The sequence below is a fragment of the Herbaspirillum sp. 1130 genome, assembly GCF_017833835.1.
Classification (GTDB): domain Bacteria; phylum Pseudomonadota; class Gammaproteobacteria; order Burkholderiales; family Burkholderiaceae_D; genus Herbaspirillum; species Herbaspirillum huttiense.
Genome location: NZ_JAFICQ010000005.1, coordinates 1 through 459647, shown reverse-complemented (window position 1 = coordinate 459647; position 459647 = coordinate 1). Strand labels below are relative to the sequence as shown.

Genomic DNA, 459647 nt, shown 5'->3' with positions numbered 1-459647 from the left:
AAGGTGACGTGCGCAACATCGACCAGATCAATCTGGACGGTGTCGACACGATCATTCACCTGTCGTCGGTCGCCAACGATCCCTGCGGTGATCTCGATCCCAAGCTGACCTGGGAGGTCAGCGCACTGGCCACCATGCAACTGGCCGACAAGGCCGTGCGCAAGGGTGTCAAACAATTCATTTACGCTTCTTCCGGCAGCGTCTACGGCGTCAAGGAAGAGCTGCAGGTCACCGAAGACCTCGAACTGAAGCCGATCTCCGAATACAACAAGACCAAGATGGTCTCCGAGCCGGTGCTGCTGAGCTACAAGGACCGCATGATCGTCCAGATCGTGCGTCCGGCCACCGTGTGCGGCTACTCGCCGCGCATGCGCCTGGACGTGTCGGTGAACCTGCTGACGATGCAGGCGCTGGCCAAGGGCAAGATCACCGTGTTCGGCGGCACCCAGGTGCGTCCGAACATCCATATCGATGACATCACCGATGTCTACCTGCACCTGATCGATCATCCGGAAATCACCGGCGTCTACAACGCCGGCTTCGAGAACATCTCCATCCTGGACATCGCGCGCATGGTGGCCAAGCACATCCCGGTGGACATCGTGGTGACCGAATCGAACGATCCGCGCTCTTACCGCGTGAATTCGGACAAGCTGCTGGCCACCGGTTTCAAGCCGTCCAAGTCGGTCGAGACCGCCATCACCGAGATCATCGAGAAGTACCGCAGCGGCGTGCTCAAGGATGAGGACCGCTATTACAACCTGAAGTGGATGGAGCAGACCGTACTGTCTCCCAAGGCGGCATGAGCCCGGCACCGGTTTCGCTGACGGCGTTCCAGGATTACGCCACCCGCCTGCAGGCGGTACTGGCAGGTTCGGACTGGAATGGCGTGGGCCGCCTGGCGCAGGCCATGCAGGAATGCTGGCTCAAGGGCCGCCAGGTCTTTCTGTGCGGCAATGGCGGCAGCGCCGGCAATGCCATCCACCTGGCCAATGATTTCCTGTACGGCATCGCCAAACGCACGGGCGGCGGCATGCGGGTCTCGGCGCTGTCGGCCAATGCCGCCGTGCTGACCTGCCTGGCCAACGACATCGGCTACGACCACATCTACTCCGAGCAGCTGGCCGTGCAGGCGCAACCGGGCGATCTGCTGATCGTGCTGTCGGGCAGCGGCAATTCGGGCAACATCCTGCGTGCGCTGGAACAGGCCAGGAAGATGGACGTGCTTTCCTGCGCCATCCTCGGCTACAGCGGCGGCAAGGCCAAGGACCTGTGCGACATCCCGGTCCACTTTGCGGTGGATGACATGCAGATCGCCGAGGACATGCAGGTGATCGTGGGGCATATGGTCATGCAGTGGCTGTACGAAAACAAACCCGCAGTGGAATGAACATGTCGGCAAAATATCTCATCATCGGCAGCAACTCGTTTTCCGGTGCCAGCTTCGTGGATTACCTGCTGCGCAACGGCAACGACGTCATCGGCGTGAGCCGTTCACAGGAGCCGCATCGCGCGTTCCTGCCTTATCGCTGGTCCGAGCATCAGGCCGCATTCACGTTCTACCCGTATGACCTCAACAAGGACCTGGCCGCGCTGACCGAATTGATTCAGCGCGAGAAGCCCGCCATCGTGGTCAACTTCGCCGCGCAAAGCATGGTCGCCGAAAGCTGGAAGAATCCGGAACACTGGTTCGAGACCAACGTCATGGCGACCATCCGCCTGCACGAAGTGCTGCGCCAGTGCGACTTCCTGGACAAGTACGTGCACATCACCACACCCGAGGTGTATGGCAGTACCGATGGCTTCATCAAGGAAGACACGCCGTTCAACCCGAGCACGCCCTATGCGGTGTCCCGCGCGGCGGCCGACATGAGCCTGAAGACCTACTTCGATGCCTACGGTTTCCCGGTAGTGTTCACCCGGGCCGCCAACGTCTACGGTCCGGGCCAGCAGTTGTATCGCATCATTCCGCGCACCATCCTCTCGGTGCTGACCGGGAAGAAACTGCAGCTGCATGGCGGTGGACTCTCGCGCCGCTCCTTCATCCACATGCGCGATGTATCGAGCGCCACCCACGCCATCGCCACGCGCGGTATCAATGGCCAGACCTACCACATCTCCACCGACGAGATCGTCAGCGTGCGCGAACTGGTCGAGCGCATCTGCGCCAAGCTGGACGTGGATTTTGCGGCGAACGTCGAGATCGTCGGCGAGCGCCTGGGCAAGGATGCCGCCTACATGTTGGATAGCAGCAAGCTGCGCCAGAGCCTGGACTGGAACGTGAAAGTCTCGCTCGACGAAGGACTGGATGAATGCGTCAGCTGGGTCCGGCAGAACCTGGACGCCATGCAGGCCATGGAATGGAACTACGTCCACAAGCCCTGAGCCGCACTGATGTGCAGCCTCGGCGAATGCCGCATCGTTTTGCTGCCCGTTTGAAAGAACGGGCATTGCTTTTGGATAGATCGTTATGGCCCAAGACATTACCGCGCTGAAGAAAACAGCCAGCCAGCTGCGTGGCCGCATCATCGAGAATGCGCACCGCACCCAGACACCGCACCTGGGCTCCTGCCTTTCCTGCGTGGACATCCTCACGGCGGCTTATTTCGGTACGCTGCGCATTGATCCTTCCAGGCCGGCCGACCCGCTGCGGGACCGTTTCATCCTCAGCAAGGGGCACGGCGCTGCCGCACTGTTTCAGGTGCTGGCCTTGCGCGGCTTCTACCCGATCTCGATGCTGGACGACTATGGCAAGGACGGTGGCATCTTCGCCGAACACCCCCCGACGCCTGATCACTTGCCCGGTATCGAGGCCGCTACCGGCTCGCTCGGCCATGGTCTGCCGATCGGCCTGGGCATGGCCCTGGCCGGTCGCATCCAGCAACAGCGCTATGACGTCACGGTGCTGCTGGGTGACGGCGAATGCAATGAAGGTTCGGTCTGGGAAGCCGCCATGATGGCCGCGGCCCAGCGTACCGGCAACCTGATGGTGCTGGTCGACTTCAACAAGTGGCAGGCCACCGGCCGCAGCGAGGAAGTGCTGGCTTTGAATCCGCTGGTGGACAAGTGGCGCGCCTTCGGCTGGGATGCGATGGAGATCGATGGGCACGACATGGCGACCCTGGTCGAGATCATGGGACGCCCGCGCGCACCCGAAGGAAAACCCATTGCCGTGGTGGCACACACCGTCAAGGGCAAAGGCGTCTCCTTCATGGAAGACGACAACAACTGGCACTACCGGATTCCCAATGCCGACGAAGTGGCCGCTGCCTATCAGGAACTGGGAGCTCAGGCATGAGAAACGCATTTGCAGATGAGATCACCAAACTGGGTAGCAGTGATCCGCGCGTGGTGCTGCTCTCGGGCGACATCGGCAACAAGCTGTTCGACAAGTTCAAGGCCGCCAACGGCACGCGCTTCCTCAACTGCGGCATCGCCGAAGCCAACATGATGGGCGTGGCCGCCGGCATGGCACTGTCCGGCTTGCGGCCCGTGATCTACACCATCACGCCGTTCACCACCACCCGCTGCTTCGAGCAGATCCGCGTAGATGCCTGCTATCACAACGTCCCGGTGATCATCGTGGGGACCGGCTCCGGACTGTCCTATGCCGAACTGGGGCCGACCCATCATTCCTGCGAAGACCTGGCGATCATGCGGGTACTGCCCAACATGACAGTGCTCGCGCCGGCCGACGAAGTCGAGCTGCGCCAGTGCCTGCGTGCTGCGCTCAAGCTTGATGGCCCGGTCTACATCCGCATCGGAAAGAAAGGCGAGCAGATCGTTCCCAAGCAGGACGAGCACTTCGAGATCGGCCGCACCATCAATGTGCGCAGCGGCAGCGATGTCTGCCTGATCGGTGCCGGTACCTTGCTGCCCACCGTGATGGCGGCAGCCGATTTGCTGCAGGCACGCGGGATCTCGGCGCGCGTGGAGAGCTTCCACACCATCAAGCCGCTCGATGAAGCCAGCCTGGAGCAGGCGTTCGCGGGATACGCGGTGGTGGGCGTGGTGGAAGAACACAGCCGCATCGGCGGCCTGGGCGGTGCCATTGCAGAATGGCTGGCGCGGCAGGAGCCCATGAAGGGGCGTCTGCTTGGCTTCGGCGTGGACGACAGCTTCATGCACGAGATCGGCTCGCAGGAGTATGCACGCGCCAAGTACGGACTGACCGCCGACAACATCGCCGCCAAGGTGGAGGCTGCGTTCCGGAAGACGGCAGGCTGAGATGCGCATCGGACTGGATTTCGACAACACCATCGTCACCTACGACTCGCTGTTCCACAAGGTGGCAACCGAGCAGGGACTGGTCCCGGCGAGCTTGCCGGTCTCCAAGCTCGCCGTGCGCGACTACCTGCGCGAGGCAGGCCAGGATGCCGTCTTCACCGAACTGCAGGGCGATGTCTACGGCGCCCGCATGGGCGAGGCCGAAGCCTTTGCGGGCGTGTTCGACTTCATCCGTCAGGCTTCTGCGCGGGGTGCCGAACTGCTGATCATCAGCCACAAGACCCGCTATCCCTTCAAAGGTCCGCAACACGATCTGCATGCGGCGGCCACCGGCTGGATTGACGGCACGCTGCGCGCAGCCACCGGGAACGACGCCGTGCAGGCCGTGTATTTCGAGCCGACCAGGGAGGCCAAGATCGCGCGCATCGCCGACTGCGGCTGCGATTACTTCATCGACGATCTGCCCGAGATCCTGCGCATGCCGGGATTCCCGCCGCAGACGGTGCGCCTGCTGTTCGATCCCGAGGGCAATCATGCTGCCACATCGGAATTCACGCGACTCAGTGGATGGCCGGGGATCCGGGCCTTCTTCGAGGAACGATGGTGAACACCGGGCTGCAAGCCACCATCACGGCCTTGCTGACACAGTCGGGACTGGATGCTGGCGACCTGCGCCTCACTGCGCTCGACGGCGGCGGCAACAACCGCGTCTATGCCGTCGACACGGCGGGTGGCCGCTATCTGGCCAAGGCCTATTTCAGCGATGCTGCCGATACCCGCGACCGCCTGGGAGCGGAGTACCGTTTCCTGCGCTACGCCGGCAAGCTCGGCTTGCGCTGCGTTCCGCGCGCGCTGGCCTGCGACCTCCAACAGCGGGTCGGCCTTTACGAATACGTCCATGGCGAGAAGATCGTCGCAGCACGACTGACATCGGCCCATGTCATGGACGCCGCACAATTTCTGCACGCCCTCAATGCGGCGCGGCACGACGGTCACGATCTGCCGCCGGCCTCCGAAGCCTGTTTCGATCTGACGCAACACCTGACCAGCGTCGACCGGCGCATCGCGCGCCTGCAGGCCCTCGTCCCCGGCGATGCAGTGGACGCACAAGCGCAGGCACTGATCAGCGAGATGGCGGCAGTCTGGCAGCGCCACCGTGCACGGCTGGTTGCCGAGGGTCTGCCAGTGCTGTTGGAGGCGGACCGTTGCATATCGCCTTCCGACTTCGGCTTTCACAACGTCCTGCTGCGACCTGATGGCCAGTTGTGCTTCATCGATTTTGAATACGCCGGGTGGGATGATCCGGCCAAGATGATCGGTGACTTCTTTTGCCAGCCCGCCGTCCCGGTACCCTTTGGCGACTTCGAGGATTTTGCCGGCCAGGCACTGGCCTGGTCCGAGCGGGCCAGCTCCCTGCGTGAGCGCTCCCTGCAACTGCTGCCGGTGATGCAGGCCAAATGGTGCTGCATCATGCTCAACGAATTCCTGCCCGAGGCCGCGCGGCGACGGCAGTTTGCCGATGCCTCGATTTCAGTGGAGCAGCGCAAGCGCACCCAGCTCGACAAGGCGCGACAATTTTTCCAATCCAGACTGGTATAAGACATGGCCTACATCGACTTCCTCAGCTCCGTTCACAAAAGCACCCAGCGCGATTATCTGGCGCGCGTGAACGACCCTGAATTCCCCAAGCCCAAGGCGGCCGAGCTGGCCAAGCAATGGGGATTCGACTACTGGGACGGCGATCGCCGCATCTGCTACGGCGGCTATCGCTACATGCCGGGCCGCTGGGCACCGGTGGCGCAGGCGATGATCGACCACTATGGCCTGAAGGCGGGCGACAAGGTGCTCGACGTGGGATGCGGCAAGGGATTTCTGCTGTACGAGATGTCGCTGCTGGTCCCCGGCCTGGAAATCCATGGCATCGACATTTCTCCGTATGCGCTGGAGCATGCCAAGGAAGAGATCCGCGATCGCCTGCTGTTGGGCAATGCCACCAGCCTGCCCTTCCCTGACCAATATTTCGATTTCGTCTTTTCCATCACCACGCTGCACAACCTGCACAACTACGATCTGGACAAGGCCTTGCGGGAAATGGAGCGGGTCGGCAAGCAGAAGTATGTTTGCGTAGAGTCATATCGCAACGAAACCGAAAAGGCTAACCTGCTGTACTGGCAGGTCACCTGCGAAGCCTTCTGTACCCCCGAAGAATGGGACTGGTGGTTCCGCCAGACCGGCTATACCGGCGACCATTCCCTCATCTATTTCGAGTGAACACCATGAGCATTCCCAAGACCATGCGTGCGGCCATCCTGGCCGAACTGCAACAGCCGCTGATCATCGATGAGGTCGAACTGCCGCCGCAGCTCGACGTCGGACAAGTGCTGGTGAAGATCGGTGTCAGCGGCGTATGCGGCTCGCAGCTCGGTGAAATCGACGGTGCCAAGGGCGAGGACAAGTACCTGCCGCACCTGCTCGGCCACGAGGCCTCGGGCATCGTGGAGGAAGTCGGTCCCGGCGTGCGTTTCGTCAAGCCGGGCGACCGTGTGGTATTGCACTGGCGCAAGAGCCAGGGTATCGAATCGCTTCCGCCCAAGTACACCTGGCGCGGCAAGCCGCTCAACGCCGGCCTGATCGCGACCTTCAACGAATATGCCATCGTGTCGGAGAATCGCGTCACCCGTATCGATCCGTCCAGCGACATGGACGTCGCTGCGCTGTTCGGGTGTGCGGTCACCACGGGCTTCGGTGTGGCAGAGAACAATGCGGACATCCGTTTGGGTGAATCGGTGGTGGTCTTCGGTGCCGGCGGCGTCGGCCTGAACATCATCCAGGCAGCCTCGCTGCGCTCGGCCTATCCCATCATTGCGGTCGATCTGCACGAAGGCCGGCTGGCGCTGGCCAAACAGGTCGGTGCGACGCACCTGATCAATGCCAGCCAGGTCGATGCACGCACAGCGCTGCTGGAGCTGACGGGCAAGCAGGGCATCGACGTCTTCATCGACAACACCGGACAGCCGTCCATCATCGAGATGGGCTATGAGCTGACCAAGGCGCAGGGACGCGTGGTTCTGGTGGGGGTGCCGCGTGCCGGCCGCAACATCAGCATCTACTCGCTGCCGCTGCACTTCGAGAAGACCATCAGTGGCTCGCATGGCGGCGAGGCCGTGCCGCATGTCGACATTCCCCGCTATACCAGGCTGCTTGATGCCGGCCTCATCCAGCTCAAGCCGCTCATCACCGAGCACTTCAAGCTGGACGACATCAACGTCGCCATCCAGCGCATGCGCAGCGGTGCCATGTCGGGCCGCTGCCTGATCCGCATGCACGACTGACCCAGCGCGAGCACGCCATGACTGCACTGAACCTGAAGCACAAGATTTTCGACACGCCCGGCTACTCCAGCGATGTCCGGCTCACGCCTGAGGAGCTGGAGGTGTTTCGCGCGGCCATCACCGAGCAGTGGCTCGACGTGATCGGTAGGGCGCATCCGGAGCTGGTGGCGCAATTCAGGGAAGTGGGCATCGCGCGTTATCACGAGCTGTCCCATCTGCTAAAGCACGAATCACTCTGGCCCAAGCAGCATCGCTGCCTGCCGCTGCACAGTTGCCAGCAGATTCGCGGACTGCCGTTCCTTCAGACCATCCGTGCGGAGATGGGCGAGTTTGCCATCTCCGATGTCTTCTATGGGGATACCCACGAGGCCGGACGCGAAGAGATCTACTGGAGACTGGTACGCCCGAATGCGCCACGCGACATCGGCGGCATGCACGCCGACAAGTGGTTTCACGATGTCATGGGCATGGACGATCGCGCCTTCGCGGCACAGGCGGAGACCGTCAAGATCTGGATTCCGATCTATTCACAGCCAGGGCGCAACGGGCTCATGATCGTGCCCGATTCGCATCGCCGCCAGTATCGCTACCACGGCGAACCCGGTGCCGGAGGCATGAAGCCCATCATCGATGAAGATCCTGCGACACTGGGTGCGCAGCTGATGCTCACGGAGCCCGGCAACATGCTCATCTTCAACGAAGGCATTCTGCATGGGGGGGCGGTCAATCTGGGAGACCAGACCCGCGTGAGCGTGGAGATCACGCTGGTCTTCCCGCAACGGATGACGAAAAACTGACCGCCGTCCGCCAGCGCTGATCAGCGACCGGCGTCGAACATGTCGATGAAAGCGCCGATGGTCCCGTTGACCTTCTCTTCCGAGACATGCCATGCGGCGCCATCATCGGCCGCATAGAAGTTGCTGGCATTGGAGCCGCCCCAGCGGAAGACCTCGAAGGAGGGCCAGTAAAGCACATTGTTCAGGCCGGATTGGTGCACCACCTGATGCGCCACCAGGCGCATGGTGCTCTTGGACAGGCAGTCGGCCACGACGCAGGATTCAAATTCAAACGACGCAATCAGCGGCACCGGCGAGACCGTGATCACCACTTTGGCGTGCGGAGCCAGCTTGCGCACGAAGTTGATCAGGTACAGGACGTTGTCCACGTTCTCCTGCACGGTGGTCGTCCGGTATTCGTACTTCTCGCCCAGCACGCGGGAGTTCAGCGCGGTCGGGCGCGGCAGCACGAAAGCGCCGGTGGTCTTGTCGAAGAAAGCCGGTGCCACCCCGAGCGTAAGGATGAAGACATCCGAGTTGCGAATCTTCTCCAGCGTGCTGTCGGCACTCCAGCCCGGCGGCAGCAGTTCCTGGATACGCTCACTCACCGCCACATCGGTCTTGCCGGTGCTGAGCCAATCGACAAAGGCGCGATTGGCGAAGGTGGTGTTGATGTACTCCGAGATTTCCATGTGGGTGCTGTTGTAGCCGCTCTTGTTCAGGGCGGCGGAAATGTTGCGCGCAAAGCAGGAACCCATGGTGAAGAAGCGCGTGGCACGGCTGATGAATTTCTCTTCGTTGCGCAGATCGAAGGCGATGTGTTTCTTGATCAGCGCAGGCAGGTCGCCGACGAAATCCTCGGTGAGCGGATAGCGTCCGATTTTCTTGCGTTTCGGGCTCGCTGCCTCGGCTTGCTGGGCCAGCGCAGCCTTGCCAAGCTTGATGGTTTCGCGATTGGTATCGGTATCGTAGACGGCCGGGTCCAGCGCGATGGCTTTTTCCAGTGCGGCAATCGAGTCCGCCAGGTTGTTGGCTACATTGTTGATGTGCGAGAGACTTTCGCTGAGATGGTAGTAGTCCGCAGCACTATTGGACATGGCGACCAGCCTGCGATACAGGTCGGCGGCCTTTTCCTGTGGGCCGACATAGCTGCAGCGCTGTGCGGCAAAGCGCACCAGCGCGCAGTTGGCCTCGGTGCCGTTGTCGAACAGAGCGGGAAAATCCTCCAGGATGGACACTGCCGCATCCCGTGCGGCGGCCAGCTGTTTGTGCGACCCGTCATCAATCAGCTGCGCATGGATGAAACGCGCGTTGAGATCACTCTTTTCCTCGGCCAGCCTGGCGAAGCAGGCAATGGCATCGCTGCGGCGGTTTTCCCGAATGAATTGAGCGCCGGCGGCGAGCAGGTCCTCACGCTTGCCGTGCTCGATCAGGTGGGTCACGATGGGGTCAAGGTTGGAGGCTGATGAGTTCATGATGGCTTCGCTGAAGTGGGGTTGCTCACGTACTGCTTGCACGCGGGCCTGAATGCACCGGGCCTGCCTATCGCCGCAGGCCCGCTGTCGTCGTCACGCAGCGAGCATGCAGAACCGGAGGCTCGCCGCACGTGTGGTTCTGGTGCGACTGATTTTACACAGGTTCAGTTGCGCTCTGGACGGCTGTAAATGCAGGAAAAAGGGGGGTTATTCCCGCGTTGAACTGCCGTAACAGGCTGTTCAGCCCCCACGCTGGCGGCGCAGCGCTGCGCCAAATCAAGAGCTAGCCCCCCTTTCCGCCGGTTATTCCCTGCTTTGGCGTGATATTGGCCCATTATCATCTGTCACATCCGGAAAAGGCGGCTCCGCCGCACAGAACGCGCCAGAGAAATCATCCAAGGAACCCCATGCCTACCGTCGTCCTCCCGGCCCGAAAGCACCGCAGTGACCAGGTGCCATTGACCGACCATGCGTTGTTTGAAAACGCCAACTGCCGGGCGACGCACGCTGCGTCCGATTTCCCATGCGCGCACTTCTGCTAGCTGCCGGCCTGGGAACCAGGCTGCGTCCCCTGACCGATCTGCTGCCGAAATGTCTGGTTCCGATCAACGGCCGGCCGCTGCTGGACTACTGGATCGAGAACCTGCTCGGACAGGGCGTGGACGACATCCTGATCAATACCCACTATCAGGCCCGTCTGGTGGAGCGCTACATCGCCGCCAGCTGTTGGCGCGACCGGGTCACGCTGGTCAGCGAGCCTGTCTTGCTGGGCACGGCGGGCACTGCACTGGCCAACCGCGCGTTCTTCGGCAACAAGCCCTTCCTGCTGGCACATGCCGACAATCTGACCCGTTTCGACTGCCGCGATTTCCTCGCTGTGCACCGCGACCGCCCGGTGCACACCGCCTTGACCATGATGCTGTTCGAGACACCCGATCCCCGTTCTTGCGGCATCGTCGAGCTGGATGCCAACGGCGTGGTGCAGGCCTTCCACGAAAAGGTCCCGGAGCCACCTGGCAGGCTGGCCAACGCGGCGGTCTACCTGCTCGAACCGGAGGTACTGGATTTTCTGGACAGCCTGGGTCGTCCCGACATCGACTTCAGCACCGAAGTCATTCCGCACTATCTGGGCAGGATCGCCACCTTCACCAACCATGCCTACCATCGCGATATTGGCACCGTGCAGAGCTGGACCCAGGCCCAGCAGGACTTTCACATGCCCCCGGCCCAGCCCGGAAATGCGCACGCCTGGGCAGAGCTGACGCAATCCCTCGCACCGGAACTGCATCAGCTGCTGCACCGGCTGGCCGGGCAGTGAGTTGCCATGACGGTGGCAAAACGCCTATTTGGCGGGCATTTGCACGGCCGTTTCACGGATGGCCGCGCTAGCCACCGGGTTATCCTGTGCAAGATGCATTGTCCACGATTGCCAATGTGGCAATAAAACTCACAATAGGGAAACCTGTGCGGGGGTGCGGCCGGTACGGCTGATTTCGCCGCACATTTTTTAGTCGTGTTGGAAGGCCATGAACCAGGATCAGCGCAAATACCGATTCCAGAACCCCGAGGTGATCTATTCGGAAATGGAGATCGTGACCGCTTCGCGGGAGGACATCGAGCATCTGCAGGCGCTGTCGTCCCGCAATCCGCGCAAGCGGGTGCGCCTGTGTGCGCACGACAGCCCCGACGATGCCTTGCACGAGATGCTCATCATTCATGAGCGCGGAGCGTACGTGCGTCCGCACAAGCATCCTGGCAAATCGGAATCGATGCACGTGATTGCCGGCCGGGTCGATCTGGTGATGATGGACGACGAAGGGCAAGTGACCCGCGTCATCGAAATGGGCGACTATGCATCCGGCTTGCCCTTCTACGAGCGCATGGACAAGCCGATCTTTCACACCTTGATCATCCGCTCGCCGGTCCTGGTCTTCCATGAAGTGACCAACGGCCCCTTCCTTCCCGCCGCCACGGCGTTTCCCGCCTGGGCAGCCGATGGCAGCGATGCCGCGCTGGCCGACGCCTACATCCGGGAACTGGAACTCCGAATCAAGCCCTTTACGAGAACCCAATGAAGCAAATCATCCATCGCCGCACGACCTGCCGCGCTTGCGGCAGCCATGATCTGGACCTGGTATTCGCACTCAAGCCCACCCCCATCGGCGACGACTATGTCACCGCAGAGCGCCTCGGCGAAGCACAGCCGAGCTATCCTATCGATCTGTTCATGTGCGGTCAGTGCGGTCTGGCGCAGATCACCGACATCATTGACCCGGACGTTCTGTACGGCAACTACATCTACGTCACCCAAAGCTCCCCCGGTCTGCATGCCCACTTCCACGCCTACGCTCGGAACGTCGTACAGCGCTGCCAGCTTGCGCCCGGCTCGCGCGTCATGGACCTGGGCTCCAATGACGGAACTCTGCTGCGTTCGTTCAAGACACTCGGCATGGATGTGCTGGGCGTGGAGTTCGCCGCGCACATCGCCGAGCAGGCAACCGCCAGCGGCATTCCCACCATCGGCAAGTTCTTCGACCGCGGTCTGGCCAAGGACATCCTGGCGCAGCACGGCCCTGCCCGGGTGATCACGGCCAACAATGTGTTCGCCAATATCGATGATCTCGGTTCGTGGGTCGACGGCATCAACACCTTGCTGGCCGACGATGGCGTATTCGTCTTCGAGAGCTATTACCTGGCCGACCTCATCGACAACATGGTGTTCGATTTCATTTATCACGAACACCTTTCTTCGTTCTCGGTGCGCCCGATCCAGGCGCTGTTTGCCCGCGTGGGGCTGGAGCTGACGGCCATCGAGCGGGTCGCCACCAAAGGCGGATCGCTGCGCTATTTCGTCCAGCGCCCCCAAGGTCCGGTCCAGCCGGATGGCTCGGTGCAGCAACTGCTGGAAGAAGAAGATCGCAAGGGGATCTACCGCAAGGACACCTACGATGCCTATGCCGCCAGGATCGATGCCCTGAAACGGCAAACCCTGGACTTCCTGCGCCAGGCCAAGGCCGAGAACAAGACGGTGGCCGGCTTCGGTGCGTCCATCACCTGCACCACGCTCATCTATCACTTCGAACTGGGGCAGTACCTCGATTACCTCGTGGACGACAACCAGGCCAAGCAGGGCCGCTACAGCCCGGGCTGGCACCTGCCGGTGCTGCCGTCGTCGGCGATCTACGAGCGCAAGCCGGATTACGTGCTGGTCCTGGCCTGGCGGTTTGGCGAACCCTTCATCCAGAAACACCAGGCCTACCTTGAGCAAGGTGGCCATTTCATTCAGCCCGTGCCGGGTTTCAAGATCGTCTGAGATGAGTGAACGTCATTTCCTGGTCGTCGGCGGCAGCAAGGGCAGCGGCCTGGCATTGGTGGAGCACCTGCTGGCAGCAGGGCAGCGCGTCTCGGTGCTCGCACGCAGTGCCAGCCCGCTGCCATCGTCCCCGCTGCTCAATTGGCAACAGCTGGATGTGACCGACGGGGGGGCGTTGCGTGTCGCGCTCGATGCGTGTGCCAGGTCTCAGGGAAAGATCGACAGTGCCGTCTTTATGCAGCGCAACCGCGCGGCCGGCGACGCCTTCGACACCGATCTGGCCGTCGCCCTGACCGCCACCCGCAATGCGATCGACCATCTGCTGGCACAAGGCCATTTCAGCCTGGACGAATCCGGCAACAGCATCGTGATGGTCAGTTCCATCGCAGACCACTACGTCGCCCCGGAACAGGATCTTGGCTATCACGTCAGCAAGGCCGGCCTGGTGCAGCTGGCGCGCTATTACGCTCTGCAGCTTGGTCCGCATGGCATCCGGGTCAATGTGGTGTCGCCCTGCGTGGTCATCAAGGAAGCCGCGCGGGAGTATTACCGCCAGAACAGCTGGATCACGGATCGCTTCGAACGCTTCATTCCCCTGCGGCGCGCCGGCTCCTCCCGCGACATCATCAATGCCATCCTGTTTCTCACAGGAGAACAGAGCAGCTATATCACCGGACAAAACATCGTGGTCGACGGCGGCCTGAGCTTGCGCAGCCATGAATCGATCATCAGGGATTTTCCCAGGCAGTGAAGTGACCGCGTGCGGCAGAAAAAAGCGACCGGCACGGACCGGATCAGGCAAGGTATCGGAGGATCAATTGGATAGTTCGTCTACAACTGACATCGCAGAAATCAACAAAGCCAAGAGCCTGGCGGGCGAAGGCGCACGCATCGTCTTCGTCGCCGGCAACTTCAACACGGTACACCCGGGCCACCTGCGCTTGCTCAAGTTCGCCTCGGAATGCGGCGACTTCCTGGTCGTCGGCGTGGCAGGCGACCATGTCCCCGGTGCGCTGCTGCCGGCCCAGTTGCGCTTCGACGGCATTACTGCCATCAGTTTCGTGGACCATGCCTTCGTGATGACTTCTGCACCGGAGGACATCATCCGCGCGCTCAAGCCCAGCATCGTGGTCAAGGGCGACGAGCATGAGTCCAAGTTCAATCCCGAGCAGGCGGCCGTGGATGAATATGGCGGCAAGCTCATGTTCAGCTCGGGGGAGATGCGCTTCTCATCGATCGACCTGCTCAAGCGCGACATCCTCGAACCCAACCTGTCGTCCATCGTGCTGCCCAACGATTACCCGGAGCGTCACGCCTTCACGATGCACGACCTGCGCAGCACGGTGGAGAAATTCAAGGGATTGCGGGTCGCTGTACTGGGCGACCTGATCGTCGACGAATATGTCAGCTGCGAAGCCCTGGGCATGTCGCAGGAAGATCCGACCCTGGTGGTCACCCCCATCATGCAGGAGCGCTTCATCGGCGGGGCGGGCATCGTGGCGTCGCATGCCTGCAAGCTCGGCGCGCAGGTCAATTACTTCTCGGTCGCAGGCAAGGATGCCGCTGCCGACTTCGCCCGTGAGAAGCTGAGCGAATACCATGTCACGGCCACGCTCTTCGAAGACGACAGCCGCCCGACCACGCTCAAGCAGCGCTTCCGCGCCGCTGGCAAGACCTTGCTGCGCGTGAGCCATCTGCGCCAGCACGACATCGAACCCCGGCTGGCCCAGCGCTACGCCGAGGCCGTCATCGCCACGCTGGACAACTGCGATCTGGTGATCTTCTCCGACTTCAACTACGGCTGCCTGCCGCAGGCCGTGGTCGATCAACTGGTGGAAGCCTGCGTCGAGCGCGGCATCCCCTTCGTCGCTGACAGCCAGTCCTCCTCGCAGATGGGCGATGTATCGCGCTTCCGCGGGGCCATGCTGCTCACGCCGACCGAACGCGAAGCACGCCTGGCCGTGCGGGACTACAGCTCGGGTCTGGTGGTGCTGGCCGAAAAGCTGCGCCAGCGCTCGCAGTCGGAGAACATCATCCTGACCCTGGGGGCCGAAGGCATCCTGGCTCATGCGCAGTCCGAGGGTGAGCTGGATTGGCTTACCGACCGCCTGCCTGCCTTCAACAGTTCGCCCAAGGATACGGCAGGTGCCGGCGACAGCTTCCTCACCTGCACCTCCATGGCCATGACGGTCGGGGTAGACATCTGGCAAAGCATGTATCTGGGATCGATTGCGGCCGCCTGCCAGGTCAGCCGCGTGGGCAACATCCCCTTGTCCGCCAGTGATCTGATGCAGGAGCTGGCCGACCAGCATTAACGCGCGCCTGACTGCAGGAGCCGGCATGCGTGCCGGCCTGCGCCGGTGCACAGAAGAGACAGAGTGATGCCCGCGAGACCCCTGCGCAGCTGCTGCACGAGCAGCATGCAGGGCAATACCGGGCAGACTGAGCAATCAAGGGTAGCTCGTGCCGCAAGGTCCGAGCATCAGGCCGAAGGGTCTGGCGGCCGAGAGCACCCGATCCGAACTTTCCGAGGAAATACACCATGACTGAGAAAATGTACGAGTACTACGCCAAGCAGGACGTACAGCCGACCTATGCCGATTTCAGCAGCGATGCCGAGCTTTCCCGCTATGCACAGTTGCGCAAGAACGTGTTCTTCCGTCTCTCGCTGCCCCTGGCCCTGTTTCAGGGCAAGGAAGTGCTTGAGTTCGGGCCGGATACCGGCGAGAACTCCATCGTCTTCGCCCAATGGGGCGCGCGCGTGACGCTGGTGGAACCCAATGCGGAGGCGCACCCCTATATCCGCCAGTATTTTTCCCGATTTTCCCTGGAATCGAATCTGACCGAGATCGTCACCAAGTCAGTTCTTGATTTCGAGCCGGCCCGCCAATACGACTTCGTGGATGCAGAAGGCTTCATCTATACCGTGCAGCCGACCAGCGCCTGGGTCAGCAAGCTGCATGAATGCCTGAAGCCGGATGGCATCGCCTTGGTGACCTATGTCGAGAAGTACGGCAGCTTCATGGAATTGCTGTTGAAGGCGATCTACCAGACTGCCCTGCGCCACGGCCAGGGTGAGGGCGGCATCGAGACTGCCCGGCATCTGTTCCTGCCGAAGTGGAACAGCATTGCGCATACGCGCAAGATCGAGTCCTGGTTCATGGACGTGATCCAGAATCCCTTCGTGCGCATGAAATATTTCATCGATCCGGCGCAATTGCTGCGTGAGATGCACGCCGGTCATTTCCGCCTGTATTCGGCCTGGCCGAACTACAAGGATGTGCTGGCAATGAACTGGATCAAGGGCGAGTATCGCGCGGGCGACGACAACGAGGCGGCCATTGCCTATATCGAGCAGAGCCGGCTGAGCCACGTCCTCAGTACGCAATGCCTGTTGCCGGCGCCCTCACCGACCATCTCCAATCAGTTGGCCGAACTGGTCGGGATCGTGGATGGCCTCATCGACAATGCCTCGGAAACCAACTGCCTGCGCGCCGTCGCCATTCTGGATGAATTGATTGCCTTCCTTGCCGCGGGCAACATCATCGCGTCGCCAGAAGATGCGGCCAAGGCCCGGACCATCCTCACGATGATCAAGACGGCCATGACGCTGATGGGACAGGGCAAGATCGACGAGCTGACCACTTTCTGCCGTGAAGACAGCGTATTCATCGCCACCTGGGGCATGCCCAATCATCACGGGGTGTTCCAGAAGATGTAAGCCTGTACTGGCCGCGCGCGATGCGCGGCCAGGCACCATTGCGGCGGCACTTACATATTGTTCAGAATGGTGTCTGCCGCGAGAATCATCGGCTTGTAGATCTGCTGGAAATTGGAGGTCTGCTTGGCCGCCTCCGTGATACCGCCAAACTTGGCATAAAACAGGTTCTTGACGGACTGATGGAAGTAGGGCTCGCTCTTGAGCTTGGCGCGCAAGGAGTAGTCGCTGAGGAATTTGACGATCAGCAGCGCCATTTCAAATGCCGATCTGCCCGTGTGGACGTAGACGGTATCGCTGGAGAGCTGGTTGGCGACCTTGCGGAACACGGCAATGTAATCGTCCACGAAGCAGATCTCGCCGGGATGGGCCACCGCCATGTCAAGCGCCAGTGCCCAGTCCTGTCCCCGGAATTCCCCCAAGCCGTCGGCGGCCACCAGCTTGCTGAGCGTCAGGTCGAACATGAACCCGTTGCTGCCGTGGCGCGGCAAGGCATCGGTTTTGTAGATGCCGCAGAAGACATAGTGATCAAAACCGATCAATGCCTCGAAATCGCAATTGGGCTTGTATCGTCGGGCCTGCCAGCCAGGATGGCTGAGGTTGGACAACTGGCCGTTTTCCAGAATCTGGTATTTTCCGAAGGCCATTTTTGCGTTCGTGCGCAACATTTCCTGGAACAGCAGGGCGAGCTTTTCGGGATAAAACAGATCGTCGGAGGCCAGCATGGTCATGTAGGGCGTGTCGATCAGCGGGCACATCTTCTGATACCCCCCGAGCACACCCACGCTCGGACCGTCCCCCCCCAAGACCCGCACCCGCGCGTCGCCCGAATATCTGGCAAGGATTTCTGCCGTATTGTCGGTCGAACCATCGTTGTAGACGATCAGCTTGGTCACTGGCGATCCGGGCGCGAAAATGACGCTGGAAAGCAGGCTTTCCAGATAGATACCGTGGTTCTTGGTCGGAATGAGGAGAGTCAGCATGGGTCGGATCGCAAGCCTGTAATGAAATTGATCGGTTTTGACGGGCAGCTGGAACGATATCAGACGCGCTCATGCAGCACCAGCAGCTTGCATATGAAGCTGCGCTGCTCTCGCAGCAGCACAGGTCCGGCATATTTGATATTGCGCAAAGCAGCAAAAGCATAAAACGCGCATGATGTTTCCCAACGGAATTCGTTGCAACTATTGCAATTTGCGTTGGAAATCGGGTCGCAGAAGATTGACTGCTGGCGTGAGGAAGGCGGAAAAGAAGTGGCGCGGCTGGCGGGGATCGAACCCACGACCCTTGGCTTCGGAGGCCAATACTCTATCCACTGAGCTACAGCCGCGCTGAATCGGGGCGAACCCCGGAAAGGCCTGAAGGATACCGTCTTTCCGGCTGGACGTCCATGGCGCTGGCGGTTTTTCCGTGTCAAACGGAAAGCATTGTGACTATAATCAAGAGTTCGGCGAGAGAGCGCAATGAAAGCCCTGCCTGATCCCAGTTCCACGCAATGCCAGGCGATAAGGCAATACAAAGGGAACCGACGTTTTCCGCCCCAATTTCGAGGAAACATTACGGAGGGACGCCCATGAGCTCAGCTCAGCAGGAACACGAGTCGGCAATCAAGACTCCCAAGCAATTGATCGCAGCCGTCGTCGCAGGTTTTTTGGTCCCCATCGTGTGCATCGTGCTGCTCGTGCAGTACGTCACCAATGGCCAGAAAACCGGTGCCGGCTCCGACAGCCAGACGCCCGAGATGATCGCGGCACGCATCAAACCCGTCTCCGACGATGGCTTCACCTTCCGTGATGCCAACGGCCCCAAGCAACTGCTCTCCGGTGAAGAAGTCTACAAGACCACCTGCGCCGCCTGCCACAGCGCCGGCGTGGCCGGTGCTCCCAAGGTCGGTGACGCCGCCTCCTGGCAGGCCCGCATCGCCGCAGGCTATGACACCCTGGTCTCGCACGCCATCAATGGCCTGCGCGCCATGCCCGCCAAGGGCGGCAACCCTGATCTGGATGACGTCGAAATCCAGCGCACCGTGGTCTACATGGCCAACCAGTCCGGCGCCAAGTTCAAGGAACCCGAAGTGAAGGCCCCGGCCGCCGCCGAAGGTGCCGCACCGGCTGCCGACGCACCCGCCAAGTAATCCTCGCAGTGGCCAGCGACCCGCTCGCTGGCCTCGCCTAAAAAAAATCCCCGAAGCGAAATTCGGGGATTTTTCAATTTCATTCACGTACAAGCGGAGCCAAAAGCCCCTGCGCCCTATTCCAGCCCCTCCGGATGCGCCCTCATGCCGGGCGCATCGGAGAAAGCTTCATATCGCCTCAATACCGCTGGGGTGGAGGCGGCGGCGGGTAGTTGCCCGGTGCATAACCCGCCGGTGCCTGCTGCTGTGCCGGTGCTGCAGCCTGCTGCTCGGCCACGAAGATTTCCACGCGGCGGTTCTTGGCGCGGTTGGCATCGCTGGTGTTGGGGACCAGCGGCTCATGCGAACCACGGCCGGAGATGTTGAAGCGGTTGGCGGCCACGCCGCGCGTCGTCAGGTAATCGCGGGTGCGCGCCGCGCGCTGCTGCGACAGCGGGTCGTTGATGGCATCGCTGCCAGTGTTGTCGGTGTGGCCGACGATGGTCACGGTGGTGGCCGGGTTCTCCACCAGGGTGGCGGCGAAACGATCCAGCACCGGGCGCATCTCCGGCTTGATGTCGGCACGGCCGGTATCGAAGGAGATGTCGCTGGGGATTTCCAGTTTCAGGCGGTTGTCGGCAGTCTGCGTGACCTGCACGCCGGTGCCCTGGGTAGCCTGTTCCATGGCGCGTTTCTGGTTTTCCATGCGGTTGGACCAGATGTTGCCGGCCACCGCACCAATGGCGCCGCCGATGGCCGCACCACCCAGCGCACGTCCGCCACCGCCACCGCCGGTAGCTGCACCGATGATGCCGCCCAGGCCGGCACCGATACCCGCACCGGTGGCCGTGCCACGCTGGGTCGGGCTCATGTCGGCACAGCCGGAGAGCGCCAGCACGCCGGCGATCGCTGCGATTGAAATTTTCTTCATGTCATGTCCTTTCTTGCCTTGTCAGTCTTGTTGTCCAGGCCATGGGCCGGTGTCCTTCAGAGCGCATCGGGGCGGATATGTTCCTGCCGCGCTTGCCAAAACGCTATCCATGAATGACAAAGGCACCCGGAAAACCGGATGCCTTTGCAGGAACATCATGGATCACCCCGAAGCCTTCAATCCGGCTCCGGTGGCCCTTGCAATGCAGCCGTATCGGACGTATCCGATGGGTCCCGGCTGCCGCCGCGCTGGCTGAAGTAATACGCCAGCCCGCCCACGGCTGCAATCACGCCGCCCATCATCAGCGGCTTGCGCAGCCAGCGGCGTGACAGCAGCGAGGCACCGGTCATCAGCAGCGGCGTCACCGTCTGCAGATTCAGGTTGCCCAGTCCGCCGCTGAGCGACTTCAGGGATTTGATCGATTGCACCGTCCTGCCGCCGCCGAACAGCGAGGCGGCAAAATGGCCCACGCGGCTCAAGGCACCCTTGGCCAGCGACTCGGCGCTGAGATTCTCGCGCACGACTTCACGCGCTTCCATCACGCCCAGCCGGTACAGCGCGCCTTGCGCCAGCACCTTGCGCTTGCGTTCCTCATGGGTCATGCCCTGGTCCTGATCGCTCATGCAGTCCTCATTGAACTAGGAAAATTGCCGCAGACTTCACGTGCAGACAGTCTCATCACAACAGCGCATCGCGGTCCTTGCGCAGCTCGGACATGGTCTGCGGCAGCGACAGCTTGCCCTGCATCAGCACCGACCTGGCGTAATACACCAGACCCACGGTTGCCACGCTGAACACGAAACCCAGCAGGGCCAGGATCTTCCAGCCCCAGGTATCCCAGGCCAGCATGACCACCAGCACCGACCAGAAGGCGATGGCGAACCACAACGCGACCGCGGCCAGCACGAAGATGACGGCGAAACGGACCAGATTGGCCCCGATCTCCGACATCTCCAGCGAAGCCAGTTCGATGCGGCTGATGATGAGGCCCAGCAGGTTCTTGGCCAGGCCCAGCAGGCCCGCCGTCAAGCCGGGGTTGGCGGCATGCGCGGCAGGTGCGGCCGGGCCTTCCTTGTGGGGCGTCGCCATCGGGGCGGCGCTTACTTGCTGCGGCCGATGACCAGGCCGACCAGCAGGCCCAGGCCTGCCGAGATGGCCACGGCACGCCACGGATTCTCGTGGACGTAGTCGTCGGTCTTGGCGGCGACTTCCTTGCCCTTCTCGATGGCGGCGGCTTGAGCGGTCTGGGCGGCTTCGGCAGCGGCTTCCAGCAGGGTCAGGCCACGCGCGCGCAGCTCGTCGGCCTTCTCGCCGGTGGCGGCGGCGGCCTCGGCGAACAATGCCTGGGCGTCCTTGACCAGCGTCTTCATGTCATTGCGAACGGTCTTCAGTGCGGGGGATTGAGGCATGTAAATTCTCCTTTTTTGCCGGTGATGGAAAAGACTAGCAAGTCGCCGCACCCTGAACGCCGCACCTGAAGAGGTGCTGCATTGCGACGACCGTTTGATTCTACAGAGTCCGCAACGAGGCGGGTAGCGCATTGCAGCCATGCTGCAGAGGCGATGCAATTGGCTTGCGCCAGCGCAAAGAGGGTTCGATGACGCTGGCGGGCTTAGGTTCCGGCCAATCGCGCCGGATCAGAAACGTGTTTCGCGCGCTGCCCGCAGGAAACTGTCCAGGATCGGCGTGCAGTCCAGCAGTTCCGGACCGCCCGCGCGGTGGAATTCCGGGTGCCACTGCAAGCCCATCACGAACGGTGCCTTGCGGTAGCGGATGGCTTCCACGATCTGGTCCGGCCCCGAGACCGCCTCCACCGACAGGTCGCGCCCGAGGTTGTGCACGGCCTGGTGGTGGATGGAGTTGACGATGGCGTTCTCGGTCTTGACCATGCCGGCCAGCGACGATCCCTGCGGGAAATGCAGCGCGTGATAATTGCTGTCGTACTGCTCGTTGACGTGCGGGATGGCGGTCGGCACATCGGTAGCAATGTCCTGGTAGAGCGTGCCGCCGAAAGCCACGTTGATCAGCTGGCAGCCACGGCAGATGCCCAGCACGGGCTTGCCGGCCTCGATGAATTCATGCAGCAGTTCCAGCTCGTACATGTCGCGCACGCGGTCGCCGCTCCATTCGGGCCGGGTGGCTGCTTGCGCGTAGCTCTGCGGCGAGACATCGGCCCCGCCCTGCAGCACCAGGCCATCCAGATGCTTGGCATAGTCGCGCAGGCGAATATTGCTCGGGTGGACCAGGCCATTGGTATTGACGGTGGGGATCATGAAGACCAGCACGTCACGCGACATCACCCATTGCGCGATCGACTCTTCCAGATATTGCAGGGTCTTGCTGCGCAAGCCCTTGGCACCGCTCTCGGGATGGAAGATGCGGGCCGACACGCCGATCTTGAGCGTACGCTGCATGACGCGACGCCCGGCCTTGTCCGACAGCTGGCGCAGGCGCGCCGTCAGGAAGCGCCAGGTCTGCGCCCAGGGTGCATCGCCCGCGTGATGCGGAGGCGGCGGCAGCGAGGTATAGATGCGCTGCTGCGCCTGGTCCGCCGTCTGGCCGTGGGCGGCCTCAGTGGCGGGCTGCGCGCCCGGCTGGGCCGGCGGCGTTACGGCTTCAACGGCCGGCACTGCCGGCGAGGCGGCCGGTGCTGCTACCACGGTGGTAGCAGGTGCAGCGGCGGGCTGGGCAGGATTCTGTGATGCGGCCGGCGTACCGGACGCGTCGGCAGACACTGGCTTGGCCGGGACCGCGCCCGGGGAGCGGTCTGGCGGCAGATTGGCTTCGGAATCTTGGATGTCGGACATGGCTGCAATAAGTAATCAGATGAAATGAACTGCGGCGAGTACCAGCGGCGGCATGCAAGCCGTCAATGGCGCGACGGGCCCGGGGAGTGGCTGAGTATATTCGCATTGCCCGGCTTTGGACACCTGCGGACGGCGCCGCCTGCAAGCAGTTTCATCCAAGCCGGCCAGCGCCCTTTCATGGCACACTCCTCTCCCTTGCAAGGGCAGACAGCGCCAAGGCCATGCATGTTCCGGCCATTTGCACCGGAGGCCATCGTCCCCCCTGCCCACCACCCACATTGCCCGCGCCGACACATGTCCAAGGTCCTGATCCTGTACGCCCATCCCGCTGCCGAGCTCTCGCGCACCAATCGCCTGATGCTGGAAGCCGCCGCCCGCCTGCCCGACGTGACCGTGCATGATCTCTACGAGCACTATCCCGACTTCCACATCGACGTCGAACACGAACAGCAACTGCTGAGCCAGGCCGAGCTGGTCGTGATGCAGCATCCCATCCACTGGTACAGCATGCCGGCCCTGCAGAAGGAATGGCTGGACCGCGTGCTGACGCGCGGCTGGGCCTTCGGCCACGATGGCCATGCGCTGGAAGGCAAGCGTTTCTGGCTGGTGGCCTCGACCGGCGGGGAGACGGCGTCCTACCAGAGCAGCGGCCGCCACGGCCATCCCTTTGCCGATTTCCTGCCGCCGTATCAACAGACCGCGCGCCTGTGCGGCATGCAGTGGGTGGAACCGCTGATCCTGCATGGCGCGCACCACGTACCGCCGGTCGAGTTTCAGCGCCATGTGGAACGCTACCTGGAAGGCTTGCAGGCATGAGCCACGCATCGAATTTCTCACCAATCCTCGCGCATCACTGCGCCCTCCCCTTTCAACTGACCAACTGACCGGACCCCGCCATGGATGAACAACTGCTGATCGCCCTCGTCTACCTGCTGGCGGCAGTGGCCGCCGTGCCCATCGCCAAGCGCCTGGGGCTGGGTGCCGTGCTGGGCTACCTGCTGGCCGGCATCGTCATCGGCCCGTGGGGACTCGGCCTCATCACCGAGGTCAAGCACATCCTCGAATTCTCCGAATTCGGCGTGGTGCTGCTGCTGTTCCTGATCGGTCTCGAACTCGATCCCAAGCGACTGTGGGCGCTGCGCCGTTCCATCTTCGGCTGGGGCAGCGTGCAGGTGGCGGCGGTGTCACTGGCGCTCTTCGCTGCAGCGCTGGCAGCGGGCGTGCCGTGGCGCATCGGGCTCATCGGTGCGCTGGGCATGTCGCTCTCCTCCACCGCCATCGCCCTGGCCACGCTGGGCGAGCGCAAGCTCACGGCCACACCGGCCGGTGCGGCCGGCTTTTCCATCCTGCTGTTCCAGGACATCGCCGCCATCCCCATGATGGCCGCGGTCCCCCTGCTGGGGGTGGCGGCCAGCCAGGGCAGCGGACAGGGATGGCTGCATGCGGGACAAGTGGCGCTGGTAATCGCCCTGCTGATCTTCGGCGGACGGGTGCTGATCCGCCCCATCCTGCGCATCATCGCCAAGACCGACATGCGCGAGATCTTCACCGCCTTCGCCCTGCTGCTGGTCATCTCGACCTGCCTGCTGATGCAATCGGTGGGCATGTCGATGGCGCTGGGCACCTTCCTGGCCGGCGTGCTGCTGGCCGATTCCGAATACCGCCATGCGCTGGAAAGCGACCTGGAGCCCTTCAAGGGCTTGCTGCTGGGCCTGTTCTTCATTGCCGTGGGCATGTCGGTGGACTTCGGCGTATTCCTCGCCCAGCCGTGGCGCATCCTCGGCATGGTGGCGGGCTTCCTGACCATCAAGACCGGCGTGATGTGGTTCCTCGGCCGCTGCTTCGGCATTCCGCGCGGGCAGCAATTGTTCTTCGCCTTCCTGCTCTCGCAGGGCGGGGAATTCGCCTTCATCGTCTTCGGTGCCGCCGTCACCGCCAAGGTGTTGACGCCCGAGATCTCGTCCATGCTGGTCGTCGTGGTGGCGCTGTCGATGCTGATCACGCCCCTGCTCTTGCTGGTACATGACCGCCTGCTGGTGCGCTGGCTGGAAGGCGGCAAGCGCCGCCCGGAAGACAAGATCGGCCCCCAGGACAACCAGGTCATCATCGCCGGCTTCGGCCGCTTCGGCCAGATCGTGGGCCGTCTGCTGGCGGCCAATGACATCGGCGCCACGGTGCTGGATCACGATCCGGACCAGATCGATTTCCTGCGCAAGTTCGGCTTCAAGGTGTTTTATGGCGACGCCACCCGCATCGACCTGCTGCGTACTGCCGGTGCCGACAAGGCCAAGGTCCTGGTGATCGCCATCGACGATGCGCAAGCCGCGCTGGACATGGTGGAAAAAGTGCGTGAGGAATTCCCGCACCTGCAGATCGCCGCCCGGGCGCGCAACGTCACGCACTACTACGACCTGATGGATCGTGGCGTCACGGTGCTGGAGCGCGAGACCTTCGAAAGCGCCCTGCACATGGGCCGCCAGGTGCTGCAGCAGCTGGACTTCGGCGCCTATCGCGCGCGTGAAGCCGCGATGAAATTCCGCTCTCACAATCTCAAAACCCTGGCAGCGCTCTACCCGCACTACAAGGACCAGGCACAGATGGTGTCCATGGCAGTGCAGGCCCGTGAAGAATTGCAGGCCATGTTCGCCGGCGACCGCGAAGCCATGCAGCGCGATCACTCGCATGACCAGTGGCGCGAGAAACCTGCGCCCGCCAAACCGTCAGCGGAAGAATAAAAAAACGGCCGGACACGCTTGCGCACATCCGGCCAAATCCCTCACTGCTTACTACTCACTGCTTACCACTTACTACTCACTGCTTGCTACTCACCGGTACTACTCACTGCAAAACCTCAAGACTTGAAGACGTCAGTACCGCAAATCATTTAAATCATCCAAATCATTTAAACGATTTAGTTCAATTCAAGGCCAGCGGCACGAAGATCTTTTCGTCACCGCGTTCCACCAGCAGTGCGACGTTCTTGCCTGCCTCGCTGGCCAGCTTGCGCAGTTGCGCCACACTGGAAACGGGCGTGCCGTTGAGCGCCAGGATCACGTCGCCGCTCTGGATGCCCGCCACTGCGGCCGGACCGCTGGCGTCTTCCACCAGCAAGCCTTTCTGGCCACCGATCTGGGCCTGCTCATCCTTGTCCAGCGGACGCACCGCCAGCCCCAGACGTCCCTGATCATCGGACTTGCCGGGCTTGGCCTCATTCTTGGCCTGCTTCATCTCGCCCACGGTCACGTTCATGGTCACGACCTTGCCACCGCGCATGACCTGGATGGGCTTGCTGGACCCCGGCGCGGTATCGGCCACCAGCGTAGGCAAGTCGACCGAATGATCGATGGCGTGGCCATCGAAGCTCAGGATCACGTCACCCGCCTGCAAGCCGGCCTTGTCCGCCGGGCTGCCCTTTTCCACCGAACTGACCAGCGCGCCCTCAGCCTTCTTCAAGCCAAAGGATTCGGACAAGGCCTGGTTCAGGTCCTGCACCGAGACGCCCAGGCGGCCACGCGTCACCTTGCCGTGCGTGACCAGTTGCTGCTCGACCTTCATCGCCACATCGATGGGGATGGAGAACGACAGGCCCTGGAAGCCGCCGGTCTGGCTGTAGATCTGCGAGTTGATGCCGATCACCTGGCCATTCAGGTCGAACAGCGGGCCACCGGAATTACCCGGATTGACGGCCACGTCGGTCTGGATGAAGGGCACGTAGTTGTCATCCGGCAGGCTGCGCGACTTGGCGCTGATGATGCCGGCGGTCGCCGTGTTGTCGAAGCCGTAGGGCGAGCCGATGGCCAGCACCGGCTGGCCGACCTTCACGCGGGAAGGATCGCCGATCTGCACCGTGGGCAGGTTCTTGGCATCGATGCGGATGACGGCGATGTCACTCTGCTTGTCGATGCCCAGCACCTTGGCCTTGAACTCGCGGCGGTCGGTCAGCTTGACCACCACTTCCTGGGCGCCATCGACCACGTGGGCATTGGTCAGGATCAGGCCATCGGGCGAGATGATGAAACCGGAGCCGAGGCCGTGCATGATGCGCGGCTGCTGCGGCATCTGCAGTTGCGGACCGAAGCGCTTGAAGAATTCGGAGAAGGGATCGTTGGGATCGAGGCCATTGTCGTCGTCATCGGCGACCTTGCGGGCCTTGCCGGTGACGCTGATGTTGACCACCGCCGGGCCGTAACGCTGGACGATGCCCGAGAAATCGGTCGCCGCCGCGACCACCGGTCCGGCCGGGGCAGCGGGCGCGGTATTGGACGCCACCAGCGGGGCGTTGAGCGCGGCCGCGTGCGCCGACGGCAGGTCGGCACCACGAAAATAGACGTAGCTGCCGCCAACCACCGCGGCAATCATCACAGCCAACGTGTTACGAACAAAAACGATGCGACGGCTCATCTTCTTCTCCTTGATCGAACGGGATATCGAGGGTCGGGGCTGTTGGGCCTCAACCGTTGGAGTGAAGATTAAGCAGTGAAAATTAAGACAAACTTAAGGCTGAAAAATTGAGCATTAATCTGCGCTTAATGCTCCGAAAACGCCATCCGGCAAGCGATTCAGGCCGGCAACAGCGTGAAGACCACGCGCGCCTGCAAGCCGCGCCCGGTATTGCGCAACTCCACCGGCACCCGGTGCAGGTCGGCGATCTGGCGCACGATGGCCAGTCCCAGGCCGCTGCCGAAGGCACCGCGTGAAGAGCCCTGTTCCTGCGCACGCTGGGCCCGGTAGAAGCGATCGAAGACGCGCGGCAATTCGCTCTCGGCGATGCCGGGGCCACTGTCCTGGATCACCACCGCACACCTTCCCGCAGCGGGAAATTCGAAGCCAACATCGACCACGCCGCCCGCCGGGGTATAGCGCAGGGCGTTGTCCACCAGATTGTTGAAGAGGATGCGCAAGGCATCGGCATTGCCCTGCACGCGCACCGGACGGCCATCATCGCCCTGGTCCGACAGCCCGAGATCGATGCCGCCATGATCGGCCACCGAGGACAAGTCGCCCACGACACTGCCCAGCAGCGCACGCAGGTCGACCTCCGCAAAGCCCATCGCATCGGGCTCCTGGCGCGCCAGCGTGAGCAGCTGGTGCACCAGATGGGTGGCGCGCTCCAGCCCGTTCTTGAGATCGGCAAAGGCGGCGCGCCGCTCCTGTTCGTCGGTGGCGCGCTCAGCCAGTTGAGCCTGCAGGCGCAAGGCCGTCAGCGGTGTGCGCAGTTCATGCGCCGCATCGGCGACGAAGGCACGCTGCGTTTCCGTGGCGTGTTTGAGCCGTGCCAGCAGGTCATTCAAGGCATGCGTGAGCGGCTGGATTTCCTGCGGCATGCCCACATCCGACAGCGGCTGCAACGAGTTCATGTCGCGTGCCGCCACTTCGGCGGCGGCCTTGCGCACCGGGGCCAGCCCCCGGCTGACCGCCACCCACGACAGCACACCGATCAGCGGGAACAGCAACAGCAAGGGCACCACCGTCTTGACCGCCATCTGCGCGGCGATCTCGTCGCGCGCGCTCTGGGGCTGCGCCACCTGCACCACGGTACTGCCGATCTGGGCGCTGTAGACGCGCCACATGCCATTGGGTCCGCGCACATTGGCAAAGCCCAGTTCAGCCTGGCGCGGCATGGCCCCGCGTGCATGGGAGTGATAGATGACCGAGCCACGGCTGTCCCAGATCTGCATCATGATCTCGTCCTCCAGCTCGGGGAACTGCTGCCCCGGCGAGATCGGCGAGAAGGCCTGGCGCGGCAGCGAAGCGGCGATCTGGCGCATCTGGTAATCGAAGATCTGGTTGGCCTCGCCACGCGCCTGGAAGTACAGCGCCGCGCCGGCCAGCACGATGATGGAGAACAGCCCCAGTCCCAGCCACAGCAGCAGCTTGTTGCGGATCGATTTCATGCCGGTACCAGGTAACCCACGCCGCGCACGTTCTTGATGAAGTCGCTGCCGACCTTCTTGCGCAGCGCGTGGATGTGCACTTCGACGGCATTGCTCTCGATGCTGTCATCCCAGCCGTAGAGTTTTTCTTCCAGCTGGGCGCGCGAGAGCACCACGCCCGGGCGATCCATGAAGGCGTGCAGCAGCGCGAATTCGCGCGCCGACAAATTGACCGGCTTGCCGCCCACGGTCACTTCATGCGTGGCCGGATTCAAGACCACTTCGCGCACCTGCACCAGGCTTTCGGCGCGTCCGGCCTGGCGGCGCGAGAGGGCGCGCATGCGGGCCGACAGTTCTTCCAGGTCGAAGGGCTTGATGAGGTAATCGTCGGCACCGGCATCGAGCCCGGCCACGCGATCGGCCACGGCATCGCGTGCAGTGGTGATGAGCACGGGAATGGCGCTGCCGCGTTCACGCAGGGTGCGCAGCACGGCCAGGCCATCCTTCTGCGGCAGGCCCAGGTCCAGCAGCAGCATGGCGTAGTCCTCGGTGCGCAGGGCCACGTCGGCCGACTTGCCATCCTGCACCCAGTCGATGGTGAAGCCATCCTGGCGCAAACCCTTGCGCACGGCCTCGCCCACCATGGGATCGTCTTCCACCAGCAATACGCGCATGTTGACTACTCCTGATCGGACTCAGAGGATCTTCGCCAGCAGGAACACCACCACCGAAATGAGGATGGTCGAGGCGAAGGGCAGCGAAAAGATGCGGCCGAACAAACGGAAACGCAAGTCTCCCGGCAAGCGGCCGATGCCCAGTTTTTCCAGCCAGGGCAACAAGGTCGAGAACACGATGACCGAGAGGAAGATGACAACGATCCAGCGAATCATGCGCGGCTCCTCACAGGCGATGGGTGCGGTCGTGGCGCAGCATGCGGGCTGGCCATTCGACGTTCTTGCCAATGGCCAGCACCTTGAAGAGCTCGCCCATCTCGGCCGGGGAAATCAGTTTCTGCATGCCGTTGGCCAACGGCAGATAGCGCAGGCTGTCCTCGGGCGAGGTGCGCAGCAGCAGCTCGCCGATGCCGGCATTGAGCAGGAAGGCGCCCTGACTGGTGTAGGCCAGTACCTCCGCGCCCTCTTCTACTGCGGCCACCGCCATCGCCGTGAAATCCACGTGCGCGGTGATGTCCTGCAAACCCGGCCAGTAGAAAGGATCGGTGTGGGCATGATGGCGGTAGTGGCACATCAGCGTGCCCTGGTCGCGGTCGGGCAGGTAGTATTCCGCGGCGGGGAATCCGTAATCCGGAAGGATCGCCAAGGCACCGGGACCGCTGGCCAGCATGCGGCCCAGGGTGCGCATGAAGCCGATGGCCACCGGCGACAGTTCGGTCAGGTAACCGGCCGGCAAGGGTTCGGCCTCGGGAATCTGCGCCACCGGCAGGTCGCTCACGGTGCGGTCCGCAAACTGCAGACGGCCCGTGGCATCGACCGTGACGCCGCGTTCCTGCCAGCCCTCTTCGGCCTTGATGGCCAGGCGCACCGGCATGGCATCGAGCACTTCGTTGCCGACCACCACGCCCGAGAAAGTTTCCGGCAGGGCATCGAGCCATTCCACCAGCGGCGCGAAAGCGGCCAGGGTTTCCTGCTGGCGGGCGCGCAGCTGGGCCGAGATTTCCACGATGAAATATTTCTGGGGCAGCGCTTCGCGCGCCTGCAGTTCGGTGAGGATGTCGCGCGCCAGCTTGCCGGTGCCGGCACCGAATTCCAGCAGCACATTGGCCACCTGCGGGCTGGCCGCGATCACTTCGGCGGCCAGGTGGGCCAGGGTCGCGCCGTACAGCGGCGAGATTTCCGGGGCGGTTGTAAAATCGCCCTCCTTGCCCAGTTTGGAAGAACCCCCGCTGTAATAGCCGACCTGCGGCGCATACAGGGCCAGTTCCATGTAACGTTCGAAGGAGATCCAGCCGCCGGATGCGGCGATCTCGCCGGCGATCAGGTGCTGGAGGGAATGCGAGGCGGACTGTGCGTCAGCGCCGGGTTCGGGTAGTTGCAGTTGCATGGGCCGTATTGTATCGACGAATGGAAACCGGGAACATGACATCACCCTCTTCTGCAGGTATAGCACTGGTTACGGGCGCCGCACGCCGCATCGGCCGTCACATCGCGCTGGCCCTGGCCCGCGCGGGCTGGGACGTGGCGGTCCACTACAACCGTTCGCGCGAGGAAGCCGACACGCTGGTGCGCGAGATCGAAGCCCTGGGCCGCCGCGCCCTGGCGGTGCAGGGCGAACTGGGCGACGAAGCCCAGGTCCGTTCCCTGCTGCCCCAGGCCGCGCCGCTGGGACGCATCACCTGCGTGGTCAACAACGCCTCGCTGTTCGATTACGATGACGCCGCCAGCTTCGGCAATGACCGCCTGCTGCGCCACATGAGCGCCAACGTCGGCGCGCCCGTGCTGCTGGCGCAGGCCCTGTTCGAGGCCACGCCGGAGGGCCAGCAGGCCGTCGTCATCAACCTGCTGGACCAGAAACTGTACAATCCCAACCCTGACTTCCTGTCCTACACCCTTTCCAAGGCCGCCCTGCACAGCGCTACCACGCTGCTGGCACAGGCACTGGCGCCCAAGGTGCGGGTGGTCGGCGTGGCACCCGGGCTGACCATGGTCTCGGGCGACCAGACCGAGGAGCAGTTCGACAAGGCGCACACGGTCACCCCGCTGGGCCGTGGCAGCACGCCCGAGGACATTGCCGCCGCGGTCTGCTACGTCGCTTCGGCGCGGGCCGTCACGGGTACTACCCTGCTGGTCGATGGCGGCCAGCATTTGCTTCCCCTTTCGCGCGACGTCATGTTCGTGGCGAAATAACCTTAATTTTTTCTGATCATGCTCTTTCTCTCCCATCCTTCCCTGCAAGATTGCCGCCGCCTGTTCCTGCGCAACTACGAGGTGTTCATCAACATCGGCGTGCACGAGTTCGAAAAGAAGGGTGAGCAGCGCATCCTGATCAACGTCGACCTCTACGTCCCGCTGGCCGAGACCACGCCGACGGCCGACCACCTGGACGAAGTGGTGGACTACGACTTCATCCGCTCCACCATCGCCGAGCGCATGGCGCGCGGTCACATCCACCTGCAGGAAACCCTGTGCGACGACGTCATGACCGCCATGCTGGCCCACCCCAAGGTGCGCGCGGTGCGGGTGTCCACCGAGAAGCCGGATGTGTATCCGGATTGTGATTCGGTGGGGGTGGAGACTTTCAGGATCAAGGCTTGAATCTGATCCGGCAATAAAAAAATGCCGTCCAGTCTGCACTGAACGGCATTCATTCCAGCCAGGCGATCCCGCCTGCCCTTCTTACATTCCCATATACCTGCCCGCCCGGTGATTCAAGGCAATCACCAGATTGGCCGTCACCGCCCCGAGGATGGAGGCCAGCAACACGCGCGGGGTCACCACGAACAGCGAGCACAGCACGATCACCACATCCACGCCCATCTGCAGCTTGCCGGCGCGCAGGCCGTAGCGGTCTTGCAGGAACAGCGTCACCACGTTGATGCCCCCCAGGCTGGCACCATGGCGGAACAGCATCACGAAGCCCACCCCCATCAACAGTCCACCCAGCACCGCGCTGTAGAACAGGTCCAGCTTGGCATAACCGATGAAATGCGGATGCATCAGCGAGAAGCCCGACACCAGCGCCACCGCACAGAAGGTCTTGCCGGTGAAGCGCAGGCCCATGCGTCGAAACGCGAAATAGTAGAACGGGATGTTGATGGTGAAGAACACCACGCCAAACGGCAGGCCCGTCAGGTAATGCGTCAGGAAGGCCAGGCCGGCGGTGCTGCCGGTCAACAGGCCCACCTGGCTGTACATGTTCACCGCCAGCGAGACGAAGAGCGTACCGGCCACCAGGGCCAGCACGTCTTCATAGCTCTTGTGGCGCAGGTCGGCCGCCGACACGGCGGCCTTGCTTGCCACTTCAGCCACGCAGCACCTCGGCCATGGTCTCGGCCACGCGTGCAACGTTGCTGTCGTTCAGGCCCGCCACGCAGATGCGGCCGGTGCCCACGGCATAGACGCCGAACTCGTCACGCAGGCGATCGACCTGAGCCGAGGTCAGGCCGGTGTAGCCGAACATGCCGTTCTGGCGCAGCAGGAAGGAGAAGTCCTGGTCCGGCACCGCGCTCTTCAATTGCGATGCCAGCTTGACGCGCATGTCGCGCACGCGCACCCGCATCTCCTCGACTTCGGCACGCCATTGCGTGGCCAGCTTGTCGTCGTTCAGCACATGCGCCACCAGCAGCGCGCCGTTGCGGGCGGGGCTGGAGTAGTTGCGGCGCACGGTCAGCTTCAGCTGGCCCAGCACGTTGGCGGCCTGGCCTGCCTGCGGGCAGAACACCGACAAGGCACCGATGCGCTCGCTGTAGAGCGAGAAGATCTTGGAGAAGGAGTTCGACAGGAAGAAGGGAATCTGGCGACGCACCGCTTCGCGCACCGGCCAGATGTCGTCGTCCAGGCTTTCAGCAAAGCCCTGGTAGGCCAGGTCGAAGAAGGGCAGCAGGCCGCGCTGCTCGACCACCGCAATGATCTGCTCCCACTGCGCACGGGTCGGGTCGACGCCGGTCGGGTTGTGGCAGCACGGGTGCAGCAGCACCACGGCGCCCTTGGGCAGGCTTTGCAGCTTGTCCAGCATGCCGTTGAAATTGAGGCCCTTGGTCTGGGCATCGTAGTAGGGATAACGCTCGGTCTTGAAGCCCGCGCCTTCGAAGATGCCGACGTGGTTGTCCCAGGTCGGGTCCGGCAGCCAGATGGTGGGCTGCGGGAAGAAGCGCGCGATCAGGTCGGCACCGACCTTCAGTGCGCCCGAACCGCCCAGGGTCTGGACGATGGCCAGGTGCTCGGCCGACGGCAGGTCGGCACCGAACAGCAGCTTGGCCACAGCCTGGCGGTAGGCGGCATGGCCTTCCATGGGCAGGTAGACGTAGGGCGCGCCGGTCTCGGCCACCGCTGCGGAGGCAGTGCGCACGGAGGGCAGCACCGGCACCACGCCACGGCCATCGGTGTAGATGCCGATGCTCAGGTTGACCTTGTTGCTGCGCTCGTCGCGCTGGAATTGTTCCATCAGGCTCAGGATGGGATCGCCGGCATACGGCGGGAGATGCGAAAACATGAGGACCTCGTCAATGTGGGAAAACGCCGATGCCGGCACAGTCCAGCTTGTCCGGCAAGACCGCCATGGTAGCGCGGCACGGGAAAAAATTCCCGTCCCGCGTGCCACCTGTGCATTTTTTCACAGGTATTTTTTCAGCCGGAAGTGGTAGATGCTCACGCACAACAGGCTGATCGCGGCGCAAACCATCAGGTAATAGCTGGGCGACACCGGATTGCCGGTCTTGCCCACCAGCCAGGTCACCATGAAGGGCGTGAAGCCGCCGAAGAGGGTTGCTCCCAGGCTATAGCTGATCCCCATGCCGCGCACCCGTGTGGCCGGCGGGAAGATCGACGACAGCACCACCCCCAGCGAACCGAAATAGACCGCCTTGAGGATGCCGGCCCAGATCATGATGGCCATCATCACCCACACGGTCGGCATGGCAATCACCCAGACGAAGGAGCCATAGATGGTGGCCAGCGTCAGCACGGTGGACACCACCATGATGCGGGCACGGCCCACGCGGTCAGCCAGCATGCCCATGAAAGGCGCGCCGATCATGAGGATGGCACCGGTCACGGCGGCCGCCGCAAACGCGGTCGACTGCGGCAGGTGCAGCTGCTTGATGGCATAGGTCGGCATGTACAGCAGCATCAGGTAAGTGGCGGCGGTAGAGACCGAGAGAATGCCCATGGCCACCAGCACCCGCGTGACCTGCAGGCCCCAGCTGGCATCGTCCTCGCCGGCCACTTGCGCCTTCTTGGCCATCGGTACTTCATCGATGTGGCGGCGGATGTACAGACCCACCGGCGCGATCAGCAAGCCGAAGGCGAACGGCAGGCGCCAGCCCCAGGCTGAGATCTGCTCGGGCGTGAGCCACTGGTTCAGCAGGAAGCCGGCCAGTGCCGCCATCAGGGCCGCTGCGCCCTGGCTGGAGAATTGCCAGCTGGCCATGAAAGCGCGGCGCTTGGAGCCGGTCTCGGTCAGCAAGGCCGTGGCCGAACCGAATTCGCCGCCAGCCGACAACGCCAGCAGGATACGCGCCACCAGGATGCCGATGGGCGCGGCCACGCCGATAGTCTCGTACGTGGGGATCACGGTACAGATCAGGGTGCCGGCCACCGTCATCGACAGCGAGACCAGCAGCGCCGGCTTGCGGCCGACCTTGTCGCCATACCAGCCCAGCAGGATCGCCCCCAGCGGACGGAACAGATACGACAGCCCGAAGGTAGCAAACGTTACCAATAGCGAGACCGTCTCGTCGCCTGTCGGGAAAAACAGTTTGGAGATGGTCACCGCAAAGAAACCATAGGCCACGAAATCGAACCACTCCAGCGCATTGCCGATGGAGGAGGCGACGATCAATCGCCGCGTGCGCGCGGCCGACATCGGCGCGGGGGCCGCTTCTGCTGCTGAAGAAATTTCCGGTGTTGCCGAGGGTGACGCTGCGTTCATGGTCGTGTTCCCGTTGGAAGATGGACTGCGCTGGCTTGCGTTCTTGAAAATGAAAAAGGCCTCAACTCAGGCAGCTGCAGACTGCGCCCGCTGCTGGCGCACCTGCTGCCCCTGCTGGCCGATATCCCACAACAGGCCCGCCATCAGCTGCAGGCCTTCGCGCGCTACCGGGGCGAGCAGATGTTCGTCCGGCGCATGCTGCGAGCAGGAAGGATAGGAGTGCGGCATCCAGAGCGTCGGCAAACCCAGCGCTTCCGAGAAGCAGTGATTGGGGATGGTGCCACCCAGGTTGGGCAGGATGGTCACGGGCTTGCCGCTGGTCTCCTGCAGGGAACCGGTGGCCAGGCGCACCCAGGCGTCATCGGGATCGAGGCGAGTGGCGGGCGCGGCGGCCTGGATCTCGATCTGCACATCGGCATAGCCGTGTTCATCGAGATGGCGGCGCAGACTCTGCTGCACGTCTTCCCACACCGTGCCGACCACGAAGCGCAGCTGGAACACCGCCTGCGCCCGCGCCGGAATCGCCCCCACCGGACGCTGCGCATTGCCGGCCTCGAAAGCGATCAGCTCCAGCGTATTCCAGGCGAACAGACGCTCGCCAGCGCTCAGGCCGGGCTCGCCCCAATGCGCATCGAGTACCGGATCACCGTCGTCGCTGCCCACCGCAAAGTCGCGCACCAGCGCCCGCACCCGCTCGCTCACGTTGCGCGGACGCATACCCGGCACGCGAATCACGCCGCGTCCATCCACCAGCGAGGCCGCCGCATTGGCCAACACCGTGGCCGGATTGCGCAGTACGCCGCCCCAGTTGCCGGCATGGTGTGCACCGTTGCCGGTGTCGAGCACCAGCTTGAACTGCAGCGCGCCACGCGAGCCGAGGAAGAGCGTCGGGCTGGAAGCCGCCAGGCGCGGGCCATCCGAGGCCAGGAACAGGTCCGCCTCCAGGTAATCGGCGTGATCGCGGCAGGCCTCGTAGAGACCGGGCGAGCCCACTTCCTCGCCCATTTCGAAAATCATTTTCAGGTTGCAGCCCAGCTGGCCGCCAGCCGCCTCGATGGCGGCCGCCAGCGCGCCCAGGTTGATGCTGTGCTGGCCCTTGTTGTCGGCGGTACCGCGCCCGTACCAGCGATCGCCATCGGGGCTCAGCTGCCAGGGCGAACGGTCCTGCTGCCAGCGGCCTTCCTGGCCGTTGACCACATCGCCGTGGCCATACATGAGTACCGTCACCGCGTCAGCCGATTCGATGCGGCGCGCCAGCAGCAGTGGCGGTGCGCCTTCCACCGGATTGGCAATCTGCTGCGTCTCGAAGCCCAGTGCGGCTAGCGCCGGTGCGATCTCTTCGCGCAGGTAGGCGGCCAGTTCATCGGCACGTGCGGCGTTCTGGCTTTCGGTCGGCAGCGCGATGCGGCGTTGCAGGTCACGCTGGAAACGGCCCGAATCGAAATACTCGGCGGCCAGGCGAAGGGCGGTGCTGCGGGACATGGAGGACTCCGGGTGAACTGTTATTGGAGACGATTCTAGGAGCCCATATGGTTTCCAACAATGTCAATTTTTAAAACGCTGCTTTCGCAAATTAGCAAAATGATTTATCGTGTTTTTCAGCGCATTCCAGCCCAAGAAACGTGCATGAATTGCGCTTCAACGCGGTGATTTCGTGCATCTTCATCCGCGCGCACCAGGATGGCCTTGCGCAGCTTTGCAAGGTTTCTCTTCATTGATTGCCGAATTCAGAAAGCCATTTCTGCCATGCAAAGTACCGCGCTCCGCTATTTCTACCAGGTCGGCCGCACCGGCTCCCTGACGGCTGCCGCCGAACGGCTGCACGTGGCCGTCTCGGCGGTGAGCCGCCAGATTGCCAAGATGGAAGAGGAAACCGGCGTGCCGCTGTTCGAGCGCCGCGCGCGCGGCATGGTGCTCACGCCCGCCGGCGAAGTGCTGATGGCTTTCGCGCGGCGCAACCTGCTGGAGGTGGAACAGGTAATGGCAGAGGTGAAGGGACTGCACGCGGTCGGCCAGAGCGTGGTCACGCTGGCCTGTTCGGAGGGTTTTGCCTGGGACCTGCTGCCCAATGTGATGGCGCACTTCCGCGAGCAATATCCGGGCATGCAGTTCAAGCTCAACGTGGTCGGCGCGGCCAAGGCCTCGCAGATGGTCATCGATGGCGAGGCCGACATCTCGGTCACCTACAGCCTGGGCCCGGTGGAAGGGCTCAATATCGCCTACCGCGAATCGGGACCCATCTTCGCATTGATGCGGCGCGACCACCCGCTGGCCGCGCGCAAGCTGCTGTCCTTGAACGATCTTTCACCTTACCCGCTGGCCCTGCCCGAACAGGGCTCCACGGTGCGTCAGCTGTTCGACATCGCCTGCGGCATGCGCGGCCTGCTGTTCGCACCGGTCTTCACCAGCCATTCGCTGGGCGCGGTCTACCGCTTCACCGCCCGCTCGCCGGATACGGTGGCGCTGGGCGGCTTCCTCACCGTGCAGGAACGCGCCGAGGAAGATGCCATGGCCCTGGTGCCGATGGCCGAGAGCGAACTGCACCAGCGCACCCTGCAGGTCCAGACCATGGCCGGGCGCAAGCTGCCGCCGGCGGTGGCGGCCTTCATCGATTTCCTGGTGGCGGCGATCCGCCAGATCCGCACACGGCACGAACTGGGCGCGCTGCAAGCCGACAAATGAGGCATCCATGCGACGCTTGCCCCACGGCAAGCCACGCAGAAATGGCAGGATCCGGCGCTGCATGAGAAAATGCCGGTCCTCCGCCCGCACGCAGCCTTCCGCCCCTGTCCCCTCCGGATATGGAGGAGCGGCAACATTGCTCGTCCGGCAGCAACAGCCTACCGATTGAAGGAATACCCCATGAACGACATTGCCGCTGCAGTGCAACTGTCCGACCTCGCCGACCTCGATGCCTCCGCCGCACAGGCGCAGGAAGAACGCGGCCAGCCTGAAGTGACCGCGCGCGGTTCGCGCCGCTTCGAGCTGCTGGAAAAGAACATCCGCCGCCTGACCGGCCGCGCCATCGCCGACTTCGACATGATCCGCGACGGCGACGTCATCATGGCCTGCATGTCCGGCGGCGCCGACAGCTACACCATGCTGGACACGCTGCGCTACCTGCAGACGGTGGCCCCGGTGAAGTTCGAGATCATCGCCGTGAACCTGGACCAGAAGCAGCCCGGCTTCCCCGAGCACATCCTGCCGCAATACTTCGAGCGCATCGGCGTGCCCTATCGCATCGTCGAAGAAGACACCTACAGCATCGTCAAGGAAAAGATCGCCCCGGGCAAAACCACCTGCTCGCTGTGCTCGCGCCTGCGCCGCGGCATCCTGTATCGGGTGGCCAAGGAACTGGGTGCGACCAAGATCGCGCTGGGCCATCACCGCGATGACATCCTGCACACCTTCATGCTCAACATGTTCTACGGCGGCAAGATCAAGACCATGCCGCCCAAGCTGATCGCCGACGATGGCGAGAACGTGGTGATCCGCCCGCTGGCCTACGTGCGCGAGCCGGACATCAAGAAGTACGCGGCCGCCATGGAATTCCCCATAATCCCCTGCAACCTGTGCGGCTCGCAGCCCAACCTGCAGCGCCAGGCCATGCGCGAGATGCTCAACCAGTGGGAAAAGACCAATCCCTTGTGGATCAAGAGCATGTTCACGGCCATGGCCAACATCACGCCGTCCCACATGCTGGACCGCAGCCTGTTCGACTTCACGCATTTCACCGCCGGGGCCGGCAAGGAAGCGCAGGGCGATACCCTGTTCGACCGCGACGACAAACTGGACCAGGGCCAGTCCGTCATCAATCTGGTCTGAGCACACGAGACGCTGCGGCTCATTGTGGCGTCTCGCAAAACCTTAGTCCGGCGAGACACTGCGTTCCACCTCATCCGTAGGAAATGCCCTTGTGGCGCGGCTTTCGCGCCCATTGCCGATTCCCGCAGGCCGATGCAAAAGTAAATTTTTGTTGTCATGTGGCTATAGTCGGGGATTGGGCATCAAATACCCTCCTCTTCCACGCTTGAAGGCGAAAACACGCATGTTCTAATCTGTCCCATCGCAATGGCGTGCCGCGAGGCCGCTTTGCCAGGGAAAGAAAAAACATAACCATGCAGTCGTGGTTTCGCAGGGAAACGTGGTTTCGGCCAATGTCACGGCCGGCCTGCGTGGTATCGCCATCCGCGTGATTGAACGGCTTGCCGCCGTCATGCCTCTGCACCCCGAACGACTCTCTGCCATACCGTGTATGAGGCTGCCTGATGGCTAACTTTTGGCGCGACAAGCGCGTTTTCATCACCGGTCACACCGGCTTCAAGGGAAGCTGGCTGACCCTGTGGCTGCACCTGATGGGGGCCAAGGTGAGCGGCTACGCGTTGCCGGCACCGACCAATCCCAGCCTGTTCCATCTGGCGCGCTTGCAGAACTGCGTGCAGACCACCATCGGCGACGTGCGCGATCCGCAGCACCTGGCCGAGACGCTGGCTGCCGTGCAACCCGATGTGGTGTTCCACCTGGCGGCCCAGCCGCTGGTGCGCGACTCCTATGCCACGCCGGTCGATACCTACGCCACCAATGTCATGGGCACCGTGCACCTGCTGGAAGCCGTGCGCCATACGCCCAGCGTGCGTTCGGTGGTGGTGGTCACCAGCGACAAGTGCTACGAGAACCGCGAGTGGCTGTGGGGCTATCGCGAAGACGATCCCATGGGCGGCCACGATCCCTACAGCAGCAGCAAGGGCGCCGCTGAACTGGTGACTTCCGCCTATCGCCGCTCCTTCTTTGCCAGCAATCCCGACAACACCGTCGGCATCGCCAGCGTGCGCGCCGGCAACGTGATCGGTGGCGGCGACTTCGCGGCTGATCGCCTGATTCCCGATTTCGTGCGCGCCCTGGAAAAGGAAGAGCCGGTCGTGATCCGCAATCCGCACGCGGTACGCCCGTGGCAGTTCGTGCTGGAGCCGCTGTCGGGCTACCTGCAGATTGCCCAGCTGCTCTACGAGCAGGGCGGTGCGTTTGCCGAAGGATGGAATTTCGGGCCGGCCGATACCGACCTGCAGACCGTGAGCCAGCTGTGCGCCACCTTCAATCATTCGCTGCAGAAGAATGACGCGGGCCAGGTGGAAGTGCGCCTGGAGACCCAGGCCAACGGACCGCACGAAGCCGCCCTGCTGCGCCTGGATATTTCCAAGGTACGCCAGCGCCTGGACTGGATTCCGAAGATGGAGCTCTACACCGCGCTGGAACTGACGGCGCAGTGGTACGCGGGTTACCTCAACAACGAGGACCTGCGCACGCTCTCGGAAAACCAGATTGCCTTCTATCAAAGCCTGAACTAAGTCCTCAAAGGACTAGCCCCCGCCGGATCTGCTCCGGCGAGGGCTTTGTTCAATATCCCATCTTTCTGATTTCAGCCATGGTCTGCGTACGCAGGATCAGGCGTTCGAATTCGTCCGACCATTCCCGCGTGAGATTCTTCAGCAGCAGGCTCTTGCCGGCACGCGTGACGCGTCGGCGCACATCCTCGTTGTGCAGCACCGTCTGCAGGTTCGAGCACAGCAGATCGATGTTGCCGACCGGATGCATCAGGGCGTTGACGCCATGCTTGAGACCGATGTGGCGATAGGTCTCCAGATCGGAGAGGCAGACCGGCACATCCAGTTCGAAGGATTCCCAGATGGTCAGCGGCTGTGATTCGCTGGAGCTGGCCAGCACGTAGGCATCGGCCGAGGCCAGGTAGCGCAGGGCTTCCTCGTTGGGCTGCTCGCCCAGGAAGCGATAGCGTTCCGGCAGCGCTTCGGAGAGCTTGCGCGCGCCCTCGCCCAGCTGCAGGTACTTGCCGATGAAGACCACCTCGATGCCCGCACGCTGGTCGCTGCTCATGGCATTGACGGCCATGATGGTGTCTTCCATGCGCTTGCGCGGCTCGATGGTGCCGATGCAGACGATGCGCTTCTTGTCCTTGGGCTTGGGTTGCAGGTCTTGCTGGCGGTAGATGGCGTCGTTCCAGAACGGCAGCACGTGCACCATGGCCGGGCTGTCGAACAGGAAGCTGCCATAGACCAGGCGCTGGAATTCGGTCTGGAAGACGATGTGCGAGGCGCTCTTGAAACCCTGCGCCATGTTGGGATAGCGCAGCAGCAGGTCGCGTCCGATCTCGGCTTCGTGGATCCACCAGATCACCGGACAGCGTGGCGCCATCTCCCCCACCAGCGCCCCCGAGAGGATGCAGTTGGACACGATCACATCGGGATCGCCCGCCAGGTCCTTGACGATGGGGATGCCCATTGCCTCGAACTGCTTGCGCACTTCACCCTGGCCATCGATACGCGGCAGGACCGACACCTCATGGTTCTGCACCAGGCGCTCGGCCAGACGCAGCATCGCGGTGCTGGCACCGGTGGTGTAGAACTCATCGTTCAACAGAAGAATCTTCATGCACTTTCCAGGAAGGGTCGGCCTTGGCCGGACCGGTTGTCATTATTGGTTCTATTGGTTCTATTGGTTCTGTCAGTTCATCAGTCGGCTGCCCGCTCGCATCGCTACGGCCTCCTGCAGAGGTGGGCAGTCGCAACGCGCAGGCGAGACTGCGCAGCTTGACATGGTAAGCGGCAGCCGTGCGCATAAAGACCGGAGTAAACCGCCAAAGGCCCCTCAACTTCCTCTTTTGCGACGATGCGCAGCGATGGGGATACGGACGCGCAGGGGGCGCGTGCTAGACTTTTGGCTTTTCTTCGCTCCTCTTCGCTGCCACTCATGAACATCGTCATCCTCGCCGCCGGCATGGGCAAACGCATGCAATCCGCGCTGCCCAAGGTCTTGCATCCGCTCGCCGGCAAACCCCTGCTGGGCCATGTCATCGATACCGCACGCCAGCTGGCACCGACGCAACTGTGCGTGATCTACGGCCACGGCGGCGATGCCGTGCCCAAGGCTTTCGCCGGCCAGGGCCTGTCGTTTGCCCTGCAGGAACCGCAGCTGGGCACCGGCCACGCCGTCATGCAGGCCGTGCCGCATCTCGATGATGGCGCGCCCACGCTGGTGCTGTATGGCGATGTGCCGCTGACCACGGCCGCCTCGCTGCAGCGTCTGCTGGACGCGGCCGGCCAGGACAAGCTGGGCGTGCTGACCGTGACCCTGGACAACCCCACCGGCTATGGCCGCATCGTGCGCGAAGACGGCCAGATCAAGCGCATCGTCGAGCAGAAGGATGCCAGCGAGGCCGAACGCGCCATCCGCGAAGTCAACACCGGCATCATCGTCGCGCCCACGGCGCGCCTGCGCCAGTGGCTTGCGAAGCTCTCCAACAACAACGCGCAGGGCGAGTACTACCTGACCGACGTGATCGCGGCCGCCGTGGCCGATGGTGTGGAAGTCGTCTCGGCCCAGCCCGATGACGTGGCCGAAACCCTGGGCGTGAACAGCAAGGTGCAACTGGCCGAGCTGGAGCGCGTGCACCAGCGCAACATCGCTCATGGCCTGCTGGAGCAGGGCGTCACGCTGGCTGACCCGGCGCGCATCGATGTACGCGGCTCGCTGGAATGCGGGCGCGATGTGAGCATCGACGTCAATTGCGTATTCGAAGGCCAGGTCAGCATCGGCGAAGGCAGCAGCATCGGAGCTCACTGCGTGATCCGCAATGCGCGCATCGGTGCCGGCGTGGCCATCAAGCCCTTCACCCACATCGAGGACGCCGTGGTCGGCGCGGGCGGCCAGATCGGTCCTTACGCACGCCTGCGGCCCGGCACCGAACTGGCGCAGGATGTGCACATCGGCAACTTCGTCGAGGTCAAGAACAGCAACGTGGGCGTAGGCAGCAAGGCCAATCACCTGGCCTACGTGGGCGATGCGGATGTGGGCAGCGGCGTCAACGTCGGGGCCGGCGTGATCACCTGCAACTACGACGGTGCCAACAAATTCCGCACCATCATCGAAGACGGCGCCTTCATCGGCAGCGACACCCAGCTGGTCGCCCCGGTGCGCGTGGGCAAGGGGGCCACCATCGGTGCCGGTACCACGCTGACCAAGGATGCCCCGGCCGATCAGCTGACCTTGTCGCGCGCCAAGCAGCTGTCGCTGGCGGGATGGCAGCGGCCGGTCAAGATCAAGAAGTAAGCGTCTCGGGCCGCGCGCCCTGTGGACAACTCCAACTCCGGGGTGGTTTCAGGGCGATATGAAGGAAAAAGCCCGTCAACACGCTACTTCCTGACTTATCCACAGGCCAATCCGGCCGAAACCTGAAGGTTTCGGCCGTTTTTCATGGTGCGTCGGCAGCCGCGCCGAGCGGGATGGCCGTCTCGAACTTGCTGCGGTGGATGGAGAAATAGCTGCGCACATTGCGCACGTTGCGCTGGGAAGCGAACAGCCGGTGCGCCAGTGCGTGGTAAGCCGGCATGTCGCGCACCAGCACCACCAGCACGAAATCCGGCCCCGGCGAGACCCGATAGCACTGCTGCACCGCCGCCTCCCCCGCCACCAGGGCCTCGAAGGCCTGCTGCTCTTCCTCGCCCTGGCGATCCAGCGTGATCTCGACCAACGCCGTGAGCATGGAGGCCAGTTGGGCCGGATCCAGCAAGGCGACTTGGCGCGCGATCACGCCCGCCTCCACCAGCCGCTTGACGCGGCGCAGGCAGGTCGGCGGCGAGGCATGCACCTGCGCGGCCAGTTCCTGGTTGGTCTGGCTGGCATCACTCTGCAGGGCTTGCAGGATGCGGCGGTCGAGATCGTCCAGATCGAGGGGGGTTTTCATGGATACCTGCGTCAGCTTGTGAAATTGCCGGAGATTGCGTGAGGTTGAGCGAGATTAAATGACATATAAATCCAAATTTCACCTCTGAATTTAATATTATTTCATCACCCAATAGCGAAGCAATATTAGTTCATTTCACCGATATTTTAGAAATCTTATTTCACGATGCCTCGCCTAAGATGCATGCACATCTTTTCCAGCGAGGTAATCCATGTGCGGCATCGTCGGCGCGGTAGCGCAACAAAACGTCACTCCCATCCTGCTCGAAGGCCTGAAGCGCCTCGAATACCGTGGTTATGACTCCTGCGGCGTGGCGCTGCATGTGGATGGCAAGCTGCAGCGTTCGCGCAGCACCTCGCGTGTGGCCGAGCTGCAGCAGCAGGTGGCGCAGAGCGGCCTGTCCGGTTTCACCGGCATCGCGCACACCCGCTGGGCGACGCACGGCGCGCCTGCCACCCACAATGCGCACCCGCACTTCTCGCGCGACCGCATCGCACTGGTCCACAACGGCATCATCGAGAACCATGACGAACTGCGCGCCGAGTTGCAGGCTGCCGGTTACGTCTTCGAGAGCCAGACCGATACCGAAGTGATCGCCCACCTGGTCGACCACATGTATGACGGCGATCTCTTCCACACCGTGCAGCAGGCCGTGCGCCGCCTGACCGGTGCCTACGCCATTGCCGTCTTCTGCGCCGACGAACCGCATCGCGTGGTGGCTGCGCGCCAGGGTTCGCCACTGATCGTGGGCGTGGGCGAAGGACAGAATTTCGTGGCGTCGGATGCGATGGCGCTGGCCGGTACCACTGACCAGATCATCTATCTGGAAGAAGGCGACGTGGTCGACCTGCAATTGCAGAAGGTGTGGATCGTCGACGCGGCCGGCCGCCCGGCCGAGCGAGAAGTGCGTACTGTGCAGGCTTACACCAGCGCGGTGGAACTGGGTCCGTACCAGCATTACATGCAGAAGGAAATTTTCGAGCAGCCGCGCGCCATTGCCGACACGCTCGAAGGTGTGGTCGGCATCATGCCCGAGCTGTTTGGCGACAAGGCCTACAAGGTCTTCAAGGAAGTGGATTCAATTCTGATCCTCGCTTGCGGCACCAGCTATTACGCCGGTCTGACTGCGAAGTACTGGCTGGAGTCGATTGCGAAGATCCCGGTCAACGTCGAGATCGCCAGCGAATATCGTTATCGCGACAGCGTGCCCAATCCGAAGTCGCTGGTGGTCACGATTTCGCAGAGTGGCGAGACGGCTGACACGCTGGCCGCGTTGAAGCATGCGCGTGGTTTGGGCATGCAGCACACGCTGACCATCTGCAACGTGGCCACCAGTGCGATGGTGCGCGAATGCGAACTGGCCTACATCACGCGTGCCGGTGTGGAAGTGGGCGTGGCCTCGACCAAGGCCTTCACGACGCAGCTGGCGGCGCTGTTCCTGCTGACGCTGGCGCTGGCGCAGTCGCGCGGGCTGCTGACCGAAGAACAGGAAGCCGAACACCTGAAGGCGATGCGCCACCTGCCGGCTGCGCTGCAGAGCGTGCTGGCGCTGGAACCGTCCATCGTGGCGTGGGCCGAGGCCTTTGCGCGTCGCGAGAATGCGCTGTTCCTGGGGCGTGGGCTGCATTATCCGATTGCGCTGGAAGGTGCGCTCAAGCTCAAGGAGATCACCTACATCCACGCTGAGGCTTATGCGGCAGGTGAACTGAAGCATGGTCCGCTGGCGCTGGTGACGGACCAGATGCCGGTGGTGACCATTGCACCCAATGATGCGCTGGTGGAAAAACTGAAGTCCAACATGCAGGAAGTGCGTGCGCGTGGCGGGCAGCTGTATGTGTTTGCGGATGGCGATTCGCGTATCACTTCGGCGGAAGGGCTGCATGTGATTCGCATGCCGGAACACTATGGGGTGCTGTCGCCGATTCTGCATGTGGTGCCGTTGCAGTTGCTGTCGTATCACACGGCGTTGGCAAGGGGGACGGATGTGGATAAGCCGCGGAATTTGGCTAAGTCGGTGACGGTGGAGTGAGGATGGTTGGCTGTCCGGGCGGTGTGTCGAGGAAAGTTAATTCGCTCCCTAGGGAGCGAACCAATTCACTCCCTGGTGCAATAGTAATCAAGCGCAAACTCCCGCCCAGCAAGGAATACAGGCGATGTCAATTCTTTTGGCATTCGCCTGTTTTTTTGTTTTGACAGACTCATTTTATCGCCCTTTTTTGGCACGTTCTCCTGCTCCGAGGCACTTAAGAACCCCATCTGAAGCGGCCCGTCATCAACTGCACAATCGAGGGATTCGCCGCCTTTAGGTGCCTCAAGTCTGTTTGGTATCCACACAATTGATGGAGCGCGAGGGCCACACCGGCCGACCTTGAGTATCCACCTTCACAATGGATGACCAGGGTCCTCACTGACCCTGGAAGCTCGCAAACAAATCGCTTTATCTCTTCCGCATGCTTCACTGAAAATATCTCTTGGCCCAAACGCGAAGCTTTCATCGACACTCTTTTTGCGAGAAAGTCGACGTCAGCAAAACTCATTCTGAGCAGTAAATCGAAACCATCGACGTCCGCGATTGGCCGTCCAGGAGCTGTAATCGAGATTAGTGCCACGCCGGGAATCCGGGGGAGTTTTTCAGCTACTGCGCGAGAGGTGACCAGGATTTGCCGGCCGCCATCAGCTGGCGGCTTGTAGAGCTTGGCCACTATTTCCTTTACTGGCGCCGGCATCAAAACCTCCTTTTATTGGCAAGATTCTTGCCAATTGATTTTAGGAGCTTATCCCGCCAAGTCAAACATCAATCCATCATTTTTCGTGTTGCCTGAGCGGCTGCGACTACGTCATCCCAATCGAGGTACTGCGCGAGACTCGTCGACCCAATCTCGTTTAAAAGCGACATAAACTCGCCCAAGGCAAGGTCTCCCTCTTTGATTTTTACCTGCCAAGTTACAGCAGACACTCCTCTATGTAGCGACGCCATTCTTTGAGCAATTTCATCACAATTCATTGATGGATAATTTCGAATCTCTTCAGCCAAAATTGAGGCACAAAGAGACTTCCAGCTCGTTTTTTTACCAATAGCAAACTTCACCCAACGCGGCGGAACCTCATGATTAATGGCCAGGAGAATTCGCAAAAACAACTCCAAATCCACTCGCTCTTTCGCTATCAATTCCGATAGTGCCTGCCCATCAATCTCTAAGCCTTCTTCGCAATCTTGTTTTAGTAAAGCAGGTATGTCTCCTGTCTTAAGCCCCTTTCGGGCCAACAAAACGCGTACGACACGACTGGCCAAATTTGCCCAAGGCTTATTCATATTGCCCTTGCATTCGAAAATTTTTGGACTATCGTATACGGCAAGAATATGCCGAACGACGACGATGAGAATACTCAGAAAATGGGAATGCTAACGCCAACCAATAGAGGCAACGAATTATGCGATTGTATTGAGGCTTACTGCGCGACACCAGCCTTCTGCATCCGCGAATTCAATTTAAGCAACGCAAAAGCTTTATCGAACTAAGAAAGGCGAAGGAAAGCGGGAAAGGAGAGACTGAGAATTACAGAGGTTGAGCAAGGACGAACAAAAATAGCCACAAATTGCTTGCGGCGAAAATAAAGCTCAGCTAATATGACGACCCGTACCTACATACATCGGACATACAATTCCCCGATTATATCAGTACGTTTACGTTTGGGAGTGAACGAATTATAGGTTCGTTTACAAACATCTGCAACTACTACTGCAATGGTAGATAGTTTTTTGTAGCAATACTGTGATTTTAACGGTATATCAATTATCAAAGAGGCAATAAAATGAATTAGACAATTGGGTCGGCACGTCACAAAAAAAATGGGCTCGAGGTGGTGAGACACCTCGAGCCGCGGTCGGCACGCCACTTAAGGCTATGCGCACGTACGCGCGGATAGTCTCATGGGGCAAGCTTAAAGTCAATGTTGCTTCGCAGCATTGCTTGAGACGCTCAGGCGTCTGAAAGGGACATCATGTCCGGGACTACCCGCGACGGGGGCGGCGCCATGCCGCCCTCGGAGAATCATTGCCGCTCCAAGCGGCCGCTCGAATGCAACCAGCCATTCGCTCCTACCCAGTCGTTACCTCTTGACAATGGTCCGCCGCTTGCGAGTTGGCCGGCCGACTGCGCCCGCCTGCGTAGCAAAGTTGTTTCTCCCTCCAGCCCGACACTGAAAAGCTCGGGCGAGATAGTTGCACGGAGGAATTGTGAGCAATAGTCGAGAAATGCAAGCTCTTGGAAGTTTGGGCCAATTGGTCGTAAGCGGCGCCAGAAATGCGACCTCAGTAGGCGCCTATGCAATCGAGCAGGTGCCGGGCTTGAAAACGTTCGCTGCACTTAGAACGATTGATGAGCTGAGTCAGTGGCTCGGCAAAGAACCGGAATGTGCAAAGGCACGTTATAGGGACGAAACACCGGAGGCGAAACGACTTGCGTTGAACAGTCTGCTCACGGACATCTACATCCCGACCAATCACATTGCCGAATTCGTACAGACTCTGGGTGGCGCGATGTTTAGTGCATTAAATCTCAGGGACTTCTCAAATCCCAGATATGCCAGCTTCTTCTATCAGCAGGAGGAGTTGCTAATGGGGAAAAATCAAATCAAACCAATGCCGGAGGCACCTTTCGCTAGCCAAGTGTTCAGCGTGATTGGAAGCTCCGGTAGTGGGAAGAGCCTGTTGTGCGACCGCCTTCATCACCTGCTCGGTAGCGCTCAACGACTGCGGTGCTCTCCACCACTTCCTGATTTCCTCGCAATCATCCCGGTGCTTAAGCTGGAATGGAAGAACTCGCGCCTTGAATTTCTCCGACACATTCGTTACGTTCTGCGGGCTGAGATTGCGACTGCAAACGCCAGTGATAGGCTCTTGAGAGAAATTGAGAGCGATATTAATGGCGCCAATACCGTGAAGTCATGGTTCATCCAGTTCAACATTGGGGTCATCCTTATCGACGGCTGCAACAACGCATCACTTACTCCTGGCACGCCGGAAGTCTTGGACACCATTGCGGAGGTCAGCAAATGGACGGGCATCCCTGTGGTGATATTTGGTACTCCTCTCTTCATGCACCGACTGGCGAATGGAAGCATGCCAGGTCCCTATCTGACTTCGGGGCCAAAACTGGATTTGGATGATTTCTCGCCTCCATTGAAAAGTGGGGAGCTGGACATTAATGGGAGCTGGTATAGCACCGTTAGTGAAATCTGGAGAATGAGCGCCATGTCGCAGACCGAGATGCATAAATCTTTCCCTTTGTGGGCATACGAACATAGCCCCGTGCTTCAACACATGGTCTACGGCGTCTGGGATTTCATGAGGCATTCCATTGCATTCACCCAAAGCGGAGAAACGTTTGAATTCGGTGAAGAATCGGAGAAGACAGCGCAGAATGCCGAGCCTCATCGAGAACTTCTCCGACATCCCGAGAGTTTGGAAGCATCAAACCTCAAAGCGGAGCGCGTGAAAAAAATGATGGGGCACACTAGCAAGCTGAGCAAGCGTTTGCGCCAAATCGCTTATCAAGTTGGCACCACGGGCCACGTCCAGAGCGAAGATGACTTCCGAAGGTATCCAGACTACATGCCATCCGCAATTGTCTGCAATCCTGCCTATGAGTCTTGGGTAGGGACGGGGCTGACCAGCGGTATTCGACCTTCGCCACGCTCTGTTGGAATCATCCGTTCTCCAAAGCCCAAAACATCAGCAAGCGGATAGGCTGAGCCTACTCCGGAGCGCTGTGACGCCTAGATGCGCTGGCGTCCTCTTCCATCCTGGAGAGGAAGTCCGGTGCATTGGGACATACGCAAATTTGTGAGGAGTGCGCGATGACACCAGACGAGGACATTATTTACGCAGCGCCCCTTGTTAAGGGGCAGGTTCTGCATGACCATGCTTGCCATGTACGAACGCTGGCCAAGACCAATTCATTACGCCAGAAGTCCATTCTTATCCTGGAGAAGCTTCCTGGGTTGGATGGCATGCCTAGTGGGTTGAACACTTATCACAACAATCTGGGGTATTTGTATAAGTCCCTCGACGCGCTGGTATCTGAACATACTGAAGAGAATGCATTTCGCTGCGGCATATCTTCAGCCAGGTATGACGTTCTGCGAGCCAGGCTTGTTGGCAGGCCTGTGGGGCCGGTGCGTCCTAGCTTCCTCCCTGCTCTCTTTACGGTCAGCGAGAGGATTTATCGTCAGTGCCCTGAATGCTGCGATGAGCATATGGCAACACGCGGATTTGCACACATCGAGCTGCATAACGGCCTACCGTTCGTCTCTATGTGTCCAATCCATGGCGTCGAATTACGCTCGACTGCAGAACAGGCGCTGCTCTTTGACCAAGTGTGCCGAGACCCAGCGAGTGCATATCAACGCCTGAGAGAATTTGAGTATTCGGTTTTGATGCGTCAATGCCTTCAAATCCAGGCTGAGCAATCGCCGTTCAACCGGCGTGCAATAGTTAAAGCCCTGACTTTGAGCAGATGGATTGGCGCGAATGGGCGGCTCAACCTGGCCGAACTTCTGCATGCGTTCGTAGGTTTCTACAGTTGCTCGTTCAGCGATGTCCGCCTAGACATCCTATGCACTAGCCCTAAATACGTTGAGAACGCACTCCGGTCGCTGCTTCGGGAAGACCGTGCACTACATCCGGTGTGGTGCGTACTGTTCAAATGGTTTGCTGAAAGCTGCGCATGTAGCCTCCGAGTCACTAGGCCTGAAGTCCGAGCACCAGAACCTGTGGAGCCGTCCGAAGAGCAGATTCGTACTGCTCTGTTAGAACATAGCTCACTCACATCAGCAGCTACAGCACTTGGCGTAAGCGCCTCTTACCTCAATTGCATGTGCCGACGGTTTGGGGTTGCACGCGTCTGGCGACCCAAGAAACTCGACCAAGCAATTCTGCAGTCAATTCATCAGGCTTTCGACGAGGGTGCGCATCCGAAGGATGTGATGAGGATGTTGATTTGCTCGCAGATTTGACCCTCTCCATTTGACCCACCTTCCACCGCCTACCAAAGGCGGCCACACGGTCATACGACCCTTCATATCCCAGTTCTTTTAGATCCAGGAACATCTGTTTCAGGGTTCTTCGTTGCTTTCGAGATTTAACGGACTCAGCGCTCAGCCAAGCGGAGAGCCTGGGAGCAAACTCATCAAGAGAGCTCGGTGAATGCCTTGCTGGGTATGCTGGTTCGATCGCGTCCGACCGGATATAACGGCGAACCGTATTGCGGGAGATGTCCAGGCGGCGGGCGATTTCCCGGATTGAGATATGGTCTCTAATGTACCAGCGTCGAATAATTCCAAGTAGGGCCACGTTTATCACTCCGTTCTCCCGCTCGCTGTCATGAGCAGGATTGTGGTCTAAACATGGGTCAACTTAGGATGCAAATTTCCTGAGAAAGTGGGTCAGATTTAAATGCAATTCAACACCAAAGTCTTATGCCGTTTTCCGTAAGCACCTCTATGGTTTGACAGGTATTGGCATTCGCGACGCAAATTCATGTACGATTAAGCTTTGATTGGCCCAAGGTGACTTCCAGAAGGCTTTCAAAGGCAATCTCACTTCCCCCTCCTCCAGGGCGAAACCGAAACCCTTCAACAAATTGTCTACTAGGCCCCCATGGCCAGCCACAGCTCAATTTCCCACATATGGAAGGTCATTCACGAGTCCGCTTCCGAGTCTCCACTGCGAACACCCCGACAGTTCTGTTAAGCAATAGTTACGTCAGTGGTTTGTAAGCTCATCAATATACTTGGTTTTTTATTACCGCGTGCTCATCACCCCGATGAAAAAACTAAGCCGCCTGTGGCTATCGGCCATGAAAAAAGCCGGGAAAGTACAGCGCAAACAATTTCTCGATTTTCTTTCGCCCACTTCACCCCGCAGCAAAACCTCATCCATACGCAAGCCCAAGACCGCTCCCCGTGGAGCCAGCGCATCCACATCCGAAGTCACCGTCACCTCCGCAGTCCATCACGTCCCCGCCACCACCCATTCACTGCAGTATCGCCTCTGCCTGCCCAAGCCCACTCCTTCAGAGCTGCCCTTGATCGTGATGCTCCACGGCTGCCAGCAAAACGCTGCCGACTTTGCGCAAGGGACCAGGATGAATACGCACGCAGCAAAGCACGGCTTTGCCGTCCTGTATCCGGAGCAATCCCTGCGCGCCCATCCTCACCGATGCTGGCGATGGTACGCACCGGACGCCCAGAAGGGAGAAGGTGACGTCGCAGTGGTGGCCTCCCTGATCCAGGAGATCCTGAAAACACATCCCATCGACCCGCAACGCATCTACGTCTGCGGGATCTCGGCCGGCGCAGCGCTGGCACATCTCCTGGCATTGACGCACCCCGAACTCATCGCTGCTGTCGCGCTGCACGCCGCCCCGGTTTCCGGTGTCTGCAGCAACGCTGCCAGCGCGTACTCGGTGATGCAGCACGGATCGCTGCGCGCTTCAGCCGCCGCCAAACGGGCGCTCTCGCGCTTTCCCCGAACGGGCGCACTCCCTGCGATCCTCATCGGCGGGACTGACGACAAGATCGTTCGGCCCGTCAATCAGCGCCAGCTACTGGAACAATTTCTTTTACTCAATCACACGCAGAGCTTGACCGAGCAGCCTCCACGGGAAACACCCTACGGGCGCACCTCCAAAAAACACCCTCGGCGCAGGATAGTTGCAACCCGCGACTATCTTCGTGGCCGCAAGCTCATCATCCGATCCGTGCTGATCGAGGGACTGGGGCACGCCTGGAGCGGAGGGGACACCACCCTCTCCTACAATGCAGCGGGGCCGGACGCCAGTCGGCTGGTTGTCGACTTTTTCTCCCGGCATCGCCTGGAACCGGGGATGAAGTAGAACACCTTGGTCACCCCGCACTATCGAAAAGAGAGGAGCGCGAAGCAGATCAGCCATGCATCAAAACACGACTGCGTTTTGATGAGCGCTAGTTCCTTCTCTCGGGTTCTGCAGCATGAATGAACACGTTGTAAGTATCGGCAGGACGTGTCCCCGCGGCCAGATCAAGCGCATGGCCAATCGCCCCGCGATGGTAAGTGCCGTGATTGATGAGGTGAAAGATGACTTCTTCGCGGCTGAGTCTTCCGCGCTTCCCATCCACGAACGTGAAAGAAATATCTTCCTTCAACTGGCTGGCACTAAGACTCTTCGCATAGGTCAGCAACCACTGGTTCGCCGCCATCAGCCTGGCCTCCAGCTCAGCCAGTTCAGGCAGGTGCTCGGTATTGGTGGAGTCATGCGGATCGGCCACGCCACGCAATCTGGCTTGGAACAATTCCTCAACACGCACCATGTGGTTCAACTGTTGCCGCGCGAAATCGAACGCGGGCTGTTGTTTCTCTTGCGTGAGTTGCGCAACCGCATCAAGAATGCGGCGGTCCGACCAATGCTTGTATTCCAGGATTTTAATCAGGTCCATTTCCAATTTTCTCCTTGGCCCTGAACGATACCTCAATGGTGCGTATTGCGCCGGGAACGCCGATGGCGCCAAGGCCTTCCAATGTTGGAAGGAGGCTATGCGCCATCAGCAACGGAGCTTTGATATACGGAGATGCATGCATCATTCCTGCATGCTTGCCAGCAGTCACGCCTAAAGTACAACCCCACCCTCATCATTCCACCTCCGCACAATCCGCTGAAAGAACATGCTGTTGGGCAGCTGCAAAATCGTCTTCGCTTCCTGCTCCGGCCCTTCCTCCAGCAAGGTGGTATAGACCAGATTGATATCCAGCACGCGCCCCTTGACGCCGGGCTTGTCGCCGCCCTCCAGCACCTCGATCAGATCCCCCACGCGGAACGGGCTGGTGGTGAAGATCAGGATGGCGCAAAACAGATTGGACAACACGCTCCACACCGCAAAGAACGCCACCGCACCCACAGCGGCAAACCCGGTGAACGCAGACCACAGCACCGCTCCGGACACGCCCATGCGCTCCAGCGCCCACAGCATGGCACCGCCATAGATGAAAAATCCCAGTACCCGCTGCGTGAGCATGACGGCCGTGGCCGGCAGTCCATAAGTCCGCGCGATCCTGGCCATCACGCTTCGGGCCACCCGCATGATGGCCAGCGCCAGCAGGAAGATCAGGACCACCTCCGTCGCCGGCACGAGCACGTCGAACCAGTCGGCCATCCATTGCGGCAGGTTATCGTGGATGGACTGCAATACTCTGTTCATTCATTTCCTCTTGAAAATCACTTTGACGATGCGTTCCCGATCATGCACCGACACCCCACCTGCAGAAAAAGTGCCCTGAACATCCATCGTGATCCGGCAACAACGAAACAGCGCACAGAGTAAACCAGTTTCAACGGAAAATCTGACTTCGTCACATCAGCGGACAAAGTCCCTGATAAAAACAGGAGAGCCCCTGGCAGGCCCTCCTTCACGTCAGTGCGTCTCCTACTGATGAAGAGTTGACGCCCTCATGCTGCCCCCCTCCTCTTCCGCCAAAATCCAGACCGGCGCACCACGCCCTCTTCATCCCCCGCATGCGCCAGCCGGTACAGCAGCGGCAGCACCAGCAAGGTCAGCGCCGTCGAGGACAGGATGCCGCCGATGACCACGGTAGCCAGCGGACGCTGCACTTCGGCACCGGTCCCGGTCGCCAGCGCCATCGGCACGAAGCCCAGCGAAGCCACCAGCGCCGTCATCAGCACCGGACGCAAGCGGGTCATGGCCCCCTCGTGAATGGCCACATCCAGCGCTCGCCCCTCCTCGCGCAGACTGCGGATGAAAGAGATCATCACCAGCCCGTTGAGCACCGCCACCCCGGACAGCGCAATGAAGCCCACCGCCGCCGAGATCGACATCGGGATGTCGCGCAAGGCCAGCGCGAGAATGCCGCCGGTCAGCGCAAACGGAATGCCGGTAAACACCAGCAAGCCATCCTTGACGTTGCCAAACATGGCAAACAACAGCACGAACACCATCAGCAAGGCCACGGGAATGACGATCTGCAGACGCTGCGTGGCCGATTGCAGGTTCTCGAACTGGCCGCCCCAGGTGGTCCAGTAACCGGTCGGAATCCTGACCTCGGACTGCAACTGGCGCTCGGCATCAGCCACGAAACCACCCAGGTCCCGTCCGCGCACGTTGGCACTGACTACGATGCGGCGCTTGCCATCTTCGCGGCTGATCTGGTTGGGACCCGGCGCGATGTTGAGCGTGGCGACCTCACCCAGCGGAACGTAACTGGTACGCTGCGCGCCCTCCTGCGGCGGCAAGGCCACCGGCAGGCGACGGATCGCCTCCAGATCGGTGCGGGCCTGATCAGGCAGGCGCACCACGATGGCAAAGCGACGGTCGCCCTGGAACAGCGTCCCGGCTTCCTTGCCGCCGATGGCGGTGGCGATGGTGTCCTGGATGTCCGAGACATTGAGTCCATAGCGCGCCGTCTTCTGGCGGTCGATGTCCACCGTCAGCATCGGCAGGCCGGTGGTCTGTTCGATCTTGACTTCGGTGGCACCGGGGATCTTCTCCAGTACTGCCGATATCCTGGTCGCGGTCTCGTTGAGCACCTTCATGTCATCACCAAAGACCTTCACCGCAACATCACTGCGCACGCCCGAGATCAGCTCGTTGAAGCGCAGCTGGATGGGTTGCGAGAACTCGTAGCTGTTGCCCGGGATCTTTTCCACTTCGGACTGGATCGCGGCCAGCAACTCTTCGTGTGTCTTTCTCGGCTGGGGCCACTGGTCCTGCGGCTTGAGCATGATGTAGCCATCCGAGATGTTCGGCGGCATCGGATCGGAGGCCACTTCGGCCGTGCCGGTGCGGGCGAACACGCGTTCTATCTCGGGGAATGTCTGCTTCAGCGTGCGCTCGATCTGCTTTTGCATCTCGAGCGACTGGCTCAGGCTGGTACCGGGAATGCGCAGCGCCTGTACCGCCATGTCACCTTCGTTCAAACTTGGTACAAACTCCGTCCCCAGGCGCGTAGCGACTGCACCGCACACCACGATCAGGGCCCCGGCAAAGGTCAGCACCACGGCCTTGTTGTCTATGATGCGCTTGAGCATCGGCTCATACAGGCGCTTGGCCCAGGCCATCATGACGTTCTCCTTTTCCGCGACGCGCTCGCCGATGAAGAGGGCGATGGCGGCGGGAATGAAGGTGACCGACAGGATCATCGCGCCGACCAGCGCCGCCACGACGGTAAAGGCCATCGGCGTGAACATCTTGCCCTCGACGCCGGTGAGCGCAAACATCGGCAGATACACGATCATGATGATCAGCTGGCCGAACAGCAGCGGGCGGCGCGCCTCCTTGGCCGCAGCGAAGACCTCATGGAAGCGCTCGCTGCGGGTGAGCGTGCGGCCATGATGCTGCTGCGCATGGGCCAGCCTGCGCACGCAGTTTTCCACGATCACCACCGCGCCATCGATGATGATGCCGAAGTCCAGCGCACCCAGACTGAGCAGGTTGGCACTCACCTTGTTGGAGACCATCCCGGTGAAGGTGAACAGCATGGCCAGCGGAATCACGGTGGCCGTGATGATGGCCGCGCGGATGTTGCCGAGGAAGACGAACAACACCGCCACTACCAGCAAGGCTCCTTCGACCAGGTTCTTCTTGACGGTGGCGATGGCCTTGTCGACCAGTACGGTGCGGTCATACACGGTCACTGCCTCCACGCCCTGAGGCAGGGTGCGATTGATCTCGCGCATCTTCTTGTCCACCGCCTGCGAGACCTTGCGGCTGTTCTCGCCAATCAGCATGAACACGGTGCCCAGGACCACTTCGCGGCCATTCTCGGTGGCGGCACCGGTGCGCAGTTCCTGACCAATCCCCACCTCGGCCACATCGCGCACGCGGATCGGCACGCCCTTCACGTTGGCCAGGACGATGTTGCCGATGTCTTCCGTGGAACCCACCTGCCCCGGTGCACGGATCAGGTATTGCTCGCCGCGCCGCTCGATGTAGCCGGCACCGACGTTGTTGTTGTTCTTCTCCAGCGCCTTGACGACCGTGTCCATGGTCATGCCGTAGGAGGCCAGTTTCTCCGGTGAGGGTGCCACCAGATACTCCCGGGCGAAACCGCCGATGGTGTTGATCTCGGTGACGCCCGGCACCAGGCGCAGTTGCGGCTTGATGACCCAGTCCTGGATCTCGCGCAGGTCGGTGGCGCTATAGGGCGTGCCATCGGCCTTGCGCGCATCCTCCCTGGCCTCTACCGTCCACAGGTAGATCTCGCCCAGGCCGGTGGAGATCGGCCCCATGCCGGGATCGATGCCGGGGGGCAGCTGGCTTCTGGCCTGCTGGATGCGTTCATTGACCAGTTGCCGCGCAAAGTAGATGTCGGTGCCGTCCTTGAAAATCACCGTCACCTGCGACAGGCCATAGCGCGAGAGCGAGCGCACCTGTTCCAGATGCGGCAGTCCCGACATGACGGTCTCGATCGGATAACTGATGCGCTGTTCGGTCTCCAGCGGTGAATAGCCGGGCGCGGCGGTATTGATCTGCACCTGCACGTTGGTAATGTCGGGGACGGCGTCGATGGGCAGCTTCTGGTAGCTGTAGATCCCGTACGCGCCCATGCCGAGCACCGCCAGCAGGACCAGCCATCGATGCTCGATGGCAAAGCGAATGATGCGTTCAAACATGATTGTCGTCTTTCCTGAAGTCGCTGGTCAGTGGCTGTGCTCGGCAGAACCCTTGCCCAGTTCAGCCTTGATGGCGAAGCTGCCGGTGGCGGCATAGCCGGTACCGGCATCGAGGCCCGAGATAATCTCGACGGACTTGCCATCGGAACGTCCCAGGCGTACTTCCCTGACCACGAAGCCATCCGCATCACGGACGAACACCACGTTCTTGCCCTCGACCGTCTGGATGGCATCGGCTGCAACGGCCACCGGGACCTGTGTCTCGCCGGCGATCACCTCGACATTGACGAACAGGCCCGGACGCCAGAGGTCACCGGTATTGGGCAACACCACATGGGCCTTGGCCGTACGGCTCTGTTCGCCGATCAGGGAGCCGACGTAGGAGATCTTGCCTTCGGCACTGGCATCGAAGGCGGTGGCACGCACCACCACCTTCTCACCGACCCGGACCGCCTGCATGTCCTTGGGCGAGACGATGATCTCGGCCCAGACACTGGAGAGATCGGAGATCAGGAAGGCATTGGCATCCTCGCGCACGGCCTCGCCCAGGCCGAGGTGCTTCTCGACCACGATGCCGTCGAAGGGCGCGCGGATTTCATAGCGGTTGAGGTTGCCGGACGATGTGCCCGTGGCTCCGATGGCACGCAGCTTCTGTTGCGCATTGCGCACCGCCACCTCGGCCTCGCGCAGCGCGGCTTGCGCTTGCAGATAATCCTGTTCGGCCGAAATCTTCTGTTCCCACAGGTGCTTCTCGCGCTGATACGCGCTGCGGGCCAGCGACAGGCGCTGTTCTGCATTGAGCAGGTCGGAGCGCTGCTCGGAGACGGCACTGCTGCTGATGACGGCCAGTACCTGGCCTTTCTTGACCTTCTGGCCCAGATTGGCCGAGACCGATTCGACGATGCCGGCGACCTGCGGGACTACGTGCGCTGTGCGATCTTCATTGAAACGGATCTCGCCCGGCAGCTGCACGGTGGACCTGATCTGCAGGGGACCGGCCGTGTCGACCCGGATGCCGGCGGCGGCAATCTGCTCCTTGCTCAGGGCGATCTTTCCTTCTTCCTTGTGCTCATCGTCCTTGTGCTCGTCGTCCTTGTGCTCATCATGCGCACTCTTGTCCTTGTGTCCGCCCTCTTCACGATGCTCGCCATCTTCCTGGTGGGCGTCCGGCTTGGCGTTGCTACCCTGAGCGGAGTTGCCCTTCATCAGGATGATTCCCGACACGAGCGCTGCAATGGCGATGATCGCCGCGATGGTGAATGTCTGCTTCTTTGTCATGGTTGTTCTCACTCTGCTGGAAGGGTCTCGACGCCGGCCAGGCGATCAAGATCGGCGGCGGCCTGGAAGGCGGTGGACAGGGCTTTCCAGTACTGCGCCTTGGCCTGGAAATAGGTGCGCTGGGCGTCAAGGACGTCCAGATAAGCGAACTTGCCTGCTTCAAATCCGGTACGGGCGGCCTGGTAGGCCGATTGCGCGGCCGGGACGATGTCGTTGCGCAAGGCCGTGGCCTCTTCCCTGGCATTGCGCAGGCGCTCGAAGCCCTGTGCGGCCTCGCCCTGCATTTGCACCTCGGCCACCGCCAAGGTATCGCGTGCGATATCGACGCGCTTCAAGGCTTCCAGCTCATTGCCCTGGTTGCTGTCGAAGACCGGGATGGGCACGGAGAAACCCACCACCCACATGTTGCGGGCACTGGATTCATCGCGCTTGTTGCCCAGGGTCAGGCTCACATCGGGAGTGCGCTTGCTGGTCTCGATCCGGGCCAGTGCACGGCGGCGCTCGACTTCAAGCCGGGCCAGGCTCACGGCCGGGCCATTGGCGACCTGTTCGGTCAGCTGTGCAATCGCCGGCAAAGGCGGCAGGGACTCGACGCCGCCTTCACTCAACTGAACGCGGTCATTGCCACCACCCCACAGCATCGCGAGGGTTCTTCGTGCGAGGAGCAGCTCGCTGTTGGCTTGACTGAGTTCCAGTTGCGCGCCGGACTGCGCCACCTGCGCCTTGGTCTGTTCGACGGGAGAAATCTTGCCTGCCGTAACGCGCCGACCCGTCATCTCGGCCGCGGTCTTCGCCAATCCGAGCAGTTCGCTGGCAAGACGCTGCCGCTCGGTGGCGACCATCACGTCGACATACGCGGCCACCACGGCGGCGCGCAGTTCGCTGCGTTTGGCGGCGTATTCCAGCACGGCCATGTCGCGGGCGCGCTGCGCGGCGTCGATGCGGGCACCGCGCTTGCCGCCGAGTTCGATGGCTTGATTGATCTGGTAGGTGGTGGTGCGGCTGGATTTGCGGACATCCTCGATCAGTGCCGAGAATTCCGGATTGGGCCGGGCACCCGCTTGCAGGATCGTGGCCTCGACGGCCTCAATCTCTTTGCGGGCGGCGGCCAGCGTCTTGTTGTGGTCAAAGGCCAGGCTGATCGCGGTTTGCAGCGAGAGCGGGCCAGCTTCCCGGTCCAGGGCGGATGCCGTGGCGGGCAGAATGGATTGCGGGTTGGATTGCGCGGGTGATTGCGCATGGCTGGAACCGGCCGCAAGCAGCGCCAGCCCCAGCGTGAAGCTGTGACGAAACATCGAATTCTCCGGTGATGAAAAGGGGAATTCGGCGAGAGCAGATGATGGGTGTGGATTGTCCTCGCCGACTCAGGCGGCGAGCAGCCAGTTGGGCTTGTCGGGCCCGTCGGCGATGTGGGAGGCAGGATGGGAACCGTGCTTGAAATGGGCGGATACACGCGTGGCCAGCGGCGCGATGAGGAGCCTGCTGCCGGCCTGTACCGACTTCATGGCGCAGAAGTGGCAGAGGGAACAATCCAGGTCGAGCTCCCCTGCTTTGGATTCCTTGGAGTCCTTGGAGTCCAAGGATTTCGCCTGCGCGTGCGTCTCGGCGGCGGGGTGGTCGTGATGTCCCAGGTGCGCGGACGTACTCTCCTTTTCCGCCTGGCAATACGATGCCACTGCCGCCCAGGAGAGCTGCATCGGCAACAGGAAGGCAAGCAGGAGAATCAGTGCACGCATGGTGGAAATGAGAGATGGCGACCAGCCAGTCTGGCAAGAAGCGGGGGCGATTATGCACCGTCGTACAGCGACGCGTCAAAGGCCTTTCGCTGTGCGGGCCTGCATCGGCTGGCCCAGACGCGTGGTTTCCGGGAATGAATACTAAGGAGCGGGTGGAGACAGAAAGATTGCCGAGTCATTACAGCGCTGTAATGACTTCGGCCAGGCTGGCCTTGCATCAGCAAGGCTGATCGGCTGAATCTGCAGGACCGATTTGCACGACCGTGAGTCGACTCTCTAGTATCCGTGCATGGCCTCCTGCGAGGAGGAATGCGGCATCTTCACAAGCACTCCATGAAAGACACACGATGAATACGCAAGCCATCCGCTATCACCAGTATGGCCCGCCCGATGTCATGGCCCTGGAAGCCATTGCGCAGTTCCCGCTGGAACCCGGCCAGGTCCGCGTCAGCCTGCGGGCAGCGGGCGTGGCTCCGCTGGATGCCAAGCTGCGCGCGGGCCTGCTGCAAGCTCAGCTGGCGTTGACGCTGCCCAAGGTACCGGGCCGCGACGGTGCGGGCGTGATCGTCGAATCGCGGGCAGAGGGTCTCCCTGTCGGTGAGCCCGTGTGCGTGATGGCCGACATGTTCGGCCAGGGCAGCTACGCCGACAGCATCGTTGTGCCGGCCGCGCGCGTGGTCAGGCAGCCGTCCACGCTCTCGACCAGGCAGGCAGCCGCCTTGTTGCAGCCCGGTGCCAGTGCCTGGATCCCCATCGTCAAGACGGCGCAGGTGCGCAGCGGGATGAAGGTACTGGTGCACGCCGGGTCGGGTGCAGTGGGGAGTCTGATGATCCAGCTGGCGCTGCATCTGGGGGCCGAGGTCTGGGCGACCTGCAGCAGCGCCAACCGGGATGATGTCCTGGCACTGGGCGCGGCCGGGGTCATCGCCTATGACAAGGAAGACTTCTCGGCCCTGCGGGGATTCGACGTCGTGTTCGACTTGGTGGGCGGCAACACCCACGACCGCTCCTATCCGGTGCTCAAGCCGGGCGGCCAGCTGGTCTGGCTGGTCGCATCAGCGATCCGGGAGCGCGGCGAGGAATTCAAGGTGCGCGTGGTCCGCGCGATGATTGATGATGCCCCGGAGTGCCTGCGCGCGGTGGCGAAGCTGGCAGAGGAACGCGTATGGGTGCCGACGGTCGGCCAGTGCTTCCCGCTGGCCGAAGCTGCCCGCGCGCATGCCTTGCTGGAGTCAGGCAAGGCAGCGCGCGGCCGGATCGTGCTGGATATCCCCTGATTCAAACATGGGGGCGGAATGTTTGAATTTCCGCCAGGGTCGCCCTCCGCTCAACGCGCAGCTTGACCGGTCTGTTCCGCAAAGGGCAGCGCGCCATCGCCGTGGCGCACATGGAAGACATTCAGGGTCATCGCCACCAGGGAGTAGTAACCCAACAAACCCACGAGATTGACCAGCACCTCGATGCCGAAACGCTGTTCGGCTTCCCGGTACAAGGGGTCGGAAATGCGTTTGGTCTCGTAGAGTTCCTCCACCAGTTCCCAGATCATCTGTTCATCACGCGCAGCGAAGTCAGGGCGCTCGCCGCGACGGATCCGTTCGACGTTGGCCGCGTCCAGTCCCGCTTCGATCCCGATCGGATAGTGGATCTGCCATTCGGCCTGGGCTTGCCACCTGGCGGCGGTGCACAGGATGGCCAGTTCCGACAGGGACAAGGGCAGCTGCGTGTGATAGCGGCAGAATGCGCCCAGCTTCTGCGCATGCTGGGCCAGTTCGGGACTGTGGATCCAGGACAGGAAGGGGCCGGCGAGGTTGCCGCGCGGGCCCTTCAGGATATCGTCCAGGACTTCCTTTTGGGCCGGCGTGGCGGTGGAGACGTCGACGGCGGGGAGACGGGGCTGGCTCGTGTCTTGCTGCATGGGCTTCCTTGGCAAAGGCGGGAGTGACGGAAGCGAGCATGATAACGCCCGATCCGGCTGCGGGGCACCAGCCTGGTGTGCAGCTCATCTTGCCCGCCGCCTCTCCACGCCCGACTATGTTCTGCGAGGGCGCAATGGCCTACTGGCTGGACAGCACACCCAGGACGATGAATCCCGCCAAGGTGATCAGCTGCAGAACGAACAGGATCGACACCGGCTTGTTCTGCCAGGGCTTCTGGATGCAGGCGTAGATCGCCAACAGACAGCCGCCGGCAAATGCAGCGTACAGGACGAAGTTGAACAGTGCCCCGATCAGGTAGACGCCGGCCATCGGGCCCATCCCGGAAGCACCGAACCTGGCCGTGGATATCGTCAAGACCGCCAACCCCACTGGCCCCCAGAACAGCAGCCCCGAGAGGAACAGCACCAGACTGCCCCATGGGTTGCGCACGGCAGCGGCCGGGGATGGAGAATTTTCCGGGGACGGGATTTCCGGGGTTGGAGTTTGGGGTGAGCGGGATTCTGGCGATGAGTTTTCTTGTGGTTGCATGGCGCGCGGAATCTCAGGTAGACACGGAAACTGCCGGGTACTGACGCCAGCAGCGCAGCACCGAACAGTGCTGCTGTAGAGTCCTTTCCGATTCCGGAAGTTCTCGCTTGGCGAGAATTTTCTTTCATATTGCTGCAGCTTTTCGCGAGCCAGCCAGCCGTGGAAGCATCATCCGCGATATCCCGTTAGCGATCAGCATGCTTGTTCAGGAAGGCAGCCAGGTCCGCATTGAAGCGGATCGGTTCCTCGATGAATGGTGCGTGTCCGGAATCAGGATAGACAATGCTTTCAATCGCGGGATTGAGCTGACGCGCCCGGGCAATCGCCGGTTCTGTCCTGACCAGCGCATCTTTGCCGCCGTAGAGGAACAGCAGCGGAATCCTGGCACGGCTGAGGCCCTGCTCAGCAAACACGCTCATGGACTGCACTGCCTTCTGCATCGGCCATGACGCCATGGCGGCATTGGCCAGCAGCCGGGAGAACGTGGCCTCATCGGGCTTCCTGTTGAAGCACAGTGCGAGGAAGGCACGCTCGCCGTCCAGATGTGTCTTCAGGTCCGGCGAGATCATGTCCTTGTACACCTGCGGATGTGAGGTGATCTGCTCGGCGTTCAGCTCCACCACACCGTCGACGTAGACGGCACCGCGAATGCTTGCATCGCCGTAGGCAGCCAGATAATTCGAGATGACCACGCCTCCCAGCGACCATCCGACCAGGACCGCCCCCTTTGCATGGGCCGCCTGAATCACCGCTGCCAGATCTGCGGCCCAGATGCGTCCATCCCGGTATGCATTCTCGGTTGCTGGCTTGTCCGATTTACCGTGTCCGCGCAGATCGTAAGAAATCAGACGGTACTTCGCCAGTGCGCCATCGGCGAACTGTGCTTCCCAGTTCAGGTGGCTGCCCAGCAGACCGTGGATGAACAGCACGGGCGGCCCGTCGGGATTGCCCGCCTCCTGAATGGTCAGGACGACGCCATCAGGGGCTACGGCAGAATATTCTTTCAAGCCGGAGTGCGCCCAACCCGGACCGGCAAAGGGCAGGGACAGGATCAGCAAGAAAATGAATCGGCAAGACTGCTGGACAAGCATGGGGAACTCCTCATTGAGCAAGTGGTTTAGACTTGCAGTCTCAACCCTGACATCAATGTGAGGGTCAAGCCATTTTTTGGAGTCAAGGCGATGAAGACCAAACAGCGCCACAGCCAGCTTTCGATTGGCGAGCTGGCCAACAGCACCGGAGCCAGCATTCGAGCCATTCGGCACTATGACGAACAGGGCCTGCTGGCTTCCACCAGATCGGACAATGGCTACCGGATGTTTTCAACACTGGCGGTCACCCAGGTGAAACAGCTCCGCCGCTTTCTCGACGCAGGATTCAATCTGGCCGAGATCAAGGGTTTTCCCGAATGCATGCTGATCGTCGATGGCGCACTGGCCTGCCCGGAAACCAAAGGCGTACAACGGACAAGGCTGCTGGCCATCGACAAGCAAATCACGGAATTGCAGAAGCGCCGCTTGCAGTTGCGCTCGATGCTGGAGGACAGCGCTGGCCAATGAACGGCCGGCATCGCCGGCTGATCACTTCGTTGCAGAATGTCACTAACGCAAGCAGTCAATCGTTCGAGGCGTCGTCAACAGGCATCTCGGCCTGAATTGCAATCCATTCCCCGCAGTTATGAATGCAGAAAAAAAAGGAAATAGTCTGCATCCCACCCCATCACTAGACTCCATGGCAGACGCTGGTGCCCTCTGATCTGATGCGCCCCGGCCGTCCCGACAACAACAATGCAAGGAGACCCATGGTCAACAGAAGACAATTCCTGGCCGGCAGCCTGCTCGCCTGTACTGCAGCGCGCTCGGCCATCGCCCAGTTCATTCCCAACTCAGCCGGCGACCAGCCGCCCCGGCTCAAGGCGCCAGCGCTGGCCTGCGACAGCCATCACCACATCTATGACGCGCGCTTCCCGGTCTCGCCGCACTGGCGCGGCGGCCGCCCCGACGGCGCCACCGTGGCCGACTACCGGCGCCTGATGGCCAAGCTCGGCATCGCCCGCAACGTGGTGGTCCAGCCCTCCACCTATGGCAGCGACAACCGCTGCCTGCTCGATGCACTCACCCAGTTCGGCGCGCAGGCACGCGGCATCGTGGTCATCGACGATGACGTGGAACTGGCGCAATTGAAGGAGATGGATCAGTTGGGAGTACGCGGCGTGCGGGTCAACTTCCTCTCGCCGCAAAGCTGGGGCATCACTACCGTGGACCGCTTGCTGCGCACGGCAAAGCGCATTGCGCCGCTGGGCTGGCATGTGCAGGTGCTGATGTCGGGCGCGCAGATCGCCGAGCATGAAACCGTGCTGGCCGGCCTGCCCACCCCGGTGGTGATCGACCATCTGGGCCGCATCCCGCAGCCGCAAGGACTGGATCATCCCGGCGCACAAGCCATCCTGCGCCTGCTGGCCAAGGGCAATACCTGGATCAAGCTCTCCGAGCCCTATGCCGATACGTTGCAGGGGCCGCCCGATTATCCCGATACCAGCCTGCTGGCGCGCGCCTATCTGCAGGCGGCACCGCAGCGCACGCTGTGGGGCAGCGACTGGCCGCATCCCACTGAAAAGATCAAACCGGATGACGCCGTGCTGTTCGACCTGCTGGCCGCCTGGGCCCCTGATCCGGCGCTGCGCCATCAGATCCTGGTGAGCAATCCGGCAAGCCTGTTCGGTTTTTCCTGAAACCGCGACACGCAATGCAAAAGAGCCGCCTGCGCAAGCAAGGCGGCTCTTTTGTCATCACGCTTGTGCTCAGCGCACGGCTTCCTTCAAACCACCGGTAGCGGCCACGCGCGACTTGCGCGACAGCACCAGCAGGATGGCCACGCTCACCACCGACAAGCCCACCAGCGGCAACAAGGCCATGGCGTAGCTGCCGGTCGCATCCTTGATCCAGCCGTAGGCGTTGACCATCAGGCCACCGCCGATCAGGTTGGAGACGGCATTGATCCCCGCCAGTCCGGCCGCGGCCGAACCCGTGGCCAGCCAGGTCGAGGCCATGGCCCAGAACGGTCCCTTGAACGAATATGCGCCAATCAACACCATGGTCAGCAGCAGCACCACCGGGGCCAGCGTATTGGCCAGCGATGCCAGCGCAAGGCCGCCACCGATGAGGATCAGCGGAATGGCGGTATGCCAGCGGCGTTCACCGGTCCGGTCGGAATGACGGCCCCACCACACCATCAGCACCGAGGCCACCAGGTAGGGAATCGAATTGACCAGGCCGGTCTGCATCACCGTCAGCCCGAAGGACTTGAGCAACTGCGGCTGCCACACGTTCAACACCGAACCGGCCGCCGAAGCGCAGGCACACACCAGGGCCATGCCCCACACATGCGGCTGGCTGAACAGCTTCCACAAGGGAATGTGCTGCTTGGCGGTACGGCTGGCCGCTTCCTTGTTCATGGTGGCAACCAGCCACTGGCGCTGCGCATCATTGAGCCAGCGCGCCTGGTCCGGACGATCCGTCAGGAAGAACAGGCAGACCACGCCCAGCAACACGGTCGGCAACCCTTCCAGCAGGAACAGCCAGTGCCAGCCGCGCAATCCGCCGATGCCATCCATCTGCAGCAGCAGCGCCGAGACCGGCGAGGCCACGAAGCTGGCCGCCGGGATCGCCACCATGAACAGCGCCACGATGCGGGCGCGATATGCCGATGGCACCCAATAGGTCAGGTACAGCACCACCCCAGGGAAGAATCCGGCCTCCGCAGCGCCCAGGATGAAGCGCACGAAATACAGCGAAACCGGCCCCTGCACGAAGGCAGTACAGGCCGAGATCAGGCCCCAGGTGACCATGATGCGGGCCAGCCATTTGCGTGCGCCGAACTTCTGCAGTGCCAGGTTGCTGGGCACTTCGAAAATGAAATACGCAATGAAGAACAGGCTGCTGGCAAAGCCGAACATCTTGGGCGAGAGCCCGATGTCGTGGTTCATCTGCAAGGCCGCCATGCCGATGTTGCCGCGGTCGATGAAGGCAAACAGGTAGCACAGCATCAGGAAGGGCAGCAAGCGCCAGGTCACCTTGCGCACGGTCTCTTGTTCGAGCCGCTTGTCGTCTTGGATGGTCTCCATGTCTCTCTCTCGGAAGTCGGGTGCCGCCTGTGTCGGCGGCTGGCCCGTCAGTCATTATGAATCAGCCGGTAACGGTCTGTTCGTTCAATACCGCCAGGACATTGCTGGCCGCCCCGGTGCCCATGGCGATGTAGGCATCGGCCGTCACGCCGCCGATATGCGGGCTCAGGATGGCGTTGCTGACGTCCTGCAGCGGATGCGGTGCGGTGAAGGGTTCCTTCTCGAAACTGTCCAGGCCGGCTGCGCGCAGCTTGCCCGAAGCCAGTGCCGCGATCAGTGCCGGTTCATCGATCAGTCCGCCACGCGCCGTGTTGACCAGGATGGTGCCGTCCTTCATGCGGGCCAGCGATTGCGCATTGATCATGTGCTTGTTGTCGGCCGTCAGCGGGCAGTGCAGCGAGACCACGTCGGATTGCGCAAACAGCGTATCGAGATCGACCAGCCGCACGCCTTGCGGAGCGTCTTTCGCATACGGGTCATAGGCCAGCACCGGCATCTCCAGCGCGACCGCCACAGCAGCCACGCGACGCGCGATGGCACCGATGCCGACCAGGCCCAGCGTGCGTCCGCGCAGCTCCAGGCTCTTGTGGGTGGACTTGTCCCAGTGGCCTTCGCGCATGCGCTGGTCCAGTCCGACCACGTTCTTGGCGCAGGCCATGATGAGCGCCCAGGTATGCTCGGCCACCGCCGGCGCATTGGCACCGGCCGCTGCCTTGACGGCAATGCCGCGCGCCTTGGCCGCTTCGGTATCGATGGAATCGATGCCGGTGCCGTGCTTGGAAATCACGCGCAGGCCAGGGGCCGCATCCATCACGCGCGCGCTCACGCCGCCATAGCGCACGATGATGGCCACCGGCAGATGTTGCTGCACCAGCCTGACCATGTCTTCCTCGGTCGGCTTGGCACCGGCATAGACCAGCTGAAAGTCGCGCAGGATCTCAACCGCTTGCGGTGCCAGGTCGACACCGGTGACGATCACCACTTCCTTCTTGAAAGCGATCACAGCGATTCTCCTTCGGCCAGCACGCCGCCCTTGCGCAATGCGCCTTCCAGCCAGGCCGGGCGCAGCGGGCCGCCACCACGGATTTCGGTGAGGCGCTTGGTTTCATCGGCCACCTTCTTGGCGGCAGCCGCCAGCAGCGATGCGGCTTTCTCACGCTCGACCACCACCACGCCATCGGCGTCGCCCACGATCAGGTCACCCGGCTGCACGGCGGTGCCGCCCACCGAGACCGGCCAGTTCACGCGGCCGGCGATGTTCTTGGTCGGGCCGTTCGGATTGGCGCCCACGGCATAGACCGGAAAGCCGATGGCACGGATCGCTTCGGTATCGCGCACCGAGCCATAGATGATGATGCCGGCCAGGCCGCTGGCCTTGCATTGCGACACCATGATCTCGCCCATCAGCGCGCAGGTCTCATCACCCTTGCCATCGATGACCAGCACGTCGCCCGGCTTGGCGATGGCCATGGCGGCGTGGATCATCAGGTTGTCACCGGGACGCACTTCCACCGTCACGGCCGGTCCGGCCACGCGCATGGAGGGCGACAGCGGTGCCACGCGGCTGCACAGGGTGCCGCGACGGCCGGCCACATCGGCCAGGATGGAGGCCGGGAATTCTGCGGCCTGCGCCACGATGGCAGCGTCGACGCGTTCGATGTCGCGGATGAAATCAGGTTGGGTGCTCATGGGGATCCTTTGATGAAAGAATTGAAGATGCAGTCAGGGGACCACGCTCAAGCGTGGGAATACATGGGCAGGCCGGCCACCGGCACGTCGGCGCGCAGGATGGATCCGGTCTGGGATTCGGTGATGAAGAGGCTCTTGCCATCCACTCCGCCAAAGGCCAGGTTGGTGGTCGAGATGCCGGCCGTGGAGCGGATGCGCAGCAAGGGTTCGGCAAACTTCGACAGACGCCAGATGGAACCGAAGCCGGTGTGGGCGATGTAGAGGCAGCTCTCGGCATCCAGCGCCAGGCCATCAGGACCGGCCATGCCGCCGTGCAGGTTGGCGAACACGCCGACCTTGCCGACCACGCCGTTGTGATGCAGCGGGATGCGCCAGATCTGCTGTGCCCGCGTGACCGCCACCAGCAGGTGGTTCAGGGCCGGGTCATAGACGATGCCGTTGGGACTGGGAATGGTGTTGATGAGGCAGGTCAGCTGGCCATCAGGTGCCAGGCGATACACGCGCCCGGTGGCATCCTGCAGGCCGGTCTGGCCCTGGTCGGTGAAATAGATCTCGCCCTTGGGACCGAACACCAGATCATTGACGCCCTTGAAGCCTTCCGAGCCGACCGTTTCCAGCAGCGGCGTGACGGTGCCGGTATCGGGATCGAGCTGCACCAGGCCGCGCTTGTAATCGGTGATGACGATGCGGCCGCTCTTGTCGATCTTCAGGCCATTGGGCCAGCCGTCGTATTCGGTGACCAGTTCCCATTGGCCGTCCATGCTGATGCGGAAGATGCGGCCATAGGGAATGTCGGTGACGTAGAGCCGGCCCTGGCGGTCGAAGGACGGGCCTTCGAGGAAGGAATCGATGGGCAGGCCGCCCCGGTTGGCATCGCCCCAGGCATTCTTGCGGGGGGTACGAAAATGATCGGGCAAGCGCGTGAAGACGCTGGCTTCGACCGTGGGAGGCGGGGCAAAGAAGCTCATGCTGTTTCCTTGGAAGTGGAAGGGGCACGGGACGGATCACCCAGTGCCAGCGTGATGACGGCACCCAGCAGCAAGGCACCGGCCACGAAGATCAGCGGATAGGTAAAGCCCTGGGTGCTTTCGCGGATGAAGCCGATCACCGACGGGCCGACGAAGCCGCCCAGATTGCCGATGGAGACGATCAGCGCCAGGCCGCCGGCGGCCGCGCGGCCGGTCAGGAAGCCCGAAGGAATGGCCCAGAAGGTCGCCTGGAATGACAGGATCGACGCCACCGCTATGGTGATGGCCAGCATCTTCAGCAGCGGCGTATGCAGGAAGGCCGAAATGGCCAGCGACAGCGCCGCCAGCACGATGGCCCCGGCCACGAAGAACAGGCGGTGCGCACTGCGATTGGCCAGGCGCGCCCACAGCGTCATGGCCACCGCGCCGACCAGGTAGGGAATGGCCGCCACCAGGCCGACCTGATGCGAGGGCAGTCCGAACTCGCGGATGATCTGCGGCAGCCACAGGCCGATGCTGAGCGAACCGATGATGCCGCAGAAATTCGTACCAGCCAGCGCAAAGACACGCCAGTTGGTGAAGGCATCCTTGAGCTTGTTGCCATGGCGGGCGGCCAGCACGTTCTGCTCGGTGGACAATTCGTTTTCCAGCCACTGCTTTTCAGAAGGCGTGAGCCAGGCCGCCTTGGACGGACGATCCGGCAGCAGGAACAGGCACAGCACACCCAGCAGCACGGCCGGCAGTGCCTCCAGCAGCAACAGCACCTGCCAGCCCTTGAAGCCCCACATGCCGTGCAATTCCATGAGCGCACCCGACAGCGGCGAACCGATGATGTTGGCCACCGGGATGCCGATCAGGAAAAAGGCCGTGGCCTTGCCGCGCCAGGCACCGGGGAACCACTGCGTGAAATACAGGTAGATGCCCGGCGTGAAGCCGGCCTCGGCCATGCCCAGCAGGAAGCGCGCCAGTGCAAAGCTCTTGGGGCCGACCACGAAGGCGGTGGCCATCGAGATCACGCCCCAGGAAATCATGATGCGCGAAATCCACATGCGCGCGCCGAAGCGATGCAGCGCCAGGTTGCTGGGAATCTCGAAGAAGAAGTAGCCGATGAAGAACAGACCCGCGCCCAGACCGAACTGCGAGGGCGTCAGGCCCAGGTCCTTGTTCATGGTCAGCGCGGCGAAGCCGACGTTGATGCGGTCCAGATAGCTGACCACGTAACACAGCAGGATGAAGGGGATGAGGCGGCGCATCACCTTCTTCATGGTGGCTTCTTCGCTGACGGCGGCGGTCGCGCCCGCTACGGCGGTGGGTTGCGCCATGGGTTGGGTAGAAGCCTGCGACATGGTGTTCTCCGTCAGAATTGGTAAAGGCGGGCGGGGTTGTCGACCAATACCGTGCGCAGCATCGCGTCGGCCCCCAGCCATGTCGTCATCACATCGAGCAGGCGCGCATCATCGGGCTTGTGCTGCTCGGTCGGATGCGGCCAGTCGCTGCCCCATACGACCTGCGACGGTGCGGTCTGCACCAGGGTGCGGGCCAGCGGCGCGACATCCTCGTAATCGGGCGCACCACGCTTGCTGTAGAGGTAGGCACCGGAAAGCTTGACGCTGGCGCGCTGCTCGCGCATGAGTCCCGTCACGAAGTCAAACACCGGATGGCCCGGACCGGCCTGCAGGGGGATGCGCGCAAAGTGATCGAAGACCAGCGGCACCGGCAGCGCCGACAGCAGCGCGCGATTGGCCAGCAGCACGTCATTGGGCATGTTGACCTGGAGATGCCAGCCCAGCGCTGCCACGCGGCGCGCCAGAGGCTCCATCATCTCCACGGTGGTGACCGATCCCAGCGCCAGGTTGAAGCGCAATCCGCGCACGCCGGCCTGATGCAGGCGCTGCAGCTCGGCATCGCTGACCTGGTCATTGACCACCGCCACGCCGCGGGCAGTCGCACCCAGTTGCGCCAGCGCATCGAGGGTGCAGCTGTTGTCCACGCCATAGGCCGAAGGTGTCACCACCACGTTGCGCGTCGTGCCCAGCCGCTGCTGCAGGCGGCGATACATGGGGACGGTGGCCGGAGCGTGCAGCAGCTTGGCACCCGATGCCCATGCGAAACGCGGGTCGTAGATGTGCATGTGGCAATCACAGGCATCGGCGGGCAGACGGCTGGCGGCGTGTTGCGTGCCGGCAGAGTGCGCATAGGGCTCGGTTTGCGCACGCGCCAGCGGCAGCCGGGCGATGGCACCGAGGCCGAGCGCGAGCCGTGTACTGTGCCGCAGGAAAGCGCGCCGGGAAGGCAGGTCTTGCATCGTGCTGGTCTCCGTGTTGTCGTCGCCGCAAAGGGCGAGGGTTCTTGTTTGGAGGGCAGTCTACGTGCGGGGATATTTAATGTATATTTGCTTTTATTTTGTTATCCATAACTTTCAGGAATGAATCATGGACTTCCGCGATCTCAAGTATTTCGCCGTCATCGCCGAGGAAGGGCACGTGGGACGGGCGGCCGAGCGGCTCTTCAAGACGCAGCCGGCGCTGACCAAGTGCATTGATCGCCTGGAAGAACAACTGGGCGCACCGCTGTTCGAACGCGTGGGTCGCGGCATCCGCCTGACACCGGTGGGCGAGGCCCTGCTGCACCGCGCACGCCGCATCAGCCTGATGATGGACGAGACCGCACGTGAGATCGGCGACTACGCGCACGGGCGCGAAGGCAACATCCGCCTGGGCTGCATCCCGACCCTGGCCGAACACATCCTGCCGGGCATCTGCCAGCAGTTGCTGGCCGAGGCGGAGAAGGTCACGATCGATCTGAAGGTGTCGATGAACGATGCCCTGCTGGAGGGCCTGAAGGCGGGGGAACTGGATGTGGTGCTGGGGCCGATGATCCAGGATGACGAGCTGTTTCACACCGAAGAAATCATGCGCGACGAGATGGTCGTCATGGCCAGCCCCAATCACCCCATCTTTGACCGCAAGATCCGGCTGCGCCATCTGCTGGAGTATCAATGGGTGCTGCCGGCGCAATCGGTACTGAGCCGGCAGTGGCTGGACAACGTCTTCGACCGTCATCACCTGTCGCGTCCGACGGTGCAGATCACCCCGACGGTGCTGAACATGATCATGCCGCTCATCGAGCGCAGCAATTTGCTGGGCTTTGCTTCCAAGCTGAACCTGCTGGCCGGACGCAATCACCTGCGCGAAGTGGTATTGAAGGAAACCACCATGCTGCGCCGGATGGGATTGAGCTACCGGCGCGATACCTATCTTTCGCCGGCGGCACTGAGGCTGATCAAGATCATTCGCGGGACCACGCTGGACTGATGGGCAAGAGGCCCGCTGGTCCGCCCTGCGGCGCATGCACACTCCTTTCGTCTTGGCGATGACAGCAGGACGAACCAGCGCAGCGATTTATCGTGATCCGCTGACCCGGCAATGCGCCTCAGCGAATCGCCTGCTCCGGCATGGCCGAGGAGTGATGGTGGGCGATGAGCCACTTGCCGTCCTGCCACTCATAGACATAGGTGTAGCGCGCCTGCACCTTCTTGCCATCGGCGAACTTGAAGGTATAGGTGCCGACGTCCTGGGCCACGTTGCAGCCGATCTTGACGATGCGGCTGTCGATCGTGCCTTGCGGACCGCTCTTGAGGAACTTCACGAAATAGTCGCGAATCTCGGCCGGGTTGGTGCGCGGCTGGTTGGAGACGGTCGGCAGCAGCACGCCGTCGGCAGCATAGTTGGCCACGACCTGGTCCGGATCACCCGTGCGCAGGGAGGCGTTCCAGCGATCGAACAAGGCTTCGATCTGCTTCGGGGTGGCGGCTGCGCAGGTGGCGCTGGCAGGCTGTGCGGCCGCTGCGGTCTGAGCCGCAGCCGGCAGGGCGATGGCGATGCCAAAACCGGCCAGGGTCAACAGGGGGATGGCGATACGATAGTTCATCAGGTTTCCTCTCAGGGGGACTGGTTCAGATGCCGTCTCCGGCACCGCGCCACGAAGACGGCGCAACACCATTCTGGAGAGGCGAGATGAACCTCAACCCGCGATTTCCATGAAGGCTCGCTGAGCGGAAGATGAACGCAAGATGAACGGCGGCCGCTGGCCGGCCCTTCACGCAGGCTGGTCGTCGAGGCGATAACCGAGTCCGCGCACGGTCTTGAGCAGGGGCAGATCGTGGCCCTCGTCGATCTTGCTGCGCAGGCGGCGAATGTAGACGTCGACGATGTTGGTCAGCGGATCCTCGTTGGCCCCCCAGACGTTGGAGAGGATGCGCTCGCGGCTGTAGAGCCGGCCCGGTGCGCTCATCAGCAATTCCAGGAAGGCCAGTTCCTTGGCCGTGAGCGTGATGGGCTTGCCGGCGCGCGTGACCTGCATGCGCTCGCGATCGAGCACCAGATCGGCCACTTCCAGCACGGTCGCCACGGTGCGCTGTTCGCGTCCGCGACGCAGCAGTGCCTCGATGCGGGCCAGCAATTCCTCGAAGGCGAAGGGCTTGGTGAGATAGTCATCCGCGCCCAGGCGCAGGCCGGCGACGCGATCGTCGACATCGCTGAGTGCCGTCAGCATCAGGATGGGGACGTGATTGCATTCGGCGCGCAGCGTCTGGCACAGTTCCAGCCCGGTCATGCCGGGCAGCATCACGTCCAGCAACAGCAGCGCATGCTCGCCTTCGCGGGCCAGCTGCAGGCCATCCGGCCCGGTGCGCGCATGCTGTACGCGGTAGCCTTCGGCACGCAGTCCACGCGAGAGGAAATCGGCCACGCGGGCGTCGTCTTCGATGATGAGGATGTTCATGGTGATGCAGGATCAGTGGTATCGGCTGCCGGATATCGGTGCGGGATGGCGCGGCAAGTCGATGGTGACGCAGGTCCCCTCTCCGGGTGTGCTCTGCAAACGGATCTCCCCATGGTGCGCATGCAGGATGGCGCGCGCGATCGACAGCCCGATGCCGGTCCCGTCGGCCCGATGCGCCCGCGCACGGCGGCCGCGCACGAAGCGCTCGAAGACCTGCGGCAATTCGTCGGCATCGATGCCGATGCCCTGGTCGGTGATCAAGATCTGCACCCGATCCGGCTGCTGCAGGCATTGCACGCTCACCACGGCCCCGCGCGGAGAATAGCGGATGGCATTGTCCAGCACGATGACGATGGCCTGGCGCAGGCGCTCCGCATCCGCCATCAGCCAGCAGGCATCGGCCTCCGGGAAAGGCAGGCGCTGCACGCTCACCTGATTGTCCGCGCCCAATGCTTCGGCAACGTCGGCCGCATCGGTGAGCAGTTCGTGCAGCTGGATGGGCTGCGGCTGCATCACGATCTGGTCGGCTTCGGCCTTGGCGATGAGCAGCAGGTCATTGATGCGGCCGGTGAGCTGCTTGCTGTCCTCGACGATGCGCTGCAGGGCCTGGCGATATTCCTGCGCCGGCTTGTCCGCGCCGCGCAGGGCGATCTCGGCTTCGCCACGGATGGCGGTGGTGGGGGTGCGCAATTCGTGGCCGAGATCGGCGAACAGCTGGCGTCGCCGCAGGTCGATGTGCTGCAGGGTTTCATGCGCATGGCGCAGTTCGCCGGTGCGCGCCTCCACGGCCTCTTCCAGCCGGCGCCGGGCGGCATCGGCATCGGCGCGGTGCTGCTGCAGTTCGGCGGCCATGGCATTGAAGCCCTCGGCGACGCGATCGAATTCATCGCCGGAACCGACCGGTACACGATGATCGAGCTGGCCCGCGCGCAAGGCGCGCACGCCATCCAGCAAGCGTTCCAGCGGCCGTTGCAGGCGGCGTCCCAGGTGCAGCGCCAGCAGTGCCGCTCCCAGCAAGGTCATGATGACCATGAAGATGGCCTGGGTCCGAACCCGGTCCAGGCCGCGTTCGGTGGCCAGGCGCGCAATCGGCACCGCCTTGCGCTGGCGCTCGACGGCTCCGTTGAGCAGCTCGCGCAGGTCGCGTCCGCGCGCCATGTCGAAGACTTGATTGATCTCGCGCCAGACGCCCGAGAATTCGGCATCGCCCCGCAAGGGGGCCAGGGCCAGCAGGCGGGTCTGCACGGCGGCGATGTTGTCGCTCAGCAGGTCAGCCACCGACGCCAGCTGTTCGACATCGGCGGGGATCGGCACCTGGTCGCGCGCGGCGATCTCGGTCCACAGCGTGATGTCGCGCCGTGCCAGTTGCTGCAGGCGCGCGGCACTCTCCTGCATGCTGGCCAGCAGGCGGTCGCGTACCTCGGGCGAGGCATCGGCATCCATCAGCTGCTGCGAAGCCCACACGCGCAAGCGCTGCTTGTTGGCGGACAGTTCCAGCAGCTCGGACTGGATGTCGCTGGCCAGCCGGCTGTGCTGCGCATAGTCATTGACGCGGTTGGCACCCCAATAGACGAAACCGGCCTGCACGCAGACCAGCACGACCAGCAAACCAAAGGCGAGAGAAAGCCTGAGACGAAACATGAGCGATGCACGAGGAGGGGCAGGGAACGTGGAGTGTACACGGAACAGATCACCGCAAGATCAAGGCTGCCCGCAGCCGGCACGCCAGCCCCGACACGGGTATGCTGATAGCCCCGCTACCACCTGACCGATGCCCGCGCCCCCCGGTCCCGCAAGATGACCCGCTCTCCCCTGCTCCGCCTGGCCCCGCTGGCGCTGTTCCGGCAAACCCTCCCCTCGGATCTCGACCACCTGGTCGCCCTGCGCATCACCGCCATGCGTCCCAGCCTGGAGCAGATCGGGCGCTTCGATCCGCAACGGGCGCGCGAACGCTTCACCAGCGGCTTCGTGCCGGAAGTGACCTTCCACATCATGCAGGCGGGCCAGGCCGCAGGCTTCTTTGTGCTGGAGCGACAGACCGACAGGCTGCGGCTGCGTCATCTGTATCTGCATCCGGACTTCCAGCATGGCGGCCTCGGTGCGCAAGTCCTCAGGCGCATCCTGGCCGATGCCCGCCGCCATGGCTGCAGCGTGCAACTGGCCGCACTGCGCGACAGCCCTGCCAATGCCTTCTATCAGCGCCACGGCTTCGTGCAGGCCGGCGAGGGAGAATGGGACATCCTTTACGAGCATCCCCGGCCTGCAGACGCCACCGCAGCGCATGCACCTGAAGCTGGCGTCATACGCTGGCTGGAGCACGCCGACCTTCCCGCACTCGATACGATCCTGCGCCAGCATGTCCGCGATCTGCACGATGGCAGCGTGGTCGAGGCCGAGATCGCCGCCATCCGGCAAAGCATGAACGGCGAGCGGGATGCTGATGGACGCTACCGCAGCTACTTGGTGGCGCGTGATGCGCAGGGCGTCGCGCTGGGCTGCATGGCGCTGTCGGGTCCGGATGCGCGCATCAGCAGCCATCTCGCACTGGATACGCCTGGGCAAGGGAGCGCGCTCGAATTGCTCAATGTCTTCGTGCATCGCGACGCCATGCGCGGACGGGGAATCGGCCGTGCGCTTTTGCAAGCCGCCTGCGATGAGGCCCGTGCGGCCGGGGCCACCACATTGGTGGTCAACAGCGGGCCGCGCTATCGCGCCAGCTGGGGTTTTTACGACCATCTCTTCGATGCCAGCCACGGAATGATGATGGATTACTACGGCGCAGGCCGGCATGCCAAGGTGTGGAGCATGGCGCTCTGAACAGCGCACGCATGGCCACTCCGATGGGGTGGTCGTCACAGCTGCAGGCGAACACACACCTCTATCCATTAGCCAGGCTAATAAGGTAATTAAGCATTGATTAGCTAGTCAGTCCTGCGGTCCCCTGACAGACTTTGTTCTGTCCCGGAGAGGTTCCCCCCTGACCGCCCGGGGCACATCACGGCGCATGGTCCGTATCCACCAGGACGACAGCCGCCGAGCCTCTGCCCGGCGGCTGGTGGGTTGCGCGCCGATATGAACTTCCTTTCCCCCTTGGCGTCCCGGGGGGCCATTGACCGGAAATGCAATGAACGAACCGACCCAATCCGCAGAAAACCCGCTCCGTCCGGAGCCGTCCACCGTGAGCCGCCGCGGCATGCTCAAGGCAGCTGGCGCCGGCCTTGCCGCCCTGGGAACCACCTTCATGACCACTGCCAACGCCCAATCCAGGCAAACTACTGCGCTGCCGTTCAGCGCTGACGGCACCCTGTGGGACAAAACCTTCGCGCGCAGCGACAAGGTCGAGCACCGCAAGGTCAGCTTCCGCAACCGCTACGGGATCGTGCTCGCAGGCGATCTCTATGAACCGAAAAACATCAGCGGGCGCATCGCCGCCATCGTGGTGAGCGGGCCATTCGGCGCCGTCAAGGAGCAATCCTCCGGACTGTACGCCCAGACCATGGCCGAACGCGGCTTCGTCACGCTGGCCTTCGATCCCTCTTTCACCGGCGAGAGCGGCGGCGAGCCGCGCAATGTCGCCTCGCCCGACATCAATACCGAAGACTTCAGCGCCGCCGTCGACTTCATCGGCCTGCTGCCCCATGTCGATCGCCAGCGTATCGGCATGATCGGCGTCTGCGGCTGGGGTGGCATGGCCCTCAATGCGGCCGCTGTAGACAAGCGCGTCAAGGCGGTGGTTGCCAGCACCATGTACGACATGACACGCGTGCTCTCGCGCGGCTACAACGACAGCGTCACGCTGGCCCAGCGCACGGAGCTGCTGGAGCAGCTCGGCCAGCAACGCTGGAAGGATGCCGAGCGCGGCACGCCGGAACATGGTCCGGTCATGAACCAGCTCAAGGGCGGCGAGCCGCCATTCCTGGTGCAGTATCACGACTACTACCGCACCCCGCGCGGCTTCCATCCGCGCTCGGTGAATTCGAATGCCTCGTGGACCAGGACCATGCCGCTGTCCTTCATGAACATGCCCATCCTCAGCTACATCAAGGAAATCTCTCCGCGCCCGCTGTTGCTGATCCATGGCGAGAAGGCACACTCGCGCTACTTCAGCGAAACCGCCTTCGCCGCCGCCGCCGAGCCCAAGGAACTGGTGATCATCCCGGGGGCCGTGCATGTGGACCTGTACGACCGTGTCGACCTGATTCCCTTCGACAAGCTGACCAGCTTCTTCCGCACGCACCTGGCCTAGCCGCTGCAGGCGATCAGGGGTGCCACATCAGTGCCCTGATCGCTTTCTCCCTCCTTCTTCGGGCCACGCAGAGTGCGCTGGCCCGATCCACGTTGCCTGTGCGGTGAGACTCATGCGCCCGATCGATGAACGCAAGTGGATTGATCTGTAGCGCAGATGAATGCCAACGCGCCAAAGACCCGTCACCTTCCCTCCTGCGGCCAATTCCTTGCACCAGCAAGGTGAATCCTGCTGCCTTGCTGTTCTTTTTTGCATTGGCACATTTCCTGCTAGCCGAGAAGTGTTGCAGCAGCGCCGCGCCGCCTCATCCGGCGGTCGCCGCACTGCAACAAATCCTTTACCATGCGCACCTGCGGCGGCTGTCGGCGATTGAAGGCAGCTGCACACTGATGACTGGGTCAGCTTACCCGCCGGCCTGGCCATTGACGTGACGCGTTCGTTATCCACGATTGATGATTGGTATTGCCATGACGACTTCCACTGCGGATTCCTCGCCCTCCTCGCCGATTGCCTCCGCGCCTGCTGCGCGCGCAACGCCTCCTGCCACCCCGGCCGTGCGCCACAGCTGGATCGACAACCTGCAGGGCCAGCTCTTCGGGGTGGTGATGATCGCCTTCGGCATGTCCATGCTGCACAGCCTGGGCCTGATCATCGGCCAGATCGCCGGCGTGGCCTTCCTGGTGACCTATGCCACCGGGATCAGCTTCGGCATGGCCTTTACCCTCATCAACCTGCCCTTCTACCTGCTGGCCGCCCTGCGCATGGGGCGGCCTTCACCTGGCGCACGCTGGCGGCCGTCACCGCCGTGTCGGTCCTGACCAACGTGGCTGGCAACTACATCAGCTACAGCCACCTCGATCCCGCCGTAGGTGCCGTGCTGGCCGGCCTGTGCGTGGGCATTGGCCTGATCGGCCTGTTCCGCCACCAGGCCAGCTGCGGCGGCATGAGCATCCTGGCTACCTATGTGCAAGAGCGCACCGGCTTCAAGGCCGGCTGGCTGCTCATGGGTTTCGACCTGGCGCTGTTTGCGACGGCGGCGCTGTTCCTGCCGATGGATCGCGTGTGCTATTCGCTGGTCGGCGCCATCACGATGAACCTGTTCGTGGCGTGGAATCATCGCTACGAGTGGTATATCGCCCGCTAGCGCTGGCAGGGGAAGCGCCGGGCGGGGCGATTCCATTACAATCCGGGACATCCATGCATCGCACGAATCTTGCTCGCGATGCGGCCAGCCATTGTGATTCTTAGCCCTGCCCGCCATGAGCCAAGTCCTGAACTACCTGATCACCGCCCGCCGCTGCGAAGCGGAAGAACTGCAACGCCTGGCACACACCTGCCAGCTGGTACTGACCGTGGGCAAGCTCATCCATTGCCTGCAGCAGGAACGCGGCCTCTCCAACATCTATCTCGGTTCGCGCGGCGAGCGGGATGCGCAGGCCTGGCGGGAGCGCGTGGCCGCCAGCCAGGCGGCCCAGTGCGAGTTCGACACCTGGCTCGGCTCCACCGTCCCCGACAACGCCCTCTCCAACGGCGCTCGCCTCTACACCCGCATCGCCTTCGCCCTGCATGCGCTGGACGGGCTGCCCAAGCTGCGCGCCGATGTGGCCGCACTGGCCTGCACCCCGGCGGCCAGCTACGAGCGTTTCAAGACCGTAGTGGGTGCCTTGCTGGCGCTGGTATTCGAAGCCGCTGACGTGGCGGTGGATCCGCAGATTTCGCGGTTGCTGGTGGCGCTGTTCAACCTGATGCAAGGCAAGGAATTTGCCGGCCGCGAACGGGCCGCCGGAGCTGCCGCCTTCGTCACGGGCAAGATCACGCGCGAACAGGAACAGACCATCGAGACCCAGATCGAGATGCAGGAACAGGCCCTGCGCCGTTTCGAATCCTTCGCCGAAGGCTTCCGCAATGAATGGAGCGCCATGCAGGCCACGCTGCCACTGGCCGATCTGGAACGCCTGCGCCGCAAGCTGCTCACCGCCCACGGCCGGCCGCTGGATCCCGAGCTGGCCGATGCCTGGTATCAGTGCTGCTCCACCCGCATGGATGGCCTGCATCGGGTCGAGATCCATCTCGCGCAATACGTGCAGTCGCAATGCCAGGACAAGATCCGCGAATTGCAGAAGGACCTGGACCATCAGGGCCAGTTCTTCACGCAGGCCGATGACCGTGATCCGCTGGCCTCGCTGACGGCCTTCGCCTCCGGCCTGGATGGCCAGCCGTTGCCGGACGGCTCGCTGAGCGCGGGCGTGGGCCCGCACCTGACCCAATCCATCGTCGACATCCTGCGCACCCAGTCCGAACGCCTGCAGAACCTGACCCAGGAACTGGCCACCGTGCGCGAGAGCCTGGAAGAACGCAAGCTCATCGAACGCGCCAAGGGCGTGCTGATGATGAAGCAGGGTCTCAACGAAGAGGCCGCCTATCGCCTGCTGCGCAAGCATGCGATGAACCAGAACCGGCGCATTGCCGAAGTGGCGCAGGCGATCCTGTCGCTGACCGAGATCCTGCCGGACGCCTGATCCGGCGTCCCTGCCCTCGCTCTTTCAAGCAGCCAGCAGCCGGCTTTCGATGTGACGCTGCCCGGCCAGCGGCCTCCCATGGGCGCGCTGCAGGGCATCGGCCACACCCAGCAGCCTCTGGTCGCTGAAGGCCGGACCGAATACCGTGATGCCCCAGGGCAGGCCGTTCTTCATGAAATTCATGGGCGTGGCCACTGCGGCGTAATCCAGCATGTTCATGAAGTTGGTGTACCAGCCCAGGTCCGAATTGCGCTGCACCGGCTGCTCGCGCAATTCTTCCAGCGTCACCGGGCGCGGATAGGCCGGCGTCACCACGCAATCGACGGTGGCCAGGATGCGGTCGCATTCGGCCTTCAGTTGCTGCAGGCGATATTGCGCGCGGAAGGTATCGACGGCACTGAACTGCGGCGCCTTGCGCAGCACGTCGCGAATCACCGGCAGGATTTCCTGAGGCTGTTCCTGCAGCAGTGCCTCGATGGTGCTGTAGCGTTCTGCTACCCACGGCCCTTCGTAGAGCAGACGCGCTGCCTCCAGGAAGGGAGTGAAATCGATGGTCACGGGCACGCCGCCGATGGCCTCCATCTGCTCCAGCGCCTCCACGAACAGGACCGGACTCTCGCTGCAGCCGAGGAATTCCAGCTGGCGCGGCACCCCCACGCGCAAGCCTTTGCGCGGTGGCTGGAAGGCCGCTGCATCGTTCTGCGGCAGGTTGGCGCGGCTGTATTCATCGCGCTCATCGGGCTGCATGGCCTGCGTGCAAAGCGCCAGCAGGTGGCTGGCCTCGGCCGCCGTGGCAGTGAAGAAGGTCACGCAATCCAGCGTGCGGCAGGCGGGGACCACGCCGGCGGTGGAGAGCAAACCCTTGGTCGCCTTCAACCCGACCAGATTGTTCAGGGCGGCGGGAACGCGGCCACTGCCGGCGGTATCGGTGCCCAGTGCAAAACTGCTCAAGCCCAATGCCACCGCCAGCGACGAGCCGGAGGATGAACCGCCGGAAGGATAATCCGGATGCACGCTGTTGCGGCAAGCGCCATAGGGCGAACGCGTGCCGTTGAGGCCGGTGGCGAACTGATCCAGATTGCATTTGCCCACGGGGATCGCGCCCAGTGCGATGAGCTGCGCCACCAGCGTGGCGCTCTCGCGCGGCACGTAGCTGAAGGCCGGACAGGCGGCCGTAGTGGGGATGCCGGCCAGGTCGATGTTGTCCTTGATCGAGAACGGCACGCCATACAGGGGCAGGCTGTGCGGGGATTGCCCTTCCAGTGCCTGCAGGTAGGGCTCGGTTTCCTCCTCGCTCAACAGGTGGATGTAGAGCCGGTATTGCGGGTTGAGCGCGATGGCACTCTCACGCAGGCGGCCGATCACGGCGCGCGGCGACAGGCTGCCATCACGATAGGCCGCCGTGAGCGCATCGATGCGCAGGTCAAAGGAATGGATCATGCGGCCTCCTCTTCAGTGTTTTCCATGACCAGCACGCACTGTCCCGCGCGCACCGGACTACCCGGCTGCACCCGCACTTCGGCGACGATGCCCGCTTCAGGCGCGGTGATGTTGATTTCCATCTTCATCGACTCCAGGATCATCAGCAGCTCACCCTGCGCCACACGCTGGCCGGGGCTGACCTTGACCTGCCACAGGTTGCCGGCAATCGGTGCATCCACTGACAATTGGCCCGCCTGCAGCGGCTGGTGATCTTGCACGATGGCGCTGCTCTCCTCGCTCTCGTAGTTGGCCTGGCCGCAGGCGATCCAGCGCTGGCGTTCGGCATCGAAGGCGGCCTGCTGGTGCTGGCGGAAGGCGGCAATCCCCTCGGCTTCGCGCTGCAGGAAATCCTGATAGTCCGCCAGGTTCAGCTGGGTTTCTTCGATGCCGACCTCGAAGCGGCCCAGCGGAAAATCGCGGCGGATGGTCTGCAATTCTTCGGCCGTGACCGGATAGAAACGAATCTGGTCAAAGAAGCGCAGCAACCACGGCTTGCCCCGGAAGGCGGCGACCTCGCGATAGCGGTTCCACATCTGCAGCGTGCGGCCCACGAACTGGTAGCCGCCCGGCCCTTCCATGCCATAGATACACATGTAGGCGCCGCCGATGCCCACCGAATTCTCGGCAGTCCAGGTGCGCGCCGGGTTGTACTTGGTGGTGACCAGGCGATGGCGCGGGTCCAGCGGAGTCGCCACCGGTGCGCCCAGGTAGACGTCGCCCAATCCCATGACCAGGTAGCTGGCATCGAAGACCGTCTCGCGTACCGCGCCGATGTCCTTGAGGTCGTTGATGCGGCGGATGAATTCCAGATTGCTCGGGCACCAGGGTGCATCCTTGCGCACCGTGGTCATGTATTTCTCGATGGCGAGCTGGCAGGCCGGATCGTCCCAGGACAAAGGCAGATGCACGATACGCGACGAAACCGTCAGGTTTTGGCTGGCACAGACGGCGTCCCACAATCCGGCGATGGTTTCCAGCAGCCTTGGCAAGGGCAGCGCTTCGGGCTGGTAATGCACTTGCAGCGAACGGATGCCGGGGGTCAGGTCGATCACGCCAGGCAAGGCCTGTTCTTCCAGCGCCGCGATCAGGGCGTGCACGCGGAAGCGCAGTACCAGGTCCAGTTGCGGGCTACCCACTTCCAGCAACAGGTTGGCATCGCCCGACAGGCGCGCCACCAGGCGTTGTTCGTCCTGGCCCAGGTCCAGCACGATAGGCGAAGCCAGCGGTGCCGGCGACCAGTCCACCGCTGGCGCCTGCAGGCTGGCGATGCCGGCATGCGCTGCCAGAGCGATGCGGCGTGCCGTGCTCACGTCCACCGGAATGAAGCGGACCTTGTCGCCCGCCTTGAGCTGGCCGATCTGCCAGAGATCGGCCTCGATCACCGTGACCGGGCAGACAAAGCCGCCCAGGCTGGGGCCATCCGGCCCGAGGATCACCGGCATGTCGCCGGTGAAATCGACGGCACCCACGGCATAGGGATTGTCATGGATGTTGGAGGGATGCAGCCCGGCTTCGCCGCCGCTGTCGCGCACCCATTCCGGTTTGGGACCGATCAGGCGCACGCCGGTGCGGCTGGAATTGAAATGGACTTCCCAGTCGGTGGCGAAGAAGGTCTCCATGTAGGCCGGCGTGAAATACTCCGGCGCACCATGCGGACCATAGATCACGCGGACCGGCCGCACCTGCTCCAGCGCAGGATACAGATCGGCCGGCAAGACCTGGCCGGCCGCGGGCATCTCATCGCTGGCCAGCGGCAGCAGATGCAGGATGTCGCCACTGGCCAGCGCGCGGCCCGCGTGGCCACCGAACTGGCCCAGCGTGAAGGTGCTGCGGCTGCCGAGATAGGCCGGAACCTGCACGCCACCGCGCACGGCCAAGTAGCTGCGCGCACCGGCCCCGCTGATGGTACCGAGCTTCAAGGTACTGCCGGCCGCAATGTGCAGCACGGTGGCCATTGGCTGGGCCACGCCATCGAGCAGCACCGGGATCACGGCACCGGTCACCACCACGCTGGCGGCGGTATTGAAGCGCAATACCGGACCCATCATCGTCACTTCCAATCCGGCCGCATCCTCGGCATTGCCCAGCAGACGATTGCCCAGCCGCAAGGCGCGCTCATCCATCGGGCCGGAGGGCGGCACACCGACCGCCCAGTATCCGATGCGGCCGGGATGATCCTGCACCGTGGTCTGGGTGCCGGGCGACAGCACCTCCACGGTATCGGCGCGATAAACCAGATGTTCCAGGCAGCGCGTCCATGGCTGGCCGCTGGCGAACGGGACATCGTCGAGGATCTGGCGCAGGTAGTGCTGGTTGGTCTCCACGCCGTATAGCGCGGTCTCGCGCAGCGCGGAATTGAGCGCCACACGGGCTGCCTCGCGGGTGGGCTGCCAGCTGATGAGCTTGGCGATCATGGGATCGAAATACGGCGGGATCTCGCATCCGGCCTCGACCCAGGTATCGATGCGCAACGCCTGTCCATCGGCGTCCGGAAAACCGACGGCGGTCAGCAGGCCCGGGCAAGGCTGGAACTGGCGGCCCGGGTCTTCCGCATACAGGCGCGCCTGGATCGCATGGCCACGCGGCTGCAGACCGGCCGCCAATTGCGCCAGCGGCGGCAGGTCGCCAGCGGCCAGCTCGATCATCCAGCGCACCAGGTCCACGCCCCAGACCTGTTCGGTCACGCCATGTTCCACCTGCAGGCGCGTATTGACTTCGAGGAAGTAGAACTGCCCGGCCAGGCTGTCATAGACGAACTCCACCGTGCCGGCACTGCGGTAGTTCACCGCCTTGGCCAGCTTGATGGCCGCCGCGCACAAGGCGTCGGCCATGCCCTCGGGCAGGTTGGGGGCGGGAGTTTCCTCCAGCACCTTTTGATTGCGTCGCTGTACCGAGCAGTCACGCACACCCAATGCGATCACCTCGCCTTGGCCATCCCCGAAGACCTGCACTTCCAGATGGCGGGCGCGCTCGATATATTTCTCGATGAAGACGCCGGCGTCGCTGAAATTGTTCTGGCCCAGGCGACGCACCGAATCGAAGGCATCGCCCAGTTCGGCATCGCTGCGGCAGACGCGCATGCCGATGCCGCCACCGCCGGCCGTGCTCTTCAGCATCACCGGATAGCCGACGCGGGATGCAGCGGCCAGCGCATCATCGATGCTCTCCAGCAGGTCGGTGCCTTCCAGCATCGGCACGCCCTGTTCGCGTGCCAGTGCGCGCGCGGTGTGCTTGAGTCCGAAGATGCGCAACTGCGGCGGCGTCGGGCCGACGAAGGCAATGCCGGCCGCTTCGCAGGCTTCGGCGAAGGCGGCATTTTCGGAGAGGAAGCCATAGCCCGGGTGGATGGCTTGCGCGCCGCTGTCGCGGGCGGCGGCCAGGATCTTGTCCACGGCAAGATAGGTCTGGGCGGCCGGTCCTTCTCCCAGCGAGATGGTGCGGTCGGCCTGCAAGACGTGCAGGCTGCCGAGGTCAGCTTCGGAATAGACGCACACGCCGGTCACGTCCAGCGTGCGCAAGGTGCGCAGGATGCGGCAGGCAATGGCGCCGCGATTGGCGATGAGCAAGTGGTCAAACATGGAATGGGCCTGGAAATCCGGGTCGTCCCGTGATTCGAAAAACCGGCTCGCGGTCGTCCGCGAGCGGTGCACTACTGCGGTCGTTCAAGCGGTGCGGATCAGTCCCACACCAGCACTTCGGCCGCCGTGGGGTTCCAGCCGTTGCAGGGATTGTTGAGCTGCGGGCAGTTGGAGATCAGCACGATGAGATCCTGCTCGGCGCGCAGCTCCACGTACTTGCCGGCGGCCGAAATGCCATCCTCGAAAGTGAGACCGCCCTCGGGGGTGACCGGCACGTTCATGAAGAAGTTGATGTTGGCGCCGATGTCGCGCTTGTTGAGGCGGCCATCGTGCAGACAGGCACAGAGGAAATTGTCGCGGCAGCTGTGCATGTAGCGTTTGTCCAGCGCATAGCGCACGGTATTGCTCTCCTGCGCGCAGGCCCCGCCCAGCGTGTCATGGCGGCCGCAGGTATCGGCCACGATGGTGGCCAGTGCGCGGCCCAGGTTGGAATACAGCACGCTGCCCGCACCCAGGTAGGCGCGATTCTGGCGGCGCAGGGTGCGCTGGGGATCGTAGCGTTCACGCGGATTGGCGGCGCTGTAGAACAGCGTATCGATGGCCTGGTTGCCTTCCAGGTCCAGCAGGCGCACGGTCTGCCCGGCGCCGAGGTTGAAGAGATAGGGTTCGCCGGCCGGGATCACGTGACGGAACACGGCTTGTTCGGGGGCGCGCTGGCTTTCGATGATGTGCATGTGAGTCTCCCTGGTTCAGAGATGGAAGCGTTCAGTGTTGTGGAAGGCGCGCTCGTTCTCGGGGCGAGAATGGCGGCAGGCATGGGTGCTGTCGTCGCTGTGCGTCTGCAGCCATGCCAGCCGGACCGGGCGCGGTGCGTAGTGCGGATGCGGGTCCATCGGATGCTGCAGGGCCGTCAGGATGATGAGCGTGTCCATCGGCGCGGCCAGTTCGATGAAGTCACCCGCCTTGGAATTGCCGGGCACGAAGTGGAAAACGCCCTCGGCATCCACGTTCACGCGCGAGAACAGGTTCACCACCATCAGCAGGTCCTGCAGGTCGAGGTTCCACTTGCCCATTTCCACCAGCAGGTTGTCGGCGCCGTTGCGATGGAATCCGTTGCGCAATTCCTGGTAGCGGCCCTGGCCGTATTTCTCGCGCACCTCTTCGGCATTGAGCACGCCGCCGAAGCTGTCATGCCAGCCGCAGGTGTCTTCGGTGATGGCCGCCAGCACGCGGCCCATGTCGGAGTACAGGCAGTGACCGGCCTGCAGGCGCGCGGTGTGCTGGCCCTTGAGGGTGTCGGGCAGGTTCAGGCGTTCGCTGGGCTGCTGGGCGTTCAGCATCATCATGCTGACGTTGGCACCGCCTTCGATGTCGGTGATGCGCAGCGATTGCCCGCGCTTGAGGATGAAGGACGTATGGCCGCCGCCGGGCAGCAGTTCTTCGTAGAGTCTGGCCTGCAGGGCCAGGGGATCCTTGCTCATGTCAGCTTTCCTTTGCAGTGAGGAGGGAGGCCAGCTTGTCCGCCTGTTCGCGGGCACGGGCCTCGTTGAGGGCGATGTCGTAAGTGATGTGGGCCCCGTAGGCCTGCGGGTATTGCGGATCGGCGCGCACCTTGTCGAACACCAGCAGCCGTGTGCCCAGAGTGAAGCCTTCGGAGAGGTCATGGGTGACCATGAAGACGGTCAGGCCGCTGTCCTTCCACAGGTCCAGCAGCAGCGCATGCATCTCCTTGCGGATGCCCGGATCGAGGGCACCGAAGGGTTCATCCAGCAACAGCACGCGCGGACGCACGATGAGCGCCTGGGCAATCGCCAGCCGTTGCTGCATGCCGCCCGACAGGCTGCTGGGATACAGGTCCAGCGCGTGGCCCAGACCGACACGATGCAGCAGCTGCGCCGCCTCTTCGCGGGCGCGCCGCTTGGCACCGCCGAACAGGCGCCCCAGCAACGGCGACTGGGGCAGTTCCAGACCAATGGCCACGTTGTCCAGCACGTTCAGATGGGGGAACACGGAATAGCGCTGGAACACCACGCCGCGCGTGGCATCAGGTTCGGCCGGGAAGGGCTGGCCCTGCAGCAGCAGCTGGCCCTTGCTCGGACGCTCCTGCCCCAGCAGCAAGCGCAGGAAAGTGGACTTGCCACAGCCGGAAGCACCGACCAGGGTACAGAACTGGCCTTCTTCCACGCGCAGGTTGAGGCGCTCCAGCACCACGTTCTGGCCGTATTGCTGCCACACGTTGCGGATCTCGATGTAGCTCATGCGCGGCCTCCTTCAGCCCAGGGGAAGAAGCGGCGGTGGATGGCACGCAGAGACCAGTCCATCAGCCACGCCAGCAGCGTGATCCAGACCACGTAGGGCAGGATCACGTCCATGGCCAGATAGCGGCGCACGAGGAAGATGCGATAGCCCAAACCAGCCGTTGCCGAAATCGCTTCCGCAGAAATGAGAAACAGCCACGCCGCCCCCAGCGACAGGCGCAGCGAGACCAGCAGGCGTGCCAGCATCTGCGGCAGGGCCACGCGCAGCACAACGGTCCAGCTGTTGGCGCCGAGTGTCTGCGCCTTGATCAGCAGTTCGGCAGGGATGGCGCGGCCGGTGTGTTCGAGATCACGCGCCAGCAAGGGCGTGACGCCGATGACGATCAACATCACCTTGGACAATTCATCCAGCCCCATGACGATGAAGAGAATCGGCAGGATCGCCAGCGGCGGCACCATCGAGATCACGGTCAGCAGCGGCGAGAATCCTGCGCGCAGCACCGGGAAGATGCCGTTGGCGATGCCCAGCACCAGCCCGGCCACGGCCGCGATGCCCAGGCCCAGCAGCACGCGCTGCAGGCTGGCCAGGGTGTCGCTCCAGAACAGGTAGTCGCCGGTGCGCGGGTCTTCCATGAAGGCCATGTGACGGACCGCATCGACCATCTGCGCGAGGCTGGGCAGGAGCTTGTCATTGGGATTGTCGGCCAGGCGCGTGGCCGAGCCGAAGGCGTACAGCAGCGCCAGGATGAGGAAGGGCAGGAGCGTCAGCAGCCACTGCCCTGAGCGGCCGGGATGGCGATTCAGGAAACGCATGGCGCGCCTCCCTGTGGCAAGGACCGAGGCAGGGACGGACGCAGCACGCGGGCTGCGGGATGGAACCTGGGGTGGCGAACAGCGATCACGGGAAACTCCGGTCGGGGTTGAACAAAAGCAGGAGCAGCGCGGCACCTGTGGTGCAACTCTCTCCCGGGCTTTTGTCCCGCCGTGTAACCTCGACCGAGGTCGCCGGCTCTCGGACCAGTCATCTGCCTGCGGCAGACCGGAACCCTAGCCAGCTATTTGAACGTCTTGTGCAGCCGTCGGATGATCAGGTCATTGTCAGATCATCGGTGCGGGCTGCTCTGCATGTCATTGGATTTCAGCAAATTCCATACCATCAGCGCGCACGGCGCAGCCAGCGCACCGCATGCGCAAGCACTTCAATGAGCAGCAATGAAGTGCGCATGCGGCCACAGAGCGGCAGGGCCTGTGCGGCCTCGCTGGAAAAGGCGAAGGGAAAAACGGAAGTGTCGTGAGATCGGGTCATGGGCATGGTCTGCTCCTGCGAACATGGCCTGGCCGTCCAGGGATGGTTGCCGCCGCCACGCGTGATGCATGCGCTTCATTTGCTTCGGCCCAAGTCGTCTTGGCTCGCCCTCGGCGAGAACGACAATCTTGCATGCAAGATCCAGACCAGCCCTGCATGCCCTTGCGCTCCCGGCGCAAACCCGCACCTGTACTGGTTCGCAGCCAATCACGTGAAACTTCGCGGATCGCCGGAGCGCAAGCATGGTGCAAACCGGCACCGATTTGGCGCGCGCACGATGCGCCAGCATCGCTCACGGGTGACGCAGCGAATGGCGCGTTGAACCGTTCGCTATTAATAGCGAAAACCGGCATCCCGCATCATCGACATCGCATCCGGGCATTGGCATGAACCTTGCTGAAAAGCGAGCGGGAGCCGGCGAGTCCGGTCTTGAGTCAGCACAATTTGCAATGGACAGCTAGGGTTCCGGTTCGCTGGTGCGGATGTCTGGTCCGAGAGCAGTCGACCTCGCAAGGGGTTACACGGCGGGAGAAAAGCCCGGGAGATGACGCGTTCGCAACGACCGCGCCGCTCCCGGGCTTTTTTCCAATAAACCCTTCGAGGACCCTACGCCGTGTACAACATTTCCCGAATCCTTGGTGGCGCTGCCATCGCCCTGGCCGCCTTCACGGGCGCGCTTTCATCGGCCCACGCCGCCCCCCGCACCGACTTCAAGGTCTGTACCTCCATCTATGCCGGCTGGATGCCCTGGGGCGAAGCTCAGGCACAAGGCATCCTGGCCAAGTGGGGCAAGAAGTACGGCATCACCATCAGTGCCGTGCAGTTGAACGACTACGTGGAGTCGATCAACCAGTACACCGCCGGCAAGTTCGACGGCTGCACCATGACCAACATGGATGCGCTCACCATTCCCGCCGCCGGTGGCGTGGACTCCACTGCCCTGATCGTGGGCGACTATTCCAACGGCAACGATGGCATCGTGCTCAAGGGGAAGAACAAGAAGCTGGCCGACATCAAGGGCCAGTCGGTGCAGCTGGTGGAATTCTCGGTCTCGCACTACCTGCTGGCGCGCGCGCTGGAAACGGCCGGCCTGCGCGAGCGTGACGTCAAGGTGGTCAACACCAGCGATGCCGACATCACTGCCGCCTTCGCCACCCCGGCCGTCACCAGCACGGTGACCTGGAACCCGATGCTGTCCTCGATTGCGGCCTCGCCCGATGTGTCGCTGGTCTACACCTCCAAGCAGCTGCCCGGCGAAATCATGGACCTGATGGTGGTCAACACAAAAACCCTGCAGGAAAACCCCGCCTTCGGCAAGGCCCTCACCGGTGCCTGGTACGAGATGATGGCCATCATGACCGCCAAGGATGAGCGCGCCACGCGCGCGCTGACCGCCATGGGCAAGGCTTCCGGCACCGACCTGGCGGGCTTCCAGTCGCAGCTGGCGGCCACCGCCATGTTCTACCAGCCCAAGGCAGCGCTGGAATTCGCCACCAAGAAGGAGCTGCCGGCCATCATGGGCCGCATCGCCAAGTTCAGCTTTGACCACGGCATCCTCGGTCCCAACGTCAAGAGCGCCGATGGCATCGGCGTCGCCTTCGACGGCAACGTGGTGATCGGCGACAAGAAGAACGTCAAGCTGCGCTTCGACCCGGCCTACATGAAGATGGCGGCCGACGGAAAACTTTAAGTTTTTCGCGCACACGCGCGCACAACGTCACCACCACAACAGCATTACCCACTGTCTTGCGCGGGTCCGGCAACGGACCCGCCGGGGCCTGCTCGTCCCTTGCTTTCACACTGATCCACGCTGCTTCCAGACCAAACCACGGAGAGAACCTTGACTACCTACGCCACTTCCCTGTCGCGCCTTTGCGGCCTCGGCACCTGCGCCGCTGCCCTCACCACCCTGCTGGCCTGCGCTCCGGCGCTGGCCGATGATGCCGCGCCGGCTGCGGCCCCGGCCGGTCCGTGGACCATCACCAAACACATCGACCTGGCCTCGCGCTATGTGCTGCGCGGCGTCACCACCACCTACGGCAACGGCCAGCCGCTGGGCAATGCCGGTGCCGACGCGCCCGAATCGGACCAGGCTGCGCTGCAATGGGGCATCGACTTCGTCCACAGCAGTGGCTGGAGCTTCGGCTACTGGGCCTCGACCATCAATTATTCGTACAAGCAGCTGGGCAATTCCTATAGCGATCGCAGCATCACCGAATTCCAGAAACCGCGTTCGGTGGAAAACGATTTCTACTTCGCCTACGCCGGCAACATCAGCGGCGACCTCGGCTATACCCTGGGCATGACCGGCTACTACTACGCCAACGGCAGCCATGCCAATGCGCTGGAAACCAAGGCCGGCCTGACCTGGGGCGCGCTGTCCTTCAATGCGCAGACGCTGCTCAACGACGTGGTCTGGGGCAACAAGGGCGATACCTACTGGACCCTGGTCTACACCAAGCCGCTGCCCTACGACATCACCTTCACCGGCACGCTGGGCGCCTACACCTACAGCCGCGAGGGCAAGTATCTCGGCACCCGCGACACCGCTACCGGTACCTCCTGCGGGGCGGGCCAGGCCTTCGTGGTCAATGGCTGCTTCGCCGGCAACGGCCCCAGCAGCGGCGGCCTGCGCCACCTGACGCTGGGCCTGTCGGCGCCCTTCCCCGACTCTTCCATCACCTGGTCGCTGCAGGCCATCCTCGGTGGCTACAACCGCTTTGACGTCAAGCAGGGCAACCAGCTGGTGGGCATGCTGAGCTGGGGCTTCTGAACCGGGTAGCAATCACAGTCCAGGCAGCGCGGTGACCGTCCGTATCTGGCAGCTTTGATGCGGCGGTCCCCCTGCCTGGACGGCAGGCGCGACATAATACGGTTTCCATCCGTATCCGGCAGCGCTTGCCCGCATATCGCAATGAGCCCACTCTTTCACCGCTATGAACCGCGCCACGGCCACGGCCTGGCGCACGATCCCATCCCGTCCATCCTGGGTCCGCGCCCGATCGGCTGGATCTCCACCCGCAATGCCGAGGGCCGTCCCAACCTGGCGCCCTACAGCTTCTTCAACATCTTCAACTACCGGCCACCCATCGTCGCCTTCGCCAGCGTCGGCAAGAAGGACAGCGTGCGCAATGCCGAGGCCACCGGCGAATTCGTCTACAACCTGGCCACGCGGGCGCTGGCCGGGCAGGTCAACCAGAGCAGCCTGGAACAAAGCGAAGTCAATGAATTCGAGCTGGCCGGACTGACGCCGGTAACGGGCTTGGTGGTGGCCGCACCGCGCGTGGGCGAGAGCCCGGTGGCGATGGAATGCAAGGTGACGCAGATCCAGCCGCTGACCACGCTGGAGGGCCGCACGCTGGACACCTGGATGGTCTACGGAGAAGTGGTGGCGGTGCACATCGACCAGTCGCTGCTGGTCGATGGCGTCTACGATACGGCAGCGGCGCAGCACATCCTGCGCGGCGGCGGACCGGCGGATTACTTCGAGGTGCTGCCGCAGGGCCGGTTCCAGATGCGGCGGCCCAAGTAAGCGCTGCGCGCCGGGTCAGCGCTGCGGACGATAGCGCGTGATGATTTCCTGCAGGAGTTCCTTGAGCATCTCCACCTTCTGCGGATTCATCGAGGCCAGCACCTCGCGCTCGTGCTGCTCGGCCAGTTCGATCAGGCCCGAGACCAGCCGGCGGCCATTGCGCGTGACCCGCACCAGCGTGAAGCGACGATCATCCTGGCTGGTGGTGCGCTCGACATGGCCCTGCGCTTCCAGCCGCAACAGCAGCCGCGTGACCGTGGGCTGCTTGCTCACCGCCGCATCGGCCAGGGCCGAGATGCTCATGCCGCCGTTGCTGGCCAGAATCGACAGCACGCGCCATTCCAGCACCGACAGGCCGTGTGCTTCCACCACCGCATGAAACTGGGTCGACAACAGCTGCCAGGCTTGCCCCAGCAGAGCCGGCAGGTAGTTGTCGACGAATGCCTTTGACTTTGCCATTCCCCTCGCTGCCTCTTCTTCTGAAAGCAGCAAGGATACCCCGTCCCCGGGCGCAATGGGGAGACCCATGGCTTCCCCGGACGGGGCTTTCTTGACCCCGCTCAATAGCGCCCCGACAGCAGCGCGCCAAAACCCGGCACGGCGGTACTCAACTCCAGCCGCTTGAGCATCATGTAGGTGGTGGCCACCGAGGAAGACAGCACCGGCAGGCCGACGCGATCCTCAATGGCCTGCACCGAGGCCAGCGAAGGCATCTGCACGCAGGCCGAGGCCACGACGGCATCCACGCCCCGGGTGTCGAGACGCTTGGTGATCTCGATGGGTGCACGCGGATCCTGGCGGCCGACTTCCAGATTGTCCGGAATTTCCAGCGAGATGCTGTCGACCACTTCGATGCCTTCGTTCTCGATGTAATCGATCACCAGTTGCGTGAGCGGCTTCATGTAGGGCGTGAGGATGGACACCTTCTTGGCACCGATGGCATGCAGGCCGTCGACCAGCGCACCGGCGCTGGTCACCACCGGAGCCGGGCCGCCATTGTCCACGGTGCGCTGGTGCAGGCGCTGCTCGGAGACGCGGTGATAGCCACGCCCCATGCTCATGATGGCCACCAGGCAGGCATAGCCGAGCACATCCACCCGCGCATCCGACAATTCCAGCGCGCAGCGGTCGCTGTCGCCATCCATGGCGGCCAGCTCTTCCTTGGTGACCTGCTTCATGCGCATGCGGCTGGAGTGGAAAGTGAAACGCTCCGGCAGAATCAGTTCACGCGCACGCAGGATGGCCGGGATCTCGGTCTCCATGGTGGTATTGGACGAGGGCACGATCTGCCCGATGCGATAGCTGCGGGCACTGTCGGCGGCTTGGCTGACTTTCGTGGTCATGGGCGATCCTTTTGAATTTCCGCCACGGCCTCGACCGGCACTTCATCCATGACAGCGTCGCCATCGGAGAAATGCGCAGCCTGCAAGGGCTGGCGATTGACGTAGAGATTGAAGACATCGAAGCGGTTGTAGTGGCCGGTGATGTCATGCATCTGGCGCGGCTGGATGCAGCGCGACAGATCGATGTCGGCATAGACGATGCCTTCCTCATCGATCAGCGGGCTGCCGATCACCCGCCCATCCGGACCCAGCACGCCGGAGAAGGCGCTGTTGCGGCGTGACAGCAGCGCGCGGGCCTGCGGGTGGCTGGCTTCCATGGCCTGGATGATCTCTTCCGAGACGGTCGAGCAGGACACGATGGTGAACACCTTGCCCTCGAAACAGTGGGCCGCTGCACGCACCTTGATGGCCTCGGCCATGTCGTAGTCGGCCGGGGCTACCGGCAGCGCAATGTAGCTGGCCACGTGCACCAGCTCGCCCTGCGCCAGCAGCGAGAAGCGCGCCAGCGTATTGGTGTTTTCCCCACAGGCCAGCGCACCGAGCGGACCGATGCTGGTCTGGTGCACGCGCAGGCCCGACGCATCGCCCGGGGCCCAGGTCAGCTTCTCGGCCCAGGTCGGCACCAGCTTGCGATGGCGGCCGATGATGCGGCCATCATCGGCGATGGTGACCACAGTGTTGTAGATCGTGCCGATGCCGTAGCGGCTGCGTTCGTTCACGCCCACCACCACGTTGATCTGGTGGCGCGCGGCCGCCTGCGCGATCTTGCTGATCTCGGGACCGGGGATCTCGATGGCCGAACGCACCAGGCGTTCGAACCAGCTGCTGCCCTCGATCGGGTTCATGATCCAGCTCCAGTAGGGATAGCCGGCCACGAACACTTCCGGGAAAGCCACCAGCTTTGCACCATGGCCGGCGGCTTCGGCGATCAGTGCCACCACCTTGTCCACCGTGGCATCGGTATCGAGGAAGACCGGGGCCGCCTGGACCGCTGCGGCCTTGAAACGTTGAAGTTCGAGCATGTCAGTTCCTTGGTGAGAGAACGGCGGCCCGCACGGCAGACCGCACTTGAATCTGAAGGCTTAGGCCTTGCCCGGCGGCAGCTCGCCCACAGCGACGATGGGGTTGCGCAGGCTGCCGATCTTCTCGACAGTGGCCACCACCACGTCACCCGGCCACATCCATTCCTGCGGCGAACGGCCGGCACCGACACCGGCGGGGGTGCCGGTGGCGATGATGTCGCCTGGTTCCAGGGTGATGCCGGCGCTGATGTCGGCGATCAGGGTGTCGACCTTGAAGAGCATGTGGCGGGTGTTGGAACTTTGTTTGGTCACGCCGTTGACGGTCAGGCTCAGGTCCAGGTTGTGCGGGTCGGGAATCTCGTCGGCGGTGACGATCATGGGGCCGAAGGGTGCGTAGGTGTCCTGGCCCTTGGAATAGATCCACTGGCCTGCGCGGCGGTTGTCGCGGGCGCTGATGTCGTTCATGACGCTGTAGCCGAACACGTAGTCCAGCGCATCGGTCTTGCTCACGCCCTTGGCCTGCTTGCCGATGATGACGGCCAGTTCCACTTCCCAGTCCATCTGGCGGGTGATGGCCTGGTTGTGCTCGATGGCGTCACCCTGGCCGATCACGGTGGTGGGCGGCTTGGAGAAGATCACCGGCTGCTTGGGCAGCTCCTTGGAGGTATCCAGGGTACGGCTGGATTCTTCCACGTGTTCCACGTAGTTCAGGCCGATGCCGAAGATGTTCTTGCGCGGACGCGGAATCGGTGCCAGCAGGCGGACATTGACCAGCGGACGGGCCACGCCCACCGGCCACTGGCCGCGATGGCGCTCCAGCAGCGCGGTGGTGCTGGTGATGGCACACGGGCCGAGGTCGATGAAGTCCAGCATGTTGTCGGGCAGTGCCTCGCCGGCGTACAGGCCCAGCTGTTGCAGGTCGACGACCAGGTCATCGACGATGGCGCCCAGGCGGGCGGCGGCGCTCACATTGGCGCGGTAGGTAACCAGTTTCATGGCATCTCACTCCTGTTGGATGTTGGTAGGGCGTTCAGAAAATCCCTGCAGCCTCATGCAGCTGCGGGGGTAATGACGGGTTGGTGGCCGTGGTGCTCGGCATAGGCTTCTTCGCGATACAGGCCCAGCTTCTCCATGACCGGCAAATCGCTGAAGCAGAACAGGCAGGCATCCTCGCTGGCGCTGCCATTGACGTGCTCATGCCAGGCCCAGGACGGAACGCAGAAGATGTCGCGCTCCTTCCAGTCGAAGCGCTGGCCATCGATGATGGAATGGCCATGGCCCTTGGCCACCTGGTAGATGAAGCTGCCGGTATGGCGATGCGCGCGGCCCGCGAAACCCGGACGCAGCAACTGCATGCTGGCACCGATGGTGGCCATCACGTGGCCGCCGCTGACCGGGTTGGTGTAATGCATCAGCAGGCCATCAAAGGGGCTGCCCTCGGTGGCGCGGGCGTAGCGTTGCAGGGCTTCATAGGTCGGTCCCCACTGGTACTTGAAGAGCGGCGAGTAGGGCCTGTTCCAGCCCACATCCTGCGGACGCAGGCCCGGTGCGCCCCACAGCGCCACCGCATCGTCGACCGGATGGGTCACGGCCTGGTGCAGGTCGGGATGGACGGCGTAGAAGCCGGCCTCCAGCGCATTGACCAGCGGAATGTCCAGGCCGTCCTGCCAGATGCAGGGCAGGCCATCGGCTTCCACGCCGTGTTCGTGCCAGGTGCCATTGGGGGTGAGCACGAAGTCATTGGCTTCCAGCGTCATCTTGTGGCCGTCGACGATGGTGTAGGCACCGCGTCCCTCCATGATGAAGCGCAGGGCCGAGGAGGAATGCGCGTGCGCACTGGCGACCTCGCCCGGATGCATCACCTGCAGGCCGGAATAGAGCCAGCCGACGGCCGCCGAGACCTCGCGGCGGCCCGGATTGTCGAGATAGATCACGCGCCGGCCCGCCTTCTCCGGCGAGACCAGCGCCACCGAACGCAGCACGTGTTCGCGCAACTCGGCATAGCGCCACAGCACCGGCACCGATTGCGATTTCGGCTGCCAGGGCTCGATCTTGTTGGCCACCGTCCAGAGTGCGCCGGTCTTCAACTGTTCCAGCTGGCGGTAGTAGGCCAGCAGTTCCGGCGTGTCCGAGACATCGGCACGGCCGGCCACGCTTTCGCGGTACTGATCGTAGGTGTCATTGCTCACGATGCTTCCCTTTCATTGACGGATGGACGGCTCAACGGCGGGTGCCGGACAGGCTGCGTTCCAGCTGGTCGCGGCCCCACTGGTAAGCGGGCGGCCAGCTCACCTCGCGCCAGCCCTGGCGGGCGCTCTCGTGCAGCAGCCAGGCCGGGTCGGCCAGCAGCGGCCGCGACAGCGCGCACAGGTCGGCGCGGCCGGAGGCGATGATGCCGTTGACCTGGTCGGCCTCGGTGATGGCCCCCACGGCGATGGTCGGCACCCCGGCCTCATTGCGGATGCGGTCGGCAAACGGTGCCTGGAACATGCGGCCATAGACCGGCTTCTGCGCCGGGGTCACTTCGCCGGAAGAGACGTCGATCACGTCGGCCCCGTGCGCATGCAGCTGGCGGGCGATTTCCACCGCCTCATCCACGGTCGTGCCGCCCTCGGCCCAGTCGGTGGCCGAGATGCGGACCGACAGCGGCAGGTGCGCGGGCCATGCGGCACGCACCGCCTTGACCACCTCCAGCACGTAGCGCAGGCGGTTTTCCAGCGTGCCGCCGTACTGATCCTGACGCTGGTTGGTCAGTGGCGAGAGGAAGCTGGAGAGCAGGCAGCCATGCCCGGCCTGCAATTCCAGCCAGTCGAAACCGGCCTCCACGGCACGTCGCGTGGCGGCCACGAAGTCCTCGCGGATGCGCGCCAGTTCATCGTGGCTGGCCTCGGCCGGGACCTGCGAAACACCTTCCAGATAGGGCAGCGCACTGGCCGAAACCAGCGGCCAGTTGCCCGCCGCCAGCGGGCGATCCGGCTGCTCCCAGCCGAGCTGGGTGGAACCGCGCCGGCCCGCGTGATTGAGTTGCAGGCCGATGCGTGCCTTGCTGTTGGCATGGACCATGTTGACCACGCGCTTCCAGCCCTGCTTCTGTTCCTCATTCCACAGGCCGGGGCAGCCCGGCGTCATGCGGCCTTCGGGACTGACGGCCGTGGCCTCGGTGAGCAGCAGGCCGATGCCGCCCAGCGCACGCGCACCCAGATGCACCAGATGGAAGTCGCCCGCTACGCCCTCGCGCGCCGCATACAGCAAGGTCGGCGAGGCGACCACGCGATTGGCCAGCGTCAGCTCGCGCACCTTGAACGGCGTCAGCAGCGGCGGCGTGGGGCGCGCGCCATCGGCGGGCAGCCCGGCCCGCTTGGCCAGCCAGCGTTCGTAGCCTTCCAGCCATTGCGGATCACGCAGGCGCAGGTTCTCGTGCGAGATGCGCTGCGAGCGGGTCAGCAGGGAATAGGCAAACTGTTCCGGTTCCAGGTCTTCATAGCGGGCGATGTTCTCGAACCATTCGGTGGAGTTGCGCGCCGCATTCTGGATCTTCAGGACTTCCACCCCGCGTACCGCTTCATATCGCTGCAAACCGGCGCGCAGACTGCCTTCCTGTTTGAGCATGCGCGACAGTTCGATGGCGTCCTCCAGCGCCAGCTTGGTGCCGGAGCCGATGGAGAAGTGCGCCGTGTGGGCCGCATCGCCCATGAGCACCACCGGCACCTCGGCACCGGCCTCGCCATGCGGACGGGTCCACTGCACCCACTTGTCGCAGATCACGCGCGGGAAGCGGATCCAGATGGCCGAGCCGCGCAGGTGGGTGGCATTGGAGATGAGCTTCTCGCCATCGAGCCACGGGGCGAACAGTTTTTCGCAGAAGGCCACACCGTCTTCCTGCGACATCTTGTCGATGCCGGCCGCCTGCCAGGCGGCATCGGTGGTCTCGACGATGAAGGTGGACAGGCCATTCTCGAAACGATAGGCATGCGCCTGGAACCAGCCGTATTCGGTGGGCACGAAGATGAAGGTGAAGGCATCGAAGACCTTGCGCGTGCCCAGCCAGACGAAGCGGCAATTGCGCTGGTCGATGTCGGGACGGAAGGTATCGGCATAGCGGGTGCGCACGGCGCTGTTGATGCCGTCGCTGGCGATGAGCAGGTCGGCCTGGTACTGGCGCGCGATCTCCTGGTCATCCTGCACCTGGGTTTCAAAGACCAGTTCTACACCGAGTTCTTCGCAGCGCGCCTGCAGGATGTTGAGCAGGCGCTTGCGGCCGATGCCGATGAAACCGTGGCCGCCGCTGCTGATGACGCTGCCCTTGAAATGCACGTCGATGTCATCCCAGCGGCTGAACTCGCCGGTGATGGTGGCGGCCGATACCGGATCGGCCTCGCGCAGGTTGTCCAGCGTGGCATCCGAGAACACCACGCCCCAGCCGAAGGTGTCATAGGGACGATTGCGCTCGACCACCACTACGCGATGAGACGGGTCCTGCAGTTTCATCAGCAGACCGAAATACAAGCCGGCGGGACCGCCGCCGATACAGACGATGTTCATGTCGCACTCCTTTGTTGTTGGTGAGCCCCCGTCTCCAGGGCGTTGCGCAGCAGGGCGGGCACATCGATGGAGCGATGCGTCTCCAGCGAGGTACACACCAGCACCTGCCGCACCTTCATGCGCAGTTCTCCGCCGGCGGCGATGCAGGACAGATTGAGCGTGAGCGACTTGCCACCCAGGCGCTCCACCTCCAGCACCAGCGTGACCTCATCGCCCATGCGCGAGACCGCCTCGAACTGCGCATGCAGTTCCACCGTCGGCAGGCCGTAGCGCAACTGGCCGATGTAGCCGGCAAAGCCGACCCCGGGCAGCAGGTGGTCGATCCAGGCTTCGAGCAGATCGTTGAACAGCACGAAGTACTGCGGATAGAAGACGATGCCGGCCGGATCACATTCGGAAAAGCGGATGCGGTGGGCACGTTCGAATCGCGGAAATGTCATGCCGTCCTCCTCATTGCAGCGCGTGCTGTTGCAGGCTGGCGCGCAGCTTGTGGCCGTGCTCGTCGGCCAGCGCCGCATCGCGCAGTTCACGCAGGACGGCGGGGGCCAGCACGCGGGCATGGCGGTCCACCACCTGCATCAGGGTCTCGTAGTTGCGCAGGCCGCGCACATGGGTATCGCTGTAGCCCTTGACCAGCCGCTGACATTGCGCCACTTCCAGGGCCAGCGCCGGATTGACCGCCGCCAGTGCGGTCACGCGCTGCCACCAGCGTTCGATGCGCTCGGTCTCCTGGGCATAACGCAAGGTGACGCGGCGGAAACGACGCCAGCGCGACAGCCCGTACAGCAGCAGGAAGCCGGGCAGCGAACTGGTCTTGATGACGCGGCCTTCCTGCGTATAGCGGCGTACCAGGCGATGCGCCCAGTGCGGGCGCGCCAGCCAGCGGCCCAGGCCGGCCGGCAGGGTCTCGCAGATTTCTTCCAGGCGCGGGTGCATGAATTCATTGATGTCCACCAGCTGCTCCTCCTTGGCGCGCACGTCGCTGCGCACCCGGTTGAAACGGCTGCTGCGTGTCTTGATATCGGCCACGCGGATGGTGTCTTCATACGACATCCACAGGGCCAGATAGCGCGCCGATTCGGCCAGCAGTTCCGTGTCCTGGCCGCCGGGGGCCGTGGCCAGGGCAGCGAGCCGCTGCAGGTAGAGCGCGGCGTAGTCGGGGTCCTGATAGTCGATCAGGCGGCGCACGCCTTCCACCGCGATGGCGGCCACCGGATCGGGATAGGCCTGGGCTTGCTGTACCAGGCGCACGACCTGCTGGTCGGCGATGGCGGCCAGTTGCACCGGCTTGAACTGCGCTTCCTCGGCCGTTGCGCCAGGTGCGGCCGCCTCGGCCTGCCGCGCCTGGTCGTGGCCGACGGCAAAGGCTTTCAGGCTGGGCTTGACGCCGACCCCGCCACGCTCGATGGTGGCTTCGAACTGGGCCCGGCTGAACGGCAGTACACCGGTGCCGCACAGGCTGCCGAAGAGCACGGCGCTGATGACGCTGCCCACCCGCTCGGCAGACTCGGCCATGTCAAAGCTGACGAAGCGCTTGGCGGCCTTGCGGGCATGTTCGATCAATGCGTCGCTGTCGACCCGGCCATCGCCCATGGCGGTGCGCTCACCGATGGAATACACGCGATGGGTGGAACTGAGCAAGGTGGTACGGTCCGGCGTGACCAGGCCGCGTTGCACGGCGCGGCCCGCTTCCATCAGTTCGGAGGCGAGCACCACGTCCACGTCACCCGGCATGGGCATCAGCGCCAGCACCGGCGTGCGTGCGCCAGGCTGGCCGGCGCCGGGGAACAGTTCCACGTAGTAGATGGTGGCCCCGGTGCGTTGGGCTACGCCGGGCACGGAGGTGGTCTGGGCAAAATAGCCGTTGGATTCGCCCAGGTCGACGATCCAGTCGGCCAGCACGCCACCGCCCTCGCCGCCCATGGCGAGGATGGCGATCTTGATCGGTTTAGGGGACATGGTGCAGCTCCATCTTCAAGGTCAGGTTCTTGTTCATTGCAGTCATGGCGCGTCCCGGCTCAGAAGGCGTAACGCGCACGGCGCCTGGCGTCGCGTGCCTGCAGCCAGCCGATCACCACGGTGCGCACGCGCTGGCGCAGCTTGTCCATGCGGCTGGGGTTGGTGATGATCTCGGCGCGGAAGAACGAGGGGCACAGCACCGCCGCATGCGAGACCTCGCCGCACAGGCCGCAGCCCACGCAGCTGTCCACCACGGTGGCGACCGGATCACGCCGCAGCGGATCGGGGTTGCTCTTGATGGAGAGCGACGGGCAGCCCGACAGGCGGATGCAGGAGTGGTCCCCGGTGCAGGTCTCGGGATCGACGCCGAAGCGCTCGCGCACCACGCGCTGGCCGGCAGCGACGGCCTTGCGCACCTTGGGTTTTTCGCGGCGCTGCAGGTTGAGCATGCATTCGCTCTGCGCCACCAGCACCTTGGGCCCTTTCTCGGTGGTGGTCAGGGCTTCGCGCAGGGTGCTGGTCATGCGCTTCAAGTCATAGGTGCGCTTGATGGTGCGCACCCATTTCACACCCACGCCCTTGACCGCGGTCTCGATCTCATGACCGGTGCTGCGGGTGGCGTTGACGGCGCGCGAGGACGGAATGTCCTGGCCGCCGGTGGCCGAGGTGTAGTTGTTGTCGATGATGATGGTGAGGTTGTCGCTCTGGTTGAAGACCGCATTGGCCACGCCGCTGGTCAAACCGTTGTGCCAGAAACCGCCATCGCCCATCACCGAGATGGCGCGCTTGCCGGCCGGCGCATTGAGCGCCGCCGCCCCGGCCCCGCCCAGGCCATAGCCCATGGTGGTGTTGCCCAGGTTGAAGGGCGGCAGGATGGAGAACAGGTGGCAGCCGATGTCGGCGCTGATGTGGTGCTCGCCCAGCTCACGTTCCACCAGCTTCATGGCGGTGAAGATGGGCCGCTCCGGACAGCCGGTGCAGAAGCCCGGCGGCCGTGCATGCACCGACTGGTCCAGCGTGGGCAGTTTCGCTTCCTTGATGGTGACCTCGGCGCTCCTGGCCGGGGCATTGCCGTTGGCGATGGGGATCACGCGCGGCGTGCTGGCTGCCGCCGCGGGAGCGGGTTGCGCCTCGATGATCTGGTAGCGCTCCAGGAATTTGCGCACCCCGGCCAGTACGGTGGCGGTGTTGTATTCACCGGCCATCGGCAACAGGTCCTTGCCATGCAGCTGCGTGGGCAGGCCGAGCTGGCGCAGGATGTTGGCCACGTTCTGCTCGACGAAGTTGGGCTGGCCTTCTTCCAGCACCAGGATGGCGCGCTTGCCCTGGCAGAAGCGGTCAAACTCGGCATCCACCAGCGGATAGGCGACGTTCATCACGTACAGAGGAATCTTCGACTCGCCGAATACATCGGACAGGCCCAGTTGTTCCAGCGCACGGATCAGCGTGTTGTAGGTACCGCCCTGCAGGGCGATGCCGACATCGGCCGCGTCTTCGGCAAAGAATTCGTTGAGCTGGCGGGCGCGGATGAATTCGATGGCGGCGGGCCAGCGCTGCTCGACCTTTTCCTTTTCATGCAGGAAGCTGGCGGGCGGCAGCACGATGCGGCTGAGGTCGCGCGCCGGATTTTCCAGCGCATCCTTGACGGTGAAGGACGGACGCCGGTTGGCCGAACTGACGAACTGCCCGTGCACGTGGCAGGAGCGGATGCGCATCTGCAACATCACCGGCGTGCTGCTGGCTTCGGACAGGTCGAAGCCATCCTTGACCGCCTGCACGATGCAGGGCAGGTTGGGACGCGGATCGAGCAGCCACATCTGCGACTTCATGGCGAAGGCATGGCTGCGTTCCTGCATGATGGAGGAGCCCTCGCCATAGTCTTCGCCGACGATGATGAGCGCACCGCCCAGCACCCCGCCCGAGGCCAGGTTGGCCAGCGCGTCGGAAGCGACGTTGGTGCCGACGGTGGCCTTGAAGGTCACCGCGCCGCGCAGCGGATAGTTCACCGAGGCTGCCAGGGTGGCGGCAGCGGTCGCTTCGCTGGCGCTGTTCTCGAAGCGGATGCCGTGTTCCGACAGGATGTCCTGGGCATCGGCCAGCACGTCCATCAGGTGCGAGATCGGTGCGCCCTGGTAACCGGCCACATAGGCCACGCCCGACTCCAGCAAGGCCTTGGTGACGGCCAGGATGCCCTCGCCGCTGAATACTTCCCCTGCGCCCAGGCGCAGTTTCTTGACTTCTTCTACGAATGATCGCTCGGCCATCGTGGTCCCCGTGTGCAATGAATTTCCTTGTGTTGCACTTTCGTTCCCGGGGAGGCTGGCGTCAATACATGATTAATCATGCATCAGGACTTTTGGCAGAGGCTGGATAAGGCGCGCATTCCGGGGATAGAAACAGGATTGGACCAAGGATGGAAACGGGCGGCAAGACAACTTTTCCGCCGATGGCCGGGGGAGCCAGAAAGCCTTAAACCGTGGGGAAAAATCACCAATAATAATGATTTACGGATTTTTCGTTACTCGCCGACAACATCCGCTGTACGCCATCGATGACGCCATGTTGCAGCGCATATTGCCACCACGGGCCCGGCAATGAGATAAAGACATCACAAGAACTAAAACATGATTTTTCATACATCTTGGCACGAAACTTGTTAGGCAAAGGAAGTCATTTCCGCCCTCTTGTTTCCGCCCTGATGATGACAAGAGACACCACCGCCGGACTAGCCTGCAGAGGTAGCAGCCATGATGAACGTACTCCACTCCGATCCCTCCACCGGGCGCATGCCCATGCCGGCGTCGGTCGAACGCCTGCTCAATGGTTCCAACAAGCTCCTGTTCGCCTCGTCCGACCTGGACGAAGTGCGCTCCATGGTCGGCCGCGTGATGAAACCGCACCGGCTGGACCTCACCGGCCAGGGCGAGCGCCTGGATGCGCGCATGCATTACACCTCGCTGGGCGACCTGTCGGTGAGCCGCCTGCGCTATGGCTCGGCGGTACAGATCGAGCCGGGCTCGCTGGACAGCTTCTTTCTGGTGCAGATGCCTCTTTATGGGATGGCGCGTATCGAAAGCGGTGCACAGCACATCGATTCCTCGGCCGAGCTGGCCTCGGTGCTGAGCCCGCAGGAAGCCACCCGCATGACCTGGATGGCCGGTACCGATCAGCTGATGCTGCGCCTGTCGCGCTCGCTGGTGGAACGCACCCTGGTCGGTTATCTCGGCCATCCGCTCAACGAGCCGCTGCGTTTCGAGCTGGGCTTTCGCTGGCGCGAGTGTGCGCCGTGGCAATGCATGCTGTCCTACCTGATCGACTGCACCCTGCAGCATCCCGACCTGGCCATGCACAAGATCGTGGTGTCGCAGATCGAACAGCTGGCGGCCTCCATCCTGGTCACCTCGCATCGTCACAATCATTGCGAGGACGCCCCGGCACGCCGCAGTACCATCCTGCCGCGCCATGTGCGGCGCGCCCAGGATTTCCTGGAAGCCCATGCACACGAGCCGGTCACGGCCGAGCAACTGGCCCAGGCCGCCGGCGTGAGCGTGCGCAGCCTCTATGCGGGCTTCAAGGATTTCCTCGGCGTGAGCCCGATGCAATACCTGCGCGACCTGCGCATGGAACGCGCCCGCGCCGAGCTCATGAGCGGCGACAGCAACCACGTGGCCGGTGTGGCGCTGCGCTGGGGCTTCGCCCACATGGGCCGCTTCAGCAACGAATACAAGCAACGCTACGGCGAATCGCCGAGCAAGACCTTGCGGGCACGCTGACCCCTGGCGATTGACGAAAAAAAATGCGCCGGGATCACCGGCGCACAAAACCCTCCAGACCAGAGAGTAGAGAAAGACCGCGTCAGCGTGGCGCCAGCCGCTGCGCCACCATGTAGCCGGAACCCGCGCCCAGTCCCGGTCCGGGATGGGTGCTGGCACCGATGTGGAAGACATTGGCGACGGTCGTCTGCTGTCCGCGCGCCCCGTGGCTGCCTGCAAACGGACGCAGCCAGAAGAACTGGTCGGGCGAACACACGCCCGAGTACGGATCGCCACCCACCAGGTTGCAGTTCAACGCCTCCAGATCCGCCGGCGAATAAGCGCGGCGGCCCACGACCCGTTGACCCAACCCCGGCATGACCTGTTCCAGTCGCGCCTGCACCCGGTCCGCGAAGGCCTCGCGCACTTCGCTGGTCCAGCGGCCATCTGCCGCAACGGCGATCTCGCCGGCGCTGTCGCCCTTGAGGCGGGACGGCAATTCCTGCATCTGTATCCACAGGATCCAGCCCCCCGCCGGTGCGCGCGAGGGATCGACGGCCACCGGCTGGCCGATGGCCAAGGTAGGGCGCGCCGGCAGCCAGCCATTGTTGGCCTCGGTCACGTTGGCGCACACCTGCTCCATGCTCTCCGTGAGGTGCACCAGCGGCACCTGCAACAGCTCCGGCGTAGTCCAGGCCGGTGGTGCATTCAGGGCGAAGTGGATCTGCATGCCGCCACGGCCGAACTGATAGCTCCCGGCCCGCTCCTGCACCGCCTGCGGTGCCTGCGCCAGCAGACGGCCATAAAGCTGCGGCGGCGTGACGTTGCAGACCACCGCCTGCCCGGCCTGCAACTGCGTACCGTCGGCCAGCACGACACCGGTGGCGCGCTGCTTGCGGCCTTCGCCGCGCGTCATGATGCGGGCAGCGTCAGCGTTCGTGCGGACCTCGCCGCCATGCTGCATGATGAGATGCGACAGGGCCGCCACCAGTTGCCCGCCCCCACCCTTGACCACCGGCATGCCACCGCTGACGACGGCGGCGAAGGTCAGCTTGCCGATCAGGGCCGAGGTGGCATCGTCCGGACCGAGACCGGAATGCAGCACCCAAGGGGCGATCAGGGCGCGCGCCAGATCCGACTTGAGCGTGCGCTGCGCCCAGCGGCGGAAGCTTTCCATGGCATCCGCGCCAAAACCGAGCAGGCCATCCAGTCCGCGCGCCCGCCATTCGGAAAACAGCAGCCGCAGCAGCTTCCAGCCATACGGATCGCTGCCCAGCAGACCGAAGGTCAGCGCCGCATCCTGACCGAACAGGCGCTGCGCCATGGCCAGCAAGGCCGCGCCATCGCCCGGTGCCAGCGCGTCGATGCGGGCCGCGGCATCGGCCAGGTCCTGACGCAGGGCCAGGCCGCGGCCATCGGGCGTGACCAGTCCGGTGGTGTAGGCCGGCTGCAGGAATTCCAGTCCGGCCGTCTTGAGGTCCTCCGCCAATTCGGCATAGGCGGGGCTGCCCATGAAGAGCGGATACCAGGACGACAATACCTCGTGGGTATAACCCGGAAACAGCGTCTCGGTGCGGATGCAGCCACCGGCGCGGTCATTGCGTTCCAGCACCAGCACGCGCTTGCCGCGCCGCGCCAGCAGCGCGGCGCCGACCAGTGAATTGATGCCGCTGCCGACGAAGATGACATCGGCCGCATCCGGCCCGGCAAAGGAATGTGCGCTGGCCATGTGCTTACTCCACCAGTGCCAGCACGCGCAGCGGACTGCCGGAACCGCCCTCGATCTTGAGCGGTGCGGAGAAGAGCATCGCGCCCTGCGGCGGCAACTGATCCAGATTGCGCAGGCATTGCAGGCCGTAGCGATTGGCACCGTGCATGAGCGTGTGGCAAGGATAGGGTACCGGCCACGCGTAGGACTGGCCCGCATCGGTATTGATGGTTTCCACGCCGAAGCCGTGTACCTTGCGCTGGTGGATCAGCCATTCAACGGCGGCCTGCGTGGGACCGGGCGTATGCGCACCGTCCTCGCGCAGATTGAGGAAGGCGGCCGCATCGTCGACCCGCAGCGACCAGTCGGTACGCAGCAGGACCCAGGCACCGGCCGGGATGGCACCATGCTGCGCTTCCCATTGTTCGAGGAAAGGCACGTCGAGCAGCCAGTCTTCATTGGCGGCCACTTCGGCGCTGGCATCGATCACCACGGCCGGCGCAATGAAATTGCCGGGCGCGATGGTATCGACGCTGTTGCCGGGATGGTCGCGTCCGCTGATCCAGTGCACCGGCGCATCGAAGTGGGTGCCGGTGTGCTCGCCACAGGAGAAGTTGTTCCAGTACCAGGCCGGACCGGATTCATCGTAGTGCGAGATGCGCTCGATCTTGAAGCCCTGCACCTGGCCGAACTGCGGCGGCAGTTGCAGCGCGGGGAAGGACGGGGACAGCGTTTGCGTCAGGTCGACCACGCGCAGGCGGCCATCGGCCAGACCGGCGGCCAGGGCGGGCAGCAGCGCAGTGGAGGTGTGGGGGGATGCCATGGAGGGCTCCTTCAGTGATGCGAACAGGATGAAATCAGGAGGCCATCAGGCCGCCGCCTGCAGGGCGGTGAAGCGCCCGGCATGGAACACCAGCGGTGCGGCGGGCTGGTGGCCGGTGCGCACGATGCGCCCGACCATCAGCAGGTGATCGCCCACGGTACGGCTATGGTCGTTCTCGCACACCAGCACGGTGAGCGCACCGGCGATCACCGGCAGGTCTTCCGGTGCCTGGGCCACGGCCACGCCCTCGAACTTGTCGGCGATGGCCGGGGTGGCGAAGCGGCGCGCCAGCTCTTCCTGTCCGTCAGCCAGCACGTTGATGGCGAAGTGCGCACAATCGCGGAAGGCCTCCAGGTTGGGCGAGTGGTTCACCAGGCTCCACAGCACCAGCGGCGGATCCAGCGACAGCGAGGCAAAGGAATTGATGGTCAGCCCGACGTCGCGTCCGTCGCGGGTGCGCATGGTGACGATGGCCACGCCGGTCGGATAGGCCCCCATCAGGTTGCGCAGGGTGCGCGGTGCCAGGTCGGTCTGGCCCCACGGGGCCGGTTGCGCCTGCAGATCAGGCGTGGCTTCGGCCAAGGCCAGGGTTGCAATGGACGACATGATGGCTCCTTATGCAGCGACGGCAACGGCCTTGGCCTGATGGCCGGCCACCAGTTCCTCGCAGGCCTGGGCATCGGCCCACCAGGGGAAATAGCGCGGCGGGTGGTTGAAGCCTTCGGCGATTTCCTTGGCCAGCGAGGGCATCTGTCCGGCTGCACCCAGCAGGCCGAGGATGTGCGGTGGCGGCGGGGTCAGCAGGGAGTTGGTCCACTGCACCACCCACTTGGCGTAATCCCAGAACTGTTCAAAGGTCTGCTCCATCCAGTCACGGGTATAGGGCTTGTCGCCATGGGCCAGGATGGCATCGAGATAGACCTTGGCTGCCTTGGTGGCATTGTTGGCCCCTTGCCCGGTGATCGGGTCATTGGTGGCCACGGCGTCACCCAGGCCAAAGACCAGGCGGCCGGACGGCAGCGTCAGTACCGGCTTGCGCACGGTAGGCGCGAACGAACCGGCAAGGATGCCCTTGTCATCGGTCAGTTCGGCGTGCTCGGCGCGCTCGGCCTCCCAAGGCAGGAACTTGCGCAGGAAGTCCTTGGATGTGGCCAGATGCTCCTGCGGAGTCCGCACCTCGCGCCAGCAGTCCAGCGGACCACCGGGGATGCCCTCGAAGACCATGATGTCGCACGGGCCGGACAGGGTCAGGGCCGGGAACACGAAGTACTCGCCGACCCCGGGGATCAGGTTGAAGGCCACGCTGGAATAGTCCGGCTGACGCTTGAGGCCATGGACATAGGTCAGGGCCAGGGAACGCTGCGGCTTGTCGAAGGGAGAACGGGCGGCATCGCGCTCGAAGAGCTTGACCACTTCGCCCTTGCCGGCGGCCAGGATCACCAGGTCATGTTGCTCGGAGAGGACCTCCAGTTCGGCCACGCCGGCATCCTGGATCAGGACCTTGCCGCCGCGCACCTCCACCTGCTCCAGCCAGGACGACATCTTCAGGCGCTGGTCCACGGCCTGCGCCGGACGGTCCAGGCGGGCGCTCCAGTCGATGGCCTTGGCCCCGGGCACCTCCGGATGCGGCACGGCAAAGCTGATGCCCTGCACCGGCGGACATTGCTGTTCCCAGTCATTCAAGCCGAGATCGCGTTCGATCTGCAGCGACGGATCGAACATGCACTGGCTGGACATGACCTTGCCGTTGCGCAGGTCATCGGGTGTGCGATTGGTCACCACGGTGACCTCATAACCCTGCTCCAGCAAACCGAATGCCAGCGGAAGACCGGCCTGACCACCACCTACGATCGCGATGCTACGCATGATGTTTCTCCTCTCGTTGTCAATCGATCCGGATCAGCTGAATGATGCGAACCGATCGTTGAAAATTGTTTAAATGTTTTAAATCGTATAAATCATTGATGGCTTCACTGCGCCAGGCGCGGAATGGCCGGCACGGCCTGCTCCGGCCCCATGGCGGAATAGCCGCCATCGACGGCGTAATCGGCCCCGGTGACAAAGGAAGCGTGGCCGGACAGCAGGAAGGCCACCACATCAGCCACTTCTTCCGGGTTGCCCACGCGCTTCAACAGATGGAAATCGGCCGCCACGCGGTCGGTCTTGGCGCGGTCGCCGCCGGTCAGTTCATCCATCACGCGCGACCAGGTCCAGCCGGGCGAGACCGAGTTCACGCGGATGGCGTCACCCGCAAAATCCATGGCCATGTTGCGCGTGACCTGCACCAGCGCTGCCTTGGAGACCGGATAGAGCCAGCGCCCGGTCTGCGCCACCTTGGACGAGATGCTGGTGAAGTTGACGATGGCACCGCCGCCCGCCTTGACCAGATAAGGCCGCACCGCATGGGCAGCCATGACGGCGCTGACCAGATTCACATCCAGGGTCTTGAGCCAGTCCTGGCGTGAGGAAGCGGCACCGTCATCGAGATAGGAGGCGGCCAGGTTGACCAGGAAATCGAGCCGGCCGAAGTGCGCCGCCACTTCTTCCACGGCCTTGGCCACCTGCGCGTCATCGGTGATGTCCACGCGCCAGAAGCGACAGGCGCTGCGGTCTTCGCCGGCCACGCGCTGGCCGCCGTCGGCGTCGATGTCGAACAGCGCCACCTTGACGCCATAACTGCGCAGGCGGCGGACCACGCCTGCACCGATCAGGGTGGCACCGCCGGTGACGACCGCCACTTTGCCTTCGAGATCTTTCATTGCGCTAACCCTCTGTTGTCGGTTGTGGTGATGCAGGGAGAAGAGCATCGCTTGCTCGCTGCGCCTGCAATGCATGATGGACGCAGCAAGCCGCAAGGCCCTATCCGCAGCGCGCACGGGCTATCCATCGTTTGCGGCAATTTGAAAAACCGGGTCCGGCAGGCGGCGCGCGTTGCCGCGCGGCATGGCCGGGTTCGCCGATCGCGCAAGTTCCTGCACTCAGGGGATAGCGATGACCGGATCTGGATCATCGGTTTGCGAGCACTGCCGCGATCATTGATCCGCCTCAATTCATCTACACGCCAGGCCACTCCGCCACCCGCGCCGGTGTTTCACACCGCAGCACGCTGGGGCCGCGGCAAGTGCTGAAGCGAGCGCGTCGTCTGCACCTGACCTGCCACCACCATTTCACACACAGAGGGAAACCATGAAGAACGCACCACGCACACTGCTGGCACGCGCCCTGGGACTGGGCTGCAGCCTGGGCCTGGCCCTGGCCTGTCTGCCGGCCCATGCCATCGACGGCAGCGGCCTGCCGTCCTATCCGGACGGGCTGGAAAACTTCGGTTCGGGCGCACTGCCGCCACCGGGGGTCTACGGCATGGTCTATACCGGCTTTGCACAATACGACCATATCCGCGGCAACAACGGCCAGGACATCGGCCCGCCGGACTTCCGCGTGCAGGTCGGCGTGCTGGCACCGCGCGTGGTGTGGGTCACGCAACAGAGCATCCTCGGCGGCCAGCTGGCCTTCCACGCACTGGCACCGCTGCTGGATGTGGATGTGCGTGCAGGCGGCCGCAATTTCCACAGCCGCGGCCTGGGTGACATCACCGTCGGCCCGGCCCTGGCGTATCACGCCTCGCCGGCCCTGCATTACGCCGTCGGCTTCGACATCACCATGCCCAGCGGCCAGTACAGCAGCGACAATCCCTCCAGCCTTGGCAAGAACATCTGGGTCTACCAGCCGCTGGTGGCCCTGAGCTACATCCAGCGCGAAGGCGTCAATGCCGACGTCAAGCTGATGTATGACTTCAACGGCCGCAACGGTGCCACGCAAACCCGCTCGGGCCAGGCCATCCACGCCGACTATGCGCTGGGCTGGGGCTTCGGCAACGGCCTGGTGGCCGGGGTAGGCGGCTATGTCTATCAGCAGGTGACCAATGACAGCGGCCCCAATGCCGCAGCCGGCAAGTCGCAGGCACTGGCCATCGGCCCCAACCTCAAATACGACAACGGCAAAGGCCTGGTGGTCACCGCCAAGTTCCAGCAGGAATATGACATTCGCAATCGCCCCGAGGGCAAGCAGTTCTACGTGAAGGCCATCCTGCCGTTCTGACGCGGCTCGCGGACTGGCTCTCCCGCCATCGGCCAGTCCGGCCGGTGGCGGGCCTCTTCCCTGCCGGCCATCGCCGGCGACCTCATTTGCAGGAGTTCCGCTCATGGACACCCAGCCTGGCACCACGCGTCCTCTGCCCCTGGCATTGCGCATCGGCCTCACCTTCGGCACGCTGGTACTGCTGTGCATCCTGTCCGGCGTGATCGGGCTATGGCAGTTGCAGCTCGTCACCGGCAAGCTCGATGCCGTGGTCAACGACGGCAATCTCAAGCTGGCGCTGGCACAGGACCTGTCGCGGCAGGTCCATATCGGAGTGGAATCCTTCCAGAGCGTCATCATCATCAGCGACAAGGCGGCGGCCGAGGCGGCCATGCAGCGCGGGGACGCGGCGCATGAGCGTTTCATCAAGCAGCGCAAGGCACTGCTGGCACTGGTGTCCGATGAGCAGATGCGGCAACTGACGCAAACCGTCTTCACCGTGAACGACCAGAAGGCCGAACCAGCCTTTGGATACTTCGTGCAACTAAGTATGGCCGGACAGCGCGAGGAAGCCGGCCGCTGGCTGGCCACGCAACTCAATCCGGCGCTGGCGCAATTGCAGGCGGCGATCCAGGCACTCATCGATGTCCAGACCGAACGCAATCATCAGCTGCAACTGCAGAGCCAGCGGGACAGCCAGCGCGCGCGCTGGCTGATGGGAGCGTGCTTCGTGGCTTGCCTGGTCTTTGCAGGCGGGGCGGGTTACGCACTCATTGCCGGCATGCGCAAGAGCCTGGGCGGCGAACCGCATGACGCGCTGCATGTTGCGCACGAGATCGCCGGCGGCAACCTGGTGGTGACGGTACCGGTGGCCGGACGTGACCAGGCCAGCATGATGGCGGCCATGCGCGAGATGCGCGACAAGCTCATCGCCGTGGTCGGCCTGGTCAATCACAATGCGCAGGCGGTGGCCTCGGCCAGCCAGCAGATCGCGCAGGGACATCACGATCTCTCCGAGCGCACCGAAATCCAGGCGAGCTCCTTGCAGCAGACCACGGCCTCGATGGGTGAACTGAGCAGCAAGGTGCGCTACACCGCCGACCAGTCGGCGCTGGCCTGTCGCCTGTCCGATGAAGCATCGGCCGCGACCCGCAGCGGGCGCGAAGTGGTGGAGCGCGTCATCGCGCAGATGCAGGAAATCGATACCAGCTCGGGCCGGATCGTGGACATCATTTCGGTCATCGAGGGCCTGGCCTTCCAGACCAACATCCTCGCCCTGAATGCGGCGGTGGAAGCGGCGCGTGCGGGAGAGCAGGGGCGCGGCTTTGCGGTGGTGGCGACCGAAGTGCGCACGCTGGCCCAGCGTTCGGCAGCGGCCTCGCGCGAGATCAAGCAACTGATTCTGGCGTCGGTGGACAGCAGCGCCGCGGCCAGCAAACTGTCGCGCGAGGCCGGGGCGGCCATGCAGCAGGTGGTGGATAGTATTGCCCGCGTCAACAGCGTGATGCGTGACATCTCTTCGGCCAACCAGGAACAGAGCACCGGCATCGGCGAAGTGAACCAGGCGCTGATCCAGCTCGACGACCTCACGCAAAAGAATGCGGCGCTGGTGGAAGAGGCGACGGCGGCCTCGATTTTCCTCAATGACAAGGCGGGGGAACTAGCGCGTTCGGTGCGGACTTTCCAGCTACCCGTGATTGCCTGAGCATCTCCGCCTGGTTGACCGTTCCGCTTGCGCAAGCGGCGGCATCTAGGGGAAAACCTGCATTGTCTCCCTGCTACCGCGTCCACTAGAATGGCTGCTCGCTGGCCGCGATGCGGCCAGCGCTGCATGCGAAGGTGTTGCGCCTTGCCCGTCCTCCGATCCGGGTATCTGTCGGCCAGCCGTCGTCAATGAGAACAAGGCCGCCAGACCACCAGGGAGACGATGTGATGAGCGATACACGCGACGGAAAATCTTTCATGTTGTTTCTGGGAGGACTGTCAGGCCTGGGGCCCATGGCCATCGATATGGGCTTGCCGGGACTTCCCGCCATCGAATCCGAGATCAGCCATGCGGCTGGACAAGGCGCCCTGGTACTGAGCGTATTCCTTGCCGGTTTTTCGGTCGCGCCCATCGTATGCGGCCCCCTGGCAGACCGCTTCGGCCGGCGCGCGCTGCTCATCGGGGGCATGAGCCTGTTCGCAATTGCTGCGGCCCTGTTTGCGCTCAGTTCCAGCTGGACGCTTCTGTTGGCGGCACGATTGCTGCAAGGTTTCGCCGCTGGTGCCTGCGCCGCGTTGCCCGTAGCCATCCTGCGGGACCTCTACACCGGACCTGCAGCCAGAAGCCGCATGGCCCAGGTGGTTTCCGTACAGGGCATCGCGCCCATCGCGGCACCGGTGCTCGGCGGAATGATTCTGCTGCTGACGCACTGGCGCGCCATCTATGTCGTGCAAGCCATCCTCGGCCTGCTGTTGCTGCTGTATGCAATCTTCCTGTTTCGCGAATCCCTGCCCGCAGACATGCGCCGTCCGCTGCATCCGGCCGCGCTGGCCGAAACCTATGCGATGGTGCTCAAGGATGCGGGTCTGCGCCGCCATGCACTGATCTACGGCTTCGCCTTCGCCTGCATGTTCACCTACATCGCTGCCGCAGCCAATGCCTATGTGGGCCAGTTCGGCATGTCCGAAACCTTGTTTGCAGTGGTGTTTGCCGCCAGTTCCATGGGTATCGTGGCAGGTGCACAGCTCAACGCGCGCCTGACGCGGCGAGGCCTCTCCGGACCGCGGCTGATCCGCAGCGGCCTGGGCCTGATGCTGGCCAGCGTGCTGGCCATCAACCTGCTCAACGTGACTGGAGGCCTGCACGTTGCGGCTCTGGCGGTGCTGGCAGGGCTGGTGGTCTTCAGCTTCGGACTGCTCGCATCGGCGGCCAACCATGAGGCCCTGCTCAATCTCGGGCATGTGGCCGGGGCTGCGTCGGGCGTCATGCGCTGCCTGCAGATGCTGCTGGGATCTCTGGCCAGCGCCGCCAGCGTGGTCCTTCCCGCCGGGATCACCGCGACATCGAGCATGGCGCTGCTGATGCTGGCGATGGCTATCCTGGCCTGCCTGGCTGGATGGCGATATGAACGAAAATGAAGAAGCGTGGCCCGAAGAGGCCACGCCACAAGAGGCAAGGATCACGCGGCAAACGGGAGGATGAAGATCCTGGCGCGTTTACCACATGAACGCGGGGCAGGCTGCGGTGAGAAGTTCACATCCGCCTGCATGCACCAGAATATCCTGCTCGAACTTCGCGCATCCCACGCCCGGCAAGGCGGCGATGGTCTCGATACTCAGCGCCATCTGCTCCTCAACCACATCCTGGCTGCCTTCGATGAGCCATGGTCCTTCCCAGCCCAGGCCGTAACCATGTCCCGCCAGGGGATGGGGTGCCTGCATGCCGGCGCGCAGCAGGCTATCGCGTACCGTGCGCCAGATGTCGTGGGCGACGGCCCCTGGGCGGACGGCATCGATACCGTCGGCGACAGCCTGCGCGGCGGCCTCAATGAGGTGCCGCTGCGCGGCAGAGGGACTGCGGCCGCAGACCACCGTGCGCGAGAGATCGAAGCGATAACCGCCGATGGCCGACCCATACAGGTCGCAGTGGAACAGGTCGCCCTGCTGCAGTATCCGGGTGGTCCAGCTGGGGGCCTGTCCGAAGGCATAGAACTCGGTATGCGGACCTGAGGCGGTCGCTGCATCGATGACCGTCCCGCCACCGGCCGTGATGATCTGACTGGCCATCGAGACCGCATAAGCTTCAGTACATCCCGGCTGCGTGGCCGTGCGCATCATGGCCGCCATGGCATGGCTGCCCAATTGCGCTGACTGGCGCAGCAGATCCATTTCCATCGGGCTCTTGATCCTGCGCATCTGTTCGACCAGCTTGTCACACGGCACGAACTCCGCCTCGGGACAGGCCTGCAGCAGCCTCCGATACGAGGCCAGCGCCATCGCATCGCCAGCCACCAGACCAATGCGGGCCCGCCCCAGGCCAAGCTCGTGCAGCACCGCTGCGGCGGTGTCGGCGACCATGCTGGTAGTGCGCACGTCCTGCACCGGAATCTGCTGGCGGCGATAGCGCGACGCATCCACCACCAGCACCGGCTCGCCGTGAGCGGGAAGCACCAGCGCGCTGCAGGAAAGACCCGACCAGACGCCTTGCAGATCGGGGACCAGGGGCGTGGCACTGCAGACATTGGCGAGGTAGATCAGATCCTGGGCGCAATCGACCGAGCCGCCGCCGCGCGACCAGATCAGCAGCGCGTCCAGATCCAGCGTGCGGCAGCGCTCCTGCAGCCGGTGCCAGCGGTCCTGAAACACCGCAGGCGTGGTGCAATTGCCCAGCATTACCGTGCCAGCCCGTCAACTCGCGCAAGACTGCTGCCCACGGCATGATCGATGCAGTAGAGCCAGTGGCCCTCCGGCTGTTGGCGCAGGACTTCCGCCGAGGAGCCGCTGGCGAGGATGTGGCCGGCTTCGTCAGTGATATGCCAGTCTGCCCGCAGCAATGCCAGCTCGCCGCACTGCAGGCAGAAGTGATTGATGGCCGTCATCCTGCCGGGGAGCTCCATCAGTGCCGAGAGCATCTGGCGTATCTCTGCATTCCCCTTCAGCACGGCACCCTCGGGGCTGCCCTGCACGAGCGCCTGCGCTTCGTAGAGCGACATCAGATCATCCATGCTGCGCGCATTGAAACCGTCGGCAAACGCCTGGTTCATCCGTTGCGGTTCTGTTACCTTCGTCACTTCCTTATCCTTTCTCTGCACAAGAGGCGCTGAGTAAATCAGATGTTCACTGGAGTTCCCAAATGGAAAGTACGCCCCCCTGCGCGCCGGACCTCCCGGTGGCATTGCATGCCCTCCAGTGTCCGGTGGAACACTGGCTGTCCTTCCTCGGCCATCGTTGGACTGCGGTGATTCTCTGGCATCTGCGGGAAGACAAACTGCGTCATGCCGAGCTGCTGAGCCGCTTGCCGGGGATCACCGCCAAGGTACTCGGTGAGCGCATGAGCGCACTGGGGGACGCGGGACTGCTCGTGAAATATGAAGGCGGGCACTTTCCGCGCACCACCCACTATGCGTTGACGGAGAAGGCGGAAGCACTGCTGCAGATCCTCGATCAGATCGATCTCTGGTCCAAGTCCCATGGCGCAGCCCAGCCAGCCTGCCTGCTGCCTCAGCGACCCGGGACAGCCTTGCCCGAGAGCTGATGGAAGCGCCGGATCGACCAGGGCCCCGCCAGCGCGCCCACGCCAACCAGAGTCCAGGCCAGCGTCCAGCCGCTGGCCGGCAGCGCAAAGGTACGTTGACCCCAGTCCAGCACCATGCCAAACAACCACGGGCTGATGGCACCGGCACCGAAACCCATCAAGGAACGCACCGCAAACGCGGTGCCCAGGCGCGAGGCCGGGACAACGTCGCACAAGGCGGTGGAATACACCGATGAGTCGGCGATGGCCAGCAAGTTGTAGAGCGCGGCAAAGACCAGCAGCATCCACACCGGTGCGGACGCCATCCAGCCGAACAGGAAAGAACAGCAGAGACTGGCGCAGGTGGCCAGCATCATCACCCGTACCCGACCATAACGGTCCGAGGCCGATCCTCCCAGCAGACTGCCTGCCACACTGACAACGTGTGACAGTGCTGCTATGAACAGTCCGTGCTCAGGATTCAATCCTGCATGGCCGACGACGAAGGCCAGATAGGCCGGCAGCCAGGCCCACAAGGCCATGAGTTCCCAGCAATGCGCGGCATAGGCGGCGCTGCTGAAGAGGGCTGGCTTGTCGTGCAAGGTCTCGCGCAAGGTCGTGCGCAGGGCATGTTCGCGCTGCGCCGGCGCCACGGCATCTGGCTTGAGCCTGGTCAGCGCCACCATCGTCAGCAGCGCGCCAAGAGTTACCAGGCCCGCCACCAGCGCGCTTGTCTCCGGCCACGACCAGCGCGATGCCAGCAAGGCCACCAGCAACAGCGACAAACCATATCCCAGCGAGGCGGCACCAATGAACATGCCCATGCTGCGCCCGCGTATGTGCGGCTGAGCATTGCCGGCCACCAATTGCAGTGCCGGACTGTAGCTGCCGCCCGCGCACAAGCCCACCAGGCCATATAGCAAGGCCGTAAGCGCCGGGCCGTTGCTGAACCAGGCGAAGACCAGCATGGCGGCTGCCGTCAGCACGGCGCTGGCCAGCACGACGCGGCGCGGGCCGACCCGGTCGGCAATGAATCCCGTGCCGCACAGCGACACCATGTAGCCGAGGGTCCAGGCACTCTGAACCGCGCCCGCCTGCGCCGCGCTCAGGTTCCATTCGGCCATCATGCGCACCATGCTGCCAGCCCACAAGGTCGCTGCGCTGGCCTGCAGCATCCGGCCGGCACACAGCAGCAGCAAGCCGGCGCGCGCCGAGGTCGCCGTCGGTACAGTCATCGTGCCGCCAGCGGCAGCTGCATCAATACCGTATCGACCAGGCAGTTGAACTTGCGGCCCACCTGCCTGAGCGTACCGACGTGCTGGAACCCAACCTTGCGATGCAGGGCGATGGAGGAAAGGTTGCCACTGTCGCCAATGACGGCCACCATCTGCGAATAGCCTTGTGCACGGCACTGTTCCACCAGCGCCTGCATCAACCGCAGGCCCAGCCCCTTGCCATGGTGGCGATTGCTGACGTAAACCGAACTCTCCACCGTCCCGTTATAGGCCGAACGCGTCCGATAAGGAGAGGCATAGGCATACCCGACCACCTCCCCTGCCTCGATGGCGACCAGCCAGGGCAGGCCGGCGCGGCGCAGGCGATCAAGGCGTCGATGCATATCGGCCAGGGACGGCGGCACCTCCTCGAAGGTACACAGGGCCGTGAGGACGTAGACGGCATAGATGTCGAGCATGGCCGGAACATGTTCCGAGCGGGCCTCGGCCAGGGTGACGGCAGCGCTGGGGGGTAGAGTCGGGATATCCATGTCGGGAATGCTGACATGGCCATGGCAAATGACCTAGGTTATCCTCCTTATTCATTGCATAAGCGATTCTTATATGAAGATTTCCTCGATCGATCAGCTGGGCACCTTCATCAAGGTGCTGGACAACGGCAGTTTCTCGGCCGCCGCTGCCCTGCTGGACGTAAGCCAGCCGGCGGTCAGCCAGCAGGTACGCGAGCTGGAGCGCCGCATGGGAGTGAAGCTGGTGGAGCGAGTGGGCCGCAGCGTTGCCCCTACCGCCGCAGGTACCAGCCTGCTGGGTTTTGCCCGGCAGATCGTGGAGACCGCCGCACAGGCCAGCGAAGCCGTCAGCGATCACGCGAACGGCGTACTGGGCAGCGTGCGCCTGGGTACCGGCGGCACCGCCTGCCTGCATTGGCTGCCGCCCGTGCTCAGCGCACTCAAGCAGCAGCATCCGGCCTTGCAGGTGGTCGTCAGCACCGGCAATACCGACGAATTCGTACGGCGTGTCGAGCACAACCAGCTGGACCTGGCGCTGGTGACGCTGCCGGTGAGCAGCCGCGCCCTGCAGGTCACACCAGCCCTGAAGGATCCTTTCGTGGTGATCGGCCCGGCCAAGGGCGCGCGCCTGCCCAGGAAAACCACGGCCATTCATCTGGCGGCCTTGCCGGTGATCCACTTCGAACCCGGTGCCAACATCCGGCAGTTGATCGACGGCTGGCTACTGGCCGGCGGGGTCAGGCTGCAACCCAGCATGGAGCTGGGCAGCGTCGAAGCCATCAAGGAGATGGTGGCCAATGGCCTGGGATACGCGATCATCCCGGCCATGGCCTTGCGCAAGGCCGATCATCGCCGCTTGCAGGTACGCGCCATGGAACCGGCGCTTACGCGTGAGCTGGGCTTGATCGTGCGCCACGACAAGCCCGTTACGCGCGCGCTGCAGGCCATGATCCAGGCGCTGGCCAGGCACACCCCGCCCGGTGCACGGCCGGTCCGGACTGGCGGAAAACGCTGACAGACGGTATGCGCAAGAAAAAAGGCCCAACAGCGTAGACAATCTGCAACGTCCCTTGATGCCACGGCTGCGCTGTCTATACTTCGCAGCACACTTCAAGGAGATGCGCATGAGCAATGTCACACTCAACCTCGGATTGGCCGCGACCGGACGCAACCAGCAGGCCTCGGCCACCGAAGACGATCCGGGCAACAGCGTGGCCGATCGGGTGGCGGCCATCATGAAGAAGATCGGCAAGCTGCAAAAGGAAGCGGCAGCCTTGCAGGGACCGCCGGAGGAAGTGGCCAAGATGCGCAAGGCCATCGAAGCCGAGATCCGTGCACTGGAGCTGAAGATGGAACAGATGATGGAACAGCAGGCACGCGATCAGCAGGAGGCCCAATCGGCGACCAAGTCGTCCGCCAACAGCCCGGGCGACCAGGACGGCGAGGCCGGAGCACAGGACAAAGACACCCCGCGCAAGCGACGGGGGCACTTCATTGACGAGGTGGTCTGAGCGCAAGATCGCGATGACGTCGCCGGCTCCCGGCGCCGCGCGTCAGACATTTCCCACATCAAAAGCACAGGATGACTGATCCCCCTGCGGCGTCATCGCGCGCATCATGGCTCGGCCGTGAGCAAGGCAAGGCCTTGCTCACGCTCCGGATTTCCCTCAAGGAAACGCGCCATGAAAAAAATAAGCATCTCCGCCAATCGCCGCCGTTTCCTGCGCGGCGCGCTGACCGCCGCGCCCGCTGCCGCGCTGGCTGTCACCACCGGCAGCCTGAGCGCCACCGCCCAGGAACAAGCCGGCAACGTCCCCTACAAACCCGTCTTCTTCAACCAGGATGAATTCGCGCTCCTGAGCGCCCTGGCCGATACCCTCATCCCCGCCGACGAGACCGGGCCCGGTGCGCTGGAAGCGGGCGTGCCCGCCTTCATCGATGCGCAGATGAATACCCCCTACGGGCAGGGCCAGCTGTGGTACATGCAAGGCCCCTTCACCCCGGACGCTCCGCCCGAATTCGGCTACCAGCTGCCCTATCCGCCACGCGAACTGTACAAGAAGGGACTGGCCGAATTCGACGCGGCCATCCGCCAGCAGTATGGCCACGGCTATGTGGAACTGAACACCCAGCAACGCGAAAAGATGATGGGCGAGTTCGAGAAGGGCGACCAGGGCAGCCTCAAGATGGCCACCATCCCGCCTGCAGCGCTGTTCAACCTGTTGCTGCAGAACGTGCACGAAGGCTATTTCTGCGACCCCACCGATGGCGGCAACAAGGGCATGGGTTCGTGGAAGATGATCGGCTTCCCCGGTGCCCGCGCCGACTATTACGACTGGGTCGACCAGTACGGCCGCACCTATCCCCTGCCTCCGATCTCGCGCGGCTGATCACTGCCCTCTTCGCATCGTTTGACCCCGAAAGCCCAAGCATATGGCCAACAAGAACATGAAAGCAGTCGACGTCGTCATCGTCGGCTTCGGCTGGACCGGTGCCATCATGGCCAAGGAAATGACCGAGGCCGGACAAAGCGTGGTGGCGCTGGAACGCGGCGTCTATCGCGATACCTACCCGGATGGCGCCTATCCCAAGACCATCAATGAGCTGGAATACCAGCAGCGCTTCAAGTTATTCCAGAATCTGAACAAATCCTCGTTCACCTTCCGCCGCAAGAGCGGCGACAGCGCCATCCCCTATCGCCAGATCGCCATGTTCAAGCCGGGCGAAGGCGTGGGCGGTGCCGGCCTGCACTGGTCGGGTTGCCACTGGCGCATCCTGCCGGAAGAGTTGCGCATGCGCAGCCATTACGAGGAACGCTACGGCAAGGGTTTCATTCCCAAGGACATGACCCTGCAGGACTGGGGCGTGACCTACGAGGAACTGGAGCCGTATTTCGATTTCGCCGAAAAGATGATGGGCACCTCCGGCACCGCCTACCGCGTCGGCGGCAAGGTGGTCGACGACAGCGGCAATCCCTTCGAAGCCAACCGCTCGGACAACTTCCCGCTGCCCGCACAGAAGGAGCAATACCAGGCCGCGCTGTTCCGCAAGGCCGCGCAGCAGGCGGGCTTCCATCCCTTCACCCTGCCCTCGGCCAATGCCTCGGCGCCCTACGTGAACCAGTACGGCTGCCAGATGGGGCCCTGCACCTTCTGCGGCTACTGCTCCGGCTATGCCTGCTACAACTATTCCAAGGCCTCGCCCAACGTCAACATCATGCCGGCCCTGCGCAAGAGTGCGCTGTTCGAATTGCGCAGCAGCTGCAACGTGCTGCGCATCGAACTCGACAGCACCCGCAAGAAGGCCACCGGCGTGACCTACGTGGATGCCAATGGCGATACCGTGTTCCAGCCGGCCAACATCGTCATCGCCAGTACCTTCGCGTACAACAATGCGCGGCTGTTCCTGCTCTCGGGCATCGGCAAACCCTATGACCCGGTGAGCAACACCGGTGCGGTCGGCCGCAACATCGCCTTCCAGATGATGTCGACCATCAATGCCTTCTTCGATCCGGGCAAGAACATCAACGGCTTCATCGGTGCCGGTGGCAATGGCGTGGCGGTGGATGATTTCAATGGCGACCACATGGACCACGGCCCGCTGGGCTTCGTCGGTGGCTCGCCGATCTGGTGCAACCCGGCCGGGGCCAAGCCGATCTCGGGCATCGCCGTGCCCAGCGGTACGCCCAAGTGGGGCCGCGACTGGAAGCGTGCGGTCAAGGCCAGCTATCTGAACACCATGTCCTTCGACGTGCATGGCGCCAACATGGTCTATCGCGACGTGTATGTGGATCTCGATCCCAACTACAAGGATGCCTTCGGCCAGCCGCTGCTGCGCTTCACCTTCGACTGGAAGGACAACGACATCCGCATGAGCCGCTACGTCACCGACCAGGCCGTCAAGATCGCGCACGAACTGAAGGCGCGCGAGATCAAGGTCACGGTCAAGGACTTCGGTGCCGCGCCCGACCTGCGCAGCTACCAGACCACGCACTGGGCCGGTGGCGTGGCCATGGGCACGGATCCGTCCACCAGCGTGGTGAACCGCTACCTGCAGAGCTGGGATGTGCACAACGTCTTTGCGGTGGGCTCGGGCGTGTTTGCCCAGGGCATCGGCTACAACCCGACCGGGGCGGCGGTGGCGCTGACCTACTGGTCGGCGCGCGCCATCCGTGAGCAGTACCTGAAGGACCCGCGACCGCTGGTCAGCGCGTGAAGACGGGAGCGATGATGAAACGACTGATCCTGATCTCCGCCCTGGCGCTCGGTACGGCGGCGCTGGCCGCCAGTGCCGCCTACAACCTGGCGCACGCCGATGCATCGCTGAGCGTTCCTGCCCCACCCAAGCCACCCGTGGGGGCGCGCCTGCTCAACCGGGAAACGGCCCCCCTGCGTCCGCTGGCCACGCCGCCGGCCGATGCGGCACTGGCCGAGCGCGTCGCCAAAAAAGACAGCCCCAGTGCCGATGACCAGCTACTCTTGCGCGGTGCTTATCTTGCACGCGCCGGGGATTGCGTGGCCTGCCACACCAGCAAGGGAGGTGCGCCCTTCGCAGGCGGACTGGCGCTGGCCTCGCCGATCGGTGCGATCTACTCCACCAACATCACGCCGGACAAGGAACACGGCATCGGCGACTGGAGCTATGAGGACTTCGCGCGCCTGATGCGCACCGGCGTCACCAAGGCGGGTTATACGGTCTATCCGGCCATGCCCTATCCGTCCTATTCGCGCCTGAGCGATGAGGACATGCAGGCGCTGTATGCGTATTTCACCAAGGCCGTGCCGCCCTCGGCGCAGGCCAATCGTGCCAATGACATCCCCTGGCCCTTGTCGATGCGCTGGCCGCTGGCGATCTGGCGCAAGTTGTTCGCGCCCACGCCCGCGCCCTATGCGGCCCCGGCCGGGACGGATGCGCAACTGGCACGCGGAGCCTATCTGGTGGAAGGACTGGGCCACTGCGGCAGCTGCCACACGCCGCGCTCGACCACGATGCAGGAGAAGTCGCTGCGGGATGACAGCAGCCGCCTGTATCTCTCCGGCGGGCAGGTGGTCGATGGCTGGAGCGTACCGTCACTGCGCAATGAACATGGCGGCGGCATCGCGGGCTGGAGCCAGGCCGACCTGGTGGAATTCCTGCGTACCGGCCGCAACCAGTACACCGCTTCCTTCGGTGCCATGAATGACGTGATCGAGCATTCCATGCAATACATGACCGAGGCCGATCTCAATGCGATGTCGCGTTACCTGTTGAGCCTGGCACCACGCAACGGGGCCGAGCCTTATCGCTATGACGAGGCCACGGCCACGGCGGCTTACGAAGGACGTCCGCAGACGCCGGGCGCAGCGCTCTACCTGGATCGCTGCGCGGCCTGCCATCGCAGCAACGGCACCGGCTATGGCAAGGCGTTCCCGGCGCTGGCCGGCAATCCGGTGCTGCAAACCGGGGATGCCACCTCGGCCATCCGCATCATCCTGCAAGGAGGACGCCAGCCCTCCACCGATTCCGCCACGGCGGGGCTGGTGATGGCACCCTATGCGCAACTGCTCAACGATCAGCAGGTAGCCGAAGTCACCTCCTACATCCAGACCGCCTGGGGCAACCGCGGCGCGACCGTGAGTGCGGCCGATGTGGCCAAGATACGCAAGACGGCCAAGCCCGTAGAAGACCGGGCACCCTGAGCTGCCGCCACTGGTACTGTCCACCAGAGTGTCCTGCCGGATCCGCCACCTTCAGGCGGACTGGCAGCGCCTGAGCTCGTCCCGCAGGTCGGCTGCGAATGTCTCCGCCAGTGCCAGCCGCTTGCCGGGATAAGGGAAGATGATGGCGCAACGCGTATCGAGCTCTTCCACCACCGGCCGGATCACGACGCCCGCGCTGACGAACGGTTCCGCCGTGATGCGCGATACCAGCGTGATCCCGGCCCCTTCCGCCACCAGCGCACAGGCCACCAGCGAATTGGGCGTCTCCATGGCCACCTGCACCGATACCCGCAGCTTGGACAGCGCATCATCGATCTGGTAGCGCATGTAGCTGTGCTGCGACAGCAGAATCATCCGCTCTCCATCCAGCTCCTTGAGCGAGATCCGCTTGCGGCGCGCCAGCCGATGCCCGACCGGCAGCACCAGTGCGCGCTCCAGCGGTTCCAGCGGTTCGATTGAAATCGAAGGCTGTGATAGCGGCAACTCGACAATCCCTATATCGAATTGCTTGGTCGCAACCATCTCGGCAATCTGGCGTGACGGCAAGGTCTGCACGAAGACCGACACCTGCGGACGGGCCGCCGCGAAGCGTGCCACCGTACGCGGCACCAGGCTCTGCGAGAGCGCCGGCAATGTCGCAATGCGCAATGCACCGGCCCGCTGGTGCCCGATATCGTGCGCCACCTGGGCAATGCGGTCGAGGTTGCCATAGATCGGTTCGAGCTCTGCATAAAGGGCCTGGGCCTCGGGTGTGGCGACCAGTTTGCGGCCGCGCCGCTCGAACAGGTCGTAGCCGATCCTGATCTCCAGATGCGCGATGGCCCTGCTCACCGCCGGCTGGGTCACGCTCATCATCTGGGCGGCCCCCACTACGGTGCCGGTGCGCATGACCGAATAGAAGGCTTCGATCTGGCGCAAATTCACGCTGTTTCTCATATAACCAACTCGCTGTAATGGTTCGGCAAATATGCTTCAAGGAGGTGCAGTATCGCATCTTTGCAGTGCCTTTTCCCTCGTAAATTCGCTGATTTGCACCGCAACAAGACACATAACAAACAGGCATAAGCAACCCTCGAAATTTTAATATTTGAGGCGCGGAGGACTGCCTACACTAGGGGCTCCTGCTGTCCATTCAACTGCAGTCCCTACCCGGAGGAATACCTGATGCGAAGCGTTCTTGGCGTAACGATGGCGGCCGCCTTGCTGGCCACGGCAACTTCCCATGCGGCGGAAACGGTCTATGTCGGTGGCTACGGCGGTTCGACCGAACAGGCCTTCAAGGAAAAGATCATTCCGCCGTTCGAAGCGAAGACCGGCAGCAAGGTGGTCTACGTATCCGGCAACTCCACCGACCTGCTGGCCAAGCTGCAAGCGCAGAAGGGCCGCCAGGAAATGTCGCTGGCCATGATCGACGATGGTCCGATGTACCAGGCCGTCGGCCAGGGCCTGTGCGCCAGGATCGAAGAAGGCAGCGGCTCGCGCGAGGCCTATCCCAACGCCCGCATGATCGGGGACAAGTCGATCGGCATCGGCTTCATCGCCACCGGCCTGGCTTACAACAAGGAAGTCTTTGCCAGGAACGGCTGGAAGGCCCCCGACTCCTGGCAGGACCTGACCAACCCCAAGTACAAGCAGAAGGTGGTGATTCCGCCCATCACCAACGGCTATGGCCTGCTGACGCTGGTCATGATGGCGCGCCTCAACGGCGGCAGCGAAGAAAAGATCGCACCGGGTTTCGACGCCATGATCAAGAAGGTGGCGCCCAATGTGCTGGCCTGGGAGCCCTCTCCGGGCAAGATGGCCGAGATGCTGCAGACCGGTGAGGCGGCCCTTGCCGTCTGGGGCAATGGCCGCGTGCAGGCGGTCATCGACCAGGGCGCACCGGTGGAATTCGTCTATCCCAAGGAAGGGGCGGTGGCACTGATGTCGGCCGCCTGTGTCGTCGAAGGTGCACCGCAGCCCAAGCTGGCGCAGCAGTTCCTGCAGTACGTGCTGTCGGCCGAGGTGCAGGCCATCCTCGCCACGGCCCAGGGCTGGGGACCGGTCAACAAGAACACCAGGCTCGCACCGGAGGTCATGAAGCGCGTGGTCTACGGACCCGAGAAGGTGGGCCAGATGATCGCCCCCAACTACGGCGTCATCAATGCCCAGCGCGCCGAGTGGACCAATCGCTGGAACCGCGCCGTCGAGCGCTGAGCGCTCCTTCTTGCCAGATCAGACCAGGGGATTCCCTCCATGAGCTTTCTTCAATTGAATGGCCTGTCCAAGCACTACGGCGATGTGGTGGCCGTGGAACAGTGCGAGCTGTCGGTGGCCAAGGGCGAATTCATCAGCCTGCTGGGCCCCTCGGGCTGCGGCAAGACCACCACGCTGCAGATGATCGCCGGCTTCGTGCAGCCCAGCAGCGGACGCATCCTGCTCGATGGCCGCGACATCACCGACATCAAGCCCAGCCGGCGCGGCCTCGGTATCGTCTTCCAGAACTACGCCTTGTTCCCGCACATGACGGTGGCGCAGAACGTCTCCTTCGGCATGGAGATGCAGGGCCTGGCCAGCGGCGAGCGCAACCGGCGGGTGGCGGAAACGCTGGAGCTGGTGCACCTGGCTGCGCTGGCGCAACGCTATCCCAAAGAGCTCTCCGGTGGCCAGCGCCAACGGGTTGCGCTGGCACGCGCCCTGGCCATCCAGCCACCGGTACTGCTGCTGGATGAACCGATGGGCGCGCTCGATGCCAAGCTGCGCGAAGAAATGCAGATCGAACTGCGTGCCCTGCAGCACCGTGTGGGTGTGACCACCATCATGGTCACGCATGACCAGGCCGAGGCCATGACCCTGTCCGATCGCGTGGTGCTGATGAACAAGGGCTGCATCGAACAGATCGGCCGCCCCTACGACATGTACGAACAACCCAACGGACGGTTTTCCTCGACCTTCCTGGGAAAGGCCAACGTGTTTGCCGGCACCCGCATGCAGGGCCGCGACTGCGTCGAACTCCAGGGTTATCGCCTGCCCGCCTCCGATCCGGCCACCCACGGCGAGGTCGAATACATCGTGCGTCCCGAAAAGCTGGAATTCACCACGCCGGAAACCGCCATGCTGGCCGGGCGCGTGGAGGCACGCGTATTCCTCGGCAATCACTGGCTCTATCAGGTGCAGACCCCGCTGGGCCTGGTGCAGATCAGCCAGTCCAACAAGGGGGCCCCCAGCTCGGCCGAAGGCGATACGGTCAGCCTGCGCTGGGCCGCGGAACACGCGCACGTGGTCCCCCGTGCGGGAGCCGCGCGATGACCGCCCGCAGCAGTGCCCTGCCCTACTGGATGGGCACACCGGCGGCCCTGCTCACGCTGGCCTTCGTGGTGCTGCCGCTGGTGGTGACCTTGTCGCTGAGCTTCTTTCCGTTCGTGGCCGGTGGCGGCACGGGCGATCAACTCACGCTCACTCACTATCTCGACATCGCCACCGATGACTACTTCCAGAGCATCTTCCTGCGCACCTTCGGGCTGGCGCTGGTGGTCACCCTGATCTGCATTGCCATCGGCGTACCGGAAGCCTATGTGCTGTCGCGCCTGTCGGAAAGATGGCGGGCGGTGTCCATCGTGATCGTGCTGGGCCCGCTGCTGATCTCGGTGGTGGTCCGTACCCTGGGCTGGGCCATCCTGCTGGGCAACGAAGGCGTGATCAACAAGGCCTTGATGGCGATGGGTCTCATCGAGACACCGCTCAAGATGCTGTTCACCTTTACCGGCGTGGTGATCGCCCTGGTGCATGTGCTGGTACCGATGATGGTACTGGCCGTCTGGGCCTCGCTGCAGAAGCTCGATCCGGCCACCGAACAGGCTGCCGAATCGCTGGGCGCGGGACTGGGAACCATCATGCTGCGCATCGTCTTCCCGCAGGTGATCCCGGGCGTGCTTTCGGGCGGACTGATCGTGTTCTCGCTCGCGGCCAGCGCCTTCGCCACGCCGGCCATCATCGGCGGACGACGACTGAAAGTGGTACCGACCACCATCTATGACGAATTCCTCGGCAATCTGAACTGGCCACTGGGGGCGGCGCTGTCGGTGGTGCTGCTGGTGATCGTGCTGGCTGTCTCGCTGGGCGTGAACCGCCTGGTGGAGCGCCGCTACAGGCAGGTGTTCCAATGAAGACGCGCGCTCCGCTTCCGCTGTTGCTGTTCCACTTCGCCTTTGCGGCCTTCATGCTGGCTCCGCTGGTGATGGTGGTCTGCGTTTCCTTCACCGACAAGGGCTATATTTCGCTGCCCTTCGATGGCGCCTCGCTGCGCTGGTACGGTGCCATCCTGCGCGAAGACAGTTTCATGACGGCCTTCTATCGCAGCCTGTCGCTGGGCGTCACGACAGCCACGCTGGCCACCTTGCTGGCGGTGCCGGCCGGCATGGCCATCGCCTGGTATCGCTTTCCCGGACGCGATGCCTTGCTGGGGCTGCTGCTGTCGCCGCTGATGGTGCCCAACATCGTGCTGGGCATCGCACTGCTGCGCTTGCTGACCTTGCTGGGCTCGCCCGGTACCGCCTGGGGCCTCACGGTGGCGCACACGGTCATCGTGCTGCCCTACGTACTGCGCCTGGTGGTAGCCGCAGCCACCGGCTTCGACCGCACCATCGCGCAGGCCGCGCAATCGCTGGGTGCATCGGCCTGGACGGTGTTCCGCCGGGTCGAGCTGCCGCTCATCATCCCGGGCGTGGCGGGGGGCTGGATCATTGCCTTCATCAACAGTTTCGACGAACTGACCATGTCCATCTTCGTCGCTTCCGCCGGTACCGAGACTTTGCCGGTGAAGATGTACAACCACATCGCCAACACCATCGATCCGCTGCTGGCCTCGGTCTCCACGGTGCTCATCGTGCTGACCCTGGTGCTGATGGCGCTGCTGGAACGCTTCTACGGGCTGGACCGGATTCTCTCTGGAAAGACATCATGATTTCAACGGATATCGATACGCTGGTCATCGGCGGCGGCGTGGTGGGCATGTCCATCGCCTACGGCCTCTCCAAAGCCGGCGAACGAGTGCTGGTGCTGGACGAGGGCGACGATGCCTTTCGTGCCGCACGCGGCAATTTCGGCCTGGTCTGGGTGCAGGGCAAGGGCGAAGAACGGCCCGACTATGCGCGCTGGAGCATGGCCTCGGTGCTGCGCTGGTCCTCCTTTGCGCAAGAACTGACGGCGGCCAACGGCATCGACCTGGAGCTGCAGCAGATCGGCGGCCTGCAATTCTTCCTGGACGAGGACGAACTGCGGGCCTACGTACGGAAGCTGGAAAACCTGCGCGCCGCCGTCGGTGACTACCCCTTCGAGGTCCTCGATCCGGTCGCGCTGAAACAGCTCTCGCCGCACATCGGCCCGGAAGTGGTCGGTGCGGTCTACGGTCCGCGTGACGGCCACGTCAGCCCGCTGCGCCTGCTGCGCTCGCTGGTACAGCGCTTTCACACGCTGGGCGGCATCCTGCGCAATGGCGTGCGCTGCGAGCAGATCGTCCATCGTGCCGACCGCTTCCACGTGCAGGCGGGCGGCAAGGAATACGTCGCCGGCAAGCTGGTGCTGGCGGCCGGGCTGGGCAACCGCACGCTGGGCCCGATGGTCGGCTTGCATGCCCCGGTCGCGCCCAATCGCGGACAGGTGCTGGTGACCGAACGCATGCAGCCCTTCCTGCGCCATCCGTCGGGGCACGTGCGGCAGACCGGCGAGGGCGTGGTGCAGATCGGCGATTCAAAGGAGGACGTCGGATTTGATGACCGCACTTCGATCGATCAGCTGGCCAACATCGCCCATCGCGCGCGTAAATATTTTCCGCTGCTCGACGGGGCCAACGTGGTCCGTACCTGGGGAGCGCTGCGGGTGATGACGCCGGACGGCTTCCCGATCTACGAAGAATCACGTCAATGCCCGGGAGCCTTCCTGGTGACCTGCCACAGCGGCATCACGCTGGCCGCCATGCACGCCGGTCCCCTGGCGGACTGGATCCGGGGTGCGGCCGAGCCAGCCGCCATTTCCACCTTCAAAGCGGAGCGATTCCATGTTCAAGTCCATGCTGACGGCCAGTGAAGACCAGCGCGCCGACATTGCCATCCTGGTCGATGGCAAGACCATCCGGGCACGCGCAGGTGAAAGCCTGGCCACTGCCCTGCTCAATGCGGGCGTCGTCCCCTTGCGGCATACGCCGGTCTCGGGCAGTCCGCGCGCCCCCTTCTGCCTGATGGGGGTGTGCTTCGATTGCCTGGTCGAGGTCGATGGCCGCCAGAACGTGCAATCCTGCATGGTGCAGGTGCATGCAGGGATGCAGGTCCGCCTGCCCGACGGCGCGCGTCACGTGGGAGAACCGGCATGATGGCCCCCACTCACGATCTGATCATCATCGGTGCCGGGCCGGCCGGCATGTCCGCCGCGCTGCATGCGGCCGCGCTCGGTCTGAAGACGCTGCTGCTGGATGAGCAGAGCCACCCGGGCGGCCAGATCTATCGCAATGTCACGCAAGTGCCGCCCAGGGTAGCAGCAGTACTGGGACCGGACTACCGCCATGGACGCAGTCTCGCCGAGCGCCTGCAGCAATGCGGCGTGGACTATCGTCGCGGTGCCCTGGTCTGGGAGATCACCGAGGATCTGGTGGTCACGTTCCAGCAGGATGAGCGTTCCTCACGCGTGCGGGCGCGCCAGATCATTGCCGCTACCGGCGCCATGGAACGGCCTTCGCCGGTGCCGGGCTGGACCTTGCCGGGCGTGCTCAACGCCGGTGCCGCGCAGATCGCGATGAAGACCTCGGCCTCGGTGCCGCAGGGGCCGGTGGTACTGGCCGGTGCGGGCCCGCTGCTGTTGCTGGTGGCTTGCCAGTTGTTGGAGGCGGGGGCCGAAGTCGCGGCCGTGGTGCAGACAGCGCCCCGCGAAAACCTGCGCCGCGCCCTGCGTCATCTGCCCGCAGCGCTGGGCGCGCCGCACTATCTGATCAAGGGTCTGAAGATGCTGTGGCGTTTGCGCCGGGCTGGCGTACCGCTTTATCAAGGTGCCAGCGAGCTGCGCATCGAGGGCGAGCATCAGGTACAGCAGGTGCAGTTCAATATCGGACCACAGCGCCACACGCTGGCGGCCAAGGTCGTTCTGCTGCATCACGGGGTGGTACCCAATACGCAGCTCAGCCGCCAGCTGCGCCTCGATCACCAGTGGGATGCCATCAATCTCTGCTGGACGCCGGTAGTGGACGCAGGCGGCCAGACCTCCCTGCCCGGATTGCGCATTGCCGGCGACGGTGCCGCTATTGCGGGCGCCCGTGCGGCAGAACCGGCGGGCGTCATTGCGGCCGCCCATGCCGCACTGGCCGTGGGCAAAATCGATGCGCCCACGTGCGCCGCCAGCGTGCGGGAAGCGCAGGCGGAACGTGACCGGCATCTGCGGATCCGTCCCTTCCTGGACGCACTCTATCGTCCGCCGCAATGGCTCGCGCAGCCGCCGGACGAGGCCATCGTATGCCGCTGCGAAGAGGTCACGGCCGGCCAGATCCGCGAGATGGCGCGCCTGGGATGCCAAGGGCCGAACCAGACCAAGTTCTTCAGCCGCTGCGGCATGGGTCCTTGCCAGGGACGCATGTGCGGCCTGACCGTCACGCAGATGCTGGCGCAGGCGTTGCACAAGTCGCCCGAGGAAGTCGGCGCCTATCACATCCGCACGCCCCTCAAACCCATTGCGCTGGCTTCGCTGGCGGCACTGGCCGATACCGAACCGCTGGCCCCGGAATGATCCGGGGCAGCCCCATGGCAGTGACATGATCCATCGTTGACAGGAGAATCGCTTGAGCACCACCGACCACAGCATCGAGAGAAAACACACCAATGCGCGCATGAGCAAGATCGTCCAATATGGCGGCCTGGTCTACCTGTGCGGCCAGACCGCCAATGGCGGACCGCATGCCGAGGCCGACATCGCGACCCAGACCGGCGAAGTCCTGGCCCGGATCGATGCCCTGCTCCAGGAAGCCGGCACCGGCCGGGAGCGCATCCTCTCGACCACCATCTACCTGCGCGACATCGCCGACTTTGCCGCCATGAATGCGGTGTGGGATGCCTGGGTGCCTGCCGGAACCGCGCCGGCCCGTACTACGCTCGAAGCCAGACTGGGCGCATCCAATCTGCTGGTCGAGATGACCGTGATCGCTGCCCGATAAGCAGAAAAAAAAGAAGGGCAGGCAGCCACTGCGGCTGCCTGCCCTTCCGTATTTTTTGCTCAATACTTCACATTGGCAGAGAGGTAGACCGCCCGCCCATCCCCCGGTGCATGCCGGGTCTGGTCGTTGATCCAGACATATTCATAGTAGCGATTGGCCAGGTTCTTGAGCTGCAGTTCCAGGCTCAGCTTGTCGTTGACCTGATAGGTCGCGCTGGCATTGAAGAGCGTATAGCCACCGTACTTGCCGCCGGTATTGGCCGTGGTCAGGTAGTAGCTGCCCTGGCCGTTGACCGAGGCCGACAGCTTCAGGTCCGCCGTGGCCTGGTAATCGATGCCACCGGAATACACCTGGCGCGGCACGTGGTCGATTTCCTTGCCGAGGGTGTTGGGTGCGGTCGGGTCCGGCGTGATGATTTCCGAACGCTGGCGCGAATACGCCAGCCACAGCGTGGTGCGCTTGCTGGCGCGCAGATTGATTTGCAGGTCGACACCCTTGCGCTGCGTGCGTCCCACGTTTTCCGAATCGCCCGTGGGATCGTTCAGGCGTCGCTTGACCTCATCCGAGGCACGCTGCTCCCATACCGCCACGCGGCCATCGAGCCAGTCCACCGGCGTGAACTTGACGCCGGTTTCCCAGCCGTCATTGATGGAAGGACGCAGGTCATTGTTGTTGGACTTGTAGGCCGCCGCGCCCGCGCCGACCTGGAAGGTGCGGCCCCAGTTGGCATACAGGCTGGCCTCGCGGATCGGTGCATAGACCACGCTCAGCTTGGGCTGGCGGATGTAGCCGTAATCCTGGATGCCATAGCTCACCCCGCGCGAGGGATCGTTGAAACGTCCTCCCACATGGTCGACCCGGTAGCCGGGGATGATGCGCAGCGACTCCACCGGCTTGATCACGGCCTGTACATAGGCACCCACCGTATCGAAGACGAAATGATGGTCGCGCGTCTGCGATACGCGTACCTGGTTGACCGTGTTGTAGCGCGGGCTCTGGTCTTCCTGGCGCTCCATGCTGAAGCCGCCTTCCAGTGCCAGGTCGCTCATGCCTTCGAGCGCCTTCCAGCGGGGGCGATAGGTGGCATTGGTCAACAGCCCGTAGTGGGTCTCGTCGATGACGCGCTCCTGCTGCGAGGTCGTGGAGGAATAGCGCAGCCAGCGCTGGTCACGCACACGATTGAGATAGAGCCTGGCACCGACCGAGAGCTGGTCATCGATGTCGCCATCGAAGTGCAGGCTGACCTGGTCCATCTGGCGGTTGCCGCCATCGGACTGGGCATAGGCATAGGACGAAGTCGGGTTGCTGCGCGCATCCTGGGCCGTCAGGTAGCCCGGTTCCTGGGCATAGGCATTGGCATGACGGATGCTCAGGCCGGTGCGATAGCGGCCATCATCGCTGGTGTAGAACCACTTGCCGGAGAAGGCGATGTTCTCGGCCTGCGCATGGTCGCGATAGCCATCCGATTTTTCGTAGCCGACGAAATAATTCTGGGACCAGTTGCCGTTTTCCACGCCCTTGACCACCTGCACCTGGCGCGTGTTGAAGCTGCCGTAGGTCAGGCGCGCCTCGTCGTAGTTGCCGCCCTGGCGGGTGACGATGTTGACGTTGCCGGCGATGTTGTGCAGGCCGTAGCGCGCATCGTTGGTGCCGCGTACAACCTCGATGCGGGCGATATCGAGCGGGAACAGCGTGCCCAGGAAGGGCATGCCGCCCGCATTGTCATTGCTGGGGATGCCGTCGATGAGCAGCTTGACCGCATTGACCTCGCCCTCGCCATTGAAGCCACGGAAGGACAGCTTGCCCGATTCATTGCCCTGGCGGAACTGGGTCAGCATCACGCCGGGCGACTGCGCGAACAGTTCCCAGTTGTATTGCACCTGCTGTTGCTGGATGCGGTCGGCCCCGATCAGGTCCACCGAGGTCAGCACGTTGTTGAGTTGCAGCGGACCACTGCGGCGTGCGCTCACTTCCACGGTACCGAGCGTCAGTGAAGAATCCTCAGCGGCGCTGGCCGATTGCGCCAGCGCCCAAGGTGCGGCGCCCAGGGCCAGCAGGCCGGACAGGGCGGTGAGTTTGAACACGGGTCGTGCGCGATGCTGCGGCCCGGGCCGGCGGGCGGAGTGAGTCGTCATTGGTCTTGTATTGGTCTTGGTATAGGCAGAGCATGCGGCCTCCCCCGGCAGCTGCGCTGCCGTCCCCTGGATGCCGCATGGGAAATCAGGAGCGGCAAGCATAATCTGGTATGACCACTTGTTGAATGTGGCAATTTGTCGCAGGGGCTTGCTACCATGCGAGATCTCTTCCTGCTGATTCTGCGCGCATGAAAAAACCGGACCTCCGTACCCTCGACCTGAACCTGCTCAAGGCACTGGCCGCCCTGCTCGATGAACGCAACGTCACGCGTGCGGCGGCGCGGCTGGGGGTGAGCCAGCCAGCCATGAGCGGCATCCTCACGCGGCTGCGCGAAAGTTTCGATGATCCCCTGTTTGCGCGCAGCCAGCGCGGCATCGTGCCCACGCCACGGGCGCTGGAACTGGCGCAACCGGTGCAGCGCGTACTGCGCGACATCGATGGCCTGCTGCATCCGCCGGTCTTCGATCCGGCCACGGCCCATCTGGATTTCACCATCGCCGCCACCGACTATGCCTTGCGCGCGGTCGCCCTGCCCTTCCTGACGGCGCTCAAGCAGCATGCCCCGTTCATCCGCGTGGCGCTGGCGTCGATGGAAGATGCACCGCTGCAGGAGCGGCTGGAGCGCGGCGAGATCGACCTGGCACTGACCACGCCGCAGGATACGCCGCCGGGCCTGCATGCGCGGCGGCTGTTCGACGAGCATTACGTCTGCGCGATGCGTGAGGATCATCCGGTGGTGCGGGGACAGCGGCTCTCGCTCAAGCAGTTCTGCGCGCTGGATCATGCGCTGGTGTCGTATGCGGGCGATCCCTTCCATGGCGTCACCGATGAAGCATTGGCGCAGCGCGGCCTGCAGCGGCGCGTGAGCCTGTCAGTGAAGCGCTTCCTGGTGTTGCCGGAAATCTTGCGCAGCACCGACCTGGTGGCCGTGGTGCCGTCCCGGCTGGTGGCCGGGGTGGAGGGCCTGAAGCTGTTGCCGCCGCCCCTGGAGATCACCGGCTTCACCAAGACGGCGGCGTGGCACGAGCGCACGCACCGCGATCCGGCGCAGCGCTGGCTACGGCAACTGCTGTTTGCCACGGCCGGGCTGGTGCCGCTGCGTTGATCCTTAGCGCGGCGTGGCGGCCTCAGCCGCTGCCCGCGCCAGGCCGGTGATCCATTCCTGATGGGCGTTGAGCATGGGATTGGGCAAGGTGGCTGCCAGCTCGCGCGCGGGCTGGCCGTTCTGGGTCTCCTGCGTGAGGATGCGCACGCGGCCGCCCTCCAGGTCTTCGAACAGCCAGGCGTGGTGGACATCCAGACGCTGCGCGGCATCGCCTTCGACCCAGCCGTGCCAGGCGATGCGAGCGGCCTGGCCAGGCTGGGGCGGCAGGTATTCGGTCACTTTCGCTTCGACCGCAAAGCCGAAGGTCGTAAAGCGGAAACGAGCGCCCGCCGACAGCAGCGGACCGCTGCCATCATGGAAGCGGATCTCGCTGGCATTGCCGTAATAGCCGGGCCAGGCGCGCGTGTCGTTGAGCAACGGCCACACCTGGGCCGCCGAGAGACCGGCGATGATCACTTCATTGGAAACATAGTTGTCGGTGGTACCGGCCAGATAGCCGGCCGGCCAGATGATGGCGGCTTGAGTGGTGATGGCAGACATGATTTTCCTTGGCGGATTGTTGGACAGGTCTGCATGATGCGGACCGTCCAGTTATTACGCCAATCCTGAAAACCGATGATGGATATCGGGAAAACTGATATCTGGATCAGGGCGCAGGCCTGAGCGCTGCGGCCGCTTTTTGCGCCAGTCCCCAGCCACCGTAGAAGGCCACATGTGCCATCGCCTCGCCCAGCTGCTCACTGCGCAAGCCATGATGCGTGGCCAGGGCCAGATAGCCCGGGAACCGCTCAGTCTGGCCCAGTGCCGCCAGCGCGGCCAGCGTCACCAGCACACGTTCGCGCGCGGCCAGGCCGGGACGGCACCAGATCATCCGCTGCAGGACCGATCCGGTGAAGTGCGCCAGCGCCGGTGATGATGCTGCCATCTCATCGATCCCGAAGACCGCTTCCTGAAGGGTCGGCGGAACGACATCGTCCAAGGCCAGCAATTGCGGTGCCGCGGCCGCCTGCAAGTCGACCTGCAAGCCACGCTGGTGCAGCACGTCGCGCGCCGCGCCGATGGCGGCAAAGGCATTGGCCAGGCTGGCGTACGGGCCCAGGTGGCTCAGCACTTCGCTCAACGCATCGGCCGACACGCCGCTGTCGAGCGCCTTGTTGAAATAATGCGGGTAGGCCAGCGTGGCATTGCGTGCCACCAGCACGGCCACCGTGACCAGCGCCCGCTCGCGCGGGGCCAGGCCGGGCCGGTTCCAGAGTTCATCCACGACGTGCTTGCGGGTGCGATCGACCAGCGCCGGGGCAACGCTGGAAAGCATGTCGAACAGGGCATCGGTTGCGGAGGCTTGTGTCATGGCGGATTCCTTGATGGTGAGGGCGCTGGTCCGGGGATCAGGCGCGGCCGCGTGCGAATTGCGCCGCCACCTCGGCCACGCGCTTGCCCAGATAGGCGGCCGTCGCCAGGTCACTGGCACCGGGCGTGATCTCGGCGGGGGCATCGTCCGATTGCGCCATGGCACCCAGCCAGCCACCGATGCGATTGAGTTCATCACCGCTCTTGCCGGGGAACAGATCGACCCCGGTCCAGAGCATGCCGTGCTGGGCCGCGAACAGCGCCAGGGTCACCAGGGAATTGAGCTTGTCGCCATGCAGCGCGCCGGAATTGGTGAAGCCGGCCGCGACCTTGTTGCGCCAGGCCTGCGGGATCCACGACTGGCGGGTGGAGTCTTCCATGAACTGCTTGAAGCGCGCCGAGATGGTGCCGTTATAGGTCGGCGAGCCGAAGATGATGGCGTCGCTGGCGGCAATGGCAGCCCAGTCCACGCTGCCGGCGGCGAGCGGCACCAGGGTGGCGTGAGCCCCTGCGACTTCCTCCACGCCGCGCGCCACGGACTGGGCGAGTTTTTCGGTATGGCCGTAGCCGCTGTCGAAGACGATGCTGATGTTCATGTTTTCTCCTGTGGATAAATCAAACTGTTCGGGACCGGGGAATGACGTAACAGGCTCATTCTGCGCAAATGGATTACATGACGGTAGCGGTGCAATCCTTTAGGATTCATCAAGATGAACTTATCAATCCATTTTTCGGGGAGCAACGGCCATGGATACGTCGCAACGGGTACGCGCCATCATTTCCTTCGTGCAGGCCGCCGATAGCGGCAGCTTCGCCGGCGCCGGGCGGATACTCGGCATCTCCTCAGCTGCGGTGAGCCTGAATGTGGCCGGGCTGGAGACTGCGCTGGGCGTGCGTCTGATGAACCGCACGACGCGCAGCCTGAACCTGACCGAGGAAGGCAGTGCCTTCCTGCGTCAGGCACGCATTGCGCTCGATGCACTGGAACAGGCAACCGATGACGTGGTGGCGGCGCGCGCGACACCGACCGGACGCGTGCGCATCTCCACCAGTGCGGCCTTCGGCCGCGAACAGTTGCTGCCGCTGCTGCCCGGCCTGAGCCAGCGCTATCCGGCCTTGTCGGTGGAAGTGGATTTCGATGACCGCCTCAGCGAGCTGGTGCAGGACGGCTATGACCTGGCGATCCGGGGCGGACGCATCGCCGATTCGTCGCTGGTCTCGCGCAGCATCTGCAAACTGAACCTGGCGCTGGTCGCCAGCCCCGCCTATCTGGAGGCCCGCGGCACACCGCGCCGCCCGCAGGATCTGCACAAGCACAGCCTGATCACGCGCAAGTTTCTGGGCGGCAAGGTGTCACCCTGGAATTTCCAGGGCAGCGACGGCAGCATCATGACCTGGAATACCGAACACGCACTGCTGACCTTGTCCTCGCCCGAAGCGCTGGTCCAGGCGGCCCTGGCCGGCATGGGTATCGCCGAAGTCGGGGTGCATCACGCGTGGCGCTATCTGCAACGCGGGCGATTGAAGGTGCTGCTCTTGCGCAGCCATCATCCGGGCAACTACGAGATGTGCCTGCAATACCCGCACCGGGCGCTGATCGCGCCACGTGTGCGGGTGGCGGTGGATTACCTGCTGGAAGGCTTCGCCGCCAGCGAGGAACTGCACGTGCCGCTGGCCGCCTTGCGCAAGTACGCGGCCTGATTGCGGCAGCGATTCATTCCTGCTCGATCAGGGCCATATACGGTCCTGGCTGACGCAGGACCGCGATGTCGCCGGTGATGTGGCCCAGCTTGACCAATCCCTTCGAGTAAGCGAAGTCCTTGTAGAACAGGGCGATATTGCCCCAGGGCGCATAGAAGGCGATATCCCCGCTGCGCGGCGTATAGCCCTCGGGCTCGCCGCGCGTGGCCAGCTTGCGTGGCAGCTGGGCGATCTTCTCGGTCTGGTTGTAGTCCGACAGCTCCAGCGTCAGCGGCAACAGGGCGGCGAAGTCGCGGGCGGCCGGGCCGGGTTCGAGACGCGCGGTCAGGACGGTGTCGGCGATGGTGATGCGCAGGGTCATGGGCAGGCTCTTGGCAGGGGTACGGGTCTGCGCCGCTGCCGTCATCGGGCAGAGGCTCATCGCGCCGGCCATCAGCACGGCAACTACGGTCAGGCGCGGCAGGAAAGAGGAAGACATGGGCAATCCGAAGGCAATCGATCTTGCCTGATTGTCGCTGCATCATCGGTCCGTGATTAGTCCCGCCGGCCTGAATGCGGTCATCAGTCCAGCTTATGAATCAGGCGCCCTGTCATCACCCCGGCTGACGTGGCCGGTTTTCGTAGCGCAGGGCATTGACCACCAGCGAGAACGCCGGCGAAGGCTGGCGGCGGCTGGGATAGTAGAGATGATAGCCCTCGAAGACCGGACACCAGTCCTCCAGCACCCGCACCAGCTGGCCGCTCTCCAGATGCGATTGCAGCTCGTCTTCCGGCAGCACCACCACGCCCAGCCCGGCCAGGGCCGCATCGATCTGCGGCGGCACGGTGTTGAAGATGAGCGAACCGTCGACACGCACGTTGATCTTTTCGCCGTCCTTTTCAAAATCCCATACGTAAAGCCCGCCCGAGGACGGCATGCGCTGGTTGATGCAATCCTGGGCCATCAGGTCGTTCGGATGCAGCGGCACCGGATAGCGCGTGAAGTACTCGGGCGAGGCCGCCACCACCATGCGCAGCGGCGGGCCGATGGGCACCGCGATCATGTCGCGGTCGATGGTCTTGCCCCAGCGCACGCCGGCATCGAAGCGGTCGGCCACGATGTCGCGCAGGGCGTAGCTCATGTCGAATTCCAGCTTGATGTCGGGATATTGCTGCAACAGCGGGGCCAGCTTGGGCAGCAGCACGCGCTGGATCATGCCGTCGCCGCAGGTGATGCGCACGGTGCCACCAGGTTTTTCGCGCAGTGCGGTGAGGGCATCGAGCTCGGCCTCGATCTCGTCGAAGCGGTTGCCGATGGACTGGATCAGGCGCTCGCCAGCGGGCGTGAGCGAGATGCTGCGCGTGGTGCGGGTCAGCAGGCGGATCTGCAGGCGCTCTTCGAGGCCGCGGATGGCTTGCGACAGCGCCGATTGCGTCACGCCAAGCGTGGCGGCGGCACGCGTGAAACTGCCCTCGCGCGCCACGGTCACGAAACCCAGCAAGTCATTGAGATTGCGTTTGATCATGCAGCCACCCTTCCTGTGGTGAGCAATAAAGCCGGATCAGCCGGAGGCCGCGCCTGTGAAACTCGGGGTCGGTGCCGAAGGGGGACGGGATTCATTGATTAGTTTTTCTAATAGGGTAATTAAGGATTGATTACCTAGTCAATACGGCGCACGCGCGCGACACTGATTGCCTTCACATTCTCCACGGCAAGCGCTGCGACCCGTGCATGCTGATCTTCGGCGTGCTGCGGCGGGCACAGTCTTGCCCGACATCATCATGAGCAGTTCCTCTTGCACCACCTCTTCACTGCAGGCCGCCGACACCCCGGTACAGGCGCACTGGGGCGGCGTCTTCGCGATGACGCTCACGGCCTTTGCCCTGGTCGCTTCCGAATTCATGCCGGTAAGCCTGTTGACGCCCATCGCACAGGATCTGGGCGTGAGCGAAGGCCTGGCCGGGCAAGCGATCTCGCTCTCTGGCGCCTTCGCCGTGCTCACCAGCCTGAGCATTGCGCGCCTGGCCGGGCAGCTGCCACGCAAGACGCTGCTGTTGTGGCTGACGGCGCTGATGATGATCTCCGGCCCGGTCATTGCGCTGGCCCCCAACTATCCGGTCTACATGGCGGGGCGCGTACTGATCGGCATCGCCATCGGCGGCTTCTGGTCGATGTCGGCCGCCACCGCCATCCGCCTGGTGCCGCCGCAGGACGTGGCGCGTGCACTGGCCGTCTTCAATGGCGGCAATGCCTTGGCTACCGTCGTGGCCGCCCCGCTGGGCAGTTATTTGGGCGCACTCATCGGCTGGCGTGGCGCCTTCCTGTGCCTGGCACCGGTGGCCTTGCTGGCGCTGCTGTGGCAGGCGCTCAGCCTGCCGGCCATGCGTCCGGCCGCGCGCCACACCGCGCCCACGCATCCACTGGCCCTGCTGGCGACACCGCTGGTGGCACTGGGCATGGCGGGCGTGAGCCTGCTCTTCATGGGGCAGTTCACCCTCTTCACCTATCTGCGCCCCTTCCTCGAAAGCGAAACGCGGGTGCAGGTGCAAACCCTGTCGCTGATCCTGCTGGCCATCGGCGTGACCGGATTCATCGGTACTACGCTCATCGGACGGCTGCTGCGCCGTTCGTTCTACGGCACGCTGGTCTTCATCCCGCTGCTGATGGCCGTCATCGCCCTGGCGCTGGTGGCCTGCGGCCATCACGTCCTGCCGGTCAGCTTGCTGCTGGCGCTGTGGGGTCTGGTCGCTACGGCCGCACCGGTGGGCTGGTGGTCGTGGGTGGCGCGCACCCTGCCGCACGATGCCGAAGCCGGCGGCGGGCTGATGGTGGCGCTGGTGCAATTGGCCATCGGCCTGGGATCCACCCTGGGCGGACTGCTGTTTGACCACGGCGGCCATCACATCACTTTCTTTGCCAGCGCAGGCGTGCTGCTGGCCGCAGCCTTGCTGGCGGCGCTCACGGCCCGCCAGGATCGCCGGCCTTCTTCCAACGAAAGGACATCTCCATGAAGATCATTCGCAACGGCAGCACCCCATCGGCCAAGGGACCGGCCTCCTTCTTCACCGGCAATGTGCGCATCGACAGTTTCTTCCAGGGTGAAGAACCGGCGCGCGCGGGCGGTGCCATCGTCACCTTCGAACCCGGTGCGCGCACCGTGTGGCACACCCATCCGCTGGGCCAGACCCTGATCGTGACGCAAGGCGTCGGCTGGACCCAATGCGAAGGCGGCCCGCGCACCGAGATCCGCGCCGGCGACGTCGTCTGGTGTCCGTGCCAACGCCGTCACTGGCACGGTGCCACCGACACCACTGCCATGACGCACGTGGCCATCACCGAACTGCTTGATGGCAAGAACGTGGAGTGGATGGAGCCGGTCACCGATGCGCAGTATCTCGGTGGTGAAGTCGTCAGGGACTGAGGCTCCCCCACTTCGCTCAGTAATCAAAAAATCGGGCGGACACCTTGTGGGTGCCCGCCCGATTTCATTCACCGTGCCATCAGGTCAGCCGTTGGCCCTCAGGCCGCCATGCTGGCGTTGTCGATCACGAAGCGATACTTGATGTCGCCCTTGAGCATGCGCTCGTAGGCGGTGTTGATTTCTTCGGCGCGGATCAGCTCGATGTCGGCCACGATGTTGTGCTTGGCGCAGAAGTCCAGCATCTCCTGGGTTTCGGGGATGCCGCCGATCAACGAACCGGCCAGCGAACGGCGCTTCATGATGAGGCTGAAGACATTCGGCGACGGGTGCGGCGTGGCCGGTGCCCCGACCAGGGTCATGGTGCCTTCACGCTTCAACAGCGCGAGGAAAGCATCGAGGTCGTGCGGTGCCGCCACGGTGTTGAGGATGAAGTCGAAGCTCTTGGCATGCGCGGCCATCTCTTCGGCATTGCGCGAGACCACCACTTCATCGGCCCCCAGGGCCTTGGCATCGGCACGCTTGGAATCCGAGGTGGTGAAGGCCACCACGTGCGCACCCATGGCGTGCGCGATCTTGATGCCCATGTGGCCGAGACCGCCGATGCCGACCACACCGACCTTCTTGCCGGGACCGGCACCCCAGTGGCGCAGCGGCGAATAGGTGGTGATGCCGGCACACAGCAGCGGGGCCACGGCGGCCAGGTCGGTTTCCGGATGGCGGACCGTCAGCACGTAGCGCTCGTGCACCACGATCTGCTGCGAGTAGCCACCCATGGTCCAGCCGGGCGCGTCATCGGTCTTGCCGTTGTAGGTGCCGACCATGTTGTCGCAATAGTTTTCCAAGCCTTCTTCGCAATCCGGGCAGGTCTGGCAGCTGTCGACGATACAGCCCACGCCGACCAGGTCACCGACCTTGAATTTGCTGACGTGGTTGCCGACAGCGGCGACACGGCCCACGATCTCGTGACCGGGGACACAGGGGTATTGGGTGCCGGCCCATTCGGAACGGACCTGGTGCAGGTCGGAGTGGCAGATGCCGCAATAGGCGATGTCGATCTGCACATCGTGCGGGCCGGTGGCACGGCGGGTGATTTCCAGATGTTCGAGTGGCTTGTCGGCGGCGTGTGCGCCATAAGCGTGGACTGGCATGGGGATCTCCTCAGTAAACGAGCCAATAAGCTGGCGTTGAGAAAGAACAGGTCAGGGGTGGGCAACCTGTCTTGAAAATGGATGATTGTGGCGTCTTGCAGCGCGCGAAGACAGACCTATTTCGCGATGATTCTTGCCTGAAATTCCGGGACCATCGCAGCGACAAGCGAGTCATTCCCGCGACATCCGCTACCGCGCGCCTCGGCAGAACGGCATGCGGACACACTGCGTGCGAGCTTGCAGATTCTGCCTCATCATTGGTACCGGGATTAGCGGGACCGGGCTTAATTGGTCTATAAGCCCGGCTAATTAGTTCCTGTGCCGATGTCATGGCAGACTGGACCTCCGATCGAACGTAAACTGATGCCGCAATGAACGATACTTCCGACCTCAAGGTCTTGCGCGCCCTGCGCGAATGGCGGCGCAATGGGCGCAGCGCGCTGCTGGCCACCGTGGTTTCGACCTGGGGCTCGTCGCCGCGTCCGGTCGGCTCGCAACTGGCCATCCGTGACGATGGCCGGCTCATCGGTTCGGTCTCCGGCGGCTGCATCGAGGACGACCTGCTGTTCCAGTACCTGCGCCAGCGCCCCGCCACATGGGGCCAGGCAGGATCACCGCAACAGGTGCGCTACGGCATCGATGCCGATGAAGCGCATCGCTTCGGCCTGCCCTGCGGCGGTACGCTGGCGCTGCTGCTCGAATTCGATCCTGCGCTGAACATGCTGGACGAACTGGTGAGTACGCTGGAACGTGGCCAGCTGGTCTGTCGCCGCGTCGATTGCCATGATGGCAGCAGCCGCATCGAGGTCAGCGAGTCACCGGCCGAACTGCTGTTCGATGGCAATACGCTGCGCCATACCATGGGGCCAGATTACCGGATGCTGTTGATAGGTGCCGGCATGCTGGCCGAATACCTGGCGACGATGGCGCTCTTCAACGGCTTTGCGGTGACCATCTGCGATCCGCGTTCGGAATACCTGGGCAGCTGGTCGGTGGAGGGCGTGCGCATCGTCACCGACATGCCCGATGATGCGGTGCTGGATTTCCGTCCCGATCAGCGCAGCTGCGTCATCGCCCTCACCCATGATCCCAAGCTGGATGACCTGGCACTGCTGGAAGCGGTGGCCAGTCCGGCGTTCTATGTCGGCGCCATCGGTTCGCGCCGCAACAGTGCTGCGCGCAAGGACCGCTTGATCACCCACTTCGAGCAGACCGAAGAAAGCCTGGCGCGCCTGCGCGGGCCCATCGGGCTCTATATCGGCAGCAAGACGCCTTCCGAGATCGCGGTGAGCGTGATGGCCGAGGTGCTGGCCGTCAAGAATGGCGTGGCCTTGACGCCGGTGCATTCGGTGGCGGCGATGAAGACGGCCGGTACTGCGTTCTAAGTTTTCATCCTTCGCGCCAGCTTTTCCTCTTTCCTCCCGTCACGAAAAAAGGACCGCTGCCTGCAAAGGTCAGCGGTCCGAACGGGACTTCATGAAAAAACGATTCAGCGCATCTGCAAGACGATGGGATTGCTGCTGGCCGGATTGGTACGGTCGCGCAGAGTCTTGACGTCGTCCACCTTGACCGCACCGCCATGATTGCCCCAGCTGCTGCGAATGAAGCTGAGCACGTCGGCAATCTCGGCATCGCTCAACTGGCTGCGGAAGGGCGGCATGCGATACGAATCGGGCACGCCATCAGCGACCACGCGCACCGAGCCATTCAAAGTCACGTTGATGGCCGATGCATCCTCCTTGGCCAGCGAGGAGACGGCACCGGCCAGCGGCGGAATCCACGGCGCACGCCCGCGACCATCGACCGCATGGCAGGCCGCGCACTTGGCCATGTAGGTGCGTGCAGCGGGGCTGTCCAGGCGTTGTGCGGCCAGGGCGGTGGTGGTGCCGTTATCGTATTTCCACGGTTCCCCATCGCGCTTGGGATCGCCCGGCAGCGACTTCAGGTAACGGGCGATGGCCTGCAGGTCGGAGTCGCTCATGAATTGCGTGGAGTTGTTGAAGGCATCGGCCATGGAACCGAACACCACCGCGTGCTGGTTGCGGCCGGTCTTGAGGAATTGCACGACCTCGGCTTCACTCCAGCGGCCGATGCCGGTGTTGACGTCGCCACGCAGGCTGGGGGCATACCAGCCATCGAGCAGCGCACCGGACAGGTACAGCGGATGGCCGCCATCGAGCCCCTTCTCGTTCATCGCCACGCCGCGCGGCGTGTGGCAGCTGCCGCAGTGGCCCGCGCCCTGCACCAGATAGGCACCGCGATTCCAGAGGGCATCCTGTTTCGGATCGGGCTGGTAGGGATGCGGGCTGGTAAAGGCCAGGTTCCAGAACGCCAGCGGCCAGCGCATATTGAGCGGCCACGGGATGTCGCTCTCCTGGTTGGCCTGCACCACCGGTTTCACGCCATGCATGAAGTAGGCATAGAGCGCACTCACATCCTCATCCGACATCTTGGCGTAGGACGGATAGGGCATGGCCGGATAGAGCCGGTGCCCATCGCGTGCCACACCGTGTCGCAGCGCGCGGTCGAATTCGGCCAGGCTGTAGTCACCGATGCCGCTGCCGCGGTCGGGCGTGATGTTGGTGGCGTAGATGGCACCGAGCGGAGTGGCCATCTCCAGGCCACCGGCGAAGGGCTTGCTCTTGGGCGTGCTGTGGCAGGCCACGCAATCGGCCTGCCGCGCCACATACTCGCCGCGCTGGATCAGCGCGGCGGAGGGCGGCGGCGGCGCAGCTGCGCTGTCGAAAGGCGAGGCCGGAGTGCGCAGGGCGACCCACGCTGCGGCGATCAGCAGCGCGGCGAGGATCAGCAGGAAGACGCGCAGCTTGCCGTTTTTTTGATCAGTCATGGATGCGTCAGTCTGCCATCAGGCCTTGAAGGTGTAATGCGACAGCGGCATGCTGCGAATGCGCTGGCCGGTCAGGTGCGAAACCGCATTGGCCACCGCCGGCGGCACGGCCGGCAGGGGCGGCTCGCCGATGCCGCCCATCTTGGCACCGCTCTCGATGATCTTCACATGCACGCGCGCCATGCGCTGCGGCGGCAGGATGGGATAGAGATCGTAATTGCGTGCCACCCGTGCGCCCTCCTTGTAGACCACTTCTTCCAGCAGCACCTGCGACAAGCCCAGCGTGACGGCTCCGTTGACCTGGGCCTCGACAATGGCCGGGTTGACGATGCGGCCCGGATCGATGGCTTCCCAGATGTCATGCACGCGCACCTGGCCGTTCTCGATGGAGACTTCGGCAATGGCTGCGGTCTCGGTACCGAAGGCTTTGGCCATGGCCACACCGCGCGCACGGCGCGTGCCGTCGGGGGCGGTGAAAGGACCGCGCTTCCATCCACCGGAGAGATCCACGGCCGCCTTGAGCAGCGTGGTCAGGCGATCATTTCCCTGCAGCAGGCGCAGGCGCACATCGAGCGGATCCTGGCCGCCCTTGTCGGCGATCTCGTCGAGGAAGGCTTCGTAGAAAAAGTCATTCATCGAATTGCCGACCGAGCGCCAGTAGCCGACGATGGGCGGATTCTTCACGAAACGCTGGCCGATGCGCTTGTGGGCAAACTGATAGGACTTGCCGGCCAGCCCTTCCAGCGCAGTGGGGTCGATCTTGTTGCGCTTGTTGGCAATCGATTCGGTCGGCCCTTCGGTGGCGCTGATGGCTTCGATGGCGATGGGGAAACCCTTGTCATCAAGACCGGCACGGAACTGCACCACCGCCATCGGACGCATGGTATCGCGGGCGAATTCTTCCTCGCGGCTCCAGATCACCTTGACCGGGCGGCCCACGGCCTTGGCCAGCTGGATCGCCTGCGGGAAGGGCATGGCAGTCTCGTACAGGAAGTGCCGGCCGAAGAAGCCGCCCAGCAAGGGCGAATGGATGGTGATCTTTTCCGGGGACAATCCGGTCTGCTTGGCGATGGCGGCCTGGAACATTTCCGGGGCCTGGTTGGGCAGCCACATCTCCAGCGTGCCATCGGCATTGAAGCGGGCCGTGGCCGAAGGCGGTTCCAGCTGGGCATGATTGAGGTACTGGCTGCGGTAGCTGGCTTGCACCACGGTCTTGGCACCGGCCAGGGCCTTGGTCACATCGCCTTCGGTCTCGGCTTCATCGACGGCCGCAGTGGACTTGGCCAACTGCTCGGCAAACCCTTCGGTGGAAAAGTCGGCCGGCACATAGCGGCGATCCGGTGCCGGGCCGGGGTCGCTCCAGTCCACCTGCAGCGCTTCCACCGCACGCTTGGCATTCCACCAGCGTTCGGCCACCACGGCGACAGCGCCCGGCAGGCGATGCACCGAATGCACGCCGGTCATCTTGCGTACCTCGGCTTCATTGCGGATGCTGCCGACCTCCAGGCCCAGGCGCGGTGCGTGTTGGACGGCGGCCTGCAGCATGTTCTCGACTTGCGTGTCGATGCCGTATTGCGCGCGGCCCGTGGATTTGTCCAGCACGTCGAGCCGGGCCAGCGGCTTGCCGATCCAGCGGAATTGTTTGTCGTCCTTGAGCTTGATGGTCTCCAGCGGCGGATTGGGCAGGTCCAGCGCCTTGGGTGCGAGTTCGCCGTAACTGATCGAGCGGCCGCTGGCCGCATGCACCACACGGCCGGGCTCGGTGGTGAGGCTGTCCAGCGGCACCTGCCATTGATTGGCGGCCGCCTGCAGCAGCAGGTGGCGCGCCAGTGCGCCCACACGCCGCATGGTCGGATAGCTGGTACGCACCGACATGCTGCCGCCGGTGATGCGGATGCCGATGTCCATCACTTTGTACTGGTCATTGGCGGGCGCGTTGTGGACCACGAAACGTGCGGGGTCGGCATCGAGTTCTTCGCCGACGATCTGCGCCATGGCCGTGAAGATGCCCTGCCCGCCTTCGACGAAGGGACTTTGCAGGTGGATGCTGTTGTCGGGTCGGATTTCCAGGAAGGCCGGCACGCGCGTGCCGGGCGCTGCCGGCGCGGCATTGGCCTGGGCGCGGGCATTGCCGGCCGGCAAGGTGAAGCCGACCACCAGCGAACCGGCGGCGGTGCCGGCCGAGGCCAGCAGGAAGCGGCGGCGCGAGACGTTGACCGGCTCACCATCCGGCAGCAATTCGTTCAGGGGAAGATCGTGCGGCTGGTTCATGCTTGCTCCTTGCCGGCCTTGGCCTTCTGGGTCTTGCTCCACTGGATGGCGGCGACGGCCCCCACGCCGACCACAGCGGCAGCGGCCACGGCGGCCTTGTTGACGCCATCGGCGCCGGCCGGTGCAGCGGGCGTGGTGGCCGCAGCACCGGCTGCAGGTGCGCCCGTGCCGCCGGAGAGCTCATGCATGGCGGCCTTGATGGCGTTGTAGGTGCCGCAACGGCAGAGGTTGACCATGGCGCCGACGATCTGTTCGTCGCTGGGCTGGGCCACCTGTTTCAGCAAGGCGGTCGCAGCCATCACCTGGCCGGACTGGCAATAGCCGCATTGCGGCACCTGGTGCCGGACCCAGGCATCGACCACTTTCTGGCCGACCGGATCGGCGGTGACCGCCTCGATGGTGGTGACCTTGCGTCCGGCCATGGCGCCGACGGGCATGACGCAGGAGCGCAGCACCTCGCCATCGACCATCACGGAACAGGCCCCGCACTGGGCCAGGCCGCAGCCGTATTTGGTGCCGGTCATGCCGAGTTCATCGCGGATCACCCACAGCAGGGGGGTCTCGGCATCGGAGGTGATCTGGTAGGTCTTGTCGTTGATCTGGAGTTCCATGGTTCCTGCCATCGGGGTTGAGAACGCAAGCCAGCGCGGACGGGCGCTCTGGAGGGGAAGTGAAGGACGCAGCAAGGCGACACTAAACAGGATCCCCGCATGATGGCGCATCACGCGGGGACTGATTAGCTGAGCCGGGCTTAATGGGGATATTAGACGACCTAATGAATTCTCGTCGGGAGATGAAGGAAAATGTCGAAAACACGCAAGCGCTCAGGTTGAGCGCAACGGCGTGCAGGTCGTCCGGGCTAGCTGGCGTCGGTCAGCTTGCGTGGCCTTCCGCCTTTCCGGCCATTTTCGCGTACGGCCAGAATCTTGGCCTCGCTGCTGCGGCTGCCGTTGCGGGCTGCGGCAACAGTGGTTGCCAACTTCATCAGAGAAGGGCTGGACGCAACCAGTCCTTCAATGGAGACATGCAGGTCCCGTTCCTCAAGACACAGGGCACTGCCGGCGTAGCCGATCTCGATTCGCCGCAATTCAGCTACGCTCAACGCAGCGAACTCCGGATAGTTGTCGATGGGAAGCAGGATGCCGGTTTTGTCGGCGAAACAGATAGCCAGAGATTCGAGACCGGGCATATACGTTACCTCGACGGCCTGCAAACTGGAACGCCGTCGCTGCTGGCCCAAAGAAATGGCCTGCTCCAGAACTTCGTCGGTGACGGGAGGATTGTCACGCTTCTTTGCTTTGATCGTCATAGTTCGATCTCCAAGGGACGTGCTTGTCCCGCAAGTTGCAATTCGGTCCGGTCGCGCAATGGCACGTAGCGTGCCCAGAGGATCGCGACGGCATTTCTTCGCCATAGGCTGGGACTCACCACCTCTTCACTATCCTTGTCCCAGTGTTGATGATCAAGGCAAACCGACTGTCGGCTCAGCCACCAGCGCTGGCGAGCCAGCCTCAGATTCACCGGCTGCTCAATCACTTGTCTCAGCTCTTCCAGCAGCGATGCCGCCGGAGCAATCCATAGTGGATTCACGTCCCACAAAGCAACGCCGTTGTGCCAGAAGCTGAAGCGAAACCGGGCATCCCAGCGCCCATTACCCACGTGCACGTGCGGCGGACAGTGCTCGTTGCGAGTAAAGACCGAAACGCGCAAGCCCTTGTGCGAACAGATCTTCATAAACCTAACCGTTAGGTTATTTGAACGAAAGCCCAACGGCAAGTCCCGCGTTTGAGCGAGACGACCCACCAGCGGATGCTGGGTGCAAATACAACAGATATGCAGATGGGGAGATGGAAACGGCGCTGTGCTCAACAGCGTCGTTTCCCGGGGAGGCTAAGGAGAGAGGGAAGAGATGTCAGCGGCAAGGGCGAAGGTAACGCCGCTTTCTAAAAAAATTTCAATACGTTCTCACGGTGCAGTTTAGTCCCGCACCCCCAGGCGATACACGGTAGTCTGCCGATACACCTGCCCCGGCCGCAGGATCACCGCTTCGCGCAGCGGCGTGTTGACCTGGTCCGGATAGGACTGCGCCTCCAGGCAGAAGCCATCATGGATGGCATACGGCTGCTCGCCCCGCCCCTGTACGCCGGAAAGGAAATTGCCGCTGTAGAACTGCAGCCCGGTCTCGGTGGTGGAGACGCGCAATTCACGCCCCGACCCCGGCTCGTAGACGCTGGCCACTTCGCGCAGGGTCTGCGCCACACGGCTCTGGCCCGGCTGCGGTTCGTGTTCGCTGCGCAGGCAATAGCAATGGTCGAAGCCACCGGCCAGCTTCAGTTGCGGATCCGGCCAGTCCAGGCGCGGACCGATGGGGGCCGGCTGGCGGAAATCAAACGCACTGCCGGCCACATCGGCGCGGCCTTCCGGAATCAGCCTGGCATCGACCTGCAGGTAGCCATCGGCCTCGATGGCGATGATGTGGTCGCGGATGTCGGAGGTGCCGCCATTGAGGTTGAAATACGCATGCGAGGTCAGGTTGATGGGCGTGGCCGCATCGCTGGTGGCGGTGTAATCGATGCGCAACTGGCCCTCGTCATCCAGGCGGTACAACACCGACGCCATCACCGTGCCCGGAAAACCCGCCTGCCCGGCCGGCGAGACCAGCATCAGGCGCAGGCCTTCCGGATCGGGCTGCACCTGCCAGCGCTGGGCATGGAAACCTTCGCGGCCGCCGTGCAGGTGGTTCTCGCCTTCATTGCAATCGACCTGGTGCGCCACGCCGTCGAGTTCGAAACGGCCGCCCGCGATGCGGTTGCCCCAGCGCCCGACGATGGCGCCGAAATACGCCGGGTTGTGCGCGTATTGCTCGACCCGCTCAAAGCCCAGCAGGACATCGGCCTCGCGGCCATAGCGATCAGGTGCCCACCAGTTGACCATGGTGGCCCCCAGGTCGCTGATGGTCACGCGCATGCCGGTGTGGTTGCGCAAGGTGTAGAGACGGATGCCGTCCGCAGAAGTGGTGTGGGAGAGGGTGAAGTGCGTCATTTTGTGGTGGTAAGAAGGGAGGGCCCCGTGGTTTTCTTCTTGGGCCGGACGGCAGGGGCGGACGGTGCAGCCGAGCGCTCCAGTCCGGCGGCGAATTGTTCCTGGTACTCCCTGGGCGTGCAGCCCAGTTCGCGTTTGAAGACGGCGTGCAGGTATTGCACGGTGGTGAAGCCGCAGCTGACGGCGATCTCGGCCGCATGGCTGCCGGCCTGCTCCAGCATGCGCTTGGCGGCTTCCAGCTTGAAGCGGAGGATCTCGTCATGCACGCTGCGGCCGAGCTCGCGGCGGAAATACCATTCCAGCGACGAGCGTGAAATGCCCACGTAATCGGCCACCTGGTCAGTCTTGATGCCCTGGCAGGCGTACTGGCGGATGAAGTGCAGCGCCTGCATCACGTGCGGATGGTTGCGCACCTCATGGCGGCTGGAGGCCAGCACATTGATGCCGACCGGCGGCACCATGATGCGCGTGTCCGGAAAGCGCGCCCCGTGCAGCATCTGGTGCAGCAGGTGCGCAGCGGTGCGGCCCATCTCCACGCTGCCCTGGATCACCGAACTCAAGGGGATGCGCGTCAACACGCGAGCCAGCGGATCATTGTCGATGCCGATCAGCGCCACCTGCTCCGGCACCGCGATGCCGGCGAACAGGCAGGCCTGCAGCAACTGCCGCGCCCGCGCGTCGGTGACGGCGATGATGCCCACCGGCTTGGGCAGGCTGCGCACCCAAGCGATCTGCTGCTCCACGGCGGCGTCCCAGGATTGCGCACTGGTGCCCACGCCGCGATAGATGTGGCCGGTGATGCCATCAGCACCGGTGAGGTCGGTGAAGATGCGCTCGCGCTCCTGCGCCCAGCGGTTGCAGGGCGACTCGGGCAGGCTGAACAGGGCGAAATGCTGCAGGCCGGCTTCGATCAGGTGGTCGTAGGCCAGCTTGACCATCTTGTAGTTGTCGGTGGCCACATAGGGCCGGTTGGCCGGATATTGCGAGGGGTCGGCATAGGAGCCGCCGATGGCCACCACCGGCAGCTGCACGCCTTCCAGCGCGGCGGTCGTCACCGGGTCGTCGAAGTCGGCAATGATGCCGTGCCCGGCCCAGCGCTCGATACCCTGCGGGCGGCAGCGGAAATCCTCCTCCAAGTACAAGTCCCAGGAGGCACGGGTGCTGCTGATGTATTCGCCGATGCCGGAAATGATTTCCCGATCGAAGATCTTGTTGCCATTGAAGAGCAACGCAATCCGGTGCACCGTGGGGGTTTTTGCCACGCTGTGTCTCCTGGTTGCCGGCGTCGTCAGGCGCGCCGTTCTTTTATTCGTCGAATTGTAGCGAGCCATCGTCGAAATGACGGATATGTGCTCCTGCAACAAAAAGAATCACTAAGCCGTTTGGTGAATTTCGTAATTGTAGAGGGGATTGGCCCGGGGCTAGTATCCCCCTCGCACCATCATGCGGCGTAGACCATTCCTGACAAGCTCGGCCCCACGCGCCATTGGAAGCGATTGCCCCAAAACGGGCCGCCGGTTCCACCCGGTCACGCCGCTTCAAAAATCATAATCAATTCAAATTCAATTCAAATCGGAGACTGGACTATGAAGGCAATGCTGAAGAAGACCGTATTGGCGCTGATGACCGTGACCACCCTGTCCATGGTGGCCGGCAGCGCCATGGCCGACGCCAAGAATCCCAAGATCGGTTTTTCCATCGATGACCTGCGTGTGGAGCGCTGGGCGCGCGACCGCGACTTCTTCACCGCCGCCGCTGAAAAGCTGGGCGCCAAGGTCTATGTGCAATCGGCCGATGCCAGCGAGCAACGCCAGATCTCCCAGATCGAGAACCTGATCTCGCGCGGCGTGGACGTGATCGTGATCGTCCCCTTCAACGCCACGGTCCTGACCAACACCATCAAGGAAGCCAAGAAGGCCGGCATCAAGGTGCTGTCCTATGACCGCCTGATCCTGAATGCCGACGTCGACGCCTACATCTCCTTCGACAACGAGAAGGTCGGTGAAATGCAGGCCGAGGGCATCCTGAAGGTCAAGAACAAGGGCAACTTCTTCCTGCTGGGCGGCTCGCCCACCGACAACAACGCCAAGATGTTCCGTGAAGGCCAGATGAAGGCCCTGAAACCCTACATCGACAAGGGCGACATCAAGATCGTCGGCCAGCAATGGGTCAAGGAATGGAATCCGACCGAAGCCCTGTCCATCGTCGAGAATGCGCTGACGGCCAACAACAACAAGATCGACGCCATCGTGGCCTCCAACGACGGCACCGCCGGTGGCGCGATCCAGGCCCTGGCAGCGCAGAAGCTGGCCGGCAAGGTGCCGGTCTCGGGCCAGGATGCCGACCTGGCCGCCGTCAAGCGCGTGGTGGCCGGTACCCAGACCATGACCGTCTACAAGCCCCTGAAGCAGATCGCCACCGAAGCGGCCAACCTGTCCGTGCAACTGGCCCGCAACGAGAAGCCGACCTACAACGCCCAGTATGACAACGGCTTCAAGAAGGTCGACAGCCTGCTGCTGAAGCCCATCCTGCTGACCAAGGAAAACGTCAAGGTCCTGGTCGATGACGGCTTCTACACCCAGGCCCAGATCGACGGCCGTTGATTCCTGAGTGACGAACGCCGGCTGCCGCAACGGTCGCCGGCGTCGCTCTCTGCGCCCCCGGCAAGACCGCCGGGCGCAGGCTCCAGAGGCTTCTTGGAAAGAACAGGCATGTCCGAGTATCTGTTAGAAATGAAAGGCATCGTCAAGAGCTTTGGCGGTGTGCGTGCCCTGGACGGCATCGACATCAAGATCCGCCCCGGCGAATGCGTGGGCCTGTGCGGTGAAAACGGCGCGGGCAAATCCACGCTGATGAAGATCCTCTCCGGCGTCTATCCCCATGGCACCTGGGATGGCGAAATCCTGTGGGACGGCAAGCCGCTGCAGGCCCATTCGGTGCGTGACACCGAAGCCGCCGGCATCGTCATCATCCACCAGGAACTGATGCTGGTGCCCGAGCTGTCGGTGGCCGAGAACATCTTCATGGGCCACGAGATCACCCTGCCCGGTGGCCGCATGAACTACCCCGCCATGTATCGCCGCGCCGAAGAACTGATGCGCGAGCTGAACATGCCCGACATCAACGTGGCCCTGCCGGTCTCGCAATATGGCGGCGGCCACCAGCAACTGGTGGAAATCGCCAAGGCGCTCAACAAGGATGCGCGCCTGCTGATCCTGGACGAACCCTCGTCGTCGCTGACCGCCTCGGAAATCGCGGTGCTGTTGAAGATCATCAAGGACCTCAAGGCCCGCGGCGTGGCCTGCGTCTACATCTCGCACAAGCTCGACGAAGTGGCCGAGATCTGCGACACCATCTCGGTGATCCGCGATGGCAAGCACATCGCCACCACGCCCATGCAGGACATGGATGTGGACAAGATCATCACCCAGATGGTCGGCCGCGAAATCACCGCCATGTACCCGGAGCGCAATCACGCCATCGGCGAAGTGGTGCTCGAAGCCCGCCACATCACCTGCTACGACATCGACAATCCGCGCCGCAAGCGCGTCGATGACGTCTCCTTTTCGGTGCGCCGGGGCGAGATCCTGGGCATTGCCGGACTGGTAGGTGCAGGACGCACCGAACTGGTCTCGGCCATCTTCGGCGCCTATCGCGGACGTTACGAGGGGCAGGTGCTGCTCGAAGGCAAGCTGGCCGATACCGGCTCGCCCCTGAAGTCCATCCGCCAGGGCCTGTGCATGGTGCCGGAAGACCGCAAGCACCATGGCATCGTGCCCGATCTCGACGTCGGCCAGAACATCACGCTGACCGTGCTCAACCGCTTCTCGCGCGGCACCCGCATCGACAGCAGCGCCGAACTGAAGACCATCCAGGGCGAGATCAGCCGCCTGCGCGTCAAGACCGCCTCGCCCTTCCTGCCCATCACCGGACTCTCGGGTGGCAACCAGCAGAAGGCGGTGCTCTCCAAGATGCTGCTGGCCCAGCCCAAAGTATTAATTTTGGACGAACCCACGCGCGGCGTGGATGTCGGTGCCAAGGCCGAGATCTATCGACTCATTTCGGAGCTGGCCAAGCTGGGCCTGGCCATCATCATGGTGTCCTCGGAACTGGCCGAAGTGCTGGGCGTGTCGGATCGCGTGCTGGTCATCGGCGAAGGCAAACTGCGCGGCGACTTCGTCAACGACAACCTCAGCCAGGAAACCGTGCTGGCCGCTGCCATCAACCAGCCCGTTCCGCAAGCGTCGCCACGCGCGGTGGCGGTCTGACACAACATCACAAGGTGAATTCAGTATGACTACAAGCAATCTGAGCAGCGCCGCCGGCGGTGCCATGGGTGGAGCAGGCGGCATGGCCAACCTGAAGCTGGTGTTTCGCCGCTACAAGATCATCGCGCTGTTGATCGCCATCGCCATCATCTGGGGCTTCTTCAGCTTCATGACCGATGGCGGCTTCCTCACGCCCCGCAACCTGTCGAACCTGCTGCGCCAGATGTCGGTGACCGGCATCCTCGCCTGCGGCATGGTGCTGGTCATCATCGCCGGCGAAATCGATCTCTCGGTGGGGTCGCTGCTGGGCCTGCTGGGCGGCATCGCCGCGCTGCTGGACGTGAGCCATCACCTGCCGCTGGCACTGAACCTGGTCCTGGCGCTGGGCTTCGGCCTGGGGCTGGGCCTCTTGAACGGCTATCTGACCGCCTACCTGGGCATCCCCTCCTTCATCGTCGGCCTGGGCGGCATGCTGGCCTTCCGCGGCATCCTGCTGGGCATTACCGGCGGCCTCACCATTGCGCCGGTGTCGGACAACATGGTCTATCTCGGCCAGGGCTACCTGCCGCCGCAGATCGGCGTGGCGCTGGGCATCGCCTTGTTCGTGCTGGCGGTGGCGCTCACGTGGATGAGCCGCGTCAACCGCAGCCGTCACGGCCTGCCGCTGGCGGCCCTCTGGCGCGATGGCTTGAAGGTGCTGGTGATCGGTGCGGTACTGCTGGCCTTCGTGCGCACGCTCAACAGCTATGACGGCATTCCCGTGCCGGTGCTGCTGTTGCTGGGGCTGCTGGGCCTGTTCAGCTACGTGAGCACGCAGACCGTGTTCGGCCGCCGCATCTATTCGGTGGGCAGCAACATGGAAGCCACCCGTCTGTCGGGCGTGAACGTGCAGGCCGTCAAGCTGTGGGTATTCGGCATCATGGGCCTGATGTGCGCACTGGCCGGTCTGGTCAACACCGCCCGCCTGGCCGCAGGCTCGCCGTCGGCGGGCAACATGGGCGAACTCGATGCGATCGCGGCCTGCTTCATCGGCGGCACTTCCATGCGCGGCGGCTCGGGCACCATCTATGGCGCGCTCATCGGTGCACTGGTGATGGCCAGCCTCGACAACGGCATGTCCATGCTGGACGTGGGTACCTACTGGCAGATGATCGTCAAGGGCAGCATCCTGGTGCTGGCCGTGTGGGTCGACGTGAGCACCCGTTCGGGCCGCTGAGCGCAACACTGAACAAATTGTTTATATCATTTCCGGGCCGCATCTGCGGCCCATCCTATCCTCTGGAGCATCAAGCATGACCGCAGCTACCCCCACCGTCTTCGAACACGCCCTCTATCGCAGCCTCGCCGGCAAGCGGGTCGTCATCACCGGCGGCGGCAGCGGCATCGGTGCGGCGCTGGTGGAAGCCTTCGTCGGGCAAGGGGCGCAGGTGTGCTTCCTCGATATCGCCACCGAACCGTCGGAGGCCCTGGTGGCCTCGCTCAAGGATGCCGCCGTGGCTCCGCGCTTCTTCCCCTGCAACCTGATGAACCTGGAAGCCCTGCGCGCCACCTTCACCGAGATTGAGACCGTCATGGGCGGCGTCGACATCCTCATCAACAACGCCGCCAATGATGACCGCCACAAGAGCGAAGACGTCACCCCCGCCTACTGGGATGAACGCCTGGCCGTGAACCTGCGCCACCAGTTCTTCTGCGCCCAGGCCGTGCTGCCCGGCATGCGGGAACGCAAGGGCGGCGTGATCCTGAATTTCGGTTCGATCTCATGGCACCTGGGCCTGCCCGACCTGACGCTGTACATGACCGCCAAGGCCGGCATCGAAGGCATGACCCACGGCATGGCGCGCGACTTCGGCCGCGATGGCGTGCGCGTCAATGCCATCATCCCGGGGGCCATCCGCACCCCGCGCCAGACACTGCTCTGGCACACCCCCGAAGAAGAGGCGAAAATCCTGGCTGCGCAATGCCTGCCGGTCCGTGTCGATCCGCATGATGTCGCGGCGCTCGCGCTGTTCCTGTCCTCCGACAGCGGTGCCAAGTGCACCGGCCGCGAGTACTACGTCGATGCCGGCTGGCTGGGCGCGTAACTTATCCACACGCCTTTCGGCCCAGAGGAATCCATGAACAAGCCACACGCCACACCCCGTCGCTTCCGCTCCCAGGATTGGTTCGACAATCCCGATCACATCGACATGACGGCGCTCTACCTGGAGCGCTTCATGAACTACGGCATCACCGCCGAAGAACTGCGCTCGGGCCGCCCCATCATCGGCATCGCCCAGAGCGGCAGCGACATCAGCCCCTGCAACCGCATCCACCTGGAGCTGGCCAAGCGGGTGCGCGATGGCATCCGCGATGCGGGCGGCATTCCCATGGAATTCCCGCTGCATCCGGTCTTCGAGAACTGCCGCCGTCCCACCGCCGCCATCGACCGCAACCTGGCCTATCTGGGCCTGGTGGAAATCCTGCATGGCTACCCCATCGATGCCGTGGTGCTCACCACCGGCTGCGACAAGACCACGCCCTCGCAGATCATGGCGGCGGCCACCGTCGATATCCCGGCCATCGTGCTCTCCGGCGGCCCCATGCTGGACGGCTGGATGGATGGCGAACTGGTGGGCTCGGGATCGGCCATCTGGAAGGGCCGCAAGCTGCTCTCGGCAGGCAGCATCGACAACGAGAAATTCCTGGAGATCGCCGCTGCATCGGCCCCCTCCTCCGGCCACTGCAACACCATGGGCACCGCCTCCACCATGAACGCCATGGCCGAGGCGCTGGGCATGTCGCTCACCGGCTGCTCGGCCATCCCCGCCCCCTATCGCGAACGCGGCCAGATGGCCTACGAAACCGGCCGCCGCATCGTCGGCATGGCCTATGAAGACCTGCGTCCCTCAGCGATCCTGACGCGCGAGGCCTTCCTCGATGCCATCGTGGTCAATGCCGCCATCGGCGGCTCCACCAATGCCCAGCCGCACATCATGGCCATGGCGCGCCATGCGGGCGTGGAGCTGCATTCGGAAGACTGGATGAAGTATGGTTACGACGTGCCGCTGCTGCTGAACATGCAGCCCGCCGGCAAGTACCTGGGTGAACGATTCCACCGCGCCGGCGGCGTGCCGGCCATCATGTGGGAACTGCAGCAGGCCGGCAAGCTGCGCGCAGAACGCATCACCGCCACCGGCAAGACCATGGCCGAGAATCTGCAGGGCCGCGCATCGAACGACCGGGAAATGATTTACGCATTTTCCGCCCCGCTGCGCGAACGCGCCGGTTTCCTGGTATTGAAGGGCAACCTGTTCGACTTCGCCATCATGAAGACCAGCGTCATTTCGGAGACCTTCCGCGAGCGTTATCTGAGCACGCCCGGCCAGGAAAACATCTTCGAATGCCGCGCCGTGGTCTTCGACGGCTCGGACGACTACCACGCCCGCATCAACGACCCCGCACTGCAGATCGACGAAAACACCCTGCTGGCCATTCGCGGCGCCGGTCCGGTCGGCTGGCCCGGTTCAGCCGAAGTGGTCAACATGCAGCCGCCCGATGCGCTCATCAAGCGCGGCGTCTCGACCCTGCCCACGCTGGGCGACGGCCGCCAGTCCGGCACTTCCGACAGTCCCTCCATCCTCAACGCCTCGCCCGAGAGCGCGGTTGGTGGCGGCCTGGCCTATCTGCGCGATGGCGACCGCGTGCGCATCGATCTCAACACCGGCGAGTGCAACATGCTCATCAGCGAGGAAGAGCTGGCGCGCCGCAAGAGCGAAGGCATTCCGCCGGTGCCGCCCAGCCAGACACCCTGGCAGGAAATCTATCGCAGCACGGTCGGCCAACTGGAGACCGGTGCCTGCATGGAGCTGGCCCTGAAGTATCAGGGCGTGGCGCAGACCCTGCCACGGCACAATCACTGACATGCTGACCCTGCATCGTGAATTGCGCATGCCACCGGCCCCGGTGAGAAGGATCAAGGGGCCGATGCGCATCGACGCGCACCAGCACTTCTGGCGCTACCGTTCCGAGGATTATCCCTGGATCGGTACCGGCATGGACCTGCTGGCGCAAGACCGCCTGCCCTATCAGTTCCAGCCCCTGCTGGACGCCCAGGGCCTGCATGCGTCGATCACGGTGCAAGCCCGTCCGGGCCACGAGGAAACCGGTTTCCTGCTGGAGATGGCGCGGCGCGATGCACGCATCGCCGGCGTGATCGCCTGGGATGACATCGCCTCGCCGCAACTGGCCGAGCGCATGGAGCAATGGGGCCGCGCCAAGATGCTGGGGCTGCGTCATCCGATGCAGGACGAGGATGATGCCGCGCAAGCGCTGGTACAACCGCAGTTCAATCACGGCGTGCGCTGGCTGCAGGAGCGCGACTACGTGCTGGAAGTGCTCACCCATGAACGCCACCTGCCGCAGCTGCGCCAGCTCTGCGCCTTGCATGACCAGCACTGGGTGGTCCTGAATCACCTCGGCAAGCCGGCCCTGAAGGAATTCCGCAAGGGCCGCGCCGCCTATGAGCGCTGGCGCCAGCAGTTGCGCGAACTGGCCGCCATGCCACACGTGGCCTGCAAGATCTCGGGCCTCTTGACCGAAGCCGACTGGCTGCGCGGACTCTGCACGCGCGACTTCGATCACATCGTGCAGTGTCTCGATACGGCGCTGGAACTGTTCGGTCCGCAGCGCCTCATGTTCGGCTCCGACTGGCCCGTCTGCCTGCTGGCCGCCTCCTATGCAAGAGTGGTGGCGGTGGTGCGGGAATGGGCCGCGCGCCGTCTTTCTCCAGCGGACCAGGACGCCCTGTGGGGCGAATCCTCGGCCCGGATTTATGGCCTGATGCCATAAGGTTTTCCCCGGCTGCCTTTTCATTGCCAAGCGGTTTTCACGGTGCGATATTGCGCCAGGGAACGCTTTGTCATGACAAGGTACGGGGAGACAAAAAATCAAACGCCTCAAACGCAACATGACCCTGCTGGTCGGCTCGCTGACACTGATGGCAGGGGTCATCACCAGTGTGGTGCTCTACCAGAGCTACAAGCAGGTAGAACACATTTCGGTCAATCACACCCTCAACGTGGCGCGTATCGCACAGCGTTCGATCTCGCGCAACATGGAGCTGCTCTCGCTGGCGCTGGACAGCCTGGCGTGGCGCTATCGCCATACGCAACTGCATCGCATGCCGGCGCAGCAGCAGCTTGATTTCCTGCTCGGCGAAAAGATCGAGGCCGGCTACATCGCCGCCCAGGGCATCATCGACGCCGATGGTGAACGCGTGGTCGGCTCACCCGTGCTGGACGAGATCATGCCGGGCAATTTTTCCGGACGCGATTTCTTCGATGTGCCGCGACAGGACGCGCGCGGCACGCTCTTCATTTCGTCCCTGCAAGCGGTACGGCTGGAACGGCGCGCCCAGGTGATCGTGCTGTCCAAGCGGCTGGTCCATGTCGACGGCAGTTTTGGCGGGGTGGTCTTCATGGTGCTCTACCTGGATTATTTCCGGCAGCTGTTCGAGGCCATGTCATTGGAAAAGAATGCGGTCATGTCGCTCTACTCGGTGGAGGGCGTGGCCTACATGCGCCTGCCTTATGACGAGGCCTTCATCGGCTCCCGGGTGGAAAACGCACCGCAGCTGCAAAGCCTGCTGGCGGCCAGCGCACCGGCCGAAGGCAGCTATTTCACGCGCTCCCGGCAGGATGGGGTGCAGCGCCTCTACACCTACGTGCGCGTGCCACAGACGCGCTGGGTGGTCTTCATCGGCCACACCAAGGCGGCGCTGTTCCGTGAATGGATGCGCATGTTCTATGCCGTGGTCTTCCTGATGGCGCTCTTCAGCACGGCGGCCTTCTACCTCATCAGCCGCGTGCGCGAGGAATTGTTCCGCCGCAGCAAGCTGGACCAGCAACTGGAAGAGCAGGCCCGCACCGACAAGCTGACGACGCTGCTGAACCGCCGCGCCCTGGACGAAGTCCTGCAGGAGGCCTGGCACAAATGCCAGCGCAATGACGCGGCGCGCTTTGCGGTGCTGTTTGCGGATGTGGATTTTTTCAAGCTCTACAACGATACCTACGGCCACAAGGCGGGCGACTATGCCCTGGTCGCCGTGGCCCGTTGCATCAAGGGCGCGGTTTCCCGCCATTGCGACCGTGCCGGTCGCTACGGAGGTGAAGAATTCGTGGTGCTGCTCGATGAGGCCGATGCAGAGGGCGCCATGCATGTGGGCAAGCTGATATTGGCAGCGCTGCAGGCCCAGAAGATCCCGCATGAACGCAGCCCGTTCGGCCGCCTCACCATCAGCATCGGCGTGGCCTGCCTGGAGCGCGGCGTGCATCGCAGTGTCGACGAAATCATCAAGGCCGCCGACGAGGCGCTCTATCAGGCCAAGCGCGAGGGACGCAACCGGGTGCGGCTGTTCCAGCCCCCGGCCGAGATGGTGCCGGCCGCGTGGCAGCTCAGTTCAGCGAACAGTTGAGCCACTTGGCGATGCGCACCCCATCCAGCCGCGAGCCATCGGCAGTGCCGCTGCCCAGCATGGTGACGATCACCGGACGGCGGTCATGCACCAGCAGGCGCAGCACCATGTTGTGGCCGGACTCGTTGATGAAGCCGGTCTTCTGCACGGTGGCATTGACCTGGCCGTAGCGGATCAGGCGATTGGAATTGATGTACTGCAGCTGGCCACGGCCGATGTTGATGATCTTCTGCTTGTCCAGCGAATCATTGCGGATGAGCTGGTAGCGGTTGGCCGCCTTGACCAGTTCGGCCAGCTCGCGCGGGGTCGAAACATTCTCGGGCGACAGGCCGGTACCGTTCTCGAAATGGGTATGCGGCATGCCCAGTGCCTGGGCGCGTGCATTCATGGCGGCGATGAAGGCCGGACGGCCGCCCGGATAGTCACGGCTCATGGCGGCGGCAGCGCGGTTCTCGGAAGACATCAGGGCGATGTGCAGCATGTCGGCACGCGACAGGCTGGCCCCGACGTTCAGGCGCGAATGCGTAAATTTGAGGTTGTCCAGGTCATCCTCGGTCACTTCCAGGCGATTGGCCATGGGCAGCGACTTCTGGTCCAGCCAGACGATGGCCGTCATCAGCTTGGTCACCGAGGCGATGGGAGCGACCGTATCGGCGTTGCGCTCGAAGAGCGGCGTATTGGTCTCTTCATCGAGCACGTACACCCCGCGCGAGAAGATGTGGCGGCGCGAGGCTTCGGTGAAACCGCAGCGCGGCAGCAGCTCGGGCTTGGTGTTGGTGGTGATGGCGGGTGTCGGGCTGGCCGGACTCGCCACGGCGGCGGCGGTGGCCGCGGTCGCTCCGGCTGCCGCAGCGGCCGCAGCCGCACGGCCACGACGGCGGCCACGCGCCGGGGGGCGCGCCTTGGCAGGCAGGGCGGCCTTCTTGCGTACGCTGCGATTGCGGCCCTTGGCACCGCTGCTGGCGGCCCGGTGCTTGCCGGCCGTGGAACCGGCGGCCTGGGCCTCGCTGAACTTGCCCGAGAGCGCCGTCAGCGCCAGCAGCAAGACGCTGCACATCAGGAGACGGACCACCATGCCGGCCCGGCGCAGGCCAGGCAGGATCAGCAGGGAAAAGCGTAAATCATTACCGGAACGGGACTGCTGCGTGCGAAACATCGTCGAAAACCTTGTCGGTGCGATCATCCAAGACCGGCCATGATACGGAAACTTGGCTTTCAATGCAGCAACCTTCACTGCCGTACAGCCGCAAGTGAATAAGATGACAAGGCGACAAGTCCCGGGGAGGCCGCCGCCGCGCGACATAATTTGCTTCCCTGGCTGCAACCGGGCGGCGCATAATCTGTCCATTCCCGGCCGGGGCAGGCTGCTTCCGGCGCACTCCGTCTGACTGAATCAACGATTTTCTTCATGTCCAATCTCATCGTACACGGTGGCCGCCCGCTGCGCGGCGACATCACCCCTTCCGCCAACAAGAATGCCGTCCTCCCCATCCTCTGCGCCACCCTGCTGACCGACCAGCCTCTGCGGCTGATCGGCATCCCCGAGATCACCGATGTCAAGAAGATCCTGGAGATCTTCCGCGTGCTGGGCAGCGAGGTGAAGGTGGACTATGCCAGCGGCGTGCTGGAACTGCATCACCGCGATACGCACTTCGATCCCAAAGTGCACCACCTGCCGGAGGAGATGCGTTCCTCCATCATGCTGGTACCGCCGCTGCTGGCGCGCTTCGGCGTGGCGCGGCTGGAGAACGACGTCAAGGGCTGCACGCTCGGCGTGCGCGAGATCGATCCGCACGTTGAAGTCTTCCAGCGCTTCGGGGCCCGGGTGGAGAGCAGTCCTGATTCGCTCATCATCCGCACCGGCGGCCGCATGCAGGCCAATCATCACTGGCTGGACTATGCCTCGGTCACCACGACCGAAAACTTCGTGCTGTGCGCCGCTGCCGCCGAGGGCGAGTCGGTACTCACCAATGCCGCCTCGGAACCGCACGTGCAGGAATTCTGCCGCTTCATGGTGATGATGGGCGTGCAGATCGACGGCCTCGGCACCTCGCGCGTGACGGTGCGCGGCGGCCAGCAGCTGGGCGGCGGTGAATTCCGCTTCGACGAGGATTTCCACGAGATCGCCACCTTCCTCGCCATGGGCGCCATCACCGGGGGCCAGGTGCGCGTGCGCAACAGCGCACCGGAACAGTTCCCGCTGATCGACCGCACCTTCGCCAAATTCGGCGTCGAAGTGGTGCATGAGAACGGCTGGTCGCACACGCGCCAGAACGGGCCGCTGAAGGTGGTCAAACCCTTCACCAGCAACATCCTCACCAAGGTGGAAGCCGCCCCCTGGCCCTATCTGCCGGTGGACCTGCTGCCGATCTTCATCGCCCTGGGTGTCAAGGCCGAGGGCAACACCATGTTCTGGAACAAGATCTACGACGGTGCCATGGGCTGGAGCAGCGAATTGTCCAAGTTCGGTGCCCACGTGTTCCTGGGCGATCCGCATCGCCTGATCACCTTCGGCGGCCTGCCGCTGTCGCCGGCCTCGGTGGAAAGCCCCTACATCATCCGCGTGGCCATCGCGCTGTTCATGGTCGCCGCCAGCATCGAGGGCCGCTCCGAGATCCGCAATGCGCTGCCGATCCGGCGCGCCCATCCCAAATTCGTCGAGAACCTGCGTTCGCTGGGAGCAGTCGTCGATTGGGTCGAGGAAGACTGATCTCCACGGTTCGACCTTGCAGGGGAAGTGCCCGGCGCAAGCTTCCCCTGCCACTCTCCGATTTCCATCCCGCGATGTTCCCTGCGCACCCTCCGGTTCCTCCCTCCTGTCCCCTGCGATTGCAGCTGTCCTCCCGGGTGCTGTGCATTGTCCTCAGGGCCAGTTTTCTTCTTCCTTTCACAGTTTGTGTTGGCTGCCGCCAGTCCTGCGTCGGCACACTTTTGAAATTGCCCAAAACACCTGCTTGTTGATCAAATAAATCGAATTATTTCGACAGCCCTGCGCCGACCCGGCACGGATAATTTCTGCCGTCAATCTACGCCGTGGCGGAAGTACTGGTCATGCATGGCGGATGCGGTCGAGCCACCCGAACACAAGACAAGGCCGACCGGCCCCCGGCAGGAATCGCTTCAGCTCCCTCCACCGAGACAGGCTTCGCCCCACTGATCCGAACGCAGACGCTTGCGCCGGCCAGTCCTGTCTCCTCCGCAATGATCGCCATGCCTGCCGGGTCGGCAGTGCCGTGGCCTCTGTCGTCCTGCGGCTGGCGTAGTCGTGATCAACATGCATGCCGGATGACGCGATCGGGTATGCCTTCAACGATAAAGCAGCCACCATGAGCATTACCGTACTGAATCTGACCGAAGCCAGCGCCCTGCTGCGTACCATCAACAAGCGCGACATCAAGGATGTGCGCGCCATCGATCTCGACCTGGCCCTGGTGCTGGAGAGCGGCCACAAGATCATCATCAGCCGCGGTGCCGTGGCGGCGGTGAATTCACCGCAACTGATGCTGGAGTTCGCCGACGGCGATGTCGCCCTGGGTGACGTGTTCGAGAAGCTCAACCACATCGAGGTCCCGGCCGATGCTGCCGTGACCGTCACCTCCAAGGAGATCACGCGCTATGGCATCAAGCGTGTGGTCAAACCCAAGGTCGCCAGGAACAAGCAGGATCAGGAAGCGGACAAGGACAAGACCGACGAGGAAACCGCGGCCTCCCCCGACACCGACGAGGCGCGCCCCGCCGAAGCGCTGAGCGGCAACGACGGATCCGGCGGCAGTCGCAGCGGCGACTCGGGCGGTAGCGACATCACTGCGCGCAAGTTCACCAGTGGCAAAGGGAGTAGCTCTTCGCTGGCGATACAGGATGTGGCCGATGCCCCGGCCGATATCGGCAGCAGCAAGGGCGGGATCTCCTGGCCGGTAATTGCCGGCGGCCTGGGCCTGCTGGCGGCGGCAGGGGGTGGCGGCGGAGGCGGCGGTGGCGGCGGTGCTGCCGCGTCCGGTGCTGGTAGCGGCAGTGGCGCTGGCATTGCCGCAACCCTGTCCGGTGCTGCAGCCCTCGGTCCGCTCAACAATGCCACCATCACCGCCTATGACGCTGAAGGCCGGGTGATCGGCAAGGCAGTCCCGGTCATCAATGGCCGTTACACGCTGGTGCTGGACCAGTCCGGCTACAAGGGCCTGATCCTGCTGGCCATCCGCGACAACACCCCCGGCGTGGCCGACAACTATGCCGATGAAGCCAGCGTGCGCATGACCGACCTTGGCAACACCGTGCTGCGCGCCGTGGCGCTGGCCGATGGCAGCAACCAGGTCATCAACGTCACGGCATTGACCGAACTGGCCGCGCTCAAGGCGGGCCTGGGTACCGGCCAGACCAACCTGGCCGCCGCACAGGTCGGCGCGACCACGGTGACCGGCGCGAATGCTGCCGTCAGCAACCTGTTCAAGGTCGACATCCTCTCCGGTGACGTGGCCCCGGTGACCACCACCGATGCGCAAGGCACGGCCGTGATCAATCCGGCCTTCCTGCAGTCTGCCAGCGTGACCGCGCGCAACTACGGCATCGCGCTCAAAGCCATTGCCAACCTGGTCCAGACCAACAAGGAACGCTATGCCGACAACGGCGAAGCCATCCGCAAGCTGGCCGATGCCCTGCAGTTCACGGATGGCTTGCAGAGCCGGCTCAAATGGAAAGACGGCACAACCCAATCCGACCTCTTCGGCGAAAGCCTCAATGCGCGCGCCAACGATCCTGCCCGCAGCCAGAGCGAGCGCGACCAGGCGCGCTCGCTCTACGACCAGCTGCAAAAGCTGCCCAACGGCAGCAGCATCAACGACTTCCTGCTGGACAACCACATCGCGCTGTCCGACCCCGCCATCCTCATCAAGAGCACCACGCCCGGCGGTCCGCCGTGGCAGGCACCGGCCAGCAGCGGCACGGTGATCCTGAACCAGGAAGCCCTCGGCAACGGTGGCCTGGCGGTCCGTGCGCCACCGCAGTCCAAGGTGGAAGTGACCTTCATCGGCCATGACGCACAGGGCAAGGAGGTCCGCGTGAAGCTGCCGGTGAGCACCGCCGACAGCAGCGGCATTGCCGTACTGCGGCCCAACGAGGCCGCCATCGAGCTGCTCAAGCAGGTGACGCGCGAACAGCCCGTGACGGCCCAGGTGGCCGTCAGCGATGGCGACAACAGCCGCAGCGCGAACAACCTCTGGCAGGGCAACGCCGATGTGCGCATCGACATCAAGACGCCACCCGGCCTGACCGATTTCGCCAGCAACAAGATCATGCTGGCCAACGATTCCTTCTACACCGGTGGCGAGGGCAACGATCCGCTGCGCACCACGCCGCAAGGCAATGACGACCTGCTCACCAGCGACGCTTCCGTGCGGGTGGAACTGGGCAATGCGATCAAGTCAAGCGAACGCCTGCAGTTCGCCGTGGCCACGGCCAAGGGTGCGGACGGCCAGCCGATCTACGGCAACTGGATCGATCCGGTCGGGCTGGCGGTAGACCGCATCGACAGCGGCGGCCAGGTGCACTACCTGGCCCGCAATCTGGTCAGCACGGACGGGCAGGTCTGGGTCAAGGCGCGCGTGGTGCAGATCGGTGCGCAGTTCACCAACGGCTTTGGCGGCTCGCGGGAACTGGATACCCCGCTGCAGTTCACGCTGGACAAGACCGCGCCGGTCAAGGTGCAACTGGTCATGGCCGAGAACCGCGATGATGGCGTGAGCAACAGCGACGGCATTTCCAGCCAGAGCCAGGTGACCCTCAATCCGGTGGCCGCCTTCGAGACCGGCGCTGAAGTCCACCTGCGCCTGGCCACCGCTGTCGGCACCAGCAACACCACGCTGCAGGTGCTGCGCGCCGATAGTACGCGCGTACCCGTTGACCCTGGCACGTGGATACAGTGGAAAGCCGGCGACAGGCTGCAGCTGATCGGCGAATCCCGCACCTTCAATGGCAAGGCGCGGCTGGAGGTACGCCAGATCGATCAGGCGGGCAACTACACCGACAGCATCCAGACCTTCATTGCCGATCGCAGCCAGGTCATCGAGCAGATGGTGCCGCTGGCCAACCGCGAGAAGGCGGTGATCGAGGCCAAAGCCGCCGTCGTGGCGGCGGTGCAGGCAGCAGACCTGGCCACCGGTGCCGACAAGGCCGCCAAGCAAACCGCCCTGGCGACCGCGCGCACTGCACTGCAGACCGCACAAGCCGCGCGTGAACAGGCGCTGGAAGAGGCCAGGATCGCCCTCACCAAGAGCGATGGCAGCACACGCCTGGCCACCAGTGTGCGCGCACGGCCCCGCTCAGCTTCCCGGCCGTGCTGACCCGGAATGAGGATGCCATCCCGACGCTGCCCGCCGGTTTCACTGCGGCCTCCCTGCTCGCTGCGCTGCGCGGCATTTCCGCCGAATGGGGTGGCAAGGGCGTCACCGGCGACGGCAACACCAGCATCGGCAGCCTCAAGAGCTACCAGATGTTCGACAAGCTGGGGGCCAGTACTACCTTCAGCCTGCTGCAGCAGGGCAGCAGCCTCGATACGCTGGGGGCGTGGCTGCGCCTGGGCCTGAAGCCTGCCGCCACGGCCGGGCTCAACAACGTGGCGCTGGAGATGCTGGGCGGCTTCAAGCGCAACAGCGTGGACCAGTACAAGGTCAACCCCGATATGGAAACCGGCCTCAGCGATGTCGGCCTGGCCAACATCGGCTTGCTGTACCAGTTGAGTGTGGCCAATACCAGCAGCCGGCCGGTGATCCGCGTCCGGTTCGACAGTTCCAACAACGTAGCGGGCAACGTGATCGAGCTGTATGAAGGTGGCCGGCTGGTGGGCAGCAAGACATTGGTCGCCAGCGATCTCGGGGGAGGACCGAAGGAAGTGGACGTCGCCGTCTTCCAGAGCCTGTCGGCCGGCAAGCATGATCTGGAGGTCCGCTATACCGACACAGGCGGCAACTCCGTCAACAGCAACCTGAGCGTGAACGTGGCAGCCGGTGGTGCGCCGGTGACCCTGTCGGACCTGGGCGTGCGCGGCAACAAGCAGTCTGCCTCTGAAGCACAGTCGCTGGGCCAGTCCGGCGCCTCCTATGCCGTCATCAGCGATGCGGACACCAGCTTTGCCTCCGGGCACGGCAACCAGGGCCCGGTGTTCGTCGGCACGGTCGGTGGCGGCAGCGCATCGGACCGCTATCTGGTCACCATCCAGATGGGCGGCAAGGTCGTGGCCTTCGAGGATGTGGGCGCAGGCAGCTTCGCCATCGGCATCCCGGCCGGCGTGCTGCCACCGGGCTACTACCAGGACCTGAGCATCAGCGCCACCGTACTCACGCCCGGCGCGCGTCTGGGCCAGACCACCAGCATGCAGGGCCTCAAGCTGGGCTGGTACTGGGCCGCGCAGGCGGGCACCTCGATCGTCGGCGGCAATGGCAATGACGAGCTGGTCTTGGGTGCTGCTGCCGATCCCGAGATCGTCGGGGGCATCCGTGTGCAAACCGGTGCAGGTGACGACAGGATCACCGTGGGCAGCTTCGGCAAGACGAGTGGCCTGAAGGCTACCGTTACCGACTTCACGGTCGGTATGGACCGGGTGAAGGTCTTTGGCCAGATCCTGAACCAGGACTTCGTGAAGAACTACGTCACGGCCTCCGATCTCAACGGCAGCACTCAGTTGCAGATCGACCTGGATGGCGCGGGCGCGGGCAAGCTGTATTACCACCTGACCCTGCAGGGAGTGCAGTACAACCCGTCCATGATCGGTAGCATCTTCGGCGTGTAAGCGGCAGGTCTCACCAGCCAAAGCACAAGGGCGGCCAACTGGCCGCCCTTGTGCGTTACTGCGTTTGCCTTTGCTGCGTTGATGGCTGCGTTCAGAACAGCAGGATCAGCAGCAGGATGATGGGAATCGGAATCCCCAAGAGCCAGAGCAGAATGGCACCCATGTCAGTCTCCTATGAAGGTTGGTGTTCAGGTTCGGCGAAACGTGGCGCGGGAGGGCGCTGTTCAACGCAACTCAGGTTCGCCGACGCGGCGGTCATGAAGTTCATGACGCAACACCGGTTCGCCGTAGAGTTCGTTGCGATCACGCAGGCGGCCGCCGTAGGTGGCCAGCAGACTGGCGACGAAGGCACCGCACAGCAGAGCCAGGAACATCCACAGCGAGGCATAGGCAGCAGCCTTGCGGGCGGCATCAGCGGCTTCCTTGGCCTTGGTGGCAGCCTGGTCCAGATTGCGCTGGTAGGCGGCAAAGGTATCGGCCACGCGCTTCTCGGCATCGGCTTGCGACAGGCCGGTATGGCGTGCCACCAGTTGGCCCAGGTAGCGCTTGTCGTTGTCGGCCAGTTGCTGGTTGGCCAGCGAATAACCGAAGACGCGGACCACTTCCATGCGTTGGGCCGAGGTCAGTTCACGGCCATCGGCGGGAGTCGGTGCAGCCAGCGGCGCGGCGGGAGCGGCGGTGGCGGCATCGCTGCCGGCGGCTGGAGTCACCGGTGCGGCAGGGGCTGCGCTGGTGTTGGCGGTGCCATTGGCGGTGCCGCTACGGAACATGGAATCGATGAAATAACCCGAGGCACGATCAGCCAGGTTGCCAGCTTGTTGCGCGCTCTCCGGGCCCATGGCCGCAGCGGTCGCGGCAGCGCCGGTACCGAGTACGCCACCGGCGGCACCCAGGGTCTTGGCCCCGCCCGAGATCACGCTGCCCACGGCCGAGCCCAGCAGGGCAGCGGTGGCCAGCGAAGCCACGGCCCAGGCCAGCAGGCCATGTGCGGTATCGCGGAAATAGACTTCACGGGTATGCAGGCCAGCCCACTTCACGCGCAGGCGGCCGGCCAGGAAGCCACCGATGGCCGAGGCGGCGATCTGGGTGAACAGCAGCCAGCCGGCCGTGGAATAGCCGATGGCCTTGGCCGAGACGCCCTCGCCGGACCACGGCGAGATCGACGAGAAGCCGAGGCCAAAGCCCAGCATCACCAGGATGAAGGACAAGGCCGCCGCCGCAAAAGCGCCGGCCAGAATGGCACCCCACGAGACGCCGGAGCCGTTGTTGTTGACGGCCTCGACGCTGGCCGGTGGAAGGGGATGGATGGTTGAGGTGGTCATGAGTCTCCTCGCGATTCTTGATGGATTGATCTCTGCGACTGGCGCAGGGCTGGGGGGCATTGCCACGGAGAGACTGTAGGCGCGCGCTGGCGCGCGCGCCATCGGCGGAGTTCGGCAGGTGGCGTAGGAGAGCAGGGAAGCGGGGAGTCGGCGTACAGGAAAACGTGCAGAATTCCGTACAAAATTCCGTGCCGAATTCACTACAGGAATCAGTACGGAAAAACGCACGGAAAAACGTACAGAAAGAGCGGCAGAACAATGCTCAGTACGCTGTACAGAAAACTGCACAGCAGCGCTGCACCGAGTCTTATAGAATGAGCGCCTCACACACCGGCATCCTGCCCTGCCGCCCCAACCTGCTACGGATTCCCATGGCCAACACGCACAGCACTCCGATCACGCATTTCCTGTTCGACCTCGACGGTACTCTCATGGACAGCGACGCCCTGCACCACGCTGCCTTCAACACCATCCTGTCGCGCTGGGGCCGCTCGGTGGATGTGGACTACTACAAGACCCACATCATGGGGGCGTCCAACGCCATGATCTTCGATCACCTGTTTCCCGGCATGCCGGCCTCGGAATACCAGCCGCTGGCCGAAGAAAAGGAACAGCTGTTCCGCTCGCAGCTGGACCAGCAGGTCGCGCCCACGCCCGGCATCGAACGCCTGCTCGACCATATCGCCCGCATCGGCGGACGCACGGCAGTGGTGACCAATGCACCGCGCGCCAATGCCGAGCTGATGTTGAAGGCCACCGGCCTGGCCGGCCGCTTCGATACGCTGGTGATTGGCGATGAGCTGGAACGCGCCAAACCCGATCCCCTGCCCTACCTGACCGCCCTGCAACTGCTGGGCGGCACACCGGACCAGGCGGTAGCCTTCGAGGATTCGAGTTCGGGCGTGAAAGCCGCCAGCAGCGCCCAGGTCTGGACCTTCGGCATGCTGGGTGGACTGGATGAAGCGCGCCTGCGGGCTGCCGGTGCCCACGCCGTGATCCGCGATTTCAACGGTCAGGCGCTGTGGGACAAGATCGGCGGATAAGTCCGCGCCTTCATTGCGAGCGGGCCGCCTCGAAGTGATGGTCCGGCAGGAACCACAGCAGGGCCAGCAGCACGTAGATGGCGGTCGCGCCCAGCGGGGTGGCCAGTGACAGCGGAATGGCCACCGCATAGAGCAGGATGGAGAGCGCATTCTTGCGCCCGTGTCCCAGCATGGCCGCCAGCGAAGGATGCGCCGCTTCACTGTGGCGCAGCGCGCGTTTCAACAGCAGGAAAGAGACCGAACACATCAGCAGCACCACGCCATAGCAGGCCACGGGTGCGCTTTGCCGATGATGGTTGGCCACCCACGAGGTGACGAAGGGCAGCAGCGACAGCCAGAACAGCAGGTGCAGGTTGGCCCACAGCACGCGCCGGTCGACCTGCGTGGCCAGCTGCAGCAGGTGATGATGGTTGACCCAGTAGATGCCGATGTAGACGAAGCTCAGCACATAGCTCAGCAGCGGCGGCATGAGAGGTGCGAGGTCGGCCAGACCGGCGCCCTGCGGTGTCTGCAAGCCCAGCACCATGATGGTGATGGCAATGGCGATGACGCCATCGCTGAAGGCTTCCAGCCGCGACTTGTTCACGACGCGGCCGCCTTGGCCGGCAGCGGCTGGCGAAATTCCCACACCACCATCGCCACCAGGATCAGCACCGGCACGATCAGCCCGGCAAAGCCGACGGCGTAATAGGCGAAGGCGGCGGCGATGGCACCCGCGCCGAACGACAGCACCGGCCACACGAACTTGATGCAGCGCTCGGTGGTGCCGGCATCGGCCGCGCCGCGCAGCATGTCCACCACGTCGATCACCACTTGCGTGACGTTGCCCGTCATCAGCGAGGTCGGTGCCAGATGCGCCAGCAGCAGGCGGCTGATGGCGCTGTGCACGCCCATCGATGCCGTGCCCAGCAGCCCGGACGCCATCACCCAGCCCGCCGTGGGCGACTGCACCGGCGCGGCGGCGATGCCGCAGAGCATGAATCCGGTCAGCAACAGCAACTGCAGCAGCAGTGACCAGCCCAGGGCGCGGCCATCGCGGCGCTGGATGGCGGCGATGAACAGGCGTGCCACGGCCACGCCGAGGATGAAGGCCGGGAAGGCCAGGAATTTCAGCAGGATGGACATCTGCGAGGTATCCGCCAGGGCCGCGCCGATGAGGATGAAGTTGCCCGTCACATGGGCCGTGAACAGGCCGAACAGCGCGATGAAGCCCAGCGTATCGACATAGGCGGCGAGGAAGGCCAGTCCCGAGGACTGGAGGCGGTTGCGTTGTGCGGCATTCATGAGGTGTCTCGCTTCCGGAGGGCGGGGGGCAGGCCGCACACCTTAGCACCGCTGCTGCCGTCCGCCCATTATCCCTGTGGATAAGACAAGTCCGGCGAAGCCGCGCCAAACCCTTGCCGATCCGGCAACGATATGCCTTTGATGGATGCAACAAAGGCATTTTCTACAAAAAACAGCACATTTGTACAATCCAAGCCGGGCCTGAATGCTGATGATGCGAAGGACTGCACGGCAAGGCCTGCGATGCCCGAAGAGGGGCGTTGCGAAGGCGTGCCGGTGCAAGGATTTTCGCAACCCGGCAAGACGGATTCATTATGGAAAGTACCGTATACGTCGTCGATGACGATGGCATGGTCAGGACCGCCCTGTTGAGACTGCTGGCCTCGGCCGGCCTGAAGGCGCGCGGCTTTGCCTCAGCCGACGAGTTTCTGCGCGAGTCGCTGCCGGGCACGCCGTGCTGCCTGCTGCTGGACATGAAGATGCCCGGCTCGGATGGCTTCGAGGTGGTACGGCAGCTGGAACAGCGCGGCGATGCCATTCCGGTGATCTTCATTTCCGGCTACGGCACCATTCCCGTGACGGTGCAGGCGATGAAGGCCGGTGCGCATGAATTCCTTACCAAGCCGATCGAAGACGAGCGCCTGCTGGGCGCAGTGCAGGAGGCACTGGCCATTGCCGGGCGGGATCTGCATCAGCGTGTGGAGCAGGCCGCCAGCACTTCGCGGCTGGAAAAGCTGACCCCGCGTGAGCGGGAAGTGCTGGAACTGGCCATCGGCGGATTGCTCAACAAGCAGATCGCCACCGAGCTGGGCATCAGCGAAATCACCGTCAAGGTCCACAAGCGCCGCGTGATGGACAAGATGCAGACCAAGACCCTGGCCGATCTGGTGCGGGCGGCGGAGCGCTTGCAGATTCATTCTGCGCGGCAGCGGTGAGGCTGCCGGCCAGCTGACGGTATCCGCACGAGACGGACCATCAATGACCACCGCAAGAGCGCCCATCGTAGTCGAAGGCCTTCGAAACTGATCCGCTTTTGCGGTATTCCTGAACACATCCCTTCTTCCCATCAGTAAGCTGTGCGGCTCTGACAGCAGCCCGGGCGGCCTCCATCGCTACCCGCACAACCACGATGGGCAATCTCAAGAACATCATTGGCACCGGCGGTGAATACCTGTGCGGTATTGAACTCATGCGTCCGGTCATTCCATCAAGCGTGCGCGCGCCATGAAGACCCCTTTCTTCGTGGGCATCGTCGATCGCAGCACCGCACGCCGGGAGCGGATCCATGTAAAGGGGATAGATGCACGCCAATCGAAGGGGATCGCACGTCTTGCGCCACACCATGACCTTGCCGAAGACGCCGTCAAGATTGCCCTCTACAACGAAGTTTGCCGCTTCTGGTCGCTGCGCAACAATCCGCCACTGACACAGCTCATTTGAGGAGCAGCCCATGCCACGTTCCCGTCGTCAAGAAATCGCACACCAATTTGCCGAGGGCCTGGTTGCGCAAATGTTGCAGCGATCCGGTAGTGAATTCTTTCACGTGACGCCTTCCCGCCCGGGCGAACACATCGACCTTCTGGTGAGCCAGGGTGACGGCCTGTGCGGCATCGAAGTGCGGTATGCAGAGCGCAGCGAGGGTGTCGAGCAACTCTGGAACGAATGGAAAGACGCCGTTCGCGCATCCGGCAGGAAACGCCGCTCTGCGCTGGCAAGAACGATGAAGGCGATACGACGGGGGACGACGGCAAATCAAGTGGATCCTGATCTCCATCTGGTCGTGGTCACCGGCACGGGAGACAAAATATATACGGACCAGAGCATTGCGCCCTTGTTGACGCCGGATGACCGCACCCATATTTCCGTGCTGGGCGAGTAAGCCAGGCATGGCCTATCCCTGTCCCCTCACCCACCCCATCGGCCCCACCCCCATCACCTGCTTGAACACCCGGCTGAAGTGACTTTGGTCCGAGAACCCGCACTCCAGCGCAATGACCGACATGCTCTTGCCCTCCTCGCGCAGCAGCTGGCAAGCCAGGGCGATGCGCTGGCGCTGCAGCCAGGCGTGCGGCGGCAGGCCAAAGCTGAGCTTGAAGGCGCGCGAGAAATGCGCGCGCGACAAACCGCACTGCGCCGCCAGCTCGGCCAGCGTGAGGCGCTGTCCCAAATGCGCCAGCATGTAGTCCCGTACCCGCACCTGCTGCCATCCGGCCAGGCGGCCGCTGTTGCGCGCCAGCGGCTGGCCGCCATAGTGCCGGGCCAGATGCGTGTGCAGGGCCAGCGTCACGCTGTCCATGAACACCGTATCGCCATCATTGGCCGCCTCGCCCAGCATCGGCAACATCGCCTGCACCAGGTGCCAGATCACCGGGTCGCGCACCGCCTGGCGCTGCTGCAGCCCGCTGATGCGGCGTCCGCCCTCCTCGCTCCATTGCTCGATGGTGGCGCGCGGCAACTGCAGGCGTACGTTGTCGTAGTCCGACAGGTGCTGGCAGCGCCACTGCTCGCGCAGGTCGGTGATGGCCATTTCGCCGCTGCGGTGGCCGCCCGCATGCATCAGCTGCTGGCCGCGCCACAGCTTGTGATGGCGAAAATCCTGCAATTGCACGATCACCGAAAAAGCATCCTCGCCGGGAATGTCGATCACCGGCACCGCCCCGGACGAGACGCCCGTGACCTGCGACTGCGTGGTGCGCGTCAGGCTAAGGCCGTCCTGCAGGCGGAGAAGCTTGATGAAACGCCGGGGCAAGGGCTGGATCACGTGGAAAATCGATAAAAGTGAAAGAAAGAAAAACCACCCGCTCCAGTGGCGGCCAACAAGCCGACGCATCCGAAGCTGAGTGAAGGAAAACGCAAAAAAGGCAGAGCCGTCAAGCTCTGCCTTCCGCACCCTGCATCAAGAGGGAGCGCTCACATCGAGGTCCGCCCCGACTCAAACAGGAACCAGGCCCGCTGCTCGGCCTCGTCGATCCAGTTTTCCAGCAGGCTGGCGGTGGCGACGTCGCCGTGCTCATCGCACAGCTCGTGGGTCGCCATCATGAATCCGACCAGGCGCAAGTTGTCCTCGCGCAGTTCGGCCAGCATGTCGGAGGGTGTGACGAAGTCGGCATCGTTGTCGGCCAGCCGCTGCAGCTTGCCGACCTGCCCGGTGGACCGCAGCGTGGTCGCACCGATCTTGCGCACCCGCTCGGCCACCGCATCGGTGATGGCAAGGATCTGCTGGGACTGGTCGTCCAGCAGCAGGTGATAGTCGCGGAAATGCGGCCCCGACATGTGCCAGTGGAAATTCTTGGTCTTCAGGTACAGCGCGAAGATGTCCGCCAGCAACATGGTCAAGGCCCCGCCGATCTCCCGGCTGGCCTGTGCGGACAGCACGCCAGGCGTAGCCAGCGGTGCCAGGCGACGCTGTTCAAGCTGCTGGCGTTGGTTTGCGTCCAGGCTCATGGTGCTTACCCCTTCAGGAAGGCCAGCAGGTCTTCGTTGATCTGGTCCTTGTGGGTGGCGCACAGGGCGTGCGGTGCGCCGCCATAGATCTTCAGCTGCGCACCCGGCACCATCCCGGCCACCAGCTTGCCGGTGGTCTGGAAGGGGACGACCTGGTCGTCATCACCGTGGATCACCAGGGTCGGGAAATTGAATTTCTTGATGTCTTCACGGAAGTCGGTGCCGGAGAAGGCGCTCACGCAATCCAGCGTTCCCTTCAGCGAGGCCAGCATGGCGATGTTGAAGGTCTGCGAGAGCACGCCGGCGCTGACCGCATCGGCCTTGCCCGGACGGTTGGTGCCGAAGAAGACGGCGGCGAAGTCGCTGATGAATTGCGCGCGATCCTTGAGCAGGCCTTCCTTGATGCCGGCAAAGACCTCGGCCGGCACGCCCTGCGGGAAGTCCGGCGCCTGGCCGAAGATCGGCGTCACCGCACCCAGCAGCGCCGCCTTGGCCACGCGCTTGCTGCCGTGGCGGCCGATGTAGCGGGCCACGTCGCCGCCACCCATGGAGAAGCCGACCAGGGTCGCGCCCTGCAGGTCCAGCTTGTCCATCAGCTCGGCCAGGTCATCGGCGAAGGTGTCGTAGTCGTAACCGCTCCAGGGTTGGCTGGAACGGCCGAAACCACGGCGGTCATAGGCGATGACGCGGTAGCCGCGCTCGGCCAGGAAGTTCATCTGGTATTCCCACATGTCGCCGTCCAGCGGCCAGCCGTGGCCGAAGACGACCGGTTGGCCGCTGCCCCAGTCCTTGTAATAGATTTCAGTGCCGTCGCGGGTAGTGATGGTGCTCATGGTGTGACTCCTTGTGAGATGGTGTGGAGAGGCCGTGCAGGGAACAGCAACCGCCCTGCGCATGGCAGAGCGGCCTGACAACGTTGAATCTGCCAATGAAGCCTGAAGAGAGACCGCCGTGAATCGACTTGATTCCTACGGCTGAGCTGCAGCCTGGCCCAGCCGCCACTGGCCCGGACCGCACAGCGCGATGGCCGTGAAAATCACCAGCAGCAGCCAGCCGAACTGCCCTTCCGCGATGCTCCAGCCGGGATGCACCGCCAGCATGGCCACCAGCAGCACGCCGATGATGGGCAGGCAGGCCAGGCGGGTGAACAGGCCCAGCGCGATCAACACCGGACATAGCGCTTCGGCCAAAATGGCGGACCAGAGCGATACCGTCGGGCCGAGGCCGAAGGGATCCTCGATGACGGTCAGCTCATGCGCGTAATGCATGAGCTTGGGCAAGCCATGCACGTAGAACAGCATGAAGCTGCCGGCCACGCGCAGGAACAGCAAACCCAGATCCAGGGGCGGGACCGGCCAACCGGTCCGGCGAGCGGAATGATGCGCTTGCATGATCGGCCCCGCTCAGAACGCGAAGCAACTGCAACCCAACGCGCCCCAGAAACCGGCGAAGTGGGAAACCGGAACGCTGGACTTGCGCGCCACGTCATGGGAGTGACCATGCACGCCGCACGAACCCGCGCAGGCATGCGGCAGCGCGGTCTTCTTCTGGCGCGCGGCATCGCTGCTGGCGACGGCGCGATAGTGTCCCGGCACCTTGGCCACCGGCGACCACTCGGGCAGCACCGGGATCTCGCCCGGGCCGTGCGCGGAGAACGGACCGGTGCCATAGACCACCTTGCCATCCACCACGGTCATGACCGATTCGATGGACTTGATGTCGTCTTCATGCACGCTGAAGAAATCCGCCGACAGCACGGCGAGGTCGGCCAGCTGGCCGGCCTGGATGCGACCCTTCTTGGCCTGCTCGCTGGAGAACCAGGCGCTGCCTGCTGTCCACAGTTCCAGTGCAGTTTCGCGAGGTAACCTGCCAGTTGACCGGTACAGTTGCGTGCCGCCAACAGTACGGCCGGAGACCAACCAGTACAGTGCAGTCCAGGGGTTGTAGCTGGCCACGCGGGTGGCGTCGGTGCCGGCCCCGACCGGCACGCCCATCTCCAGCATCTTGGCCACGGGTGGCGTGTGCTCGGCGGCATCGCTGCCGTAGCGATCGATGAAGTATTCGCCCTGGAAGGCCATGCGATGCTGGATGGCAATGCCGCCGCCCAGCGCCTTGACGCGCTCGATGTTGCGCTCGGTGATGGTCTCGGCGTGGTCGAACATCCAGTGCAGGCCGTCGAAGGGGATATCGCGGTTGACCTTCTCGAACACGTCCAGCATGCGCGAGATCGATTCGTCATAGGTGGCATGCAGGCGGAACGGCCAGCGGTTGGACACGAGGTGGCGCACCACCCGTTCCAGCTCCTCTTCCATGCCGTCGGCCAGGTCGGGACGCGGCTCGAGGAAATCCTCGAAGTCGGCCGCCGAGAACACCAGCATTTCACCGGCGCCGTTATGGCGCAGGAAGTCGTCCCCGTCACCGGGCTTGACCATACCGGTCCACTTCTGGAAATCGGCCAGTTCACTTCCCTTGCTCTGGGTGAACAGATTGTAGGCAATGCGGATGGTCAGTTGGCCGTCGGCCGCGAGCTTGTTGATGATCTGGTAGTCGTCCGGGTAGTTCTGGAAACCGCCGCCGGCATCGATGGCGCTGGTCACGCCCAGGCGGTTCAGCTCGCGCATGAACTGGCGGGTCGAATTGACCTGGTATTCCTGCGGCAGGGCCGGTCCCTTGGCCAGGGTGGCATACAGGATCATGGCATTGGGACGGGCGATCAGCATGCCGGTCGGATTGCCCGAGGCATCGCGCACGATCTCGCCGCCCGGCGGGTTGGGCGTGTCCTTGGTATAGCCCACTGCTTGCAGCGCGGCGCGATTGAGCAGCGCGCGGTCATACAGGTGCAGCACGAAGACCGGGGTATCGGGTGCGGCCGCGTTCAACTCTTCCAGCGTGGGCATGCGCTTCTCGGCGAACTGGAATTCGGTCCAGCCACCGACCACGCGCACCCATTGCGGATGCGGCGTGCGGGCCGCCTGGTCCTTCAACATGCGCAGTGCATCGGCCAGCGACGGCACGCCTTCCCAGCGCAGTTCCAGGTTGTAGTTCAGGCCGCCACGGATGAGGTGCAGGTGCGAGTCGTTCAGGCCGGGGATGACGGTGCGGCCGCCCAGGTCGATGACCTGGGTGCTGGCCTGCTTGAGACGCATCACGTCGGCGGCGCTGCCGACTTCGATGAATTTTCCGCCGCCGATGGCAACGGCGTCGGCGATGGGGTTTTGCTTGTCGACGGTGTGGATCTTGCCGTTCAACAAAATCAGGTCAGGGGTGACGCTGGCTGCGGTGGTCATGGAGGCTCCGGGCATGGGCTGCAACGATGAAGAGGGCGGATTGCGCAGGGTGTGGCGTCGCGGGCGGCGAATCGTCCATCTCATGCGCTTGTGTTGGTGCTTTTGTTGGTGATGGCAGTGTGCAAAAACGCACTGCCAGCGTCTAGCTATACGAACAGATAATGGCAGCGCCCTGCCCGCTTGCCTATGATCGCCTCCGGCAGCCTCACTCCCCTGCCACGCCGCTGCGCACCGCCTCTCCCCGGCCAAGGCAGCGGCTGCCGTCTCCCTGTTCACTCCACCTACGGAACCATCATGACCACCAACACCAAACTCGACGTCCTGACCCCGACCAACTGCCAGCTCATCATCATCGACCACCAGCCGCAGATGGCCTTCGGCGTGCAGTCGATGGACCGCCAGGCACTGAAGAACAACGTCGTCGCCCTGGCCAAGTCGGCCAAGGTCTTCAACATCCCTACCGTCATCACCACCGTGGAAACCCAGGGCTTCTCCGGCTACACCTATCCGGAACTGCTGTCGGTCTTCCCCGAGCACGACATCCTGGAACGTACCTCCATGAACTCCTGGGATGACCAGAAGGTGCGCGACGCCCTCAAGGCCAACGGCAAGAAGAAAGTGGTCGTGGCCGGCCTGTGGACCGAAGTCTGCAACAACAGCTTCGCCCTGTGTGCCATGGCCGAAGGCGACTACGAGATCTACATGGTGGCCGACGCCTCCGGCGGCACCTCCAAGGAGGCCCACGACTACGCCATGCAGCGCATGATCCAGGCCGGCGTCATCCCCGTGACCTGGCAGCAGGTGATGCTGGAATGGCAGCGCGACTGGGCCCGCAAGGAAACCTACAGCGCCGTCATGGACATCGTGCGCGAACACTCGGGTGCCTACGGCATGGGCGTGGACTACGCCTACACCATGGTGCACAAGGCCGAGCAGCGCCCGCACGGCAACCAGAAGATCCTGGCACCGGTGCCGGCCAAGTAAGCCAGTCCGGTCACCGACGCCGCCGCGCTCCTGCCCTGCATCGGCGGGGCGCGGCGGCGTCCCATCTTCACGAGGAGCCGGGCCATGTCCGCTTATCTGATTTCCTTGGGGGCCGGCATCCTGATCGGTGTCTTCTACGCGCTCTTCAAGGTGCGCTCACCGGCACCACCGGGCATTGCCCTCATCGGCCTCTTGGGCATGGTGCTGGCCGAGCGCCTGGTCAACGGCCTGGCCCCCCTGCTGGGCCACTGATCCCGGAGTACGCATGAAACCTTACCTGATCTCCCTCCTGATGGGCCTGCTGGCCGGCCTGATCTACGCGGCCCTGCACGTGCAGTCACCGGCACCGCCCATCATCGCCCTGCTCGGCTTGCTGGGCATGCTCATCGGCGAACAGCTGGTGCCCATCGTGCGCCGCAAGCTGGCCGGCGAGCCGCTGAGCGCAGCGTGGTTCCACCGCGAATGCATGCCCAAGATCACCGGCACACCGCCGCCGGACGCCAAGTGAGCCACCGGGCAGACGATGATGAGCGAAGGGGAGACAACGCCACCATCACACCGCCCCATCGCGGTGATCGATGACGATCTCGGGGTCCGCGCGGCCCTGTGCAACCTGCTGGATTCCGCCGGGCATCGCCATTGCAGTTTCGATGGCGGCGAGGATTTCCTCACCAGCACCTGCCTGCCGGTAGCCGCCTGCGCCATCGTGGACCTGAACCTGCCGGGAATGAGCGGCTTCGAACTGGCCGAGCAGCTGCGCAGCCTGCGGCCGGACCTGCCGGTGCTGTTCATCTCGGCGCAGGTCACGCCGCTGCAGCGCCAGCGCGCCACGGCCATGGGCATGGCGCTGCTGGTCAAACCGGTCGACGCCGATACCCTGCTGGTGCTGCTGACGTCCACCCTGCTCTACGGCCCGCCCTGAACCGCGCGCGTCGGCAATGCGGCACAATGCGGCCTTGACCTCATCATCCTTGCCTGGAGATCCCCTTGCCGTCCGACCCGCGCCCTGCCGACGACGATGCCCTGCTGCACGCCCTGCGCGAATTGTCGGCGCTGCTCGACCCGGTTCTGCTCAAGCCGGCGCTCACCCGCGCGCTCTGCCAACTGGCCGGTGCACGGCGCTGCCTGCTGGTGCGGCATGAGGCCGGCCTGACCCTGATCGAGGCCGAGGCCCGGCGCGATGGCATGGATGTCTGCAACAGCCAGGATCACTGCATCGCCGGGCCGGACGATCTGCACACGGCCGCGCTCACCCTGCGCCTGAGCCATCGTGGCCAGGCGCGTGGCGAACTGCTGCTGTATTACGACGCGCCACCCGCTGCGGCCCTGACGCGCCGCGCCCATCACCTCGCCGCCCACGCCGCCGTGGCCCTGGCCAATGCCGCCGACCATGCGCAGGCCTTGCTGGAAAAGGAACAACTGCTGTGCGCCGAGCGCGAACTGCGCACCAGCCAGGAACTGCTCAAGCAGGGCGAACGCTTCAACCACGCCGGCAGCATGCGCTACCTGGTACGCGAAGACCTGATGTTCTGCTCCGATGAACTGTGCCGCATCTACGGCCTGCCGGCGGGCCGCAACTGCATCACCTATGACGAGTTCGCGTCCATCATGCATCCCGATGACCGGCAGGAAGTGATCGAGACCGTCAATGCGGCCGTCGCCATGGGCGGCACCATCCGCGTGGAGCACCGCATCTGCCGCCAGGACACGGGCGAGGTGCGCTATCTCTCCGGCATCGGCAAGCCGGTATGGGTGGATGGCACCTTCACCGAATACGTGGGGACGGCCACCGACATCACCGTGCGGCGGCAGGCGGAATACGCCATCCGCGCGGCTCAGGTGGACATGGAGCGCGTCTCGCGCGCCAACACCGTGGGCCAGCTGACCGCGTCCATCGCCCATGAAATCAACCAGCCGCTGATGTCCATCGTCTCCAACGCCGGGGCCAGCCTGCGCTGGCTGAACCGGCCCGTACCCGAACTGGAACATGCGCGCGCCGGCCTGCGCGACATCATCAGCGAAGGCCAGCGCGCCGGCGGCATCATCAGCAGCCTGCAGAACCTGACCCGCAATCGCGCGCCGCAATTCGAGCGCCTCGACCTGGCTGCGCTGATCCGCCATACGCTGACCCTGTCACGCAGCGAGCTGGATCAACGCGAAGTGCATCTTTCGCTGTCCCTGCCGCCTGCCGAGGTCCATGTACTGGGGGATACGGTGCAGTTGCAGCAGGTGCTGCTGAACCTGGTGGTCAATGCCATCGATGCCATGGCAGCCGTGCCGGAAAATGCACGCACGCTCAACATTGGCGTGAGCTGCTGCAATGAACAGCGCGTGAAGGTAGAGATACAGGATAGCGGCGAGGGCATCGCGGCCGACGCCATGCCACACATCTTCGATGCCTTCTATACCACCAAGGAAAACGGCATGGGCATGGGGCTGGCGATCTGCCGTTCCATCATCGAAACCCATCGCGGCCGCCTGCGCGTGGAGGCGGCGCAGCCGCAAGGGACGGTGTTCAGCTTCGACCTGCCGCGCGTGCCGTGAGCCGCGGGACCCTCAGCCCAACCGGCGGCGCCATGCGCCCGGGCTGCTGCCCACGATCTGCGAGAACACGCGGCTGAAATGGCTCTGGTCGTAGAAGTCGCAGGCCACCGCGATCTCGGCCAGCGACAGGCTGGTGTGGCGCAGATATTCGCGCGCCATGTCGACCCGCTGCAGCAGCAGCCACTGGTGCGGCGTGTGGCCGGTACTGGCCTTGAAGGCGCGCAGGAAGTAGCTGGCCGACATGTTGCATTCGCGCGCGATCTCGGGAATGGAAACCTGCTCGCGGTTTTTCTGCAGCAGCATCTGCTTGGCCCGCTCCTCGTGCAGGCGCGACAGCCGCACATGGCGCGGCGCAGGCAGGCTGGCCCCGCCATAGCGTTGCAGCAGATGGGTGCCCATGGCCAGGCCGAGCTGGTCGACGAACAGGTAATTGTCGGCATCGGGCTGGGCCAGTGCCGGGGCCAGTGCAGCGGCCAGATGGGCCAGCACCGGATCATCGTGGCCGGTGACGGTGGCCAGCCCGCTGGCCTTGCGGCCGCGCAGATCCTCGTTGACCGTGGCAAACCATGACAGCGGCAACTCCACCAGCAGGAAGTCGAAGGGCGTCTGCAAGTCGGCCCGGTAGTCTTCGGAAAAATCGCGGATGTAGACGGCACCGCGTCCGAACTCGAACTGCGCGCCCTGGCGGCCACGGAAAATGCTGCGGCGGTGCTGCGACGCCATCGAGATGCCGACCAGGAAACCGCGATCGGAGGCCGGCGTGTAGACCTGCGACACCTCACTGCCCTCGACCCGCTTGCGATAGAAGCTGAACTGACTGCCCTGCAGCTCCTGGCTCTGCTTCAGCGCAGTGGACGAGCAGCCGAGAGAGTCGCTGCGTGCGGGAGCGGTGGCAAGCGGGACCTGGGCAGTCATGGGCGACCTCGTGGAAAACTGGAATGCAGGAGGGCATGCGACAACCCTGTTCCGGGATTCTACAGGGCCGCGCATTCCCGTGTGAGGAATCAACAGCTCGCTTGCCCGCGATTACTGTTGCTTGCGGGCAGCCTCCTGCAGCATGGCCTCGCCCAGTTGCACATGGCCGCGCTCGGCCAGCGTTCTGCCTGCGCCTTCGATATCCCGCACGTCCTTGTTCTGGCTGAGCTTGCGCTTGCCTTCCAGGCGCGTGATCTCGATTTCGATGCCGACGATGGCCTTGAGCAAGGTATCGGTGTAGTCGGCAGGCGCATCGGACATCTTCCACGGCTTGGCCTCGCCGGCCTCGTGAGTACGGGTCAGGCGCGCCACCACGCCGCGCAGGTAGCGCTCGTCATCGCGGATGGTCACGCGGCCATGGGCATGCGCCACGCTGTAATTCCAGGTCGGCACCTGGCGATGCGCCTCATGCTTGCTGGGATACCAGCTCGGCGAGATGTAGGCATCACCCGCCGAAAACACCACCAGCACCTGATCGCCATCGGCCAGCTCGCGCCACAGCGGATTGGCGCGCGCCACGTGAAGATGCAGCGTGCCCAAGGCCCCTTGGGCAGGGTCGAGATGGCAAGGAAGATGGTTGGCATCCAGCCCGCTGGCCGTGTGCGAGACCAGCACGCCGAAAGGATGGGCGGTGATGAGCTGGTGCAGGCTGGCGGTGTCCTGATCGGCGAAATGGGCGGGGATGTACATGAGCGTCCTGGCGGAGGGATGGAATGCCTCATTGTAAGGCAGGGTCCGCCAGGATGGCCGCTGTCCAGCCCGCTCAGCGCGCTTCTGCGGTCTGCGGGCTGACCGGCATGGCCGAGCTGGGCAGGCCGAAGACACGGTCAAAGCCGAGGTTGAACAGATAGGTGTAGATCATGAAGAACACGATCAGCCCGAAGTCCAGTACCAGCGCTTCCCACAGGCTGATGCCCAGCCACCAGGCGAACAGCGGCACCAGCATCACCACCAGCCCGCCTTCAAAACCGAGGGCGTGCGCAGCACGGCGCGCAAAGTTGCGGCCACGGCGCGGCTGGCGCGCCTCCCAGCGTTCGAACAAACCGTTGAAGATGAAATTCCATACGAAGGCAATGGTCGACGAGGCCACGGCGGCCGCCGATGCATGGCCACTGTCATGGCCCGCGAAGACGCTCAGCCCGACCGTGGTGAAAATGATGGCCAGCCCCTCGAAGAGGCAGGCATAGACCAGCTTGCGTTTGAATCCCTGCATGATGTGCTCCTGAAGACGGCAGCGCGCCAGTCCTCTGGCCGCGCGATGGAAAGCATTCTATGATGAAGTTTTTGATGAATGAAGTCGGCTTCTTTCAGTTTTTCTGACAGGTCGGCACTGCCATACACACAAGGAACAGACGATGGCTTTCTCCAGTGACAACGTCAGGGTCTTCCTGGCCGTGCTCGACAGTGGTTCATTCTCGGCGGCGGCGCGCCAGCTGGGACGCGTACCTTCCTCGGTCAGCATGACCATCAGCCAGCTGGAAGCGGAGCTCGACCTGGTGCTGTTCGACCGTACCGCGCGCGATGCCCGACCGACCGAACTGGCGCGCGCGCTGGAACCGGATGCACGCCTGCTGGCCAGCACCCTGCGCCAGCTCGACGCCCACGCGCTGGCCATGCATCAGGGACTGGAGCGCAAGCTGACGCTGGCGGTGGCCCCGGAACTGCTGTCGGTGCCCTGGGCCAAGCCGCTGGCGGTGCTGGCGGAAGAATTTCCCTCACTGGAGGTGGAAGTGCTGTCCTCGCCGCAGGCCGACGCGATGCGCATGCTTTATGACAATACGGCACAGCTGGCGCTGGTCTTCGAGCGCCATGCCGGCAATGACCGCGAAGCCTTCCAGGAATTCAGCAGCGAGATGATGGTGGCGGTGATCGCACCCGAGCATCCGGCGCGGCTGCGCAAGAAACGCAAGCTGCGTTATGAGGACCTGTACGACATCCGCCAGATCGCCGTGGCCAGCCGCGATGCCAGCATCTCGGACCCGCGCTTCTTCCTCGCACGCCACCTCTGGCGCACCGACAATCACCTGGCCACGCTGTCGCTGGTGCGCGAGGGACTGGGCTGGGCCTATCTTCCGCACAGCCTGGTGCAGACACAGATCGAGGCCGGTACGCTGGTGGTCATCGATTTCGACAACATCAGCAACCAGCAGCGCATGTGGGTGGATGTGGTGTGGAACAAGGACCAGCCGCTGGGCCTGGGAGCGCAGCGTTTCATTGCCCTGATGCGCGAAATGGCACCGAGCCGGCGCAAGCGCGCGCAGAAATGAATGGGAGCCATCAGAAACCGTTAGAACTGAGCGGCCCCGTCAGGGCCGACACAAAGGTGCTGCGCAGACAAAATCATCTTCACGCTGCACAGCGTCTTCGATACGCGGCGGGGCCGCTACTCAGTCCGAACGGTTGGTTTTTGCACGATGAACACCGATTGAAAACCAATTAAAAACCGATTGAAAATCGATTGAACACTGATCAATTTTTCTAAGTTTTTCAGAAGAGCCACCTTAGAGAAAAAATTCAGAAAACTTAGTTTTCAAGGAATGATTTTGGTCTTTCCCTTGGCCACCAGCAACTGCACCAGTAGCTGGTCACGCTCGGCGGCAATGCCGGCAGAAGTCTTGCCGCTCATCTGCTCTTCTACCCCCGCGCGAATCTGTGCCTTGAGCGCGTCGGTGATGGAAGGCGCTCCCAGATCGGCCCACCAGCTTTCGATGGGCGGCCCCAGGTGATCCAGCATGTGGCCGATGCCGCCCTCTCCGCCCGACATGTGCAGATTGAGATAAGGCCCCATCAAAGCCCAGCGCAGGCCGGGCCCGTAGGCGATGGCCGTATCGATGTCTTCGGTACTGGCCACGCCCTGTTCGACCAGGTGGAAGGCCTCGCGCCACAGGGCGGCCTGCAGGCGGTTGGCGATGTGGCCCTTGACCTCCTTGCGCACGTGGATGGCCTTCTTGCCGATGGCGGTGTAGAAGTCCAGCGCAGCCTGCACCGCCTCCGGTGCGGTCTGCGCACCGCCGATCACTTCCACCAGCGGGATCAGGTGCGGCGGGTTGAAGGGATGGCCCAGCACCACCCGGCCGGGATGGCGGCAGGCGGCCTGCACCTTGCTCATCAGCAGGCCCGAGGAACTGGAGGCCAGGACCACATGCGCCGGCAACGCGGCATCCATGCGCCGGAACAGATCGATCTTGAGGTCTTCGCGCTCGGGGCCGTTTTCCTGCACGAAGTCCGCGCCCTCGAGCGCCTCTTCCAGCGAGGCCGAGAAACGCAGGCGCTCAGGGGAGGCACCGGGCGCCAGCCCCAGCAACTCCAGGCTGGGCCAGTGACGCGCCACGGCGGCACGCAACTTCACTTCCGCCTCCGGCATCGGGTCGGTGGCCGAGACCTCCAGCCCCCGCGCCAGGAAATAGGCCGCCCAACTGGCCCCGATCACGCCGGTGCCCACCACCGCTACCCGGCGCACCTCCTGTTGACCGGCCCGAGCGCCGCTTGCTGATGCTTGCATCTGTGTCTCCTTTGTTGATGGGCTTCAATGAAGCCGGGTTCGTTATGAATATTCTTGATAAATCTCGATTTTATTCGAGGTTTTAGCACGAGATTTGCATGGGCATTCGGCTACGATTGGCATCAAAGCACATACACAAATTCCCGGATATGAATCGGGATCAACTCCGGGTCACGCCATGTTTCTCTATCTTCCTTTCCTGCTGGCCTTTCTCACCGTGTTGGGGATTGCACTCGGCTGGAAATCAATAAGCAACAAGCTATGGTTGGCAAGCACCATCGTCACCCTGTGGTGGTTCAGCCAAACCGCCCAGGGCCCCCTGGGTTTCCTCTTGTAATGGCACCGTCTCATGGACCGTTCCGTTGTCTTCACCCCACGCGAACCCGTGCTGCCGGGCGGGATTTTCCTCAATTGCCTGTGCCTGCTGGCCATCAGTGGCTACCTGGGCCTGCTGCTGTACCTCCAGTCGATGGCGCTGTTGCCTGGCACCCCGCTACGCCAGCTGCAGTACACCGGCATCATCCTCACCGGCATCGGCTTCCTGCGCAATCTGCGCTTCGGGATCAAGAGTGCGCATTATGGGGTAGCGCTGGTGGGCGCACTGCTGACCGGGCTGGTGGCCTTGCGCCAGATCTCGCTGGAAGCCCTGGCCGGGCAGACGCCCACGGGACCGCTGTTGCAAGGCATGCATTTCCATACCTGGATGGCCCTGTTTTCACTGACCGCAATCCTGACCATTGCAGCCCTGCTGGGTGTCAAGAGTGCCGAATACCCGGCGACGCTGCTGCTGCTGCAAAGCGCGGAAAAGGAAAATGAACCACGCCGCATCCCTTGGGGCAGGATAGGCGCAGGCACCATCTTCGTGCTGCTGGCCGGTGCGCATCTGGTGGCCAGCATGGGCGACTGCGGCCGGCTGGTCTGTGACGAGGGGCTGATCGATCTCCTGCAATTGCATTCGCCACCCCCGCTCAAGCCCTGAAAAAAAACGGCGCACGCCTGCCGTCAGCAGGGGTGCGCCGGTCAATGACGGCTCAAGACTATCGTGGCCCGCACGCCAACCACGCGTGCCGGGCCAGCGGACTACACGGACATCAGAAGCGGTGCTGCATGCCCAGGGTCATGCCGAACTGGCTGTTGGAGAAGCCGACGTCATCCCGCGACAGGCCCACCAGCTGGTTGTTCTTGGCCTTGGCATAGGCCGTGCTCAGGTACAGGTCGGTGCGCTTGGACATCGCGTACTTCAGACGCAGCGAGTACATGATGGGATCAGCATCGTTGGCCACGTTCTTGATGTTCTGGTAGTAGATCGCACCGATCACGCTCATGGCCGGCGTGAACTTGTAGGTCACGCCGCCCCAGATGAAGTCGCTGCGTTGGTCGGCAGCGCCGCTGGCCAGGGTCTTCTTGTAGTAGCGGTAGCCGAGGTTGAACTTCCAGGCATCCGACAGCTGGTAGCCGGCGGCCAGGTGGGCGCTGGTGGCGCGGTCATACGGGGCGTTGGTGGTGCTCACGCTGTTGTTGCGGTCATAGGTCGCGGCCACGCTGAACGGACCCGAACCCCAGCCCAGGCCGACACCGTACTTGGCACCGTTGCTGGTCTCGCCGGCCACTTCGCCGAAGCCGTACATGGCACCGACCTTCACGCCCGCGAACTCGCCCTGGTACTTGACCAGATTGGACACGCCGGTCGGCATGCCGTCCTTGCGGCCACCGGTGGCACCGGCCGAGGTCACCCAGGAATAGTTGGCCGAGTAGCCCATCGGGTCGAACGGCAGGATGAAGTCATAGGTGGTGGAGAAGGAACGGCCCACCACCACGCGGCCGAAGCCGCCTTCCAGGCCGACGTTGGACTGGCGGTTGAAGAGCTGGTTGGAATCGCCGTCGAAGGCGCCGTTATCCAGCTTGAAGCCGTTTTCCAGCTGGAAGATGGCTTTCAGGCCACCGCCCAGGTCTTCGGTACCACGGAAGCCGATGCGCGAGGTGTTCATGGTGCCCGAACTGAGGCGCACCAGGCTGTTGCCGGCAGCATTGGCATTGGTGACATATTCCACGCCCGAATCGATCAGGCCGTAGACGGTGACGGAAGTTTGCGCCTGCACGGAAGTCGTGGCGAACGCGGCGAATGCGGCCAGCATGCTGGCGGCGAGGTGATTCCTTTGCACTGAGGTCTCCTTGGTTGAAAGCGTTGGATGGCGTCGGCACGGCCGTGCCGTGCGACGTCTTCTGTTCATGCACCCGGGGGCTCCTGATGGCTTTTCCGGGTGAGCGAGGGGATGGCGGATAGCCTTGCTCGCTGGTTTTCATCGATACGATGAACCGTCAAAAAACTAAGTTTTTCCGAACGAGAAACTTAGATATCCCGTTCGGCTGCCTTAGTTTTTCAGAATGCCCACAAGGCCTGTTCCGGCAGCGACAGCCAGTATTCGCCCTGGTCCAGGCGCTGCGGTGCGTAGGCGCGCAGGCCGACCGAACCGGCCGGTCCGCCCTCGACCTTGAACAGGCATTCCCAGCGGTCGCCCAGGTACATGCAGGTCGAGAGCGGCAGGCGAATCGCATTGCCGGTCTGCTCACCCGCGATGCGCACCTGCTCGACCCGGATGATGCCGGTGAGCTGCTCGCCGGGCTTGGCATCCTCGCGTCCGCGCAGGGTCGCCACCGCCGTGCCGCCATCCAGCTTGACGGTCACGCGGTCGCCCTCGCGGCTGACCACCTCGGCGGCCAGCTTGTTGTTGCTGCCCATGAATTCGGCGGTGAACAGGGTATTGGGGGTCTGGTACATGCTCTGCGGCGTGCCCTGCTGTTCGATGCGGCCATTGTTGAGCAGCAGGATGCGGTCGGAGATGGCCATGGCCTCGCCCTGGTCGTGGGTCACCATCAGCGCCGACAGGCCCAGGCGCACGATCAGTTCGCGCAGGAAGGCGCGTGCTTCCTCGCGCAGCTTGGCGTCGAGGTTGGAGAGCGGCTCGTCCAGCAGGATCACCTGCGGGTTGTAGACCAGCGCACGGGCGATGGCCACGCGCTGCTGCTGGCCGCCGGAGAGCTGGTGCGGATAGCGTTCGCCCAGGTGGCCCAGGCCCAGCTGCGACAGCACTTCCTTGACGCGCTTGGCGATCTCGGCCGAGGGCGTCTTGCGCAGCTTGAGGCCATAGGCGACGTTGTCGGCCACGGTCTTGTGCGGCCACAGCGCATAGGACTGGAACACCAGGCCCAGGTTGCGTTCTTCGGCCGGCATCTCGAAGTTGCGTGCGCCATCAAACACGCGGCGGGTACCGATGTCGATGGTGCCGGCCTTGGGCGATTCCAGCCCGGCCACGGCGCGCAGCAGCGTGGTCTTGCCGCTGCCGGAGGGACCCAGCAGCGCCACCACTTCACCGCGCTGCAGTTGCATGGAAACACCCTTCAGGATGGGGTTGGCGGAGGCGCCGGTGCCATAGTCCAGGTGCAGGTCGTTGACGGAAAGTTCGGTCATGATGATTCCTCAGAATGCTCTTGCTGTATCGGGAGGCCGGCACCCCGGGTACCGGCCGTGCTTTCGGTGCAGGTCAGTCGTGCAGCTTGACGCCGAAGCGCAGCGCAATGCCCAGGCCCACGGCCACCAGCGTGATGTTGATGAAGGACAGCGCTGCCACCAGTTCCACCGCGCCGGCGGCCCACATGGAGACGATCATCGAGCCGATCACCTCGGTACCGGGCGAGAGCAGGTAGACACCGGTGGAGTACTCGCGCTCGAAGATCAGGAACACCATCAGCCAGGCGCCCACCAGGCCGTAGCGCACCAGCGGAATGGTGACGTCACGCGTGACGCGGGAGCGCGAGGCACCGACCGCGCGGGCGGCTTCTTCCAGTTCCGGGCCGACTTGCAGCAGGGCGGTGTTGATCAGGCGCAGGCCGTAGGCCATCCACACCACCGAGTACGCCAGCCAGACCGAGAAGATGGTCGAACGCAGGCCGCGCAGGGCGGGAATGAAGCTGTCCACCAGCCACAGGGCGATGGGGTTGTCGATGCCCTTGAGGGCCGAGTCCAGCAGCGAGGGCACGAACAGGAACACCCACAGGAAGGACAGGCCGGCCAGCAGGCCCGGCACCGCACGCGGCACCAGCACGCTGTAGTCGAGGAAGCGGGTTACGCCGTCCTGCTTGCGGTGCATGGCCAGGGCGATGGCGGTGTAGCAGGCCACGGCCAGGGCACCGCCGATCACGCCGATCAGCACCGTGTTGATGATGCCGCGCACCAGTGAGGGTTGATCCCACACGTTGAGCAGGTTCTCGAAGGTCAGCACGTCCAGCAGGTTGACGCCATCGCCCCAGTGCGAAACGAAGGTGCGCAGGCCGATGCCCGAGAGCGGGATGATGACCGTGAACAGCAGCCAGCCGGCGATCAGAGTGAACGCCACCCAGCGCCACTTGCCCAGCGGCAGCGCCTTCTGGCGCGCGCCCTTGCCCTTGATGGCAACGAACTTGTTGGCCGAACGCAGCAGCCAGCGCTGCAGCATCACCAGCGGCATGGTCACTGCCACCAGGCACACGGCCACCGCTGCCATCAGGTGATACGACGGCGTGCCCAGCTTGTTGGTGAGCTTGTAGAGATAGGTCGGCAGCACCAGGTGGCCTTCCGGATCGCCCAGCACCAGCACCAGGCCGAACACTTCAAAGCCGAGGAAGAAGACCAGCACGCCGGAGTAGGCCAGTGCCGGGGTAATCATCGGCAGCGAGACGTTGAGCGCGACCTGCAGCGGCGAGGCACCGGCCACGCGGGCTGCTTCTTCCACATCCGAACCCAGGCTGCGCAGGGCGGCCGAGGCATACAGGTAGACGTGCGGCACGTGGGTCAGGCCGGCGATGATGACGATGCTGGTGAAGGAATAGATGTTCCAGGGATCGCCCTCGAAACCGAACACCGACAGCAGGTTCTTGACCCACACCGTGTAGAAGCCGACCGGTCCCATCGAGACCACGTAGCCGAAGCCGATCACCATGGGCGAGACGAAGATCGGCACCATCAGGGCGGGAGCGATGAAGCTGCGGCCCGGCAGGTCGGTACGCACCATCAGGAAGGCCAGCATGCCGCCCAGCGGCACGGCGATCAGGGCCAGGCCGGTGGCCAGCGTGAGGCCATTGACGAAGGCCTGGCGGAAGTCCGGGTCATCGAAGATGAAGCGGTAGGAATCGAAGGTCAGCGTCTTGACCGGCGCGAAGAACGGGGCCGACAGGAAGCTTTGATAGAAGATCAGCAGCAGCGGCACGAAGATGGCCAGGGCTGCCAGCAGCACGACCAGGCCGCGCGGCCAGTTCAGCCGGAAACGGCGGGTCGGCAGGGCTGGCTCGCTGCGCGGTAGCGTTGTGGTGGTTTGCATGGTGCGCCTCATGAGTGGGCAGATGGATCAGGACAGGCAGGGAAGCGGCCAGGGCCGCGCTCCGGAACAACGATGTTGCAAGGTGCTGACTTGCACCCCGTTCGGACTGGGCAGACCCGCAGGGAAAAATCGAAGGCGTGACGCCCTTGGCACTGCGGACTCCCCGGTCCGTAACAGGAATGATTTAAAAAATTTACTTCTTGGTGGCTTCCTTCCACTGCTTCAGGAAGTCCAGGCGCTTCTTCTGATCCAGGTATTCCAGCAGTTCGGTGGAGACCGGCATGGGCTTGAGCGACGTCCCCAGCTGCTTGGTCAGTTCGGCCGAGGTGGTGGCACCGGTGACGTCGCCACGGATGGCGAACAGCTGCGCATCATTGGCGATGATGGTCTGGCCGCGCTTGGAGAGGATGTAGTCCACCCACAGCTTGGCGGCATTGAGGTTCTTGCCGGCCTTGTTGATGAAGATCACGCGCGAGAGCACCAGGTTGTAATCCTTGGTGAAGGCCACGCCGATGGACGGGTCCTTCTTGGCGCGCACCAGGGCGTAGGGGCCGAGGATGTTGTAGCCGATCAGGTTTTCACCCGAGGAGATGCGCTCGAGCATGGTGCCGGTCGAGGATTGCACGCGCGCAGCCACGCCGCCCATGGCCTTGGCGAAGTCCCAGAAATGCGGGTTGTGCTTCAGGTCATAGGTCATCAGGCTGAAACCGACGCCGGACTTCTCGATGTCGTAGGTGGTGACCTTGTTCTTGAATTTTTCCTGCTTGCTGACCAGCAGCTTGGTGAACTCGTCGTGGGTGGTCGGCACTTCGGCCTCGGTCACCAGGCGCTTGTTGTAGACGATGGCAGCCGGCTCGAAGGTGGTGCCGTAGGCAGTGTCCTTCCAGTTGGCCCAGGCCGGCACGGCGGCGGCTTCCGGTGACTTGTAGGCCACGGCATAGCCTTCGGAGGCCAGCTTGACCTGCAGGTCCATGGAAGAGGACCACATCACGTCAGCCGTGGCGCCACCGGCGGCCGCTTCGGAGATGAAGCGGTTGTAGGCTTCGGTGGAGTTCATGTCGTTGTACTCGACCTTCACGCCCGGATAGAGCGCACCGAAATCCTTGATCAGCGCTTCGGCCGCCTTGGAATCGGTGGTGCTGTAGATCACGACCTTGCCTTCCTTCTTGGCGCCGTCGATGACCTTGGCGTAATCGGCGGGATAGCCGGCGGGGGTGTCGGCATGGGCCACACCGCTGAAAGTGACGGGCAAAGCGAGGGCCAGGCCGAGCGCAATGCTCAGGCGACGTTTGTGCAACATGGATTCTCCTTGATGATGAAACGGACCTTGCGCCGGCCCGGCTGCAGAGCACGCCTGACGGCGTGTGCAACCTGGCTGATCAGCGCACCAGGCCCAACTCCTGGGACTGCCTGCGATAACGCGCAACGGTCTGCGCGATGTAATCCGAGAGCGGCTTGCCGGTCATGGCAAAGGGTTGCAAGCCACCGATACTGCGCTGGCGATCGAATTCGGGATCGGCCAGTACCCGGTCGAAATACCGGACCCAGCGCCGGTAGTCCGCCTCCGGCGCATGCGGGCTCATGTAGAAGCCGCGAATGATCGGCCACACCACCTCGTAACCCTGTTCGCGTGCGGTCGGTATTGCCTGCAGCGGGCCCGGCAGCCGTTGCTCGGACAGCACCGCCAGGATGCGCACCTTGCCGTCGGCCATGAAGTAGGCCGCTTCCGAGGTGTCGCCCGAAATCACCTGCACGTGCCCGGCCTGCAAGGCGGCAAACGAATCACCGCCGCCTTCCAGCGCCACGAAGCGGAACTGCCTCGGCGTAAAACCGGCTTGCTGTGCCAGCAGCGCCATCTTCAGCCAGTCCTGGCTGCCCACGGTCCCGGACAAACCCACGGTCACCGCCGACGGATCCTTGCGGATCGCTTCCAGCAACTGCTTCAGGTTGCGCCACGGCGCATCGCTACGTACCGCGATCATGCCGTGATCGATGCCGATCCCGGCCACCCAGCGCACGTCGCCTACATCGGCGGGGCCATACTTGCCTTGCGCCAGGCTCAGCAGCGAGCCCCCCGAAAACGCCACCAGCGTCTCCGGCCCACCGCGCCGCTGCGAGACCACCGAACTCCAGGCCACCGCCCCGATGCCGCCGGGCAAATACGCCACCTTGAAGTCCTGCTTGCCGCCCTCTTCCTGCATGGCCCGGCGCAACAGCTTGCACGAGGCGTCCATGCCGCCGCCCGGCTTGGCCGGGACGATGCACTCGGCCGCCAGCGCGCACGGCATCGCACAGGCCAGCAGACAGGCGGCCAGCAAGCGAACACAGTGGTGCCAACGATGCGAGCGGTCCGCCTTCATGGCGGTCAGCAGCAGAAACGGGAGGCGGGAAGAACGGTACGGACGGGTCCGGACCCAAGGGTGGTCATGATGTGTCTCCGGCTTGGATTTTTTGATATGGGCGCATCGTACAAGAAAAGCCTTTCAGCCGGCTTTCAGCGAAGCTGTCAGTGTGGGATCGATGCTACGCAGTTTCCACAATGGCCGGATGAGGACGTTTCAAAGGCGGCGGCCCATCTGTTAGCATCCGCGCTGGAGACAAGCCGTACCGCAACGTACAAGTAAAAGTAAAAGGGCCGCCGCATGCGCATCCTGCTGGTCGAAGACCATATCGAACTTTCCCGCTGGCTGTCCAAGGCCCTGCGCGACGCCCACCTGACGGTGGAGTGCGCGCACAACGGTGCCGACGCCGACAGCCTGCTGCTCACGCAAGACTATGCGCTGGTGATCCTCGACCTGACCCTGCCGCGCATGGACGGACTGGAAGTCCTCAAACGCATGCGTGCGCGCGGCAGCCGCACGCCGGTGCTGATCCTGACCGCACGCGGCGGCCTGGCTGACCGCGTCAGCGGCCTCAACCTGGGGGCCGATGACTATCTGGCCAAACCCTTCGAACTGGAAGAACTGGAAGCGCGCGTGAAGGCCCTGCTGCGCCGCTCGCAGAGCCAGGAAGCGGTGACCGTGGCCTGTGGTGCGCTGTGCTTCGATACAGTATCGCGCACCTTCACCTATCACGGCGAACTGCTGGCGCTGACCCCGCGCGAACACGCGGTGCTGGAAGTGCTGATCATGCGCCAGGGCCATACGGTCCCCAAGGACAAATTGTTCCAGCAGGTCTTTTCGCTGGATGACAATGCCAGCGTGGACGCCATCGAGATCTACATCCACCGCCTGCGCAAGAAGCTGGAACACGAGGGTGCCGGCCGCGTCGGCATCACCACCCTGCGCGGCCTGGGCTACCTGCTGCAGGCCGCGTAATGGCGCAGGCCACCCGCCGACTGGGCAACCTGCGCAGCCAGCTGGTGCGCTGGCTGCTGATTCCGCTGACGCTGCTGGTGGCGCTGGACGCGGTCTCGGTCTACTACAACGCGCTCGAAGTGGCCGACCTGGCCTATGACCGTTCGCTGCTGGCCTCCACCCGTGCGCTGGCCGAGCGGGTCTCCATCGTCAATGGCCATGTCACGGCCGACGTGCCCTACGTGGCGCTGGACAGCTTCGAGACCGATACCCTGGGCCGCATCTACTACAAGGTCACGGGCCTGAAAGGGGAACTGGTGTCCGGCTACGAAGACTTGCCGCCGGTCCCTGCCAACGTCAAACGCTCGGAAGTCTATCCGGCCCTGGTGCGCTTCTACCAGGCCGACTATCACAACCAGCCCATCCGCATCGCCGCGCTGCTGCAGCCGGTGTATGACGACAGCATGCGCGGCATCGCCCTGATCCAGGTCGGCGAAACCATGGAGGGCCGCAACGGCATGACGCGCAAGATCCTGTTCGACACGCTGTGGCGCCAGGGCACGCTGGTGACCGTGGCGGCGCTGCTGGTGTGGTTTGCGGTGCGCTTCGTGCTGCGCCCGGTGATGCAGCTCAAGGGCGAGGTGGAGTCGCGTGCGCCGACCGACCTGTCCGGTTTTGATCCGGCACTGGTGCACAAGGAAATGCGCCCGCTGGTGCAGGCCATGAATGGCTACATGGGCCGGTTGCAGGCCCTCATCAGTGCGCAGCGGCGCTTCATCGCCGATGCCTCGCACCAGTTGCGTACGCCGCTGACGGTATTGAAGACCCAATCCGAACTGACCCTGCGCGAACTGCGCCGCACGCGGCTCGACCCGGCCGAGCTGCGCGAGCTGGTGGAGGGCATGGCCCGCACCACCGATTCCGCCGTACATCTGGCCAATCGCCTGCTGACCCTGGCGCGCGCCGAACATGGCGCGGCCGAGGGCGGCACCATGCGCGTCTCGCTCACCGATGCCGCACGGCAGGTCGCGCTGGAGTTGTCGCAGCAGGCGGTGGCGCGGCGTATCGGGCTGGCCTTCGAGGAAGAGGGCGACGTCGGCATCGAAGCCAATGCCCTGCTGCTGCATGAACTGATGGTGAACCTGCTGGACAATGCGATCCGCTATACGCCCGTCGGCGGCCAGGTCACCTTGCGCGTGCGCGCCATGCGCCGTCCGGGGCAGCCGACTGCGGCCCTGCTGGAGGTGGAAGACAACGGCCCCGGCATCGCCGAGGCCGAGCGCGCAAAAGTGTTCGAACCCTTCTATCGCGCCGGGGCCACCCAGCACGTCAACCCGGGGGGTACCGGGCTGGGGCTGGCCATCGTGCGCGAGATCGCCGCCATGCACAGGGCCAGCGTCACGCTGGATGCCCCGGCGCAAGGCAGCGGGCTGGTGGTGCGCATCGCCTTTCCGGGCGTGGTCGAGCTGCGCGCCTGATCACCAGAGTTAGTTCAGAATTGTTCCCAATCCCCGTCACCGGCCGGCGGCGCCTTGCTGCTGGCCTTGGCAATGGCGGCGTTGGCGGCCGTCTTGGCCGGCAGGGCGGGGACCACGACGGCTGGCGCGGGCGGTGCGGCGGCGGGCTTCTGTGCCGCTGGCTTGGGAGCAGCTGGCTTGCTGGCCACCGGCTTGGCGTAGGCGGTCGCAGCCCCGATCGCCGCATGCTGGCTATCCAGCCGGAAGATGCTGACCGTCTCTGACAGCCGGTGCGATTGCTCCTGCAGGGATTGCGCAGCGGCCGCCGCTTCCTCGACCAGCGCGGCATTCTGCTGCGTGACTTCATCCATCTGCGCGATGGCGCGGTTGATCTGCTCGATGCCGACGCTCTGCTCGTTGCTGGCGGCCGAGATCTCGCCGACCACGTCGGTGACGCGCCTGACGCTGGCCACCACTTCGCTCATGGTGCTGCCGGCCTGCTCCACCAGGCGGCTGCCGTTGTCCACCCGCGTCACCGAATCATCGATGAGGGCCTTGATCTCCTTGGCGGCCGATGCGCTGCGCTGGGCCAGGGTGCGCACTTCGGAAGCCACCACCGCGAAGCCGCGTCCCTGCTCGCCGGCACGGGCGGCTTCCACCGCCGCGTTCAGGGCCAGGATGTTGGTCTGGAAGGCGATGCCGTCAATGACGCTGATGATGTCGACGATCTTGCGGGAGGCATCATTGATCTCTCCCATGGTCTGCACCACCTGCCCCACCACGCTGCCGCCCTGCACCGCCACTTCGGAAGCGGTAGCGGCCAGGGTGTTGGCCTGGCGGGCGTTGTCGGCATTCTGCTTGACGGTGGAAGTCAGCTCTTCCATGGCCGAGGCGGTCTCTTCCAGCGAGCCGGCCTGCTCTTCGGTGCGCGAGGACAGGTCCAGGTTGCCGCTGGCGATTTCCTTCGACGCGGTGGTGATGGCATCGGTCCCCTGGCGGACCTGGGTGACGATGCGGTGCAGGTTCTCGTTCATGGACTTCAGTGAGGCCAGCAGGGTGCCGGTCTCATCCTTGGTGGTGGCCTCGATGCGCACCGTCAGGTCGCCCTGCGCCACCGCACCGGCGATGCTGACGGCCTGGTTGAGCGGACCCGTGATGGAGCGCGTGACCAGCCAGGCGGCAGCGACGCAGATCAGGATGGCCGCGCCCGAGAGCAGCAACATCAGGCTGGTGGCGGAACTGGCGGTCTGTTTGCCCTGGACCACGCTCTCGTCCATCATGGTCTTCTGGTAGGCCACGAAGTCATCGAGCGCCTTGAGGTACTTGTCCTGGACGGGTACGACTTCCTTGAAGAGCAATTCGGTGCCCTCTTCCTTCTTGTTCTGCTTGATCAGTTCCCGCAGCTTGTCACGCGAGGGCGTGTAGGCATTGCGGGCATCCATGACCATCTTGAGCATGTCCTTGTCGCGCGGGCTGGTAAGCAGTTTCTCGATCTGCGCCAGCGCCTTGCCGGTCTTGGCGCTGAAGGACTGCCCTTGTTCCGTGTACTTCGCCGATTCCTCGGGCGTACGGCCGAGCAAGGCATCGCGCAGGCTGCGCACGGCGCCATTGACGTTGTCACTGATGTCACTGGCCAGGGCGATCTTCTGGTAACGGTCCTCGACGATCTCGGCGGTGGACTTCTCGACCCGGTCCAGGCTCTTGAGCGCGATCCCCGTGATCACGCACATCACCCCGATGAGCACGGCGAAGCAGACGGCCAGCCGGACGCTGATCCTGATATCTTTGATGTTCATACTTACCCCCCTTGTTGGCTGTGAAGACATGCATGTCTTTCTGTCAGCAAATTGTTTGCGGAATGCAACGCCGCACTGGATCGCCTGACGCATGAAAAAAGCGCCGGTCAGCAGATGCTGAACGGCGCTTTTGGCCAATACTTGAGAAAACAGGGTGAGGTCCGGAAGGCGGACCTGGCCCCTGAGCCTGCGATAGTTAGTTCAGAATTGTTCCCAATCCCCGTCATCGGCCGCCATGGCCTTGCCGCCGGCCTTGGCGCTGGCTGGCGCGGCCGGTTTCGCCGGCAGGGCCTTGGGTGCCGGCACGGGTGCTGCCACAGCGGCTTTGGCGGGTGCGGCGGGCGCGGCGGCCACCGGCTTGCTGCTGGCCTTGGGCGGCACCGGCTTGCGCGCGGGCTGCGCACGCGGCGTCTCATGGCTGCTGAGCTTGAAGATGCTCACCGTTTCCACCAGGCGGCCCGACTGTTCCTGCAAGGACTGGGCGGCGGCGGCGGCCTGTTCCACCAGGGCGGCATTTTGCTGGGTCACTTCGTCCATCTGCACGATGGCGTGATTGATCTGCTCGATGCCGTCGCTCTGTTCGTTGCTCGCCGCCGAGATCTCGGCCACCACGTCGGTAACGCGGCGCACGCTGGCCACCACTTCGCTCATGGTGGCACCGGCCTGTTCCACCAGGCGGCTGCCGTTATCCACGCGGCTGACCGAATCATCGATGAGGGCCTTGATCTCCTTGGCCGCGGACGCACTGCGCTGGGCCAGGGTACGAACTTCGGAAGCCACCACCGCAAAACCGCGTCCCTGCTCACCGGCACGGGCCGCTTCCACGGCGGCGTTCAGGGCCAGGATGTTGGTCTGGAAGGCGATGCCATCGATGACGCTGATGATGTCGACAATCTTGCGCGAGGCTTCGTTGATCTCGCCCATGGTCTGCACCACCTGCCCCACCACGCTGCCGCCCTGCACTGCCACTTCGGAGGCGGTGGCGGCCAGGCTGTTGGCCTGGCGGGCGTTGTCGGCATTTTGCTTGACGGTGGAGGTCAGTTCTTCCATCGCCGAGGCGGTCTCTTCCAGCGCGCCGGCCTGTTCTTCGGTGCGGGAAGACAGGTCCAGGTTGCCGCTGGCGATTTCGGAGGAAGCGGTATTGATGGTGTCGCTGCCGGTCCGTACCTCGCTGACGATGCGGTGCAGGTTCTGGTTCATGGCCTTGAGCGAAGCCAGCAGCTTGCCGGTTTCGTCCCGGGTGGTCTCGCCGATCTGTATCGTCAGGTCGCCTTGCGCCACGGCGCTGGCCACGTCCACGGCTTCATTGAGCGGCCGCGTGATGGAACGCGTGACCCACCAGGCCGCCAGCACGCACAGCAGAATGGCCACGGCCGACAGTTCCAGCATCAGGGCGATGGCCGAATCGCTGGTCTGCTGGCCTTCAGCCACGCTTTCATCCATCAGCGTTCTCTGGAAGGCGACGAAGTCGTTGAGGACGTCGAAGTAGCGGTCCTGCTTGGGAATGACTTCATTGAAGAGCACTTCGGTGGCCTCTTCCTTCTTCTGCTGAAGGATCAGCTCACGCAGTTTGTCGCGCGACGTGCTGTAGGCGGCACGCGCGTCCTGGATGGCCTTGAACAATTCCTTGCCGCGCGGCGTGCTGATCAGTTTTTCGATCTGGTTCATGGACTCGGTGGTCTTGGCGCTGTTGGCCGCACCGCGGTCGAGATAGCGCTTGGCCTCCTCGGGATTGCGTCCCAGCATGGCATTGCGCAGGTTGCGCGCGGCCGAATTGACGTTTTCGCGGATCTCCATCACCAGCGCGATCTTCACGTAGCGGTCCTCGACGACAATGCGCGAAGCCTTGCTGATGCTGTGCAGGCTCTGCATTCCTACGCCCGCGATCAGGCACATGACCGCGACCAGGATGCCGAAGCAGGCCGCCAGTCGTGCGCTGATCCTGATGTTCTTGATGTTCATTCGTGTTCCTCGATGGAGTGTGAGAGTGCTGGTGAGCGCAGTCTGGCTGCGCGCGCGTCATCCAGCCATCAGGGATATCCTGATGCGCGCAGACAACACGCAACATGCGATTGCCGCAAGGCAATCCGATTGGCCGCGCCTCAAAAAGAAAAAAGCTGCCGTTCAATCTTCTTGAACGTCAGCTTTTTGTCAGACTTGAGCCTGCGGGGTCAAATTCTCATGGCTCGGCTCGCATTTCCGTCACACGAACGTCCCGATGGCCGAGATCACCGCCTCCCGCACCGACCCGCTCACCACGAAGCCATGCGCGGCCTGCACGTCGTCGTGGAACCAGCGATCGCCCTCCAGGCAAGCCGGAATCTGGCGGCGGATCTCGTCATAGGCCACCTGCGTACCCTGCCCCAGCTTGAAGTCCTTGAGCAAGTCCTCGGTCATGGTCAGCGCCTGCGCCGCCAGCAGCATTTCCACGCCGACGATGTATTGCGTGTTCTGCACCACCGTCATCGCCTTGCGGGCGCACCAGGTCGAGTTGGAAATGTGGTCCTCGCTGTTGCCCTTGGAAGGGATGCTGTCGACGCTGCCCGGCATGCACAGGGTGCGATTTTCCATCACCAGCGAACTCATGGAACACTGCACCACAGGATAGCCGGTGTTGACGCCGCGCACGCCGCTCATCAGGTTGCGCGGCAGCCCCCACGACAGGGTCGGATCGATCAGGCGCGCGATGCGGCGTTCGCAGATGCTGCCCAGATCGGTGATGGCCATGGCCAGCAAGTCCATCGCCTGCGCCAGATACTGGCCGTGGAAGTTGCCGCCGGAAATGATTTCGAAACCTTCGCCGTCTTCCTTGTTGAAGATCAGCGGATTGTCGGTAGCGGAGTTGGTCTCTTTCTCGATGATGGTATCGATGTAGTCGAGTGCATCGAATACCGGACCATACACTTGCGGCGCGCAGCGCAGCGAATACACATCCTGAATGCGCGCGGTGTAAGGGATATCGGTGCGGCGCAATTCATCGGGCAATTGCACGGCGCGCGCTTCATGCGTGGTACGGGTGGAGCCCTTGAGCAGCGTGCGGATGACTTCTGCCGTCTTGATCTGGCCCGCATGCGGACGCGCCTGCTGGATACGCGGATCGAAGGCCGACATCTCGGCCCGCATCGCTTCCAGCGTCAGCCCCAACGACAGGCAGGCATCGGTCAGCAGATGGCGCGCATCGTGCGCGGCGAGGATGGCGACGGCCAGCGAAGCGGTGCAGCCATTGATGAGGGCCGAGGCATCCTTGGCCTTAAGATCAAATTTGACCGAACCTATTCCGGCCTGCTCGATGGCCTGCGTAGCACGCATGCGCTGGCCCTGATACATCACTTCGGCTTCATCAAACCCGGCAATGGCCGCCGCCAGGTAAGCCAGTGGCGCCAGATCGCCGGAAGCGCCGACCGATCCCTTCTGCGGCATGATCGGATGGATGCCGGCATTGATGAAGGCCAGCAGGCGATCCACCACTTCCACGCGCGGCGCGGAATAATTCGATGCAAACGCATTGGCCCGCAGCAGCATGGTGGCGCGGCTGACTTCTTCCGAGAACGGCTCGCCGATACCCGCGCTGTGCGCACGAATCAGCTGGGTCTGGAACAGCTCGATATGCTCGACCTTGATGCGGGTGTCCTTGAGCAAACCGACGCCGGTGTTGAAGCTGTACATCATGGGCGCTTCATCGTGCATCCAGGTGGATTCGATGTAGTCGCGGCTTTGCTTGAGCGCCGTTCGCGAAGACTCGGCCAGCGCCACTTTCAGGTGAGGGGCGCGGGCCACGCTGACGACTTGTGCAGCGGTGAGGTTGAATCCGTCGATGGTGATGGTGGACATGGAGACTCCGTAATCCTTCATTGGAAAGCCTGAGCGTGCTCAGGGCTGGAATTGTTCGACCAGATGGCGGAAGACCTGCGCAGCGATGCAGGCGTCCTCGGTGCTCATGGTCTCGTCGGGGTGATGGCTGATGCCGCCGTTGCCACAGCGCACGAACAGCATGGCCACCTCGCCCAGCGGTGCCATGGCCATGGCATCGTGGCCGGCCCCGGAAGGCAGGTGGCGCACCGGCCAGCCGGCCGTCTCGATGGCCCGCGCCAAGGCCGCCTGCAGGCGCGGCGCGCAGGGCACGCTGGCCGCCTCATGGGTCTGGCGCAAATCGATCCCGACCTGGCGCCGCGCGGCGATGCGCTCGATCTCGGCGCGCACGTCGGCCACCGCCGCCAGACGGTCTGCATCCTCCTCGGCCCGAATGTCGATGGAAAAACTGGCCAGCCCCGGCACCACATTGGCCGCGCCCTGCACCACTTCCAGGATGCCCATGGTGCCCACCAGCCCCGGCTTGATGCCGCAGCGCCGTTCGATGTAAAGCCCGATCTCGGCTGCTGCCATCGCCGCATCGCGGCGCAGGTGCATCGGGACGGTCCCGGCATGCCCGGCCAGGCCGCGCACCTCGGCCATGAAGCGGCTGGCCCCGGAAATCGCGGTGACCACGCCCACCGGCAAGCCCTCGTTGAGCAACAGCGGGCCCTGTTCGATGTGCACCTCGACAAACGCCGCCACGGAAGCGGGCGACCACGCATCCCCTGCAATCCCCGCCGGATCCAGTCCGGCAGCCTGGATCGCCTGGCGCATGCGGATGCCCTCGCCATCCACGTTTTCCAGCACGGCCTGGTCGAAGGTGCCGGCCACGGTGCGGCTGCCCAGCAAGGTGGCCTTGAAGCGCACGCCCTCTTCCTCGGCAAAGCCGATCACCTCGATGGGAAACGCAAAACGCCTGCCCGCACGATGCCATTGGGCAATGCAGGCCAGCGGCAGCACGATGCCCAGGTTGCCGTCGTACTTGCCGGCATTGCGCACGGTATCGAAGTGCGAACCGGTCACCAGCGCCGGGCGATGCTCATGTCCGGGCGCCGCCTCGTAGCGGCCGATCACGTTGCCGGCGTTGTCGCGCCGCACGCGCAGGCCGGATTGCTCCATCCAGCGCGTCAACTCGGCGGCGGCAGCCTGGTGCGTGGGGGTGAGATAGGTCCGGGTCAGCATGCCGGGGGCTTCACTGTGCTGCGCCAGCAGCTCGGCCCACTGCATCGCTTGCTGGCCGGCCTGCTGGCTGGACAAGTCCATGGCGTTCATCGCGTCTCCTCTGCTCGACCGGCTCCGGGATGGAGCGGGACTCGAAAATTTTCGTGTTTTTTATTGTATTCAAAAATTGTATGCAATATAGTGATCTCGCGCCACCGCGACAAAAAAGATCACCTGCGTTGGCAACATTTCAATAAAACAAGTCAAGGAGACAACGGTGAGCAAAGTATTCAAGTCCCTGTTCGGGCAGGTGGTGCTGGCGCTGGTGGCCGGCATCGTCATCGGCCTGCTGTGGCCGGATTTTGGTCAAAGCCTCAAACCGCTGGGCGACGGCTTCATCAAGCTGATCAAGATGATCATTCCGGTCATCGTCTTCTGCGTGGTGGTGCAAGGCATCTGCGGTGCCAGCGACCTGAAGAAGGTCGGCAGCGTGGGCGTCAAGGCCATCATCTATTTCGAAGTCGTGACCACCATCGCCCTGCTGCTGGGCCTGGTGCTGGCGCTGGTGGTCCACCCCGGCGCGGGCATGAACATCGATCCCAGCAACCTGGATGCCAGCAGCCTGTCGGGCTACATGGCCAATGCCGGCAAGGTCAAGGAAACCGGCTTTGCCGACTTCATCATGAAGCTGATCCCGGCCACCGCCGTGAGCGCCTTCACCTCCGGCGACGTGCTGCAGGTGCTGCTGATCTCGGTAACCTTCGGCTGCGCGCTGCTGCTGATCGGTGACAAGGGCGCACCGGTGGTGGCGCTGGTGTCCTCGCTGTCGGATGCCTTCTTCAAGTGCATGTCCTTCTTCATCCGCCTGGCACCGCTGGGCGTGCTGGGGGCGATTGCCTTCACGGTCGGCAAGTACGGCATCGGCTCGCTCAAGCAGCTGGCACTGCTGGTGCTGCTGTTCTACGGCGCGGTGATCTTCTTCGTGCTGGTGGTGCTGGGCGGCATCCTGCGCGCCAGCGGGCTGTCCATCTTCAAGCTGATCCGCTACCTGCGCGAAGAGCTGGTGGTGGTGCTGGCCACCACCTCCTCGGACAGCGTGTTGCCGCAGATCATGAGGAAGCTGGAACACATGGGCATCAAGAAATCCACCGTCGGCCTGGTGATCCCGACCGGCTATTCCTTCAACCTGGATGCCTTCTCGATCTACCTGACCATGGCCGCGCTGTTCATCGCCCAGGCCACCAACACGCACCTGTCCTGGGGTGACCTGGCGGCGATCCTGGCCATTGCCCTGGTGACCTCCAAGGGCGCACATGGCGTGCCCGGCTCGGCCATCGTGATCCTGGCGGCCACGCTGACCACCATCCCGGCCATTCCGGTCGTGGGCCTGGTGCTGGTGCTGTCCATCGACTGGTTCATCGGCATCGCCCGTGCGCTGGGCAATCTGCTGGGCAATTGCGTGGCCACCGTGGTCATCGCCAGCTGGGAAAAGGATATCGACAAGCAACGCGCCCGCGCCGTACTCAATGGCGAACACGTGACGCCGCTGGCCGAGGAACTGCCCGTCATCGACCTGCCGGGCGTGGCCGGCAACCCGGCCCGGGCCTGAGCCCGCCGATGGACGCAGGGGAAGCGGAATTGGCTGGCCATCGTTGCACTGGTTACAATGGAGCGCCGCCGCAGGGCGGCCTTCCCAGCCACTCGTCCCCCCAGCCATGACCGCTTCCGCCCCTGCCCCCGCACCCGACAGCTCCGACGCCATCGCCAGCGACATCGCGGCCAATATCGCCGCGCAGCGCCTGCCGCCCGGTGCCAAGCTGCCCGAAGAAGCCTTGGCGCGGGTGTACCAGGTCAGCCGCACCAAGATCCGCGCGGCGCTGGTGATGCTGGCCAAGGACAAGCTGGTGGACCTGATCCCCGACAAGGGGGCCTTCGTCAGCAAACCCACGGTGGAGGAGACGCGCAACCTGTTCTTCGTGCGCCGGGCGCTGGAAGCGGCCATGGTGCGCCAGTTCGTGGCCTGCGCCACCGAAGCGGATTACGCCCGGCTGGAAGCGCACCTGGAACAGGAACGCCAGGCCGTCAAGGATGACAACATGCAGGTGCGCTCTTCGCTGCTGAGCGACTTCCACATCCTGCTGGCGCGCATCGTCGGCAACGACGTGCTGACCGACATCCTGGAAAAGCTGGCCGGCCGCAGCGCCCTCATCACCATGCTCTACCAGTCCACGCGCGATGCCGCCTGCTCCAGCGAGGAACACGGTGCCTTCATCGCGGCGGCGCGGGCAGGCGATGTCGAGAAGGCCGTCGAACTGATGGAGCACCACCTGCTGCATGTGGAACAGGCACTGGCCTTTGAACCCAAGTCCGGCCCGCGCAAAGATCTGCTGCGCGAACTGTTGTCATGAATTCGTCAGCAAGCGGTGAGCGCAGTTGAAAAACTTAGTAAATATTCATTTCCATTCATATCAGTCCGCCTGCTGCAAGGGATAGCGGGCGGTCTTCCCGTACTCCGACTAAGTTTTCTTCACATCGGCCCGGAACCGCCCAAGTCTCGGGCAAGCCCGCATCAGACGGTGAAATCCAGCTGTATTCCACGGTTACCGCCACGGCAGCGGGGTCCACACTCATGCACCGGTCCGGATGCCGTCCGTCACGATTGAACAGGGCCTGGTTCACCAAAATAATGATTTCAGGGATTCCACATGCTCAACTCCATCAAAGCCCGCATCCTGTTCTATACGATTGCCCTGCTGGTCGCCAGCCTGGCGGTGGTCGGGACGGTGTCCTTCTTCATCATCCAGACGGATAACGACCGCGCCATCGAGCGCAACGCCCAGGCCGTGGCCACCGGTTTCGGTTCCACCATCAATGAATGGGTGGCGGCCCGCACCGCCATGACGGTAGCCGCCGCCGAAGGCGTGCAGGGGGCCGATCCGGTGTTCGTCATCAAGCTGCTGCAGAAGAGCGGCGGCTTCTACGTCACCACCCTCGGCCGCGAAGACAAGACCGCCTTCACCTCGGCTGCCGAAGGCCTGCCGGCCGGCTATGATCCGACCGCCCGTCCCTGGTACAAGCAGGCGGTGGCCGCCGGCAAGCCGGTGCTGACCAAGCCCTACACCGATGTCGCCACCAAGAAGCCGATGGTCTCCTTCACCGCACCGGTGATGCAGAACGGCCAGCGCGTGGGCGTGGTGGCGGCCGCCATGTTCCTCGATGGCGTCTCCGAAGTGGTGCGCGCCATCCACCCGACCCCGGCCAGCTACGCCTTCCTGGTGGACCGTGACGGCCTGATGCTGGCGCACCCGGATGGCCAGTGGGTCAACAAGCCGGCCAAGGAGTGGAATGCCGAGCTGACCCCGGAACGCCTGCAGAGCCTGGCGGCCGATGACAAGGTCAGCGCGCTGCCACTGGATGGCGCGGCCAAGCTCATCAAGGGCATCCCCATCAAAGGCACCGAATGGACCCTGATGCTGGCCATGGACAAGGCCGACGTCACCGCCGGCATGCGCAATGCCACGCGCTCGGCGCTGATCGCGCTGGTGCTGGTGGCACTGGTGGCAGCGGGCATCATGAGCGTGATCACCACGGCGGTGTTCCAGCGCCTTTCGCGCGTGCGCCGGGCCATGGACAGCCTGTCTTCCGGCAACGGCGACCTGACCCTGCGCCTGGACGAAGACGGCAAGGATGAACTGACGCAGATCTCGCGCTCCTTCAACCAGTTCGTCAACCAGATCACCGGCATCCTGCAGGACGTGCGCCGCAGCAGCGATACCGTCAAGATTTCTTCCACCGAGATCGCCAGCGGCAACCAGGACCTGTCGGCCCGTACCGAGCAGCAGGCCGGTGCGCTGGAAGAAACCGCCTCGGCCATGGAACAGCTGACCTCGACCGTGCAGCAGAACTCGGAAAGCGCGCGCCGCGCCAACGAACTGGCCGGCAATGCTTCCCGGATCGCTGCACAGGGCGGTGAAGTGGTCGGCAACGTGGTCTCGACCATGGAAGCCATCAATGCCTCCTCGCGCCAGATCGCCGACATCATCACGGTGATCGACGGCATCGCCTTCCAGACCAACATCCTGGCCCTGAACGCCGCCGTCGAAGCGGCCCGCGCCGGTGAGCAGGGACGCGGCTTCGCGGTGGTGGCTTCCGAAGTGCGTTCGCTGGCCCAGCGCAGCGCCCAGGCCGCCAAGGAGATCAAGCAGCTCATCGACAACTCGGTGGCCAAGGTGGCCGATGGCGGCGTGCTGGTGGCCCAGGCCGGGCAGACCATGGAACAGATCGTGGCCAGCATCCGTGACGTCAGCGTGATCGTCAGCGAAATCGCCCATGCCAGCAGCGAACAGAATGGCGGCATCCAGGAAGTGAACCTGGCCATCACGCATATCGACGAAGGCACGCAACAGAATGCAGCGCTGGTCGAACAGGCGGCAGCCGCCGCCAAGTCCTTGCAGGATGAGGCGCACCGGCTGTCGGTGCTGGTCGGCGGCTTCAAGATGTAGCGCCACCTTCGTCATTCTGACGTGCCCGCCTCGTCAGAATGACGAAAGTGCTGACACCCCCACGGCCGGCCCCGCGCGCAAGCGGGTCCGGCCGTTTGCGTTAAAATGGCCGACGCAGTCAGCCTCTTCCGTCCTCCCGCAGGCCGGGTCTGCCAGCCGCGCCGCCCCAGGGCCATCGACATGCAACATGATGAGCCCGCCGGATCTCCCGGGCGGCAACATGATGACCCGTCCCGACCATGATGAATCCTCTCTCTACCGCTCCCGCCCTGCTCTCGGCCCGTCTCAAGAATGAAACGGCCACGCTGCATGAGCAGATGCATGCCCTGATGGAACAGGCGCAACCCTTCGCCAGCCGCGCGCAGTACGTGCGCTTCGTGGCGGCGCAGTATCACTTCCAGCGCGATGTCGAACATCTCTTCGACGATCCGGCCATCCAGGCCGCCGTGCCTGACCTGCAGGTGCGCGGCCGCGAGGCCGCTGCGCTGGCCGACCTGGCCGACCTGGAGGCCGCGCCCGGTGAGGCCGTCATCGCCACCGGCAACGTGGCCATGCCTGAAGCGCTGGGCTGGCTCTACGTCTCCGAAGGCTCGACGCTGGGTGCGGCCTTCCTGCTCAAGGAGCTCAAGGACAAGCTGGGCCTGAGCGAAAGCTTTGGCGCGCGCAACCTGGCGGCCTACCCGGAAGGACGGGCGGTGGTCTGGCGCCGCTTCGTCAGTTTCCTCGATGCGCCCGGCCTCTCGGCGCAGGAACAGGATGCGGTGGTGGCCGGTGCCGCTGCGGCCTTCGAACGTTTTGGCGTGCTGTTGAAACGGCACTTCGCGCTGGACTGAGGCCATGGCGGACAGTCCGTCCCAACCGCCCCTGCCGCTGCCCTCCGGCCAGCTGGCCCCGCGCCGCACGCGCTGGCTGTGGCTGCTGCTGGCCTATGCCAGCCTCGGTATCGGCATCGTGGCCATCTTCATACCCGGCATTCCCACCACCGAATTCGTGCTGCTCTCCGCCTGGGCCGCCGGCAAGCGTTCACCGCGCCTGCAGCGCTGGCTGGAACAGCATCGCCTGTTCGGCCCGATGATCCACAACTGGCGCCACGGCCGCGTGGTGGCGCGGCGCGCCAAGATCAGCGCTTCCCTCATGATGAGCCTGTGCCTGGTCATCATGCTCTTCACCGTCAAGCGCCACTGGGTGATCGTGCTGGCCACGCTGGGCATGGCCCTGGGTGCGGCCTGGATGTGGTCGCGCCCGGAACGCGCGGAAGACGCCGAGCCCGGCGAGCGCTCATGAAAAAAGCCTGTCCCGCGCAAACGGGACAGGCTCTTCGTTGATGCACGTGCAAATCGGCGTCAGGTGATCGACGACGACACCTTCCACAGATCCACATCGCCATCGGTGGCGTGCATGTCGATGCTGGCCAGTTCCTCCTGCGTGAAGTCCAGCTTCTTGACCGCATCCAGCGAATCGTCGAGCTGCTCGACGGTGCGCGCACCGATCAGTGCAGACGTGACGCGCGCATCGCGCAGCACCCAGGCGATGGCCATCTGCGCCAGGGTCTGGCCGCGCTTGGCGGCGATGTCGTTCAGGGCACGGATGCGCGCCAGGTTGTCCTCCGACAGCATGCGCTGCGGCAGCGACGGCGCACGCGTCACGCGGGCGCCTTCCGGCACGCCGCCCAGGTACTTGTTCGTCAGCAGGCCTTGCGCCAGCGGCGAGAAACCGATGCAGCCCACGCCCAGTTCTTCCAGCGCCGGCAGCAGGCCGCTTTCAATCGTGCGGTTGAGCATGGAATAGTTGGGCTGGTGGATCAGCAGCGGTACGCCCTCGCTCTTGAGGATGGCCGCTGCCTTGCGGGTCAGCTCGGGCGAATAGGACGAGATGCCCACGTAGAGCGCCTTGCCCTGGCGATGCAGCTGGGCCAGCGCGCCCATGGTCTCTTCCAGCGGGGTGTCGGCATCGACGCGGTGCGAATAGAAGATGTCGACGTAGTCCAGGCCCATGCGCTTCAAGCTCTGTTCGCAGCTGGCGATGAGGTGCTTGCGCGCACCGCTGGGACCGCCGTAAGGACCGGGCCACATCTGCCAGCCGGCCTTGCTGGAGATGACCAGCTCATCACGGTAGGGCAGGAAATCCTTGGCCATCCAGCGGCCGAAGTTTTCCTCGGCGGAACCGGCCGGGGGACCGTAGTTGTTGGCCAGATCGAAGTGGGTGACGCCACGGTCGAAGGCGCGGCGCAACACGGCGCGGCCGGTTTCGAAGTTGTCGACGCCACCGAAGTTCTGCCACAGGCCCAGCGACACGGCAGGCAGCAGCAGGCCGCTGCGGCCGGTGCGGCGGTAGGGCATGCGGCCATCGTAGCGGGAGGATTCGGCGATATAGCTCATGGGTCTCCTTGGAGAAATGTTCTGCGGGAAGAATCGAGGGGGAACTGCCTGAACTGCCACTTCCTGGGTGGTGTGCTGAAGTCTACGCTTCTCTCACTTATTCATTAAATGCAAAATTTTGATGCGATTGATCTGTCTGACAGATGAATCGCCAGGCCCGTTCCCGACGGATCTTCAGCGTGCCGGCAGGATGATGGTGGCGATCAGGCCGCCTTCCGGATGGTTGCGCAAGAGCAGTTCGCCGCCATGGGCCTGCACGATGTTGCGCGAGATGCCCAGACCCAGGCCCATGCCGCCGCTGTTCTGCGCGCGTCCGTGTTCCAGCCGCACGTAGGGCTGGAACAGCGTACCCATGGCATCTTCCGGCACGCCGGGGCCGTGGTCGCGGATCTCGATTTCCACCAGGTCGCCACCGACACCGGCCGAGGGCCGGATGCTGATCTCGACCTTCTGGCCGTAATACAGGGCATTGTCGAACAGGTTGCCGATGGCGCGCTTCAGGGCCAGCGGCTTGGCCATGACGTTGATGCCGGAGGGCGTGAAGGCGATCTCGTGGCCGGCCAGGCGGGCATCGCGGATCATGCGCAGCACCAGCGCATCGAGGCGCACCTCGGTGCGGTTCTCGTGGATGTCGCTGTCCTTCACCGATTGCAGCGCGCCCTTGACCATCATGTCCAGCTCATCGAGATCATCATGGAAATCGGTGCGCATGGCGTCGTCATCCATCAGTTCGGTGCGCAGCTTGAGGCGTGTGATGGGCGTGCGCAGGTCATGCGAGATGGAGACGAACAGGCGCTCGCGGTCTTCCAGATAGCGCTTGATGCGCTCGCGCATGCCGGAGAAGGCGCGCGCGGTCTTGACGTATTCGCGGCTGCCGGTCTCGGGCAGGCTGGGTACGGTCTCGCCCTTGCCGAAGGCTTCGGCGGCATCGGCCAGCGCGGCCAGCGGACGGGTGGTCCAGCGCACCACGAGGATGGTCAGCAGCAGGATCGCGGCCAGTGACAGACCCTGCAGCACCAGGCGGTCCAGCCACAGCGGATTGTCACTGTCGAGGAAATACGGGTTGGGCATGAGCGCGGCCAGGTAAATCCAGCGGCCGCTTTCCACCTGCATCTGGATCACCAGCACCGGCGCCGAGTTGGGCTTGGTCAGCAGGATGTGCTGCACCCAGTTGTCGGGCAGATCGTTGACGGTGAGGCCATCGCTGGCCACCGGCAGGCCATCCGGCCAGGCGAAGGCCAGCCGCGCTTCCGGCAGGAAGGGCAGGTCTTCGCGCAGGGTCTGGGCGGCGACATCGATGGCCAGCTTGGCCAGGCGGCTGTCGCCGATCGATTTGACCGGTACCGCGCTGCTGTTGGCATTGATGAAGAAGCGCGTGCCACCCATCTCGCGCAGCTGCTGGATCATCAGCGGACGGTAGTTGGGCGGCAGTGTCATGAAGTAGCGGATCGCCGACGCGGCGCTGTGGGCCAGGTGCTGGGCGGCGGTGCGGGTCTCGGCCTCGGACTTGCTGCGCAGTTGCACGGCCCAGATCAGGCCACCGGCCACCTGCGTGACCAGCACGCCGAAGATCATCACCACCGACAGGCGGCCCAGCAGCGAATCCGGCAGCATCCAGTCCAGCAGCGCAGCCAGGCGACGGCGCAGGCTGGGGGGACGCGCGGCGGCAGCGGGGACAGCCAGCGCTGCCGTCTCCGCCGCCAGGCTCTCAGGCGGCTGCGGCACTGACGTCGGCCGAGAAGACATAGCCGGCACCGCGCACGGTCTTGATCAGGTGCGGCTGGCGGCCGCCATCGTTCAAGCGCAGGCGCAGCTTGCTGATCTGCACGTCCAGCGAGCGGTCCAGCGGGCCGGCATCGCGTCCGCGGGTTTCTTCACAGAGCACATTGCGATCGAGCACGTCGCCCGGATGTTCGACAAAATACTTCAGCAATTGATAATCCATGCCGGTCAGCGGCACCACTTCGCCGGCGCTGTCGGTGAGGGTGCGTTCTACCGTATCGAGCGAGAAGCCGGCGAAGCGGTAGTAGCGCGGGGCGGCACTGTTGTCGATGCCGATGCGGCGGTGGATGGCCTTGATGCGCGCCAGCAGTTCGCGCGGGCTGTAGGGCTTGGCGATGTAGTCGTCCGCACCCAGTTCCAGTCCGACCACGCGGTCGGTCTCGTCGGAACTCGCGGTAAGCATGATGACCGGCACGTTGGATTTGCGGCGCACCGCCTTGCACAGGGCAAAACCGTCGGTGTCCGGCAGCATCACGTCCAGGATCACCAGCGAGAGCTCATCGGCAAAGCGCTGGAACTCGGTCAGGAAGGCTGCGCCATCATGGGCCAGGCGTACTTCGTACTGGTTCTTTTCCAGATAGGCCTTCAACAGGGTGCGGGTCTTCTGGTCATCGTCGACGATCAATATCTTGCGCGTCATGTTGCTGCTCCATCTCCGAAATTCTTAATCGTTACGATTGCGGGCGAGTGTACGCGCAATCGCTGCCAGCCGTTTCTGGGTCTGTTCTTCGCTCAGGTTGCGGTCGAGGAAGAAGCGCTGCACCTCGGCCACGATGGCATCCTTGGTCGTATCGTCGGTGGCCATGCGGTGCACCAGGCTGGGCGCCTGCCAGGCCGGCCCCTTGCTGAAGGCACGCCAGGAGTCGCGCGCACAGCGGTCCATGTGCGGATCGGCCGCGCGCAGCACGGGAATCGAACCCTTGATCCTATTGTATTCGGACTGCACGGCCGGCGACATGGTCAGCCGCGCCAGCGTTTCCTGCATCGGCTGGTGCGCATAGTTGCCGGCGAACATGGCCAGGGTGTCGGTACTGTAGAGGTGGAAGTCGCCCGTGCCCGGCGCCGGTGCACAGCCGAACTGCTGGTCCACTTCCATGCCCCAGGCATTGAGCTCGCCCTTGGCCCAGTCCCCCATGATGAGCATGGCGGCCTCGCCGCTGACCATGCTGCGCGCCACTTCCGTCCAGGGCCGCTCGCGCACCGGCTGCGGCATGGCGGAGGCCAGGCTGCGCAGGCGCTTGAGGATATGCAGCATGCGCGCATCGAGATAGGCGGCCGGGCTCATCTCCACGAACAGGCGGCGGTAATAGGCGGGGCCGCTCTCGGCCAGCGCGATGTTCTCGAACAGCGTGGCCAGTTGCCAGGCCTCGGCACTCTGCGCCAGGGGCACGATGCCGGTGCCCTGCAGCTTCCTGACGATCTGGTCGAAGTCGTCCCAGGTCTTGGGGGGCGTCAGGTTGTAGCGCTTGAAGATGGCCGTGTTGTAGAACAGCGAGTTGATGCGGTGGATGCCCAGCGGCGCGGCCACCACGTGGCCGTGGTTGTTGAGCAGGGACCAGACGGTGGGGAACATCTGCTTTTCCCAGTTGCCCTGCACGGCCACGTTGTCCAGCTCGAGCAAGAGGCCGAGGTCGGCCCACTCGCCGAAGACCACGCCATTCAACTGCGTCACTTCCGGGGCACGATTGGCCAGCACCATGCTCTTCAATACCTTGGCGGCGCCCATGCCGGCCCCGCCGGGGATGGCCACGTCGCGCCACTGGATATCCTGTTTGGCCAGTTGATTGACCACCACGTTGATGGCCTGGCGCTCGCTGGCCGAGGTCCACCAGTGCAGCACCTGCAGGGCATTGCCAGTAGCCGGGGACGGCCCCGCTGCAGGCACCTGCGCCTGGGCGGGCAAGACAGCCAGCCCCAGCGCCAGCGCGAGCAGGCACAGCACGGCCAGCCCGAAGCGGGCCGGGCCGACGCGTGCATTCGCGGGCCGTTTCGTTTTTATCATGGGGGGTGCTGTCTCCAAACCGGAAGAGACTATAGCCGGGTGACTGCCATTGTGCAATTTGTGCAGCAGTGAGCCGCCACCGCACGCATCTTGAAAACGATGAACTCGGTTTAGCTCTTGTTAATAAATGTAAGACTGGTTCTGCTTATCTTATCCACAGGCGCGATCAGATGCTGCGCCACCTTGCCCCCTTGCCGCCTCGGTGAACCCGCCCGCGCCATGCTGCAGGGCCTGTAAGGATATGTAATGCGCAAGGTGCGGCGAATCGACTTAATTTCTTTTTGAATCAAACACTTGCGGCACTCTCCGGCCAGCCGCTGCCCAGGCTCGCATCACATGCGGGCCGCTGCTACTGTCACGGCGTTTCGTGGCGCAGGGCTGCTGCGATCCCCACAAAAACCAAGGAGACCCAAGATGCAGACCGAACAAAAGGCTGGTCGTTTTTCCCTCATCCCTTCCCTCCCGGCATTGCCGCGCCGTCGCCTGCTGGCCGCCTGTGCCTTGGCCGTCGGCCTGACAGGGCTGGCCGCCGCGCCTGGCCAGGCAGGCACGCTGACCATCGAAAGCTGGCGCGTGGATGACCTGCCGCTGTGGCAGGAGGTGCTGATCCCGGCCTTCCAGCGCAGCAATCCGGGCATTGCCGTGAAGTTCTCGCCGACCGCCCCGACCGAATACGATTCCAGCCTGGCCGCCCGCATGGCCGGTGGCACCGCCGGTGATCTGGTGGCCTGCCGCCCCTTCGACGTCTCGCTCTCGCTCTACAACAAGGGCCATCTGGAAAAGCTGGACGGCAAGCCCGGCATGGAATTCTTCGCGCCTGCCGCCAAGGCCGCCTGGCAGACCGATGACGGCAAGGACACCTTCTGCATGCCGATGGCCTCGGTGATCCACGGCTTCTTCTACAACACCAAGATCTTCAAGGAACTGAACCTGGAGCCGCCCAAGACGGAGGCAGAATTCTTCAAGCTGCTCGATACCGTCAAGGCCAACGGCAAGTACGCGCCCCTGGCGATGGGCACTTCCGAACAGTGGGAATCGCACCAGGTGCTCTTCACCAGCATCGGCCCCAATTACTGGAAGGGTGAAGAAGGCCGCAAGGCGCTCATCGCCGGCAAGGCCAAGTTCACCGATCCGCAATTCGTGGCCGCCTGGGAATACGAAGCCAAGCTCGGCAAGTACCTGCCCAAGGGCGCGTCGGCCCAGACCTACAGCGACAGCCAGAACATGTTCGCCCTCGGCAAGGGCGCGGTCTATCCGGCCGGTTCCTGGGACATCGCTTACTTCAACGGCAAGATGGACTTTGCCGCCTTCCCGCCGCCGGTCCCCAAGAACGGCGATGCCTGCTATATCTCGGACCACAACGACATCGGCATGGGCATCAACAAGAAGTCCAAGAACAAGGATGACGCCTACAAGTTCCTGGCCTGGCTGGGATCGCAGGAGTTTGCCGATCTCTACACCAACAAGGTCACCGGTTTCTTCTCGCTGTCGAACCACCTGATCTCGGTGAAGGACCCGATTGCCAAGCAGATGATGGGCTGGCGCAAGAACTGCGCCTCCACCATCCGCGTCAATTCGCAGATCCTCAACCGTGGCACGCCCAGCATGGAAAACGAGATGTGGAACGTCAATGCCCAGGTGCTCAACGGCAAGATGAGTCCGCAGGATGCGGCGGCCAAGATCCAGGCCGGCTTTGCCAAATGGTACAAGCCGCAACAATGACCTGACGGTCCGGCCAAGCAAGGCACCAACCCGGAGCGAAGGACCCGCCAAGAGGTCCGCTCCCTCCCCTTCAGGAAGAGAGACATCCGTGAAAACCATCCGCGCCTGGCAACTGGCGGTGCTGCTTGCACCCGCCGTGCTGATCTACGCGCTCTTCAGCGCCCTGCCCCTGCTCGATACCCTGCGCCTCGGTTTCTACACCGCCAATGATGCCGGCGTGCGCAGCTTCGCGGGCCTCGACAACTACCGCACCATCCTGTTCGATCCCGACTGGTCGGCCGCCTTCTGGAATGCGATGTGGAACAACGTCAAGTTCTTCTGCATCCACATGGCCCTGCAGAATCCCATCGGCCTGTTGCTGGCCTCGCTGTTCAGCCTCAAGGGACTGCGCGGTGCGCGCACCTACCGCACGCTGATCTTCCTGCCCACGCTGCTGTCGGTGGTGATCATCGGCTTCATCTGGCAACTGATCCTCTCGCCGCTGTGGGGCGTGGGCGAGAAACTGCTGGGCCTGGTCGGCCTGGCCGACTGGTTCGCGCCCTGGCTGGGGCAGGAATCCACGGCACTGCTGACGCTGTCGCTGATCTCGGTGTGGCAGTACGTGGGCATTCCCATGATGCTGATCTACGCCGCCCTGCTGGCGGTGCCGGAAGAAGTGCTGGAAGCGGCGCACGCCGAGGGGGCCAGCGGGCTGCGCATCTTCTGGCAGATCAAGCTGCCGCTGATCTACCCGACCCTGGGGCTGGTGACCATCCTCACCTTCGTGGCCAACTTCAATGCCTTCGACCTGATCTATTCGGTCAAGGGCGCGCTGGCCGGCCCCAACTACGCCTCCGACCTGCTGGGCACCTACTTCTATCGCACCTTCTTCGGCTACCAGGCGCAGATCGGCAGCCCGACCATGGGCGCGGCGGTGGCGACGCTGATGTTCCTGGTGATCCTGGCGGGCGTGGGGGCCTATTTCGTGATGGTGCAGCGTCGACTGACGCGCTATGCCCTGTGACGGCAAGGAGAACGGCATGCAGCTTTCCTCCTCCGTCGGCACTTCTTCCACTTCTGCAACTATCCCGACCACCATGCGCAAACCCTCGCTGATCCAACGCAGCTTCGGCCCCGCCGGCCATCTCTGGGTGCATGCGGTGCTGTGCCTGTATGCGGTGATCGCGCTGTTTCCGATTGCGCTCATCCTCATCAATTCGGTCAAGACCCGCAATGCCATCTTCGAAGGCCCGATGGCCCTGCCCACTGCCGAGACGCTGACCTTCGCCGGTTTCCAGAAGGTGCTGGCAGGGACCCACTTCCTGCTCTACTTCGGCAACAGCCTGGCCGTGACGCTGGCCGCCCTGCTGCTGATCGTACTCTTCGGCGCGATGGCGGCCTGGGCGCTGACCGAGTACCGTTTCTTCGGCAACCGCGCGCTTAATTTCTTCATCGCCATCGGCATCATGATCCCGATCCGGCTGGGCACGGTCTCGATCCTGCAGCTGGTGGTGGCGCTGGACCTCATCAATACGCGTACCGCACTGGTGCTGGTCTACACGGCACAAGGGTTGCCGCTGGCGGTGATGATCCTCTCCGAGTTCATGCGCCAGATTCCGGGCGAGCTGAAGGACGCGGCGCGCTGCGATGGCGTAGGTGAACTGAGCATCTTCTTCCGCGTGATCCTGCCGCTGCTACGCCCGGCCATTGCCACCGTCGCCGTGTTCACCATGATCCCGGCCTGGAACGACCTGTGGTTCCCGCTCATCCTCGCGCCCGGCGAAGACACCCGCACCGTCACGCTGGGCGTGCAGCAGTTCATCGGGCAATACGCCACCGACTGGAATTCGGTGCTGGCGGCGCTGTCGATGGCGGTCATCCCGGTGCTGATCCTGTACATGGCCTTCTCGCGCCAGCTCATTCGCGGCCTCACCTCAGGCGCGGTCAAATAATTCAAAGGAGACTTCATGGCACACGTCAACATCAAGCAATTGCGCAAGACTTACGATGGCCGCGCCGATGTGCTGGCCGGGCTCAATCTCGATATCCGCGATGGCGAATTCTGCGTACTGGTCGGGCCTTCCGGTTGCGGCAAATCGACCCTGCTGCGCATGCTGTGCGGGCTGGAAGAAATCAGCGGCGGCGAACTGGCCATCGGCGGCGAAGTGGTCAACCACCTGCCGCCGGCCGAACGCGGCATCGCCATGGTGTTCCAGAGCTATGCGCTGTATCCGCACATGAACGTGTACAAGAACATGGCCTTCGGTCTCAAGGTCGCCGGCAGCAGCAAGAGCGACATCGATGCGCGCATCCGGCATGCGGCCTCCATCCTCAAGATCGATCACCTGCTGCAGCGCCTGCCGCGCGAACTCTCGGGCGGCCAGCGCCAGCGCGTGGCCATCGGCCGCGCCATCGTGCGCCAGCCGCGCCTGTTCCTGTTCGACGAACCGCTGTCCAATCTCGATGCGGCGCTGCGCGTGCAGACCCGGCTGGAGATCGCCAAGCTGCACCGGCAATTGGCGGCCACCATCGTCTACGTGACGCACGACCAGGTCGAGGCCATGACCTTGGGCGACAAGATCGTGGTCATGCACGAGGGCCGCATCCAGCAGGCCGGTACGCCCCTGGAGCTGTACCAGCAGCCGCAGAACCTGTTCGTGGCCGGTTTCATCGGTTCACCGAAAATGAATTTCTTCCCCGGCGTGGTCACGCGCTGCGACGACAGCGGCGTACAGGTCGAAATCGCCGGTGGACTGCGGCTGCTGGCCGATGTCGATCCGCAGGGTGTCGCGCCGGGTGCAGCGGTCACGCTGGGCCTGCGCGCCGAGCAGATCCGCGAAGGGCTGGGTGACGGCCAGCCGCTGCGCGGCGTGGTCAACCTGGTGGAACACCTGGGCGAAGCCAACTTCCTCTACGTGACGCTGGAAGGCGGCCACGACATCGTGGTGCGCGGTGACGGCAATCGCAGCGTGCACATCGGCGAGCTGATCGCGCTCTCCGTGCACAGCCACGCCTTCCATCTCTTCGATGCGCAAGGGCAGGCGCTGCGTCGGCGCAACCCCGGCAACCTGCAGGCGGCTCGCCGCCTCGCCGAGGACTGACGCATGGACGCTATCGCCTATCTGGTGGGCATCGATGGCGGCGGCACCAAGACTCTGGTGCGGCTGACCTCGCCCCAAGGGCAGGTGCTGGCCGAGGCCAGCGGCCCGGGTTCCGCATTGCGCATCGGCGCGCTGCAGGCGTGGCGCGTCATCGGCCAGACCATCGAGGATGCCTTTGCCAGTGCCGGACTCCGGCATCCCGCCGATGAGACTCTCGCCGTCGGCATCGGCATCGCAGGCGAGAACGTGGCGCAGTGGTCGGCCGACTTTCGGGCACAGGCACCGGCCTTCGGCGTGCTGGAGATCGTCAACGATGGCGTGGCCACCTTGCTCGGCGCGCATGGCGGCGCGCCCGGTGCCATCATCGCCGTGGGCACCGGCACCATCGGTCTGTCGCTGGACCTGGATGGCAGCCGCCGCGTGGTCGATGGCTGGGGTTTTCCCAGCGGCGACGATGGCAGCGGCGGCTGGATGGGCTTGCGCGCCCTGCACCATGCCCAGCTGGCGCTGGATGGGCGCAGCCATCGCGGGCCGCTGGCCGACGCCGTACTGGACCTGTGCCGCAAGGAGCTGCCCGCCGAACCGGCACGCGATGAGCGCGCTACCTTGCTGGACTGGCTGGCACAAGCGGACCAGGCCGCCTTCGCCCGTGCAGCGCGGCCGGTGGTGGCGCATGCCCATGACGATGTGGCCGCCCGCAGCATCCTGCAGGCGGCGGCCGCCGAGATCAGCCGCATGATCGATACCCTCGACCCCGCACAATGCCTGCCGCTGGCGCTGTGCGGCGGACTGGCCGCAGCCTTGCAGCCCTACCTGGAACGCCGCCAGCAGGCCCGCATCGTCCCGCCGCAAGCCGATGCGGTGGACGGAGCCCTGCTGCTGGTGCGGCGCGCCCTGCAACCCAAGGAGACCCCGGCATGAATGCACTGACCCAATTGCACGGCAACGTGCTCACGCCCCACGGCTGGACCCATGGCAGCATGGTCTTCGACCAGCGCATCCGCTCCATCGACGGCCGCCCGCTGCGCCAGCAGCCGCGCGTCATCGACGAAGGCGACTACATCCTGCCCGGCTTCATCGACTTGCACGTGCATGGCGGCGGCGGGCGCGACGTGATGGAAGGGGGCGACGCGGTGCAGGTGCTCTCGCGCCTGCATGCGCGGCATGGCACCACCAGTCTGCTGGCCACCACCATGACCGCGCCGCTGGAGGAACTGGAAGTGGCGTTGAAGGCCATCCGAAGCGCCACCGACGATCGCCTGCCCGGCCATGCGCGCGTACTCGGCGTGCATCTGGAAGGGCCTTACATCAATCCCGGCAAGCTGGGCGCACAGCCGGACTTCGCCATCGCGGCGTCGCTTGAGCAGGTGGATTATCTCGACGGGCTGGCCCCCATCAAGCTCATCACCATCGCCCCGGAAGTGGACGGCCACCTGAAGCTGGTCTGCAAGCTGGCCCATCGCGGCATGAAGGTGCAGATCGGCCATACGGCCGGCAGCTATGACGATGGGGTGGCCGCGCTGGCCCATGGAGCCTCGGGTTTCACGCACCTGTTCAATGCCATGAGCGGTTTCCATCATCGCGCGCCCGGCATGGTCGGTGCGGCGCTGGCCCATGCGCAGTATGCTGAACTGATTCCGGACCTCCTGCACGTGCATCCCGGTGCCATCCGCGCGGCGCTGCGCTCCATCCCGCGCCTGTTCTGTGTGACCGACTCGACGGCGGCGGCGGGCATGCCCGATGGCGACTATGCGCTGGGCAGGCAAGTGGTACACAAGTGCGCGGGCGGCGTGCGGCTGGACGACGGTACTTTGGCCGGCAGCGTGCTGACCATGGACCAGGCGCTGCGCAACCTCATTGCGCTGGGCATGGACGTGGCCGAAGCCTCGCTGCGCACCTCGACCTATGCCGCCGATTACCTGGGCCTGGCTGACCGTGGCCGCCTGGCCACCGGCCACTACGCCGACGTGGTGGTGCTGGACCGGCAATTTGCCCTCAAGGCTGTCTATGTGGAAGGAGAAGAGATTGACCTCGCTGATGCTTAAGGAAGCCCGCTCTGCGGCCGATTACGTGGCCGTGCAGCTGACCCGTGACCAGGATCGCTATGCCGCACTGGGCGCGCAACTGCGCGCTGCGCCACCGGCGTCCATCGTCACGGTGGCGCGCGGCAGCTCGGACCATGCGGCCGCCTATTGTGCCTATCTCATCATGGCGCGCCTGGGCCGCATCGTGGCGTCGCTGCCGATGTCGCTGGTGACGCTGAACCGGGCCCCGCTGCAGGTGCGCGATGCGCTGGCCATCGCCATCTCGCAATCCGGGCAGAGTCCGGATGTGGTGGAGCCGATCCGCTATTTCGACGCGCAGGGAGCGAGCACCGTGGCGCTGGTCAACCAGGCCGATTCGCCACTGGCGGCTGCAGCGCAGTGGAGCCTGCCGCTGCATGCGGGCGTGGAAGCCAGCGTGGCCGCTACCAAGAGTTTCATCGCCAGTCTGGTGGCGGGGGCCTCGCTGACGGCGCATTGGCAGGATGATGCCGCCTTGCTGGATGCCCTGGCGCAGTTGCCCCAGGCGCTGCGCGCGGCGTGTGAATGCGACTGGTCAGCGGCGGTGGAGGCTTTGGTCCCGGCCAATCGGCTCATGATCGTGGGGCGCGGCATCGGCTTCCCGCTGGCGCTGGAGGCGGCGCTCAAGTGCAAGGAGACCTGCGCCATCCAGGCCGAGGCCTTCAGCGGCGCGGAGATCAAGCACGGGCCGATGGCCCTGATCGAAGACGGTTACCCGCTGCTGATGTTTGCCACGCGCGGCCCCTCGCAGGCGGGCATGCTGGCGCTGGCCGCCGAGATGCGCGCACGCGGGGCCAGGGTCCTGCTGGCGGCACCCGAGGATGTGATCGAGCGCGACCTCACCTTGCCCGTGGCTGCCACGCCGGACCTCGATCCCATCGTGGCGATCCAGGCCTTCTATGTGATGGCGGCGCAATTGTCCGCCGCACGCGGGATGGATGCCGACCGGCCGCGGCATCTCAATAAAGTCACAAAAACGAACTAACCAAGGTTCAGGCCTGTGCCTGCCGCGCCTCCTCAATGAAGGCGCGCAGGTAATCGATCTCCACATCGCTTTCCCGTGCGCCCAGGTAGATGTGCTTGGCGATGCCCTGCTTGCCCAGACGCACCGGCACGATCGCCATCTGTTCGGCATATTCCAGCACCAGCCAGCGCGGCAGGGCTGCCACGCCGCGCCCGCTGGCCACCATCTGCAGCATGATGTCGGTGGTCTCGATGGTCTTGTGGCGGCGTGGCACGATGCCGGCCGGGGTCAGGAACTGGGTGTAGATGTCGAGACGGTCCACCGGCACCGGATAGGTCACCAGCACCTCGTTGTTCAATTGTTTGGGCTTGACGTAATCGGCGCCGGCCAGCGGATGGTCGGCCGCCACCACCAGTACCTGTTCGTAATCGAACACCGGCTCGAAGACCAGACCGGGCTTGTCCAGCGGATCGGGCGTGACCAGCAGGTCGATCTCGTAACCGAACAGCGCACCGATGCCGCCGAACTGGAATTTCTGCTTCACGTCCACATCCACGTCCGGCCAGGCGGCCAGATAAGGCGACACCACTTTCAGCAGCCATTGGTAACAGGGGTGACATTCCATGCCGATGCGCAGCGCGCCGCGCTCGCCCTGGGCGAACTGGCGCAATCTTTCTTCGGCCAGGTTCAGTTGCGGCAGCACGCGGTTGGCGACCGCCAGCAGGTATTGGCCGGCTTGCGTCAGACGCAGGTGGCGGCCTTCACGCAGCCAGATGTCGGTGCCGAGCTGCTGCTCCAGCTTCTTCATGCTGTGGCTGAGTGCGGATTGCGTGACGTGCAGCACGCCGGCCGCCGCCGTCAGCGAGCCCTGGCGTTCGACTTCCTGCACGATGGAGAGGTGGATGCGGTCCAGCATGATGATGAATGGAACTCATGGTTGAGGAGGAATGCATCATTTTAAGTCATGGCAGAAGCTAGCTCATCCGGCCATGTTTCAGTTGTAATCTGCACGGGAAGAAGTGACATACAGGGTCAACCAGGGACCGGCAGACTACGTCCATGCCAAGCCGCTTTCCATCCTGACACTGAACGAGGAGCTCATCATGCGCATTTCTTTCCGCACCCTTTCCGCCCTGTGCAGCATCGCCACCATCGGCACCCTGGCCGTCTTCGCGTCGGCGTTCAGCCAGAGCGCCTATGCCGCCTCGGCCAGTGAACTGGACCAGGCCCTGTCCCCCCATCGTGCCATGGTGCGCACGGCACTGGCACCCCGGACCGGCAGCATGAATGACAGCGGCAACACCATGCAACTGGCCTCCAACAGCGAATCTCCCTCCTGCCGCAGCCTGCGCATGCAAGCGGAGCGCGCCCGCACCGGCGATCCGAGCAACGTGCAACGCGCCCCCGTGCCGGGTACCTGGCGCGATGGCCGCTTCACCATGAACGGACCGGGCAACATCGAGTATGGCGAACGCGCCCGCATCGAATCGCGGTACATGAGCGAGTGCCGCTGAAAATCTTAGTTTTTCCTTGCTGCATCTCTCCTGTTGGCAGACCTTCATGGTCTGCCTTTTTTGCATTGACCTTGCAAAACGCTGACAAGACCATCTCGTCAATGCCCGCTTCTGGTGCAGCTTTCCAGTAAGTGCTTTGTCAGTTTCTCGTGCGGCGCGATCTTTCCGCGTGACGAAGAAGGAAGTCGAACCTTTCTCCATGGCCGTGCTCGAAACCTAACAATGCGCGATGGCCTGGCATGGCCTGCGCTGTTACATCCCATCACAATTCTGCAGTCAACTGCGCATCGCCGCGTGTCGTTAGCCAGGCTATCGCAACGCGTTTTCCGTGCGCCGTCACGGATCGAGGACTTCATCATGACAACAAGAAACAGATCTTCCGCCATCATCGTTTCGGCTTCGCTGCTCGGTGCAGTGCTGGCCCTCTCCGCCTGCCAGAAGCAGGACGCCGTCCCGCCCACCGCAGCCGCCGCGCCAGCTGCGCCGACCACGCCGCCCTACACGCCGCCCACGGCCGAGCAACTGTCGCAGATGGTGGCCCCCATCGCCCTGTTCCCGGACAAGCTGGTGGCGCAAGTGCTGGCCGGGGCCACCTATCCGGACCAGATCGTCGCCGCCAACCAGTGGCTGGGACAGAATGGCGCGCTCAAGGGCGATATCCTGCAGGCAGCCGAAGACAAGCAGCCCTGGGACGTCAGCGTGAAATCGCTCACCATGTTCCCGGCGGTGCTGTCGCAGATGGCCGCCAATCCGGACTGGACGCGCTCGCTGGGCGATGCATTCGTCAATGATCCCAACGACGTGATGAATGCCATACAGGCCCTGCGCCTGCGTGCGCAACAGGCCGGCAATCTCAAGAGTTCCTCGCAGCTCAAGGTGGTCAGCACGGTACGCAGCAGCGACACCGTGCGGGTGGAAGATGCGCCCGCGCCGCGCACCGTCTACGCCGGTGCCCCGGTGATCCCGCCGCCGCCGCAGACCATCGTCATCGAATCCAGCCAACCGGATACGGTCTACGTACCGGCCTACAACCCGGCCGTGGTCTATGGTCCGCCGGTGCCGGTATATCCGGGCTATGCCTATCGTCCGCCCAGCCCGGTGGCCAATGAAGTGGTGGTGGGTGCGCTGTCCTTCGGCGTGGGCGTGTTCGTGGGCGAGGCCATCAGTCATCACAGTGACTGGGGATGGCATGACTGGGGCATGCACTGGGGTGGCGGCGGTGGCGGCGATCGCCCCTCCGGCGACTGGCAGCGGCCAGCCGTGGTGTACAAGAACACCACCTATGTCTCGCACTCGACCACCGTGATCAATCGCGTGACCAACAACAACGTGACGGTCAACAATACGCGCGTGGTGAACAACAACGTGAACAACGTGAACAACGTCAATAACGTCAGCAATGTCAGCAACGTGAACAACGTGCGCAATGTCGACGAGCGCAACGTCAACAACCAGACCCGCATCGACAATCGCCACGAACAGGTGGCACCGGCGGCCATGAGCATGCCGCATTTCACGGCCAGCGATGCACGTCCCGGCGCGATGCCGTCACTGCGCGCGCAGGAAACTCAGCAGAAGATGGCACTGGCCAACCTGCATGCACAGCCGCAGGCGCCGAAGGAAGCCGTGCAGGCAACGGGTGCGCACCCGCATCAGGAAGCGCCACAACAGGCACAGCGCGAGCAGCAGGAGCAACGCCAACTGCAGCAGCAACAACAGGAGCAGCGCGCGCAGAAGGAACAGCAGTCAGCACGCGAACGTGAACAGGCCCAACAGAATGCCGCGCAACAGGCCCGCCAGCAGGCCGAGGAAAGAAAGGCCCAGGCGATGAAGCAGGAAAACCTTCATCCGCAGATGCAGGCGCATGCTGCCGCCGCGCCCCGTGAAGAACGTCCGCCGCAGCACGAACAGAAGGCTGCTCCTGAGCGACATGAGGCAGCGCCCCATGCACAGGAAGCGCACGCGCAAGCGAAGCACGAGCCGGCCAAACACGAGGAAGACAAGCGCGCCAACGACAAGCATGAAGGCGAGAAGCACGAGGGAGAAAAGCACAGCGGCTGAGGCCGTGAGCCCCTTCCTCGCATCGCTGAGTAGCAACACAAAGGGCCGCTTCCATGCGGCCCTTCGTGTTTGACGCTGCGGCAATCAGCTGCCGATGTTGTCGGGATCAGTGCGCTGATCCAGCGTCAGCTGCAGGAAGGCCAGGTCCAGCCACTTGCCGAACTTGGTGCCGACCTGCGGCATGTGGCCGACCTGCTCGAAGCCGAGCTTCTTGTGCAGGGCGATGGAGCCGACGTTGCTGGCATCGATGGCGGCCACCATGACGTGTTTGCCAACGGCGCGCGCACGCGGGATCAGCGCTTGCATCAGGGCCACGCCCAAGCCTTCGCCACGGTGCTCCTTGCGGACGTAGACTGAATGTTCCACCGAATGGCGGAAACCATCGAAGGGACGCCAGTCACCGAAGCTCGCATAGCCCAGCACCTTGTCGCCCTCCACCGCCACCAGCACCGGATAGCCCAGTTGGCGACGGGCCGCCAGCCAGTCCTGGCGGTTCTGGTCGTCCACCAGCTTGTCGCTCCAGATGGCCGTGGTATTGACCACGGCGTCGTTGAAGATCAGGGTGATGCCGGGGATGTCGGCAGGGGTAGCGTCGCGGATCTGCATGGTGTCTCGGTCTCGGAATTCGGGGTCTGCAGCGACAATGCTGCGGATGAGCAGTGTAGCCGAAGACGGCCATGGCAGGATCTTGCCGCGAGGCAGCGTCTTAAGACATCTGACAACTAGAGGTGTTAAAATGCGTGCGCTCATCCATAGAGCAACCCGCCTGGCCTGATTGACCGTGGCCAGGACCGGGAACCACAAGAAATGCCAGCCCCGCAAGCTGGACGCAAGATCGGAGACGCGTTGACCCACTCTGAGATTGCGACCCATGACCCATTCCATTGCAACGACGTCTCATCCTGCGCAGGCCGCTCCACGCGGCATTGCGGGTGCCGGCGCGCGTGCCGTGCAGTGGTCATGGCGGGCGCAGTCCTGCCCGATGCGTCCGTGTCCCGATGCCTCGCGCAGCTTGTTTTCCACCCACTCCACTTTGCTCACATCATGACCACCAAGTTCAGTCCCTCGCGGCGTGCCGTCCTCGCGGCTACCGCAGCGGCAGTGCCGCTAGTCTCGCTGCCCCTGCTCAAGCAGGCCCGGGCCGATGGCCTGGAAGGCATCGAGCTGCAACACTACCAGCCGGTGTTCTTCAATGCCGCCCAATGGCTCTTCATCCTGGCCGCCTGCGACCGCCTGATCCCCGCCGAAGGGCGCGGGCCGGGCGCGCTGGAAACCAATGTGCCGGTCTTCATCGACCAGCAATTGCATGCCGGCCTGGGCAGCGACATCTACCAGCAGGGGCCGCACCAGACCGATGCACCGGCCACGCTGGGCTTCCAGATTCCCTATGCGCCGCAGGACGTCTACCGCATCGGCATCGAGCTGACCCAGCAGATCAGCCAGCAACAGCATGGCAAGCGCTTCGAGCAGCTGGATGCCAAGGACAAGGATGCCCTGCTGACCTCGTTGCAGAAGAATGGCGCCGATTTTGCCGCGCTGGGCGAGAAGGCGATGAAGCCTTCGCAGTTCTTCGGCCAGCTGCTGGGCGATACCAAGAACGGCTACCTGGCCGATCCCATGTACGGCGGCAACAAGGACATGAAGGCCTGGGTCGCCATCGGCTTCCCCGGCGCGCGTGCGGCCTATACCGAATGGGTGGACCAGCACAACGTGAAGTATCCGCTGGGACCGGTGAGCCTGTCGGGCAAGCGCGCCTGATGCGCGGCCCTGTCTCCTCGTTCACGCCTGCAACCTCTTACTGACTTAATTCAATGCCTAACATTACCAACGACGACGTCGACGTCGTCATCGTCGGCCTCGGCTGGGCCGGCTCCCTGATGGCCATCGAACTGGCCCAGGCCGGCCTGAAGGTACGCGCCCTGGAGCGCGGCCCGGACCGTCCGCCCGAAGACTTCGCCTATCCCAAGCCGGCCGACCAGTACGGCTACGCCACCCGCAACAAGGTCTTCGCCACCCCGCGCGATGCTGCGCTGACGGTGCGCTACAACACCGCGCAGCAGGCACTGCCGACCCGCAAGTGGGGCGCCTTCGCGCCCGGTACCGGCGTCGGCGGCTCGGGCCTGCACTGGACGGCGGTGCTGATCCGCGCCACGCCCACCGACCTCAAGCTCAAGACCTACGCCGACCAGGCCTACAAGCACAGCAGTCTCGACCCCGAGATGCGCATCAAGGATTTCCCCTTCACCTGGAACGAGATCGAGCCGCACTACGATTTCTTCGACAAGGTCTGCGGCCTGTCGGGCAATACCGGCAACCTGCGCGGCCAGATCCAGCCGGGCGGCGATCCTTTCGAAGGACCGCGCTCGAACCCCTATCCGCTGCCGGCGCTGCACGACACCTACAACAACACCTTGTTCGCCGACGTGGCGCGCAAGCTGGGCTACCATCCCTTCCCCAATCCCTCGGCCAATGTCTCGCAGGCCTGGACCAATCCGTATGGCGCACAAATTGCACCTTGCAACTATTGCGGTTTCTGCAGCAAGTATCCCTGCCTGAACTATTCCAAGGCCTCGCCGCAGACCACCATCCTGGATGTGGTCAAGCGCCTGCCCAACTTCGATTACAAGGTCAACGCCAACGTCATCCGCGTGGACCTGCACGCCGACAAGAAGACCGCACGCGGCGTGACCTACATCGACGAGAACATGAAGGAAGTGTTCCAGCCGGCCAAGATCGTGATCCTCTCCAGCTTCCAGTTCGCCAACGTGCGCCTGATGCTGCTCTCGGGCATCGGCAAGCCCTATGACCCCATCACCGAGACCGGCGTCATCGGCCGCAACTATGCCTTCCTCTCCAATGGCGGGGCGACGTTGTTCTTCAAGGACAAGCACTTCAATTCCTTTGCCACGGCCGGGGCCACCGGCGAAATGTTCAACGACATCTCGCCGGGCAACTTCGACGACGGCATCAAGCTGGGCTTCATCGGCGGTGCCAAGATCCACAGCTCGCAAGCCTCGGGCGCACCGATCGGCACGGCACTGCCGCCGGGCACGCCCAGCTGGGGACGCGGCTGGAAGGAAGGCATGATCGACTGGTACGACCATTCCATGAAGATCAGCATCACCACCACCTGCATGTCCTATCGCGGCCACTTCCTGGACCTGGATCCCAACTACAAGGATCCGTGGGGCCAGCCGCTGTTGCGCATGACCTTCGACTGGCGCCAGAACGAACTGAAGCTGCAACGCTACCTGCGCGACATCGTGCTCAAGATTTCCAAGGAGCTCAATCCGGACCACATGTCGGAAAGCTTCCTGGCCCTGGATTCGCATTGGGACATCACCAAGTACGTGTCCACCCACAACGTGGGCGGCGCGATCATGGGCGATTCGCCGCGCGATTCGGCCTTGAACAAGTACCTGCAATCCTGGGATGTGCACAACGTCTTCGTCCCCGGCGGCAATGCCTTCCCGCAGAACTTCCAGGCCAATCCGACGGCCACCATCGGTGCCATCACGCTCATGGCCGCGCATGCCATCAAGACGCAGTACCTGAAGAACCCCGGCCCGCTGGTCCAGGCATGAAGGGGGGAGAGAACATGAAAAAAATGACTTCATTGCTGGCCGGACTGGCGTTGTCGCTGGGCGTGCTGGGTGTGTTCAATGTGGCGCAGGCGGCCGACCAGGATACGGTGGCGCGCGGCCAATACCTGGCGCGTGCCGGCGACTGCATGGCCTGCCACAGCGCTGCCGGCAAGCCGGCCTATTCGGGCGGACTGGCCATCGACAGCGGCCACGGCATCATCTACTCCACCAACATCACGCCGGACAAGGAACACGGCATCGGCAACTACAGCGAGGCGCAGTTCTCCGCTGCCGTGCGCCACGGCGTGCGCGCTGATGGCACGCAGCTCTATCCGGCCATGCCCTACCCCAGCTATGCCAAGGTGAGTGACGAGGACATCCACGCCCTCTACACCTACTTCATGCAAGGAGTGAAACCGGTGGCCGCCACGCCGCCGGCCAGCAGCATGAGCTTCCCGTTCAACATCCGCTGGGGGATGAAGCTGTGGAATGTCTTCTTCGCCAATGACAAGCCGTTCAAGGAGCAGGACGGCTGGAACGCCGAGATCAAGCGCGGTGCCTATCTGGCCGAGGGCCTGGGCCACTGCGGCAGCTGCCACACCCCGCGCGGTTTTGCCATGAACGAGAAGGCCAGCGACAGCAGCCAGGTGCAGTTCCTCTCGGGTGGTGATCTCAATGGCTGGGCCGTACCGTCGCTGCGCGGCATGCCGCACTGGAGCGCGCAGGACATCGTCGACTACCTGCAGACCGGCCGCAACAAGACCGCGTCAGTGGCGGGCGAGATGAGCCTGGTGGTGGAACACAGCACGGCGCACCTGAAACCGGAAGACCTGCAGTCCATCGCCGCTTACCTGAAGACGCTCTCGCCGGTGGCCTCCGCCAGCAGCGGGCGCGTCACGCCGCAAGGGGCCGAGGCGACCACGAAGAAACTCACGGCCGCCAAGGACCTGAGCCTGGGCGAGCGCCTGTACCTGGACAATTGCGCGGCCTGCCACTTCGTCAATGGCAAGGGCGCGCCGGGCATCTTCCCGGTGCTCGATGGCGCGACCGTGGTCAATGCCGACAATCCCAGCGCGTTGCTGCACGTGATCCTGGCCGGGGCGCGCACGCCGTCCACCGAGAAGGCACCGTCGATCCTGGTCATGCCGGGCTTCGCCCATCGCCTCTCGGACAAGGAAGCGGCAGAACTGGCCAGCTTCGTGCGCCAGGGCTGGAGCAACCAGGCAGGGGCCGTGTCGGAGAAGGAAGTGCGCCGGATGCGCGAGGGTCTGGCCAAGCACGGGTCCTGATCTGCTGCGCAAATCGTCGCTGTGAAAGAAAAGGCTCGCATGGCAACATGCGGGCTTTTTTTACGCGGCTGTCACGCCAAGCCGGCTGCAAGTTGATTGACCACGATGAACGATCGCGCCACTATAGCGCCCAGGCAATTCTTCTTGAAAGCACGCATGCTCCCCACCTACGGTGCCACCTATCGCGGCAAGCACATCAGCGTCTCCTGCACGCAGCAACGCGATGGCGACGTCCTTTGTACCGTACAGATCGACGGCGAACCGGCCCCCGGCCTGCGCGGCAATCCCTTCGCTTCGGTGGCCTCGGCACAGGTGGCCGGTGTGGGTTACGCGCGTGCGGTGATCGATACCCAGCTCGACAATGACGTGGCCGAGCATCACGGCTATTTCATCCGGGTCAGCAGCAGGGAACAGATCGACGGCACCTGGGTCGGCAGTTACCAGCTGCATCGCAATGACAACCCGGTCGCCTTCCGGCGCGTGGTGTGCGAAGACTTTCGCGGCAATACCTCGGTGGAGGCAGAACAGTATGCGATGGCCACGGCCTTCGTGGCAGTGGACGCCGACGTCAAGGCCGGCAAGCTCTGAGCGGACGGGAGACTTCAGGCCGCTTTCTTGCGGCGGGCCGGCAGCTTGTCGTGCTGGGCCAGAATGGCCGACAGCAATCCCGGAAAGCGCTGCTCGATATCGGCGCTGCGCAAGGTGTTGATGTGGGTGGTGCCATTGCTCTCGGTACGCACCAGGCCGGCTTCGCGCAAGACCTTGAAGTGGTGCGAGACGGTGGACTTGGGACGCCCGCCATCGAGTTCGCCGCAGGTCGCACATTCCACGCGCGCCAGGTGGCGCACGATCTCCAGGCGGATCGAATCGCTCAGCGCGTAGAGCACGCGCTCCAGCACGAACTCGGCAATCTCGGGATGTTTGTAGGGACGCATCTGCAAGATGATACACCCTGGGTTATACTCCTTCCATAGTTCGAAGATTTACGAACAAACGAAGCGAGTGCTGTGCCAGTGCAGCGCTTGTTGATCTCATTTTCATCATTGACAAGAAGCCACCCATGTCTGCTCTCTTTACTCCCTTCAAGCTGAAGGACCTGAACCTGCGCAACCGCATTGCCGTCCCGCCCATGTGCCAGTACATGGCGGTGGACGGCAAGGCCAACGAATGGCACCTGTCGCACTACGCCAGCATCGCCCGTGGCGGTGCCGGCCTGGTGATCGTGGAGGCCACTGCCGTGGCCCCGGAAGGCCGCATCACGCCGGGCTGCACCGGCATCTGGTCGGACGAGCTGGCGCAAGCCTTCGTGCCGGTGGTGCAAGCCATCAAGGCCGCCGGTGCCGTGCCCGGCATCCAGATCGGCCACGCCGGCCGCAAGGCCAGCGCCAATCGTCCCTGGGAAGGCGACGACCACATGGCCGCCGACGACGCGCGCGGCTGGGACACCATCGCCCCGTCCGCGATTGCTTTCGGCAAGGGCTTGCCCAAGGTCCCCAAGGCCATGAGCCTGGACGACATCGCCCGCGTGCGCCAGAACTTCGTCGATGCCGCCATCCGCGCCCGTGATGCCGGCTTCGAATGGCTGGAGCTGCACTTCGCCCACGGCTACCTGGGCCAGAGCTTCTTCTCGGCGCATTCCAACCAGCGTGATGACATCTACGGCGGCAGCGTGGAAAACCGCGCCCGCTTCCTGCTGGAAACCCTGCGCGCCGTGCGTGAAGTATGGCCGGAACACCTGGCCCTGACGGTACGCTTCGGCGTGCTGGAATACGATGGCCGCGACGAGCAGACGCTGGCCGACTCCATCGGCGTGGTGCGCCAGTTCAAGGAGATCGGCATGGACATGATCAGCGTGACCATCGGTTTCACCATTCCGGAAGTGCAGATCCCCTGGGGTCCGGCCTTCCTCGGTCCGATCGCCAAGCGCGTGCGCGAGGAAGCTGGTGTGCCGGTGTCTTCCGCCTGGGGCTTCGGTACGCCGGAACTGGCCGAGCGCGCCGTCAAGGAGGGCCAGCTCGACCTGGTGATGGTGGGCCGTTCGCACCTGGCCAATCCGCACTGGACTTACCAGGCCGCCAAGGAACTGGGCGTGGAGCGCCCTTCCTGGACGCTGCCGGCACCTTACGCGCACTGGCTGGAACGTTATTGATGCACTGATGCGGCATCGTGCTGCGGGGCTTGCTGCCTTGGCAGCATGACAGGATGACAGCATTGCCGGTCTGCAAGCCGCTCAGGGATTCCCTGAGCGGCTTGTTTGTTTTCTAGGGAAAATCACTAGAGCCAGGCAAGGTGCTTTCTCCTAAGATGAAGTCGTCTTGAGGAGATCATCATGTTCACCACCTTCCTGCTGACTGCCGTTCTCTCTACGCTGGTGACCGTTGCGTTTTCGGCCACGGGCATCTACCTGTTGGCCGAAGCGCGCTGGCGGCATCATCCGCTGGCCAGCCGTGCCAGCCTGCCGCCCGATCGGCTGCCGTATTGAGCGAGCGGGACGGTGCCATGTCCGGTGCCGCCTGGTGTGTGTCTGCCTGAATCGCGATGAAATGATGTTGGCCCCCTGGTCGTCGGACCCGGGGGATTTTTTTTTGCGTGAGGGTTACAGGGCAGAGTAGCGCGGCAACAGGTCCTGGTCAGCCAAGCGGATTTCGATGGCGTTGGCGGCCTGGATGTGATCGGGGTTTTCATCGTCAAACGCATCGCCCGCCACCGAGACGATGATGGTGCCGCGTTGCTGTCCGTCCTCGTTCAATACCGGCAGCAGCTCGGCGGCCTCGGGGACTTGGGCGCGCGTGATCCTGCCTGGCAGATACAGCAGCCATCCGGCGCCGGGGCGATCGGCGAAGACCTTGTGGCGCATGCCATATCCGCCAGGGTCGACCGCGATGAAGGGAGGCTGCCATTGCAACGAGAGCCCCGTCAGCACCTTGATCAGATTGGCCTTCTGACAAAGCGCAGGAACTGCCTGCGCCTGCAGGCGGAAAGTGGAATTGCCGGGTCCATCGGCCTGCTGCAATCCGAGCAGGATGGCGGAGCCGCCCTCTTCTTCATAGCCGTTCCAGATACCAAGATAACGAAAGCCGTTGGCAGGATCACTGCGCTCCTCCTCTTCCACAATGGCCAGTGCAGCGCGTGTAGGACCGTCTCTTTCAAATGCCTGGATGCGCCGGGCATCTTCCGGCGTATCAGCTGGAGGGCACCAGTCGTCCAGCGGCATGCCCACAGCGTCCAAAAGAACCGCGACTTTCCACAGTATGGAGAAATGTTCGGATGCGCTAGGCAAGGTGGCGAGCGTTGAAGCAAAGGCAAAGTTGATGACAAGATACATGATCATGGCTTATGGAAAAGTTGGATGGCGAGCTTGTTGGCAGGAAAGACCTCGCTCAGATGACGAAAGACCAAATGATCCTGCACGTACCAGCACAAGTGGGCAGGACTGGACTTCAATACGGCCGCACTCTGCGCGGCGGCTTGTTTCATAAGATTCGGGTACCCCTTCAATCCATAGAAGAACTTGGGCTCACCCGTCTTCCTGTCAAAAAACTGCGCATACCGTGCCTTGGCCTCTTGCAGCAGACACGGGCCGAGCTGGAATCCATCGAAATCAATGTCATCGAAGGCCCACTCGGTATAGGGCGCAAACCCGGTGACACGCGCCTGATAGGCCCGCGCCTCTTCAGACATGTGCCAGTTGCGTGGCACCAGGCTCCCCGCTGCGGGGGGACAGCGCTTGCAGGATTGATCTTTCTTGAGTACATCGGCCTGACTCAATGGGGAGGACTTGGCCTCTTCGGCCCTGCGCGAACTGCTGTAGATGGCCGCCCCGGTACCGGCTGCGACCGCCGAAGCACCCAGCCCTATCCATCCAAGAATCTCGCTGCTGATCAGCGGTACCGCCACGACGGGAGCGATCATGTTTTGCGCTCCTCATCTTGCGGCGCGGCCAGCTTGTGCAGGACGGCGATCATGTCATCGAGCCTTTGTTCGGGCGTGGCACCCAGGCGGCGAAGGTAACGCACGGTGCCCGGACGACGGAACAGGCCCGGCCAATCGGCCGACAGATACATCATGTAGATCAGGTGGGACAACGCACCGAAGCCCAGCGACAAACCATGCGCATAGGCCTCGCGCATGCGCCGGATCACCTCGCTGCGGCCCGGCACGCGTTGCAGGTCTCCACGCTCGGCCAGGAACTGGTCGGCCACGGCGGCAATGAAATGTTCGGTATCGCGTGCACGCAAACGCGCCAGGTCGTCTTCATCGAGGCGGATCATGTCGGCCTCCCGATGTGAACCCGGCGGCCATCGAGCAACAGGTGCCATTCAAACAGGTGACCGAAGAGCGTGTGGCGCTGCGCTGCCTTCAGGTCACGCGCTGCTGCAGCCAACACGCGCGGATCCCACAAGCGCAGCAGTGCAGTGCGTCCGTCGGGCAAGCTCATCTGCATGCACAAGCGCAATAGTTGCGCCAGGCCCTGCAGATCCTGCGGGCCGATGATCCAGGAGACCGCAGGAGCAATCGCTTCCAGGCGGCTGATCTGCTCCAGCAACGCAGGGGACAACTTCTCGGCCGCCAGCAGCCAGGGCCCGGCGGGCGCCAGATGCGCATCCACGGTCTCGGCAAAAAGTGCAACGACGCCGGGTGCCTCACGTAGCGCCGCATCCGTGCAGGACTCGTAGTGCAGTCCGTCCACGAGGACGTACAGCTGCAGTGCCGGCATGGTCTTCCTCGCCTCGGCCAGTCGCTTCATGACGTCGGCGGCCATCAGCTGCGCACCAGCAGGGTGGCGCCGCTGACGGCAGCATCGCGCATGCAGCTCAGGCAGATGCCGGAATCGGCCGATGCAGCGTTCCCGGCGCCGGCCTTGGCTAGCTCGGCCTCAGCGGCCAGGAATTCCGGACTGGCGATCCGGCCCTCGGCATGCGTGCTGGTAGCCTGGCTGGCGAAGAGTGTGGCGCCGCAGGCGGTGCGGTCACCGTGGCGTGCCACGGCCGCGCCGAGCGAGAACATGTCGCCCGCACCGGTAGTGATGGCGAAGGTCCCCTGGCACCGGGGGCAGACCGTCTGGTCGCCCACGCGCGCCACCGGCTTGCCGTGGACCATGAAAGTGAGATCGCCGGAGATGACCGTGCCGCCGTGGCTGGTCCTGTCCCCGATGGTGATGAAGGCTTGTGGCACACGCTCCTCCTCTGCAGTGATGACATCAGCCGCAGCGCGAAGAAGAGAATCCGAAAGAAGCCTTCAGCCGGTGCCGCAGCAAGGCCGCACATCATGCCGGGGCAAGACGCATCGGCCCGCATCGGGCAGAAAAGAAGAGCGAATCCTGGAAGGATTTTTAGTAACGCCTGATACGATTTCGAGCAGGCGCAAGCAATCAAAACAAATCAGTAAAACAGCAAAGTCCACAAGGGAACGCTGGCCAGCAGCAGACAGCCAAGGAAGGCGGCAAGGAAGAGCAGTTTTTTCTTTCGGGTGGCCATGGTGAACCTGCAGGACGGAAATGGGCGCGCATGCGCAAGGCCGCAGTGTACCGCGCCCGCCGCCATCAGGCCATGCCGTTGCGGCCGTAGGCGCGGAAGCCGGGCCGCTCGCTGAGACGCTCGTAATACGCTGCCACGGCCGGCAAGGGCGCATGCTCCAAGGGCGTGCCGAACCAGCGATTGACCGACAACCCGACCGGAATATCGGCCAGCGTGAATGCAGGACCCGCCACGAAACCGCCACTGTGCTGCAACCGTTGTTCCAGCACCTGCATGAAGCGCGTCCAGCCGGCGATGGAAGCCGCCAGTTGCTGCGCATCGCCATGCTCGGCCGACTTGCGCACCAGCGCCATGAAGGCATAGCTCCAGCTGCGGTTGAGGTCGCTGGCCTGCCAGTCGATCCACTGGTCGATGCGCGCGCGCAGACGCGGTGCTTGCGGATACAGCGCACCGTCACCGTATTGCCCGGCGAGATAGCGCAGGATGCTGTTGGACTCCCACAGGACGAAGCCATCATCATCAATCACCGGCACCATCGCATTGGGATTCATGGCAACGAAGGAAGGCTCGCTGGTCGATTTGAAACCAATACCCCAGTCCTGCCGCTCGAAGGCAATGTCCAGCTCGCTGCAGGCCCACAGGACCTTGCGTACGTTGATGGAATTGTCACGGCCGTAGATCGTCAGCATGCAGGCTCCCGTACAGTAAGTGTCAGGCTGGCAAGCCTAGCAGGTGGCCCGGTACGGTGCCATGCACAGTTCTTCCTCATTCTCCCCGGTGACTGTTGCGCTGCGGTCAAGTGGCCCGGTACAAAGCTGCCAACTGTACCGGGACGGCTCGAGGAAGTGGCCGTACAATCGACCTCCCACTGGCCATACCTGCCGCCCACGCCCATGTCTTCCTCCAACATTGCCAAGCTGTTGCTGCTGGCTGCCATCTGGGGCACCAGCTTCATGCTCATGCGCATCGCCGCACCGGTCTTCGGCCCCATGCTGACCACCTTCGGCCGTGCTTCGCTGGCCACGCTGTCGCTGCTGGCCTTTGCCCGCATGCGCGGGGTGCCGCTGCAGTGGCGCCGCAACTGGCTGCCCTACCTGGTGATCGGCATCTTCAATACCGCCCTGCCCTTCGCGCTGTTTGCCTGGTCGGCGCTGCACATTCCCTCGGCCTACATGGCCACCATGAATTCGCTGGCACCGATCTTCACGGCCATGTTCGGTTTCCTGCTGCTGGGCGAACGGCTGAGCCTGGTGCGTACCGGGGCCTTCGTGCTGGGCCTGGTCGGTGTGGCGGTGCTGGTGGGCATCGGCCCGGCGCCGGTCAATGCGCTGGTGATCGCCGGGGTGCTGGCGGCCATGAGTGCGGCGGTCAGCTATGGTTTTGCGGCCACCTTCACGCGCATGCGCGCCGGCGGCATTGCGCCCATCGCCATGGCCACCGGCAGCCAGTTCGCCGCTGCCCTGTGCCTGCTGCCGCTGGCCGCGCCGTCGATGCCGCATGCGCTGCAGGCCGGCACCCTGCCTGCACTGTTATCTGTACTGGTGCTGGGCGTGGTCTGTACCGGTATCGCTTACGCACTGTTCTTCCAACTGATTGCCGCCGAAGGGGCGACCAAGGCCATCACCGTGACCTTCCTGGTGCCGATGACGGCTTCGCTGTGGGGCTGGCTGCTGCTGGATGAACCGGTGACCGTGGGCACCGTGACCGGCATCGCCGTCGTGCTCATCGCCACCGCCACCGCCTTGCGGGCCAAACCGGCAGCGGCCGCCAAGGACAAGAAAGTGACTGCCTGATTCGAGGCTGACCCCAACAAAAAGGCGCTGCGGGAAAATCCGCAGCGCCTTTTTTCATGCAACCCAGGTTTGGCTTACCAGCCGTACTGCGCACACGCCTTGCGATACGCCAGCCCTGCCAGCGCCACATCTTCCAGGCCGATGCCGATGGCCTTGTAGATGACGATGTCCTCGTCCTGGCGCTGATAAGGCATGCTGCCATCGACAGCCTGCGCCAGTTCCATCACCTTGTCCCACGCGAACACACCCGGTGCGCACTGCACCAGGTCGCCGGCCTCCTGCTGCGCCTGCGGCTTCCATTCCACGAACAGCGCGGCGGCACGGCCGATGGCGGTGTCGTCCAGCTCGCGCACGTTGGCCTTGGAGGCACCGACGGCGGCGACGAAAGCCCCCGGACGCAGCAGCTTGCCATCGAACAGCGGCGTGGCTGAACGGGTCACGGTGACCAGCACGTCCGCTGCGGCGGCGGCTTCATCGACGCTCACCACCCGCGCCGGAACGCCCAGGGTGCGCGTGACTTCCTCGGCCAGGGCTTCGCGGCCCGACAAGCCGGCGATCAATACTTCCTTGAACGGCCGCACCTGCAGCAGCGCCGGAATGTGCGAACGCGCCTGCACGCCGGTGCCGATCACCGCCAGGGTGGCGGCGTCCTTGCGGGCCAACGCATCGCAGGCCACCGCCGTGGCGGCCGCAGTGCGCAGGCCGGTCATGGCGTCGCCCTCCAGCGTGCACAGCGGTGCGCCGGTCTCGCTGGAGAACAGCTGGATGACGAACCTGAACTGGCCCTTGATGGTGGTGTAGACCTTGGCCCCGGCGATCCCGGCCGATGGAATGACCGCCCCCATCATCGACAGCATCACGCCATTGGCGGCACTGGTGCGCACGCGCCCCTGATGCGCGCCCTCGGCGGCGTGGGCAAAGGCCTCGCGCATGGAGGCGATGGCGTCTTCGGTGGTCAGCAGTTCGCTGACCTGCTGGTTGGTGAGAAATTTCATGCGGGACCTTGGCTTCAAAAAATGCAGGAAAAATTATGGCGTGCCGTGCTCGGCCTTGAGATAGTTCCAGATCCGGTCTATGTCCGGATTGGCTCCATCCAGACGGCGATAGACGCGGATATCCATCTCGTCGCACCACAGCCCCTGCTCCAGCGCTTCGCTGTCGTTCGGGGCGATGGCCAGGGTCAGCTTGCCCTCGGCGATCTCGCGCGACACCGCACTGGCCGGCAGCCAGGCGATGCCGTGGCCTTCGACGGCCATGCTCTTCAAGCCTTCAGCCAGGTCGGTCTCGAAGCGGCGGAACAGGTGCACGCGGCGCGGGCTGGAATGCAGGGCCTTCTCGACGATGCGCGAGAGCGAGGAATATGGGGAATAACTGAGGAAAGGTTGCGGATCATTGGGCGTCCCTGGCAACACATACTTGGGCTGGCCACTGGGCAGCGTCTTGACATAGGGACGCAGCGGCTCCTTGCCCAGCGAAAGCACGGCATAGCGTTCGGTATCGAGGGCGATGCCCTGCTGGCGATGGTCATAGCACAGCAGCAGGTCGCAGTTGCGCTCCACCAGGGCCATGACGGCATCGTGCACGTTGCCGGCCATGACGGTGGTGGCGATGGCGCCGATGGTCTTTTCGATTTCCGACAGCAGCTTGGGGAACACCGTCAGCAAGAGCGTGTGCGGCATCGCAAAGCGTACCGAGGATTGCGCCCCTGCCAGTTGGCCGCGCAGCACCAGCCGCGCCTGCATCGACTGGTTGAGCATTTCCTTGGCGATCGGGACGAAGGATTCACCGGCCGGCGTGAGCGTGCAGGGATAGGACGAGCGATCGAACAGTTCGGCGCCCAGCCAGGTTTCCAGCGAGCGGATGCGGCGGCCGAAGGCCGGTTGCGTGACATTGCGCAGTTTGGCCGAGCGGCTGAAATTCAGCGTATCGACGACCGAGAGGAAGTCCTCCACCCATTTGATTTCCATCTTCCCTACCCCGTTGGCTTTCCGCGCTGATCCGGCGGCTTGTCTTTGGTGCCGACCACGTTGTGCCTGGCGGCGACCCTCCTTTGGAACGCAGCCACTATACCGAAATGGCATGGACAGCGCCCCATGCCATTTTGGCATGAGGCGCAGTAAAAGCGGGTAGACAGGCGATGAATAAACGATGCGGCGCAGTGATCACACCAGCTCAGCCGGGGCCCTGCAACAGCGCTGGCGGCATCAGGGGCAAGCCGTGACGGAAAACCGCATGCGGAAGAACAGTTGCCACATCGTGCTGCGCATCACGCAAGCACAGGTCCAGCCGCACCTGCCGGCCCGCACGGTCGAGCCGCACGGCGCGCAGGTAGTGGCGCTCCGGGAGCACGGCCGCAGCGGAGCCGGCCATGGCGGCCGAGAACGGTGCGCCCCAGCAGGTGAGCGCGAAGCCCTGCTGTTCCAGCCAGTGGCACACGGCAGCGACCAGACGCGGATCGTCGGGCAGCAACAGATCCGCATCGGCGGGCGCCTGCGACAACGGCAAATCCTGCAGCCAGCGCGCAAAGCTGCCGTAAAGGACGAACCCCGGATGCGCCAACTGCAGCGCTTGCAGTACGGCAAGGGTCTGCTCCGTATCGATGGCGTGCGGCAGATGGCGCGCGATCAGCGCGTATTCGTGCGAACGATTGCTGCGCAGCTGGCCAGGCGTCTCGGACGTACTGGCGCGGTCATAGATCAGGATGCGCTCTTCGACGAAACGGAAGCGGTCCGCCATCAGCCGCGCCAGATCCCAGGCCAGCGGCACGAACTGCTCGCCCACCCGCAGGTTCTCGGCGCACAGCACCAGCCAGCCGCCGGGACGCAAACAGTCGCGCAATGCGCGCAGCAGACGCTCCAGCATGCCGAGGAAAGCGGCGTAGGTCTGGCTGGCATAAAGCTGTCCAGCGTGCGCGGCGTCGGAGGCGTCCGGCCACTGGCAGCCGAAGTAAGGCACGTTGCTCAACACCAGGTCCACCGGCGGCAGGGAATGCGCGAGCGCCGTGGCATCGCCTTGCAACACTTGCTGTGGCGGACCATCGGCCCCGAGACGCTGCAGCCGCTGGCGCGTCAATGCCACGCGCTGGCCATCTATCTCGATGCCGATGCCCGCGCGGCCCACGCTGTGCGCGGCGACCAGCGTGCTGCCAAATCCGCAGAAGGGATCGAGCACCTTGCCGTCAGGCGGGCACAGGTGCGCAATGAACGGCTGCATCTGCTCCACCCAGCCGCAATCGCGCGCGCCGAAGGGATCGGTCTCGGCCAGCTCCCGTGGCAGGGTCCAGGCCGGGTCCTGCCTGCTGAGGTGCAGCCAGCTGTTGTCGTTCATCACGGGCTCCGCAGCAGCTGCAGCGGCTGCACCGCGCGACTGCGCATGGGCGCGGCACCGGTGGTTTCCAGCAGCACGTGTTGTTCGGGATTCCAGCCGCCGCACAGGCGGCCATTGGCATGGAACACCAGCTTGTAGATGCGTCCGCTGGCATGGCGCGCATGCATGCGCACATAGTCCGAGGCTTCGAAGGTGAGCTGCATGCCGCGCCAGTGCAGCACCACGTTCCAGAAGTAGTAGCCGGAGGTGGCATGCACCGGTTGCGCTTCGGCGCTCAGTTCCGGATCGGCCAGGCAGGCTGCCAGCAACGCCGCCACATCGATGCGCGCGCCGCCGATGTAGCGGGCCGTCACGTTGTTGCGGTATTGCGGTCCGAGTTGCGAGAACTCGCGCAGGATCACCGCCGTCACACCGCGCTGTTGCGCCCAGCGCAGATAGGCTTTCAGCGCGGGCACGCCATCGATGCCACCCTGCTGCACGATGCACACCAGCTTCACCGGCAACTGCGGCACCAGTTGCGTGAGAGTGGCGTCGATGCCGGCCTGCGTGGCAACCGCCTGTCCGCTGCGAAAACGCATGATGGCCTGATTGGCCTGGGCCTCATGATGATGGCGCGACAGTTCCACCCAGCCGAGATCGAAGGCCTGCAAGCGCGCGATCAGCTCCGCGCCACGCGGCGTGGCCAGGCCGCCTCCATTGGTGTAGAGCACGCTGCCCTGCACGGGTGACTGGCGCGCGTGCTCCTGCAGGACATCGAGCATGGACAGCATCCAGCCGGCGTCATCGGTGGTCTCCAGTCCCGACAGCGACCACGACAGCGGCAGCCCGCGCAGCGCAGCGAGCGCTTGCCGGAGCTGTGCGCCGTACTGCGGACCAGGTCGCAGTGCGGCGGCGTGCGGGCCGCCATCGTCCAGCGTTTCCGAACAGAAGCGGCAGCGCGCCGAGCAAGGCTGCGCCGAGGCATAGGGGGTGAAGGTCACGGGCTGGGCGATCTGCACGGTACGCCCGCCGATCTCCCAGCGCCGCCAGCGCCTTGCATCGTCCTGGTCGGGCTCGCGCCGGATCACGCGTGGCAGGCGGTTTTCCAGCAGCTGCTGCAGGGCGGCGGGCATCAGGTCCGGCAGCGCCGGACTATCCGGTGCGATGGCCTCGGCGGTGTCGACGGCGTCAGAGATGGCCATGGTCTCACTCGCTGCCGGTGAGGTTGAGGAAGGTATCGAGGATATGGAAGTGATCGTCGAAGAAGCTCGCCTCCATCGCCGCCAGTTGCGCAATCGGTGTCCACACCGCCTGGGCCGCATCATCGGCGGCCTCGACCTCGGGCAGTTGTTCCAGCCGCAGGTCAAAGTAGTAAGCATGAGTGATGGTGCGGCCACGCGCACTGCGGTCGGGGTGATCGAAAATCTTGACGTCCACCAGGGCCTCTTCCAGCGTCACATCCAGCACGGCCAGGTTGGTTTCCTCGGCGAGTTCGCGCAGGGCGGCCTGCATCAGGCGCTCGCGCTGGTCCAGGAAACCGCCGGGGATGGCCCACAGGCCACGCCCCGGAAAGCCCTTGCGCTGTACCAGCAGCACGTGGTCCGCCGCGCGGATCACGGCATCCACTGTCGTGAAGACCGGCGGATAAGGTGCCGCAGCCCAGGCCGCTTGATACTTGCGCAACTGGCGATGTTCTTCCACCAGTGCGGCGTAATGCGGCAGCAGTGACCAGGCGCGCAGGTAGTGGCGCACGCTGGGCGGCACCATCGTGTCGAGAACGTCGAGGCTGACTTCCAGGTCCTCGGCCTCGAACCAGACGTTGCGAATGTCGGTGGCATCGATGTCGCCCGCGCGCGGCAGGGTTTCCAGCTGCCATTGCGGGAAGTGGCGCAGGTAGTAGCTGGAGGCATCCTTGAAGTGCCCGACCAGCAGCACCCTTGCCTGGGGATCGGTCTCGGCCGCGACCAGGCGGCGCACTTCGGCGGACCAGCGGCGATCGTCGTAGTAATCGCGGGTAGCGACGAAGCGCAGGCGTTCGCGCTGGCCCGGCGGCATGGCACCGGCGATCATGGCGGCGCGCTCTTCCCAGGTGAAGGGGTTCTTGGTGTTGCGGGCGTGGAAGGCCGAACCCAGCACCACGATCACCGCGGCCGCGCGCTCCAGCGCGTGATGCAGCAGGTGCAGGTGGCCGTTGTGCACGGGCTGGAAGCGGCCGATCACCACGGCGGCATCGTATTGCGGAGTCAGGACGGGCATGCGCTTTCCTTAATTTTTATCAACAGGGTCGAACGGCCGTTCACCTGAATGACGGATGACGGATGACGGCCAGCGCCTCAATAGCGCACTGCAATCGGAATCTGCCGTCCGCTGCCGAAGGCCCGGGCGCGCACCCGGATCACTGGCGGCGACTGGCGGCGCTTGTATTCGTTGCGCGCCACCATGCGGCAGATGCGTTCGACCAGTGCTGCCCCGGTTTCGGTTCCGCTGAGCTGTTCGACTGCGCGGCTTGCCGCAAGGGCTTCATCGGCAGGAAGGCGGCTGCCTTCGATGTGCCACTTGAGAATCTCGTCCAGCACCTCGTAAGGCGGCAGGCTGTCGGTATCGCGCTGGTCCGGGGCCAGTTCGGCCGAGGGGGCCTTGTCGATGATGGCCGCGGGGATGATCTCGCGGCCGGCCTGCGCATTGAGGTGGCGCGCCAGGGCATAGACCTCGGTCTTGTAGAGATCGCCGATCAGCCCCAGGCCGCCGTTGGTGTCGCCATACAGCGTGCAGTAGCCGACCGAGATCTCGCTCTTGTTGCCGGTGGTCAGCAGCAGCGCGTCATAGCCGTTGGAATACTCCATGAGGATGGCACCGCGCACGCGGGCTTGCAGGTTTTCCAGCGGCAGCCCGCGCAGGGGTGCGCCGAAGGCCTTGGCAAAACCGTCCTCGAACTCGCGCACCAGATCGGAAATGGGATGGCGGAACAGCGTCACGCCCAGCGCCTGGCACAGCGTTTCGGAATCATCGACCGAACCGGTGCTGGAGAACATCGACGGCATGGTCACCGCCACCACGTTCTGCGCCCCCAGCGCCTCCACGGCCAGCGCGATGGTGAGCGCCGAATCGATGCCACCGGAACAACCGACCACCACCTTGCCGAAGCCGCAGCGGCGCGCATAGTCGCGCAGGCCCAGCAGGATCTGGCGGCGCTGGAATTCGGGCGTGGCCAGGGTCTGGTCTGCGCGGACCGGTTCGCCCACACCATCGCTGCGCAGGAAGCGCCCGCTCTCGAAGGCGATGACCTGGAAATCCTCGGCCAGGCGCGCCGCCTCGAAGGCCAGTCCCTGCAGCGGCGACATGGCGAAGGAGCCGCCGTCATAGACCAGTTGGTCCTGCCCGCCGACCTGGTTGACGTAGAGCAGCGCCATCTGGCGGCGCAGGCAGGCGGCCTGGAACAGGGCGTGGCGCTGGCTGCGCTTGCCGACGTCCGACGGGCTGGCATTGATGGAGACCACCAGTTGCGCATCGGCCTGGGCCAGCTTCTCGAAGGGATTGACGCGATAGCTGCGCAGATCGTCGTTCCAGCCATCCTCGCAGATCAGGAAGCCGACCCGCATGCCCTTGACCGGCAACACGCAGGCCGTCTCCGGACCCGCCTCGAAATGGCGGCCATCATCGAAGACGCCATACACCGGCAGCAACTGCTTGTGATACTCGGCCACGATGACACCCTCGCGCACCGCCAGCAGGGCATTGAAGAGCGGCTTGCCGGGGCCGGGATTGCGGCGCGGCGCGCCGATCACGGCCGTCAGTCCGGGCAGGCTGCGGGTGGCGTCGATGACCGATTGCAAAGTCTGCTCGGCCTGCGCCAGGAAGCGGGCTTCTTCCAGCAAATCGCCGGGGTAGTAGCCGCAGACCGAGAGTTCAGGAAAGACCACCAGGTCGGCACCGGCCCCGGCGGCGCGCTGCAGGCCATCGAGGTGAAGCGCCAGATTGCCGGAGAAGTCACCGATGGTGGGGTTGCATTGGGCGATGGCGATGCGAAGCATGATGCATCCTTTCTGCCGCCGCAGCGGCTCAGGCAGGGGTGGCCGGCGCAGCGATGCCGAACAGCTGGCGCAGGTAGGCCAGGAAAGTTTCATCCTTGCACAAAGTCTTGCCCGGCGAATCGGACAGCTTGGCCACGGCCTGGCCATTGCAGGACGACAGCTTCATGACGATGTTCAGCGGCGCGATGCCGGTGTCGTTGCTGAGGTTGGTGCCGATGCCGAAACCGGTCATGGCACGGTCGGAAAAATGACGATACAGGCGCAGCGCCTGCGGCAGGTCCAGTCCATCGGAGAACACCAGGCGCTTGGTGTTGGCATCCAGGCGCAGCTTGCGATAGTGCGCCAGCGCCTTCTCGCCCCATTCGAAGGGATCGCCCGAGTCGTGCCGCAGGCCGTCGAAGAGCTTGGCGAAATACAGGTCGAAGTCCGCCAGGAAGGCATCCATGCCGACCACGTCGGTCAGGGCCACGCCCAGGTCGCCGCGGTATTCCTGCACCCAGTCTTCCAGTGCGGCCTTCTGGAAATCACGCAGCCGCACGCCGAAGGATTGGTAGGACTGCAGGTATTCGTGGGCCATGGTGCCGATGGGCACCAGCTGATATTTTTTGGCGAGCCAGACGTTGGAGGTTCCCTTGAAATATTGCGGAACCTCGCGCGCCAGCGTGGCCACCACTTCCTCCTGCCACGCTCCGCTGTAGCGGCGGCGCACGCCGAAGTCGAAGAACTCGAAGGGATGACGGCCTGGCGCTTCAGCGGCGAAGGCGTGCAGCAGAGCAACCTTCTCCTCCAGACGGCGGCGCGCTTCTTCCCCGGCCGCTGCCGTGCCGATCCGGCGGAAATAGAGTTCGTTGACGATGTAGAGCACGAAGATTTCGAAGCCCATGACATGCACCTGCGGACCGCGCGCGACGATGCACAGGCGCTCGCCCTCGGTGCTGACCTCGATGAACTTGCGTTGGAAGCGGAACAGCGCGAGGAAGTCGATGAAGTCGCTCTTCATGTAGCGCAGCTGCGCCAGATAGGCCAGTTCATCACTGCTGAAGCGCAGGCTGCACAGGTGATCCAGCTCGCGCTCCACCTCGTCTTTCAATTCGGCCAGCGGGAATTGCGGCTGGTTGCGGCACACGAAGGTGTATTCGGCCAGGGCACCGGGATGGCTGTGCAGCAGGGCCTGCCACATGGTGAACTTGTAGAGATCGGTTTCCAGCAAACTACGAACGACGGGTGCCATGATGGGGCACTCCTTTCAACGTGGATGGGTCAGGCGTTGGCTTGCAGTTCCTGCAGCACCTGCTCCGAAGTGGCCAGGCGCACGCCGGCCTGTGACATGGCCGCCAGGAAATCCTGGTACTGCGCCTCGAAGCCGGCCACCGGACTCATGCAATCGGTCACCAGCACCAGCCGGGCACGGCCGGCGGCGTCGAGGTTGGCGGCGATGTGCTCGGTGGTGGCGCGCACGCAGTGGCTGCCCGCCTCGCCGGTGATGTAGACGGTATCGGCCTGCGCCAGGGTGGCGATGAAGCCACGGTTGAGCTGGGTGGCCGGATCGTCGTCATCCGGCACTTCGGCCATCACTGCGGAATAGTGCTCGGTCCACGGGTTGCTGCCCTTGCCCAGCTTGGTGACCACGCCCAGCGTGCGTTCTTCCCAGCGGTTGTAGGCGGCGCGCACATCGGCGTGGACCGCCCCGCCCCAGCTGCCGATCTCGCAGTGCACCGGCCAGACCATGAGGCGATAGCGTCCGGCGGTTTCCAGGGCATCGAGATAGGCCAGTGCGCGCGGCAATGCTTGCGGATCACGTGGCAGGTAAGCGCCGGCACGGACCTGCGCGGCCTCGATCTGGGTGAAAGGCGTGACCGCCGCGCCATCAGCTTGCTGCCAGAACGTGGGATGGGCGATGTCCAGCCTGTGGTGGGCGTCGAGGGTGATGCTGATGGCCGACAGGCCGGTACCGCCCTGGTCGATCAGACGCGCCACGCGCTGCAGGTCGGCATGGCTGCCCGCCACCGGCAGCGCTGGTTGCAGTACCCCGCCGGTAACCGGGTCCACCGGCAGCCAGTCCGTCGGCAGGTCGCAGAAATCGTTTTGCGGATCGATCACGAGGAGATGCAGGGAGCGCTTCATGGTGTCCACCTTTCGGAGTGCGTCGGGTTACGGTAAGGCCAGTGTAGACCACTTAATTTAATTTTGCAACTAACATAGGCTTCGTAAATTTTCTGGATTAGCTCTCCAAATAGGGCTTACAGGTCATCCGTGATCCGAATTGCAACAAATAGATTCACAATGACACTAAGTACCTTTAGACTTCCCGGACTTGGACAAGGCGAGGAGAAAAATGGATCCGGTGATCTGCACAGTGGATGTGGCGTTGCTCACGCTCACGGCCGAGGGGCTGGAAGTGGCGCTGCTCAAGCGCGAACATGCGCCCTTCAAGGGGGTGGCGGCGCTGCCCGGCGGCTACATTCATGCGCGCACTGACGTCGATGCGCGCGATGCCGCGCGCCGCGTGCTGCTGGACAAGACCGGCATCGCCGCGCCCTACCTGGAACAACTGGCCACCTTCTCCGGTGCGGCGCGTGATCCGCGCGGCTGGTCGATCTCGATCGCGTATTACGCGCTGGTACCGGCCACCACCATCGCCCAGGCCGAGCGGGACGAGGTCCGCCTGCACAGCGTGGACCGCCTGCCGCCGCTGCCCTTCGACCATGGCGACATCATCGGCACCGCCGTCTCGCGCCTGCGCAGCAAGAGCCAGTATTCGTCGCTGCCCTGCCATCTGCTGGGCGATGTCTTTACCTTGCCGCAGTTGCAGCGGGTCTATGAAGTGCTGATGGGCGAGAGCATCAACAAGGTGAGTTTCCGCCGCAAGATGACCGAGATGGACATGCTCGATCCGGTGGACGGACAGTTCGAGAGCGGGGCGCATCGTCCGGCGCAGCTGTATCGCCTGAAGCCCGCCTTTCGTGAAGAGTTGCAGTTGCTGGAGCGCGGGCTTTGAGAATGGCAAGCGGCAATGTGATCGGCCAGTACGAAGGAAAGCGGCGCACACCGGATGAACTAGTCATATAACGTTGGGCAGTGACCTTGCTCCTTGGAGGCCCGGGTCCGGTTTCGCGCCGGCCCAGGGCCTTTGTTTCAAGTTGAATCTTTGCCTGGGGTGCCAGCTGATACAGGCTGGGCCAGGACCATTGCCGGGCAGGCTGCCCCTTGGTCGCATCTTCAGCATTTCGTAGCTGCAGCCGTCATCCGGAAGTTGCAAGTTTCCACATGGAAACATTACAATGCGGGCCAGTGTTGCATCAGGGAGGGATACTTGATGAGCACAGGATCTTCGCATGCCCAAAGCATCCCCGGGTCTGGAACAGCGGCTTCCGGACTATCTCTACGCCCGCCTTCTGCGGCGGGCTTTTCCGTATCACCCAGTCTCCCAAAATGAACCGTTAGTCAATCAGCTTGACGCCAGCGAGCGGTTGCGACGCGACTTTGCGCTCGCTCTTGCGCGCTTGGCTGATCAGGCCTGGCTTGAATTCAACGACTTGCCCTGCGACCCGGTCGATAAGACGCGGGATGCAGTGTCATGACGACCAAAGGCGTCATCCTCGAACAGGCTGACAGGTCGTTCACGCACATCGAGCCTCACGGTGGCGGCGCCAACGCAGCCATCAAGGCAGAGACTGCGGCCGAGAAAACGTTTTGGCAGAAGTCGAGTCCTTGGGTGCACGGCGTGCTGGGCGTGGCCAGTTTCGTTCCAGGCTTGTCGGTCATCACGGGTGCGATTGATGCGGCCATCTATACCGCCGAGGGCGACTACGTTGAAGCGGGGATCGCTGCGGCGAGCATGATCCCGGGTGGCAAGGTGGTCACCAGCGTTGGCAAGGTCGCCAAACGCGCAGTTGGTATGGCAAAGGGTGCAGGAACGGCATCCCGGGTTGGCAAAGGTGCGCATGAGGCAGAAGAACTCGCCAAAGCAGCCAAGTCGGCAAAGGAAACAGAGGAAGCTTCCAGAGCTGCCCGCGAAGCCAAGCTCGCCAGAGAAACTGCACCTGGGCCCCCAAAGCCCAAGGACCCAAAGAAGGATGTCACCGTCAAGGCCCGACCGTTTAAAGTGCCTTGCTTCCATCCCTATGACAAGAAACAATTCATGCGGATGAGCAAGTTCGCAGAGCCGGAATTGCCATTCGCGGGGATCGATATTGAAAAGTTGCTCGATTCTTGAATATGGAGCCCTTCGTCAATGCGGCCGCCTCCGCATTGGGACGAATCACACTGAGCGAATGTCCAGGAGCCATCCATTCACAACGGCCCTCAGCCCCCACACCGTTCCCGGCATCGGCGCCAAAAACCAAAGCGGCGCACCCACAGTGGGTGCGCCGCTTTTTTCATGTCGAAATTCTTGAGCCAGGCTCAGGCACAGCAATTGCCGCCGGAATCGGCACAGCGTTCACGGCGCTGCAATTCACGGCGGTGGCGCACGCGTTGCGAGACGCGATAGACGGCGCGCTGGGTCAGCATCATGGACAAGGTGCTCAAGCTGAACTCGGCGGCAATGAGCAAACCGACCAGAGCGGCAAATTGCAGGTAGATCCGTGGATACACGGAGAGACTACGCGAGAACAGTTGATGCAGCATGATGAATTCCTCTTTCTTGTTTTACGTGCCGGGGGTTCTGCTACACACCAGTGACGATGCAGCGAACCGCGATGCGTGGCCGGTCATGCCGGTCCACGCATCGGATCACCCTGCATCAGGCACCAGCGTAGGTCGAATCGGCAACGCTGCCGGCGGTTTGCACGGCGCTCTTGGCAGCAGCGTTGCTGACGGCCGGGAACACCGAGTCAGGCTGGTTGGCGATGCCTTGTGCCTGGGCGCGGGCCAGGTCGGCCTTCACGGCAGCGCGGGTGGTGTGCGAGACGAAAGGCTTGTCAACCGGGTATTGGGCTTCAGCGAAAGCGACGGACGAAGCGGACAGGGCCAGGACGGCGGCGATGATGGTCTTTGCGGACATGATGTTTCTCCTTGAATGCGTTACGTTAAGTGGACTTCAGTCGGGTTGATTACTGTTCAGTGATGCGTGGGGCCGGGATGTCGTTCGGCTCACGCCACTCACTCTCTAGAACCGCATCGTTTCTTGCGTTGCGATGTCGTTCATCGATGGACTGAAGTCTACGGAAGAGCGCTCAGGAGAAAAACCACGCTGGAAAGAATTGAGTGTTCCGGGTTCTGGAACAATCGCCATTGCCTATCGAGCCGATAGTCCGAAAGTGATACAAAGCCGCGCCATCAGGTCCACTGGCGCTGGTTCGCGCGCAGGGGCTGGGTGTATTCCTCGTGCTGGACCTGCTTCGCTACCGGACGCGCAGGGCCGCTCTCGGCGCGTACGCGCACCTCGGGCGCGCTGGTTTGCGAGGACATCTGCACTGCAGGCTGCAGCTGGCGCGGAGGACGGACCACCGGCGGCAAACGTCCACCCGCGAGCGTTTTACGCAAGCGCTTGCACATCGGATCGCCAGTTTGCTCAAGCTGGCGGGCAGGCTGGCCGGTTCTGGATTGGTCGGTAGCTGGCATGATTCGGTTCTCCCATCTTGTCGCGGGCACCTTGGGTGCCTTCATTGTCGGGGAGCAGTATCACGCCGGAGGACCGGGCGGTTAAGCGGACAACGGCTCTGCCTGCTGTAGGAAAGCAGGCAGAGCCGCAGCTGAAGACAGCGCCGAATGCGCCCGGATCAGAAGTGATGGTCGTAGCGGATCTGGAACTTGCTGTTCTCGGCCCGGTTGCGCACGGCGAATTCCTGGTACACGTTGAAGAACAGCAGGTCGCGCTCGGACAACCTCACCATGGCCGCCGGCCCCAGTCCGACCACGCGCTCGCGCCGCCCGCCCACATCGCTGCCGTTGACCTTGGTATCGGTGATCTGCTGCAGCCAGTAGCCGGCCGCGCCGATGGTCAGCGCCGGATTGAGCACGTACTCGGCGGAGAAGTTGGCATGCACCGCCTGCCCCGCCTGCGTGGAGCTGACGTTGTTGCCGAAAGCCGCATTGGGCGAGTTGTTGCGGGCATTCCAGAGATAGTGCAGACGCCAGCTGAAACTCAGGTTCTGGCTGGCCCACAGCGTACCGGCCCAATAGGGATCGAAGGACCAGGTATTGCTCCCCGGATTGACGGTGGCATTGCGGTCATAGGCCCCGGTCGGCAGGATGAACTGCAGTTCGAACCGCTGCGAATAAAGCGGCCCTTGCGCCCCCATGACGGGATCGTACTGCACAGACACGCCGGCGCTGATATCGCCAATGCCGGTATTGCCACGAAGGATGGCATTGTTGGCACCATCGTCCACCTTGGCATTGGCCACCCACGGCACCAGCACCTGGAAGCCCAGTTGCTTGTTGCCGAATTTGGCACCCGGTGGCACGTAGATGAACTGGCTGATGGGGGCGAACACGCTGATGTCCTGGGTGGCAGGAAATCCCAGCCGGTTGCCGTTGTTGTCCACCAGTTTGGTGGCCTTGGTGTAGGTGAGGTATTCGACGAAGTAAAAGCCGGGACCGCCGGGCAGCGGTGCGCCATCGAAGAAACTGGTCCCGCCCATGTTGACGGCGGGCTGGTCGTAGGCGCTGGCCAGCGCGGGCAGCAGGCTCAGGCTCAGTGCCAGCCGCGCCGCGCGCCGGCGGGCGGGCTGTCGGTGCTCTCTCATGGTGTCTCCTTGTATTGTTATCGGATGGGTCGCTTGCCGTGCGCCGGATTCAGAGATAGGTCGAGGCCAGTCCGCCATCGACCGGCAGGTTCACGCCATTGATCCAGCGGCTGCCGTCATCGCACAGCCAGACGATGGCTGCAGCGATCTCGTCCGGATAGGCCGGACGCTTCATGCGATGGGCATCCTTCTGCACGCGGTCCTGCCCGAGCATGGTCACGAAATCGCCCAGGATGGGCGTAAGCACCGGGCCCGGCGCAACGCTGTTCATGCGGACCGAATGCTTCAGGAACCAGGGCTGGGCCTGGGCCATGCTCCAGACGATGAGCGCTTCCTTGAAATACTGGTAGCAGCGCTCCTGCGGCACCGGATGCTGCGCCAGCCACTCGGCCCCCGCCGCGAAGCCGGCGGTCTGCGCCAGCGCCTTGTGCTGGTCCAGTCGCTGCGGCCATTCGGCACCGAGGATGGAAGCCACGTTGACGATGGCGCTGCCCGGCGGCATGCGGCGAATCAGCAGCTCGGTGAGATGGCGCAAGCCGAGATAGTTCACGCGTGCAACCAAGTCCGCCGGGGCCGTGCCGGGCACACCGGCGATGTTGCACAGGCCATCGATCTTCTCGGGCAATTGCGCGGCGGCGTCATGGATGGCATCGGCGGTGGAGAGATCGGCCTGCACGAAACCCTCCACGCTGATGATCGGTGCATTGCGATCCACCCCGATCACGCGGGCACCCTGGACCCGCAGCAGCCGGGCGGTCTCGGCACCGATGCCGGAAGAAACGCCGGTGACGACGATGGTCTTGTCTTGCAGTGTCATGCTGGTCTCCTTGAATAATGATTTATATCGTTTGGTTTTTTTACAGCGGCACGCATGCGATGGAGTCAGAAGGGATACGGCGTGGCCTGCTCCTTGACGGTGATCCATTTCCATTGCGTGTACTCTTCCCAGTCGGCCGGCCCGCCCACACTGGTGCCGTTGCCTGCAATGCCGGGACCACCGAAGGGGTTCACGCATTCGTCATTGACGGTCTGGTCATTGACGTGGACCATGCCCTGGCGCAGCCGCCCCGCCACCCGCATGGCGCGGGCCAGCGAACCGGAGATCACGCCGGCGGCCAGTCCGCCCTGGTTCTGGTTGGCCAGGGTGATGGCTTCTTCCTCGGAATCCACCGTGATGACGCTGGCCACCGGACCAAAGATTTCTTCATCAAAAACGCGCATGCCGGGCCGCACGCCGGACAGCACCGTCGGCTGATAGAACAAACCTTCATAGGAGCCTCCAGCCAGCAAGCGTGCGCCGGCCGCCACGCTGTCCTGCACCAGTCCGTGCACGCGCTGCAGCTGGCGCGCATCGATCAGCGGGCCCAGCGCCACCTGGCCGCTGGCCCCATCGCCCACGGGCAGGTGACGCGCCTTGTCCACCAGGCGCTCCAGCAGACCCGCTGCCTGCGAGGCATGGACCAGGATGCGATTGGCTGCCATGCAGATCTGCCCCTGGTGCAGCCACGCGCCCCAGGCCGCGTTGCTGGCGGCGACGTCGAGGTCGGCATCGTCGAGGATCACCAGCGCATTGGCCCCGCCCAGTTCCAGCGAGACCTTCTTGAGATGGCGTCCGGCCAGCTCGCCGATGCGGCGGCCCACGGCGGGCGAACCGGTGAAAGCGATCATCGGCACCTGCGGTGCCGTCACCAGCGCCTCGCCAGCCTCCGCGCCACCGGGCAGCACATGCAGCAGACCGGCCGGCAAACCCGCTTCCTCAAAGATGCGCGCCAGCATGAAGCCGCCGGACACGGGCGTGCGCACATCCGGCTTGACCACCACCGCATTGCCCGCCGCCAGCGCCGGCGCCACCGTGCGCAAGGTCAGGATCAGCGGGAAATTGAAAGGCGAGATCACCCCGATCACGCCCAGTGGCGCACGTCTGGCGATGCTCAGGCGACCCGGCGCGCTGGGCAGCAGCTGTCCCTGCGCCTGCAGCGGCATGCCGGCCGCGAGGTGGCACAGGGTGATGGCTTCGCGCACCTCGTGTTCGCCCTTGAAGAGCACGCCGCCGGTCTCGCGCGCCACCATGCGCGCCAGCTCATCGAAGTGCTGCTGGAACAGGTTGCCCGCGCGACGGAAGATCTCGGCACGCTCACGCGGCGGCACCGCCAGCCATTCGGCCTGGGCGGCCACGGCGGCCTGGACGGAGATGGCCACGTCATCCGCGCCGGCCAGACCGACCTCGGTCAGCGGTGCGCCGGTGGCCGGTTCGATGACGGTGGTGCCGTGTGCGGTTTCTTCCCAGCGGCCACGGAACAGGTGGCGTTGCCAGCGGGCAGGATCGAGCAAGGGGGTGGATGGGGCGGACATGCGGGTCTCCTTTGTAATGGCCGGTGAATCCGGATCGGCAGCCATTCTGCAAAGCCTGTGCCACCGCGCTGCGCGCCATCCCATGCGGCTTCGCAGCAAGCTCATCCATCCGCGACGGGGAAGGCCAGAGCAGGTTTCTGGGAGAGATTTTTGCTGCGATGGAGCAGAGTTCTTGACGCACTGCAGCTTGCGCATTTGCGCAAATTCGCCAACCATCAGCCCACTGAATTTCATCATTTGATGAACCGGGCCTTCGCCCGTCCCGCTTGCACCTTTCCGCCAGGAGTTCGCCCATGCCGCCATCCCAGCGTATTTCCCTTGCCGAGATGGTACGCAGCCAGGGCAGCGCCGCCGCCCCGGTGCAGCTGAGTTCGGCCAGCACCGACCGCTGGAGCGTGGACGCCCATCCGACCCTGGCGGACCTGGGCGAATGCCTGTTCTTCTCGCCCGGCGACGGCCGCATCTGGCTCAATGACCAGCGCATGCTGCTCATCCACAGCCGCAGCATGGGGACGCTGCGGCGCGAGCTGATCGACAATCTCGGCATCGACAAGGCGCGCGGCCTGCTGACCCGCGCCGGCTACATCTCCGGCGCGCGCGATGCGCAGCTGGTGCGCGAACGCTGGCCCGAGGCCGATCCCTCCACCATCCTCATGGCCGGCACCCGGCTGCATACGCTGGAGGGGGTGGTGAAGGTGATCCCGGTCAGCTTCAGCTATGACCCCGACAGCGGCCGCTACGAGGGCGAATTCCTGTGGCACAACTCCAGCGAAGCCGATGAACACCTGGCCGCCTACGGCGTCGCCACCGCGCCCTCGTGCTGGCAGCAGATCGGCTATGCCATCGGTTATGTCAGCACGCTGCTGGGACATCTGGTGATCTTCCGCGAAGTGGAATGCCGCGCCATGGGCACGCCGCATTGCCGCGTGATCGGCAAATCGGCCGAACTGTGGAGCGATGCCGAAGACGACCTGCGCTACCTCAATGCCCAGGACTTCGTCGGCAGCGGCATGCTGGCCACCGATGGCGAAGCCGCCGCCAACAGCCACAGCGGGCTCAGCGCCGAGGCGGCGGAAGCCATGGAGGCCGATCTCACGCGCGCGCTGGTGGGCACTTCCTCGGCCTTCAACGCCGCCTGCCATCTGCTGAACCGGGTGGCACCGACGGATGCGACCGTGCTCTTCACGGGCGAGTCGGGCGTGGGCAAGGAACGCTTTGCACGCATGCTGCACCAGATCGGCCGCCGCGAACGCCAGCCCTTCGTGGCCATCAATTGCGCCGCCATTCCCGAGACGCTGATCGAGACCGAACTGTTTGGCGTCGAACGCGGTGCCTATACCGGAGCCACGCAATCCCGCGCGGGCCGCTTCGAACTGGCCGACGGCGGTACGCTGTTCCTTGATGAAGTGGGAACCTTGAGCCTGGTGGCGCAAGGCAAGCTGCTGCGGGTGCTGCAGGAGGGTGAATTCGAGCGCGTCGGTTCGACCCGTCCGCTCAAGGTCAAGGTGCGGGTGGTGGCCGCGACCAATGAGGACCTGGCGGTGGCGGTACGGGAGGGGCGCTTCCGGCAAGACCTGTTCTTCCGCCTCAACGTGTTCCCGATCCACCTGCCGCCGCTGCGCGAGCGGCGCGACGACATTCCGCTGTTGATGAATCATTTCCTCAAGTTCTACGGGCAACGCCACGGGATAGCGGTACGCGGGTTCACGCAGCGTGCGGTGCAGGCGCTGCTCAACTACAGCTTCCCCGGCAACATCCGCGAACTGCAGAACCTGATCGAGCGCGGCGTGATCCTGGCGCAGGGGCATCCGCTGGATTTGCCGCATATGTTCATCAGCGGTGAGACGCTCAATGACGAGGTGCTGTCGCTGGCCCTGCAAGGCGAAGGGGAAGGCGAGACCGGCACGCTCGCCGGGCGCCAGGGCCAGCGCAGCAAGGAAACTTCACATCAGCCTGAAGGCAGCCTGCTGGAGACGGTGCAGCAATGGCGCGGTGGCCGCAAGGAGGAAGGTGATGCCCTCTCCCTGCCCGCGCTGGAGCAGACCCTGATCGCCGAGGCCATCGAACGGGCCGGTGGCAACCTGTCGGCGGCGGCACGCCTGCTTGGCATCACGCGGGCGCAGCTGGCGTACCGGCAGCAGAAGCGGGAAAGTTAGGGAATGTGCGGGCATCTCCTGGCAGGCAGGAGACGAGACGAAGAGCGTCAGGCGACGTTCTTGTAGGGACTGGGACGGTCGGCCTCATCGGCCACGATCTGCATCTCGCCGATGCGGTTGCGCAGTTCTTCCCAGGGATGGATGGGCAGATCCTTGTCGAGATGTTCGGATTGCCTGCGCGCGGACAGATCTTCCACCTCCTGCATCACGCGGTCCTGCCAGCGGTGTTCGAGCGCGATGAACAATGCAATGGCTGCCACCAGCCCGACCGAACAGATGGCCAGGGCGGCATAGATGGCGTACTGCATGATGGTATCGAACCAGTCCATGTCCTCCCCGTCCTCGTTGTTTGATGGCAATACGGCGATGGTAGCTTGCGGATGGGTTGACGCCCATCAGGAAATGACTGAGGCCCCCCCGGCCACATGGGACCAAGCTCATCCACAGGAACCCGCGCTGCCAGCGGGCGGTCTGCCGTTCAGGCGCAGGCTGCACGGTGCGCCTCGTCTCGCACACGGAGCCCTCGATGATTGCCACCCCATCCGCCACCATCCCTGCCCGCCTCGACCGCCTGCCCTGGTCACGCTGGCATTGGCGCGTGGTCATCGCCTTGGGCGTGGCCTGGGTGCTGGACGGGCTGGAAGTCACCCTGGTCGGCTCGCTGGGCAGCGTGCTGGAGCGCAGCGATACGCTGGCGCTCGATGCGGCGCAGGTCGGCTGGACCGGCTCGCTCTACATCGCCGGTACCGTACTGGGCGCGCTGGTCTTCGGCCGCCTCACCGACCGGCTGGGACGCAAGCGGCTCTTCATGCTGACACTGATGCTGTACATGGCGGCGACACTGGCCACCGCCTTTGCGCAGGATTTCCTGCTCCTCGCCCTGTGCCGCTTCGTGACTGGCCTGGGCATCGGCGGCGAATACGCGGCCATCAATTCCGCCATTGATGAGCTGGTGCCGGCGCGCGTGCGCGGACGGGTCAATCTCATCATCAACGCCAGTTTCTGGATCGGCGCGGCACTGGGTGCCGGGCTGTCGCTGGTGATCCTCGATCCGCAGGTGATGGGTGCGGCACTGGGCTGGCGCGCCTGCTTCCTGCTCGGGGCCGTGCTGGCGGTGGCGGTGCTGCTGGTGCGGCGGCATGTGCCGGAGAGTCCGCGCTGGCTGCTCATGCACGGCCGCCACGCCGAAGCCGAAGACGTGGTGCGCCGGATCGAAGCGGAGGTCGAGCAGCAACATGGCCCCCTGCCCGCCGTGGAACACGCCGCGAGCGCATCGACCCGGAGTGGTACGGCAGGCAGCGGCATGCTGCCCTGGCGCGAGATCGCCCACGTGCTGCTGCATCGCTATCGCCAGCGCAGCGTGATGGTGGCCCTGATGATGGTGGCCCAGGCCTTTGTCTACAACGCCATCTTCTTTACCTACTCGCTGGTGCTCACGCGCTTCTTCCAGGTGCCGGACCATCGCGTGGCGCTCTACATCTTCCCGTTTGCGCTGGGCAATGTGCTCGGGCCGCTGCTGTTGGGCCATCTGTTCGACAGCATCGGCCGTCGCCGCATGATTGCGGCCACTTACCTGCTCTCCGGTGCAGGATTGGCCGCCACGGCCTGGGCCTTCAATGCCGGGATGCTGGATGCGCGTTCACTGGCGCTGTGCTGGAGCGCAGTATTCTTCGTGGCCTCGGCGGCGGCCAGCTCGGCCTACCTGACGGCCAGCGAGGTATTCCCGTTGCGCATGCGTGCCATGGCCATTTCGATTTTCTATGCCATCGGTACCGGCGTCGGCGGATTCGTGGCGCCGGTCCTGCTGGGCTGGCTCATCGCCAGCGGTGACCGCCATGCAGTGGCAGCGGGCTATGCGCTGGGCGCATGCCTGGCGCTGCTGGCCGGGGTGTGCGCGCTGCGCTTTGCGGTGGATGCGGAACGGCGCACGCTGGAAGAAGTGGCGGAATGGAAATCCTGAATGCCTGAGCTGATGATGAAGCTGTTCAGTCATCAGCCGCGCTTATGACAGGATTTTTTCCGCAATGCCCGCCCCCAGCGGTGCCAGCAAGGCCTGCAATTCCTCTTCGCCAAACTTGATGGTGGCGGTGTCATCGCGCCCCAGCATGCCCTCGGCCAGCGCCGACTTGCGCGTCTGCAGTTCGAGCAGGCGTTCTTCGATACTCCCCTCGATGACCAGCTTGTAGACGAATACCTGGCGCGTCTGCCCCAGCCGGTGCGCGCGGGCAATGGCCTGCTCTTCCACGGCCGGGTTCCACCAGGGATCGGCCAGCACCACGGTATCGGCAGCCGTCAGGTTCAGGCCAACCCCACCCACCTTCAGGCTCACCAGCATCAGCGGCACTTCACCTTGCTGGAAGCGGGCGATCACACCGCTGCGGGCGGCTGGTTCGGTGTCGCCGGTCAGCATCAGGCAGGGCAGTTGCAACGCCTGCAGTTCCGCTTCGATCAGGGTCAACATGCTGGTGAATTGCGAGAACAGCAGGATGCGCCGCCCCTCCTCCACCAGCGCGGGCAAGGTATCGCGCAGCCACTCGATCTTGGCGCGCTCCAGTCCACGCGGCATGCGGCCCTGCTTCAGCAGGTAGGGATCGCAGCAGACCTGGCGCAACTTGAGCAGCGCATCCATTACCGACACCTGGCTGCGGCCCAGGCCGCGCCGCTCCAGCGCGCGGCGGACCTGCTTGTCGGCGGCGATGCGCACGCTCTCGTAGAGCTCGCGCTGGCGGCCCTGCAGTTGCAGGCGTTCGATGATCTCGATGCGGGCCGGCAGCTCCTGCAGCACATCCTCTTTGCGCCGACGCAGGATGAAGGGGCGCACGCGCTGGGCCAGCAGGCGCGCACGGACGGTCTCGCCCTGCTGCTCGATGGGCTTGCGCCAGAGCCGTGCGAAGCTGCGCGCATCCCCCAGGAAGCCCGGCATGAGGAAATGGAACTGGCTCCACAATTCGCCGAGATGGTTTTCCAGCGGCGTGCCGGTCATGCAAAGCCGATGACGTGCGTGCAGGCGGCGCGCGGCAGCGGTGCTGCGGGCAGCGGCATTCTTGATGGTCTGCGCCTCGTCCAGCACCAGCAGGTGAAAGCGCAGCGACAGCAGCAGGTCGAGATCGCGCCACAGCAGCGGATAGGTGGTCAGCACCAGGTCGGCCTGTCCCTGCGCAATGGCGCTGACATGGCGCGCGCGGTCCTCGCCATGCAGCACCTGCACGCGCAGGGCCGGGGCGATGCGCTGCGCTTCCTGCTGCCAGTTGAACAGCAGCGAGGTCGGCACCACCACCAGCGCGGGCAGGTCGAGCCGGCCGGCCTGTCGTTCGATGAGCAGATGGGCCAGCACCTGCGCCGTCTTGCCCAGGCCCATGTCGTCAGCCAGGATGCCGGCCAGGCCATGCTGGCGCAGGTACTGCATCCAGGCCACACCCTGCAGCTGGTAACCGCGCAAGGTCAGGCCCAATCCTGCCGGGGGTGCCACCGGTTGAACGCTGCCGGCGGCACGCAGCCGCTGTGCCAGTTGCAGCACGCCGGCAGCGCCGCTCATGTGCCACGGCGCACCGCCTTCCAGCAGCTGGAGATCGGCCTGCAGGCTGTGCAGGCGATGGGCATCCCAGGGCGAGAGCTGCAGCGGTCCGTCCTTGCGCTTGAGGTCCACCAGCAGATCCAGCAAGGACAGCACCACCGCCTTGAGCGGACCGGCCATGGCATCGATGCGGCGGCCGCCCGGTGCACGCAGCGAGATCACGGCATGCGGATCCATGCGCTCCACCTGTTGCGCATCGGCCCAGCGCGGGTCGCGCCGCAACAGGTCGGCCACCATCGGTGCCACATCCAGGGTCTGGCCATCGACCTCGATGCCCATAGCCAGCAGCCAGCGGCCACTGGGGTCGAGGCCGTCGAAGATCTCGCTGGAGAAGGCGCGCGGCTGCAGGGGCGCGGCCACCTCGCGCGCGCTGAGCTCACCGGTCTCGCTGCTGACGATGAAGCGCCACGCCGTGACCGGCACACTCTCATGCGCAAACCCCGGCCGCACGCGCAAGGTCCAGCCCTGCTGCTGCAGACGCGGGGCCTGGTCGGCCCAGAAGTCGCCGAAGGCGTCTTCCAGCATCAGGGTCCAGAGCGGACCGGCGTCATGCAGGGGATTCTCGGCACGCCATTGCAAGGCATCCTCACGCAAGGGCAGCAGGCCCATCTCGCGAATGCTCTCCAGTGCGGCGGCCTCGGCGGCGTGGTTGCGCGTGACGTGTGCCGGTGTGTAACCGGCTTCGTCATCGGCGTGACCCACAGGGGCCGGCATGCTCCAGCGCTGCGCACCGTCGCCATAGACCCAGTCGATCTGCGCCACCGTCACCATGCCACCACGCGGCCCGAACAGCCCGTGCGCGCGCATGCCCAGCAAGCCCTCACCACGGGTGAGTGTCTGCAGGGTCAGGCGGGGGTGGAATGCACTGGAGGAATGCGAAGCAGGCATGCGGCCGATGAAAAACGGGGAAGCGGCCATTGTAGGGCGCTTCAGGCCGGGTGTGCAGGAACGCGGGGAAACTGGCTGGGGTCATGCGCATGCGCTCAGCGCATGCCAGCGATGGGAGGCTTACTTCGCCGGCGGCGTGATGCAGAAGTCCAGCATGCCGAACGGCGTGCGGCCTTCACCGGTAGCCCATACCCACACGGCCCAGCACAGCAGGCCGCACACCAGCAGCAGGGCCAGCAGGATGTGCAGTCCGGATGCCTTGCGCAGGAAGCCTTCAACGCGGTCAAACAGGGCAGTCATGGGAATAGATGCAGAAATGGAATAACTCGGAGTACCCCATTGTAGCGAAGCCCCCGGACCGATGAAATGGGACAAATTGCCGCAGTGTCAGGCTGGCAATATCCTTGCGGGGCCGCTTGGCCGGGGCTCTGTTACCCTAGCGCATTCTTCTCAACGCGTTCGCCACCATGACCACTGCCCTGCTCATCATCGACGTCCAGCAAGCCCTGTGCACCGGCCCTGAAGCCGTCGACAACGGCGACACCACAATCGCCAACATCAACCTGCTCTCGGCCCATGCACGTGCGGCAGGCGCACCGGTGATCTTCGTGCAGCACGAAGATAGCGGCAGCTTGCAGCACGACAGTGCCGGATGGCAACTTGCGGACGGTCTGCATCATCAGGCCGATGACCTCTACCTGCGCAAGCGCGGATCAGATGCGTTCCACCAGACGTCACTGGAATCGCAGCTGCGCGAACGTGGCGTGACACGATTGGTGATCTGCGGCATGCAGACCGAGTTCTGCGTGGAATCCACCGTGCGTCGCGCACTGGCGCTGGGCTTTCCGGTAACGCTGGCGGCAGGGGCACACACCACCGCACCGAACGGTGTGCTACCGGTGGATCAGGTGGTGGCCCATCATCAGGCCACGCTGGCCAATCTGGGGGCGTATGGCGTGCGCACCACCATCGCGGCAGCCGCCGATATCGCTTTCTGAGGCAGGCCCTCAGAAGCGCTGCGGACTGAACGGTGCCAGATCGATTTCCGGCACCTCCCCCGCCAGCAACTGCGCGGCGATGCGTCCGGTGCGTGCCGAGCAACCCAGGCCGATGTGGCCGTGGCCATAGGCGTGGATGATGTCGGCACTGGCGCTGGCCGGTCCGATGCAGGGCATGCCGTCGGGCGTGCTGGGGCGGCGGCCCAGCCAGTATTTCACGTCCTCCGCCGGCAGCGTGCGCGGCAGGCCGGGGAAGAGTTTCAGGGCGATGTCGCGCATGATCTCGCCGCGCCGCCAGTCCGGTGCCGCCTCGAAGGAGGCGAACTCGACCTGGCCGGCAATGCGCAAGCCGGTTTCCATCTGCGTGGCGATGACCTTGAATTCGGACACCATCATCGGCGTACGCGCTCGCGCCTCCTGGTCGTGCCCGCCAATGACGGCGTGATAGCCGCGCTCGCTCTCCAGCTGCACCTGATCGCCAGCGGCAGCCGCCAGCGCCTTTGAGCGTGCACCGGCGCAGATGACGGCGGCATCGCAGGCGATCTCGCCCTGTTCGGTCAGCACGGCCTTCAAGCGTCCCTGCTCCACGCGGAAACCCGTGGCCCGGCCCTCGACGCGGCTTGCACCGCGTGCCAGGGCATGCGCCTGCAAGGCCTGCAGATACGCCGCAGGATTGCGGCAATGACCGGCCTCGTCGACCTGGACCGCAAAGCCGAAGGCCGGATCCAGATCCGGTTCGCGTTCACGCAGTGCCGCGCCTTCCACCTCCTGCCACTGGATGCCCAGCTCGCGACGCACACCCCAGCCGAACGCATCATTGTCGAAATGCTGGCGCGAACGGTAGACATGCAGCACCCCCGAGGTATCGATCAGGTGCGCCACACCGGCGCGCTGCGCCACCTCCAGATGCAGGCGGCGGGCATCGGCCACCAGCGTGCGCAAGGCGCGTGCGGTGGTGCGGATGCGATCACGGCGCGCGCTGGCAAGGTTGCGCAGCAGCCAGGGCGTCAGGCGCGGCAGGTAGCGCCAGCGGATCGACAGGGGACCGAGCGGATCCATCAGATAGCCGGGGACTTTCTTCCACATCCCCGGCTCCACCGGCGGGATCACCGAATGCGAGGAGAGCCAGCCGGCATTGCCATAGCTGGACGCCTCCTCGCTGCCGGCCGGATTGAAATCCAGCAGGGTCACCTGCAAGCCCTGGTCCAGCGCGTGGATGGCAGTCATGAGACCGACGGCACCGGTGCCGATGATCACGGCATGGCGGGGAAAGACAATGGCGGAAGAAGTGGACATGGCGGGATGTGCGATGCAAAGCAGCATGATACGAGAACCGCGCGCGTCCGTCAGGATCGCGCATGGCGCGTCCTGCGGCTTCGCTCGGCTCCATCAGGGATCACGCTTCTCCAACGCGATCAGGGAGTCTGGTTGTAGGTCACCGTGCGCGGCAGATAAGGCTGGCCATTGATGCGCCGCCGCTGATGGAAATTGCCGCTGCCGAACTGCTCGCTGAGGATGTCGTGGCGCGCGTCGTAGTAGCGTGACTGCACGCCCAGCAGGCCCATGATGGTGTGCTCCAGCTGGTCGGTCTGGTAAGGCCGGTATTCGAGCCGGGCTTTGTCCTCCGGGCTCTTGCCGGTGAAGGAGCGGGTCCATGCCAGCATCGGAATTTCATAGCCGGTGGCGTCGCTCACCGACTGGCCGGCGTGATTGCGCGTGTGGCCCACCTCCTGCGCGTGGTCGGAACTGAAGAGCAGGCTGGCATGGTCCTGCGGTGCCGCGTTCATGGTTAGCTTCAGCATGCTGCCGACCACGTAGTCGTTGTAGGCCATGGCGTTGTCGTACTCATTGCGCAGCTGGCGTATCCACGCCGAGCGGTCGGCGTCCTCCAGCTTTTCGGTCACGCCATCGCGCACGGTATCGAAACGTGCGTACTGGCTGGGGTAGCGCATGTCATAGGTAGGATGCGCGCCCAGCAGGTGCACCACGATCAGCTTCTTCGGGGACGGGTCGTGCAAGGCAGTGTCCAGCGCCGGCAGCAGGTTGCCGTCGAAATTGTTTTCGCCGCGCCCGGCCCCCTTGTTGATGAACACCTGCTCGTCGGCACGGCGCGAGACCAGGCCCAGCCAGCCATCGTTGGGCGGCTGGTTGGACAGCCAGTGAATCCGGAATCCTGCCTCGCGCGCCAGCATCAGCACGTCCGGCTTGCGGTTCCAGGCCTGCGGATCGTTGAGGTCGGCCGGCGTGAGCATCTTCATCAGCGAGGCCATGGTGGCGGGTTCCGACGAGACCACGTCGCGGAACACGATGAGCTCCTTGCGCATCGCTTCCAGCGTCGGCGAGGTATGGCGCTCATAGCCATACAACGACATGTTGGCGCGATTGAGACTCTCGCCGATGATCCACACCACGGTGTTGCGCTCCGGTCCGGCATAGCGCACCTGCCAGTCGGAGCGATGCGCCATGTTGCGCGCCACATCCGCCTCCATGGTGGCGGCCTGGGCCAGTTGCTCGCGATAGTCGAGATAACGGATGGGCCAGAACAGCAGCGGATTTTCCTTGGCCATGGTGGGATTGAAATGCAGGGCCACGAACACCGCCAGCAAGCAGCCGACGGCGGCCCGCCCGCGCCAGCGCCAGGGCGCGGCGGGCTGCCCCTGCTCGCGCCGGCGCAGCCAGCGCTCGCCCAGCCACAGTCCGGTCCACGCCAGCAACAGCAGGCCCAGCGCCTCGGCCAGGTCGCGGCCATTGTGGCGGAAGAACTCGCTGCTCTCGGCCGGGTTGGTATTGAAGATGGCTTGCAGCACCAGGATGGGATTGGGGCGCAGGCCGAAATAGTCGCGCAGGAAACCCTTGATGGCAGCATCCAGGAAGAATACGCCGATGATCACCAGCGTCGCGCGCGAGAACCAGCGTGGCCGTTCGCGCATCCGCGGCAAGACCAGAAACACGCCGGCGATGCCGGGCAAGGCGGTGGCCATGAGCACGCTGCTCTTGGCCAGTTCGTTGGCGCTGATGCGATCCAGTACCCAGAAGAAAACCAGGCCGATGAGGCCCAAACCAAGTCGCTTGACCAGTTTTTCCAATGCTGTCTTTCCGCCGCCCCGCCCGGCAAAATTTTGTTCTGAAGAAATATTGTCCGGGGCGCCGCTTCCCTGGCGGCTTGTCTCCGGCGGCGCGGACGCTTTGTCCGGCCTGCGCGATAGGACAAGCTCGGCGATAATTTGTTTCCGCGCGGCGGGCCAAGTATGGCACCGTGCAGGAAAATGACCAACAATACCGACTCCCCGGGCCCCTGCTTCTGAAAGGAACACCATGCGACTCTTCTCTCACGCCATCCTGGCCGCCCTCATCGGCCTGTCGGCCAGCCTTGCAGTCTCCGCCCCGGCGGCAGCCCAGGGCGTCTATGACGAATGGTCGACGGTGAAGGCACCGGCCGCGCCGGCACTGTCGCACGTAGTCATCGACCCGGCCACCACCGCCGTGCTGGTGCTCGACATCGCGCGCCAGACCTGTCATCCGGACAGCCGACCGCGCTGCGTGGCGATGTTGCCGCGCGTGGCCAGGCTGCTGGCCATGGCACGCGAGAAGAAGGTCCCTGTGATCCATACCCTGGGCGGCAACAGCACGCCGGCCGACATCTGGCCCGAAGCGGCCATGCAGGGCGGTGAGCCGCTGTTCAAGTCGGGCCCGGACAAGTTCATCAATACCGAGCTGGAAAAGTTGCTGCGCGAGAAAGGCATCAAGACCGTGATCTGCATCGGTGCGGCGGCCCACGGCGCGGTGCTGCATACGGCGGCCAGCGCAGCCTTCCGTGGTTTTGACGTGGTGGTGCCGGTGGACCTGATGGCCTCCGACACGGCCTATGCCGAGCAATACACGGCATGGCACCTGGTCAATGCGCCGCGTCTCGGTGAGCGCGTCAAACTGACGCAGCTGAGCTGGATCGAGTGAAGCGGAGGTGACATCATCCGCTGCGCAACAAGTGCAGCGAATGCATCAATGCGGGGATCTGATGCAGGCCATGCATCAATCCCCGGAGGGATTATCTGCTTTCCTGTGCGCGTGGCACGGGCTCAGGCGAACTGGAACAGTTGCGCCGCCGTCTCGCCGGTGATGCAACGGCGATCGGCCTCGTCACTCACCAGACTTTCAAAACGCCGCCAGCTGTCGGCATAGCTGGTCATGCTCTCATGCTGGGTGTGCGGCCAGTCGCTGCCCCACAGCAGGCGATCCGGTCCGAAGTGCTGGCGCAGCAGCGGCCAGGCCTGGCCAGCGAAACGGGCACCGCCCTCGCTGCCGCCGTTGCGATACTGCGCCGACAATTTCACCCACACCTGGCGCGAAGGGCCGGTGGAGAGCAGGTAGCGGAAACCCGGGTCATCCACGCCCAGTGCCGCGTCGCCCCGCCCGAAGTGATCGACCACGACCTTCAATCCCAGTGCCAGCAAGGGTTCCAGCACCCGTGGCAAATCTGCGGCCTCGCGATGAATCTCTACCTGCCAGCCCAGTGCCGCAATGCGCGTGAGCGTGTCGCGCCACGCGCCGCCGAAATCCGGCAGCGGCGCGCCACCCACCAGGTTGAAGCGCACGCCGACCACGCCGCCCTGCTGCAAGGCCTGCAATTGCGCGTCGTCGATATCGGCATCGACCATGGCGATGCCGCGCAGGCGCTGCGGAGCGCGAGCGATGGCCTGCAACAGGTAGCCGTTGTCGCTGCCCAGGAAGCTCGGTTGCACCAGCACGCCATGACTCATGCCATGCGCATCCAGCTGCGCCAGGTACTCCTCGACGGTCACGTCGTAAGCCGGCGTGTAACGGCGCACGTCGGCCATCGGCAGGCCACGCGCAAAAACGTGCGCGTGGGTATCGATGCGCAATGCGGGCGCGGTCACGGTGGCGGTCTTGCTCATGCGCCGGTTTCCATCTGGCGTCCCTTGGTCTCGGGCAGCATCAGCACGGCGATCACCACCAGCGAATAGGCGATGGCGGCATCGATGCCGATGGCCTGGCCCAGCGGCATGGAGTCGCTCATGTGCCCGACCAGCACCGGGAAGCCGGCCGAGGCCACGCGTCCGAAGTTGTAGCAGAAGCCCACGCCGGTGCCGCGAATGCCGCTCGGATACAGCTCATTGAAGAGCGCGCCGAGACTGGCCGGGATGCCGGCCGCGAAGAAGCCCAGCGGGAAGCCGCAGATCAGCATCTGGGTATCGGTCAGCGGCAGGAAGATGTAGCACAGCACGGTCGCCACGCAGCACAGTGCGAACGACGCCACGGTGCGGCGGCGGCCGATGCGGTCCAGCAATTGCGCACTGGCGATGCAGCCACACCAGAAGGCGATGATGATGACGGCCAGATAACCGCCGGTAGACAGGACCGACAGGTGCTTCTCGGTTTTCAGATAAGTCGGCAGCCAGGTCATCAGCGCATAGTAGCCACCGTGTGCGCCCACGCCGAGCAGACTGCCGATGAGGGTCAGGCGCAGCACGTCGGGACGGAAGATGCCCAGCAGCGTACTGGCCGCAGGCTTGCTGATGGCAGCCTTGCGGCCGGCCAGGAAGGCATCGGTCTCGGACACCGAACGGCGCACGTAGACCACCAGCAACGCGGGCAGCAGACCGATGACGAACATCACGCGCCAGGCCATTTCCTGCGGCAGCATCGTGAACAGCACCGAGAACAGCAGCACCGCACCGCCCCAGCCCACGGCCCAGGCGCTCTGCACGGTGCCCATCGCGCGGCCGCGATGTTCGGCGCGGATGGTCTCGGCCATCAGCACCGCACCGGCCGCCCATTCACCACCGAAACCGAAGCCCTGCAGGGCTTTGAGCACCAGCAATTGTGGATAGCTCTGGGCGAAGGCGCTCAGGAAAGTGAAGAAGGAAAACCAGATGATGGTGATCTGCAGGGTCTTGACGCGCCCGTAGCGGTCCGACAGGGCGCCGGCGAACCAGCCGCCGATGGCCGAGGCCACCAGCGTGGCACCGCTGATCATGCCGGCGTCCGCCTTGGAGAGCGAGAAGGCCGCGATCAGCGCGGGGATGGCCAGGCTGAACATCTGCACGTCCAGCGCATCCAGTGCCCACCCGCTGAAGCAGGCCCAGAAAGTCTTGCGTTCCTTGGCAGTGACCTGCCGATACCATGAAAACATTGTCTCTTCCTCTATGCCGAAGGCGCGCTACCTCGGGCTTCCCCGTCCGGCCGCCAGGGCGGTGCCGGAACGTGATGCAAGCACGATGGTGGCGCGTAGCTGATTGATATATTTAGTCGACTACTCATATAGTCATCTATATGAGTTAACGGAAGATAACACAGCCGGGGTGACTCAACAATCCTCCTGAATCCTGATCACTGCGGCGAGCGATGAAACCTTGTGGCGCTCAGGGATGCATCATCGGTGGACAAGGACGGCGTCGCAGTGCCGTCCACCTGCGTGCGGTACGATGCACCCTGTCATTGTGGGCAGGCCCGGCCCCGGGTAGACTGAGCACTTTCTCTTTTGCAAGGCAAGTTTCAGCATGCTTGACCAGACCGCCGCCGATGCGCGCCTGCCGCTCTATCTCCAGTTGCGTGACCAGCTCGCGGCGCAGATCCGCGCCCAGAAATGGCAACCGGGACAAGCCATCCCGTCCGAAGCCGAATTGAGCCAGACCTATCAGGTGGCCGTGGGTACGGTGCGCCGCGCGGTCGAGACGCTGATGAGCGAAGGCCTGGTGGAACGCACGCACGGACGTGGCACCTTCGTGCGCAAGGCGCGTTTCGACAATTCGCTGTTCCGCTTCTTCCGCTTCGAATCGGCCGATGGCCGCCCGCTGCAGCCGACCAGCGTGATCGTCAGCCGCAAGGTCATCGAGGCACCGCGTCAGGTGGCCGAGGCCTTGCACCTGAAGACGCACGCCCGGGTGATCGAACTGCTGCGCCTGCGCAAGGTGGATGGACAACCGGTGCTGGCCGAGAACATCTACCTGTGTGCCCAGCGCTTCAAGGCGCTGGCGGGGAAGGCACCGGAGGATTTCGGCGATCTGCTGTATCCGCTGTATGAGCGCGAATGCGGGCTCATCGTCGCCTCGGCGCGTGAAACACTGACGGTGGAAACGGTGACGGCGGCGCAGGCCAAGCTGCTGGGACTCAAGGAAAAGACGCCGGTAGTGGTGATCGAACGCATCGCCTTCGGCTCGGATGGTGCGCCGCTGGAGTGGCGACAATCGCGTGGGGCGGGGAGCAAGTTCAGGTATAGCGCGGAGATTCGCTGATCTGCTCTTGACGAGGCCGCTGGTACCGTTACCGCCAGGAGGCCTGATCGGCTGGCAATGTGCGCAGCGGATCATGCACGTTCAGTTGATCGGCATGTCCAAGCTTCTCCGTGAAGACCACCAGATTGCAACCGGCGCTGGTAAGGGCCGAGCGAAACAGGATGCCACTGGCACCTGACGTCATGGCTGCATCACCTATCGCCCACGAAGGTGGGTCAGTGGTGTCCTGAAAAAGCAAGCGCCGCCAATCGCAATAGAAACTCCGCCAGATCGGGCTCCACCCCGGGCCGATGCCATCACGGAAATCCACCACCTTCTCCAGCCTCACCTGATAGGCCACGATCACACCCGGCGGCAGCAGTGGAGCCAACTGCTGGTATTCGGCCAGTGCCGTGGCCGTCTCCAGCGAGAGGTACAAAGCCGGCACGCCGGGCCGGTTGAGCCTGCCGCCGAATCGCGCTGCGCCGGCACCTGAGACCGGATCAAACGACCAGCGAGGAACATGGACCCGATAAGCGACCGTCTCAAGACTGGTCAGGATCATCCCGAAAATCCGGCTTCCAGCGAAGAAAGATAACGCACGAGATCATCGGTACGATCTTCCGACACCAGCTGATGCGGCGTACTGCCACCGAAAACCGGGAGCGCGGCCTGTTGAAACCAGGCCAGGGATGCTTCCACATTGCCGAAGAGATCATTGCAGAGCCGAATGACGCGTACGGCTTCATGCAAATGCCTTTGCATGGCGTACGCTTCGCTGCCATGTGACAGCGCCGGGTAGCGGCACGAGGCGATGAGCGCGGCAGCATCGATACGCAGCACTGCAGCAAAGCGCTCTGGCGAAAGCGTTTCTGTATCACTGCCCGCGCGCAGAAAATTCAGGAAGGCGCGGAAATCCTGACCGAAATCCGGGATGGCTTGCGCGCTGCCGTCGTTCATGATGTCGTCATCCGGGCATAAGAAAGGCCCCATTATTGCACCGTCAACGACGACATCGCGGTTCGATTGCATGCCTTTCATATCACCACCTCTTTTGCCAGCAAGGAAAAGGACGATTGTGAATCTGCACGGTGCAGAAACGCCACACGGCATTTGAACTTTTCCGACAATCTCGTTTACTATCGTCGCTCAGCCCATCACTTCCCACACCATGCAACTGAAGCGACCCCTCATTCAGACACGCGCAGCCCTTCCGGCCGCCGGTGTCTGCCTGCGCGGGCTGAACACCAAAAAACGGCATCTCCGCTGACGGGGATGTCACGTCCCGTCCGGCGGATCGCCTGGCGGGACTGGATCGCAACATCACCCTTCTTTCAGACCTCGCCCGGCGCACTGCCGGCGGAACGGCTTTCTTCAACCGTTCTTCACGAGGTACACATGCACACAAGCTTTACCGGAGTCTGGGTCCCCATCGTCACGCCGTTCCTGGCGGGCGACGCGGCCAGCATCGACCACCCTGCCCTGGCACGGCTGGCGCAACATCTGGCCACACAAGGCATCAGCGGGCTGGTCGTCGCGGCCACCACGGGCGAGGGCATCCTGCTGCAGCCAGGTGAACAGGACACCCTGCTGGCGACCCTGCGCGCTGCAGTCCCGCAGCTACCGCTGGTCATGGGGTTGTCGACCGCGTCCACGCACGATGCGGTGGCGCGCGCACGCGTACTGTCGCGACTGCGGCCCGATGGCCTGCTGGTGACGCCACCGCTTTACGTGCGGCCATCCCAGGACGGTATCCGCCGCCATCTGGAAGCGGTCACGGAGAGCGCCGACCTGCCTGTGCTGGTCTACAACATTCCCTATCGCACCGGCTGCCAGGTCGAGCTGGAGACGCTGCAACAACTGGCGCAGGATCCGCGCGTGGTCGGCATCAAGGAATGCGGCGGCAGCCAGGAGCGCATGCAGCGCCTGGTCAACGAGACCTCGCTGCGCATCCTCTCGGGCGACGACGCCCAGAATTTCATGGCGCTGTGCCTGGGCGCGCACGGCGTCATCGCTGCCTCGGCCCACGTGATGCCGCACTGGCACGTGCAGATGCAGGCACTGATCCGCGACAACCAGTGGCACCAGGCAAGGGACATTGCCGACGCGTTGCAGCCGGTCATCCGCGATCTGTTTGCCGAACCCAGCCCGGCACCGCTGAAGGCCCTGCTGCACGCCGATGGCTGGTGCGCACCGGAAGTCCGCCTGCCCTTCGTACCGGTCAGCGCGGGCTTGCATGCGCGTCTGATGACGCAGCGGCAGGCGCTGCTGTCGTCTGCTTTCTGAACCCTGCTTTCAAGGAGAAACACCATGTCATCCGTCCTGCCCCTGCAACTCCACGTCGACGCCCAATACGCCAGCCCCTATGCCATGTCGGTCTTCGTCGCCCTACGCGAAAAGGCCTTGCCCTTCGATCTGCACACCGTCGACCTCGACGCCGCCGCCCATCATGATCCTGCCTATGCCGCGCTGTCCCTGACCGCGCGCGTGCCGACGCTGCAGCAAGGCGAGCTGGCCCTGTCCGAATCCTCGGCCATCACGGAATATCTGGAAGACGTCTTCGACGGCGCCCCGCTCTATCCTTCCACTCCAGCGTTGCGCGCACGCGCACGCCAGGTGCAAGCCTGGCTGCGCAGCGACCTGATGCCCATCCGCGAAGAACGCAATACGCAAGTGCTCTTCTATGCCGCCCGCAAGCCGCCCCTGTCCGCGCAGGCAGAGGCCGCAGCACAGCAGCTGTTCCGTTTCGCGGAAGCCCTGCTGCCGCAGGGAGCAGACCATCTCTTCGGCCAATGGAGCATCGCCGATACCGACCTGGCGCTGATGATCAATCGTCTCGCCCTGCATGGCGATCCTGTACCACCGCGTCTGGCCGCCTATGCCAAGGCGCAATGGCAGCGTTCCACGGTGCAGGAGTGGGTGGCCATGCAGCGCCCGCCGCTGACGGCATGAACGATATCGGGCATCACTGATCCGTGATCCCCAGTGAAAAAAGGGCGGCGTCCCAAGACGCCGCCCCCTCATGCACGCTTGCGAATGACGACAATCAGGCAATCGCCTCCGGACGCGGACGGGCAATCGCAAACACCACCGCCACGGCCACCAGGTCGAACGCGGCCAGCAACACGAACAAGGGGCCATAGCCAATCTGCGTGACGAGGATGCCGAAGAGCAGCGTGAACAGCGTCGCCCCCAGGTAGCCGCTCATGCCGGTCAGGCCGGTGGCAGTGGCCACCTGATTCTTGGTGAACACATCGGAAGTGATCGAATACAACGCGCCCGACAGCGTCTGGTGCGCAAATCCGCCGATGGAGAGCAAGGCGATGGCCACATACGGACTATCGACGAAGCCCACGCAAGCCGGCCCGATCATGGCCAGACTGCCCACCAGCATCACCAGCTTGCGCGAAGTGAACAGCGACACGTTCAAGTGCTTGTGGAAGAACGGGCTCAGGTAGCCGCCCAGTACGCAACCGATGTCCGCCGCCAGGAAAGGCAGCCAGGCGAACATGGCGATTTCCTTGATGTTCATGTGGCGCTCGGTGGCCATGTACAGCGGGATCCAGGCATTGAAGGTCTGCCACGCCGGTTCCGACAGGAAGCGCGGAATGGCGATCGACCAGAAGTTCTGGCTGCGCACAATCTTGGTCCAGCTTTCACGCACGACTTTTTCAGGCGTCTTTTCCTGGCCGTCGAGGATGTAGTCGCGCTCTTCCGGCGAGAGCAGCTTCTGGTCACGCGGGCTCTTGTAGAACAGCATCCACAGGAAGAACCACAACACGCCCAGCACGCCCACCACCACGAAGGACATCTTCCAGCCGCCGTGCAGGATGGTCCACACCACCAGGGGCGGTGCGCACAGCGCGCCAATCGAGGAACCGATGTTGAACCAGCCGATGGCCACCGACCGTTCCTTGGCCGGGAACCACTCGGTGGAGGCCTTCACGCCACCGGGAATGCCGGCCGCTTCGGTCATGCCCAGCAGCGCGCGGAAGAAGGCCAGGCTCTGCCAGCCGGTCGCCAGTGCAGCCGCCGCGCACACCAGCGACCAGGCCAGGGCGAAGATGCCGAAGCCGATCTTGGTGCCCACCGCGTCGAGAACGTAGCCGGCCACCGGCTGCATGACCGCATAGCTGATCTGCCACGCCACCACGATGTAGGAGTACTGCTGGGTACTCATGTCCAGCTCTTTCATCATGGTCGGGGCGGCCACCGACAGCGTGTTGCGGGCCAGGTAATTGACGATCAGGGCCAAGGTGACCAGCGTCACCATGTACCAGCGGATTCCTCTTACGTACTTCATGGCGTCTCCAAAATGGATAGTTCTTCAAAGGGCAGGCAATGCGCGGCCCGTCGCCCCAGGGTCTGGTTGTGCGCCCGCTCTCGCGGTGGATGGCGCACAGCCGTCATCCCCCGGCGGCACAGGGCCGCCTGGGCTCAGGCAGATCGGGAATGCATGCCTGTCTCCAGATGAAGTTTTCTTATCTTTTTTATCATTTTATTTATACGATGTCGTATAAGTTGAGCTGCGATTAGTCGGACTAATTCTTCATGCAGGTGGACAACTCTAATGATCGCGGCTCCGGAAGTCAACCGAATTAAATGCAGATTCCTTCACGGAAACGGCTTTGCAGGCCGATTTCAGGGGGATGAGGTGAATCTTCCCGCGCGCCGGGCAGCCCAGGCTTGCGCCCCGGCGCAGAACCCTTCATAGTGACCGCAGACGAACTTCCCGGCAGCAGTCATCGTACATGTCAGCATTCCACCCGCCCTCCCCCGATTCTTCACATCGCGGCCAACTCAGCCGGTCCGAACACATCTGCAAGCAGATCATCGCGTCCATCCTGCGCGGGGAACTGGGCGAGAACCGCAAGCTGCCCACCGAAGTGGAACTGGCGCAGCGCTACGAGGCTTCCCGCACGACGGTACGGGAAGCGCTCTCGCGCCTGCGTTCGGAAGGTATCGTGGTCTCGCGCCGGGGCTCGGGCAACTATGTGCAGCGGCTGCCGGTCCTGCAAAGCAGCGCGCCGGCGCAGATTGCCAGCATTCCTGACGTGGAGCGCTATTACGCATTTCGCGCGTGTGTGGAAGTGGGTGCGGCAGGCATTGCGGCCACGGCCCGCGAGGACGAGGACATCGCCCTGATGCGCCATTGCCTGCAAGCGCTGCGGCGCGCGCAGCTGCAAGGCCAGACCGGCGTGGAGGAAGATCTGGCGCTGCACATGGCCATTGCCCGGGCCACCCGCAATCCCTTCTTCATCTCCACCATCGAACATGCGCTGGGCCCGATCCGCCAGTGCATGGAACTGGCGCAGAACCTGGGTTCACCGCAGGAGAGCGAGCGCATCCAGGTCATCGACGACGAACATCAGGCCATCATCGATGCCATCGCCCAAGGCTCGGCGCAAGACGCCGAGGCGGCCATGCGTGCACACATCGGGCATGCGCGCCAGCGCATTTTCGAAGGCCGCTGAACGCTGCGCATGACGCAACAACGCCGGGCCATGCTGCACCCGGCGTGGCTGGAACAGATACGGCTTATGCGGGATTCTGCACGGCAGCCGGCAGATCGCGGCCGTGATGTTTCTTGTAGATGGCATTGAGCTTGCCATTCTTCTGGTTGGTCTTGACCCAGTTGTCGATCCATTCCTTCAGGCGTGGCTGGTTCTTGTTGATGGCGATGCCCAGGTCAAAGGCCTTCTGTTCAAATTTCATTTCCAGATTCTTGCCCGGCGCCTTCTTCTGCATCTCCTGCAGGTTGGAAGGCGTGCTGGAAAAGACTTCCACCTGGCCCGTGACCATCGAGGTGATGAGGGTGGCGTCATCCTCGTAGCGCATGATCTCCGCGCCCTTGGCGTTCTGCGTGGTCAGCGTATCGTTGGGCGTGGCGCGGGTGACGCCGATGCGCTTGCCGTTGAGGTCGGCATAATCCTTGATCGCCATGCTTTTGGGCGCGCCGATGATGAGGCTGATGACCGCATAGGGCGTGGAAAAATCGATGACCTTCAGGCGCTCCGGCGTGATCGACAGCGAGCCCACCACGATATCAGCGCGATTGGATTGCAGGGTCGGCACCCGCGCGGCATTGGCCACCTGGATCAGGTCGAGCTGCACGCCCAGGTCCTGCGCCAGCAGGCGCGCGGCGTCGACGTCGGAGCCGGCCGGCTGCAGCTTGTCGTCGCTGTAGCCGAACAGCGGCGTGCTGGACGTGGTGGCGATGCGGATCTTGCCGGCCTTCTTGATATCGTCGAGCTGGTCGGCGTGCGCGGCATGGGAAGCGAGGCCCAGGATCAGGGCCGCAATGGCCGGGCGTGCAAGGTGGCGTAATGGGCTTAGTTTCATTTTGTGTCTCCGTTATTTTATGAATGGTCAGGTCAGGCAACAGCGTTTGCGCTACAGGTCGGCAGCCAGGAAGGCTTGCAGTTCGGGGGTGTGCGGATGGTCCAGCATGTCGCCGGGACCGACTTCCCACACTCTGCCCTGGTGCATGTAGATGATGCGGTCGGCCACCCGCTTGGCGAAGTTCATCTCGTGCGTCACCAGCAGCATGGTCATGCCATTGGCGGCCAGGTCTTCCATCACGCGCAGTACTTCGCCGGTCAGTTGCGGGTCCAGTGCCGAGGTCACTTCATCGAACAGCATCACCTTGGGCGACATCGCCAGCGAGCGCGCAATGGCCACGCGCTGCTGCTGGCCGCCCGAGAGCTGCTCGGGATAGGCATTGGCCTTTTCATCGAGCCCCACCTGCGCCAGCGCGGCCAGGGCCACGCGGCGCGCCTCGGCCTTGTCCTGCTGCTTGACGTGGCGCAGCGCCAGCATGACGTTTTCCAGCACGTTGAGATGCGGGAACAGGTTGTAGCTCTGGAACACGATGCCCACCTCGCGCCGCAGCCTGTGCAGGTCGACCTGCGGATCATCGACACGGATGCCGGCCACTTCGATGCTGCCGGAGTCAATGGTCTCCAGCCGGTCGATACAGCGCAGCGCGGTGGACTTGCCGGAACCGGAGGCGCCGATGATGGCGATCATCTCGCCGCGCGCGACTTCAAAGGACACGCCTTTCAGGACCTGGTTGTCACCAAAACTCTTGTAGACCTGGTCCAGCCGGACGATGACCGGCTGCGCTTCCTGAGACGCCGCCACGGCGCGCAGATGCGGTGCGGATTCGGGTTTAGCGATGGCTGACATTGAGCTTTCTCTCCATGGATGCGCTCCAGCGCGATAAGGGATAGCAGAGCAGGAAGTAGAAGGACCCCACCAGCAGGAACACCAGGAAGGGCTGGAAGATGGAGTTGTTGATGATCTGACCGGCCCGCGTCAGTTCGACGAAACCGATGACCGACGCCAGCGAGGTCATCTTGATCAGTTGCACCAGGAAGCCGATGGTCGGCGGCAGCGACAGCCGCGTGGCCTGCGGGATGATGACCAGGCGCAGCGTCTGCCAGCGTGTCAGCGACAGACATTCGGAGGCCTCCCACTGCGGGCGCGGCATGGCCTCCACGCAACCGCGCCAGATGTCGCCCAGATACGCGCTGGCGTAGATCATCATCGCCAGCCCTGCTGCCACCAGTGCCGGCAGCACCAGCCCGTACACCGACAAGCCGAAATAGACGATGAAGAGCAGGATCAGCAAGGGTATGCCCTGCACGCATTCGATGAAGAGGATGGCAGGCCGCCGCAGCCAGGCGCGTGGCGAGATGCGCGCCAGCATCACCAGGAATCCGCCGATGCCACCGAGCACGAAAGCCAGTAGCGACAAGACCAGGGTCCAGCCGATCGATTGCACCATGAAGAAGAAATAGGTCCAGCTGAAGTTGCCCATCATGACGTGCTCCCTTCGATGCGCAGCGAGGCCGCGGTGTTGACCGCCACCGGCCGCGAAGCGGCATGTACATACGGCACATGGGCCAGCGGTGCCATCGCTGCCGGATCGCTGGCGGGCAAGCGCGACACCGGACTGCGCCGGCCCTGTGCAGCCGCGCGGCGCAAGGTGCGGCGGCGTTTGAAAATAGTTTCACCGATGGAATAAGCCACCAGCTTGACCAGCACGGCCAGCACCAGGTACAGGGCAGCCACCACGAGATAGGTTTCCAGTGAACGGAAGGTATCGGACTGCACGGTATTGGCGATGGCCGTCAACTCCTCGGCGGAAATCTGCGAGGCCATCGCCGAGGCCTGCATCATCAGCAGGAACTGGCTGGTCAGTGCCGGATAGACGCGCTCGATGGCCGGCTGCAGCATCACGTGCCAGCGGATGCGCCAGACCGACAGGCCCAGGCATTCGGCGGCTTCGATCTGTCCGCGCGGCACCGAATCAATGCCGGCGCGAATGATCTCGGCGGCATAGGCGGCGATGTTGATGATCATGGCCAGCACCGCTGCCGCGAAGGTCGGCATGCGGATACCAAGACTGGCCAGGCCGAAGTACAGCAGGAAGATCTGCACCAGGAACGGGGTATTGCGCACCACCTCGATGTAGCCGCTGCAGGTGCGGGCCACGAAGCGATTAGGACTGTTCTTGGCGAAGGCGACGAAGATGCCGATGGCCACGCCGACGATGACGGCCAGCGTCGTCATCTTCAGCGTCAGCCAGGCACCGTGCAGGAACACGGGCCAGTAGGGCGCCAGTGGCGTGAAGTCGAGAGAGAAGTTCATGGGCTGCCGGGTCCGTCAAGGTTTCAGGGAACCGGACATCGGTGCGGCGCGGGCGCGATCCTGCTGCGTGCGAGCGGCCCGGTGTGCCGGGTGCTGCCTTGCTGCGATTCAGGTCAAGCTGTTGCGTGCGGTGCTGCCATGCCGCGCGCTGAAGAATGGCGTGGCGCGCGGAAAATGCAATGAACTGCGGCGATGAACTACGACGGAATGCCGCGATGAAACGAGAAAACGCTGTGGATAAATTAAGTTAGTTCGCCAACGGATCAAAGGGTCCGGCAGCCGTAAAGGCGCCACCTTGCAGGGTCGCCACCGGATCATCGGCGGCCGGCTGCGGTTGCGCTTCCACCTTGGCGCGGAAGATTTCCGAACTGTCCTTGGGCGCATAGCCCAGGTGCGCGGCGTGGCGGTTGTCCCACCAGGTCTTGGCGTTGGCCGACATGCCGTAGACGATGGTGTGACCCACGCCAGGGATGAACAGCGCACGGCGCAGCAGTTGCTCGAAATCGTCCATGCTCATCCAGCTGGCCAGCATGCGGCGGTTGGTCGCTTCCGGGAAGATCGATCCGATGCGGATGCTCACCGTCTCCACGCCATAGCGGTCGAAGTAGAACTGCGCCATGTCTTCGCCATAGGACTTGGACAAGCCGTAGTAGCCATCGGGACGCTTCATGTCGTGCGCATCGATGCGCTCATCCTGGCCATAGAAACCGGTGACGTGATTGGAGCTGGCGAAGATGACACGCTTGACGCCATGGCGGCGGGCGGCCTCGTAGATATGGAAGACGCCCTTGATGTTGGCTTCCAGGATCTCTTCGAAGGGACGCTCCACCGACACGCCACCGAGGTGGATGATGGCCTCGCAGCCTGCCACCATCGCATCGACCGCGGCGCGGTCGGCCAGGTCGCAGCCCAGCACTTCTTCATGCGCCGCCGCGGGACCCGCGGCCTCCATGGCCGCAGCCAGATCCGCTACCCGCACACGCTCGGCGAAGGATGCCAGGCGGCCACGCAATTGCCGGCCCACGCCACCGGCCGCGCCGGTCAGCAGGAGTCGGGAAAAACGGGCGGTCTGCCACGCATCACGGTCGGTGTCTGCGCTCATGCGGGCTGTCTCCTGATGGTTGCTCATCGTTGTTGTTGTCGGATCGGGTGCTGCATTCAAAGGCGGTGATCTCGCCGATAGGCCTGCGCCTTCATCGGGTCGGCAGAGCTTGTACGTTGTCGTATCACTTGGCGGATTATTCCCGCCGGTGTACGGCTTGTCAACCAGATTAAGGGGCAAGTGATGGCTTCAGATATGAAGCTTCACGCAGGAAGCACTTGCAGCAAAATATCGCCAAAACCCATTCATTTCACGATAAAAATACCGCAATTTACATCAACATCCACAATGGTGCGGGCAGTTCAGCGCCGACCAGCGGGATGCTGACGTGGCGGCCGATGATGATGACCCGCTGCTGCGCCGACATCATGCCGGCGCAGCAGCGGATCGGGCGCTGACGGCCGTCAGCTCGATCACGACGGACTGCGCTGCACAGCTGCCACAGGCTGCGCAGTGTCCTCATTCCAGCCCCCGCCCAGGACCTTGTAGAGCGTAATGCGATTGCTCTGCTCGGTCAGTCGCAGCGAGATCAGCGTCTGCTGTGCAGAGTACAGCGTGCGCTGCGCTACCAGCGTGGTGAGATAGCTGTCGATGCCATTCTTGTAGCGTGCCTCGGACAAGCGGAAGGCCTTCTCGCTGGCCGCCGTGGCCCGACCCTGTGCGTCCAGCCGCTGGTCCAGCGTGGCGCGCACGGCCAGTGCGTCGGCCACTTCACGGAAGGCGGTCTGGATCGCCTTCTCGTAATTCGCCACATCGATGTCGCGTGTGATCTTGGACGAGTCCAGGCTGGCACGCAGGCTGCCCGCATTGAAGATGGGCAGGTTGATCGACGGCACGAAACTCCAGCTGCCACTGCCGGCCTTGAACAAGCCGCCCAGCGTGCGGCTGGCCGTACCGCCATCAGCGGTGAGCGAAATGCTGGGGAAGAAGGCCGCGCGCGCTGCTCCGATGTCGGCATTGGCGGACTTCAGGGTATGCTCCGCCGCCAGCACATCCGGGCGACGCAGCAATACTTGCGACGGCAAGCCGGCAGGCGTGGCAGGCAATACGCTGGCGGTATCCGGCAAGCCGGTGGGCAGCAGCGCCGCATCGATATCGGCCCCGACCAGCAGGCGCAGGGCATTGATGTCCTGCGCAACCTGGCTGGTGTAGCTGGCCACATCGGCACGTGCCGCTTGCACCGTGGCTTCCTGGCTGGCCAGATCGACCCCGGAGACGGTGCCGATATCATGGCTGCGCTGGCTCAGTTCGAAGGTGCGCGACTGGCTGGCATAGGTGTCCTGCGCCAGCTTCAACAGCTCGCGGTCGGAGGCCAGCGTGAGCCACGCCGTGGCCACTTCGGCCACCAGGCTGATGTGCGTGCTGCGACGGGTCTCGACCTGATACTGATAGGTCTCCAGCGCCGCATCCGAGAGATTCTTCAGGCGACCGAAGAAATCGAGTTCGTAAGCGCTGATCCCTACCGTCACGCTCTGCTGCCGCGACACCGTGGCGCGGCCGCTGGTGGTCAGCTCAGACGGCGTGCGGCTGGCGGTACTGGTGCCGGTGGCGGAAATGGCCGGATAGCGATCGGCATCGGTGATGCGATATTGCGCACGCGCCTTCTCGATGTTCAACGCCGCCACCCGCAGGTCACGGCTGTTCTCCAGCGCAGCGGCGATCACCTGCTGCAGGCGTGGATCGAGGAAGAATTCGCGCCAGCCGAGCTGGTCCGCATCAATTTCGCCAGCGGCCTTGCCGGCGTTGCTGCCGACCGGCTTGCCATCGACCTGCTGGGTCCAGCTGGCCGGCACCGGTGCGGCCGGCTGCGCGTAATCGGGCGCGAGATTGGCGCAGCCCGCCAGCGCTGCCGTGAGCGCCAGCACCATGGCCGTGCGGGTCCGGAGAATGGATTTTTGTTGTGCGGGCCGGGTCATCACACACCCTCCTTTTGTGTCGCGTGATCGTCATCCTGGCGCGGCTTCTTCGCCGCGCGGCGATCCAGCCAGGTGCCGATCAGGTAGTAGAACAAGGGCACGAAGAAGATGCCCAGCAAAGTGGCCGAGAGCATGCCGCCCAGCACGCCCGTGCCGATGGCGCGGCGGCTGGCCGAGCCGGCGCCGCTGGCCACGGCCAGCGGCAGCACGCCGAACATGAAGGCCAGCGAGGTCATCAGGATCGGACGCAGGCGCAGCTGCACCGCTTCCAGCGTGGCATCCCGCAGGCTCTTGCCGGACTCGTGCAATTGCTTGGCGAATTCCACGATCAGGATCGCGTTCTTGGCCGACAAGCCCACCGTGGTCAACAGCCCCACCTGGAAATACACGTCATTGGACATCCCGAAAATCCCCGTCAGCAGCACGGTCCCGACGATGCCCAGCGGCACCGCCAGGATCACCGCGAAGGGTACCGACCAGCTCTCATACAAGGCCGCCAGGCAGAGGAACACGAAGAGGATGGAAATCGCATACAGCATCGGAGCCTGGTTGCCCGAGAGCCGCTCCTGATAGGACGAACCGGTCCATTCGAAACCGATGCCGGCCGGCAGTTGCGCCACCAGTTTTTCCACTTCGGCCATGGCCGTGCCCGAGCTCACGCCCGCGGCCGGTTCACCGACGATCTCGAAGGACGACACGCCGTTGTAGCGTTCCAGCAGGGAAGGTCCGTACGTCCACTTGCTGCTCATGAAGGCCGAGAACGGCACCATCTGGCTGGCCGAGTTGCGCACATACCAGCGGTTCAGGTCTTCGGCCTGCATGCGGAAGGCGGAATCGCCCTGCACATAGACCTTCTTGACGCGCCCGTTGCTGAGAAAGTCATTCACGTAGGTGCCGCCCATGGCAGTGGCCAATGTCGAGTTGATGTCAGAGGTCGCAATCGACAGCGCATCGGCCTTGCGGTCATCGATGGCCACACGCAATTGCGGCGTGTCATCAAGGCCGGTGGTCCGCACATTGGCCAGCAGCGCATTGCCGCGCGCCAGTTGCAGGAACTGGTCACGCGCCTTCAACAGCGCATCGTGGCCCACGCCGCCCACATCCTTCAATTCCAGGTCGAAGCCCGAACTCTGTCCCAGGCCGCGCACCGCAGGCGGATTCATCAGGAACACGCGCGCCCCGCGAATCTTGGACAAGTCCGCGTTGGCCAGGCGTACCAGCTCGGAAGCCGACTGCCCGGCACCGGTACGCTGGTCCCACTCCTTCAAGCGGATGAAGGCGCGCGCACCGTTCTGGCTGTTGCCGCCCACGCCTGCACCGACGATGGCCAGCACCGAATCGACCGACTCGGGCTTGTTCATGAAGTATTCCTGCACGGTCTTCACGACGGTTGCGGTCTGCTCGGCGGTCGCGCCCGTGGGCAACTGGATCTGAGCCATCAGCACGCCCTGGTCTTCTTCCGGCAGGAAGGACGTGGGCAGGCGCATGAACAGCACCGCCATCGCCACGGCGATCAGCGCATACATCAGCAGACCGCGCTTGCCGCGCTTGAGCAGGCCACCGACACCGCCCTGGTAGCGGGTGGCGTTGCGGTCAAAGGTGCGGTTGAACCAGGTAAAGAATTTTCCTTGCTGCACGTGGCCACTCGCATGCGGCTTGAGCAGCGTGGCGCACAGGGCCGGCGTCAGGGTCAGCGCCACCATCACCGACAAGGCCATGGCCGAGACGATGGTGATGGAGAACTGGCGATAGATCACGCCGGTCGATCCGCCAAAGAAGGCCATCGGGATGAACACCGCCGACAGCACCATGGCGATACCGACCAGCGCACCGGTGATTTCCTGCATGGACTTGCGGGTGGCCTCCTTGGGACTGAGCTTTTCTTCGCTCATCAGGCGCTCGACGTTTTCCACCACCACGATGGCATCGTCCACCAGCAAGCCGATGGCCAGCACCATCCCGAACATGGTCAGGGTGTTGATGGAATAGCCGAACATGGCCAGGATGCCGAAGGTCCCCAGCAGCACCACCGGCACCGTGATGGCCGGAATGAAGGTAGCGCGGATATTCTGCAGGAACAGATACATGATCAGCACCACCAGCACGATGGCTTCGATCAGGGTCTTGACCACTTCTTCCAGCGACACGCGCACGAAAGGCGTGGTGTCGTAGGCGATATTGGTCTTGAGCTTCATGGAGGCCGGGAAGTAAGGCTCCAGCTCGGCCATCTTCTTCTTGACCGCGTCCGCCGTGGCCAGCGCATTGGCGCCGGTGGCCAGCTGGATCGCCAGCGCCGAAGACGGTTTTCCGTTCTGCTGCGAGGCCACCTGATAGCTCTCGCCACCCAGCTCCACGCGGGCCACATCAGATAGTTTCACCACTGAACCATCGGCGGAAGACTTGACGATGATGTTGCGGAATTCATCCGGCGTAGTCAGCTTGCTGCGCGCCGTGATGGTGGCGTTGATCTGCTGACCCGGTTGCGCCGGCAGTGCGCCAATCTCGCCGGCCGACACTTCGGTGTTCTGCGCTTCGAGCGCACTGGTGACGTCGGATGGCATGAGCGCGTACTTCTGCAGCTTGGCCGGATCGATCCAGATGCGCATCGCGTAATTGGTGCCGAAGGCAGTCACGTCGCCCACGCCTTCCACGCGGCTGATCTGGTCGGTCAGCGTGCTGCTGATGAAGTCGCCGATGTCGATGCTGGTGATGCGCGGATCATCCGAGGTCAGCGACAGCACCATCAGGATATCGGTGGAGGCCTTGGTAACGGTCACGCCATTGTTCTGCACCGCCTGCGGCAGGCGCGCCGTGACCTGCTGCAGCTTGTTCTGCACCTGCATCTGGGCCACGTCCGGATTGGTCCCGGCGGTGAAGGTCAGCGCCACTGTGGCGCTGCCGGCCGAACTGGAGCTGGCCGACATGTATTGCAGGTTGTCCAGGCCCTTCATCTGCTGTTCGATGACCTGGGTCACCGAATCTTCCAGGGTCTTGGCCGAGGCACCGGTATAGGTGGCCTTGATGTTGACCTTGGGCGGCGCGATGTCCGGATACTGCTCCAGCGACAGCGAGCGGATCGACATCATCCCGCCCAGCATGATGATGATGGCGATGACCCACGCGAAGATGGGCCGGTCGATAAAGAAACGTGCCATGTGCGCCTCGCTTACTTCGACTGGACGCTGGTGGCCGCGGCAGCGGAATCGCCCGCCTTGTCGGCATCACCGCCCAGCGAGGGGTCAGCAGCCGCCGCAGCGGCTTCACGCGCCAGGTCCTTCTGCAAGCTGTCGGTGATGTCGATGGCACGCGGAGTGTCACCGGTACGCACCTTCTGCAAGCCATCGACGATGAGCTTGTCGCCTTGCTGCAACCCACGGCTGACCCACCAGTTGTTGCCCACGGCGCGTGCCACGGTCACCAGGCGCTGCTGGACCTTGCCGTCGGCCCCCAGCACCAGGGCCGTCGCCGCACCGGTCTGGTCGCGGCTGACGGCTTTCTGCGGCACCAGTAGCGCATGGTCATCCACTCCTTCTTCCAGCACCGCACGCACATATGCGCCGGGCAGCAGCACGCCATCCGGATTCGGGACCACCGCGCGCAGCGTGATCATGCCGGTGCCGGTATCGACCGACAGGCCCGTGAATTCGAGCTTGCCGGTGCGCTCATAGGTGGAGCCGTCTTCCAGCAGGATCTTGACCTGGGCGGCATTGTCACCACTCTTCTTGATCTGGCCGCTGGCCAGTTCGCGGCGCAGGCGCAGCAGGTCCACGGTGGATTGCGTCACGTCGACGTAGATCGGGTCGATCTGTTGCACCGTGGTCAGTGCGGTGGTCTGGCTGGCCGTCACCAGCGCGCCGGGAGTGACGCTGGATTTCTCGATGCGGCCCGAGATGGGCGACAGGATCTTGGTGTATTGCAGGTTGATGGCTGCGGTCTGCACGGCGGCCTTCTGCACTTCCACGTCGGCCTGGTTCTGGCGCAGCGTGCTCTGGGCGTCGTCGTTGTCCTGCTTGGAGACGGCGTCGATCTTGTTCAGCTCGGCATAACGGTCGGCCTTCAGCTTGGAGGAGGCCAGCGTGGCCTGTGCCTTCAGCAGGGAAGCCTTGGCGCTGTCATAGGCCGCCTGGTAGCTGGCCGGATCGATCTGGTACAGCGGCTGGCCGGCCTTGACGTTGCTGCCTTCCTTGAACAGGCGCTTCTGGATGATGCCGCCCACCTGCGGACGGATGTCGGCCGCCAGATAGGCCGTGGTACGGCCGGGCAACTCGGTGGTCAGCGCCTGGCGCTGGGCCTTGACGACCACATAGCCGACTTCGGACTGGGCCGCAGGCTTGGGCTGGTCGCCGGATTTGGAGCAGGCGCCAAGGACGGCCACCAGCATCAGCGACAGCACCAGGCGGGCTGCGGTGGAGGAACTGCGCCCCGGGCGGCGCGGGAGTGAGAGGTTTTCGTGCATGATCGGGTGGCTTTCTGCCCGTCCGCCAGCCGCCATGGGCGCGGGTTCCGGGCGCAATGAGCTATCGGACCTGCGATTATGGAAAACAAATGTGAGGGAAAAATGAGCAAGCGCGACGGCATGTCCGTCCTGCAACATCGCGCATGACATTGGCAACTCGTGCGCCACCGCCGGCCGGGTTCTTGATAAGCTCTGGCCTGATTCCACCGACCGCCTGCTGCATCCCATGTCCATCGCCCACTCGATCGCCGAGCTGACCGACCGCTTCTTCTATCGCGCCAACATTCGCCTCAAGCTCTTCTATGCGATGCTGGCCCTGATCGTGGCGGTGATTGCGGCCATCAATGGCGCGGGGCATTACATCTTCAACCGCGACTTCCTCGGCTATCTCAACGAGCAGGCCCAGCAGCGCATGGAAGACATGGTGCCGCGCCTGGAACAGGCTTATCGCGAGCACGGCAATTGGGAATTCCTGCGCGACAATCCGCGCGCCTGGTTCGAATTGATGAAGCCCGCCATCGTCGAACACAGCGGTGCGGTACGTACTTCCGGTCCCACCTTCACCCCCTCCGACCTGACCGGCGCGACCCTGCGTTTCTCGCTGCTCGATGCGCGCCGCCAATTGGTGATCGGCTATCCGGATGTCGGTCCCGATGCGCGCCTGAGCCCGCTGATGCAGGATGACGTGATCGTCGGCTGGGTGGCGCAGACGCCCTTCGAGAGCGTGATCGGCTCCATCGACCTGCGGTTCCAGCAAAGCCAGTTCCTGGCGCAGATCATCATTGCGGTGGTGGCCGTGATGCTGGCGGCGTTCCTGGTGGTGCGTATCTCGGGTGTACTGACCCGTCCGTTGACGCGTGTAGCCCGCGCCACGCACCGCTTGGCGGGCGGCGATTATGCGATCCGGGTGGAAGTGGAATCGGGCGACGAAGTGGGCATGCTGGCACAGGACTTCAACCAGCTGGCCATGACGCTGGAGCGCAACGAGAAACTGCGGCGCGAATTCATGGCCGATGTCTCGCATGAATTGCGCACCCCCTTGGGCATCCTCAACGGCCAATTGGAAGCCCTGGAAGATGGCGTACTGCAGCCCGACGCGCAGACGCTACGCTCGCTCAAGAGCGAGGTGGAACATCTCAACAAGCTGGTCGGCGATCTCTACGATCTGTCACTGGCCGATGCCGGTGCCCTTACCTATCGCCGCACCGACGTCGACCTGGCACCGCTGCTGCGCGACAGTGCGGCGATCTACGCCGAGCGTTTCAGCCAGCGCGGCATGACGCTGACCTGCAGTCTGCCCGCCACCATGCCGGTGCATGCCGATGCGGCGCGCCTGCAGCAACTGCTCAACAACCTGTTCGAAAACAGTCTGCGCTATACCGACAGCGGCGGCCGTCTGCAGGTGCATGCGCAACTGCTGCATCAGCACTGGCACCTGGTCTTCGATGACAGCGAACCGGGCGTGCCTCCTGACGTCATGGCGCGCCTGTTCGAGCGCTTTTTCCGGGTCGAGGCCTCGCGCAACCGCGCCAGCGGCGGTGCCGGGCTGGGCCTGGCGATCTGCCGCCGCATCGTCGATGCGCATCAGGGGACCATCGGTGCCACCGCCTCACCCCTGGGCGGACTACGGGTCTCGGTGGTGTTGCCGGCCCGCGCAGAAGATGAGGAAGACCGCGCATGAACGAATCCACGGACGATTTCCGCTTCGCGCCGCCCGAGCGGGCCGACATCCTCATCGTCGAGGATGAACCGAAGCTGGCTGAACTGCTGCAGAAATACCTGGCGGTGGCCGGCTATACCTCGCGCCATGTGGCACGCGGGGATGCGGCGCTGGATGCAGTCCGCGCACAGCGGCCGGACCTGATCCTGCTGGACATCATGTTGCCGGGGATGGATGGGTGGGAAATCTGCCGCCAGTTGCGTACCTTCTCGGACGTGCCGGTACTGATGCTGACGGCGCGCGCCGAGGAAGAAGACCGCCTGCGCGGACTGGAGCTGGGGGCCGATGACTACATCGGCAAGACCCCGTTTTCGCCACGCGAGATCGTGGCGCGGGTCAAGTCCATGCTCAGGCGCAATGCCTCGGTGCAGCGTTCAGTGCCAGCGGACACACAGCCGCAGAGCAGCTCGCCGCTGGTCATCGACGAGACCCGCCATCAAGCCAGCGTACGTGGCGAGCCGCTCAACCTGACGCCGCTGGAACTGCGCCTGCTCAAGACGTTCGCGGCCGCGCCGGGCCAGGTGTTTTCGCGGGAACAGCTGCTCAACCACCTGCACGATGACGACCGTTCTGTCACCGATCGCGCCATCGATACCCACATCAAGAACTTGCGCCGCAAGCTCGAACCCTGCTTCCCCGGACACAATGCCATCCAGGCGGTGTATGGCGTGGGTTATTGCTTCGCGTTGCCACCGGAATGAAAGACATCCTTCCATTCATTCCAGATTGGAATGAATGGAATATGTGGCATATATCGCATATATGGATGGCGTAACCGCGAATTACGTTTGGCAGAACCTGCTTGAAACACGCCCCGCCGAACCAGCCTCAACGCTGGATCTTGAACACACTCACCACCTGTGACAAGCGCCCCGCCTGATCCTGCAAGGACTGCGCGGCGGCGGCGGCTTCTTCGACCAGCGCCGCATTCTGCTGGGTCACTTCATCCATCTGGGTGATGGCGCGATTGATCTCCTCGATGCCGGTGCTCTGCTCGCTGCTGGCTGCGCTGATCTCGGCCACGACATCGGTGACGCGCTTGACGCTGGCCACCACCTCGCTCATGGTGGCACCCGCGCGTTCGACCAGCTGGCTGCCTGCACCGACCTTCTGCACCGAGTCGTCGATGAGCTGCTTGATCTCCTTGGCGGCAGAAGCCGAACGCTGTGCCAGCGAACGCACTTCGGAAGCCACCACCGCAAAGCCGCGTCCCTGCTCACCGGCACGCGCCGCTTCCACGGCCGCATTCAAGGCGAGAATGTTGGTCTGGAAGGCGATGCCGTCAATCACCGTGATGATGTCGGCAATGCGGTTCGAGCTTTCGGTGATGCCTTCCATGGTCTGCACCACCTGGCCCACCACTTCGCCGCCCTGGCTGGCCACGTCGGAGGCCGATGCAGCGAGCTGGTTGGCCTGGCGGGCATTGTCGGCGTTCTGCTTGACGGTGGCCGTCAGTTCTTCCATGGCCGAGGCGGTTTCTTCCAGTGAACCGGCCTGCTCTTCGGTGCGCGAGGACAGGTCGAGGTTGCCGGTCGCGATTTCCTGCGAGGCCGTGGTGATGGCATCGGTGCCGTAGCGCACTTCGCTGACAATCTTGTTCAGGCTGTCGTTCATGGCGCGCAAGGAATGCATCAGCATGCCGGTTTCATCCTTGCTGTCGGAACGGATGTCCACCGTCAGGTCGCCCTGCGCCACGCGCTCGGCCACGCTCACCGCCTCATTGAGCGGACGCGAGACCGCACGTGCCACCGCCAGCGCCAGCCCGAAAGCGATCACCACGATGGCGGCCAGCAGGCCGATGATCCAGGCCCGCGCGGAATTGAAGACATCGCTGGCGGTCTGGTCCGAACGCATGCTGCCGGCGTCGTTGATCTTGATGATCTCGTCCATGCTTTCCAGCATGCTGCGGAAGGTCTTGTTGGAATCGCCCTTGAAGATCGCGCGCGCTTCCTCTTCCTTGCCGGCACCGGAAATCTCGGCGAGCTTCTTGTCGATCTCCAGATAGGTGGCGAAGCTCTTGGAGAACTTCTCGTAGGCGAGCTTTTCTTCCGCTTCCGAAATCTGGGCTTCGTAGGTGGCACGCTGTTTGGCCAGGATATCCAGGCGCGACTTGATGGCCTTGAGCGCATCTTCACGCTCGGCGGGGGTGGCCGCCGTGATCATCTGCAATTCGGAAATGCGCATGCGCGGCAGTGAAGCCTGGATCGACTGCGCCGCCTTGATCGTGGGCAGCCAGTTGGTGGCCATGTCGGTGGAGGCCTGGTTCACCGCCTTCAATTCGCGGATCGCGAAGATGCCCAGGATGACCGTCAGGATGATGACGGCCGCAAAGGAAAGAATGAGCTTCTTGGCGATCTTCAGATTATTGAACCAGTTCATGTCTGCCTCGTTGTTTCGCTTGTGATGGATTTCACCAGCGATTCTAGGCAGCTCAGGAAGCGGCCATAACGCTGATTACACGGGCGTTTACGGGGCAATTGCCCGCTTCCTTCCTGAAGCTGACAAGCGCGACAGGAAGTGTGCCAACTATCGTGCAAACTGGTCAGGCCACCTGATCACTACTTCTCCGCAGACGATAATGTTTTCGATTGCACAAGAGGCGTTTCCTCGCGGCGGACATGCCAGTCTCCACCCAGGGCCTTGATCAGGAACACCGACACCAGCAGCCGCTGTCCCATCAACTGCGCCGCCTGGCGCTCGCTGTTGAGCAGGGCCTGCTGGGCGGTGATGACATCGAGATAAGGCGTGGCACCGCCCTCGTAACGGCTGGTGGCGATGTCCAGCACGCGGCGGGCACTGGCAATGGCCGATTGCGATTGCCGCCAGGCGCGGTCCAGTGAAGCGATACCGGTGATGCCATCTTCCACTTCCTGCATCGCGGTCAGCACGGTGCGGCGATAGGTCGCCACGGTGGCGTTGTAGCCGGCCTGGGTGAAGTCCACCCCCGCGCGCAAGCGGCCGGCATCGAACAAACTTTGCGAGGCCGACACCCCCAGTGACCACAGCACGCTGGGTGCGTTGAAGAGCGTGGCCCAGTTGCGGCTGTCCACGCCATAACCGGGCTGCAGCATGAAGCTGGGATAGAAGGCTGCGCTGGCCACGCCGATCTGCGCATTGGCGGCGGCCATGGAACGTTCGGCGGCGGCCACATCGGGGCGGCGCTCCAGCACGTCCGACGGGATTCCCAGCGGAATCTCCGGCAGCGCGATGGGCGCCAGCGAAGGAGGCAGGCTGAAGGCCGGTGCCGGGGTGCCGGTCAGCGTGGCGATGGCGTGCTCGTATTGCGCCCGCTGCCGGCCCAGCAGATCCACCTGGGTCAGCGTGTTGTCCAGCAGGGCTTGCTGCTGGGCCACGTCCAGCCCCGAGGTGGCGCCCAGGTCGTGGCGCGCGGTGGCCAGTTCCAGCGCCTTGCGCTGCAGTTCGATGGCACGCCGGACCACGTCCAGCTCGATGTCCAGCTCGCGCAGGTTGAAGTAATTGCTGGCCAGTTCTGCCGTCAGCAGCAGGCGGGTGTTTTCCAGATCCGCCGCCGATTGCTGGGCCGAAGCCGTGGCCGCTTCCACCGAACGGCGCACGCGCCCGAAGAAATCGAGTTCGTAACTGACATTCAAACCCAGCGCGAAATCGTTTTGTACGGTCGCGAAGTTGGGCGAGTTGTAGTTGGTCAGCGGCCGGTTGGCCGAGATGCGGGCGCGCGCCGCACGCGTATTGATGCCGACCTGCGGGGCTTGCGCCGCGCCTGCCACATCCAGCTGCGCACGCGCCTGCGCCAGCCGCGCCGTGGCGATGGCCAGCGTCTGGTTGCCGGCCAGGGCCTGCTGCTGCAGGGCGTTGAGTTGCGCATCATTGAAGCGCTCCCACCAGGGCCCGCGCGGGGCGGCGTCCTGCGGCTGCATGGCGCGCCACGGCGCTTCCGGGGTCCAGGCGGCGGGCATGTCGACCTGCGGCCGCACGTAGTCGGGACCGCTGGCGCAGGCGGCCAGCAACACGGCGGCGGCCAAGGCGATAGCGATGCTGTGGCGGCGCGGCAGGCTCATGAGGCGGCCTTCTTGTCGGCGGCCTTGTCCTTGGGCTGCTCCAGTGTGGGCTCGACCTGATCACCTTCAGCCAGCGAATCGGAAGGATTGAGGATCAGCTTTTCATCGCCCTTCAAGCCCTCCAGCACCTCCACGGTCAGGCCGAAATTGCGGCCCAGCCTGACCTTCTTCAGGCGCACCTTGTTCTGTTCACCCACCGCCGCCACCAGCGAGCCATCCCGCCGGAACATCAGCGTATCGGCCGCGACCAGCAGCGTGCCGCTGGGCTTCAACGGCAGCTCCACCTGCACGAAGGCACCGGGCAGCAGCGCGTTGTCGGCATTGGAGAGCGTGACCTCGATCTGCATCGACCGCGTGGCCGCATCGATGGACCCGGCCGTGCGAGCCACCTTGCCCTCGAACTTGCGCCCCCGCAGTTCGGACTGGGTCACCGTCACCTGCTGGCCCGGCTTGACCAGGTTGGCATAGGCCTGCGGCACGTTGACGTAGACCCGCAACGGATCGGTCTGCGACAGCACGAACAGCGCGCGGCCCGCGCCCGGGTCGATCAGGTCGCCCACATCCACGTTGCGGCGCGTGATGATGCCCGAGAACGGCGCCACGATGCGCTTGAAACCCTCGACCTGACGCAGCCGCTCGACGTTGGCGTCGGCCGCCGCCAGGTTGGAACTGGCCTGGGCAAAGGCGCTGCGGCGTTCATCGAGTTCCTGCTGGGAGACCGCGTCCTTCTTGCGCAGGGCTTCCCAGCGTGCCATCGAACTCCGGGCCAGCTCCATGCTGGAGGCGGCCTGCTGGCGCGCGGCTAGCGCTTGCGACAGTTGCTGGTCGATTTCCGGGGTATCGAGTTCGGCCAGCAGTTCGCCCTTCTTCACTTCCGATCCGATGTCCTTGGTCCAGCGCTTGAGATAGCCGCCCGAACGGGCCGAGATGGGCGACTGCACGAAGCCCTGCAGGCTGCCCGGCAAGGCCAGCGTCTGGCCCTCGGCGCTGCTGCGGGCCGGTGCCACCCGCACGAAGATCTTGGCACGTTCAGCGGTGCCGGCCTCCAGTGCACGGGCGTTGGCGGCGCGGCTCACGAGGGTGCGCGCAGCACCGGCGGCCAGCAATACCAGCACCACGACCAGCACCAGCCGGGCGCGCTTCATCATCTGCTGGCGCTGTTGCGGCTCGCCCTCGCCGAGAGGGTGGATGCCGAGTTCGGAATGACGGTCATGCGACATGGTTCAAGACTCCTGATGCGCGGGTCCGCCCGCCAGATGGCGTCGCCTTTCGGCGCGGCGGGCCAGCCGCTGATGCACACCGGCGAATACCACCGGTACGAAGAACAAGGTCGATACGGTGGCCAGCAGCAGGCCCCCGATCACGGCGCGCCCCAGCGGCGCGTTCTGCTCGGCGCCCTCGCCCAGGCCCAGGGCCATGGGGATCATGCCGATGATCATCGCCAGCGCGGTCATGAGCACCGGACGGATGCGGGTAGAGCCCGCCTCAAGCGCGGACGCCAGCGGTGTCGCGCCTTCCTCGCGGCGCTGCCGGGCAAAGGCGACGATGAGGATACTGTTGGCGGTGGCTACCCCCATGGTCATGATGGCACCGGTCAAGGCCGGCACCGACAACGTGGTGCCGGTGAGGAAGAGCATCCACGCAATCCCCGCCAGTGCAGCCGGCAAGGCGGCGATGATGATGGCCGCATCGATCCACGACTGGAAGTTCACCACCACCAGCAGGTAGACCAGCACGATGGCCATGGCCAGACCCACGCCCAGGCCGATGAAGGAGGACTGCATGGTCTCCACCTGGCCACGGATGGCCACCTGGCTGCCGCGCGCCAGCTTGGGCTTGATCTCCTCCACCAGCTTGGCAACCTTGCCCGCCACGCTGGCCAGGTCGGTGCCCTGCACGCTCACATAGACGTCGATGGCCGGCGAGATGTTGTAGCGCGAGGCCACCGCCATCTGGCGTCCCGCATGCACGTCGACCAGGTTGCCCAGCAGCTGCGGCGGCGTGGCGGCATTGGCACCGGCACCGACCGGGATGTTGAGCAGGGCATCGAGCGAATCGACCTGGTATTGCGGCGACTGCACCGCGATGCTGTAGACCACGCCATTGTTGGGATTGAGCCAGAAGGCCGGCTGTGTCTGCGAACTGCCGGACAAGGCGATCAGCAGGTTCTGCCCGACGTTGGCCGCAGACAGGCCGAACTGCTGCAGGCGCGTGCGATCCATGCGCAGGTCCAGCGAGGGGCCATCGAGGCGCTGGTGCACGTGGGCATCGACCGCGCCCGGAATCTGGCGGATCTGCTTGGTCAGTTCGGCGGCCAGGCGCGCGTTGGCTTCCATGTTGGGGCCGGTGAACTGCACGTCGATGGCGGCTGGCAGGCCGAAGTTGAGGATCTGGGTGACGATGTCGGCTGGCTGGAAGAAGAATTCGATACCCGGGAAGCGGCGCGGCAACTGCTCGCGCAGCAGCGATACCAGTTCCTCGGTAGGGCGATGGCCTTCCTTCAAGGCCATCAGGATCTCGCCATCGAGCGTGCCGATGGTGCCGGCATTGCTGTAGGAGAGGTTGATGCCGGAGTTGGGCACGCCCAGGTTGTCGAGGATGGTCTCCAGTTCCGAGGCCGGGATCAGTGAGCGGATGACGCGCTCGACTTCATCGGCGGCGCGCGCCGTTTCCTCGATGCGGGTGCCGGTCGGCATGCGCATGTGCAGGCGGATCTGGCCGCCGTCCACGTTGGGGAAGAAGTCGCGCCCGAGGAAGGGATAGAGCAGGCAGGACAGCAGACAAAACCCCAAAAAGCCCAGCGCGAAACGGCGCCGGTGCGCCAGCAGCGAAGACAGTACCAGCGTATAGCCATGGCGCACGCGCTCGAAGCGGCTGTCGAAGGCGCGATAGAGCCGCTGCAGCAGGCTCTGCTTGGCGCTGTCGACCTGGCCGTGACTGCCCATGAGCAACATCACCAGGGTCGGTACCAGGGTGCGCGAGAGCAGGTAGGAGGCGGCCATGGCGAACACCACCGCTTCGGCCAGCGGCACGAACAGGAAACGCGCCACGCCCGAGAGGAAGAACATCGGCACGAACACGATGCAGATGCACAGCGTCGCCACGAAGGCCGGCACGCCGATCTCGCCGGCCCCGACGATGATGGCGTCATGTAGCGGTTTGCCCAGGTGCAGGTGGCGTTCGATGTTCTCGATGGTGACGATGGCCTGGTCCACCAGGATACCCACCGACAGCGCCAGGCCGCCCAGGGTCATCAGGTTGAGCGTCTCGCCCAGCGCGGCCAACATCAGGATGGCCGCCATGATGGACAGCGGAATGGTCAGCCCGATGATGAGCGTGCTGCGCCAGTTGCCCAGGAACAGCAGCACCATGGCGGCCGTCAGCCCGGCGGCGATGAGCGCCTCGCTGATGACGCCGGTCACCGCCGCCTTGACGAACAGCGACTGGTCGAACAGCGGCGTGATCTTGATGTCTTCCGGCAGGGTCTGGGCGGCAGTCGGCAGCAGCTTGCGCAGGTTGTCGACGATGTCCATGGTAGAGGCCCCGCCATTCTTGAGGATGGACAGCAGCACGCCGCGCGCGCCATCCTGGCGCACCACGTTGGTCTGCGGCGAGAAGCCGTCGCGCACGTTGGCCACGTCCTTGAGGTAGATGGTGGCACCGTTGGCGGTGCGCACCGGCAGTTCATTCAAGCCGGCCACCGCTTCCGGCGAGCCGTTGAGCTTGACCGAATATTCGGTGCCCCCGAACTTGGCCGTACCGGAGGGCAGGATCAGGTTCTGGGTGTTGATGGCGTTGACCACGTCGATGGGCGAGAGGCCGCGCGACTGCAGCGCGGGCGTATCGAGGTCGACCGAGATCAGGCGCGTCTTGCCGCCATAGGGAAACGGTACGGCCACGCCGGGAATGGTGATGAGCTGCGGGCGCAGCGTCTGCACGGCGGTATCGAAGACGGTTTGCTCGGGCAGCGTGGGCGAGGACAGCGCCAGCTGCATCACCGGGATGCTGGAAGCCGAATACTTGATCACCAGCGGCGGCGTGATGCCCGGCGGCAGCTGGCGCAACTGCGACTGCACCGAGGCCACCACCTGGGCGATGGCGGTCTGGATGTTGGCCTTGGGCTGGAAGAACACCTTGATCACGGCCACCCCGGCCAGGGATTGCGACTCGATGTGTTCGATGTCGCTCACCACCGTGGTCAGGCCGCGCTCGTTCTGGGCGGCGATGCGCTGGCCCATCTCCTGGGCCGACAGGCCGTTGTAGTTCCAGATGACGGAGACCACCGGGATATTGATCTCGGGGAAGATGTCGGTGGCCATGTTCTTCAGCGTCAACGGCGTGGCCAGCACGATGAGCAAGGCCATCACGATGAAGGTGTACGGGCGGCGCAAGGCCAGCGCGACCATGTTCATGAACTGCGATCCCTGTGAAACGGGCAGGCCGGACCAGGCGCGCTGTGGCTCACCCATGCCCGCAGCCGGCATCCCGTGCGATGCCTGCCGTCCTCTCCCGCGATGCTGTATTTCGTCTTGCGCGGCGTGGCGTGCTTCCCCGGTGCCCCGATCGCGTTCCCTGAATTGCGCCGTTCTGCTCCCTGTCCTGCGGCCCCGATGTTGTTCTTTTGGGACCGTACGGCGTGGCTATTGTAACGGCCTCGCAGGCCGCGTGCAGAGGGCGTTGCGACAAATCGCTTTCTGACAGAAATGTCAGCGAAACGCTTCTCGCGGGCTGCAAACTGAACCGGAAAAATGTCCACATGACGGCCCCGGCAGGAATAATGTCGCTATGGCACACTGCCTTTCCCTTCCGCTTTTTCTGCATCATGGAATTCCTGCGCCAGCGCATCGAAGCCAATGTACTCGCCATCAGCCGTGGCCCCGGCAGTGCCGATTTCCTGCAGCCCCCGGGCGACCCCGGCCTGTTCGGACCGGACTCGGCGGCGTGGCAGGTCCACAGCGATTTCACCGCCATGCTCACCGGCGGCGTCGCGGCACTGCTGCTGCAGATGCTGCATCCCCTGCCGCTGGCAGGCGTCTGGGACCACTCCAACTTCCAGGCCGACATGCTGGGCCGCCTGCGCCGCACCGCCCAGTTCGTGGCCGGTACCACCTTCGGCAGCCGGGCGGACGCCGAGCGGCTGATTGCCCGCGTCAAACAGATTCATCTTGGCGTCACCGGCGTGGCACCCGACGGCCGCCCTTATGCAGCCAGCGATCCGGACCTGCTCACCTGGGTCCACGTGGCCGAGGTGCATTGCTTCCTGCAAGGGTACCTGCGCTATCGCCGCCCGGATTTTCCGGCGGCGCGCCAGGATCAGTATTTCGATGAAATCGCCTGCGTGGCTGAAGCGCTTGGCGCACGCGAGGTGCCGCGTTCACGGGCGGCCATCGCCGATTACATCGCGCGCATACGCCCGCAATTGCGTTGCGACGATCGCACCCGCGCCACCTTGCAGCTGGTCTTGAATGCGCCTGCTCCCAATGCGGTAGCGCAACCCTGGACACGGCTGATGATGCGCGGTGGCGTGGACCTGCTGCCGCCGTGGGCACAGGAGATGCTGGGCGTGACGCCACGCGGACCGCTACGGCGCGAACTGCTGCGGCGCTCGGTATTGCTGGCCGCGCAGCCGATCCGCTGGGCCATGCGCAATGGCTCCATCCACCTGGCACGCCGGCGCATGGGCTTGCCGCCACAGCCTTGATGATCGCTCAGGAAAACAGACCCAGGCTGTCATCGGTGGCGATGGCCACGGCACCGGCCGCCGCTGCTACCGGTGCCAGATCGGTGGCATCGCGCTGACTGCGGCTGCCTGATGCTTCGCTGCGGCCTTCGGGGCCACTGGTGTCGCCGCTGCCATCGCGGCCGTTGTCCCAATCTCCGCTGGCACCGCCGCCATCGAACTGGCCCTGGAAGGCATCCGGATCGGAATTGCGCTCACTGACGTCGCGGAACAGGCTCACGCCCTGGCTGGACGTGGTGAAGCTGAACAGGGCGGCATTGTCTTCGTCATCGCGGCGCTGCGCGCGGCGTCGTGTCACCGGCTGTACCGCCGGCAGTTGTGCCAGCAACGCGCGCAGCTGGAGCCAGCGCGCTTCCTCCAGGCCGCTGCCGCTGTGCAGCGATTGCCGGATCAGCTGCACCAGCGCCACCAGCGCACGGGACGCGGTCAGCAATGCGCGCCGCTCCTGATCCAGACGATCCAGCTCGGCGCGCAAGGCGGCAAGCTGCCCATGGCGCTGGCGGTCGATGTGGCGGGTCAGGCGCACACGCATCAGGGCCAGCGCCTCGCGATAGGCGGGACCGGCCAGCCACGCCATCCAGCCGAACCACATGCAGCGGCGCTGATGGCGGGCGAAGCTGTCGAGGATGAGTGCATCGACGAAATCGGGCACTTCCCGCTGCAGGCGCGCCAGCGTGGAGCGCGAGATGGCGGGCAGCAATTGTTTTTCCACCAGCCGGATGCGATAGCGGCGGCGCTGGCGATCGGCGATCTCGATATCGCGCCGGATCTTCTTCAGACGCGGACTGAGTGCGCTGTCAGCCTGTTCAAGAAGCGGCAGGGCTGCGCGCAATTCGGCACGCTGGGCGTCGGTCAAGGGAGGGATGCTCATGCGGCCAGCTCCTCGCCGTCTTCGTGACGGCTGGCAAAGTAACGCGCGAAATAATCGCGCAGGCCCGGCTTGTCCATCGTCGCGGCCCATTCCAGCGGCTGGCCGGGATGGATGGCGAGGTCGTTCCAGGGGTCGTAGCCGAGGTCGGTGATGTCGTGCATGCGCAGGAAGTAGCGGCGATTGACGGCATCGCCATGCCACAGGTGGCGGATGTGGCCGGGTACCACGCCCAGGCTGCCGCGCACCTCTGCGTGGAAACGCGCGCTCCATGCGCGCAGATGCGACAGCTGGCGCGGCTCATGCTTGAGCGCATTGCGGATGCAGAAGTTGCAATCGTTGAAGATGGCATGCGCCATGAAGTGATCGGCGCTGCCGGAGATCGCACATTCATAGAGGCCGACGCGGTCGAAGATGTCGCGATGCATGGCCCAGCCATAACCGGTGTGGCCGTGCAGGTCGTAGCGTCCGGCATTGAGCGTGGCGGGATCCCTGGCCATCACGCTGGCGAAGGAATGGCAGAGGTCCGGCGTGGCCCCGGGCTGACCGTGACGATCCAGCCGTGTGCAGGTCTCGAACACCTGCACCACCCGATGCCGTTGCAGTGCCTGTACCAGATCGGCCGGCCAGCGCGGATTGTCGAACAGGATGTCGCAATCGATCCAGGCGACGAAGCGGCAGCTTGCAGGTAGCCAGGAAGCGCCGAGATTGAGCAGTCTTTCCTTTTGCCACAGCAGGGTTTCGGAGCGGATCTGGATCACGTCCAGGCTGGGCGGCAGGTCGAAGGGCGCATCGCCGAAGGCACATTCCACGGTCAGGCAGGGGACGCCGGCCTCCCGCATGCCCTGCATGAACAGTCCGTAATTGCGCCGCCGGCTGGCATAGCCGACCGGATTGAAATAGGTGGTGATGACGAACAGCTCGGACATGGCGCGGCGCTCTTGTTGTCGTTATGGCTGATAGACGCTGATGCGTCAGCCGCCTAGACCGCGCTTATTGCTGGAAAGTTCGCAGATAGGCCAGGATGTCGTCGATCTGCTTGTCGCTGCCGATGCCCCAGAAGCGCATCTTGTTGCCGGGGACGACATCGCTGGGCGCCTTGAGGAAGGCCCGCAATTTGTCTTCGGTCCAGATGAAGCCGGACGAGGCCATCGCCGGAGAATACTTGAAATCGGTGGTGGAACCGGCCTTGCGCCCGATCACGTTGGTCAGCTGCGGACCGAAGCCGGCGCGCGCCGAGGGGCCTACCGCATGACAGCTGGCGCATTTGGCGAAGGCGGCGCGGCCCGCCGCGACATCTCCCGCCCCCAGTGCGGACAACGGAGCAACAGCAATGACAAGGGCGAATGCCAGGCAATGATTCGGGCGCATGGGTCGTTCCGGCCAACGCCGGCATCAGGAATTACTGGATCACGAAATGGCTGGCTTCGAGACCGGCTTTCTGCAGGAAAGCCAGCAGCGAATCCGCCGTAGTGGTCTCGATTCTATCGCTGAAGCGCAAGGCGTTGGGATGATCGTCAAAAGCGATGTTGGCCTTGAACATGCGTCCGCCCAGGCGCGTCATCGGTCCCAGGTTCAGGGTGTCCGGCACGTAGCCCTTGAACTTCAGCCAGGCCTGCGCCTGCTCGCGCGTGGTGATCTGCGGCTCCAGCGCCATGGCGAGCATTTCGTTGACCCACTGGTTGGACTGCTGGTAGCGCGTCGCCCAGGGATAAGCCAGCATGTTGTACTGCGCTTCATGCAGGCGCGTGACCTGCGGGCGCACGAGGATCGCACGCAGGCGCTGTTGCACCTCCGGCTGCGGCACGGCCACATAGGCCTCCAGCAGGAAGGGAGAATCCATGAAGAACTGCCCCAGCCCCTGTTCATAGAGATTGCTCACGGCCGTTCCGCATTCGTTGAGCTTGTGGACCACAACCCACTGCTGGCCATCGCGATAGGCAAACGCCAGGTGCGAATAGCGTTGCCGGTACTTGCTCAGGTCTTGCCCGACACGGCCGATGATGACCACGTCTGCACCGCTGGCATTGAGCCGCGCGACGGTGCGCACGGCCATGTCCAGCTGGGCTTGCACGGCGGTGGCATCTGGGATGGCCGGTTCGCAGGACTGCCCGGCGTGCGCCGCCAGCGGTGCTGCGACGGCCAGGACCAGACCGGCAAGCAGGCATTTGATACGAAGTTGAAACAAAGCCATGGCGATCTCCCCTTGTGCCGGTCAGGACAGCTTCTCGCTCTTGAGCAGCGCCCGGCCCAGCGCATTGGGAATGATCGCCAGCACCTTGCCGGAGGCCACCAGCAGCGTGCCGGAAGCAGAGGTCACGAAGCTGACCGATTCACCGACGCCGACCGAGGCCGCGCCGCTGACATTGGCACCGACCGTGACCGAACCACGGATGCCCTCGCCCACTTTTTCCAGCACATAGACCGTACCATCGGCGGAGGCTTCCACGCCCTTGACCACGTAGCGTCCGCCTTCGGAAATGAAGGCGGCAGGCAGCATCACCGAGACCACCACCGACACGGTGGACGCATCGCTGTTGCGCGACTGGGCATGTACGGGGGCGCTCAGGAGGGCGGCGATCAAGACGCAGGAAAGCGTGAGGCGATGCAGCAGCGGGCTGTTCATGATGGACTCCTTGTTCTTTGACTGATGAGGGATGTGTGAATGACGGCTTGCTGGTCCGCCTTGGCGGGTCAGCGGGACGCACTGTAGCAATGCCCCTGCAGAACGTGGATCACCTCATCAGAAAGCGCAGTTCCTGTCGCATCCGGTATCGAAATACAATACCGGCCAAACATCGCGCGCCGCGCGCATCACAAGGAGGAAGGACATGGCCCAGGCCGAATCGCTGGTCAATGCATTGAAGAATCTGCTCAAGGCGCGCGGCATCACCTATGCGCAGCTCGCCAAGGGACTGGGCCTGAGCGAGGCCAGCGTCAAACGCATCTTCGCCGAGCGCAGCTTCACATTGGAGCGGCTGGATCAGGTCTGCACGCTGCTGGGCATCCAGATCAGCGACCTGGCGCGCATGGTGGTGGCCGAGCAGCCGGTGCCCTCGCGCCTGACGGAAGAACAGGAAAAGAAACTGGTGGCCGATCCCAGGCTGCTGCTGGTGGCCGTGCATGCCCTGCACCAGTGGACGCTGGAAGACATCCTCGCCAGCTTCGCCATGAGCAAGGCCGAATGCATCCGCCTGCTGGCGCGGCTGGACAAGCTGGGCATCCTCGACCTGCTGCCCAACAACCGCATTCGCGTGCGCGTCGCGCCGGATTTCACGTGGTTGCCGGGCGGGCCGATCCAGCAGTATTTCCGCGCGCAGTTGCGCAATGATTTCTTCAACTCCCATTTCGACAAGCCGGGCGAGAAGATGATCATGGTCAGCGGCACGCTCTCCGAGGAAAGCAATGCCACCGTGCAACGCGCCATGAACCGGCTGTCCTCCGACTTCCTCAGCGCGCATCAACAGGATCTGTCGCTACCGCTGGAACGGCGTCATGGCACGGCGCTGATCGTGGCCCTGCGGCCCTGGACACCGGCGCAATTCCGCGACCTGCGCCGTGAGGAAGGCGAATAAGACGATTACTTCGCCACCGCCACCGGCCGGCCGCCCGGCGCATGATCGCGCCGCTCGGCCAGCACACCCCACACCACCAGTGCCAGCAAGGCGATCCCGGTCAGGGCCGCAAAGGCCGCGCCATAACCGTAATGCTTGGCCACCACGCCGGCCAATGCCGGGCTCATGGCTGCACCGATGGACTGGATGGTCGTGACCGCACCCAGGCCGATGTTGATGTGGCCGCTACCCTGCAGGATGCGCGCCACCGAGCCCGGCAGGGCCACGCCCAGCAGACCCGCGCCGACGCCATCGAGCATCTGCACCGGCAACAGCGCCCAGGCCGAATCCCAGACCCCGGCCACCAGGCCGCGCAACGGCAACGCCAGCAGCGCCACGGTAATGAGCAGCCAGTAGCCCTTGCGGTCGGCGAAGCGGCCCGCAAAGAGCGCCGTGGGAATCATCACCAGTTGCGCCACGATCACGGTCAGCGCCGTATAGAGCGCCGGATCGGCATGGCCGCGCGAGACCACCGACTGGCTCAGCAAGGGCAGCATGGCTGCATTGCCCAGGTGGAACAGCATCATCGCCAGCGCCAGCAGCATCAGCGGGCGCGACCCGGCCAGCACGCGCCAGGTGGACACCTGCGGCTGGTCGGTGGCACGTTCGGGGTCGAGACCACGGGCGACATCATGGTCGATGTCCTCGGGACGGATGCGCGAGAGGCACACCAGCGACGCCACCGCCATCACCGCCATCAGCACGAACACCGCCGGCAAGCCCCAGAAGTAGCCGAGTGCACCGGCCAGCGCCGCCGAGAAGACATTGCCGCCGTGGTTCCAGGCCTCATTCTTTCCGAGCTGCGAAGGCAGGCCCTGCTGGCCGACGATGCCCAGCGTCAGGCCGGCAATGGCCGGTCCGATGATGGCGCCGACGATGCCGGTGCCGACCTGCGACACCGCCGTGATCGTGAAGCTGGGCGAGACCAGCAACAACAGCGAGCCCGCCACCACCAGCACCGAGCCGATGCCGACCACCAGCCGCTTGGCGCGTACCGCATCGGTCAGCGCCCCGGCGGGCGTAGTGGCCAGCATGCCGGCAATGCCGCCCAGCGTCATGACGTAGCCGATGTCGTCCGCGGCCCAGCCGTGACCCATCAGGAACACACCGAGGAAAGGACCGAGCCCGTCGCGCACATCGGCCAGGAAGAAGTTCAGCCTGGAGAGCCAGGCGATCGAGCCCGCTTTGGTGTTCATCCGATGGGCCCCTTGAAGATGAAGAAGGCACCCAGGCAGATGCAGCCGAAGCCGACCAGGTGATTGATGGTGAACTGCTCACCCAGGTACAGCACCGAGAAGATCGAGAACACCACCAGCGTGATGACCTCCTGCATGGTCTTCAGTTCGGCGGCGTTGTAGACCGAGTGGCCGATGCGGTTGGCAGGCACCGCGAAACAGTATTCGGCCAGGGCGATGCCCCAGCTGACCAGAATCACCAGGTACAGCGGCCGGTTCTCGAACTTGAGGTGGCCGTACCAGGCGAAGGTCATGAAGACGTTGGAGATGATCAGGAAAACAATGGGAAGGATTTTTGGCGACATGGTTCTTATTCTTTATCAGGTGGATGAAATGACACGCGGAGAATCGGGCAGACCGCCGGCCTGCCCTGCCGCAACCCCTTATCGGACGCGGCTGTACAGCGGTTGCAGGGAATCCGCGCTGGCCCCGACATCAATGGCCTCGATGGCGGTACCGAAACTGTTGCGGGTCCCCAAGCCATTGGCAGCAAACGGCGCGCCAGGTTCCAGCGGCGTGCGCAGACTGTCGGGGGCGAAGCGCACGATGCTGCCGTCATCCAGGATGACGCCATTGGCTTCGCCACGCGGGCCGGTCAGGACCATGGCGATCTTGCCGCGCACCGAGAGCTGGCGCAGTTGCGCAGCGCGCAGGTGCGGCGGCAGCGGCGGATTGGCATCGAAGGCGGGCGGGCGGTCGATCACGGTCTGGCCGTTGGCCAGATTGACGATGGCATCGGCCTTGATCACGCCGGCCGCTTCAGCCTGGCCGAAGATGCGTACCGACTGGCCCGGCTTGACCGCGTTCTGCAGCGTCTGCGACAGGTGCGGCGGGAACTTGATCACGGTGCGCTCGCCCACCATCAGGCCATCGACTTCGCCGTAGGGATTGATCAGGAAGCGGCTCACGCGGCCTTCGGTGATGGGAGCCTGGGCGGTCATGGCGGCGTCATAGGTGGCGGGCGGGACCGGAGGTGCCATCGGGCCGGCGACCGGCGCGGCACCCGGCGAAGGCGGAGCAGGCGGCAAGGCCTGGGCTTGCGCCGCCATCATCGAACCCAACAGGGCCAGGGCCGAGAGCGCGGCCAGCGAACGGGGGAGGAAGGTGGAACGGTTCATGACAACTCCTTTGAGGTGAGAGGGGTACACCCTCTTTTGCAAACCCCGTGCCTGCCACGAATCCCTTTTAAATCAATGACTTGCGAACTTCCCCTCAGGCACATGTGTCCGTTCCCGTGACACCTTGGCGTCCGCTGCCGGACACTGTCCGCGCCGCCATCACATGTCTTCGCCCAGCACCGCCTGTCCCTGGCTGCTCAACAACTGGCCGAAGCGCTCGCCTATCCATTGCGCGGTACTCCCCAGCGGGCGGCCCGGCAGCCACAGCATCTGCACCGACAGCAGCGGCAGGGCCAGCGCCGGACAGCGCAGCGGCACCAGTGCCTTGGCATGATCGAAATATTCGGCGACGTTGACCGGCAGGATGGCCCAGCCCAGGTTGTCGGCCACCATCTCGGCGATGCTGTAGTGATTGTCGGAGCGCCACAGCTTGGGGCTATAGACCGGTTCTTCGACGCCATCGGCCTGCAGGATCAGTTGCCGGTATTGCGCCAGGTCGGTCTTGCGCAGGCGTTCGCGTGCGGCCAGCGGATGGCGCGGCGAGACGAAGATGCCTTGCGCCACCGAGCCGATGTGGCGCTGGTCGAAGCCGCTGGCCACGCGTCCCCGGTCGAAGTGAAAGCCGATGTCGGCGCGGCGCTGCTGCACGGCTGCCACCACTTCGGCCGGGGTGCCATCGAGCAAGGTCAGTTCCAGCGCCGGCGCGCGCGCCGACAATTCCCGCAGCAGCACGCGCAGGGCGGCATAGGGCAAGGCCTCGTCCAGCACCATGGTCAGGCTGGCTTCATCGCCCAGCGAAAAGGACCGGGCCCGTTCGTCCAGCGCATCGGCCTGGCGCAGCACCTCGCGCGCTTCCTGCAGCATGGCCGCGCCGACCTCGGTGAGGCCGGCCTTGTGGGCCGAACGGTCAAAGAGCGTGACGCCGAGATCGACTTCCAGCAGCGCGATGGCCGTACTGACGGCTGATTGGGCCCGGCCCAGGTGGCGTGCGGCGGCGCTGATGGAGCCCTGTTCGGCTGCAGCGACGAACTGGCGCAGTTGATCGAGATTCCATTGCATGTGGCACTCCATCTGAATTATCGATAGATATTATCTTTGTCGATCTGCCCTGACGGTGGATCATACTGGTTTTCCCACAAGGAGATTCCATGCAGAAATCACATGACCTCACCCGGACCGTGCGCCTGCGTCCGCTGGAGCGCGAAGACCTGCGCTTCGTCCATCACCTGAACAACAATGCGACGGTGATGCGCTACTGGTTCGAAGAACCTTATGAAACCTTCGCCGAACTCTCGGCCCTGTTCGAGGCGCACATCCACGAGCAGAACGAGCGCCGCTTCATCGTCGATGCCGATGGCGACAGCAGCGGCCTGGTGGAACTGGTGGAAATCAACACCGTCCACCGCAGTGCCGAATTCCAGATCATCATCGCGCCCGCCTCCCAGGGGCGCGGGCTGGCGGTGCAAGCCACGCGGCTCGCGCTGGACTATGGCTTTTCAGTGCTGAACCTGCACAAGATCTACCTCATCGTCGACCGCGAAAACGAGAAGGCCGTGCATGTCTACGCCAAGGCCGGCTTCCGGCAGGAGGGTGTGCTGAAGGAGGAATTCTTCATGAACGGCCAGTACCGCGACGTGATCCGCATGGGCATCTTCCAGCGCGATCACCTGGCCCGCATGCAGGCCGAACCGGCGCAGGAACACGCCGCACCCGCCACCGTGGAGACGGCGGTGCATTGAACCGCGCTCACGGAACGCACTGAACGCTCTGATTGCGTCGAATTGATTTATCCACAGGAGAATCCAGCATGTCCGCTTACCTGACCCTGGCGGTGGCCATCGTGGCCGAGGTGATTGCCACCACCGCCCTCAAATCCTCACAGGGATTCACACGACTGTTGCCGGGCATCATCGTGGTGCTGGGCTATGGGGTGTCCTTCTATTGCCTGTCGCTGACCCTGCGCACCATGCCGACCAGCGTGGCCTATGCCATCTGGTCGGGCGTGGGGCTGGTGCTCATCACGCTGGCCGCCTGGCTGATCCATCAGCAGCGGCTGGACTGGCCGGCCGTGGCCGGCATCGCGCTCATCGTCGCCGGCGTGATGGTGATCAACCTGTTCTCGTCCAGCGCGGCGCACTAGCGCACCTCAGCACATATCAAGCGCGCACTTCGCGCCGCATCGATTGCGGTGCCACCCCAAAGCCACGCAGGAAGACTTCGCGCATGTGGCGGCGATCCCGGAAACCGGTCTCGCGCGCCACCACCTCCAGCGGATGGCGGCTTTGCTCGATCATCAGCCGCGCCGCTTCCAGCCGCAGGCCCTCGATGGCCTTGGCCGGGGATTGCCCGGTCTCGGCCGTGAACACGCGGGTGAACTGGCGCGCACTCAGGTTGGCCTGCTCGGCCAGTTCCTCCACCGTCAGCGCGCGCTTGAGATGGCGGCGCGCATAGTTCAGCGCATCCTGGATGCGATCCGTCTTGGGGGCCAGCGCCAGCATTTCCGAATGCTGCGACTGGCCACCGGCGCGATGCTGGTGCATTACCAGCTTGTGCGCCACGCTGCGCGCCACTTCCTCGCCCAGGTCCTTGCCGACCATGGCCAGCGCCAGGTCCAGCCCGGCAGTCATGCCGGCCGAGGTCCACAGCGGGCCATCGACGATGTAGATGCGATCGTCTTCGATCTGGATGTCGGGAAAGCGCGCACGCATCGCCGCAGCAAACGCCCAGTGCGTGGTGGCGCGGCGGCGTGCCAGCAGCCCCGACTCGGCCAGTACGAAACCGCCGGTACAGATGCCGGCGATGCGCCTGGCCTTCTTTGCCGCCCGTTGCAGGAAGGCGCGCTCCTCCTGGCTCGCCGGCGACTCAAGCGGATTGCCCACCCCGCACACCACCCAGGTATCGATGGTGGCCGTGGCAGCCGCCCTGGTGGTGCTCACGCGCATGCCCAGGGACGACGTGATCTCGCCACCCGCGACCGAATAGTTGTGCATGCGGTAGAAGTCGTGGCCCACGACCTTGTTGGCATATTCAAAGACCGACTGGGTGGCCAGGCCCATGACCTGGAAACCTTCGGTGAGCAGGTAGCCGATGTGGTGCATGTCCGGACTCCGTGATGATGTCTCAAAACACTACCATATACGTCATTCAGGAAGTCCGCAAGCGGCCTAAGATGCACTCCATCGACAACCCACACCGAAGGAGAACAGCATGAACCAGCCGCACACCCAAGTCCGTCGTGGTACCGCCCTCGTCACCGGTGCCTCATCCGGCATCGGTGCCATCTACGCCGACCGTCTGGCCCGCCTGGGCTACGACCTGATCCTGGTGGCCCGCAACCGCGACCGCCTCAATACCCTGGCCGCGCGCATCACCACCGAAACCGCCCGTAACGTCGAAGTGCTGGAAGCCGATCTTGGCCAGGCTGCATCGCTGGCCCAGGTGGAAGAAAAGCTGCGCAGCGATGCCAGCATCACCCTGCTGGTCAACAACGCCGGCATCGGTACCCACACGCCGCTGCTGCAAAGCAAGGTCGAGCACATGACCGACATGATCGCGCTCAACGTCACCGCACCGACCCGCCTGACCTATGCCGCCGTGCCCGGTTTCGTGGCCCGTGGCCGGGGCGCGGTGATCAACATCTCCTCCATCGTGGCCGTGGCGCCGGAAGTGCTCAATGGCGTCTATTGCGGCAGCAAGGCCTTCGTGCTGGCCTTCTCGCAATCACTGCATCATGAACTGGCTACCCAGGGCGTGCAGGTCCAGGCCGTGCTGCCGGGTGCCACCGCCACCGAGTTCTGGGCCATCGGCGGCCTGCCGGTGGAACACCTGGACCCGGCCATCGTGATGTCGGCCGAGCAGATGGTGGATGCGGCGCTGGTCGGCTTCCAGCGCGGCGAGCTGGTCACCATCCCCTCGCTGCATGACGAAACGGCCTGGACCCGTTTCGACAGCGCACGCCAGCAGATGGCAACCCAGCTCTCTGCCAATACCCCGGCACCACGCTATGCCGGTAGCGATCTCCACTGAGCAGCCCCCAAGGCCCCCGGTTCCTGCCTTTTTCGCCCTGATATGAAGCTTGCCGCCACGGCCCCCTGCGGGCAGGTGTGGGCGGCCTCACTCTACTGACCTAGTGAAGGAAAATCATGAAACTCACCGACAACACCCTCTTCATCACCGGTGGCACCTCCGGCATTGGCCGCGCACTGGCCGAAGCCTTCCACCGGCTGGGCAACCAGGTCATCATCGGCGGCCGCCGCAAGGCCCTGCTCGATGAAGTGACCGCCGCCAATCCCGGCATGCAGGCCATCGAGTTCGACGTCTCCAGCCTGGCCAGCATCGAGTCCGCCGCCGCCACGCTCAAGGCGCGCTTCCCCACGCTGAACGTGCTGATCAACAATGCCGGCATCATGCCCTTCGACGACGCCGGCGGCACCATCGACGACCAGGTCAGCCGCAGCATCCTCGACACCAACCTGCTCGGCCCGATCCGCCTGACGTCGGCCCTGATCGACCTGCTCAAGGCCCAGCCGCGCGCCACCATCATCCACAACACCTCGGTGCTGGCCTATGTACCGCTGGCGGTGACCGCCGTCTATTCGGCCAGCAAGGCGGCGCTGCATTCGTATGCGATGTCGCAGCGCTTCATGCTGCGCGACACCTCGGTGCGGGTGCAGGAGATCGCCCCGCCCTGGGTCGATACCGACCTGGTCAAGAAGAGCGGCGACCCGCGCGCCATGCCGCTGGAAGCCTTCATCGCCGAAACCATGGCCAAGCTGGCCGGCGATGAGGAAGAGATCATCGTCGAGTCCGTCAAGCCGCTGCGTGACAACCCCGGTGCCAATGAACACGCGCTGGTCAACGGCTTCAATGCGGCGCTGATCGCCAATCCGATTCCGGTCTGATCGTCTTGCGGTGCGCTGTCATGCAGCGCACCGCACCGTAGCCATCGTCGAGGACAGCATGACATCCACTCCCCTGGAGCCTGCGCCGGCTCCCTCTGCATCGCCTTCGCCGTCGGGCTCGCTGCTCACGGCGGGCTTCCTGGCCCTGGGCACCTTCGCCATCGGCACCGAAGGCTTCATGATCGCGCCCCTGCTGCCGCGCATGGCGGCCGATTTCGGCATGAGCGTGTCGACCGTGGCCAGCCTGGTGATCGTCTTCACGCTGGTGCTGGCGATCAGTTCACCCATCGCCACCGTCCTGTCGGCGCACATCAACCGCCGCCGCGTGCTGATGGGTGCAATGGGCGTCTTCACGGCGGCCAATCTGGTGGCGGCCTTCTCCAGCGGCTTTGGCGGTCTGCTGGCATCGCGCCTGCTGATGGCCGTGGCCGCCGGGCTCTACACACCCAATGCCAGTGCCCTGGCCGGGGCCATCGTCAAACCCGAACAGCGCGGACGGGCGCTGGCCATCGTCAGCGGCGGCATGACCATTGCCATCGCGCTGGGACTGCCACTGGGGTCGGTAGTCGGACATGCCTTTGGCTGGCGCGCCACGTTCGGGGCCGTGGCCGTGATGGGCGAGGTGGCGGTGGCCGGCATTTGGCTGGGGGTCGGGCGCGATGCCGGCGGGCAGATGCGGGTGGCCGGGCTGCGCGAGCGGCTGGCCGTGGTCGGGCAGCCGCTGATCCGGCGTCTGCTCGGGGTGACGCTGTTCTGGTCGGTCGGCGCGTATGCGGCCTATCCCTATGTGGCACCGTATCTGGCGCACACCCTGTCCTTCGCTGATCGCGGCATCGGCCTGACGGTCAGCCTGTGGGGCGCTGCGGCCGCCGCAGGCGTGACCGTGGGCGGCCATCTCAATGATCGCTTCGGCTCGCCGCGCGTGGTCAGGCTGTCGCTGCTGCTGCTGATGCTGGCCTTCTGGAGCTTGAGTGCGGCCACGCTGCTGTCGCCCCGGGCGGCACTGATCCCGGTGCTGGTAGCGGTGGTGGTTTGGGGCTTTGCGGTATGGGCCTTCTTCCCGGCGCAGATGGCACGGCTCATCGCCTCAGGCGCAGCGGCGCAGGCACCGGTGGCCTTGTCGCTCAACACCTCGACCATGTATCTCGGCTTTTCATTGGGCAGCGCGGCGGGCGCGGGCATTCTGGCACAGGGATGGATGGCTGGCATCGGCCTGTTCGCCGGCACCTGCGCACTGGCGGGCCTGCTGCTGGAGCAGCGCCTGCACCGGACCTAAGCGACTGCGCCGCCCTGCTCTTCCAGCTTGCGATACAACTGCTGCCGCGAAATGCCCAGCCGGCGGGCGGCTTCGGCACGATTGCCGTTGGCCGCTGCCAGCGCGCGCTGCAGCATCACGCGTTCGACCTGCGCTATGGCCACGGCCAGCTCGCCGTCCCAATCGATGGCGACGTCGCTGGCATTTTCCGTGACGCTGCGGTCGGCCAGGGCGATGTCTTCCGGTTCGATGCAGGCACCATGGCTCATCACCGCCGCGCGTTCCATGGTATTGCGCAACTCGCGCACATTGCCCGGCCAGGCGTGCTGCAACAGGTGACGCGCGGCGGCAGGACTGATGCGCTTGGGGGCATCGCCGCCCTGCTGGCGCAGGAAGTGTTCGGCAATGGCGAGGATATCGCCGGGACGCTCGCGCAGCGGCGGCACCTTGATCGGCAAGACCTGCAGGCGATACCAGAGATCTTCGCGGAAACGTCCCTCGCTGATTTCCTGCGGCAGGTCGCGGTGCGTGGCGGCGATCACCCGCACGTCCACCTTGACCGCCTGCTGGCCGCCGACCGGCGTCAGTTCGCGTTCCTGCAGGACACGCAGGATCTTGGCCTGGGTCGGCAGGGCCATGTCGCCGATCTCATCCAGGAACAGGGTCCCGCCATGGGCCTCCTGGAAACGTCCCAGACGCGCGGCGGTGGCCCCGCTGAACGCGCCCTTGACGTGGCCGAACAGTTCGCTCTCGATCAGCTCCGCCGGAATGGCCGCGCAATTGATGGCCACGAAGGGACGTGCGGCACGCAAGCCATTGCGATGCAGGGCACGCGCCACCAGCTCCTTGCCGGTGCCGGTCTCGCCCAGGATCAGCACGGTGGCGTCGCTGGTGGCAGCGCGCCCGATCTGCTTGAAGACCTGGCGCATGGCTTCGCTGTCGCCGACCAGGGCATTGCGCTCGTCACCGGTTGCGCTCTGCGTGACGCTGGCGTCTTCGGTTGCGGCCGGGCTCTGGCGCAGTGCGCGCTCCAGCGTTTCCACCAGAGCCGCGCGCGGCACCGGCTTGGTCAGGTGATCGAAGGCCCCCAGGCGGATGGCTTCGATGGTGTTGTCGCCGCTGGCGTAGGCGGTCAGCATGATGCAGGGGATGGCGGCGATGGCCGGGGCGCGCTGCAGGAAGACCAGGCCGTCTTCCTCGGGCATGCGCAGATCGACGATGGCGGCATCGACCGCATGCGCGGCCAGCAGGGTCAGGCCGGCAGCCGTACTGCCGGCTTCAAGGACTTCGTGGCCGAGGTCGCCGACGGTCTCGGCCAGGCTGCCGCGAAAGGCAGCATCGTCATCGACGATCAGGATGCGCGCCATGGCAACTCCATTTCAAAACGGGCACCGCGTTCGCTCGCGGCCAGGTGGATGACGCCGCCATGCGCATGCACGATCTCGCGCACCAGCACCAGGCCCAGGCCGGTGCCGCCAGTACGCTGGCTGACGAAGGGGTCGAACAGACTATCACGCAATTCCGCCGGCACGCCCGGACCATCATCGGCCACCCACAGCAGCAGCCGCCCGTCCTCGCGCAAGCGCGCACCCAATGCGATGTGGCCGCCTGCGGTGCAATGCGCCAGGGCGTTGAGCAGCAGGTTGTCCACCGCGCGCGCCATCTGCACCGGGTCCAGTGCGCTGGTGGCAAGACTGCCGCCAAAGCTGGCGGCATCGATGGCCGAGGCCAAGCGCACCTGCTGGCGCTCGGCCAGTTCGGCATGGGCCTGGCAGCGGGCCTCGATCCAGCTGGCCAGATCGACGGCCTGGCGCTGCACCTGGAACGGTTGCGCCAGTGCCAGCAGGCTGGCCACCAGCGTATCGAGCCGCTCGGTCTGGCTGACCACCATTTCCAGCGCGCCGGTCACGCGCGTCTCGCGCACCTGCGCGGGGGCGGCCAGGGCATTCTCGGCTTTCATGCGCATGGCCCCGATGGGATTGCGGATTTCATGGGCCATGCCGGCCGCCACCCGGCCCAGCGTGGCCAGCCGTTCGGCGTGGGCCAGCTGGCTGGCCAGGCGTTCGGACTGGCTGCGCCAGCGCGTGAGCGTGGCCCCCAGCCACACCCCGCTGATGATGACGAAGGCCAGCAGCAAGGCGCTGGCCACCAGCAACTGATTGAGCACGCTGGCGCTCATCACCGGCACGCGCTTGAGGCTCCACGCCGCCAGCGCCACCTTGCCCAGCGGCACCGGGCAGGCGGCGAACACCACCGCCTCGCGCAAGCCGGGCCGCACGTCGGTGACGGTCGTGCCGCCATCGAGGGCGCGCTGCGCAGTCGAGACGATGCGTTCCATTTCCGCTCCCGGCGGATCACGTTTGATTCCGCTACCGTCATAGGTCGGGAAGGCATAGGCCACGACGTCGCGCTGGGGATGCCAGAAACCGCCCTCCACCCCGGCCTGATCGCGCAGGGACAAGTCGATCACCGCCTGCATGATGGAGCTGCCGGGCAGGCCATCGCCATCGGCCGCAGTGCGGGACGCGCCGCTGCCGGAAGAGAGCGCATGGGCCAGGCCCGCGCTCATGGAGGCGCAGCTGACGGCGGCCTGGCCGGTGGCCTGGCTGATCTGCGAAGACGCGCCCTGGCGGCTCAGCTGCAGCAGCAGGAAGGCGAGAATGAGAGCGATCAGGGCGATGAAGGCCCACAGGATGACGAGGTCGCGCTTGATGGTGTTCTTGATGTTCAGGGAGCCTCCGGTGCGGCACAGATTCGGTTGACGACGCTCGCATTTGAACACGAAGCGGGCCACGCATTCTGCGATCAGACCGGCAGGGCTGCGCGGCGGTTCATCTTTTGTTGCAAGACAATCACGTTGCCGGCGATCAAGATGGAAGCGCTTTTTGCTTTATGCGTTAATTGCGCCTGGGGATTCGTGGGGGAACAAAAATCAAGCAGTTGAAGAAATACCTGGTCGTCGTATTGGGTATCGCCATGCTGATGGTGGTGGCCATGTGCGCCAGTACGCTTTATCAGAGCTATCGCCAGACTCGTCTTTCGGCGGTGGCCAACGCCGGCAACGTGACGCTGATCTCCCAGCGCGCCATTTCGCGCAACCTGGAGGTGCTGTCGCTGTCGCTGGATACGCTGGCCTACCGCTACCAGCATCCGCTGGGCGCACGCCGGCTGGAAGAGGCGCAGCGCTATGCCTATCTGTTCGGCAGCGCCGCCAGCGTCAGCCATATCGCAGTGATGGCCGTGATCGGCCCCAGAGGCGAGGTGCTGGCCAGTTCTCGCCGCCGCCCGGGCGAACCCGCTCCCAACTATGGCGACCGTGCCTATTTCACCGCGCACCGCGATGCGGACAATGTCGGCCTGTACGTCTCGCGGCCTATCCAGGCCAGCCTGGGCAATGAGCTGCAGGTGGTGGTGCTGTCCAAGCGGCTGTTCAATGACGATGGCAGCTTTGGCGGTGTCGTCGTGATGGCGCTGGACCTGGCCTATTTCCGCGATCTGTTCGAGGGGCTGTCGCTGGGTGCCGATGGCGTCATCTCGCTGTATTCGGATGATGGTGTGGCCTACATGCGGGTGCCGTACCGGGACGACATCATCGGCCGCGATCTCAGTGGCAGTGCCAATTTTCAGCGCATCAAGAGTTCTCTCCAGCATGAGGAAGGCAGTTTCTTCGCGCGCGCCAACAGTGATGGCGTGGAGCGGCTCTATACCTTCCGGCGCATTCCCGACTCGCCGCTGATCGTCTTTGTCGGCTATTCGCAGGAGGCGATTTTCAAGAGCTGGCGCAAGACGCTCTATGCGGTGATCCTCTCGCTGTTCATCTTCACGCTGCTGCTGGCCTATCTGCTTTCGCACGTACGCCACGAGTTGCGCCGCCGCGTGAGCATCGAACGGCGGCTGGAAGAACTGGCCCTCACCGACGGCCTGACCGGCCTGCTCAACCGGCGCGCACTGGACGACGCCTTGCAGGCCACCTGGGAGCGCTGCCGGCGCAATCTCAATTCCACCTTCTCGGTGCTGTTCATCGATGTGGACTACTTCAAGCTCTACAACGACAGCTATGGCCACAAGCTGGGCGATGAGGTGCTGCGCGAAGTGGCGCAGGCCATCAACGAAAACCTGCCGCGCAATACTGACTGCGCCGGCCGTTACGGCGGCGAGGAATTCGTGGTGCTGCTGGAGCTGACCGAGGAACAGGGCGCGCTCCTGATGGCCCAGCGCCTGTGCGATGCGGTCTACAGCCGGCTGATCGTGCATGCCACCAGTCCCCTGCGCGTGGTCACCATCAGCGTGGGCGTGGCCACCTTGCAGCGCGGCCACCACCGCCGCGTGGAGGACGTGCTCAATGCCGCCGATGCCGCCCTGTACCGGGCCAAGCGGGATGGGAGAAATGCGGTGAGGGTCAGCGGGGTGGAGTGAGGCAAGCCGGACCCGGCTCAAACCAAAAAGGGCACCACTTCCATGGTGCCCTTCGTTCATCCGACGCGGCAGTGACTGCCGCCTCCGGTCTTTCAAACGATCAGACCTCGCTCACATCCAGCGGCGCTTCGGTCTTCTCGATCACTTCTTCCTTGGTCACGCCGGAAGCCAGTTCGATCAGCTTCAGGCCGCCCGGGGTCACGTCGATCACGCCCAGGTCGGTGATGATGCGGTTGACCACGCCCACGCCGGTCAGCGGCAGGTTGCAGTCGTTCAGGATCTTCTTCGAGGTGCTGCCATCCTTGGCCTTGGCCACGTGCTCCATCAGCACCACCACGCGGCCCACGCCGGCCACCAGGTCCATCGCGCCGCCCATGCCCTTGACCATCTTGCCGGGAATCATCCAGTTGGCCAGGTCGCCCTTGGCCGAGACCTGCATCGCCCCCAGGATGGCGATGTTGATCTTGCCGCCGCGAATCATGCCGAAGGAGTCCGCCGAGCTGAAGAAGGACGAACCGGGAATGGTCGTCACGGTCTGCTTGCCGGCGTTGATCAGGTCAGGGTCGACCTGGTCTTCGGTGGGGAAGGGGCCGATGCCCAGCAAGCCGTTCTCGGATTGCAGCCACACTTCGATATCGTTCGGAACGTGGTTGGCTACCAGGGTCGGCAAGCCGATACCCAGGTTCACGTAGAAGCCGTCCTGCAGTTCCTTGGCTGCGCGCGCAGCCATTTCATCTCTGGTCCATGCCATTTTGTGTGTCTCCTTATGCGCGCACGGTGCGTTGTTCGATGCGCTTCTCGGGCGTGGCATTGACCACGATGCGATGCACGAAGATGCCGGGGGTGTGGATCTGGTCCGGATCGAGCTGGCCCACTTCCACCAGTTCTTCCACTTCCACCACGGTGACCTTGCCGGCCATGGCGACGTTGGGGTTGAAGTTGCGCGCGGTCTTGTTGAAGACCAGGTTGCCGGCCTTGTCGGCCTTGTGCGCCTTCACCAGCGACACGTCGGCCACCAGCGAGCGCTCCATCACGTAGCGCTCGCCGTCGAACTCGCGCACTTCCTTGCCTTCGGCCACCAGCGTGCCCACACCGGTCTTGGTGAAGAACGCGGGGATGCCGGCGCCACCGGCGCGCAGCTTTTCGGCCAGGGTCCCTTGCGGGGTGAACTCCAGTTCCAGTTCGCCGGCCAGGTACTGGCGCTCGAACTCCTTGTTCTCGCCCACGTAGGAAGCGATCATTTTCTTGATCTGGCGGGTGGTCAGCAACTGACCCAGGCCGAAACCATCGACGCCGGCGTTGTTGGAAATGGCGGTCAGGTTCTGCACGCCCGAATCACGCAGGGCGGCGATCAACGCCTCGGGGATGCCACACAGGCCAAAGCCGCCGACCGCAATGGTCTGACCGTCCTTGACGATGTCTTTCAACGCGGTGGCCGCGTCTGGATACACTTTGTTCACGAGTCTCCTTTCGGCTCTTGTCTTGCGAGCAGGGTTGCAAGCGGGCCGGCGGACATGCCGGCTTCAACAGGGATGGGCGCAGGGGCTTCTCTTGCGCAACGTCCGCAGACGTCGCCGGGCCCCGTTCGGCTCCAAATAGCGCCAATTATCATAGGGCAGCTGAAATAGGCCATACAATACGGTAAAAATACCTGGCGCAATGCAGCATGGTACCGTCAGACAGACGGTCCCGCCAGTTGCGAGGGACCAGCCAACCATTGCAGCAACTCATGACCCAGCCACTCCCCATCGATTTCGAACAGGTTTTCATGCACGCGCCCATCGGCATGTGCGTCTCGCACAATCGCGTGATCCAGCAGGCCAACCTGGCCATGGCCGACATGTTCGGCTATGAGGTCGATGCGCTGCGCCAGACTTCCTTCCAGGAGATCTACCCCACCGCCGACGAATTCGAACGCACCGGCCTGCGCCTGGTGCCGATCCTGAACGAAAAGGGCTTTTATTCGGACGAGCGCATCATGAAGCGCTCCAACGATGAAATGTTCTGGTGCCACGTCACCGGCCATGCGCTCAACCGCGACAACCCGCACGCGGCCGGTATCTGGACCTTTGAGGATGTCAGTGCAAAACGTCCCATCGCGCCCGGCCTGACCCCGCGCGAACGCGAGATCGCCGCACTGCTGGTGGAAGGCAAGACCAGCAAGCTCATCGCCCGCCAGGTCGAACTGAGCCCGCGCACGGTGGAAATGCATCGCGCCCGCCTGATGCGCAAGTTCGCCGCTTCCACCTCCTCCGAACTGGTGCACAAGCTGCTGAGCATCACGCCCTGATCACCCTTGATCAGAACGGCAGGCCCGCAAAACGCTGCGCCAGGAAATCGAGCATCGTGCGCAAGGTCGCCGGCATGTGCTTGCGCGAGGCATAGACGCCATAGATGCCCAGCTGCAAAGGCTCGTAATCGGGCAGCAATTGCACCAGCTGGCCGCTGGCTACCAGCGGCGCCACCGTATAGGCCGGCATGTGGCCGATGCCCACACCGGCCAGCACCGCCTGCAGCAACACCGTCACCTCATTGGCGCTGATCGTGCCGCCCACCGCCACGCTTTGCGTCTGCGTCTTCATCTTCGCGGCGGCAGCGCCCTTGCCCGCCCGGGCTTTTTTCTTTTTCGGATCGAACTGCCACAGGCTGCGCCCCACATAGGAATGCGTCAGGCAATTGTGCAAGGCCAGGTCTTCCACCTTGCGCGGCATGCCATGGCGCGCAAGGTAATCCGGCGTGGCGCAGATGACCGAGTGGCAGACCCCCAGCGGACGCGCAATCAGATTGGGTTCCAGCCGGTTGGTCATGCGGATGGCCAGGTCGATGCGTTCTTCCACCAGGTTCACGGTGCGGTCCAGCGCCAGCAGGTCCACTGCCACCCCCGGATAGCGGCGGCCATACTCGACCACGGCCTGGATCAGCTGGGTCTGCGCAAAGGAGGTACTGGTCGTAATGCGCAGGAGCCCGCGCGGCGTTTCATCGGGCGTATCGAGAACATGGCGCATGTCCTCCGAATACTCCAGCATCTGGCGGCAGCGCGGCAGCAATTCATTGCCGGCGGGCGTGAGCGAGAGCCGCCGCGTGGTCCGATGCAGCAGGCGCGCACCGACCCAGTCTTCCAGCTCGGCCACGTAGCGCGACACCACCGGCCGCGACAAGTCCAGCTGCTCGGCCGCCGCCGACAGGCTGCCGCCATCCACCACCGTCACGAAAACCTGCATGGCCATCAGGCGATCCATCGGGGCCCCTTTTTCATTTGAACGATTTCAGAAACAAACTGTGATCGATTATGCTGTTTTTCGAAATCAAAAGCGATCCTATGATGGCGGCTCCTGACACCCATCCACCTCTTTCCGGAGTCGCCATGTTTTCCACCCGTCGCCTGCTGCGTCCCCTGCTGGCCATCGCTGTCACCGGCCTGCTGGCCTTCTCGGGCGCGGCCGTCCAGGCTGCCGCACCGCTCAAGCTCGACATCTACAATCCCGGCAAGGAAGCCATCTTCCCGGTCAGCTCGGTGCTGGTCACGGGTGAGCGCGAAGCGATCCTGGTCGATGCGCAATTCGGCCAGCGCGAAGCGCAGCAGGTCGTGGACAAGATCCGCGCCAGTGGCAAGAAGCTGACCACCATCTACATCAGCCACGGCGACCCGGATTACTACTTCGGCCTGGAAACCCTGCACGCCGCCTACCCGGACGCCAAGATCGTGGCCTCCGCGCCGACCGTGGAACACATCAAGGAAACGGCTGCCGGCAAGCTGGCCTACTGGGGCCCCAAGCTGGGTGACAACGCGCCCCGCGCCACCATCACGCCGGAAGTGCTCAAGGGCAAGACGCTGACGCTGGAAGGCCGCAAGCTGGAAATCGTCGGCCTGGACGGCCCGCAGCCGGATCGCAGCTTCGTCTGGATTCCCTCGCTCAAGGCCGTGGTTGGCGGCGTGGTGGTGGCCGGCAACATCCACGTATGGGTGGCCGATACGCAAAGCATGAAGTCGCGCCTGGACTGGCTCGGCACGCTGGGCCGCATCGAGAAGCTCAAGCCGGCCGTCGTCGTGCCCGGCCACTATGCCGCCGGTGCGCCGCTGGATATCGCCTCGGTGCGTTTCACCCGCGACTACCTGAAGGCCTTCGACCAGGAAGCCGCCAAGGCCGCCGATGGCAATGCCCTGATCGCCGCCATGAAGCAGCGTTATCCTGACCTGGGCGATACCAGCTCGCTGGAGCTGTCGGCCAAGGTCATCAAGGGTGAAATGAAGTGGCCCTGATCTGAACTGCATTGATCCGAAGCTGTTTGTCCTCCCTCTCCACCAGAAAGGAAACACCATGAAAATCGCACTCATCGGCGCCTCCGGCAACGTCGGCACCCGCATCGTGGACGAAGCCCTGCGCCGCGGCCACAACCTCATCGCCATTGCCCGCGACGCCGGCAAGATCGCCCAGCGTACCGGCGTGACTGCCGTCTCGGCTGACGTCAAGGACGCAGCTGCGCTGGCCACCGCCATCAAGGGTGCCGACGTCGTCATCTCCAGCGGCCGCTTCACGGCCTTCGGTGCGGACGACCTCCTGCCGGCCCTGAAGGCAGCCGGCGTCAAGCGCCTGGCCGTGGTCGGCGGTGCCGGCAGCCTGGAAATCGCACCGGGCAAGGCGCTCATCGATACCCCGGAATTCCCCGCCGAATACATGCCCGAGGCGTCCGGTGGCCGTGACTTCCTCAATGCCCTGCGTGAAGAGACCGAGCTGGAGTGGACCTTCCTTTCGCCCTCGGCGCTGTTCATCGCCGGCGAGCGTACCGGCCAGTTCCGCCTGGGCCAGGATGCACTGCTGGTCGGTGCCGATGGCAAGAGCTGGATCTCCTACGAGGACTACGCCGTGGCCCTGCTGGACGAGCTGGAACAGCCGAAGCACGTGCGTGCCCGTTTCACGGTAGGCTACTGACCCACTACGCTTGACGGGCCTGACGGTGCAGAAAACGTCAGGCCCTGTGCCGATTCATTCAAGAGGAAAACGCATCATGACCACCCCCGCCGCCCCGCACGACACCGTGCTTCACTACATCCACGATCCGCTGTGCGGCTGGTGCTACGGTGCCGCGCCGCTGGTGGCGGCGGCACGCGCAGTGCTGCCGGTGCAGGCGCACGGCGGCGGCATGATGGCCGGCCGCAACCGTCGACGCGTGGATGCGCAGCTGCGCGATTACGTGATGCCGCACGATCAGCGCATCGCGCAGATGACCGGACAGGCGTTTGGCGAGCCCTACTTCAACGGTTTGCTGCGCGATACCGAAGCGGTCTTCGACTCGGCCCCGCCGATTGCGGCCGTGCTGGCGGTACAGGCGCTCAAGGGCGAGGCCGCAGGACTGGACATGCTGGCAGCGATCCAGCGTGCGCATTACCAGCAAGGGCGGCGCATCTCCGACATGGCGACGCTGACGGAACTGGCGCAGACGCTGGGCATCGAGCCCGCTGCCTTCACTGGCGAAATGCAGCGGATCGAACAGGAAGAGCTGGCCAATCATATCGAGGCCAGCCGTGAACTGCTCAACTATGTAGGCGGACGCGGCTTCCCGACCTTCGTGCTGCAGCGGGGCGATACGCTGGAAGTGCTCGATACCGGGCGCTGGCTGGGGCAGCCGGAAGAGTGGGCGAGTTATCTGCGTGAAGAAACGGCCTCGTCGGGCGCGGCCGTTGCGGCAGCCGACAACGGGCTGGCGCAATGTGATCTGCAGACCGGCCGCTGCGACTGACCCGGCGTTCGTCCAGTCCTCCGACAAAACCTGCCGCACGCAAGCCTGCGCGGCAGGCACCTTCTGTCTCTCCTCGCCCCCTCCTCTGGTTGCCGATCCGCCGTGTCACGGCACGATCGCATCCTTCTTCTGCCCCCGTCCAATCTTGTCCTGGCACACATCCCTGCTTCACGCAGCCCATCCATTGGGCGTTTTTTCTGAAGACTGCCGTTAAGTTTTGGGTGCTAATCAAACAAGCGCGTTTGCTCTACAGTGTGCGGTTTTCCCGGGGAAGGCGGCCGGCCCGCCGGGAAAAGAACAGCATCCCTTGTCTTCATCCTTAGTTCACGGCGGGCGGCGTTCCCACAGGAATCGCCCAACTCCACTGAATCAAGATCCGCACTTCCCGACGTTGCCTGTGGCATCAGAACGCCACATCGTCCACCCTTGCCTGCATGGGGTGGCGTCGGGAACGTACTACGAATAACTGCAAGTGTTCACTGGAGTGTGTATGGATTTCACCCGTCTGACGGTTTCTTCGCGCCTCAAGTTCGGCTTTGGCGGCGTGCTCGTGCTCATGCTTCTGATTGTCGGCATCTCGCTGAAAAAACTGGATGATGTGAACCAGCAACTGCTGTCCATCACCGAAGTCAACAATGTGGAGATCCTGCATCTCTCGACCATGCGTGCAGCGGCCTATGAGCAGTCGCTGGCCTCGCGCGGGATCGGACTGGCGACGACCCCGGAAGACATGAAACTCAACGCCGACAATCTGCAACGGCAGATCACCATCTATGCGCAAGCGGAAGCGGCACTGGCCAAGCTCTTTACGGAATTGCAAGAAACCACCGAGACCGAAAAGAATTCCCTCGTGGCGATCCAGAAGATGAGCAAGGAAATTCTACCGGTCGTCTCGGGCCTGATCGAGTTGGCCAAGGCGCAAAAGAGTGAAGAACTCAAGCCTATCCTGGACGGTCCGCTGGGCAAGATGCAGGCAGAACGCCGCAAGGCGCTGGCCGAGCTGTCCGCTTTCGAGGACAAGCTCAACGACGATGCCAAAAACGAGGCGCTGGCCGTCTATGCGGCCGCGCGCAGGCTGTTGATCGCACTTGGTGTACTGGCCCTGGCAAGCGGCATCGTGGCTGCCGTGCTCATCACCAGAAGCGTACTGCGCCAGCTGGGTGGAGAACCAGCGGTGGCCGCTGCGCTGGCGGCACGGATCGCGCAAGGCGACCTGCGCAGCGAGGTGGATGCCGACAGCCGTCTTCCCAACAGCCTGATGATGTCGATGAAGAGCATGAACACCGGCTTGCGCGAGATCGTGCGGGAAGTCCGCTCCGGCACGGATGCCATTGCAACGGCCAGCAGCCAGATCGCTGCGGGCAATCTCGACCTTTCCTCGCGCACCGAAGAGCAAGCCAGCTCGCTGGAAGAGACGGCCTCGGCGATGGAACAGCTGACGGCGACGGTGCAACAGAACGCCGACAGCGCCGGCGAAGCCAACCGGCTTGCCACCGAAGCCTCGGTGGTGGCCGCCGAGAGCGGACAGCTGGTCAAGGATGTGGTGATGACGATGGCGGCCATCGAGGACTCGTCCAAAAAAATCGTGGACATCATCAGCGTCATCGACGGCATTTCCTTCCAGACCAACATCCTTGCCCTGAATGCAGCCGTGGAAGCCGCGCGCGCGGGCGAGCAAGGTCGTGGCTTCGCGGTGGTGGCGTCGGAAGTGCGCAGCCTCGCGCAACGCAGTTCGTCGGCAGCCAAGGAGATCAAGACGCTCATCGACGACTCGGTGGACAAGGTCGCCAGCGGCAGTGCGCTGGTCAACCGGGCGGGAGAGAGCATGAGCAATGTTGTCTCCAGCGTCGACCGGGTGGTGTCGGTGATCGGGGCCATCAGCGATTCCAGCGCCGAGCAGAGCAAGGGGATCCACGAGATCAACCATGCGATCTCGCAAATGGATCAGGTCACGCAACAGAATGCGGCGCTGGTGGAACAGGCCGCAGCAGCGTCGCAGGCACTGCAGGCGCAGGCGCGGCGGCTCAGTGGTGTGGTGGAAGTGTTTGCGATTGCCTGATGGTCGTCACAGCTGACACGGCACACCAAGCGCACGCAATGCAGCCCGTGTAGCAGTCACATCCACGTGATGAATACCGCGCCATCCCAGCGCCCGGCACCCATCGATATTCTTTTGCACATCATCGATGAAGACCAGCTCTTCGGGCTTGAGGCCCGGCAGGTGCCGTGCATAGCGCTCCAGCGCGATCTGGTAGATGCGCGGCTCGGGCTTGATGCAGCGCTCCTCGCCCGAGACCACGATATCGAGGAACAACTGCATGAAATCGTGGTGGTCGCGCGCATGCGGATAGGTTTCCGACGACCAGTTGGTGAGGCCGAATACCGGCACCTGCTGCGCATGCAGTTCGCGCAAGAGCGCTACGCCCTCCGGCAACGGGCCGCGCAGCATCTCGGTCCAGCGACCGTAGAAGGCACGGATCAGTGCTTCGTATTCGGGATGCTGCCGGACCAGATCCGCCGTCCCGTCCGCCAGCGTGCGGCCACCGTCCTGCTGTACGTTCCAGTCGGGCGAACAGATGTGCGTGAGGAAATGGTTGCGCTGCTGCTCGTCGGCGATCAGCTGCTGATACAGGTGCTGCGGGTTCCAGTCGAAGAGCACGCCGCCGAAATCGAAGACGACGGCGCGGATGGGGCTTGGTGCAGAAAACGTCATGGTGAAAATCCTTGGCAACGGCCGGAAATGTGATGTCAAAACTCCCCTGGAACCATCAGGTCTTCGGGCAAGGGGCCCGGTACGGCAGCCAGCAATGGCTTGGGAATGAATTCCACCAAGTGCCTTTCATCAGCGGCCAGACAATCGTAAGCAAGGATGAACTGCGCCACATGCGCAAGATAATCATGCACCAGCCCGCGATAAGGTTCGCTGACTCGCTCCGGTGTGCTCCTGCCGAGTTGCTCGTACGCCCGCTGCAGGAATAAAGGAATGACGCAGTAATTCTTGCTCAGGTAGAGCGCCGTGACCTGATTCACGTGGCACACCAGCGGGTACGTCGCGCTGGACATGCGGTAGCACTGATCGGGCACAAGGCGTGGCGAATTGAGATAGTGCTGAAACTGCTTGATCGTTCGGCGAGCCTCTTTGGCTCCTTCATTCAGCGTTGGCATGGGGCTGAGTCAGCGAAAATGGATGGCCGTCATCTTATCGAAAATCACCGGCAAGGTAAGCACCGGCTTCCAAAACATCTCTCACTGCGCCTGCAGTAGTGATGAATCAGCATCAGGACAGGGAGAGTGCCCGGGCAATGAAGGCTGCTTTGGCCTGCCGATAAGCCTGCATGGGTTGTCCATCCCACTGTCTCTTGAGCTGATTGTAATCAGCTCTGAGCACCGCATCTTGCCTGAGCAGACCGAGGAAGGCATCGAACATGTCGTAAGCGCTGTCGCGGACGATCAGTTGCAGCGCAAGATCCACGGAAGACGCCACTTTGTATCCCTGGATACAGTCGTCAGATAGCTGATCGGGATTGCGGGCGAAATGCTTGTCGAGCGTGGTCCTCGCCTCCTCGAACTTGTCCGCCGTCACCTTGACGGCAAAATCCAGATCCTGCTTTCCAATCACACCTGGCACCGCCGTACTGCCGACTTCGCGCACCTCGGCATCGGGGAGCCATTGCCGAAGCCAACGCACGATGCGCACGCGTTCGCGCCGCAGGCTTCGCAGGTCCGGGGCTTGAAGACGAAAGACAGCGTCCTCTTCGGCCGTGGCCCGCTCCTCCTGCACAAGATTGAATGCTTCGTCCAAAATCTGTATCGCAGCAAACCCTTCCGCCAGCAACGGCGGCTCGAAAAGATGGAAGACGTTGGCAATCGCGTCCGCCGGTATTACCTCATCCTCAGGCCGGTTCGCATTGCGGGCCAGTGCAGTAGCCAGGCTGACGCGTACCCATACCGCCGAGACAGGTACGCCGGCCGCCTGCGCCACACCGATCACGCGCGCACGGCGCTGCGCGGTAGCAAACGTTGCGTCGACATGAATGCACTGCTGCGGCGATGCGAGCCGTCTGCCGACCCACGTTGATTTTCCCGAGCCCTGAACGCCCATCACCATGACGAGCTCGCGGGGTGCTGCCTTGAGCGACTCTGCCAGCTCGCTGTACAGGCGCTCCCAGGCAGCGGCATTGCGTTCCATCGTGAAATGGCGCCCGGCCTCGGTCTGCAGGTAATGATCGGGATTGAAGTGGCGCCGGTCCGCCGGATTGATCAGGTAATGCAGGACATGATCCCGCCATCGGCCATCAATCTTCAGATAGTCACGCGCATGCCCTTCCTGCTGGAATCCCAGGCGCTGCAGCAGGGCCTGACTGCGCCTGTTCTCGGTGCGCGTGTTGGCCATGATGCGATGCAGGCCAAGCTGCGAAAAGACATGGCCGATGGCCTGCGACAGGGCTTCCTGCATCAGGCCCCGGCCTTGCGCTGCGTGATCGAGCGAAAAGCCGAGATGGCAGGCCTGGAACGGGCCGCGGACGATATTGGTGAATCCGCACTCGCCCACCATGGCACCGGTCGCGTTGTCGCGCAGGACCAGGTGCAATGCCTGTCCGGCGTCCATTGCGCAGGCCATGTCGTGGATGCGTTTTTCCATGCTGTCCAGGGTAAAGAAGCTGCCGGATCTTTCCGGCTCCCACGGTTTCAGGTGGAGTCTGTTGCGCACGTAGTAGGCAAGCAATTCCGGCGCATCCTGATGCGACGGTGAACTCAGGGTCAGGCGAGATGTCCGGAGCATGATCGCGGTGTCCATTCAAGCCGTCTCCTGATCCGTGGCGCGCGCCTGCAACGCCTCCACCAAATAATCAATGAGCACCCGCATCTTGGGCGCGATATGGCGCGACGCCGGAAAGAGCAAATAGGCCACGCCCTGATAGTTGCTATCGACAGTCCACTCCGGCAAAAGGCGGACGACACGCCCGGCCGCCAGGGACTCCCTGGCCACGAAGTCCGGCACACACCCCACGCCCAAGCCGGCTTCAATGGCCGCCAGACGCATTTCGCTGTGATTGACCGCACATCGTCCAGTCACGATGATCTCTGCCGCCTGGGTGCCGGAAAGGAAACGCCAGCGATTATCGCGTTCCTCCTCCCCCAGCGTGAGGCAACTATGGCTCATCAGGTCTTCCGGGTGATGGATCGCGCCACGGCTTGCAAGATAATCCGGGCTCGCCAGCAGGCACTGGCTGACCGGCAGCAATGGCCGCGCCACCATCCCTGGCGGCGGCGTATCGGTCAGGCGGATGACCAGGTCGACACCTTCACGCAGCGGATCGACCAGCCGGTCCACCACCATCAGATGCACATCCACGTCCGGATAGCGGGCCAGGAATTGCAGCAGCACCGGCTGCAGCAGATGGCGTGAGACGGCCTTGGGGGCGCTCATCCTGACCAGCCCCCTGGGCGTGCCGGCATGGCCTTCGGCCGCCAGCATGGTGGCGCGTGCGGCGGCCACCATCTTGCGTCCGTGCTCCAGCACGTCCAGTCCGGCTTCAGTCAGGCGCAACTGGCGGGTGGTGCGCTGGAACAGCGCCACGCCCATCATCTTTTCCAGACGGGCCACCTGGCGGCTCACGGCCGAGGGCGTCATGCCCTGCTGGCGCGCCGCTGCCGAAAAGCTGCCGGCGTCCACCACTTGCACGAACGTGACCAGCTCATGCAGTACCTCGGCCAACTCATTTGTTCTCATGCGGCACAACTCCTGTTCTTCGTTCCTGGCTAGTCAGGTCTCATCGGTCCCAAGACAATACACCAGCTCCGCCCAACGCCACGATGAGACCTCATGAACAAGACCTCCCTGCTGCACGCCCCCGCCCGTCCGCCAACCCTGCTGCGACTCAATCCTGTTGAATGGGCGCTGCTGCTGGTCGCCGTGATCTGGGGCGGCAGCTACAGCGCCGCGAAGATCGCCACGGAGCAATTGCCGGTGCTGCAGTTTCTGGTGCTGCGGTTTGGCCTGACGTTTCTCCTGCTGGCACCTGCCTTGCGCAGCATCACTTCCGTTCCCGCGTGGAAGAGATCGCTGGCGGGGGCGCTCGTGTTGGGTATGGTCCTGCTGGCCATCTTCATCTGCGAGACTGTCGGCGTCTCGTTGACGACGGCCTCCAATGCTGCCTTCCTGATCAGCCTGTGCGTCGTCTTCACACCATGGTGCGAGTGGCTGCTGCTGGGCCAGCGGCCCGAGCGTTCGGCGCTGATTGCGTGCGCACTGTCGTTTGTGGGCGCTGCCTTGCTGGCATTCCAGGATGGCATCACGCTCTCGCACCTGAGCTGGGGCGACGCGCTGATGGTGCTGGCCGCACTGCTGCGCGGCGTGATGGTGTGCCTGACACGCCGCCAGGGCCTGCGATTCGGCTTGCCCGCACTCACGCTGACGGCGGTGCAGATGGGTGTCATGACGGCGGGATCGCTGGTACTCATGGCGGTGCTGCCGGGTCAGCGCTGGATGCCCCTTCCGGCCAGCGCCTCCTTCTGGTGGGCGATGGCGTTTCTGGTCTTGCTGTGTACCATCGTGGCCTTCTTCGTACAGAACCATGCGGCCGCACGCACCAGTGCGTCACGGGTGGCCCTGCTGATGGGCAGCGAGCCGCTGTGGGGGGCGCTCATCGCGGTGGTGTGGATGAAGGAACAGATGTCCCTGCAGGGCTGGATGGGTGGCTTGCTGATCGTGGGGGCCACGGGGTGGGTGCTGCGTCCGCGTACCCATTCCACCTAGCGCAGCCTACAACCCCCGCAAAAAATCAAACAACTCCGGCACATCCGCATACCCCACATTGAAGCGGAAGCTGGTCTTGTGCGGTGCCGACAGGTGGAAGAAATCCCCCGGTGCCAGCCAGATGCCCTTCTGCCGCGCCCGGTCCGCGATCTCGCGCGCTGACAGTTCGCAGCCCTCGATGGTGGCCCAGCTGAACATGCCGCCACGCGCCGCCGTGAAGGGCGTCAGGCCCACTTCGGTGAGCTTGGCGTTCAGGGTGGACTGTGCATTGAGCAGGGTCGCATTGAGCGTCTGCACATGGCGCCGGTGATGCCCTTCGGTGAGCACGTTGTGCACCAGCCGCTCGTTGATCTCCGAATTGGTCAGCGTCAGGACCATCTTGGTATGCACGATCTGCCGCGCCAGTTCGCGCTGGCAGGCGATATAGCCCACCCGCAGCGAAGGGGCGATGGTCTTGGAATAACTGCCCACGTAGATCACCCGCTGCAGTCCATCCAGCGCAGCCAGCATGGGATCGGTGGCCTGCCCCAGTTCACGGAAGATGTCGTCCTCCACCACCCAGAAACCATAGCGCTCGGCCGTCTGCAGCACGCGCATGGCGCAGGCCGGCGTGTAGGACGTGCCGGTCGGGTTCTGCAGCACGCTGGTGGTGAAGAACATCTTGGGATGATGCTGGCGCGCCAGCGTCTCCAGCATGTCCGTGTCCACCCCGCCAGGCGTACGCGGCACGCCGATCACGTTCAAGCCCGCCAGACGCAGCATCGCAATCAGGTTGCAATAGCCGGGATCATCGATCATCACCGTATCGCCCGGCTGGGTCATGGTGCGGATGATCAGGTCCAGCGCCTGCGTGGCCCCGTGCGTGGTCAGCACCTGCTCGATGCCCAGCTCCAGCGCCCAGTGGCCGAGGAACTGCGTGATGAGCTGGCGCAGCGGGGCGTAGCCATAGGGATGGCCATAGCCGACCTGCTGTGCACCGGGCGAGCGGATGATGCGGCGCTCGGCCTGGTGCAGGCCTTCATCGTTGAGCCACTTGCCGGGCAGCCAGCCGCAGCCGGCCTTGATGGGCACGCGCTCATCGGCAAACATTTCCGAGAGCAGCCAGGCCGAGTCGATCACCGGCTCGGGCGGCACGAACACCGCACGTGCCCCGGATTGCCCGGCCCGCGCAGCCACGAAGAACCCCGCGCCGCGCCGGGCCTGCAGCATGCCGCGCGCCACCAGCTGCTCATAAGCCTCCACCACGGTGGAAGAGCCGATGTCGTGATGCTGCGCGAACTGGCGCACCGAAGGCAGGCGCTCGCCGGAGCGCAATTCGCCGGACTCGATCAGCCCGGCCAGGCCATCGGTCACCTGCTCCACCAGGCGGGCGGCTGTCTTGCGTTTCAAATCCAGTTGCAGTGGCGCGCTGGCGGGCTTGGCCATGGCGTCCTTTCTCAGAGTGTATCGGGCGGACCGGCGAGTGCATTGCTCCCGTCCACCAAAGTGTAAGCAGAAATCCTGAACTGTATTGGTCACTGTCATGCTGACTCCGAACCACCCTGATCAGGCCGAATCCCCTATAGATAAAGGGATAATCAATAACCAGGCTACGTGACCGAAGCACACGCTTCTCACCGGACGGAGCAATACAGTTTGCCCCACAGACCAATACAGTTTCCAGCGAAAATCAAAAGTGTAGCTAACAATACGGGCGCTGTCTGGCAATAATCAAGCACTCCCGATTTTTTCCAGACATTTCCCTTTTTCACGGTGCCTGCCATGTCCAGCCAAGACCAAACGCATCCCTCCGGCCTGTCGGCCTACTGGATGCCCTTCACTGCCAACCGCAACTTCAAGGCCGCGCCGCGCATGCTGGTGTCCGCCGAAGGCATGCACTACCGCGACGATGCCGGCAACAGCATCCTGGACGGCACTGCGGGCCTGTGGTGCGTGCCGCTGGGCCACGCCCATCCCAAGATCGTGTCGGCCGTGCAGAAGTCCGTGGCCACGCTGGACTACGCGCCCTCCTTCCAGCTCGGCCACCCGAGCGCCTTCGAACTGGCCGAGCGCCTCAAGGCCTATACCGGCAACCGCTTCGCCAACGTGTTCTACACCGGCTCCGGCTCGGAAGCGGTGGATACGGCCCTCAAGATCGCCCTGGCCTATCATCGCGCCAAGGGCAACGCCACTCGCACCCGCCTGATCGGCCGCGAGCGCGGCTATCACGGCGTGGGCTTCGGCGGCATGTCGGTGGGCGGCATCGGCGGCAACCGCAAGACCTTCAGCACAGCATTGCTGCCGGGCGTGGACCACCTGCCGCATACCCACAACCTGGAAAAGAACGCCTTCACCAAGGGCGAGCCGGAATACGGCGCGCACCTGGCCGATGAGCTCGAACGCCTGGTCACCCTGCACGACGCCTCCAACATCGCCGCCGTGATCGTGGAACCGGTGGCCGGCTCCACCGGCGTGCTGATCCCGCCCAAGGGATACCTGAAGCGCCTGCGCGAAATCTGCACCAAGCACGGCATCCTGTTGATCTTCGATGAAGTCATCACCGGCTTCGGCCGCCTGGGGACGCCCTTTGCGTCCGACTACTTCGATGTCGAACCGGATATCTTCACCACCGCCAAGGGCCTCACCAACGGCGTGGTGCCGATGGGCGCGGTGTTCGTGAAGAAGGAAATCCACGACGCCTTCATGAACGGTCCGGACGGCATCGAGCTGTTCCACGGCTACACCTACTCCGGCCACCCGCTGGCCTGCGCCGCCGGCCTGGCCTCGCTGGAAGTGTTCCAGACCGAAGGCGTGCTGGAAAATGCGCAAGCCGTGTCGGACTATTTCCAGGAAGCGGCGCATGCCCTGCGCGGCCTGCCGCACGTGATCGACGTGCGCACCATTGGCCTCATCGCCGGCATCGAGCTGTCCTCCATTCCCGGCCGCGTCGGTGCCCGCGCCTATGACGCCTTCGTGCGCGCCTTCAATGACGGCATCCTGATCCGCGTCACCGGCGACATCATCGCCCTGTCGCCGCCGCTGATCATCAACAAGCAGCAGATCGACGAACTGTTCGGCAAGCTGGCGGCCATCCTCAAGACCCTGGCCTGATCCCCTTCACCCAAGCAATGACGCAAGAAAGATTCATGGAAAAGATTGCACACTACATCGGCGGCAAGCGCGTCGATACCCAAAGCGGGCGCTACGCCGATGTCTTCAACCCGGCCCAGGGCGTGCCGGTGGCGCAGGTTGCGCTGGGCACGGCCGACGAGGTCGATGCGGCGGTGAAGGCCGGTGTGGCCGCCTTCCCGGCCTGGTCCAACACCCCGCCGCTGACCCGCGCGCGCGTACTGTTCCGCTTCCTGCACCTGATCCAGCAGCGCGCCGACGACTTCGCCCGCATCATCGTGCGCGAGCACGGCAAGACCTTCTCGGATGCCCAGGGTGAAGTGGCGCGCGGCATCGAGATCGTCGAGTTCGCCGCCGGTATCCCGCAGATGCTCAAGGGGGAATACACCGACCAGATCGCCCGTGGCATCGACGCCTGGTCGATGCGCCAGGCGCTGGGCGTGGTGGCCGGCATCACGCCGTTCAACTTCCCGGCCATGGTGCCGATGTGGATGTTCCCCATCGCCATTGCCTGTGGCAACTGCTTCGTGTTGAAGCCCTCCGAGCGCGATCCCTCGGCTGCGCTGCTGATCGCCGACCTGCTGCAGGAAGCCGGCCTGCCCGATGGCGTCTTCAACGTCATCCAGGGCGACAAGGTGACCGTCGATGCCCTGCTCGATCATCCGCAGGTCAAGGCCATCAGCTTCGTCGGCTCGACCCCGATTGCCGAATACATCTATGCCCGTGGCTCGGCCAAGGGCAAGCGCGTGCAAGCCCTGGGCGGTGCCAAGAACCACATGGTGGTCATGCCCGACGCCGACATGCAGCTGGCCGTGGATGCCCTGATGGGCGCGGCTTACGGCTCGGCCGGCGAGCGCTGCATGGCGATCTCGGTGGCGGTGGCCGTGGGCAGCGCCGGTGATGAACTGGTGGCCGCACTGGCCGAGCGTGCGCGCAACCTGAAGATCAACGAAGGCATGGCGGCCGGTGCCGAGATGGGTCCGGTGGTGACCGCGGCTGCCAAGGAACGCATCGAAGGCCTCATCGGCCGTGGTGTGGAAGAAGGCGCGACGCTGGTGGTGGATGGCCGTGGCTACCAGGTGCCTGGTTTTGAGAAGGGCTTCTTCGTCGGCGGCACGCTGCTCGACCATGTGACGCCCGAGATGACGGTGTACAAGGAAGAGATTTTCGGACCGGTGCTGTGCGTGCTGCGCTGCCCCGACATCGCCAGCGCAGTCGAACTGATCAATGCACATGAGTACGGCAACGGCGTGGCGGTCTATACCCGTGACGGCGGCGTGGCGCGCGAGTTCGTGCGCCAGATCGAAGTGGGCATGGTGGGGGTCAACGTGCCGCTGCCGGTGCCGATGGCCTTCAGCAGCTTCGGTGGCTGGAAGCGCAGTCTCTTCGGCGACCATCACATGTACGGACCGGAGGGCGTACGCTTCTACACCCGGGCCAAGGCAGTGATGCAGCGCTGGCCCAATACGGCAAGTGCCGGTGCGGAATTCGCGTTCCCGCAGATGAAATAAACAGGATCAACGGCATGAAATTTTCATGCCGTTTTTCTTTGGCGGGTGCGTATCATGAAGGGCCTGTCCCGCCCTGCCCAGACGGTGTTGGTGCAGAAAACGTCAGGCAAGGTGCAGAAACGATCAGCCATCCCCAGCCCGCAGGAAGTCAAATGCGGGCTTGCACCAAAAGCAGCAAACCTTAGAAAACCAGACCGTCGTGGACGACCGGTGGAGACACACCGGCAGCACGGGAGAACGGCAAACCACATTTGGAGACACGCTCTGCGGAGCGGCAGGAGGAGCCCCATGACGGCTCACGCCATGCGGCGCAAAGGCGCGCCGCAAAAGCGTTTACGGCTTGTCACGTCCCGTATTGCAGCGGCTGCGCAAGACGGTGCGACCCTGTTGACCCACCCTTTTCCGCCGGTTCGTGGCGGAGGATTCCACACGTCCATGCAAATCATCCCTGCCCGGCTTTCCTTAGTTTTTCGGGAAGCACGGGCATGGAACTTGCGTTGACGGGCAGTACTGCAGCATTGCGCAATTCCATGGATGTCATCTGTCAATCGTAAGCTTCGAGGGAGAAACAAGCATGATCAGCCGTCGCAATTTCCTGAAACTGTCCGCACTGGCCGCACCCGGCGCACTGAGCTACCACGACGTGTTTGCCCAGGCCGAGAGCATTGCCTTCGGCTGTCCGGTGCCGATGTCCGGCCCCTTCGCCGCCAACGGCAAGTTCGCCGACATGGGCATGAAGCTGGCCCTGCAGAAGTACGGCAAGGTACTGGGCAAGAGCACCAGCTACGTGACTCTGGACACCGAAGGCAAGCCCGCCACGGCGGTGCGCAAGATGCAGGAAACCATCGAGAAGGGCACGCGCTTCTTCGCCGGCGGCATCCTCTCCGGCGAAGCGCTGGCCATGGGCAAGGAAGCCGACAAGGCCGGCGCAGTCTTCATCACCACCGCCGGGGCCGACGAGATCACCGGCAGCGATTGCAACCGCGCCACCTTCCGCTGGTCGGTACCGACCTTCGGGGCCATCGAACAGACCGTGCGTCCGCTGCTGGAGAAGCTGCCCAATGCCAAGCGCTGGTACACCATCACGCCGCAATATGTATTCGGCGAAGGCCTGCTGTCGGCGGCCAAGAACATCTTCAAGGAAAAGGGCATCGAACATGTGGGCAACAGCTACCACTCGCTGACCGAGAAGGAATTCTCCGGCTATCTCACCAATGCCATGGCGGCCAAGCCGGACGTGCTGCTGCTGCTCAACTTCGGTTCGCAATCCTCGGACACGCTGCGCCAGGCGGTCAGCTTCGGCATGAAGAACAACTGCACCATCCTCATGGCCTGGGCCTCGGGACTGGAACAGTTCGAGACCCTGGGGGCCGATATCTGCGATGGCGTCTACTTCGGCGCGCAGTACTGGCACGCCATCGATTCGCCCTTCAACAAGGAATTCGTCAAGCTGGTCAACGACAATCTCAAGATCGATCCCAACTACAGCCTGGCCGGTTCCTACATCTGTACCAAGATCATCCTGGACGCCATCATCAAGGCCAACAGCACCGATCCCAAGGCGGTGATCGCGGCCATGGAAGGCATGAAGTACGAGGGCCTGACCGGCACCGAGGAAATCCGCAAGGGCGACCACCAGGTCATCAAGAACTACTACCTGCTCAAGGGCAAGGCCAAGGCGAAGATGGCCAACAAGAATGACTATGCCGACATCGTTTCCTCCGGCAAGTCCTTCCTGCCGCTGGAGAAGACGCAGTGCAAGCTGTGATGGCTCTGGCTTGAGGTTCAGGGCCTGTCCTCCGCTTGCGGGGACAGGCCGCATTTGCTGCATCATCGTCACGAGGTTCCATGAACATCTATCTGCTGCAGATCGCCAATGGCGTGGGCATCGGCATGCTCTACTTCCTGCTGGCAGTGGGCTTGTCGATCGTCTTCGGCCTGCTGCGCTTCGTCAATTTCTCGCATGGCGCCTTCTTCCTGCTGGGCGCCTATCTCTGTTACGAGGCCACCAGCCGCGGTCTGGATTTCTGGTGGTCGCTCTTCATTGCCCCCGCCGCCGTGGGCCTGTTCGCCTGGGTGGTGGAGCGCTTCGTGCTGCGCCACGTGTATGCCCTGCCGCATCACTTCCACATCCTCTTCACGGTCGGCATGGCGCTGGTGATCCAGGAAGCGGTGATCTCGGTCTGGGGACCGCTGGGCAACAATGTCTCGCCGCCGGATCTGCTGCAGGGCGTGGTGATGTGGGGCGGCTTCGTCTATCCCAAGTACCGCCTCTTCGTCATCGGCCTGACCGCCGTCATGGCGCTGCTCCTGTGGTGGGTGCTGGAAGGCACGCGCCTGGGTTCGATCGTGCGGGCCGGGTCGGAATCGACCGAAATGGTCAGCCTCCTGGGCCTGAACATCCAGCGCATCTTCAGCCTGGTCTTCGCCCTGGGGGCGGCCACTGCCGGGCTGGCCGGAGCGCTGGCCGCGCCGATACGCGGGGCCGATCCCTTCATGGGCGTCGAGGCGCTGGGCATCGCCTTCGTGGTGGTGGTGGTCGGCGGGCTGGGCAGCTTCTGGGGCGCGCTCATCGGCGGCATCCTGGTCGGCATCGTGCAGAGCGTGATGAGCACGGTCTGGTCCGAAGGGGCGCACCTGATGATCTACGTGGCCATGGCGGCGGTGATGCTGCTGCGTCCGAATGGCTTGCTGGGCCGGCCAGGCGCGGCCTGAGGCCGCATTACGTCACCTGACGCCACCTGACGTTTTCTGCACAGAGGCTTTCATGAAACAGATTGCGCATTTCCGTTACACCCTGCTGGCCGCCGCCGTGGTGCTGTTGCTGCCGCTGCTGCTGCCTTCCGGCACGCTGGCTACCGAAGTGCTGGTGTTCGCCCTGGCCGCGCTGGGCTGCAACCTGCTGCTGGGCTATACCGGCCTGATGTCCTTTGGCCAGGGCATCTTCTTTGGCGTGGGCAGCTATACCACCGGCGTGGTGCTGCTGCAATTGAAGCTCGCGCTGCTGCCCGCACTGGCCCTGGCTGCCGTGGGCGGCGCGCTGGTAGCGCTGCTGGTGGGCTGGTTCTCGATCCGCCAGCGCGGCACCTACTTCGTGATGCTCACGCTGGCCTTCGCCCAGATGTTTTATTTCCTCGCCTATACGATGAAGGACGTCACCGGCGGCGACAACGGCCTGCTGGACATCCCGCGCCCGCCGCTATCGCTGTTCGGGATCACGCTGCTGCCGACCACTTCCTCGTGGCAGTACTACACGGTGGTGGCCATCCTGTTCGTGCTGGTGTTCTGGCTGCTGCAGCGCGTGGTCGATTCGGTACTCGGCAAGACCCTGCTGGCGGTGCGCGAGAACGAAGCGCGCGCCTCGGCGCTGGGCTATGACGTACGGCTGCTGAAGCTGGCGGCCTTCGTCATCTCGGGCGCGGTCACCGGTTTGGCCGGTGGTCTGCACGCGATGATGACCGGCGTGGCACCGCTGTCCAACATCGAATATCACACCAGTGAAGCGATTCTCGTGATGACCGTCATCGGCGGCACCGGCAACCTGTTTGCCTCGGTGCTGGGCGCGAGCTTCTATGTGCTGGTGGGCAACTGGCTCTCCACGCTGTGGCCGCGCTGGCTGATGCTGCTGGGGCTGCTGTTGATTGCGGTCAGCCTCTACATGCAGAAGGGCCTGTTCGGCCTGGCCATGAAGTTGATCGATGCCGCGCGCGGCCGCAAGGATGACGCGCCACAGGCCGCCACCGTGACCAAGGAGAAGCACTCATGAGCCGCCCCATCCTGCAAGCGCTCAACGTCACCAAGCGCTACGGCAAGTTCACCGCCGTCAACGGCATCACGCTGGACATCGAGGCCGGCACCGTGCATTCGGTGATCGGTCCCAATGGCGCGGGCAAGACGACGCTGTTCCATACCCTGACCGGCACCACACCCATCACCGAGGGCAGCATCCTGGTCGAGGGCGAGGAAGTGGCGCACCTGCCGGGCAACCGCCGGGTGCAGAAGGGACTGGCGCGCTCCTTCCAGGTGACCAGCCTGTTCCCCAACCTGAGCGTGCGCGAGAACCTGCGGCTGGCTGCGCAGGGCCGTTCCCCGCTGGCCGCACTCAATCCCTGGAAACGTGCCGAACAGTTCACTGCCGCATGCACACTGGCCGATGAGCTGGTGGCGCGCCTGTCCCTGCAGGCGGTGGCGGAGCGGGCCTGTGCAGAACTTTCACATGGACAGCAACGCAGGCTGGAGGTGGGCATGGCCATGGCCGGACGGCCCAAGGTGATCTTCCTGGACGAGCCGACCTCGGGCATGGGCATCGACGACATCGCCGAGATGAAACAGCTCATCCACGGACTGCGGCGCGACTACACGGTGGTGCTGATCGAACACAACATGGATATCGTGATGGATATCTCGGACCGCATCACGGTGATGCAGCTGGGCCAGATCCTGGCGCAGGGCAAGCCGGCCGAGATCCGCAGCGATGAACGCGTGCGCCGGGCCTATCTCGGCAGCATGATCACGGGAGGCAAAGCATGATCCTGCAAGTGGAAGACGTTCACGGCTACTATGGCAAGAGCCACATCCTGCAGGGCGTGTCGCTGCAGGTCGATGCCGGGGAAGTGGTGACCCTGCTGGGACGCAATGGCGCGGGCAAGACCACGACCTTGAAAAGCATCGTCGGCGTGGTGCCGCCGGCGCAGGGACGCGTGCTGTTTGAAGGCCAGGTCATCAGCGGCCTGCCCTCCTACAAGATCGCGGCCCGCGGCGTGTGCCTGGTGCCGGAGCATCGCGGCATCTTCAAGCTGCTGACCGTGGAAGAGAACCTGACCATGGCCGCGCGCAAGGAATCCGCATGGGGGCTGGACGAGGTCTACACCATCTTCCCGCGCCTGAAGGAGCGCCGCAGGAATGGCGGCGGCCAGCTCTCCGGCGGCGAGCAGCAGATGCTGGCCATTGCACGCGCGCTGATGACGCATCCGCGCGTGCTGATGCTGGACGAACCGGTCGAAGGCCTGGCCCCGGTAATCGTGGACGAGATCGTGGCGCAGCTGCGGCAGATCAAGGCGACCGGGATGTCCATCATCCTGGTGGAACAGAATCTGGAAGTGTGTACGCAACTGGCTGACCGGCATTACATCGTCGAACAGGGACGCATCGTCTACAGCGGCAGCAATGCCGCCTTCCTGGCCGATGATGGCGTGAAGGACCGTTATCTGGGCGTGAATCTGGCGGCATGATGGCTGCCGCGCACCAACCCGAACAAGGACTCGATATGGACATGAAAACACAAGCCTCCACCCTGCGCATCGACGGCACGCGCCTGTGGGATTCACTGATGGAACTGGCCCGCATCGGCGGCACTGCCAAGGGCGGCGTCTGTCGCCTGGCCCTGACCGACCTCGACAAGCAGGGCCGCGACCTGGTCACGTCCTGGGCGCGCGCTGAAGGCATGAGCGTGGTGGTGGACCAGATCGGCAACATCTTCATGCGCCGCCCCGGCCGCAACAATGCGCTGCCGCCGGTGATGACGGGCTCGCACATCGATACGCAGCCCACTGGCGGCAAGTTCGACGGCAACTACGGCGTGCTCTCCGGCATCGAGGTGATCCGTACGCTGAACCAGCACAACATCCAGACCGAGGCTCCCATCGAAGTGGCGGTATGGACCAACGAAGAAGGCTCGCGCTTCGTGCCGGTGATGATGGGCTCGGGCGTGTTCTGCGGGGCCTTCACGCTGGAGCATGCCTACAACGCCACCGATATCGACGGCAAGAAGGTGCGCGACGAACTGGAACGCATCGGCTACATCGGTGAGCAGGTCTGCGGCGACCATCCCATCGGTGCGTATTACGAGGCGCACATCGAACAGGGACCGGTGCTGGAAAATGCCGATACCGTCATCGGCGTGGTGCCGGCGGTGCTGGGGCTGTCGTGGTACGACTGCACGGTGACCGGTTTTGAATCGCATGCCGGGCCGACCCCGATGGAAATCCGCAAGGATGCGCTGCAGGTATCGACCTTCATCATGCAGGAAGTAGTGGCCATCGCCAACCGCTATCCGCCTTACGGACGCGGCACGGTGGGCCAGGTGCAGGTGATGCCCAACAGCCGCAACGTGATTCCGGGGCAGGTGAAATTTTCCATCGACCTGCGCAACGTCAGCGAGGACTCGCTCACGCGCATGCATGAAGACCTGCTGGCCTACCTGGAAGCGATGCGCAAGAAGACCGGGCTGTCCATCGAACTGGAGCGGGTGTCGTACTTCCCGCCCTGCCCCTTCCATCCGGATTGCGTGGACAACGTGCGCGCGGCCTCGGCCGCGCTGGGCTACAAGACCATGGACGTGGTCTCCGGCGCGGGACACGACGCCATCTATGCCGCACGCCTGGCACCGGCAGGCATGATCTTCGTGCCCTGCAAGGATGGGGTCTCCCACAACGAGATCGAAGACGCCCGCCCCGAACACCTCGAAGCCGGCTGCAACGTGCTGTTGCAGGCCATGCTGGCCAGCGCGGGCGTGGTCGCCGACTGATCATTGCATGAATTTGGATTGATGCAAAAAACTGAACATGAAACCGAAAATCGTCATTGCACGCATGAATCACGAGACCAATACCTTCTCGCCGATTCCCACACCCCTTGAAGCCTTCGCCCCGCAATGGGATGCCGAAGCGTATCGCGACCAGAAGGGTGCGCGCACCGCGATGGGCGCCTTCCTCGAACTGGCCGAACAGACCGGCGCCGAGATCGTCACGCCGCTGGCTGCATGGGCCAATCCCAGTGCGGCGGTGGCGGCCGATGCCTACACGGTGATGTGCGACGCCATCGTGCGTGCCATTGAAGGTGGCTGCGATGCCATCCTGCTGGACCTGCATGGCGCCATGGTGGCCGAGAACGCCGAGGATGGCGAAGGCACGCTGCTCGAACGCATCCGCCGCATCGCGCCCGATACGCCCATGGCGGTGGCGCTGGACCTGCATGGCAACGTCACGCGAAAGATGGTCACGCATGCCGATGTGATCGTCAGCTTCAAGACCTATCCGCACATCGACATGTTCGAGACCGGCGAGCATGCCGGCCGCCTGCTGCTGGCACGGCTGCAGGGCAAGTCGCAGCCAACGATGGCCTGGCGCCAGGTGCCGGTGCTGTCGGCCACGCTGACCAGCAATACCTCGGCCTCGGCCATGCAGCGCGCTGTGGAAGCGGCCAAAGCCGCCGAGCAGGAAGCGGGCGTGCTGGCGGTGTCAGTGCTGGCGGGCTTCCCGCTGTCGGATTTCCGCGATGCGGGGATGTCGGTGGTGGTGGTGACCGAGAACGACACCGCACTGGCCGATGCCGTGGCCGAGCGCATCGCGCGGCAGATCTGGAATGAACGTGACGACTTCGTCTATGACAGCCTGCCGCTGGCCGAATCGCTGGCGCAGGCCCGTGCACTGAGCGAGGGACCGGGACAAGGGCCGGTGCTGCTGCTGGATCACAGCGACAACGTCATGTCGGGCGGTACTTGCAACACTATGGACGTGCTGGAAGGCGCTCTGCAGGCGGGTCTCACGGGCATTGCCGTGGGCCCGGTGAGCGACCCGGAAGCGGTGGCGCAGCTGGTGCAGGCCGGGGTGGGTGCGACCGTCACGCTGGCCGTGGGCAACAAGGTGGACCTGGCTGCGCAGGGCATCAGCAAGACGCCGCCGGTTTATACCGGAAAGGTATCGGCCATCAGCGATGGCCGTTTCACCGTCACCGGGCCGATCTACACCGGCTCGACCTTGCAGATGGGGCGCAGCGTGCTGCTGGACATCGGTGCAGCGCGCATCGTCATCACTGAAGAGCGGGTCGAACCGTATGACCTTGGCGTCTTCACCAGCCTGGGCCTGGACCCGGCGCAGCAAGCCTTCCTGATCCTGAAGTCGCGCATGTATTGCCGTCCGGTCTTCGTGCCCATCAGCCGCGCGTTGGTAGAGTGCGACTCCGACAGCGGCGGCCCGACCAGCGCCAATTTCAGGCTGTTCCCGATCAAGAAGGTGCGCCGTCCGATCTATCCGCTGGATCCGGCCATGGACTGGTAACACGCACCGGGCTTGCGCTGCGGGCCGATGGGCTTTGCCGTAATACAACACCCCGGTATCGGGATATTCCCGAGTTGTGCCGTGCCGGGGAGGGCCTGTGTTAGCCTGCAAAGACAGCAAGGATGGGCTGCCCGTCCTTGCTGCCAGCGCCCGGCTCACGTTCACAACAGAAAAACAGCACACCAGCCGCCGGTCGCATCACTCAATCAGGGGAGACGGAATGAAAAACCTCAAGATCGGCGTACGCCTGGCCATCGGCTTCATTGCCTTGCTGATGTTGATGGCCGTGATGGTCGGCCTGGGCGTGTGGCGACTGGGCAATATCGGGGACGCCACCGACGAGATGACCCAGATCGCGCTGAAGAAAGAACGCGATGCCGTACAGTGGCATGCGGCCATCAAGGAAAACGGCGTGCGCACCTTCGCCGTCATGAAGAGTGATGACGATGCCTTCCAGCAATACTTCCAGAAGCAGATCGATGCGCAATCGGCCAAGATCAGCCAGCTGCAGAAGCAAGTGGAAGCGGCCATCACCGATCCCGAGGAAAAGCGTCTCTTCGCGGAAGTCGGCAAGCTGCGTGCAGCCTATCGCGATACGCGGCAAAAGATCTTCGACATCAAGACCGCCGGCGACGATGCACGCGCCCGCGAGATGACCGATACCACGCTGGTGAAGATGATGGATGAGTACGCCGACAGCGTGCTGCGCTACGCCGATTACCAGAAAAAGGTGATCGACCAGGCCGCCAGCGAGATCAACGGCGACTATCGTTCCGGCCGCAGCATGCTGCTGATGCTGGGTGCGCTGGAAATCGTGCTGGGCACGGCACTGGCCTGGCTGCTCACGCGCAGCATCACGCGCCCGCTGAACCAGGCGGTGAGCATCGCAGAAACGGTGGCCGCAGGCGACCTCACCTCGCGCATCGAGGCCAATAGCCGGGACGAAACCGGCCAGCTGCTGGCCGCGCTCAAGTCCATGAATGGCAACCTGCAGGACATCGTGGGGCGGGTGCGTTCCGGCACCGAGACCATCAACGTCGCCTCGCGCGAGATTGCCACCGGCAACCTCGACCTGTCGGCGCGCACGGAACAGCAGGCCGGATCGCTCGAAGAGACCGCATCGGCCATGGAACAGCTCACCTCCACCGTCAAGCAGAACGCCGACAATGCGCGCCAGGCCAATGCGCTGGCCGCATCGGCCTCACAGGTGGCCAGCCAGGGTGGTGCGGTGGTGGAGCAGGTGGTGGCGACCATGGGCGAGATCCACGCTTCGTCGCAGAAGATCGCCGACATCATCGGCGTGATCGATGGCATCGCCTTCCAGACCAACATCCTGGCCCTGAACGCCGCCGTGGAAGCGGCGCGCGCGGGGGAACAGGGACGCGGCTTTGCGGTGGTGGCCTCCGAAGTGCGCTCGCTGGCGCAGCGTTCAGCGTCGGCGGCCAAGGAGATCAAGCAGCTGATCGGGGATTCCGTGGAAAAGGTCGGCGACGGCAGCCGCCTGGTAGCCCAGGCCGGTGACACCATGCAGGAGGTGGTGCACAGCGTGGCGCGCGTGACCGAGATCGTGCGCGAGATCACGCTGGCCAGCCAGGAACAGAGCGATGGCATCGAACAGGTCAACCTGGCCATCACCCATATCGATGAAGCCACGCAGCAGAATGCGGCGCTGGTGGAAGAAGCGGCGGCGGCGGCGCGCTCCATGCAGGATCAGGCGGCCTCGCTGACCGAGGCGGTCAGCGTGTTTCGTCTCGATACCACCTTGGTAGCGGACGCGCCAGCGCGCCCTCAGTAATCGCTCAACGCGGCACGTCGCCTTCGACGGTGGTGCGATAGAGCGTACGGCGCAGGTGTTGCGGGGTGATGGCGGCGTAGTGCTGGGTGCTGCGGTTGTCCCAGAACACCATGTCATGCGCCTGCCATTGGTGCGTGTAGACATTCTCCGGACGGGTGATGTGGGCGTGCAGTTCCTTGAGGAGCGCATCGCTTTCGTCACGCGGGATGCCGATGATGTGCGAGGTAAAGCCTTCGCTCACGAACAGGATCTTGCGGCCACTTTCCGGATGGGTGATGACCACCGGATGCTCCACCGGCGGCACCTCATCGATCTGCTGCTGCGTCAGCGGCTGGCGCCACGGCGAGAGCTTGCGCAGGCGCTCGTAGCGGTAGACGTAGGAGTGCACGGCGCGCTTGCCTTCGAGCTGGGTCTTGAGCGCAGCGGGCAGGCTGTCCCAGGCGGCAGCGGTATTGGCGTAGAGCGTATCGCCGCGTTCAGCGGGCAATTCTTGCGAATGCAGCAGCGCGCCCAGGCTGGGCTTGGGCATGTAGGACAGGTCCGAGTGCCAGTCCGCGCCGGCATCGACCAGGCCGATGGGCTTGCCGTTCTCGACCACGTTGGAGACGATCAGGATCTCCGGATGCCCGGCCAGGTGGAAACGGTTCAGCACGTGCACCTGCAGGGGACCAAAGCGGCGGCTGAAATCGATGTGCTGCTGCGGCGTGATGCGCTGCTCGCGGAACACCACCACCCCATGCTCGACCAGGGCACCGCGAATGCGCGCCAGCTCTTGCGCCGAGACCGGCAGGTTCAGGTCCAGGCCAACGATTTCCGCGCCCAGCGGGGCGTCGAAAGGACGGATTTCGAAGTGTTGTTGCGACTGATGCGTGCGTTCCAGTGTGGCGACCGACATGGGGGCTCCTGTGTAGGCGGTACCAGCCCGGCGCATGTCCGGCTGGCCAAACGCTTATTACACTCCCCCGGCTACCCCGGTACAAGTAAGAATAATTCATATCCTTATGCAGCAAACGAGATAGGGCCTGCCGCAACCCCATTAAAATGGCGAGGATGAAACCGTCCGAGCCTTCTCCTTCACTTCACCCCGGAACCGCCCATGCTGCGGCAAGGTCCCTGCCGCCACGCCCCGACGTCAGCGGCCTGAGCGCGGAGGAAGCTGCGGCACGCAAGGCTGCGCGCGACCAGCGCGATGCCCAGGTGCGTGGCGTGAGTTCGGTGGCCGAGATGCGTGAGGCCATCCGTGCGGCCAGTGCGGTGTTGCCTGCGGTGCATGAGATCGCGCGCATTGGTCCGCAGAAAACGGCGGCCTTCCGTGAACGGGCGCGGGCGGGATTGCCGTTCATCATGACGGGCATGGCCAGCCGCTGGCCGCTCTCGGCGATGTCGGTGCAAGCGCTGCGGGAACACTTCGGCCAGTTGCCGGTGCGGGCCCGCGTGGGCGACTACATCAACACCGCCTTCGCTCCCGACCGGGCCATGCAGGACATGACGCTGGTCGATTACCTGGAACAGGCGCTGGCCGATGAGAGCGGGCTGCCGCCCTATCTGGGCAACCTGGAATTGCGGGAATTGAATCGCCTGTGTCACTGGCCCAACTTCTTCGAGAAGATGGGACCGCCGCGCTTCTGGATCGGCCCGGCCGGCTGCATCACGCCGCTGCATTGCGACTATGACGACAATGTCTTCGCGCAGGTATGGGGCAGCAAGCGCGTCTGGCTGGCACCGCCGCATCATGACCAGTATCTCTATCCGAAGGAGGCCAATGCCATCCTGTTCGGTTCGCCCTTCGACCCCGATCATCCCGACCTGGAGCGCTTCCCGCTGGCGCGCCAGGCGGCACTGGTGTGCTGCGAAGTGCAGTCGGGAGAGATGCTCTACATCCCGGCGGGTTGGTATCACCAGGTCAGTTCATTGACCTTCTCGCTGTCGAGCAATCGCTGGGCGCGGGGGCGGCCATTGGTGTTGGCTGCATAAGAAAAAACCCCGCGTCCGTTGCGGGACGCAGGGTTCATTGCGCTGCTGCTTTATCAGGCAAGGGCCTTGTATCAGCCCGCCAGCTTCTTGCGCAGCAGTTCCGTCAATTGCGCCGGATTGGCCGTGCCGCGTGTGGCCTTCATGGCCTGGCCGATCAGGGCGTTGATGGCCTGTTCCTTGCCGGCACGGAATTCCGCCACCGACTTTTCATTGGCCGCCAACACCTGGTCCACGAGGGCTTCCAGCGCGCTGCTATCCGTGATCTGCGTCAGGTTCTTGGCCTTGATGATGTCATCAGCCACGGAATCCTTGTCGGACCTGGCTTCCCACATGCCCGCAAAGACTTCCTTGGCGATCTTGTTGGAGATGGTGCCATCGGCGATGCGCTTCAGCAGCAGCGCCAGTTGCGCGGCCTTCACGGGCGCGTCGGCGATGTCGGTGTCTTCGCGGTTGAGCGTGGAGGCCACGTCACCCATGAGCCAGTTGGCGGCCGGCTTGGCCTGGTCCTTGCCCGCGGCAGCCACCACGGCTTCGAAGTAGGAGGCCATGCCCTTGGATTGCGTAAGCACCATGGCATCGTATTCCGGCAGCGCATACTCGGCCACGAAGCGCTCGCGCATCGCGGCGGGCAGCTCGGGCATGGTGGTCCTGACGCGCTCGATCCACTCCTGCGAGATGGCCAGCGGCGGCAGGTCGGGGTCGGGGAAGTAACGGTAATCCTGCGCGTCTTCCTTGCTGCGCATGGAACGGGTTTCCTTCTTGTCCGGATCGTAGAGGCGGGTTTCCTGGACCACGGTGCCACCGTCCTCGATCAGCTCGATCTGGCGGCGCACTTCGTAGTTGATGGCCTCTTCCAGGAAGCGGAAGGAGTTCAGGTTCTTGATCTCGCAACGGGTGCCGAATTTCTCCTGGCCGACCGGACGCACCGAGACGTTGGCGTCGCAGCGGAAGGAACCTTCCTGCATGTTGCCGTCGCAGATGCCCAGCCACACCACCAGCGAATGCAGGGCCTTGGCGTAGCCGACGGCTTCGGCGGCGCTGCGCATCTCGGGTTCGGTGACGATTTCCAGCAAGGGCGTACCAGCGCGGTTGAGGTCGATGCCGGTCATGCCCTGGTAGTCCTCGTGCAGGGACTTGCCGGCGTCTTCTTCGAGGTGGGCGCGGGTCAGGTTGATGGTCTTGATCTCGGTCTTGCCGTCCTTCTCGACGGCGAAGGACATGGTGCCGCCTTGCACCACGGGGATCTCGAACTGGCTGATCTGGTAGCCCTTGGGCAGGTCAGGATAGAAGTAATTCTTGCGCGCGAACACCGAGCGCGGGGCGATGGTGGCGCCGATGGCCAGGCCGAACTGGATCGCACGTTCCACCGCGCCCTTGTTCAGGACCGGCAGCACGCCCGGCAAGGCCAGGTCCACCGGGCTGGCCTGGGTGTTGGGCTCGGCACCGAAGCGGGTCGAGCTGCCGCTGAAGATCTTGGATTGGGTCGAAAGCTGCGTGTGCGTTTCGAGGCCGATGACGACTTCCCACTGCATGATGTTGTCCTTGCGAATGCTGTTGTAGTTGACGAGAGCCAGCGATCAGGCCGGTTCGCGCAGGTGCCAGTCGGTGGCCTGCTGGAACTGGTGCGCCACGTTCAAGAGGCGCGCTTCGTCGAAATAATTGCCGATGATCTGCAGGCCGACCGGACGCTTGCCGTTCTTCTCGCCCTGTCCGAATCCGCAAGGAATGGACATGCCCGGCAAACCGGCCAGGCTGGTGGAGAGCGTGAAGATGTCGGCCAGGTAGTTGGCCACCGGATCGTCGGTCTTGTCGCCCAGGTCCCAGGCGACGGTGGGCGAGACCGGGCCCATGATGACGTCGCACTGGCGGTTCTCGCCAGCCAGCGCGCGCTGGAAGTCCTCGGCGATCAGGCGGCGGATCTTCTGTGCCTGCAGGTAGTAGGCGTCGTAGTAGCCATGCGAGAGTACGTAGGAACCCACCAGGATGCGGCGCTTGACCTCGTCGCCAAAGCCTTCGGCGCGCGACTTCTTGTACATGTCGGCCAGGTCCTTGTAGTCGGCAGCGCGGTGACCGTAGCGCACGCCATCGAAACGCGACAGGTTCGACGAGGCTTCGGCCGGGGCGATCACGTAATACACGGGGATCGACAGCTCGGTCTTGGGCAGCGAGATCTCGACCAGGGTCGCACCGAGCTTCTCGAACTCGGCCAGGGCAGCGCGCACGGCCGCTTCCACGTCAGCGGCCAGGCCGGCACCGAAGAATTCCTTGGGCACACCGATGCGCAGGCCTTGCAGGCTCTGGTTCAGCGAGCGGGTGAAATCTTCCTTGGGACGTTGCAGGCTGGTGGAATCGCGTTCATCGAAGCCGGTCATGGCGTTCAACAGCAGGCCGCAGTCTTCGGCCGTCTTGGCGATCGGGCCGCCCTGATCCAGCGAGGAGGCGAAGGCGATCATGCCATAGCGCGACACGCTGCCATAGGTCGGCTTGATGCCGGTCACGCCGCACAGCGAGGCCGGCTGGCGGATCGAGCCGCCGGTATCGGTGGCGGTAGCGGCCGGTGCCAGGCGCGCGGCCACGGCAGCGGCCGAGCCGCCGGAGGAGCCGCCGGGGATGGCGGTTTTGTCCCAGGGGTTCTTGACCGCACCGTAGAACGAGTTCTCGTTGCTGGAGCCCATGGCGAATTCGTCACAGTTGAGCTTGCCCAAGGTGACGGTACCGGCCGCGTTGAACTGCTCCACCACGGTGGCATCGAAGGGGCTCACATAATCCTGCAACATGCGCGAACCCGCTGTGGTGCGCCAGTTGCGGGTGACGAAGATGTCCTTATGTGCAATGGGCACACCGGTCAAAGGACCGGCATCATTGCCTGCCAGGCGCACATCGGCAGCCTTGGCCTGCGCCAGGGTCAGATCGCGGTCCACATGCAGGAAGGCATTGAGGTCGCTGGCCGCAATGCGGTCCAGGAAAAGGGTCGCCAGTTCAGTGGCGGAAATCTTGCGCGCTTGCAGTTGCGCGGACAGTTCTTTGAGGGTGAGCTTGTGCATGGAGTCGGTTACGCTGCGGTCTTGCGGGCCGGCTGGGCCGGAAGCGGACGGTGGCTGGCGCGAAGCGCCGGATTCATTCAATGACCTTGGGCACCAGGTACAGGCCATCCTGGGTGGCCGGGGCCGGTTGCTGGTAGTCCTCGCGGCGATTGGATTCGGTCACGGCATCTTCGCGCAGGCGCAGTGCCAGCGCGGGTTCGATGGCGGCGATGGGGTGCGACAGCGGTTCCACGCCGGAAGTATCGATGGCCTTCATCTGCTCCACCAGGGCAAAGATGCCATTGAGCTTGTCCAGGGTGGCACCGGCCTGGGCCTCGGTGAGCTCCAGTCGGGACAGGTTGGCGATGCGTTTGACGTCGGAAAGGGCTAGAGACATGGTCGAAAGGACGCGCCGGGCGCGCCGCGTGATGTTGAAATTGGAAGACCCGTAGCCGCTGCGGCCGCAAGGCGTTTTCCGCAGCCTCGTTGCCGGGGGCAAGTTCGCTTGCGCGGCAGGTCGGCCAGGTCATGGCGTGGTGGGCGTAAAAAACGGCAAACCCGCGCCAGATGGCGGCCGGAAGGTCCCGGAATGCTGACATTTTTGGCAAACCGGCTTGCTGGTTTCTCGAGAATTATAAGGTAGAATGTCGGATTAATGCCTTGCAGGCGCCTGATTTTCGCGTCGCCGCAGCATGAACGGACACCTCCCCCTATCAAAAAGCTAGGCGCCCCCTCGCGGGCGCATCAGGACAACTCATGTTTGGATTTCTCCGCAGTTACTTCTCCAACGATCTGGCGATCGACCTCGGCACCGCGAACACGCTGATCTACGCGCGCGGCCATGGCATCGTGCTGGACGAGCCGTCGGTGGTGGCGATCCGCCAGCAAGGCGGCCCCAACGGCAAGAAGACCATCCAGGCGGTCGGCAAGGAAGCAAAGCAGATGCTGGGCAAGGTGCCCGGCAACATCGAGGCGATCCGCCCGATGAAGGACGGCGTGATCGCCGATTTCACCGTCACCGAGCAGATGTTGAAGCAATTCATCCGCATGGTGCATGACTCCAAGCTGTTCCGCCCCTCCCCGCGCATCATCATCTGCGTCCCCTGCGGTTCGACCCAGGTGGAACGCCGCGCCATCCGCGAATCCGCACTGGGCGCGGGCGCATCCCAGGTCTACCTGATCGAGGAACCGATGGCCGCCGCCATCGGCTCGGGCCTGCCGGTCTCGGACGCCACCGGCTCGATGGTGGTCGACATCGGCGGCGGCACCACCGAAGTGGGCATCATCTCGCTGGGCGGCATGGTCTACAAGGGTTCGGTGCGCGTGGGCGGCGACAAGTTCGACGAAGCCATCGTCAACTACATCCGTCGCAACTACGGCATGCTCATCGGCGAACAGACCGCCGAAGCGATCAAGAAGGAAATCGGCTCGGCCTTCCCCGGCTCGGAAGTCAAGGAAATGGAAGTCAAGGGCCGCAACCTGTCCGAAGGCATCCCGCGTTCCTTCACCATCTCCAGCAATGAAATCCTGGAAGCCCTGACCGATCCGCTGAACAACATCGTCTCGGCCGTCAAGAACGCGCTGGAACAGACCCCGCCGGAACTGGGTGCCGACATCGCCGAAAAGGGCATGATGCTGACCGGTGGCGGTGCGCTGCTGCGCGACCTGGACCGCCTGCTGATGGAAGAAACCGGCCTGCCGGTGATCGTGGCCGAAGATCCGCTGACCTGCGTGGTGCGCGGCTCGGGCATGGCGCTGGACCGCATGGACAAGCTGGGTTCGATCTTCTCGGCCGAATAAGCCGGCCGGAAGTCGCAGAACAGCCACAGCAGAAAGTACAGCAGCATCAAAGTACATGGGCCTGCCGGACAGCAGGCCCGGGCAGCAAGCATGAACCGGCAGCGATGTACTGCCGGATGAGTGGGGAACCGAACCGTTCGATATGACGCCGTTCACACCGACCAGCCACAGGATGCGCACCCCGCGTGCGCACCCGATGCAGCGTCGGCGGGTACGGGGTCGCCAGAGCGCCTCGGCTCCCCTTTTTGTTACCGTTTTCGACGCAGGAAGTGAGTTATCCGCCTGCAGCCGGTCACCTGGTGTGACCCTGCAGGCGGCCTGACGCCATGGAAATCCCACCACTCTTCAAGCAGGGCGCTTCGGCCCGGGTGCGCGTGACCGTCTTTGCATTGATCTCGGTCGTGATGCTGGTGGTCGACGCCCGCATGCACGTGCTGGGCACGCTGCGCCAGGCGCTGGGCACGGCCCTCTATCCGTTCCAGACGGTGGCCATGGTGCCGCGCGACGCCTTCACCAATTCGTCCGAATACTTCTCTTCGCTGGCCTCGCTGCAGAAGGAAAACCGCGAGCTGCGCCAGCAGCAGATCGTCAACGCCCAGCTGATGCAGCAGGAACGCCTGCTGGCGGCCGAGAACGTGCAGCTGCGCAAGCTGCTGGACATGCAGCAGAAGGTGCCGGTCAAGTCCATCGTCGGCGAGATCCTCTACGATGCGCGCGATCCCTTCACCCGCAAGATCATCCTCAATCGCGGCTCGCAACAGGGCGTCACGGCCGGCCAGCCGGTCATCGACGAGGTCGGCATCGTGGGCCAGGTGACGCGGGTGTTTCCGTTCTCCTCCGAAGTGACGCTGCTGACCGACAAGGACCAGGCCATCCCGGTGCAGGTACTGCGCAACGGCCTGCGCAGCGTGGCCTACGGCCGCGGCCAGACCGGCGCGCTGGACCTGCGCTTCATGCCGGCCAACGCCGATATCCAGAAGGGTGACGTGCTGGTGACCTCGGGCATCGACGGTGTCTATCCGCCGGGCCTGTCGGTGGCCAGCGTGGCGCTGGTGGAAACCCGTTCGGCGGACTCTTTCGCGCGCATCGTGTGCCGTCCGCTGGCCGGCATCGACCGTCATCGCCAGCTGCTGATCCTGCTGGTGCAACAGAACCTGCCGCCGCGTCCGGAGCCGGACGTGATCGATGAAAAATCGGCCAAGCTCTTCAAGCGTCGCCTGCGTGACAGCACCCGCGACAACAGCGCCGAGGATGCCAACGCCACGCCCAAGGACAAGCCCGCCGAGGACCGCAAAGGGGCCGCCAACGTGACGCCGCCGGCCAAGCCTGCGGCAGCGGCGGCTCCGGCCACCCCGGCTGCTGCTGCAGCCACCGCCAAACCGGCCGCCAAGGAATCCGCACGATGAACAACCAATACATCCTCCTGCCGGCCAGTCCGCTGTTCATCGCCTTCAGCCTGATCGTGGCGTTCGTGCTGAACCTGATGCCCTGGGGGCAGATGGTCGGCGTGCCCGACTTCGTGGCGCTGGCGCTGGTGTTCTGGAACATCCACCAGCCGCGCAAGGTCGGCATCAGCGTGGCCTTCATGATGGGCCTGCTGATGGATGTGAACGAAGCCACGCTGCTGGGCGAGAACGCGCTGGCCTACACCCTGCTGTCGTATTTCGCCATCATGATCCACCGCCGCGTGCTGTGGTTCCCGCTGCGCACCCAGGCGCTGCACGTGCTGCCGCTGATGCTGCTGGCGCAGGCGGTGCAACTGGTGATCCAGCTGCTGGTGACGGGCAAGTCGCCGGACTGGTTCTATTTCAGCGAGAGCCTGGTCTCGGCCCTGCTGTGGCCGGTGGTGAGCGTCCTGCTGCTGGCGCCGCAGCGTCGCGCGGTGGACCGCGACGAGAACCGCCCCATCTGAGGGGCCAGGTGCAAGCAGCATGACCGAATTCAAGAATACCGCGCATGAGCTGAGGCTGTTCCGGATGCGCCTGCTGGCTGCGAGCGTCCTGGTACTGGTGTGCTTCAGCCTGCTGCTGGCGCGCTTTTTGTGGCTGCAGGTGGTGCGCCACGATGCCTACGCCGCCCAGGCCGAGGAAAACCGCATCTCGGTGGTGCCCATCGTGCCCAACCGCGGCCTGATCCTGGACCGCAACGGCGTGGTGCTGGCGCGCAACTATTCGGCCTACACGCTGGAAATCACGCCCTCCAAGATCAAGACCAACATCGATGACCTCATCGATGAGCTGGGCACCATCGTGGAAATCCAGCAGCGCGACCGCCGCCGCTTCCGCCGCCTGCAGGAAGAATCCAAGAACTTCGAGAGCGTGCCCATCCGCACCCGCCTCACCGATGAGGAAGTGGCCAAGTTCACCGCCCAGCGCTATCGCTTCCCCGGCGTGGAAGTGCAGGCCCGCCTGTTCCGACAGTATCCCTACGGCAAGACCGCCGCGCACGTGATCGGCTACATCGGCCGCATCAGTCAGCGCGATGCCGAACGCATTGCCGACTCCGACGACGAAGCCAACTACAACGGCACCGACTACATCGGCAAGGAAGGCCTGGAAAAGAGCTACGAAAGCCAGCTGCACGGCACCACCGGCTACGAGGAAGTGGAAATCTCGGCCAGCGGACGCGCCGTGCGCTCGCTCTCGCGCACCCCGGCCACGCCCGGCAAGAACCTGATCCTGTCCATCGACATCGAGCTGCAGAAGGTGGTCGAAGAAGCCTTCGGCGACCAGAAGGGCGCGCTGGTGGCGATCAACCCGGCCACCGGCGACATCCTGGCCTATGTCTCCCAGCCCTCTTACGACCCCAACCTGTTCGTCGAAGGCATCGACCAGCAGAGCTGGGATGAGTTGAACAAGTCGCCCGACCGTCCGCTGCTGAACCGCCCGCTGTCGGGCCTCTATTCGCCTGGTTCGACCTACAAGCCCTTCATGGCGCTGGCCGCGCTGGAACTGGGCAAGCGCCGCCCGCAGGATGCCATCCGCGATCCGGGCTTCTTCGTGCTGGGCAATCACCGCTTCCGCGACGACAAGGAAGGTGGCCACGGCGTGGTGGACATGTACCGCTCCATCGCCATCTCCTGCGACACCTATTACTACATGCTGGCCAATGACATGGGGGTCAATGCCATCCATGACTTCATGAAGCCCTTCGGTTTCGGCCAGATCACCGGTATCGACCTGGAGCACGAGAAGCGCGGCATCCTGCCCTCCACCGAGTGGAAGCGCACCGCCTTCCGCAAACCCGAGCAGAAACGCTGGATCGCTGGTGATACCGTCTCGCTGGGCATCGGCCAGGGCTACAACAGCTTCACCCCGCTGCAACTGGCGCAGGCGACCTCCATCCTGGCCAACAATGGCGTGGTGATGAAGCCGCACCTGGTCAAGATCATCGAGGACGGGGTGTCCCACGAGCGCACAGAGACCGTGCCCAAGGAAAGCTATCGCATCCCGCTGAAGCAGGAAAACATCGACTTCATCAAGCGCGCCATGGTGGGCGTGGTCAAGGAAGGCACGGGCGCAGCCGCCTTCCGGGGCGCGCCCTACGAGTCAGGTGGCAAGACCGGTACGGCGCAGGTGGTCAACATCGCCAAGAACCAGAAGTATGATTCCAAAAAGCTTTCGCGCATCTACCACGACAACGGCCTCTACATCGGCTTTGCGCCGGCCGACGCGCCGCGCATCGCCATTGCGGCCGTCGTCGAGAACGGTGGCTGGGGCGCCGGCGTGGCCGCCCCGCTGGTACGCAAGGCCATGGATTACTTCATGCTGGGCAAGCGCCCCAATGAGCCGATCAAGTCGGTCGCGCCCGAGGCGGTGAGCCCGGATACCCCGGTCGAAGGTCCCACCTCCGAAGACGCCGGCAGCAGCAACACGCCGACGGTCCAGCCGGATGTGCAGGAATGAGGTCTGACATCGCAACAAGCAGTACGCACGAGGAGCCGGCATGAGCCTGCAACGTCCGCCCCTGTGGCAAATCATCAAGCCGCACCTGACGGTGTTCGACGGCGCGCTGTCGCTGATCGTGTTCCTGATCCTGTCGGTGGGCATCGTCACCCTCTATTCGGCTGGCATGAACTTCCCCGGCCGGGTGGAAGACCAGCTGCGCAACATCCTGGTGGCCTTCATCGTCATGTGGGTAGCCGCCAACGTCTCGCCCCAGCTGCTGCTGCGGCTGGCCGTGCCGGTCTATACGGTGGGGGTGACGCTGCTCATCGCGGTGGCGCTGTTCGGCATCATCAAGAAGGGCTCGCGCCGCTGGCTCAACATCGGCATGGTGGTGCAGCCTTCCGAGATCATGAAGATCGCCATGCCGCTGATGCTGGCCTGGTACTTCCAGAAGCGCGAAGGCATGCTGCGCTGGGATGCCTTCCTGGTGGCGGCGATCCTGCTGCTGATCCCGGGCTTTCTGATCATCCGCCAGCCTGACCTGGGCACCGGTCTGCTGGTGCTGGCGGCCGGCTTCTACGTCATCTTCTTTGCCGGCCTGCCCTGGAAGATCCTGCTGGGACTCTTCGTGGCAGGCGCAGCCAGCCTGCCGGTGGTGTGGTCCTTCATGCACGATTACCAGCGCCAGCGCGTCATGATGCTCATCGACCCGACCTCCGATCCGCTGGGCAAGGGCTTCCACATCATCCAGTCCACCATTGCCATCGGCTCCGGGGGCGTCACGGGCAAAGGCTGGCTCATGGGCACCCAGACGCACCTGGAATTCATCCCCGAACGCACCACCGACTTCATCTTCTCGGTCTATTCGGAGGAGTTCGGACTGATCGGCAACTGCGTGCTGCTGGTGCTGTACCTGCTCCTGATCGGGCGCGGCCTGATGATCACGGCCAATGCGCCCACGCTGTTCACGCGCCTGTTGGGCGGGGCGATCACGATGATTTTCTTCACCTATGCCTTCGTGAACATGGGCATGGTCAGCGGCATCCTGCCGGTGGTGGGCGTTCCTCTTCCCTTCATGAGCTATGGCGGCACCGCCCTGGTCACGCTGGGCTTGGGCGCAGGCATCCTGATGAGCATCCAGCGCCATCGCAAACTGGTTCAAAGCTGATCCAAACGCGTACTTTTCTTGTTGCATTAATGACAAGTTTGCGAGGATTCGTGAACTTGCTGTACTGACGAGTTGTCAGCCTCGGTGCATTGCAGTCTGGTATCGTTGCGAACATTCCGGCCGGGACCCGCAAGCACCAGGCCCCGCGCATCGACTGTTGACCAAGGACAGCCCATGGAAACACCCACTCTAGACCATCACCACCCGCGCGCCTCACTGGGCCGCGCCCTGCGCTGGGGCACGCTGCTGCTGCCCTTGCTGCTGGCCGCTTGCGGCACCAGCCAGCAGGCCCCGCGCCAGACCGCCCAGGCACCGGCCACCCCCACCAAGTCCGCCAGTACCCGGCCCTCCAACGTCCCGGCGCTGCCGGCGGCGGGTTCGGGGCGCGGCGGCTACTACAAGGATGACGGCCCGGGCGATCACATCCCCGATGGCCTCCTGGACGTGGCCGATGCCGAACCCCAGGTGGAACCAGTCTCCAAGGCCGCCAGCCGGCCTTATGCGGTGTTCGGCAAGACCTACGTGCCGATCACGGACAACAACCAGCCCTTCATCCAGCGCGGCGTGGGCAGCTGGTATGGCAAGAAATTCCATGGCCAGAAGACCTCTTCGGGCGAACTCTACGACATGTACAAAATGACGGCCGCGCATCCCACGCTGCCCATCCCGTCCTACGCCCGGGTGACCAACCTGAAGACCGGCAAGCAGGTCATCGTGCGCATCAATGACCGCGGGCCCTTCCACTCGAGCCGCATCATCGACCTTTCCTACACGGCTGCGCTCAAGCTCGGCTACCTCGGTACGGGTAGCAGCGAACTGGAAGTCGAGCGCATCCTGCCGGAAGAAGCCCAGCGCATGGCCGATGCACGCCGCAATGGCGGCGGCACCACGCTGGCGGCGGCCGATCCGATCAACCGGGCGGCCGATACCGGGGCCGGTGGGCAGGGTGTGTCCACCGGACCGGTGGAAATCAATACGGTCAGCGCGCAGAGCCTGCCACCGCAGCCGACCGTGGCGGCGGTACAGCCCATCAATGCCAGCACCAGCAGCGCCGCCGGTGGCGCGGGCATGGCCGGGGGCGGTGGCATCATCAATGCCGTGGCCAGCGGCTCGGCCCCTTCGCCGGCCATGCCGCAAGCGGTGCCGCTGACGGCCGGCTATTACCTGCAGTTCGGTGCCTACTCGCAGGAAGCCAATGCCCTGGTGGCGCGCGACAAGCTGCTGCCCAGCCTCTCCGGCATCGTCGACAGCATGCAGGCGGTGCAGGTCAACGGACTCTATCGCCTCTATGCCGGCCCCTACCCGACCCGTCCGGCAGCGCAGAACGCGGCCATGCTGGTGCGCCAGCGCAGTGCCGGCACGCCGTTCATCGTGGAGCGTTGAGCCGACTTCGGTTTTTGGGAATTTTCTTCACCCGCCCTGCAGAGGCATTTCAACGCAGGGCGGCGTGGCGGGCGATGCAGGGGCGGCCCCGCAAAAAACTTCATTTGATCGCCCGAACGGGCTGAACCGGGCGCCTGTGCGGCTTCAGGCGTCCTCGTCCTCTTGCGCGCCTTGGCGGATCTGCAGGGCGCGTTCATACAAGGCATTCTTTTTCTGGCCGGTGATCTGCGCGGCCAATGCCGCCGCCTGCTTGACCGGCAACTCTTCCAGCAGGATGCGCAAGACGCGCTCGCCCTCGGCATCTTCCCCCTCGACCGGCTGCGCCCCTTCCAGCAAGACCACGAATTCACCGCGCTGGCGGTTGGCATCCTGCTCCAGCCAGGCCACGGCCTCGCCCAGCGGGCAGCGGTGGATGTGCTCGAAGAGTTTGGTCAGCTCGCGCGCCAGCACCACCTGGCGGGTGGGGCCGAAGACCTGCAGCATGGACTGCACGGTCTCGACGATGCGGTGCGGGGCTTCATAGAACACCAGCGCGGCCTGCAGCGCGGCCAGTTCCTGCAAGGCGGTCTCACGCTGGCGGGTCTTGGCTGGCAGGAAGCCGACGAAGTGGAAACGGGCATCGGTCAGGCCCGAAGCCGACAAGGCCGTCACCGCCGCCGAGGCACCGGGCAAGGCGATGACCTGGAACCCTGCGGCGCGCACGGCGTCCACTACACGGGCGCCGGGGTCGGAGATGGCCGGGGTACCGGCGTCCGAGACCAGGGCCACGCGCTGGCCGGCCTGCAGGCGTTCAATGATCTTGGCGGCGGCTTCGCGCTCATTGTGTTCGTGGGTTGCCAGCAACTGCTTGGAAAGGCCATAACGCTGCAGCAACTGGCTGGTATTGCGGGTATCCTCGCAGGCCACCGCGTCAGCAATGGCCAGCACATGCAGGCCGCGCAGGGTGATGTCGCAGACGTTTCCGATGGGCGTGGCCAGCACATATAATGCCGACACCGGATAGCTTTGCTGGGCGGCATCCTGCAGGATGGAGGCGGCGACGCTGGAATTCTGATTCATTGGAGGGGGCGGGATGTTCACAAGTTGGAAGAAAATGACCGCGCAAGCGGCCCTGCTGGCAGGCATGCTGGCACCATGGATGATCACGGCCAGCGCCGCAGCAGCCGACAGTGTACCTCTGCTGGCCCAGGCTGCCACGCCTGGTGCTGCCGACCCCGCCCCGCTGGCCCTGCCGCCGGGCACCTCCCCGGAGATGGAATCAGCCGCCATCGGCGCACCCGCTGTGCCGCCACCCCCAGCTACCCCGACACCCGTGCGCGTGGCCCTGCTGCTGCCCTCGCGCAGCGGTGCCTTCGGCGCGGCTTCCGATGCCGTGCGCACGGGCTTCCTGACGGCCTATTCGCGCCAGAAGGAAAACATCCAGCTGGCCATCGTCGAAACCGGCGACTCGGCCCCCGACATGCAGCGTGCCTATGACGACGCATCCGCCAAGTTCGACATCGTGGTCGGCCCGCTCTCGCGCAGCGCCGTCACCGCCGTGGCGCAGAGCGGGCGCGTGAGCAAACCCACGGTGGCGCTGGCGCAGCCCGACATGAATGGCGAAACCGAATTGCAGTTGCCACCGCAGATGCTGGCCGTGGGCCTGTCCATCGACGAGGAAGCGCGCCAGGTCGCCAACTGGGTCGAGAAGGAAAAGGCCCCCGGCAAGATTTTCGCCATCTCCACCGGCACCGCCTGGCAGAAGCGCGCCGCCCGCTCCTTCCAGCTGCGCGCGCGCCAGCTCGGACTGCAGGTGGAAACACTGGAACTGAGCACGCCCTCCAACGCCCTCTCCGCGCCCGGCCTGGCGCAACTGGCCAAGCGCGTGGAGCAGGAAAAGCCGGCCCTGATCTTCGTCGCCCTGGATGCGGCGCAGACCGTGCAACTGCGCAGCGCCGTCGGCAACGAGCTGCCGCTGTACGGCACTTCGCAGATCAATCCCTTCACCCTCAAGCGTGACAACCCGAATGACAAGCTGCCCGAACTCGATGGCGTGCGCCTGATCGACATCCCCTGGCAGCTGCAGCCGGACAACGTGGCCGTGGCCCGCTACCCGCGCCCGGCCGTCAATGACAACGAGCGTCCCAATCCCGACCTGGCGCGCCTGTACGCGCTGGGCATCGATGCCTACCGGGTGGCCTATGGCATCGCCCAGAAGCAATCCGGCTTCGACATCGACGGCGTCACCGGCCGGCTGAACGTGAACATGGTCAGCGGCGGCACCACCTTCTTCCAACGCCAGGAAACCCAGGCCGTCTACCAGGATGGCTGGCCGGTGCCGATGGCCGACCAGTACTGAGGCCATCATGGCGCCAGGCAGCCCGCTGCGGCGCACGGCGCGCCAGCGCACCGGGGACGACGGCGAAGACCGGGCGCTGGCCTACCTGCAGGCGCAGGGCCTGCAGCTGGTGCAGCGCAATTTCCGCTGCAAGGGCGGCGAGATCGACCTGATCCTGCGTGAGGGCAGCACCATCGTCTTCGTGGAAGTGCGCGCCCGCGCCAGCAGCGCCTATGGCGGTGCGGCCGCCAGCGTCACGCCGGCCAAGCAGCGGCGCCTGCTGGTGGCCGCCCAGGTCTGGCTGCAAGGACAAGCGCGCCTGCCGGCCTGCCGCTTCGACGTGGTGACGGTGGAAGGCGGCCGGTTGCAGTGGCTGCGCAACGCCATCGAGGCTTGAACAGCGGCCGTTTTGGCGCGACAACGGGCGGCTGGCGTATCATGTGCGACCGGATTCCGGAAACTTCTCTTTACGAATTGCCCGGACTTGGCCGCGTTCAAGTCCTCTATAATCGCAGGCACTATGACAAATCCCCGCATCCTCGCCCATTTCCAGGAAAGCGCCGACCTGAAGATGAAGGCCGCCAGTGTTCTGGCCCAACCGATCGAACAGGCGATTGAACTAATGTTCACTGCACTGTCGAATGGCAACAAGATTCTTGCCTGTGGCAATGGCGGATCGGCCGCCGACAGCCAGCACTTCGCCGCCGAACTGGTCGGCCGCTTCGAACGTGAGCGCCTGCCGCTGCCGGCCCTGGCGCTGACCACCGATACGTCCATCCTCACCGCCGTCGGCAACGACTACAGCTACCAGGAAATCTTCTCGAAGCAAGTCCAGGCCTTCGGCCAGGCCGGCGACATCCTGCTGGCCTTCTCGACCTCGGGCAATTCGGGCAACATCCTGGCCGCCATCGAAGTGGCGCACGAACGCGACATGCGCGTGGTGGCCCTGACCGGCAAGGGTGGCGGCAAGATCGGCAAGATCCTGACCGACGCCGATGTGCATATCTGTGTGCCGCATGAACGCACCGCGCGCATCCAGGAAGTGCATCTGGTGTCGCTGCACTGCATTTGCGACGGTATCGACGTCGCGCTTTTTGGAGATGATGCGAATGAATGATGCACGATCCTTGTTGACCCGCCTGCGTCGCCCGCTGGCGGCCGTGGCCCTCGGCGGCATGGTGGCCCTGAGCCTGCAGGGCTGTTTTGCGGTGTTTGCCGGCGGAGCGCTGGCCACCACCTTCGCCGCCACCGACCGCCGCACCCTGGGCGCGCAGACGGAAGACAAGTCCATCGTGGTCAAGGGCGAAGCCCGCATTCCCGAAGTGGTGGCCTCCGGCTCCCACGTCAACGTGACGGCCTTCAACCGCAAGGTGCTGCTCTCGGGCGAAGTGCCGGACGAAGCCTCCAAGGCTGCCGCCGAGCGTGAAACCAAGGCCATCCAGAACGTCGATACGGTGTACAACGAACTGGAAGTGGGCCCGTCGTCCAGCTTCGGTTCGCGCTCCAGCGATGCGCTCATCACCAGCAAGGTCCTGGCCAGCCTGGTGGACGACAAGACGCTGTACTCCAGCGCCTTCAAGATCACCACCGAGCGCGGCATCGTCTACATGCTGGGCCGCGTGACCCAGCGTGAAGGCCAGCGTGCGGCGCAGATCGCCAGCGGCGTCTCCGGTGTGAACAAGGTCGTGACCCTGTTCGAATACATCACCGAGGACGAACTGAAGGACTACCAGCGCAAGCCGGCCAGCGAGAACAAGGCCACCAGCTGATGGCAGCTGCGTAGCTGATGCAGGTCAAACCGCCGGCGAGTCCGGCGGTTTTCACGTGCAGGGGCCGCCCGCAGGATTCTGCGGCGAGGTCTATAATGCTTCAGTTCAACGAGGCTGCCGTATGCAGTGGCAGACCTCTTCCCGCAGTCCGGATCCGGAGTTTCCCATGCAAGCACAGGCCAACGCGCCCAAGAGCGGTCTCATGATCAAGCTGGCAGCCGTCCTGGTGGTGGCCGCTGTCGCCGCCTTCGCCTATTTCAAGGTCAATGCCGGCAATGCCGCGCCCGACGTCACCTTCACCAAGCTCGATGGCCAGCAGGTGGCACTGAAGGATTTGCGCGGCAAGGTGGTCATGGTCAATTTCTGGGCCACCAGCTGCACCACCTGCGTGGGCGAAATGCCGCAAATGATCGACACCTACAACAAGTTCAAGGACCGTGGCCTGGACTTCGTGGCCGTCGCCATGAGCTATGACCCGCCCAACTACGTGCTGAACTACACCGAAACCCGCAAGCTGCCCTTCAAGGTCGCGCTGGACCCGCAGGACACGCTGGCCAAGGCCTTCGGCGACGTCAAGCTGACCCCGACCACCTTTGTCATCGGCAAGGATGGCAACATCATCAAGCGCTATGTCGGCGAGCCGCAATTCGCCGAATTGCACCAGTTGCTGGAAAAGGCGCTGGCGGCCTGAGCCCGCAGCGCTCGCTCTTCCCCGCTTGCAAGCCGGCTCCGTGCCGGCTTTTTCATTTCTGATTGCAGGATGACAACTGCACGGAACATCCCCGTGCTTGCCGTAGTCCAAGATATTCATATTGTCGTCATGACAAGCGCTCGCGTGCCTCTGCCGACACCTTCACAACAAAGGAGGCTGACATGAAATTCCGGACCATTTTCCTCATCGTGCTGCTGGCGCTGGTCGCCATCTTCGCCGCCGTCAACTGGACGGCCTTTACGGCCACGACCACGCTCTCGCTGATCTACACCGAATTCCAGGCACCGCTGGGCGCGGTAATGCTGGGCGTGGTGGTGGTGCTGACGGCCTTCTTCCTGCTCTACATCCTGGCCCTGCAGACCAGCGTGATGCTGGAAAGCCGCCGCCTGACCAAGCAGCTGGAAGCCCAGCGCGCCCTGGCCGACCAGGCCGAGCATTCGCGCTTCAATGACCTGCGCGGCTACCTGAAGACCGAGCTGGAACAGCTTCAACGCCGCCAGACCGAACAGCAAACCCTGCTGGCGCAGCGCCTGGATGCATTGCAGCGTGACATCCACCAGCGCGTGGAACAGACCGAGAACGCCGTCGCGGCCCAGGTCGGGGAGCTCGATGACCGCCTGCAGCGCCAGCGCGTGACCACCGTACCTCAGAATTTGGCATAAACCTTCCAACGCCCACGCAAAAAAGGCTGGAACCTCGCGGATCCAGCCTTTTTCTTCATTTAATGCCTTTTAGCGGCAGTTCCAGGGCACTTAGACGCCGTAACGGGTCCGATACGCTGCTACCGCATCCTTGTACTGGCTCAGGCGGGCATCGCCGCCGTTGGAGATGTACTCGAAGAGGTCATTGAGGTTGCCGATGGAAATGACCGGCATGTCGTACTCGCGCGCCACTTCCTGCACCGCCGACAGTTCGGAGAGGGCGCCATCCTTGCCCGAGCGCTCCATGCGGTCCAGTGCGATCAGCACGGCGCAGGGGGTGGCACCGGCGGCGCGGATCATGTCCACCGACTCGCGCACCGAGGTGCCGGCCGAGATGACGTCATCAATGATGACGACCTTGCCCTGCAGCTTGGCACCGACAATGGTGCCGCCTTCGCCGTGGTCCTTGGCTTCCTTGCGGTTGAAGGCGAAGGGGACATTGCGGCCCATGCCGGCCAGCGCCACCGCGGTGGCCGAGGCCAGGGTGATGCCCTTGTAGGCGGGGCCGAACAGCATGTCATATTCCACGCCCGAATCCTGCAGGGTCTGGGCGTAGAAGCGGGCCACCTGGGCCAGAGTGGCGCCCTCGCTGAAGAGGCCGGCGTTGAAGAAGTAAGGCGAGGTACGGCCCGCCTTGGTGACGAATTCGCCAAAGCGCAGCACGCCGGCCGATACCGCGAATTCGATGAATTCCTGTCTCAAGTTGCTCACAATGCATTTCCCGGGAAGAGTCAAAACGGAAGGTGCGGACCGCGCCCGCTTGCCGCCAGGCAAGGCGGCGCGGTGGCAAAGCCTTCATCAGGCCGACATTTTAAATGATTCATCCTATCGGTTATGCTACCGGCCTGATTGAACACACTTCTGCAGCAAGCAAACAGGACATCCATGCCAAAAATCGTCTCCGCCAACCTCAACGGAATCCGTTCGGCCGCCAAGAAGGGCTTCTTCGAGTGGCTGCAAAAGGAAGCGCCGGACTTCGTCTGCGTGCAGGAACTGAAGGCCCAGGCGGCCGACATGACCGAAGACTTCCTGGCCCCGGCCGGCTATGTCGGCCATTTCCACTATGCCCAGAAGAAGGGCTACTCGGGCGTGGGCGTCTACAGCCGCCGCCAGCCGGATTCGGTGCGCATCGGCTTCGGCAATACCGAATTCGATGACGAAGGCCGCTATGTCGAATGCGACTACGGCGACCTGACCGTGATCTCGCTCTATGCGCCCTCGGGTTCCTCCAGCGAGGAACGCCAGGAAGCCAAGTTCCGCTTCATGGAAGCCTTCCTGCCGCACCTGATGGAACTGGAAAAGAGTGGCCGCGAAGTGGTCATCTGCGGCGACTGGAACATCGCCCACAAGGAAATCGACCTGAAGAACTGGAAGAGCAACCAGAAGAATTCAGGTTTCTTGCCGGAAGAACGCGCCTGGATGACGCGCATCTTTGACCAGCTGGGGCTGGTGGACGTGTATCGCCGCCTGCATCCGGAAACCACTGGCGAAGCCTACACCTGGTGGAGCAACCGCGGCCAGGCCTGGGCCAACAACGTGGGATGGCGTATCGACTACCACGTCTCCACGCCGGGCATTGCGGCCAAGGCGGTCAGTGCGGCGATCTACAAGGAACAGCGCTTTTCAGATCATGCGCCGTTGACGGTGGTGTACAGCGACTAAGCAGCCGCCGAACCAGATCGGCCTCGCCAACAAAAAGCCCTCGCACCGTGAAGTGCGAGGGCTTTGTCGTTTCTGGCCGCCCGAGAATCAGGCGTCCGGAGCCGCAGCCTTCTTCGGCGTCGCCTTGCGTAGGGCCGGCTTCTTGGCCGCTGCCGCCTTGGTCTTGGTGGCCGTGGTCTTGGCGGCCGTCTTGGTCGCCGTCTTCTTGGCGGCCGGCTTGGCTACGGCCTCGTCGGCACCGTCATCGGCGTCCGCTGCTGCAGCCTTGCCCTTGGCGGGAGCTTTGGCCTTGCGTTCCTCGAACTCGAAGCTGATCTTGCCATCCTTGCCCCGCACCAGGAAGGCCTTGAAGGGCCGGCGCGTGCGCTGCGAGATGAAGCCCGGCAGCAGGTCGGTCTTGCCGTCGTTGAGGAGCTTGGCCATCTGCTCCGGCAGGATCTCCTGCTGCAGGATGATGCGGCTGCTGCGGAAGTCGCAAGCCTTGGGCTTGGCCACGGTCTTCTCGCAGACATAGGCCAGGCCCATTTCGTAGACGCCGCTGCCGCACTTGGGGCAGGCGCCCAGCGGGGTCTGCTCGCTGAAGTCCACCGGCTCGCCGCCTTCGCCATCGGCCTGGTCCTGGCCGAAGTCGAATTCCAGCTTGAAGTTCTTGATCTCTTCGTCGCGCGAAATCTTCAGGATGGCCGCAAACGGACGGCCCATCTTGGAGCGGAAGCCCTGCAGCGGACCAATGGTGCGGTTCTGCAGCAGCTCTTCCACTTCGGCGATTTCGAACTGGCGGCCACCGGGCACCTTGCTCATCGAGAATTCGCACTTGGTGCAGGCGAAGCGACGGTAATTTTCCTTCACCACGCCACCGCAGTTGGGGCAAGGCGTCTGCAGCGTCGCGTAGTCGCCGGGGATGGTGTCGTTGTCGTATTCCTTGGCGCGCTTGACGATGATCTGGGTCATCTGCGCGATCTCGCGCATGAACTCGTCACGGCTGATCTTGCCGCGCTCCATCTGGGCCAGCTTGTGTTCCCACTCGCCGGTCAGTTCGGGTTCGGTCAGTTCATCCACACCCAGGCCATGCAGCAGCGTCATCAGCTGGAAGGCCTTGGCGGTGGGCATCATTTCGCGGCCTTCGCGCAGCAGGTACTTTTCGTTCAGCAGGCCTTCGATGATGGCCGCGCGCGTGGCCGGCGTGCCCAAGCCCTTGCCGGCCATGGCTTCGCGCAGTTCATCCGAATCCACCAGCTTGCCCGCGCCTTCCATGGCCGACAGCAGCGTGGCTTCGGTGTAACGGGCAGGCGGCTTGGTGACCAGGCCGTTGGCGGTGACCTTGTCGGTCTTGACCTTCTCGCCCGGGGCCACGGCCACCAGGTTGCCGCCGCCTTCCTTGTCCTTGTCGTCTTCCTCGACCTGCTTGCCGTAGATGGCCAGCCAGCCGGGGTTGATCATCACTTTGCCTTCGCTCTTGAACTGGTGGCCCGACACTTCCGTGAAGCGGGTGGTCACCTGGAACTCGGCCGGCGGGAAGAACACCGCCATGAAGCGGCGCGTCACCAGGTCGTAGAGCTTCTGTTCCGGCTCCGACAGGTTCTTGGGCACCTGGGTGGTCGGGATGATGGCGAAGTGGTCGCTGATCTTGGTGTTGTCGAAGATGCGCTTGTTGGGCTTGACCCAGCCTTGCTTCAAGATCTGCTTGGAGAACTGGTGGTAGTTGTTGTTCTCCGCCAGCGCCTCCATGGTGTCCTTGACCGTGTTGATGTAGTCCTCGGGCAGGTGGCGCGAGTCGGTACGCGGATAGGTCAGCACCTTGTGCTTTTCATACAGCGCCTGGGCCAGGCCCAGGGTGTTCTTGGCCGAGAAGCCGAAGCGCGAGTTGGCCTCGCGCTGCAGGCTGGTCAGGTCGAACAGGCCCGGCGACATCTGCGTGGTCGGCTTGGATTCCTCGGTGACATTGCCCGGCTTGTCGCGGCAGGCGGCCACGATGGAATCCGCTGCGGCTTTGCTCCACAGGCGCTCGGGACGCTTCTCGGGATCGGCTTCATCCTTCTTGTGGCCCTTGTCCAGCCAGCGGCCCTTGTAGATGCCGGCAGCGCAGACGAATTCGGCGTGCACTTCCCAGTAGTCACGCGGGATGAACTTCTTGATCTTCTCTTCACGCTCGACCACGATGGACAGGGTCGGCGTCTGCACGCGGCCCACGGTGGTCAGATAGAAGCCGCCCTCCTTGGAATTGAAGGCGGTCATGGCGCGGGTGCCGTTGATGCCGATCAGCCAGTCGGCTTCGCTGCGGCAGCGCGCGGCATTGGCCAGCGGGAGCATTTCTTCATCATCGCGCAGATGGGCGAAGCCCTCGCGGATGGCGCCGGGCGTCATCGATTGCAGCCACAGGCGCTTCACCGGCTGCTTGGCCTTGGTGTATTGCGCGATCAGGCGGAAGATCAGTTCACCTTCGCGGCCCGCGTCACATGCGTTGATGAGGGTGGTCACATCCTTGCGCTTGATGAGCTTGGAGAGCACCTTCAGGCGCGACTCGGTCTTGGCAATCGGATTGAGCGCAAAGTGCGGCGGAATCATCGGCAGGTGGGTAAAACTCCACTTGCCGCGCTTGACGTCGTATTCCTCGGGAACTGCGATTTCCAGCAGGTGACCGACGGCCGAGGACAGGATGTACTCGTCGGATTCGAAATACTCATCGTGCTTGGTGAAGCCGCCGAGCGTCTTCGCGATGTCGTTCGCGACAGAGGGCTTCTCGGCAATGATGAGGGTCTTGCTCATAGGTATGGGTCTCGGTGGTGAGAGGTCAGTTGCTGGTGTGCTGCGGGAGTTTCATCAGCCTCACGTGGGGCCGGACTGCTCCGAAACAACACCATGCCATCCCAGGCGGTCAACGATAGGCGGCGGCAAGCTACGCAAGTGGCCGGCGTTTCATTGCCTGTGGACAACGGAATTTTTATATAGTAGCCAATATCGGGCCAATGCGGGGGAATGATAAGCGTGATGCAAATGAAACGGCAAGCACAAGGGCTTGCCGTTTCATTGATTCATGCGCTTTCGCCGGCTTTTATGTTCATTCATGCCGAAATGGCTTGAAATGAAGCAACAGCACGGGGATGCGGCGTCAGCACGTTGTCAGCAAGGCTCCCTCCCAGCCCTGTCGCTCGTGCCAGGCCGGTGCGTTCAGTGCAGCAGGCGCGGTTCGGTATCGTCTTCGTCGAGGAACAGCTCCTCGAACATCAGGCCGTCCGGTTCCTTGCCCTGGCTCCACAGCACCATCAATACGATGACCTTGAGTTTTTCCAAGGTGATCGGCGCTTCACCGGCGGCCAGGGCGCGCTCGATGACGATCTCGCGCTGGATCGGGTCCAGCATCTTGGCCGATTCGAGGAACTGGATGAAACCGATGGCTTCCACGCCCAGAATGTCACTTTCCTGGGTCGCATAGATGCGCGTGCCGAAGGAAAAGGCGGTCTGTCGGGGATAGTTGTCGGCGAATTCGTGATTGGCGACTTCAAGATCAGTCAGCCATCCGAGTGCCTGGGAGATTTCATCTTCTTCGAAACCGATCGCGGACAACTTTTTGACGAGCGCCTCGGGTTCGGGGCAGGCATCAGGGCGATAGTAGGTTTCGTACAGGTAAACGAGGACATCAAACATGTTCGTACTCTATCGCGAAGGTTATGAATGTACAAGTCAGCCAAGTCCAGTATGGCAGGATTTGCGGCGCTGCGGGGATAATTTCTTCACACGATGCGGCGATAACGTGCACCCGGCAGCAGCTCCACCCAACCCTGCAGTTCCAAGGTTAGCAAACTCCCTGCCAGGCCCGCTGCATCAAGGCCGCAGCGCAACGCGAGGGTATCGGCATCGACCGGGTCATGGCCCAGGCTCTGCAATAACTGTTGGCTTGCCGCATCGAGCTCATCCATGGCGCGCGATGAAGTTGCCTGCACGACAGCTTGCTGCTTCGGCAACGTCGACCAGCCAGGCAGCTCATCGAGAATATCCTGCGTGGTCTCGACCAGCTTGGCCCCTTGCCGGATCAGTTGATGGCAACCCTTGGACAGCGGCGCGTGGATCGACCCCGGAATGGCAAACACATCCCGCCCCTGCTCGGCCGCCATGCGCGCGGTGATGAGCGAGCCCGACCGGGCCGCCGCCTCCACCACCAGCACGGCGCGCGACAAGCCCGAGATCAGGCGGTTGCGGCGCGGAAAGTTGGCTGAAAGCGGCGGCGTGCCCAGTGCATATTCGCTGACGATGCAGCCGCCCTCGGCGATGCGTTGTGCCAGCGCGCGATTGCGCTGGGGATAATCCAGATCGATGCCGGTACCGATGACGGCCACCGTCGAGCCCGGCCCGGCCAATCCCCCCGCATGCGCGGCCGCATCGATACCCAGCGCCAACCCGGAGACGATGGTGATGCCCGCACGGCTGAGCTCCTCCGAAAACCGGCCCGCATGCTGCACGCCCTGGGCCGTGGCATTGCGGCTGCCGACCACCGCCAGCGCATTGCCCGCCAGCAGCGCCGGATTGCCGCGCACGTACAGCAGCAAGGGCGGATCGGCAATCTGCAGCAAGCCCGGCGGATAGCTTGCATCGGCCAGCGTGATGACGGATTGCCCCGGCACCTGCGCCCAGGCCAGCGTGGTGGCGATGCGCTCGCGCTGCTGTGCAGTCGGTGCGCACGCCAGGCGAGCCGCCACCGGGGCCGGTACCACCGCCCGCAAGGCCTCCTGATCGGCCTGCCAGATACCCTGCGGCAAACCGAACACCGCCAGCAGCCGGCGCGCCAGCACCGGCCCGATGCCCTCGGTCATGGCCAAGCGCAGCCAGGCAGTCAGTTCTGTGGCCGGATCGGCAATAGTGTCGTGGAAAGGCTCTTGCATGAAGATATATGAAGTGTTGTACATCGGCTGCCCGCTCAAGGCCGTGCGGCGCGGCTCTCCGGGCGGGCCTGTGGCGGGCTGTGATACACTTTTCCGAAAAACGGGAATCTCCTGGCCGCCGCGCCACGCCGCACAGGCCTGCCAGGACCGGCATTGTGCGGTGGCCGTGCTTGAAGCGTCGCGCTTCGGCCGCATTTACATGACAAATCCCGAAATGAATTTCCCGCACGCTCGCAAAATGACGAGATCCGGCCCGAACCAAGTCCCCCGAGACCGAACCCCAAGCTTACCGAGAACACACGTATGGCCCTGCTGAACATCCTCCGTTATCCCGATCCGCGCCTGCACAAGGTTGCCGTCCCCGTGACCGTCTTCGACGAGCGCATCAAGAAGCTGGTGGCCGACATGGCCGAGACCATGTATGCCGCCCCCGGCGTAGGCCTGGCCGCCAGCCAGGTGGATGTGCATGAACAGGTGGTGGTCATTGACGTCTCCGATGAAGGCAAGAACCTGCAGGTCTTCATCAACCCCGAGATCCTCTGGGCCAGCGAAGAGAAGCGCGTCTATGACGAAGGCTGCCTGTCGGTGCCCGGCATCTACGACGGTGTGGAACGTCCGGCCCGCGTGAAGGTGCGCGCTTTTGATGCCGACGGCAAGGCCTTCGAAGTTGATGCCGATGAGCTCTTGGCCGTGTGCATCCAGCATGAGATGGATCACCTGAAGGGCAAGGTCTTCGTCGAATATCTGTCGCCGTTGAAGCGCAACCGCATCAAGACCAAGCTGCAGAAGGAAGAGCGCGAGATGAAGAAGAAGGCGGGCTGACGCACTGCCCACATCCGCGATAAAAAATAACGCCGGCCGGGTCATCCCCGCCGGCGTTTTTCATTGATGCGTCACTTGCATCAATACCATCGATTGATGCAAGAAGGCTTACACCGCCACAAACCGATACACCCCATCCTCCCCCAGCAAGCGTTTCACCGCGCCGTCATACCAGAGCTTGTGCAAGTGCGCGACCGCCTCCCCCAGCGCAAAGGACAGCTGATGCGTATCCAGCGGCCGCTTGAACATCACCGGCAGGATATCCACCCCCGTCTGCGGTGTGGCACAGGCCGCCAGCACTTCGGCCAGACGCTCGCGGTGATGGTCGTTCAACTGCTGGATACGGGTATGCAAGCCACGGAAGGGCTTGCCATGCGAAGGCAGCACCAGCACATCGCCCGGCAGGTGCGCGTATTTCGCCAGCGAATCCAGATACTGCTGCACCGGATTGCTCTCCGGCTCGATCGCAAACACCGACACATTGGTGGAGATGCGCGGCAAGACCATGTCCCCCGAAATGAGCACATTCAGCGCCGCGCAATACAGGGAAACGTGCTCCGGCGAATGACCGAATCCGGTAATGATTTCCCAATCGCGTCCGCCGATGCGCACCGCGTGGCCATCCTGCATGCGGTGATACGCGTGCGGCACCGCCGGCACCAGGTCCTGGTAATACGTATTGCGCCCCTGCAGCGTCGCCACCGTCTCGGGATCCGCCAGGCCATGCCGCTGGAAATGCGGCGTGGCCGCCGTGCCCTCGGCCCCCGGCAAGGCCGCCGACATCACGCGCGCAAAAGCGTAATCCCCGGTGCTCATCCACAGCGGTGCCTGCCAGCGCTGGCACAGCCAGTCGGCCAGCCCTACGTGATCGGGATGGCAATGCGTGACCAGCACGCGCAGGATGGGCAAGCCATCGAGTTCTTCAGTGAAGATGCGCTCCCAGGCCGCGCGCGTATCGTCGGTGGCGATGCCGCAATCGACCACGGTCCAGCCGCGCTGGCGGCCTTGCGGGGTGTCGGCCTCGTCTTCCAGCAGCCACAGGTTGATGTGATTCAGGGCAAAGGGCAGCCCCATGCGCAGCCAGCGCACGCCCGGCGCCACCTCCATGGTGTGGCCGGTGTCGGGCAGGGTGTCGCCGAAGGCGTAGTCGAGCTGGGATTCAAGAGCATTCATCAGTAAGCCTGGCGATCATCGAGAAGGGGGAGGTAGTCATGCAGCGTCGCACCAGCCCTGCATTTTTTGCTGGACGACAGGGCACAATATACTTTACGTTAACGTAAAGTGCCAGACCAACCCAATCCATCCCGTCCATGCCTACCTACACCATCACCGAACTGGCGGAAGAATTCGCGATCACGCCGCGCGCGATCCGGTTCTACGAAGACCACGGCATCCTCAATCCCAAGCGCGAGGGGGTGGGCGGTCGGCATCGCGTCTATCCGGCGCGCGAACGCACGCGCCTGAAGCTCACGCTGCGCGGCAAGCGCCTGGGCTTCACACTGGCCGAAATCAAGGACCTGATCGACATGTACGAATCGCCCAAGGATACGCAGCCGCAGCTGCAGCGCTTCCTGGGCCTGCTGCAACAGCATCGCGAAAAACTGGAACAGCAGCGCGAAGACCTCGAACTGACCCTCTCCGAAATCGCCGCCCACGAAGAGGAATGCCGGCAACTGCTGGCCGATGCCAAACCGAAGAGCAAACGCAAGGCGGTAGCGGCCTGACGCAAACGGCATTTCGCAACGCGCAGACCGTCTTCATTGACGTAAACGTCAAGCAACAGCAATCGTTCCACATCACAACAAGAAATCCCCAAACACCCAACGAGGAGACACCCATGATCCACCTGCCCGGCCTCAATTTCGACCATGGCGAAGACATCGCCGCCCTGCGCGAAGCCGTCGCCGCCTTCGCCCAAACGGAGATCGCCCCGCGCGCAGCCGAGATCGACCGCAGCGACCAGTTCCCCATGGACCTGTGGAAGAAGCTGGGCGACTTGGGCGTGCTGGGCATCACGGTCGGCGAGGAATACGGCGGGGCCGGACTGGGCTACCTGGCGCACATCATCGCGATGGAAGAAATCTCGCGCGCCTCGGCATCGGTGGGCCTGTCCTACGGTGCGCACTCCAATCTGTGCGTGAACCAGATCAAGCGCAACGGCAACGAAGAGCAGAAGCGCAAGTACCTGCCCAAGCTGATCTCGGGCGACTTCATCGGCGCGCTGGCCATGTCCGAACCCAACGCCGGCTCGGATGTGGTGAGCATGAAACTGCGCGCCGACAAGAAGGGCGACCGCTACGTGCTCAACGGCAGCAAGATGTGGATCACCAATGGCCCCGATGCCGACGTGCTGGTGGTCTATGCCAAGACCGATCTCGACGCCGGGGCGCGCGGCATGACTGCCTTCTTGGTAGAGAAAGGATATAAAGGATTTTCCGTTGCGCAGAAACTGGACAAGCTCGGCATGCGCGGTTCCCACACCGGTGAACTGGTGTTCCAGGATTGCGAAGTCCCGGAAGAAAACGTATTGGGCGGCGTCGGCCGTGGCGTCAACGTGCTGATGTCGGGCCTGGACTTCGAGCGCAGCGTGCTCTCCGGCGGCCCGCTGGGCATCATGCAGGCCTGCATGGATGTGGTGGTGCCTTACGTGCATGACCGCAAACAGTTCGGCCAGGCCATCGGCGAATTCCAGCTCATGCAGGGCAAGCTGGCCGACATGTATTCCACCATGATGGCCTGCAAGGCCTACGTCTATGCGGTCGGCCAGGCCTGTGACCGCGCCGACAGCGCCGACAAGGTGCGCGCCCTGCGCAAGGATGCCGCCGGTGCCATCCTCTACTCGGCCGAGAAGGCCACCTGGATGGCGGGTGAAGCAATCCAGTCGCTGGGCGGCAATGGCTACATCAACGAATATCCCGTGGGCCGCCTGTGGCGCGATGCCAAGCTCTACGAAATCGGTGCCGGCACCAGCGAGATCCGCCGCATGCTGATCGGCCGCGAACTGTTTGCCGATACGCTGTAAGCACCCTCCCCTCTTTTGAAACTCCAAACACAACGGACATCATGAGCACACCCATCGATTTCTACTTCGACTTCAGCTCGCCCTACGGCTATTTCGCTGCCGTCGAGATCGACAAGCTGGCCGCGAAATACAGCCGCAGCGTCAACTGGCATCCCATCCTGCTGGGTCCCATCTTCAAGGCACTGGGCACCAATTCGCTGGCCAACATTCCGGTCAAGGGCGACTACTCGCGTCACGACATGGAGCGCACCGCCCGCTTCCACAATATCTTTTACAAGGCCCCGAGCCAGTTCCCCATCGGCACGCAAGTCGCCGCACGCGCCACGCTGTGGGTGCAGCAGACCCAGCCGGCCAAGGCAGTGGACCTGATCAAGACCTTGTACAGCGCCTACTTCACCGAAGACATCGACATCAGCGTGCCCGAAAACGTGCTGCGCATTGCCGCCGACAACGGCATCGACCGCGCCGCGCTGGAAACGGCGCTGGGCACGCCCGAACTGAAGGAGCAGCTGCGCGCAGCCACCGAAGCGGCCGGCAAGGCCGGCGTGTTCGGCTCGCCCTTCATGATCGTCGATGGCGAACAATTCTGGGGCTTCGACCGCTTCACCCAGCTGGAAGCCTTCCTCAAGAACGGAAAGATCTGATGAGCACCAGGAAAGACAAGTCCGGCCCCTGCCCCTGCGGCCAGCCCAGCTTCGAGAAATGCTGTGGCCGCTTCATCACCGGTGGCCAGGTGCCGGCCACGGCCGAGCTGCTGATGCGCTCGCGCTATACCGCCTTCGCCCTGCGCGACGAAGCCTACCTGCGCGCGACCTGGTTCCCGGACACCTTGCCGGAAGAAGAACTGACCAGCGAAACCGACGTCAAGTGGATCGGCCTGGACATCAAGAAACACCAGCACGCCAGCGGCAGCGATGAAGCGACCGTCGAGTTCGTGGCGCGCTTCAAGGTCGGTGGCAAGGCGCACCGCCTGCACGAGATCAGCAACTTCGTGCGCCAGCCCGACGACAGCGGCCAGGCGCGCTGGTATTACGTGGATGGGCGCTTCCCGGAGGACTGACGTTTTCTGCACCATGCCCCGCTGCGCCAGCACCGGTGCGGCCGACAGCACAACAAGAAACTGAACAGAGAGACCAAACCATGCCGCAGATTGAAAGCAAGCTCAACCCGCGCAGCGAGGAATTCCAGCACAACCGCGATGCCATGCAGCGCATCGTCGACGACCTGCGCGAAAAGGTGGCCGCCATCGCCGAAGGCGGCGGCCAGGCCGCGCGCGAGAAGCACGTGGCACGCGGCAAGCTGCTGCCGCGCGACCGGGTGCAGAGGCTGCTGGACCCCGGCACGCCCTTCCTGGAATTCTCGCAACTGGCCGCCTACGGCATGTACCGCGAGAAAGACCGCGAAGGCAACCTGAAAGATGCCGCCCCCTCGGCCGGCATCATCACCGGCATCGGCCGCGTGGCCGGGCAGGAGTGCGTGATCGTCTGCAACGATGCCACCGTCAAGGGCGGCACCTACTATCCGATGACGGCCAAGAAGCACCTGCGCGCGCAGGAGATCGCCGAATTCAATCACCTGCCCTGCATCTACCTGGTCGACAGCGGCGGGGCCAATCTGCCCAACCAGGATGAGGTCTTCCCCGACCGCGACCACTTCGGCCGCATCTTCTACAACCAGGCCAACCTGTCGGCCAAGGGCATTCCGCAGATTGCCGTGGTGATGGGCTCCTGCACCGCAGGCGGTGCGTATGTACCGGCCATGAGCGATGAATCCATCATCGTCAAGGAGCAGGCCACCATCTTCCTGGCCGGCCCGCCGCTGGTCAAAGCGGCCACCGGTGAAGTGGTGACGGCCGAAGAACTGGGCGGCGGCGATGTCCATACGCGCCTCTCGGGCGTAGCCGATCACCTGGCCCAGGACGATACCCATGCGCTGGCCATCGCGCGCAACATCGTCAGTCACCTCAACCGCCGCAAGCCGCAGCAGCTGGCGCTACGCGAGAGTGTCGAACCCAAGTATCCGGCGCAGGAACTGTATAGCGTGATCCCGACCGATACGCGCAAGCCCTTCGATGTGCGCGAGGTCATCGCCCGCATCGTCGACGGCAGCGAGTTCGATGAATTCAAGGCGCGCTACGGCACCACGCTGGTGTGCGGTTTCGCGCACCTGCACGGCATGCCGGTGGGCATCATCGCCAACAACGGCATCCTGTTTTCGGAAGCCGCCGAGAAGGGCACGCACTTCATCGAACTGTGCTGCCAGCGCAAGATCCCGCTGATCTTCCTGCAGAACATCACCGGCTTCATGGTCGGCAAGAAGGCCGAGAACGAGGGCATTGCGCGCCATGGTGCAAAAATGGTCACGGCCGTCTCCACCGCCAAAGTGCCCAAGCTCACCGTCATCATCGGTGGCAGTTTCGGTGCGGGCAACTATGGCATGTGCGGCCGCGCCTTCTCGCCGCGCTTCCTGTGGATGTGGCCCAATGCGCGCATCTCGGTCATGGGTGGCGAGCAGGCCGCCAGCGTGCTGGCCACCGTCAAGCGCGACGGCATCGAAACGCGCGGCGGCAGCTGGAGCGCAGAAGAGGAAGCCGCCTTCAAGGAGCCCATCCGCGCCCAATATGAAACCCAGGGCCATCCGTATTACGCCTCGGCGCGCCTGTGGGACGACGGCGTGATCGATCCTGCCGATACCCGCCAGGTATTGGCGCTGGGATTGTCGGCCGCCCTGAACGCCCCCATCGAAGAGACCCGATTCGGCGTCTTCCGCATCTGAAGCGCGCCACCGAGGAGACACCATGTTCACCAAGATCCTGATCGCCAATCGCGGCGAAATCGCCTGCCGCGTGGCCGCCACGGCCCGCCGCCTGGGTATCGCCACCGTGGCCGTCTATTCCGACGCCGATGCGCAGGCCAAGCACGTGGCCGCCTGCGACGAGAGCGTCCACCTGGGCCCGGCCCCGGCCAAGGAAAGCTATCTCTGCGCCGACAAGATCATCGCCGCCGCACTCGCCACGGGTGCGCAGGCGATTCACCCCGGCTACGGCTTCCTGTCGGAGAACGCCGGATTCGCCCAGGCCTGTGCCGATGCCGGCCTGGTCTTCATCGGCCCGCCAGCCTCGGCCATCGATGCCATGGGCTCCAAATCCGCCGCCAAGGCCTTGATGGAAAAGGCCGCCGTGCCGCTGGTGCCGGGCTATCACGGCGAGCGCCAGGAGAGCGATTTTTTACACGCGGAAGCAGACCGCATCGGCTACCCGGTGCTGCTCAAGGCCAGCGCCGGTGGCGGCGGCAAGGGCATGCGCGTAGTCGAACGCAGTGAAGATTTTGAAGCGGCACTGGCCTCCTGCAAGCGCGAGGCGATCTCCAGCTTTGGCGATGACCGCGTGCTGGTGGAGAAATACCTGACCCGTCCGCGTCATATCGAAATCCAGGTCTTTGCCGATGGCCATGGCAATTGCGTCTATCTCTTCGAGCGCGACTGCTCGGTGCAGCGCCGCCACCAGAAGGTGCTGGAAGAAGCCCCTGCCCCCGGCATGAGCTGCGGCCGCCGCGCCGCCATGGGCGAAGCTGCCGTCGCGGCTGCGCGTGCGGTGGGCTACGTCGGTGCCGGCACGGTGGAATTCATCGCCAACCAGGATGGCAGTTTCTACTTCATGGAGATGAACACGCGCCTGCAGGTCGAGCACCCCGTCACGGAAATGATTACCGGACTGGACCTGGTGGAGTGGCAATTGCGCGTCGCCTCGGGCGAACCGCTGCCGCTGAAGCAGGAGCAGTTGCACATCCAGGGCCATGCCATCGAGGCGCGCATCTATGCGGAGAATCCCGAGAAAGGCTTCCTCCCCTCCATCGGCACGCTCACCCGCATGCGCAGCGCCCCTGCGGTGGAATTCACGCTGGCCGCACCCGGTGCCACGCAACCGGCGGCCGTGCGCATCGATGCCGGCGTGCGCGAGGGCGATGCCATCTCGCCCTTCTATGATCCGATGATCGCCAAGCTCATCGTCTGGGGTGCGGACCGTGATGCGGCCCTGCGCAACATGGCGCGCGCGCTGGCGCAGTACCAGGTGGTCGGACTGGCGACCAATATCGGCTTCCTGCAGCGGCTGATCGTGGGGGAAGCATTTGCGACGGCCGATCTCGATACCGGCCTGATCGAACGTCACCGCGACGCGCTCTTCCCGGTCCCGACTGCGCCCACTGCCGACACGCTGGCCCTGGCCACCGCTGCCCTGCTGCAACAGGAGCAGCGCAATCAGGACAGCCGCGACCCCTGGGCCCGGACCAGCGGCTGGCGACTCAATACCCGCCTGCAGCGCAGCCTGAATTTCGAAGATGACTCAGGCAACAGCGAAGTCCGGATCGACTACGCGGGCGACGGCCGGCAATGGCAATTGCAGATCGGCGGCAACACGCACACGCTGGCCCTGCATGCGGCCAACTCCGACAGTGTGCGCATCTCCCTGGACGGCCGTACCCTGCAAGCCGATGTGGCCTGGGAAGGCGAAGGGCTACACCTCTTCGATGGCCGCAGCCAGCACAGCCTGCGCCTGCTCGACCCGATGGCCCACGCAGGCCACGCAGAGGCCGAGGGCGGACGCCTGACTGCGCCCATGCCCGGCAAGATCGTCGCGCTGCTGGTGGACCAGGGGGCGAGCGTGACGCAAGGCACGCCACTGCTCATCATGGAAGCCATGAAGATGGAGCACACCATCGCCGCGCCCTCGGCCGGCACCGTGGAAGCGCTGCGCTATGCCGTCGGCGACCAGGTGGCCGAAGGTGCGCAGCTGCTGGACTTCAAGGCCGCGTGAGCAGCGCGCCGTGAACACGTCCGTACTGCACCTGCCCCCCTCGCTGCACGTGCTGGAGCGGGGCTGGCTGTCATCCAACAACGTGCTGCTGTTCGGCCGCGATGAAGTCGCCATGATCGACAGCGGCTACGTTGCCCATGCCGAACAGACGCAGACGCTGGTGCGCCACGTCCTGCACCAGCGCGGACGTGAGCGGCTCGATGTGCTGCTCAATACCCATCTGCATTCGGACCACTGCGGCGGCAATGCCGCCCTGCACGCCGCCTATGGCTGCCGCATTGTCATCCCGGCTGCCGAGGATGCCAAGGTGCGCCAGTGGGATGAAGATGCCCTGAGCTACCGCGCCACCGGCCAGCGCTGCCCGCGCTTTGTGCATGAGCAGCTGATCCGCAGCGGCGACGTGCTGCGCCTGGGTGATCTCGACTGGACCGCTCTGGCCGCGCCGGGACATGACCCGCATGCGCTGCTGCTGTATTGCGCGCAGGAGGGTGTGCTGATCTCGGCGGATGCCTTGTGGCGCAATGGCTTCGGGATCATCTTCCCGGAGCTGGATGGCGAATCCGGTTTCGAGGAGGCGCGCGCCACGCTGGAGCTGATCCGCAGCCTCGATGTGCGTACCGTGATTCCCGGCCATGGCGCGCCTTTCACCGAGGTGGATGATGCGCTGGAGAAGGCCTTCTCGCGGCTCGATTATCTGCAGGCCAATCCGCTGCGCAATGCGCACAATGGCATCAAGGTCCTGGTGAAATTTCTGCTGCTCGAACGCGGCCGGATTGCACTGGCGGACTTGCCGACGATGATGCGGGAGATCCCCTTGTTGCGCATCACCAATGCGCGCTTCCTGCAGATGGACGATGCGGCCCTGGCCGACTGGTGCGTAGCGCAACTGCAGAAGGCGGGCGCGGCGGCCAGCGATGGCGTGTTCCTGCTGGATCGCTGAATGCGGGCCTGCGCGGCAGAGGGGGCGGGGGTGCTGTTATCATTTCCGGCTTGTCCTGCTGCCGGCCTTGCGCCTCCTAGTCAAACGCCATGAACGCCATGAACGAACCTGCTGCCGCCCTGCCCTCTTCCGCCCAACGTGTTGCCGACCTGCTGGCGGCGATGGGCCATGACAAACCGGTCACGATGCTGCCCTCGACCGGCCGCACCTCTGCCGAAGCCGCTGCGGCCGTGGGCTGCAGCGTGGCCGAGATTGCCAAGTCCATCATCTTCCGCCGAGTCTCTGACGGTGCGCCGGTGCTGGTCATTGCCAGCGGAGCCAACCGGGTGGACGAAGCCAAGGTTACCGCCCTGACCGGCCCGCTGGGCAAGGCCGACGCCAAATTCGTGCGCGACACGACCGGTTATGCCATCGGCGGCGTCTGCCCGATTGGCCACGTGGTCAAGCCGGTGATGCTGATCGATCAGGACCTGTTCAACTTTGACAGCGTCTGGGCGGCGGCCGGCCATCCGCATGCCGTCTTCAACCTCACGGCCGCGCAGCTGGAGAAGATGACCGGCGGCACGGTGGCCGATGTGCGTCTCGATGCAGCGCCGGCGGCCAGCTGAACTGTTCTACAGCCATCCACGCAATACAACACCCCCAACGGAGACCCGCATGATGAGCCTGCCCAAGAAAGTGAAGATCGTTGAAGTCGGACCGCGCGACGGTTTGCAGAACGAGAAGGAAACCATTTCCGCCGAGGTCAAGATCGAGCTGGTGAACCGGCTTTCTGCGGCGGGTTTTCCGAATGTGGAGGCGGCATCTTTCGTCTCGCCCAAGTGGGTGCCGCAGATGGCGACTTCGAGCGAGGTGATGCATGGCATCACGCGCAAGCCGGGCGTGGTGTATTCCGCGCTGGTGCCCAACATGAAGGGCTTCGAGGCGGCGCTGGAGGCGGGGGTGGATGAGGTGGTGATTTTCGGTGCGGCCTCGGAGGCCTTCTCGCAGAAGAACATCAATTGCTCCATTGCCGAATCCATCGAACGTTTTGCCGAAGTGGCCAAGGCCGCCAAGGACCACCGCAAGCGCCTGCGTGCGGCGGTGAGTTGCGCGTTTGGATGTCCGTACCAGGGTGAGGTGCCGCTGGACGCGGTGGCCGACGTGGTGCGGCGTTTCCGCGAGCTGGGCTGTGACGAGATCGACATCGCCGACACCATCGGCGTGGCCACGCCGGGCAAGGTGCGGCCGGTGATGGAGACGGCGATCCGTGAATTCCATATCGAAGGTTTGTCGGGTCACTTCCATGATACCTATGGGCAGGCGCTGGCCAATATCTATGCCAGTCTGCAGACGGGCATCAGCATCTATCACGCGTCGGTGGCGGGGCTGGGGGGCTGTCCGTATGCCAAGGGCGCGACCGGCAATGTGGCGACCGAGGATGTGCTGTACATGATGAACGGGCTCGGGATCGGGACCGGGATCGACCTGGATGCAGTGGCCGAGGCGGGGCAGTTCATCTCGCAGCAGCTGGGACGCAAGTCGGTGAGCAGGGTGGGGAATGCGTTGGCGGCTAAGCGGGTGGGGTGAGGGTTATCTGGGAGCGAGATGGTGTGGGAGGAAGGGATGCCTGCTTACGCAGGGTAGCCCGATCCCTCACTTAGACGATGAGAGGAAATTCCTCGGCACCGTCTATTTCGTAGTTCGACAAGATGAGTACTTCCTCGACGGGGCATTCGGGATAGATCCATTTCGCCCAATTTTCCACGATCCAAGGCAGAGAGAGGCCGTGGCCTTCGCTCCATAATGCATCGGGGGGCAGCTTGACCAGTATCCATGTCGCCTGCTGACACCTCCACTCGCATCGCGCCCTTCGACTGCAACTGCCCGCCGCGATTGTCCACGCTGCCGGCCTCGATGCGCAGCCCACCACCAGTGGCGATATCGCCACCCTGATTGTCGAGGGTGCTCACTTGAAGACGGGCTTCGCCACCTGCCACCACAACACCCGCGCCATTGCCGAGGTCGCCGGCCTTGATGTGCAGATCCGTGCCGGCACGCACACCTTGATCCTTGCCCGAATGCAGGTTGTACAGTGCCTGGCCGTGGGTATCGAGGTCGAGGCTCTTGAGGGCCTGCAACAATCCGCCCTCATTGTTGACTTCACCGCTGGAGAGCGTCAGCTTGCCCCGGGCAGCGATACTGCCGGCACGATTGTCGAGCTCCGCGCTCTCTGCCTTCAGGTCTTGCCGCGCAAAGAGTACGCCGCGCTGATTGTTGAAACGCCGGTTGCGCGCATCAATCACCACCTCGCCGCCGCCCAGCGTGCCGTCGCTGTTGTCGATGCCAGTGGCCGTGATCTCCAGCCGGGTGGCGGCGAGGATCTTTCCTTGGTTACTGGTCTTTCCGTCTGTCGTCAGTTCGAGAGAACTCTCGGCCGAACGCATCCTGCCCCGGTTCTCCAGCGTGGCCGCATTGACGGTGAGCGTATCGTTGGCGCCGATCTCTCCGGTGTTGCTCAAGCCCTGCTGCAGCGAGAGCTTCATGGCGCCCTCGGCGGTGAACGTCCCGCTGTTGTTCAGGGCCGCCGCCTTCAATGAGACGGATGTCTTGGCCTCAACAGTACCGCTGTTGGTGATGCTTTCTCGGGTCTGTATGTCGACACTCTTGGCTAGCGAATAGAGTGCTCCGCCGTTGACCAGAGAGGCCGTCCGGAAATCCACCGTGCCGTCTGCGCCAATCTTGCCGCTGTTGAGTGCAGCACCACCGATACGCATCAGCAAGCTACCGTGCGAGAACAGCTTGCCGCTGTTGTCCAGTGCATCGGCATCGATCTGGAGGGTGCTGCCGGCACCGACGTTTTTTTCGTTGGTGAATTTGCCGGTCACTTTCAGGGTCAGCGATTGGACTGCACTGAGCGTGCCGCGATTGTCGAGGGTAGCAGCCTTGAAGTCGGCACCGGCCCTGCTGCCCATGGTGCCAGCATTGGTGAGGGCGGCGCTTGCGCTGGCGTTGAGTGCCGCTTCCCCGATGAAGCGCCCCTGGTTTTCAATCGCTACCGCCTCGGCATCGAGTGTCCGTTTTGCTTCGATGCTGCCGCTGTTGAAGAGCCGTCCTGCTACCTGCAACTGGACCGATTCCTGTGCGGAATAAATATCTCCCCGATTGGTCAGGGTCGTGGCGCGTAGCTCAAGCCGGGCATTGCTGCCGATCTTGCCGCTGTTGTCCAGCATGTTGCGTATACGCAGTGCGAGCGTGGCGGGGGTGAGCACGCTGCCGGTGTTCTCCAGCGTGACCGCAGCAAGCGTAACGCCGGTATCCCCTAGCAGGCTGCCTGCATTGCGTATCGAACCGCTACTCTGCACGCGGGTGTCGCCTGTGCTCCCGATGCGTCCCGTGCCGGTGTTTTCCAGTGTCCCGACTTCAAGGAGGGTGCTGTCCCTGGCGCCCAAGCTACCCTGGTTGATGAGCGCTCCGGTGGTGCGTATCTGGAGCTGCCGGCTGGCGTCAAGCGTGCCGGCATTGTCCAGTGCAGTGGCGTGGATGCGCAGCGTGCTTTCGGAGCCCATCGTGCCGCTGCCGGCGTTGCTCACCGCTCCGGCGGCAGCGATCACGGTGTCGCCCCGTGCGGCCAGCGTCCCGGTGTTTTCCAAGTGGCCGGCTGCCGTCACGACCAGCTGTCCTTCAGTGGCCGTGAGCGTGCCGCCGTTGTGCACGCCCACGCCATGTTCGGTAGCACTCAAGTAGATGTGGCCGGCATACATGCCGCCGAGCGCTGCCACATCGATGGCGCGCACCGGCGCACCATCGGTGGCGCTCTGGTCCGGCGTGACCTGCGCGTGATCAGCACTGACCGTATTGAGCCCGGTGGTGAGCCGGATCTGTTTGGCCCGCAGCTCCGCATGTACGCGCACTGCACGGGCGATGACGTCGGCATACGCGGTGTCATTGGCTTGCAAGCCCAGCCCCTCAAAGCTGATCACGCCGCTGTTGACGCGATAGCTTTCCAGGTTGCCCTGCCGGATGACGGGCGTGCCGGTGGTCATGGTGGCGCGTTGGGCGTTGATGAAACCGCAGCCCGCGCAGGTGATGCCGGCAGGGTTGGCGATGATCACCTGCGCCGGGTTGCCTGCCACCTCGATGAAGCCGCGCAGGTAGCTGGGGTCCGTTGCATTGACCTGGTTGACGATGATCTGTGCGCCACCGCCCGGCATCCATGGATTGCCGGCGATATAGCCGCCCAGTTCGGACTTGCTGGAGCCACCCGCGTTATTGAGGATGACTCCGCGTCCATCCACATCAAAACGCCGGTAGCTGTTGACCGACAGGCCCTTGGCGTTGGGCTGCCGGATGTTCACCACGGGCACGCCGTTGGCGGCCTTGAGCACCATCGGCTGCTCTTCGCGCGGCGCGTTGCGGTCTGCCAGGATCTGCGCATGTGCCACGCTTTGCCACGTCAGTGCCAGGGCCAAGACCAGCGTGCAGAACTTCCACGATGCCGGTGCCACCACACCGGCAGCCCCGCATGCCATCGGTGACCTCTGGCCGCTGATGGTGGACGCGGTTTCCGCGACCGCCATCAGCATGCCGCGATGACGGTTGAAGACCAATTGATAGCACTGACGGTTCATGGATCGCCCCTTTTGCGAGATCGACCCGGACCGGATGCCTCATCGATTCGAGGCGCAGTCTATTTTTTTAGAGCGGATTAAAAAATCAGAAAAGTCTGATTTATGTGCAGACGATAAAAAGAGAAATTGCGATCTCCCCAATTTTTGAATGATCGCGACACGCGTGCCCGGTGTTGTTTTGCTCGCTGACCATTTCCTTATGAATCGCTACCACCTCCTTTCTCCGCTGCTGCTCGGCGCGCTCTGCCTCCCGCTCTACAGCGCAGCACAATCTCCCGGCATCCAGCAAGAACAACTGCAGCGCGAACGAGAGCGCGTCTTGCGCGAGGCCCTCGAGCAAGCGCCCGATGTGCTCACGCTGGGCCTGCCCCCTCCCGGTTCCACGTCGTTGGACTACCCCGAGGACGAACAACCTTGCAGCCGCATCGACACGATCATCATGGAAGGAGATTCTGCGGAGCGCTTCCGGCCCGCCCTGGGCACGGTGATGAAGGCGGCCGGGGGTGGTGGTGCCACCGGCCGCTGCCTGGGCAGCCAGGGTCTGCAAATCCTGCTGGCGCGCGTGCAGGCCGACATCATCGCGCGCGGCTACACCACCACCCGCGTGCTGGCGCAGCCGCAGGATCTCTCCACGGGCAGGCTGATCCTCACGGTGATTGCCGGCAGGCTGCGCAAGGTGCGCATGGCCGAGGGAGCGAACGCGCGCGGCAATACTGTCACGGCGCTGCCGCTGTCTGAAGGAGATCTGCTCGACTTGCGCGCCATCGAGCAGGGATTGGAAAACCTCAGGCGCGTGCCGACTGCGGAGGCTGACATCGAGATCACGCCCTCGGAAGAACCGGACGCGCAAGCCGGCGACAGCGATCTGGTCGTGCAATACCGGCAGGCGTTTCCGTTCCGCTTCTCGGCCTCGCTGGACGATGGCGGTGCGCGCACCACTGGCCGCCATCAGGCCGGCGTGACGGTGGCCTATGACAACTGGTGGACGCTCAATGATCTCTTTTACGCCAGCCTCACGCGCAGCCTGGGCCGCTATGGGGATCGCGGCAGCCGCAGCCATACCGTGCATTATTCGCTGCCCTTCGGCTACTGGCTGCTCTCGGCGACGCTCTCGGGCAGCCGTTATCACCAGACGGTGGAGGGCGCCTTTGAACCGGTGGTCTACAGCGGCCATGCCGAAACGAGCGAAGTCAAACTGTCGCACCTCCTGCGACGCAATGCCACCAGCAAGAGCCATGTCGCTGCCCGGCTGTTGCTGCGCAAGTCCTTCAATTTCGTCGACCAGATTCCGCTGGCGCCGCAACAGCGCAGGATGACGGCATGGGAATGGAGCGTGAATCACCGCCACTTCATCGGACCGGCCGTGGCCGAGATCAACCTGAGCCATCGTCGTGCAATGGACCGGCAAGGCCGTGCGCCCGAGGACGAACTCGACCTGCCGCAGATCACCACGCGCTATGGACTGTGGCTGGCGGACGCCGCGATCCATGCGCCCTTCACGCTGGGCACGGCGCGTTTACGTTACAACGCAACGGCGCGCGCCCAATGGAACCGGGGCAAGCTGCCGGCGCAGGATCAGTTCGCCATCGGCGGACGCTATACCGTGCGTGGCTTTGATGGCGACATGAACTTGCAGGCCGAGCGCGGCTGGCTGCTGCGCAATGAGTTGTCCTGGGGGATGGGAGAAGACGGGCAGGAAGTCTACGCCGGCGTCGATACCGGCGCGGTAGCGGGACCGCTGGCGCAAAGCCTGAGCGGACGCCGCTTGAGCGGTGCCGTACTGGGCTGGCGCGGCAACGTGGACAAGCTCGGCATGGAGCTCTTCATCGCTGCGCCACTGATCAGGCCACAGGGATTCCCCACCGGTACGCTGACCGGCGGGTTCAGCCTGCAATGGTCGTATTGAATGAAGAAAATGCGGCGCAGGATGGCTGGCAGCCGCCGCGCTTCACTGCTGGCGATAACGCCGCAGGCCGCGCACCGGCAGCTTGTCCGATTCGATGAGCGCCTTTTTCAGTGCACGCTTGTGCAGCAGCGCGCCCCCAATCAGTGCGACGGCGGCCAGGACGATGATGAGGACATTGACGAGATCAAAGTGTTGCATGATTCCCCCCTACGGCTAATAACGATAGATAGATGGAACGCGGGCATGGCCCTTCCGGCTGAGCCGGTCCGCAAGACGCCCCCGGTAGCGCCCTGCATGGCCTGTTTTTATTGCAGGCTTGTGGAAAACATAGCACGCATGAAGGGAAGACAGTAAATCATATAAATAATTTCCTGAAAATTTCACCTTCGCGCAACAAAAAGCACGACCGTTATATTTTGTCGCTTTTTGTCCTATAATCGCCGGACAAAAGCGGCATGGGGTCCTGCCCTGTTGCCTTGAGATAATGACAACCCAAGAGAGACGACCATGCCACCAGCCCCTGCTTACCCAAAAGCATTGCAAGATCTGCGCCTGCCCATCATCTGCTCGCCCATGTTCATCGCCAGCGGCCCGGCGCTGGTGGCAGCCCAGTGCAAGGCCGGGCTGGTCGGATCGTTTCCTGCCCTCAACGCGCGCCCGGCCGAGCTGCTCGACACCTGGCTGACCCAGCTGCAGGACGAGCTTGCCCAATGGCAAGCGGAACACCCGCAACGCAAGGCGGGACCGATCGCGGTCAACCAGATCGTGCACCAGTCCAATGACCGCCTGGCCCAGGACGTGGCCACCTGCGTGAAGCACCAGGTGCCCATCATCATCTCCAGCCTGCGCGCGCCGCCCAAGGAAATGCTGGATGCGGTCCACAGCTATGGCGGCATCGTGCTGCATGACGTGATCTCGCTGCGCCATGCCGAGAAGGCCCTGGAAGCCGGTGTCGATGGCCTGATCCTGGTGGCCGCCGGTGCGGGTGGCCATGCAGGTACGCTCTCGCCCTTCGCGCTGGTGGGTGAAGTGCGCAAGATGTTCAAGGGACCGCTGGCCCTGTCCGGCTCCATCGCCACGGGCGATGCGGTGCTGGCAGCGCAGGCCATGGGCGCGGACTTCGCCTACATGGGCTCGCGCTGGCTGGCCACGCGTGAATCCAACGTCGACGACGCCTACCGCCAGGCCATCGTGGAGTCGACCGCCGCCGATGTGGTCTACACCAACCTCTTTACCGGCGTGCACGGCAACTACCTGAAGAAGTCCATCGTCAATGCCGGCCTCGATCCGGACAACCTGCCCGAAGCCGACAAGACCAAGATGAACTTCGGTTCCGGCGGCGGCAGCAAGGCCAAGGCATGGCGCGATATCTGGGGCGCAGGCCAGGGCGTGGGATTGATGGAAGATGTGCCGACCGTGGCCGAAATGGTGGATCGGCTGGAAGAGGAATATCGCGCCGCGCGTGCGCGACTGTCGCTGTGAGGCGACGCTTTTGCAGTAACGGATGAGTTTCACGCCATCATGAGCGGTGTGAAAAACTAAGTAAAAGGCGGACCGCTACCCGGGTCCGCCTTTTTTTTCATGTATGGCCATTCACAGCAAATGGGGAACGCAGCCAGTCCTGGCGCGTCCAAGCGGGCATCTGCTCTTTTCTTTCCGCGCCTTGTGCGCCGGCTTGTACGAATTGTCTGTCGGACAAAATCTTATTTTTCATCTCACTTTGTAACTCGCGGCACTTCTGTTGTGAGGCCCGGTCGTACTTGTTCGCTTCATGCAGATGCAAGGCGTGATGATGCGCTGTGGCCACTCTCACACGGCATCGCCCTGCGGCAAAAGAAGAGTCAACCATTCAATTGCGAGGACCACCACCATGACCAGCTTCCTGAGAACCAGAAAAGACCGTCACCCCAAACATGACAAGCCGCGCCTGCCGCATGAGCATGACCAGCATGCGGACCGCCAGGATGCAGCCAACAGCGGCCATGCCGTCGAGCGCCCCGAGATTCGCCAGGCATATGACGATATCCGCAAGGGCCAGGTCGATACCGACCTGCGCGGCACGGGCGGACTGGATGAAATGAACAAACGGGCCGGCAGCCGCTCGGCCGAAGCGCCCCGCAAAGAGCCCGACGAGGGCTGAAGCCCGCTTCAAGTCCTGCCGCGCCGGCCCCGGACTGGCCGACGCGCAGGCTTCACAGACCGGATTGCACGATCCAGTCAGAGATGATCCCGAACAATTCCTGCGGCTTTTCCATCGGCGTCATGTGACCGCAGTCACCGATGATCTCCAGGCGCGAGTGCGGTATCTGGCGCGCCATCTCTTCCGATTCCTCCACACTGCGCAGCTTGTCTTCGTCACTGCTGACGATGAGCACCGGGCATTGCAGCCGTTGCAGATCCTCGGCGTTGCTGTCGCGCAGGGTCTGCAACTGCCGCAGGAACACGTCCTTGCCATTGGCCAGGGCCATGGCCTGCAGCCGGTCCAGCAGGCCGCGATCGGTGCTGCGCGCCGGATGCAGCGAAGAGGCCAGTGCGCGCGATGTCAGTCCCTTGAAGGGGGTGCGCCGGGCCAGCTCGATCTGAGCCAGTGTGCCCGCCGATTCGCGCTCGGTCTGCGGGCGCGATGAGGTATTGAGCAAACCCAGGCCCAGCACGCGTTCCGGTGCCTTGAGCGCAATGGCTTGCGCCACGAAGCCGCCCATCGAAAATCCGAACAGCACGAAGCGCTCCGGCGCCTGGCGCAGCACGGCGTCGGCCATGGCCTGGATGCCGATATCCTGGCCGAGGTCGCCGAAAGTCAGTGTACCCAGCGTGGACAGATCGGCCTGCATGTCATCCCACAGGTGGGCATTGAGCATGAAGCCCGGCAGCAGGACCAGATTGCGCATCGTATTTTTTCCTTGCATCAGAGGTTGTAGAAGTGAAAAGCGGAGGCCTTACTGCAGCCACTGCGCACGGCGGCTGGACCCGGCCATGGCCAGGCACAAGACGCCCAGCAAGGCCAGTGCAGCCTGCAATCCCCAGCCATGGGCGAGGAAGCCGAACACCGGCGGGCCAATCAGGCTGCCGCTGTAGCCCAGCGTGGCCACCGCCGCCAGGGCGCTGGAACCGTGCCGTCCGGCGGCACTGAAGACGAACGGGAAGACCGCGGCCACGCCGGTCCCGGCGATGGCAAAGCCGAGAATGGCCAGCGTCATGCCGGGTGCCGCCACGGCCAGGGCGATGCCGAGGCTCGCGATGAGCGTACCGACCCACACCACGCGGCGCGCGTCATAGCGGGCCTTGAGACGGTCGCCGATCATGCGCATGATGAGCATCATCCCGGCGAAGGCAGCATAGGCCAGGGGCGTGGCACCATCGCTGGCACCGATATGATCCTTCATGTAGATGCCGCTCCAGTCGGCCACCGAACCTTCGACGATGGCGCCGCAGAACGCGATCACGCCCAGTACCACCAGATGTCCGTGCGGCAGCGCGAAGAGCTTGCGTGCGGGATCGTGCTCGGGGCGGTCATCGGGCAGCGCTTCATAGCAGGCGTAGAGCGGATAGAGGAACAGCGCGGCCACCAGCAGGAAGTGCCAGATCGGTGCGATGCCCATGCCCGCCACGCCACTGGCGGCGAGCGCACCGGAGAAGGTGCCCACGCAGAACCAGCCATGCAGCATGGACATGATGGGCCGCCCTGCATCCCGTTCGGCCTGTGCGCCCAGCGCATTGATGGCGACGTCGAAGCAGCTGGACGCCGCTCCATAGAGCGTGCAGATCAGCATCAGCGAGGCCACGTTCGGTGCCAGTCCCAGCAAGGGCAGCGACACCAGCAGAGCCAGCCCCGCGTAGAGCGTGCTGTGGCGCGCACCGTAATGGCCGGTGATCCACGCGGCCAGCGGGAAGGAGCCGACCGCGCCGATGCCGCCACACAGCAGCACCAGCGCCAGCGTGGCCGCATCGAGCTGCAGATGGTCCCGGATGGCGGGAATGCGTGCCGCCCAGGTGGAAAACACCACGCCCAGCAACAGGAAGAAGAGCGGGATGGCAAACTTGCGCCAGATCAGGCGCAGGGCAGAAGACGGGCGGGAAGTGGACAGCTTTGTTGTCATCGATCAGTCAGGAATGTAAACTGCGCAGAATCATTTCTTTCCTGAAATGAGTTTCAATATTGCAGACCGCTATTATCCGACAACCGGGAAAACGCATGCACATGCGTCGTCGGACCAACGGGTCGGGGCTTCCCCAAGAGGGGCTCATTCAGAGAAAAGGAACCGGCAAAGGTTCACGGCAGGTGCATCGCCTGTCACCCTCCATCGAGCAACACCTCTGAGCGACCTACACGCTGCCAGCGGCTGCAATCACGCAGGGACAGGAATGCCAGTTTCAGAACCGAACAAGATCTACCAGGAAGTCATCGATGCATTGATCGCCCTGCATCGGCTCACTGACGGCTATACGCCCAATCACGAGGACCAGACCGCCGAGCTGGCGGTGATGATCGGCCGTCATCTGGCCCTGCCGGCCGAGCGCATCGACGTGCTGCACATGGCCGCTCAAGTGCACGACATCGGCAAAGCCAGGATACCGCTCGATTTGCTGACCAAACCCGGCCGCATTACCGCTGACGAATACGGCGTGCTCAAGACCCACGTGCAGTTCGGTTACGAGATCTTGAACAAGATCAGCTTCCCCTTCAACCTGGCCGAGATCGTCTGGTGCCATCACGAGTACCTCGATGGCAGCGGCTATCCGCGCGGCATCGGCGGCGATGCGCTGCCGCTGGAGGCGCGCATCCTGACCGTGGCTGACATCGTCGAGTCGATGTCGGCCGACCGGCCCTACCGCAAGTCGCTGGGCATGGCGGTAGCGCTGGAAGAAATCCAGCGCCAGAGCGGGACGCGCCTCGATCCCGTGGTGGTGGATGCCTGCCTGCACGTGGTGCAGCAGCACAACTGGCGGCCGGTCACCAACTAGCCCGGCGCAGCGGTTTGACCGCTTCGGCTACACTGGCACCACACCACAACAAGACCGCCAGGAGACGCCATTCCATGCCCCCGCACGCCGCGCATGCGCCCTCGCCTTTCATCCTGCGCCACCCCATCCTGACCGCCCTGGCCCTGTCGCTGGGCACGGCCGTGGCGCTGGGGGTGGCGCGTTTCTCCTATGCCCTGCTGCTGGCACCCATGCGCAGCGACCTCGGCTGGCCTTACCTCATCGCCGGCGGCATGAATACCGGCAATGCCTTGGGCTACCTGCTGGGCGCGCTGCTGACGCCGCGCCTGATGCGCCGCTATCAGGCGCACCGCGTGCTGATCGCGGGCGCCTTCGCCACCGCCCTGCTGTCCTTCCTGCCGGCGCTGACCACGGACACGCTGCTGCAATTGCTGCTGCGGATAGTAACGGGTGTGACCAGTGCGCTCATCTTCGTCTCGGGCGGATTGCTGGTGAGCCGGCTGGCGGCATTGCATGCGCAGCGCGCCGGCCTGCTGCTGGGCTTGTATTACGGCGGTACCGGGATCGGCATCGTGGCCGCGTCGCTGCTGGTGCCACCGGTGATGGAGGCCGCAGCCGCCCGGGGTGCGCCCCATCCGTGGCAATGGGCGTGGATTCTGCTGGGTACGCTGGCGCTGGTGGCCAGCCTGATCATGACGCTGCCCGCGCGGCTGATGCCGACCTCGCCGGCGCAGGCGGCAGGAGGCGGGACCTGGCGTGCGCGCAGTTTGTTGTTCGGGCTGACCGGTTATTTATTCTTCGATGTCGTTCGCCCCTAGATTTTTTATATGAGCCTGCAAACAGGGACTTACAGGCTCGTTTATTAAAACCGCCATATATTTGCTTAGATGACAATATTTAACTTTCCAGGTCGTTTAATTTTTCCTTCAAGCAACAGCGTTGGCCTGCCTTTATGAAATCGGGAACACGTATTTATAGAGTAGCAATTGGGATCTCATTTGCAGCGGCTATCGCCTTAGGTTTAGCACGCTTTTCATTTGCGCTTTTGCTTCCCATCATGCGACTGGACTTGAACTGGTCTTACTTTTTAGCTGGTGACCTGCTCCCCGAGATTAGTACGGTAATGATGTAGAGTCTGCCCCATCGTATCTCCAGCCTCTTAGTTTTAAGACTAAGCTACTTAAGAATTCGCAGGACTAATATAGAAAGCGCTGACCTAATGAAATCTGCTTGGCACATTGTTTTAGTTGCTGTCGGAGTTTCCTTCGCTGCGACAATTTCTTTGGGCTTAGCGCGTTTTTCATTCGCGCTTCTTTTGCCACAAATGCGCGAGGATCTCAGCTGGTCATATCTAATCGCGGGTAGTATGAATACCGCCAACGCAGTAGGTTATCTATGCGGTGCCATAGTGACGCCAGCGCTGATGCGCAAACACTCTCTTCGATCAATCCTCTTACTGGGTGCAACAGCTACAACGGTCTTCATGGCCATCACTTCCTTTACCATCGACACCACAGTCCTTCTAGTGCTCAGATACCTAACCGGAATTGCTAGCGCATTTGCGTTTGTCACCGGCGGAATATTGACCGCCCGTTTGGCGACAATTTATGGACGCAGGATTGGTCTTATTTTGGGAGTTTATTATGGCGGCGCAGGAGTGGGGATTTTTTTGTCAGCCCTGTTCATCCCCGCCGCAATATCGTACGCAACGTCGGATCAACGACCACACCCTTGGCAAGTAGCTTGGCTAACATTGGCAGTGCTAGGACTGGCTTTGACTTTCGGATTGGCGAGAAGCTCAGCGGCTATTAGCGTAACAGCCGGCGCATCAACCTCTTGCTCCAAATTCAAGATCATTAGTTTCGCATTTGGCTTATTTGGGTATGGTCTTTTTGGCGTAGGTTACATCGGTTATATGACATTCATAGTCGCGTACCTTCGCGAACAAGGTATTACAGATGGGACGATTGGAACTTTTTATACTCTTCTAGGCATCGGCGTTTGTTTATCGCCGTTCCTCTGGGGGAAACTTCTTGATCGCTACAAGGCAGGCCAACCCATGGCTATACTTAATTTTTTGCTTTCTGTCGCTACTGCAATTCCTCTCTTCTCAAATGCTCTCGTTCCGTTGTTTATATCTGGCGTATTGTTCGGATCTGTTTTTCTATCGGTGGTCGCATCGACGACCGCACTTGTTCGTCACAATCTTCCACAAGCCTCTTGGTCGGCCGGCATAAGTGCGTTCACCACGGTCTTCGCGCTGGGACAAATCGTAGGTCCCGCAGTCACTGGTTGGATTTCGGATGGAGAAGGCGGGCTAGAACGGGGCTTTATATTTTCAGCAGCGACGCTGTTAGCCGGCGCTATCTTTGCATCACGACAGCGCAGCCTATCAATCAAGGAAGACTAGCGCAGTCCACTGCGTATCGGGCAGGACCAACAAACAGAGTTATTGAGCAATTGGCAAGAGCTTCCGCATTAGTCAACCAGCGCAAAATCGATGCCTACGTCACTGCAAAAACGGACTTGAAAACCCCCGCATTTAACGGGTTGAGGAGGCTTTTCCTTTAGACACCGCTTGCCGTTTCGATCTGAAATCGCTATTCCCACTTCGGCACCTCGTCTAGCTTCTTCAATCAGTTCCTATCCTGACCACGAATACTACATCTGGTGCGCTGAAGAACTCCCGCCATCTATGCGGAGAGTCGGCGCGGCTCAGTATTTCCACACGGTGTGCCAATACTTTCCAGAGCCCGCAACACCTCTCCGATTGGAGATCTTATCTGGTCATTTGAATGACAAAAAATCGAGAACTGGCAACCCGGCATCTATGTCAATGCTTTGCGCTACTTCTTGCGACTCTTTAGCCAAGATAAATACGGAAGAATAGGCTCATCTTCTTCTCGAAATGGATTGTCCAAGTAGTCGCAGTATAGCTCGGCAGGCGTACTGGGTTGATTCGGAACCACCATGAAATTTACTGCGTGCTGCTGCAACACTGGGAAGCAATCATCCATATAAGGATTTGCTAATTTCTGGTCTAGATACAGCTGATACAGGAGCAGCCAATATTGGTCTTTACTGTAGACATCGAGTCTCGTTTTTCTTGAGGCGAAGTTCACTACCATTTCTTGGGCTTGCTCGAACTGATAAAGACTTAGTAGACCTAGGCAATCTTCGGACGCCAATACTGCGTCGATTACCTGGTAGTCAATGGGAAGATTATGTTTTTTAAGGTAGTACAGCGGCCAGGAAATTCCATCTGACCTAAAGGACTTTGCATTGAGAAGTGCAATGGTATTCAGCTGACCACCGTACGAGCTTGTATCGAAATAATCTTTTTCGATGAGAATTTCGAGATAGGGAAGTAGCAAAGGGAAGTACCAACTTAAATTTAAAATGTAGTCGAAAACTTCGTATACACCACTGGGATCTATAAAGTTAATTATGGACCCAATGGCGTATTTCAAAACACTTCCGTCGGGTGTCTGCTTGTTGAGACGGATTGCAAAATTTAGGTACTGAATTACTTCCGATCCAAGTAACGTGCGCGCATTATGCGCTTGAGTAATGAATCGACTGGGTAGTGCACCGTTTAGTTCGGCTACCCAGTCTGCTTGTAAAGCTGCAGGCAAATCGACTACTGAAGTTTTGTGAAGATTGAGGTTGAGTTTGTAATTTCTCAGCAACTTTCCCAACGTCTGTAAGAATGCATCAGTCTGTTCTAGGGTCGAGCAGTAGCATACATAGTCATCTATGTGACGACGGAAATTAAAGCCAGCTTGTGCTAGTTCCTGGTCTACCTTTCCCAGAATGACCTCCACCACAATGCTCGATGACGCCGGACCTATTGGAATACCTTGAGTTTCATTGCGTTTGCATTGGCGTTGCGCTCTATCTAAGTCGGAAGACCAATGTTGAGGCCCTCGATCTCTCAAGCGCTCCTTGGAAGAGTCGATGCCATCAAGAGCCCATTCGATGGCATGACTATAAATCCCAGGGAAGCAGCCAGAGATATCGGTAGTTACCCGAAAACTAGAAGCGAAACTATCATTGAGTTCCCTTACGATCTTCTTATTAGGATCTTCGTAGTTCATTACAAGCATACGACCATCCTGGTGAAGTTCCGGTTTGATCATACTTCGGTCATTTTCACAGACCCATGCTAGATGATCCCAATGGCTATGCATTATGGTGACGAGATCCGCGTAAGCTCTGGGGTGAACTAGTCCGAGCTTTCGCGGCACATTATTATGCCTTGTCGCGGCATATTCAACGTGGTCATAACCTAAGCGCCCTCTTACCGCTTCCTTTTTGGTTTGCGCCAATATTTGCGCCACTTCCGGAGTGAACGTTGTGGTGCCAAAGCAAGGTGGAATTTCCTTGATCGATAGCTTTTGGTTTGGAAAATAATTGTGACGCGTTAGCGCCTCAAACACATATCGTTTCGTGTCCAATCGAGCCTCCTGCCGGATATCGTCGTCGCTCAATACAACTAAAAAAAGCCCGAAAATCGGGCCTTGATCTTGGTAAGAATGATGATTAATGCCTTTTGGTAAGCAACATGTTTGTTTTGTCTGGCATATACATGACTCGATATTTAACGAAATCCGCTGGGTATTTTGCCAACCCTGTGGTGAGAATAACCTGATAGGGCTCATCATAGTCCTCTAGGTCTCGGAGTTTTTCGATACATCCAATCAATGTTGGAAGTTCCACCCCAGCCGTCTCAGGAGTATCTACCAGCAAGAACCTAGGAAACGGAACGTCATCTTCGCTCAAAGACATTTTCAGTAAAGTTAGGAAATACATCAAGCGAATGGACACCGCCGAACTTCTCTCCTTGTACACACCGCCATCAATCACCGGGAAGTAATCATCTTCGCTAATTCGCGCCGAGCGGCAATTTTTCAAAGTCTGAGTTACTAGGTCATTGTAAATAGTGCTGAACGACTTAACCTTCTCGCCGATCTCAGATCTTGTACTGATTTCCAATTGACGACGTCGATCATCTGCCTTCTTGGTTTCTTTTCGCTTAGCTTCATAGTTCTTGTTAAGATTTTCTAGCTTTACCTCGATATCAATCTTTTGTTGAAGTAACGCAACCTTCTCTCTAGTTTCGAGAATTTTGTCGTCGATGTCATTCAGCGTGTCTAGGTCCAAATCTTCATCGAATCTGCTAACCAGTTTTTGAAGCTGCGTCTTGATTTCCAAGTTCTGAAGATTTAGATTGCTAATGTCGTCCCGAGTTGACGCTACCTCTTCACTACATCCTTCGATCGCCGTCAGGATCGTTGAGAACGACTTCATCTTAGCCTTGAGAATATCCTTGTATTCTTGGGAGGTGTAGAAGAATCTTTCGTACTGTTTCTCGTCAATAGGAGTTCCGCAAACACATTGACCTGTAGCTCTATGTACGGGGTTCAAGCAATAGGGGCAAGTGTCCGCAGAAAACAGATTTAACTGATCGTGAGAATGAATAACTTTATTCAGCTGTTCAATTTCACCAGCTGTTGAGTCGCGAACGCTTGTTAGCTTCGATCGTTCATCGTAAAGAGAGAGAAGACGCTCATTTGCCTTCGACACTTCCACTTCGCCAGCGAGTAATTGATTTTTTAATTGCGCAATTGCAGGTTCTACATTGCCCTCTGTTGATCGATTTCTTTTAAAGGCTTCTCTTGCGTGTTGCAATCGGTTGATCGAATCCTCGGCTTCTCTCAGATCTTTCTCAAGAAATGTTCGGTTAACGATCTCTGCATTACCTTTAATCTTGTTTGCCAAGAGTAGGTACTCATCTAACAAATCTTTGGCTAAGGCTTGTTCTTTTTCGGCTTTTTTATATTCGACTATGGCATCGTAAAGGTCGGAAAACGACTTTCCAATTAATAGTTCGAAAGCAGCTTTTCGACGCAGCTCGGAGTCGGAGAAATAGGTAACCTTGGTGTCGATCTTCTTATAAATGTTCTCAGGTTCTGTTTTCTGATCGTGATAAATTAAACGCATTAGATCAACGAAGTTGATCTTGAATGTGTCAAATCCCTGATATAACTCCACAACTGAAATTCCTAGCTGTTCTAGCAACCAGTCAGAGAATGTTTCACTTGCATTCAAAGAACGGTTCACGGGAAAGACTCGCGTAGCAAATTCCACTCCATTGGCGCCATAGAGATAATTTGGGCCTTGGGGCGATTGCTGAACGATGTATTCAGTTACGGAAATATCGTTATCCTGTAAAAATCTACGTAGCTGATAGTTTTTCCCGGATAAAGAAATATAGAGATCTACATAATTATTAGTGTCGTCAGCAATTTCCACATGCCTTTTGTCGGCATCTCTTTTGAACTCGACAACGCCGCCACCTAATCCGTAGTAGATCAGGTTGCAGAAGGTGGTTTTTCCCGTACCGTTATCGCCCTCAATAAGGACGATATTGTCTTCAAAGATGGGAGATTGGAATTCATAGTTATCTCCCTGATAGACAACTTGGTTAATTCTTAAAGAGCCCAAGTCTTTACCCCTTGATTTTCGTAAAGTCGCTCCAGCAAGCTATCGTGTGTAAGTACCGATAAGCGCTTAACGTGACTCTTCAACCTGCGCATGTTCGCGTATTCTTTGGCAAACATTTTTTTATCTAAAAATGTAGATGGGAGCCTTTCCTTCGAAAGGCTGACGTCCACCATTGCTTGAATACCTCGATCCCCTTTCGAAAGCTCGACATACCCAGATTTTTCTAAAGTAAATAGCAGCTTTAGGATCTCGCTACGTCTAGCTATTCCATTCGAATAGCTTCGAAAGAGATAATCTCTATCAATTGGATTTAGTTGACGAACGCCTGGTGTTGCTGAGGAGGGGCCGGCTATTTTGGTGGTCTGTTCTAAAATGTAAAGTAAATTCTCGTCTCGGACGAATTCAATCAGAAATGGCAGTTTCCTGTAGTCCTTGAAGAAAGTTCCGCTGACACAGCCGAGCACATCTAGTGCGATAAAAATCGAATAAGTGAAAAAATAAAAGTCATCGCCAGACACATACATCAGACTTTTCTTGCGCGAATCAAGCATGATGGACTCTATCTAGTGAGATAAAACATGAGTCCATAAGATCCATAATGATGTTTGCGATGGTGATCTTATTTGACACACTATATTTGTAGTCTTTCTTTAGTTCGAGGAGATTGGTGTCCGCAAGATCACGAAGCTCATCAACAATCTTCTCGAACTCCTTGTCGCTAATTGAGTCTGCGATCGCCAAGTCACACAGATAGTTTTCGCAGGCCTCTAGTACTCGATATTTGAGCGCGAGAAAACTCTTGTCACTATTCGCCTGTTCGATCTTCGCAGCGACTGCTCTTCTAGCAGCCAGTTTCATTCTCTTAGAATCGTAATTTGGACAGATCGCGAGAATCTTCTCTGACAGGTTTCTCTTATCCGTAATCCCCGCTTGAAGCTGTTGAATTATCTGCCACGTCGGATCTAAAACATCTTTTATTTCTTCCGATTCGGCGCGCTTAAAGATCATCTCGATCTCAGAAGAGAAAACGAACCGCTGGACAAAGTCTTTTTGATTTTGCCTCTCGTCTAGAGCTTCTGAAATGAGAGACCAGATAATTTCTTCTTTATTTGCCACTTTGAAATTATGCAGACGAGAGTTTTTAATCAAACTTAAAACTCTTTCCTTTAGCGCGACTTCATCTTCCTGGCCGAATCTCCACGCAATTTTAGACAGAAATTTCTGAAATTCATCCGCAGAGCACTTCTTCAACGTTTCCAAATTTCCCGATGATTTTTTTCCGCAGTATTGGCGGCTGTATTCCTCAATCAGTATTTGCTGCACCAGTGTGCAAATATCTATTGAGTAAACGTTGGTCGAGGACAGAACTTGGAGAACGGGTTCCGCTGGGAGGGTAAGCTGAGTTCCATCATCCAAGCTTTTCTTTCTTTCCTTCCCAATACTCGCGGTTGTGTAGAAACCCAGTATGACGCTTTCACTACTTTGCCAGTGGCTAATGTAGATATCAAAGAAGCTAACCAGTGTGTTGACAACTTCAGGAGAGAAAATAGTGAAATTCGAATCGGCGTCGTAGTTTTTGTCTTCTTCATAGTTCTTCTCGACGCCAGTGTTATCGTAAGTCGTCAGGAAAACGTCTTCTACCACTTCAATAGCGGCATAGAACATGGCCTTCGGACGCTTCTGTAGCGTCTCAAGCATCAAATTGGCTGCGCGAAGTTTTTGGAGTCGAAAGCCTTTCGCCTTCTCCCCATTTTCTCGACTGATCGTATCAAAACCCATTTTTTTGAATTTGATTTTGAGTTACACAAGATTCCCCCCGGAATCTTGTGGGTCGCAGAGTGTTGCGATGATATTCCCTATGGAAAAGTCATTATATATATCTAACTGATGAGATGACATCTACTGATAGCTTAATTGACTCTCAACGCTTTCCTCGCTACGGCCTTGTCACTTACGTTGCACATTTGGGCTGAAAATCTTTGGACTACATTGGGATATTCATTAAGTGGATTTCCTTTCCGCACCAGTTTTGATGCGTGAAGTAGGCCGTTATTCTGCTTCTCCACACCGCCCTTAGAAAGCAGCTATTTCCCGTTACTTGACTATGCCTAGGAAGACTGCCAAACAACGCTCAACCTCAACCAGAGCATCCGGGTCAATGCGACCAAATGTTTCCCCCACTTTTTCGCGCGCCAAGGTTACAGCCTTGTCTACCATTACTTGCGAAGCCTTGTGTAAGCCATTTTCTGTGTTCGGTTGCACCGTAACGCGAAGCAACGGCGCCGCTGCAAGCCGGCCAGTGATAGGCAATACCGTAACACTCGCATGATCTCCGAACTGGTTGGCCTGGATCACCAAAGCAGGCCTTAGCTTGTCAATGTCGCCTGGTATGGCAATGTTCACAAAGTCGCCGCGTATCATTCCGTCCAGCCATCCACGTCTATCAACGCGTCGAGCATCAATTTCTTCATCGCAACATCATCGATATCGACCTGAGCAACGAGAAGGCATTGACGGCGGCACTCCTCAGCAAAGCCCGGGCGCCGCGTATCCGGCACCCAGATTTGCACCGGACGAAGTCCCGCCATCCGCATGGCGTCGCGGTGCTTTTGAACTCGTGAATTGACATGCGCCATGTTGACATCCCTTTCAATTACACAAACATTCCGCAGTTATCACATGTTACATGTAACATACCTTTTCGCGATAGAATTTTGATGGGGCCGAGTCCGTTTTGAAAATGTGTTTGTGTCTGAGCTCCATCAGGCAGAGCCGGGGCATAAATTTGTGGGAGCGATGCCTCCCAGTATTCAATAGCAGATGGCCTTAGAGGCAGGGACTAATATAGCCGCCTTCGCAGTAGTTGCTTAGCGGAGGTATCGCAGTGAAAGCCATGAGAATTGCTCAGAACATGGGACGCGGGTTATAACTAGCCTCCACGTTCTCGGTTGTGGTGTTGTTACTATGAATTAGTATGCCTCCAGCTAGACACCCGTAATCGTTTTTGCAACCAAAGGCCTTTTATTACATGCGACACGACGCAAGAAAAAATAGCCAAATCGGGGTATTTCGAATTAAACAAAACGTAAAACCAAGCGAGAAACGTTCACTAAAGGACTTAGGGGAAACCTATAACACTATCGCCTCGCTGTTTTATAAGATCGCAGCAGCAATTGGTGCAATCGTTGTGTTTGCTTACTTGTTCGAAATTGGATTTTTCCCAGCTGGCCTAACTGCTGCGGAAGTTATTTTCTTCGTTTTTGTAGCAATGAGCTTTGGCTTAGTCTACATAATGCTGCTAGGCTTCGGCGCGCTATCGGCAATATGGCTGGTCAATTTAATAGTCTGCTTCAGGAATAGCATTCGCTTTAGGCGACGGCGAGGAATGAAGGGATTGAGATCCTGGCATTTACCAAAAAAATGGAATATTAGATGGGCTCATCGCGTCAGATTTCGGAGTACGCGTACGTCAAGGCTAAACTTTCACCCTCTGCACCCAGAGCTGAGGGGTGCGGTCTATACCGCAATCTCATTACTCTCATGTCTTTTTTTAGTGTCGCTTGCAATAACTATTCATGCGAGTTCTGTAAGGCGATTGATAGCCGGCATATTCGTTGGCGGGTTCATCGCGCTTATGTTTTCAAATGGAGATGTCAGTAGGGCCAGAAAGCCTCCGCCAAAGAAAAGTTATTGGACCTCGGCGCGGTTTCGCCTGTTCCTCGCCCTATCCTTACCGCTAGTTGCGCTGATCCCCCTCCGGGGAACGATGGATCTCGTTCACGTCGTGTTTCAACAGCTTGGTATCCGAATGATGAATGTCAGCATCGAAGTACCTGTCACAGAGCGGGAGTCGATGCAGCGAATTTCTGATGCGTTGAATCGCCCGCTATTGGACTGCCATCGGTTAAGCAAAGGCGACCGGCTTTTGATCCATCATGCAAATGTACTTTGGACCAGCGTTGGAAATACCACATATCTTTCGTTCACATTGGAAAATCCTAACCGTCCAGGATGGCTCGAATCTGACCCTAAACCATTACAAGAGGTGATGCTTCGAATCGATACGAGTGCCGTACATATAATTGAGGCCAGACCTCCACTAAACCCCTGTTTTGATCTACCAAACGATATGCTATTTGGGACGGCAAAGTACGAACTCACGCCAGAGGCTGATACTGCACTGAAAGCCTTTGCGTCTTCGATACAAGCTGATGGCCAGGTTGCGCGGATTATCGTGCGAGGACATAGTGATCCCCGCCGTATTGCCGGTCAGATGGAGCGAGAGCTGGGCGATAATCAGCGGCTCTCGGAGCGTCGTGCGGAAGTTGTCGCCGTAAAATTGAAGGAGCTGCTCAAAATCCCCCAACTCGACATCGCCTTCGAAGGAGCAGGCAGTCGCGAACCGAAAGTAAATTGCCCGGTCGGCGGAGCGACCATGCCCTACGAGGCTCAGCAGTGCAATGCCCCCAACCGTCGCGTCGAGGTTCGAATTATGTATGCGGCCAATCAAAAGACCGCTAGAGGTCGAGAACCGCAGAATCCCAATTAAGTACAAATTTGGCCGTAAACTGCCCTTCCGAAGAGTGCTTATCATTGCGGTACGAAGGTAACCACGCGCTGACTGCTGCTCAACGGGAAGATAGCTCGCACTTTTCCACGCTTTATATAAAGTGTTGGCAGATATCGGCTCTCCGCTGTATTCACTTAAAAATAACCGAGACTCTTTCTCCTTGATTCGTCTGCGTTGCTCCGACACAGAAGTAGACCTATCGACGTATATTCGCCGAGCGCTCGGCCGCCTGATTCACGATAGTGATCAATCTCTTCGGCCAATTTAAATGGTAAGTTTATTACCCGCGTGGGCCCCTTATATCCGCCTTTACCATCGGGATACTTAGGTCCTCTTGAGCCATAACATACGTTCACCGACACAAAATTTCCGGCGATACTTACGTCCCATCTTTCTCGATCTTCAGGTAGCGTATCAATCCGCCACTGGAGGCACTCTTCCCGACGGATTCCGGAAGTTACCTGAGTTATAGAACAGGTCCCCGGAATAGCAAGCTTATTTAATTAAATCTATGGGGGCACAGAAAGGCGTCTGCTACATCGGGTACATGACGTTTATTGTCGCGTTTCTACGTGAACAGGGAATGGATAGCCGGACCATCATCATCTTTTTGTACGTTACTCGGTGTGGGTGTTTGTGCGTCATCGCTTCTTTGGAGAAAACTGCTTGACCGCTATCACGACGGCCAACCCATGGCTATTTTGAATTTGCTTCTTGCACTCGCCACGGCCATTCCTCTGTTCTCGCGCGAGATATTCTCGCTGTTGATCTCTGGGACCTTGTTCGGCTCCGTATTTTTATCGGTTGTCGCATCAACCACTGCCTTGATTCGCCACAACCTTCGAACCCCATTATGGGCTGCAGGGATCAGCGCTTTCACCACAGTTTTCGCCCTAGGTCAGATTATTGGGCCTGTCGTTATCGGCAGGATTTCCGATGGACAGGGCGGGCTGGAGCGGGGCTTTGTTTTTTCGTTAGCGACGTTGCTTTTAGGGGCGCTGTTTGCCTGTTTTCAACGCACCATTTCCGGTACGGAAAGAGTAACTCAAGGACTAGCTATTAAACCTGTATTTATCTTATCGAGCGGTACCTGATCGGATTCCACTAACCTTTTTTGACGGGTTAATTTTGCGCCGTAATTGGGCTAACTCCCTCAGCAGTGCCTCGTTCTCCACCTTAAGGGCGTTGGTCTCCTGGACCACCTTCGCAAGCTCGGTGGTCAACTCACGATTTAATCGATAACTCTCCCTAAGATCAAGCTCAGTTATGCAAATACTATTGGCGATCTTCTCAAATTTACTTTTCCAAAATGCACTACTATCTATTCGCTCCGAGGACTGAATATCGTCATTTCGCTTGCCTCTTTTTGACTCTAACCAAATCATAATCTCCGAGAAGAGCGGACGAGGGCCAGAACCCGATTTCACATACAAAGCCTGAATAGAAAATTTAGCACGCCGGCAGATTTCTGTGAGCGTCAGCACTCCCTTATTATATGGATACAATCCACCGTTCTCACCGATTTCCCTGTCCATCAGGTCACGTGTGATTTCCCACTTCTTTTGAAGCTCGTCTGATCGCCTCTTTGCATAGGCTTGTGCTGCGGCGTGAAGATTTGGATGAACATACTTTGTTTGTTTTGGAGTCACAATTTCTCTCCTGTCAGGCTGCGCCACGCTGATGCTTCTGACAAGCCGCATCGACCGTTGGATGCCCTTGCCAGCTGTCGACTAAACTATCGAAGCGCCGTAGATTCTCGACAAGTCTGCGCTCCCAGATATCAGCTTGTATCAAGTCGCCCGAAGCATCTGCTAGCTCGACTTTCTCGATACACCGAATAACCGCTGAGTTTGCTTGCGCTCTTGCTGTCGGCTCTTCCAAACGATGATTGCAATTTACCTGACAGTTTGCCGTATTCACCCTCTTCGAACCCAAAGCACATGGTCCTGATACGCCCCGCCCTTTCGTACAGATGACTCCATCGCGTGGCTTGAGCCATGTACGCCCTGCCTCCGTAAGCATGCTCGCCAGGTCGTCCTCGCTCTCTGCGCTAAAGTCACCCATAGTCCGAGCAATTCGTACAGTTTCTCGAAACCTCCCAGCAGCAGGTCCTCCCATTTCATCAGCGCAGCGAATTGCCTCCTTTGCCATCATCTTTACAATCGCCGATCTCGCTTCGCGGATGTCAGCCACAATTTGGGGGTCAGTCATAATGTATGAAATGGTCATGTCAATAGAGCTATGGCCAAAGATGTCGATCAGAATTCGCGGAGAATGCACAAAGGCGATTGCAATTAACCTTGCTATAGTTTTGCGGAAACGATGATTTGTCAGCGCTTGGCTGTCCAATAGATGCATCGTACCGATTGCATTCACATACCAACGTAGTTCCGGACCGATATTCACCAGCGGGGTCAGCGTCCCTTGAGGGAAACTAACCACCCATAGCGGAAAAGTCCGATCTCGGACGTCCTGATGGCTCAAATCTGGGTCAAGCACCATCGCCAGCAACCGAACAATCCTTTGTTGATTGACCGCAGCCTTCTGGGAAACGGTTGGAAGGGGCCAGCTCCTTTCGATACCATGTACGCTCTGAACCATCTTCCACGTCTTCCCCCTAATTTCATCTGCTACCTCAGCGTCTTCGGCAATTGAACTCGTAGTCCAACTCAAAAGTTCAGATGCTCGTGGTCCTGTACTAAGCGCCATGATGAAACAGTTAGCCATCTCTAAAATCTTCAGAAAGAGACGCAAATCTGTCCATGTCCTGGGAGGCCACATTAAGAAGCGATTCTTTACAGTGGTTCTGCCTTTACAAACAATCTTATTTAAAAATGAAACCTCCTTCGTTTTCCACACACGGCGCGCTAAATACGAATTCCAACGAACAGTCTTTTCGTGCTTGCTTACAGGGCCACCTTTATGCAGTCTCGATGGCTTCCTGCTAATCGCAAGCCCCTCTTCAAGCGCATCAATCACCTCCTCTGACAGATTATTGACTATCCAGAGTGACCTTTTCCCCGTTAAATGTACAAATTGATCTGGTAAGGGACGAAACTTATCTTCTTCTACGCTATCCGGCAGCACCCGCGCTCCGCGGAAGCTCAAATAAGTACTCGATGCGCTTGGCTCGGCGCGAGATATCTCGGACCAATAACCCATTGATGCCAGCCTAGAAAATCTTTGCAGTTCAATTCTGCATCTCAGATCGAATTGACTATTCGACGGGAAGTCTGATCGAGACAGTGTTTCAAAGAGGCCTACACTTCTTGAAGCACCCTTACCTAGGGCAAGTCTCAGCATATCCAGCCACCGCTGCCGAAGGATGCAAATTATTGTGGCTGGCATCATGTAGCCTTGCTTCATATTCGCAGGAGCACAAAAACAAACCAGCACCATCCGCATCGCGACAAGAACGGCTTGATTAGTCATAACAGCGTCACGAGAATGCTTAGCTAGATATACATATAGATTTATGCGAAAGCTGGATGGGCTTCGCCCTTTCGGACGCCAGGGCTCCGGAATTGTAATTTCGCCCCATTTACTTCCCAGACCAAGCCGGATTTGCAGATCCAAGAGTTCTTCCTTTCCTAATCGGTGGATGCGATGCTCTGGATATATGTTCAGTACAGCGCTCCGACGAACAATAAGGTCGCCACTAGCCTGAAATCCTCTCTTCGCAAACTGTGGCATTAGCTATACCCTTCCAGTTGAATTGGCCGATGCCGCCCCTCGTCAATCTCAAGCAACCATCGCGAAAACATCTCATCAATATCGAAACAGACGAAATGCTGCCAACTCAACTCGATGTTGTGCAGCTCCTCTGGCCATGAAGATTCATACCAACTAACCTTCGATATTGATTTCTGTACGTGCAAAAGCTCGGCACGCACCCGAGCCAGATCATTGGCACCTCGCTCATCGGTAATCAGAATCGCGTGCTCTGGGCAGATGAAACATCTCTGCGGACCACAAATATGACCCGGAATATGACTTGGATCTATTCGCAAAGGAGGATGAACCATATTGCTGCAACCGGTACCAGAGAGTGTTCTATCTTTCCCGTCGAGCCATCTTTGGATCTGTTGGTCTGATGCACCGGCAACCCGTCCAGCACATAGTATGGGGAGGCTCTTTGATGCGGCATTCCCATAGGGAATGACCTTGATCGTTTCCAAGATAGCGTCGACACCTCGGATCATCTCCTGTTTGGAGTGGGCAATTATTCTTTTCTTATTAAAGTAAGTACGAAGTGCACTTACGTTAGCACTGCCAGATGCGATAAGAGCCTCGACCAAGGAGTACCCGGAGCTTTCATACCTCCAGACGAGGAAAGCATCGCGAAAATCCGAAGGTTGAAACCCCTCCCTAATCGGAATTTCGATTGCGCGGGGCATCTGACCCGCCTGCTTTGCCAATTGCTCCGTTGCAGCGATATTGTTGTTTATTGACTGGGTGGCGAATTGCACAGGACTTCTACGTCCACGACCATTTATATGAAAACCAATATGCGCCACACTTCTCACGCACGAAAAGCGATCTCGCGAATCCGTCACATAAAGCCATGGAGATGAAACTCCATATTTCGTTCGCTCTATTTCTAGATCCAACTCTTTAAGTTTTTTTGAATTGGCTCCTCGCGCCACCTCCTGCTCTTTCATTTCCAGCAGGGTGCTCAACTTTTCGGAAAATAGCTTACGAATTGGCTCCGTGTAACGCACAAGAAAACGAATAATATTTGAAGGTGAGTAAGGAAACTTATCCCAGCTCTCAGTCTGTTGGATTGATCCCTTTCCCCGTTCTTTCCTTGAAATTAATCGACTATGGGTTGCAGGACTGCTGATGGACGGCCTAATACACGGGACTTCATCTCCGCTCTGAGTTTCTCCTATTTCGATGTCCATTATTGTCTGCGCATTCCATCCAGACTGAATCATCAACAACATAAATAGCGCCGAAACTTCAGACTGGCGTGGCACCGTATCAGGGAACTTAGCAGTTAACGCTAGATGGAGATCACGCGTCGTATCTCTACACTCCGCGCTCTGTATTCTGGCGAAGGCGTCTCTACAAATACGGCGAAAGAATTGATAGAGCAGACGCACCTCGTTATTTGTCATAAGCGGGCGCTGCTTGGACGGAACACGGATGGCCTGCCACCAGAACGACACTCCACTGTCTCTTCGCGCAGAAGCGAGGAGAGAAAAGAATGCCTCTGCAACCTCTGGTGAACATATCCGATTCCCGTTTATCATGCCAAGGCGATAGAATGCGTAGTGGAGTCCATTCCAGTCGGCCGCAGATTCAAGCTTCTTTACATGTGGGAACTCGCGTTCGAACTCGTCGAAGAACGCAAACCACCATCTTAGTTTTGAGATTAGTGCCTGTACCGAGGGAGAGCTACTTTTCCGGAGTCGGCTATACAAATGCCCCGATAGCTCTCGGATCAATTTAGGACGTCCAGAGAAAAAGAACCTCCGCTTCCGGATATTTGGGATATCGTCATCAGCACTGACGCCGACTACAAATTCATTCAGATCGACCAGTCCTGGTCTCTTTGGATGCGTAGTAAGAAAAAAGAGCTTATCTTCTTCCGGCTCCGAGAACGGAGCTGGAATCACATTGGATGCTAAGTTCTTCTTTCCACAAGAGCTGAGATGCGTAGAATTTTTTAATCTAGGCCGCATAAATCATCTCCTCTCCCAAGTTACGCAACCAATCATCATGTTTAGAACTGGCATCGAATTTCTGACGTAACCATACCAAGTAAGCATTTACATTGCGCTCGCTAATATGCCCAAGCTGCGGCTGAACAATTAGCAATAAATCGGAACGACCTTCACCGGAAATCCAATCACCTGTAAACACGATATTTTCGTGTTCCAACTCGAGTGCCTTTGCCGCTTTAATTCGCTCCTTCCAAAGCGTTGTCACAGTCCAATAATGGCGCATAAGGTGGGGATGCCATCTCACCACTGGCTGATAACTGGCTTGAGTCCAAGCCTTATATAAGGATCGTCCAGAAATGGGGGTACCATCGTATTCACTGAGAAACAGCCTTGGACTCGCAAGCTCTCTTCGAAGCTGCTTCTCCCGCGCTGTTTTCCCAGCCATCACATAGTTTCGAAGCAGCCGCGGGCGCATGACATCCCGATAGTGATGCAATTCCTCTGCCATTGCTATAGACATCCGGATGTATCTTTTCGGACCGACTATATCTCCACGATCATTGATCGATTTCTCCCCTTTAGCTCCATAGCAAATACAGACTGTGACATATGCACCGCTCAGACTAATTTGCCATTCAGACTTTTCCTCTGGCAGCGTCCACACCCGCCAGAGTGCACATTCTTCACGACGGACTGCGCAATCTTCGATCAGGCGACACATCAATCCCTTTACGTAGCCAAACTCCAGTGCGACGCACTTCTGCCACTGCTCGACGTCCTTCTCAAGCGGCATTATTAGTAAAGCAGGATCTTCGCGCACGCGGCCGACTCTCCCGGCGACCTCCCGTGCCTCCCCTTTCGATCTCGCGCCACCTCTCTGCTCAGCTCTTAAACAGACATCCATGAAAAATGGCTCCCGAAGTCCCTTCGTGGCAGCCCAATGCAGAAAATAGCAAGCCTCGTCGACACGACCATTGACTGTGCTGGCCGCAAGACGTTTTGTACCCCACATTCCTTTACTCATCTGATCGGCATATAGGCAGACTAGATCGTTATAAGTTACGCACTTCCAATATGAGCCTTCCTCCTCTTGTTTGTAAGACTGTCGGTATTTCGACTTTCGATATCGGCCTATCCAGCTACACCACTCAAGGAAGTTTATTAGCTTACGCGCAGTTGTTACGATGGACTGCTCAGTCAATATGCGCCCGGCTCTCGCCGAACCACGCAGTCGACTGGAGTGCTCATGGTGCCCCATGCCTTCTAATGCTTCTGCCGCAGCCCATATAAACGAAGAGTCAACTAAACCTCTTGAGCGTTCATGTAAATAGCTTGAGAAGTCACGCTGATAGACCCAATTCGAATCGAAGATGGATGGAACGTGCGCCACCATTCCATATCCCGCGTCCTCTAACGCCGCCGTAGATGGCCGAAAAAGATGCAGTTGCTCATATGAGATAGCGGCTTGTGGATTCTTCATCTGTCTCCTCCACGATTTCTTTACTCGTCCTGCCTAGTATCTACGCTAGCCTTTTCCAGTAACGAACCTGTGTATCAACCTTAGTCAATCGCATATTCATTTCACGGTTGTTTAATTCATCCGAAGAGATTGAATTGCCACTATCTTTGTATAGAAGATACGTCGCACAAATGCAAGTTAACTTCAATTTTTTACTTTTTTATCGATGCGGATCGTCTCCGCTTATCCATGCATTTTTCGACTTTTTGTACTACATAAATTAGGATTATTAGCGATTTAATTGGGCGTGATTTCACAGTCTGATTTCACCAACATAAATGCGAGTAAAAAATCTTATGATCCATTATTAGTCTTTTTTGACCACTGCGTGGACGCTCACACGTTCTTGGGATCAAAAGATCTTTCTTTCACGAGCCATCTCATATATGTAATACCTCCCTAAAACCTGCTCCGCAGATGAGCCCGTAAAGGAAGAAAAATGAGCAATGCCATGGAAGCAGAATTCGGGCGACGGAGAGCCAAGCGTAAAGCTGCGCTGGTTTTAAAAATCATCTAGGGAGAGATGACGGTAGCCGTTGCCGAAGCCGCATACACGCACGCACAGAATATCCGAGCTGCGATTTCACGATCCGACTTTGAACGTGCGGAACTGAGTATCTCGTTATGGGATGCTTACGATCGGCCGATCATCGAAGGCATTGTTAGAGCGTTGCAGTCGGTACCTTTGCATGAACTCGGACGCCGAGATGCAGTGATTACTATGCTGGCTTTGACGGATCAAATGGTCTTTCTGGGGAGGGCCGTAGAGATACTTATTAAGGGACCCGCTCAGGACCCGGAGTTGTCTACGGCGCTGGAGGCAGCAAGTGACTCAAAGATGCGTAGGGCACTCTTCACGCACAGCTTTGGTGTGTTGGCGCTGAATGTCACGACCCACCTCGCCCAGATCGATCAGTGCTACAAGACGTTATCTGATCGATGAAAACCTGCCAGACCAAGAAGGGAGAAAGCGCTGACCTCAGGCTCCAGCGCCTCGATACGCTCACGTTTGGCCGTGCTGACCCCATCCCGCTCGCCGCTATCGACCTCGGCGATTTTTTCCCCAGTCCAGCAGCGGCTGAGGCATACGGGCGATCATCGGCGCAACCCATTGGAGCGTAGACCCTAGTTAAGGTTGGCCGGTTTCGCAGAGTTATCAAAAGGAGGCCGTCGCACTATCCATCTGGTTTCGGATTGAACGTTTAACTTTCACAGAACCGAGCGTCCATGACCCTTTGAAATATCCCGCACACACGTTCTCTATGGAATCTATAGCGATTAGTTGACGATGTGAACATCATCGATTATGTCGTGGAAGAATTTGACTCTATGCTAGGATCACCCCGAGAAAAACGAGGTGAAGATGAAAGAAAAGTTGACCTGGGTGGAAGTCGGATTAATTTTGATCTGCTTTGCTGGTGCGTTGGTGTGTATTGCAATGGCCTTCGCATATTTCTCGCGTACAGTTGATAAGGACAAGATAGGGGATGCCGCCACTTGGTTCGGCGGGATGGCAACCGCATTAGCGCTCGGCTGGGCCATCTGGCTTTCTACCTCGGACCAGCGTGCAAGACGGCGAGCGGAGTATGATGCTGCCTTCATTCGGTGGGTAGAATTGCGTCCAAAGGTGGAGGCTGTGTATATCGGCCTTGATCCTATTCGCATGCGATTGGTTGAGGAATCTGTGCGCGGGTCTAGCACGCTCATTGACCAGATTCTCAAAGACTTAGAGCTAATGAGGCTGTGGGAGCCGTCCGATGTCACGCCACTACTACCGCTAGACGAGCATGTTGCAGTGCGCTTGGTATCGGTTCAAGTAAACGTCCTAGAAAGCATTCGCATGCTAAGAGAAGGATTAGAAGCGCGGCCGAAGAATCCTGCCGAATCGCAACAAGTAGCACTTCGCGCCTTAAGGCCATTGACTGTTGCAGCTGCGGAAATTGCACCAGCATGGGATGTGCTAAGCACTTTACGTGCACGCGGATTTGGCGCTTCCTGGGATTGATCGCGCTGCACGTAGGGAAAAATGCCCGAGAGCGGCAAGCTCTAAATTTTGCGCAGTCTTATTGGATATCCTTTGCACTGGTCATCTGATATTTTTATATCAAAACATCGAGAAGATCAAAGAGAGGCCAAGTGGCACCATATGCTAGCCAAAGGGAATCACATAAACGGTTGTGATTACTTGAATGCCAAAGACTCTCATTGATCCTCGTCATCGCCTACGCAATTCCGGATAAATCCAATTCGCGGGCATACCGGCTTTATCTTCGGGATTAGTAATCGTCCACTGCCATGCATCTTCAATATTGTCCCTATTCGTAGCGAGTTCTGACACCTGTTGATGAGAGAGAGAAAAATGATAGGAATCATTCTTCAAATTGAAGCGTTCGGGAGCATCTAGTAAGAAATCGAGTTTGTAGCTCCCAGGACGCCAGTAGAAATACTGCTTAGTGAACTGGTAGAGCTCCGTCATTTCGAGCGATGTATAAAATTGCTCGTCGCTGAGTCCATTTTTTCTCTCATAAGCTAGCTTCCGACTCGCTGCAGCGGAAAGTGGGGCTCTTCTCGTCCAGAACTCGGTATCTTGGCATCGAATAAAGCGCTCCTCGACCGCATTTGGAGTGACCTTCAACGCCAGTACTTCAGATTCGCGCTCGAATGGAATATGTCCTTGTGGTGAACGCATCTGGCCCATCGTTTGAGTCATTCCACGCCACTCAAATTTGTGAAAGCTACCGCTTTCATGAGTCAGCCGAATTCCTATTCTGGTGACGACAATTTCCTTATAACGAACAGCGAGTGCCATACGAATATTGAATATCGGCCCATTCATGGTGAAGCCTATTTCTGGGGCGGGAGCGGTAAAGATCTGAATCTCTGGTTTAGTTACAGATTTTTTAATCCAGCCAATAATTGGAACCAACCAAGCTGCTGCCCCAATAATACCCAGCCAATCAATTGCCACAATACCTCCTTCTAATCGATGGAATCGCTCACGCACGATCCGAATTTGATTTAGGAATAAACTTACTTCACCAAGTGGGCTCAAGAAACAAGACGAATTTTCTCAGTAAGGAGCTTACCGGGTACTTGGATCATGCGGAGATACGCTAAGCCATGGCGGAACGCGTATCGAAGGCGATCCGTCTGGACTATGTCGCCACGTGAGGTCTGAAACAAGGAAGTCTATCCAGGCCGGTTCAAGACGCTCTTCGCCAACTTTGGGAGCCGGTTGCTGATGGCGATCTCTCAACCAAGACATAATGCGCTCACGTACTGCATTCGGATCCCCGAAGAGTTCCGCGAATGTGTCTAGCGCTGCACCACCACTCTTAGGGGTCAGACCACCATCTTGTTTGGCGAGAAGAAGTCCACTAAATGCATTAATAAAATCTTCTTGTTTATGTAGACCGCCACATGCTGGGGGAAATGGTTGCTCAGTTAGCTTGGCATGGAGAATCTCGCGCCCGCCAGGCGTGAATTCATTTTGCAAGGCATTTGCAAGTCCATCGGCGTTAGCCCGCTTATCGATAAGTTCTATTACAGGTAGGTAGGCAACCAAAGACATCGGTTCAGGCAGCAATTGAGGACGAGGCTTGCCACTCACCACATGTACTGGATCGAGGTCCACTACGACCAATGCTTGATCAGCTTCATTGAGGGCTCCTGTACCATTAGGTTGCAGAATCCCTTTTTGCCATCCATGGTAAGGGGTCAATAGCCTCACTATTCCTGTGTGATCAGGTGGTTGGTTACTAACAGAATCAATGCCAATAAAGCAGCTACCTCCAACGCTGATCTTCTTATTAGCGGCATTACAGAATACGGTCGCCGTTCCAGATGCTAGAACACTGGCTTGTCCAGCGTGCCAATAATCATTGCTTCGGCTAGTAAATGCAGGGACAATAAGCACCGATCGGCGCTCGCGGTCTTCTTGCGAAACGCTCAATAATCTGCTCAGCGCTTCGATATCCCTATTCACCAATTCAGCGGCGTCGTTCGGTCCGCGGCCAAAATGCTGAAGAATTTTTGCTAAATCTTGCTCCAGAGGCTTTCGGTTAGCTGGGCTTGTTAGCAAGAACAGCTCAGAGCAAACTAGCTCCATGCAATAACGTAGCTTCTGCGGTCCATGGATAAGTTCCTGGATGAGGCCAATCAACTGGTCGCTTGACCATTCGGCTTTTTTTGCACGAGCGCGAATGGTTTTTAATGCTTGAAGCAATTTCTCCTCTGTATATAACGGCTCCAGGGCACTATTATCAGGTCTGAACAATTCATGAACAGCTACTGCACGATATTTTTTCCCTCGCTGGAACTCGATCGGCTCTGCGGAACCTTCGAGTCCAAGCGGCACAGACTGCTTTTCATCGGGCCGCCAAAGTAGAGTTAGTTGTTCTCTCAAATGCTGCTCGTCGGCGCTCGCCTCAAACTGCCGGTACGTTCCGGCTAAAACGGCCAATCCAGGATAATGTCGTAGTTCATCCTTTAACCACTTGACTGTCTCGGGACGAACGGAAACCTCCGGCAATACCAGTAATTGAACCTTCAAATCATGAGAAGCTTTCAAAGCCTGAGTAAGCATTCTCCGCCTGCGATGTTCAGGCCACGAAATTACCGCACGATCGCCGCTCCAAAGATATTCGGCGTTACGCTTTCCAGTCTTGTTAATCTCGTAAAAATCACTGCCTGGTGCAAGATGGTGCCGTAGTTCCTCCTGCGCGGATTTTGTCAACGGCAAAGCTGCCAACCCTACCTCGGCAAGAGGATGGGCGTAGCTTTCCTCGATCCTCCACTGAAAGAGGGCTACCCGGAAGCGATTGTCCAAAAGCTCGCCAGCTTCCCCATCTATTTTCCCTCCCAGCCTTCTCCATGACTCTCTCTGCCATTCGTACAGTCGCTGGAAAAGCACCGAAGACGATAAACTTTCAGCTTGGTTCGCCATGTCATGAGCGTAAGGAGCCCTATCGTCTTCACTCGGAAGTAACGGTGACAATGCGTTCTCATTTAAAACTCTGGAGCCAACGCCCATTGTCTGCGCTGCATCACGAGGCTTTAAAGAAGCAGATTCAGCTTCACCGAGTTCGGTGAGCAGCGACGGCGACCACTTCCCGAGCTTGACATCCAAGGTATGTATCGCAAGAAGTTCGTCGTCCACGATACGCCTGGATTCAGTCCAGACCTTGAACAACCTGCTGCTACTAGGAGCGCGACACTCCTCCACCGAATTAGCATATAGACTAGTATATTGTGGCTTGCTCAGTTGCCAGCTGACTTGCCCTGCATCCACAAATTCGTCACTATCGCGACTTCGCCCAAAGGTCGTTCCGCGCACAGTAAGAACGCGTATACCTCGTTCGCGATCGACCTCACGAAGAGCCTTTGGCAAAGCTCTCATCAGGGCATCACATTGCTGAAAAGAGAAAGAAGGTAGGGTATCGAATGGCCAAAGTGACGCGTCTGAATTTGTATCGTCCGTACTGACGGAAATCGTTTGCCAGGCGCTCAAGAACACATAGACTTCCTTCAACTCGGGAAGATCAAAAATTTTTGCGAAGCTGGTATCTAACAACCCAATCAGCGCGAGCATCCACTGCCAAGGACTAGCCATATTAAGACCTGTCCAATCACCGTCAAACAACTTCTTACGCATGGCATTGTAATCGCCCTGTGGATCCAGACGCGCCATATCAGGCGTTGCCCATGAAGCCGGCAGATTTAAGTTTTCAGGCATTCGTCGAGACCCCAGAGACGACGTGTAACCCCAGAGTGCCGCCACGCTGCCACGCAAGCCGATACCGAGGCATGATAGTGCCAGCGCTATTCTCAGAGGGGGCGCGGGGCGATCAATCTCGGCTTCCAAGGGAGGTCGATGCATTGCGTGGTATAGGGAGATCATCAACGCTAATTCTGGGCGCAGCAACCCATGGTAACCCTCTAGAGGCGTCAACCTAAGCCCTTCCAAAACCCATAACGGCAACCTGGCGAGCGTGTCTGGAAATACACGATGCAGCGAATGGCGAAGATCTTCTCCACTTCGCATCTGGATGCGAAGTGCCATTGCGCGACTTTCCGCATCAACTTGAAGAACATGTCGAACCTGTTCATCCAGACTCTTTTCGGTAGGAAATCTCCTCAACAGGTCAAGCGCCCTCTTTACGGTGCCAGGAATAGATGTTAAAGAATCTGCTGTTAGATCAATCTGCGCTGCCGACAAATAGGTTCCCTGCAATTTTCGTAACTGCTGCCGCAATACGTAATTTTCTAACGCCCGTTTGGCTTGCTCCTCCTCAAGTGTCTCGTCAGTTTCGTCCAGAAGCTCATCTCGTTCGCCAGTCTCATCTGCCATATCTGCCGCCACACCAAGAATATCCGCAACGGACCATCCCACACGCCAGATGTCTGCGCCTGCTAGTGGCACGTTCTCCGATTGCACACGATCATCGCGATCGTGATACCAAGCACTCACACCCAGCAATTCCCTAGGGATTGGATCAGCTATCAAGTGAAGCACCGTCTTATCGGAGAAAGACTCTTGGAGAAGCTGCGTTTTGACGGGAACATACGCCGAGCTTCCTTCATCGCCAATCTTAAGCTGGTGCACCAAAAGGAGTGCTTGGAAGAGATCTGCAGCAAATTGAGCTCTGCCTTTCAGAGAAGACATTCTTGAAAAATCTAGGTCCTCCCATTTATATAGATCATCGCTCTTTCCTATACATACCGACGAAGAATTCGTATCAATTGTATCGAAGCGAATTTGCGCTATTTTTGCAGTACCAACGGCGTCAGCGCGTAGCTCTACATGTGCGAATTGAGAAACCTCTTCCTGCGTTGCTCTCTCAGTATTTCGGAGCGAATATCGATATAGGTTTCTACCCTTGGGCAAGACTTTTTCGTCAACAGCAAAAAGCATGACGTCTTGCCGTCTAAGTAAAGGCAAGTGGGGAAGGAGACGAGCAGATTGGCATTCTTTGAAGCTTGTAAGTAACTTCGGGAACTTTGCGAGTACGGCGAGTCTTTGTGATTGTGGGGCGCTATATACGACAAAATCAAGCGCTAAACTAACGTCACTGATATTGTTAGCTTGAGCCCCTTTTAGTTGTTCAACGATACTCCGTGCAAGAACCAATTCATCATGATGATCAAGGTCACGCTCTCGGAGAGCCGCTATAGGATCAGCATCTGATGGGTTCATCAGTTCGGCGCCTGCCAAACAAAGCCATTCAATGGCGGTAATTGCGCGACCGGCTTGTGACGCAACAATCACTCTCCCTCCATCTCCGCCAACTAAACGTATGGCCTTTCTGGTTACTAACCGCGCCCGCCTCCTTACATGTGCACGATTGGTAGCAAGGTTCGGATTGCCGAAGAAATTGTGGTCAGCAACCAATTTTGCTAATTGCATCCGCTTGTGTCGGCTCTGCTCTCGCTCGACAAGATGCTGGCCATTCGCTTGCCATGGATTAGCGTCAAGTAATCTATCTAATCCCTCAACCGCAAATAGCATGGAATAGCCACGCTCTCTAAAGGCTGCGGCCCAATCGCGCTCACCGCACGCGCTATCCCATAAAGTCCAAAATTGTCCCCAAGCTGATTCAACGCTGTCCGGCTGCATAACCGCCGCAACCTGCCACCAGAGCCAACGAGCGCATAGAGCCATATCGCCCGGACGCAGGTCAGGAGCGGTTATCGCCGCTTGCACTTGTTTCAGAATGTCTCCGGGGCGATCCATGAGTCCCGGGTGTCGCAGCATTTGCAACGCGCATTGGCGGTCTACATTCGGCAGATCATTTCCCAAGCTCCAGTCAACCTCTCCATCCCCGACTATGGGGGCCTCCCAGGCGGGAACAGACACCGCTAGTCCCCGCCCTTCGTTTAGTTGACGCATTATTTGGTCAGGTGTGCCAGACCTTACGCGTTCACCCTTATGGATTAACGAGATGGAGCTTTCAGCAGCTTTCGATTGCAGTTTCTCACGCAGCTCCTTTAGGAGCGATTCACTCTCTCCGAAGATCACAATATCGTCCACATAACGTGCATAACCAGCACGCGGATGCCGGGTATCATTAGGTCCAACTTCAGAGGTTTTTCTAATGAATTTACGTGCTTCATCGTCTACAGGGAACAGAGCAATCGTTCCAATATATGCAGACAGGACAGGACCTTGTGGAATACCTATAACCTCATCACTGCGCTGCGTCCGCTCTTCAGAATTTGGATCATGATACTCATGGTCAAAGATGAACCCCGTAAGAAGACGCTCTAATGCGCCCTCATATTCTGGCGACTCAATATGTACTCCCAGAATTCGGCTGAAAGTATTTGGATTGAAGTCTCGCAACGCCTCTGATAACGGCTTGAGAAGCTCCTGACGTACGACGTAGCGTTGAATTGAATCGTAGTAACGCTTAGCATCAAGACGTAGTACATGCACTCGGGGGCCAATAGCGTGAGCTTGCCGCGCAAGACAAGCCATAAAGTCGCGCCAACAATGCCCAAATGGACGGAACATACCTTGATCGGTAGGAGTTTTGTCTCCCTCCACTACGTCCATATCGATCTGATAGCCAAAACTTAAGGTCTTAGGCTCATCCCATTCGAGGTTCGGCTCATTAAGATCCTTGTACGGGCCAGTAACAATTGCTTCTTGTCGAGATGAATACCAACGCACCGCTGGAATCCGGTCTGAGAAAACTTGGCCGGTAGCAGTTAGCTGGTCGTGTCTCTGGGTGAGCAGTTCATTAAGGAATAGCTGTTGCGCGTGCAGATCAGCAGGATGCGGCATCACTTTTCGTCGTGGATCATCTAATGCGTCTCTGTCACTGGTAAGTTTTCTGGGAAGATTTACGGCGTCATAAGGAGCGGCCTGATGCCAAGGAGATCCATTGAGAGTTGCTCTCAGACGGTCCAGTACGGTTTGATCAAATAGTGACTCATTGCCGTTCAAGGTCTGCCAAGCCTCATCGTCACACGGCAACTCCCCACGACGAGCCCCATGGTATGCAAGCCTTCGAGCCAGCGCAGCTCTCGGCAGATCTCCGTCTAGATAGAAGCCCCGCCCAATAGCTGCATTAGGGCGCCCTCCTTCCGTCAAAACCTTCTGTAACTCCTGACTCCAAGGCCAAGCGCTACTACTAAGTCGTCCACCAGTAGATTCATTGATTATTCGTTTTCCATATAGGCTCTTGACCGTAAGTGCTGATCTGAAAAGGGCTCGTTCACGCGCTGTTGGTGCTAAAAGATTCCATCGAGTCGACTGAAGTACTGATGAATCCTGGCTACCTAGATTTGCGGCCAGAATTACTCCTTCTGCTGGCATATCAAAGCGTTGCATCCACTCTAGAGCTTGCTCCGTTGTGGAAAATTCTCTTAAGCAGGTGTCTGGGTCTTTTCCCAAAGCGGGTTCAATTCGCCACGGAAGACCTACCCAGCGAAGATCCACTCCGGGCAGATCCAATAGGCGACGTACTAACCGATTGGTTCCACCCGTTCCCGCTGCGTCACCATCCAAGAACAGGCTGTAGGTCAATTCGGCATTGCTAGCTGGATCTTCAGCTGCCGATTTAAGTAGTTCTAACTGTTCATTACTCAGACTGACTCCCATCAACGCAACAGCGGGAAGTCCCAAAGACTCCAGTCGAAGTGCATCAAGGAAGCCTTCAACTATGAATAACGTGGCGGGTTCGTTTTGCGCCAATCTTTGCTTGATCGCCTTAAACGCATTTGGAGAGTTAAACAAATGCAGGCTCTTTTTGAACGAAGAATTCAAAAGATACTTTGCTACGCCGTCGGCGGGAACGTTCTGAAGCGCTCGTCCAGAAAAGCCGACCGTCACGATCTGCTTCGCAGCCACATCGTGGATAGGAATGATGATTCTTCCGTCGTGGAAGCAGTCCTGAAATTGGTCAATTAGATTTAGCTTCAGTTGCTCCGTTTGGGAGCGCGCTCGCAAACGCTTAATTAGCCCGAGGCGCTCTAGCCCGTCGATTAACTCGACTCGGGCATCTATAGTCAGAGTCTGTAAGGCCTCTACAAGCACTCCTCGGGTGATACATCTGAGGCCGCGACTATAGAGAAAGTCGCTGCTGAATTTACGGACATCGCACCAACCTTGGAATCTTTCCGCGTCATGCTTAGAGTCGAAGACATGAAGTGCAAAATCTAAGGCGGCTTGATTGCTTTCCCTTTTGCTATTCTCTGAATCTGATCGAGAAGACGCAAGGGGCAAATTGAATTGCTTTGAAAGCCACTGTACTGCGGGTAAGAACTCAAGCCCTTCAACTTGTTTAACCAGATCAATCGCATTCCCGTGCGCGCCGCAAGCAAAACAATGAAAGTGTGAGGGGGAAGTACCGTCTGCAGGGTAGAGATTCAGAGATGGCCGGGTGTCCTGGTGGAAAGGACACAATGCGCGAATCTGCGCTCCCCGCCGTTCCGTCTCGATACCAAGCCTCGTAACGACGCCCTCTAGCGGGATTTTGCTTAAAAGGTCTCCAATGTCGTAACGGTCCATGTTTTCCCCTCTATTTAATGTTCAATTTTGCAATAGCTTATCAGCCAAGAACCCGCTGAGGGAAGTAGGCGTGGATTGTGAAAAGTGGAGGCTGTTTCGAATGACTCCGCGATGGAGCTTCGCGAATCGAGGAACTCAACGGAAGTATCTCTAGACTGGTCGACTAGCTATGAAGAGATTTGCGCTACGCGCAACGTTGAAAAAATATAGAAAGATGCAAACGTAACGGCACTTTTCCTTAGCCCTGCCCTGCAAATTAATCGTGAGCAATATCGGTAATTGGAAGTAACTAGTTTGATTGTTACCAAAGGTCAGATTTATCTACTCATCTTGCTGGAGCTCAGATACTCCTTGCGCCAACGGAAGTAATCCTGCTCCGACGCGCCAAGTTGGCGGCTGGTTTCGACCACCGTTTTGCTTTGTGCAGACATGACTTCCAACTCGCGCAATTTGTGGATGATCCCTTTCGATGTGACTCGCTTTTTGGGCATGTTCTGACTCCTTTTTTCAATAGCATATGAATTTTCAAGTCTGATCAGTTGTTTCAGGTCAGGTGATTCGAAGCGAAAGCGCGCACTCAAACTATCATTTTGAGCCTCAACTCCGAACCAAGTCGATGACACTCACAAGATAACAGGTGGAATATTTTTCTAAACGGAAGGTAACAATTTGAGCGTTCTCCGCTAGGATATTATGACGACACATATCAATCGAAACGAGGTTTGCATGGATTCAAAGATCATTTCGTTAGAGGTGAAAAAATCAAAGTTGGCATTGACGAAGTCAGGCCTCCGAATTCGCCTGCTGCAGGCAAAGTGTGGATGCGTAACTATCGGAGATAGGGACGGGTTGGCGTACACACTATCTCAATCGAAAATTGAGGAACAAGAAGTTCAAAAGCTGCGTGAGCTACTCGGCAGGGGAAGCGAAGATCAGCTGACAATCATGTCCTATCATCCTGGCATTAGCGGGCTCGAAAAGGAAATGCGTAAATATGGAGCCCAGACTAGTCATGTTATTGCCTTAGCGGGACCAACGCGAAGCCCTATCGGCGGGCATTGTGGTGAGATTGAAAATGTAACTTTAATTCGTAGCGGAGACGATTTTTTCAGGGCTAAAAAATTATCGTTAGCCTCAGAGGATATTGGTCTGGGAGTGCAGGGCGGTGAAACTTTACATTTTTTTGAAGGAGACGACGCCAATGTATCTTGGGCGGTCTTAAATTGTCACGAGTACACTCATGTCGATATTCTAGAGAAGCTGCTTGACCTAAACGTAGAACTATTAGTAGTGGTTACATATAACGTCGCTACCCGTTTATATTGGGAATATGCCGTATCAGATGTTCACAGGTTGTTTTGCTTTGTCATTATCGTTAATGTGGCCGAGCTAGGCGGCTCCGGGATATTTGCACCCTTTCGACGGATAGGCGCAGGTGAACATGCGAGCCTGAATGCCGGGGGACAGTTATTTGGTGCAAAGGGGAGTGCCGAGGTTAGCGTGCTTGAAAATCTGGATATCGGGTATCTACGTGAGCTGAGAGAGAAATTTCAATCTGACGGTGCTGCTTTGAAGAAGCAGAGGGGGCATATCACCACCACGTATCCGTCACAGCGGTATTACAAATCCGATGATAATGCTGCTACGGGCAAAGTCACGGTGACGCTCAAAGAAATTGACATGGAATGGGAATCGGAGGCACCTACCGTGGCGGTTTGTCAGCTTGAATCAATGCCTTTACAAATTTATCTTAAAACCGAGTATCGGCTAGATAACGATAAGACTGATGAAGTCAAGAAATTTTGTAAGGTGCTAGACGGAATGTTGGCAGAACTTACCAACCGTATTCAATCAAAAAATAAAAAACTCGATTTCTTAGTACTGCCTGAGGTCTTCGTTCCGCGCTCGTATATTGAGAAACTGAAAGAATTTAGCAAATTGCATAAAACGGTAATCATTGCGGGAGTGGATTACCCGTCGCATGCGCGCAAGAATCAGTGCTTCATCATCGACTCTGTTGAGCAAGATATACATATTTATACGAAGGTCACAAGATCCCAATACGACGCGCTAAATCATGACGGTGACGAGCGCCTTCCTATAGAGCGGGGAAATGAACTTCTTCGCTTCAAAAATAAAAAGGGGCATACATTTGGTGTGTTGATATGTTACGACTACAGCCATCTGGAACTCATTAAGCAGATCAACGAAGCTCAAAGCCCTGTCGAGGCTGTCGATGTGCTATTCGTCGTGGCACATAACCCGTTCGGCGAGCTTTATCGCTCAAGTTGCATTGCTGATTCACACCGTTTTTACCAACATATCGTGATGTGTAATGTATCGTCCTACGGTGGTAGCGGAGTCTTCGCGCCAACTCGAGGAAAAGGGGCGCGCCAAGTGCTATGCGAATCCGGTAAGGGAACTGAAGCAATCAATGTAGTTACTCTCGCTCTCCAGAAGCAACGAACAGCTCGCCAAGAGAAAATAGAGAGGACTCTTCATGAGGGGGAATTCATGCGCAAACCTGGCATATATCAAAAAAGATTCACCTTCAAAGAGAAGAGGGAGAGCCTGTCAAATCCCGCAAGTACAGACGCCCCTTGAAACAGTTGTTCCTGAGCTTTAAGGAAACAGGGATATGGAAGGGCGTTTGACCGCGTGGCAGCCTTCGGGAGGCAACGGAAGGTGGGTCAAATGGAGAGAGGGGTAATTCAGCGAGCAATAAAATCCTACCTACTGGTCGCGTTTCCAGATGTCTATCTAACGCAATGCACGGGCTCGACGTAATGCTCCAATTCCTGGTGATGAAGAATATGAAGCATGCGTTTTACGCCTAGCCCTAATCTCTGTTCGTTCCTGAAGCGCTGCTTCGGCGGTAAGCGCGCGATCACGATATTCCTTCGCCTGCTTAAGTAGATTGCTGATCGAGAGCCAGTATGCAGCTCCTAAATCTCCTTCCTCTAACTGCAGTCGATGCAGCTTCCGGATTGCTATTGTTAGATCTAAATCGTCACACATGTTCTTCTTGCCCTTTTTCGCTGGAAAATTCGATCACACGGATGTTAGAAAGAGCCTCCCTATGAGCTCGGATTTTTCATTTTCTCACCAGTGAGTTTGGGCAGTAAATATCTCGTCTTGCTATTCAAAAAGTTGATAAATTGAAAGATGCACTGCCGTGCTTGAGAACGCCAGAAGATTTTTTCTTTCCTAATAATGAATTTAAATCAAGGCTCAGCACCTGCTAATGTTCTTCGAATCAAACGAAATTTGCCTCAATATCGAAGGTCAGTTGCTTTGAAAACTGGGGCTGACCACTATGGGCAGGCCATGCATGCCCATGATCGTCAAAATAAACTCTGAGCTTGATGCCTGTCTGGAGACACGGATAGGAGCCTATTGCTGTAACTGCGGTCACACTCAATGCGTCGTTCAGAAAAGACAAGGCATACACCATGCAACTACCGCTATGCTCCTCTCTAATATGACTCAGAAGCTCATCGATATCAGAGAAGAGCCGAACATGTGTCTGAGGAACAGGGGAATCTATTTGCGGAGAAACCAAAAAACAAGGCTGACAAATGTCCAGCAAGGCCGAACGCCAGGGAATAGCTGGCGAGAGCAAAGCGCGTGGAACACCTTCAGTCTGCCAGGTAGGGTGAGTGATGAACATAAGGAGACGTTTAGCTGCCTGAGACGACCGTCCCAAAGGCATTTCTAGTGCATAAAGACGTCGCGGATACTAGATAACTTGACGCAACAAGTCAATAATATTGATCTCCTGCGCCCTGTTCCCGATGCCTGAATGAAGAGACCATGTGAAAGCTATTGAGCTTGCACATGAAAAAAAAACCACATCAAAAATCTCCGATCTCAGCAGCCAAGTCGCTTGGCCACAATATCGCCGCGCTGCGGAAAGCAAGCTCTCTTACTCAACATCAGCTCGCAGCGGCTCTTGGCGTCGAAATCGAAACGATCTCGCGTTACGAGAACGGACGTTTAAATACTTCATTGGATCAGGTAGATATTTTTGCGACCTTTTTCAACGTTCCTGTTTGGACTCTATTTACTCCTACAGATTTGACGGCAAGTTTTCCGGATCCCGTTCTCCTGACGAAAATGCGCTCTCTTTCTGCGAAGCACCGAACTACGCTTGAGGAAATCATTCAGGTGTACTACAACGCACACATCACCAAACCCAAAAAAAGCTCTTCCCCAACCACCACGCCTGACAAATGATCCCGAACAACTTCTAAGTTCATAGAAGTTTCGCTATCAGGTACAGAAACGCCGCCTATTGCCAATAAGCAAATAAGCATTGCTGATTGAAAAATTTAGCTGGGAGGACAGAAAGGGCTCGGGTACATCGGCTACATGACCTTCGTCATCGCCTTGCTGAAGGAAGAAGGGATGGCACCGGCGCGCATCACGCTGTTCTTTGCGCTGCTGGGCGCGGCGACCTTTGCGTCTTCACGCATCTGGGCACGCATGCTGGACAGCTTCCGGGGCGGGCAATCGCTGGCCATCCTCAATGGCCTGCTGTGCCTGGCCACGCTGCTGCCGGCCATGACGGACGCGCCGGTGGCGGTGTTTGCCTCAGGGCTGCTGTTTGGCGGCTGCTTCCTGTCGGCCGTGGCGTCGACCACGGCCATGGTGCGTCACAACCTCCCGCCATCGGACTGGCCAGCCGGCATCAGCGCCTTCACCATCATCTTTGCCGTGGGGCAGATCATCGGCCCGTCCATCGTCGGATGGATCGCCGATGGTGCCGGCGGCCTGCAACGCGGCTTGACGTTTTCTGCACTGATGCTGCTGGCGGGGGCGCTGGTGGCGTGGCGGCAAAGGCCGCTGGGCGCGGGCGAGGGACGCACCGCAGGCGTCTGACGTTTTCTGCACATCGGGCCGCGCGGCCAACACCGGCGCGGCCCGCAGAGGGGATACTTACTGCTGGCCGAGATGGCGGCGCAATGCCTCCACCAGGGTGCCGCAATCCTCATCGGTGCCGATGGTGATGCGCAGGAACTGCTTGATGCGCTCGCTCTTGAAGTGGCGCACGATGATGCCATCGCTGCGCAAGGCAGCGGCCAGCTCGGCGGCATCGCGCTGCGGATGGCGGGCGAAGACGAAGTTGGCCGCCGAAGGCAGCACCTCGAAGCCCAGTGCTTCCAGCTGCGCCACCAGTGCGGTGCGGCTGGCGATGACCATGTCGCAGGTCTTGCGGAAATAGTCCTCGTCCTCGATGGCGGCGGTGGCACCGGCAATGGCGGGGCGGTCCAGCGGATAGGAGTTGAAGCTGTTCTTGACGCGTTCCAGCGCATCGATCAGGTCGGCATGGCCGACTGCGAAACCGACCCGCATGCCGGCCAATGCGCGCGACTTGGAGAAGGTCTGCACCACCAGCAGGTTGGGATAGCGCTGCACCAGCGGGATGGCGCTCTCGCCGCCGAAATCGATATAAGCTTCATCGACCACCACCACGCGCTCCGGATTGCCCTGCAGGATGCGCTCCACTTCGTCCAATCCAAGCAGGCAGCCGGTCGGCGCATTGGGATTGGGGAAGATGATGCCGCCGATGGCATCGCCATGGCCGAGGTAATCCTCGGTGCGCAGGGTGAAATCTTCGGCCAGCGGCACGGCGCGATAGTCAACCTGGTACAGGCCGGCATAGGTCGGATAGAAGCTGTAGGTGATATCCGGGAACAGGATGGGCTTGCCATGTTGCAGCAGGGCCTGGAAGGCGTGCGCCAGCACTTCGTCGGAGCCGTTGCCCACGAACACCTCGCGCGCGCTGATACCGTCTGCGGCATGGCGGCGGGCGATGGCCAGCTTCAGCGGTTCGGCGTCGGGATTGGGGTACAGGCGCAGGTTGTCGCTGACCTCGCGGGCGATGGCCTGCAGGGCCAGCGGCGACGGGCCATACGGGCTCTCGTTGGTATTGAGCTTGACCAGGCGCGCGATCTTGGGTTGTTCGCCGGGGGTGTAGGGCGTCAGGCGGCTGACGATGGGACTCCAGAACTTGCTCATGAGAAATCAGCCCGGACCGGGCCACACAGAATTGAGGGAAAGCGCAGATGGTAGCAAACTTGCCGCCACCCGGCCGCAGACGCTTCAGAAATAAGGGCGGTAGCGCGGCTGGCGGGCCGGGTCATCCTGCGCAGCAACGGCCGGACGGGGATGGCTGCTCAGCAGCGACAGGGCGCGGCCGGCAATCTCGGGCGGCAGGCCGATCAGGTCCTGGCAGGCGCGCTGCAGGGCCGACAGCGAGGCAAACCCGGCTGCGGCGGGACTGGCACCGGCATCTTCCATCCGCGCCAGTTGCGCCAGCACCCAGGCCACGCGCTGCTCGCGCACCAGGCTGCGCAATGACTCGCCCTCGGCAAACAGCAAGGCACGCAGGCGGGCAGTGGAGATCTGCCACTGACCTGCGATGCGCTCGGCGCACCAGTCGGCGCTGGGCTGCGCAAAGATGGCGGCGGCAAGGCGGCGGGCGTGGGGCTTGCTGGTGTCGGCGGCGCGTTCCATGTCGGCGCTGGCCTGTGCCTCCAGCGCCAGCGACCAGACTGCGGGGCGCATGCCTTGTGCCGTCACGCGCGGATGCGCGAGGCAGGAAAAACGCACGAAGGGCGGCACCGTGAAGCTTTCGCCCTCCTGCAGCTCTACCGCTACGCCCCCGCTCTTCAAGGTGGCCGCCCCCTTCCAGACCCGCACGCGCGCCGGGGCGGCGAACCGCAGTTCACGCAGCAGCAGGTGATGATGGGTGATGATGGCCATGGATGAATCGATGCAGTGTCAACGCCGGAATGTTCGCCCGATCTTAAGCCGGTAGCCTGCGCCTGACTGTCATCGTGGTGACAGGCCGCTCACAGCGAGGCCATGCCGAAGGCGCGCAAGCCATCGAGGTCGACCACGCGAATGCTCTGGTAGGAAATCTCCACCAGCCCCAGCTCGGCCAGGTGGCGCATGGCCTGGTTCACGCGCTGGCGCGACAATCCGGTCAAGAGGCCAATCTCTTCCTGCGACAGTTCCAGCACCTTGGAAGTACGCGGATACAGCATCGGATGAAACAGCTGTGCAATGGCCTGCGCCACACGGGCGTCAACATCGAGCAGGCGTTCGTTCTGGACCGTGGCGATGAACTGGCCCATGCGTTCGTTCAACTGGCCGATGACGAAGGCGTTGAAGGGCAGGCTCTCGGCCATGAGGCGGTGGAAGGTATCGGCCGGCACCAGCAGGATCTGTGACGCCCGGATGGCGATGACGTCATAGCGGCGCGGCTCGCGCTTGATGACGCTGCCCTCGCCGCACCAGCCGCCCTCGGGTACGCCCGAGAGCGTACTGCTGCGGCCATCGATGTTGTAGACGGCCAGCTTGATCAAGCCCTCATGGACGCCGATCCAGTATTGCGAGAGTTCGCCGCGCCGGGCCACGAAGGCATCGGCCGACAAGCGCGTCAACTGGGTGGTGGCGGCGGCCAGCGCACGATGTTCGCCAGCCAGTGCGGCGAACCAGTCGTATTGCTGCAGAAGCTGCGCCATCGGGCTGCTCATGGGATAGTCAGAGAGGGAAGGAAACGGCAAACATTGTCGCATGTCAGCCTTGTCGTCGTGATGACAAAGCGCAAGACAGCTTCGGTGCTACCCTAGTGCAGAAAATAACAGGCGGCTGATAAAAAATGCACAGGCCGCGCCCCTCATCCCCGCCGCAAGGAGACAGACATGGCAGATTTCGACACCGGCCTTGGCCGCAACGCCGCCAATTACGCGGCCCTCACCCCCATCGATTTCATCGCGCGCGCCGCCGCCGTCTATGGCCAGCGTCCCGCCATCATTCACGGCGCATTGCGCCAGGACTGGGACCAGACCTATCGCCGCACGCGCCGCCTGGCCAGCGCCCTGCAGCGTCTGGGCATCGGCAAGAACGACACCGTCTCGGCCATGCTGCCCAATACCCCGGCGATGGTGGAGGCGCACTTCGGTGTGCCCATGGCCGGTGCGGTATTGAATGCCCTCAACATCCGGCTCGATGCCGAATCCATCGTCTTCATGCTGCGCCATGGCGAAGCCAAGGTGCTGCTGATCGACAGCGAATTCGCCGCGCTGGCGCAGCAGTTGCGCACGCAATTGCCGGCGCTCAAAATCGTCGAGGTGTTCGACGTGCTGGGTCCGCCGCCGGTGCCCGGCGAGCGTTTCGGCCATCTGGAATACGAAGCCCTGCTGGCCGATGGCGATGAAAATTTCGAATGGCAATGGCCCGCCGACGAGTGGGATGCGATTGCGCTGAATTACACCTCCGGCACCACCGGCGACCCCAAGGGCGTGGTCTATCACCATCGCGGCGCGGCCCTGAATGCGGTCTCCAACATCCTCGAATGGGATCTGCCCAAGCATCCGGTCTACCTGTGGACGCTGCCCATGTTCCATTGCAATGGCTGGTGCTTCCCGTGGACCGTGGCCGCCCGCGCAGGCGTGAACGTATGCCTGCGCAAGTTCGACCCCAAGCTGGTGTTCGACCTGATCGCCGAACATGGCATCACGCATTACTGCGCCGCGCCCATCGTGCATGCGGCGCTGGCCAATGCGCCCGAGGGCTGGCGCGCCGGCATCCGCGGTCCGGTCAAGGCGATGGTGGCCGGTGCGCCGCCGCCAGCGGCCGTGCTGGCCAAGATGGAGGCGATGCAGTTCGAGCTGACCCACGTGTATGGACTCACCGAAGTCTATGGACCGGCAGCCGTGTGTGCGGAACAGGATGAATGGAACGCGCTGTCGGTGGATCAACGCGCGGTGCAGAAATCTCGCCAGGGCGTGCGCTATCACCTGCAGAGCGGAGTGACGGTGCTCTCGCCGGACACCATGGAACCGGTGGCCGCCGATGGCGAGGAGATCGGCGAGATCATGTTCCGCGGCAACATCTGCATGAAGGGTTACCTGAAGAACGACAAGGCCACGCACGAAGCCTTTGCCGGGGGCTGGTTCCACACCGGTGACTTGGGGGTGATGAATGCGGACGGCTACATCAAGATCAAGGACCGCAGCAAGGACATCATCATCTCCGGCGGGGAAAACATTTCCAGCGTGGAAGTGGAAGACGTGCTGTACCGCCATCCGGCCGTGCTGGCCGCCGCAGTGGTGGCGCAACCGGATGAGAAATGGGGAGAGACACCCTGCGCCTTCGTCGAACTCAAGGACGGGGCCAACATCGATGCGGCAGAACTGACCGAGTTCTGCCGGGGCCACCTGGCCGGTTTCAAGGTGCCCAAGGCGATCTACTTCGGTCCGCTGCCCAAGACGTCCACCGGCAAGATCCAGAAGTTCGAACTGCGCAAGCGCATGAAGTCGGACAGCGCCATCAACGTCTGAGGTGCTGTCCTGCGCATCTCGTCAGGCCTTGCGCACGGCGATGTGATACAGCCCCCACGGGCATTGGCCGAAGCGCTCCGGCAAGGGGCGCGCGCTCATCTCGGGGAAGCTGTCGGCGTCATATACGGCCCACAGCGGACCGAGTCCACCCAGCGGGATGGGCTTGCCATCCAGATGGGTGGCGATGATGAAGCGGTACTTGGCGATATCTTCCGCCGAGACCAGCACCGCGTAGCCATCGACGGCGCGCAGGGCACAGTTCTGCACAGTGGCGGGACCTCCGACGGCGCGCAAGACTTCCGAGAGCAGCGGACCGCGCAGGCTGTGGCGGCGGCCATCGTATTCCAGCGTGGGACGGATCTCTACCGAAGGCAGCGCGGCGAGCGCGGCAAAATCGAAGGTGTGGGCCTTGTCGAACGCCAGCTTCTGCTTGGCCATCATCTGGTCCAGCGCCGGATCGAGCGGGCCGCGATTGGCCTTGCTGATGTCGCCGGTCACCGTGAGCAATACCGGACCTGCGGCAGCACCGGACTTCTTGTCGGCAGCCAATGCAGGCAGGGCCACGGGTGCGGCCAGCAGCGAGGCACCGAAGCCAAGGAACTTGCGTTTTTGCATGGAAAACCCTCCTGATGGAGATGGATGGGACGTGCGGTGATGGCGGATTGTAATCAGTTTTTGCGCTTCGCTGCGCACCAACGACAACGGCCCGCCTCAAGGCGAAGCGGGCCGTTGGATTCAGCGCTGCATCATTGCAAGTGCGCTTCAGTCACGTGGCGGACGGCCACGCCAGTAACCGGCCAGCAGCGACCCCGAGAGGTTGTGCCACACCGAGAACAGTGCGCCCGGCAAGGCCGCCACCGGCGTGAAATACAGCTTGCCCAGGGCGGCCGCCAAACCGGAATTCTGCATCCCGACTTCGATGGCCAGCGTGCGGCAGACTGCTTCGTCGAAGCCCAGCAGGCGGCCACCCCAGTAGCCACCCAGCAAACCCAGGCCGTTGTGCAGGATCACGCCCACCAGCACCACCAGGCCGACCGAAGCGATGCTGGCCTGGCTACCCGCAACCACCGCCGAGATGATCAGCAGGATGGCCACCATCGACACCAGCGACAGGTAGGGCTCGATGCGGCGGATCAGCTTGCCCGCGAACAGGTTCAGCACCAGGCCGACCGCAATGGGGACCACCACGATCTGCACGATCGACATCAGCATGGCGTGGGCGTCGAAGTGGATGGAGGCATCCACGTAGAGTTCGGTCAGCATCGGCGTGGCGAACACCGACACCAGCGCGGAGAGCGTGGAGATCGTCACCGACAGGGCCACATCGCCGCGCGAGAGATAGATCATCACGTTGGAGGCAGTGCCGGAGGCGACACTGCCCACCAGCACCATGCCGGCGGTGAGGTCAGGCGGCATGCGCAGTACCTTGGCGATGACCCAGGCGGCCAGCGGCATGACCAGGTAGTGCAGGATGATGCCGGCAGCCACCGGTGCGGGGCGCTTGATGATGCGTTTGAAGTCGTCCACCGTGAGCGTGACGCCCATGGTCAGCATGATGAGCGTCAACAGCTGGGTGATGTATTTGCCGATGGGCGTGAAGGTCGGCGGCGTGAAGTAGGCAGCGGCGGAAAGCAGCAGCGCCCACACGGGAAAGAGGCGGGTGATGGTGGCAAGCATGGCAATGGATGAATGATGAATACAGGCCCGTGCAGGATGAAGATCATGCCGGGATGGCGCGTTTGTTATGTTCATTGCGCGGATGACGCACACTGCGGCGGAGAGGCTTCGTGCACCAGGTCCGGTGGCGGTCTCTTCTCTATCCTCGATCACGCGCCTTGTGGGCGCGGCAAGGGCGTGATTCTACCCGCGCAGGCCGATTCCTGCCGGCTCCCGGGCCGTGGGACGGCCTACTGGCGAATAAGATCACATTTGAAACTAAGCATCACCTTGGGCGGCATCACGCCGATCACGCCTTCCGAACGTTCGCTGCCGATGATGCGCGCACGGCGCCCCTGCTGGCGGCACCAGTCATCGGCCTGCTGCAATCCCTGTGCCGCCACGCCGTCATTGCCGTGCCAGCGTGAACTGGCCACCAGCAGGTAGGTGTCCTTGTCGATCTGCGTGACCGGTTGCGAGGAGGCGCAGCCGGCCAGTGCGGCCACCATCGCAAGGGACAGCGTCGGCATCAGGCGGATTGTCATCGGGGCTCCCTTGGTCTTGTGATCCACGATGGTAGCCAGCGCGATGGGTGGCGTCATGCGTCCCTACAACTCTTTACCTCCGCTGACGATCCACTGCACGGACGAAAAAAAACGCCGCTGGAAGCAGCGGCGTTTTCCCGACCATTTCAGTCAAACCATCAACGCGTAACCGGCTTGTAACGGATACGCTTGGGCTTGGCGGCTTCTTCGCCGAGGCGCTTCTTCTTGTCGGCTTCGTATTCCTGATAGTTGCCGTCGAAGAAGGTGACCTGCGAATCGCCTTCGAAGGCGATGATGTGGGTGGCGATACGGTCCAGGAACCAGCGATCGTGGGAGATCACCAGCACGGTGCCGGCAAATTCCAGCAGCGCATCTTCCAGGGCGCGCAGGGTTTCCACGTCGAGGTCGTTGGACGGTTCGTCCAGCAGCAGGACGTTGCCGCCCTGCAGCAGGGTCTTGGCCAGGTGCAGGCGGCCGCGCTCACCGCCGGACAGGTTGCCGACCACCTTCTGCTGGTCGCCGCCCTTGAAGTTGAAGCGGCCCAGGTAGGCGCGCGAGGGCATTTCGAAACGGCCCACGGTGAGGATGTCGGCACCGCCCGAGACATCTTCGAAGACCGTCTTCTTGTTGCCCAGGTCTTCACGCGACTGGTCCACCAGCGACACCTTGACGGTGGGGCCCAGCACCAGTTCGCCGCTGTCCGGGGTTTCACGGCCGGCCAGCATGCGGAACAGGGTCGATTTACCGGCGCCGTTGGGACCGATGATGCCGACGATGGCACCGGCCGGAATCTTGAAGTTCAGGTTGTCGATCAGCAGGCGGTCGCCATAGCCCTTGCTGACGTTCTTGAATTCGATGACTTCATTGCCCAGGCGCTCGGCCACGGGAATGAAGATTTCCTGGGTCTCGTTGCGCTTCTGGTATTCGTATTCGGAGAGCTCGTTGAAGCGGGCCAGACGCGCCTTGCTCTTGGCCTGGCGGCCCTTGGGGTTCTGGCGCACCCACTCCAGTTCCTTGGCGATGGTCTTCTGGCGGGCAGATTCGCTGGCCTCTTCCTGCTTGAGGCGGGCTTCCTTCTGTTCCAGCCAGGAGCTGTAGTTGCCCTTCCAGGGGATGCCGTGGCCGCGGTCCAGTTCCAGGATCCATTCGGCGGCGTTGTCGAGGAAGTAGCGATCGTGGGTGATGGCCACCACGGTGCCGGGGAAGCGTTGCAGGAACTGCTCCAGCCAGTCCACCGATTCGGCATCCAGGTGGTTGGTCGGTTCGTCCAGCAGCAGCATGTCAGGCTTGGAGAGCAGCAGCTTGCACAGCGCCACGCGGCGCTTTTCACCACCGGAGAGCACGCCGATCTTGGCATCCCAGGGCGGCAGGCGCAGGGCGTCAGCGGCCATTTCCAGCTGCTGGTTCAGGCTGTTGCCGTCAGCGGCGTCGATGATGGCTTCCAGGCGCGCCTGTTCGGTGGCGAGGGCGTCGAAGTCGGCGTCTTCTTCTGCATAGGCGGCATAGACCGCGTCCAGCTTGGCCTGGGCTTCGAAGACTTCGCCCAGCGCGCTTTCGACTTCCTGGCGCACGGTCTTCTCGGCGTCGAGCTGGGGTTCCTGCGGCAGGTAGCCGATGTTCAGGTTGGGCATCGGGATGGCTTCACCCTCGATTTCCTTGTCGATGCCGGCCATGATCTTGAGCAGGGTGGACTTGCCCGAGCCGTTCAGGCCGAGCACGCCGATCTTGGCGCCGGGGAAGAAGGACAGCGAGATGTCCTTGAGGATCTGCCGCTTCGGCGGCACGATCTTGCCGACGCGGTTCATGGTAAAGACGTATTGAGCCATGGTATGAGTTGCCAGTGAGAGGGAAACGATAGGAGGCGGCGTCAGGCGCCGCCGGCGCTGGGCTCTGCCGAGCTTTGCGCGCGGGTGCGCAGGTAGCGCCACAAGCCTTCGGCGGAGTATACCGCGAGCGCCACCCAGATCACGCAAAAGCCGATGGCGCGCGCCCCGGTGAAGGGCTCGCCGTAGATCAGCACGCCGCCCAGCAGCTGGATGGTAGGCGAAATGTATTGCATCAGGCCCAGCATCGACAAGGGGATGCGGCGCGCGCCATGGGCAAAGAGCAGCAGCGGCACCGCCGTGATCGGGCCGGACAGGGCCAGCAGGATCTTGGCTGTGGTCGATGCATGGGTGAAGGCATTGCTGTCACGCAAGGTATCCACGCCCAGGATGGCCAGCACCAGCGGCAGCATCAGCAAGGTTTCCAGCGACAGGCCTTCAAGCGCGCCCAGGTGCGCGGTCTTGCGCAGCAGGCCATAGAAGGCGAAGGTCAGCGCGATCAGCAGCGAGATCCACGGCAGGCTGCCGTTGGCGAAGGTCAGCCAGATCACGGCACCGAGTGCCAGGAAGACCGCCAGCCATTGCAGGGGACGCATGCGTTCCTTCAGGATCAGGTAGCCCATGAAGACGCTCATGAGCGGGCTCATGAAGTAGCCCAGGCTGGTATCGACGATGCGCCCGGCGTTGACGGCCCAGACATACAGGGTCCAGTTGCCGGTCAGCAGCAGGGCCGAGAGCAGGAAGCCCAGCACCACCATGGGCCGCTTGATGACCTCGCCCACCCAGCGCCATTGCCGCCGCCAGGCCAGCACGGCCACCAGGAACACGCAGGACCAGAAGAGGCGATGCACGACGATATCGAAGGAGGGAATCTCCTTGAGCAACTTGAAATACAGCGGGAACAGGCCCCACAGGATGGAGGCGCAAACGGCGTGAAGCATGGCGGATCAGCGTTTCCCGAGGATCAATGCAGGGCCGGCGTCACCGGCTCATGCTTGGCCACGAAGTGATACAGCAGGAAGGCACTGACGCCGCAGATGGCCATCACCGACACCAGCGGCAAGGCGGTACCGTCATGCCACAGGCTCATCACCACCCCCGAAAGCACGCCCATGCCGAATTGCAGCGTGCCCATCAAGGCCGCTGCGGTACCGGCCTGGCGGCCCTGGTGCTTCAACGCAATGGCAGTGGCATTGGGACCCGTGAAGCCATAGGCCGTCAGGAAACCGAAGAAACCGAACAGCAACAGCGGCAGGCTCTCCAATCCGGCCAGAACGGCCAGCACCACCGCCAGCGACAGACCGGCTGGTACCCACAGCACCTTGCCCAGCACGCGTTCGGCCGAGCGCTTGACCACCAGGCGCGCATTGATCTGCGAAGCGGCAATCAGGCCAATGGCGTTGGAGGCAAACACGAAACCGAAATACTGCGGCTTGATCCCGTGCAGCTCGATCACCACGAACGGACCGCCTGCGATGTAGGCGAACATGCCCGCCTGCACCAATCCTCCGCACAGCACGAAGGACATGAACTGGCGATGGCGCAGCAAACCCCAGTACTGGCGCAAGGTGCGGCCCAGATGCAGCGGTTCGGCACGGGAGACATCCACCGTTTCGGTCAGGTACTTGCGCGTGCCGAGCATGCACAGCAGGCCGAAGATCGTCAGCACCACGAAAATGCCGCGCCAGCTGGCGAAGACCAGCATCAGGCCGCCGATGAAAGGAGCGAGGATGGGTGCCAGGCCAAATACCAGCATCAGCATCGAGAACGCCTTGGCCGAACCCTCGGCCCCCATGCGATCACGCACCATGGCGCGCGGGATCACCATGCCGGCGCTGCCGCCCAGCCCCTGGAACAATCTCAGCACGATCAGTGTCTCAATGCTCTGTACAAAAATGCACAGCAGGGAGCATACGAAATACAAGGCGATCCCGAAGAACAAGGGCGGTTTGCGGCCGAAGCGATCCGACAGCGGACCATAGAACATCTGCCCGACGGCCAGGCCGACGAGGAAAGAAGCGAGCGTGAGCTGGACCAGGTTGGTGCCCACGCCGAGTTCCTTGGCGATGGCAGTGAAGCTGGGCAGGTACATGTCGATGGCCAGCGCACCCAGCGCAGTCAAGGCTGCCAGGACGGCCAGCCATGGGGGAAATTTGCCCATGGAGAGCGAAGTATCTTTGTTGTGCATGTGGAATTCGGTGAGACAGCCGCATCGCCGGCAGTGAGGACGATGCCAACAGGTTGAAGCAAGGTGAAGCGCGATCGCCCCGAAAGGCGTGAGGGGCACATTATAAGGGCCTGTTCATTTTCGTTCAGGCGGCACATCAAGGCGGACGTAATTGCGCCGTGGCAAAAGCTGAACAAAGACAAGAAATACACACGCGGTTCGTGCAGGACGATGTAAAAGCTGGCAAACTTGTTGTCATTGTTCTCACATGCCAGGATCGTGCAAAGGGAGCGGCAGGTAGGCGCAACGCGGGCTGCAGCGGGTCAGGTGACACAGATCACCATGACTGCGCGAAGGTCAACGCGGCACCATGCGCATTGCTGTAAAACAAGAAAAGTTTAGCCGCAGGGGAAATCGATGCGTGGCCGATATACGCCAGCAGTAACAGGCGTGCCTGATCCGGGTTGCCACTCCAGCTGCGGGCAGTCAGGCATGACAGGGTACGCCAAGCGCGGACTCAGAATCTTCATCGCGGGGGTGGCGTCAGCACTCCTGCTGATGGCTTGCGAGCGTGGCGACGACAGCGGCAGCACTGCCACGGCCACCACAGCCACCGCAGCCGCCGAACCGGTGGTGCTCACCGCGCTGGTCTGGGCACCCGACTGGTCCGAGGAAATGCATCGCGTGGCCGATGCCTTCTCGCTCAAGCATCCCGAGGTGCGGATCAACCTGCAATTCATGATCGGCAATTCCGTCGAGGAAAACCTCAAGCCGCGCGCCGCCACCGACAGCCTGCCCGACATCGTCTCGGTCAACGCCAATCCGTATACGGCCACCCTGGCGGACCAGGGCTTGCTGGCCGACATCGGCGATACCCAGGCCTGGGGCAACATGCTGGAGGTCCTGCAACGCGAATGGACCTCGCCGGGCGGGCGGCGCTACGGCATTCCCTCGGGCGTGGCCACCACCCTGATCTACTACAACCGCGACATGTTCGACCGCGCCGGCATCACTGCACCACCGGCCGACTTCGAGTCCTTCCTGGCGGCCGGCGCCGCACTGCGCAAGGCCGGCCTGGTGCCGCTGGCGCTGCCGGGTGGCTTCCCCAACATGCTGGGCAATGGTCCCTTCAGCTACGGCTTCGCCAACCAGATCGCAGCCAAGGTCCCCGACTGGCGCACCCGCATCGCCAATGGCACCCTGCAGCTGGACAATGCGGACGGCGCGGCCATCTTTGCGCGCCTGCGTACGCTGGTGGAGCAGAAGATGGTGCAGGCCGACTGTCTGCGCGCCGGCTACGACACGACCCTGCGCCAGTTCGCCGAAGGCCGCGCAGCGATGACCTTCCAGGGCAGCTGGGCCGCCGGCACGCTGATGAATGCGCGCGGCATGCGGGTAGGCGTGTTCGTGCCGCCATGGAATGACAAGGGCCAGCCGCTCAAACCGGTGCTGGGCAGCGAGACCGGCTTTGCAGTGGCCCAGCACAGCGGCGCGCGGCAACGGCAGGCGGCGGTGCAGTTCCTGGACTTCCTCTACGGTCCGGGGATGCCGATCTGGCAAGCCAAGCGGCAGAACATTCCGCCGTTCCGCGTGATCGCGGCCGATGTGAAAGGCGATCCCGCGCTCTTCGCGCTGGTCGACCAGATGACGCGCGATGCCGCCGCCAGCAATGCCCCGGGACTGTATTACTCGGTGCTGCCGGTCAATACCATAGACGTCCTGCATCCACTCCTGCAGAGCGTGCTGTCGGGCAGCCAGACCCCGGCGCGGGCCGCGCGCCTGCTGCAGGACTCCATCACCGAACAGGCACGCCTGTCGGCCAGGTAAGGGAGCGCGTTCGATGAAAAAACGGCTCGACTTTTTCTGGCTGGGATTCCTGCGCAAGATCGAAATCCGCTACCGGCTCATCAATTCCTTCATCCTGGTCTCGCTGGTGCCGCTGGTGATCTCAGGTCTGCTGGCCTATCGCGAAACCACCCGTGCCACCCAGGAGAAGGTACACACCTACTCGGTCCAGATGGTCAAGCAGATCTCGCAGAACCTGATGCTGCGCATGGAAAAGATCGAGGACACCAGCGAGGAGCTGGCGCTCTCCGACAAGCTGCAGCGCCTGCTGGGCGACTATTACAGCGGCGACGAAGCCACCAGTGCTGCGGCCCGCAGCGGGGTGGCGCGCGTGCTGCTGGACACCTATGGATCGCTGCCGGACGTGAACCAGAAATACCTGCTGGACCGCAAGCGCCAGGTCATCGATCCGCAGATCTTTGCGCCGCTGGCCAGCAACATCACCCGCGTGGCGGAGGAGGCGCCAGACCTCGGCGGACGCGGCTGGTGGACGCTCTACAACGGCGGCCATGGCCAGAAGAGCGTGGCCATGCTGCGCGAGATCCGCTTCACCGGCAACAACCGCGCTGCCGGCGTGCTCTTCGTCGGTGTGCGGCCGAGCTACTTCTTCAGCATCTTCGAGGGTGTGGACCTGGGCTATGACTCCAGTCTGTTCATCGTGGATGCGAGCGATGGCACGGTAGTCGTGCAGGGACGCGATACCAGCTTCAGCCGTGCCGATCCGGCCTTGCTGGAGGGCATCACGGCCAGCGTGGGACAACGCCGCACCAGCGACTTCATCGCCTACACGCGCGCCGACAAGACGCGCTACTACGCCGCCATCGCCCAGTTGCCGCACACCTCATGGTGGGTAGTCAGCGCCACGCCAAGCGACAAGCTCAACGCCGACACCCGCTCGGTGCGCGACAAGATCATCGCCATCGGCCTGCTGTGCTTTGCCGCTTCACTGTTGCTCTCGGCGCTGATCGCGCGCAGCATCAGCGTGCCGCTGCAGCGCCTGGTGGCGGCCATGAAGGAAGCCGGCAGCGGCGATACCACGGTGCGCGTGGAACAGGCCGGCGGCGACGAGATCGCCATCCTCTCGCGCAAGTTCAACGAGATGGCCGGCAAGCTGCAGCAGAACAAGGAAGAACTGGAAGACCAGGTCGCCCGCCGCACGCGCGAGCTGGAGCTGGCCAATCGCAAGCTGGAAGCGCTCTCGGCCACCGATGGCCTGACCGGGGTGGCCAACCGGCGTCGCTTCGACGAAGTACTCGACAGCGAGCTGCGGCGCTCGGTGCGCTCCGGCCATGCGCTGGCGCTCCTGATGCTGGACGTGGATTACTTCAAGAAATACAACGACCGCTACGGCCACGTGGCCGGGGACGAATGCCTGCGCATCGTGGCGCGCGTGCTGCAGAAGAGTTCGCGCCGCGCTACCGACCTGGTAGCACGCTATGGCGGCGAGGAGTTCTGCGTCATCATCGCCGAGAGCGATACCGCCCATGCCCTGCAGCAGGCCGAGCACATCTGCCAGGCCATCTTCGAACTCAAGCTGCCGCATGCCGATTCGCCCTTCGGCTACATCACGGCCAGTATCGGCGTGGCCTCGCTGCAGCCGGATGAGCACACCAGCGCCGAACAACTGCTGCGCGTGGCCGACCAGGCGCTGTATCACGCCAAGTACCAGGGCCGCAACCGCGTGGTGCTGGGCAGTGACGCGACCAGCAACCTGTGATCGGGTAGAGTCGCCCGGACCGGTCCACCTGACGAAATGCTGACGTCGCGCGACGCTTTGCAAAGTTGCGTCAAGACGCCGGCGGCGGCCCTGAACCAATGTCATCGCGCTGCATCATATCGCTATGCCCACCATCACTTTGAGAAGAGAGGTATAGCAGATGAACCCGAGTCGCCAAGAAAAAAAACACTGGACCATCGATGACATCGACCTGAGCCGCATCGACCGCGAGCGGGTGCGGCAGAATGAAGACCTGTTCTACCTGGTGGCCTGCGCTTCCTTCGTCGAAAGCGGTTCCGACCTCTACACCCACAACCTGGTGGAATTCTACAAAGGCGATGCCGAGGTCGAGACCTGGTTGCGCGAGCAATGGGAACAGGAAGAGCTGCAGCACGGCGCGGCCCTGCGCGCCTATGTCGAGCATGTCTGGCCGGAGTTCGACTGGCCGCGCGCCTACCAAGGCTTCCTCAACGAATATTCGCAATACTGCAAGGTCGAGCTGCTCGAACCGACACGGGCCCAGGAGCTGGCCGCGCGCTGCGTGGTCGAGACCGGCACCTCCACCTATTACCGGGCGCTGGCGCGGGCCACCGACGAGCCGGTCCTGAAGCACCTGGCCGGGCTCATCGCCAATGACGAGGTCAATCACTACAAGCATTTCTACCAGTACTTCCGCCGCTATCGCCGCGAAGAAAACATCGGCCGCTCGCGCGTCTTCGGCACCCTCAGCCGCCGCACCCTGGAACTGAAGAGCGAGGACGCCGATTGCGCCATCCGTCACGTGGTGATGGTGTACAAGCCGGAACTGGCCGCCGATCCGGCGCGCGTGAAGGAACTGGCCTCGCGCATGAGCCGTACCGTGCGCGTCAATCTCAAGCCCGAAACCACCATCAAGATGATCATGCGGCCGCTGGAGTTGCCGGTGACCCTGCAGAACATGATCGAATTCCCCTTGCGCCAGTTCATGCAGCACGTGCTGCTGCGCTGATCCCGCGCCGGAGGGTGGTCCGCCAGGACCATCTTCCGGCCCAAGCGCCGGGCAGGCACCGCAATGGATCACGCCGCCTGCTGCCCCATCGTTCAGGATGTGCTCACTATTGTGAACAATCTGTCTCACCCCTCAGGAAGTTGATCCACTTGCCGCAAACCCGCCTCCACTGGCGCTTTGCGCGGCGCACCAAGATCGCGCACCGCCGAGCGCCAGGCTGGTGAGTGTTGCCGCAGCGACATGGGACTGTCGACAATGGCGCTCGGCTTTGGTGCGCAATCCTGGCGTGCCTGACAACATTCTTCCCGCACCGTGCCCCTCCCCGCCCCGCTTTGATGCAGCCCGCAGGCCCTTGGCGGGGCATTGGCACGCAATCTGCTAAAGCGACTGGGCAGTGAAAAAAATCTTCCAAAACTTTTCTCGAGGGAGCACCACATGTCACGTCGTACCGTACTGAAAGCCACCGCTCTGGGCGCATTCGCACTGGCCGCATCCTCCTGGCTGCCTTCGGCCTTCGCTGCCGACACCATCAAGGTCGGTATCCTGCACTCGCTGTCGGGCACCATGGCGATTTCCGAAACGTCCCTGAAGGACGTGGCCCTGATGACCATCGACGAAATCAACGCCGCCGGCGGCGTGATGGGCAAGAAGCTCGAACCGGTGGTGGTCGACCCCGCCTCGAACTGGCCGCTGTTCGCCGAAAAGGCCCGCCAGCTGATCTCCCAGGACAAGGTCTCGGTAGTCTTCGGCTGCTGGACTTCGGTGTCGCGCAAGTCGGTGCTGCCGGTCTTCAAGGAACTGAACAGCCTGCTGTTCTACCCGGTGCAGTACGAAGGTGAAGAACTGGAGAAGAACGTCTTCTACACCGGTGCTGCCCCCAACCAGCAAGCCATTCCCGCCGTGGAATACCTGATGTCCAAGGAAGGCGGCGGCGCCAAGCGCTTCGTGCTGCTGGGCACCGACTACGTCTATCCGCGTACCACCAACAAGATCCTGCGCGCCTTCCTGCACAGCAAGGGTGTGAAGGATTCCGACATCGACGAGGTCTACACCCCGTTCGGCCACTCCGATTACCAGACCATCGTGGCCAACATCAAGAAGTTCTCCGCAGGTGGCAAGACGGCCGTGATCTCGACCATCAACGGCGACTCCAACGTGCCCTTCTACAAGGAACTGGGCAACGCCGGCCTGAAGGCGACCGACGTGCCGGTGGTGGCATTCTCGGTGGGTGAAGAAGAACTGCGCGGTGTCGATACCAAGCCGCTGGTGGGCCACCTGGCCGCCTGGAACTACTTCGAATCGGTGAAGAATCCGGTCAACACCGCCTTCATCAAGAAGTGGAAGGAATACGCCAAGGCCAAGAACCTGCCCAACGCCGATACCGTCGTGACCAACGACCCGATGGAAGCCACCTACGTCGGCATCCACATGTGGGCACAGGCCGTGGAAAAGGCCAAGTCCACCGACACCGACAAGGTGATCGCCGCCATGGGTGGCCAGACCTACAAGGCACCGTCGGGCTACACGCTGGAAATGGACAAGACCAACCACCACCTGCACAAGCCCGTCATGATCGGCGAAATCAAGGCGGACGGTCAGTTCAACGTGGTCTACAAGACCAAGACCACCATCCGCGCACAACCCTGGAGCCCGTACATCCCGGGCAACGAAAGCAAGCAGAAGAACTAAGCTTGCGGTTGTTGTAGTTCATGGCGTTCTTCGGAGCGCCTTCCGTACGCCGCCGGACGGCGTATGGAAGGCGCTCCGTCCGCCGCAATGCATCTCCCTCCACAAGAAAACCGCCCGACGACTCGCCCCGGCCACCGCATTGACCGGCCCGCGCTTCGAGGCGCACACCGACCATGAAACCAGCCATCCAGTTCCTACGCGGGCTGCTCGCGACCTGGCTTTGCGTCCACGCCCTGGGGGCGTTCGCAGCCATCGATCCGGCCCTGCTCAAGCCCCTTGGCGGAGACGACCCCGACGCGCGCATCGACGCCGTCAACCAGATTGCCGCGCTGGCCAATGAAGACGCGCTCAAGATCCTCAACGCCTTGAACAGCGACGCGCTCTACGTCACCCCCGCCGGTGACGTGCTCATCGTCGACGACGCGGGCAAGGCGTTCAATCCGGCCAATGACCAGACCGGCCCGGCGCCCGATGACGCCGAAGGCATCACCGTCAACAACCGCCTGCGCGGTGCTGTCGATGGCGCGCTCTCGGGCCTGAAGCTGCTCTCACCGCAGCGCGACCAGCGCCTGGCCGCCGCCGGTGAATTGCTCAAGAATGCCGACCCGGCGCAGATCCCGCTGATCGAAAAAGCGCTCGCCAAGGAAAGCGATCCGCAGATCAAGGACGTGCTGCAGCAGGTGCAAGCCACCGCCAACCTGCATTCGGCCGACCCGGCGGCACGCCGCGCGGCCGTCAAGAAACTGGCCGAGACCACCAATGCCTCGTTGAAGCCGGTGCTGGAAAACATGCTGGCCAAGAATCCCGATGGCTCCTACGTCGAAGCCGATGAAGGCGTGCGTATCGAAGCAGTGCGCACCCTCTCCGCACTGGACCGCCACCTGGCCATCGTCGACTTCGCCGGCAAGCTGTTCTATGGCGTCTCGCTGGGCAGCGTGCTGCTGCTGGCCGCGCTGGGCCTGGCCATCACCTTCGGCCTCATGGGCATCATCAACATGGCCCACGGTGAGCTGCTGATGATCGGTGCCTACACCACCTACGTGTGCCAGCTGGTGTTCCGCAAATTCTTCCCCGGTGCCATCGATGCGTATCTGGTGGTGGCACTGCCGGCCGCCTTCATCGTGGCCGCAGCGGTTGGCATCGCGCTGGAGCGCCTGGTGATCCGCTGGCTCTATGGCCGTCCGCTGGAAACCCTGCTCTGCACCTGGGGCATCAGCCTGATGCTGATGCAAGGTGTGCGCTCCATCTTCGGTGCGCAGAACGTGGAAGTGGCCAACCCGAGCTGGATGTCGGGCGGCGTGACCGTGCTGGGTTCGCTGGTGCTCTCCTACAACCGCATCGTGATCGTGTTCTTCGCGCTCTTCGTGGTGTTCGCGGTGTGGCTGATCCTGAACAAGACGCGCCTGGGCCTGTTCGTGCGCGCCGTCACCCAGAACCGCCGCATGGCCGACTGCGTGGGCGTGTCCACCGGCAAGATCGACATGATGACCTTCGGCCTCGGTTGCGGCATCGCCGGTCTCGGTGGCGTGGCCCTCTCGCAGCTGGGCAACGTCGGTCCCGACCTGGGACAGGGTTACATCGTCGACTCCTTCATGGTGGTGGTGCTGGGTGGCGTGGGCCAGCTGGCCGGGACCGTCATCGCAGCCTTCGGCCTGGGCGAAGTCAACAAATTCCTGGAACCGATGGCCGGTGCCGTGCTGGCCAAGATCGCCATCCTGGTCTTCATCATCGTATTCATCCAGAAGCGTCCGCAAGGCCTCTTCGCACTCAAGGGAAGGAGCGTGGAATGAGCACCATGATCATGCGCCCCTCGCTGTTCAATCGCCCGTCCTGGACCGGCATCGTCATCTGCACCATCGTGCTGGCACTGCTGCCGGTGTGCAACCTGCTGTTCCCCGCAGATAGCGCGCTGCACGTGTCCTCCTACACCGTCGCTTTGGTCGGAAAGTTCATGTGCTATGCCATGGCTGCGCTGGCCCTCGACCTGGTGTGGGGCTACACGGGCATCCTCTCGCTGGGGCATGGCGTTTTCTTCGCACTGGGCGGATACGCCCACGGCATGTACCTGATGCGCGCCATCGGCCGTGACGGCGTGTACCAGAGCAACCTGCCTGACTTCATGGTGTTCCTGAACTGGAAGGCCTATCCCTGGTACTGGTGGATGACCGACCACTTCTGGTTCTCCATGCTGCTGGTGGTGCTGGTGCCGGGTCTGCTGGCCTTCGTGTTCGGTTACTTCGCGTTCCGTTCGCGCATCAAGGGCGTGTATTTCTCCATCATCACGCAAGCGATGACCTTCGCCTTCATGCTGCTGTTCTTCCGCAACGATACCGGCTTCGGCGGCAACAACGGCTTCACCGACTTCAAGCGCATCCTCGGCTTCACCATCACCGCACCGGCCACCAAGGCGGTGCTGTACCTGGTGACGCTGGCGCTGCTGTTCGGTGCCCTGGTCCTGTGCCGCATGATCGTCACCTCCAAGCTGGGCCGCGTGCTGCAGGGCGTGCGCGATTCCGAATCACGCCTCATGTTCATCGGCTACAACCCGCTGTGGTTCAAGCTCTTCGTGTGGACGCTGTCGGCCGTGATCTGCGGTATCGCCGGTGCCCTGTACGTACCACAGGTGGGCATCATCAATCCTTCCGAGATGTCGCCGGCCAACTCCATCGAGATGGTGATCTGGGCGGCCGTCGGTGGCCGTGGCACGCTGATCGGACCGATCATCGGCGCCTTCACGGTCAATGGCTTGAAGAGCTGGTTCACTGCGGCCTTCCCGGACCTGTGGCTGTATGCGCTGGGGCTGATCTTCATCCTGGTCACGCTGTTCCTGCCGCAGGGCATCCTGGGCCTGGTGCAGAAATTCAAGAAACGCGATGCCGCGTCCGCTGAGGGCAGCGCATCCAAGGAGGCCGCATGAGTGCCATCGAACCCGGCAAGAATCCAGTCGCCATCGGCGGCCTGGGCGGCAACGTCGATACGCCCCGCGCCGACCACGGCGCATCCTACGAACGCATCAAACCCGAAGGCGTCGATACCACCCACGGTGCCATCCTCTATCTGGAAAACATCACGGTGTCCTTCGATGGCTTCAAGGCCATCAACAACCTGAACCTGGATATTTCGGTCGGTGAATTGCGCTGCATCATCGGTCCCAACGGTGCGGGCAAGACCACGATGATGGACGTCATCACCGGCAAGACCCGGCCCACGTCCGGCACCGCCTTCTTCGGCCAGACCATCGACCTGACCAAGATGACCGAATACGAGATCGCGCATGCGGGCATCGGCCGCAAGTTCCAGCGCCCGACGGTGTTCGAGCAGCACACCGTGTTCGAAAACCTGGAACTGGCGATGAAGATGGACAAGCGCGTCAAGACCACGCTCTTTGCGCGACTGTCCTCGGAGCAGATCGGCAAGATCGAGGAAATCCTCAAGCTGATCCGCCTGAACGGCCAGGAACATCGCGTGGCCGGCCTGCTCTCGCACGGGCAGAAACAGTGGCTGGAAATCGGCATGCTGTTGATGCAAGAACCGCAATTGCTGTTGCTGGACGAACCGGTGGCCGGCATGTCCGACGCCGAGACCGCCCGCACCGCCGAGCTGTTGAACGAGCTGCGCGGCAAGCATTCCATCATGGTGGTGGAACACGACATGGGCTTCGTCGAAGAGATCGCCCAAGGTGGCAAAGTGACCGTGCTGCATGAAGGATCGGTGCTGGCCGAAGGCAACATGCGCCAGGTGCAATCCAACGAGCGCGTCATCGAAGTCTACCTGGGACGATAAGAGCGGAGACCATCATCCATGCTGCAAGTCAATGAACTGAACCAGTACTACGGCGCGGCGCATACGCTGCGCGGCGTCTCGCTCGATGTGCAGAAGGGCAAAGTCTTGTCCCTTCTGGGCCGCAATGGCGTGGGCAAGACCACGCTCCTGAAATGCCTGATGGGCGTGCTGCCGGTGGCCAAGGGCAACGTCAGCTTCGAAGGCCAGGACATCACCCGTCTCAAGCCGCACCAGCGCGCCAAGCTGGGCATCGCCTACGTGCCGCAGGGACGCGAGATCTTCGCGCGCCTGACGGTGGAAGAAAACATGCTCATGGGCATGGCTACGCTGTCGGGCCGCCGTGCCTCCACCATCAAGGGCGAGGTCTATGAACTCTTCCCGGTGTTGAAGGAAATGCTGCATCGTCGCGGCGGCGATCTTTCCGGCGGCCAGCAGCAGCAGCTGGCCATCGCCCGGGCACTGCTGGCCGAGCCCAAGCTGATCATCCTGGATGAACCGACCGAAGGCATCCAGCCCTCCATCATCAAGGACATCGGCCGCGTCATCAGCCTGCTGCGCCAGCGCGGCGACATCGGCATCCTGCTGTGCGAGCAGTATTTCGACTTCGCCCGCGAACTGGCCGATACCTTCGTGGTGATGTCGCGCGGCGAAGTGGTCGCGGCCGGCACCCAGGATCAGATGGATGGCGAGGACGTGAAGAAGCATCTGGCGGTCTGAGGCCGTCGCACAGGAAGGCTGCGCGTTTGCAGCGGGTCTGCTATAAAGTCGCATGTTCGCGGCCAGGCAGTCCGCTTGCACACGCCGCCTTCCACGCAATGAAGAACCAGGTATGAAACGACTCCCCGGCCATCCGGAACCCGCCAGCATGCCGGCTCCCGCGACACCAGGCGCGCCCCTGCGGCATGCGCCGGACCAGGCACGCCTGGCGTTGGGCTTTGCCGACGACAAGGGCACCACGCGCCTCATGCGCCGCCAGCACTTCGGCCCCCTGCGCGTGCAGAAGCCGCTCTATCCCGAAGATCCCTCCATCTGCCACGCCATCATCGTCCACCCGCCGGGCGGCATCGTCGGTGGCGACCAGCTCTCCATCACCGCCGAGGTGGGCGAGCGCGCCCATGCGCTGCTGACCACGCCCGGTGCGGGCAAGTGGTATCGCGCCAACGGCCAGTCCTCGCGCCAGGCCGTCAGGCTCGACGCAGCAGCCGGGGCCACGCTGGAATGGCTGCCGCAGGAAACCATCTTCTTCGATGGCGCCGACGTGCGCATGGAACATGAAGTGACCCTGGCCGCCGACGCCGCTTACCTGGGCGCGGAAATCCTCTGCTTCGGCCGTACCGCGTCGGGCGAAACCTTCGACACCGGTGCCGTCAGCCAGCGCACCAGCATCCGCCGCGGCGGCAAGCTGGTGTGGTTCGAGCAGGGCCGCCTGCAGGCGGAGGCAGGCGCCATGCAAGGCCCGCTGGCGCTGGACGGGCAGACCATCTGTGGCACCTTGATCGCCGTGGGCGATGGCATGGATGCGGCACTGCTCGGACGGCTGCGCGAGACCATCGGCGCCCTGCAGCTGGAAGGACGCAGCGGTGCCACGCTGATGAAGCAGGTGCTGATCGCGCGCTACATGGGGCCATCCAGCCTGGTGGCGCGGCAGTGGCTGCATGCGGCCTGGCATGTGCTGCGCCCGGCGGTCACCGGCAAGCCGGCGGCCATTCCGCGCATCTGGAATACATGAATACGACGTAAAACGCTGCATCAGGAAAACTGAATCAAGCCTCGCCCTGCGTTATAGAACCTGAAGGCCATCCAACGGCCAGGAGCCAACATGGAACTGACACCAAGAGAAAAAGACAAGCTGCTCATCTTCACCGCTGCCCTGCTGGCCGAGCGCCGCAAGGCCCGTGGCCTCAAGCTCAACTATCCGGAAGCGGTGGCGCTGATCACCGCCGCCATCATGGAAGGCGCGCGCGACGGCAAGACCGTGGCCGAGCTGATGTCCGAGGGGACCACCATCCTGACCCGCGACGATGTCATGGAAGGCGTGCCCGAGATGATCCCCGACATCCAGGTCGAAGCCACCTTCCCCGATGGCAGCAAGCTGGTCACCGTCCACCATCCGATTCCTTGAGGAGCGCGTCATGATTCCAGGCGAAATGCTGGTCGAACCCGGCGACATCGAACTCAATGTCGGCCGCCCCACCGTGACGGTGACGGTGGCCAACAGCGGCGACCGTCCCATCCAGGTCGGCTCCCACTTCCATTTTTATGAGACCAATCCGGCACTGCGCTTCGAACGCGAAGCGGCCTATGGCATGCGCTTGAACATCGCGGCCGGGACGGCGGTGCGCTTCGAGCCCGGACAGGAACGCACGGTGGAACTGGTGGCGCTGGCAGGGGACCGCCGCGTCTACGGCTTCAATGCACTGGTGATGGGCAAGCTGAAGGCCCGGCATGGCAACGACAAGAAGGGGCAAACCAAATGAGCAAGATTTCCCGTTCGGCCTATGCCGAAATGTTCGGCCCCACCGTCGGCGACCGCGTGCGCCTGGCCGATACCGCGCTGTTCCTGGAAGTGGAGAAGGATTACACGGTCTATGGCGAGGAAGTGAAATTCGGCGGCGGCAAGGTGATCCGCGACGGCATGGGCCAGTCGCAGCGCCCCCATGCCGAGGTGATGGATACCGTCATCACCAATGCGCTCATCGTCGATCACTGGGGCATCGTCAAGGCCGACATCGGCATCAAGTCGGGCAAGATCGCCGGCATCGGCAAGGCCGGCAATCCCGACATCCAGCCCGGCGTGACCATGGCCATCGGCGGCGCCACCGAGATCATCGCCGGTGAAGGCATGATCGTCACCGCCGGCGGCATCGACAGCCACATCCACTTCATCTGTCCGCAGCAGATCGAGGAAGCGCTCATGAGCGGCGTCACCACCATGCTGGGCGGCGGCACCGGTCCGGCCGTCGGCACGGCCGCCACCACCTGCACACCCGGTCCCTGGCACATTCACTCCATGCTGGCCGCAGCGGACGCCTTCCCGATGAACCTCGGTTTCCTCGGCAAGGGCAACGTCAGCCTGCCGTTGCCGCTGGAAGAACAGATCCGCGCCGGTGCCATCGGCCTGAAGCTGCACGAGGACTGGGGCTCGACGCCTGCGGCCATCGACAACTGCCTGACGGTGGCCGACCGCATGGATATCCAGGTGGCCATCCACACCGATACGCTCAATGAGGGCGGCTTCCTGGAGCACACGCTGGCGGCCTTCAAGGACCGCACCATCCACACCTTCCACACCGAAGGCGCGGGCGGCGGCCACGCACCGGACATCATCGCGGCCGTGGGTGAGGGCAACGTGCTGCCGTCCTCGACCAATCCGACGCGTCCCTTCACGGTCAATACGCTGGACGAACACCTGGACATGCTGATGGTCTGCCATCACCTGGACCCGGCCATCGCCGAAGACATCGCCTTTGCCGAATCGCGCATCCGCCGCGAGACCATCGCCGCCGAAGACATCCTGCATGACATCGGCGCGATCTCGATGATGTCTTCCGACTCGCAGGCCATGGGCCGCGTGGGCGAAGTCATCCTGCGTACCTGGCAGACCGCGCACAAGATGAAGGTGCAGCGCGGTTCGCTCAAGGAAGATACCTCGCGCAACGACAACTTCCGCATCAAGCGCTACATCGCCAAGTACACCATCAACCCGGCCATCACCCACGGTATCTCGCACGTGGTGGGCTCGCTGGAAGTGGGCAAGATCGCCGACATCGTGCTGTGGAAGCCGGCTTTCTTCGGGGCCAAGCCCTCGATGATCCTGAAGAGCGGGATGATCGCGGCCGCCCAGATGGGTGACCCCAATGCCTCCATCCCGACCCCGCAGCCAGTGCATTACCGGATGATGTTCGGTGCCTATGGCGGTGGCTTGAAGACCTCGATGACCTTCGTCTCGCAGGCGGCCTTCGATGCCGGCATCGGTGAACAGCTCAAACTCAACAAGCCGGTGGTGGCCGTGAAGAACATGCGCAACCTGCGCAAGCGCGACATGATCCACAACGGTGCCACGCCGAAGATGGAAGTCGATTCCGAGACCTATGAAGTGCGCGCCGATGGCGAGCTGCTGGTGTGCGAACCGGCGGTCTCGCTGCCGCTGGCACAACGTTATTTCCTGTTCTGATTTTCATTAGATTTTTTCATGCTCACTCTCAATACCAAGATAGCCCAGGCCGAGCAGATCGACGGCGAACTGGAACTGCCCTATGACCAGCGCGAGAAGAGCCGCCTGCGTGCCACCCTGCGTTCCGGTGAAGACGTGGCGGTGTTCACCGTGCGCGGTACGGTGCTGCGCGATGGCGACCTGCTGCGCGGCGATGATGGCCGCGTGGTCAGGATCATCGCCAAGGCCGAAGCGACCTATCGCGTCGATGCGGCCGATGCGCACCTGCTGCTGCGTTGCGCCTTCCACCTCGGCAATCGTCACACCCAGGCGCATGTGGGCCACGAAGGGGGCGCCGGTTTCCTGCGCATCCGCAAGGACCCGGTGCTGAAGGAAATGCTGGAAGGGCTGGGCGCGCGCGTCTCCGAAGAACTGGCGGCCTTCGAGCCGGAAGCGGGGGCCTATGGCGGCGGTCATCACCATCATGGCGATGACCATCACCACAATCCGCTGGCACCGATTCCGCTGCGCCAGAAAATCCATCGTCCCGGCGACAAGAAGGAAGAGGGCTGACCCCATGCAAGCTGCCGCCTTGCTGCACCTGCTGCAACTGAGCAGCCCGTCCTTGCCGATCGGCGCCTACAGCTATTCGCAAGGGCTGGAGGCGGCCATCGAGTGCGGGCGCGTGGGCAGCGAAGCCACGGCCCGTGCCTGGATAGGCCATGCGCTGCATGAGGTGGTGGCGCGTTTCGAGGCCCCCATCTTTGCGCGGCTGGTAGCGGCCTTCGAAGCCCGTGATGCAGAAAAGGTTACCTTGTGGACCGAACGCTTCATCGCGGCCCGCGATACTTCCGAGTTTCGTGCCGAAACCATTCAGATGGGCTATTCGCTGGGCAAACTGGCGACCGACCTGAAGCTGGGCGATGAGGCCTTGCTGGCCATCCTGCAGGCGCAGCCGGAACTGCCGCTGCCAACCTCGCTGGCCTTTGCTACCGTGGCCCTGCAGGTGCCGCGCGAGGCGGCGGTGCTGGGCATGCTGTTCGCCTGGGCCGAGAACCAGGTGCTGGCCTGCGTGAAGACGGTGCCGCTGGGCCAGGTGGCGGGGCAGCGTATCCTGCTGTCGCTGCAGCCTGAACTGGAAAAGGCCGCGGCCACCGCGCTGACGCTGGAGGATGACGAGCTGTGCAACTGGGCACCGGGCCTGTCGCTGCTGTCGATGCAGCATGAGGTGCAGTACAGCCGCATCTATCGTTCCTGATTATTTATATCGTTTATATCGTTTTCGTTTCAACACGACCAAGAGATCAAGAGACCAACCATGAGCAACTCCACTTCCAATCCGCTGCGCGTGGGCATCGGCGGCCCGGTCGGTTCCGGCAAGACGGCGCTGTGCGAAATGCTGTGCAAGCGCATGCGCGACCATTACGACATGGCCGTCATCACCAATGACATCTACACCAAGGAAGACATGGAAATCCTGCTGCGCGCCGATGCGCTGCCGGCAGAACGCCTGATGGGTGTGGAGACCGGCGGCTGCCCGCACACTGCCATCCGCGAGGATGCCTCCATCAACCTGGAAGCCATTGCCCGCATGAGTGCCGATTTCCCGGACCTGGACCTGATCCTGGTGGAGTCCGGCGGCGACAACCTGGCCGCCACCTTCAGCCCGGAACTGTCGGACCTGACCATCTACGTGATCGACGTGGCCGGCGGCGAAAAGATTCCGCGCAAGGGCGGCCCCGGCATCACCCGCTCGGACCTGCTCATCATCAACAAGACCGACCTGGCTCCCTATGTGGGCGCAAATCTGGATATCATGGCGGCCGATGCCAAGCGCATGCGCGGTGAGCGCCCCTTCGTGTTCACCAACCTGCGCAGTGGCGACGGGGTGGAAAAGGTCATCGAATACATCCGCAAGCAGGGCTTGCTGGACGAGAAGCCGAAGAACTGAACCTGAACCCTGTCACTTCCCCGATTCAAGAATCTGCCGTATCAGCCCAAGGAGAAAACATGTTGACCCTCTCGACCAAGACCCGCGCCCGCCTGGGCGTCCTAGCCGTCACCGCACTGGCGGCCGGCACTGCCCTGGCGCACCCCGGCCATCCGGGTTCCACCATGGATGCCTCGGCCAGCATGGCCGCCGGCTTCGCCCATCCGTTCTCGGGCATCGACCACCTGCTGGCCATGCTGGCCGTGGGCCTGTGGGCGGCACAGAACAAGCAGCGCGCCCTGTGGGTGCTGCCGCTGGCCTTCCCGCTGATGATGGTGGCTGGCGCGCTGCTGGCCTTCGCCGGCCTGCAAGTGCCGGCCGTGGAAACCGGTATCGCCGCTTCGGTGGCCGTGCTGGGCCTGCTGATCGCCTTCGCCGTGCGCCTGCCGCTGTGGGGCAGCACGCTGGTGGTGTCGGTCTTCGCGATGTTCCATGGCTACGCACACGGCGCTGAACTGCCGCACGGCAGCTCGGCCGCCCTGTACGGTGCCGGCTTCATCGCCGCCACCGCACTGCTGCATGCCGCCGGCCTCGGTATCGGCCTGATCGCGGGCAAGCAGATGGCTGACCGCGTGGTGCGCATCGGCGGCGTCGGTATCGCCGCCGTGGGTGCTTACCTGCTGGCTGCCTGAAGCAACTCGCCCGCTTCGGCGGGTGGTTCCTGACCGGAAGACTGGCCGCCGCGCGCGGCCAGCCAGGCGTCCAGCACGGCCTCGCTGCCCTTGGGGAAATGCAGGCCGAGCTTCGAACGCCGCCACAGGATGTCGGCCGCATTGGTGGCCCATTCGTGGCGCAACAAGTAGTCCACCTCGGCGGCATAGAGCCCGCCCAGGATTTCTTCTCCCATCTCTTCCAAGTTCTTTCTTCCTTCCAGCAGCGCGTGCGTGCGGCTGCCATAGGCACGCGCATAGCGTTGCAACAATGCGGCAGGCAGCCAGGGATACTGCTGCTGCAAGCCTTCCACGTAATGACCGAATTGGCGCACCGAGCGATTGGACGGCTGCGCCCCATACAGGTCGCCACCCGGCAGGCAGCCGTGCTCGGTCCACGCGCCGCGCTGGTTGCCCAGCACCGGCGCGATCATGTCAACCGCTTCCTCGGCCAGCTTGCGGAAGGTGGTGATCTTGCCGCCGAAGATGGAGAGCAGCGGGGCGCCTTGCGTGTTCAGGTCGAGCTGGTAGTCGCGCGTGACGGCCGAGGCGTCGGCGGCTGCGTCTTCCAGCAGCGGGCGCACCCCTGAATACGACCACACCACGTCGGCCGGTGTAATGGGCTTCTCGAAATAGCGATTGGCCAGCTGACAGAGATAGGCCGTCTCATCCTCGGAGATGGCCACGTCTTCCACCCGGCCCTGGTACTCGATATCGGTGGTGCCGATGAGCGTGAAGTCCTGCTCGTAGGGAATGGCGAAGACGATGCGGCCATCCGGGTTCTGGAAGATGTAGGCGTGATCGTGTTCGAACAGGCGTGGCACCACGATGTGGCTGCCCTTGACCAGGCGCACCGACTTGCTCGAATGCACGTGGGCCGCACCGCCCAGGAACTGCGCCACCCACGGGCCGGCGGCATTGACCACGCAGCGTGCGCGCACCTGCATGGCATGGCCGTCTTCACGGCGCAGCACCGCTTGCCAGCCGTTGTCCTGGCGCGTGAGCGATTCGCAGCGGGTGCGGGTCATGATGTGCGCGCCTTTTTCGGCGGCATCCATGGCGTTCAACACCACCAGCCGGGCATCATCGACCCAGCCATCGGAATAGACGAAGCCACGCGTGAACTGCGCTTTCAATGGCGCCCCCGAGGCGTGGCGGCGCAGGTCCAGTGCACGCGAGCCCGGCAACAATTCGCGTCGGGCCAGGTGATCGTAGAGGAACATGCCCAAACGGATCAGCCAGGCGGGGCGCTGTCCCTGGTCATGCGGCATCACGAAGCGCAGCGGCCACATGATGTGCGGCGCGCTGCGCAAGAGCACTTCGCGCTCGATCAGCGCCTTGCGCACCAGCCCGAATTCATAATGTTCCAGGTAGCGCAGGCCACCGTGGATGAGCTTGCTGGAGGACGACGACGTATGCTGCGCCAGGTCGTGCTGTTCGCACAGCGCCACCGACAGGCCGCGCCCGGCCGCATCGCGCGCGATGCCCGCGCCGTTGATGCCGCCGCCGACCACCAGCACATCGTATTGCGGAGGATAGGTGATGCCTTCCATGCCACGTGCTTTCATGCTGGCTCCCGGTCAGAGTATGCGCTTGCGGATTTGCGTGACCACCACTTCGGTCACGATCACGATGGCGAAAATGGAAACCAGCACCGTCGCCACGCGCGGCCACTGGAACAGGTTCAACGCGGTATCGAGCACCATGCCCACGCCACCGGCACCGACGATGCCCAGCACGGCGGATTCACGCACGTTGATGTCCCAGCGCAGCAGCACGATGGACATGAAGGCGGGCTTCAATTGCGGCCAGTAGCCATACCAGATCTCGGAGAACTTGCTCGCGCCCGACGCCTGCAGCGCCTCGATGGGGCCGCGCGGCATCTGCTCGATGGTCTCGCCGGCCATCTTGCCGACGAAGCCGATCGAGCGGAAAGCGATGGCCAGCGTACCCGCCAGCGGACCGGGTCCGAAGATGGCCAGGAACAGCAGCGCCCACACCAGCGAATTGACCGAGCGGCTGGCCACCAGCACGATGCGGGCGAACAGGTTCAGGCCGCGATGGCGGGTCAGGTTGGGCGCCACCAGCAGGCCAAAGGGAATGGCCAGCACGATGGAGAGCAGGGTACCGAGCGTAGCGATGTGCAGGGTCTCGATCAGTCCGGCCTGGACGTCGCTGCTGAAGTAGGCCCAGTCGATGGGCCACATGCGGGCGAGCATGTCGCTCATCTGCTCGGGTGCATCGTAGAGGAACTCGGGGATGATCTCGATGTAGCGCAGCGATTGCACCACGGCCAGGGCGATGACCAGCCACACGGTGAAACGCAGGATGCGCTGCAGGGGCGTATGGCGCTGCCATTCGCGCTCGGCCGGGTTGAGCGCGGCAGCGGGGCGGGGGAGGACGGTATCAGACATTGAAGACCTTCTTGACCGAATTGGCCAGCAATTCGCCGACGACGATGATGGTGATGATGGTGACCAGGATGGTGAGCACGAAGTCGTAATCGAAGCGCTGGAAGGCGGAGAACAGCACGCCGCCCACACCGCCCGCACCGACGATGCCGACCATGGTCGAGTTGCGCAGGTTGGAGTCGAGCTGGTAGGTCGAGAAACCGACGAAGCGCGACATCACCTGAGGCAGCACGCCGAAGAGGATCACGTTCATGAAGGAGGCACCGGTGGCGCGGATGGCTTCGACCTGTTTGATGGAGATCTCTTCAATGGCTTCGGCAAAGAGCTTGCCGATGAAGCCGATGGACGCCACGATCAGCGCCAGCACGCCGGCCAGCGCACCAAAGCCCACGGCCTTGACGAACAGGATGGCCACGATCACCGGATGCAGCGAGCGGCACACCGACACCAGCGCGCGTGCAGGCCAGGAGATCCAGGAGGGCATCAGGTTGCGTGCGCCCATCAAGCCGATAGGCAGCGAGAACAGGATGCCAAACAGCGACGCCAGCACGGCAATCTGCAGCGTCTCCTTGATGCCGCCCCAGAGGATGTCGCCCTTGGAGAGATCGGGCGGAAACATGCGGCCCAGGAACTTGGCGCCATTGCCGAGGCCCGAAGAGAAACGCTCCCACGAGAAACCCAGTTGCGTGGCTGCGTAGATCGCATACAGGGCGATCAGCCAGATCACCACGCGGGTGGCCAGTTGCGGCTTGAAGGCCAGGCTCACGCGGGGCGTGGAGGAAGTGGAGGAGGTCGTCATGCCAGCCAGTCCTCGCCGCCGTAGATCTGTTTGAGGAAGTCATCCGACAGGTTCTCTGCATTGCCGTCGTAGACCACGTGGCCGCCGGACATGCCGATGATGCGGTCGGCATAGCGCTTGGCCAGTTCCACGTCGTGGATGTTGACGATGACCGGGATCTTCTGGGCGCGGCCCTGTTCCTTGAGCAGCGAGATGATCTCGAAGGAGGTCTTGGGGTCCAGCGAGGAAGTCGGTTCATCGGCCAGCAGCAGGCGCGGGCGCTGCATCAGGGCACGGGCAATGCCCACGCGCTGGCGCTGGCCGCCGGAGAGCGCGTCAGCCCGCTGGTTGGCGAAGTTGCCCAGGCCCACGGTATCTAGCAATTCAAACGCGTGCGCGATGTCTTCCTTGGCGAAGTTGCGGCGCCAGGCGGTGAAGGCATTGACGTAACCCAGTCTTCCGCACAACAGGTTCTCCATCACGGAAAGGCGTTCCACCAGGTTGTATTCCTGGAACACCATGCCGATGTGGCGGCGCTGTTCGCGCAGGGCGCGGCCGCGCAGTTCGGCCAGGTTCACGCGCTTGCCTTCGCCCTCGAACCAGATCGCGCCACGGCTGGGATCGACCAGGCGGTTGATGCAGCGGATCAGGGTGGACTTGCCGGTGCCGGAAGGGCCGATGATGGCGATCAGGCCGGCGTCGCCAATCTTCAGGTCGATGCCTTTGAGGATGGGATGACCGGGCTTGTATTCCTTGACCAGGCCCTGGATTTCGATGGCGTGTGACATGGGAGACGCTTTCTCTGGTGATGTTTCTGGTGGTGCGCGGCGGACTGCGGGATGCGAGGGGCCGCAGCCCCTGCCGATGGGCAGGGGCCGTGTTGCTTGTGCTGGATGGAATCGTCTTGCGGCATCCGGACCGGAGGTCACGGATGCCTTTCGGTGATGCTTACTTCTTGCCGGCGTTCTGCTTGTCGTAGGCGGCGCGGTTGAAGGACTCACCGGCGGACTGGGCGACGAAGCGCACCATCTCGAAGTCCTTCTTGTAGTTGATCGGGTAGAAGCGATCGGAACCGGCGAAGGCCTTCTTGAGCTCATCGGTGAAGCGATAGTCGTAGAAGCACTTGAGCATCTTGTCGCGGAAGTTCGGCTCCAGGTCATGCGCATAGGCGAAGTCCTGGGTCGGGAATTTCTCGCTGTGCCAGATGACGCGGAAGTTCTCGGCCTTGATGACGCCACGCTCCACCATGCGGTCAAACACGTCGGAGGCCACGGCGGCAGCATCGTAGTCACCCGAGTTCACGCCCAGGATGGACTGGTCATGCTTGCCGGAGAAGATGACCTTGTAGTCCTTGTCCGGGGTCACGCCCAGCTTGGGGAACAAGGCCATCGGGGCCATGTGGCCGGAGTTCGACGAGGGCGCGGTGTGGGCGACCTTCTTGCCCTTGAGGTCGGTCATCTTCTGGATCGGGCTGTCCTTGCGCACGATCACGTTGAGGGTATAACCCTGATAACCCTTGGCGTCACCGATGACGGCAAACGGCACGGCACCGGCGATGTTGACGGCGAAGTTGGTCGGTCCCGGCGAGAAGCCGCCGACGTGCAGGCGGCCCGAGCGCATGGCTTCGATCTCAGCGGCGTTGGATTGCACCTGGAAGAAGACCACCTTCTTGGCGGTACATTGCGACAGGTAGTCGGTGAAGGGCTTGAAGATCTTGTCGTAGACGGCTGGGTCTTCCACCGGGGTGAAGGTGAAGACCAGGGTATTGGGGTTCTTCAGCTTCTTGGGATCGGTGGGGGTGTCGGCGGTCAGGTCGTGATTGGCGTCGCAGTATTGCTGGTCGAGGTCGCCGCGATTGCTGCAGGTGTCCTGGGCGAAGGCGATGGCCGGAGCGGCCAGGGCGAGTGCCAACAGGGTCTTGATCAGACGTGGGGTCATGCTGTCTCCTGGAGATGGTTTTGGTCTTGGTGCCGGTCGCGACGGCGGTGTTGATCGGTGCGTGGCCGGCGATGTGCGGGAGTGTAGGCGAGGGAGGCGGCTTTTGCCATGGGGCGAGGCCGCCGAGGAGGGGGTTTCCTGTCAGCTGCCTTTCCAGCGGCTTTCAATCTGCTTTCAAAGCGTGGGGAGACGGGACTCGCGCCCTGGGTGGATTGGCGGTATAAAGGCGGCTGCACAACGATAACGACACGGGAGATCATGCATATCCTGCTGGTAGAGGATGACATCGACATGTCGCGCGCCCTGGTACGCGCGCTGGAACGGCGCGGCTTCCAGGTCACGCATTGCGGCGATGGCATCAGTGCGCTCTCGCACATCAAGGATGGGATCGGCGACCTGGTGGTGCTTGATCTCAATATTCCCGGACTGGACGGGCTGCACCTGCTGCAGCGCATACGCTCGCAGGACATCGGTACCCCGGTGATCGTGCTGACCGCGCGCGGCGCGGTGGGCGATCGCGTGGTGGGCCTCAATGCCGGTGCCGATGATTACCTGGCCAAGCCCTTTGATCTGGATGAGCTCGATGCCCGCATCCGTGCGCTGCTGCGGCGGCGTACCAATGCCGATGACGGTGGGCAGCGCTGCGGGCGCTTGCGCTTTGATCGGGCATCGGGGGCTTTCTATTGTGACGATGAGCCGCTGGAGTTGACGCCGCGCGAGCATACGCTGTTGAAGGCATTGATCGCCAAGCCCGGACATGCGGTGACCAAGGAGAAATTGTTCAGGCTGGTTTTCCCGATGGAGGAGAACACGCAGCTCGAAGCCATCGAAGTGGTGGTGCATCGGGTGCGCAAGAAACTCATGGAGACCGGTGCCGAGATCATGACACTGCGCGGGCTGGGGTATCTGCTGCGGGATCGGCAGCAGCAGGGTGGCGAGGGCTGAGGACGTGGCACATCTGTTTTCGCGGCGGCGCTCGGTACGTGCCTATCTGCTGGCGTGGATCATTTCACCGATTGCGCTGTTCATCGTCATCGATTCCTTCTCGCTTTATCGCAATACGCTGGAGTCGGTCAACACCGCTTATGACCGCATGCTGATTGCCTCGGTGCATTCGATTGGCGATCTGCTGCGCATCGAGAATGGCGAGCTCAAGGCTTCGCTGCCTTATGCGGCGCTGGAAATTTATGAGGCCGATTATTCGAGCCGCATGATTTACCGCATCAACGGCCTGGACGGCAAGTTCTTCGAGGGGGATCAGGATCTGCCTTCCTACAAGGGGAAGGCGGACAAGGAGGCCATCTATCCGGCCCTGGCGCATATCTACGAAGATACCTATAACGGCGTGCCGGTCAGGGTGGCAGCGCTGTTCCAGCCGGTGGTGACCAATGATCCGCGCGGCGCGGCACTGGTGCAGGTGGCCGAGACGATGGAGAACCGCAGTGCACTGGCGCGCAAGATTTTCTGGGAGACGCTGATCCGTCAGGCGGCCTTGCTGGTGGTGATCGTGTCGGTGACCTTGTATGTGGTGCGACGTGCGCTGCAACCGGTGGATGCCTTGCGGCGGCAGCTTGATGAGCGGCCGGCGGATGATCTCTCGCCCGTGGCGCCGCCGATGGCACCGCGTGAATTGCAGCCGTTCATCGATGCCTTGAATCAGTTGATGGCGCGCTTGCGACGGCTGCTGGATCACCAGCAACGTTTCGTGGCCAATGCCTCGCATCAGTTGCGTACGCCATTGGCCGTGCTGAAAACGCAGCTGCAGTCAGGTTTGCGGGGTGATGCGCCGGCACCGGTGATCTGGCAGGAGATGTCGGGTACCGTCGAGCGGGCCACGACGCTGGCCAATCAATTGTTGTCCCTGGCCAAGGTCGAGCAGATACGCGGTCGCGGTGCGCAGGAGGTGTGTGACCTGGGCATGCTGGCGCGCGAGACGGCCGTGGATCTGTCGCCGCTGATTGCGGAGAAGGATCTGGACTTCGAGCTGGAGGGGGAGAAGATACTCGTGATGGGTCATCCGTGGATGATCGGGGAGCTGATTTCCAATCTGCTGCATAACGCGATCCGGCATACGCCTGTGCATGGGAAGCTGGGCATTCGCATCAGTGCTCGGGAAGATGTGGCGGAGCTGCTGATCTGGGATAGCGGAGAGGGGATCGATGACCAGGCGATGGAGAATGTGTTCAAGGCGTTTTCTTCCAATGTCTCTTCAGCCGGGGGGTTGGGGCTGACCATCTGCGGGGAGATTGTCGATTCGATGCAGGCGACCATCAGCTTGCGCAATCGGATCAGCAAGGAGGGGGCGGTTGAAGGCTTGAATGCGCTGGTGCATTTCAGATCTGTTGCGGGGTGAGCGTTGAGTCGCAGGAATGTGGAGGGTGTGGAAAACTTAGTTTTTTGTCGGCCTCGTTCGTCATTCAGCACAGCATGGGATGGCCACCTCGAATGCCTGTGTATAAGATTTTGTACACTGTTTCCACTTAGTTCAGGCTGTGGACAAAGTAGCTTGCGTCGCATCCGTGGCGGAATTGGGGATAAGTTGATTGGCTTCCCGCGAAGATGCTGTCATCACTCATTTGTTAGAAAAGCCGGCTTTGCCGGCTTTTCTTTTGGTGTTGGGTTTTGTCTCGAATACTCCAGGAAACTTGGAAAATGATCCATTACCTTGTTCTGCAACGGAATGACGTTGACTTGAGAAGCGCAAGACGTGACTCAGCAGGATCGCTGTGGACAATTCATCCACGGCCAGTGAAGAGGAGTTGGCCCTGTGGAAAACATAAGCTGGCTTTCCTGTTGCTGCCCTGTGGAAAAGACAAACCGCGCCCGGTGTTGGGTGGTTCAGAGGTGATATGAAGAAGGAGGGTAGGACGGCCCGATATGCGGACGATGCGCAGAGAACGCCTGTGGAAAAGATGAAGCAAGTCGCCGTTTTGTCAGTGCGGCGGACAGAACCGGAGTTTCGCCAAGCCATCTGCATCAACGGCCTGGCGCGTTTCATGGCTTTCTGACCGAGAAGACAGCATCGGCAGCTCTGGCCACACCGGAATTTGCTTCGCCTGCCGACCAAATGAAAACGGAGCGCACAAAGCAAAAACCCTCGCTACTTGCGTAACGAGGGTTCTTGGGAGTAACAAGCCTGACGATGACCTACTTTCACACTGGTTGCAGCACTATCATCGGCGCGAAGTCGTTTCACGGTCCT

General features: G+C 62.8%; 413 protein-coding genes, 1 tRNA gene, 5 pseudogenes and 2 riboswitches (1 of these 421 running past the window's edge). Of the genes and pseudogenes, 204 read left to right on the top strand and 215 right to left on the bottom strand.

The features are described from left to right. The 10 genes from JOD78_RS23560 to JOD78_RS23515 form a co-directional block, all read left to right on the top strand. A protein-coding gene (locus JOD78_RS23560) for an SDR family oxidoreductase (RefSeq protein WP_034331005.1) crosses the window boundary here: on the top strand, positions 1–806 show its 3' portion. It extends 145 nt beyond the left edge of the window; only the last 806 of its 951 coding nucleotides appear in the window; its start codon lies off the left edge, out of view; the stop codon is at positions 804–806. After that, on the top strand, positions 803–1390 hold the full coding sequence (locus JOD78_RS23555) for an SIS domain-containing protein (protein ID WP_034331006.1): 588 nt from the start codon (positions 803–805) through the stop codon (positions 1388–1390). Before JOD78_RS23560 ends, JOD78_RS23555 begins: the two co-directional genes overlap by 4 nt. A 2-nt stretch (positions 1391–1392) precedes the next feature. Further along, a complete protein-coding gene (locus JOD78_RS23550; RefSeq protein WP_121040769.1) occupies positions 1393–2385 on the top strand; it encodes a GDP-mannose 4,6-dehydratase in 993 nt (330 codons plus the stop codon). Between the two features lie 85 nt (positions 2386–2470). Then, on the top strand, positions 2471–3298 hold the full coding sequence (locus tag JOD78_RS23545) for a transketolase (protein WP_134137059.1): 828 nt from the start codon (positions 2471–2473) through the stop codon (positions 3296–3298). Beyond that, complete coding sequence (locus JOD78_RS23540) at positions 3295–4227, top strand: transketolase C-terminal domain-containing protein (protein WP_209570050.1); 933 nt, start codon at positions 3295–3297, stop codon at positions 4225–4227. Before JOD78_RS23545 ends, JOD78_RS23540 begins: the two co-directional genes overlap by 4 nt. 1 nt (position 4228) lies before the next feature. Further along, entirely contained in the window at positions 4229–4834 is a 606-nt protein-coding gene (locus JOD78_RS23535) for a haloacid dehalogenase-like hydrolase (protein ID WP_209570048.1), read from the top strand. Beyond that, positions 4828–5826, top strand: a complete 999-nt coding sequence (locus JOD78_RS23530) for an aminoglycoside phosphotransferase family protein (RefSeq protein WP_209570069.1) — start codon at positions 4828–4830, stop codon at positions 5824–5826. The genes JOD78_RS23535 and JOD78_RS23530 overlap by 7 nt, the downstream gene beginning before the upstream one ends. Before the next feature lie 3 nt (positions 5827–5829). After that, a complete protein-coding gene (locus tag JOD78_RS23525) occupies positions 5830–6498 on the top strand; it encodes a class I SAM-dependent methyltransferase (RefSeq protein ID WP_121040779.1) in 669 nt (222 codons plus the stop codon). 5 nt (positions 6499–6503) lie between these two features. Next, positions 6504–7559, top strand: coding sequence for a zinc-binding dehydrogenase (locus JOD78_RS23520; protein ID WP_121040781.1), 1056 nt, complete (start codon positions 6504–6506; stop codon positions 7557–7559). Between the two features lie 17 nt (positions 7560–7576). Beyond that, the gene (locus JOD78_RS23515; RefSeq protein WP_209570046.1) at positions 7577–8356 is read left to right on the top strand and encodes a phytanoyl-CoA dioxygenase family protein; all 780 of its coding nucleotides are present in this window, start codon (positions 7577–7579) and stop codon (positions 8354–8356) included. Between the two features lie 20 nt (positions 8357–8376). Here JOD78_RS23515 and JOD78_RS23510 read toward each other — a convergent pair whose 3' ends face one another. Next, positions 8377–9810 carry a GSCFA domain-containing protein gene (locus JOD78_RS23510; protein ID WP_134137109.1) on the bottom strand — a complete coding sequence of 478 codons (1434 nt, stop codon included), beginning with the start codon at positions 9808–9810 and terminating at the stop codon, positions 8377–8379. A 523-nt stretch (positions 9811–10333) separates the two neighbouring features. On the opposite strand from JOD78_RS23510, the gene JOD78_RS23505 reads away from it, so the two are divergent. From JOD78_RS23505 to JOD78_RS23480, 6 genes are all read left to right on the top strand, one after another. Continuing rightward, a complete protein-coding gene (locus JOD78_RS23505; protein WP_204726938.1) occupies positions 10334–11128 on the top strand; it encodes a nucleotidyltransferase family protein in 795 nt (264 codons plus the stop codon). 208 nt (positions 11129–11336) lie between these two features. Continuing rightward, positions 11337–11885 (top strand): WbuC family cupin fold metalloprotein, encoded by a 549-nt coding sequence (locus tag JOD78_RS23500; protein ID WP_034331021.1) that lies wholly within the window; start codon positions 11337–11339, stop codon positions 11883–11885. Further along, positions 11882–13123, top strand: a complete 1242-nt coding sequence (locus tag JOD78_RS23495; RefSeq protein WP_134137065.1) for a class I SAM-dependent methyltransferase — start codon at positions 11882–11884, stop codon at positions 13121–13123. Before JOD78_RS23500 ends, JOD78_RS23495 begins: the two co-directional genes overlap by 4 nt. Position 13124: 1 nt before the next feature. Next, on the top strand, positions 13125–13874 hold the full coding sequence (locus tag JOD78_RS23490; protein ID WP_204726937.1) for an SDR family oxidoreductase: 750 nt from the start codon (positions 13125–13127) through the stop codon (positions 13872–13874). Positions 13875–13941: 67 nt separating this feature from the next. Then, a complete protein-coding gene (locus tag JOD78_RS23485) occupies positions 13942–15438 on the top strand; it encodes a PfkB family carbohydrate kinase (protein WP_209570044.1) in 1497 nt (498 codons plus the stop codon). A gap of 227 nt (positions 15439–15665) precedes the next feature. Next, positions 15666–16844, top strand: coding sequence for a class I SAM-dependent methyltransferase (locus JOD78_RS23480; protein ID WP_209570043.1), 1179 nt, complete (start codon positions 15666–15668; stop codon positions 16842–16844). Between the two features lie 50 nt (positions 16845–16894). Here JOD78_RS23480 and JOD78_RS23475 read toward each other — a convergent pair whose 3' ends face one another. The 3 genes from JOD78_RS23475 to JOD78_RS23465 all read right to left on the bottom strand — a co-directional run bounded on the left by JOD78_RS23475 (position 16895) and on the right by JOD78_RS23465 (position 18171). Beyond that, complete coding sequence (locus JOD78_RS23475) at positions 16895–17824, bottom strand: glycosyltransferase (protein WP_209570041.1); 930 nt, start codon at positions 17822–17824, stop codon at positions 16895–16897. A 59-nt stretch (positions 17825–17883) separates the two neighbouring features. Continuing rightward, positions 17884–18123, bottom strand: a complete 240-nt coding sequence (locus tag JOD78_RS23470) for a hypothetical protein (RefSeq protein WP_134137070.1) — start codon at positions 18121–18123, stop codon at positions 17884–17886. Further along, positions 18096–18171: transfer RNA gene (locus JOD78_RS23465), tRNA-Arg, on the bottom strand. The genes JOD78_RS23470 and JOD78_RS23465 overlap by 28 nt, the downstream gene beginning before the upstream one ends. A 243-nt stretch (positions 18172–18414) precedes the next feature. On the opposite strand from JOD78_RS23465, the gene JOD78_RS23460 reads away from it, so the two are divergent. Then, positions 18415–18975, top strand: coding sequence for a c-type cytochrome (locus JOD78_RS23460; RefSeq protein WP_121040797.1), 561 nt, complete (start codon positions 18415–18417; stop codon positions 18973–18975). A gap of 178 nt (positions 18976–19153) precedes the next feature. Here JOD78_RS23460 and JOD78_RS23455 read toward each other — a convergent pair whose 3' ends face one another. The 5 genes from JOD78_RS23455 to JOD78_RS23435 form a co-directional block, all read right to left on the bottom strand. Then, complete coding sequence (locus tag JOD78_RS23455) at positions 19154–19885, bottom strand: OmpA family protein (protein ID WP_121040799.1); 732 nt, start codon at positions 19883–19885, stop codon at positions 19154–19156. Positions 19886–20061: 176 nt separating this feature from the next. After that, entirely contained in the window at positions 20062–20508 is a 447-nt protein-coding gene (locus tag JOD78_RS23450) for a hypothetical protein (RefSeq protein WP_121040801.1), read from the bottom strand. A 55-nt stretch (positions 20509–20563) separates the two neighbouring features. Further along, positions 20564–20974 carry a phage holin family protein gene (locus JOD78_RS23445; protein WP_039783474.1) on the bottom strand — a complete coding sequence of 137 codons (411 nt, stop codon included), beginning with the start codon at positions 20972–20974 and terminating at the stop codon, positions 20564–20566. A gap of 11 nt (positions 20975–20985) precedes the next feature. Beyond that, positions 20986–21294: a DUF883 family protein gene (locus JOD78_RS23440; RefSeq protein WP_039783473.1), complete on the bottom strand. Its 309-nt coding sequence runs from the start codon at positions 21292–21294 to the stop codon at positions 20986–20988. A 228-nt stretch (positions 21295–21522) separates the two neighbouring features. Next, positions 21523–22692 (bottom strand): type 1 glutamine amidotransferase, encoded by a 1170-nt coding sequence (locus tag JOD78_RS23435; RefSeq protein ID WP_039783471.1) that lies wholly within the window; start codon positions 22690–22692, stop codon positions 21523–21525. A gap of 294 nt (positions 22693–22986) precedes the next feature. Here JOD78_RS23435 and JOD78_RS23430 point away from each other — a divergent pair, with 294 nt between their 5' ends. Both JOD78_RS23430 and kefC read left to right on the top strand, forming a co-directional pair. Continuing rightward, the gene (locus JOD78_RS23430; RefSeq protein WP_209570038.1) at positions 22987–23508 is read left to right on the top strand and encodes an NAD(P)H-dependent oxidoreductase; all 522 of its coding nucleotides are present in this window, start codon (positions 22987–22989) and stop codon (positions 23506–23508) included. An 80-nt stretch (positions 23509–23588) separates the two neighbouring features. Continuing rightward, positions 23589–25427: a glutathione-regulated potassium-efflux system protein KefC gene (gene kefC, locus JOD78_RS23425; protein ID WP_134137073.1), complete on the top strand. Its 1839-nt coding sequence runs from the start codon at positions 23589–23591 to the stop codon at positions 25425–25427. Between the two features lie 181 nt (positions 25428–25608). Here the strand turns inward: kefC and JOD78_RS23420 are convergent, their stop codons facing one another. The 5 genes from JOD78_RS23420 to JOD78_RS23400 form a co-directional block, all read right to left on the bottom strand. Beyond that, positions 25609–27093, bottom strand: a complete 1485-nt coding sequence (locus tag JOD78_RS23420; RefSeq protein WP_121040809.1) for a DegQ family serine endoprotease — start codon at positions 27091–27093, stop codon at positions 25609–25611. A gap of 158 nt (positions 27094–27251) precedes the next feature. Beyond that, positions 27252–28586: an ATP-binding protein gene (locus JOD78_RS23415; protein ID WP_121040811.1), complete on the bottom strand. Its 1335-nt coding sequence runs from the start codon at positions 28584–28586 to the stop codon at positions 27252–27254. Beyond that, positions 28583–29239 (bottom strand): response regulator, encoded by a 657-nt coding sequence (locus JOD78_RS23410; protein WP_034332266.1) that lies wholly within the window; start codon positions 29237–29239, stop codon positions 28583–28585. Before JOD78_RS23410 ends, JOD78_RS23415 begins: the two co-directional genes overlap by 4 nt. Before the next feature lie 21 nt (positions 29240–29260). After that, the gene (locus JOD78_RS23405) at positions 29261–29455 is read right to left on the bottom strand and encodes a DUF2905 domain-containing protein (protein WP_034332265.1); all 195 of its coding nucleotides are present in this window, start codon (positions 29453–29455) and stop codon (positions 29261–29263) included. 10 nt (positions 29456–29465) lie between these two features. Continuing rightward, on the bottom strand, positions 29466–30626 hold the full coding sequence (locus JOD78_RS23400) for a class I SAM-dependent methyltransferase (RefSeq protein WP_121040815.1): 1161 nt from the start codon (positions 30624–30626) through the stop codon (positions 29466–29468). A 35-nt stretch (positions 30627–30661) separates the two neighbouring features. Between JOD78_RS23400 and JOD78_RS23395 the strand changes: the two genes are divergently transcribed. Next, positions 30662–31429, top strand: a complete 768-nt coding sequence (locus JOD78_RS23395) for an SDR family oxidoreductase (RefSeq protein ID WP_209570036.1) — start codon at positions 30662–30664, stop codon at positions 31427–31429. Positions 31430–31447: 18 nt separating this feature from the next. Then, positions 31448–31837, top strand: coding sequence for a dihydroneopterin aldolase (locus JOD78_RS23390; RefSeq protein WP_008333021.1), 390 nt, complete (start codon positions 31448–31450; stop codon positions 31835–31837). An 81-nt stretch (positions 31838–31918) separates the two neighbouring features. Here the strand turns inward: JOD78_RS23390 and JOD78_RS23385 are convergent, their stop codons facing one another. From JOD78_RS23385 to JOD78_RS23370, 4 genes are all read right to left on the bottom strand, one after another. After that, a complete protein-coding gene (locus JOD78_RS23385; RefSeq protein WP_008333023.1) occupies positions 31919–32551 on the bottom strand; it encodes a YitT family protein in 633 nt (210 codons plus the stop codon). Then, entirely contained in the window at positions 32544–33734 is a 1191-nt protein-coding gene (locus JOD78_RS23380; protein WP_121040817.1) for an amino acid aminotransferase, read from the bottom strand. Before JOD78_RS23380 ends, JOD78_RS23385 begins: the two co-directional genes overlap by 8 nt. 120 nt (positions 33735–33854) lie before the next feature. Next, the gene (locus JOD78_RS23375; RefSeq protein WP_121040819.1) at positions 33855–35171 is read right to left on the bottom strand and encodes an MFS transporter; all 1317 of its coding nucleotides are present in this window, start codon (positions 35169–35171) and stop codon (positions 33855–33857) included. 66 nt (positions 35172–35237) lie between these two features. Then, a complete protein-coding gene (locus JOD78_RS23370; RefSeq protein WP_209570034.1) occupies positions 35238–36653 on the bottom strand; it encodes a M20 family metallopeptidase in 1416 nt (471 codons plus the stop codon). Between the two features lie 264 nt (positions 36654–36917). Here JOD78_RS23370 and JOD78_RS23365 point away from each other — a divergent pair, with 264 nt between their 5' ends. The 3 genes from JOD78_RS23365 to rfbG all read left to right on the top strand — a co-directional run bounded on the left by JOD78_RS23365 (position 36918) and on the right by rfbG (position 40516). After that, entirely contained in the window at positions 36918–37853 is a 936-nt protein-coding gene (locus JOD78_RS23365; RefSeq protein WP_034332256.1) for a LysR family transcriptional regulator, read from the top strand. Positions 37854–38033: 180 nt separating this feature from the next. Next, positions 38034–38996, top strand: coding sequence for a tRNA 2-thiocytidine(32) synthetase TtcA (gene ttcA, locus JOD78_RS23360; RefSeq protein ID WP_209570032.1), 963 nt, complete (start codon positions 38034–38036; stop codon positions 38994–38996). A 443-nt stretch (positions 38997–39439) separates the two neighbouring features. Further along, the gene (gene rfbG / locus JOD78_RS23355; protein ID WP_199725041.1) at positions 39440–40516 is read left to right on the top strand and encodes a CDP-glucose 4,6-dehydratase; all 1077 of its coding nucleotides are present in this window, start codon (positions 39440–39442) and stop codon (positions 40514–40516) included. A 49-nt stretch (positions 40517–40565) separates the two neighbouring features. Here the strand turns inward: rfbG and JOD78_RS23350 are convergent, their stop codons facing one another. After that, positions 40566–41615, bottom strand: a complete 1050-nt coding sequence (locus tag JOD78_RS23350; protein ID WP_039783442.1) for a glycosyltransferase family 4 protein — start codon at positions 41613–41615, stop codon at positions 40566–40568. Positions 41616–41933: 318 nt separating this feature from the next. Here JOD78_RS23350 and glmU point away from each other — a divergent pair, with 318 nt between their 5' ends. Continuing rightward, the gene (gene glmU, locus JOD78_RS23345; protein ID WP_121040823.1) at positions 41934–43292 is read left to right on the top strand and encodes a bifunctional UDP-N-acetylglucosamine diphosphorylase/glucosamine-1-phosphate N-acetyltransferase GlmU; all 1359 of its coding nucleotides are present in this window, start codon (positions 41934–41936) and stop codon (positions 43290–43292) included. 142 nt (positions 43293–43434) lie between these two features. On the opposite strand, the gene JOD78_RS23340 is transcribed toward glmU, so the two are convergent. Continuing rightward, a complete protein-coding gene (locus tag JOD78_RS23340) occupies positions 43435–43926 on the bottom strand; it encodes an Lrp/AsnC family transcriptional regulator (RefSeq protein ID WP_209570031.1) in 492 nt (163 codons plus the stop codon). A gap of 211 nt (positions 43927–44137) precedes the next feature. Here JOD78_RS23340 and glmS point away from each other — a divergent pair, with 211 nt between their 5' ends. Next, entirely contained in the window at positions 44138–45955 is a 1818-nt protein-coding gene (glmS, locus tag JOD78_RS23335) for a glutamine--fructose-6-phosphate transaminase (isomerizing) (protein WP_209570029.1), read from the top strand. A 765-nt stretch (positions 45956–46720) separates the two neighbouring features. Here glmS and JOD78_RS23330 read toward each other — a convergent pair. Continuing rightward, complete coding sequence (locus JOD78_RS23330; protein ID WP_209570027.1) at positions 46721–47239, bottom strand: hypothetical protein; 519 nt, start codon at positions 47237–47239, stop codon at positions 46721–46723. A 924-nt stretch (positions 47240–48163) separates the two neighbouring features. Here JOD78_RS23330 and JOD78_RS23325 point away from each other — a divergent pair. Both JOD78_RS23325 and JOD78_RS28100 read left to right on the top strand, forming a co-directional pair. After that, complete coding sequence (locus JOD78_RS23325) at positions 48164–49675, top strand: ATP-binding protein (RefSeq protein WP_209570026.1); 1512 nt, start codon at positions 48164–48166, stop codon at positions 49673–49675. A 110-nt stretch (positions 49676–49785) separates the two neighbouring features. Next, positions 49786–50943 (top strand): hypothetical protein, encoded by a 1158-nt coding sequence (locus tag JOD78_RS28100; RefSeq protein WP_209570024.1) that lies wholly within the window; start codon positions 49786–49788, stop codon positions 50941–50943. A gap of 22 nt (positions 50944–50965) precedes the next feature. On the opposite strand, the pseudogene JOD78_RS23320 reads toward JOD78_RS28100, so the two are convergent. Further along, positions 50966–51289: pseudogene (locus JOD78_RS23320) on the bottom strand (helix-turn-helix domain-containing protein); the annotation flags it as partial. Positions 51290–51719: 430 nt separating this feature from the next. On the opposite strand from JOD78_RS23320, the gene JOD78_RS23315 reads away from it, so the two are divergent. Next, positions 51720–52823 (top strand): PHB depolymerase family esterase, encoded by a 1104-nt coding sequence (locus JOD78_RS23315; RefSeq protein WP_209569389.1) that lies wholly within the window; start codon positions 51720–51722, stop codon positions 52821–52823. An 88-nt stretch (positions 52824–52911) separates the two neighbouring features. Here JOD78_RS23315 and JOD78_RS23310 read toward each other — a convergent pair whose 3' ends face one another. The 6 genes from JOD78_RS23310 to JOD78_RS23285 form a co-directional block, all read right to left on the bottom strand. Continuing rightward, positions 52912–53403 carry a DinB family protein gene (locus JOD78_RS23310; protein ID WP_209569390.1) on the bottom strand — a complete coding sequence of 164 codons (492 nt, stop codon included), beginning with the start codon at positions 53401–53403 and terminating at the stop codon, positions 52912–52914. 171 nt (positions 53404–53574) lie between these two features. Continuing rightward, a complete protein-coding gene (locus JOD78_RS23305; protein ID WP_209569391.1) occupies positions 53575–54162 on the bottom strand; it encodes a mechanosensitive ion channel family protein in 588 nt (195 codons plus the stop codon). Positions 54163–54410: 248 nt separating this feature from the next. Then, positions 54411–57590: a CusA/CzcA family heavy metal efflux RND transporter gene (locus tag JOD78_RS23300; protein ID WP_209569392.1), complete on the bottom strand. Its 3180-nt coding sequence runs from the start codon at positions 57588–57590 to the stop codon at positions 54411–54413. A gap of 27 nt (positions 57591–57617) precedes the next feature. After that, a complete protein-coding gene (locus tag JOD78_RS23295; protein WP_209569393.1) occupies positions 57618–58868 on the bottom strand; it encodes an efflux RND transporter periplasmic adaptor subunit in 1251 nt (416 codons plus the stop codon). Positions 58869–58876: 8 nt separating this feature from the next. Further along, positions 58877–60163 (bottom strand): TolC family protein, encoded by a 1287-nt coding sequence (locus JOD78_RS23290; protein ID WP_209569394.1) that lies wholly within the window; start codon positions 60161–60163, stop codon positions 58877–58879. A gap of 69 nt (positions 60164–60232) precedes the next feature. Beyond that, positions 60233–60604 carry a cobalt transporter gene (locus JOD78_RS23285; RefSeq protein WP_209569395.1) on the bottom strand — a complete coding sequence of 124 codons (372 nt, stop codon included), beginning with the start codon at positions 60602–60604 and terminating at the stop codon, positions 60233–60235. A gap of 347 nt (positions 60605–60951) precedes the next feature. On the opposite strand from JOD78_RS23285, the gene JOD78_RS23280 reads away from it, so the two are divergent. Then, a complete protein-coding gene (locus JOD78_RS23280) occupies positions 60952–61881 on the top strand; it encodes an NADP-dependent oxidoreductase (RefSeq protein ID WP_209569396.1) in 930 nt (309 codons plus the stop codon). Between the two features lie 50 nt (positions 61882–61931). Here the strand turns inward: JOD78_RS23280 and JOD78_RS23275 are convergent, their stop codons facing one another. The 3 genes from JOD78_RS23275 to JOD78_RS23265 form a co-directional block, all read right to left on the bottom strand. Beyond that, a complete protein-coding gene (locus tag JOD78_RS23275; protein ID WP_209533893.1) occupies positions 61932–62519 on the bottom strand; it encodes a carboxymuconolactone decarboxylase family protein in 588 nt (195 codons plus the stop codon). A gap of 139 nt (positions 62520–62658) precedes the next feature. Beyond that, complete coding sequence (locus JOD78_RS23270) at positions 62659–62970, bottom strand: hypothetical protein (RefSeq protein WP_209569397.1); 312 nt, start codon at positions 62968–62970, stop codon at positions 62659–62661. 284 nt (positions 62971–63254) lie between these two features. After that, positions 63255–64160, bottom strand: a complete 906-nt coding sequence (locus tag JOD78_RS23265) for an alpha/beta hydrolase (protein WP_209569399.1) — start codon at positions 64158–64160, stop codon at positions 63255–63257. A 90-nt stretch (positions 64161–64250) separates the two neighbouring features. Here JOD78_RS23265 and JOD78_RS23260 point away from each other — a divergent pair, with 90 nt between their 5' ends. Continuing rightward, complete coding sequence (locus tag JOD78_RS23260; protein WP_134134354.1) at positions 64251–64628, top strand: MerR family transcriptional regulator; 378 nt, start codon at positions 64251–64253, stop codon at positions 64626–64628. A 242-nt stretch (positions 64629–64870) separates the two neighbouring features. After that, a complete protein-coding gene (locus tag JOD78_RS23255) occupies positions 64871–65800 on the top strand; it encodes an amidohydrolase family protein (protein ID WP_209569400.1) in 930 nt (309 codons plus the stop codon). Between the two features lie 69 nt (positions 65801–65869). On the opposite strand, the gene JOD78_RS23250 is transcribed toward JOD78_RS23255, so the two are convergent. From JOD78_RS23250 to JOD78_RS23225, 6 genes are all read right to left on the bottom strand, one after another. Beyond that, complete coding sequence (locus JOD78_RS23250; protein WP_121040870.1) at positions 65870–67192, bottom strand: MFS transporter; 1323 nt, start codon at positions 67190–67192, stop codon at positions 65870–65872. Positions 67193–67253: 61 nt separating this feature from the next. Beyond that, positions 67254–68195, bottom strand: coding sequence for a hydroxyacid dehydrogenase (locus JOD78_RS23245; RefSeq protein WP_204726898.1), 942 nt, complete (start codon positions 68193–68195; stop codon positions 67254–67256). Beyond that, positions 68192–68881, bottom strand: coding sequence for an RraA family protein (locus JOD78_RS23240; protein WP_121040874.1), 690 nt, complete (start codon positions 68879–68881; stop codon positions 68192–68194). Before JOD78_RS23240 ends, JOD78_RS23245 begins: the two co-directional genes overlap by 4 nt. 47 nt (positions 68882–68928) lie before the next feature. After that, on the bottom strand, positions 68929–69849 hold the full coding sequence (locus JOD78_RS23235) for an SMP-30/gluconolactonase/LRE family protein (protein ID WP_134223758.1): 921 nt from the start codon (positions 69847–69849) through the stop codon (positions 68929–68931). Beyond that, on the bottom strand, positions 69846–71171 hold the full coding sequence (locus JOD78_RS23230; protein WP_209569620.1) for an MFS transporter: 1326 nt from the start codon (positions 71169–71171) through the stop codon (positions 69846–69848). The genes JOD78_RS23235 and JOD78_RS23230 overlap by 4 nt, the downstream gene beginning before the upstream one ends. Positions 71172–71206: 35 nt before the next feature. Further along, on the bottom strand, positions 71207–72154 hold the full coding sequence (locus JOD78_RS23225) for an amidohydrolase family protein (RefSeq protein ID WP_209569402.1): 948 nt from the start codon (positions 72152–72154) through the stop codon (positions 71207–71209). Positions 72155–72281: 127 nt separating this feature from the next. Between JOD78_RS23225 and JOD78_RS23220 the strand changes: the two genes are divergently transcribed. Further along, positions 72282–73163, top strand: a complete 882-nt coding sequence (locus JOD78_RS23220) for a LysR family transcriptional regulator (protein ID WP_121040882.1) — start codon at positions 72282–72284, stop codon at positions 73161–73163. 118 nt (positions 73164–73281) lie between these two features. Here JOD78_RS23220 and JOD78_RS23215 read toward each other — a convergent pair whose 3' ends face one another. The 3 genes from JOD78_RS23215 to JOD78_RS23205 form a co-directional block, all read right to left on the bottom strand. Continuing rightward, positions 73282–73779, bottom strand: a complete 498-nt coding sequence (locus JOD78_RS23215; protein WP_209569405.1) for an SgcJ/EcaC family oxidoreductase — start codon at positions 73777–73779, stop codon at positions 73282–73284. Positions 73780–73947: 168 nt separating this feature from the next. Then, positions 73948–74631 carry a response regulator transcription factor gene (locus JOD78_RS23210; protein ID WP_134134346.1) on the bottom strand — a complete coding sequence of 228 codons (684 nt, stop codon included), beginning with the start codon at positions 74629–74631 and terminating at the stop codon, positions 73948–73950. 12 nt (positions 74632–74643) lie between these two features. After that, complete coding sequence (locus JOD78_RS23205) at positions 74644–76272, bottom strand: HAMP domain-containing sensor histidine kinase (RefSeq protein WP_209569407.1); 1629 nt, start codon at positions 76270–76272, stop codon at positions 74644–74646. Positions 76273–76428: 156 nt separating this feature from the next. On the opposite strand from JOD78_RS23205, the gene JOD78_RS23200 reads away from it, so the two are divergent. The 5 genes from JOD78_RS23200 (at position 76429) to JOD78_RS23185 (ending at position 81396) form a co-directional block, all read left to right on the top strand. Next, a complete protein-coding gene (locus tag JOD78_RS23200; protein WP_209569409.1) occupies positions 76429–77448 on the top strand; it encodes a GNAT family N-acetyltransferase in 1020 nt (339 codons plus the stop codon). A gap of 307 nt (positions 77449–77755) precedes the next feature. Continuing rightward, complete coding sequence (locus JOD78_RS23195) at positions 77756–78877, top strand: alpha/beta hydrolase (protein ID WP_209569411.1); 1122 nt, start codon at positions 77756–77758, stop codon at positions 78875–78877. Positions 78878–79344: 467 nt separating this feature from the next. Continuing rightward, positions 79345–79695 carry a YitT family protein gene (locus JOD78_RS28095; RefSeq protein WP_245202257.1) on the top strand — a complete coding sequence of 117 codons (351 nt, stop codon included), beginning with the start codon at positions 79345–79347 and terminating at the stop codon, positions 79693–79695. After that, complete coding sequence (locus tag JOD78_RS28090) at positions 79683–80021, top strand: YitT family protein (RefSeq protein ID WP_348534280.1); 339 nt, start codon at positions 79683–79685, stop codon at positions 80019–80021. Before JOD78_RS28095 ends, JOD78_RS28090 begins: the two co-directional genes overlap by 13 nt. A 115-nt stretch (positions 80022–80136) precedes the next feature. Beyond that, positions 80137–81396, top strand: a complete 1260-nt coding sequence (locus JOD78_RS23185) for a nitrate regulatory protein (protein ID WP_209569413.1) — start codon at positions 80137–80139, stop codon at positions 81394–81396. 24 nt (positions 81397–81420) lie between these two features. Here the strand turns inward: JOD78_RS23185 and atzF are convergent, their stop codons facing one another. From atzF to JOD78_RS23150, 7 genes are all read right to left on the bottom strand, one after another. After that, positions 81421–82836: an allophanate hydrolase gene (atzF, locus tag JOD78_RS23180; RefSeq protein ID WP_134134339.1), complete on the bottom strand. Its 1416-nt coding sequence runs from the start codon at positions 82834–82836 to the stop codon at positions 81421–81423. Further along, positions 82833–86456 (bottom strand): urea carboxylase, encoded by a 3624-nt coding sequence (uca, locus tag JOD78_RS23175; protein ID WP_209569414.1) that lies wholly within the window; start codon positions 86454–86456, stop codon positions 82833–82835. Before uca ends, atzF begins: the two co-directional genes overlap by 4 nt. Positions 86457–86554: 98 nt before the next feature. Beyond that, positions 86555–87190 (bottom strand): urea amidolyase associated protein UAAP2, encoded by a 636-nt coding sequence (locus JOD78_RS23170; protein WP_121040900.1) that lies wholly within the window; start codon positions 87188–87190, stop codon positions 86555–86557. Positions 87191–87205: 15 nt separating this feature from the next. After that, a complete protein-coding gene (locus JOD78_RS23165) occupies positions 87206–87937 on the bottom strand; it encodes an urea amidolyase associated protein UAAP1 (RefSeq protein ID WP_039783237.1) in 732 nt (243 codons plus the stop codon). 1 nt (position 87938) lies between these two features. Then, positions 87939–88715 (bottom strand): ABC transporter ATP-binding protein, encoded by a 777-nt coding sequence (locus tag JOD78_RS23160; protein WP_209569415.1) that lies wholly within the window; start codon positions 88713–88715, stop codon positions 87939–87941. Next, positions 88712–89527 (bottom strand): ABC transporter permease subunit, encoded by an 816-nt coding sequence (locus JOD78_RS23155; protein WP_134134335.1) that lies wholly within the window; start codon positions 89525–89527, stop codon positions 88712–88714. The genes JOD78_RS23160 and JOD78_RS23155 overlap by 4 nt, the downstream gene beginning before the upstream one ends. A gap of 148 nt (positions 89528–89675) precedes the next feature. Further along, a riboswitch (guanidine-I (ykkC/yxkD leader) is annotated at positions 89676–89776 on the bottom strand. A 94-nt stretch (positions 89777–89870) separates the two neighbouring features. Then, positions 89871–90020: a hypothetical protein gene (locus JOD78_RS23150; protein WP_209569640.1), complete on the bottom strand. Its 150-nt coding sequence runs from the start codon at positions 90018–90020 to the stop codon at positions 89871–89873. Between the two features lie 446 nt (positions 90021–90466). Beyond that, positions 90467–90566: riboswitch (guanidine-I (ykkC/yxkD leader) on the top strand. Between the two features lie 67 nt (positions 90567–90633). On the opposite strand from JOD78_RS23150, the gene JOD78_RS23145 reads away from it, so the two are divergent. The 3 genes from JOD78_RS23145 (at position 90634) to JOD78_RS23135 (ending at position 93552) form a co-directional block, all read left to right on the top strand. Then, positions 90634–91710: a putative urea ABC transporter substrate-binding protein gene (locus JOD78_RS23145; RefSeq protein ID WP_034333841.1), complete on the top strand. Its 1077-nt coding sequence runs from the start codon at positions 90634–90636 to the stop codon at positions 91708–91710. A gap of 150 nt (positions 91711–91860) precedes the next feature. Continuing rightward, on the top strand, positions 91861–92793 hold the full coding sequence (locus tag JOD78_RS23140; protein ID WP_209569416.1) for a TorF family putative porin: 933 nt from the start codon (positions 91861–91863) through the stop codon (positions 92791–92793). A gap of 141 nt (positions 92794–92934) precedes the next feature. Next, the gene (locus JOD78_RS23135; protein WP_209569417.1) at positions 92935–93552 is read left to right on the top strand and encodes a flavin reductase family protein; all 618 of its coding nucleotides are present in this window, start codon (positions 92935–92937) and stop codon (positions 93550–93552) included. Positions 93553–93567: 15 nt separating this feature from the next. Here the strand turns inward: JOD78_RS23135 and JOD78_RS23130 are convergent, their stop codons facing one another. The 9 genes from JOD78_RS23130 to JOD78_RS23090 all read right to left on the bottom strand — a co-directional run bounded on the left by JOD78_RS23130 (position 93568) and on the right by JOD78_RS23090 (position 104682). Continuing rightward, complete coding sequence (locus tag JOD78_RS23130; protein ID WP_034333847.1) at positions 93568–94011, bottom strand: MarR family transcriptional regulator; 444 nt, start codon at positions 94009–94011, stop codon at positions 93568–93570. Between the two features lie 101 nt (positions 94012–94112). Beyond that, entirely contained in the window at positions 94113–94895 is a 783-nt protein-coding gene (locus tag JOD78_RS23125) for an Asp/Glu racemase (protein WP_280921012.1), read from the bottom strand. Further along, a complete protein-coding gene (locus tag JOD78_RS23120; protein ID WP_134134331.1) occupies positions 94892–95917 on the bottom strand; it encodes a carbon-nitrogen hydrolase family protein in 1026 nt (341 codons plus the stop codon). The genes JOD78_RS23125 and JOD78_RS23120 overlap by 4 nt, the downstream gene beginning before the upstream one ends. Before the next feature lie 60 nt (positions 95918–95977). Further along, entirely contained in the window at positions 95978–96913 is a 936-nt protein-coding gene (locus JOD78_RS23115) for a fumarylacetoacetate hydrolase family protein (protein ID WP_121040914.1), read from the bottom strand. A 53-nt stretch (positions 96914–96966) separates the two neighbouring features. Beyond that, positions 96967–98106 carry a cupin domain-containing protein gene (locus JOD78_RS23110; RefSeq protein WP_121040916.1) on the bottom strand — a complete coding sequence of 380 codons (1140 nt, stop codon included), beginning with the start codon at positions 98104–98106 and terminating at the stop codon, positions 96967–96969. A 31-nt stretch (positions 98107–98137) separates the two neighbouring features. Next, positions 98138–100459, bottom strand: a complete 2322-nt coding sequence (locus JOD78_RS23105) for a bifunctional salicylyl-CoA 5-hydroxylase/oxidoreductase (protein WP_134134328.1) — start codon at positions 100457–100459, stop codon at positions 98138–98140. Continuing rightward, positions 100456–100899, bottom strand: coding sequence for a thioesterase family protein (locus JOD78_RS23100; RefSeq protein WP_039783218.1), 444 nt, complete (start codon positions 100897–100899; stop codon positions 100456–100458). Before JOD78_RS23100 ends, JOD78_RS23105 begins: the two co-directional genes overlap by 4 nt. A 10-nt stretch (positions 100900–100909) precedes the next feature. Then, positions 100910–102418, bottom strand: coding sequence for an indolepyruvate oxidoreductase subunit beta family protein (locus JOD78_RS23095; RefSeq protein WP_134134326.1), 1509 nt, complete (start codon positions 102416–102418; stop codon positions 100910–100912). A gap of 59 nt (positions 102419–102477) precedes the next feature. Then, positions 102478–104682, bottom strand: a complete 2205-nt coding sequence (locus JOD78_RS23090) for an indolepyruvate ferredoxin oxidoreductase subunit alpha (RefSeq protein WP_209569418.1) — start codon at positions 104680–104682, stop codon at positions 102478–102480. Between the two features lie 522 nt (positions 104683–105204). On the opposite strand from JOD78_RS23090, the gene JOD78_RS23085 reads away from it, so the two are divergent. Further along, entirely contained in the window at positions 105205–106191 is a 987-nt protein-coding gene (locus JOD78_RS23085; protein ID WP_227022549.1) for an AraC family transcriptional regulator, read from the top strand. Between the two features lie 82 nt (positions 106192–106273). Here the strand turns inward: JOD78_RS23085 and JOD78_RS23080 are convergent, their stop codons facing one another. From JOD78_RS23080 to JOD78_RS23060, 5 genes are all read right to left on the bottom strand, one after another. Beyond that, entirely contained in the window at positions 106274–107899 is a 1626-nt protein-coding gene (locus tag JOD78_RS23080) for an NAD(P)/FAD-dependent oxidoreductase (protein WP_209569419.1), read from the bottom strand. Positions 107900–107903: 4 nt separating this feature from the next. Continuing rightward, positions 107904–108701 (bottom strand): cyclase family protein, encoded by a 798-nt coding sequence (locus JOD78_RS23075; protein WP_209569420.1) that lies wholly within the window; start codon positions 108699–108701, stop codon positions 107904–107906. A 45-nt stretch (positions 108702–108746) separates the two neighbouring features. Then, positions 108747–109199, bottom strand: coding sequence for a flavin reductase family protein (locus JOD78_RS23070; protein ID WP_245202271.1), 453 nt, complete (start codon positions 109197–109199; stop codon positions 108747–108749). A 117-nt stretch (positions 109200–109316) separates the two neighbouring features. Then, positions 109317–110567 carry a styrene monooxygenase/indole monooxygenase family protein gene (locus JOD78_RS23065; RefSeq protein WP_209569422.1) on the bottom strand — a complete coding sequence of 417 codons (1251 nt, stop codon included), beginning with the start codon at positions 110565–110567 and terminating at the stop codon, positions 109317–109319. Positions 110568–110671: 104 nt separating this feature from the next. Beyond that, positions 110672–111460: an SDR family oxidoreductase gene (locus tag JOD78_RS23060; RefSeq protein WP_039783210.1), complete on the bottom strand. Its 789-nt coding sequence runs from the start codon at positions 111458–111460 to the stop codon at positions 110672–110674. A 427-nt stretch (positions 111461–111887) separates the two neighbouring features. On the opposite strand from JOD78_RS23060, the gene JOD78_RS23055 reads away from it, so the two are divergent. The 3 genes from JOD78_RS23055 (at position 111888) to JOD78_RS23045 (ending at position 115901) form a co-directional block, all read left to right on the top strand. After that, positions 111888–112799: a transporter gene (locus JOD78_RS23055; RefSeq protein WP_209569423.1), complete on the top strand. Its 912-nt coding sequence runs from the start codon at positions 111888–111890 to the stop codon at positions 112797–112799. 103 nt (positions 112800–112902) lie between these two features. Beyond that, the gene (locus JOD78_RS23050) at positions 112903–114483 is read left to right on the top strand and encodes a methyl-accepting chemotaxis protein (protein ID WP_209569424.1); all 1581 of its coding nucleotides are present in this window, start codon (positions 112903–112905) and stop codon (positions 114481–114483) included. A gap of 257 nt (positions 114484–114740) precedes the next feature. Continuing rightward, a complete protein-coding gene (locus JOD78_RS23045) occupies positions 114741–115901 on the top strand; it encodes a Bcr/CflA family efflux MFS transporter (protein ID WP_209569425.1) in 1161 nt (386 codons plus the stop codon). Positions 115902–115979: 78 nt separating this feature from the next. Here the strand turns inward: JOD78_RS23045 and JOD78_RS23040 are convergent, their stop codons facing one another. Continuing rightward, on the bottom strand, positions 115980–117155 hold the full coding sequence (locus JOD78_RS23040) for a Xaa-Pro peptidase family protein (RefSeq protein WP_209569426.1): 1176 nt from the start codon (positions 117153–117155) through the stop codon (positions 115980–115982). Further along, positions 117155–117553: a nuclear transport factor 2 family protein gene (locus JOD78_RS23035; RefSeq protein ID WP_209569427.1), complete on the bottom strand. Its 399-nt coding sequence runs from the start codon at positions 117551–117553 to the stop codon at positions 117155–117157. The genes JOD78_RS23040 and JOD78_RS23035 overlap by 1 nt, the downstream gene beginning before the upstream one ends. Before the next feature lie 62 nt (positions 117554–117615). Here JOD78_RS23035 and JOD78_RS23030 point away from each other — a divergent pair, with 62 nt between their 5' ends. Next, positions 117616–118017: a helix-turn-helix domain-containing protein gene (locus tag JOD78_RS23030; protein WP_209569428.1), complete on the top strand. Its 402-nt coding sequence runs from the start codon at positions 117616–117618 to the stop codon at positions 118015–118017. Here the strand turns inward: JOD78_RS23030 and JOD78_RS23025 are convergent. Continuing rightward, the gene (locus JOD78_RS23025; protein ID WP_209569429.1) at positions 117984–119231 is read right to left on the bottom strand and encodes an MFS transporter; all 1248 of its coding nucleotides are present in this window, start codon (positions 119229–119231) and stop codon (positions 117984–117986) included. The two genes, JOD78_RS23030 and JOD78_RS23025, sit on opposite strands and share 34 nt — an antisense overlap. Then, entirely contained in the window at positions 119228–119761 is a 534-nt protein-coding gene (locus JOD78_RS23020; protein WP_209569430.1) for a GNAT family N-acetyltransferase, read from the bottom strand. Before JOD78_RS23020 ends, JOD78_RS23025 begins: the two co-directional genes overlap by 4 nt. A 73-nt stretch (positions 119762–119834) precedes the next feature. Between JOD78_RS23020 and JOD78_RS23015 the strand changes: the two genes are divergently transcribed. The 5 genes from JOD78_RS23015 to JOD78_RS22995 all read left to right on the top strand — a co-directional run bounded on the left by JOD78_RS23015 (position 119835) and on the right by JOD78_RS22995 (position 125418). Next, positions 119835–120755 carry a LysR family transcriptional regulator gene (locus JOD78_RS23015; RefSeq protein WP_209569431.1) on the top strand — a complete coding sequence of 307 codons (921 nt, stop codon included), beginning with the start codon at positions 119835–119837 and terminating at the stop codon, positions 120753–120755. Positions 120756–120864: 109 nt separating this feature from the next. Next, entirely contained in the window at positions 120865–121251 is a 387-nt protein-coding gene (locus tag JOD78_RS23010) for a FlxA-like family protein (RefSeq protein WP_209569432.1), read from the top strand. A gap of 171 nt (positions 121252–121422) precedes the next feature. Continuing rightward, complete coding sequence (locus JOD78_RS23005) at positions 121423–122130, top strand: gluconate 2-dehydrogenase subunit 3 family protein (RefSeq protein WP_134134317.1); 708 nt, start codon at positions 121423–121425, stop codon at positions 122128–122130. Between the two features lie 43 nt (positions 122131–122173). Beyond that, positions 122174–123955 carry a GMC family oxidoreductase gene (locus JOD78_RS23000; RefSeq protein WP_034334785.1) on the top strand — a complete coding sequence of 594 codons (1782 nt, stop codon included), beginning with the start codon at positions 122174–122176 and terminating at the stop codon, positions 123953–123955. A gap of 11 nt (positions 123956–123966) precedes the next feature. Beyond that, entirely contained in the window at positions 123967–125418 is a 1452-nt protein-coding gene (locus JOD78_RS22995; protein WP_209569433.1) for a cytochrome c, read from the top strand. Between the two features lie 51 nt (positions 125419–125469). Here the strand turns inward: JOD78_RS22995 and JOD78_RS22990 are convergent, their stop codons facing one another. Beyond that, complete coding sequence (locus tag JOD78_RS22990) at positions 125470–126363, bottom strand: LysR family transcriptional regulator (RefSeq protein WP_034334773.1); 894 nt, start codon at positions 126361–126363, stop codon at positions 125470–125472. Between the two features lie 240 nt (positions 126364–126603). Between JOD78_RS22990 and JOD78_RS22985 the strand changes: the two genes are divergently transcribed. Genes JOD78_RS22985 through JOD78_RS22950 form a run of 8 tightly spaced genes read left to right on the top strand, consistent with a single transcriptional unit; the run spans position 126604 to position 133609 of the window. After that, positions 126604–127635, top strand: coding sequence for an ABC transporter substrate-binding protein (locus JOD78_RS22985; RefSeq protein ID WP_227022542.1), 1032 nt, complete (start codon positions 126604–126606; stop codon positions 127633–127635). A 39-nt stretch (positions 127636–127674) separates the two neighbouring features. Further along, on the top strand, positions 127675–128727 hold the full coding sequence (locus tag JOD78_RS22980; RefSeq protein WP_199725044.1) for an ABC transporter ATP-binding protein: 1053 nt from the start codon (positions 127675–127677) through the stop codon (positions 128725–128727). After that, positions 128724–129584: an ABC transporter permease gene (locus JOD78_RS22975; protein ID WP_121040957.1), complete on the top strand. Its 861-nt coding sequence runs from the start codon at positions 128724–128726 to the stop codon at positions 129582–129584. Before JOD78_RS22980 ends, JOD78_RS22975 begins: the two co-directional genes overlap by 4 nt. Beyond that, positions 129581–130381, top strand: a complete 801-nt coding sequence (locus JOD78_RS22970) for an ABC transporter permease (protein ID WP_199725045.1) — start codon at positions 129581–129583, stop codon at positions 130379–130381. Before JOD78_RS22975 ends, JOD78_RS22970 begins: the two co-directional genes overlap by 4 nt. Then, on the top strand, positions 130378–131502 hold the full coding sequence (locus tag JOD78_RS22965; protein WP_134134313.1) for an FAD-dependent oxidoreductase: 1125 nt from the start codon (positions 130378–130380) through the stop codon (positions 131500–131502). Before JOD78_RS22970 ends, JOD78_RS22965 begins: the two co-directional genes overlap by 4 nt. Next, a complete protein-coding gene (locus JOD78_RS22960) occupies positions 131474–131785 on the top strand; it encodes a (2Fe-2S)-binding protein (RefSeq protein WP_204726876.1) in 312 nt (103 codons plus the stop codon). Before JOD78_RS22965 ends, JOD78_RS22960 begins: the two co-directional genes overlap by 29 nt. Then, the gene (locus tag JOD78_RS22955; RefSeq protein ID WP_134134311.1) at positions 131782–133185 is read left to right on the top strand and encodes an FAD-dependent oxidoreductase; all 1404 of its coding nucleotides are present in this window, start codon (positions 131782–131784) and stop codon (positions 133183–133185) included. The genes JOD78_RS22960 and JOD78_RS22955 overlap by 4 nt, the downstream gene beginning before the upstream one ends. 52 nt (positions 133186–133237) lie before the next feature. Then, on the top strand, positions 133238–133609 hold the full coding sequence (locus JOD78_RS22950; RefSeq protein ID WP_083859679.1) for a RidA family protein: 372 nt from the start codon (positions 133238–133240) through the stop codon (positions 133607–133609). Positions 133610–133668: 59 nt separating this feature from the next. Here the strand turns inward: JOD78_RS22950 and JOD78_RS22945 are convergent, their stop codons facing one another. Beyond that, on the bottom strand, positions 133669–135693 hold the full coding sequence (locus tag JOD78_RS22945) for a TonB-dependent receptor (RefSeq protein WP_348534279.1): 2025 nt from the start codon (positions 135691–135693) through the stop codon (positions 133669–133671). 239 nt (positions 135694–135932) lie between these two features. On the opposite strand from JOD78_RS22945, the gene JOD78_RS22940 reads away from it, so the two are divergent. Next, positions 135933–136850, top strand: coding sequence for a LysR family transcriptional regulator (locus JOD78_RS22940; protein WP_209569434.1), 918 nt, complete (start codon positions 135933–135935; stop codon positions 136848–136850). A gap of 3 nt (positions 136851–136853) precedes the next feature. Here JOD78_RS22940 and JOD78_RS22935 read toward each other — a convergent pair whose 3' ends face one another. From JOD78_RS22935 to JOD78_RS22925, 3 genes are all read right to left on the bottom strand, one after another. Continuing rightward, positions 136854–137390 (bottom strand): SRPBCC domain-containing protein, encoded by a 537-nt coding sequence (locus JOD78_RS22935; RefSeq protein WP_209569436.1) that lies wholly within the window; start codon positions 137388–137390, stop codon positions 136854–136856. Between the two features lie 106 nt (positions 137391–137496). After that, positions 137497–138201, bottom strand: a complete 705-nt coding sequence (locus JOD78_RS22930) for a carboxymuconolactone decarboxylase family protein (RefSeq protein ID WP_209569438.1) — start codon at positions 138199–138201, stop codon at positions 137497–137499. Between the two features lie 37 nt (positions 138202–138238). Next, positions 138239–138796 (bottom strand): flavodoxin family protein, encoded by a 558-nt coding sequence (locus JOD78_RS22925; RefSeq protein WP_209569440.1) that lies wholly within the window; start codon positions 138794–138796, stop codon positions 138239–138241. Positions 138797–138947: 151 nt separating this feature from the next. On the opposite strand from JOD78_RS22925, the gene JOD78_RS22920 reads away from it, so the two are divergent. Beyond that, on the top strand, positions 138948–139901 hold the full coding sequence (locus JOD78_RS22920) for a LysR family transcriptional regulator (protein WP_209569442.1): 954 nt from the start codon (positions 138948–138950) through the stop codon (positions 139899–139901). A 13-nt stretch (positions 139902–139914) separates the two neighbouring features. Here the strand turns inward: JOD78_RS22920 and JOD78_RS22915 are convergent, their stop codons facing one another. Then, positions 139915–140379 carry a cyclophilin-like fold protein gene (locus JOD78_RS22915; RefSeq protein WP_134134303.1) on the bottom strand — a complete coding sequence of 155 codons (465 nt, stop codon included), beginning with the start codon at positions 140377–140379 and terminating at the stop codon, positions 139915–139917. Between the two features lie 115 nt (positions 140380–140494). Continuing rightward, positions 140495–141406, bottom strand: a complete 912-nt coding sequence (locus tag JOD78_RS22910) for a LysR family transcriptional regulator (protein WP_209569444.1) — start codon at positions 141404–141406, stop codon at positions 140495–140497. Positions 141407–141662: 256 nt separating this feature from the next. Here JOD78_RS22910 and JOD78_RS22905 point away from each other — a divergent pair, with 256 nt between their 5' ends. Both JOD78_RS22905 and JOD78_RS22900 read left to right on the top strand, forming a co-directional pair. Further along, a complete protein-coding gene (locus JOD78_RS22905) occupies positions 141663–142892 on the top strand; it encodes an MFS transporter (RefSeq protein WP_245202255.1) in 1230 nt (409 codons plus the stop codon). After that, complete coding sequence (locus JOD78_RS22900; RefSeq protein ID WP_034334724.1) at positions 142889–143302, top strand: cupin domain-containing protein; 414 nt, start codon at positions 142889–142891, stop codon at positions 143300–143302. Before JOD78_RS22905 ends, JOD78_RS22900 begins: the two co-directional genes overlap by 4 nt. A gap of 98 nt (positions 143303–143400) precedes the next feature. Here the strand turns inward: JOD78_RS22900 and JOD78_RS22895 are convergent, their stop codons facing one another. Further along, positions 143401–144450 carry an NAD(P)-dependent alcohol dehydrogenase gene (locus JOD78_RS22895; RefSeq protein ID WP_209569446.1) on the bottom strand — a complete coding sequence of 350 codons (1050 nt, stop codon included), beginning with the start codon at positions 144448–144450 and terminating at the stop codon, positions 143401–143403. A 371-nt stretch (positions 144451–144821) separates the two neighbouring features. On the opposite strand from JOD78_RS22895, the gene JOD78_RS22890 reads away from it, so the two are divergent. After that, positions 144822–145835 (top strand): XdhC family protein, encoded by a 1014-nt coding sequence (locus JOD78_RS22890; RefSeq protein WP_204726868.1) that lies wholly within the window; start codon positions 144822–144824, stop codon positions 145833–145835. Between the two features lie 104 nt (positions 145836–145939). Here JOD78_RS22890 and JOD78_RS22885 read toward each other — a convergent pair whose 3' ends face one another. The 7 genes from JOD78_RS22885 to JOD78_RS22855 all read right to left on the bottom strand — a co-directional run bounded on the left by JOD78_RS22885 (position 145940) and on the right by JOD78_RS22855 (position 153873). Next, entirely contained in the window at positions 145940–147298 is a 1359-nt protein-coding gene (locus JOD78_RS22885; RefSeq protein ID WP_209569447.1) for a cytochrome c, read from the bottom strand. Positions 147299–147316: 18 nt separating this feature from the next. After that, positions 147317–149569 (bottom strand): molybdopterin cofactor-binding domain-containing protein, encoded by a 2253-nt coding sequence (locus tag JOD78_RS22880; protein WP_209569449.1) that lies wholly within the window; start codon positions 149567–149569, stop codon positions 147317–147319. Continuing rightward, positions 149566–150180 carry a (2Fe-2S)-binding protein gene (locus JOD78_RS22875; RefSeq protein WP_209569450.1) on the bottom strand — a complete coding sequence of 205 codons (615 nt, stop codon included), beginning with the start codon at positions 150178–150180 and terminating at the stop codon, positions 149566–149568. The genes JOD78_RS22880 and JOD78_RS22875 overlap by 4 nt, the downstream gene beginning before the upstream one ends. Before the next feature lie 248 nt (positions 150181–150428). After that, positions 150429–150878: a DUF2442 domain-containing protein gene (locus tag JOD78_RS22870; RefSeq protein ID WP_121040989.1), complete on the bottom strand. Its 450-nt coding sequence runs from the start codon at positions 150876–150878 to the stop codon at positions 150429–150431. Then, positions 150875–151303 (bottom strand): DUF4160 domain-containing protein, encoded by a 429-nt coding sequence (locus JOD78_RS22865; protein WP_121040991.1) that lies wholly within the window; start codon positions 151301–151303, stop codon positions 150875–150877. Before JOD78_RS22865 ends, JOD78_RS22870 begins: the two co-directional genes overlap by 4 nt. 243 nt (positions 151304–151546) lie before the next feature. After that, the gene (locus JOD78_RS22860; RefSeq protein WP_134134292.1) at positions 151547–152611 is read right to left on the bottom strand and encodes an aldose epimerase family protein; all 1065 of its coding nucleotides are present in this window, start codon (positions 152609–152611) and stop codon (positions 151547–151549) included. Beyond that, positions 152608–153873, bottom strand: coding sequence for a DNA-binding transcriptional regulator (locus JOD78_RS22855; RefSeq protein WP_209569452.1), 1266 nt, complete (start codon positions 153871–153873; stop codon positions 152608–152610). The genes JOD78_RS22860 and JOD78_RS22855 overlap by 4 nt, the downstream gene beginning before the upstream one ends. A 324-nt stretch (positions 153874–154197) precedes the next feature. Here JOD78_RS22855 and xylF point away from each other — a divergent pair, with 324 nt between their 5' ends. From xylF to JOD78_RS22820, 7 genes are all read left to right on the top strand, one after another. Next, positions 154198–155214: a D-xylose ABC transporter substrate-binding protein gene (xylF, locus tag JOD78_RS22850; protein ID WP_034330283.1), complete on the top strand. Its 1017-nt coding sequence runs from the start codon at positions 154198–154200 to the stop codon at positions 155212–155214. A gap of 108 nt (positions 155215–155322) precedes the next feature. After that, positions 155323–156879 carry a D-xylose ABC transporter ATP-binding protein gene (xylG, locus tag JOD78_RS22845; RefSeq protein ID WP_134134290.1) on the top strand — a complete coding sequence of 519 codons (1557 nt, stop codon included), beginning with the start codon at positions 155323–155325 and terminating at the stop codon, positions 156877–156879. Positions 156880–156961: 82 nt separating this feature from the next. Then, complete coding sequence (locus JOD78_RS22840; RefSeq protein ID WP_034330296.1) at positions 156962–158095, top strand: sugar ABC transporter permease; 1134 nt, start codon at positions 156962–156964, stop codon at positions 158093–158095. Between the two features lie 76 nt (positions 158096–158171). Next, positions 158172–158963, top strand: a complete 792-nt coding sequence (locus tag JOD78_RS22835; protein WP_034330287.1) for an SDR family oxidoreductase — start codon at positions 158172–158174, stop codon at positions 158961–158963. Positions 158964–158996: 33 nt separating this feature from the next. Next, positions 158997–160781 (top strand): IlvD/Edd family dehydratase, encoded by a 1785-nt coding sequence (locus JOD78_RS22830; RefSeq protein WP_209569454.1) that lies wholly within the window; start codon positions 158997–158999, stop codon positions 160779–160781. Position 160782: 1 nt separating this feature from the next. Continuing rightward, positions 160783–161709, top strand: a complete 927-nt coding sequence (locus JOD78_RS22825) for an amidohydrolase family protein (protein ID WP_134223790.1) — start codon at positions 160783–160785, stop codon at positions 161707–161709. Positions 161710–161827: 118 nt separating this feature from the next. Continuing rightward, the gene (locus JOD78_RS22820; RefSeq protein WP_209569457.1) at positions 161828–163333 is read left to right on the top strand and encodes a GGDEF domain-containing protein; all 1506 of its coding nucleotides are present in this window, start codon (positions 161828–161830) and stop codon (positions 163331–163333) included. Here JOD78_RS22820 and JOD78_RS22815 read toward each other — a convergent pair. Next, entirely contained in the window at positions 163314–164489 is a 1176-nt protein-coding gene (locus tag JOD78_RS22815) for a serine hydrolase (RefSeq protein ID WP_209569458.1), read from the bottom strand. The two genes, JOD78_RS22820 and JOD78_RS22815, sit on opposite strands and share 20 nt — an antisense overlap. A 252-nt stretch (positions 164490–164741) precedes the next feature. Here JOD78_RS22815 and JOD78_RS22810 point away from each other — a divergent pair, with 252 nt between their 5' ends. From JOD78_RS22810 to JOD78_RS22800, 3 genes are all read left to right on the top strand, one after another. Then, on the top strand, positions 164742–166043 hold the full coding sequence (locus tag JOD78_RS22810; RefSeq protein ID WP_034331843.1) for a UDP-N-acetylglucosamine 1-carboxyvinyltransferase: 1302 nt from the start codon (positions 164742–164744) through the stop codon (positions 166041–166043). A 616-nt stretch (positions 166044–166659) separates the two neighbouring features. Further along, positions 166660–169665, top strand: a complete 3006-nt coding sequence (locus JOD78_RS22805) for a hypothetical protein (protein WP_209569461.1) — start codon at positions 166660–166662, stop codon at positions 169663–169665. Continuing rightward, positions 169659–171110, top strand: a complete 1452-nt coding sequence (locus JOD78_RS22800; RefSeq protein WP_209569462.1) for a hypothetical protein — start codon at positions 169659–169661, stop codon at positions 171108–171110. The genes JOD78_RS22805 and JOD78_RS22800 overlap by 7 nt, the downstream gene beginning before the upstream one ends. 224 nt (positions 171111–171334) lie before the next feature. Here JOD78_RS22800 and JOD78_RS22795 read toward each other — a convergent pair whose 3' ends face one another. Further along, positions 171335–172432 carry a hypothetical protein gene (locus tag JOD78_RS22795; RefSeq protein ID WP_209569463.1) on the bottom strand — a complete coding sequence of 366 codons (1098 nt, stop codon included), beginning with the start codon at positions 172430–172432 and terminating at the stop codon, positions 171335–171337. Between the two features lie 371 nt (positions 172433–172803). Between JOD78_RS22795 and JOD78_RS22790 the strand changes: the two genes are divergently transcribed. After that, the gene (locus JOD78_RS22790; RefSeq protein WP_134224220.1) at positions 172804–173475 is read left to right on the top strand and encodes an HAD-IA family hydrolase; all 672 of its coding nucleotides are present in this window, start codon (positions 172804–172806) and stop codon (positions 173473–173475) included. Positions 173476–173485: 10 nt separating this feature from the next. On the opposite strand, the gene JOD78_RS22785 is transcribed toward JOD78_RS22790, so the two are convergent. Both JOD78_RS22785 and JOD78_RS22780 read right to left on the bottom strand, forming a co-directional pair. After that, complete coding sequence (locus tag JOD78_RS22785; RefSeq protein WP_199725047.1) at positions 173486–174061, bottom strand: TMEM175 family protein; 576 nt, start codon at positions 174059–174061, stop codon at positions 173486–173488. Then, positions 174058–174759 carry a YoaK family protein gene (locus JOD78_RS22780; RefSeq protein ID WP_209569464.1) on the bottom strand — a complete coding sequence of 234 codons (702 nt, stop codon included), beginning with the start codon at positions 174757–174759 and terminating at the stop codon, positions 174058–174060. Before JOD78_RS22780 ends, JOD78_RS22785 begins: the two co-directional genes overlap by 4 nt. A 314-nt stretch (positions 174760–175073) precedes the next feature. On the opposite strand from JOD78_RS22780, the gene JOD78_RS22775 reads away from it, so the two are divergent. From JOD78_RS22775 to JOD78_RS22765, 3 genes are all read left to right on the top strand, one after another. Beyond that, positions 175074–175694 (top strand): response regulator, encoded by a 621-nt coding sequence (locus JOD78_RS22775; protein ID WP_121041011.1) that lies wholly within the window; start codon positions 175074–175076, stop codon positions 175692–175694. Between the two features lie 289 nt (positions 175695–175983). Continuing rightward, positions 175984–176199 (top strand): hypothetical protein, encoded by a 216-nt coding sequence (locus JOD78_RS22770; RefSeq protein ID WP_227022539.1) that lies wholly within the window; start codon positions 175984–175986, stop codon positions 176197–176199. A 10-nt stretch (positions 176200–176209) separates the two neighbouring features. Continuing rightward, complete coding sequence (locus tag JOD78_RS22765) at positions 176210–176638, top strand: hypothetical protein (RefSeq protein WP_134134279.1); 429 nt, start codon at positions 176210–176212, stop codon at positions 176636–176638. 12 nt (positions 176639–176650) lie between these two features. Here JOD78_RS22765 and JOD78_RS22760 read toward each other — a convergent pair whose 3' ends face one another. The 5 genes from JOD78_RS22760 to JOD78_RS22740 form a co-directional block, all read right to left on the bottom strand. After that, positions 176651–177520, bottom strand: a complete 870-nt coding sequence (locus JOD78_RS22760; protein ID WP_227022538.1) for an AraC family transcriptional regulator — start codon at positions 177518–177520, stop codon at positions 176651–176653. 149 nt (positions 177521–177669) lie between these two features. Next, positions 177670–178203: a DNA starvation/stationary phase protection protein gene (locus JOD78_RS22755; RefSeq protein WP_134134278.1), complete on the bottom strand. Its 534-nt coding sequence runs from the start codon at positions 178201–178203 to the stop codon at positions 177670–177672. A gap of 5 nt (positions 178204–178208) precedes the next feature. After that, positions 178209–179036, bottom strand: a complete 828-nt coding sequence (locus JOD78_RS22750) for an alpha/beta hydrolase (RefSeq protein WP_134134277.1) — start codon at positions 179034–179036, stop codon at positions 178209–178211. A gap of 135 nt (positions 179037–179171) precedes the next feature. Then, a complete protein-coding gene (locus JOD78_RS22745; RefSeq protein ID WP_034334042.1) occupies positions 179172–179594 on the bottom strand; it encodes a DoxX family protein in 423 nt (140 codons plus the stop codon). Between the two features lie 12 nt (positions 179595–179606). Further along, positions 179607–181490: an amidohydrolase gene (locus JOD78_RS22740; RefSeq protein ID WP_134134275.1), complete on the bottom strand. Its 1884-nt coding sequence runs from the start codon at positions 181488–181490 to the stop codon at positions 179607–179609. 294 nt (positions 181491–181784) lie between these two features. Here JOD78_RS22740 and JOD78_RS22735 point away from each other — a divergent pair, with 294 nt between their 5' ends. The 5 genes from JOD78_RS22735 to JOD78_RS22715 all read left to right on the top strand — a co-directional run bounded on the left by JOD78_RS22735 (position 181785) and on the right by JOD78_RS22715 (position 185018). Next, positions 181785–182474: a hydrolase gene (locus JOD78_RS22735; RefSeq protein ID WP_121041021.1), complete on the top strand. Its 690-nt coding sequence runs from the start codon at positions 181785–181787 to the stop codon at positions 182472–182474. Between the two features lie 84 nt (positions 182475–182558). Continuing rightward, entirely contained in the window at positions 182559–182726 is a 168-nt protein-coding gene (locus JOD78_RS22730) for a DUF1427 family protein (protein WP_134134273.1), read from the top strand. A 13-nt stretch (positions 182727–182739) separates the two neighbouring features. Continuing rightward, complete coding sequence (locus JOD78_RS22725; protein ID WP_034334045.1) at positions 182740–182982, top strand: DUF1427 family protein; 243 nt, start codon at positions 182740–182742, stop codon at positions 182980–182982. A 15-nt stretch (positions 182983–182997) separates the two neighbouring features. Beyond that, positions 182998–183396, top strand: a complete 399-nt coding sequence (locus tag JOD78_RS22720; RefSeq protein ID WP_039783145.1) for a response regulator — start codon at positions 182998–183000, stop codon at positions 183394–183396. A 65-nt stretch (positions 183397–183461) separates the two neighbouring features. Then, complete coding sequence (locus JOD78_RS22715; RefSeq protein WP_134134271.1) at positions 183462–185018, top strand: ATP-binding protein; 1557 nt, start codon at positions 183462–183464, stop codon at positions 185016–185018. A 12-nt stretch (positions 185019–185030) separates the two neighbouring features. Here the strand turns inward: JOD78_RS22715 and JOD78_RS22710 are convergent, their stop codons facing one another. The 3 genes from JOD78_RS22710 to JOD78_RS22700 form a co-directional block, all read right to left on the bottom strand. After that, positions 185031–185933 (bottom strand): AraC family transcriptional regulator, encoded by a 903-nt coding sequence (locus JOD78_RS22710; protein ID WP_121041027.1) that lies wholly within the window; start codon positions 185931–185933, stop codon positions 185031–185033. A 111-nt stretch (positions 185934–186044) separates the two neighbouring features. Continuing rightward, a complete protein-coding gene (locus JOD78_RS22705; protein WP_209569467.1) occupies positions 186045–186683 on the bottom strand; it encodes an FMN-binding negative transcriptional regulator in 639 nt (212 codons plus the stop codon). 73 nt (positions 186684–186756) lie between these two features. After that, a complete protein-coding gene (locus JOD78_RS22700) occupies positions 186757–187206 on the bottom strand; it encodes a PACE efflux transporter (protein ID WP_034331311.1) in 450 nt (149 codons plus the stop codon). Positions 187207–187348: 142 nt separating this feature from the next. Here JOD78_RS22700 and JOD78_RS22695 point away from each other — a divergent pair, with 142 nt between their 5' ends. Further along, a complete protein-coding gene (locus JOD78_RS22695; protein WP_209569469.1) occupies positions 187349–188260 on the top strand; it encodes a LysR family transcriptional regulator in 912 nt (303 codons plus the stop codon). Between the two features lie 263 nt (positions 188261–188523). On the opposite strand, the gene JOD78_RS22690 is transcribed toward JOD78_RS22695, so the two are convergent. Beyond that, entirely contained in the window at positions 188524–189495 is a 972-nt protein-coding gene (locus tag JOD78_RS22690; protein WP_209569471.1) for a 3-hydroxyacyl-CoA dehydrogenase NAD-binding domain-containing protein, read from the bottom strand. 178 nt (positions 189496–189673) lie between these two features. Here JOD78_RS22690 and JOD78_RS22685 point away from each other — a divergent pair, with 178 nt between their 5' ends. Together JOD78_RS22685 and JOD78_RS22680 are read left to right on the top strand one after the other, a co-directional pair. Beyond that, positions 189674–189832 carry a hypothetical protein gene (locus tag JOD78_RS22685; protein ID WP_209569473.1) on the top strand — a complete coding sequence of 53 codons (159 nt, stop codon included), beginning with the start codon at positions 189674–189676 and terminating at the stop codon, positions 189830–189832. A 12-nt stretch (positions 189833–189844) separates the two neighbouring features. Beyond that, on the top strand, positions 189845–190474 hold the full coding sequence (locus JOD78_RS22680; protein ID WP_209569475.1) for a hypothetical protein: 630 nt from the start codon (positions 189845–189847) through the stop codon (positions 190472–190474). A gap of 112 nt (positions 190475–190586) precedes the next feature. Here JOD78_RS22680 and JOD78_RS22675 read toward each other — a convergent pair whose 3' ends face one another. From JOD78_RS22675 to JOD78_RS22655, 5 genes are all read right to left on the bottom strand, one after another. Further along, on the bottom strand, positions 190587–191657 hold the full coding sequence (locus JOD78_RS22675) for a porin (RefSeq protein WP_084319776.1): 1071 nt from the start codon (positions 191655–191657) through the stop codon (positions 190587–190589). Positions 191658–191875: 218 nt separating this feature from the next. Next, on the bottom strand, positions 191876–192964 hold the full coding sequence (locus JOD78_RS22670) for an ABC transporter ATP-binding protein (RefSeq protein WP_039783129.1): 1089 nt from the start codon (positions 192962–192964) through the stop codon (positions 191876–191878). 73 nt (positions 192965–193037) lie between these two features. Then, positions 193038–194849: an iron ABC transporter permease gene (locus JOD78_RS22665; protein WP_121041041.1), complete on the bottom strand. Its 1812-nt coding sequence runs from the start codon at positions 194847–194849 to the stop codon at positions 193038–193040. Between the two features lie 193 nt (positions 194850–195042). Next, entirely contained in the window at positions 195043–196149 is a 1107-nt protein-coding gene (locus tag JOD78_RS22660; RefSeq protein ID WP_121041043.1) for an ABC transporter substrate-binding protein, read from the bottom strand. Between the two features lie 79 nt (positions 196150–196228). Next, complete coding sequence (locus JOD78_RS22655; RefSeq protein WP_121041045.1) at positions 196229–197209, bottom strand: tripartite tricarboxylate transporter substrate-binding protein; 981 nt, start codon at positions 197207–197209, stop codon at positions 196229–196231. 282 nt (positions 197210–197491) lie between these two features. On the opposite strand from JOD78_RS22655, the gene JOD78_RS22650 reads away from it, so the two are divergent. Next, positions 197492–198166: a response regulator gene (locus JOD78_RS22650; protein ID WP_034331694.1), complete on the top strand. Its 675-nt coding sequence runs from the start codon at positions 197492–197494 to the stop codon at positions 198164–198166. Next, a complete protein-coding gene (locus JOD78_RS22645) occupies positions 198166–199623 on the top strand; it encodes a sensor histidine kinase (RefSeq protein ID WP_134134260.1) in 1458 nt (485 codons plus the stop codon). Before JOD78_RS22650 ends, JOD78_RS22645 begins: the two co-directional genes overlap by 1 nt. A 14-nt stretch (positions 199624–199637) precedes the next feature. Here JOD78_RS22645 and JOD78_RS22640 read toward each other — a convergent pair whose 3' ends face one another. The 4 genes from JOD78_RS22640 to JOD78_RS22625 all read right to left on the bottom strand — a co-directional run bounded on the left by JOD78_RS22640 (position 199638) and on the right by JOD78_RS22625 (position 206522). Beyond that, a complete protein-coding gene (locus JOD78_RS22640; protein WP_209569477.1) occupies positions 199638–201398 on the bottom strand; it encodes a methyl-accepting chemotaxis protein in 1761 nt (586 codons plus the stop codon). Between the two features lie 201 nt (positions 201399–201599). After that, positions 201600–203360 carry a methyl-accepting chemotaxis protein gene (locus tag JOD78_RS22635; RefSeq protein ID WP_121041051.1) on the bottom strand — a complete coding sequence of 587 codons (1761 nt, stop codon included), beginning with the start codon at positions 203358–203360 and terminating at the stop codon, positions 201600–201602. Between the two features lie 240 nt (positions 203361–203600). After that, positions 203601–205229: an aromatic amino acid ammonia-lyase gene (locus JOD78_RS22630; protein WP_121041053.1), complete on the bottom strand. Its 1629-nt coding sequence runs from the start codon at positions 205227–205229 to the stop codon at positions 203601–203603. 39 nt (positions 205230–205268) lie between these two features. After that, a complete protein-coding gene (locus JOD78_RS22625; protein WP_121041055.1) occupies positions 205269–206522 on the bottom strand; it encodes an allantoate amidohydrolase in 1254 nt (417 codons plus the stop codon). A 166-nt stretch (positions 206523–206688) separates the two neighbouring features. On the opposite strand from JOD78_RS22625, the gene JOD78_RS22620 reads away from it, so the two are divergent. From JOD78_RS22620 to JOD78_RS22600, 5 genes are all read left to right on the top strand, one after another. Beyond that, a complete protein-coding gene (locus tag JOD78_RS22620) occupies positions 206689–208020 on the top strand; it encodes a C4-dicarboxylate transporter DctA (RefSeq protein WP_121041057.1) in 1332 nt (443 codons plus the stop codon). A 106-nt stretch (positions 208021–208126) separates the two neighbouring features. After that, entirely contained in the window at positions 208127–208819 is a 693-nt protein-coding gene (locus JOD78_RS22615; protein ID WP_121041059.1) for a GntR family transcriptional regulator, read from the top strand. A gap of 297 nt (positions 208820–209116) precedes the next feature. Then, entirely contained in the window at positions 209117–210913 is a 1797-nt protein-coding gene (locus JOD78_RS22610; RefSeq protein WP_121041061.1) for a methyl-accepting chemotaxis protein, read from the top strand. A gap of 242 nt (positions 210914–211155) precedes the next feature. Further along, positions 211156–211746: a biliverdin-producing heme oxygenase gene (locus JOD78_RS22605; protein ID WP_209569627.1), complete on the top strand. Its 591-nt coding sequence runs from the start codon at positions 211156–211158 to the stop codon at positions 211744–211746. A 4-nt stretch (positions 211747–211750) separates the two neighbouring features. Continuing rightward, positions 211751–212197 (top strand): YbaN family protein, encoded by a 447-nt coding sequence (locus JOD78_RS22600; protein WP_209569479.1) that lies wholly within the window; start codon positions 211751–211753, stop codon positions 212195–212197. A 59-nt stretch (positions 212198–212256) separates the two neighbouring features. Here JOD78_RS22600 and mgrA read toward each other — a convergent pair whose 3' ends face one another. The 4 genes from mgrA to JOD78_RS22580 form a co-directional block, all read right to left on the bottom strand. Further along, complete coding sequence (mgrA, locus tag JOD78_RS22595; protein WP_209569481.1) at positions 212257–213291, bottom strand: L-glyceraldehyde 3-phosphate reductase; 1035 nt, start codon at positions 213289–213291, stop codon at positions 212257–212259. Positions 213292–213465: 174 nt separating this feature from the next. After that, positions 213466–215016, bottom strand: a complete 1551-nt coding sequence (locus JOD78_RS22590) for an ATP-binding protein (protein WP_121041067.1) — start codon at positions 215014–215016, stop codon at positions 213466–213468. Beyond that, positions 215000–215713 carry a response regulator transcription factor gene (locus tag JOD78_RS22585; protein WP_034331706.1) on the bottom strand — a complete coding sequence of 238 codons (714 nt, stop codon included), beginning with the start codon at positions 215711–215713 and terminating at the stop codon, positions 215000–215002. Before JOD78_RS22585 ends, JOD78_RS22590 begins: the two co-directional genes overlap by 17 nt. A 24-nt stretch (positions 215714–215737) precedes the next feature. Continuing rightward, a complete protein-coding gene (locus JOD78_RS22580) occupies positions 215738–217075 on the bottom strand; it encodes an ABC transporter substrate-binding protein (protein WP_209569483.1) in 1338 nt (445 codons plus the stop codon). A gap of 414 nt (positions 217076–217489) precedes the next feature. Between JOD78_RS22580 and JOD78_RS22575 the strand changes: the two genes are divergently transcribed. The 7 genes from JOD78_RS22575 to JOD78_RS22545 all read left to right on the top strand — a co-directional run bounded on the left by JOD78_RS22575 (position 217490) and on the right by JOD78_RS22545 (position 224925). Beyond that, positions 217490–218797: an ABC transporter substrate-binding protein gene (locus JOD78_RS22575; RefSeq protein WP_245202254.1), complete on the top strand. Its 1308-nt coding sequence runs from the start codon at positions 217490–217492 to the stop codon at positions 218795–218797. Between the two features lie 88 nt (positions 218798–218885). Then, entirely contained in the window at positions 218886–219800 is a 915-nt protein-coding gene (locus tag JOD78_RS22570) for a sugar ABC transporter permease (protein WP_121041071.1), read from the top strand. A 73-nt stretch (positions 219801–219873) separates the two neighbouring features. Further along, the gene (locus JOD78_RS22565; protein ID WP_121041374.1) at positions 219874–220728 is read left to right on the top strand and encodes a carbohydrate ABC transporter permease; all 855 of its coding nucleotides are present in this window, start codon (positions 219874–219876) and stop codon (positions 220726–220728) included. 15 nt (positions 220729–220743) lie between these two features. Continuing rightward, positions 220744–221877: a sn-glycerol-3-phosphate ABC transporter ATP-binding protein UgpC gene (gene ugpC, locus JOD78_RS22560; RefSeq protein WP_134134118.1), complete on the top strand. Its 1134-nt coding sequence runs from the start codon at positions 220744–220746 to the stop codon at positions 221875–221877. A 3-nt stretch (positions 221878–221880) separates the two neighbouring features. Beyond that, entirely contained in the window at positions 221881–222798 is a 918-nt protein-coding gene (locus tag JOD78_RS22555; RefSeq protein WP_209569484.1) for a BadF/BadG/BcrA/BcrD ATPase family protein, read from the top strand. Further along, entirely contained in the window at positions 222795–223922 is a 1128-nt protein-coding gene (gene nagA / locus JOD78_RS22550; protein ID WP_034331712.1) for an N-acetylglucosamine-6-phosphate deacetylase, read from the top strand. The genes JOD78_RS22555 and nagA overlap by 4 nt, the downstream gene beginning before the upstream one ends. Continuing rightward, positions 223915–224925, top strand: a complete 1011-nt coding sequence (locus JOD78_RS22545; protein ID WP_209569630.1) for an SIS domain-containing protein — start codon at positions 223915–223917, stop codon at positions 224923–224925. The genes nagA and JOD78_RS22545 overlap by 8 nt, the downstream gene beginning before the upstream one ends. 7 nt (positions 224926–224932) lie before the next feature. On the opposite strand, the gene JOD78_RS22540 is transcribed toward JOD78_RS22545, so the two are convergent. Beyond that, the gene (locus tag JOD78_RS22540; RefSeq protein ID WP_121041079.1) at positions 224933–225820 is read right to left on the bottom strand and encodes a LysR family transcriptional regulator; all 888 of its coding nucleotides are present in this window, start codon (positions 225818–225820) and stop codon (positions 224933–224935) included. 187 nt (positions 225821–226007) lie between these two features. On the opposite strand from JOD78_RS22540, the gene JOD78_RS22535 reads away from it, so the two are divergent. Further along, entirely contained in the window at positions 226008–226418 is a 411-nt protein-coding gene (locus JOD78_RS22535) for a hypothetical protein (protein ID WP_209569485.1), read from the top strand. A 357-nt stretch (positions 226419–226775) separates the two neighbouring features. Further along, positions 226776–228479: a DUF3300 domain-containing protein gene (locus tag JOD78_RS22530; RefSeq protein ID WP_209569486.1), complete on the top strand. Its 1704-nt coding sequence runs from the start codon at positions 226776–226778 to the stop codon at positions 228477–228479. An 84-nt stretch (positions 228480–228563) separates the two neighbouring features. On the opposite strand, the gene JOD78_RS22525 is transcribed toward JOD78_RS22530, so the two are convergent. Continuing rightward, positions 228564–229085, bottom strand: a complete 522-nt coding sequence (locus JOD78_RS22525) for a GNAT family N-acetyltransferase (protein ID WP_209569487.1) — start codon at positions 229083–229085, stop codon at positions 228564–228566. Between the two features lie 438 nt (positions 229086–229523). Between JOD78_RS22525 and JOD78_RS22520 the strand changes: the two genes are divergently transcribed. From JOD78_RS22520 to JOD78_RS22505, 4 genes are all read left to right on the top strand, one after another. Further along, positions 229524–230237 (top strand): gluconate 2-dehydrogenase subunit 3 family protein, encoded by a 714-nt coding sequence (locus JOD78_RS22520; protein WP_121041085.1) that lies wholly within the window; start codon positions 229524–229526, stop codon positions 230235–230237. A gap of 53 nt (positions 230238–230290) precedes the next feature. Next, complete coding sequence (locus JOD78_RS22515) at positions 230291–232063, top strand: GMC family oxidoreductase (RefSeq protein ID WP_088755552.1); 1773 nt, start codon at positions 230291–230293, stop codon at positions 232061–232063. 14 nt (positions 232064–232077) lie between these two features. Continuing rightward, complete coding sequence (locus tag JOD78_RS22510; protein ID WP_121041089.1) at positions 232078–233352, top strand: cytochrome c; 1275 nt, start codon at positions 232078–232080, stop codon at positions 233350–233352. A gap of 156 nt (positions 233353–233508) precedes the next feature. Further along, positions 233509–233940, top strand: coding sequence for a hypothetical protein (locus tag JOD78_RS22505; RefSeq protein WP_121041091.1), 432 nt, complete (start codon positions 233509–233511; stop codon positions 233938–233940). 14 nt (positions 233941–233954) lie between these two features. On the opposite strand, the gene JOD78_RS22500 is transcribed toward JOD78_RS22505, so the two are convergent. Beyond that, positions 233955–234287, bottom strand: a complete 333-nt coding sequence (locus tag JOD78_RS22500; protein ID WP_034331719.1) for a helix-turn-helix domain-containing protein — start codon at positions 234285–234287, stop codon at positions 233955–233957. A gap of 125 nt (positions 234288–234412) precedes the next feature. On the opposite strand from JOD78_RS22500, the gene JOD78_RS22495 reads away from it, so the two are divergent. Together JOD78_RS22495 and JOD78_RS22490 are read left to right on the top strand one after the other, a co-directional pair. Further along, positions 234413–235501, top strand: a complete 1089-nt coding sequence (locus tag JOD78_RS22495) for an NADH:flavin oxidoreductase/NADH oxidase (RefSeq protein ID WP_121041093.1) — start codon at positions 234413–234415, stop codon at positions 235499–235501. 180 nt (positions 235502–235681) lie between these two features. Further along, positions 235682–235834 carry a hypothetical protein gene (locus tag JOD78_RS22490; RefSeq protein ID WP_166675512.1) on the top strand — a complete coding sequence of 51 codons (153 nt, stop codon included), beginning with the start codon at positions 235682–235684 and terminating at the stop codon, positions 235832–235834. Between the two features lie 114 nt (positions 235835–235948). Here JOD78_RS22490 and JOD78_RS22485 read toward each other — a convergent pair whose 3' ends face one another. The 6 genes from JOD78_RS22485 to JOD78_RS22460 all read right to left on the bottom strand — a co-directional run bounded on the left by JOD78_RS22485 (position 235949) and on the right by JOD78_RS22460 (position 239518). After that, positions 235949–236677 (bottom strand): Imm52 family immunity protein, encoded by a 729-nt coding sequence (locus JOD78_RS22485; protein ID WP_245202253.1) that lies wholly within the window; start codon positions 236675–236677, stop codon positions 235949–235951. Between the two features lie 2 nt (positions 236678–236679). Then, positions 236680–237264, bottom strand: a complete 585-nt coding sequence (locus JOD78_RS22480) for a restriction endonuclease fold toxin 5 domain-containing protein (RefSeq protein ID WP_121041097.1) — start codon at positions 237262–237264, stop codon at positions 236680–236682. Then, positions 237261–237623 carry a hypothetical protein gene (locus JOD78_RS22475; protein ID WP_121041099.1) on the bottom strand — a complete coding sequence of 121 codons (363 nt, stop codon included), beginning with the start codon at positions 237621–237623 and terminating at the stop codon, positions 237261–237263. The genes JOD78_RS22480 and JOD78_RS22475 overlap by 4 nt, the downstream gene beginning before the upstream one ends. After that, positions 237620–238114 (bottom strand): DUF4123 domain-containing protein, encoded by a 495-nt coding sequence (locus tag JOD78_RS22470; protein ID WP_121041101.1) that lies wholly within the window; start codon positions 238112–238114, stop codon positions 237620–237622. The genes JOD78_RS22475 and JOD78_RS22470 overlap by 4 nt, the downstream gene beginning before the upstream one ends. Continuing rightward, positions 238114–238527: a PAAR domain-containing protein gene (locus tag JOD78_RS22465; protein WP_121041103.1), complete on the bottom strand. Its 414-nt coding sequence runs from the start codon at positions 238525–238527 to the stop codon at positions 238114–238116. Before JOD78_RS22465 ends, JOD78_RS22470 begins: the two co-directional genes overlap by 1 nt. Before the next feature lie 367 nt (positions 238528–238894). Further along, positions 238895–239518: a glutathione S-transferase gene (locus JOD78_RS22460; protein WP_121041105.1), complete on the bottom strand. Its 624-nt coding sequence runs from the start codon at positions 239516–239518 to the stop codon at positions 238895–238897. Positions 239519–239722: 204 nt separating this feature from the next. Between JOD78_RS22460 and JOD78_RS22455 the strand changes: the two genes are divergently transcribed. Then, the gene (locus tag JOD78_RS22455; protein WP_121041107.1) at positions 239723–240622 is read left to right on the top strand and encodes a DMT family transporter; all 900 of its coding nucleotides are present in this window, start codon (positions 239723–239725) and stop codon (positions 240620–240622) included. A 74-nt stretch (positions 240623–240696) separates the two neighbouring features. Here JOD78_RS22455 and JOD78_RS22450 read toward each other — a convergent pair whose 3' ends face one another. From JOD78_RS22450 to JOD78_RS22415, 8 genes are all read right to left on the bottom strand, one after another. Next, positions 240697–241617, bottom strand: a complete 921-nt coding sequence (locus JOD78_RS22450; RefSeq protein ID WP_121041109.1) for an ornithine cyclodeaminase family protein — start codon at positions 241615–241617, stop codon at positions 240697–240699. A 33-nt stretch (positions 241618–241650) separates the two neighbouring features. Beyond that, the gene (locus tag JOD78_RS22445; RefSeq protein WP_039784761.1) at positions 241651–242589 is read right to left on the bottom strand and encodes a LysR family transcriptional regulator; all 939 of its coding nucleotides are present in this window, start codon (positions 242587–242589) and stop codon (positions 241651–241653) included. 205 nt (positions 242590–242794) lie between these two features. Continuing rightward, positions 242795–243949, bottom strand: a complete 1155-nt coding sequence (locus JOD78_RS22440) for a DNA methyltransferase (RefSeq protein ID WP_209569488.1) — start codon at positions 243947–243949, stop codon at positions 242795–242797. Then, positions 243949–245130, bottom strand: a complete 1182-nt coding sequence (locus JOD78_RS22435) for a hypothetical protein (RefSeq protein WP_209569489.1) — start codon at positions 245128–245130, stop codon at positions 243949–243951. Before JOD78_RS22435 ends, JOD78_RS22440 begins: the two co-directional genes overlap by 1 nt. Before the next feature lie 4 nt (positions 245131–245134). Continuing rightward, positions 245135–246184 (bottom strand): bifunctional nicotinamide-nucleotide adenylyltransferase/Nudix hydroxylase, encoded by a 1050-nt coding sequence (locus JOD78_RS22430; protein ID WP_209569490.1) that lies wholly within the window; start codon positions 246182–246184, stop codon positions 245135–245137. A 77-nt stretch (positions 246185–246261) separates the two neighbouring features. Further along, the gene (locus tag JOD78_RS22425; protein WP_209569492.1) at positions 246262–247959 is read right to left on the bottom strand and encodes an NAD+ synthase; all 1698 of its coding nucleotides are present in this window, start codon (positions 247957–247959) and stop codon (positions 246262–246264) included. Between the two features lie 28 nt (positions 247960–247987). Further along, positions 247988–249190 (bottom strand): nicotinate phosphoribosyltransferase, encoded by a 1203-nt coding sequence (gene pncB, locus JOD78_RS22420; protein ID WP_121041117.1) that lies wholly within the window; start codon positions 249188–249190, stop codon positions 247988–247990. Between the two features lie 29 nt (positions 249191–249219). Further along, positions 249220–250083, bottom strand: coding sequence for a cysteine hydrolase (locus JOD78_RS22415; RefSeq protein ID WP_204726825.1), 864 nt, complete (start codon positions 250081–250083; stop codon positions 249220–249222). A 211-nt stretch (positions 250084–250294) separates the two neighbouring features. On the opposite strand from JOD78_RS22415, the gene JOD78_RS22410 reads away from it, so the two are divergent. The 3 genes from JOD78_RS22410 to JOD78_RS22400 all read left to right on the top strand — a co-directional run bounded on the left by JOD78_RS22410 (position 250295) and on the right by JOD78_RS22400 (position 252175). Then, positions 250295–250957, top strand: coding sequence for an NUDIX domain-containing protein (locus tag JOD78_RS22410; protein ID WP_121041121.1), 663 nt, complete (start codon positions 250295–250297; stop codon positions 250955–250957). A gap of 337 nt (positions 250958–251294) precedes the next feature. Then, positions 251295–251540: a hypothetical protein gene (locus JOD78_RS22405; RefSeq protein WP_134223838.1), complete on the top strand. Its 246-nt coding sequence runs from the start codon at positions 251295–251297 to the stop codon at positions 251538–251540. Beyond that, positions 251537–252175, top strand: a complete 639-nt coding sequence (locus tag JOD78_RS22400) for a hypothetical protein (protein ID WP_245202252.1) — start codon at positions 251537–251539, stop codon at positions 252173–252175. The genes JOD78_RS22405 and JOD78_RS22400 overlap by 4 nt, the downstream gene beginning before the upstream one ends. A gap of 188 nt (positions 252176–252363) precedes the next feature. Here JOD78_RS22400 and JOD78_RS22395 read toward each other — a convergent pair whose 3' ends face one another. The 6 genes from JOD78_RS22395 to JOD78_RS22370 form a co-directional block, all read right to left on the bottom strand. Then, positions 252364–252588, bottom strand: a complete 225-nt coding sequence (locus tag JOD78_RS22395) for a hypothetical protein (RefSeq protein ID WP_121041128.1) — start codon at positions 252586–252588, stop codon at positions 252364–252366. A 115-nt stretch (positions 252589–252703) separates the two neighbouring features. Beyond that, a complete protein-coding gene (locus JOD78_RS22390; protein WP_034333171.1) occupies positions 252704–252964 on the bottom strand; it encodes a DUF4148 domain-containing protein in 261 nt (86 codons plus the stop codon). A 275-nt stretch (positions 252965–253239) separates the two neighbouring features. Beyond that, positions 253240–253524: a hypothetical protein gene (locus JOD78_RS22385; RefSeq protein WP_209569494.1), complete on the bottom strand. Its 285-nt coding sequence runs from the start codon at positions 253522–253524 to the stop codon at positions 253240–253242. Between the two features lie 158 nt (positions 253525–253682). Further along, the gene (locus JOD78_RS22380; RefSeq protein ID WP_121041131.1) at positions 253683–254651 is read right to left on the bottom strand and encodes a transporter; all 969 of its coding nucleotides are present in this window, start codon (positions 254649–254651) and stop codon (positions 253683–253685) included. Between the two features lie 49 nt (positions 254652–254700). Then, entirely contained in the window at positions 254701–255468 is a 768-nt protein-coding gene (locus tag JOD78_RS22375; protein ID WP_121041133.1) for a coniferyl-alcohol dehydrogenase, read from the bottom strand. A 65-nt stretch (positions 255469–255533) separates the two neighbouring features. Next, positions 255534–257003, bottom strand: a complete 1470-nt coding sequence (locus JOD78_RS22370) for a benzaldehyde dehydrogenase (RefSeq protein ID WP_209569496.1) — start codon at positions 257001–257003, stop codon at positions 255534–255536. Between the two features lie 293 nt (positions 257004–257296). Between JOD78_RS22370 and JOD78_RS22365 the strand changes: the two genes are divergently transcribed. Further along, on the top strand, positions 257297–259159 hold the full coding sequence (locus tag JOD78_RS22365) for a sigma-54-dependent Fis family transcriptional regulator (protein ID WP_209569498.1): 1863 nt from the start codon (positions 257297–257299) through the stop codon (positions 259157–259159). Positions 259160–259206: 47 nt separating this feature from the next. Here the strand turns inward: JOD78_RS22365 and JOD78_RS22360 are convergent, their stop codons facing one another. Next, the gene (locus JOD78_RS22360; protein WP_121041139.1) at positions 259207–259488 is read right to left on the bottom strand and encodes a hypothetical protein; all 282 of its coding nucleotides are present in this window, start codon (positions 259486–259488) and stop codon (positions 259207–259209) included. Between the two features lie 197 nt (positions 259489–259685). Here JOD78_RS22360 and JOD78_RS22355 point away from each other — a divergent pair, with 197 nt between their 5' ends. Further along, positions 259686–261119, top strand: coding sequence for an MFS transporter (locus JOD78_RS22355; protein WP_166675513.1), 1434 nt, complete (start codon positions 259686–259688; stop codon positions 261117–261119). A gap of 42 nt (positions 261120–261161) precedes the next feature. Here JOD78_RS22355 and JOD78_RS22350 read toward each other — a convergent pair whose 3' ends face one another. Then, positions 261162–263651 (bottom strand): DEAD/DEAH box helicase, encoded by a 2490-nt coding sequence (locus tag JOD78_RS22350; RefSeq protein WP_209569500.1) that lies wholly within the window; start codon positions 263649–263651, stop codon positions 261162–261164. A 90-nt stretch (positions 263652–263741) separates the two neighbouring features. After that, positions 263742–263921 carry a hypothetical protein gene (locus JOD78_RS22345; protein ID WP_034331740.1) on the bottom strand — a complete coding sequence of 60 codons (180 nt, stop codon included), beginning with the start codon at positions 263919–263921 and terminating at the stop codon, positions 263742–263744. Between the two features lie 167 nt (positions 263922–264088). On the opposite strand from JOD78_RS22345, the gene JOD78_RS22340 reads away from it, so the two are divergent. Next, positions 264089–264619: a cysteine hydrolase family protein gene (locus tag JOD78_RS22340; protein ID WP_209569502.1), complete on the top strand. Its 531-nt coding sequence runs from the start codon at positions 264089–264091 to the stop codon at positions 264617–264619. Positions 264620–264628: 9 nt separating this feature from the next. Here JOD78_RS22340 and JOD78_RS22335 read toward each other — a convergent pair whose 3' ends face one another. Next, positions 264629–265915 carry an FAD-binding oxidoreductase gene (locus JOD78_RS22335; RefSeq protein ID WP_134134148.1) on the bottom strand — a complete coding sequence of 429 codons (1287 nt, stop codon included), beginning with the start codon at positions 265913–265915 and terminating at the stop codon, positions 264629–264631. A gap of 119 nt (positions 265916–266034) precedes the next feature. Then, positions 266035–267705 (bottom strand): phosphoethanolamine transferase, encoded by a 1671-nt coding sequence (locus tag JOD78_RS22330; protein WP_209569504.1) that lies wholly within the window; start codon positions 267703–267705, stop codon positions 266035–266037. Between the two features lie 229 nt (positions 267706–267934). Between JOD78_RS22330 and JOD78_RS22325 the strand changes: the two genes are divergently transcribed. Beyond that, complete coding sequence (locus tag JOD78_RS22325; RefSeq protein ID WP_209569505.1) at positions 267935–268573, top strand: isochorismatase family cysteine hydrolase; 639 nt, start codon at positions 267935–267937, stop codon at positions 268571–268573. A gap of 122 nt (positions 268574–268695) precedes the next feature. Here JOD78_RS22325 and JOD78_RS22320 read toward each other — a convergent pair whose 3' ends face one another. Together JOD78_RS22320 and JOD78_RS22315 are read right to left on the bottom strand one after the other, a co-directional pair. Beyond that, positions 268696–269532, bottom strand: a complete 837-nt coding sequence (locus JOD78_RS22320) for an amidohydrolase family protein (protein WP_209569506.1) — start codon at positions 269530–269532, stop codon at positions 268696–268698. Further along, positions 269529–270770, bottom strand: a complete 1242-nt coding sequence (locus tag JOD78_RS22315) for an MFS transporter (RefSeq protein WP_209569507.1) — start codon at positions 270768–270770, stop codon at positions 269529–269531. Before JOD78_RS22315 ends, JOD78_RS22320 begins: the two co-directional genes overlap by 4 nt. 367 nt (positions 270771–271137) lie before the next feature. Here JOD78_RS22315 and JOD78_RS22310 point away from each other — a divergent pair, with 367 nt between their 5' ends. Continuing rightward, positions 271138–271872 carry a GntR family transcriptional regulator gene (locus JOD78_RS22310; RefSeq protein ID WP_034331745.1) on the top strand — a complete coding sequence of 245 codons (735 nt, stop codon included), beginning with the start codon at positions 271138–271140 and terminating at the stop codon, positions 271870–271872. Between the two features lie 28 nt (positions 271873–271900). On the opposite strand, the gene JOD78_RS22305 is transcribed toward JOD78_RS22310, so the two are convergent. Together JOD78_RS22305 and JOD78_RS22300 are read right to left on the bottom strand one after the other, a co-directional pair. Then, a complete protein-coding gene (locus tag JOD78_RS22305; RefSeq protein ID WP_204726811.1) occupies positions 271901–272416 on the bottom strand; it encodes an RES domain-containing protein in 516 nt (171 codons plus the stop codon). Beyond that, positions 272413–272892 (bottom strand): DUF2384 domain-containing protein, encoded by a 480-nt coding sequence (locus tag JOD78_RS22300; protein ID WP_209569508.1) that lies wholly within the window; start codon positions 272890–272892, stop codon positions 272413–272415. Before JOD78_RS22300 ends, JOD78_RS22305 begins: the two co-directional genes overlap by 4 nt. A 357-nt stretch (positions 272893–273249) precedes the next feature. Here JOD78_RS22300 and dapA point away from each other — a divergent pair, with 357 nt between their 5' ends. Both dapA and yfcF read left to right on the top strand, forming a co-directional pair. Then, positions 273250–274137 (top strand): 4-hydroxy-tetrahydrodipicolinate synthase, encoded by an 888-nt coding sequence (gene dapA, locus JOD78_RS22295; RefSeq protein WP_134134153.1) that lies wholly within the window; start codon positions 273250–273252, stop codon positions 274135–274137. 24 nt (positions 274138–274161) lie between these two features. Next, positions 274162–274803 carry a glutathione transferase gene (yfcF, locus tag JOD78_RS22290; protein ID WP_209569509.1) on the top strand — a complete coding sequence of 214 codons (642 nt, stop codon included), beginning with the start codon at positions 274162–274164 and terminating at the stop codon, positions 274801–274803. A 94-nt stretch (positions 274804–274897) separates the two neighbouring features. Here the strand turns inward: yfcF and JOD78_RS22285 are convergent, their stop codons facing one another. Continuing rightward, the gene (locus JOD78_RS22285) at positions 274898–276154 is read right to left on the bottom strand and encodes an MFS transporter (protein ID WP_204726808.1); all 1257 of its coding nucleotides are present in this window, start codon (positions 276152–276154) and stop codon (positions 274898–274900) included. Positions 276155–276602: 448 nt separating this feature from the next. Here JOD78_RS22285 and JOD78_RS22280 point away from each other — a divergent pair, with 448 nt between their 5' ends. Further along, positions 276603–277325, top strand: a complete 723-nt coding sequence (locus tag JOD78_RS22280; RefSeq protein ID WP_121041155.1) for a FadR/GntR family transcriptional regulator — start codon at positions 276603–276605, stop codon at positions 277323–277325. Between the two features lie 64 nt (positions 277326–277389). On the opposite strand, the gene JOD78_RS22275 is transcribed toward JOD78_RS22280, so the two are convergent. The 5 genes from JOD78_RS22275 to JOD78_RS22255 all read right to left on the bottom strand — a co-directional run bounded on the left by JOD78_RS22275 (position 277390) and on the right by JOD78_RS22255 (position 281608). Then, positions 277390–278193 (bottom strand): transporter substrate-binding domain-containing protein, encoded by an 804-nt coding sequence (locus JOD78_RS22275; protein ID WP_121041157.1) that lies wholly within the window; start codon positions 278191–278193, stop codon positions 277390–277392. 51 nt (positions 278194–278244) lie between these two features. Beyond that, the gene (locus JOD78_RS22270; RefSeq protein ID WP_209569510.1) at positions 278245–279039 is read right to left on the bottom strand and encodes an amino acid ABC transporter ATP-binding protein; all 795 of its coding nucleotides are present in this window, start codon (positions 279037–279039) and stop codon (positions 278245–278247) included. Further along, a complete protein-coding gene (locus JOD78_RS22265) occupies positions 279023–279676 on the bottom strand; it encodes an amino acid ABC transporter permease (protein WP_121041161.1) in 654 nt (217 codons plus the stop codon). Before JOD78_RS22265 ends, JOD78_RS22270 begins: the two co-directional genes overlap by 17 nt. Then, the gene (locus tag JOD78_RS22260; protein ID WP_204726805.1) at positions 279673–280506 is read right to left on the bottom strand and encodes an amino acid ABC transporter permease; all 834 of its coding nucleotides are present in this window, start codon (positions 280504–280506) and stop codon (positions 279673–279675) included. Before JOD78_RS22260 ends, JOD78_RS22265 begins: the two co-directional genes overlap by 4 nt. 247 nt (positions 280507–280753) lie before the next feature. Further along, positions 280754–281608, bottom strand: coding sequence for an NAD(P)-dependent oxidoreductase (locus tag JOD78_RS22255; protein WP_121041165.1), 855 nt, complete (start codon positions 281606–281608; stop codon positions 280754–280756). 218 nt (positions 281609–281826) lie between these two features. On the opposite strand from JOD78_RS22255, the gene JOD78_RS22250 reads away from it, so the two are divergent. Beyond that, positions 281827–282006 carry a hypothetical protein gene (locus JOD78_RS22250; protein WP_134040186.1) on the top strand — a complete coding sequence of 60 codons (180 nt, stop codon included), beginning with the start codon at positions 281827–281829 and terminating at the stop codon, positions 282004–282006. Positions 282007–282021: 15 nt separating this feature from the next. Here the strand turns inward: JOD78_RS22250 and JOD78_RS22245 are convergent, their stop codons facing one another. The 3 genes from JOD78_RS22245 to JOD78_RS22235 are packed head-to-tail and all read right to left on the bottom strand — an operon-like array spanning position 282022 to position 287980. After that, positions 282022–283524, bottom strand: a complete 1503-nt coding sequence (locus tag JOD78_RS22245; protein WP_209569511.1) for an efflux transporter outer membrane subunit — start codon at positions 283522–283524, stop codon at positions 282022–282024. Continuing rightward, positions 283524–286679 carry an efflux RND transporter permease subunit gene (locus JOD78_RS22240; RefSeq protein ID WP_121041169.1) on the bottom strand — a complete coding sequence of 1052 codons (3156 nt, stop codon included), beginning with the start codon at positions 286677–286679 and terminating at the stop codon, positions 283524–283526. Before JOD78_RS22240 ends, JOD78_RS22245 begins: the two co-directional genes overlap by 1 nt. A gap of 11 nt (positions 286680–286690) precedes the next feature. After that, a complete protein-coding gene (locus tag JOD78_RS22235; protein ID WP_280921011.1) occupies positions 286691–287980 on the bottom strand; it encodes an efflux RND transporter periplasmic adaptor subunit in 1290 nt (429 codons plus the stop codon). 226 nt (positions 287981–288206) lie between these two features. Between JOD78_RS22235 and JOD78_RS22230 the strand changes: the two genes are divergently transcribed. Together JOD78_RS22230 and JOD78_RS22225 are read left to right on the top strand one after the other, a co-directional pair. Continuing rightward, positions 288207–289661, top strand: coding sequence for an ATP-binding protein (locus tag JOD78_RS22230; protein ID WP_121041171.1), 1455 nt, complete (start codon positions 288207–288209; stop codon positions 289659–289661). After that, the gene (locus JOD78_RS22225) at positions 289658–290401 is read left to right on the top strand and encodes a response regulator (protein ID WP_121041173.1); all 744 of its coding nucleotides are present in this window, start codon (positions 289658–289660) and stop codon (positions 290399–290401) included. Before JOD78_RS22230 ends, JOD78_RS22225 begins: the two co-directional genes overlap by 4 nt. A gap of 127 nt (positions 290402–290528) precedes the next feature. Here JOD78_RS22225 and JOD78_RS22220 read toward each other — a convergent pair whose 3' ends face one another. From JOD78_RS22220 to JOD78_RS22205, 4 genes are all read right to left on the bottom strand, one after another. After that, the gene (locus JOD78_RS22220; protein WP_121041175.1) at positions 290529–292079 is read right to left on the bottom strand and encodes a methyl-accepting chemotaxis protein; all 1551 of its coding nucleotides are present in this window, start codon (positions 292077–292079) and stop codon (positions 290529–290531) included. A gap of 179 nt (positions 292080–292258) precedes the next feature. Beyond that, a complete protein-coding gene (locus JOD78_RS22215; RefSeq protein ID WP_209569514.1) occupies positions 292259–293737 on the bottom strand; it encodes an efflux transporter outer membrane subunit in 1479 nt (492 codons plus the stop codon). Further along, the gene (locus tag JOD78_RS22210; protein ID WP_209569516.1) at positions 293734–294957 is read right to left on the bottom strand and encodes an efflux RND transporter periplasmic adaptor subunit; all 1224 of its coding nucleotides are present in this window, start codon (positions 294955–294957) and stop codon (positions 293734–293736) included. The genes JOD78_RS22215 and JOD78_RS22210 overlap by 4 nt, the downstream gene beginning before the upstream one ends. Before the next feature lie 3 nt (positions 294958–294960). Beyond that, a complete protein-coding gene (locus tag JOD78_RS22205; RefSeq protein WP_134134247.1) occupies positions 294961–298149 on the bottom strand; it encodes an efflux RND transporter permease subunit in 3189 nt (1062 codons plus the stop codon). Between the two features lie 410 nt (positions 298150–298559). Here JOD78_RS22205 and JOD78_RS22200 point away from each other — a divergent pair, with 410 nt between their 5' ends. Then, the gene (locus tag JOD78_RS22200; protein ID WP_209569632.1) at positions 298560–299438 is read left to right on the top strand and encodes an oxygenase MpaB family protein; all 879 of its coding nucleotides are present in this window, start codon (positions 298560–298562) and stop codon (positions 299436–299438) included. Positions 299439–299445: 7 nt separating this feature from the next. On the opposite strand, the gene JOD78_RS22195 is transcribed toward JOD78_RS22200, so the two are convergent. The 5 genes from JOD78_RS22195 to JOD78_RS22175 all read right to left on the bottom strand — a co-directional run bounded on the left by JOD78_RS22195 (position 299446) and on the right by JOD78_RS22175 (position 302971). Continuing rightward, the gene (locus tag JOD78_RS22195) at positions 299446–300348 is read right to left on the bottom strand and encodes a hypothetical protein (protein WP_209569518.1); all 903 of its coding nucleotides are present in this window, start codon (positions 300346–300348) and stop codon (positions 299446–299448) included. After that, the gene (locus tag JOD78_RS22190; RefSeq protein WP_209569520.1) at positions 300345–301274 is read right to left on the bottom strand and encodes a hypothetical protein; all 930 of its coding nucleotides are present in this window, start codon (positions 301272–301274) and stop codon (positions 300345–300347) included. The genes JOD78_RS22195 and JOD78_RS22190 overlap by 4 nt, the downstream gene beginning before the upstream one ends. Positions 301275–301338: 64 nt before the next feature. Then, positions 301339–301716, bottom strand: a complete 378-nt coding sequence (locus JOD78_RS22185) for a cytochrome c family protein (RefSeq protein ID WP_209569521.1) — start codon at positions 301714–301716, stop codon at positions 301339–301341. A 31-nt stretch (positions 301717–301747) separates the two neighbouring features. Further along, positions 301748–302539, bottom strand: a complete 792-nt coding sequence (locus tag JOD78_RS22180; RefSeq protein WP_134134171.1) for a DUF2145 domain-containing protein — start codon at positions 302537–302539, stop codon at positions 301748–301750. A gap of 21 nt (positions 302540–302560) precedes the next feature. Beyond that, on the bottom strand, positions 302561–302971 hold the full coding sequence (locus tag JOD78_RS22175; protein WP_209569522.1) for a hypothetical protein: 411 nt from the start codon (positions 302969–302971) through the stop codon (positions 302561–302563). A 205-nt stretch (positions 302972–303176) separates the two neighbouring features. Between JOD78_RS22175 and JOD78_RS22170 the strand changes: the two genes are divergently transcribed. After that, positions 303177–303920, top strand: coding sequence for a helix-turn-helix transcriptional regulator (locus JOD78_RS22170; RefSeq protein ID WP_209569523.1), 744 nt, complete (start codon positions 303177–303179; stop codon positions 303918–303920). 5 nt (positions 303921–303925) lie between these two features. Here JOD78_RS22170 and JOD78_RS22165 read toward each other — a convergent pair whose 3' ends face one another. The 4 genes from JOD78_RS22165 to JOD78_RS22150 form a co-directional block, all read right to left on the bottom strand. Further along, positions 303926–305155 carry an MFS transporter gene (locus JOD78_RS22165; protein ID WP_209569524.1) on the bottom strand — a complete coding sequence of 410 codons (1230 nt, stop codon included), beginning with the start codon at positions 305153–305155 and terminating at the stop codon, positions 303926–303928. Next, on the bottom strand, positions 305152–305499 hold the full coding sequence (locus JOD78_RS22160) for a DMT family protein (RefSeq protein WP_034335429.1): 348 nt from the start codon (positions 305497–305499) through the stop codon (positions 305152–305154). The genes JOD78_RS22165 and JOD78_RS22160 overlap by 4 nt, the downstream gene beginning before the upstream one ends. A gap of 78 nt (positions 305500–305577) precedes the next feature. Next, on the bottom strand, positions 305578–306312 hold the full coding sequence (locus JOD78_RS22155) for a hypothetical protein (RefSeq protein WP_209569525.1): 735 nt from the start codon (positions 306310–306312) through the stop codon (positions 305578–305580). A gap of 159 nt (positions 306313–306471) precedes the next feature. Continuing rightward, positions 306472–307371: a LysR family transcriptional regulator gene (locus JOD78_RS22150; protein ID WP_121041195.1), complete on the bottom strand. Its 900-nt coding sequence runs from the start codon at positions 307369–307371 to the stop codon at positions 306472–306474. Between the two features lie 89 nt (positions 307372–307460). On the opposite strand from JOD78_RS22150, the gene speG reads away from it, so the two are divergent. Further along, positions 307461–308051, top strand: a complete 591-nt coding sequence (gene speG, locus JOD78_RS22145) for a spermidine N1-acetyltransferase (RefSeq protein WP_204726792.1) — start codon at positions 307461–307463, stop codon at positions 308049–308051. 68 nt (positions 308052–308119) lie between these two features. Next, the gene (locus JOD78_RS22140; protein ID WP_121041199.1) at positions 308120–308452 is read left to right on the top strand and encodes an SMR family transporter; all 333 of its coding nucleotides are present in this window, start codon (positions 308120–308122) and stop codon (positions 308450–308452) included. Positions 308453–308468: 16 nt separating this feature from the next. On the opposite strand, the gene JOD78_RS22135 is transcribed toward JOD78_RS22140, so the two are convergent. Beyond that, a complete protein-coding gene (locus JOD78_RS22135; RefSeq protein ID WP_039783025.1) occupies positions 308469–309410 on the bottom strand; it encodes a GlxA family transcriptional regulator in 942 nt (313 codons plus the stop codon). A 109-nt stretch (positions 309411–309519) separates the two neighbouring features. Between JOD78_RS22135 and JOD78_RS22130 the strand changes: the two genes are divergently transcribed. From JOD78_RS22130 to JOD78_RS22120, 3 genes are all read left to right on the top strand, one after another. Further along, positions 309520–310338 (top strand): SDR family oxidoreductase, encoded by an 819-nt coding sequence (locus JOD78_RS22130; protein ID WP_209569526.1) that lies wholly within the window; start codon positions 309520–309522, stop codon positions 310336–310338. 116 nt (positions 310339–310454) lie between these two features. Next, entirely contained in the window at positions 310455–311213 is a 759-nt protein-coding gene (locus tag JOD78_RS22125; protein ID WP_134134176.1) for an SDR family NAD(P)-dependent oxidoreductase, read from the top strand. A 58-nt stretch (positions 311214–311271) separates the two neighbouring features. Then, positions 311272–312489, top strand: coding sequence for an MFS transporter (locus tag JOD78_RS22120; protein WP_209569527.1), 1218 nt, complete (start codon positions 311272–311274; stop codon positions 312487–312489). On the opposite strand, the gene JOD78_RS22115 is transcribed toward JOD78_RS22120, so the two are convergent. Together JOD78_RS22115 and JOD78_RS22110 are read right to left on the bottom strand one after the other, a co-directional pair. Continuing rightward, the gene (locus JOD78_RS22115; RefSeq protein WP_209569529.1) at positions 312486–313835 is read right to left on the bottom strand and encodes a sigma-54 dependent transcriptional regulator; all 1350 of its coding nucleotides are present in this window, start codon (positions 313833–313835) and stop codon (positions 312486–312488) included. The genes JOD78_RS22120 and JOD78_RS22115 overlap by 4 nt on opposite strands. Further along, on the bottom strand, positions 313820–315262 hold the full coding sequence (locus JOD78_RS22110; protein WP_348534278.1) for an ATP-binding protein: 1443 nt from the start codon (positions 315260–315262) through the stop codon (positions 313820–313822). Before JOD78_RS22110 ends, JOD78_RS22115 begins: the two co-directional genes overlap by 16 nt. A 107-nt stretch (positions 315263–315369) precedes the next feature. Here JOD78_RS22110 and JOD78_RS22105 point away from each other — a divergent pair, with 107 nt between their 5' ends. After that, the gene (locus tag JOD78_RS22105) at positions 315370–316884 is read left to right on the top strand and encodes a sensor domain-containing diguanylate cyclase (protein WP_209569531.1); all 1515 of its coding nucleotides are present in this window, start codon (positions 315370–315372) and stop codon (positions 316882–316884) included. A gap of 100 nt (positions 316885–316984) precedes the next feature. Here JOD78_RS22105 and JOD78_RS22100 read toward each other — a convergent pair whose 3' ends face one another. Together JOD78_RS22100 and JOD78_RS22095 are read right to left on the bottom strand one after the other, a co-directional pair. Further along, the gene (locus tag JOD78_RS22100) at positions 316985–317635 is read right to left on the bottom strand and encodes a 3-oxoacid CoA-transferase subunit B (protein ID WP_034340601.1); all 651 of its coding nucleotides are present in this window, start codon (positions 317633–317635) and stop codon (positions 316985–316987) included. Positions 317636–317648: 13 nt separating this feature from the next. Continuing rightward, on the bottom strand, positions 317649–318344 hold the full coding sequence (locus tag JOD78_RS22095; RefSeq protein ID WP_013236556.1) for a CoA transferase subunit A: 696 nt from the start codon (positions 318342–318344) through the stop codon (positions 317649–317651). 269 nt (positions 318345–318613) lie between these two features. On the opposite strand from JOD78_RS22095, the gene JOD78_RS22090 reads away from it, so the two are divergent. After that, positions 318614–319174, top strand: coding sequence for a PAS and helix-turn-helix domain-containing protein (locus JOD78_RS22090; RefSeq protein WP_034340603.1), 561 nt, complete (start codon positions 318614–318616; stop codon positions 319172–319174). Positions 319175–319184: 10 nt separating this feature from the next. On the opposite strand, the gene JOD78_RS22085 is transcribed toward JOD78_RS22090, so the two are convergent. Beyond that, complete coding sequence (locus tag JOD78_RS22085; RefSeq protein WP_039783005.1) at positions 319185–320123, bottom strand: LysR family transcriptional regulator; 939 nt, start codon at positions 320121–320123, stop codon at positions 319185–319187. A gap of 125 nt (positions 320124–320248) precedes the next feature. On the opposite strand from JOD78_RS22085, the gene JOD78_RS22080 reads away from it, so the two are divergent. The 4 genes from JOD78_RS22080 (at position 320249) to JOD78_RS22065 (ending at position 324682) form a co-directional block, all read left to right on the top strand. Beyond that, positions 320249–321145 (top strand): MBL fold metallo-hydrolase, encoded by an 897-nt coding sequence (locus JOD78_RS22080; RefSeq protein ID WP_121041209.1) that lies wholly within the window; start codon positions 320249–320251, stop codon positions 321143–321145. A gap of 58 nt (positions 321146–321203) precedes the next feature. After that, positions 321204–321815 (top strand): NAD(P)-dependent oxidoreductase, encoded by a 612-nt coding sequence (locus JOD78_RS22075; RefSeq protein ID WP_204726785.1) that lies wholly within the window; start codon positions 321204–321206, stop codon positions 321813–321815. 76 nt (positions 321816–321891) lie between these two features. Further along, positions 321892–322623, top strand: coding sequence for a DsbA family protein (locus JOD78_RS22070; RefSeq protein ID WP_209569533.1), 732 nt, complete (start codon positions 321892–321894; stop codon positions 322621–322623). 490 nt (positions 322624–323113) lie between these two features. Next, the gene (locus JOD78_RS22065) at positions 323114–324682 is read left to right on the top strand and encodes a methyl-accepting chemotaxis protein (RefSeq protein WP_134134184.1); all 1569 of its coding nucleotides are present in this window, start codon (positions 323114–323116) and stop codon (positions 324680–324682) included. A gap of 6 nt (positions 324683–324688) precedes the next feature. Here JOD78_RS22065 and JOD78_RS22060 read toward each other — a convergent pair whose 3' ends face one another. The 4 genes from JOD78_RS22060 to JOD78_RS22045 form a co-directional block, all read right to left on the bottom strand. Then, positions 324689–325336, bottom strand: a complete 648-nt coding sequence (locus JOD78_RS22060) for an HAD family phosphatase (protein ID WP_209569535.1) — start codon at positions 325334–325336, stop codon at positions 324689–324691. 35 nt (positions 325337–325371) lie between these two features. Further along, the gene (locus tag JOD78_RS22055) at positions 325372–325788 is read right to left on the bottom strand and encodes a hypothetical protein (RefSeq protein ID WP_134040184.1); all 417 of its coding nucleotides are present in this window, start codon (positions 325786–325788) and stop codon (positions 325372–325374) included. A 112-nt stretch (positions 325789–325900) separates the two neighbouring features. Further along, positions 325901–327421, bottom strand: coding sequence for a GNAT family N-acetyltransferase (locus JOD78_RS22050; protein ID WP_209569537.1), 1521 nt, complete (start codon positions 327419–327421; stop codon positions 325901–325903). Further along, positions 327422–328357 carry a LysR family transcriptional regulator gene (locus tag JOD78_RS22045; protein WP_209569539.1) on the bottom strand — a complete coding sequence of 312 codons (936 nt, stop codon included), beginning with the start codon at positions 328355–328357 and terminating at the stop codon, positions 327422–327424. 93 nt (positions 328358–328450) lie between these two features. On the opposite strand from JOD78_RS22045, the gene JOD78_RS22040 reads away from it, so the two are divergent. Further along, positions 328451–329383, top strand: coding sequence for a DMT family transporter (locus tag JOD78_RS22040; RefSeq protein WP_209569541.1), 933 nt, complete (start codon positions 328451–328453; stop codon positions 329381–329383). A gap of 6 nt (positions 329384–329389) precedes the next feature. Here the strand turns inward: JOD78_RS22040 and JOD78_RS22035 are convergent, their stop codons facing one another. Next, positions 329390–330808 carry a PLP-dependent aminotransferase family protein gene (locus tag JOD78_RS22035; protein ID WP_121041224.1) on the bottom strand — a complete coding sequence of 473 codons (1419 nt, stop codon included), beginning with the start codon at positions 330806–330808 and terminating at the stop codon, positions 329390–329392. Between the two features lie 336 nt (positions 330809–331144). Here JOD78_RS22035 and JOD78_RS22030 point away from each other — a divergent pair, with 336 nt between their 5' ends. From JOD78_RS22030 to JOD78_RS21985, 10 genes are all read left to right on the top strand, one after another. Further along, positions 331145–332473, top strand: coding sequence for an aspartate aminotransferase family protein (locus tag JOD78_RS22030; protein ID WP_121041226.1), 1329 nt, complete (start codon positions 331145–331147; stop codon positions 332471–332473). Between the two features lie 35 nt (positions 332474–332508). Beyond that, positions 332509–334002 (top strand): CoA-acylating methylmalonate-semialdehyde dehydrogenase, encoded by a 1494-nt coding sequence (locus JOD78_RS22025; RefSeq protein WP_121041228.1) that lies wholly within the window; start codon positions 332509–332511, stop codon positions 334000–334002. Between the two features lie 574 nt (positions 334003–334576). Then, positions 334577–335770, top strand: a complete 1194-nt coding sequence (locus JOD78_RS22020) for an ABC transporter substrate-binding protein (RefSeq protein ID WP_121041230.1) — start codon at positions 334577–334579, stop codon at positions 335768–335770. An 80-nt stretch (positions 335771–335850) separates the two neighbouring features. Next, positions 335851–336717: a branched-chain amino acid ABC transporter permease gene (locus JOD78_RS22015; protein WP_034340650.1), complete on the top strand. Its 867-nt coding sequence runs from the start codon at positions 335851–335853 to the stop codon at positions 336715–336717. Between the two features lie 52 nt (positions 336718–336769). After that, a complete protein-coding gene (locus JOD78_RS22010) occupies positions 336770–337768 on the top strand; it encodes a branched-chain amino acid ABC transporter permease (RefSeq protein WP_209569544.1) in 999 nt (332 codons plus the stop codon). Further along, a complete protein-coding gene (locus JOD78_RS22005; protein WP_121041236.1) occupies positions 337765–338532 on the top strand; it encodes an ABC transporter ATP-binding protein in 768 nt (255 codons plus the stop codon). The genes JOD78_RS22010 and JOD78_RS22005 overlap by 4 nt, the downstream gene beginning before the upstream one ends. Beyond that, the gene (locus JOD78_RS22000) at positions 338529–339233 is read left to right on the top strand and encodes an ABC transporter ATP-binding protein (RefSeq protein ID WP_034340657.1); all 705 of its coding nucleotides are present in this window, start codon (positions 338529–338531) and stop codon (positions 339231–339233) included. Before JOD78_RS22005 ends, JOD78_RS22000 begins: the two co-directional genes overlap by 4 nt. A gap of 35 nt (positions 339234–339268) precedes the next feature. Continuing rightward, positions 339269–340528 carry a Zn-dependent hydrolase gene (locus tag JOD78_RS21995; RefSeq protein ID WP_121041398.1) on the top strand — a complete coding sequence of 420 codons (1260 nt, stop codon included), beginning with the start codon at positions 339269–339271 and terminating at the stop codon, positions 340526–340528. A gap of 37 nt (positions 340529–340565) precedes the next feature. After that, the gene (locus JOD78_RS21990; RefSeq protein ID WP_209569546.1) at positions 340566–342059 is read left to right on the top strand and encodes a M81 family metallopeptidase; all 1494 of its coding nucleotides are present in this window, start codon (positions 340566–340568) and stop codon (positions 342057–342059) included. 220 nt (positions 342060–342279) lie between these two features. After that, a complete protein-coding gene (locus JOD78_RS21985; protein ID WP_209569548.1) occupies positions 342280–343854 on the top strand; it encodes a methyl-accepting chemotaxis protein in 1575 nt (524 codons plus the stop codon). A 4-nt stretch (positions 343855–343858) separates the two neighbouring features. Here the strand turns inward: JOD78_RS21985 and JOD78_RS21980 are convergent, their stop codons facing one another. Further along, positions 343859–344749: a TauD/TfdA family dioxygenase gene (locus JOD78_RS21980; protein ID WP_209569550.1), complete on the bottom strand. Its 891-nt coding sequence runs from the start codon at positions 344747–344749 to the stop codon at positions 343859–343861. A gap of 155 nt (positions 344750–344904) precedes the next feature. Between JOD78_RS21980 and JOD78_RS21975 the strand changes: the two genes are divergently transcribed. After that, positions 344905–345828, top strand: coding sequence for a cupin-like domain-containing protein (locus JOD78_RS21975; RefSeq protein WP_209569552.1), 924 nt, complete (start codon positions 344905–344907; stop codon positions 345826–345828). Between the two features lie 71 nt (positions 345829–345899). Here JOD78_RS21975 and gatB read toward each other — a convergent pair whose 3' ends face one another. The 3 genes from gatB to gatC form a co-directional block, all read right to left on the bottom strand. Continuing rightward, positions 345900–347360 carry an Asp-tRNA(Asn)/Glu-tRNA(Gln) amidotransferase subunit GatB gene (gatB, locus tag JOD78_RS21970; protein WP_134134197.1) on the bottom strand — a complete coding sequence of 487 codons (1461 nt, stop codon included), beginning with the start codon at positions 347358–347360 and terminating at the stop codon, positions 345900–345902. A 45-nt stretch (positions 347361–347405) separates the two neighbouring features. Then, entirely contained in the window at positions 347406–348872 is a 1467-nt protein-coding gene (gene gatA / locus JOD78_RS21965) for an Asp-tRNA(Asn)/Glu-tRNA(Gln) amidotransferase subunit GatA (RefSeq protein ID WP_034340678.1), read from the bottom strand. Positions 348873–348945: 73 nt separating this feature from the next. Further along, on the bottom strand, positions 348946–349248 hold the full coding sequence (gene gatC / locus JOD78_RS21960; protein ID WP_134223901.1) for an Asp-tRNA(Asn)/Glu-tRNA(Gln) amidotransferase subunit GatC: 303 nt from the start codon (positions 349246–349248) through the stop codon (positions 348946–348948). A 359-nt stretch (positions 349249–349607) separates the two neighbouring features. On the opposite strand from gatC, the gene JOD78_RS21955 reads away from it, so the two are divergent. The 6 genes from JOD78_RS21955 (at position 349608) to JOD78_RS21930 (ending at position 357089) form a co-directional block, all read left to right on the top strand. Beyond that, a complete protein-coding gene (locus JOD78_RS21955) occupies positions 349608–350651 on the top strand; it encodes a rod shape-determining protein (RefSeq protein ID WP_006465688.1) in 1044 nt (347 codons plus the stop codon). 326 nt (positions 350652–350977) lie between these two features. After that, positions 350978–352057: a rod shape-determining protein MreC gene (gene mreC / locus JOD78_RS21950; protein ID WP_209569554.1), complete on the top strand. Its 1080-nt coding sequence runs from the start codon at positions 350978–350980 to the stop codon at positions 352055–352057. Further along, complete coding sequence (gene mreD, locus JOD78_RS21945) at positions 352054–352563, top strand: rod shape-determining protein MreD (protein ID WP_034340686.1); 510 nt, start codon at positions 352054–352056, stop codon at positions 352561–352563. The genes mreC and mreD overlap by 4 nt, the downstream gene beginning before the upstream one ends. Before the next feature lie 19 nt (positions 352564–352582). Then, the gene (gene mrdA, locus JOD78_RS21940; RefSeq protein ID WP_121041252.1) at positions 352583–354556 is read left to right on the top strand and encodes a penicillin-binding protein 2; all 1974 of its coding nucleotides are present in this window, start codon (positions 352583–352585) and stop codon (positions 354554–354556) included. 40 nt (positions 354557–354596) lie between these two features. Next, entirely contained in the window at positions 354597–355706 is a 1110-nt protein-coding gene (gene rodA, locus JOD78_RS21935; RefSeq protein WP_034340689.1) for a rod shape-determining protein RodA, read from the top strand. A gap of 174 nt (positions 355707–355880) precedes the next feature. Further along, positions 355881–357089 (top strand): septal ring lytic transglycosylase RlpA family protein, encoded by a 1209-nt coding sequence (locus JOD78_RS21930; protein WP_209569556.1) that lies wholly within the window; start codon positions 355881–355883, stop codon positions 357087–357089. 144 nt (positions 357090–357233) lie between these two features. On the opposite strand, the gene rsmI is transcribed toward JOD78_RS21930, so the two are convergent. Continuing rightward, on the bottom strand, positions 357234–358148 hold the full coding sequence (gene rsmI / locus JOD78_RS21925) for a 16S rRNA (cytidine(1402)-2'-O)-methyltransferase (protein ID WP_134134201.1): 915 nt from the start codon (positions 358146–358148) through the stop codon (positions 357234–357236). 13 nt (positions 358149–358161) lie between these two features. Here rsmI and JOD78_RS21920 point away from each other — a divergent pair, with 13 nt between their 5' ends. The 6 genes from JOD78_RS21920 to JOD78_RS21895 all read left to right on the top strand — a co-directional run bounded on the left by JOD78_RS21920 (position 358162) and on the right by JOD78_RS21895 (position 362549). Next, positions 358162–359427 (top strand): penicillin-binding protein activator, encoded by a 1266-nt coding sequence (locus tag JOD78_RS21920; RefSeq protein WP_121041256.1) that lies wholly within the window; start codon positions 358162–358164, stop codon positions 359425–359427. 7 nt (positions 359428–359434) lie between these two features. After that, a complete protein-coding gene (locus tag JOD78_RS21915; RefSeq protein WP_121041258.1) occupies positions 359435–359803 on the top strand; it encodes a YraN family protein in 369 nt (122 codons plus the stop codon). A gap of 123 nt (positions 359804–359926) precedes the next feature. Then, positions 359927–360523 carry a phosphoheptose isomerase gene (locus tag JOD78_RS21910; protein WP_039782952.1) on the top strand — a complete coding sequence of 199 codons (597 nt, stop codon included), beginning with the start codon at positions 359927–359929 and terminating at the stop codon, positions 360521–360523. Continuing rightward, on the top strand, positions 360516–361175 hold the full coding sequence (locus JOD78_RS21905; RefSeq protein ID WP_121041260.1) for a BON domain-containing protein: 660 nt from the start codon (positions 360516–360518) through the stop codon (positions 361173–361175). Before JOD78_RS21910 ends, JOD78_RS21905 begins: the two co-directional genes overlap by 8 nt. A gap of 166 nt (positions 361176–361341) precedes the next feature. Next, positions 361342–361866, top strand: coding sequence for a TlpA disulfide reductase family protein (locus tag JOD78_RS21900; RefSeq protein ID WP_034340016.1), 525 nt, complete (start codon positions 361342–361344; stop codon positions 361864–361866). 182 nt (positions 361867–362048) lie between these two features. After that, positions 362049–362549 (top strand): signal transduction histidine kinase, encoded by a 501-nt coding sequence (locus tag JOD78_RS21895; protein WP_034340000.1) that lies wholly within the window; start codon positions 362049–362051, stop codon positions 362547–362549. A gap of 90 nt (positions 362550–362639) precedes the next feature. Here JOD78_RS21895 and pyrE read toward each other — a convergent pair whose 3' ends face one another. Beyond that, entirely contained in the window at positions 362640–363299 is a 660-nt protein-coding gene (pyrE, locus tag JOD78_RS21890) for an orotate phosphoribosyltransferase (RefSeq protein ID WP_008333588.1), read from the bottom strand. Between the two features lie 174 nt (positions 363300–363473). On the opposite strand from pyrE, the gene JOD78_RS21885 reads away from it, so the two are divergent. Then, positions 363474–364250: an exodeoxyribonuclease III gene (locus JOD78_RS21885; RefSeq protein WP_039790188.1), complete on the top strand. Its 777-nt coding sequence runs from the start codon at positions 363474–363476 to the stop codon at positions 364248–364250. Positions 364251–364337: 87 nt separating this feature from the next. Here the strand turns inward: JOD78_RS21885 and JOD78_RS21880 are convergent, their stop codons facing one another. The 3 genes from JOD78_RS21880 to dprA form a co-directional block, all read right to left on the bottom strand. Beyond that, a complete protein-coding gene (locus JOD78_RS21880; RefSeq protein WP_134134206.1) occupies positions 364338–367016 on the bottom strand; it encodes a DNA topoisomerase III in 2679 nt (892 codons plus the stop codon). 402 nt (positions 367017–367418) lie between these two features. Further along, positions 367419–367895, bottom strand: a complete 477-nt coding sequence (locus JOD78_RS21875; protein WP_034339991.1) for a DUF494 domain-containing protein — start codon at positions 367893–367895, stop codon at positions 367419–367421. An 86-nt stretch (positions 367896–367981) separates the two neighbouring features. Further along, positions 367982–369127, bottom strand: coding sequence for a DNA-processing protein DprA (gene dprA, locus JOD78_RS21870; RefSeq protein WP_199725055.1), 1146 nt, complete (start codon positions 369125–369127; stop codon positions 367982–367984). A 303-nt stretch (positions 369128–369430) separates the two neighbouring features. Between dprA and def the strand changes: the two genes are divergently transcribed. Beyond that, on the top strand, positions 369431–369949 hold the full coding sequence (gene def / locus JOD78_RS21865) for a peptide deformylase (RefSeq protein ID WP_039790192.1): 519 nt from the start codon (positions 369431–369433) through the stop codon (positions 369947–369949). Between the two features lie 108 nt (positions 369950–370057). Here the strand turns inward: def and JOD78_RS21860 are convergent, their stop codons facing one another. Next, the gene (locus JOD78_RS21860) at positions 370058–371122 is read right to left on the bottom strand and encodes an MBL fold metallo-hydrolase (RefSeq protein WP_134134209.1); all 1065 of its coding nucleotides are present in this window, start codon (positions 371120–371122) and stop codon (positions 370058–370060) included. A 137-nt stretch (positions 371123–371259) separates the two neighbouring features. On the opposite strand from JOD78_RS21860, the gene JOD78_RS21855 reads away from it, so the two are divergent. From JOD78_RS21855 to JOD78_RS21815, 9 genes are all read left to right on the top strand, one after another. Beyond that, a complete protein-coding gene (locus tag JOD78_RS21855; RefSeq protein WP_008333608.1) occupies positions 371260–371673 on the top strand; it encodes a MerR family DNA-binding transcriptional regulator in 414 nt (137 codons plus the stop codon). Between the two features lie 113 nt (positions 371674–371786). Beyond that, complete coding sequence (locus JOD78_RS21850; protein ID WP_039790199.1) at positions 371787–372971, top strand: isovaleryl-CoA dehydrogenase; 1185 nt, start codon at positions 371787–371789, stop codon at positions 372969–372971. Positions 372972–373012: 41 nt separating this feature from the next. After that, on the top strand, positions 373013–373615 hold the full coding sequence (locus tag JOD78_RS21845; RefSeq protein ID WP_039790200.1) for a 2-hydroxychromene-2-carboxylate isomerase: 603 nt from the start codon (positions 373013–373015) through the stop codon (positions 373613–373615). After that, the gene (locus JOD78_RS21840; protein ID WP_121041271.1) at positions 373615–374031 is read left to right on the top strand and encodes a YchJ family metal-binding protein; all 417 of its coding nucleotides are present in this window, start codon (positions 373615–373617) and stop codon (positions 374029–374031) included. Before JOD78_RS21845 ends, JOD78_RS21840 begins: the two co-directional genes overlap by 1 nt. 80 nt (positions 374032–374111) lie before the next feature. Beyond that, positions 374112–375746, top strand: coding sequence for a carboxyl transferase domain-containing protein (locus JOD78_RS21835; protein WP_209569558.1), 1635 nt, complete (start codon positions 374112–374114; stop codon positions 375744–375746). A gap of 22 nt (positions 375747–375768) precedes the next feature. Continuing rightward, on the top strand, positions 375769–377784 hold the full coding sequence (locus JOD78_RS21830) for an acetyl/propionyl/methylcrotonyl-CoA carboxylase subunit alpha (RefSeq protein ID WP_209569560.1): 2016 nt from the start codon (positions 375769–375771) through the stop codon (positions 377782–377784). A gap of 10 nt (positions 377785–377794) precedes the next feature. Beyond that, entirely contained in the window at positions 377795–378724 is a 930-nt protein-coding gene (locus JOD78_RS21825; protein ID WP_209569562.1) for an MBL fold metallo-hydrolase, read from the top strand. 98 nt (positions 378725–378822) lie between these two features. Then, positions 378823–379332: a YbaK/EbsC family protein gene (locus JOD78_RS21820; protein WP_121041275.1), complete on the top strand. Its 510-nt coding sequence runs from the start codon at positions 378823–378825 to the stop codon at positions 379330–379332. Positions 379333–379384: 52 nt separating this feature from the next. Further along, positions 379385–380293, top strand: a complete 909-nt coding sequence (locus tag JOD78_RS21815; protein WP_209569636.1) for a hydroxymethylglutaryl-CoA lyase — start codon at positions 379385–379387, stop codon at positions 380291–380293. 44 nt (positions 380294–380337) lie between these two features. Here the strand turns inward: JOD78_RS21815 and JOD78_RS21810 are convergent, their stop codons facing one another. Continuing rightward, entirely contained in the window at positions 380338–383334 is a 2997-nt protein-coding gene (locus JOD78_RS21810; RefSeq protein WP_209569564.1) for a filamentous hemagglutinin N-terminal domain-containing protein, read from the bottom strand. Between the two features lie 199 nt (positions 383335–383533). Between JOD78_RS21810 and JOD78_RS21805 the strand changes: the two genes are divergently transcribed. Continuing rightward, positions 383534–385240 carry a ShlB/FhaC/HecB family hemolysin secretion/activation protein gene (locus tag JOD78_RS21805; RefSeq protein WP_209569566.1) on the top strand — a complete coding sequence of 569 codons (1707 nt, stop codon included), beginning with the start codon at positions 383534–383536 and terminating at the stop codon, positions 385238–385240. Between the two features lie 42 nt (positions 385241–385282). Here JOD78_RS21805 and JOD78_RS21800 read toward each other — a convergent pair whose 3' ends face one another. Then, a complete protein-coding gene (locus JOD78_RS21800) occupies positions 385283–385438 on the bottom strand; it encodes a hypothetical protein (protein WP_166675113.1) in 156 nt (51 codons plus the stop codon). Between the two features lie 309 nt (positions 385439–385747). On the opposite strand from JOD78_RS21800, the gene JOD78_RS21795 reads away from it, so the two are divergent. Both JOD78_RS21795 and JOD78_RS21790 read left to right on the top strand, forming a co-directional pair. Next, positions 385748–386722, top strand: coding sequence for a nitronate monooxygenase family protein (locus tag JOD78_RS21795; protein ID WP_034339953.1), 975 nt, complete (start codon positions 385748–385750; stop codon positions 386720–386722). A gap of 388 nt (positions 386723–387110) precedes the next feature. Further along, positions 387111–387380, top strand: a complete 270-nt coding sequence (locus JOD78_RS21790) for a hypothetical protein (RefSeq protein ID WP_209569569.1) — start codon at positions 387111–387113, stop codon at positions 387378–387380. Positions 387381–387432: 52 nt separating this feature from the next. Here JOD78_RS21790 and JOD78_RS21785 read toward each other — a convergent pair whose 3' ends face one another. Next, complete coding sequence (locus tag JOD78_RS21785; protein ID WP_034339948.1) at positions 387433–388128, bottom strand: alpha/beta hydrolase; 696 nt, start codon at positions 388126–388128, stop codon at positions 387433–387435. Between the two features lie 48 nt (positions 388129–388176). After that, on the bottom strand, positions 388177–389337 hold the full coding sequence (locus JOD78_RS21780) for an MFS transporter (protein ID WP_121041288.1): 1161 nt from the start codon (positions 389335–389337) through the stop codon (positions 388177–388179). A gap of 265 nt (positions 389338–389602) precedes the next feature. Between JOD78_RS21780 and JOD78_RS21775 the strand changes: the two genes are divergently transcribed. The 4 genes and pseudogenes from JOD78_RS21775 to JOD78_RS21765 all read left to right on the top strand — a co-directional run bounded on the left by JOD78_RS21775 (position 389603) and on the right by JOD78_RS21765 (position 392591). Then, positions 389603–390202: an HD domain-containing phosphohydrolase gene (locus tag JOD78_RS21775; protein WP_134134219.1), complete on the top strand. Its 600-nt coding sequence runs from the start codon at positions 389603–389605 to the stop codon at positions 390200–390202. Positions 390203–390276: 74 nt separating this feature from the next. Further along, positions 390277–390981 (top strand): annotated as a pseudogene (locus tag JOD78_RS21770) (YbfB/YjiJ family MFS transporter); the annotation flags it as partial. Between the two features lie 152 nt (positions 390982–391133). Next, positions 391134–391283 (top strand): annotated as a pseudogene (locus tag JOD78_RS28085) (MFS transporter); the annotation flags it as partial. Positions 391284–391400: 117 nt separating this feature from the next. Beyond that, on the top strand, positions 391401–392591 hold the full coding sequence (locus tag JOD78_RS21765) for a YbfB/YjiJ family MFS transporter (protein ID WP_209569571.1): 1191 nt from the start codon (positions 391401–391403) through the stop codon (positions 392589–392591). Positions 392592–393027: 436 nt separating this feature from the next. Here JOD78_RS21765 and drt4 read toward each other — a convergent pair whose 3' ends face one another. The 6 genes from drt4 to JOD78_RS21735 form a co-directional block, all read right to left on the bottom strand. After that, a complete protein-coding gene (drt4, locus tag JOD78_RS21760) occupies positions 393028–394638 on the bottom strand; it encodes an antiviral reverse transcriptase Drt4 (protein WP_209569573.1) in 1611 nt (536 codons plus the stop codon). An 85-nt stretch (positions 394639–394723) separates the two neighbouring features. Next, positions 394724–396688, bottom strand: coding sequence for an AAA family ATPase (locus tag JOD78_RS21755; protein ID WP_209569575.1), 1965 nt, complete (start codon positions 396686–396688; stop codon positions 394724–394726). Next, positions 396676–397239, bottom strand: a complete 564-nt coding sequence (locus JOD78_RS21750) for a hypothetical protein (RefSeq protein WP_209569577.1) — start codon at positions 397237–397239, stop codon at positions 396676–396678. Before JOD78_RS21750 ends, JOD78_RS21755 begins: the two co-directional genes overlap by 13 nt. Further along, positions 397232–398467 carry a hypothetical protein gene (locus JOD78_RS21745; RefSeq protein WP_209569580.1) on the bottom strand — a complete coding sequence of 412 codons (1236 nt, stop codon included), beginning with the start codon at positions 398465–398467 and terminating at the stop codon, positions 397232–397234. The genes JOD78_RS21750 and JOD78_RS21745 overlap by 8 nt, the downstream gene beginning before the upstream one ends. 315 nt (positions 398468–398782) lie before the next feature. Continuing rightward, entirely contained in the window at positions 398783–399109 is a 327-nt protein-coding gene (locus tag JOD78_RS21740) for a type II toxin-antitoxin system PemK/MazF family toxin (RefSeq protein ID WP_209569581.1), read from the bottom strand. Then, entirely contained in the window at positions 399106–399324 is a 219-nt protein-coding gene (locus JOD78_RS21735) for an antitoxin MazE family protein (RefSeq protein ID WP_209569583.1), read from the bottom strand. Before JOD78_RS21735 ends, JOD78_RS21740 begins: the two co-directional genes overlap by 4 nt. A gap of 392 nt (positions 399325–399716) precedes the next feature. On the opposite strand from JOD78_RS21735, the gene JOD78_RS21730 reads away from it, so the two are divergent. Beyond that, positions 399717–401237 (top strand): OmpA family protein, encoded by a 1521-nt coding sequence (locus tag JOD78_RS21730; protein ID WP_209569585.1) that lies wholly within the window; start codon positions 399717–399719, stop codon positions 401235–401237. Between the two features lie 593 nt (positions 401238–401830). Then, on the top strand, positions 401831–402352 hold the full coding sequence (locus JOD78_RS21725; RefSeq protein ID WP_348534281.1) for a YbfB/YjiJ family MFS transporter: 522 nt from the start codon (positions 401831–401833) through the stop codon (positions 402350–402352). Here the strand turns inward: JOD78_RS21725 and JOD78_RS21720 are convergent. The 4 genes from JOD78_RS21720 to JOD78_RS21705 all read right to left on the bottom strand — a co-directional run bounded on the left by JOD78_RS21720 (position 402335) and on the right by JOD78_RS21705 (position 408407). After that, positions 402335–402934, bottom strand: a complete 600-nt coding sequence (locus tag JOD78_RS21720; protein ID WP_209569588.1) for a hypothetical protein — start codon at positions 402932–402934, stop codon at positions 402335–402337. The two genes, JOD78_RS21725 and JOD78_RS21720, sit on opposite strands and share 18 nt — an antisense overlap. Next, entirely contained in the window at positions 402921–404834 is a 1914-nt protein-coding gene (locus JOD78_RS21715) for a hypothetical protein (protein ID WP_209569590.1), read from the bottom strand. The genes JOD78_RS21720 and JOD78_RS21715 overlap by 14 nt, the downstream gene beginning before the upstream one ends. A gap of 116 nt (positions 404835–404950) precedes the next feature. Further along, positions 404951–406879: a hypothetical protein gene (locus tag JOD78_RS21710; RefSeq protein WP_209569591.1), complete on the bottom strand. Its 1929-nt coding sequence runs from the start codon at positions 406877–406879 to the stop codon at positions 404951–404953. Between the two features lie 55 nt (positions 406880–406934). After that, positions 406935–408407, bottom strand: coding sequence for a hypothetical protein (locus JOD78_RS21705; RefSeq protein WP_209569592.1), 1473 nt, complete (start codon positions 408405–408407; stop codon positions 406935–406937). A gap of 562 nt (positions 408408–408969) precedes the next feature. On the opposite strand from JOD78_RS21705, the gene JOD78_RS21700 reads away from it, so the two are divergent. Then, the gene (locus JOD78_RS21700; protein WP_209569594.1) at positions 408970–409389 is read left to right on the top strand and encodes a hypothetical protein; all 420 of its coding nucleotides are present in this window, start codon (positions 408970–408972) and stop codon (positions 409387–409389) included. A gap of 32 nt (positions 409390–409421) precedes the next feature. Here JOD78_RS21700 and JOD78_RS28080 read toward each other — a convergent pair. Beyond that, a pseudogene (locus JOD78_RS28080) lies at positions 409422–409581 on the bottom strand (IS3 family transposase); the annotation flags it as partial. 228 nt (positions 409582–409809) lie between these two features. On the opposite strand from JOD78_RS28080, the gene JOD78_RS21695 reads away from it, so the two are divergent. Continuing rightward, positions 409810–410451 (top strand): hypothetical protein, encoded by a 642-nt coding sequence (locus tag JOD78_RS21695; RefSeq protein ID WP_209569596.1) that lies wholly within the window; start codon positions 409810–409812, stop codon positions 410449–410451. Positions 410452–410661: 210 nt separating this feature from the next. Here JOD78_RS21695 and JOD78_RS21690 read toward each other — a convergent pair whose 3' ends face one another. From JOD78_RS21690 to JOD78_RS21680, 3 genes are all read right to left on the bottom strand, one after another. Further along, positions 410662–411414, bottom strand: coding sequence for a hypothetical protein (locus JOD78_RS21690; RefSeq protein WP_209569598.1), 753 nt, complete (start codon positions 411412–411414; stop codon positions 410662–410664). Positions 411415–411528: 114 nt separating this feature from the next. Further along, a complete protein-coding gene (locus JOD78_RS21685) occupies positions 411529–418959 on the bottom strand; it encodes a CHC2 zinc finger domain-containing protein (protein WP_209569600.1) in 7431 nt (2476 codons plus the stop codon). Between the two features lie 317 nt (positions 418960–419276). After that, positions 419277–419450: a transposase gene (locus tag JOD78_RS21680; RefSeq protein WP_209569602.1), complete on the bottom strand. Its 174-nt coding sequence runs from the start codon at positions 419448–419450 to the stop codon at positions 419277–419279. 235 nt (positions 419451–419685) lie between these two features. On the opposite strand from JOD78_RS21680, the gene JOD78_RS21675 reads away from it, so the two are divergent. Then, on the top strand, positions 419686–421563 hold the full coding sequence (locus JOD78_RS21675) for a hypothetical protein (protein WP_209569604.1): 1878 nt from the start codon (positions 419686–419688) through the stop codon (positions 421561–421563). Positions 421564–422215: 652 nt separating this feature from the next. On the opposite strand, the gene JOD78_RS21670 is transcribed toward JOD78_RS21675, so the two are convergent. Further along, positions 422216–422629 carry a hypothetical protein gene (locus JOD78_RS21670; protein WP_209569606.1) on the bottom strand — a complete coding sequence of 138 codons (414 nt, stop codon included), beginning with the start codon at positions 422627–422629 and terminating at the stop codon, positions 422216–422218. 167 nt (positions 422630–422796) lie between these two features. Between JOD78_RS21670 and JOD78_RS21665 the strand changes: the two genes are divergently transcribed. Beyond that, positions 422797–423195 (top strand): helix-turn-helix transcriptional regulator, encoded by a 399-nt coding sequence (locus JOD78_RS21665; RefSeq protein WP_209569608.1) that lies wholly within the window; start codon positions 422797–422799, stop codon positions 423193–423195. A 114-nt stretch (positions 423196–423309) separates the two neighbouring features. Beyond that, positions 423310–423840 (top strand): annotated as a pseudogene (locus tag JOD78_RS21660) (YbfB/YjiJ family MFS transporter); the annotation flags it as partial. Between the two features lie 57 nt (positions 423841–423897). On the opposite strand, the gene hisC reads toward JOD78_RS21660, so the two are convergent. The 3 genes from hisC to JOD78_RS21645 form a co-directional block, all read right to left on the bottom strand. Next, a complete protein-coding gene (gene hisC, locus JOD78_RS21655; RefSeq protein ID WP_039790211.1) occupies positions 423898–424980 on the bottom strand; it encodes a histidinol-phosphate transaminase in 1083 nt (360 codons plus the stop codon). Positions 424981–425064: 84 nt separating this feature from the next. After that, positions 425065–425727, bottom strand: a complete 663-nt coding sequence (locus tag JOD78_RS21650) for a helix-turn-helix transcriptional regulator (protein ID WP_134134223.1) — start codon at positions 425725–425727, stop codon at positions 425065–425067. A gap of 89 nt (positions 425728–425816) precedes the next feature. After that, on the bottom strand, positions 425817–426491 hold the full coding sequence (locus tag JOD78_RS21645; protein ID WP_121041296.1) for a Crp/Fnr family transcriptional regulator: 675 nt from the start codon (positions 426489–426491) through the stop codon (positions 425817–425819). A 180-nt stretch (positions 426492–426671) separates the two neighbouring features. Here JOD78_RS21645 and JOD78_RS21640 point away from each other — a divergent pair, with 180 nt between their 5' ends. Further along, positions 426672–428312, top strand: a complete 1641-nt coding sequence (locus tag JOD78_RS21640) for an acyl-CoA synthetase (protein ID WP_209569611.1) — start codon at positions 426672–426674, stop codon at positions 428310–428312. 21 nt (positions 428313–428333) lie between these two features. Here the strand turns inward: JOD78_RS21640 and JOD78_RS21635 are convergent, their stop codons facing one another. From JOD78_RS21635 to JOD78_RS21610, 6 genes are all read right to left on the bottom strand, one after another. Further along, a complete protein-coding gene (locus JOD78_RS21635; RefSeq protein ID WP_134134226.1) occupies positions 428334–428927 on the bottom strand; it encodes a molybdopterin-dependent oxidoreductase in 594 nt (197 codons plus the stop codon). A gap of 147 nt (positions 428928–429074) precedes the next feature. After that, a complete protein-coding gene (locus tag JOD78_RS21630) occupies positions 429075–429989 on the bottom strand; it encodes a bile acid:sodium symporter family protein (protein ID WP_034339914.1) in 915 nt (304 codons plus the stop codon). 230 nt (positions 429990–430219) lie between these two features. Further along, positions 430220–430570 carry a YgdI/YgdR family lipoprotein gene (locus JOD78_RS21625; RefSeq protein ID WP_245202250.1) on the bottom strand — a complete coding sequence of 117 codons (351 nt, stop codon included), beginning with the start codon at positions 430568–430570 and terminating at the stop codon, positions 430220–430222. A 101-nt stretch (positions 430571–430671) separates the two neighbouring features. After that, a complete protein-coding gene (gene ettA / locus JOD78_RS21620) occupies positions 430672–432339 on the bottom strand; it encodes an energy-dependent translational throttle protein EttA (RefSeq protein WP_209569614.1) in 1668 nt (555 codons plus the stop codon). 41 nt (positions 432340–432380) lie between these two features. Then, entirely contained in the window at positions 432381–433277 is an 897-nt protein-coding gene (rarD, locus tag JOD78_RS21615) for an EamA family transporter RarD (protein WP_134223926.1), read from the bottom strand. Between the two features lie 23 nt (positions 433278–433300). Beyond that, a complete protein-coding gene (locus JOD78_RS21610) occupies positions 433301–434524 on the bottom strand; it encodes a Bcr/CflA family multidrug efflux MFS transporter (RefSeq protein WP_039790221.1) in 1224 nt (407 codons plus the stop codon). 471 nt (positions 434525–434995) lie between these two features. Here JOD78_RS21610 and JOD78_RS21605 point away from each other — a divergent pair, with 471 nt between their 5' ends. The 16 genes from JOD78_RS21605 (at position 434996) to JOD78_RS21530 (ending at position 451300) form a co-directional block, all read left to right on the top strand. Beyond that, complete coding sequence (locus JOD78_RS21605; protein WP_134134230.1) at positions 434996–436330, top strand: extracellular solute-binding protein; 1335 nt, start codon at positions 434996–434998, stop codon at positions 436328–436330. Positions 436331–436343: 13 nt separating this feature from the next. Beyond that, positions 436344–438065, top strand: a complete 1722-nt coding sequence (locus JOD78_RS21600) for a sensor domain-containing diguanylate cyclase (RefSeq protein WP_209569616.1) — start codon at positions 436344–436346, stop codon at positions 438063–438065. Between the two features lie 160 nt (positions 438066–438225). After that, the gene (locus JOD78_RS21595; RefSeq protein WP_134134231.1) at positions 438226–439053 is read left to right on the top strand and encodes a ferritin-like domain-containing protein; all 828 of its coding nucleotides are present in this window, start codon (positions 438226–438228) and stop codon (positions 439051–439053) included. Positions 439054–439488: 435 nt separating this feature from the next. Further along, positions 439489–440742: an urea ABC transporter substrate-binding protein gene (urtA, locus tag JOD78_RS21590; RefSeq protein ID WP_013236630.1), complete on the top strand. Its 1254-nt coding sequence runs from the start codon at positions 439489–439491 to the stop codon at positions 440740–440742. Between the two features lie 173 nt (positions 440743–440915). Further along, the gene (urtB, locus tag JOD78_RS21585; protein WP_121041323.1) at positions 440916–442532 is read left to right on the top strand and encodes an urea ABC transporter permease subunit UrtB; all 1617 of its coding nucleotides are present in this window, start codon (positions 440916–440918) and stop codon (positions 442530–442532) included. Then, positions 442529–443659, top strand: a complete 1131-nt coding sequence (gene urtC, locus JOD78_RS21580) for an urea ABC transporter permease subunit UrtC (RefSeq protein ID WP_121041325.1) — start codon at positions 442529–442531, stop codon at positions 443657–443659. The genes urtB and urtC overlap by 4 nt, the downstream gene beginning before the upstream one ends. Further along, complete coding sequence (gene urtD, locus JOD78_RS21575) at positions 443656–444525, top strand: urea ABC transporter ATP-binding protein UrtD (RefSeq protein ID WP_121041327.1); 870 nt, start codon at positions 443656–443658, stop codon at positions 444523–444525. The genes urtC and urtD overlap by 4 nt, the downstream gene beginning before the upstream one ends. An 18-nt stretch (positions 444526–444543) precedes the next feature. Beyond that, entirely contained in the window at positions 444544–445242 is a 699-nt protein-coding gene (gene urtE, locus JOD78_RS21570; protein WP_008333719.1) for an urea ABC transporter ATP-binding subunit UrtE, read from the top strand. A 148-nt stretch (positions 445243–445390) separates the two neighbouring features. Beyond that, positions 445391–446254 carry an urease accessory protein UreD gene (locus tag JOD78_RS21565; RefSeq protein WP_134134256.1) on the top strand — a complete coding sequence of 288 codons (864 nt, stop codon included), beginning with the start codon at positions 445391–445393 and terminating at the stop codon, positions 446252–446254. Between the two features lie 90 nt (positions 446255–446344). Then, positions 446345–446647, top strand: a complete 303-nt coding sequence (locus tag JOD78_RS21560) for an urease subunit gamma (protein ID WP_008333723.1) — start codon at positions 446345–446347, stop codon at positions 446645–446647. Between the two features lie 10 nt (positions 446648–446657). After that, on the top strand, positions 446658–447002 hold the full coding sequence (locus JOD78_RS21555) for an urease subunit beta (RefSeq protein WP_204726746.1): 345 nt from the start codon (positions 446658–446660) through the stop codon (positions 447000–447002). Then, positions 446999–448699: an urease subunit alpha gene (gene ureC / locus JOD78_RS21550; RefSeq protein ID WP_121041331.1), complete on the top strand. Its 1701-nt coding sequence runs from the start codon at positions 446999–447001 to the stop codon at positions 448697–448699. Before JOD78_RS21555 ends, ureC begins: the two co-directional genes overlap by 4 nt. A gap of 18 nt (positions 448700–448717) precedes the next feature. Continuing rightward, positions 448718–449251 carry an urease accessory protein UreE gene (gene ureE / locus JOD78_RS21545; RefSeq protein ID WP_204726745.1) on the top strand — a complete coding sequence of 178 codons (534 nt, stop codon included), beginning with the start codon at positions 448718–448720 and terminating at the stop codon, positions 449249–449251. Positions 449252–449255: 4 nt separating this feature from the next. Next, positions 449256–449936, top strand: a complete 681-nt coding sequence (locus tag JOD78_RS21540) for an urease accessory UreF family protein (RefSeq protein WP_121041335.1) — start codon at positions 449256–449258, stop codon at positions 449934–449936. A 60-nt stretch (positions 449937–449996) separates the two neighbouring features. Further along, complete coding sequence (ureG, locus tag JOD78_RS21535) at positions 449997–450629, top strand: urease accessory protein UreG (protein WP_013236640.1); 633 nt, start codon at positions 449997–449999, stop codon at positions 450627–450629. Positions 450630–450688: 59 nt separating this feature from the next. After that, complete coding sequence (locus JOD78_RS21530) at positions 450689–451300, top strand: HupE/UreJ family protein (RefSeq protein ID WP_034339842.1); 612 nt, start codon at positions 450689–450691, stop codon at positions 451298–451300. Here JOD78_RS21530 and glpD read toward each other — a convergent pair. The 5 genes from glpD to phnD form a co-directional block, all read right to left on the bottom strand. After that, positions 451282–452886, bottom strand: coding sequence for a glycerol-3-phosphate dehydrogenase (glpD, locus tag JOD78_RS21525; protein ID WP_209569618.1), 1605 nt, complete (start codon positions 452884–452886; stop codon positions 451282–451284). The genes JOD78_RS21530 and glpD overlap by 19 nt on opposite strands. Before the next feature lie 12 nt (positions 452887–452898). Next, positions 452899–453732, bottom strand: coding sequence for a phosphonate ABC transporter, permease protein PhnE (gene phnE / locus JOD78_RS21520; protein ID WP_034339830.1), 834 nt, complete (start codon positions 453730–453732; stop codon positions 452899–452901). Beyond that, a complete protein-coding gene (phnE, locus tag JOD78_RS21515; RefSeq protein ID WP_121041338.1) occupies positions 453725–454528 on the bottom strand; it encodes a phosphonate ABC transporter, permease protein PhnE in 804 nt (267 codons plus the stop codon). The genes phnE (JOD78_RS21520) and phnE (JOD78_RS21515) overlap by 8 nt, the downstream gene beginning before the upstream one ends. Continuing rightward, positions 454525–455295, bottom strand: coding sequence for a phosphonate ABC transporter ATP-binding protein (gene phnC, locus JOD78_RS21510; RefSeq protein ID WP_013236645.1), 771 nt, complete (start codon positions 455293–455295; stop codon positions 454525–454527). Before phnC ends, phnE (JOD78_RS21515) begins: the two co-directional genes overlap by 4 nt. 160 nt (positions 455296–455455) lie before the next feature. Further along, positions 455456–456445 carry a phosphate/phosphite/phosphonate ABC transporter substrate-binding protein gene (gene phnD, locus JOD78_RS21505; protein ID WP_088755403.1) on the bottom strand — a complete coding sequence of 330 codons (990 nt, stop codon included), beginning with the start codon at positions 456443–456445 and terminating at the stop codon, positions 455456–455458. 258 nt (positions 456446–456703) lie between these two features. On the opposite strand from phnD, the gene JOD78_RS21500 reads away from it, so the two are divergent. Together JOD78_RS21500 and JOD78_RS21495 are read left to right on the top strand one after the other, a co-directional pair. Continuing rightward, complete coding sequence (locus JOD78_RS21500; RefSeq protein ID WP_088755402.1) at positions 456704–457390, top strand: response regulator transcription factor; 687 nt, start codon at positions 456704–456706, stop codon at positions 457388–457390. Positions 457391–457394: 4 nt separating this feature from the next. Further along, complete coding sequence (locus tag JOD78_RS21495; RefSeq protein WP_121041342.1) at positions 457395–458798, top strand: sensor histidine kinase; 1404 nt, start codon at positions 457395–457397, stop codon at positions 458796–458798. 219 nt (positions 458799–459017) lie between these two features. On the opposite strand, the gene JOD78_RS21490 is transcribed toward JOD78_RS21495, so the two are convergent. Continuing rightward, the gene (locus tag JOD78_RS21490) at positions 459018–459443 is read right to left on the bottom strand and encodes a hypothetical protein (protein ID WP_204726744.1); all 426 of its coding nucleotides are present in this window, start codon (positions 459441–459443) and stop codon (positions 459018–459020) included. Between the last annotated feature and the right edge of the window lie 204 nt (positions 459444–459647).

Excerpts from the sequence above, each read along its gene's own strand:
- JOD78_RS23555 (WP_034331006.1), top strand. The coding sequence starts at position 803 with ATGAGCCCGGCACCGGTTTCGCTGACGGCGTTCCAGGATTACGCCACC.
- JOD78_RS23550 (WP_121040769.1), top strand. The coding sequence starts at position 1,393 with ATGTCGGCAAAATATCTCATCATCGGCAGCAACTCGTTTTCCGGTGCC.
- JOD78_RS23545 (WP_134137059.1), top strand. The coding sequence starts at position 2,471 with ATGGCCCAAGACATTACCGCGCTGAAGAAAACAGCCAGCCAGCTGCGT.
- JOD78_RS23540 (WP_209570050.1), top strand. The coding sequence starts at position 3,295 with ATGAGAAACGCATTTGCAGATGAGATCACCAAACTGGGTAGCAGTGAT.
- JOD78_RS23535 (WP_209570048.1), top strand. The coding sequence starts at position 4,229 with ATGCGCATCGGACTGGATTTCGACAACACCATCGTCACCTACGACTCG.
- JOD78_RS23530 (WP_209570069.1), top strand. The coding sequence starts at position 4,828 with ATGGTGAACACCGGGCTGCAAGCCACCATCACGGCCTTGCTGACACAG.
- JOD78_RS23525 (WP_121040779.1), top strand. The coding sequence starts at position 5,830 with ATGGCCTACATCGACTTCCTCAGCTCCGTTCACAAAAGCACCCAGCGC.
- JOD78_RS23520 (WP_121040781.1), top strand. The coding sequence starts at position 6,504 with ATGAGCATTCCCAAGACCATGCGTGCGGCCATCCTGGCCGAACTGCAA.
- JOD78_RS23515 (WP_209570046.1), top strand. The coding sequence starts at position 7,577 with ATGACTGCACTGAACCTGAAGCACAAGATTTTCGACACGCCCGGCTAC.
- JOD78_RS23510 (WP_134137109.1), bottom strand. The coding sequence starts at position 9,810 with ATGAACTCATCAGCCTCCAACCTTGACCCCATCGTGACCCACCTGATC.
- JOD78_RS23505 (WP_204726938.1), top strand. The coding sequence starts at position 10,334 with ATGCGCGCACTTCTGCTAGCTGCCGGCCTGGGAACCAGGCTGCGTCCC.
- JOD78_RS23500 (WP_034331021.1), top strand. The coding sequence starts at position 11,337 with ATGAACCAGGATCAGCGCAAATACCGATTCCAGAACCCCGAGGTGATC.
- JOD78_RS23495 (WP_134137065.1), top strand. The coding sequence starts at position 11,882 with ATGAAGCAAATCATCCATCGCCGCACGACCTGCCGCGCTTGCGGCAGC.
- JOD78_RS23490 (WP_204726937.1), top strand. The coding sequence starts at position 13,125 with ATGAGTGAACGTCATTTCCTGGTCGTCGGCGGCAGCAAGGGCAGCGGC.
- JOD78_RS23480 (WP_209570043.1), top strand. The coding sequence starts at position 15,666 with ATGACTGAGAAAATGTACGAGTACTACGCCAAGCAGGACGTACAGCCG.
- JOD78_RS23475 (WP_209570041.1), bottom strand. The coding sequence starts at position 17,824 with ATGCTGACTCTCCTCATTCCGACCAAGAACCACGGTATCTATCTGGAA.
- JOD78_RS23460 (WP_121040797.1), top strand. The coding sequence starts at position 18,415 with ATGAGCTCAGCTCAGCAGGAACACGAGTCGGCAATCAAGACTCCCAAG.
- JOD78_RS23455 (WP_121040799.1), bottom strand. The coding sequence starts at position 19,885 with ATGAAGAAAATTTCAATCGCAGCGATCGCCGGCGTGCTGGCGCTCTCC.
- JOD78_RS23450 (WP_121040801.1), bottom strand. The coding sequence starts at position 20,508 with ATGAGCGATCAGGACCAGGGCATGACCCATGAGGAACGCAAGCGCAAG.
- JOD78_RS23445 (WP_039783474.1), bottom strand. The coding sequence starts at position 20,974 with ATGGCGACGCCCCACAAGGAAGGCCCGGCCGCACCTGCCGCGCATGCC.
- JOD78_RS23440 (WP_039783473.1), bottom strand. The coding sequence starts at position 21,294 with ATGCCTCAATCCCCCGCACTGAAGACCGTTCGCAATGACATGAAGACG.
- JOD78_RS23435 (WP_039783471.1), bottom strand. The coding sequence starts at position 22,692 with ATGTCCGACATCCAAGATTCCGAAGCCAATCTGCCGCCAGACCGCTCC.
- JOD78_RS23430 (WP_209570038.1), top strand. The coding sequence starts at position 22,987 with ATGTCCAAGGTCCTGATCCTGTACGCCCATCCCGCTGCCGAGCTCTCG.
- kefC (WP_134137073.1), top strand. The coding sequence starts at position 23,589 with ATGGATGAACAACTGCTGATCGCCCTCGTCTACCTGCTGGCGGCAGTG.
- JOD78_RS23420 (WP_121040809.1), bottom strand. The coding sequence starts at position 27,093 with ATGAGCCGTCGCATCGTTTTTGTTCGTAACACGTTGGCTGTGATGATT.
- JOD78_RS23415 (WP_121040811.1), bottom strand. The coding sequence starts at position 28,586 with ATGAAATCGATCCGCAACAAGCTGCTGCTGTGGCTGGGACTGGGGCTG.
- JOD78_RS23410 (WP_034332266.1), bottom strand. The coding sequence starts at position 29,239 with ATGCGCGTATTGCTGGTGGAAGACGATCCCATGGTGGGCGAGGCCGTG.
- JOD78_RS23405 (WP_034332265.1), bottom strand. The coding sequence starts at position 29,455 with ATGATTCGCTGGATCGTTGTCATCTTCCTCTCGGTCATCGTGTTCTCG.
- JOD78_RS23400 (WP_121040815.1), bottom strand. The coding sequence starts at position 30,626 with ATGCAACTGCAACTACCCGAACCCGGCGCTGACGCACAGTCCGCCTCG.
- JOD78_RS23395 (WP_209570036.1), top strand. The coding sequence starts at position 30,662 with ATGACATCACCCTCTTCTGCAGGTATAGCACTGGTTACGGGCGCCGCA.
- JOD78_RS23390 (WP_008333021.1), top strand. The coding sequence starts at position 31,448 with ATGCTCTTTCTCTCCCATCCTTCCCTGCAAGATTGCCGCCGCCTGTTC.
- JOD78_RS23380 (WP_121040817.1), bottom strand. The coding sequence starts at position 33,734 with ATGTTTTCGCATCTCCCGCCGTATGCCGGCGATCCCATCCTGAGCCTG.
- JOD78_RS23375 (WP_121040819.1), bottom strand. The coding sequence starts at position 35,171 with ATGAACGCAGCGTCACCCTCGGCAACACCGGAAATTTCTTCAGCAGCA.
- JOD78_RS23370 (WP_209570034.1), bottom strand. The coding sequence starts at position 36,653 with ATGTCCCGCAGCACCGCCCTTCGCCTGGCCGCCGAGTATTTCGATTCG.
- JOD78_RS23365 (WP_034332256.1), top strand. The coding sequence starts at position 36,918 with ATGCAAAGTACCGCGCTCCGCTATTTCTACCAGGTCGGCCGCACCGGC.
- ttcA (WP_209570032.1), top strand. The coding sequence starts at position 38,034 with ATGAACGACATTGCCGCTGCAGTGCAACTGTCCGACCTCGCCGACCTC.
- rfbG (WP_199725041.1), top strand. The coding sequence starts at position 39,440 with ATGGCTAACTTTTGGCGCGACAAGCGCGTTTTCATCACCGGTCACACC.
- JOD78_RS23350 (WP_039783442.1), bottom strand. The coding sequence starts at position 41,615 with ATGAAGATTCTTCTGTTGAACGATGAGTTCTACACCACCGGTGCCAGC.
- glmU (WP_121040823.1), top strand. The coding sequence starts at position 41,934 with ATGAACATCGTCATCCTCGCCGCCGGCATGGGCAAACGCATGCAATCC.
- JOD78_RS23340 (WP_209570031.1), bottom strand. The coding sequence starts at position 43,926 with ATGAAAACCCCCCTCGATCTGGACGATCTCGACCGCCGCATCCTGCAA.
- glmS (WP_209570029.1), top strand. The coding sequence starts at position 44,138 with ATGTGCGGCATCGTCGGCGCGGTAGCGCAACAAAACGTCACTCCCATC.
- JOD78_RS23330 (WP_209570027.1), bottom strand. The coding sequence starts at position 47,239 with ATGAATAAGCCTTGGGCAAATTTGGCCAGTCGTGTCGTACGCGTTTTG.
- JOD78_RS28100 (WP_209570024.1), top strand. The coding sequence starts at position 49,786 with ATGACACCAGACGAGGACATTATTTACGCAGCGCCCCTTGTTAAGGGG.
- JOD78_RS23310 (WP_209569390.1), bottom strand. The coding sequence starts at position 53,403 with ATGGACCTGATTAAAATCCTGGAATACAAGCATTGGTCGGACCGCCGC.
- JOD78_RS23305 (WP_209569391.1), bottom strand. The coding sequence starts at position 54,162 with ATGAACAGAGTATTGCAGTCCATCCACGATAACCTGCCGCAATGGATG.
- JOD78_RS23300 (WP_209569392.1), bottom strand. The coding sequence starts at position 57,590 with ATGTTTGAACGCATCATTCGCTTTGCCATCGAGCATCGATGGCTGGTC.
- JOD78_RS23295 (WP_209569393.1), bottom strand. The coding sequence starts at position 58,868 with ATGACAAAGAAGCAGACATTCACCATCGCGGCGATCATCGCCATTGCA.
- JOD78_RS23290 (WP_209569394.1), bottom strand. The coding sequence starts at position 60,163 with ATGTTTCGTCACAGCTTCACGCTGGGGCTGGCGCTGCTTGCGGCCGGT.
- JOD78_RS23285 (WP_209569395.1), bottom strand. The coding sequence starts at position 60,604 with ATGCGTGCACTGATTCTCCTGCTTGCCTTCCTGTTGCCGATGCAGCTC.
- JOD78_RS23280 (WP_209569396.1), top strand. The coding sequence starts at position 60,952 with ATGAATACGCAAGCCATCCGCTATCACCAGTATGGCCCGCCCGATGTC.
- JOD78_RS23275 (WP_209533893.1), bottom strand. The coding sequence starts at position 62,519 with ATGCAGCAAGACACGAGCCAGCCCCGTCTCCCCGCCGTCGACGTCTCC.
- JOD78_RS23265 (WP_209569399.1), bottom strand. The coding sequence starts at position 64,160 with ATGCTTGTCCAGCAGTCTTGCCGATTCATTTTCTTGCTGATCCTGTCC.
- JOD78_RS23260 (WP_134134354.1), top strand. The coding sequence starts at position 64,251 with ATGAAGACCAAACAGCGCCACAGCCAGCTTTCGATTGGCGAGCTGGCC.
- JOD78_RS23255 (WP_209569400.1), top strand. The coding sequence starts at position 64,871 with ATGGTCAACAGAAGACAATTCCTGGCCGGCAGCCTGCTCGCCTGTACT.
- JOD78_RS23250 (WP_121040870.1), bottom strand. The coding sequence starts at position 67,192 with ATGGAGACCATCCAAGACGACAAGCGGCTCGAACAAGAGACCGTGCGC.
- JOD78_RS23240 (WP_121040874.1), bottom strand. The coding sequence starts at position 68,881 with ATGAGCACCCAACCTGATTTCATCCGCGACATCGAACGCGTCGACGCT.
- JOD78_RS23235 (WP_134223758.1), bottom strand. The coding sequence starts at position 69,849 with ATGAGCTTCTTTGCCCCGCCTCCCACGGTCGAAGCCAGCGTCTTCACG.
- JOD78_RS23230 (WP_209569620.1), bottom strand. The coding sequence starts at position 71,171 with ATGGCGCAACCCACCGCCGTAGCGGGCGCGACCGCCGCCGTCAGCGAA.
- JOD78_RS23225 (WP_209569402.1), bottom strand. The coding sequence starts at position 72,154 with ATGCAAGACCTGCCTTCCCGGCGCGCTTTCCTGCGGCACAGTACACGG.
- JOD78_RS23220 (WP_121040882.1), top strand. The coding sequence starts at position 72,282 with ATGGACTTCCGCGATCTCAAGTATTTCGCCGTCATCGCCGAGGAAGGG.
- JOD78_RS23215 (WP_209569405.1), bottom strand. The coding sequence starts at position 73,779 with ATGAACTATCGTATCGCCATCCCCCTGTTGACCCTGGCCGGTTTTGGC.
- JOD78_RS23210 (WP_134134346.1), bottom strand. The coding sequence starts at position 74,631 with ATGAACATCCTCATCATCGAAGACGACGCCCGCGTGGCCGATTTCCTC.
- JOD78_RS23205 (WP_209569407.1), bottom strand. The coding sequence starts at position 76,272 with ATGTTTCGTCTCAGGCTTTCTCTCGCCTTTGGTTTGCTGGTCGTGCTG.
- JOD78_RS23200 (WP_209569409.1), top strand. The coding sequence starts at position 76,429 with ATGACCCGCTCTCCCCTGCTCCGCCTGGCCCCGCTGGCGCTGTTCCGG.
- JOD78_RS23195 (WP_209569411.1), top strand. The coding sequence starts at position 77,756 with ATGAACGAACCGACCCAATCCGCAGAAAACCCGCTCCGTCCGGAGCCG.
- JOD78_RS28095 (WP_245202257.1), top strand. The coding sequence starts at position 79,345 with ATGACGACTTCCACTGCGGATTCCTCGCCCTCCTCGCCGATTGCCTCC.
- JOD78_RS23185 (WP_209569413.1), top strand. The coding sequence starts at position 80,137 with ATGAGCCAAGTCCTGAACTACCTGATCACCGCCCGCCGCTGCGAAGCG.
- atzF (WP_134134339.1), bottom strand. The coding sequence starts at position 82,836 with ATGATCCATTCCTTTGACCTGCGCATCGATGCGCTCACGGCGGCCTAT.
- uca (WP_209569414.1), bottom strand. The coding sequence starts at position 86,456 with ATGTTTGACCACTTGCTCATCGCCAATCGCGGCGCCATTGCCTGCCGC.
- JOD78_RS23170 (WP_121040900.1), bottom strand. The coding sequence starts at position 87,190 with ATGCACATCATCGAAAGCCAGCGCGCCCCCGAACAAGCCGTGTTCCGT.
- JOD78_RS23165 (WP_039783237.1), bottom strand. The coding sequence starts at position 87,937 with ATGAGCAAGGATCCCCTGGCCCTGCAGGCCAGACTCTACGAAGAACTG.
- JOD78_RS23160 (WP_209569415.1), bottom strand. The coding sequence starts at position 88,715 with ATGAGCTACATCGAGATCCGCAACGTGTGGCAGCAATACGGCCAGAAC.
- JOD78_RS23155 (WP_134134335.1), bottom strand. The coding sequence starts at position 89,527 with ATGCGTTTCCTGAATCGCCATCCCGGCCGCTCAGGGCAGTGGCTGCTG.
- JOD78_RS23150 (WP_209569640.1), bottom strand. The coding sequence starts at position 90,020 with ATGACCCGATCTCACGACACTTCCGTTTTTCCCTTCGCCTTTTCCAGC.
- JOD78_RS23135 (WP_209569417.1), top strand. The coding sequence starts at position 92,935 with ATGAGCCCACTCTTTCACCGCTATGAACCGCGCCACGGCCACGGCCTG.
- JOD78_RS23130 (WP_034333847.1), bottom strand. The coding sequence starts at position 94,011 with ATGGCAAAGTCAAAGGCATTCGTCGACAACTACCTGCCGGCTCTGCTG.
- JOD78_RS23125 (WP_280921012.1), bottom strand. The coding sequence starts at position 94,895 with ATGACCACGAAAGTCAGCCAAGCCGCCGACAGTGCCCGCAGCTATCGC.
- JOD78_RS23120 (WP_134134331.1), bottom strand. The coding sequence starts at position 95,917 with ATGCTCGAACTTCAACGTTTCAAGGCCGCAGCGGTCCAGGCGGCCCCG.
- JOD78_RS23115 (WP_121040914.1), bottom strand. The coding sequence starts at position 96,913 with ATGAAACTGGTTACCTACCGCGCCAATGTGAGCGCCGCCGCCCGCCTG.
- JOD78_RS23105 (WP_134134328.1), bottom strand. The coding sequence starts at position 100,459 with ATGAACATCGTCTGTATCGGCGGCGGTCCCGCCGGCTTGTATTTCGGT.
- JOD78_RS23100 (WP_039783218.1), bottom strand. The coding sequence starts at position 100,899 with ATGACATTTCCGCGATTCGAACGTGCCCACCGCATCCGCTTTTCCGAA.
- JOD78_RS23095 (WP_134134326.1), bottom strand. The coding sequence starts at position 102,418 with ATGTCCCCTAAACCGATCAAGATCGCCATCCTCGCCATGGGCGGCGAG.
- JOD78_RS23090 (WP_209569418.1), bottom strand. The coding sequence starts at position 104,682 with ATGGCCGAGCGATCATTCGTAGAAGAAGTCAAGAAACTGCGCCTGGGC.
- JOD78_RS23085 (WP_227022549.1), top strand. The coding sequence starts at position 105,205 with ATGCCCATGCCGGCGTCGGTCGAACGCCTGCTCAATGGTTCCAACAAG.
- JOD78_RS23080 (WP_209569419.1), bottom strand. The coding sequence starts at position 107,899 with ATGGCCAGCGCACATTCCTTTGCCGGGCCGGATGCGGCCGATGTCATC.
- JOD78_RS23075 (WP_209569420.1), bottom strand. The coding sequence starts at position 108,701 with ATGGCATCCCCCCACACCTCCACTGCGCTGCTGCCCGCCCTGGCCGCC.
- JOD78_RS23070 (WP_245202271.1), bottom strand. The coding sequence starts at position 109,199 with ATGGGGGCCTATCCGACCGGCGTGGCCATCGTCACCATGCGCACCCGC.
- JOD78_RS23065 (WP_209569422.1), bottom strand. The coding sequence starts at position 110,567 with ATGCGTAGCATCGCGATCGTAGGTGGTGGTCAGGCCGGTCTTCCGCTG.
- JOD78_RS23060 (WP_039783210.1), bottom strand. The coding sequence starts at position 111,460 with ATGAAAGATCTCGAAGGCAAAGTGGCGGTCGTCACCGGCGGTGCCACC.
- JOD78_RS23055 (WP_209569423.1), top strand. The coding sequence starts at position 111,888 with ATGAAGAACGCACCACGCACACTGCTGGCACGCGCCCTGGGACTGGGC.
- JOD78_RS23050 (WP_209569424.1), top strand. The coding sequence starts at position 112,903 with ATGGACACCCAGCCTGGCACCACGCGTCCTCTGCCCCTGGCATTGCGC.
- JOD78_RS23045 (WP_209569425.1), top strand. The coding sequence starts at position 114,741 with ATGTTGTTTCTGGGAGGACTGTCAGGCCTGGGGCCCATGGCCATCGAT.
- JOD78_RS23040 (WP_209569426.1), bottom strand. The coding sequence starts at position 117,155 with ATGCTGGGCAATTGCACCACGCCTGCGGTGTTTCAGGACCGCTGGCAC.
- JOD78_RS23030 (WP_209569428.1), top strand. The coding sequence starts at position 117,616 with ATGGAAAGTACGCCCCCCTGCGCGCCGGACCTCCCGGTGGCATTGCAT.
- JOD78_RS23025 (WP_209569429.1), bottom strand. The coding sequence starts at position 119,231 with ATGACTGTACCGACGGCGACCTCGGCGCGCGCCGGCTTGCTGCTGCTG.
- JOD78_RS23020 (WP_209569430.1), bottom strand. The coding sequence starts at position 119,761 with ATGGATATCCCGACTCTACCCCCCAGCGCTGCCGTCACCCTGGCCGAG.
- JOD78_RS23015 (WP_209569431.1), top strand. The coding sequence starts at position 119,835 with ATGAAGATTTCCTCGATCGATCAGCTGGGCACCTTCATCAAGGTGCTG.
- JOD78_RS23010 (WP_209569432.1), top strand. The coding sequence starts at position 120,865 with ATGAGCAATGTCACACTCAACCTCGGATTGGCCGCGACCGGACGCAAC.
- JOD78_RS23005 (WP_134134317.1), top strand. The coding sequence starts at position 121,423 with ATGAAAAAAATAAGCATCTCCGCCAATCGCCGCCGTTTCCTGCGCGGC.
- JOD78_RS23000 (WP_034334785.1), top strand. The coding sequence starts at position 122,174 with ATGGCCAACAAGAACATGAAAGCAGTCGACGTCGTCATCGTCGGCTTC.
- JOD78_RS22995 (WP_209569433.1), top strand. The coding sequence starts at position 123,967 with ATGATGAAACGACTGATCCTGATCTCCGCCCTGGCGCTCGGTACGGCG.
- JOD78_RS22985 (WP_227022542.1), top strand. The coding sequence starts at position 126,604 with ATGCGAAGCGTTCTTGGCGTAACGATGGCGGCCGCCTTGCTGGCCACG.
- JOD78_RS22980 (WP_199725044.1), top strand. The coding sequence starts at position 127,675 with ATGAGCTTTCTTCAATTGAATGGCCTGTCCAAGCACTACGGCGATGTG.
- JOD78_RS22975 (WP_121040957.1), top strand. The coding sequence starts at position 128,724 with ATGACCGCCCGCAGCAGTGCCCTGCCCTACTGGATGGGCACACCGGCG.
- JOD78_RS22970 (WP_199725045.1), top strand. The coding sequence starts at position 129,581 with ATGAAGACGCGCGCTCCGCTTCCGCTGTTGCTGTTCCACTTCGCCTTT.
- JOD78_RS22965 (WP_134134313.1), top strand. The coding sequence starts at position 130,378 with ATGATTTCAACGGATATCGATACGCTGGTCATCGGCGGCGGCGTGGTG.
- JOD78_RS22960 (WP_204726876.1), top strand. The coding sequence starts at position 131,474 with ATGTTCAAGTCCATGCTGACGGCCAGTGAAGACCAGCGCGCCGACATT.
- JOD78_RS22955 (WP_134134311.1), top strand. The coding sequence starts at position 131,782 with ATGATGGCCCCCACTCACGATCTGATCATCATCGGTGCCGGGCCGGCC.
- JOD78_RS22940 (WP_209569434.1), top strand. The coding sequence starts at position 135,933 with ATGAAAAAACCGGACCTCCGTACCCTCGACCTGAACCTGCTCAAGGCA.
- JOD78_RS22935 (WP_209569436.1), bottom strand. The coding sequence starts at position 137,390 with ATGTCTGCCATCACCACTCAAGCCGCCATCATCTGGCCGGCCGGCTAT.
- JOD78_RS22930 (WP_209569438.1), bottom strand. The coding sequence starts at position 138,201 with ATGACACAAGCCTCCGCAACCGATGCCCTGTTCGACATGCTTTCCAGC.
- JOD78_RS22925 (WP_209569440.1), bottom strand. The coding sequence starts at position 138,796 with ATGAACATCAGCATCGTCTTCGACAGCGGCTACGGCCATACCGAAAAA.
- JOD78_RS22920 (WP_209569442.1), top strand. The coding sequence starts at position 138,948 with ATGGATACGTCGCAACGGGTACGCGCCATCATTTCCTTCGTGCAGGCC.
- JOD78_RS22915 (WP_134134303.1), bottom strand. The coding sequence starts at position 140,379 with ATGTCTTCCTCTTTCCTGCCGCGCCTGACCGTAGTTGCCGTGCTGATG.
- JOD78_RS22910 (WP_209569444.1), bottom strand. The coding sequence starts at position 141,406 with ATGATCAAACGCAATCTCAATGACTTGCTGGGTTTCGTGACCGTGGCG.
- JOD78_RS22905 (WP_245202255.1), top strand. The coding sequence starts at position 141,663 with ATGAGCAGTTCCTCTTGCACCACCTCTTCACTGCAGGCCGCCGACACC.
- JOD78_RS22900 (WP_034334724.1), top strand. The coding sequence starts at position 142,889 with ATGAAGATCATTCGCAACGGCAGCACCCCATCGGCCAAGGGACCGGCC.
- JOD78_RS22895 (WP_209569446.1), bottom strand. The coding sequence starts at position 144,450 with ATGCCAGTCCACGCTTATGGCGCACACGCCGCCGACAAGCCACTCGAA.
- JOD78_RS22890 (WP_204726868.1), top strand. The coding sequence starts at position 144,822 with ATGAACGATACTTCCGACCTCAAGGTCTTGCGCGCCCTGCGCGAATGG.
- JOD78_RS22885 (WP_209569447.1), bottom strand. The coding sequence starts at position 147,298 with ATGACTGATCAAAAAAACGGCAAGCTGCGCGTCTTCCTGCTGATCCTC.
- JOD78_RS22880 (WP_209569449.1), bottom strand. The coding sequence starts at position 149,569 with ATGAACCAGCCGCACGATCTTCCCCTGAACGAATTGCTGCCGGATGGT.
- JOD78_RS22875 (WP_209569450.1), bottom strand. The coding sequence starts at position 150,180 with ATGGAACTCCAGATCAACGACAAGACCTACCAGATCACCTCCGATGCC.
- JOD78_RS22870 (WP_121040989.1), bottom strand. The coding sequence starts at position 150,878 with ATGACGATCAAAGCAAAGAAGCGTGACAATCCTCCCGTCACCGACGAA.
- JOD78_RS22865 (WP_121040991.1), bottom strand. The coding sequence starts at position 151,303 with ATGAAGATCTGTTCGCACAAGGGCTTGCGCGTTTCGGTCTTTACTCGC.
- JOD78_RS22860 (WP_134134292.1), bottom strand. The coding sequence starts at position 152,611 with ATGACGCACTTCACCCTCTCCCACACCACTTCTGCGGACGGCATCCGT.
- xylF (WP_034330283.1), top strand. The coding sequence starts at position 154,198 with ATGAAGGCAATGCTGAAGAAGACCGTATTGGCGCTGATGACCGTGACC.
- xylG (WP_134134290.1), top strand. The coding sequence starts at position 155,323 with ATGTCCGAGTATCTGTTAGAAATGAAAGGCATCGTCAAGAGCTTTGGC.
- JOD78_RS22840 (WP_034330296.1), top strand. The coding sequence starts at position 156,962 with ATGGCCAACCTGAAGCTGGTGTTTCGCCGCTACAAGATCATCGCGCTG.
- JOD78_RS22835 (WP_034330287.1), top strand. The coding sequence starts at position 158,172 with ATGACCGCAGCTACCCCCACCGTCTTCGAACACGCCCTCTATCGCAGC.
- JOD78_RS22830 (WP_209569454.1), top strand. The coding sequence starts at position 158,997 with ATGAACAAGCCACACGCCACACCCCGTCGCTTCCGCTCCCAGGATTGG.
- JOD78_RS22825 (WP_134223790.1), top strand. The coding sequence starts at position 160,783 with ATGCTGACCCTGCATCGTGAATTGCGCATGCCACCGGCCCCGGTGAGA.
- JOD78_RS22820 (WP_209569457.1), top strand. The coding sequence starts at position 161,828 with ATGACCCTGCTGGTCGGCTCGCTGACACTGATGGCAGGGGTCATCACC.
- JOD78_RS22815 (WP_209569458.1), bottom strand. The coding sequence starts at position 164,489 with ATGTTTCGCACGCAGCAGTCCCGTTCCGGTAATGATTTACGCTTTTCC.
- JOD78_RS22810 (WP_034331843.1), top strand. The coding sequence starts at position 164,742 with ATGTCCAATCTCATCGTACACGGTGGCCGCCCGCTGCGCGGCGACATC.
- JOD78_RS22805 (WP_209569461.1), top strand. The coding sequence starts at position 166,660 with ATGAGCATTACCGTACTGAATCTGACCGAAGCCAGCGCCCTGCTGCGT.
- JOD78_RS22795 (WP_209569463.1), bottom strand. The coding sequence starts at position 172,432 with ATGACCACCTCAACCATCCATCCCCTTCCACCGGCCAGCGTCGAGGCC.
- JOD78_RS22790 (WP_134224220.1), top strand. The coding sequence starts at position 172,804 with ATGGCCAACACGCACAGCACTCCGATCACGCATTTCCTGTTCGACCTC.
- JOD78_RS22780 (WP_209569464.1), bottom strand. The coding sequence starts at position 174,759 with ATGAATGCCGCACAACGCAACCGCCTCCAGTCCTCGGGACTGGCCTTC.
- JOD78_RS22775 (WP_121041011.1), top strand. The coding sequence starts at position 175,074 with ATGGAAAGTACCGTATACGTCGTCGATGACGATGGCATGGTCAGGACC.
- JOD78_RS22770 (WP_227022539.1), top strand. The coding sequence starts at position 175,984 with ATGAAGACCCCTTTCTTCGTGGGCATCGTCGATCGCAGCACCGCACGC.
- JOD78_RS22765 (WP_134134279.1), top strand. The coding sequence starts at position 176,210 with ATGCCACGTTCCCGTCGTCAAGAAATCGCACACCAATTTGCCGAGGGC.
- JOD78_RS22755 (WP_134134278.1), bottom strand. The coding sequence starts at position 178,203 with ATGAGCCTGGACGCAAACCAACGCCAGCAGCTTGAACAGCGTCGCCTG.
- JOD78_RS22750 (WP_134134277.1), bottom strand. The coding sequence starts at position 179,036 with ATGAGCACCATCACTACCCGCGACGGCACTGAAATCTATTACAAGGAC.
- JOD78_RS22745 (WP_034334042.1), bottom strand. The coding sequence starts at position 179,594 with ATGCAAGCGCATCATTCCGCTCGCCGGACCGGTTGGCCGGTCCCGCCC.
- JOD78_RS22740 (WP_134134275.1), bottom strand. The coding sequence starts at position 181,490 with ATGACCACCGCAGCCAGCGTCACCCCTGACCTGATTTTGTTGAACGGC.
- JOD78_RS22735 (WP_121041021.1), top strand. The coding sequence starts at position 181,785 with ATGACCACCAACACCAAACTCGACGTCCTGACCCCGACCAACTGCCAG.
- JOD78_RS22730 (WP_134134273.1), top strand. The coding sequence starts at position 182,559 with ATGTCCGCTTATCTGATTTCCTTGGGGGCCGGCATCCTGATCGGTGTC.
- JOD78_RS22725 (WP_034334045.1), top strand. The coding sequence starts at position 182,740 with ATGAAACCTTACCTGATCTCCCTCCTGATGGGCCTGCTGGCCGGCCTG.
- JOD78_RS22720 (WP_039783145.1), top strand. The coding sequence starts at position 182,998 with ATGATGAGCGAAGGGGAGACAACGCCACCATCACACCGCCCCATCGCG.
- JOD78_RS22710 (WP_121041027.1), bottom strand. The coding sequence starts at position 185,933 with ATGACTGCCCAGGTCCCGCTTGCCACCGCTCCCGCACGCAGCGACTCT.
- JOD78_RS22705 (WP_209569467.1), bottom strand. The coding sequence starts at position 186,683 with ATGTACATCCCCGCCCATTTCGCCGATCAGGACACCGCCAGCCTGCAC.
- JOD78_RS22700 (WP_034331311.1), bottom strand. The coding sequence starts at position 187,206 with ATGCAGGGATTCAAACGCAAGCTGGTCTATGCCTGCCTCTTCGAGGGG.
- JOD78_RS22695 (WP_209569469.1), top strand. The coding sequence starts at position 187,349 with ATGGCTTTCTCCAGTGACAACGTCAGGGTCTTCCTGGCCGTGCTCGAC.
- JOD78_RS22690 (WP_209569471.1), bottom strand. The coding sequence starts at position 189,495 with ATGCAAGCATCAGCAAGCGGCGCTCGGGCCGGTCAACAGGAGGTGCGC.
- JOD78_RS22685 (WP_209569473.1), top strand. The coding sequence starts at position 189,674 with ATGTTTCTCTATCTTCCTTTCCTGCTGGCCTTTCTCACCGTGTTGGGG.
- JOD78_RS22680 (WP_209569475.1), top strand. The coding sequence starts at position 189,845 with ATGGACCGTTCCGTTGTCTTCACCCCACGCGAACCCGTGCTGCCGGGC.
- JOD78_RS22670 (WP_039783129.1), bottom strand. The coding sequence starts at position 192,964 with ATGACCGAACTTTCCGTCAACGACCTGCACCTGGACTATGGCACCGGC.
- JOD78_RS22665 (WP_121041041.1), bottom strand. The coding sequence starts at position 194,849 with ATGCAAACCACCACAACGCTACCGCGCAGCGAGCCAGCCCTGCCGACC.
- JOD78_RS22660 (WP_121041043.1), bottom strand. The coding sequence starts at position 196,149 with ATGTTGCACAAACGTCGCCTGAGCATTGCGCTCGGCCTGGCCCTCGCT.
- JOD78_RS22655 (WP_121041045.1), bottom strand. The coding sequence starts at position 197,209 with ATGAAGGCGGACCGCTCGCATCGTTGGCACCACTGTGTTCGCTTGCTG.
- JOD78_RS22650 (WP_034331694.1), top strand. The coding sequence starts at position 197,492 with ATGCGCATCCTGCTGGTCGAAGACCATATCGAACTTTCCCGCTGGCTG.
- JOD78_RS22645 (WP_134134260.1), top strand. The coding sequence starts at position 198,166 with ATGGCGCAGGCCACCCGCCGACTGGGCAACCTGCGCAGCCAGCTGGTG.
- JOD78_RS22640 (WP_209569477.1), bottom strand. The coding sequence starts at position 201,398 with ATGAACATCAAAGATATCAGGATCAGCGTCCGGCTGGCCGTCTGCTTC.
- JOD78_RS22635 (WP_121041051.1), bottom strand. The coding sequence starts at position 203,360 with ATGAACATCAAGAACATCAGGATCAGCGCACGACTGGCGGCCTGCTTC.
- JOD78_RS22630 (WP_121041053.1), bottom strand. The coding sequence starts at position 205,229 with ATGTCCACCATCACCATCGACGGATTCAACCTCACCGCTGCACAAGTC.
- JOD78_RS22625 (WP_121041055.1), bottom strand. The coding sequence starts at position 206,522 with ATGAACGCCATGGACTTGTCCAGCCAGCAGGCCGGCCAGCAAGCGATG.
- JOD78_RS22615 (WP_121041059.1), top strand. The coding sequence starts at position 208,127 with ATGACCGCTTCCGCCCCTGCCCCCGCACCCGACAGCTCCGACGCCATC.
- JOD78_RS22610 (WP_121041061.1), top strand. The coding sequence starts at position 209,117 with ATGCTCAACTCCATCAAAGCCCGCATCCTGTTCTATACGATTGCCCTG.
- JOD78_RS22605 (WP_209569627.1), top strand. The coding sequence starts at position 211,156 with ATGAATCCTCTCTCTACCGCTCCCGCCCTGCTCTCGGCCCGTCTCAAG.
- JOD78_RS22600 (WP_209569479.1), top strand. The coding sequence starts at position 211,751 with ATGGCGGACAGTCCGTCCCAACCGCCCCTGCCGCTGCCCTCCGGCCAG.
- mgrA (WP_209569481.1), bottom strand. The coding sequence starts at position 213,291 with ATGAGCTATATCGCCGAATCCTCCCGCTACGATGGCCGCATGCCCTAC.
- JOD78_RS22585 (WP_034331706.1), bottom strand. The coding sequence starts at position 215,713 with ATGACGCGCAAGATATTGATCGTCGACGATGACCAGAAGACCCGCACC.
- JOD78_RS22580 (WP_209569483.1), bottom strand. The coding sequence starts at position 217,075 with ATGATAAAAACGAAACGGCCCGCGAATGCACGCGTCGGCCCGGCCCGC.
- JOD78_RS22575 (WP_245202254.1), top strand. The coding sequence starts at position 217,490 with ATGCAGACCGAACAAAAGGCTGGTCGTTTTTCCCTCATCCCTTCCCTC.
- JOD78_RS22565 (WP_121041374.1), top strand. The coding sequence starts at position 219,874 with ATGCGCAAACCCTCGCTGATCCAACGCAGCTTCGGCCCCGCCGGCCAT.
- ugpC (WP_134134118.1), top strand. The coding sequence starts at position 220,744 with ATGGCACACGTCAACATCAAGCAATTGCGCAAGACTTACGATGGCCGC.
- JOD78_RS22555 (WP_209569484.1), top strand. The coding sequence starts at position 221,881 with ATGGACGCTATCGCCTATCTGGTGGGCATCGATGGCGGCGGCACCAAG.
- nagA (WP_034331712.1), top strand. The coding sequence starts at position 222,795 with ATGAATGCACTGACCCAATTGCACGGCAACGTGCTCACGCCCCACGGC.
- JOD78_RS22545 (WP_209569630.1), top strand. The coding sequence starts at position 223,915 with ATGCTTAAGGAAGCCCGCTCTGCGGCCGATTACGTGGCCGTGCAGCTG.
- JOD78_RS22540 (WP_121041079.1), bottom strand. The coding sequence starts at position 225,820 with ATGCTGGACCGCATCCACCTCTCCATCGTGCAGGAAGTCGAACGCCAG.
- JOD78_RS22535 (WP_209569485.1), top strand. The coding sequence starts at position 226,008 with ATGCGCATTTCTTTCCGCACCCTTTCCGCCCTGTGCAGCATCGCCACC.
- JOD78_RS22530 (WP_209569486.1), top strand. The coding sequence starts at position 226,776 with ATGACAACAAGAAACAGATCTTCCGCCATCATCGTTTCGGCTTCGCTG.
- JOD78_RS22525 (WP_209569487.1), bottom strand. The coding sequence starts at position 229,085 with ATGCAGATCCGCGACGCTACCCCTGCCGACATCCCCGGCATCACCCTG.
- JOD78_RS22520 (WP_121041085.1), top strand. The coding sequence starts at position 229,524 with ATGACCACCAAGTTCAGTCCCTCGCGGCGTGCCGTCCTCGCGGCTACC.
- JOD78_RS22515 (WP_088755552.1), top strand. The coding sequence starts at position 230,291 with ATGCCTAACATTACCAACGACGACGTCGACGTCGTCATCGTCGGCCTC.
- JOD78_RS22510 (WP_121041089.1), top strand. The coding sequence starts at position 232,078 with ATGAAAAAAATGACTTCATTGCTGGCCGGACTGGCGTTGTCGCTGGGC.
- JOD78_RS22505 (WP_121041091.1), top strand. The coding sequence starts at position 233,509 with ATGCTCCCCACCTACGGTGCCACCTATCGCGGCAAGCACATCAGCGTC.
- JOD78_RS22500 (WP_034331719.1), bottom strand. The coding sequence starts at position 234,287 with ATGCGTCCCTACAAACATCCCGAGATTGCCGAGTTCGTGCTGGAGCGC.
- JOD78_RS22495 (WP_121041093.1), top strand. The coding sequence starts at position 234,413 with ATGTCTGCTCTCTTTACTCCCTTCAAGCTGAAGGACCTGAACCTGCGC.
- JOD78_RS22490 (WP_166675512.1), top strand. The coding sequence starts at position 235,682 with ATGTTCACCACCTTCCTGCTGACTGCCGTTCTCTCTACGCTGGTGACC.
- JOD78_RS22485 (WP_245202253.1), bottom strand. The coding sequence starts at position 236,677 with ATGTATCTTGTCATCAACTTTGCCTTTGCTTCAACGCTCGCCACCTTG.
- JOD78_RS22480 (WP_121041097.1), bottom strand. The coding sequence starts at position 237,264 with ATGATCGCTCCCGTCGTGGCGGTACCGCTGATCAGCAGCGAGATTCTT.
- JOD78_RS22475 (WP_121041099.1), bottom strand. The coding sequence starts at position 237,623 with ATGATCCGCCTCGATGAAGACGACCTGGCGCGTTTGCGTGCACGCGAT.
- JOD78_RS22470 (WP_121041101.1), bottom strand. The coding sequence starts at position 238,114 with ATGGCCGCCGACGTCATGAAGCGACTGGCCGAGGCGAGGAAGACCATG.
- JOD78_RS22460 (WP_121041105.1), bottom strand. The coding sequence starts at position 239,518 with ATGCTGACGATCTACGGCCGTGACAATTCCATCAACGTACGCAAGGTC.
- JOD78_RS22455 (WP_121041107.1), top strand. The coding sequence starts at position 239,723 with ATGTCTTCCTCCAACATTGCCAAGCTGTTGCTGCTGGCTGCCATCTGG.
- JOD78_RS22450 (WP_121041109.1), bottom strand. The coding sequence starts at position 241,617 with ATGAAATTTCTCACCAACCAGCAGGTCAGCGAACTGCTGACCACCGAA.
- JOD78_RS22445 (WP_039784761.1), bottom strand. The coding sequence starts at position 242,589 with ATGGAAATCAAATGGGTGGAGGACTTCCTCTCGGTCGTCGATACGCTG.
- JOD78_RS22440 (WP_209569488.1), bottom strand. The coding sequence starts at position 243,949 with ATGAACGACAACAGCTGGCTGCACCTCAGCAGGCAGGACCCGGCCTGG.
- JOD78_RS22435 (WP_209569489.1), bottom strand. The coding sequence starts at position 245,130 with ATGGCCATCTCTGACGCCGTCGACACCGCCGAGGCCATCGCACCGGAT.
- JOD78_RS22430 (WP_209569490.1), bottom strand. The coding sequence starts at position 246,184 with ATGCCCGTCCTGACTCCGCAATACGATGCCGCCGTGGTGATCGGCCGC.
- JOD78_RS22425 (WP_209569492.1), bottom strand. The coding sequence starts at position 247,959 with ATGCTTCGCATCGCCATCGCCCAATGCAACCCCACCATCGGTGACTTC.
- pncB (WP_121041117.1), bottom strand. The coding sequence starts at position 249,190 with ATGGCACCCGTCGTTCGTAGTTTGCTGGAAACCGATCTCTACAAGTTC.
- JOD78_RS22415 (WP_204726825.1), bottom strand. The coding sequence starts at position 250,083 with ATGAAGCGCTCCCTGCATCTCCTCGTGATCGATCCGCAAAACGATTTC.
- JOD78_RS22410 (WP_121041121.1), top strand. The coding sequence starts at position 250,295 with ATGGATCCGGTGATCTGCACAGTGGATGTGGCGTTGCTCACGCTCACG.
- JOD78_RS22405 (WP_134223838.1), top strand. The coding sequence starts at position 251,295 with ATGCCCAAAGCATCCCCGGGTCTGGAACAGCGGCTTCCGGACTATCTC.
- JOD78_RS22400 (WP_245202252.1), top strand. The coding sequence starts at position 251,537 with ATGACGACCAAAGGCGTCATCCTCGAACAGGCTGACAGGTCGTTCACG.
- JOD78_RS22395 (WP_121041128.1), bottom strand. The coding sequence starts at position 252,588 with ATGCTGCATCAACTGTTCTCGCGTAGTCTCTCCGTGTATCCACGGATC.
- JOD78_RS22390 (WP_034333171.1), bottom strand. The coding sequence starts at position 252,964 with ATGTCCGCAAAGACCATCATCGCCGCCGTCCTGGCCCTGTCCGCTTCG.
- JOD78_RS22385 (WP_209569494.1), bottom strand. The coding sequence starts at position 253,524 with ATGCCAGCTACCGACCAATCCAGAACCGGCCAGCCTGCCCGCCAGCTT.
- JOD78_RS22380 (WP_121041131.1), bottom strand. The coding sequence starts at position 254,651 with ATGAGAGAGCACCGACAGCCCGCCCGCCGGCGCGCGGCGCGGCTGGCA.
- JOD78_RS22375 (WP_121041133.1), bottom strand. The coding sequence starts at position 255,468 with ATGACACTGCAAGACAAGACCATCGTCGTCACCGGCGTTTCTTCCGGC.
- JOD78_RS22370 (WP_209569496.1), bottom strand. The coding sequence starts at position 257,003 with ATGTCCGCCCCATCCACCCCCTTGCTCGATCCTGCCCGCTGGCAACGC.
- JOD78_RS22365 (WP_209569498.1), top strand. The coding sequence starts at position 257,297 with ATGCCGCCATCCCAGCGTATTTCCCTTGCCGAGATGGTACGCAGCCAG.
- JOD78_RS22360 (WP_121041139.1), bottom strand. The coding sequence starts at position 259,488 with ATGGACTGGTTCGATACCATCATGCAGTACGCCATCTATGCCGCCCTG.
- JOD78_RS22355 (WP_166675513.1), top strand. The coding sequence starts at position 259,686 with ATGATTGCCACCCCATCCGCCACCATCCCTGCCCGCCTCGACCGCCTG.
- JOD78_RS22350 (WP_209569500.1), bottom strand. The coding sequence starts at position 263,651 with ATGGCCGCTTCCCCGTTTTTCATCGGCCGCATGCCTGCTTCGCATTCC.
- JOD78_RS22345 (WP_034331740.1), bottom strand. The coding sequence starts at position 263,921 with ATGACTGCCCTGTTTGACCGCGTTGAAGGCTTCCTGCGCAAGGCATCC.
- JOD78_RS22340 (WP_209569502.1), top strand. The coding sequence starts at position 264,089 with ATGACCACTGCCCTGCTCATCATCGACGTCCAGCAAGCCCTGTGCACC.
- JOD78_RS22335 (WP_134134148.1), bottom strand. The coding sequence starts at position 265,915 with ATGTCCACTTCTTCCGCCATTGTCTTTCCCCGCCATGCCGTGATCATC.
- JOD78_RS22325 (WP_209569505.1), top strand. The coding sequence starts at position 267,935 with ATGCGACTCTTCTCTCACGCCATCCTGGCCGCCCTCATCGGCCTGTCG.
- JOD78_RS22320 (WP_209569506.1), bottom strand. The coding sequence starts at position 269,532 with ATGAGCAAGACCGCCACCGTGACCGCGCCCGCATTGCGCATCGATACC.
- JOD78_RS22315 (WP_209569507.1), bottom strand. The coding sequence starts at position 270,770 with ATGTTTTCATGGTATCGGCAGGTCACTGCCAAGGAACGCAAGACTTTC.
- JOD78_RS22310 (WP_034331745.1), top strand. The coding sequence starts at position 271,138 with ATGCTTGACCAGACCGCCGCCGATGCGCGCCTGCCGCTCTATCTCCAG.
- JOD78_RS22305 (WP_204726811.1), bottom strand. The coding sequence starts at position 272,416 with ATGATCCTGACCAGTCTTGAGACGGTCGCTTATCGGGTCCATGTTCCT.
- JOD78_RS22300 (WP_209569508.1), bottom strand. The coding sequence starts at position 272,892 with ATGAAAGGCATGCAATCGAACCGCGATGTCGTCGTTGACGGTGCAATA.
- dapA (WP_134134153.1), top strand. The coding sequence starts at position 273,250 with ATGCACACAAGCTTTACCGGAGTCTGGGTCCCCATCGTCACGCCGTTC.
- yfcF (WP_209569509.1), top strand. The coding sequence starts at position 274,162 with ATGTCATCCGTCCTGCCCCTGCAACTCCACGTCGACGCCCAATACGCC.
- JOD78_RS22285 (WP_204726808.1), bottom strand. The coding sequence starts at position 276,154 with ATGAAGTACGTAAGAGGAATCCGCTGGTACATGGTGACGCTGGTCACC.
- JOD78_RS22280 (WP_121041155.1), top strand. The coding sequence starts at position 276,603 with ATGTCAGCATTCCACCCGCCCTCCCCCGATTCTTCACATCGCGGCCAA.
- JOD78_RS22275 (WP_121041157.1), bottom strand. The coding sequence starts at position 278,193 with ATGAAACTAAGCCCATTACGCCACCTTGCACGCCCGGCCATTGCGGCC.
- JOD78_RS22270 (WP_209569510.1), bottom strand. The coding sequence starts at position 279,039 with ATGTCAGCCATCGCTAAACCCGAATCCGCACCGCATCTGCGCGCCGTG.
- JOD78_RS22265 (WP_121041161.1), bottom strand. The coding sequence starts at position 279,676 with ATGATGGGCAACTTCAGCTGGACCTATTTCTTCTTCATGGTGCAATCG.
- JOD78_RS22260 (WP_204726805.1), bottom strand. The coding sequence starts at position 280,506 with ATGAACTTCTCTCTCGACTTCACGCCACTGGCGCCCTACTGGCCCGTG.
- JOD78_RS22255 (WP_121041165.1), bottom strand. The coding sequence starts at position 281,608 with ATGAGCGCAGACACCGACCGTGATGCGTGGCAGACCGCCCGTTTTTCC.
- JOD78_RS22245 (WP_209569511.1), bottom strand. The coding sequence starts at position 283,524 with ATGACCCGGCCCGCACAACAAAAATCCATTCTCCGGACCCGCACGGCC.
- JOD78_RS22240 (WP_121041169.1), bottom strand. The coding sequence starts at position 286,679 with ATGGCACGTTTCTTTATCGACCGGCCCATCTTCGCGTGGGTCATCGCC.
- JOD78_RS22235 (WP_280921011.1), bottom strand. The coding sequence starts at position 287,980 with ATGCACGAAAACCTCTCACTCCCGCGCCGCCCGGGGCGCAGTTCCTCC.
- JOD78_RS22230 (WP_121041171.1), top strand. The coding sequence starts at position 288,207 with ATGTCCATCGCCCACTCGATCGCCGAGCTGACCGACCGCTTCTTCTAT.
- JOD78_RS22225 (WP_121041173.1), top strand. The coding sequence starts at position 289,658 with ATGAACGAATCCACGGACGATTTCCGCTTCGCGCCGCCCGAGCGGGCC.
- JOD78_RS22220 (WP_121041175.1), bottom strand. The coding sequence starts at position 292,079 with ATGAACTGGTTCAATAATCTGAAGATCGCCAAGAAGCTCATTCTTTCC.
- JOD78_RS22215 (WP_209569514.1), bottom strand. The coding sequence starts at position 293,737 with ATGAGCCTGCCGCGCCGCCACAGCATCGCTATCGCCTTGGCCGCCGCC.
- JOD78_RS22210 (WP_209569516.1), bottom strand. The coding sequence starts at position 294,957 with ATGTCGCATGACCGTCATTCCGAACTCGGCATCCACCCTCTCGGCGAG.
- JOD78_RS22205 (WP_134134247.1), bottom strand. The coding sequence starts at position 298,149 with ATGAACATGGTCGCGCTGGCCTTGCGCCGCCCGTACACCTTCATCGTG.
- JOD78_RS22200 (WP_209569632.1), top strand. The coding sequence starts at position 298,560 with ATGGAATTCCTGCGCCAGCGCATCGAAGCCAATGTACTCGCCATCAGC.
- JOD78_RS22195 (WP_209569518.1), bottom strand. The coding sequence starts at position 300,348 with ATGAGCATCCCTCCCTTGACCGACGCCCAGCGTGCCGAATTGCGCGCA.
- JOD78_RS22190 (WP_209569520.1), bottom strand. The coding sequence starts at position 301,274 with ATGTCCGAGCTGTTCGTCATCACCACCTATTTCAATCCGGTCGGCTAT.
- JOD78_RS22185 (WP_209569521.1), bottom strand. The coding sequence starts at position 301,716 with ATGCGCCCGAATCATTGCCTGGCATTCGCCCTTGTCATTGCTGTTGCT.
- JOD78_RS22180 (WP_134134171.1), bottom strand. The coding sequence starts at position 302,539 with ATGGCTTTGTTTCAACTTCGTATCAAATGCCTGCTTGCCGGTCTGGTC.
- JOD78_RS22175 (WP_209569522.1), bottom strand. The coding sequence starts at position 302,971 with ATGAACAGCCCGCTGCTGCATCGCCTCACGCTTTCCTGCGTCTTGATC.
- JOD78_RS22170 (WP_209569523.1), top strand. The coding sequence starts at position 303,177 with ATGGCCCAGGCCGAATCGCTGGTCAATGCATTGAAGAATCTGCTCAAG.
- JOD78_RS22165 (WP_209569524.1), bottom strand. The coding sequence starts at position 305,155 with ATGAACACCAAAGCGGGCTCGATCGCCTGGCTCTCCAGGCTGAACTTC.
- JOD78_RS22160 (WP_034335429.1), bottom strand. The coding sequence starts at position 305,499 with ATGTCGCCAAAAATCCTTCCCATTGTTTTCCTGATCATCTCCAACGTC.
- JOD78_RS22155 (WP_209569525.1), bottom strand. The coding sequence starts at position 306,312 with ATGAACCGTTCCACCTTCCTCCCCCGTTCGCTGGCCGCGCTCTCGGCC.
- JOD78_RS22150 (WP_121041195.1), bottom strand. The coding sequence starts at position 307,371 with ATGCAATGGAATCTCGATCAACTGCGCCAGTTCGTCGCTGCAGCCGAA.
- speG (WP_204726792.1), top strand. The coding sequence starts at position 307,461 with ATGCAGAAATCACATGACCTCACCCGGACCGTGCGCCTGCGTCCGCTG.
- JOD78_RS22140 (WP_121041199.1), top strand. The coding sequence starts at position 308,120 with ATGTCCGCTTACCTGACCCTGGCGGTGGCCATCGTGGCCGAGGTGATT.
- JOD78_RS22135 (WP_039783025.1), bottom strand. The coding sequence starts at position 309,410 with ATGCACCACATCGGCTACCTGCTCACCGAAGGTTTCCAGGTCATGGGC.
- JOD78_RS22130 (WP_209569526.1), top strand. The coding sequence starts at position 309,520 with ATGAACCAGCCGCACACCCAAGTCCGTCGTGGTACCGCCCTCGTCACC.
- JOD78_RS22125 (WP_134134176.1), top strand. The coding sequence starts at position 310,455 with ATGAAACTCACCGACAACACCCTCTTCATCACCGGTGGCACCTCCGGC.
- JOD78_RS22120 (WP_209569527.1), top strand. The coding sequence starts at position 311,272 with ATGACATCCACTCCCCTGGAGCCTGCGCCGGCTCCCTCTGCATCGCCT.
- JOD78_RS22115 (WP_209569529.1), bottom strand. The coding sequence starts at position 313,835 with ATGGCGCGCATCCTGATCGTCGATGACGATGCTGCCTTTCGCGGCAGC.
- JOD78_RS22100 (WP_034340601.1), bottom strand. The coding sequence starts at position 317,635 with ATGGCATGGACCAGAGATGAAATGGCTGCGCGCGCAGCCAAGGAACTG.
- JOD78_RS22090 (WP_034340603.1), top strand. The coding sequence starts at position 318,614 with ATGACCCAGCCACTCCCCATCGATTTCGAACAGGTTTTCATGCACGCG.
- JOD78_RS22085 (WP_039783005.1), bottom strand. The coding sequence starts at position 320,123 with ATGGATCGCCTGATGGCCATGCAGGTTTTCGTGACGGTGGTGGATGGC.
- JOD78_RS22080 (WP_121041209.1), top strand. The coding sequence starts at position 320,249 with ATGTTTTCCACCCGTCGCCTGCTGCGTCCCCTGCTGGCCATCGCTGTC.
- JOD78_RS22075 (WP_204726785.1), top strand. The coding sequence starts at position 321,204 with ATGAAAATCGCACTCATCGGCGCCTCCGGCAACGTCGGCACCCGCATC.
- JOD78_RS22070 (WP_209569533.1), top strand. The coding sequence starts at position 321,892 with ATGACCACCCCCGCCGCCCCGCACGACACCGTGCTTCACTACATCCAC.
- JOD78_RS22065 (WP_134134184.1), top strand. The coding sequence starts at position 323,114 with ATGGATTTCACCCGTCTGACGGTTTCTTCGCGCCTCAAGTTCGGCTTT.
- JOD78_RS22060 (WP_209569535.1), bottom strand. The coding sequence starts at position 325,336 with ATGACGTTTTCTGCACCAAGCCCCATCCGCGCCGTCGTCTTCGATTTC.
- JOD78_RS22055 (WP_134040184.1), bottom strand. The coding sequence starts at position 325,788 with ATGCCAACGCTGAATGAAGGAGCCAAAGAGGCTCGCCGAACGATCAAG.
- JOD78_RS22050 (WP_209569537.1), bottom strand. The coding sequence starts at position 327,421 with ATGGACACCGCGATCATGCTCCGGACATCTCGCCTGACCCTGAGTTCA.
- JOD78_RS22045 (WP_209569539.1), bottom strand. The coding sequence starts at position 328,357 with ATGAGAACAAATGAGTTGGCCGAGGTACTGCATGAGCTGGTCACGTTC.
- JOD78_RS22040 (WP_209569541.1), top strand. The coding sequence starts at position 328,451 with ATGAACAAGACCTCCCTGCTGCACGCCCCCGCCCGTCCGCCAACCCTG.
- JOD78_RS22035 (WP_121041224.1), bottom strand. The coding sequence starts at position 330,808 with ATGGCCAAGCCCGCCAGCGCGCCACTGCAACTGGATTTGAAACGCAAG.
- JOD78_RS22030 (WP_121041226.1), top strand. The coding sequence starts at position 331,145 with ATGTCCAGCCAAGACCAAACGCATCCCTCCGGCCTGTCGGCCTACTGG.
- JOD78_RS22025 (WP_121041228.1), top strand. The coding sequence starts at position 332,509 with ATGGAAAAGATTGCACACTACATCGGCGGCAAGCGCGTCGATACCCAA.
- JOD78_RS22020 (WP_121041230.1), top strand. The coding sequence starts at position 334,577 with ATGATCAGCCGTCGCAATTTCCTGAAACTGTCCGCACTGGCCGCACCC.
- JOD78_RS22015 (WP_034340650.1), top strand. The coding sequence starts at position 335,851 with ATGAACATCTATCTGCTGCAGATCGCCAATGGCGTGGGCATCGGCATG.
- JOD78_RS22010 (WP_209569544.1), top strand. The coding sequence starts at position 336,770 with ATGAAACAGATTGCGCATTTCCGTTACACCCTGCTGGCCGCCGCCGTG.
- JOD78_RS22005 (WP_121041236.1), top strand. The coding sequence starts at position 337,765 with ATGAGCCGCCCCATCCTGCAAGCGCTCAACGTCACCAAGCGCTACGGC.
- JOD78_RS22000 (WP_034340657.1), top strand. The coding sequence starts at position 338,529 with ATGATCCTGCAAGTGGAAGACGTTCACGGCTACTATGGCAAGAGCCAC.
- JOD78_RS21995 (WP_121041398.1), top strand. The coding sequence starts at position 339,269 with ATGGACATGAAAACACAAGCCTCCACCCTGCGCATCGACGGCACGCGC.
- JOD78_RS21990 (WP_209569546.1), top strand. The coding sequence starts at position 340,566 with ATGAAACCGAAAATCGTCATTGCACGCATGAATCACGAGACCAATACC.
- JOD78_RS21985 (WP_209569548.1), top strand. The coding sequence starts at position 342,280 with ATGAAAAACCTCAAGATCGGCGTACGCCTGGCCATCGGCTTCATTGCC.
- JOD78_RS21980 (WP_209569550.1), bottom strand. The coding sequence starts at position 344,749 with ATGTCGGTCGCCACACTGGAACGCACGCATCAGTCGCAACAACACTTC.
- JOD78_RS21975 (WP_209569552.1), top strand. The coding sequence starts at position 344,905 with ATGAAACCGTCCGAGCCTTCTCCTTCACTTCACCCCGGAACCGCCCAT.
- gatB (WP_134134197.1), bottom strand. The coding sequence starts at position 347,360 with ATGCAGTGGGAAGTCGTCATCGGCCTCGAAACGCACACGCAGCTTTCG.
- gatA (WP_034340678.1), bottom strand. The coding sequence starts at position 348,872 with ATGCACAAGCTCACCCTCAAAGAACTGTCCGCGCAACTGCAAGCGCGC.
- gatC (WP_134223901.1), bottom strand. The coding sequence starts at position 349,248 with ATGTCTCTAGCCCTTTCCGACGTCAAACGCATCGCCAACCTGTCCCGA.
- JOD78_RS21955 (WP_006465688.1), top strand. The coding sequence starts at position 349,608 with ATGTTTGGATTTCTCCGCAGTTACTTCTCCAACGATCTGGCGATCGAC.
- mreC (WP_209569554.1), top strand. The coding sequence starts at position 350,978 with ATGGAAATCCCACCACTCTTCAAGCAGGGCGCTTCGGCCCGGGTGCGC.
- mreD (WP_034340686.1), top strand. The coding sequence starts at position 352,054 with ATGAACAACCAATACATCCTCCTGCCGGCCAGTCCGCTGTTCATCGCC.
- mrdA (WP_121041252.1), top strand. The coding sequence starts at position 352,583 with ATGACCGAATTCAAGAATACCGCGCATGAGCTGAGGCTGTTCCGGATG.
- rodA (WP_034340689.1), top strand. The coding sequence starts at position 354,597 with ATGAGCCTGCAACGTCCGCCCCTGTGGCAAATCATCAAGCCGCACCTG.
- JOD78_RS21930 (WP_209569556.1), top strand. The coding sequence starts at position 355,881 with ATGGAAACACCCACTCTAGACCATCACCACCCGCGCGCCTCACTGGGC.
- rsmI (WP_134134201.1), bottom strand. The coding sequence starts at position 358,148 with ATGAATCAGAATTCCAGCGTCGCCGCCTCCATCCTGCAGGATGCCGCC.
- JOD78_RS21920 (WP_121041256.1), top strand. The coding sequence starts at position 358,162 with ATGTTCACAAGTTGGAAGAAAATGACCGCGCAAGCGGCCCTGCTGGCA.
- JOD78_RS21915 (WP_121041258.1), top strand. The coding sequence starts at position 359,435 with ATGGCGCCAGGCAGCCCGCTGCGGCGCACGGCGCGCCAGCGCACCGGG.
- JOD78_RS21910 (WP_039782952.1), top strand. The coding sequence starts at position 359,927 with ATGACAAATCCCCGCATCCTCGCCCATTTCCAGGAAAGCGCCGACCTG.
- JOD78_RS21905 (WP_121041260.1), top strand. The coding sequence starts at position 360,516 with ATGAATGATGCACGATCCTTGTTGACCCGCCTGCGTCGCCCGCTGGCG.
- JOD78_RS21900 (WP_034340016.1), top strand. The coding sequence starts at position 361,342 with ATGCAAGCACAGGCCAACGCGCCCAAGAGCGGTCTCATGATCAAGCTG.
- JOD78_RS21895 (WP_034340000.1), top strand. The coding sequence starts at position 362,049 with ATGAAATTCCGGACCATTTTCCTCATCGTGCTGCTGGCGCTGGTCGCC.
- JOD78_RS21885 (WP_039790188.1), top strand. The coding sequence starts at position 363,474 with ATGCCAAAAATCGTCTCCGCCAACCTCAACGGAATCCGTTCGGCCGCC.
- JOD78_RS21880 (WP_134134206.1), bottom strand. The coding sequence starts at position 367,016 with ATGAGCAAGACCCTCATCATTGCCGAGAAGCCCTCTGTCGCGAACGAC.
- JOD78_RS21875 (WP_034339991.1), bottom strand. The coding sequence starts at position 367,895 with ATGTTTGATGTCCTCGTTTACCTGTACGAAACCTACTATCGCCCTGAT.
- dprA (WP_199725055.1), bottom strand. The coding sequence starts at position 369,127 with ATGCAAGAGCCTTTCCACGACACTATTGCCGATCCGGCCACAGAACTG.
- def (WP_039790192.1), top strand. The coding sequence starts at position 369,431 with ATGGCCCTGCTGAACATCCTCCGTTATCCCGATCCGCGCCTGCACAAG.
- JOD78_RS21860 (WP_134134209.1), bottom strand. The coding sequence starts at position 371,122 with ATGAATGCTCTTGAATCCCAGCTCGACTACGCCTTCGGCGACACCCTG.
- JOD78_RS21855 (WP_008333608.1), top strand. The coding sequence starts at position 371,260 with ATGCCTACCTACACCATCACCGAACTGGCGGAAGAATTCGCGATCACG.
- JOD78_RS21850 (WP_039790199.1), top strand. The coding sequence starts at position 371,787 with ATGATCCACCTGCCCGGCCTCAATTTCGACCATGGCGAAGACATCGCC.
- JOD78_RS21845 (WP_039790200.1), top strand. The coding sequence starts at position 373,013 with ATGAGCACACCCATCGATTTCTACTTCGACTTCAGCTCGCCCTACGGC.
- JOD78_RS21840 (WP_121041271.1), top strand. The coding sequence starts at position 373,615 with ATGAGCACCAGGAAAGACAAGTCCGGCCCCTGCCCCTGCGGCCAGCCC.
- JOD78_RS21835 (WP_209569558.1), top strand. The coding sequence starts at position 374,112 with ATGCCGCAGATTGAAAGCAAGCTCAACCCGCGCAGCGAGGAATTCCAG.
- JOD78_RS21830 (WP_209569560.1), top strand. The coding sequence starts at position 375,769 with ATGTTCACCAAGATCCTGATCGCCAATCGCGGCGAAATCGCCTGCCGC.
- JOD78_RS21820 (WP_121041275.1), top strand. The coding sequence starts at position 378,823 with ATGAACGAACCTGCTGCCGCCCTGCCCTCTTCCGCCCAACGTGTTGCC.
- JOD78_RS21815 (WP_209569636.1), top strand. The coding sequence starts at position 379,385 with ATGAGCCTGCCCAAGAAAGTGAAGATCGTTGAAGTCGGACCGCGCGAC.
- JOD78_RS21810 (WP_209569564.1), bottom strand. The coding sequence starts at position 383,334 with ATGAACCGTCAGTGCTATCAATTGGTCTTCAACCGTCATCGCGGCATG.
- JOD78_RS21805 (WP_209569566.1), top strand. The coding sequence starts at position 383,534 with ATGAATCGCTACCACCTCCTTTCTCCGCTGCTGCTCGGCGCGCTCTGC.
- JOD78_RS21800 (WP_166675113.1), bottom strand. The coding sequence starts at position 385,438 with ATGCAACACTTTGATCTCGTCAATGTCCTCATCATCGTCCTGGCCGCC.
- JOD78_RS21795 (WP_034339953.1), top strand. The coding sequence starts at position 385,748 with ATGCCACCAGCCCCTGCTTACCCAAAAGCATTGCAAGATCTGCGCCTG.
- JOD78_RS21790 (WP_209569569.1), top strand. The coding sequence starts at position 387,111 with ATGACCAGCTTCCTGAGAACCAGAAAAGACCGTCACCCCAAACATGAC.
- JOD78_RS21785 (WP_034339948.1), bottom strand. The coding sequence starts at position 388,128 with ATGCGCAATCTGGTCCTGCTGCCGGGCTTCATGCTCAATGCCCACCTG.
- JOD78_RS21780 (WP_121041288.1), bottom strand. The coding sequence starts at position 389,337 with ATGACAACAAAGCTGTCCACTTCCCGCCCGTCTTCTGCCCTGCGCCTG.
- JOD78_RS21775 (WP_134134219.1), top strand. The coding sequence starts at position 389,603 with ATGCCAGTTTCAGAACCGAACAAGATCTACCAGGAAGTCATCGATGCA.
- JOD78_RS21765 (WP_209569571.1), top strand. The coding sequence starts at position 391,401 with ATGAAATCTGCTTGGCACATTGTTTTAGTTGCTGTCGGAGTTTCCTTC.
- JOD78_RS21750 (WP_209569577.1), bottom strand. The coding sequence starts at position 397,239 with ATGCTTGATTCGCGCAAGAAAAGTCTGATGTATGTGTCTGGCGATGAC.
- JOD78_RS21745 (WP_209569580.1), bottom strand. The coding sequence starts at position 398,467 with ATGGGTTTTGATACGATCAGTCGAGAAAATGGGGAGAAGGCGAAAGGC.
- JOD78_RS21740 (WP_209569581.1), bottom strand. The coding sequence starts at position 399,109 with ATGATACGCGGCGACTTTGTGAACATTGCCATACCAGGCGACATTGAC.
- JOD78_RS21735 (WP_209569583.1), bottom strand. The coding sequence starts at position 399,324 with ATGGCGCATGTCAATTCACGAGTTCAAAAGCACCGCGACGCCATGCGG.
- JOD78_RS21730 (WP_209569585.1), top strand. The coding sequence starts at position 399,717 with ATGCGACACGACGCAAGAAAAAATAGCCAAATCGGGGTATTTCGAATT.
- JOD78_RS21705 (WP_209569592.1), bottom strand. The coding sequence starts at position 408,407 with ATGAAGAATCCACAAGCCGCTATCTCATATGAGCAACTGCATCTTTTT.
- JOD78_RS21700 (WP_209569594.1), top strand. The coding sequence starts at position 408,970 with ATGACGGTAGCCGTTGCCGAAGCCGCATACACGCACGCACAGAATATC.
- JOD78_RS21695 (WP_209569596.1), top strand. The coding sequence starts at position 409,810 with ATGAAAGAAAAGTTGACCTGGGTGGAAGTCGGATTAATTTTGATCTGC.
- JOD78_RS21685 (WP_209569600.1), bottom strand. The coding sequence starts at position 418,959 with ATGGACCGTTACGACATTGGAGACCTTTTAAGCAAAATCCCGCTAGAG.
- JOD78_RS21680 (WP_209569602.1), bottom strand. The coding sequence starts at position 419,450 with ATGCCCAAAAAGCGAGTCACATCGAAAGGGATCATCCACAAATTGCGC.
- JOD78_RS21675 (WP_209569604.1), top strand. The coding sequence starts at position 419,686 with ATGGATTCAAAGATCATTTCGTTAGAGGTGAAAAAATCAAAGTTGGCA.
- JOD78_RS21670 (WP_209569606.1), bottom strand. The coding sequence starts at position 422,629 with ATGTTCATCACTCACCCTACCTGGCAGACTGAAGGTGTTCCACGCGCT.
- JOD78_RS21665 (WP_209569608.1), top strand. The coding sequence starts at position 422,797 with ATGAAAAAAAAACCACATCAAAAATCTCCGATCTCAGCAGCCAAGTCG.
- hisC (WP_039790211.1), bottom strand. The coding sequence starts at position 424,980 with ATGAGCAAGTTCTGGAGTCCCATCGTCAGCCGCCTGACGCCCTACACC.
- JOD78_RS21650 (WP_134134223.1), bottom strand. The coding sequence starts at position 425,727 with ATGGCCATCATCACCCATCATCACCTGCTGCTGCGTGAACTGCGGTTC.
- JOD78_RS21645 (WP_121041296.1), bottom strand. The coding sequence starts at position 426,491 with ATGGCGCAGCTTCTGCAGCAATACGACTGGTTCGCCGCACTGGCTGGC.
- JOD78_RS21640 (WP_209569611.1), top strand. The coding sequence starts at position 426,672 with ATGGCAGATTTCGACACCGGCCTTGGCCGCAACGCCGCCAATTACGCG.
- JOD78_RS21635 (WP_134134226.1), bottom strand. The coding sequence starts at position 428,927 with ATGCAAAAACGCAAGTTCCTTGGCTTCGGTGCCTCGCTGCTGGCCGCA.
- JOD78_RS21630 (WP_034339914.1), bottom strand. The coding sequence starts at position 429,989 with ATGCTTGCCACCATCACCCGCCTCTTTCCCGTGTGGGCGCTGCTGCTT.
- JOD78_RS21625 (WP_245202250.1), bottom strand. The coding sequence starts at position 430,570 with ATGACGCCACCCATCGCGCTGGCTACCATCGTGGATCACAAGACCAAG.
- ettA (WP_209569614.1), bottom strand. The coding sequence starts at position 432,339 with ATGGCTCAATACGTCTTTACCATGAACCGCGTCGGCAAGATCGTGCCG.
- rarD (WP_134223926.1), bottom strand. The coding sequence starts at position 433,277 with ATGCTTCACGCCGTTTGCGCCTCCATCCTGTGGGGCCTGTTCCCGCTG.
- JOD78_RS21610 (WP_039790221.1), bottom strand. The coding sequence starts at position 434,524 with ATGCACAACAAAGATACTTCGCTCTCCATGGGCAAATTTCCCCCATGG.
- JOD78_RS21605 (WP_134134230.1), top strand. The coding sequence starts at position 434,996 with ATGACAGGGTACGCCAAGCGCGGACTCAGAATCTTCATCGCGGGGGTG.
- JOD78_RS21600 (WP_209569616.1), top strand. The coding sequence starts at position 436,344 with ATGAAAAAACGGCTCGACTTTTTCTGGCTGGGATTCCTGCGCAAGATC.
- JOD78_RS21595 (WP_134134231.1), top strand. The coding sequence starts at position 438,226 with ATGAACCCGAGTCGCCAAGAAAAAAAACACTGGACCATCGATGACATC.
- urtA (WP_013236630.1), top strand. The coding sequence starts at position 439,489 with ATGTCACGTCGTACCGTACTGAAAGCCACCGCTCTGGGCGCATTCGCA.
- urtB (WP_121041323.1), top strand. The coding sequence starts at position 440,916 with ATGAAACCAGCCATCCAGTTCCTACGCGGGCTGCTCGCGACCTGGCTT.
- urtC (WP_121041325.1), top strand. The coding sequence starts at position 442,529 with ATGAGCACCATGATCATGCGCCCCTCGCTGTTCAATCGCCCGTCCTGG.
- urtD (WP_121041327.1), top strand. The coding sequence starts at position 443,656 with ATGAGTGCCATCGAACCCGGCAAGAATCCAGTCGCCATCGGCGGCCTG.
- urtE (WP_008333719.1), top strand. The coding sequence starts at position 444,544 with ATGCTGCAAGTCAATGAACTGAACCAGTACTACGGCGCGGCGCATACG.
- JOD78_RS21565 (WP_134134256.1), top strand. The coding sequence starts at position 445,391 with ATGCCGGCTCCCGCGACACCAGGCGCGCCCCTGCGGCATGCGCCGGAC.
- JOD78_RS21560 (WP_008333723.1), top strand. The coding sequence starts at position 446,345 with ATGGAACTGACACCAAGAGAAAAAGACAAGCTGCTCATCTTCACCGCT.
- JOD78_RS21555 (WP_204726746.1), top strand. The coding sequence starts at position 446,658 with ATGATTCCAGGCGAAATGCTGGTCGAACCCGGCGACATCGAACTCAAT.
- ureC (WP_121041331.1), top strand. The coding sequence starts at position 446,999 with ATGAGCAAGATTTCCCGTTCGGCCTATGCCGAAATGTTCGGCCCCACC.
- ureE (WP_204726745.1), top strand. The coding sequence starts at position 448,718 with ATGCTCACTCTCAATACCAAGATAGCCCAGGCCGAGCAGATCGACGGC.
- JOD78_RS21540 (WP_121041335.1), top strand. The coding sequence starts at position 449,256 with ATGCAAGCTGCCGCCTTGCTGCACCTGCTGCAACTGAGCAGCCCGTCC.
- ureG (WP_013236640.1), top strand. The coding sequence starts at position 449,997 with ATGAGCAACTCCACTTCCAATCCGCTGCGCGTGGGCATCGGCGGCCCG.
- JOD78_RS21530 (WP_034339842.1), top strand. The coding sequence starts at position 450,689 with ATGTTGACCCTCTCGACCAAGACCCGCGCCCGCCTGGGCGTCCTAGCC.
- glpD (WP_209569618.1), bottom strand. The coding sequence starts at position 452,886 with ATGAAAGCACGTGGCATGGAAGGCATCACCTATCCTCCGCAATACGAT.
- phnE (WP_034339830.1), bottom strand. The coding sequence starts at position 453,732 with ATGTCTGATACCGTCCTCCCCCGCCCCGCTGCCGCGCTCAACCCGGCC.
- phnE (WP_121041338.1), bottom strand. The coding sequence starts at position 454,528 with ATGACGACCTCCTCCACTTCCTCCACGCCCCGCGTGAGCCTGGCCTTC.
- phnC (WP_013236645.1), bottom strand. The coding sequence starts at position 455,295 with ATGTCACACGCCATCGAAATCCAGGGCCTGGTCAAGGAATACAAGCCC.
- phnD (WP_088755403.1), bottom strand. The coding sequence starts at position 456,445 with ATGACCCCACGTCTGATCAAGACCCTGTTGGCACTCGCCCTGGCCGCT.
- JOD78_RS21500 (WP_088755402.1), top strand. The coding sequence starts at position 456,704 with ATGCATATCCTGCTGGTAGAGGATGACATCGACATGTCGCGCGCCCTG.
- JOD78_RS21490 (WP_204726744.1), bottom strand. The coding sequence starts at position 459,443 with ATGAAACGCGCCAGGCCGTTGATGCAGATGGCTTGGCGAAACTCCGGT.